The sequence below is a fragment of the Mangrovibacter phragmitis genome (assembly GCF_040429585.1).
GTDB classification, from domain to species: Bacteria; Pseudomonadota; Gammaproteobacteria; order Enterobacterales; family Enterobacteriaceae; genus Mangrovibacter; species Mangrovibacter phragmitis.
Window position 1 is genome coordinate 5,063,655 of sequence record NZ_CP134782.1, and the last position, 461,373, is coordinate 5,525,027.

Consider the following 461,373-nt stretch of genomic DNA (forward strand, 5'->3'; position numbering starts at 1 on the left):
CCTGCTGCCCGGGTTCGCAGATTTTGCCACCGCTTTCCATGAAGTGATAGACTTCGTTCCTTACGAAGAATCCCAGAAACAACTGGCGCGTGAACGCTACAAAGCGTATCGCACGGCTGGTTTCCACTTGACCACGGCCACCCCCACGGTGCCCGGAACGATATAGCAGAAATGGAAAAGACATATAACCCACAAGATATCGAACAGCCGCTTTACGAGCACTGGGAACAGCAGGGCTACTTTAAACCCAATGGCGATAACAGCCAGGAAAGCTTCTGCATCATGATCCCACCGCCGAATGTCACCGGCAGTTTGCATATGGGTCACGCCTTCCAGCAGACCATCATGGACACCATGATCCGCTACCAGCGCATGCAGGGTAAAAATACGCTGTGGCAGGTGGGGACCGACCACGCCGGTATCGCCACGCAAATGGTGGTCGAGCGCAAAATTGCTGCCGAAGAAGGGAAAACCCGCCACGATTATGGCCGCGATGCCTTTATCGATAAAATTTGGCAGTGGAAAGCAGAATCCGGCGGCACCATTACCCGCCAGATGCGCCGCCTGGGCAACTCTGTAGACTGGGAGCGCGAGCGCTTCACCATGGACGACGGCCTGTCCAACGCGGTGAAAGAAGTGTTTGTCCGCCTGTATAAAGAAGATTTGATTTATCGTGGTAAGCGCCTGGTCAACTGGGATCCAAAACTGCGTACCGCGATTTCCGATCTGGAAGTGGAAAACCGCGAATCTAAAGGCTCTATGTGGCATATCCGCTACCCGCTGGCCGACGGCGCGAAAACCGCAGACGGCAAAGATTACCTGGTTGTCGCCACCACCCGTCCGGAAACCCTGCTGGGTGATACCGGTGTTGCGGTAAACCCGGAAGACCCGCGCTATAAAGACCTGATCGGCAAATATGTTGTGCTGCCGCTGGTTAACCGCCGTATTCCGGTGGTGGGCGATGAACACGCCGATATGGAAAAAGGCACCGGTTGCGTGAAAATCACCCCGGCGCACGATTTCAATGACTACGAAGTCGGTAAACGCCACCAGTTGCCGATGATCAACATTCTGACCTTTGACGGCGATATCCGTGAAAGCGCTCAGGTGTTCGATACCAATGGTGTTGAATCCACCGTTTACAGCAGTGATATTCCGGCGGAATTCCAGAAGCTGGAGCGTTTCGCTGCGCGTAAAGCCATTGTGGCCGCGATTGATGCCGCTGGCCTGCTGGTTGAAATCAAGCCGCACGACCTGACTGTGCCTTACGGCGACCGTGGCGGCGTGGTGATTGAACCAATGCTGACTGACCAGTGGTATGTGCGTGTTGCCCCGCTGGCGAAACCGGCGATTGAAGCCGTAGAAAACGGCGATATCCAGTTCGTTCCGAAACAATACGAAAACATGTATTTCTCCTGGATGCGCGATATTCAGGACTGGTGTATTTCCCGCCAGTTGTGGTGGGGCCACCGTATCCCGGCATGGTACGACGCACAGGGTAATGTGTATGTTGGCCGTACCGAAGACGAAGTGCGCCAGGAAAATAACATTCCGGCAGACATCGCCCTGAACCAGGACGAAGACGTGCTGGATACCTGGTTCTCCTCTGCGCTGTGGACATTCTCCACCCTGGGCTGGCCGGAAAATACCGAAGCACTGAAAGCATTCCACCCATCCACCGTGATGGTGAGCGGCTTCGACATCATCTTCTTCTGGATTGCGCGCATGATCATGATGACCATGCACTTTATTAAAGATGAAGACGGTAAACCACAGGTGCCGTTCCACACGGTGTACATGACCGGGCTTATCCGTGATGACGAAGGGCAGAAAATGTCCAAGTCCAAAGGTAACGTGATTGACCCGCTGGATATGGTGGACGGTATTTCGCTGGAAGCCTTGCTGGAAAAACGTACCGGCAACATGATGCAGCCGCAACTGGCCGAGAAAATCCGCAAGCGCACCGAGAAACAATTCCCGAACGGTATTGAACCGCACGGCACCGATGCGCTGCGTTTCACACTGGCGGCCCTGGCGTCTACCGGTCGTGATATCAACTGGGATATGAAGCGCCTGGAAGGTTACCGTAACTTCTGTAACAAGCTGTGGAACGCCAGCCGTTTTGTGCTGATGAACACTGAAGAGCAGGATTGCGGCTTTAACGGTGGCGAGAAAGTGCTGTCACTGGCAGACCGCTGGATCCTCGCGGAATTCAACCAAACGGTAAAAGCCTACCGTGAAGCGTTGGATAACTACCGCTTCGATATCGCCGCCAACATTCTGTATGAGTTCACCTGGAACCAGTTCTGTGACTGGTACCTGGAGCTGACCAAGCCGGTAATGAACGGTGGCAGCGAAGCCGAATTGCGCGGTACCCGTAATACTCTGGTTACCGTACTGGAAGCGCTGCTGCGCCTGGCGCACCCGATAATTCCGTTTATTACGGAAACTATCTGGCAGCGTGTGAAAGTGCTGAAAGGCATCACTGCCGATACCATTATGTTGCAACCGATCCCGGCGTTTGACAGCGCACTGGTTGATGAAGCCGCACTGGCCGATACCGAGTGGTTGAAACAGGCAATCACCGCTGTGCGTAATATCCGTGCAGAAATGAACATTGCACCGGGTAAACCACTGGAAGTGTTGCTGCGTAACGCCAGCGAAGCGGTGGTTGCCCGTGTAAATGCCAACCGTAACTTCCTGCAAACGCTGGCGCGCCTGGAAAGCATTACTGTGCTGCCAGCCGATGATAAAGGCCCGGTTTCCGTGACCAAAATTATCGACGGCGCAGAGTTGCTGATCCCAATGGCAGGCCTTATCGATAAAGCCGCTGAGCTGGATCGCCTGGCAAAAGAAGTGGCGAAAATCGACGGCGAAATTGCCCGTATTGAGAGCAAGCTCTCTAACGAAGGCTTTGTTGCCCGCGCGCCTGAAGCTGTAGTTGCTAAAGAGCGTGAGAAACTGACCGGTTACGCTGAATCTAAAGCGAAACTAATTGAACAGCAGGCTGTTATCGCCGCGCTGTAAGTTTCTATGCCGCAAGACACCAACCGGGGCCCTGCCCCGGTTTTTTTATGCCTGTGGTTTTTGTTTTAAGCCAGAGGAAAAAAGATGTAGAACGCAGGCCCCACAGCCGCACCGGGCAACACAAAAACAATTACTTGCAGCGGGGACAGTTCGCGTAAGACCGGTGAACCGCAGAAAGGAAGACAAGGTTATTCCGCCCGGATGGCGGAATAAGGCGAACCGAGGCATGGATGCCGAGTCGAGCCGGCCGCAGGCTGACTGCCCGGAGGTGAACACAGTGCGCAGCACCGGTTGCCCGCGAAAACGGGGATTGCAAAGGGGGCGAGCCCCCTTTAGCCCGTTCACAGGCTGTGAAGCCACATTAGCCACCTCACTTCAGGTGAACGGAAACAACCACACTGCAAGTGAACGGAACAGTCACCGCAGTAACAGTCATCTGCCAGCACAGAGCCAGTTGCGCGCCGTGGTAACCACACTGCTTCCTCTCACCCGCCGCGCCCGGCGCCCGCAGGGGGCACTGGCCCCCTGCACCCCTTTTCGTGGCCGGCAAAATCGCCGCTTCGCGGACATTCGGCTTACCCCGGCGGCCTGTTCGGGTACCGCTCCGGGTCGGCTTCCTGCCTCCCGTCGCTCTGCCTGCGTCCTGCAGGCAGCCCCGCCCCGCCAGGCACGCCTCAACGATTTAGAGGCCACCCAAACCTACCCGTTTGTAAGCCAGAAGCAGCAGCAAAAACACACAAAGACATATCAGGCACAAATCCCCCAGCCACACCAGACAACACAAAAAGCCCCGCTACTTGCAGCGGGGACAGTTCGCGTAAGACCGGTGAACCGCAGAAAGGAAGACAAGGTTATTCCGCCCGGATGGCGGAATAAGGCGAACCGAGGCATGGATGCCGAGTCGAGCCGGCCGCAGGCTGACTGCCCGGAGGTGAACGCAGTGCGCAGCACCGGTTGCCCGCGAAAAACCGGATTGTTAAGGGGCGGGCCCCTTAACACGTTCACAGGCTGTGAAGTCACATTAACCACATCACTGGAAGTGAACGGAACCTTCACATCAGTCCAGGTGAACGGAACTTTCACATCAGCCCAGGTGAACGGAAACAACTCTACACATGACACTATGCAAAGTGAACACAACATTCACCGCAGTAACTGTAATCTGCCTAACCGGGATCAAAAAAGGGGGCAAAGCCCCCTTTAATCAAAATACAAACTGCATCACTGACAACCCACGCGCGAGCAAATTCGCCGGGTCAGCCGCTGGCTTATCATTATGGTCTTCCACTGGTAACTGGTCCAAATCCCCTTCTACATGGGTATTTTCCAGCAAATAACGTGTCGCACGGACTCGCGCCCATGGGTAAGCCAGAAACGCTGTAATGCTGCAAATAAACAGATTACTGACAACCAGCCACACAAACGCACCAACACGTACCGTGGAACGAAAACAAATAGCACCATTATGCAGGCTCGCCTGGCTGTAGATATAGTTACGTACTGCCACATAACCGTAGCAATAGCACACCAGAGCCCCCAGAATATAGAGGAAATAACCCAGCAATATTGAACCTGCAGACTGCATTGCTGCCATCATAATCATGTCTTCCGGATTACCGGAATACTTCATCAGATGCACTATAGGGGCAACAATAAAGTAACCTGCAGCAATCATGAAAGGAATAAATAGCACAATTGCCTTCACGATAATAATGGCACACTTTTTCGTTTCAAGACTTACTTCAAATTTCACGTTACCGTACTGCAAATTATTAATCAGCAATCTACCCCACTGTGAAATATAAAGCCCCTGAATCAGTACAATGCTAAAAAGAGTAACCAGGGCAATACATACAGAGCCGCCAATAACCATACCGGCACTCATTGCGGAACCCATGACGCTCAAAATAGAGGTGACGAGCATCGACATAGCCACCACAATCAGTAATGGCTGCCCCAGCATCACCCACCAGGCGCGTAACGGATTGGTGCGGAAGTTAAAGCGCACACCATTCAATGTGGTCATCATGGCCTGGTAACGTAAACCCTGCATGATCAACCATGGGGAAAACAGTATAAACAACAGCATCATAATCAATGATAATACGGCATTGTTATGGGCAATGTTCACCAGAAAAATGCCATACAACACGGCGATGCACAGCCAGCCAACCAGAATAGATTTACCTGTTGCGTGATAAGCAAATTTTTTCCCGGCTAATTCTGTATTTTCATAGAAATAACGGCGTGAGCGGACAAATGCCCAGGGAAGAAACAATCCAAGAGTAATGATGGTCAGAATAGTGTTGACCAACCATATAACAAAAAATTCACCACCCGTACCTTTGAAGGACATAGCTCGAACCGGGCTGTTTACCATCCCGTCATTTACGTCTGACATAACAATCCTTAGTTAAAATTCAAATAAAAACAATAAGTTAAGAAGATATATTTTCTCTGTGTGCATTCAGGACTTTTTATTGTAAAGTATATTTACAAAAAGAAATACACCTGGATTAACGGGGTTGTCATTCGCACAAACTAATGTTATTAGCAGGCTGATATTAATTAACGGCCAAAATAATTCAGACAATTCTTAAGAGAAAATAATGAGCAGTGAAGAATTTATATCACGGGAAATAACTGCAGAAGATAACCCGGCTATTGCAAATGTTATTCGTCAGGTATCTGCCGAATATGGGTTAACGGCGGATAAAGGCTACACCGTTGCAGACCCTAATTTGGATGCACTGTACCAGGTGTATAGCCAGCCTGGGCATATATACTGGGTTGTAGAGTATCAGGGGCGCGTTGTTGGTGGCGGTGGTCTGGCACCACTGGCAGGTGGTACCAGCGATACCTGTGAATTACAGAAAATGTATTTTCTGCCTGTGGCGCGTGGTAAAGGGCTGGCAAAAAAACTGGCGATCCAGGCGCTGGAATTTGCCCAACAGCAGGGTTACCACCAGTGTTATCTGGAAACTACAAGTTCACTGACACAGGCTATTGGGCTATATGAACGCCTGGGCTTTAAACATATTGACCAGGCCATGGGTTGTACAGGCCATGTGGATTGCGAAGTTCGTATGCTGAAAATACTGTAATGCTCAATTAAGCCTGGTTGACCGGTACGCCGCTATGAAAACGGAATTCGGTATCTTCCGACAGTATCAATGCGGCCTCTGCTTCGCCAATTTCCTGTACGCGAGCCTGGATATCATCTACTGATATTTGCCGGGCAAGCGCCAGGTAGTCCTGGTAATGGCGGGCTTCCGAACGCAGCAAAGAGACATAAAACTTTTGCAGGTCACCGTCCAGCCAGGGGGCCAGTGCTGCAAAACGTTCGCAGGAACGCGCTTCTATATAAGCGCCACAAATCAGTTTATCTACCAGCGTCGCTGGCTCGTGGGTGCGGATACTGCGCAACAAGCCTTTCGCATACCGGCTGGCGGTTATTTTCACATAAGGAATATTGCGCGCCGCCATCACTTCCCTTACCTGCCAGAAGTGGTGTAGCTCTTCTTTGATAAGCAACACCATGCGGTCGATAAGCGCCTGTTCCCAGGGTGAGCTGGTTTGAGGCATGGCGCTTTTACTGATTTGCTTATGCAACGCGATAAAGTCAGGCTCCGGGCCTTCGCGAAAAGTAAACGCTTCATAGGGTTGCAGCCACTCCAGCAACACTGCCGCACCCTTTTGGTCGGCCACATACTTACGAATCAGCAACATGGCAGTTTGCGCGGCTTTCAGCTCACACACCATGTGGTCGGTCAGCAACAATGGTAAATTTTTCGGTTTACGGGCTTCATGTAACCAGGCTTCGGGTGTGGTGCAGTGGAGAAACTGTAATACGGGGGCAAGAATTTCGGGGTAACTCATCTAACGGTTCCAGGCTTAATACGGCGGGTTACCCCGCCGCTTTATCATGAATCAGTGGCGGACGCCGTCGTCGTCTTCATCCACGTAATCATCATCGTCGTCATCGCCGCCGTCTTCGCCATTCGGGTCTTCGTAGTAAGTTCCCCAGCCGTCATATTCCACTTCGAATTTTTCGGCCAGATCCATTAACTGCTCAACCTGGGTGTCGATAAGCTCAGCGTTTAAAGCACATTCACTGATGGCATCGCAGCAAATAACTATTTCGCCGCCATCCAGTTCCAGTTCTTCCGGGTCGGTCACTTCATAACCCAGCTTAAAGGCTTCCACAGCCACTTTCTCCAGACTCTCAAAGTCATCTGCGGACAGGTGGTGTTCAATGGTGTACAGCGCATCCGGGTCGCTGCCGTCTTCCAGTAATTCTTCAATAACCAAACGCGTTTCTTCGCGTTGTTCGTCCAGCAGTTCAGGGTTTGCCATAAGAGAGCCTCCGTAAGTTGGCATACGGCGCTATTCTCCCACAGCCGGAGCCTTGCCTCCACTCTCATGTGCAAAGATTTCTGCCCCTGGGGTTGAAAATGAATATTCATACATATAAAGTGAATTTTAATTCAACTAGTGGTTTTGACCATGTGAGGCAAAAATGTCCTGGTTCTATAAGAAACACTTTCTGAAATTGCTCGACTTCACCCCCAGCCAATTACACGAACTACTGACCCTGGCCGCCCAACTAAAACGCGACAAGAAAAATGGCACAGAAGCACAGCACCTGTTGGGGAAAAATATCGCGCTCATCTTCGAAAAAGACTCCACGCGCACCCGGTGCTCTTTCGAAGTTGCCGCATACGACCAGGGTGCACGAGTAACCTGGATTGGCCCGAGTGGCAGCCAGATTGGCCATAAAGAATCAATTAAAGACACCGCCCGTGTTCTGGGCCGCATGTACGATGGTATTCAGTATCGTGGCCATGGCCAGGAAATTGTCGAAACACTGGCCCAGTATGCCGGGGTACCGGTGTGGAATGGCCTGACCAATGAATTCCATCCCACGCAGCTAATGGCTGATTTACTGACTATGCAGGAGCACCTGCCAGGTAAAGCATTTAACCAGATGACACTGGTGTATGCCGGAGATGCCCGCAATAACATGGGGAATTCCATGCTGGAAGCGGCGGCATTAACCGGGCTGGATCTGCGCCTGGTGGCTCCGAAAGCCTGCTGGCCAGACGAACAACTGGTAACAGAGTGCCTGGCGCTGGCAAAAACCAATGGTGGGAATATTACCCTGACAGAAGATATTGCCAGTGGTGTGAAAGGCGCAGACTTCATTTATACCGATGTGTGGTTGTCGATGGGGGAAGCCAAAGATAAATGGGCTGAACGTATTGCGCTGTTAAAACCTTACCAGGTGAACGCACAGATGCTGGCGTTGAGCGGCAACCCGGATGTGAAATTCCTGCACTGCCTGCCTGCTTTCCATGATGACCAGACGACCACAGGTAAGCAGATGGCTGAGGAATACGGTCTGGTGGGTGGCATGGAAGTGACGGATGAGGTGTTTGAGTCTGCGAATAGTATTGTGTTTGACCAGGCTGAAAACCGGATGCATACCATTAAAGCGGTGATGGTGGCGACACTGACGGATTTGTAGTTGGTGGAGGGGGCGTTCGTCTGGTGTAGGTATTTTTGTTCACTTGAAGTGTGGTTGTTTCCGTTAACCTGAAGTGATGTGAAGGTTCCGTTCACCTGGACTGATGCGAAGGTTCCGTTCATCTGGACTGATGCGAAGGTTCCGTTCACCTGGACTGATGCGAAGGTTCCGTTCATCTGGACTGATGCGAAGGTTCCGTTCATCTGGACTGATGCGAAGGTTCCGTTCATCTGGACTGATGCGAAGGTTCCGTTCATCTGGACTGATGCGAAGGTTCCGTTCATCTGGACTGATGCGAAGGTTCCGTTCACCTGGACTGATGTGAAAGTTCCGTTCACCTGAAGTGAGGTGACTAATGTGGCTTCACAGCCTGTGAACGGGCTAAAGGGGGCTCGCCCCCTTTGCAATCCCCGTTTTCGCGGGCGACCGGTGCTGCGCACTGCGTTCACCTCCGGGCAGTCAGCCCGCGGCCGGCTCGACTCGGCGTCCTGCCTCGTTTCGCCTTATTCCGCCATCCGGGCGGAATAACCTTGTCTTCCTTTCTCCGGTTCACCGGTCTTACGCGAACTGTCCCTCGCTGTGAATAGCGGGGGTTTTGTATGGTTTGGTGTGGCTGGGGAATTTGTGTACTGTCTGTTTTCCTTGTTGATAGCTTCAGGTTTACAAACGAGTGGGTTTGAATTGCACAATAGAATTTATAATTCCAAATGAATCAGATTGTTTCATATTATTTATTTTGTTAATAATTAGCACATTAATTCATAATTAAGATTATTCTTAGTTTATATCAACAAATTAGCATTACTATTTTATCGAAATTTCCTCTAAGAGTCTGGTATGAAAAAAACAATAGCATTTCTTTCTGCAGTCATGTTTTGCAGTGTCAGTCATGCAGAAGATTTTATTTGCCACTTAAAAAACAACAAAACACTTACAATAAGTGTAAACGACACTGGAACGCCGGTTTATCAATATGGCACAATTGATCATACAGATCTCCGTCTGCCTGTGGAGCATAAGGACATTGATTCAATCCGCAATGCGTATCTTTTGGCTCCCGGGGGGGGTGAGGTATCTTACTTACGATTTATAAACGGCACATATTCATATGTTGTTTTTACCAGTAAAAATGCGGCACAGAAAGTACAAAGCGGTGTAGCCATCTGGAAAGCAAGCAATCTTGTCAGCATATTAAAATGTACAAATGAAACAAAGCCAATTGAAAGCTATCTGGGTAATGCGCAGGTGTTGACATCGGATGATGACGATACGCTTTACGGATATAAATATATAAAAAAATATCTCCCTGAATAAGAAATAAAAAATGGAACACATACAAATAGGATTTCCAGTCGGTCCTGGACAGTTGAATCAAAAACAGGATGTCAGAACCATCCAGGCACTACTGAACAGTGCTACGCAAAATCAGTCTGATAAATTATCTGTTGATGGTATAGTGGGTCCAAAGACCATCGCAAGAATAAGACAATATCAGGCCAATATTGTCAAATTAGACCCTCCAGATGGAATTATCTCACCACATGGAGTAACTCTGAGGTCATTACATTTTAAGAAAAAAGAAAAACATATTGTCCCTCAATTTCACTCATCAGGCAATGTTATTACAGAAGATTACTTTATTGAAGCAGCTCATACTTTAAAATGTGAAGTCGCTGCAGTTAAAGCAATTGCCATGACAGAAACCAAAGGCAGTCCTTTTTTATCACCGGGAAAACCATATATTCTTTATGAGAGACACATCTTCTCCTCCTTAACAAATAATCGTTTCGATACCTCACATCCGGATATATCAGCTAAAGAACCGTATCCTCATTATGGTACTTACAATCAACAATATATTCGTTTAGATGAAGCCAGAAAATTAGATGAGAATGCAGCTCTTGAATCTGCATCGTGGGGAGCATTTCAAATATTAGGCCGCTATTACAAAAGATGTGGGTTTAATTCCATACAGCAATTTGTTTCAGGAATGAAAACAATTGATGGGCAATTTTATTCTTTTATCAACTTCATTAACAGTGACAACTCATTACTGAATGCATTACAGCAGAAATCATGGAGAAGAGTTGCATATATTTATAATGGAAGAGCATATTATAAAAAACATTATGATATTAGGTTGGCAAACAATTATCAGCTAGCTTTGTCTGCCTGAAAATTTTTATCTGCGGGGACAGAATTAACCAGGTTGAATGAATATTCCGTTCACTTGAAGTGTGGTTGTTTCCGTTCACCTGGACTGATGTGAAGGTTCCGTTCACTTCCAGTGATGTGGTTAATGTGGCTTCACAGCCTGTGAACGTGTTAAGGGGCCCGCCCCTTAACAATCCGGTTTTTCGCGGGCGACCGGTGCAGTGTAGTGCGCTCACCGGGGGTGGTTATTTCCGTTCACTTGCAGTGTGGCTGTTTCCGTTCACTTCCAGTGATGTGGTTAATGTGGCTTCACAGCCTGTGAACGGGCTAAAGGGGGCTCGCCCCCTTTGCAATCCCCGTTTTCGCGGGCGACCGGTGCTGCGCACTGCGTTCACCTCCGGGCAGTCAGCCTGCGGCCGGCTCGACTCGGCGTCCTGCCTCGTTTCGCCTTATTCCGCCATCCGGGCGGAATAACCTTGTCTTCCTTTCTCCGGTTCACCGGTCTTACGCGAACTGTCCCCGCTGCAAGTGACGGATTGTTTGTGTTGTGATGAGTGGCTGTATGTTCTGTGCATGGTATGTCTTTGTGTGTTTTTGCTGCGGCTTCTGGCTTACAAACGGGTGGGTTTGGGTGGCCTCTAAATCGTTGAGGCGTGCCTGGCGGGCCGGGGCTGCCTGCAGGACGCAGGCAGAGCGACGGGAGGCAGGATGCCGACTCGGAGCGGTACCCGAACAGGCCGCCGGGGTAAGCCGAATGTCCGCGAAGCGGCGATTTTGCCGGCCACAAAAGGGGGTGCAGGGGGCCAGTGCCCCCAGCGGGCGCCGGGCGCAGCGGGTGAGAGGAAGCCGTGTGGCTGACACGGCGCGCAATTTGCTCAGTACTGGCAGATTTACTGTTACAGTGGTGACTGTTCCGTTCACTTGCAGTGTGGTTGTTTCCGTTCACCTAGACTGATGTGAAGGTTCCGTTCACTTCCAGTGATGTGGTTAATGTGACTTCACAGCCTGTGAACGTGTTAAGGGGCCCGCCCCTTAACAATCCGGTTTTTCGCGGGCAACCGGTGCTGCGCACTGCGTTCACCTCCGGGCAGTCAGCCTGCGGCCGGCTCGACTCGGCATCCATGCCTCGGTTCGCCTTATTCCGCCATCCGGGCGGAATAACCTTGTCTTCCTTTCTCCGGTTCACCGGTCTTACGCGAACTGTCCCCGCTGCAAGTGGCTATTTTCTTGTGTTGTCTGGTGTGGCTGGGGGATTTGTGCCTGATATGTCTTTGTGTGTTTTTTGCTGAGATATGACAGGCGGGTGTGGGGTGTGGCCTCTAAATCGTTGAGGCGTGCCTGGCGAGCCGGGGCTGCCTGCAGGACGCAGGCAGAGCGACGGGAGGCAGGATGCCGACTCGGAGCGGTACCCGAACAGGCCGCCGGGGTAAGCCGAATGTCCGCGAAGCGGCGATTTTGCCGGCCACAAAAGGGGGGTGCAGGGGGCCAGTGCCCCCTGCGGGCGCCGGGCGCAGCGGGTGAGAAAAAGCAGTGCATCTGACACGGCGCGCAATTTGCTCAGTACTTACAGATTACTGTTACTGAGGTGACTGTTCCGTTCACTTCCAGTGATGTAGCTTCACAGCCGTGAACGGGCATAGGGGGCCCGGTCCCCTGTCCTGCTCAATCATTCACCCGCAACTTCACAACAACCTTACGGACTTTGCCGGGTTCACCAGCAGCACACAGCGGTTTATGCACGGTGCCCGGCCAGAATACGACAAAGTCACCTTCATTCAGTACAACTGTTTTCTCGTCCACGCCAGCGGCCAGGAACGCAATATCTTTATCTGCCAGCCAGTCAGTGTCTGGTTTACCTGCCGGATGCGTACTGAACGTCATCCCTTCCTTGCCATTCAGAACAATTTGAATGTCCAGGCAACGGGCATGATATTCCGCTTTGCGGTCGGCAAAGGGTTCTGTGACATCATTAGAAACCATATAAAATAGACGGTTGCCGTCAATTTCATATTTACCTGCGGGGGTTTCGTCAGTGACATGCGCTGTTACATACTCAATGGCCTGGCGTAACGCATCTGGCAGCCAGGGCTGCAAATTATGGATGTTACCAATGATCATGGGAGTTCCTTATTAAAACCGTGTTTCACTCTCTGATTTATACGATGAATCGCACTGCCATACCAGCGCAAATTATTGTCTTTGATAGCCACCGCATGTTTATCTCCGCTGATGTAAATCACTTGTTATTGCCCAGGCATTTTTTATGCAGCAGATGTCCCTTTTTTATGCACTACTTATGCAAATAAGTGCATAAAAAAGTCGCTATCCTGTTGATTTTTATAGCCATACTAAAAAAAAGTCTTCACACTCACAGTTTTGTTTTTCTCTATTTTATGCAGTTTTACGGTTAACTATTTCTCTCATAATGGAGCGAGTAAAATCAAAACTGTGTTTTTTTGCATACTTATGCACACCAGCAAAAATAACACATAATAATCAATATGTTAAAATATTTTCAATTCTGCATATTCTCACAAAACAATAACAACTATAAATATTAAAACTCAACTAAAGATTATTTATTCAGATTCAACTTAATGCAATCTGCATTATTTAAGAGCCATATCAAACAAACCGAACAGTTTTGTTTTTTGGATTGCAACACCACTTCAAACTGCTTTTAATAGCATCAGCAAAACAATTTAAAACCAATGCCATCAAGCCGGAAGCAAAGGCAATTATCTTCTGTTTTCTCATTAACAGGATGTGGATAACTGCTATTTAAAACAGGTTTCCGGAATAAAAGATAATGAGGATTAAATATGCAAAAACATTATGTCGGTTCCGAAATAGGGCAATTACGCAGCGTCTTACTTCACCGCCCTAACCTCAGCTTACAACGCCTGACACCATCGAACTGCCAGGACTTGTTATTTGATGATGTGCTGTCAGTGGAAAAGGCAGGTGAAGAGCATGATATCTTCGCCAACACACTGCGGGAACAGGGTGTTGAAGTGCTGCTACTCACTGATTTACTGAGTGAAACACTGGATAACACTCAGGCGCGTGACTGGTTACTCAGCACCCAAATATCTGACTACCGCCTGGGGCCGGCATTTGCCTCCGATGTACGGGCATGGCTGGCTGATTTACCGCACCGCGAGCTGGCGCGCCGCCTCACTGGCGGGGTCACTTATGGTGAAATACCCGGGCATATTAAAAATATGGTAACGGATACTCATAGCGCCATCGATTTTATTATGAAGCCATTGCCTAACCATTTATTCACCCGTGATACATCCTGCTGGATTTATAATGGTGTTTCAATTAACCCAATGGCAAAAACAGCCCGTCAGCGAGAAACAAATAATTTGCGTGCTATTTACCGCTGGCACCCATTATTTTCCGCTGGTGATTTTGTGAAATATTACGGCGATGAAAATATCAATTATGACCATGCCACGCTGGAAGGTGGAGACGTACTGGTTATTGGCCGTGGCGCGGTATTAATTGGTATGTCTGAACGCACCACACCGCAAGGGGTGGAATTTCTCGCCACTTCACTATTCCAGCATAACCAGGCTAATCAAGTGATTGCGCTGGAACTCCCCAAACACCGCTCCTGTATGCACCTGGATACCGTGATGACCCACATTGATATCGACACCTTCTCCGTCTACCCGGAAGTGGTGCGGCAGAACGCACAGTGCTGGGTACTGACGCCAGATGGCCGGGGTGGCCTGAAACGCCAGCAGGCTCCCAACCTGCTGCATGCGCTGGAACAGGCACTGCATATTGACCAGGTGAAACTGATAACCACTGGCGGCGATGCCTTTGAAGCAGAACGCGAACAATGGAATGACGCCAACAACGTACTGACACTGCGCCCGGGTGTGGTTGTCGGCTATGAACGCAACACCTGGACCAACGAAAAATATGACAAAGCCGGCATTACCGTACTGCCCATTCCCGGTAATGAACTGGGGCGCGGCCGTGGAGGCGCACGCTGCATGAGCTGCCCGCTGGAACGTGATGGCATTTGAGAACGGAGAACAACGAACATGACGGAACGTAAACCCACACTGGTCGTTGCCCTTGGCGGCAATGCACTGCTTAAACGCGGCCAGCCTCTTGAGGCGTCTGTTCAGCGCGAAAATATCGCACTGGCAGCACGGACAATAGCCCAACTCACCCACCAGTGGCAGGTGGTACTGGTGCACGGCAATGGCCCTCAGGTTGGCCTGCTGGCTTTGCAAAATAGCGCCTTTGACAAAGTCGCCCCGTATCCGCTGGATATCCTGGGTGCAGAAAGCCAGGGCATGATTGGTTATATGTTGCAGCAAACCCTGAAAAATGTTCTGCCCGACCAGGAAATCAGTGTGTTGCTCACCCAGGTAGAAGTCAGCGCCAGTGATCCGGCATTCAGCAACCCGACCAAATATATCGGGCCGGTATATGACCGTGCTCAGGCAGAAATACTGGCTGCCGAGAAAGGCTGGGTTTTCCGCCAGGACGGTGAGTGGACACGCCGGGTAGTCCCGTCACCCCAACCCCAACGCATTCTGGAAAGTGATGCCATCAGCGCCCTGATCCAGCGCGGCCACCTGGTCATTTGCAACGGCGGCGGCGGTGTTCCGGTGGTTGAAAAAGGCGATGGCTATCACGGCATTGAAGCGGTGATTGATAAAGACCTCTCCGCAGCACTGCTGGCCCGCCAGATTGAAGCGGATGCGCTGTTGATTCTGACCGACGCAGACGGGGTATATCTCAACTGGGGGCAACCAGACCAGCGCCCACTGGCCCAAGTCACCCCGGCTGAACTCAAGACGATGACCTTTGATGCGGGTTCTATGGGTCCGAAAGTGGCTGCCTGCTGCCAGTTTGTCGAGCAATGCCATGGGGTTGCTGGCATTGGCGCTCTGGAAGATGGCCTGGCAATTCTGGCGGGCGACAAAGGCACACGTATCTCAGCCCACTGATTCGCGTTTTTTACTGCCACACCTGATCCCTGCCCTCACCAGGCCGGGGTAGAAAAGTGTTATCCAAAAAAGGATATAATAATGACTATTTCACTGAAAAATAAAAGCTTTTTAAAACTCCTCGATTTTACGCCCGCTGAAATTCACTACCTGCTGGAGTTGGCGGCTTCTTTGAAGGCCGCCAAAAAAGCCGGGACAGAAAAGAAAACGCTGGCTGGCAAAAATATTGCGTTGATCTTCGAAAAAACCTCCACCCGTACCCGCTGTGCTTTTGAAGTGGGGGCATTCGACCAGGGTGCGCAGGTCACTTATCTTGGGCCGACCGGGTCACAAATTGGCCATAAAGAGTCCATGAAAGATACTGCCCGCGTGCTGGGGAGGATGTACGACGGCATTGAATACCGTGGCTACGGCCAGGCCATTGTGGAAGAACTGGGGCAATACGCAGGCGTCCCGGTATGGAACGGTCTGACCAACGAATTCCACCCCACACAAATTCTGGCTGACCTGATGACCATGCAGGAACACACACCAGGTCGTGCGCTGAAAGACATCGCATTTGCTTACCTGGGCGATGCCCGTAACAACATGGGCAACTCCCTGATGGTGGGTGCGGCGAAAATGGGCATGGATATCCGCCTGGTGGCGCCTAAAGCATTCTGGCCGGAACCTGAACTGGTTGCTCAGTGCCAGGACATCGCCAAACAAACTGGCGCACGCATCATGCTGACCGACAACGTACGGGAAGGCGTGGCGGGTGTGGATTTCCTCTATACCGATGTTTGGGTGTCGATGGGTGAAGCCAAAGAAGCCTGGGCAGAGCGTGTAGCGCTGATGAAACCTTATCAGATCAACGATGCTGTTGTGGAAGCCACTGGTAACCCCCAGGTGAAATTTATGCACTGCCTGCCCGCATTCCATAACGATGAAACCACGGTTGGCAAAGAGATTGAGAAAACCTGGGGCCTGAAAGGGCTGGAAGTAACCGAAAGCGTTTTTGAATCCCCCCGTTCTATCGTTTTCGATGAAGCAGAAAACCGCATGCACACCATTAAAGCCGTCATGGTGGCAACCCTGGGTGAATAACACAGTCATGCGGCAGCAGAGCCTGCCGCATTATCCACAGGCTGCCTTCGGGCAGCGGGAGAACGACGATGGCAGACGTTACACATAGCGACACCGATTCCCATACAGCGGAGCACGGTGAGAAAAAGTTGGGGCTGGGTGCACTGGTTGCCCTGGTTATCGGTTCAATGATTGGCGGTGGGGTGTTCAGCCTGCCGCAAAACTTTGCGGCGGTAGCGTCGCCCGGCGCACTGCTGGCTGGCTGGGTTATTACCGGCATTGGCATGCTGTGCCTGGCTTTTATCTACCAGAACCTGAGCGCGCGTTGCCCTGAGCTGGATGGCGGGATTTACAGTTACGCCCGCGCCGGTTTTGGCGATTTCATTGGTTTCCAGGCCGCCTGGGGCTACTGGTTTTCCGCATGGCTCGGCAATGTATCCTATGCCGTGTTGCTGTTCAGCGCGCTGAGCTTTTTTATTCCTGTCTTTGGGGAAGGCAACAACCTTATCTCTGTGGTTGGTGCGTCTATTGTACTGTGGCTGGTACACGCGCTGGTGTTGCGTGGTGTGCGGGAAGCCGCATGGATCAATTCACTGCTTACCATTATCAAGGTACTGGTGTTGATTGTTTTTATTATCGCCGCCTTGCTGGCATTCAGAATGGGTATTTTTACGGCTGATTTCTGGGGCCGTGTGATGCAAACCAGTAACACGCACAGCAGCCTGTTCGACCAAACCAAAAATACCATGCTGGTTACCACCTGGGTATTCATCGGTATTGAAGGCGCGACAGTGGTTTCCGCCCGCGCTGCCCGGCGTTCTGATATCGGTAAAGCGACAGTCACCGGCTTACTGGGCGCGCTGGCTATTTATGTGCTGGTCAGTGTGCTTTCGATGGGGATTCTGGACCAGGCCACACTGGCCGGGTTGAAGAACCCGTCTATGGCTGGGGTACTGGAGCATGTTGTCGGCCCGTGGGGTGCACGTTTCGTGGCTGGCGGGGTGATTTTATCGGTTGCCGGCGCACTGCTCGCCTGGACCTTGTTTGCTGCGGAACTCCCGCGCGTAGCCGCACAGGATGGTATCTTTCCCGCAATATTTGCCCGTGAGAATAGCCGCCATTCACCTTCATTCTCACTCTGGATAACCAACGGCCTGATTCAGGTGTTCCTGTTGCTGACACTGTTCTACCAGGCGGGTTACCAGGCCCTGTTCTCTATTGCCACCGCCGCGATTTTACCTCCCTATCTGTTCAGTGCGGCTTATGGATTAAAACTGGCGCTGACAGGTGAGCGTTACCAGGAAAATGAACGCCGTGGCGGAGCGATTGCCCTGGGTATCGTCGCTACGGTGTATGGCTTCTGGCTGTGTTATGCCGCAGGTGACTCTATGCTGTTGAGCGCCCTGCTTTTTGCTCCAGGTATACTGGTGTATATCTGGCAACGCCGCATCCAGAAGCGCCTTATGTTCAACAATGCCGAGTGGTGGCTGGTGATTGCCATTGTACTGGCTGCCGCCTGGACACTACTGCTTATTTTGCAGGGCTCACTGAGCATAGCCTGATTTTTTTCGGCCAGTTGACCTGAAGTTGTCAAAGGAAGACTGGCCCGGCGGTTTAAATAATCCAGTTATGTTAAACAGTTAGCTCGATATTTAGTTTTTTTGAATAACAGGATGCAGTATGAAAACCCCGATTACATCGTCTGAAAAGGAGATGCAACAGTTGGCGTTATGCCAGCGGTTAATCATCAACCACAGCTACGGGTGCCAGGATGCGTTACGGCGTGACATGCAACGCCACGGTTTTCAGGCCATCAGCCAGTCCACGATTTCACGTTTATTGCGTATTCTTGGGGTCATCAAAATTCGTAATGCCCGGGGGGAGAAAATCTACAGCCTCAACCCGCAGGAACAGCCTGAACCCAGTGCCGGGCGGGCCATTGGTGAAATGGTTATCAGCGTAGAGCACAACGCCGAGTTTGTTATCCTCCATACTGTGGCAGGCTATGGGCGTGCGGTCGGGAAAATACTTGATTACCGCGCGCTCCCCGATGTTTTAGGCGTAGTGGCAGGCAGCAGTGTTGTCTGGGTAGCGCCCCGGGATGTCACTAAAACGCCCCATTTGCACCATAAAATTGTACAAACTTTTGGTCTGACCGCCGTTTTATCGCAACCGGTTGCGGTACGATAAAAAAATGTGCATTTACGCCTTGATGAGGGACTCAGGATGCGTATAATGCCGCACAATTTGCCGGGAGGATGCATGGTTACGCCAATTCCACAAGACGTTTTGCGTACTCACCTGAATACAGGTGCTGTCTTCCCGTTGCACCGATCCAGAGCCCCTCGTTGAGGGGCTTTTTTTTGCCCGCGTTTCGTTAACAGGAGAGAAACATGGCCAATCCGCTTTATAAAAAACACATCATTTCGATTAATGATCTTAACCGGGAGGAGCTTGAGCTGGTGCTGGCGACAGCCGCACAGTTAAAAGCGCACCCACAACCGGAGTTGTTAAAGCACAAGGTTATCGCCAGTTGTTTCTTCGAGGCCTCAACCCGTACCCGCCTCTCCTTTGAAACATCTATGCACCGGTTGGGCGCGGCGGTGGTTGGCTTCTCTGACAGCAGCAATACCTCGCTTGGTAAAAAAGGCGAAACGCTGGCAGATACCATTTCGGTAATCAGTACCTATGTGGACGCTATTGTGATGCGCCACCCGCAGGAAGGAGCATCACGCCTGGCAACTGAATTCTCCGGCCATGTTCCGGTACTGAATGCCGGTGATGGCTCCAACCAGCATCCCACTCAAACCTTACTGGATCTGTTCACCATTCAGGAAACACAAGGTCGGCTGGAAAATCTGAATATCGCCATGGTAGGCGACCTGAAATATGGCCGTACTGTTCACTCGCTGACTCAGGCGCTGGCGAAATTCAGCGGTAACCGGTTTTACTTTATCGCCCCGTCTGCACTGGCAATGCCGCAATATATTCTCGATATGCTGGAAGAAAAAGGCATTCCGTGGAGCCTGCATAGCAGCATTGACGCCGTTATGGCAGAAGTGGACATTCTGTATATGACGCGCGTGCAGAAAGAGCGCCTCGACCCTTCTGAATACGCTAATGTGAAAGCCCAGTTTGTGCTGCGCGCCAGTGACCTGGAAGGTGCCCGTAGCAATATGAAAGTGCTGCATCCACTGCCGCGTGTTGACGAAATCGCGACCGATGTTGATAAAACCCCTCATGCCTGGTATTTCCAGCAGGCGGGAAATGGCATTTTTGCCCGCCAGGCATTGCTGGCACTGGTTCTGAATGAAGATTTGGCACTGTAAGGGAGACAAGATAATGACTGACGATAAAAAACTGCAGGTTGAAGCTATTAAATGCGGCACTGTTATCGACCATATTCCGGCTCAGGTCGGGTTTAAACTGCTCTCTTTGTTCCAGTTGACCAAAACCGACCAGCGCATCACTATCGGCCTGAATTTACCTTCCGGTGAAATGGGCCGCAAAGACCTTATCAAAATCGAAAATACGTTTTTAACTGAAGAGCAGGTAAACCAACTGGCACTGTATGCGCCCCACGCCACCGTCAACCGGATTGACGATTACAGCGTGGTGGGTAAGAGCCGTCCCAGCCTGCCAGAGCGTGTGGATAACGTGCTGGTGTGCCCCAACTCGAACTGTATCAGCCACAATGAACCTGTCGCTTCCAGTTTTAGCGTGAAAGTGCGTGATGACGCCGTCACCCTGAAGTGTAAGTACTGCGAGAAAGAGTTTGCCCGCCACGTTGTCCTGAATGACTGAACGTTGAATGACTGAGCTTTGGATGATTCAGATCTGAATAACTGAGTGCAGGCGGACAATGCTGGAATTGACCCGGATGCTCCCTATAATGGTGGGCATCTTTTCTACGGCTGGTTAATTAACAGGAGTAAATATGTCACGCGAAATCAGTACCGATAAAGCCCCTGCCGCTATTGGCCCTTATGTTCAGGGTGTGAACTTGGGCAACATGATTATGACGTCTGGCCAGATTCCGGTAGACCCGCAAACCGGTACCGTTCCGGAAGATATCACCGCCCAGGCTCGCCAGTCTCTGAATAATGTGAAAGCCATTGTGGAAGCGGCCGGGCTGGCAGTTGGCGATATTGTTAAAACAACTGTGTTTGTCAAAGACCTCAACGATTTCGCCACTGTGAACGCGGAATACGAAGCGTTTTTTACTGAACACCATGCGGCTTTCCCTGCGCGCTCTTGTGTTGAAGTGGCTCGCCTGCCGAAAGACGTTAAAATTGAAATTGAAGCAATTGCCATTCCGCGTACTCACCTTTCCCAGTCATAACGGGTTACGAAACAGCGGAACCGCAACAATAAACGGCCTGCTCTGCGAGCAGGCCGTTTGTTTATCTGGCAAAACCGCGTTATTACTGCCAGCCATAACGGCGGGTGAAAACCCCTTTCACCAGTTGTGTCAGCGCCATATATCCGGCGAGGATCCCCACCAACCACGGGAAGTAGCTGAGCGGCAACGCCTGCAATTGCAGGTATGAAGCCAGCGGAGAGAATGGCAGCCACAACCCGATACACATTACCACCAACGTCATCGCCATCAGTGGCCACGCTGCTCGGCTTTGCAAGAAAGGCACCCGGCGAGTACGAATCATATGCACAATCAGCGTTTGTGACAGTAGCCCCTCCACGAACCAACCCGACTGGAACAGAGTTTGTGCTTCCGGCACACTGGCGTGGAACACAAACCACATCAGGCAGAAGGTCAAAATATCAAATATGGAGCTGATTGGGCCAAAAAATACCATAAACCGCCCCAAATCTGCCGGGTTCCAGCGCTGAGGTTTCTGAATTTGCTCGTCATCCACGTTATCGAACGGAATCGCAACCTGAGATACATCGTACAGCAGGTTCTGAATCAGTAAGTGCAGCGGCAACATCGGTAAAAAAGGCAGGAAAGCACTGGCAACCAGTACGCTGAACACATTACCGAAGTTAGAGCTGGCCGTCATTTTGATGTATTTGAGCATGTTGGCAAACGTGCGCCGCCCTTCAATGACACCAGCTTCCAGCACCATCAGGCTTTTTTCCAGCAGAATAATATCCGCGGCTTCACGGGCAATATCCACGGCACCATCCACAGAAATACCGATATCTGCCGCACGTAAAGCTGGAGCGTCATTAATACCGTCGCCCATAAAGCCCACTACATGGCCGCCATGGCGCAGCAGGCGCACAATACGTTCTTTGTGCAGTGGCGTCAGGCGGGCAAAGACTACAGTATGGCGCGCCAGTTCTGCCAGTGCCATATCATCCAGGTTTTCAATACGGCTCCCCGTGATGACAGAGCCCGCATCCAGCCCCACTTCGCGACACACTTTCGCTGCCACCAGTTCGCTGTCGCCAGTCAGAATTTTGACCGTGATACCGCTGGCATGCAGGGCTTTCAGTGCCGGTGCGGTGCTCTCTTTCGGCGGGTCCAAAAATGCGATATAGCCATCCAGGATCAAGTCAGATTCATCAGCCCGGCTGTAATCACCTTCCCGGGCTACCAGAAACTTACTGGCAACAGCCACCACCCGTAACCCCTGGCGGTTAAGATCATCCGTCACCTGGCGAATTCTCACCAACAGAGCCTCGCTGAGCGGCACAATCTCTTCACCCTGGCGCACATGGGTACACACATCCAGCATTTCCTGTAGTGCCCCTTTGCAAATGAGCAAATGCGCATCCGGCGCTTCACTCACCACTACCGACATGCGGCGGCGTTCGAAATCAAACGGGATCTCATCCACTTTATGCCAGTGTTCAACATTCGCCCGGGCCTGGAACTCGTCCACCCGTTCCAGCACTGCGGTATCCAGCAGGTTTTTCAGGCCAGTCTGGTAATGGCTGTTCAGCCAGGCAAGGTGCAGAACCCGGTTACTGACTTCCCCGGCGGTATCAGTGTGAGTTTCCAGAATAATGCGGTCCTGCGTCAGAGTACCGGTTTTATCCGTGCACAGAATATCCATGGCACCGAAGTTCTGAATGGCATCAAGGTGCTTCACAATCACTTTCTGGCGTGACAGTTTTACTGCGCCACGCGCCAGTGTGGAGGTGACAATCATGGGCAACATTTCCGGTGTCAGCCCAACAGCCACAGACAACGCAAACAGTGCCGCTTCCCACCAGTCGCCTTTGGTGTAGCCGTTAATCAGCAGCACCACCGGTGCCATCACCAGCATAAAACGAATCAACAACATACTGACGCGGCTGATACCTTTCTGGAACGCGTTAGGTTCATTCTCCTGCTGTGTAACCCGGCCTGCCAGTTGCCCAAACCAGGTATTCCCCCCGGTGGCAATGACCATTGCCTGCGCGGTGCCACTCACCACAGTGGTGCCCATAAAACACAGCGTGTCGCTTTCCAACGGGTTGCGTTGTTCGGCCTGGCGGCTGTGGGCCGCTTTTTCTACCGGCAAGGATTCCCCGGTCAGTGAAGCCTGGGCGATAAACAGATCCCGTGCCTGCACTACCCGCAGGTCTGCGGGGATCATGTCACCAGCAGATAACTTGACGATATCGCCAGGAACCAGTTGATCACAGGGGATCTCGCACCAGCGAGTGGTACCCAGTTCATCCACCGTGCGCAATACCGTTGCTTTGTTGCTGACCATGGCTTTCAGTGCATCAGCGGCTTTGGTGGATCGCGCCTCCTGCACAAAGTTCAGCAAGGTAGAAATCGCCACCATCAACAGAATAACGCCCGTGGCAAACAGGTCTTCGGTTGAATACGAGATAATTGCCAGCACGGTCAGGAGCAGGTTAAAAGGGTTGCGATAACACAGCCACAAATGGCCCCACCATGGCGTGGGAGCCTCTTCCGGGATACGGTTGAAGCCATACTGCGCCCGAGCCTGGGTCACCGCCTCGGCATTCAGCCCTTCCGGGTGACTGTTAAATGCCTGCCAGAGTTCGCTTTCTGGCATTTGCGCCACTTTCAGGCACTGTTCGGCAAGGCCGGGTGGCATGGTGCCAGCCTGGTGTGCTGAACGGGTGTCCAGTAACGGGTCGCGTGCCACCAGGCGGTGGGGTAAACGGCGAATCAATTGAGAAAAGAGACGACGAGTCATTTTTTTTACATGCATAACTATCCCTCCGTGCGCCTTCACAGCCAGTGGCAGGCACACAGAACAGCACCACGCAGATACCCACCGGGTTGCGTGGCGAAAACAAAAACAACAGGGACGTCATACGAAGACGCCGCTGCATTACATGTTCCAGTAAGGCAACGGCGGAAAAAGGCGTGCCTTACCGGGTGAGGTAGTTCTCGGTTAAATGAGGTGCTGGATCTGGGTCCATGAGTCCTCCGGTAAGGTGAAAAAAAACAGGTCTGGCGTATATCTGGTGGAAACACCACGCCACCTGGCTCAGGTTTAGCGCGCACAGAATACTCCCTGTTGTGTAAACGGTAGCTCAACCAGGGGTTGGTTAATCTTTTCTTGCTGGCAAACAAGGGAAATCTGACGCGTCAGGGGTTATGATAGCGGCAACGCCACTACCAACCTGAAGGATTACCCTGATATGCCAGAACGCCTGACAATCAAAGATATCGCCCGGCTCAGTGGCGTTGGCAAATCTACAGTTTCCCGGGTGTTGAATAATGAAAGCGGCGTCAGTGAGAAAACCCGCGAGCGGGTGGAGGCCGTAATGCACCAGCAAGGGTTCAGCCCTTCACGCTCCGCCAGGGCCATGCGTGGGCAAAGCGACAAAGTGGTGGCGATTATTGTTACCCGCCTGGATTCTCTGTCAGAAAACCTGGCCGTTCAAACCATGCTGCCATTGTTTTATGAACAAGGCTACGACCCCATTATGCTGGAAAGCCAGTTTTCACCAGAGCGTGTGGAAGAGCATCTGCGCGTGATGCGGTTGCGCCATATCGATGGCATTGTGTTGTTTGGCTTTACCGGAATTAATGAAAGCGTGCTGGCAGGCTGGCGTGATTCACTGGTTCTGTTGGCGCGTGATGCCCCAGGCCTTGCTTCAGTGTGTTATGACGATAACGGCGCTATCGCACTTTTGATGCAGCAGCTTTACCAACAAGGCCACCGCCATATCAGTTTTCTTGGCGCACCCCACAGTGATACCACCACGGGTCTGCGCCGCCATCAGGCTTATCTGGACAGTTGTGAGCACTACCAAATCCCTCCCTGCGCTGCCCTGCCCGGGCTTGGCATGCAACAGGGCTATGACTATATCGCTGGTGTGTTAACCCCAGCCACTACCGCACTGGTCTGCGCGACCGATATGCTGGCAATTGGCGCCAGTAAATATCTGCAGGAGCAGCATATTACTCATCTGCAATTAGCCAGCGTGGGCAACACGCCGTTAGTTCGTTTTCTGCACCCGGAAATTATCACCGTGGATCCGGGTTACAACGAAGCGGGCCGGCAGGCTGCCAGGCAATTAATTGATCAGATCAACCACCAGCAGTCGCCCCGCCAGATAGTGATCACCGCGCGGCTGGCTCCACCAATAACGACAGGCTGATCCCCCGCTGCTCGTCAGGTAAAAGGCGATTTATTGTGATCATTGCCCTGGTTCGGGAACGTTCCCATTTTAACCCAACACGAAAATAGCTACCCTGCGGGCAGGCAGAACATGCTGATGCCTTTACCTACCTCCACAGGGATTTACCATGAAAAAAATTAACCCGCAGGATATTGATACGCTGATTGCACTGGTGGGTGGCAAGGAAAATATCGCCACCGTAACCCACTGCATTACCCGACTGCGTTTTGTGCTGAATGATCCGGCGCTGGCCCAGCCAAAAACCATTGAAACCTTGCCCATGGTGAAAGGCTGTTTTACCAATGCCGGGCAGTTCCAGGTGGTGATTGGCACTAACGTCGGTGACTGGTACCAGGCGCTGCTGACACGGACCGGGCAACGCTCCGCCAATAAAGACCAGGTGAAACAGGCCGCACGCCAGAATATGAAATGGCATGAACGCGGGATCTCCCATTTTGCCGAGATCTTCTTCCCGCTCCTGCCAGCACTTATCAGCGGCGGGTTGATCCTCGGTTTTCGTAATGTCATTGGCGATGTGCCCTTTCGCAACGGCGAAACCCTGGCGCAGATGTACCCGGCATTAAAAACCCTGTACGACTTCTTATGGCTGATTGGTGAAGCCATTTTCTTCTATTTGCCTGTGGGGATTTGCTGGTCGGCGGTGAAGAAAATGGGTGGGACGCCCATTCTGGGGATTGTGCTGGGCATCACCCTGGTGTCACCCCAACTGATGAACGCTTACCTGCTGGGTAGCCAGACCCCGGAAGTATGGAACTTCGGCTGGTTTACCATTCAAAAAGTGGGTTATCAGGCGCAGGTTATTCCGGCGCTGCTCGCCGGGCTGGCGCTGGGCATGATTGAAACCCGCCTCAAACGCCTGGTTCCTGATTACCTCTATCTGGTGGTAGTACCGGTCTGTTCGCTGTTACTGGCTGTTTTCCTGGCCCACGCGCTGATTGGCCCCGCAGGCCGGATGATTGGCGACGGTGTTGCCTTTGCGGTGCGCCACCTGATGACCGGTAGTTTTGCCCCAATTGGCGCCGCTCTGTTCGGTTTTCTCTACGCACCACTGGTGATTACCGGTGTTCACCAGACCACGCTGGCCATCGACATGCAGATGATTCAAAGCATGGGCGGTACGCCTGTCTGGCCTCTGATTGCGTTGTCCAATATTGCTCAGGGTGCTGCCGTTGTGGGCGTTATCCTGGTCAGCCGTAAACAAAATGAGCGTGAAATCTCTGTCCCTGCCGCCATTTCCGCTTTTTTGGGCGTCACTGAACCTGCTATGTACGGCATTAACATGAAGTACCGTTTCCCCATGCTGTGCGCCATGACCGGCTCAGGGCTGGCCGCATTGCTGTGCGGGTTAAGCGGTGTACTGGCAAACGGCATTGGTGTGGGGGGGATCCCGGGCATTCTCTCCATTCAGCCACGCTTCTGGGGCACCTTTTCACTTGCCATGGCGGTCGCGATTGTTGTGCCCATTATTCTGACCACGGTGTTGTACAAACGTAAAACTCATCAGGGCACATTGCAGGTGGTTTAAACCTTAACTTCACGGGCGGCTTACCCGCCCGTCAGATTGATGAAAAAGAAGGGAAAAGCGTGGTTTCCCCTTCTTTTTAGTTAGCAGCCGAAAATCAATGAATTGATTTTCCTGGTTTTTTATTGGGTGACATCCTCTATTTCTGTGCGGACATGAGGTTTGTCATCAGGCTCACGGGCAGCTTACCCGTCCGTTCCTTTTTTATAATGCAGGAAAGCATGATGACAGCAACACTGCCCTGGTGGCAAAACGGAGTGATTTACCAGATTTACCCGAAAAGTTTTCAGGATACTACCGGCAGTGGCACGGGAGACCTGGCGGGGGTTATCCAGCGGCTGGACTACCTGCAAACGTTGGGTGTGGACGCCATCTGGCTGACGCCATTTTATGTTTCCCCTCAGGTTGACAATGGCTACGACGTTGCCGATTACCTGGCTATTGACCCGGTTTACGGCACCATGAGCGATTTTGATAACCTGGTTGCAGCAGCCCACCAGCGCGGTATTCGCATCATTCTGGACATGGTGTTTAACCACACCTCCACTGAACATGCGTGGTTCCGTGCAGCGGAAAACCCGCAAGACTCGCACCGCGATTTCTATATCTGGCGTGATGGTACGCCCGATACACCGCCTAACGGCTGGCAGGCGAAATTCGGTGGCAGTGCCTGGCAGTGGCATGCCGAAAGCAGGCAGCATTACCTCCATTTGTTCGCGCCTGAGCAGGCAGACTTAAACTGGGAAAACCCGGCAGTGCGCCAGGCACTCCAGCAGATATGCCATTTTTGGGCAGACCGTGGCGTGGATGGCCTGCGGCTGGATGTGGTTAACCTGGTGTCCAAACACCCCGGCTGGCCGGAAGATATCCCTGGTGGTGATGGCCGCCGTTTTTATACCGATGGCCCGCGCATTCATGATTTTTTGCAGGAATTCAGCCGTGAAGTGTTTGTTCCTCGCCAGTTAATGACAGTCGGTGAAATGTCTTCGACATCGCTGGAGCACTGCCGCCAGTATGCCGCGCTCGATGGCCGCGAATTATCCATGACGTTCAACTTCCACCACCTGAAAGTGGATTACCCGAACGGTCAAAAATGGGCCCTGGCCGAACCGGACTTTATCGAACTGAAAAAGATTTTCACCTGGTGGCAGCAGGGCATGCACAACCAGGCGTGGAATGCGTTGTTTTGGTGTAACCACGACCAGCCGCGTATTGTCTCCCGTTTTGGGAGTGAAGGTCCGCTGCGGGAGGTCTCGGCAAAAGCCCTGGCGCTGGCGCTACATGGCTTGCAGGGCACGCCGTATATCTATCAGGGTGAAGAGCTGGGCATGACCAACCCCCATTTCAGTACCATTGAAGAGTACCGTGATGTGGAAAGCCTGAACATGTTTGCCTCAGGGCGGCAACGTGGTGAAAGCGAGGCAACACTGCTGGCGGTGCTGGCCAGTAAATCCCGCGATAACAGCCGCACACCAATGCAGTGGAACAGCAGCCCACAAGCCGGTTTTACCAGAGGTACGCCCTGGATAGGTGTGTGTGATAACTACCCGGAAATTAATGCCCGTGCCGCACTGGATAACCCGGACTCAGTGTTTTACACCTATCAGCACCTGATTCGCCTGCGTAAAACGCACCCGGTGATAACCTGGGGCGACTATGAAGACCTGCTGCCCAATACCCCGGTATTGTGGTGTTACCGCCGCACCTGGCAGGGTCAGCAACTGGTGGTCGCCATCAACCTCAGCCCACAACCACAAACCTGGGCCGGTTGTACTTTGCCGGGCGCATCTGAAGTGCTGGCTGCTAACTACCCTCACCCACCATTACAACCAGAAGGCATCACATTGCGCCCCTTTGAAGCTGTCTGGTGGCTGGCGGTATCTGATTGACTCGGCAAATTTGAACCTTATTCAGGCCAGCCAGGGAAAGCTGGTCTGAAGTGTTTGCATAAGCCCCCTCTTCCGGTTGTTTTTTAAGCGTGTTTCAGGAAAAAATCTGAATGCTTAATTCCCGTTCACCCAGCAAGCCGCATCATAGCTTCTCCGCCAGATTTACTTTGTCCTGCATCAAAAAAAACGCAAACATGTTTGATGCAAATCACTATATATAGACACTAAAATGCGTTCCTCAACTACATATTGTAGAAATCATCTGTTATACCTTACTAAGACCACATTTCCGCAAGGGAAGTATTTGTGGATAAATCGGGGCAAAGACAGGGGCTTTTTGGCGTATTCCAGATACATAGCGCCTTATTTCTGAACCCTTGCCTCTGTGGAAAACCTGTTTTTAAAAATGGAGAGATCATGACACCGCATGTGTTGAAAAGAGATGGGTGCAAAGTACCTTTCAATTCAGAGCGCATTAAAGAAGCCATTCTTCGTGCCGCTAAAGCTGCTGGTGTCGATGACGCAGACTATTGCGCCACCGTCGCAGAAGTCGTTCGTGCACAAATGGAAGGCCGTAGCCAGGTCGATATTCATGAAATTCAGACCGCTGTTGAAAACCAGTTAATGGCCGGAAGCCATAAACAACTGGCTCGCGCTTACATTGAATATCGCCATGACCGTGATGTCGCCCGTGAAAAACGCGGCAAACTCAACCAGGAAATACGTGGTCTGGTAGAGCAAACCAACACGGCTATCCTCAATGAAAATGCCAATAAAGACAGCAAAGTCATCCCCACTCAGCGTGATTTGCTGGCCGGGATTGTGGCTAAACATTACGCCAAACAGTATCTGCTGCCCCGTGATGTTGTACTGGCTCATGAACGGGGTGAAATCCACTACCACGATCTGGATTACTCCCCTTTCTTCCCCATGTTTAACTGCATGCTGATAGATTTAAAAGGCATGCTGACTCAGGGCTTTAAAATGGGTAACGCGGAAATTGAACCGCCGAAATCCATTTCTACTGCCACAGCGGTTACCGCACAAATTATCGCGCAGGTCGCCAGCCATATTTACGGTGGCACCACCATTAACCGTATTGATGAAATCCTGGCGCCCTTCGTTACCGCCAGTTTCCAAAAACACCGTAAAACCGCAGATGAATGGCAGATCCCTGATGCTGAAGGTTATGCCCGCTCACGCACAGAAAAAGAGTGTTACGACGCTTTCCAGTCTCTGGAATATGAAGTTAACACGCTGCACACCGCGAATGGCCAGACACCTTTCGTCACCTTCGGTTTTGGGCTGGGTACTGGCTGGGAATCCCGCCTGATTCAGACATCTATTCTGCGCAACCGCATTGCCGGGCTGGGCAAAAACCGCAAAACTGCGGTGTTTCCCAAACTGGTCTTCGCGATCCGCGATGGCCTGAACCACCGTGACGGTGACCCGAACTACGATATTAAGCAACTGGCTCTGGAATGTGCCAGTAAGCGTATGTACCCGGATATCCTGAACTACGATCAGGTGGTGAAAGTGACCGGATCCTTTAAAACCCCAATGGGCTGCCGCAGCTTCCTGGGTGTTTACGAAGAAAACGGCGAACAGATTCACGATGGTCGTAATAACCTTGGAGTTATCAGCCTGAACCTGCCGCGTATTGCGCTGGAAGCCAAAGGCGATGAAACCGCGTTCTGGAAACTGCTGGACAGCCGCCTTGAGTTGTCGAAGAAAGCGCTGATGACACGTATCGCACGCCTCGAAGGTGTGAAAGCCCGTGTTGCGCCGATTCTGTATATGGAAGGGGCATGTGGTGTGCGCCTGAAAGCCGATGACGATGTCGCGCAAATCTTTAAAAACGGTCGTGCCTCCATTTCGCTTGGGTATATTGGTATTCATGAAACCATTAATGCGTTGTCCGGCAACCGCCATATTTATGACGATGAAAAACTGCGCTCGATTGGCGTTGCGATCGTCGCCCGCCTGCGTAAAGCGGTAGATGAATGGAAAGAAGAAACCGGCTATGGTTTCAGCCTGTACAGCACCCCCAGTGAAAACCTGTGCGACCGTTTCTGCCGCCTGGATACCGCCGAGTTTGGCGTAGTGCCTGGCGTAACGGACAAAGGCTATTACACCAACAGCTTCCACCTCGATGTGGAGAAAAAAGTTAACCCTTACGACAAAATCGACTTTGAAGCACCCTACCCGCCACTGAGTAATGGGGGCTTTATTTGCTACGGCGAGTACCCAAATCTGCAACACAACCTGCGCGCGCTGGAAGATGTGTGGGATTACAGCTACCAGCATGTGCCCTATTACGGTACTAACACGCCGATTGATGAATGCTATGAGTGCGGTTTCACTGGTGAGTTTGAGTGCACCAGCAAAGGCTTCACCTGCCCGAAATGCGGCAACCATGATTCTTCACGAGTGTCTGTTATTCGCCGCGTTTGTGGTTACCTGGGCAGCCCGGATGCACGCCCGTTCAATGCCGGTAAACAGGAAGAAGTGAAGCGCCGGGTGAAACACCTCAATAACGGCCAGTTGGGTTAATTATGAATTACCACCAGTATTACCCGGTGGATGTAGTGAATGGCCCCGGCACCCGGTGTACTTTATTTGTCGCCGGTTGCGTACACGAATGCCCCGGTTGCTATAACAAAAGCACCTGGCGGGTGAATTCCGGGGTGCCGTTCACCCAGGAAATGGAAGACAGGATAATCGCCGACCTGCAGGATAACCGGGTAAAACGCCAGGGTCTTTCGCTTTCCGGTGGCGACCCACTTCACCCGGCCAATGTGCCTGCGGTGTTGCAACTGGTGCAGCGCGTATGCCGCGAGTGCCCGGGCAAAGACATCTGGGTCTGGACGGGTTACCTGCTGAGCGAGCTGAACGATGCGCAGCGGCAAGTTGTCGCGCTGATTAATGTGCTGGTTGATGGCAAGTACATGCAGGATTTACGCGACCCGGCGTTGATCTGGCGTGGCAGCAGCAACCAGGTTATCCACCACCTGCGTTAAACGCTTAAAGCGGGTTGCCGCCAGAAGCAATAAGATATACAGCACCCCGATATATGTGTGGTGCTGTTTTTTTTTGTGCTGAACAAGCTAGCTCTGTTCAGTACTCAGGCAGGATACAGCCACCGCTTTAAATTCATCGAAATTCTGGCAATCTTTGAGTAATGGCATGCGCTGTTCGCGCAAAAATGTCACAAACAGGTCGTAAATCGCCATCGCTTCTTCATATTCTTCTTTACTGATAGCCAGCAGGAAAATCACTTTTGCTGTTTCATCTCCCCAGGCAATACCCTGGGGGGCCAGTACGGTGTACACCACGGTTTTGTGGGCCAGCAAGCCCAGTGAATGCGGTAACGCAATGCCGTCGCCCAGCATAGTGCTGACAATCGCTTCACGCTCTGCCACTGAAGGCAGAAAATCTGGCCCGACAATGCCTTCCCTTTCCAGTTGCTGGCACAGGCTGGTGAACAGGGCCTGCTGGCTGACGGGTTTATCAATGATGCGAAAATAGCGCGCATCAAAAAACCGTTCCAGCATCCAGGGACGGGTGCGATCCACCAGTACCAGCTTGCCTATCTGCTCTACCTGGTAATCGGAAGGAAACGGCGACATGGTGGCAACTGGTTTGTCTTTTTCCACCAACCGCGCAGTGCTGATAACAAAGTCTTCGGCAATGGTGTCCAGTTGTTCGTAATCCCGCAGGGAGATAATGCGTGTGACTTCAATTTGCGGGTATTTGCGCACCAGTTGGGCCTGAATCATGCGCACAGTAGAATTGCCGGTATCGCACACCAGCAGTACCTGTGGGTTACGTTGCCAGCCAATGTTGTAGTGGCGCTCCAGCCCGACACCAATATGCAACACCAGAAAACCCACTTCATTTTCGCTAATGGTGTATGGCGTATGTTTTCCCCAACTGGCAACCGCTGCAAGTGTCATATCCCACGCCAGCGGGTAATGCTGTTTGATATTTTGCAGCAATGGGTTGGGGATATGGATTTGGTAGCGAACCCGCGTAATCATGGTCTTAATGTGGGTCAGCAAATCGGCGTGCAGTTGCTGGTCGCGGGTCAGGTCGTAATTATAGTGACTGTTGATATAACGCAGAATGTAGCTAACCAGCGCTTCGTCGTCATCGGCACTAATAGCACAAGGGTCGGCATCCTGAATACGCCGTGCGGCAAAATGTACCTGTAACCAGTTTTCTTCTGCGTCTGACAGTGCTTTACCACTCAGTTGCCCGAGCAGGTGGCTCATGGTACTGGCGGCCTGGCGCACAGGTTCATCTACGTTGTCGGCGTGAAAACTGGCAATAGGGTAACCTTCACTAATACGCCGCACCGCCACTGCGCAATAAAACCTGAGAAAATCAACGCTCTCGTCTGTCATGCGGATGGCAAACTGTTCCAGGCAGTTTTGCAGTGTGGGTTCCAGTGCCGCCAGCACACCAGAATTCAGCGCTTCTTCTTGTATTAGTGGGCTGCTACTGTCCTGCTGGCTGATTTGCCACAGTAAGTCAGTCAGGCACGCCCGCACAGCGGTTTCATCGCCAAACAGTTTCATGCCATGCCGGGGCCTTGCTTCAATCGACAAATTATAACGAGCCAGCACATCGCGCACTTCCACCATATCGCCCTGCAATGTGGCACGGCTGATAAACCATTCATCGGCCAGGTCTTCAAGCTTGAGGGAAAACGCCGAAGTTAAAAACCGCACCAGTAAGTAGTTAACCCGATCTGCACTGGTGCGGGGAATACGCAAAGGTGCCTGGTGTTGGCTTTGCAATTCACCAAAACGGCCCGGGTCGGTAACCCGCAACTGGTAGCCGGTTCCCCGGCTCAAAATAAACTGCGCGCCATGGCAGGCCAGCAATGTATTCAGTGCCGTAATATCCGCCCTGACTGTGCGGGTGGAGACAGCCAGGCGGCGAGCCAGTTCATCCTGAGGCAGTGTTTCGTTTTCCAGTAAACAAAACAACTGCGCCAGCCGTTGGTTGGGAAATCGCACGTCTGTGTCCTCTGGTGACACGGGCGCCCCAGTGCGCCCGTGAGTCTGAATAAGGGTTACCCCAGATATTTTTTAACACTGTTGAGCAGGGTACGCACATCCCCCGGTCGTGTTTGCCCGGTGTTTTTATCAATAATGGAACTGTATATGTGTGGAATAATACGTTTAACACCTGCTTGCAGGGCAATGTCGAGGATGGCCTCAAAATTGTCCAGGTCTATTCCCCCGGTAGGCTCCAGCCAGAAATCCTGGCGTGCACATGCCTTTGCAACCGCGCTATATTCATCACGGCAGGCTAATCCGCCCATAGGGAAATATTTCACTGAACTGCCACCCATATCTTTCAACAACGCAATGGCAGTATCAATGGGCACAATGCCATCCGGAGCCTGACTGCTGAGCGGCCCGGTTGAGATTTTTACCAACCCGGGTGTGCCAGTGGGTGAGATCAGGCCATTTACCACTGTGTCGTTTTGCCCTAACAAAGCCCTGCTGACGGCAACCCCGGTGAACACCTGGTTAACGTGCTGTGGCTGTATCTGGCGGGAGATCTCGCTCACCATGGCCGACTGCCCTGGCGAACCGGCCCCCAGCCCCACCGAAATCGCGTTATTGATAAGTGAGGCATATTCACGCATGTCTGCCACTGCGTGTTCTGTATCCGGGTAATTTTTGGATAACACACCAACCAGCACATAACCTTCGGCGGCTTCATAGATATCCACCGCATTCTGGTGAGAACCCGCCAGAACATTCAGGCACACGCGGTCCTGGTAAAAACGTGGGCTCAGGCTCATGCTGTTGTCTCCTTGTTCAGTACAGCGCGAATACTGTGGAAAATTGTCATTAATTGTTGGGCATCAACACTGCGGACGTCGGCTTCTACAATGCCGCTGTTCGCTTTATAACCCCGGAAGTAAATGGCGTGCTCGCCTTGTTTGAGTTGCTCCAGCAACTGGCCTGTCGGCAGGCCAGTTATCGCTTCATTGAAGGTTATTTCCGCCCGGGCGATATCCCGGCCAGCCGCATCCCACACCACGCGGGCCTGCACACCATCAAGTTGGTTAAGTGCTTCAATAAAGGGGGCCATCTTCGCCACCATTTGCTGCCCGGTTTCGTGCTGCGCATGCAGATACTGTTCAATAGCGCAGGCAAGCCCCAGAATACCTTCTTTGCCCACTTTCATGGCCCGGCCAATACCCCCAGACTGGCGTTGTACCCAGCCCACCCAAGGTTGCCGGCCAATTACCAGTCCACTGGTCGGCCCTTCCAGGGCTTTAGCGCCACTGTAAATCACCAGGTCTGCTCCGGCCTGGTAGTAACAGCGCAGATCTTCTTCTGCTGCAGCGTCCACTATCAGTGGCAACTGATGCTCCCGGGCAACCTGCGCGGCTTCGCTAACCGTCAGCATACTTTTCTGCACACAGTGGTGAGATTTGATGTACAGCACCGCGGCGGTGTGCGGTGTAATGGCGGCAGCAAGTTGGCGGGCGCTGCATTCGTTGGCGTAACCCGCTTCCACCAGCCTGCCGCCCCCCAGAGCAACCATCGCGCCAACAGGTGCGCCAAAGTTTACGTTGTGGCCTTTTGGCAACACGATTTCGTTATCGGTCAGTGGTGTTTCATGCAGGTGAGTTAACAGCCAGTCGTCATCTTTGACCAGCACTGCAGCCACACTTTGTGCAATCCCTGCCGATGCACAGGACACAATGGTTGCCGCTTCGGTTTCAAGCAAACGGGCAATGTACTGACCGGTTTTTTCAACCAGGTCATGCATTTCAAAGTAGTGCTGCATCCCCTGAGTGACCGCATCCACAACTGCGTCCGATGGTGTGGACACGCCCAAAATAGTCATGCGGCCAGATGCATTAATGACCGGTTTAACCTGATATTTCTCATACACTGAAGACATGTTCGGCCTTCCCTTGTTCTGTCAAAAACCATGTTCCTGCCCGCATTGCAGCCAGCGGGACGATGCATTCTGATGCCGCCAGCACACTTTGCTCACTGTCGGTAAGCCCCCCCTGGTATGGGCGCACATCGAACAGAGTGAAATCGGCATCCAGCCCTGGTGCTATGCGGCCTTTACGCACCAGGCGCAGCCCCTCGGCTGCGTGTTGCGTGACGCAGGCCACCACTTGTTCCAACGTCATGCCGAGTGCAAGGAACTTCGCCATCACCAGCGCCAGGCTTTTGACTGGCCCGTCGATACGGTTACGGCAATAGATGTCGGAACTGATGGTGTGCGGCAACAACCCCATGCCGATGGCTTTTTCAGCTACAGAAAAACTGAAGCTCGCTGTGCCATGCCCGACATCAAAGCGGACACCCCGTTTTAACGCCTGCTGTACTGCGTCGCGCAGTTCACCGGAAGGGGAAAAAATGCGGTTTGGCTTGCCGTTAAAGCAGTGGGTCAGGATATCGCCCGCAGACAGCAGCGCGGCTATCTCATCCAGGTCTGGCGGCGTATTCCCTATATGCACCATCAGAGGCAGATTACCGTTTTCCTGCTGAATCACTTTTGCCCGTTGTAAGGGAGCAATGCCATTTTCCCCCACCACGCTACTACTCATGCGGGCTTTCAGCCCCACGATAAAATCCGGGTGACGGGCGACGGCCTGGCGTACCGCACGGGCATCAATTTTCGCCATATCCGCCAGTTCATTTTGGGTAACCAGCCCCTGACGCGCGATATTGAGCAGAGCGTAAACCTCGGTGACTGCCTCACGGGTCAGTTGCCAAAAGTCATCGATGTCATCGGCTCCTGTACTACCGGCATCCACCACGGTTGTAACGCCCGTGGCAATCCCCACACTGTCGGGTTCATCGTGGTAAATGGGCGATTTGGGGTAACAGTGCACATGGCTGTCTATCCACCCGGCACTGAGGAAGAAACGCCCGCCCAGGGTTATCTCTTGCCGTGCCGGAGTATTGATATTACCGACTTGTGCAATCACCCCCTGGTGAATGGCGATGTCGGTAATGCTACCGTCGACCAGGTGAGCCCTGCGCAGGATCATATCGAACATAACGGCTCCTTACGCCAGCAGGCGATGTACCCACTGGCGTGGTATTTAGCTGATTGCGATAGGGAAAATGGCGCCAAGCACCATGGCACCCAAAATAGCGCCACCGGTAATCGGCTTCTGCCACAGGTAGAACACCAGCGCACCCGCCAGAGCGCCCAGGCCAATAGGAATGGAGGCACTAATGGCACTCAGAATGATAAGCGGGCCAAGAAAACGGCCAGAGGCGTTCCCGGCTCCCATCATGACATCGGCCCCGTAGGTTGAATCGCTCTGGTTAATGGTGAACTTACGCGCCAGGATGATGATGTAGCCAATCGCCAGGCCGAGTACTAACCCTGTAGCCAGTGATGCAGCAAAGTTTGCGACCGGGAATACAATGCCTGCACCAAGCAATAAAGCCGGAACACCTAAACCAACACCGGTTTGAATTGCCCCGCCGATATCCAGAATCCCAACCAGCGAGCCTTCAATAATACGGGCAAACAGAAAACTGGCGCCAAATGCGGCTACCGCACCATAGACGCCGGTATCCATGCCTGAGCGCAACATCGACACAAACGCCACTTCATTAAATGCGCCAATGCCATACAGGTAATACATGTGCGTACCGGCAAAGACTCCTGCAGATAACAGGCCAACAAAAATAGGGAATGACCAGTCTGCGTACCAAAAACCTTTGTTCTCTTCCATTTGTTTTCCCCTTATTTACCGCTCAGCGCGTTATGCAGCAGTTCAAGCCAGTTCGGCGCACCAAGGCGGAACGACTCAAGGAATTTCAAATCAAATCCGCGGAAGAAGGCACTTAATACAAACAGTGTGATAATCGCCGTCATCATGATTTTGGTGACTTTGTTCCACCCACTTTCTTCCACACCTTTCCCCACGAGGATGCCCAGCACCAGGCCTGGAACCGCATTCCCCATAATCATTTGAGCCAGGCCGCCAAAAATGGTGGCCCATAAACCAGAGCGTTTTCCGGCATCAATCGCAGCCAGCCAGAAAATAACGGGCATCACGATATTGACCAGCAGATTAGCGGCGGGCACCAGCACTTTGACTGCCGTTACCTGCAAAGCCGCGGGTACGGCGGATGCAGTAGAGTTCAGAAAAGCAACGACCACCATGCCAACCAGGCCGCAGGCAATCGCCATTTTTTTCGGGTTATGCAGTGTCTGGGTGACATCGCGGTTTTTTATCATGAGCGCGGCGACACCCCAGTTTGGGATAATGCGGTGGTCAACATCCTGGGTGAATGACCCGGCGGCAACCGATGAAGCCCACGCGTTAAAGAAAAACCCCAGGCCAAAGGAGAAGTGTGATGCCGGGTCACCTTCGCAGGCATTGAGTTCACCCAGCGTACGGAATGCGCCCATACCTTGTGTTACCGGTGCATGGAACATACGTGCGGCGCCAGCCCCAACTCCCACACCAACCAGCCCGCCAATAATGAGCGATTTTATTAATATGATGAAAAACATACGTCCTGCCCTTTTTGTTTTTATACACAAGACCTTTCAGGATGCGTAACGGCACGGAGATGCCGGTGCGCAGATGCAGCCAACAAGAAAAACACCTGAAGGATGCCGTGCATAGATACCGTTTGAGCTTCAGACTGCAGGTGAGCTGGCAACCCGCACTCTCCTGAGTACTGGCAACAATCTGCGCGGGTACTGCGTAACCCCGGCCTGCACCCCGAATACCTTCGGGTATCACGTTATTTACTGAGCGATAAAATCCACCTGTTCTGGATCTATCGCCGTCACATTGACGGTGACTTCCAGCTCAACGCTGAAGGTTCGTCTTTCACGGCGCAGAAAGAAAAACAGAAACGCCTCTTTCCGCACAATCTGGCGGGCGGCAATGACTTTCACATCCTGTGGTTCAATGCGCAGTAATACCTGTGAAGAGCCTTTCAACACCTCACGCTGGATATGGGAAAACGCGTCGGAAAAAGCAGCCGCTTTCGAGGTGCCTTTTCCCTGTACGCTAACGGTGGTTGTTGATAATTGTTTCATCAGCCATTGCCATATTTTTTCTGCCAGGCTTCAACCAGGCGAATACCCAGTTCTTCAATATCCATAAAACCAAACCCGAGGACATTGCAGCCTTCTTTAATCGCCGTGACGCCCTCATCCACTGAGCGCATGCCATATTTGGCTTTGTAACCATGTTTATTCTGGGCCGTAATTGCCCCGGCACCGCCACTACCGCAAAACGAGATGCCAAACGTTGCCTGCTCGGCTTTCATGACATCACCCAGTTTCATATCCGCCGCAACACCGGGTATCACAACCGCACGCCCACCCGCTTTTTCCACACCTGCTGCAACCTTCTGCCCTTTTCCCAGGCGGTCGCCAATAACCACTGTAATTTGTTCCACTTTGCGCTCCTTAACTGACACCGTTTTCTTTTGCTACTGCGAAATGGACAGATAGCAACCAGACCTCTTCCCTGGGTAAGTTGCCGAAGATATCGACCACCGTTTTAGCCAGTTGCATTGCCGGTTGCGGGATCTCATTAAACAAACTGGCGTCAACTTCGGGCAATGGTTCGCCACTCACCGAGCGCCACGCCATGGCCCGAAGATGCGACGCCAGCATTTGTTGCTGCACTGGCGTTGGAAAAATTCCTTTTTCTGCCAGCAACTGCTCTACCTGGCGTAATACCTGCCCGGCCAGCGCCGCAGCATGTTCTTCCTGACAAGCCCCGGTATTCAGGGCTATTTTGTTGTCCACGCGACTTACCTTGATTCGTTGAGATGCTACTAAGCTAGCGCGAGCGCGCGCGGGTTTGTAGCAAGTTGTTTTCCACTTCAAAGTGGAAAAACGACGGAAGGGAGTGATCTGTTTCGCATTACGGCATGGTGCTGAACAAAAACGCTGGTAAGCCAGCTTCTTGCGGGTATTAACCACGGAGAAAGGAAGGAAAAACAGAGAGTAAGCAAACAAAACGCCCCGGAAAACCGGGGCAATATCATAAGACAGTCTTATGTTTCAGCTAAGTTTAAACAACCTGGCTGACGCAGAATTAGCGGTATTTCTGATGGTAAGTATTGCGGGTTTGTTTGAAGTGCTCCGCCGCAGCCTGTGCCTCTTTTACTTTGCCTTCATCCGCAAGTTTCAGCGCACCATCTATCTGGCCCACCAGAATATCCAAACCATGACGATAATCTTTCATTTGCGGGCTGTCGCTCGCCTGGCCGTCCAGTTTTGGTGGCGTGGACTTTTTCGCGTCTTCTGCTGCCTGACGCATGTTAGTCAGTGCCATTTTTAGCTTACCGGCATCTTTGGTACTCATCACGGTTTGATAGTTCTGGGCCAGCGTGTCCATATCCACGCCAAGGTTCTCCGCCAGTACCGAAGTACTCGCCATAGAGAATGAACAGACCGCTAACAGGGCTATCAGTGTTTTACGCATTGGCTCACCTTTTTTATAAAGAGTGCGGCAGGTCGCACCCGAAAACATTACTGCCCGGCGATTTTCATTTCCGGCAGTAATACCGAACCGCATTGAATATTACTTCGGGTCTCAATATCGTCACCAATGGTGACCATATTGCGCCACATATCTTTTAAATTACCGGCAATAGTAATTTCACTCACCGGGTACTGAATTTCACCATTTTCAACCCAGAAACCGGAAGCGCCACGGGAATAATCACCCGTAATACCACTGACGCCCTGCCCCATCAGTTCCGTTACTACCAGGCCCGTTCCCATCTCTTTGAGTAACTGCTCAAAGCTCAGGCCACGGCCCGCAATACGCCAGTTATGAATTCCACCAGCATGACCTGTGCTGTGCAGGCCCAGTTTGCGGGCAGCGTAGCTGGTCAGCAGCCACTGTTGCAACACGCCATTTTTTACAATATCTCGCCGGGTGGTACGCACCCCTTCACCATCATAAGGGGAAGACGCCAGCCCTTTTAACAGGTGCGGATGTTCTTCAATAGTTAACCATTCCGGCAGGATTTGCTGGCCCAGTGAATCCAGTAAGAAGGTGGATTTCCGGTACACCGCACCACCACTGATAGCCCCCACCAGATGGCCAAACAGGCCGGTTGCCGCTTCTGCTGCAAAAATAACAGGCGCTTTCATGGTAGATAATTTTCGTGGAGATAAGCGTGATAAAGTGCGTTTTGCACACTCTTCACCCACCCACTCAGGGGATTGCAGGTCGCTCATTTCGCGGCCAATAGAATAGGCATAATCCCGCTCCATACTGCCGTTGGCCTCGCCAATCACACAGCTGGATAAAGAGTGGCGGCTGGAACAGTAGCTCTGCAGCATGCCGTGGCTGTTACCAAACACTTTAATGCCGTAATGGCTGTTAAAGCTGCCGCCTTCGGTGTTGGTTATACGTTTGTCAGCCTGCAGCGCAGACTGTTCTGCGCGAGCTGCCAGGCTGATGGCTTGCTCAGGAGAAATTTCTGCCGGGTGAAATAAATCCAGATCCGGAGCTTCAAATGCCAGCAACTCTTTTTCCGCCACGCCAGCGCACGGGTCTGGTGAAGTATACCGGGCGATATCCACCGCCGCCTGCACTGTACGGGCAATTGCGTCTTTGCTCAAATCTGTAGAGGAAGCGCTACCTTTACGGTTTTGCGAATACACCGTGATTCCCAGTGCGCCATCGCTGTTAAACTCTACATTTTCGACTTCGCCATAACGGGTGCTCACGCTGATACCCGTGGTTTTACTGACTGCGACTTCTGCGCCATCCGCCTTACCGGAGGCCAGTTCCAGCGCATGGGCTACCGCTTCTTCCAGTGCTTTACGTTGTTGTGCAACTTGAGTGATTACTTTCATCGCCAATGCCATAATGTAAGGTAAGTTAATTGACAGTCTAAGGAAGGTGCGAATAAGCGGGGAAATTCTTCTCGGCTGACTCAGTCATTTCATTTCTTCATGTTTGAGCCGTTTTTTCTCCCGTAAATGCCTTGAATCAGCCTATTTAGACCGTTTCTTCGCCATTTAAGGCGTTATTCCCAGTTTTTAGTGAGATCTCTCCCACTGACGTATCATTTGGTCCGCCCGAAACAGGTTGGCCAGCGTGAATAACATCGCCAGTTGGTTATCGTTTTTCAGCAACCCCTTGTATCTGGCTTTCACGAAGCCGAACTGTCGCTTGATGATGCGAAATGGGTGCTCCACCTTGGCCCGGATGCTGGCTTTCATGTATTCGATGTTGATGGCCGTTTTGTTCTTGCGTGGATGCTGTTTCAAGGTTCTTACCTTGCCGGGGCGCTCGGCGATCAGCCAGTCCACATCCACCTCGGCCAGCTCCTCGCGCTGTGGCGCCCCTTGGTAGCCGGCATCGGCTGAGACAAATTGCTCCTCTCCATGCAGCAGATTACCCAGCTGATTGAGGTCATGCTCGTTGGCCGCGGTGGTGACTAGGCTGTGGGTCAGGCCACTCTTGGCATCGACACCAATGTGGGCCTTCATGCCAAAGTGCCACTGATTGCCTTTCTTGGTCTGATGCATCTGCGGATCGCGTTGCTGCTCTTTGTTCTTGGTCGAGCTGGGTGCCTCAATGATGGTAGCATCGACCAAGGTGCCTTGAGTCATCATGACGCCTGCTTCGGCCAGCCAGCGATTGATGGTCTTGAACAATTGGCGGGCCAGTTGATGCTGCTCCAGCAGGTGGCGGAAATTCATGATGGTGGTGCGGTCCGGCAAGGCGCTATCCAGGGATAACCGGGCAAACAGACGCATGGAGGCGATTTCGTACAGAGCATCTTCCATCGCGCCATCGCTCAGGTTGTACCAATGCTGCATGCAGTGAATGCGTAGCATGGTTTCCAGCGGATAAGGTCGCCGGCCATTACCAGCCTTGGGATAAAACGGCTCGATGACTTCCACCATGTTTTGCCATGGCAGAATCTGCTCCATGCGGGACAAGAAAATCTCTTTTCTGGTCTGACGGCGCTTACTGCTGAATTCACTGTCGGCGAAGGTGAGCTGATGACTCATGATGAACCCTTTTTCATGGCTCCAGATGACAAACATGATCTCATATCAGGGACTTGTTCGCACCTTCCCTAACAGAGAACCATTTCGCAGTGCGCACCTTAACTGGTAGTATTAGCCTCTTTTTAAGGAGCCTGATATGACAAAACAGCCTGAAGACTGGCTCGATGACGTCCCCGATAGCCAAAACGAAGAGGACGAAGATGATGAAATTATCTGGGTCAGCAAGAGTGAAATTAAGCGCGACGCAGAAGAGCTGAAACGTCTCGGCGTTGAGTTGACTGAACTTGGCAAAAACGCGCTGGATAAAATACCGCTGGATCAGGACCTGCGTGCAGCAGTGGAACTGGCGCAACGGATTAAGAAAGAAGGCCGTCGCCGCCAAATACAGTTGATTGGGAAAATGCTGCGTCAGCGTGATGTGGACCCCATTCGCCAGGCGCTTGATAAGCTGAAAAATCGCCACAACCAGCAGGTTGTTGTGTTTCACAAGCTGGAAAGCCTGCGCGACCAGTTGATTACTGGTGGTGATGAGGCCATTGAAGAAGTACTGCGCCTGTATCCGGATGCTGACCGTCAGCAATTACGTTCCCTGGCGCGTAATGCGAAGAAAGAAGTTGCTGGTAATAAACCACCCAAATCCAGCCGCCTGATCTTTCAATACTTGCGCGATCTGGCTGAAAACCAGGATTAATCATCCGGCTGCCTTTCCAATGGCAGCCGTTTTTTTCGTCACCCGTGTGGCGAACTGCTCTTTGTCGCTTTCTGTTGTACCTGGTGCCCGTATTTCACCTGTGCTCTGCCCGCAGACCTGTCACAGATTCACCCGGAAAGTAGTTTCCTGTATCAGTATGCTTGCCAGGCCTGTCTTCAGGCGCTGCATTTTACGCCTGCCACAAAAAGCTGAATCGTTACAACAAAACACCTCATGAAGCACAAGATTAGACAAACAACTTATTTGTTACATTGTAAATCATGATCTGAATCTCATTTATTTACAAAAATTAACACTTAATACAGTGAATTGAAGGGGATCACATTTTCTTGTTACCTGAAAAACTAGTCTTTGCTGAAACAAACATAATCGATTCAGCAAAAGGACGTTCCGATGAAAAAAGCTCTGATCCTCTCAACACTCGCGTTACTCATCTCTGGACAAGTGGCAGCCAAAACCTGGGTGCTGACGGACACTGAAAGCAATACAGAACAAGGAAACTGGCACATCTCCAGCCATCAGCTGAACATAAAATCTTCCCCGTTCAGCATTGAGCAAACTGTGTTGCATGGTGGCAAACAAGAAGGCAGTAAACTGCTGGTTATTAAAAGCCAAAACGGCCTGACTATTACCCTGATTCCCACCCGCGGCATGGATATCCTGCGTGTAGAAGGTTTTGGCGTGCGTATGGGTTGGGATTCACCGGTTAAAGAGGTCGTCAACCCTGCTTACATGAACCTGGAAAGCCGTAACGGACTGGGCTGGCTGGAAGGTTTTAATGAAATGATGGTGCGCTGTGGTTATGAATGGACCGGGCACCCGGGTATGGCAGATGGCCAGCTGTACACCCTGCATGGTAAAGCGGGGAATACACCGGCATCTAAAGTGGAAGTGAGCGTGAGTGACAGCGCACCTTATACCATTACTGTGCGCGGCTTACTGAAAGAGAGCACCTTTAAAAAAGCCGATTTGCAGACCCAAACAGAATTGCAATATGTTCCGGGCAGCAGCCAGTTCAGCATTCATGACGTGCTGACCAATAAAGGTGATTACGACCATGATTACCAGATAATCTATCACAGTAACTTTGGTCAGCCGATTCTGGAAGAAGGTGCGCAGTTCCTCGCGCCAATCGCGCAAATCAGCCCGTTTAATGACTATGCGAAGAAAGGCCTGAGCACCTGGCAGACCTATGCCGGCCCCACCAAAGGCTTTGACGAAATGGTGTTTAATATTGCACCACTGTCCGGAGCCAACCACCAGACACTGGCAGCTGTGGTGAACAAAGCGGGCAACAAAGGCGCAGCTATTCACTTTAACACCACGCAACTTCCGGTTCTGACACTGTGGAAAAATACCGATACGCTGAAACAAGGCTATGTGACCGGCATTGAGCCCGGCACCAGCTATGCCTACCCGGTATCCATTGAACGTGAACAGAAACGTGTGAAACAACTGGCACCAGGCCAGAGCGCACACTTTGATTTAACCTACCAACTGCTGCACTCCGCAAGCGATGTAAACCAGATTAAACAGGATATCGCCACGATTCAGGGTGACAAGAAAGTAGAGGAAATCAGCACACCGATGGCTAAGGAGTAAGACAGCCTTGCCCGCAGGGACGCGGGCTCTCCCACGGTTTCTGGTTATTCAGTCTTATCCGCAGCAGGGCGTTACCGGTCAGCAACAACGGGTAATGATCCGCCAAAATATACATATCGGCAGCAACATCGGTCATCGCCAAAATAATGCATTCAGTGCGTGTACTGCCGATGTTCATAGCCTCAAGACACCGTCTTATTAAAGTATCAGAAGCATTACAGTACATGTTCTCAGAATGAATACAGCACACCCAACGTCGTTCCCACTTCATTGCGGCGGGATACGATTTGGCTGTCCGCAGCATGGGAGCCCAGCCACTGGTAATCAACGCTGACCAGAATTCCCCACTGCTCAGTTAGCTGGTGATCCCATGTCAGGCTGGTATCCACACCGTAAAACCCGCCGGGCGCGGAATAAAATGAGTAACCAGAACGGCGACTCTGCCTGATGTTGACCCCATAGTTCGTATTCATGTAACGGCTATCGCCAAATAAGGCCGCAGAGCTTAATGCAACCGTGTCGGTGCTTGTCTGCCAGGGAACCAGCGTGACAGAAGTCTGGTAACTCACGCCCTGGCTTTCACTCAGAGGCAGAGTAGCCTTGCCTTCCAGAGTCAACCAGGAAGTGGCCGACCAGCCAACCACAATGGCCGTATTCACTGTCGGGTTGATATTCCCCATCCCTTTCAGTTTGTCACTACCATCCCGCCAGAGGGAATTACGTTCTGAACGCCCAAGGCTGTAACCCAGTGTATGCTCCAGCCAGAATCCATTGTCAGTTTGCAGGTCGTATCCCACTCCTTTCTCCGAATCCAGAAAGAATGCGCCATCACGGGCCTGCACAACAGGAACCACCTGCCAGTTATGTTTGTCTGAGCCACTGTAACGGGGGATATTTTGCCCGGCGATGCCAATTGAAATGCTGCGCTGTGCCGGGCTGGTGTCGTCGGCACGTACTGCCGTTGCTGTGCCAGTGAGTGCGAAACAGGCCATATACAACATCAGTTTTCTGGCTATCATTGTGGCTTCTCCGTACCTGTATTGTCAGCGGGCCCTTGTCAGGGGGGCCGGGTGTGCCAGTGAATATACGGAGGCAGTGTCAGTAAACTGTCAGGGGTTTATTAAGAAACGGTCAAGGCGGTCTGAATGTCCGGAAAACGAATACTGATTATTGAAGATGATACAGATGCGGCAGATGTGTTAAGTGCATATTTACGGCGAGAAAACTATGAAGTGAGTGTTGCGGGTGATGGGTTGTCTGGCCTGGACATGAGCCAACAGTTGCGCCCCGACCTTATATTGCTTGATGTGATGCTGCCTGGCCTGAATGGCACAGAAGTGCTGGCAGCAATACGGCGCAAAAGTACCACGCCCGTCATTATGGTGACCGCCATGGGCGACGCGCCAGATAAAATTGGCGCATTGCGATACGGAGCAGATGACTACGTGGTCAAGCCTTATAACCCGGGCGAAGTGGTTGCACGCGTGCAGGCAGTTTTGCGGCGGGTATTCCAGGAGCCGGAAATACAGCTATTGCGCTGGCAGACACTGGAGGTTGATACCTTGATGATGACAGCAGGAGTGCGCGGCAGCGATGGAAAGCTGGGGCTGATTGATTTGACACCAACAGAATTCAGCATGCTCACGGTATTGATGGGGGCACCCGTTCGCCCTTTTTCACGCCAGGATTTGCTGGAGCGTTGCCTGCCAGAGAGCGATGCTCTGGAACGGGCGGTGGACACGCACATTTATAACCTGCGTAAAAAACTGGAAGCGGCCGGCATTTCTGACGTACTGGTCAATGTACGTGGTACTGGTTACCGGTTCCGTCAGCCATGAAGACTTTACAGCAACAGACATTATGGCGCTGGATCTGCGTGCGGGTACTGGCACTGGCTGTGGGTTCCGTTGTGGTTATTGCCTTATGCATGTGGTTGCGCTTCGCCATTGAAAATATTTGGATACTGCACCATATGCCTGCGGATTTGCGTAATGAGTTTGTGCAGTTACGCTCGCATCCGGAAGCCAACCCTGCCCGTTTCCATGAGATTATTGATGCATGGTGGGGGATAAGCTATTCCGACCCGTCGATAGCCTCAGCCGACTGGCTGACTGTCGGGCTTCTGGTCGTGGTCATCATTCCTTTCATTGTGTTTTTTGGGTTACGTTCCGCCCGGCCACTCTCCGTTCAGTTCAGCCATCTGGCGGCGGCGGCGGGTTCAGTCTCCGCAGGTAATTTCAGCACACGGGCAGCACAGGTTGACGGCGCTCCGTTAGAAATGTCCCGATTTACCCAAAACTTCAACGCGATGATGCAGCAACTGGCACGCTATGAACGTGAACTGAAGGCTTCACATGTTGCAATGGCGCATGAACTGCGTTCACCGCTTACTGCCGCTATTGGGCGATTGCAGGGAATGATCGACGGCATATTTACTCCTGAGCCCAGACAACTGGAAATGGTGATGAAGCAACTCCAGTTGCTTAGCCGCCTGACTGATGAATTGCACTTGTTATCACTGGCGGATGCAGGCCAGCTTAGTCTGCATAAATCGGTAACAGACCTCGCCGGGTTACTGCATGAAAAAGCGGCATGGCTGGCGCCACAGGCGCAGGATGCAGGTATGGCGCTGCATGTTATCGCTGATACTCCCTGCCCTTGTGAAGTTGACGCCGTCCGCCTCGGCCAGGTTGTGACTATCGTGATGGAAAACGCGCTGCGATACGCATCTGAAGGTGGTTCACTGACTGCATCAGTGCGGAAAACACCAGGCGGGTATGCAATGGCGTTTAGTGATCAGGGCCCGGGTGTGGCAGCCGAATTTCTGCCAGTGATGTTTGATCGTTTTACACGCGGCGAGTCATCACGGGCGCGGCATTCCGGCGGTAGTGGCCTTGGTCTGTCGATTGCACGAGCTATCTGTTTGGCTCATGGGGGCGCTATCCATGCTGCGCAAGGTGTCGATAAAGGGCTGGTTATCACCATCACGCTTCCTGCCAATAATTCAGTTATCTTGACACGTTCCTGACAGATTGTGGGGGTAAATCCTGACAGTGTTCCGGTGTAATGGCCGGAATACCATTCAGGAGCCTCGCCATGACGGATAATATTCCTGACCTGCCCGGCTATGTTCGGCAGGCTTTTTACCATCTGTTTGCAGCAAACCGGTTGTCCCTGTTGGGATACAGTCTTCTTGTATTGCTCCCGCTTGTGTTACTGCTCACAGCCTGTGGCGAAAAAACCGAGAAGCAGGTGCTGGTACCGCGTCCGGTACGTACCATCACTGCTCCTGCGGCATCCTGGCACGGCGAATTTATGCAGACCGGGGAAATCCACCCTCATGATGAACTGCCACTCGGGTTTCGCCAGGATGGCCGCCTTCTGGCTCGTTTGGTGGATGTGGGCGACCGGGTGAAGGCCGGACAATTGCTGGCAACACAGGAAAGCTCCGTGCAACAAAACCAACTCAACAGCGCGCGTTCCAGCCTGGAGAGTTCGCTTGCTGCGGAGCACCTGGCGGCACTGAATTTACAACGCATGAAACAACTCATGCCCTCTGGCGCCATTGCGCGTGTTCAGTTTGATACAGCACAGTCAGAGTGGTTATCTGCCGTTTCACGCCGCAAAAGCAGTGAGGCGGAGCTGAAAACAGCGCAGGAATACCTTGACTGGGCGCAACTCAAAGCGCCTGCAGCCGGTATTATCACTCAGATTAATGCACAACCAGGGCAAGTGCTTAGTGCCGGGCAAACCGTGCTGACACTCACTGCAGGAGACACCCTTGATGCCATTATCAATGTGGCCAGTCCACAACTGTTTGAACAACACCATGGTGATTTTAATGTCTCACTGGTGAGTGATCCGTCAGTTCACGCCCACGGTATTTTGCGAGATATCAGCCCACAAGCAGATCCACAAACCCGGACCTGGCGAGTTCGCATTCAACTGATAAACCCACCGCAGGGAATGGCACTGGGGGCCAGTGTACAGATCCGCCTGCCTGACTCCGGGCCCGCACTGATTTCACTCCCGGCATCTTCGCTGGCCAGAATTAACGGTGAACCGGCTGTATTCGTCGTGGATCAGGCAACCCACCAGTTGGTGCTCAGGCCAATTAAACTGGGCGGATATACCGCGAACACAATTTTGGTATCCGGCGGTATTACCCCAGGAGATGCTGTTGTCACTGCGGGTGTCAGTAAACTACGGCAAGGAGAAAAGGTTGCTCCTGGGGAGGGAATTCAATGAGCAGGCCCCCCGAAAAATTAACCTTTAATTTGTCTGCATGGGCACTGAATAACCAGCAACTCGTGGTATTTTTCATGCTGCTGGTCATGGTGTGCGGCATCCTGAGCTATGAGCATTTACCTCGCAATGAAGACCCGGCGTTCACCATTAAAACAGCGGTCGTCTCGGCAACATGGCCGGGAGCAAATGTCGAGGACACAGTGAATCTGGTGACGAATACGCTGGAGGAAAAGTTACAGGAGATCCCACATCTGGATTACGTTGAAAGCGACACTCATGCCGGAAAATCAGTAATATTTGTCAACCTGCGTGATGATACGCCTCCGGGTCAGGTAGCCGGAATATGGTACCAGGTACGTAAAAAAATGCAGGATATTGCGTCTTCTTTGCCTGAAGGCGTTCAGGGCCCAGTGGTGGATGATGAATTTGACGATACCTGGGGCACCATTTATGGCTTTACTGCTGAGGGGTTTACCCCCCGTGAACTGCGTGACCGGGTGGAGGCAATTCGCCGCCGGCTAATCTCCGTGCCGGATATCGGTAAAATTCACCTTATTGGCGAACAGGACGAACAGTGGGTTATTGCCTTTTCCCCCAAAAAACTGGCGGGAATGGGAATTGGCCTGCAGCAAGTCAGTGATGCCCTGCGTGCACAGAATGCCGTCCAGCCTGCGGGTGTTTTGCGCACAGAGCACGAAAACATCGCCCTGCACGTCAGTGGGGCGCTCACTACAGCAGATAGCCTGCGGGCCATCACGCTACACATAAATGATCGTTATATTCCACTGACCGACATTGCCACTATTCACCTGGAAAATACCGAACCACCTGAACCCACCTTCCGGGTCAATGGTAAGCCCGCTATTGGGCTGGCAATTTCTATGGTTTCGGGCGGCAATCTCCTGGCATTCGGCAATGCGCTGAATACACGCATGACCCGGCTCAGCGAGCAATTGCCCCGGGGCATTGAAATGGTCAAAGTTGCCGACCAGTCAGCAGTGGTTACCCAGGCTATTCATGGATTTGTCAGAGTGCTTGTTGAAGCGATTATTATCGTACTTGCAGTTTCATTTGTATCACTTGGACTGCGCGCCGGGCTGGTTGTTGCCACCGCAATACCACTGGTACTGGCACTGACATTTACCGGGATGATGCTGGCGGGTATTGGTTTACAGCGCATCTCACTTGGTGCGCTCATCATTGCTCTTGGGCTACTGGTTGATGACGCCATGATAACCGTTGAAACAATGGTCACTCGCCTGGAGATGGGAGACACCCGCAAGGAAGCCGCTTCCTGTGCGTTTAAAACCACCGCATTCCCGATGCTGACAGGAACACTGGTGATGATAGCCGGGTTTATTCCTGTCGGTTTTGCTGCATCGAGTGCAGGGGAGTACTGCTTTACGCTGTTCGCGGTGATGCTAATCGCTTTGTTGTGCTCCTGGGTTGTCGCCATTGTGTTCTCACCGCTGATTGGCGTGAGGATCTTACCGGCAAAAATCAGTTCGCAGCATTCATCCCATTCTGGTGGAAGGCTCCGGCGTGGCTACCACCAACTATTATGTTGTGTATTGCGACACCGGGTAATCACTATCGGCACAGCCCTTATGCTGCTGGGTCTGGCTGCTTATGGCGCCAGTTTTATGCAGGGTGAATTCTTTCCAGCTTCCGACCGGCCAGAGTTACTGGTCAGCCTGACGTTACCGGCAAATGCATCACAAACGGAAACTGCCCGGCAGACTGAACGGCTGGAAAAGGTGTTAATAGATAATCCGGATGTGGATCATTTCTCCAGTTATGTCGGTTCTGGTGCTGTACGGTTTTATCTGCCAATGGATGTTTTGTTGGATAACGAAAATACCGCTCAGTTGGTTATTGTGGCGAAAGATCTCAAGGCCCGGGACCGGTTACGAAAATCCCTGCAAACGCTGCTATCCCAGTCGTTCAGCGATATCACCACCCGTGTTTCCCCACTGGAATTAGGCCCTCCGGTTGGCTGGCCGGTGAAATACCGAATAACCGGCCCGGAATACGCCAAAGTTCAGGTGATTGCCCATCAACTGGCTTCTGTTCTGGGCAACAGCCCTTACACTCGTGAAGTTAACCTTACTGCGGGTGAACCGGAACGGGTCATTACCGTACAAATTAATCAAACTGCCGCCCGGGCCGCAGGTGTTTCCTCACAGAGTATTGCCCAAACACTGCAGACCATTTGGTCTGGTAGTGAAGTGACAACCTTACGTTCCCGCAACAGGTTGCAAGGCGTAGTGCTAAGAGCCAGTGATGCTGAACGCCAGGATATTGCGACATTGTCTGGCCTGTTGCTGACAAATGAGCAAGGGGAGAAGATTCCGCTCAGCCAGGTTGCGACACTGGCATGGGGAGTGGAAGACCCGGTTATCTGGCGACGCCAGCAACTGCCCTTTATCACCGTTCAGACTGACCTGGCCCCGGGCATGCGTGCAGAAGCGGTGTCACAACGACTGAAGCCACAGGTTGACCATTTGCGAGCCACATTGCCAGATGGCTACCAGATTGAAGAAGGCGGAGTGGTGGCCGAATCGGATAAAGGCAATCGTTCCGTTTATGCCGTGTTGCCAGTGACCTTAGTTGTGATGCTGATTTTGCTGATGATACAGCTCCAGCGTTTTTCCCGGATGCTTCTGGCGCTGTTAATGGCACCTTTCGGCCTTATTGGTATTGTTCTGGCAATGCTGCCAGCCGGTATACCAATGGGGTTTGTTGCACTACTGGGCGTTATCGCTTTGGCAGGTATGATAATCCGCAATGCGGTTATTCTGATCAGTGAGGCAGACGGTAACCTGCAAAAAGGCATGGGGTCTGATACTGCGATTATTGCGGCAGCAGAACACCGGGCACGGCCAATACTGCTAACTGCCTGCGCTGCAATCCTGGGTATGTTGCCAATTTCTGAACAGGTATTCTGGGGGCCTATGGCCTATGCCATCATCGGCGGCTTGCTGGTCGCGACCCTGGTCACTCTGACAGTATTACCTGCCGCACTAAGTATGGTCATGCAAAGAGAACACCCACTCACAGCACAATGATCTGCCAGCACAGAGCCAGTTGCGCGCCGTGTCAGCCACACAGCTTCCTCTCACCCGCTGCGCCCGGCGCCCGCAGGGGGCAGTGGCCCGCCAGGCACGCCTCAACGATTTAGAGGCCACACCCCACACCCGTCTGTAATATCTCAGCAAAAATCAAAGAAAACAGACAACGCACAAATCCAACAGCCACACCAGACAACACAAAAAGCCCCGCTACTTGCAGCGGGGACAGTTCGCGTAAGACCGGTGAACCGCAGAAAGGAAGACAAGGTTATTCCGCCCGGATGGCGGAATAAGGCGAACCGAGGCAGGATGCCGAGTCGAGCCGGCCGCAGGCTGACTGCCCGGAGGTGAACGCAGTGCGCAGCACCGGTCGCCCGCGAAAACGGGGATTGCAAAGGGGGCGAGCCCCCTTTAGCCCGTTCACTGGCTGTGTAGCCACATTAGTCACCTCACTTCAGGTGAACGGAACTTTCACATCAGTCCAGGTGAACGCAAACAACCACACTGCAAGTGAACGGAACTGTCACCACTGTAACAGTAAATCTGCCAGTACTGAGCAAATTGCGCGCCGTGTCAGCCACACTGCTTCCTCTCACCCACTGCGCCCGGCGCCCGCAGGGGGCACTGGCCCCCTGCACCCCCTTTTGTGGCCGGCAAAATCGCCGCTACGCGGACATTCGGCTTACCCCGGCGGCCTGTTCGGGTACCGCTCCGAGTCGGCTTCCTGCCTCCCGTCGCTCTGCCTGCGTCCTGCAGGCAGCCCCGGCCCGCCAGGCACGCCTCAACGATTTAGAGGCCACCCAAACCCACCCGTTTGTAAGCCAGCAGCAAAAAATAAAGAAAACAAATAACACACAAATCCTCCAGCCACACCAGACAACACAAGAAAATAGCCACTTGCAGCGGGGACAGTTCGCGTAAGACCGGTGAACCGGAGAAAGGAAGACAAGGTTATTCCGCCCGGACGGCGGAATAAGGCGAAACGAGGCAGGACGCCGAGTCGAGCCGGCCGCAGGCTGACTGCCCGGAGGTGAACGCAGTGCGCAGCACCGGTCGCCCGCGAAAACGGGGATTGCAAAGGGGGCGAGCCCCCTTAGCCCGTTCACAGGCTGTGAAGCCACATTAACCACATCACTGGAAGTGAACGGAACCTTCACATCACTAGAAGTGAACGGAACCTTCACATCAGTCCAGGTGAACGGAACAGCCACCGCAGTAACAGTAATCTGCCAGTACTGAGCAAATTGCGCCCCTCTCCTACTCCACTGAACGCTGCGCCTTCACCTCCAGCGCATCCAGCAACTTCTGATGAATCCCACCAAAACCACCATTACTCATCACCAGAATCACATCACCTGGTTGCGCCGATTTACTTATCATATCCACCAGCGTATCAAGGTCTGCACTCCAGTGTGCTGGCTGAACACAGGCTTCAGCGACTTCGGCAACCTGCCAGGGAATATGCTGTGGCTGGAACAAAAAGACTTCGTCGGCCCGGCCCAAAGATGGCGCGAGGTCATCTTTGCTGATCCCCATTTTCATGGTGTTGGAACGTGGTTCCAGCACCGCGAGGATGCGTTTGGTGCCACCGACTTTACCGCGTAAGGCCGCAAGCGTTGCCAGAATGGCTGTTGGGTGATGCGCAAAATCATCATATACCGTGACCCCATTCGCTTCACCACGCAATTCCAGACGGCGACGGGCATTGATAAAGGAACCCAACGCTTTCGCGGCATCTGCGGGGGCCACACCAACATGACGCGCAGCTGCAATTGCCATCAGGCCATTGTGCATATTGTGCTCGCCAACCAGCGCCCAGTCTACTGCCGCAACCTGTTCACCATCCAGCCACACTTCCCACTGTGAAGCATCCTGGTTTGCTTTTTTCGCCAGCCAGTGCCCTTGTTCACCAACCAGTTCTTGTTCACTCCAGCAGCCCATTGCCATAACCTGTTTCAGGTTAGTATCGTGCTCCGGCAGAATAATACGCCCCTGTCCTGGCACAATACGCACCAGGTGGTGGAACTGTTTCTGAATGGCTTTCAGGTCGTCAAAAATATCGGCGTGATCAAACTCAAGGTTATTGAGAATCAATGTCCGTGGGCAGTAATGTACAAACTTGGATCGTTTATCAAAGAAGGCGCAATCATATTCATCGGCTTCAATAACAAAGAACGGGCTTTCACCCAGCCGGGCAGAAACATCAAAATTACCTGGCACGCCACCAATCACAAAACCGGGCTGGTAGCCACACTCTTCCAGGATCCAGTTAACCATCCCAGCTGTTGTCGTCTTGCCATGCGTACCCGCAACAGCAATCACCCAACGGTCGCGCAGAACGAAATCATGTAACCATTGTGGCCCGGACATGTACGGGATACTTTTTTCCAGCACCGCCTCAACGCAAGGATTACCACGCGTCATCGCGTTACCGATGATAACCAAATCGGGTTGCGGTTCCAGTTGGCTGGCATCATAGCCCTGAATCAGGTCTATACCCTGTTTTTCCAACAATGTGCTCATTGGCGGGTACACATTGTCATCGGACCCGGTTACTTCATGCCCTAAAGCCCGTGCCAGCATGGCAAGGCCGCCCATAAACGTGCCACAAATTCCCAGAATATGAATACGCATAGCTCTGTCCTTTTCCTTTCTGGCGCACATTCTACCCGTATGTTCTATGATGAATAAATGACTTTTCAGCGAAATCCCATCCTTGCTGGCGCGATTCATCTGTGCGCGTTTATTTTAAACTTTGTTAGTATTGTTTTATTCGCTTTACTCAACCGCTTTACTCCACTGAATGCAGGGAAAGTGTTATGAAAACGTTAGGTGAATTTATTGTCGAAAAGCAGCACGAGTTTTCTCACGCCACCGGGGAACTCACTGCATTGTTATCGGCGATAAAACTGGGTGCCAAAATCATCCACCGCGATATCAACAAAGCAGGTCTGGTTGATATTCTGGGTGCCAGTGGTGCCGAGAATGTTCAGGGTGAACAACAGCAAAAGCTGGATTTGTTTGCCAATGAGAAACTGAAAGCTGCACTGAAAGCCCGCGATATCGTTGCCGGCATCGCTTCTGAAGAAGAAGACGAAATTGTTGTTTTCGAAGGGTGTGAGCATGCAAAATATGTTGTGCTGATGGACCCACTGGATGGCTCTACTAATATCGACGTTAACGTCTCTGTTGGTACTATCTTCTCTATTTACCGCCGCGTTACACCAGTCGGCACGCCTGTTACTCTGGAAGATTTTCTGCAACCCGGCAACCAGCAAGTGGCTGCAGGCTACGTAGTCTATGGCTCATCCACCATGCTGGTTTACACAACCGGTTGCGGTGTTCATGCCTTTACCTACGATCCATCACTGGGGGTTTTCTGCCTGTCTCAGGAGCGCATGAATTTCCCACCGAAAGGCAACACCTACTCCATTAATGAAGGGAACTACATTAAATTCCCACAAGGTGTGAAAAAGTACATTAAGTACTGCCAGGAAGAAGACAAGGCCACCAACCGTCCATACACTTCCCGCTATATCGGTTCCCTGGTTGCTGACTTCCACCGTAACCTGCTGAAAGGCGGTCTGTACCTGTATCCCAGCACAGCAAGCTACCCGGAAGGCAAACTGCGCCTGTTATACGAATGCAACCCTATGGCGTTCCTGGCCGAGCAGGCTGGCGGCAAAGCAAGTGATGGTAAACAGCGTATTCTGGATATTCAGCCAGACAGCCTGCACCAGCGCCGCCCGTTCTTTGTGGGTACAGAACAAATGGTTAATGACCTGGAGCGCTTTATGCGCGAATACCCGGATTCATTGTAAGCCTGGTAATCAGGTCAAACAGGGCGTATAAGCGCCCTGAGTCTGATGACAAACCTCATGTCCGCACAGAAAGAGAGGATGTCACCCAATAAAAAACAAGGAAAATCAATTTATTGATTTTCGGCTGCTAACTAAAAAGAAGGAAAAACCACGCTTTTTCCTTCTTTTTCATCAATCTGACAGGGCGTATCAGCGCCCTGTTTGTATTGCGTATCAGGCAGGGAGTGCCAGCGGCTGTTCAGCTTTTTGCTTATCACTTTCAACCACAGAGGCATCCTCAGCCAGTTTAAACTCCCGAACCACAGCCATTAGTTGCCGTGACTGATTCTCCATCGCCTGCATAGATGAAGCAGAAGCCTGTACCAGGCCGGCATTTTGTTGTGCCGCATCGTCCATCTGATTCACCGCGATATTAATTTGCTCAATTCCATGGCGTTGTTCTTCAGAAGCGGTGGCTATTTCACGCACCAGTTTGGTCATGCGCAAGACTTCCGTGGCTATCTCATCAATCGTTTCCCCGGCTTCCAGGGCCAGTTGCTGGCCTTCATCAACGTGTTCACGGGAGGCCAGGATTAAAGAGCGAATTTCTTTTGCAGCATCGGCGCTGCGCTGAGCCAGATTACGTACCTCACTGGCAACCACGGCAAACCCGCGCCCTTGCTCACCAGCACGCGCCGCTTCCACAGAGGCGTTAAGCGCCAGGATATTGGTTTGAAAGGCAATACCATCGATAACACCAAGAATGTCGCCGATTTTTCGGGAGCTGGTCGCGATATCCTGCATTTTTTCGATGACATAACAGACTTTCTCACTCCCCTGATCTGCCGTGTCGGACACATGCAGCGTCATATCATGGGCCTGATGAGCGTTATCAGCATTCTGTTTCGCTGTCGCGGTAATCTGCTCCATACTGGCTGCTGTTTGCTCTAATGAACTGGCGGTACTTTCGGTACGCTGAGCCAGTTCTGTATTGCCGTTAAGCAATATCTGGCTTCCCTGGTCAATACCCTGTGCCGCGCTTTTCACCTGGCTCATTGAATTCACCAAAGCCGTTCGCATGGCATCAATGGCCTGGCTCAGGCGCCCCAGTTCATTGCGGTTATGGTAACTGGCCGTCCGGGTCAGGTCGCCCTGAGCGACCTGCTCAAGCAGCGCTATGACATTATCAAGTGGGTGCAAAAAGCGGTGGCGCAGCATCAGCCAGGCAATAACCATCACTCCTACAGTTGCCAGTAGCGCAACAACCATCAGGTACAATACCCTGTTCTTTCTGGTCTGTACGCTCTGAACCTGCTGGTTACTGTATTCAGTTGACCAGGACTGGAATGCCTTCATCCGGCCATCAAACTGGTTTGCCAGGGGCACCAGCTGGTTTTCCAGCAAGTTATAATAGTCATCTGCACTTTGCTTGTTCAGTGCAGCCTGCATGGGAACAATGCCTTGTGCATCGTAATCGGAGAAACTTTTGCCTACTGCCTGCAGTAATTCCTCCCCTTTGGTGTCGTTAATCCCACCGGCAACTTGTGTCGTGATGTTTTTACGTGCACGGGCGATATTACTATTAACCTTTTTAACCAACGTAGCGGCATCATCCAGCATGCCAATTTCCATTAAACGAACGGCCTGCCCGGAATCATTGCGCGCACGTAGTAAGGCGATATAGCTCTGGTTTATAACCGCCAGTTGCTGGCTGTGTAACTTGTTAATTTGCTGTAGTGAAGAGGCGCTGTTCTGGAGCGCATAAATACCGATTGCGCTTACCATCAGTATCAGAAATGTCATTATGGCTAACAGGGAGAGCAATGCGGTACGTAGAGAAAGATGTCGTAACATAAAAGAGCCCCGATAGTGGCAAGAACGATTAAAAATATAACAGTACGGTTATCGTCCACTACCGGGGGAAGTTTAATTATTTTTCATGAAGTTACGTCTTTGTTGGCTCTATGTTAACCCTGTTAACAGGAACACTTTGCCGCCCTTCCCAGAACGCCATCAGGCCGCGCTGCATTGCAATAAAAATAAATAACAGAATGCCGATAGCGATTTTGGTCCACCACGAACTCAGCGTGCCATCGAAGTTAATATAAGTCTGAATTAGCCCTTGAATAGACACACCAAACAGAGTACCCAGCACCGTTCCCACACCACCACTAAGTAACGTGCCGCCAATGACTACAGACGCGATGGCATCCAACTCCACTCCAACACCGGCCAGAGCATAACCCGCTGAGGTATAAATAGAAAAAATAATCCCCGCCAGCGTTGCCAGCCCAGTGGAAAGCATATAAATGCCAATGGTGGTGCTGCGGGTTGAAATCCCCATCAGGTTCGCAGATGTGGCACTGCCACCAATGGCATAGACCCGGTTACCAAACTGAGTGCGGCTTGCCACCAGAATGCCAAACACTACCACCACTAACATCACCACACCCAGAAAACTCAGGCGACCACCGCCAGGTATACGCCAGGCCAGAGTGGATAAGGTTTCATAGACAGGGTTATTGATAGGAATTGACTCTTCAGACAACAGATAACTGGCACCCCGTAAGAAGAACATCCCGGCAAGGGTGATGATAAAAGCGGGGATCTTCAGGCTGTCTATCAGTAACCCCATGAAAGCACCGAACCCACATCCCATCAGCAGGATCAATGGAAATGCCACTACCGGAGACATCCCCCAGTCACCCAGCGCTTTTGCCAGAAACACCCCGGTAAAAGCAATAACCGACCCAACTGAAAGATCGATCCCACCGGAGATAATCACAAAGGTCATGCCAACAGCGATAATCCCCAGAAAGGCATTATCGGTCAGGATATTACAAATGACCCGGGTTGAGGCGAAGCCCGGAAACTTAGCCAGGCAGAACAGGTAGCCGAGAATAAACACCAACAGGGTGATCACCAGCGGCAAATTACGCTTCATCATGGCGGCGCCACCTTTTAATCAATGAGATAAAACGCTGTGACTGAACAACCAGCACGCACAGTACGACGATGGCTTTCACCACCTGGTTCATTTCCGGCGGAAAACCGGACAGCAGAATCCCGGTGTTCATACCCTGAATAATCAGCGCCCCCACCACCGACAACACCATATTGAAACGCCCACCCATCAGCGAACCGCCACCGATAACCACGGCAAGAATCGCGTCCAGTTCGAGCCACAACCCGGCATTATTGGCATCGGCACCACGAATATCCGCCGCAACAATGACCCCGGCAATTGCCGCACATAAACCGCTCAACACATAGGTAAGCATCACGACAATACGGGTATTCACCCCGGCGTTTTTTGCCGCACGAATGTTGATCCCTGCCGCTTCAATAAACAGCCCCAGTGCGGTTTTGCGCACCAGAACCCAGAACGCGACCAACGTAACCAGAGTAATTACCACGGGTGTAGGGAAGAACAACAGCGAACCACTACCCAGCCAGGCAAGATGGGGCGAGTTAAAGGTAACAATTTGCCCGGAGGTGATAAGCTGCGCCACGCCGCGCCCGGCGACCATCAGAATCAGGGTGGCAACAAATGGCTGAATTTTGAGTATGGCGACCAGAATACCATTCCATAACCCGGCCAGCATGCCGACGCCCAGTGAAGCCAGAATCACCACCGCCAGAGAATGCCCCTGCACTGTCAGTGCGGCGGCTGTGGCCCCGGCAATTGCCATGGTTGCCCCAACAGACAAATCAATACCGCCGGTGGCAATTACCAGCGTCATACCAATCGCCAGTAATGCCACCGGTGCGGCACGGTTAAGGATATCAATGGGGCTGCCAAACAGGCGGCCATTCTGCAAAATAACCTGAAAAAAGTGGGGAGCGACCAGGCTGTCTACCACTAACACCAACAGTAACGCAATCAATTGCGGGGTGCCCTGCGGCCAGCGGAAACTGCGGCGCTGCTGCCCGGGACCTGATAACGAATGCGGCATCACAATCTCCTCCTTATGCCGCAATGGCATTCATAATGGCGGCGACAGAGAGATCTTTAAGGGGGATCTCGGCAATTTGCTGGCGATCTCGCATGATCACCACCCGGTCGGCATAGCCCACTAACTCTTCAAGTTCCGACGAGATAACCAACAACGCCAGACCATCCGCACAGAGTGTTTCTATCAGGCGGATAATTTCAGCGTGTGCGCCCACATCAATACCGCGGGTCGGTTCATCGAGGATCAGAAATTGGGGTTTGGTGAGCAGCCAGCGGGATAACAAGACTTTTTGTTGATTCCCACCAGATAAAAATTCGATGGGTTGTTCCATGCCTGGCGTACGAATACCCAACTGGCGTATAAACCGCTCGGCTATCTGCTGCTGTTCTTTACGCGGAATGGGGCGTAACCAGCCACGCTGCGCCTGTAGCGCCAGAATGATATTTTCCCGAACAGAAGCTGCAGCAATGATCCCGTCAGTTTTTCGGTCTTCGGGGCAGAAGCCAATTCCAGCGCAGGAAGCCTGATGCGGAGTACGCAGCGACATCGTTTTGCCTTTAATTGCCACACGACCACTGTCGGAAGGCCGAATGCCAAAAATCACCTCTGCGGTTTCGGTCCGCCCGGAACCCAGCAGGCCTGCCAGGCCGACAATTTCGCCCGGGCGCACCGTCAGGTCGAATGGTTTGATTACGCCTTTCTTGCCGTAGCCGGTAAGTTCCACCACCGGTTTGTCGCTCAGTAGTGTTCGCCCGGCTCGCTGCAGCGCGTTTTGTTCAAGCTCACGGCCCAGCATCATCTTAACCAGTTCAATTTGTGGCAAATCTGCGGTGTTCTCCGTGCCAACAAACGCACCGTTACGCAATACGGTAATTCTGTCAGTCACTTCATAAACTTGATCGAGAAAGTGGGTGACAAAGATAAGGCTGGTGCCCTGATCACGCAGTTGGCGCATCAGGGTGAACAACATTTCAACTTCTTTGGTATCAAGGCTTGCGGTGGGTTCATCCAGAATCAGAACTTTGGCTGACAGGTCCACAGCCCGGCAGATAGCAACAATTTGCTGCATGGCAACCGAATAACGATTCAGGGGTTCACGCACATCCAGTTCAAAACCGTAAGAAGCCATTAACTTGCTGGCCCGTCGGAAAATTTCTTTGCGTTGCAGTAAACCAAACCGGCGGGGTTCGCGACCAATAAACAGGTTGTCGGCCACAGACATATTCGGAAGCAGGTTAACTTCCTGATACACCGTACCGATGCCCATGCGCTGTGCGTCTGCTGTGTTTTTCGGCGAGACAGACTGACCTTCCAGGTAAATAGCCCCGGTATCACGCTGATAAACGCCAGTGAGGCATTTGATCAATGTTGATTTACCGGCACCATTTTCACCCAACAGGGCCATTATCTCGCCCCGGCGTAGTTGAAAATCGACATGGTCCAGCGCTTTCACGCCGGGGAAAAATTTACTCAGGCCTTCCGTGCGCAAAATTTCCTGATTATCACGGGTGTTCATCGCGGAGTCTCCGGTCAGGGAAACGGCTCAGGCCATGAAAATAGCCTGAGCCTGGTTGGTTAATAACCCATATGGAGTTTGCGCTCGTATTGCTGTTTTGCTGTGTCTGGCAGATAGAGCGTTGATTTAGTGATAATCGTTTTCGGCGGAATCGTACCGTCTTTCTTGTATTTTTCCAGCGCATCAAAGGCCGGGCCAGCCATATCCGGCGTCAACTCGACACTGGCATTCGCATCGCCCGCCATCATGGCTTTATAGATATCCGGTACACCATCAATAGAGCCGGTGAGAATGTCTTTACCCGGTTTTAACCCGGCTTCTTTAATGGCCTGGATTGCCCCAATGACCATATCGTCATTATGGGAGTAAACCATGCAAATATTTTTGCCGTTGTTCTCCGCTTTAATGAAGCTTTCCATCACTTCTTTACCTTTACTACGGGTAAAGTCGCCAGACTGGGAACGAATGATTTTGATGTTTGGCGCTTTGGCGATAGCTTCAGCAAACCCTTTTTTACGGTCAATCGCTACGCTGGCACCCACAGTACCTTGCAGCTCAACCACATTACACGGCTTACCTGCGACAGTTTTCACCAGCCAGTCGCCAATTAACTGGCCTTCCAGCACGTTGTTGGCTGTTACCGTGGTCATGTACAGAGATTTGTCTTTTACATCAATAGAACGGTCAAGCAGGAATACCGGGATCTTCGCATCTTTGGCTTCTTCCAGCACAGGCTCCCAGCCGGTCGCCACCACAGGTGCAATGAAGATTGCATCCACGCCCTGAGCAATAAAAGAGCGTACCGCTTTAATCTGGTTCTCTTGTTTTTGCTGTGCATCGGCAATTTTCAGGGTAATTCCGCGTTCTTTCGCTTCCGTTTTGGCAACATTGGTTTCTGCTGCACGCCAGCCAGATTCCGAACCAACCTGAGAAAATCCAACCACCAGGGGGGCTGCCATTACTGCTGATGACATAGCCGCTGAAACTGCAGAGACTAAAAGTAACCGCTTCCACATAAGCGTGTCCTCTCGTAGGGTTATTATTGGTAAGAAGTACATCTGCAGGAGAAACTATAGACAATACGGGATGTAACAGAATGCGTTACATCACAATTCAAAAAAGTAGCATAATTGTTAACACCCAGTTTTGGTCAAGGATCGGGCTGGATGAGGCTCCTCACCATACTGGCGTATGCCGTTTTTTTTACCAATGAATTCGCTGGTATTTCTCTTTTGTAACCGGTTACAAGAATTTATAAATAATGCGGCTGGGTTTATGGATTTTTGTGCTAAAAAATACGCTACCTTTTACTTCGAACTTTTCCGGATTAAGAAAAACAGGCGAAGACATTCGGGCGCAGTTGGCTATAATACCCGGCACTTGTTTGCCACACATTAAAGGAAACAGACATGAGCTTACTGAACGTACCAGCAGGCAAAGATCTGCCGGAAGACATCTACGTTGTTATCGAAATCCCGGCTAACGCTGACCCTATCAAATATGAAGTCGACAAAGAAAGCGGCGCACTGTTTGTAGACCGTTTCATGTCTACTGCTATGTTCTACCCGTGCAACTACGGCTACATCAACCATACCCTCTCTCTGGACGGTGACCCGGTTGACGTACTGGTGCCGACTCCGTACCCGCTGCAGCCGGGTTCTGTTATTCGTTGCCGTCCGGTTGGCGTACTGAAAATGACCGACGAGTCTGGCGAAGATGCCAAACTGGTTGCGGTACCGCACACCAAACTGAGCAAAGAATACGACCACATTAAAGATGTGAACGACCTGCCAGAACTGCTGAAAGCACAGATCACCCATTTCTTTGAACACTACAAAGATCTGGAAGCTGGCAAATGGGTGAAAGTTGACGGTTGGGACAACGCTGAAGCCGCTAAAGCTGAAATTGTTGCTTCTTTCGAACGCGCTGCCAAAAAATAATGCCTGATACCGCCGTGCGGCGCGATGCCGGTGGTGAGGTGCTCACAACACCAGTCAGCGCATGAATCATTAAGCACTGCCCTGCGGCAGTGCTTAATTTTTAAGTTTTATAATGCCTTTCCCACACACTCCCTGTTTTCACTCTACTGATTAAGCACATGTAAATCAGGCAGGCCGGTCACAAGCAAGAAGCTGCTGCGCACATTATGCATGTATCACTCACCACCGAAGTGCTATCCGGCAATACAACCAGGTTATTCAGGTTGGCGTTGTGAACGGGAGAAACAAGCATGACCGGGGAAAGTGCATCAGGGCATCAAGAAAAAAACACCGCCAGGCTTCTGGCGGTGTTTTTGTGGTGAACTTACTAACAGTACCGGCGGGTTACTTGAATTTATCTCTGTCCAGCCAGTTACCTGTATCAATGTAAGTGAGCCCTTCAACAGAGCGCTGGTAGACATACATCCAGGCGGAACCAAACGGCGTTTGAATTAACTGCCGGCTGTATTCCCCCGCTTTGGTACGCAACGCATCCAGTTCAGCCAGAGTGGAAGCATCAATACGGTATACTTCACCAAAAACGGTTCCTTCTCCCGGCACAGCGCCAGGATAATGCCCCACACTGTATAACTGATAATGTTCTACTGTATGATCGCCTAACCACTGCGCGTTGGTCATCCAGTGACTGTTACCTTGTTTGCGTCGTAAACTGCCGTAAACAAATATTCGCATTGCTAAAACTCAAACTGATAGAGCAAATCGAGCGCCTGATCAACCCCAGACACCGCTTCCAGATACAGCTTAGGCATCAGCCGATAACGCAAGGTGAGCGTTGCCAGTGAGTCAAAGATACCTACCCCGTATTTCACTTGCAGACCCGGCAGTACATAACCGCTGACCACCACCTGAGAAGAGTCCCCCGCACCTGTGGTATCCAGCGACAAGTTTTTGACGCCAAATGTCTCTCCGATTTTACCCACAACCTGCCCACTTTGTGCAACCCCCATTCCAATTAACATGGAAGTCATGGCTGCACCATCACCCTGTTCGCTACTCAGACCCTGTCCACGCAGTAAATACGACAGCGCTTCCTGTTGCGACATAGCAGGGTCAGAGAAGATTTCTGCTTTCGGCTCATCCGCCATCCCCGTGACACGCACCCCAGCCACCACATTGTCTTGTGTGGCATCAGGGTTACGAATTGCTTCAATATTGAGAGAAGGCTGATCCGGCGGGCCGGAGAACAGCAGAATCCCTTTGCGTACGATCAGATCCTGACCGTAGGCATGGAAGCGTCCTTCAGGAATATTAATCTGCCCGTTAAGGCCCAGGCCTTGTTTGTCCTGAACCACTTTCAGGTCACCATCCAGCCGGGCTTTCAGGCCAAAGGCATTCAGACGCACATTGTTGCCAATATGAATCTTCAGGTTACTGTTAATTGGAATCGATGCAGTTTTGGGCTGAACAGGCTGCAGGTTGTCATTCAGCATCACTTCATCATCTGATACACCCACTGCACTTTCGGGTAAATCATGCACCACAATACGCGCCCAGGGAACGTCCACGCTGCCGTTCAGCATAAACACCGAAGGTGTGGCATCAAACACGATATCCGGCGAGACATCCATACGCACCATTGGTGGTACAGTAATACGCACCCGGCTGCCTTTGGCGGCGATTTGCGCTTTCCAGTTATCCAGTTGCGCCCAGTCGGCAAAACCGCTCAGGCTGATTTGCCCTTTTGATGTCCGTACTGTCCCTTGCAGGGTGGAACGCTGACCGGTGAAGGCCATAGTGACATCACTCGGTTGCATATCGAAAGGCATAAAGTTGGCCTGCAACCCCAGGTCACTCATCCGCACCTGGCCGAATAACTGTGGTTTTTGGGCATCACCGCCCAATGTCAGGCGGGCATTAACTTTACCATTCGCTTTTTTACCTGCGGTAAAGACAGGGTTCAGGAAATCCAGTGAAAAGTTGGTCAGATTGACATTGCCAGACAGTTGCCGCCGCCCTTGCGGGTCTTTGACCTGGAGTTTGCCATCCAGTTGACCATTGTTGACCAGGCGCACCAGCCAGTCGGCCTGTGCCAGGTCATTATGTATAGCCGCGTTTACTGTCAGTGCGTCAAATTCCACTGGCAGGTGCCCGTTGCTCATTGCCTGGTTAACCTTCACCCCTTTACCGGCCAAATGAATGGTCGCCTCTGGTAAACCGGGCTTAGTGCTGTCCCAGGATACATCCGCGTTACCACTGAATACACCTGAGGCTTTAGTGCCTTCCGGCAGTAAGTCTTTCAGCATCGCCAGGTCGAAGCGATTAAGGTTGATACGCGCCCGGCCACTGTGCCCGGCTTCTATCGGTTGTGGAACACAAAGTTCCGCATTGGGGTTGCGCCAGCAATGAACGCCTATCGCAATGCGTTGCTCCTGGTTGCGGTAATCCAGCGATACGGGCTGGGTTAATAACCAGGGGCCGACCGGCGTGTCAAAGCGGGTATTGCTCAGTGTGCCCTGCCAGCGTTCCTGCTGCCGGTCAAAGTGCCCGCTCAAGCTTAAATGGCCGGATACAGGCTCCCCGGAAACCTCCAGTTTCATCTGGTGCTGGTTCTCATTACCTTCTGCATTTAGCGCGACACGCGTTATTGCGAGACCTGGCTGGGTGATATTCCCCACCAGCACTTTCAGGTGCCCGCCAATTTGCTCACCCGAGCTGATATCGCCATCGACATTCACTGAGCTGACAGAAAGCGCCTGCCAGCGCAGGCGATGGGCCTGAATCGAAGCAAATAGTTGCGGCGCAGCCATATCGCCCCGCACTTTTACGAGCCCTTTTGCGGTACCACCTAAACCAGGCAGTGCATTATCCAGCGCTGGCGCATCAATGCTGGCATCAAGCTTCAGTGTTTTTTCACCCACTTCACCCTGTACTGCAACGGTATTACGGCCTAACGCAATGTTCAGTTTTGGGATAAGCCACTGCATGTAGCTGTTACCACGCAGATTCCCTTCGATATTGAGCGGGTTCTGCTTCACATTTCCTTTCAGGGCTATTTCCGGTACGGAAACTTGCCATGTGCCGCCATACAGGCTGCCACGGGTTTTTACCACACCGTCCACCCGGGAAGGCCAGTCCGGGTATTGTTTCGCGGTGTTAATGCCCGCAAGTGTCAGTTCACTGTGCCAGCTTATCGCTTTGCTCCAGTCAACCACCGCAGTTAAATCGGTATTCCCCTCCAGCGCCGCGATGCGCAATTTATCCAGTACAAACTGCTGTGTAGTGCCTTTGCCATTTAACGTAATTGCTGCCGGGGGAACCTGGTCGCCTTTCACATGGGAAGCGAAACTCACCTGGTAATCGCGCATGCTTCCGGTAACAGACAGCTTAAGGTCGTGTACCTGATATTGCGCCGCGCCTTCCAGCGGCCAGGCGAGCTGTGGCGATGACACTTGCAGGTTAACCGGCAACCCGGCTTGCGCCAGTTGTGTTTCACCACTGACATCCAGGTTTACCGGACCAGAAAGGTTCAGACCCAGCCCCAGTTTGCTGCGCAGGCCGCCGTTAAGGTTGAGTTTAATTTTCTCGCCTTTCAGCGGCGCTGTATTCAACGAAGCGTTCAGGGTGAGAGCAACCGGCCAGTCTGCGCTGAGGGTAGCCTTCCCACTGGCGTTCACCAGCCCTTCACTGGAATCGACATCCAGAGTATCGAGTTTCAGGTGCCCGTCGGTTCCCGTCACTTTGAGCAGGAGTTTATTGACCGTGATATCGCTGTCACCTGTCAGGCGTAGTTGCTTACCCGTAAATTGCGCAATGGTGAGATTAACAGGCAGAGTGACATGGTCCATTTCTGGCAGCAGCGGTTTGGCAAACAGTTTTTCCAGCGTCTCGCCCAGTGGTGGTTCCTGTACTTGCTGTGTTGTGCCTGTGCGCTGTTTGTCGCCCGCTGTAACCGCCTGTTTTGCTTCAACCACCGCTTTCGCTGCGCCTTGCGGCGTTTTCGGCAGGGCTATTAACAGGCCTTCAAGGGTGGTGGGAGTAATGGTCAGATTACGACCTTCCCAGTTGACGCCACTGTGGAATGCCATCAGCGAGACCGTTGTGTCATCAATACTGACATTGACGTTTTCAACCGCAATTCGCGATAACGTGATGGCATAAGGTGTACTTAAATTAAGCGGCCCGCTCTCTTCTTCCTGAGCCGGTACTGACGGCGGCATTTTGCTGGAGTCGATGGCCACATTGATGTCTTTCAGCGCTAAATCATTTATGCAAAATTTGCTGTGCCACAAGCAGCGCAGGCTGACAGACAAATGTACCCGCCCGGCGTTTACCGCAACGCCTGGCTGTTCGTAGCGAATCTGGCTGAGCGTGAGATTACGCCAGCCCCCTTCTACATTGCCAATATGCAACCCTGGCACCCAGCGGTTCGCTGCACTGAACAACACATGCAACCCCGGAGTGGTTCCCACCAGGAAGCCCACAACACCAAAAATAAATACCACCACCAGAATGACGGCGAGGCTGATTTTTTTCCAACGACTCATAATTCAGGCCCCAGACCGATGTAAAACTGCACGCCATGTTCCTTTTTATTCCCCACCGGCATGGCAAGGTCTAACTTAATGGGCCCAACCGGCGACTGCCAGCGCACCCCAAAACCTGCACCGGTTTTGAAATCATTCGCGTCAATCGCACTTACTGCTTCCCCTGAATCAACAAACACCGCGCCCCACCATTTGCCAGTTACGTTGTACTGGTATTCCAGCGAGCCGGTAACCATTTTTGATGCCCCGATCAGTTTACCGTCGCTGTCTTTCGGTGAAATGGATTTATATGAGTAACCACGGATACTGCGATCGCCTCCGGCAAAGAAACGCAAATCAGGAGGGACTTTGTCGAAATCCCCGGTTTCAATCCAGCCAACAGTGCCGCGCATTACAAAACGGTGGCGCTCTGCCAGGGTGCGAATCCAGGTGTTTTGGGCCTGCATCACCAGGAAATCGACATCTGAGCCCCATGACGTGTTGGAGATATCGACTGAATAGCGTTGAGAATCTCCCCAGACTGGCATTAGCCCGCCACGCGAGCGGGTACGGCTGAAACTCACACCAGGGTAAATCAACATCGTGGTATTGGTGACACTGGCCTGGGTAAAGTGGTCAAGGCTCCAGCGCAAGTTCAGTGCCCGTTGCCAGCCGGTATCCAGTTCCCAATAGCGAGACACCGCAAGCGTTGTGGAGTCGGCCTGGGTATCGTTCAGATCGGTGCGCTTAAACCCTCCCTGCAACAGGTAGTACTGTTCAAGCGGGCTTTTCAGCAAGGGGACTTTGTAACTGAAATCCAGCGTTTGCTCCGGCGCAGACAGGCTGGTGCTGGTGGTCAGGCTGTGACCATAGCTGTTAACCCAGGGTTTTTTCCACGACGCTTTGATACGTGGGCCTACATCAGTGGAGTAACCAACCCCGGTTTCAACTGTATTTTCTGTACGCGGTGTGACCACGCCCTCAAGTGGCAATATTTTAGTTTTGCGAGATTTATCAAACTCTGGCGCCACAACCACAGAATTAAACCAGCCTGTGGCGGAGAGCCGGCGGTTCAGTTCGGCAAGGTCACTACTGGTGTAGTAATCACCTTCTTTGAAGGGCACCAGGTTTTGCAGGTATTCATCGCGAATTTGTGAACCTTTGAAGGTCACTGTGCCGAAACGGTAACGCTGACCACTGTCATAGTCGATATCCCAAAAAGCTTCATGCCTGCCCAGCGACACACCCAACTGGCTCTTTTTAAAATCGCTGTCGAAATAGCCTTTACGTAAGGCTTCGGTTGTCAGTGATTTTTTAAAGTTTTCGTAGGTTCCATGGTTCAGGATAGTGCCCTTTGCCGGGCGTTTTTTCAGTAGTGCGAGGTAATCCGGGTCTTTGCTCGCCCCACCGCGCAAAATCACCTCAGTGCCACCAATTCTGACCGGCTCACCCGGCGTGACTTTAGCAATCAGCACCTGGCGGCCAACTTTCGGTGGGGGCTGTAAATCAAAATCAATCACAGGTTCATAATAACCGAGTGCCCGCAACCCTTTGCGAATGGCATCATCCACGCGTGCCTCAAAACGGCGGTCTGGCGTGACTTCATCACTTTCAATGGTTGAAAGCTGCGCGCGCACGTTTTTTTGCAATTCTCCCGACAGTCCTTCAACTTGCAAACGCACGCTGGCCGCACTGGCCAGGCTGCTGGTAAGTAACAAACTTACGCAACAAATGATTCGGATATGAGGCACTTTTTCTCCTGATCTTCCCTTGTTCCCACCCCTGGGATACAACATGAACCGCTCCGCGGCATAACAAAACCTCAACACTTGAGGTTGAAAAACAGATACCGGCCCTGATATTTCTACTAGTTAGCGTAGCCGTATTTGCTGCAATCCGCCTGATGGCCGTCTTACTACGAGGGCCGGTAACTGGCGGGCAAACAGCCAGTCTGAAAAACAGGCACCCGATAATTTTTGCTATGACAGTAGGTTATGTTGACGCACTGTAACAAAAATGAACGCGCTGGATTACAGAGCGTATATTGTGTGCAAATATAGTGCCTGTGACAACCGCCCAAGGGCAGTCCAGTTTCTGAAAAGTGGAGAGAAAACCATGGTAAATTTGTTTACCAAGTCGACGCCTGTGGCACAGTCGCAAGCATTACCCGGGCGTAAAACTCCGATGCCTGTCGCCCGGTTACACGCCGTTAATGAACACTCAATGACCCACGTTCCGGATGGTATGGAAGTGGCATTATTTGCGATGGGATGCTTCTGGGGTGTGGAGCGCCTGTTCTGGCAACAACCTGGGGTATACAGTACCGCGGCAGGTTACACCGGTGGTTTTACCCCCAATCCAACTTACCGCGAAGTGTGTACCGGGCAAACCGGCCACGCAGAAGCAGTGCGTGTTGTTTATGACCCGGCCGTGATCAGTTATGAGCAGTTATTGCAGCTATTCTGGGAAAATCACGATCCGGCTCAGGGAATGCGCCAGGGTAACGATATTGGTACCCAGTATCGCTCTGCCATTTACCCGCTAACCGAACAACAGTCGGCTGCGGCGAAAGCCAGCCTGGTTCGCTTCCAGTCAGCCATGAAGGCGCAAAATGACAATCGGGCGGTAACAACAGAAATTGCCACGGCGCTACCGTTTTACTATGCGGAAGACGAACATCAGCAATATTTATACAAAAATCCGGAAGGCTACTGCGCGCTCGGAGGAATTGGCGTTTGCCTGCCGCCTCAGTCGTAATTTCACATGAAAACTGGTTAAATCATCGCCTGCTGGCAGGCCATGCTGCCCTTAGGTTATACTGAATACGAAATTGCCGGCCCAGCGCTTACGGGCCGGTTTTTAGTGTCTGTCACATGGATAATCAACTTTCCCTTCCGAGGATCTGGCGTTACGCCGGATAAGATATGTTAAACAGTATATTAGTCATACTCTGTCTAATCGCCGTCAGTTCGTTTTTCTCGTTGTCTGAGATTTCACTGGCGGCCTCCCGTAAAATCAAACTCAAGTTGCTGGCGGATGAAGGCAACATAAACGCGCAACGCGTTTTGAAAATGCAGGAAAACCCCGGCATGTTCTTTACCGTGGTGCAAATTGGCCTGAACGCTGTGGCTATTTTGGGTGGTATTGTTGGCGACGCGGCATTCTCACCTGCCTTCAAGAGCCTGCTCATCCGTTTTATGGCACCGGAGTGGTCAGAGCAACTGAGCTTTATTCTCTCTTTTTCACTGGTTACTGGCATGTTTATTCTGCTGGCGGACCTGACACCGAAACGCATAGGTATGATAGCGCCGGAAGCGGTCGCCTTACGGATAATCAACCCCATGCGCTTCTGCCTGCTGGTTTTCCGTCCACTGGTGTGGTTCTTCAACGGTATGGCTAACGTGATTTTCCGCCTGTTCAAGCTGCCAATGGTGCGCAAAGACGATATCACGCCTGACGATATTTACGCCGTAGTCGAAGCTGGCGCTCTGGCCGGGGTGCTGCGTAAACAGGAACATGAGTTAATTGAAAACGTGTTCGAACTGGAATCCCGCACAGTGCCTTCTTCCATGACATCACGCGAGAACATTATCTGGTTCGATTTACATGAAGATGAGCACAGCCTCAAAACCAAAGTGGCAGAACACCCACACTCCAAGTTTTTGGTGTGTAACGAAGATATCGACCACATTATTGGCTATGTCGATTCTAAAGAGTTACTGAACCGTGTACTGGTCAACCAAAGTCTGGTGCTGACCAGCGGTGTGCATATCCGCAATGTGTTAATTGTACCGGATACGCTGACGTTATCTGAAGCGCTGGAAAGCTTCAAAAGTGCCGGTGAAGACTTCGCGGTGATTATGAATGAGTACGCACTGGTTGTTGGGATCATCACGCTGAACGATGTGATGACTACGCTGATGGGTGATCTGGTAGGCCAGGGCATGGAAGAGCAAATTGTTGCCCGTGATGAAAACTCCTGGCTGGTTGAAGGTGGAACACCTATTGATGACGTAATGCGCGTACTGGATATCGATGAATTTCCCCAATCAGATAATTATGAAACCATTGGTGGTTTCATGATGTTTATGCTGCGCAAGATCCCCAAACGAACCGATGCGGTGAAATATTCCGGCTACAAGTTTGAAGTGGTGGATATTGATAACTTCCGCATTGATCAGTTACTGGTTACCCGGCTGGACAGCAAGCCCGTTACCCTGGTACCCAAACTTCCTGACTCTTCAGACAAGAGCGTTGCCTGATAACGCCCTGCATTTTTGCCCGGCCAGGCAGAGGAACGTGCCAGGCCAGTGAGGTACAAAAACAGAAACGGCCCTCAAGGGCCGTTTTTTTGTCTGCGCTACCGGAACCTAAGCCATTTCTGCCTGCAAACGTGTTACCTGGCGGTTGACCTCAGACATGATAGCTAAATGTTGCTTATCTTTTACCCTGGGTAGAAGAATGCGACCTTTATCAAATTCAAATGCACCTATGTCCTTGATGTACAACCGTCCACGAAACAGGATTTTTACGTACTTAGCCACTTGAAGTGGATTGTAACGCTGAAAGATTTTCATTTTTTACTTTCTCCTGCAATACCGCCGCCTCCGACAGTCAAATCTGACTCAGTCGTATTAAGGAGCGGAATAAACAACGTTATTAAATATAGCCTAAGGGTCAGAAAAGCCCTAGTGCCTATAATTATTTTTACCTTTCTATGACAGTATTTCAGAGGATTCTTTGCAAACCTCTACACTGCCCAGTATAAGTATTCAAAATCATGTCAAATTGTGCGCGCGCCCACAAACTGGCACCGTCTTTGCCAATATGGATCACAAAAAACCGATATGCTTAAAGCTCAGGGCCATCTGGTCCGATCACCTGCAATAAAACAAAAGGATATCGATGATGAGACTGAGCAACCTGCTGGCATTCGCCCTGCTGCTGCTTCCCCTGGTAACATCGGCTCATAACCTGACGTTAAATCAGCGCGTACCGCCAACGGGGGTAAACGATAAAGGAGAATTGTTACTGAAAAATGATCAGTTCAGCTATCAGCCCTGGAATAGTGCGCAACTGGTTGGCAAAGTACGCGTTGTCCAGCATCTTGCCGGGCGGACGTCGGCAAAAGAGATGAATGACCCGCTTATTGAAGCTATCAAGCACGCAGGCCTGCCGAAAGACCGCTACCAGACCACCAGCATCGTGAATACTGACGATGCAATTATAGGAACCAGTCTGTTTGTACGTAACAGCATTGAAGACAGTAAAAAACAGTACCCCTGGTCGCAGTTTATTGTCGACAGCGATGGCGTGGTTCGCAAAGCCTGGGGCTTAAAACCGAAAAGCTCTGCCATTATTGTGCTGGATAAAACCGGGAATGTGGCGTGGGTAAAAGATGGTGCGCTGACACCTCAGGAAGTGCAGCAAGTGATTAGCCTGCTGCACCAGTTAGTTAATAAATAGAGACTCTGAAGCCGGGGTTCAGGAATGACTCTCGTGGTGTGTAATCAAGGGTTTTACCCTGCCAGTCATGCACTTGCGCCCCGGCAGCAACAGCCACTGCGTGGCCCGCCCCTGTATCCCAAACGTTGGTTGGCCCGAAGCGCGGATACAGTTGTGCAACCCCTTCCGCCACCAGGCAAAACTTAAGCGAAGAACCAATAGACGTTGTCTGGTGTTCGCCGAGTTGTTCCAGATATTCTGTTAATTCTGCATCGGCGTGGGAACGGCTGATGACCACTAATGGCGGGTGTGCTTCGCGTACCTGAATTTGTTTGCGCACACCACACTCTTCTTTCCATGCTTTCCCATTCGCTGCGCTGTACATAACCTTAAGTACCGGCGCATACACCACACCCAAAACCGGTTTCCCTTGCTCAATCAGTGCAATGTTCACCGTAAATTCCCCATTGCGTTTGAGAAACTCTTTGGTGCCATCCAGCGGATCCACCAGCCAGTAGCGTTGCCAGTGCTGGCGCTCATCCCACGCGGCAGGCGCTTCTTCGGATAACACGGGGATATCGGGGGTCAGTGACTGGAGACCAGCCAGAATAACTTTGTGTGCGGCAATATCGGCCGCTGTCACCGGGGAATTGTCAGCTTTATGGGTTTCCTCTACAGGTTTTTCACCCTGGTAAACCGCCATAATGGCAACACCGGCATCGCGCGCCAACTGGCATATCTGTTCTAACATTATCCACCTCTTACGCTAAGCGCTAAACGGTTCTGGCGCTGTAATACCTTGTTTTTACATGATGTTGTTTATACCGCATTATGCGTCCACAGACTACGGCCGCATTGGTGGCAATCCGTAAACAACAGCCATATAAAGCATAAGCCTGGCACAGCCCGCAATGAGATGCCTGTGCAGTTCATGGCACTGAGGCGCTACTGGCGCGCCTGCCGGGAAGATAATACATCAGGCAGGTTTTGTTCTATCCAGTCGGCCAGCGCAGACACTTTGTCGCTCACTTCCTCGCCCATCGGAGTCAGACTGTATTCAACATGCGGAGGAATAACCGGCAATACACGGCGATGGATAAAGCCATCGCCCTCCAGCCATTGCAGTGTTTGTGCCAGCATTTTTTCACTCACCCCGCCAATCCTGCGCCGTAAGTCGCTGAAACGGTGCGTACCATCCCGCAAGGCAACCAGAATTAACACGCCCCAACGGCTGGTGACATGCTTAAGCACTTCCCGCGAAGGGCATTTTTCCGCAAATAAATTACCTTCGCGTAACTGTTCACTGAGCGAGCCTGTTTTAAGTTTCACATCTGCCATTTCACACTTACCTTTTTGTATGTACTTACTAAAAGTTAGCACAGTTGCTATGCTTCAGCAACAGACACAAACTCAGTATGAAAAACCAGGAGACTTATCATGATTGCAATTACCGGTGCGACAGGGCAGTTAGGCCACGAAGTGATAACCGCGTTGCTGAAAAAACATCCCCCCGAATCACTGGTTGCTATTGTGCGTAACCAGAGCAAGGCACAAAGCCTGGCGGAAAAAGGGATTCATGTGCGGGTTGCCGATTACAGTGACAAAGACGCACTGCGCACTGCGTTAGTGGGTGTCGAAAAATTACTGCTGATTTCCTCCAGCGAAGTGGGACAGCGTGCCGCACAACACCGCAATGTGATTGAAGCGGCTGTGCAAACCGGAGTAGGGTTGCTGGCGTACACCAGCCTGTTGCATGCCGACACCTCGCCACTACAACTGGCGCAAGAACACCGGGAGACGGAGCAAATGCTGGCCGATTCTGGCCTGCCTCATGTTCTGTTGCGCAATGGCTGGTATACCGAAAACTATATGGCGAGTGTCCCTGCGGCACTGGCTCACGGGGTAATTCCGGGTTGCGCCGGAGAAGGCAAAATTGCCTCTGCCAGCCGTAAAGATTACGCCGAAGCGGCAGCCCAGGTTCTGAGCCTGGAAAACCAGGCCGGAAAAATATACGAACTGGCTGGCGATGAAGCCTGGACGCTGTCTGAACTGGCGCAACTTCTCAGCGATACCAGTGGCAAACAGGTGGCTTACCAGAACATGAGCGAAGCAGACTATGCGGCATTACTGGAAGGTGCTGGCCTGCCAGGACCTTTTGCAGCAATTCTGGCAGATTCCGATACTGGTGCGTCAAAAGGTGGGCTGTTTGATGATACCCACCAAATCAGCACATTAACCGGTCACCCAACAACATCCTTACTGACCAGCTTAAAAAACGCGCTGTAAATGTTAAATTACGGTTATATACTGTGAGAATAACTGCTGCCGCAGGTATCCCCTGCGGCGCAAGTGGATTGTTCACTGGTCATTGTTTTTCAGCGATATATAACGAGGTTAACTGTGCAGGGCGTACCAGACCATTTTACGGATGAGCGGGACTCCGCCCGTTTCCGCCAGTTTTCTGCCCTTCCCGGTGTCGAGTTATATCACGCACATATCTCCCGTTACGCCTTCGAACCCCATACTCATGAAGCCTTTGGTATTGGCACCATTGAAGCCGGAGCTGAACGCTTTCGTTACCGGGGAACACATTATGTTGCCGCCGTAAACTCACTGGTCACTATGAATCCGGACGAGCTGCATACCGGCGAGTCCGAAACTCCCGATGGCTGGCGTTACCGTATGATCTACCTTGAACCCGCGCAGTTGGCGGAAATCACAGGTATTGATCAATGGTGGTTTAACGATGTAGAGCGTTGTGATGCCTTGCGCGCGGCACAAACTGGCAGGCTGATAGGCGCATTGTGGTCGGCCGAAACCCCACTCGCACAACAAAGCCTGTTGCTTGACCTGATTGACACTATCCGGCCTTATGCCAGTCATGGTCGTTTACCGGGTTTGATGAACGCCCCGCGCTTCGACCAGGTACGCCACTACCTGCATGATAACTATATGCACCCCGTCACGCTGGGAGAACTTGCCCAGGTAGCGGCACTCAGCCCTTACCACTTTCTGCGCCAGTTCAAAGCGCAATATCATGTCACACCACACCAGATGCTGATGGCGATTCGCCTGTGGCGCGCCAAACTGTTTCTGGCACAAGGCATGCCTGCAGCAGAAGTCGCCAGTGCGACAGGCCTTACTGACCAGTCCCACCTTACCCGGACGTTTAGCCAGCGCTATGGTCTGACCCCTGTGCGTTATCAACGCCAGGTGTTGGCCCGCTAAAAGCGCAATCTGATACAATATTTCATTGAATGCTGTCAGGCAGAGTAACCGCAGACTGAACAAAGGAGAGTGCATGTTTGCGGGCGTACTTTACGCATTAGTTGCCGGGCTGATGTGGGGGCTGATTTTTGTTGGCCCATTAATTGTGCCGGAATACCCGGCTGCATTGCAGTCGATGGGGCGTTATCTGGCGTTGGGGATTATTGCTCTCCCTCTCGCCTGGGCCGGGCGTAAGCAGTTGCGTAAGCTCACATCACGCGACTGGTGGGCAGCTTTGCAGCTGACTATGATGGGGAACCTGATCTATTACGTCTGCCTTGCCAGCGCCATTCAGCGTACCAGCGCGCCCATAACGACCATGATTATCGGTACACTACCGGTGGTTATCCCTGTTTTTGCCAACCTGCTTTACAGTAAACGCGATGGTAAATTGCCCTGGCGGCGGATGGCGCCGGCACTGGCCTGCACACTAGCCGGGTTAATCTGTGTAAATATTGCCGAGATTTCCCAGGGGTTACCTCACTTTACGCTATGGCGTTATCTGAGCGGTATTCTGCTGGCACTGGTGTCGGTAGGTTGCTGGACCTGGTACGCACTGCACAATGCGCGCTGGCTGAAAGAGAACCCAGCGCACCACCCGCTTATGTGGGCAACAGCGCAGGCTCTGGTGACACTGCCTGTATCTCTGGCTGGTTATGCGGCTGTTTGCCTGTGGGTATCAGCCGTGACTCCTCTGTTCCCGCTCCCTTTTGGCCCGCGTCCGGATGTATTTATTGTGCTGATGGTGACAATTGCGGTGCTGTGTTCCTGGGTTGGTGCCCTGTGCTGGAATCAGGCAAGCCAGCGGTTACCCACCGTGGTGCTCGGGCCATTGATTGTGTTTGAAACACTTTCTGGCCTGCTGTATACATTTTTAATGCGCCACAGCATTCCGCCCCTGGTCACTCTGAGTGGCATTGCATTTCTGGTGCTGGGCGTGGTGATGGCGGTACGCAGCAAACCGGTGCCACCGGTACCAGAAAATATCGCAACACCAGTCACGCTGGAGAAATAACCTGATGCCACGGTCTGCGGCATCAGGATAATCACCGTTTAAAAGGCTTCCCAATTATTTTCTGCGGCCGGAGACGGTTGCACGCTCAGCTTCGGTGCCGCCACGGCGGCAATCTGAGGTTTTGTCGCTACAGTCACCGGCTGGCTGTTGTGCAGTTTGAATACAGCAACCACCTGGTTGAGTTGGGCTGCCTGCTGTTCAAGGGCACTGACTGCTGCTGCAGACTCTTCTACCAGCGAAGCGTTTTGCTGGGTGACGTTATCCATTTCAGAAACCGCCAGACTGACCTGGTCAATACCGTGGCTTTGTTCGTCAGAGGCAGAAGAGATTTCGCCCATAATATCTGTGACCCGAGTTACGGCACCCACGATTTCACGCATGGTGTCCCCAGCTTCACGCACCAGATCACTGCCGGTCTGCACCCGCTCACCAGAGTTTTCAATTAAGGTTTTTATTTCTTTTGCCGCCTGTGCACTGCGTTGGGCCAGGGTGCGTACTTCGCCGGCCACCACAGCAAACCCCCGCCCCTGCTCACCAGCACGGGCAGCTTCGACAGCGGCATTCAGCGCCAGAATATTAGTCTGGAACGCAATACCATCAATCACATTGGTTATCTGCGCAATCTGGCTGGAACTGCTGGCGATTTCATCCATGGTTTTCACGACATTGTTCACCACATCCCCGCCTTTACGTGCGGTATCAGAAGCATTACGCGCCAACTGTGTTGCCTGGCGGGCATTGTCAGCATTCTGTTTTACTGTTGCGGTAAGCTGTTCCATGCTTGATGCGGTTTCTTCCAGCGAGGCTGCCTGTTGTTCTGTCCGGGCTGACAGATCATTACTGCCGGCTGCGATTTCGCTGACACCAATAAAAATCGTATCGGTACTACTGCGCACGGAACTGACAGTTTGAATCAACGCCTGCTGCATTTGGTGCAAACTGCCAGCAAGACGGCTCATCTCACTACGCCCTTCGCTCAGGATACGCCGGGTCAGATCTCCACTGGCAATAGCCATAATGTGTTCCATGACTTCATGCAGTGGCTGAAGTAATACACGTTTGAGAAAGAACCAACTGGCAATAATAACAGCAATGACAATCACCATGACGCTCCCCAGAATCCACATCATCCGTGCATAATCTGAATTGTTTTCGTTTGCCCCTTCACTGCTGAGTTTAGCCTGCTCCTGGCGCCAGGCTTTGTAGACTTTCTGCATGGCCACTTGTTTTTGCTCAACTTTTTGCGCATACATGCCTTCCAGGTCACCTTTTCCCAGCATCGTGGTCATGGTGCTCAGTGTCGTGGAGTAATGAGCGTATTCCGCTTCCAGTGAAGCCGTCAGTTGTTCATCAAGGCCAGGGGTATTAGGCAATTTTTTGTAATTCTGGAAATGGGCATCGGCCTCTTTCAGCAGACTGTTGCTTTTATTTATCAGACTGTTGAGGTCTGTGGCGTTGATAGTGTTTGCCATACTGCTCTGCAACCGTAACATACCGCGGTTCAGCGTAACCCGGGCCTGGTTCAGGCTAATCCAGGCATCGGTCATTTCATAAACATTCTGGTTAGAGATTTGCGCAAGCGAGAAATTCTGTTTGTCGTTGTTTAATGCCTTCATAAAAAAAGCTGCAGAAACTAATTGCATCGCGCCCAGTACAGCAAGCACGGCAATAAGCAATGTTACTACCTTGATTCTTTTAAACATTATTAACCTTCACTTCTTCATAAATGAGTAGCCTGCAAACAATATCGGCAACATGGCTCACAAATTTAATGCTTTATTTCCCACGAAAAATTGCGTTATGCGATAGTTAAAGGTTTTCCATTTCCCCATAACCAAATCTCACACTGGACACAGCCTATAAGATGCATTTAAAATACATCTTATAGGCTAACTGAGTGAGGTGATGTTATGGCTTTTCGGGAACAGGCATTAGGTGAACTGGCATTAACCATTCCACGCGCTTGCGCGTTATTCCGCCGCTATGATCTTGATTTTTGTTGTGGTGGCAGGCAAACCCTGCAGCGGGCAGCAGAGCGTAAGGGGCTGGATTTACAGGCAATAGAGGCTGAGTTGACTGTGCTGTCTACGCAGCCGCATATACAGTCATGGGCAGGTGAACCACTTAGCGACATCATCGACCACATTCTGGTGCGTTACCATGACAGGCACCGGGAACAGTTACCTGAACTGATTGCGCAGGCTGAAAAAGTCGAGCGGGTACATGCCAGCAAGCCATCGGTTCCAGCGGGTCTTGCAAAGTATCTGACAATGCTCAATGACGAACTCAGCCAGCATATGCTCAAAGAAGAACGCGTGTTGTTTCCATTAATCAAACAAGGCCGCGGGGCAGAATGTGCAGGGCCAATTAACGTGATGGAGCATGAGCATAGCGAAGCGGGTGAACTGCTGGAAGTTATCAAACATGTCACAAACAATGTGGTGCCCCCTCTGGAGGCCTGTACTACCTGGAAGGCACTGTATAACGGAGTTAATGAGCTGATTGATGACCTGATGAGCCACATTAGCCTGGAAAATAACAATTTGTTCCCGCGCGCACTTGCGGGCGAGTAATACTCAATGTAGAAAAAGGCACCCGCGGGTGCCTTAATTTACTGTGGTGAAATGCCCAACCCTGTTAAACCCGGGCCAGGCGTTTCTTCCCGGTAACCTGCCAGCCAATCGCCAGTACCACAAACCATAGAGGTGTCACCATGAGTGCCTGGCGCGTATCCGCCTGTAGTGTCAAAAGCCCCAACACAAACACAAAAAACGCCAGGCAGACCCAACACATGACAATGCCCAGTGGCATCTTATACTGCGATTTCGCATGCAGTTCCGGTCGCTGTCTGCGGTACACCAGGTAAGAACACAAAATGATGCTCCAGACAAACATAAACAGAATGGCAGAAACCGTCGTGACCATAGTGAATACCGTCATCACATCCGGGATCAGGTAAATCAGTACCACACCGCCCAATAGACACAGGCAGGAAAACAATAGCCCTGAAGCCGGAACCGCGCGACGTGACAGGCGGGCGAAACGGGCAGGCGCGACGCCATCCTGTGCCAGGCCATATAGCATGCGGCTGGTCGAGAATACCCCACTGTTGGCGGAAGATGCCGCCGATGTCAGCACTACAAAGTTGATAAGGCTGGCCGCTGCGGGCAACCCAACCAGCATAAACAGCTCAACAAACGGGCTTTTTGACGGCACAACCGAGCGCCAGGGTGTAACAGACATAATCATGATCAGGGCAAAAACATAAAACATGATTATCCGCACAGGAATAGAGTTGATTGCTCTGGGTAATGATTTTTCCGGGTTATGCGTTTCCGCAGCAGTTGTTCCCACCAGTTCAATCCCCACAAAGGCGAACACAGCTATCTGGAAACCGGCAAAGAAACCACTTATCCCTTTAGGAAACCAGCCACCATCAGCCCACAGGTGGCTGAACGATGCGGTCACGCCCGAAGGTGAAGTAAATCCGGTAAACACCATTACTGCACCAACCACAATCAGGGCAATAATCGCAACGATTTTTATCATGGCGAACCAGAACTCCATTTCACCAAACATTTTTACCGTTGCCAGGTTCAGGGACAGCAGTACAATCACCACTGCCAGCGATGCCACCCATTCCGATAACCCGGGGAACCAGAATTGCGCATACGCAGAAATGGCAACCACATCGGCAATACCGGTTACCACCCAGCAAAACCAGTAGGTCCAGCCGGTAAAATACCCCGCCCAGGGGCCCAATAAGTCTGCGGCAAAATCACTGAATGACTTGTACTCGAGATTCGACAATAGCAATTCGCCCATTGCCCGCATCACGAAGAACAACATAAAGCCGATAACCATGTACACAAATATAATGGATGGCCCTGCGAGGCTTATCGTTTTGCCCGACCCCATAAATAAGCCAGTGCCAATGGCACCACCAATGGCAATTAACTGAATATGTCGGTTTGAGAGATGTCGCTGAAGGGTTTGTTCCTGCGGTGTTTCCACCGCTTCGGCCACCTTGACCTGGTCTACCATAGTATTTTCCTGTCTGTCATTTCAGGCTCTGCGGCCTGTCAGTAATTACTTAATCAATAACAACGCGTGTACCCCGGTTGACTCACTGCCGGGGATAACCTGAGAAGTTAGCGGATAGGTTAAATATTTGTTATTAGAGTGTGGTTTATATTTATTAATACGCGGAGCGCCTCACAAAAATACGCGCAATAGCGTTTTTTGCAAGATAAAATCGTGGGGAATAAAAGGAAGCTGAAACAACCCCGCCGTAGCGGGGCCGGAAGGCGGATTACAGGATTTCCAGCAATTCGACTTCAAAAACAAGAGTGCTGAACGGAGGGATAGATGCACCAGCACCACGCTCACCATATGCCAGGTTATGTGGAATGCTCAGTTCCCATTTAGAACCGACAGGCATCAGCGTTAGCGCTTCAATCCAGCCTGCAATCACGCCGCTAACCGGAAACTCAGCGGGTTCACCGCGCGCCACTGAGCTGTCGAACACGGTACCGTCAATCAGTTTACCGGTATAATGAACACGCACCTGGTCTTTACGGGAAGGAATCGGGCCTTCACCCTGGGTCAGTACACGGAACTGTAAACCTGATTCAGTGATGTTGACACCTTCGCGGTGGCGGTTTTCTTCCAGGTATTTTTGCCCTTCCGCCGCCATTTCCTGCTGGCGTTCGCGGCGTACGGCTTCGGCACGCTCGTGAACTTCACGCAACGCGCGGTGTACGACATCAACCGGTACAGAAGGTGGGTTGCCTTCCAGCGCATCACGCAGGCCAGCAAGTAACGCTTCAGGCAGTAAACCTTCCAGCCCGGAGTCACGCAGTTGTTGACCAACCTGCAGACCAATACCGTAACTTGCCTGCGCTTCAACACTGTCAAAAGAAGGGGTCGTCATGAATTTTCCTTTACTGAGGGTTTGTTCATCTTCATAGATGTCTGGCGAACCCGCCAGACGCCCCGGCAGCATAACAGCCAGAGCCCATGAGGTAAAAGGGAACAGGGTAAATGTCTGCCTTGAACCTCAATAATTGGCTGATGCGATAATTATCATGATTGCGTACTATTCCACTCGCATCAAACAGTTAGCAAACTATACTCTCAGGAAGCATTCAGCGATTGTCTGAAAGGAATTTCGGCGGATAATATCAGGCTGACAGTGGGTGGATACTTTCATTCGTAATACAGGATAATGGATATTCAGGCCACCACACCGTATCCATTAACGATGGACCAGGAGGCGACATGCCGGGCCAGTTTGCATTAAAAGCCATGATTCACCGGGTCTGGCATGCACCAGATGATTTCCGGTTAATGGATCCGTTACCCACCCTGCACCGCCGGGGCATCATTATCGGTATTGTGCTGGTTATTATTGGGGTATTGTTGCCCACTGACAATACGCCTGTAACCCCGGTCTCCAGGGAAACACCACTGAACCTCCCCGTCAATACGCCTGTCACATCAGGGGGGCAAAGCACTGTTCCTTCTACCAGCCAGCCAGTTGTAACCACGCCACCGCGTTACAACGAGCCACAACCGGTGCAAACTTCACCGGCATTGCGCTCACCAGAAGAGAGTATTCAGCCAGATAACGAATCTGAGGCAGCCGGGCGGGCACCTCAGGAAAGGCGCACTACAACAACCAGTAACACCGCCAATACAACCAACAGTGCCACAGGCCAGGCACAATGGCATACCTGGCGAGTAGAGCCGGGGAAAACACTGGCACAACTGTTCCGCGATCATAACCTGCCCCCCACTGATGTGTATGCGATGGCGAACGTCGAAGGCCCGGATAAACCGCTGAGTTCACTGCAAAGCGGCCAGGAAGTAAAGGTCAGAGTAAATGGTAACGGGGTTGTCACGGGGTTGATTGTCAATGACAGTGAAAACCGTCAGGTACTTTTTACGCGCGAGAGTAACGGGAGTTTTATTCGGGCGCGCTAAACTAACGGGTAAACCCTACTGGCAGGTGCGCAATAACAGCGTGGTTAATAATGGCAGTAAACAGGCAATAATCACAAAGCAAAACGCCGGCATAAGCCGGCGTTTTAGCGTACATCAGCGTAAATTACGCTTCAGCAACGATGTTTACATTCAGTTGTGCAAACACTTCGCTGTGTACCTGGAAGTGAACTTCATGGTCACCAGTGGTACGCAGAACGCCGTTCGGCAGGCGAACTTCGCTTTTCGCAACTTCAACGCCAGCTGCAGTTACAGCGTCAGCGATGTCACGAGTACCGATGGAACCAAACAGTTTACCTTCGTCACCCGCTTTAGAAGCGATGGTAACTACGCCCAGTGCATTGATTTTCTCTGCACGGGCTTCAGCGGCAGCCAGCGTTTCAGCCAGTTTAGCTTCCAGTTCAGCACGACGAGCTTCGAAAAACTCAATGTTTTTCTTGGTTGCCGGAACAGCTTTACCAGCCGGTACCAGGAAGTTACGTGCGTAACCAGATTTAACATTAACCTGATCACCCAGGCTACCCAGGTTTGCTACTTTATCAAGCAGAATAACTTGCATTACCTTATCCTCTCAAAGTCGTATTGGTTGACCGTGGCCGATTACTGATGACGATCAGTGTACGGCAGCAGAGACAGGTAGCGCGCGCGCTTGATAGCACGGGCCAGCTGACGCTGGTATTTTGCACGAGTACCGGTGATACGGCTCGGGACAATTTTACCGCTTTCGGTGATGTAGTTTTTCAGCGTAGCGATATCTTTATAGTCGATCTCTTGAACGCCTTCCGCGGTGAAACGGCAGAACTTGCGACGACGGAAATAACGTGCCATTTGGCTAGTCTCCAGAATCTATCAATTCAATCTGCTCGGCATGCAGAACCACTTTACTCAGACCATTTCGCGCCTGATGGCAGCTAATAAAGCCCTGAACGGTGAGTTGCGTGCCGACCGTTATACTGTGAGTAATGGCCTGATGAGCCTGCCCGCTAATAATCACTGGCATTCTGCACCATGCCTGCCGGTTAAACCCGGCTTCCTCCTGCACTGAACGGTGCTCAAGCACGAACTGGCAGTGAGGAATTCCTGACGGGCTGACCTTTCTGAGAGGTGCCCTGCACACAGTGCCGGACAACAACAGACGGTTAGCCATCAGCGATTACTCTTCAGAATCCCCAGCAGCATTCTCTGTGGCTTCGTTAGCGAAATCATCGCGACGTTCACGACGTTCGTCTTTCGCTTTAACCATCGGAGAAGCTTCAGTTACAGCGTGTTTGGTACGCATAACCATGCTACGGATAACGGCATCGTTGAAGCGGAAGTTTGTTTCCAGCTCATCGATAACTTCCTGCGGGGCTTCAACATTCATCAGAACGTAGTGTGCTTTGTGCAGTTTGTTGATCGGGTAAGCCAGCTGACGGCGGCCCCAGTCTTCCAGACGGTGGATCGTGCCTTCTGCACCAGTGATAGCACCAGTGTAACGCTCGATCATGCCCGGAACCTGTTCGCTCTGGTCAGGATGGACCATAAAAACGATTTCGTAATGACGCATCGAATTGCTCCTTACGGATTATTCAGCCTCCTGTCAGGGTCAGCCGTAGCCCATGGAAGCAAGGAACGTGTGTTAAGACGGCTGAAAAATGACGCGTCATTCTATGGAAGTTGAGCGCTAATAACAAGCGGAATACAGAAATAAATCGCTGAGGAAACGCACACAGCGCCAAAACAGTGTTGCCGCGCGAACTACAGTTACAAACAGAGGATGACTGAATTTTTTTGAATACGTTTATCAGAAATGTTCGCTTTCTGCACAGAGTGCAGGCAGTACAATACGTTACATAGACCCCTTAGAAGAAAGGAGAGCCACCCTGCAATAAAAAGACCGTTGAGGAGACCACGATGAGAACCAAAATGATAGCCCTGATAACGGGCATGTTGTTATCGCTCCCTGCTGTTGCAGCCATCAACACGCAGCCTGACCCCAGCCATAATATGGATGACGTGATGAGTACGGGTGTCATTTATATTAACCACCGAGGCGAAACGATGCCCCAGTTTGCGCCAGGGCTGCAAAGACAGCCTCAGCTATCGAGCCAGGCCGTACCCATCAACGGCGTTAATCCACATTAAAGTGACTGGCTGAAAAAGGCGCAGGTTGAATCCAGCGCATAAGGCGTAATCCGGTGTTTTACTCCTGATTCCCAGTAGCAAACCACATTACTACCCAGATGCTGTTGTTGCAGTAACTGCCACAAACGCTTTGATTCTGCGACAGGAACCAGGTCATCATCTTCACCATGCCAGAGCATTAATGGCCGGCGGGCAAGCAACTCCAGGCATTGTGTTACTTCATAGTCGGCCAACGGAGCCAGCACTGCATCCCGATGTGCCGGTGGCGGGAACAACGATTGAGAAAGCGCATGATAAAACCCTGAGCCCATCAGGCTCGCAGTGCAGCGCACTTCAGGATAATGCCCGGCCACCGCTAATGCCGTCATAGCCCCCATTGATGCCCCCGCGATCCCCAACCGCCCTTCGGCCAACCACTTTTTATCATTAATGGCATCACGCAACAGCGGGTATTCCTGAATGTTCCCATAAAGGATTTGCCAGAAATGCTGCAACCGCCTTGCTTCGTCACCATGAAAACGCGCGCCGTGTTCCGGTGCATCTGGCATAATCACCCGAAAACCCGCCTGTGCCAGCGCAACAGCAAAGTAGCTGTACACCAGCTTCGAGGAAGTATAACCATGCCAGAAAATAATTGTCGGTAAAGGCTGGTGGCTCTTGCCAGCAGGGGTAGCATGCAAGACCTCAAAACCGGCCAGATTCGTGGTTTCTATTTCTGTCATTTAACGTTCGCATTTTGTGTTGATGTCGCTCTATTCTATACCCTTATATATACAGGCAGGCCAGCGCGGCGCCCTGGTTACCCAAAAATCCCAAATGTCAGTGTGAGACACGGATTACGCTTTTTAGTGATATATCCTGCGAATTCACGTTTCAGGTAACAGAAAATGAATTTTTGGCTTACCAGATTTATCTCAAACACTAAAATCAACTTGTCAGGAAAATAAAATGTCTATACGCCGTTTTCTTCCGCTTTGCTTATGCCTGGTACTGGCGGGTTGCAGTACCAACTGGACAACTCCCCGCCCGGCTCCTGCTGTAGCAGCCTGGCCCCAGGAAATCCAGCGTAACCAGACAGAAGGGCTGGTGAGAATGGGGATGATCAGTGTCACCACTCGCGGTGGCCCGGTAGATGCGGAAGAAGCAATCAAACAGCGCGCGACCAGGGAAAAGGCTGATTATTATATGATCTTGTTTATTAACGATTATATGGTTCCTGGTGTACGCCGGGCTAGCGCAATTCTTTACCGTAAACCCTGATGCTTAAACAGGTTTTAACGACTTTACACTGAATTGCACGACTTTATTTTCCGCCTGACACAATACAGCTTGTCGCAAGGGACGCTGCATGCTGAATAACAAGGAAATGACCTGTAAATTTTTTTCAGATCATCTGATATGGAGCGGGCAATTATGAAGCGATCACTGGCATTAACCTCTCTACTTTTGTCCGCAGGGCTGGTCAGTACCAGTGCAAGGTCGGCTGAGGATGTACATGCTGATCGGGTGACGGCATTTAATGAAATGGGCATTCTGTCGTTTAAAGACGTCACTGGCAGCCCTCAGGAGATCGAACGGCTGGTTGCATTAAGCGCGGATGAAAAGGGTGCTTCCGTCTACCGTATTGTGAATATGGAAGAAACGCCTCGTAAAGATACCTGGCATGTGGAAGCCATTATTTACTCGTAACGCTATCTACCTGTGTCGCCTTTTTTACCGTTAAGCCACCTGCGGGTGGCTTATTTTGCTTATTCCCCACGAAAAGCGCAGAGCGTTCATTTACCCTCTGCCACCCGTTATCAATAAATATTCTTATTTACCTAAATTAACCAATAATTCGTAATCCAATTTATGGCAGCACCATGAAATTATTAAGTGGCTGGCAAGAAATTAATTACCCTAAATTTCAACAGTCAATGATCCATATCAAGTTTGATTGAAACATATATTTACATATTGTGTATAAATATTATTCAAACCACTGCCGTTAATGATGGCAAAACACAAAATACGGCAGCGATATGATGACTTCATTTTAATACTGGGGATTAGGTGCTCGCTTGTCAGTAATGACAGCCGTTAGCGTCGCAGTACTGTTTTTTATTTTTACGATGTTTCTTGGGCGCCTGGCCAGCCAACAACTGGAACAACAAGCATTACAAGACATGAAAGCGCAGGTCACAGGGATTCATGACACCGCGCAGATGTTTAATAGTAGCCTCAACAGTGAAGTAGCCAGCTTCACACAATTATTTTCCAGTTTCTTACCACAGCCTCTCACTGTTGACCCTCAGCAAATGGTAGAGATAAGTGGGCACAAAGTGCCGCTACTTAAAGGTGGTGATATCCCCCTGCATGAGAATAACCAGTTCTCAGATGACTTCCTGACCCGCAGCGGCGCTATTTCCACGTTATTTGTCCGCTCGGGCGACGACTTTGTACGGGTCGCGACATCTTTGCGTAAAGAAGATGGCTCCCGGGCAATGGGTACTCTGCTTGACCGCACCAGCCCGTCCTGGGCCAAAGTCAGCAAAGGTGAAGTCTATCGTGGCCTCGCGCTGCTGTTTGGTAAACGTTACATCACCCAGTATCAGCCAGTTAAAGATGCCAGTGGGCAGACAATTGCCGTGCTGTTTGTCGGTGTCGATATCAGTAATGCCTGGCAACTGATGCGCGAAAAAGTTATTTCCCGTCACCTGGGGAAAAGCGGCCGGTTCTATGTTCTGAGCAACGCACCCGGGAAGAGCTGGGGGAAATATTTATTTGATACCAACCGGGAAGGCAAAGCACCCGGCTGGCCGGCAGACATCAATAACGCCGTGTTAAACCAGCCTTCAGGGTCAACCACCTGGCATTCGCCAGGCGGAGAGGATACCGCACTGGTCTGGACTACATTGCCAGACTGGAAATGGGTGATTGTGTCTGAGGTCAATAAAGGCCAGCTACTGAGTAATATTACCCGGATGCGTGATAGCTTTCTGGTGGCCGGTGCAATACTGGTTGTACTCTTTGCATTGTGCTTTACGTGGCTGATACGCCGCTGGGTCAGCCAGCCGCTACAACAGGTTATTGGTCTGGCACAGTTATATGCCAGTGGCGATTTGCGTCAGGCTATCCATACACAACGCCATGATGAAATCGGTCAGTTAATACAAGGAATCAATGGTATTGGCGATGGGCTGAATACCATAGTTCAGCAGGTACGCCAGACAGCTGAAGAAATCAGCCACAGCACTGATACTCTGGCGACCGACAGCGATGAAATTGGCGAACAGATTAGCAAACAGGCCAGTAGTGTTGAGGAAACCTCGGCCAGTATGGGGCAACTTGCCTCCACCGTGGCGCAGAACGCCGACAATATGGGAACAGCAAAAGGGTTAGTCGAAGAGACAACCCTGGCTGTTCACAGTGGTGGGGTGACGGTGAAACACGCAGTCTCCACCATGGATGCAATACGTGAAGCGTCGCAGCGGATTGCGGATATCACCCATGTTATTGAGTCAATTGCTTTTCAAACCAATATTCTGGCGCTGAATGCGGCGGTAGAAGCAGCTCGCGCTGGCGAACACGGCAAAGGGTTTGCCGTCGTAGCCCAGGAAGTCCGGGCACTGGCAGCACGCAGTGCCAACGCCGTGAAAGAGATTGACCAGTTAATTGCAGATACACTGGAAAAAGTGAGCGAAGGCCATGTGTTATCGCAAAAAACCAGCCAGTCGATGCAGGATATTACCGGGCATATTGAGCACATCAACCAACTGATTGCCACCATCAGTACTGCCTCACAGGAGCAGTCTGCCGGTATCAGCCAGGTCAATATTGCGATGACACAAATTGGCGAGTCCACACACATTAATGCCCGGCACATTGCCCGCACGGAAAAAGTGGCCCACAGCCTGAGAAGCCAGGGCCACCACCTGGCCGAATTAGTGAAACTTTTTCACGTTAAAGACAGCCATCACCCTGCGCCACCAGTCGCCCTGAGCAGAATATCAGAGAGTACCGGTTCATCAATTAAGTGATCGCCTCGGGAGTCCAGCGCCATCTGACACCATGTTTCCGCAATACGTGGGGGCAGGTGGCGCAACATTTCAGCGCCAGTGGCAAGGTGTACCAACTGGCTGGTAATTTGGCGGCTGAATGCTTCGTCAGGTTTACGTAAGTGTGCCTGTAATTGCCGCCAGGTGCGGTCAAAGTGACGGCTCTGCCCTTTCACCTCAGCAAAATTCGCCTGCAGTAAACCCACCACTCCCGGCTGTTTTTGTAATACACGCAGCACATCCAGACACATAATATTCCCGGAGCCTTCCCAGATACTGTTCACCGGCATTTCCCGGTACAAACGGGGTAATTCATTTTCTTCACAATAACCAATACCCCCCAGCACCTCCATGGCTTCTGCCACAAAAGGTATGCCTGACTTGCAGATATGGAACTTTGCTGCCGGGGTGAACAAACGTGCCCATAATTGCTGATTGACATCATCCCGTTGCCCCAGCGCGCCCGCCAGGCGGAATAAAAAGGCTGTCTGCCCTTCGAGCTGTAATGCCATACGCCCCAGAACCTGGCGCATTAACGGCTGATCCACCAGATGTTTACCAAACGCCTGGCGTTGATGCGCATGGTATAACGCAACGGCAAATGCCCTGCGCATCAGGCCATGACTACCCAGTGCACAGTCAAAACGCGTCATCGCCCCCATGCGTAAAATATGGCGAACGCCCTCGCCTTCTTCACCAATCAGCCAGCCATGGGCATCGAACAGTTCAGCTTCACTGCTGGCGTTAGAACGGTTGCCAAGTTTATCTTTAAGGCGTGCCAGGCTTAAGGCATTACGCTCGCCATCAGGCAGCAGGCGGGGAACAAAGAAGCAGGACAGCCCACCCCGCGCCTGAGCCAGTACCAGGTGAGCATCACTCTGCGGAACAGAGAAAAACCATTTATGCCCCACCAGGCGGTAAGGCATGCCACAACCAGGTACTGTCTGTGGGTCTGCCCGGGTGGTGTTGCTCATCACATCAGAACCACCCTGTTTTTCCGTCATCCCCATACCAATCAACAGGCCTTTTTTCTGTGTCGCAGGTAACTGATGGGCATCATAACGATCAGTGAGCAATGACGGCAGCCAGTTGCGAAATTCTGCAGGCAACGCCTGTTGCAATAATGGTGTTGCGGCAAAGGTCATAGTTACCGGGCATAACGTCCCTGCCTCAACCTGTGCATGAAGAATGAAACGGGCGGCACGCGCAACAAAAGCACCTGGCTGAGGGTCTTTCAACCAGGGAAGGTTATGTACCCGGTTAGCAAACAGGCCCTGCATCAATAAATGCCAGGAAGGATGAAAACGCACTTCATCAATACGTTCTCCGCGCGGGTCATAACGAAGCAGTTCTGGTGGGTTGGCATTTGCCAGCCGCCCCAGTTCCAGTGACTCCGCCGAGCCAAGCTGCTGTCCGATACTGGCGAGTAATTCGCCATCCCAGCCAGCACCCTCGCGAATAACGGCATCGCGCAATGCACTATCAGAGAGGAATAAATTACTGTTAATCAGTGGAGCAGGTTGATTAAAAACGGTATGAGTTTGCCAGCGCATGGTTAGTCTCCCTTTATGCCATTACATAAAGTATGGACTGCGCTGGCGGTTTATCATCGAACAACGTCACAAAGCGTGCACCCTGTCCGGATTACTTTATTTACTCCGCTGGCGCACCGCTTCAAACAGGCAAACACCTGTAGCTACAGACACATTCAGGGAAGAAACCGTACCCGCCATAGGAATGCTGATAAGCTCATCACAATGTTCGCGGGTGAGACGGCGCATGCCTTCGCCTTCCGCCCCCATAACCAGCGCCATCGGGCCGGTCATTTTGCTTTGATACAGCGTATGGTCCGCCTCACCTGCCGTACCCACAATCCAGACGTTTTCGTCTTTCAGTAAACGCAGAGTGCGGGCGAGGTTAGTGACCCGAATCATCGGCACACTTTCTGCTGCGCCACAAGCCACTTTTTTGGCTGTCGCGTTAAGTTGCGCAGAACGGTCTTTCGGCACAATAACCGCATGAACCCCGGCGGCATCGGCACTACGCAGGCAGGCACCCAGGTTATGGGGATCAGTTACCCCATCCAGCACCAGTAAGAACGGTTGTTCATACTGAGCGATAAGGTCAGGCAGATCATTTTCCTGGTACTGCCTGCCAGGCTTAACACGCGCAATGATCCCCTGATGGACAGCGCCTTCGGACTTATCATCCAGCCACTGGCGGTTCGCCATTTGGATAACTATCCCCAATGATTCAAGGGAATGAATCAGAGGTAACAGACGCTTGTCTTCGCGGCCTTTCAGGATAAACACTTCCTGAAAGCGCTCCGGTGCTCTGTCCAGTAAGGCCTGCACGGCATGAATGCCGTAAATCATTTCACTCATGTATGGTACTCACTCTGGGCACTGCGCCCGGGTTACAGTCAAAAAACAAAGCTCCGCCCGGTTGGACGGAGCCTGCTGTTAGTTTATCAGCCGTAGGCTGCGCTATTGCGCTTTTTTCTTCGCCGCACGCTTCGCTTTAGTTGCTTCTGCAATTTTACGTGTTTTTTCCGAAGGTTTTTTCGCTTTTTTGTTCTTTTGTGCGCGTGACTTTTTCGGCTTTTCACTGCGGAACTCGCTATCTGGCTCGAAATTCACACGTTTATCGCCCTGGCGCCGCCTTGGAGGCCGGGTGCTGGCAGCATCTTTTTTACTTTTCTCCCGTGCGGTTTTTCCGGCACCGCGCACTTTGCGCTCACTGGAAATCAACGCAAAATCGATTTTGCGTTCATCCATGTTGACCCCTTCAACCCGTACCTGCACACGGTCACCCAGGCGATAAGTCTGACCACCTGACTCACCAATCAGCCGCTGGCCTATCTGGTCGAAACGATAGTAGTCATTATCCAGTGACGAGACATGCACCAGGCCGTCAATAAATAAGTCATCAAGGCGCACAAAGAAACCGAAGCCGGTCACACTGGAAATCACGCCGCCAAAGGTTTGACCGACCTGGTCTTGCATGAAGTCACATTTCAGCCAGTCTGCCACATCGCGGGTTGCTTCGTCGGCACGGCGCTCGGTCATGGAGCAGTGCAGACCAAGCTGAATCATCTCCTCCGTGCCATAGTGCCAGCCGCCACCTGGAGTGCTGGTACCGGTCTCCCCGTTCTGACGGGCGAGCAAATATTTGATTGCCCGGTGTAAAGATAAGTCCGGGTAACGGCGAATCGGCGATGTGAAGTGCGCATAAGATTGCAGCGCCAGGCCAAAGTGCCCACGGTTTTCCGGGTCGTACACTGCTTGTTTCATGGAGCGCAGCAGCATAGTTTGCAGCATTTCATGATCAGGCCTGTCTGCAATAGATGCCAACAATGCGGAGTAATCTGCCGGTTCAGGCTTATCCCCTCCCGGCAGGCTTAACCCCAGTTCTGACAGCACTGAACGGAAAGAGGTAATCGCCTCTGTGCTGGGGCGATCATGAATACGGAACAGTGCCGGCTCTTTGCTTTTCTCCACAAAACGGGCTGCGGAGATATTCGCCAGAATCATGCACTCTTCAATCAGCTTGTGGGCATCGTTACGCTGAGTTTGCTCGATACGTTCAATGCGGCGTTCCGCATTAAAGATAAATTTAGCTTCTTCACTTTCAAACGAGATCCCGCCACGCTCTGCTCGTGCGCTGTCCAGTACTTTGTACAGGTTATGCAATTCTTCCAGGTGTTTCACTAGCGGGCGGTAGTGCTCACGCAGTTCTTCATCACCTTGCAGAATATGCCACACCTTGGTGTAAGTCAGGCGCGCATGGGAGCTCATTACCGCTTCGTAGAACTGGAACCCGCTCAGCTTCCCTTTCGAAGATATGGTCATCTCACAAACCATACACAGGCGGTCTACTTGTGGGTTCAGTGAGCACAACCCATTTGAGAGCACTTCCGGCAGCATTGGCACTACCTGGGAAGGGAAGTAAACCGATGTACCACGGTTATGGGCTTCTTTATCCAGCGCGGTATAAGGACGAACATAGTAACTGACATCCGCAATCGCTACCCACAAACGCCAGCCACCACCGCGTTTTTTCTCACAGTATACAGCATCATCAAAGTCGCGGGCATCTTCACCATCAATGGTGACCAGGGGTAAGTCACGTAAATCGACACGCCCGGCTTTGGCAGATTCGGGCACCTCTTCTTTCAGCCCGGCAATCTGCTCTTCAACCGCCTGGGGCCATACATAAGGAATTTCATGAGTACGCAGCGCGATATCCACTGCCATGCCAGTCCCCATATTTTCACCGAGTACTTCAACAATTTTCCCTATTGCTTTAGTACGCCGGGTGGGGCGTTGGGTCAGTTCCACCACCACCATAAAACCCATCCGGGCACCCATGATCTCTTCCGGTGGAATAAGAATGTCAAAGCTCAGGCGACTGTCATCCGGAACAACAAACCCAACCCCTGCATCAATAAAATAACGACCAACAATTTGACTGGTTTTTGGTACCAGAACCCGCACGATACGGGCTTCCCTACGGCCACGGCGGTCTGCGCCGAGTGGCTGTGCGAGCACTACATCACCGTGGATGCAGGCTTTCATTTGTTCAGAGGACAGGTAAAGGTCATCTGCCCGGCCTTCAACCCGCAAAAAACCGTAACCATCGCGGTGACCCATAACGGTGCCTTTCACCAGGTCCAGGCGTTCCGGTAAGGCATAGCACTGCCGGCGGGTGAAGACCAGTTGGCCGTCACGCTCCATAGCACGCAGGCGGCGGCGCAATGCTTCAGTTTGCTCTTCGCCTTCAATCCCTAATGCTTTTGCCAGTTCTTCACGGTTAGCAGGTTTTTCCTGCTTTGACAGATGATCAAGAATAAACTCCCTGCTGGGAATAGGATTGGCATATTTCTCTGCTTCGCGTTCCTGGAAAGGATCTTGTGACATATCGGTTCCTCCGTTGTCATCCTCGGGCAGTTCAGGCATTTATTCCACCTGTAGTAATTGATAAAGCGGTGGGTTTGCATCCACCATTTCTGCCAGGGTGTGGTTATCAAGCTCCTGAAGAAAATGCTGCACACCTTGTGCCAGCACTTGCCTGAGCCGGCAAGCCGGAGTGATATGGCAAAACTCACCGCTACAGTTAACCAGTTGCAACGGTTCAAGCGCCCGAACGACATCGCCAATACGAATGCTTTCAGCCGGTTTACCCAGGCGAATACCGCCATTTTTACCCCGAACAGCATCGACATAACCGGCCCGGCTAAGCTGGTTAATAATTTTGACCATATGATTACGCGACACACCATAAATCTGTGTCACTTCGGAGATACTGGTCATCCTGTCTTTAGGCAATGCCGCCAGATAAATCAGCGCGCGTAAACCATAGTCAGTAAAACTTGTTAACTGCACATCAACCTCAGATAGCTGCACAAAGGGCTTACTCCCCTGGCAGGGGATTTGTATTGATGATAAACCAGCCACCAGCCAGGCCGCTAATTTATTTAGGAAAAGGTGCAAAAAAGGCAGGGTTTATCCTGTTTTTGATGTGTTTTTTGGCGTTTTGAACCCAACAGAAAATGAACAGGGCAGAAAGGAGCCTTTCTGCCCGGGGACGATTAGGCGTCGTAAGGGTCGCGCAGGATCATGGTTTCAGTACGATCCGGCCCGGTAGAGATGATATCTACCGGTACACCCGTCAGTTCTTCAATGCGCTGAATGTAGTTCAGTGCTGCTTGCGGCAACAGGCTGCGGTCCTTCACACCAAAGGTGCTTTGAGACCAGCCAGGCATAGATTCGTAAACAGGTTCAATACCTGCCCAGTCATCGGCGGCCATTGGCGTTACCGTTACTTCACGGCCATCTGGCATACGGTAAGCAACACACAGTTTCACTTCATCCAGACCATCCAGCACATCCAGTTTGGTCAGGCAGAAACCAGACAGGGAGTTGATCTGTACAGCACGGCGAACCGCTACGGTGTCCAGCCAGCCAGTACGACGGCGACGGCCAGTGGTTGCACCATATTCATTACCTTGTTTGCACAGGTATTCGCCTACATCATCGAACAGCTCTGTCGGGAACGGACCTGCGCCCACACGGGTAGAATAAGCTTTGATAATACCCAGTACGTAATCAACGTAACGCGGGCCAAGGCCTGAACCCGTTGCCACGCCGCCAGCAGTGGTATTGGAAGAGGTGACATACGGATAAGTACCGTGGTCGATATCCAGTAACGTACCCTGAGCACCTTCAAACATGATGTGCTCGCCACGCAGACGGGCTTTATCCAGCAAGTCAGAAACGTCAACCACCATGGCAGTCAGGATGTCGGCGATAGCCATGACGTCATCCAGAACTTTCTGGTAATCAACCGCTTCAACTTTGTAGTAGTTCACTAACTGGAAGTTGTGATATTCCATCACTTCTTTCAGTTTTTCAGCAAAGACCGCTTTATCGAACAAGTCGCCAACACGCAAACCACGGCGAGCAACTTTATCTTCATAGGCAGGGCCGATACCACGCCCGGTGGTACCAATTGCTTTTGTACCACGCGCTTTTTCACGCGCGTTGTCCAGAGCCACATGATAATCCAGGATAAGCGGACAAGCTTCAGACAACAACAGACGTTCACGTACCGGAACACCACGGTCTTCCAGCTCTTTCATCTCTTTCATCAACGCGGAAGGAGACAGCACTACGCCGTTGCCGATAATGCTAACGACATTTTCGCGAAGAATACCTGAAGGAATAAGATGAAGAACGGTTTTTTCACCGTTGATTACGAGAGTATGACCTGCGTTGTGACCGCCCTGATAGCGTACAACATATTTAGCTCGTTCGGTCAGAAGATCGACGATCTTCCCTTTACCTTCGTCACCCCATTGGGTGCCCAGTACGACGACGTTGTTACCCATTTTTCAAAATCACCGTTTGCTTAAAAATGGATTCTACCACCGGATCTCCCGATGTTCAGCACTTTTTGTATACAGATTTTGAGTTTTTTGCCGAATTTTTGCTCAGTTAATCGTTTTCGTCAACATGTAGTAGACAACGATACCTGCAACCACAAGACCGCCACCAAAACGGCGTAACAAATGGTCAGGTAATTGCGACAAACTCTGTACCATTTTGCGCCAGGCTCCGGGATATATCATTGGACCAATCCCTTCCAGTACCAATACCAGTGCGACTGCCATCCAAATTGTTGTGTTCATTTTTCATTTTCCACGGACAAAAAAAGAGCCGGATTAAACCGGCTCTTTAACAAAACATGTGCGCTATCTTAGCGTGAATTACCTGTTGGTGTCTTCATGTAGCGGAAGAAGTCACTGTCCGGGCTCATTACCATTACATCGTTACCGCCAAAGCTGCTTTGATATGCCTTGAGGCTACGAATAAAGGCGAAGAAATCCGGGTCCTTACCGAATGCATCAGCAAACAGTTTCGCTGCCTGAGCATCCCCTTCCCCACGTTCAATCAGTGCCTGACGTTGCGCCTCAGCCAGAGTACGCGTCACTTCATAGTCGGCAGCAGCACGCAATTTCTCTGCTTCTTCCTGGCCCTGAGAACGGTGACGACGGGCGACAGCTTCACGCTCAGCACGCATACGGTTGTAAATCGCTTCAGAGACTTCTGCTGGCAGGTTGATTTGTTTGATGCGGACATCAACCACTTCAATCCCCAGCGCCGCCATACTGTTCGGGTTCACCGCCGCAACTTTGCCATTCGTTTCCTGCTCCACACGGGCTGCCGCCGTTGCAATGGCATCGTCAGCAGCTGGCGTGGCCACTTCGTCGTCTGAGCCGGCAGAACCGGAGTTCAGCGCGTCACGCACTTCCAGCGTTAAACGCCCACGGGAATCCGTTACGATGTCTTTTACATCCAAACGGCCAATTTCAGAACGCAGACGGTCACTGAACTTACGTTTTAACAACACTTCTGCCTGAGAAACATCCCCACCACCTGTTGCCAGATAGTAGCGGCTGAAATCGCTGATCCGCCATTTGATATAGGAATCAACAATCAGGTCTTTTTTCTCTTTGGTAACGAAGCGGTCTGCCTGGTTATCCATCGTCTGGATACGTGCATCCAGCGTTTTTACGGTAGTGATAAACGGCAGTTTAAAATGCAGCCCCGGTTCGAAAACCTCAGGCTTGTTGTCGTTATCACGCAACACTTTCCCGAAGCGCAGGACAATGCCACGTTCGCCTTCTTTCACCGTAAACAACGAGGTGTACATGACAACCAGAACAACAATAATAATTCCAATCAACGATTTACGCATTGTTACTCCCCTCCACGGCGCTGGTAGTCGTTACGCTGCGCATCCGCACGGCGCTGGTCCATGATATCGCCCTGGCTGGATGACGATTTGCTGGCAGCACTGCCACCGGAGCCAGAGACAGGCGGAAGATGTAACAATTGACCGGTGCTACTACTGCTTTCCGGCTTTGCATCAGAGGAGGATGCCCCCTTCATCAATTGGTCAAGCGGCAACACCATCAATTTATTGCCATTATCGTTTACCAGTACTTTGCGCGTGTGGCTCAGTACTTTTTCCATGGTCTCGATATACAGACGCTCACGGGTAATTTCCGGGGCCGCTTTGTATTGCGGCAGCAACTCAGCAAAGCGAGCCACTTCACCTTGCGCTTCCAGAACAGTCTGGGCTTTATAAGCACGAGCTTCTTCCAGAATACGCTGTGCCTGACCATTCGCACGCGGCTGAACTTCATTCGCATAAGCTTCTGCTTCACGGATGTACTGCTGTTCGTTTTCACGCGCGGCAATCGCATCGTCAAACGCGGCTTTTACTTCTTCTGGTGGACGCGCGGTCTGGAAGTTCACATCCAGCAGCGTAATCCCCATGTTGTAAGGCTTGATGGTTTCTTCCAGTTCGCGTTGGGTATCGGCACGAATCAGCGTACGGCCTTCTGTCAGAATTTTATCCATCGTATATTTGCCGATAACACCGCGCAGCGCGCTATCTGTCGCCTGGCGCAGACTGTCGTCCGGGCTGGTCACACTGAACAAATATTTTTCAGGGTCGGTTACCCGGTACTGCACGTTCATTTCTACACGCACAACGTTTTCATCGGCTGTCAGCATGATGCCGGACGCCGCCAGTTCACGTACTGATTCAACGTTAACTGGCCTGACCTCATCAATGAAAGTCGGTTTCCAGTTCAGACCCGGCTCCACCAGGTGACTGAATTTTCCGAAGCGGGTAACAACCCCACGTTCCGCTTCTTTGATAGTATAGAAACCGCTGGCAGCCCAAATTATCACGGCAGCGACAACAACAATACCAATGACGCGCCCGCCCACAGGACTACGCGAACCTTGCGGTGTATTGCCTGAGCCACTACCGCCGCCAAACCCACCGAGCTTTTTACTCAGTTTACGGAAGATATCATCCAGATCAGGTGGCCCCTGATCCCGCCCTCCTTTGCTTCCCCCAGAGTTGCCGCCTTGATTATTGCTGCTGCCCCACGGGTCGCGGTCCTGTCCGTTATTACCGGGCTGATTCCACGCCATGTTTATGCTCCATACTTGTTATGCGGTGATATCCCCCGCAGGGGAAATGTCTTCAGGGCATACCTGCATCAGGTGATGTAATCCACCAACGCAGGCTCTTGTTTACAAAGGCGACGCCAGTCAACCACAGGCAAACGCACCTGCAGGCCCATGCTGCCATCGTCCTCCATCCACTCTTTTTCTATCGCCTGAAGCTGATAAAACCGGCTTCTCAAACGCCCGGCCTGAGGAGGTAAACGTAACGTATGCAACGCAATCTCCCCCGACAAACGTTCCGTTAAAGCCTGGAAAAGCAGTGGTATACCTTCTCCTGTCTGCGCAGAAAGCCAGACACGAACAGGTACATCATTTTCATCCCTGTCGATACGTGGCGCAAAACCGTCCAGGCAATCGATTTTGTTCATCACCAGCAGCGTAGGGATTTCCAGTGCATCAATTTCATCAAGTACCGCATTTACGGCTTCGATGTTCTCCTGCACTCTGACATCTGATGCATCAATAACATGCAGTAACAGTGTTGCCTGGCGCGTTTCCTGCAACGTGGCTTTAAACGCCGCCACCAGGTCATGCGGTAAATGGCGAATAAACCCAACGGTATCCGCCAGCACAGTTTCACCCACATCCGCCACATCAATACGGCGCAAGGTAGGATCGAGTGTCGCGAAGAGCTGATCGGCTGCATAAACTTCCGCAGTCGTCAGGCTGTTGAATAGTGTGGATTTCCCGGCGTTGGTATAGCCCACCAGCGAAACGGTGGGAACATCCGCGCGGGTTCGCGCCCGCCGGCCTTGCTCACGTTGTTTCTCAACACGTTCAAGGCGCGATAAAATTTGGGATATACGGTTACGCAACAAACGTCTGTCCGTTTCCAACTGCGTTTCACCCGGGCCGCGCAGGCCTATCCCCCCTTTTTGGCGTTCAAGGTGGGTCCAGCCACGTACCAGACGGGTAGCAAGGTGACGCAACTGCGCCAGTTCCACCTGCAATTTCCCTTCATGTGTACGCGCACGCTGGGCAAATATATCCAGAATGAGTCCGGTCCTGTCGATAACCCGACATTCGCATAAACGCTCAAGATTGCGTTCCTGAGCAGGGCTTAATGCATGGTCGAAAAGAACAACTGATGCCCCAGTGGCTTTCACTGCATCAGCAATCTCTTCAGCCTTACCTTCACCAACAAAATACTTCGGGTGCGGCGCCTTACGGGTACCAGTAATCACCTGCAAAGCGTCGACACCTGCTGAAGAAACCAGAGATTCAAACTCCTGGAGATCTTCCATGTCTTTGTCTTGCGAAAAATAGATGTGTACCAGCACCGCCTGCTCACCGGCGTCATAACGGTCAAACAAGCGTTAAACCTCTCAAAATACCAGCGGGGAACACAGTTAACCTGGTTCCCCGGCGTGGATTAACAGCCAGCAACTTATTCAGCGCTGTCACTGTCCTGCTGTGATCCTGCGCCTTGCGCATTACCACCGTGATGGAAATTACTGTTGGTACCCGTAGTGCCCGGATTGTTGTGATGAGAAACAGGGCGTGACGGAACAACAGTAGAAATCGCGTGCTTATAAACCATTTGGCTAACTGTGTTTTTCAACAGAATCACAAACTGGTCAAAAGACTCAATTTGACCTTGCAGCTTAATACCATTCACCAAATAAATAGAAACTGGAACACGTTCCCGACGCAATGCGTTCAGAAACGGATCTTGCAAAGATTGCCCCTTAGCCATTCTATCTTTTCCTTATATGCTTGTTGTTTGTACTAAAGAACCCTCAGGCTCATAAAAAGACGTAAAATCTCGCGCACGATGCGGTTCAATTGTACACATTCAGTCAGCCTTCGCACCAACTACCTGTAATACTTCATTGCAGGCTTGTTCAGGGTTATCACTGTCAAGCCAGTGAATACCTTCCCAGCCCCGCAACCAGGTCATTTGCCGCTTGGCTAACTGCCTCGTGGCGCAAATACCGCGATAAACCATTTCGTCCCAGGTGCACTCCCCCGCCAGATAAGACCACATCTGGCGATACCCCACACAACGAATGGAAGGCATATCCGTATGCAAATCGCCGCGGGCAAAAAGCGCCCGCACTTCTGCTTCAAATCCCGAAGCCAACATCTGATGAAACCGCTGCTCAATACGTTGATGGAGCAGTTCACGGCTCGCCGGGGCGATGGCGAACTGATGCACCTGATAAGGCAGAGCTTCCCCTGACGTTTGCGTCAACTCAGTTAAAGTTTTACCCGAAATAAAAAAAACTTCCAGTGCCCGGGAAAGTCTTTGGGGATCATTCGGATGAATACGCCCGGCAGAAACGGGATCTATTGCCTGCAATTGCCTGTGTAAAGCATCCCATCCTTGTGCCTGTGCCTGCTGCTCAATCTGTGCTCTTATTACTGGATCCGCGGAGGGCAAAGGAGACAACCCTTCCAGTAATGCTTTGAAATAAAGCATTGTTCCACCAACCAACAACGGAATTTTTCCGGCTGCTGTGACAGATGCCATCTCCGCCAAAGCATCGCGGCGAAAATCTGCTGCGGAATACGCCTGCGCAGGATCCAGAATATTCAATAACCGGTGAGGTGCCTGTGCCAGTTCTTGTGCATCCGGTTTTGCCGTACCGACATCCATTCCCTTATATATCAGGGCAGAGTCAACACTAATCAACTCTACGGGTAAAAAACGCCGTAATGTGATTGCCAGTGCTGTTTTACCGGAGGCGGTTGGCCCCATCAAAAAAATTGCCGTTGGCAGGTTTTGCTTACTCACTTCAGTCATGTTTCAGAGCGCTTATCGCCGGTTTCAAATCAATAGGTTGTAACAGACCACCTGGCGGGGACATCACCAACTGTGGGCAAAGGCGCTCCAGTTCTGTCAGGAGTGTAATCGCCTGAGAAAGGGACCACTCATGAGGTTCACTTTCCAGCTTTCCTGCCAGCCAGTGCGCAATTTGCGCTGCATCACATTCTTTTTGTCCGGCCAGGTAGCCTATCAGGTCAGGAATCAAGTTTTGTAAATTTTGTTGCCTCAAGGGTAAAGGCACTGCGCGCGCAGTCACAAATTGCGCGTCAATATCTAAGATTATCCCTAAATTTTGCAGTTTTTCTTGCTGCTGTTTCAGGGTTGCCCGTTCCCCGGCATCCAGTTTCAGCCGTACTGGTATCAACAACGGTTGCGCACAGGCTTTTTCCTGCCCCGGCATAAGTTGCGCACGCCGTAACCAGCGCTGTGCAACAGGCAATGCCATCAGGCAGATACCTGAGCGCCGCTCAAGCAACACCATATCCGGTGCGACCACAGTCAGCGCACGCCCCAGGCTTTGTTCACGAGCAGACAATGTGTGGTTATCAGCCGGTGCCTCAGCGGGTTGTCCGGTTGCACAAGGCACCTGCGGTGTCTCCAGCAGTTTTTGATATAACGCGCCTTGTTTCTTCTGATAGCCCGGCACAGCATTAGGCCAACTATTATTGTGCGGTATCTGCCCACCTGAGCCGGAATGGCCGGTGTCTGAAGCACGCCCACTTCCAGAAGACACACTTCCACCAGTGTCGTTTTCCGCACCAGATAACCGCCCGGAAGAGACACCTCCAGTGAAACGTTCATTGTATTGGTGCGCGGCATAATTCCCGCCAGAGGTTTCATGTACGGCCCCTCCCCGGCTTTCCGGCACTGAACTGGCGCGGGCGAACTGGTTTTCCCCAGAGGCGGTACGGTTTTCCGGCTGCCATGCACTGGATGCGGAGGCATCAGCAAGTGTGCTATTCAGCCCTAATGGGTTTTCCTGATATTGCTGGAAGACACTCAATACACCCTGATAAATAAAATCGTGCACCAGGCGCGACTGGTGAAAACGCACTTCGTGTTTCGCCGGGTGAACATTCACATCCACCTGATGCGGGTCAACGGTAAGATACAGGACATACGCCGGCAACTGATCCTGCCCCAGTCGGTCCTCGCAGGCCTGGCGAATGGCATGATTAATTAATTTATCACGCATCATGCGGCCATTAACGTAGCTGTACTGGATATCAGAATTTGCCAGGTTGTGGCTGTCTGGTGCCACCACCCAGCCTTTAAGCCCTAACTCACCGTGCTGCCATTCAATCGCCAGCGCGTGCTCCATAAAGGCAGTGCCACAAATGGCGCCCAGCCGCCGCTCTTCTTGTGCCCCCGCTTTCACTGCCCGGTACTGGCGCACCATTTTGCCGTTATGGGACAAATTAATTGTGACATCAAAGCGGGCAAGCGCGATACGACGGATGATTTCATCAATATGCGCGAATTCGGTTTTTTCCGTGCGCATAAACTTACGCCTTGCTGGGGTGTTATAAAACAAATCAAGCACTTCCAGCGTAGTTCCCTGAGGGTGAGCGGCGGGTTTAACTGTAACTGCCATTTCGCGACCTTCCGCATAAGCCTGCCAGGCTTCCTGCTGGTCTGCAGTACGGGAAGTCAGAGTTAACCGCGAAACTGAGCTGATACTGGCAAGCGCCTCTCCACGAAAACCAAGGCTCATAATGGCTTCCAGGTCGTCCAGTGAGGCAATTTTACTGGTTGCATGGCGCGATAAAGCCAGTGCCAGTTCATCTTTGCTAATGCCGCTACCGTTATCACGTATGCGAATCAACTTTGCGCCACCGCGTTCAATATCAATATCAATACGTGTTGCACCCGCATCCAGGCTATTTTCAACCAGCTCTTTCACGACCGATGCCGGGCGTTCAACCACCTCGCCAGCGGCTATCTGGTTTGCCAGTTGTGGTGGTAGTACCTGAATCGGCATAGCCTCTCCTTACTGTGAATTGCGGCTAATCATACCGCTTGTTTTACCACCGGGTGATGCCTGCAACGGATTAGCAATGAAATAGTTTCTCAGCCCCTGGTAAATTGCATTGGCAATTTTTTGCTGGTAGTCATCACTCGCCAGTAACTGCTCTTCGCGGCTATTACTGATAAACCCGGTTTCCACCAGCAATGAAGGGATATCCGGAGAACGCAGCACACCAAGGCTGGCATGCTCTGGATGGCGCTTGTGTAAATCACCAATGTTATTCAACTGGCGAATCACATAAGTAGCAACATCATAACCAACTCGCTGCGAGTGACCAAACTGTAAATCCAGTACCGCCTGGCTCAGGTAAGGATCAACCTGGTTTGCCAGCACATCTCCCGCGCCCCCCAGCAACTCAGACTGCTTTTCATGTTGCTCCAGCCAGCCAGCCATTTCGCTGTCTGCACGACGGTTGGACAGCACCCAAACGGAAGCACCAGTGGCTTCACGGTTTGGTGCGGCGTCGGCATGAATGGAAACCAGCAAGTTAGCATTCTGCTTACGGGCCACTTCTGAACGCCCCATCACCGAAATGAAATAATCCCCATCGCGGGTCAACACACCTTTAAACATCGGGTCATTATTCAGTAAGGTACGCAGTTTTCGGGCAACAGATAACGTGACGTTTTTCTCGCGAGTGCCACCTGCGCCAATCGCCCCCGGGTCCTGCCCTCCATGGCCTGCGTCAATCGCCACAACCACCTGGCTGCCACCAGCTGGCGGGCGGCTTTTCACTGGTTGAGGCGGTGTGCGGGTGCTCACCACCCCGGTGACATTCGGTTCATCACTGTGAAAAGGATTGCGACCACTCTGTGACGCGCTGGCAGTAATCGGAGGGCGGGTTGAAAGCGTTGGTTTAACAACTGGCGTTACAGCTACAGGTGGTGCTGGCGGTGGTTTCACGGCATCAATGGTAAAGACCACAGCAACCTGAGCACCCCGGGGCTGTTTGCTGGCACGAACCGTCCCTTTTTCGGTTAAATCCACCGCCAGGCGCAGTGTTTGCGGATCACCAGACGAAGTGGAGCGAATTTGATGTACCAGGTTGTTGCCACTGAATACCAGTGGCAGGCCCTGAATCACACCACTTTGTTGAATATCAAGTAACACCGTTCGGGGAGAGGACTGGGAGAACCGGTACTGCGGGTCACCCATAAACAAAAATGTAATTCTGGCCTGTTCAGCGCCATTCGATACCTGAATATCCGCAACGGTCGCCGCGCGGACAGGCAAACATAACATCAACACAGTGGTGGCTAACAGCCACATGATTCCCCGAACAGACATGCAATCTTCCTTGTTAATGAGCCAGACGGGCCACCAAAGCCGTTCCTGTGTCAGAGACAGGGGTGACAACCGCTTCACGACCTTCTCCTTGCCAGGATAAATGAACTTCTACATCAGGCTCGGGTAGCACACCAGTACCCTGCTGCGGCCATTCAACCAGGCAAATCGCATCACGGGTAAAGTAATCACGAATGCCCATAAATTCGAGTTCTTCCGGGTCTGCAAGACGGTATAAATCAAAGTGATACACCATCAAATCGCCCAGTTCATAAGGTTCGACCAGGGTGTAAGTTGGGCTTTTCACATTGCCTTTATGCCCCAGGGCCTGCAAGAAGCCCCGGCTGAACGTTGTTTTACCGGCCCCCAAATCACCATATAAATAAATTACCGTCGCCCCCTGGCAGGCTTTTGCCAGACATTCGCCAAGGTGAATCGTTGCCTGTTCATCGGCCAGTGGGATAACACAATTTGTCATGATTTCATCAATTCAATTTCAGGGTTAACAAATGAATACAGCGCAGACAATAGATCCATTGCCAGCATACCGCGTGTGCCATAACGTGCCGCCAAACTATCGGCAGCAGCACCGTGCGCCACACAACCCGCGCAGGCAGCATCAAATAGCGGAAGGTGCTGGGCTAACAACGCCCCTATAATACCAGACAACACATCCCCCATTCCGCCACTTGCCATGCCTGGATTGCCCACGTCAATAATAGCCTGGTGGGTTGCAGTGGCGATAACAGTGCCCGCACCTTTCAGCACCACGCACCCACCATATTGCTCAACCAAACGTCGCGCGGAAAGTAAGCGATCACTTTCAATTTCAGCAACAGAACATCCCAGCAAACGCGCGGCTTCACCAGGATGCGGCGTCATCACGCGATTGTCACCTGTTATGGGATTTATTGCCAGAAGGTTCAGTGCATCCGCATCCCATAACATCGGTTTAGCCGAATGCTTTACGCGTTCAAGAGCATCCCGCCCCCAGGCCTGCTGGCCCAGCCCCGGACCAATCACCACCACATCTGCCCAGCGCAGGCTCTCATCGAGCGATTCAGGCGTCAGAGCCTGAACCATCAGTTCCGGGCGGGCAGTCAATAGCGCAGGGGCATTTTCCGGGCGTGTCAGCACCCTGACCAAACCAGCTCCGGCACGTAGCGCCGCTTCACCAGCCATACGAATCGCCCCGGCAGTACCGGTATCGCCGCCAATCACCACCAGGCGGCCATGGTTCCCTTTATGGGATGTCGCTTTACGCGGATGCAACCAGCGCTTCAGGTCATCCTGATCAAAACGTTTCACTGGCGCATCCTGTTCCGCCAGCCAGCCCTCCAGCCCCAGAGCATGGTAATGCAGTTGCCCCACCACATCGCGGGCTTTCCCGGTCAGCAGACCGGTTTTCAGGGCGATAAACGTTACTGTATGGTTGGCTGAGACTACCGCCCCCGGCGTTGTGCCAGTATTGGCATTCAGGCCCGATGGCACATCCAGAGCCAATACCGGAGCCGGATGCTGGTTTATCTGATCGATGACTACGGCAAGGTTTTCCCTGGGAGCCTGGCGAATACCCGTTCCCAGCAACCCATCGACAATCAGGTCAACCTTCTGCGGCCAGGCAGAGGTAAGCGGGGAAATATGCCCACCCGCCGCCAGCCATGCGCTACGTGCGGCCTGCGCTTCATCCGGCAAGGGTTTAGCGCTCTCAACTGCCAGTACAGTAACCTGAATACCAGCGGCCTGCGCACAATGGGCAACCACATAGCCGTCGCCACCGTTGTTACCGTGGCCGCATAACACCAGCCAGTGGTGGCTTGCGGGAAAAGCGCTGCGGGCGACAGCAAATGCAGCCTCCCCCGCCCGTTGCATCAGTTCATACAATGTAACACCCGATGCTGCCGCAGCCCGGGCTTCAGCCTTACGCAACCAGTCTGCGGACCAGACTGACTGTGGTATACTTGCAGAGTTTCTGTTCAGGTAATGGTCCGTCATGTCTCAGCCCTTCGTTCTTGATGAATTAGTGCAAAAAATTAAACAGTGGGGCAAGGAACTGGGGTTCCAGCAGGTCGGTATTTGCGATACAGACCTGAGCGCCAGTGAACCCGCGCTCCAGGAATGGCTCGACAAACAGTATCACGGAGAAATGGAGTGGATGGCACGCCATGGAATGATGCGCGCACGCCCCCATGAATTATTGCCCGGAACATTGCGGGTTATTAGTGTACGCATGAATTATCTCCCCACGGGTGCCGCTTTTGCCAGTACGCTGAAAAACCCACAGCTTGGTTATGTCAGCCGTTATGCACTGGGGCGCGATTATCACAAGTTGCTGCGCCAGCGCCTGAAGCAACTCGGTGAGCGCATTCGTGAACACTGTACTGAACTGAATTTTAGACCGTTCGTGGATTCAGCGCCTCTTCTTGAACGTCCTCTGGCTGAAAAAGCCGGGTTAGGCTGGACAGGTAAGCACTCACTTATCCTCAACAAAGAAGCCGGCTCATTCTTCTTTCTCGGTGAGTTACTGGTGGATATCCCACTGCCCGTTGATAAGCCTGTTGAAGAAGGCTGTGGGCGCTGTGTTGCCTGTATGACCATTTGCCCAACCCAGGCGATTGTCGCGCCTTATACCGTGGATGCACGGCGCTGTATCTCCTACCTCACCATTGAGCTTGAAGGCGCCATTCCTGAGGAATTGCGCCCCCTGATGGGTAACCGCATTTACGGTTGTGATGATTGCCAGTTAATTTGTCCGTGGAACCGTTTTTCACAACTGACTGACGAAGCCGATTTTTCTCCCCGCAAAGCATTACATACGCCGGAACTCCTGGCGTTATTTGCCTGGGATGAAACGCACTTCCTTAAAGTGACCGAAGGGTCGGCAATTCGGCGCATAGGGCATCTGCGCTGGCTGAGAAATATAGCAGTGGCACTGGGGAATGCGCCCTGGGAAAGCAGCGTGCTTGATGCACTGGAGCAACGCAAAGGTGAGCACCCACTTCTGGATGAACACATTGAATGGGCGATTGCGCAACAATTGGCGAAGCGGGAAGCGTTGAGTGTGACCGTTTCTTCAGCACAACAACAACGCCTGGTCAGGGCAATTGAAAAAGGATTGTCACGGGATGCGTAAGTATCCACAGCCTGTTCATAAGAAAAAAAACAGGTTGTCATTCAACAGTAAAAAAATCGTCAAGTGATCCAGATAACATTTATCAATATATTTAAATTATTTTATAATCAATACGTTACATGGTTTCACATCATAAAAAACCGAAATAAACCGGGGCAGTGATTTTTTTATCAACCTGTGGATAAGTTTGTTCACAACTTTTCTGAAGGCAATAAAAAAGCACCATGCAGCACTTTAATGCTGTGGAGAGTATTAGTGAGAAAATTTGGAGCGGGAAACGAGACTCGAACTCGCGACCCCGACCTTGGCAAGGTCGTGCTCTACCAACTGAGCTATTCCCGCTTGGGTGGTGCTGGCCTGATGGCCTGTCAAATTTTGGAGCGGGAAACGAGACTCGAACTCGCGACCCCGACCTTGGCAAGGTCGTGCTCTACCAACTGAGCTATTCCCGCTTGGGTGGTGCTGGCCTGACGGCCTGTCAAATTTTTGGAGCGGGAAACGAGACTCGAACTCGCGACCCCGACCTTGGCAAGGTCGTGCTCTACCAACTGAGCTATTCCCGCCCTGTGCAACTCTGCAAAACAGCATCGTCACGGGAGGCGCATTATACGAGAATTCGCATTTACCGCAAGCCCTGAATGAGAAAATTTCGTGCTTTTTGTTTGAATGATGATTTATTCAACAAAATGGTGATTTTCCCGGCGGATGAGGGGCTTGCCCTCATCCGGCTTGTTACAACTTGATAAAATTCTCACGGTACCAGGCCAGTTCCGCCACGGATTCACGAATATCATCCAGCGCCTGGTGTGACCCTTTCTTCTTAAATCCACTGAGAATTTCTGGTTTCCAGCGGCGCGCCAGCTCTTTCAGCGTGCTGACATCCAGATAGCGGTAGTGAAAATAGGCTTCAAGCTCCGGCATGTATTTGAATAAAAAACGGCGATCCTGGCCGATACTGTTACCGCAAATAGGCGAAGTATTGGCAGGCACCCATTCACGCAAAAATTCCAGTGTCGCCTGCTGGGCGGCGTTGTCATCCATCTGGCTGGCTTTGACACGCTCAACCAGGCCACTGGCCGTGTGGGTACGCACATTCCAGTCATCCATCAGGGCCAGTTGTTCATCAGACTGGTGAACAGCAATCACCGGGCCCTCAGCCAGAATATTCAAATCAGCATCGGTCACCAGCGTGGCAATCTCAATAATGCGGTCACGTTCCGGGTCCAGACCTGTCATTTCCAGATCAATCCAAATCAGGTTATTTTCTTTTGCACTCATGCTTTTTCTGTCCTTTTCGCCTGTTGGCGCACTGACAATCGGTTATTTCGTATAAAATAGCGTGTATCATAGAGGTTTTGCCCATTGTGGGCGACCAGGAGCCACCACGATTGAGTAAAAATAAACTCTCCAAAGGCCAACAACGCCGCGTCAAAGCGAACCACCAGCGCAGGCTGAAGACACCTACGGAGAAAACTGATTACGACGATACGCTGTTTGGCGAGCCACAAGAAGGTGTCGTTATCAGCCGTTTCGGTATGCACGCTGACGTTGAATCCTTCGACAGCGAAGTTCACCGCTGCAACATTCGCCGTACCATCAAATCTCTGGTGACTGGCGACCGTGTTGTCTGGCGTCCGGGCAAACCAGCGGCTGAAGGCGTGATGGTCAACGGCATTGTCGAGGCAGTGCACGAACGCACATCGGTACTCACCCGGCCTGATTATTATGACGGGATAAAACCCATCGCCGCCAATATTGACCAAATTGTGATTGTCTCCGCAATTTTGCCGGAGCTCTCTCTGAATATTATTGACCGCTATCTGGTTGCCTGCGAAATCCTGGACGTTGAACCACTGCTGGTGCTTAATAAAACCGATTTGCTGGATGAAGACGCACTGGCTTTCGTAAACGAGCAAATGGATATTTACCGCAATATTGGTTACCGCGTGCTGATGGTGTCCAGCCATGCTCACCAGGGTCTGGAAGAGCTGGAAACGCTGCTGACTGGCCGTATCAGTATCTTTGCCGGCCAGTCTGGTGTGGGGAAATCCAGCCTGCTGAATGCGCTGTTAGGGCTGGATGAAGAAAAAATTCTGACCAACAACGTTTCCGATGTTTCCGGCCTTGGGCAGCACACCACCACCGCCGCACGCCTTTATCACTTCCCCCATGGTGGTGATGTCATTGACTCCCCAGGCGTCCGTGAATTTGGTCTGTGGCACCTGGAAGCGGAACAAATCACTCAGGGTTTTGTCGAATTCCGTGATTATCTGGGCACCTGTAAATACCGTGACTGCAGCCATAACAATGATCCCGGTTGTGCGCTGCGCGCTGCCGTTGAACGCGGTGAAATAGCTGAAACTCGTTTTGAAAACTATCACCGTATTCTGGAAAGCATGGCGCAAGTCAAAACCCGTAAGAATTTTTCAGAAACCGATAACTGACAACCAGGCAGGCTGCCGTTAAAATTCGTCGCCCTGTATACAGGCCCGGGTAACACGAGATACCGGGCAAGGAAAAGCAATACAACGGCCTGGAGGCTAACTTGCTAAATAACATTAAACTTTCACTTCAATACATTCTGCCCAAATTGTGGCTGACCCGGCTGGCGGGCTGGGGAGCAAACAAACGTGCAGGCTGGCTGACCAAACTGGTGATTGATGCGTTCGTTAAATGCTACAAAGTTGACATGAAAGAAGCGCAAAAGCCGGATACCGCCAGTTACCCTACCTTCAACGAATTCTTCGTGCGCCCTTTACGGGAAGATGCGCGTCGCCTTAACACCGACCCAAATGCGCTGGTGATGCCAGCTGATGGCGCGGTCAGCCAGTGCGGAGCTATCGAAGATGATAAACTGCTGCAGGCCAAAGGCCATGATTACACCCTTGAAGCGTTGCTGGCAGGTAACTACAACATGGCGGCGCTGTTTCGTAACGGCAGTTTCGTCACCACGTACCTCTCCCCGCGCGATTACCACCGGGTGCATATGCCCTGTAACGGTATACTGCGGGAAATGATTTACGTGCCGGGCGACCTGTTCTCCGTTAATCCGTTAACCGCGCAAAATGTACCTAACCTGTTTGCCCGTAACGAACGGGTTATTTGCCTGTTTGATACAGAATTTGGCCCGATGGCACAGATTATGGTGGGCGCAACTATTGTTGGCAGTATTGAAACTGTATGGGCTGGTACCGTCACTCCGCCACGGGAAGGGATCATCAAGCGCTGGACCTGGCCTGATGGCAGCCATGAAGACGCTATTGCACTACTTAAAGGCCAGGAAATGGGCCGTTTTAAACTGGGGTCAACCGTGATTAATCTGTTTGCTCCGGGTAAAGTCACACTGGATGAACAGCTCAAGCCATTGCTGACCACCCGCCTTGGCAATACGCTGGCCTGGGGGAATATCCCTCATGCTGAACAGGGCGACAACCTGGCAACCGAACAGGTTCAACCCGCAGCTGAAGACAGTTAACTAACTGACGAGTACGCAACGTGCGCCTGCTAATCCTGTTTTTGGTGACCCTGAGTCTCAGCCTGGGGGCGCACGCCGCCCCTTCTTCTACAGATAATGACGCGATTGCTCAGGCTCTGGAGCAAGCGAAAACCAACAAGAACCAGCCAGGACAGGCTGAACTGATTGAAACCCTTCAGGCTGCATTGAGCTCTCTTGAGGAGCGTGAGCACGCCCGGCAACAGGCTGATGAATACCAGCAGGTTATCGATAACTTTCCCAAACTCTCTCAGGCGTTACGCCAGCAACTGGCTAGCCAGCCCTCATCAGAGGCGGAAAAAATACCGGCGGGGTTATCAGCAGACGTGCTTAACCAGGAGATTCTCCAGGTCAGCAGTAAATTGCTGGATAAAACCCGCGAAGCTCAGCAGGAGCAGGAAAAAAGCCGCGAGATTACCGACTCACTGAACCAACTGCCGCAGCAACAAACCGATATCCGCCGCCAGCTTGGCGAGCTGGAGCGCCGTTCAGGTGTCAATGTTTCCAATACACCTCTGGCACAGGCACAGCAATGGGCACTCCAGGCGGATATTGCCCGCCTGCGCGCCAGGCTTACCGAGCTGGAAATGGCGCAGCTTTCTGCAAATAATCGTCAGGAACTGGCCCGCCTGCGAGCAAGCCTTGCAGAGAAACAGAGCGAGCAACTGGACAGGCGGTTACAGGCATTACGCAATCAATTAAATAGCCAACGCCAGCGCGAGGCAGAAAAAGCGCTGGAAAGCACTGAACTGTTAGCGGAAAACAGTGAAAACCTGCCCCCAGAAATCGAAGCGCAATTTACCGTTAACCGCGAGCTTTCTCAGGCTCTGAATCTTCAGGCGCAACGTATGGATCTGGTAGCTTCTCAGCAGCGCCAGGCGGCGAACCAGATTCTGCAAGTGCGCCAGGCACTCAATACCCTGCGTGAGCAGTCACAGTGGTTAGGGGTATCTAACGTGCTGGGCGAAACACTGCGCGCTCAGGTGGCGCGTCTGCCCGAAATGCCCAAACCACAGCAAGTAGATACCGAAATGGCGCAAATCCGTGTTCAGCGGTTGCGCTATGAAGACCAGTTGAGCAAACAACCACAATTGCGCCAGCTGCGCCAGGCCAGTGGTCAGCCACTTACTCAGGAACAAAGCCGCATTCTTGATGCCCAGTTACGCACCCAGCGTGAATTGCTGAGTTCGCTATTGCAGGGTGGCGATGCGCTTATCCTTGAACTGACGAAATTGCGCGTCGCCAACAGCCAGTTAGAAGACGCGCTGAAAGAGGTGAATGAAGCCACTCACCGTTACCTGTTCTGGACGGCAGACGTCAGTGCCATCTCCCTGAGCTGGCCACTGGATATTATGCAGGATCTGCGCCGCCTGCTTTCGCTCGATACCCTGGGTCAATTAGGGAAAGCCGCCGGTATGATGCTGACCAGCCGGGAAACCCTGATCCCTTTATTTGCCGCGCTGGTTCTGGTGGGTTTCAGCATCAGTTCTCGCCGCCACTTTTCAGCTTTTCTTGAACGTTCCAGCAGTAGAGTTGGCAAAGTCACCCAGGATCATTTTTATCTCACCATTCGCACTGTGTTCTGGTCGATTCTGGTTGCTTCTCCGTTACCCGTCCTGTGGGGCATTCTGGGCCATGGTTTACAACAGGCCTGGCCGTGGCCAATTGCAGTCGCCGTTGGCGACGGTGTAACTGCCACTGTTCCCTTGCTGTGGGTGGTGATGATTTGTGCCACCTTTGCACGCAGCAATGGTCTGTTTGTGGCTCACTTCGGCTGGCCACGCCACAGGGTAGCCCGGGCCATGCGTTATTACCTGATGAGCATTGGTTTAATTGTGCCGCTGATTATGGCGCTTATCATGTTCGATAACCTCAATGACCGGGAATTTTCCGCTTCACTGGGCCGCCTGTGTTTTGTCTTTATTTGTGGTGCACTGGCTATTGTCACTCTCAGTTTAAAACGCGCCGGTATCCCGCTGTGGCTGGATAAACAAGGCAACGGTGACAATGTCCTCAACCGCTTGTTCTGGAACTTGCTGATCTGTGCGCCTGTGTTGTCCGCACTGGCGTCTCTGGTGGGTTACCTCGCAACAGCGCAAGCGTTGCTGGCGCGCCTGGAAACCTCTGTCGCCATCTGGTTTTTGCTGCTGGTCATCTACCATATTGTGCGCCGCTGGATGTTTATTCAGCGCCGCAGGCTGGCGTTTGACCGGGCCAAACACCGCCGGGCGGAGATCCTTGCTCAACGAGCAAAAGGCGAAGAAGAACCAGTGCAAGGGCACAGTGCGGAAGGCAACCCGGAGCTTCCCGAAGACACAGAAATCGATCTGGATACGATCAGCGCGCAATCGCTGCGTCTGGTGCGATCACTGCTGACACTGGTCGCATTGATCTCTGTGATCGCGTTATGGTCGGAGATCCATTCGGCATTCAGTTTCCTGGAAAATATCTCATTGTGGGATGTCACCACCACTGTACAGGGTGTGGAAAGTATCGAACCCATTACCGTTGGGGCAGTGCTTATCGCCATTCTGGTGTTCATCATTACGATGCAACTGGTGCGCAATCTGCCTGCCTTGTTGGAGCTGGCTATACTGCAGCATTTGGATCTGACACCGGGCACCGGCTATGCCATTACCACTGTCACCAAATATTTGCTGATGCTGCTGGGTGGTCTGGTCGGTTTCTCCATGATTGGCATTGAATGGGCCAAATTACAGTGGCTGGTTGCCGCATTAGGTGTGGGGTTGGGCTTTGGTTTACAGGAGATTTTCGCCAACTTTATTTCCGGGCTGATTATCTTATTTGAAAAACCCATTCGTATTGGCGATACCGTGACGATTCGTGACCTGACAGGCAGTATCACCAAAATCAATACCCGGGCAACCACTATCAGCGACTGGGATCGTAAAGAGATAATTGTCCCCAACAAGGCGTTTATTACTGAACAATTTATTAACTGGTCGCTGTCTGATTCTGTTACTCGTGTTGTGCTCAGTGTCCCTGCCCCGGTGGAAGCCGAAACCGAAACCGTCACGGGTATTTTGCTGGCTGCCGCCCATCGATGCTCACTGGTCATTGATAACCCTCCGCCAGAGGCTTACCTGGTAGATATACAGCAAGGTATACAGCTCTTTGAACTACGTATTTATGCTGCTGAAATGGGGCACCGGATGCCATTACGCCATGAACTCCACCAGTTAATCCTGCTGGGCTTCCGGGAACACAATATTGACCTGCCGTTCCCACCGTTCCAGATGCGGCTGGAGTCCCTGGATGGTAAACGCAGCGCAACCACCCTGACCTCTGCAGGCAAAAGCGTACGCTCACCAGGTAGTCTGTAAAAAAAACACCCCCACCATACTCTGGCAGGGGTGTTTTATTCGGTTTTTTTACCCGCGAGTGTATCAGGCGCGATCGACAGTAAAAGCCATCACCTCAGATAAACTTTCGGCCTTAAGCGCCAGCATCACCAGGCGGTCAACCCCCAGTGCGACACCGGAACAATCCGGCATTCCTGCTTTCAGTGCTTCCAGCAGGTTAACGTCCACAGGCTGTTGAGGAAGCCCTTTCGCGGCACGTTTACGGTTATCCTGCTCAAAGCGCTGCTGCTGTTCACCTGCGTCAGTCAGTTCGTGGAAACCATTCGCCAGTTCCACACCCCGGAAATAGACTTCAAAACGCTCAGCCACACGGTGATCTTCGGTACTGATTTGCGCCAGTGCGGCCTGGCTTGCCGGGAAGTGGTACACAAAGGTTGGTTTATCTTTTCCAATATGTGGTTCCACACCCATAGCAAACAACAGTTGCAACAAGGTATCGCGGTCTTCTTCGGTATCGGCGATATTGCTTAAATCAAGGCGCGCGGCTACTTCACGTAACTGCTGTTTATCTGCAGACAGCGGGTCGATTTCCAGATGGCGCTGAAACGCCTGCTGATAAGAAAGGGATTCTGCCGGGCTGCACTCCAGCACTTGCTGCAATAAGTCGTCCACCTCGTTCATCAGGCGATACATGTCATAGCATGGACGGTACCATTCCAGCATAGTGAATTCAGGGTTATGGTAGCGCCCCATCTCTTCATTACGGAAACTACGGCATAACTGATAAACCGGACCACAGCCTGCAGCAAGCAAGCGTTTCATGTGGTATTCCGGGCTGGTCATTAAATACAGGTTCATCCCTTGTGAATGACCCGGCCCCACAAAACGTGTTTCGAAAGGCACCAAATGGACGTCAGTAACCGTTGCCTGGCTCATACAGGGGGTTTCGACTTCAAGGACGCCCCGGTCTGAAAAAAAACGCCGTATTCCGGCCATAATCTCAGCACGTTTTAATAAATTGGGGACTGATGCGCCCGGCTGCCAGGTTGCCGTATCGCTCATGTTACTTTCTCCGGTTTGACACAAGGGCACGCAGTCTACTCGCATCTCCATAAAGAGACAAATTTTGCACAGCAAAATTTGCCGAATAAGCCCGTCGTGCCTGGCGTGGCCCATTTTTTTGTAAATCAGTCAATGACATTAGTTGATTGTTGCGGATATCAACAAAAAAATCGAACACGTCAATTTTCCCTCTTTTTAGCAAGGTTATACTGAGCTCCCCACCAAGGAGCAGGGGAAAACGTTCGCTTTCGCTATCGGCCACTGTGTGAGCTACCTTTGGAACAGATGCGTTGCGAAATAACCATAATCTGGAGGAATGTCGTGCAAACCATTCAAGCTGATATCGCTATAATTGGTGCCGGCGGTGCAGGCCTTCGCACCGCAATTGCGGCAGCGCAGGCGAATCCACAAGCCACCATCGCGCTGATATCCAAAGTCTACCCTATGCGCAGCCACACTGTTGCTGCTGAAGGTGGATCTGCCGCGGTCGCACAAGATCATGATAGTTTCGAGTATCATTTTCATGATACCGTCGCAGGCGGTGACTGGCTCTGTGAACAGGACGTTGTTGATTATTTCGTTCATCACTGCCCAACAGAAATGACGCAACTGGAACAGTGGGGATGCCCCTGGAGTCGTCGCCCGGACGGATCAGTTAACGTTCGTCGTTTTGGGGGGATGAAAATAGAAAGAACCTGGTTTGCCGCAGATAAAACCGGCTTTCACATGCTTCATACCCTGTTCCAAACTTCTCTGCAATTTCCGCAAATCCACCGCTTTGATGAACACTTTGTCCTCGACATTCTGGTCGATGAAGGCCATGTGCGTGGTCTGGTCGCCATGAATATGATGGAAGGGACTCTGGTGCAAATCCGTGCCAATGCCGTGGTTATGGCAACGGGCGGTGCTGGCCGCGTTTACCGCTATAACACTAACGGTGGGATTGTCACTGGCGATGGTATGGGCATGGCACTGGCTCATGGCGTACCACTGAGGGATATGGAATTTGTTCAGTATCACCCCACCGGGCTCCCTGGCTCCGGTATTTTGATGACAGAAGGCTGCCGTGGCGAAGGTGGTATTCTGGTCAACAAAGATGGCTACCGTTACCTGCAGGATTACGGTATGGGGCCAGAAACCCCACTGGGCGAGCCGAAAAACAAGTATATGGAACTGGGCCCACGCGACAAAGTCTCGCAGGCTTTCTGGCATGAATGGCGTGCTGGCCGCACCATTGAAACGCCAAGAGGCGATGTGGTGTATCTGGACTTGCGCCACCTGGGTGAGAAAAAACTGCTTGAGCGCCTGCCATTTATCTGTGAACTGGCGAAAGCCTATGTCGGTGTGGATCCCATCAAAGAACCGATTCCCGTACGACCAACCGCGCACTACACCATGGGCGGCATTGAAACCAACACAGAATGTGAAACCCGTATTAGTGGTTTGTTTGCAGTGGGTGAATGCTCTTCTGTGGGGCTGCACGGTGCTAACCGCCTGGGGTCTAACTCACTGGCGGAACTGGTGGTATTTGGCCGTCTGGCTGGTGAAAAAGCAATGGCTCACGCTGCGCAGGCAAGTACCGGTAATGATAATGCGCTGAATGCTCAGGCAGCCGATATTGAACGCCGCCTGACAAGCCTTGTTAATCAGGAAGGGAACGAGAACTGGGCGAAAATCCGTGACGAAATGGGTCTGTCGATGGAAGAAGGCTGTGGGATTTACCGCACGCCAGAACTGATGCAAAAAACTATCGATAAACTGGCTGAACTCCAGGAACGCTTCAAGCGTGTACGCATTACCGACACTTCAAGTGTGTTCAACACCGATTTGCTTTACACCATAGAGCTGGGGCACGGCCTGAATGTTGCTGAATGTATGGCGCACTCAGCGATGGCACGTAAAGAATCCCGTGGGGCGCATCAACGCCTTGATGAAGGTTGCACAGCGCGTGACGATGTGAACTTCCTCAAACATACCCTCGCGTTCAGGGATGCAGAAGGCCACACGCATCTGGAATACAGCGATGTGAAAATCACCACTCTGCCACCAGCAAAACGCGTTTATGGCGCCGAAGCGGAAGCAGCCGACAAAAAGGAGACGGCGAATGGCTGAGATGAAAACCATGAAACTGGAAGTGGTGCGGTATAACCCGGAAACGGACAACGAGCCACACAGTGTGTTTTACGATGTGCCCTGGGATGAGCAAACCTCATTACTGGATGCGCTGGGTTATATCAAAGATAACCTGGCACCCGACCTGAGCTACCGCTGGTCCTGCCGTATGGCTATTTGCGGTTCATGCGGCATGATGGTTAACCAGATCCCCAAACTGGCCTGTAAAACCTTCCTGCGTGATTACACTCAGGGCATCAAAATCGAGGCTCTGGCAAACTTCCCCATTGAGCGCGATCTTGTCGTGGACATGACCCACTTCATTGAAAGCCTCGAGGCGATTAAGCCCTACATCATCGGCAATAATCGCTCACCGGAACAAGGGCCAAATACCCAAACACCTGCGCAAATGGCGCGTTATCACCAATTTTCCGGGTGTATTAACTGTGGGTTGTGTTATGCCGCCTGCCCGCAATTTGGCCTTAATCCGGAGTTTATCGGCCCGGCAGCCCTGACGCTGGCCCATCGCTATAATCTGGACAGCCGTGATCATGGTAAGAAAATGCGTATGCCAGTGATTAACGGTGAAAACGGTGTGTGGCCCTGCACATTTGTCGGCTTTTGTTCTGAAGTCTGCCCGAAGCATGTCGACCCGGCAGCCGCGATTCAGCAAACAAAAGTGGAAAGTGCGAAGGACTTTTTAATCGCCACCCTGAAACCACGCTAAGGAGTGCAGCATGACCACAAAACGTAAACCTTATGTGCGGGCGGTTGCCCCGGACTGGTGGCAAAAACTGCCGTTTTACCGTTTCTATATGCTTCGTGAAGGTACCTCTGTGCCAACCGTCTGGTTCAGCATCATCCTGATTTATGGGTTGTATGCACTGAAAGGCGGGGCAGGCTCCTGGGCAGGTTTTGTTGGCTTTCTGCAAAACCCGGTGGTAATCATCCTGAATCTGATTACCCTGGCAGCAGCCCTTCTGCATACCAAAACCTGGTTCGAACTGGCGCCGAAAGCTGCCATTCTGATCGTTAAAGGTGAGAAATTACCCCCACAACCCCTGATTCGTGCACTGTGGGCCGTCACTGCCATTGTCACTGTCGTGATTCTTGGCGTGGCGTTGTTCTGGTAAGGAGGTATTATGACAAATCAACAATTGAAGCGTTCCGACGAACCGGTATTTTGGGGGCTGTTTGGTGGTGGCGGTATGTGGGGAGCGATTATCGCCCCGGTTATCGTCCTGCTGGTTGGGGTTCTGCTGCCACTGGGCTTTTATCCTGGCGAAGCACTGGGATATGAACGTGTACTGGCCTTTGCGCAAAGTTTTATTGGCCGGGCGTTTATTTTCCTGATGATAGTTCTCCCCTTGTGGTGTGGCCTGCACCGTATCCATCATGGCATGCATGACATGAAGATCCATGTTCCTGCCGGCAAATGGGTATTTTACGGGCTGGCCACAATCCTGACCGTTGTTACACTGATTGGTGTGGTCTTCATTTAATACCAGCCCAAACCTGGCGGCAGAGGCTGCCGCCAGGTCATAAAATAATTCTGTACTTTCCTCAACATTTTCCCCGTGACTTCCTACACTTAAAAGAAAAAAGGAAGCACACCATGCGTAAAAGTTTATATCTCGCCATCCTGCTTGGCGTTGCCACGTTAACAGGCTGCAGCAACCCCGTACCCCCACCCGGCGTAACCGTTGTCGAGAATTTCAATATCAATCGTTATCTTGGTACATGGTATGAAATAGCCCGCCTTGATCACCCCTTTGAGAGTGGGCTGGAACAGGTCACAGCCACTTATGGTTTACAGGTTAATGGCGGTGTCAGTGTGATTAACCGCGGCTATAACCCGGCTCGTGGCATATGGCAGTCAGCACAGGGAGAAGCCTGGTTCACTGGCGCCCCCACGAAAGGCGCACTGAAAGTCTCGTTCTTTGGTCCCTTCTACGGCGGCTATAATGTGATGGCGGTTGATAAATATTACCAGCATGCCTTGCTGTGCGGGCCGGACAGAAGCTATTTGTGGATATTGTCCCGTACCCCCACACTCAGTACGGAAGTAAAAAACCAGTATATCCACCTGGCCCAACAGCAAGGCTTTGATACCAGCAAGCTGATTTGGGTAAAACAAACGCCGTTAGTGGCTAAATAATTTTACCCCGAGAATACCTGCAACAATCATCGTCAGGCTGAAAAGCCTGGCCGGTGTGGCGGGTTCACCTTCCCAGACAATACCAATAATCACCACCCCCACCGCACCAATACCACTCCACACCGCATACGCAGTTCCGGCTGGCAGGCTTCTGATAACATACGAGAGCAGTAGCAGGCTGAGCGCCATCGCGCTAAGAACAATAACGGAAGGGTAAAAACGACTGAAACCGTAGGTGTGTTTTAATCCGGCAGCCCAAACCACTTCCAGCAAACCGGCAAGAATAAGTAATAACCATGACACAGGAGCTCCTGAGGGGCCGTCCCCAATGTGCAATGATAACCCGGTACAGGCCGTCCTGAACGGGAATAATAGAGTCCTTAACCCAAACTGCTCACCATAAAATAAGGTAGCCAATGGATAAAGGTTATACAAAATACGGGTGATTTATTGTCGCAAACCCGATATGTCCATGCAACCAGCGCTTTCTTACTTGACTAACGTGAGAAATAGCACTGCTTCTGCTGTCAGTTCCATAATTCAGTTAGCAGCTTTTCTTTCTATCATGTCACCTTACCCTGGAAAGTGGCTCAGGCTATTTTTGTTACTGGATGCAAAATATGTATGTTTAGCGTATTACTTGTGGATCGTTGTTACTTTAGCCGCTTCGGGTTGAAATCTCTGGTTATGTCATCAGGAGATTTATCGGTTAATTTTAATATTGTTGACACAGATAACTTATTATATGCCCGAGAGTATATATTACGGCACCAGCCAAATATCGTGATAGCTGATTTTCATGGTTTTCTTAAAGAAATACATCACGTACAACAATTGGCTTCGATTTCTCTTGCCTGCGGCACATCAACCAGATTAATTATTCAGCAAAGTAACCACACACCACCAGAATTGAAGGCATTACATGAAGTGATGGGGGCGTGGAAAATACTCGATAAAAATAATTCTCTGAATGATATTAAGGAAATATTACAGTCATCACTTTTCTCTCGCCCCCCTTTTGGCCTGCAGCGGGACCTTACGCCATTACTGACGCTCAGAGAGGAAAAAATTCTGGCTTTGTGGGAGCAGGAGACCAGTAATGAAAATATTGCCAGTAAAATGGGGATATCGGTAAAGACCGTTTACACCTACAAACGCAACATCCGCATGAAGCTTGGGGTAAATAACCGTCTGGCATTATTTTTAACCTGATAAAGCGAAATGATGGTACCCGCAGACACCATCACTTCACCAAAGCATAAATTCTTACTGTGATTATTTCTGGGCATTTGTTGCCGCGTCAGAAATAGCGCTACCACCTTCCTGAATATCTTGTCCCATACCACGAGTGGTATTACAGGCAGTCAGTACAGAGGTGCAAATCAACGCTGCAATAAGCGCAGCAATCGTTTTCTTGATCATAATCGCATCCTTATCTGTCATCATTTATTGGTCAGAGACAACAATAAGGATAGTGCACCAGAAAATGTGCAGAGAAAAATTAAGACCAGGCTGAAAAGATTAGTCGGATGCGCGCTGAATCGCCCCGCCGAGGTGCTGGATATCTTCACCGAAGCCCCGGGCCGTATTACAACCAGACAATAACGCAACAACCAGAATGATAACCAGTGATTGAACCGCTCTTACCATCGCATAACCCCGGAAGCAAATGCACAGACACTTTACAAGCGCAGGTATCAGCACCTGCGCCGTAAAACAGAATTCAGCTTATTTCACGCGAGATACGTATTCGCCAGAACGGGTATCAACACGGATAACTTCACCAATCTGAACAAACAGCGGCACTTTTACCACTGCGCCAGTAGACAGCGTGGCTGGTTTACCGCCAGTACCAGCAGTATCACCTTTCAGGCCTGGGTCGGTCTCAACTACTTCCAGTTCCACGAAGTTTGGTGGAGTGACAGAAATAGGCTGACCATTCCACAGCGTCACGATGCACTCAGCCTGATCCAGCAACCATTTTTCGTTATCACCAATGGCTTTCGCATCAGCAGACAGCTGTTCGAAGGTTTCATTGTTCATGAAGTGCCAGAACTCACCGTCGTTGTACAGGTAAGTCAGGTTCATATCGACAACATCAGCACCTTCAGCGGAATCAGTAGATTTGAAAGTTTTTTCTACACGGGTACCGGTCAACAGACGACGCAGCTTAACACGCGCAAAAGCCTGACCTTTCCCTGGTTTAACGAATTCGCTGGCTTCAACTGCGTAAGGTTCGCCATCTAACATGATTTTAAGACCAGAACGAAAATCGTTGCTATAGTAAGTTGCCATAAGGCCCTCTGAAATTATTAACTGGTAGCTTAGCCAAAAAAATGGCACACATTGTAACCCTAAAACCCCCCTCCAGAGAAGATTGGTTATCGCAACTTGCCGATGTTATAACCGATCCCGATGAACTTCTGAATATTTTAAATGTAGACGCTAATGAAACATTGTTAGCCGGGCGCGATGCCAGGCGGCTGTTTGCTCTGCGTGTTCCCCGCGCATTTGCGGCGCGAATGGAGCCAGGAAACCCAAATGATCCTTTACTGATTCAGGTACTTACCAGTCAACAGGAATTTACCAACGTAGCCGGATTTAGTGAAGATCCTCTGGATGAACAACACAGTGTGGTTCCAGGTTTACTGCACAAATACCGTAACCGTGCGTTGTTGCTGGTAAAAGGCGGTTGTGCAGTCAATTGCCGTTATTGTTTCCGTCGCCACTTCCCGTATGCCGAAAACCAGGGCAACAAACGCAACTGGCAAAGTGCGCTGGACTACATTGAGGCTCACCCGGAACTGGATGAAATTATTTTCTCTGGTGGTGATCCGCTCATGGCGAAAGACCATGAACTGAACTGGCTAATAACCGCCCTGGAAGCAATCCCACATATTAAGCGATTACGTATCCACAGCCGCCTGCCCGTGGTCATCCCGGCTCGGGTAACGCCTGCATTATGCGAATGTATCATGGCATCAAGGCTGCAAGTTCTGCTGGTAAATCATATCAACCATGCCCAGGAAATCGATGATACCGTGCGTGCAGCCATGGCCCGGTTACGTGCAGCAGGCGTAACATTGCTCAACCAGAGTGTGTTACTCAAAAATGTGAACGATAACGCGCAAACTCTTGCACAGCTCAGTAATGCGTTGTTTGATGCCGGGATCCTGCCCTATTACCTGCATATTCTGGATAAAGTTCAGGGTGCCGCTCATTTTCTGGTTTCTGATGATGAAGCACGGGCCATTATGCGCGAGTTACTCACCATGGTATCCGGTTACCTAGTGCCTAAACTGGCCCGTGAAATTGGTGGAGAACCCAGTAAAACGCCACTGGATCTACAGTTACGTCAGCACTAGTTCCTGCCTGTACTCACGCCACTTTCAGGGAAAAGTCCCAAAAAAACACTGCCGGGCTCCTGCCTCGGCAGTGAAAGGTGCCTGTCAGCCTACCGGGAAAGAGGGCGTGACAGGCTTTCGGGCTTGTTATGCGTTAAAACGTTTCCCAGCCAGTATCGCTCCCACCAGCACCGGCTGGCGCAGCCAGTTGTGGCGCCCGAGGGCGGGATGGCGCGGCGGGTTCATGATTGGCGCCGGGCAAACGGAATACATTGACCATTTGCTGCAACTTATCTGCCTGGTCTTCAAGGCTATTTGCCGCCGCAGACGATTCCTGTACCAGCGCGGCGTTTTGCTGGGTCGTGGTATCCATTTCCGTCATAGCCTGAGCAATCTGGCCAATCCCACGGTTTTGCTCATCGGACGCGGCTGCAATTTCCTGCATCAGGTCTTTTACCTGGGTTACTGAGTTCACAATACCACTCATACTTTCACCAGCCAGGTCCACCTGGCGTGCGCCTTCATCCACATGTTTAACTGATTCCTGAATCAGGGCCTCAATCTCTTTGGCCGCCTGAGCACTGCGTTGCGCCAGTGAGCGAACTTCGCCGGCCACTACGGCAAACCCGCGGCCCTGATCACCTGCGCGGGCTGCTTCCACCGCAGCATTCAGTGCCAGAATATTGGTCTGGAAAGCAATCCCATTGATGACAGAGGTAATTTCAGCAATACGGCGAGAACTGTCGCTAATGTCCTTCATGCGGGCTACCGCAGAGCTGACTACCTGCCCGCCATGGGTTGCAGTATCTGATGCAGCAATGGCTAACTGGCTTGCCTGATGGGCATTCTGGGCATTCTGTTTAACGGTAGAGCTGAGTTCTTCCATACTTGCCGCTGTTTCTACCACCGCAGCAGACTGCTGTTCAGTGCGGGCAGACAGTTCGTTATTGCCCAGTGAAATTTCATTGGCGGCTGAACTGACTGATCGGGAAGCACTGCGTACCTGCCCCATCGCCTCTGCAACCCGGGTAACCAGGTTATTAAATGCGGTGATAGCCATACCTATTTCATCCTGGCGGCCTGCAGACATACGATGGCTTAAGTCCAGGTTTTCACTGATGGTTACCATACCGCTTTTCATTTCATTCAAACGGCGACGAATACCGAGCACGGTTACCAACCCAAACACGCCAAGAACAATAGTCGCCAGTAACGTGGCAGAAACAGACAGCATCATTGAACGGTGGATCAGACTACTGCTTTGCTGGTTGGCCTCATTCACCAGTTGGTTGTTATAGTCTATCTGCGCTTTAAAATCCTGGGCCAGCAGGCTGACCTGGTTTGCTACCAATCCGCCGGTACGCATCGCTTTCGTGACCGCTACGCGGTCATTGGATTCGGAAATCTTAAAGAACTGATCCATCACTCCGCGGAAATGCTCCAAATCTGCCATGGTTTTTTTCGACAACGCTTCATCATGGGAATCCGAGATCAAATCATTCAGATAATGCTGGTGCGCTTTATACACTTGATCATAAAGCGCGACCGCGCTGGCTTTTATTGCATTCATTCCGGGCAGGTCTTCGGTTAATCCATGCTGGTATAACTGAGAACGGATATCAGTAATCTTCATCATTTCATTATTGATTACCGTTATACTGGGCAACGTATTCACCTGAAAATAGGTGGCATCATCACTTATCTTAGATAATGAAATCATTGAGATAACATTGGTAACAATCAAACTTAATATCAGCAGAGAAAAAGCAAGCAACAAGCGCTTGGTGATGTTCATACATCCTCCCGGTAACGATGAATTTATTTTTGGTGTAAAACTGGTTTTAAATATCAATAATAAAAACGCAAAAATACAGGCACTCACCTTTATCTATTTTCTGTTATCGGCAGGGGTACAAAGTACCTTGAGCCTTATTTATTATTAAGTGTAGAAAGTATTGAATGCTGTGAAAAATATCACAATAAATAAAGCTTAAGGAATCTTAATATATTGATAAATAAAGCCAAATTTAAATATAGCAAGCTAAATATAACCTGCGTTTACATTTTTATATATTTAATTAATGCTTAATTATAGCAATAACTAATTTGCGTTTGATACAAACAAAAACAGCACGATGAGAAGAATAAAAATGTAAAAGTAACCGGGAATAAAAAAGAGAATTAACCAGTGGTAAAATGTTAATGTTGATGACGAAAACAATAGAGCCAACGCAGGTATTTGTTGTCAGCACAAAAAAGACAGGCTCAAAAAAAGAACAGCACACGGGCAGCGTGAGCTTATGCACTTACCGCCCGGTGCCAAAAAGCAGTTACTGCGCGCATTTATAAACCTGACCAGTCATTTCGCTGGCCGTAGGTACAAAACTGGAAATCAGGCCCTGAGTTGGGCTGCTGACACCGTAAAGCACATTACCGCCCATCGCAGCCGCTTTGTTACGCAGGTCATTCGCTGCACCACGCAATGAACCACCTTCATTACCAGCCTGGCCAGACAGCCAGTTACTTTGCTCCCCTGTTGCTGTCCCCAGATACTGGCACTCACTGGAAGGCTTATCTTCAACAAAACGAACAGACTGCCCGGCAGAACTCAGTTGATTACTGGCGCTACACCCTGCCAATAACGCAGCCATGGCAATTAACCCGGCCGATAGTTTCATCTGCATATGATTCCCCATTAGTAAAAAAAATCGCGCCAATTTAACCAGATAAACCTTATACCATACCCAGAAAAAGAAAACCCCCGGTGAAATTCACCAGGGGCTTTTTCTGCTAACCTGAGGTGCAGGGCAATTACATCATACCGCCCATGCCACCCATGCCGCCCATACCACCAGCAGCACCTAAATCAGCTTTATCTTCTTTCGGCAGGTCAGTCACCATGCATTCAGTGGTGATCATCAGGCCAGCAACAGAAGAAGCGTACTGCAACGCAGAGCGGGTTACTTTGGTTGGATCCAGAATACCCATATCGATCATGTTGCCGTATTCTTCAGTTGCCGCATTGTAACCGTAGTTACCTTCACCTGCTTTCACATTGTTGGCAACCACTGACGGTTCTTCACCGGCGTTAGATACAATCTGACGCAGCGGAGATTCCATAGCGCGCAGCGCAACTTTGATACCCACGTTCTGGTCTTCGTTTGCAGCAGTCAGGCCAGCGATTTTCGCAGCAACGCGCACCAGCGCCACACCGCCACCAGCAACCACGCCTTCTTCCACAGCAGCACGGGTTGCGTGCAGTGCGTCTTCTACGCGTGCTTTCTTCTCTTTCATTTCAACTTCAGTAGCGGCGCCAACTTTGATAACGGCTACGCCGCCTGCCAGTTTGGCAACACGTTCCTGCAGTTTTTCACGATCGTAGTCAGAAGTTGCTTCTTCAATCTGCTGACGGATCTGACCAACACGCCCCTGGATTGCAGCTTCATCGCCCACACCATCAATAATGGTGGTGGTATCTTTATTGATAACCACGCGTTTAGCCTGGCCCATATCTTCCAGAGTGGCTTTTTCCAGTTCCATGCCGATTTCTTCAGAAATCACCGCACCACCAGTCAGCACAGCGATATCCTGCAGCATTGCTTTACGGCGGTCACCGAAGCCCGGAGCTTTAACCGCAGCCACTTTCACGATACCGCGCATGGTGTTAACAACCAGAGTAGCCAGTGCTTCACCTTCAACATCTTCAGCAATAATCAGCAGTGGTTTGCCTGCTTTTGCTACGGCTTCCAGAACTGGCAGCAGTTCACGGATGTTGGAGATTTTTTTGTCAGCCAGCAGGATGAACGGGTTTTCCAGTTCAACAGCACCAGTTTCTGGTTTGTTGATGAAGTAAGGAGACAGGTAGCCACGGTCGAACTGCATACCTTCTACAACGTCCAGTTCGTCTTGCAGGCCGGTGCCTTCTTCAACGGTGATAACGCCTTCTTTACCCACTTTTTCCATTGCTTCTGCAATCAGTTTACCCACGGTTTCGTCGGAGTTTGCAGAGATGGTACCTACCTGAGCGATAGCTTTGGAATCAGAGCAAGGCACAGACAGGGCTTTCAGTTCTTCAACAGCAGCAGCAACTGCTTTGTCGATACCGCGTTTCAGGTCCATCGGGTTCATGCCAGCAGCAACCGCTTTCAGGCCTTCGTTAACAATAGACTGTGCCAGAACGGTTGCAGTGGTGGTACCGTCGCCTGCAGCGTCATTCGCTTTAGAGGCAACTTCTTTCACCATTTGCGCGCCCATGTTTTCGAACTTGTCTTCCAGTTCGATTTCACGCGCTACAGATACACCGTCTTTAGTAATGGTCGGTGCACCAAAAGATTTGTCCAGAACTACGTTACGGCCTTTCGGACCCAGGGTAACTTTTACTGCGTCTGCCAGGACATTCACGCCACGCAACATTTTTACACGGGCGTCATTACCGAATTTTACGTCTTTAGCTGCCATTTCTATTTTCCCTTAAATTCGTTCGTTCAGTGTTATCGCGCGTGGTAATTACGCTTCAACAATTGCCAGGATGTCGGATTCAGACATGATCAACACTTCTTCATTGTCGATCTTCTCAGCTTTAACGCCGTAACCATCGTTGAAAATTACGATGTCACCCACTTTCACATCCAGAGGTTTCATTTCACCATTTTCCAGGATGCGGCCATTGCCCACAGCCAAAACTTCACCACGAGTTGATTTACCCGCGGCAGAGCCAGTCAGAACGATGCCGCCAGCTGATTTAGATTCAACTTCTTTGCGCTTGACGATCACACGATCATGCAATGGACGAATTTTCATTGATAGCTCTCCTTTGAGAAAGTCCGTATCAGTTTTAGGGGTTATGCCGGTTCACCTTCTCCGGCTGGTGACCAGAGAGATGGGGATGTTCTTTCTCCCCTTCAAGGGGAGAAAGAAAAAATTTTCAGATTTTTTTATCGCTCATCACGATCGTGGTCTGAAAGGCGGTCTGACGAATTATCTTTACGCTGGAACTCGCCATCAAATGTCTGCCCGCCCTGGCCTGGGCCATTAAAATTGCCGCCCATCCAGCTAAACCGTAAATGGGGCATTAATTTCATTGTCAGATGTTTCTGAACGGGAGGAAGCAGGAGTAACAACCCGAGGAAATCGGTGAAAAACCCGGGCAGTATCAACAGCAGGCCAGAAATAATCAGTGAAACACTTTTGATCATTTCAGCCGCAGGGCTTTCACCTGCTGACATACGTTGCTGCATCAGCATCAGGTTTTTAAAGCCCTGGTTACGCACCAAAGACATGCCAACCACTGAAGTGAAAATCACCAGAATCAGCGTCAGCAGAACTCCCAGCACATGGGCAACCTGAATAAAGATAGAGATCTCTACATACACATAGAGAAAGAAGGCAAGAAACGGTATCCAGCGCACAATGGCTCCTGTAAGAGGTCAGGCAGTTACACTACCTGCATAGAATGAAGTGGGACACATTAACCCTGTAATCAAAAGTGGGGGCCTGAGCGCAAAAATCAATCGTCAGTGTGTTTTTTTTATGAAAAGTTTAGGAGCGGTGAGCTATTTCACATATTAGTAACTGTAATGGAAATTCACAGATAATAAGTGATCGAGATTACGGCAATCGGCTATGATCAGCATATCATGTTAACCACGTAGCCAAAATGGACATAATCGTCGGTTACGCGATGGAATAACCACATATCGTTTGTGTGTATTTTTTATCCATGTTCGCCTGAACACGAAAAAAAGGTTGATTCAACATGCTAAACAACATTCGTATTGAAGAAGATTTGTTAGGTACCAGGGAAGTGCCGGCAGAGGCCTACTACGGTATACACACGCTCAGAGCGATTGAGAACTTCTACATCAGCAACAATAAAATCAGCGACATCCCCGAGTTTGTTCGCGGTATGGTCATGGTGAAAAAAGCGGCGGCACTGGCAAACAAAGAGCTGAAAACCATTCCGCGCAGCATTGCTAACACCATTATAGCGGCCTGCGATGAAGTGCTGAACAACGGTAAATGCATGGATCAGTTCCCTGTCGATGTGTTTCAGGGCGGCGCAGGCACATCCGTTAACATGAATACCAATGAAGTAATCGCCAATATTGGGCTTGAACTGATGGGTCACCAAAAAGGGGAATATCAGTACCTGAACCCTAACGACCATATCAATAAATGCCAGTCCACCAATGATGCCTACCCCACTGGTTTCCGAATTGCCGTTTATGCGTCACTTATCAAATTAGTCGATGCCATTCACCAGCTGGGAGAAGGCTTCCAGAACAAAGCAGTTGAGTTCGAAACCATCCTGAAAATGGGCCGCACCCAGTTGCAGGATGCAGTGCCTATGACTCTGGGCCAGGAATTCCACGCGTTCAATGTATTGCTCAACGAAGAAACCAAAAACCTGCTGCGTACCGGTGAGTTACTGCTGGAGGTCAACCTCGGAGCCACAGCTATCGGTACACGCCTGAACACACCTGATGGCTACCAGCAACTGGCTGTACAAAAGCTGGCGGAAGTGAGCAATCTGCCTTGTGTTCCGGCGGAAGACCTGATTGAGGCCACGTCAGACTGTGGGGCTTACGTTATGGTGCACAGCTCACTGAAACGCCTGGCTGTAAAACTATCCAAAATCTGTAATGACCTGCGTCTGCTCTCTTCAGGCCCACGCGCCGGGCTGAACGAGATAAACCTGCCAGAACTCCAGGCGGGTTCATCAATCATGCCTGCCAAGGTCAACCCCGTGGTGCCAGAAGTGGTCAACCAGGTGTGCTTCAAAGTTATTGGCAACGACACCTGCGTCACCATGGCATCAGAAGCCGGGCAATTACAGCTTAACGTTATGGAACCGGTAATAGGTCAGGCAATGTTTGAATCCATTCATATTCTGACCAACGCCTGCTACAACCTGCTGGAAAAATGCGTCAATGGCATCACCGCCAACAAAGCGGTGTGTGAAAGCTACGTTTATAACTCTATCGGGATTGTCACCTACCTCAATCCGTTCATCGGCCACCACAACGGCGATATCGTCGGTAAAATCTGTGCTGAAACTGGCAAAAGTGTCCGTGAAGTAGTACTGGAACGTGGCTTGCTGACAGAAGCGGAACTGGATGACATCTTCTCCGTCAACAATCTGATGCATCCGGCGTATAAAGCCAAAAGGTACACCGATGAAAGCGAACAATAAGTACCGGCTATAACCCAACAAAAAGGCACGTCTCTGGCGTGCCTTTTTATTTTGGAGTGAACAATGTCATAACATTTTCTTATCTTAAACCTAACTAACCAAGGAAGACCCTATGTTTGGAGCACAACTTGTTATTGTCCTGGCGGCGATTTATCTGGGTGCCCGGCTCGGAGGTATCGGCATCGGTTTTGCCGGTGGGCTGGGTGTACTGGTTCTGACCCTGTTTTTCCAAGTCCCTCCGGGTGCTATTCCCTTTGATGTGATTGAAATCATTATGGCGGTCATTGCAGCTATCGCCGCTATGCAGGTCGCCGGAGGTATGGATTACCTCGTCAGTCTGGCGGAGAAGTTACTGCGCCGTCATCCCAAATACATTACCTTCATTGCCCCCATGGTGACCTGGCTGATGACCATTCTGGCCGGTACCGGGCATACTGCGTTCTCAACCATGCCAGTGATTACTGAAGTGGCGAAAGAACAAGGTATTCGCCCTTCCCGCCCTCTTTCTATTGCCGTTGTCGCATCACAAATCGCCATTACTGCGTCACCCATTTCCGCAGCAGTGGTGTTCTTCGCAGGGATACTGGAACCACTGGGTATCAGTTACCTGCAACTGTTGGCCGTGTGTATCCCCGTCACTTTTGTCGCCGTTATGCTGACGGCGGTATTGTGTAACTTCCTGGGGGGAGAACTGAAAGATGACCCGGTATACCAGGAGAAACTCGCAAGAGGGGAAATCGTCCTGCGTGGTGCCAGTAAGATTGTCCTGAAGCCCCATGCAAAACGTGCCGTAATGCTGTTTCTTATCGGGATCGTTGCGGTGGTTCTGTATGCCACCGCCATCAGTCCAACCGTTGGGTTAATTGACAACCCGGTGTTGCCACGTAATGAAGCCATTGTGGTGTTTATGCTAACTGTCGCCACCTTGATTTGCCTGACGTGTAAAGCCAATACAAGCGAGATCCTCAATGCCAGTACATTTAAATCTGGTATGAGCGCCTGTATTTGTGTGCTGGGTGTTGCCTGGCTGGGCGATACCTTTGTCAAAGGCCACATTGAGGATATCCAGCATCTGGCTGGTGGTTTGCTGCAGAACTACCCATGGTTACTGGCTGTGGTGTTGTTTTTTGCCGCAACCCTGCTTTACTCACAAGCCGCAACCACTAAAGCATTGATGCCCGCCGCCTTAATGCTTGGCGTCAGCCCACTGGCGGCGGTGGCCTCTTTTGCCGCGGTTTCTGCGTTGTTTGTGTTGCCCACTTACCCAACGTTACTGGCTGCTGTGGAAATGGACGACACGGGTTCCACACGTATCGGGAAATATGTGTTTAACCACCCCTTCCTGGTGCCTGGTGTGGTAGCCATTATCCTGTGTGTCATTCTCGGTTTTATTTTTGGCGGGCTTATTCTGTAAAACAACTCAAATTCCGGGCCTCTGGCAGGCCCGGTCACTCGCTTATCTCAGCATCGTGTTATAGTCATGGTTTTGGTTAACCAGAGGTTCATCCATGGCAACAACAGACGCTGTAGTCGTACTGTGTACCGCACCCGATGAAGCCACAGCCCAGGAACTGGCTGCTCAAGTTTTAGCTGAAAAGCTGGCAGCCTGTGTCACCATTCTGCCTGGCGCATCGTCCATGTATTACTGGGAAGGTAAACTGGAGCAAGAATATGAAGTGCAGTTGATTCTGAAAACCAATTCACAACACCAGCCAGCTTTACTGGCTTGTTTAAAAAACCACCACCCATACCAAACCCCAGAGTTACTTGTTTTGCCGGTAACCGATGGCGATAAAGAATACCTTTCATGGCTCAACGCATCTTTGTCCTGATCCTCTGTCTGTTCAGCAGCCCGGTGTTCGCCGGGTTGTTTGATAACCAGAGCACCAATAATTTTGTCCCTGCCAGCAAGGCATTTCAGTTCGATTTTCAGCAACAGCAACAGCATTTGATGTTGCACTGGCAGATAAAACCAGGATTTTATCTGTATAAGAAACAGATAAAACTGACGCCGACAGAGGCCACTCTCGGCGAAGTGACTTTCCCTCAGGGTGAATCCCATCACGATGAATTTTTTGGCGACAGCGAAGTCTACCGCCAGCAACTCACGCTGCCTGTGACATTACAGCAAGCCAGCCATACGGCGCATATTACCGTTACCTGGCAAGGGTGTTCTGACCGTGGTGTTTGCTACCCACCCGAAAGCCAGGATATTCCACTCAGTGCCGTGGCACCGTCATCAACGCCACCTGCCGTTCAGGGCAATAACCCCGGCCAGCAAACAAACGCGGCCGCACAGTTTACCGGGGAAAGTTCGCCACCTTCACCACATGCAGGCAGCCCGTTCTCTCCACTCTGGGCATTGTTGATTGGCGTGGGAATTGCTTTCACTCCCTGCGTGTTACCCATGTATCCCCTGGTTTCCGGCATTATTGTGGGTAACGGGCAATTATCACAGCGCCGTACACTGTGGCTGGCATTGTTGTATGTACAGGGCATGGCCCTCACCTACACGCTGCTGGGACTGGGTGTGGCGGCTGCAGGTTTGCCTTTCCAGGCCGCGCTGCAAAGCCCCTGGGTATTAAGCATTATTTCCGCGGTGTTTATCCTGCTTGCATTATCCATGTTTGGGGTATTCAGCCTGCAACTACCCGGCTCATTGCAAACCCGCCTGGCACTGTTAAGTAACCGCCAGCAAGGTGGGTCAGCCCCTGGTGTACTGGCTATGGGAGCCATTGCCGGGCTGATTTGCTCCCCCTGCACTACCGCACCACTTAGTGCCATTCTGCTGTACATCGCCCAAAGCGGGAACCTGCCCCTTGGCGGGCTAACCTTGTGGTGCTATGCCACAGGTATGGGGCTACCTCTGGTGGCGGTCGCGCTCTTTGGGCGGCGACTGTTACCCAAAAGTGGCCCCTGGATGGAACAGGTTAAGGTGGCATTCGGCTTTGTTATCCTGGCGCTACCGGTCTTTTTGGTATCCCGCATTTTGCCCGGTGTGTGGGAGCCCCGCCTGTGGGGGTTATTGGGTGTGGCATTTTTCTCCTGGGGCTTTATTACTCTGCTGGCAGTTAAGCACCCGGCGATACGGGCAGTGCAAATCCTGTTATTAGGTGCCGCTTTAGTGTGTGCCCGGCCGTTACAGGACTGGGTATTTGGTGCGCCTCAGTCCACATCCGCAAATCACCTGGTCTTTCAGCCAGTAAAAGATAATAGCGAGCTGCAGTATTACCTTGCGCAGCACCCGGGGCAACCTGTCATGGTCGATCTTTACGCCGACTGGTGCGTTGCCTGTAAAGAGTTTGATAAATACACCTTCAGTGATCCTGGCGTACAGCGGGCACTGAAACAGGTACATTTGCTTAAGGTGGATGTCACAGACAATTCACCACAAAACCAGGCATTGCTGGCCGCACACCAGGTACTGGGGCTACCAACCATCCTGTTTTTTGACGGACAAGGCCAGCCCCTCGATAACCTGCGAGTCACCGGATTTATGGAGCCACCGGAGTTTATTCGCCATTTGCAGAAACTGCCCGGGTCAACAACAATTGACAATAATGAACAGTGATGGAGGGTTATTGCGTGCAACGTGAAGCTGTACTGGAAACGGCGCTATTGGTGATGGAGCGTGAAGGGCTGGCAACTATCACACTGGATCATGTAGCCGGTGAAACAGGTAAAACCGTTGAGTCACTGCAACTTTTTTGGCCCAACAGAGAAGCCCTTATCTACGATGCGCTGCGTTACCACAGCCAGCAAATTGAAACGCACCGCCGCCAGCTGCTGCTGGATGACACGCTGTCTGATGAGCAAAAACTGCTGGCACGCTATAAAACACTGACTGAGTGTGTGGCACAACAACGTTACCCAGGCTGCCTGTTTATTGCTGCCTGCAGTTTCTGGCCGGATGCAGAGGACCCTATCCACCAACTGGCAACGGAACAAAAACGAGCCGCCTGGGAATATACTCATACGCTGCTCAACCGGCTGGATGTGGACGACCCGGCAATGGTGGCAGACCAAATGGAACTGGTTCTGGAGGGCTGCCTGAGCAAACTGTTAGTTAAACGCCACCAGGAAGATGTGGATACCGCAGCCAGACTGGCGCAGGATATTTTGCGCTTTGCACAGTGCCGCCAGGCTGGTGCCCTCACCTGACCGGACACTTTTTGTCTCGCCATGCACAAAAAGCAGGCAATCAGATAATATTTGCCGCGTTTTTGTGATAAAGGCGTTGACGCCCTGCGGCCTTTACGGTTTAATGCGCCCCGTTGCCCGGATAGCTCAGTCGGTAGAGCAGGGGATTGAAAATCCCCGTGTCCTTGGTTCGATTCCGAGTCCGGGCACCACTTATTCAGAGAACCCAGCCTGTGGCTGGGTTTTTGCTTTTCTGAAGCCGGACTCTTCATCGAACTCCGTTCGATTATTCGCCGTAAACGGCTCACCCCTTCGGGGCCAGCGCGGCAGGCGCGCTGTTCAACGCCTGAAGGCGTTAGTCCGAGTCCGGGCACCACTTATTCAGAGCCTGTTCGTTAAGAAATGAGATCCTTAACGGGCAAGACAAAGTCCCGGACTAATCATCGTGCAGGGTGAAATGAAGTTGTTCTGCATCTGAGGGTTTAGGGATTAAGAATCCGGATGATGTTCCCGCATCATTCGGATTTCTCACATCCCAACATTTCCAGTTACAGGTATTAAACTTCTCATCGCTACTCTGTCAACGATTTGTAAAGGAAAAAGTCGCCATTTCTTCCCGTTTAGATATCAATCCCTTATAAATTTGTCCTGGGATTACTTCTAAGCGGCATACGCAGCTTCAAGGTTACGTCTCTGGTTTCCATGTTGGCCTCCACATATTCCAGAGTCACTGCAAAGCTGGAATGACCGAGTAGCATCTGCACATCATTCAGACTTCTGTCAGGCCTTTTCATCAGGGCTACCGTTCTTTCTGACCCCTTCGCGCAATTCCTTCCAATACCGATTACAGATGCAATGGTTAAGTAAACCTCTCGCTACTGATAATGGAAGGGAATTTCATGTTTACGACACCGTTCTGGCCCGCTGCTGACTCATACCATATCCACATGATGGATATCCCTCCTCCTGACTCACTTTCGCCCGCTGCGCTGGACCTTATCCACCAGGCTACGCGTCTTGCAGAGGCGGCCAGTCATATTCACCCGGTTTCCACACGGACCGGGAGTACGCTGCTTCAGTCTGTTGAAGAAAAGCTCAGTATTATTTGTTTCAAGCTTGCTCAGGAATTTGACGACCCGGATACCTGCAAAGCGTTGCAGTTACGTGCAGTAATCCTCTCTGACGCCAGCACAGCAAAAGAACTTCTCCCGCAAATAGCAGGGCTGGATGAACAGGAGTTGGTGCAGGGAATAGGTTACATGTCGACATGGGTTGGTAAGTCTCGCGCGCAGCATTATTCCGCCTGGTTTGGGTTAACAGCAATGACACGCTCTGTATTGCAGGGTGATACAGAGGCAGCCCTTGCATTCCTGCAATGCTATTCACCTCATCATCAGCGTGAAGAGGCGGATCTACTGCTGAACCGGCTGGGTAAAACTGTTGACATGATCGAGTACGACCAGAAGATTAAAGGCTTTACGTTATGATCGAATTTTCAAATGGTTTCTTACTGAGCCTTTCGCTTTGTCTTGACATCGGAATTGCCAATATCGCCATGATTACCCTTGCCATGCAACGCGGATATTTTCATGGTTTCTGGCTGGGAATGGGGACTTGTGTGGGTGACCTGGCATATGCATTACTGGCGCTGGCGGGAATGGCCGTACTGCTTCAGTATGAAGCCGTACGCTGGATACTATGGATTGGCGGTGGCGCGATGCTTCTGTGGTTCGCCGGCAAAATGCTGATTGCCGCTTTCAGGAAGGCTTCGGAGCTTAACGTGAGCGAAACCCATCAGTATCGCCCGCTGCTGCGTGAATTTGGCCGGGGCGTGGTGCTTGCCATGTCCTCCCCCACGGCCATTCTGTGGTTTGCGACAGTAGGTGGTGCGCTGATATCCCGGATGGGCCAGCACAGTGTTACGGCAACGTCCTGGTTTCTAAGTGGCTTTTTCATCGCAGGAATGTTCTGGACCTGTGTCTTGTGCCTGGTTGGAAGTTTTGGAGGCAGACTGCTTGGTCAACGCCTGCTTAAATATTCCTACATAGCGTCAGCGCTCATATTCAGCTATTTTGCGCTTTACGTGATTGTGTCAGGGTACAGGGAGTTTATGGTTACCTGATCTGACCTGCGAAGCATAGTGATGGGGGGTTGTTCCCATCACTTTGCGAAATGCATTAATGAAATGACTCTGATCGTAAAATCCCAGCATTATCGCCGCATCAAGAGGATGCACGTTTCTGCGAAGCAAGTCGCGGGCATGGTGCAGACGAAGCTGCATATGATACTGCAGAGGCGGCATACCTGTATGCCGGGTGAAGAAGCGAACAAGATGATATTTGCTCATCCCCGCCAGCTGCGCGAGCATCTCCAGCTGCGGTTTTACGCTGAGGTGCTCCCGCAAATACTCGATAACAAGATAGATTTTCTGTTCGTCAGATCTCTGAAGTAGAGCTGGCGTCTCAAGCAGCTCACCACAAAGTAAAATCAGTTCCTGCTCCTCATTCATGCCCCACTCCAGTCGGGCTGATGTTGCAAAACGGTACAGCGCGTCAAACAGGCGACTGTTATTGATTATGCCTTCTCGCAGAACAGGTGCTTCATGAGGGCTATTGAGATTGTCCACATCTGCAAGCATTTTTATCACTGCCTGGGGTATGTGCACACTGATGAATTCCACGGCTTGAGTCTCAAAACGCGAAGCCTGAATGGTTCCCGGATTATATAAGGTAACCTGACCACTTTTAACATAGGCGGTTTTCCCTGCCAGCCAGATTTCCTCTACCCCCGTCAGGTTTGCACTGATGACATATTCATCGTGAAGATGTTTCGGAAAGCCCGAATTACAGGCTCTGACCCGCGAACACTCTATGCCATTTCGGCTAAACCATTCTGCAGACTCTAGTGACAACGTATCTGGCCTTATGCAGCAATAGTGAATAATTATTAATAAAACCATTTGCTGAACGCTTTTTCAACTGGTGGCCTTAGGGCTCCAGCGAATAAATTACCCACAGGGGTGCAAGTTATTCCATATATAGGCTGTATTCGCAGTGATTTGTCTGTAGAGGCAAAACGAGGCTTTGTGGCTTGATATGGCGTGCTACCGTATATTTCTTGGTGTACCACGATCCGAGGGAAGAAATTGGACATATATACAGGTGGTAACCGATTTTCGGGCTATTTCCTGACAATGGCTTCACCAGAAGTGAATCAGTTGATGAATACAGCACTTGCTGTATCGGGGTTTCATATTAAAGATGCCCTGACGCGCGTTCGTTTTCTGGACAATGTGCACCTTTGCAGTAAACCAACTTGCCCGTGGCCTGGACATCTATTCCCTTTCCAAATTGCCTGGTCACAGCGAACTTAGAACAACAGAAATCTACGCAGATATTCTGGAAACCCGCTGCACAGAGGACATGCAGACTTTTCCGGATATCTTCGATGAGTCATCAGACTAAGATCTTTTTCACAGCTAAAAGAATAGATGTTGAAGAATAATTATAAAGATAGATACAAAGTGACTACTGTAACGATATCAATTCATATTCTAGTAATTGGATCAGTTCTCTTAGAAGTCAGGAGTGCTATCTTTGCACGATACTTGTGAATTGCTTATTTCGTCCTGAGCTGCTTTCCTGTATTGGGCAGGGGCAACAGACATCACGCGTTTGAATGCATTGCTGAATGCACTGTCAGAAGTATAACCAACCGAGGCTGCGGCCTCGGAAATTGAGGCTCCCGCCCGAAGCTCACGTCTTGCAAGGTACATTCTCCATTGTGTCAGATAAGTAAGCGGAGGCACGCCAATCATCTTGCGGAATCGAACTGCGAGAGATGTTCTCGACATCCCAGCCTTTTTCGCCAGTTCTTCAAGCCCCCAATTCCTTGACGGTTCACTATGAATGCTACTAAGCACAATGACTAACCGTGGATCACCGAAGCCTTTAAGCCAGCCTTCATCACTATCCGGTGCGTGTGCCAAATAGGCCCGAATGGTTTGAGTAAATAACAGCTGAGCTAATCCTGATATAGCTGTCAATCGACCTGGTCGTGCACTCTTCATTTCAATCACAAGTTGCCCAAGCAACCATGCAATAGGTTTGGCTTCATCGCTTACGCCCCGTACATGTATAAGCGGCGGCAGACCATTGAGGAGCAGTGTCTGTCGTTCAGCATCAATCTGGATCATACCGCCAAGCATGGTAAAGTCGCTGCCCTCACCGAGCCGATATTGGTCATTGCCGTCCTGGACAACAGATGTACTGGTTGCCTCAGGAACAAGTTCTGCGGTACTGGCCAGTGTCAATGTCCGTGTCCCATTCGTGATCAATACATCACCTTCATCTAGTCGGGCTGGCTCGGACATCCCATCAATGGAATACCAGCAACTCCCGTCAGTTACAGCGCAAAACTTAATTGCATCCAGATTCGTGAAACGACGCGCCCATGCGCCGCCCGCTATTAACTGCCCAGAAAGTTGGCAGTGAGCCTGAAGAAAATCCAGGAGATCTGAAAGAGGGTCGGATTGAAAGTTTGAACTATCGCGCATAAAAAATGAACTTATGGATATTCTTAGTACATATTCATGAGTCTATCATGCAATAACTCACTCGTCTCGGAGATTTAGCATGCCTCTTAATCATTTCGTAACACTCGGTCGTTCTGGTTTACGCGTCAGCTCGTATTGCTTGGGCACTATGACTTTTGGTGAAGATTTCAGCTGGGGCGCAAGCCCAGAAGAATCGTTTGCCATGCTTGATGAAGTTACTTCGACACTTATTGGTGCAAGGCGACTTGATCAGCTCAAAGCTAATCTTGATTCTCTTGATGTAACGCTATCCTCCGGGCAGATCAGCAGGTTAACTGGAGTTTCTAAACCGCGACTGAATTTCCCTGCTGAAAATAATAAAACTCTGGCACCAATGCTTGCTTTTCCTGGTACGACAGTTGATGGACGAACTGTACTTACGCCAGACCGACTCTCTGAATGATGGGGGACATATGAGAGAGCATCATATTGCCGTAAATGGTGTATCGCTGCACGTTGTTGAATGTGGTGAGGGATCCGCGGTGCTGTTCTGTCATGGATTTCCTGACACATGGCGTAGCTGGCGTCAGCAAATGAACGCTGTCGCCCATGCAGGCTATCGGGCAATCGCATTAGACATGCGAGGATATGGGGAGAGTAGTGGCCCAGACGAAGCATCAGCATATACAGCATTGAATATCGTAGGTGATCTTGTCGCCATTCTTAATCACATGAATTGCGAGACAGCGACATTGGTTGGCCATGATTTTGGGGCTGTGGCTGCCTGGACAGCCGCACTCATCCGGCCTGATCGATTCCGGGCAGTTTTTGGCTTGAGTGTGCCGCCCTTTGATTTTGACGGTGGGAATTTTCTGTCTGAATTACGGGAAAAAGGACAGCATGATTTCTACATGTTTCGACAAATGAGCCCTGCCGCAGACAATGAATGGGCTGATGCCAAAAATACGATCCCGGCGGCTTTCTATTGGACGTCAGCAGAGGCTCCAAAAGGAGAGCGCTGGCATCCTATGGATATCAACCGAGGACTACTTAGACCTACTCCGGTAAAGCGACCAAGATTTGTTGAACCTACCGATTTCGCCTTGATGATCGACCAATTTAAAAAGAATGGATTTCATCGTCCACTGAATTACTACCGTGCATTGGAATCCTATATCGACATGATGCCGGCCTTTGCTGGATGCAGAATTCAGGTCCCATCTTTTTTTATCATTGGCGCAGCAGATGGACTGAATGAGCTGCACCCTGTAACGACAGAAATACTACAGCACGTCCTTACTGATTTACGCGAATTTATTGTGTTGCCAGACGTAGGGCACTGGCCTCAGCTTGAGGCACCAGAACAAACAAACAGCGCATTAATCGGCTTTTTGGATGCCATTTACTGATGAACCCATTTTCAAATCAGCTTTTATGAGGAATAGGAGGGATAACAATGAATACACCTCAGGAATCCATCGGTTCAGGCTTTAGTCGGGCTTCCACAACTGTTGACATTATCAAGGGTGTTAACTTGGTTGGAAAGGTCGCTATTGTCACCGGAGGCTACTCAGGCCTCGGGCTTGAAACAGCCCGTACACTAGCCTCCGCAGGTGCCAGAGTTATCGTGCCTGCGCGCAATGTCGAACGTGCGCGTAAAGCCATCAACAATGTTGGTGGCGGCATGGAAGTCCAGCCAATGGATCTTACTCATCCTGACTCTATCGATAATTTTGCACGAGACTTTGTAGAGACAGGTCTGCCGCTCCATCTGCTCATAAACAATGCAGGGATAATGGCACTGCCTGAACTGACGCGGGACACACAAGGTAATGAGCTTCAATTTTCTACTAACCATCTCGGCCATTTCCGGTTAACCATTCGACTCTGGCCAGCATTAAAGCGAGCAGGTGGTGCCCGAGTAGTATCAGTTTCATCTGCTGGACACCGATTCTCACCTGTCGTTTTTGAAGACATTAATTTTGTTCACCGTGACTACGATGCTTTCAAAGCCTATGGTCAGTCGAAAACGGCCAACATACTCTTTGCTGTAGGCCTTGACCGACGAGGTAAGGATTATGGCATCCGTGCCTTTGCACTTCATCCGGGGGGAATTGCGGGAACAAATCTAGGTACTCATGCTGGGGTTGAAATGCTGAAAAAGACCGGGTTTATCGATTCGAACGGCAGACCAGTTGTTGACCTGGCCCGTGATCTCAAGTCTATATCGCAGGGAGCCGCGACCCATGTCTGGTGTGCAGTCAGTCCACAACTCAAAAGTAAGGGAGGGGTATTTTGTGCTGACGCTGATATCACATCTGTATTGCCTGACAGCGACTTCCCCAATCTGGCTACTGAAGATCGAACCAATCGGGGTACGGGTGTCCAAGCCTATGCAATTGATCCAAATGCGGCTGATGAGCTTTGGCATAAAAGCGAAGAGCTCACAGGTGTATCTATTCCGTGCTAACCAAGTTGTGATGGCGTAGTGCTTGTCGCTTGCCATCATCATTTATCAAAGAAAATCGTCATATGAAAACCCGTCGCCTTGAACGTACAGCTCAGGCTACATGATGAGGGCTGTGTGTTATATCTCCCTTGCCAGCAAGTAATCCATCAATGGAAATATCCTCATCAAGAGAATCCCAGTGTATGCCACGCTTACTGAACTCATATTCACAACGATCCTGCTCAGAGGCGTTTAACAGTTTGGGAAACCACACCAGAGGGATCCCCATAACCCGGCCATCACTTAACTCAACCCACATCGTGGTTTCGTCAAATTTCACATTCTTAGCTGAAATAGTCATTCCAGGCCTCCACAAACAATGTCTGATTGTGCTCTATCATTTTTGTTAATGCCCGGATTGTACGGGTATCAAAACCATCATTCCGGCTTACTTTAACCGCCCCATCAGTCCAAAATTTTGCTTCGCCTGCTGCATTACGGATATGAATATGGGCAGGCTCACGCGGATTACCGTAGTTCGAGTAAAAGAAAAATTTTAATCCGTTTAGCCTGAGTATAACCGGCATAAATAATTTACCTCACTTAACGCACGATTATCCTGAATAAAAAATCGCCAGTCAAACTGGTGCCAAGAATAGATAACTCATTGATTATGTTATGAAATAGCGTGAATGGCTTTTCGACAACTGCCATAACCATGCCCAAGGAACGGTATGTCATCGTCAAAAGCCATCGGTGGTTCATTCTGCGGATTTCGTGGCGCTGACTGAGCCTGCTGCGGTTGCTGATTGACAAAAGCGCACTAAGACCGCTCAGCGCCTGCTTAATGCCGGTATAAATCCCTGTTCCTTGCCGCTGCTGATTCCCCATCATGTACGTATCTCCCTCACCGGACAGGTGCATGTTTTGCGGACTCACCAGCCAGCGCAGCAGACTTTCCTCCCAGTTCCAGGTGGATCTTGCGGATCTTGCCTTCATCATATTGACCGTCCGAGTGTCAAAACTTTCCAGTAGGCAGTTTCAGCCCCTTACTCGATGCGCTCCACCAGTCTTTACGGTTGGATATACGTCATATCTTTGAACTTGATCGAGTCTTTAATCTCCACACATCCTTCACGATCTTGAACATCTACAGTCCCTTTGATATCTGCACCGCCGTCATCTTTGAGCCAAATATACGGAAGGATTGGAATATTATTTCGCCCTTATTTTATTGATCAGCTTCATTACTATAATGTATATCCCTGTAGTAATAATTAATACAGAGAAAACATCAATATAGAAATAAGCATCATAGTTCGATTCTGCATTTACATCGCCACTAATAAGCAGGGCGAATTTACTTGCAAGGGTGTGGTTAATATAGATTTCAGGATTAGCAAGAATCCGAGCTACGGCAAAAATAATAATTAAGAAAAATATTTTTTTGCGACCCTACGGGCAAGCGTTTGAGCCATTGGCTACTACCTCAACCCAACCCCGAGCCATAAGGGAACGCATACAAGGCACCTGCATCAGAATCCAGTAATTACCCAGTGGCAATGGGCCATCACCCTTAATGGCACCGCAAGCCCCCTTGTTCCGGTAAATACCATTACCAGAATATTATGCTGTGATGACTTCCACGATGGTGTGTATAAAAGCCCAAAATAAAAGGCATATGCCCTCAGAATGTCAGGATAGCAGCCCTCCCGTGAGATATTCAGAAAACGCTAATCAGGCATATCTCAGATAACGAAGCGTAGACAGTTGTTACTACGTTCCTCTGCACAAAAATCAAATATTACTCAGGGCAGCTATTCCTTTCCATGACGAATACTGGACGTAAATAACTTACATCCAGCCACAGTACTTAAATTTAGCCAGGCAAATGAGCGAATGGATTCAGCGCCAACAGGTTTATCTGTAACTGGCTGTGTAGCAGCATGATAAGAAGGATCAACGAAGTACATACCATTTGAATAATCACCGCCTTATGTAAAAGAGCAGTGTTTTCGTCCCAACCGAGCTCACCGGGCTGGAGTGTTGTCAACGCCTTGTTAGCTGGATCGCGTAAACGTTTTTCCGCAACTGAATCAATGATAAATACCAATACACTGAGGATGAACCATAGTTGAAACACTCGATACCAGTCTTGTAACCAAAACATGGCTACGCCACTCAGTATAAGTACCCAGCCTGCGATATTGTAATAGGTATCAGCCACACTCAAGCCTTTTAGCAGCAGGTTTTTGTTGTCCCCCTGACAACGTTTTAAACGTGCAGAAAGCCAGGGGGAAAACAGCAATGGACCAGTCGCAGAGACAGCTGCCAGTGCATGCAGTACTTTAGTAATATCGTAACTTAACATCATTTTCTCCACTTATATGAGCATTGCGCCATACAGTACGTGAGAAACGAAATGACAGGAATGTTCAAAAAAAACAACTTATAGAATGAAACGGTCAATTTGCCTTGTTCTGATTAATCAACCTTAAGCAAGGGGGAGTCCTGCAAACATTTCCGAACCCTCCCAGGGCAATTATCGGCTACCCGCCGGAACCAGTGACCAAAAGAGTCGCCGGAAGAGAAGCCTAACATTGCAGAGATCTGGCCGTTAGAAAGCCCATTAGCCAACCCTTGCCAGGCCACTGTAAGGAGTAGACGATTATGCCATTCGGTATAACGCATCCCGGTTTCTTTGCGGAATAAACGAGCCAGCGTACGCTCTGTTGCCCCAACCAGACTCCCCCACTCACTCAGACTACGCCGCTGGGCCGGGTTATCTATTAGACTACAGGTGACCTTTTTAAGGCGACTATCTTTCGGTAGCGGCAAAGACAGATTGCTTTCAGGCTGTTCTTCTATCTCTTCAAACAGCATTTGTAGCATACTGTTGCGACGTGCCGGTGTAAGAGGCTGCTTAACATTCGCCAGCCTCTCGCATAACGCTACGATAAGTAATGAAGAATCCAGCGGCTTTATTTGGGAAGCAGGCAAACAACACAGCTCCGGGGTAATGTAGAAAACGGTCAGATCAACACGGTTATAGGCCCTTCCCCAATGTATCTTATCAGGCGGTATCCACACTGCCATGCCTTGCTTAAGCAACCACTGTTGATCTGGCGTATGCCCGTAAAGTACCCCATGATTGACCAAAACGAATTGCCCCAGCGGATGGCTGTGGGGCAAATTTTCTTCTTCCGCCACCCGGTCCAGAACTCGTTCAATGACCAATGCATCGTAATTTGTTGTTTGATCCACTAATTTCACCAAATACTTATTTTTTCGGGTATGTGCGGGGTAGCAACAGCGTAAAACATAAACCTGTCAACATACTCACCCCTAAAATACCAAAGCACACCTGAAAAGCATGAATACCAGACAAATGGAGCTGTATTGCCGCCAGGGCATTTACACCTAATGCAGCCCCCAAATTACGCAGAAACTGCACCGTTGCCGTCCATGCTCCCAGGCGGTCGGCAGGTGCTGTATTTTGTGTAAAAACCAGCGTAGTAGTGGCCGTAAAACCCATCCCCAGCCCGATCAACAGAAGTGCAACAGCCACCAGCGCGATCATATGATGCCCCAGGGCAGGAATGACCAGAAATGCGCCTGCCGCCAGCAAAAACATACCGAAAAGTGCCATATATAAATAGCCTGTTCGGGACAATTTACTGCCACAGAATGCAGCGCCAATCACCCATCCCATCGCAGCCAGCATAATCAGGAGACCCGTTGTTGCTGCTGAACCAGATTGTTGGCTCAAAGCCAAAGGCATCAGCGTGACCGAGGCATACAACCCCGCACTGGAAAGTAGCACTAAAATAATAACGGCAACCAACTCTCTACGCTGAAGAAATTGTAACGGAACCGGGCTGCTTTCTGGGCGCGCACGAACCCGCAACCCTAACAGCAACAGCGATATCAACATTGCGGCCCACAATACAGGTATCATCCCGTTCAGACCTTTCGGCTGGCTCATTAACAATAACAGGCTGCTTGCCAGAATAACCAGGAGCAATTGCGCCAATATATCAACGCGTACTCTGCCTCCCCCTTTCCCTACCACTGGGGTCAGCCATAACAACAGCAATGCCAGCAGACCTACTGGAAGGTTGAACCAAAAAATCATGCGCCAGCCAAGCGTGCTTGCAAGAACACTGCCTAATAAAGGCCCAACAATCGCGGAAAGCCCCCATACACTACTCAGCATTCCCTGCATTTTCCCTCGTTTATCAATGTCAAACAGGGCTGCCAACATTGAATAAGACAGTACAATAATGCCACCGGCTCCTCCCCCCTGTAACGCCCGCGCCAGAATCAATACAGGCATACTCGGGCTCAATGCGGCAAGGACCGAAGCAGCTAAAAATAACATCAGGAAAAGTTTGAGCGTAACAGAAACGCCGAGTCTGTCACCGCATGCCCCCGCTAACGGAGCCACTAATGCTACTGGTAACAGAAAAGCTGACATAACCCACGGATAGAGGGCCGGGTGACCCAGTTGTTGACCGATTGTAGGCAACACAGTAGCAACAATAGTGCTATCCACGGCAGCCAGAAATAACGCCGCAATCACTGCTAATACACCCAGGCGCTGATTATTTTGTGGTATTTCTGCCGTTGTTAATGTTTGCTTTTTCATAACTGACTCAACCCTGTATGAACCCGTGACGCCAGAGAGAACTGACGAACAACTGCCGCCGTCTCTTCATCCATATAGTCATCCACTTTGCGGATCAGGTCGCCAGACTGAACTTGCTCACGAAAGCGCATGGTCATATCCAACTGCGTTTTCGCAGCGTGATTACCCTCTGTGTAATCCAAATCAAACGCCGCTTTGACAGTTTCAGCACTTGCCTTTGCCAACTGGGTATTCAGCGCCTCCGTCTCCTGGATCAGGTGATGCATGCGCTTACGCTCTGCTGCCGTAAAGGTAGGGATTACTTCATCAAAAATAGCGTGATCGCACCGAATATGGCGGGCTTCGTCGAGCCCATGGAAATGCAGCAGTTTCGTCAGGAAGCTATGTTGCATAGGATCCAACACTTTAAGCCGTCGCTCGAAGACGGTAATAACCGACTCCCCCACATACGCCGTGGAGCACAGTGCCGCCAGCTTAATCAGAGGTGCATCATTTTCATTACAGTAAAGTTCGATACGCTGCCTGAACAGGTTGTTCTGAAGCTTAATATCGCGCCCCGACAGATGACGAACATACTGATAGAAACTGTTGGCGTGATTAATTTCTTCAGCTGCGAAACACGAAAGCGCGTGGTAAAGACCATCCCCGGCAATAAACGGCGTGTTACAGGCCTGCAATTCACACAACGTACGGCTCATAACGGTGGCCACATGCATTTCAATTTCGGCCAGTTGCGCCAGTTCTTTGTACAAATAGGCCACGGCCTTGTCTTCCTGACCCATTTCGCCCACCAGCGCACGCGAGAGAAAATCCAGTTCGTCACCCACTGCGGCCTGCTCCCACGGCATTCGATTAGGATGCAGATAATTGAGATGGGCATATTCATTGATTTGTTTAAAAAAATTCATAAGGAATGATCCGTCAGGCAATATAAGAAAGTGCGTTGAAAATAGTACGGGATTTATCTTCGATCTGGCGGCGGCCATGCATCACACGGGTGTTATCGATCAACACGATGTCGCCGTGCTGCCAGCCAATGTCATAAGTGAAGCGATCGCACACAGCCTCGGTCTCTGCGAGTAGATCAGCAGGGATCTCCTTGCCATCAGCGAAAGTGATCAACGGTTTCTCATAGTTATTGGAAGGCCCAAAGATACTGTTAGCAAAGTTGAGCATTTCCCGTGGGTTAACGCGGCTGGCCCGGATAGCCGGCGTTTGGAATTGATAGCGAATAGAGTTGTCATCGTTAAGCGTAATACTCGCCCCTGGCGTTCCCATGCTCAGTGATGACAAGTGCGCCAGTGTGGTCTCTTCTACACTGGCGGGAGCATTTGGCTGGCCTGCAAGTGCATGGAAAGCATACGTTTTCCATTTTTTTTCTTCCACACGGCGGGAATACATGATATCTCGCGCACTAAACGCGGCGCGAGCGTGTGAGCTGAGGTGCTGGTAGACCTGTTTGCCATCGCAGACTGTGGTTTGTGAACCATACTCAGGTGCCTTTTGGCAATAAAACCAGCAGAGATCGGGCCAAAACGGGCTGTTGCCATTCTCGCAGTGCAACCCCACTTTATCGTAACCGGCATCCACCTTTTGCGCTGTATCACCATTAAAGCTACGAGCAGGATCAAGACTAATACGCCCACTAGTTTGACGAACCAGACGAGAGAAGCGTTCAATGCTGTGTTTAAAACCGCGCAATACAACATAACCGTGCCCGGTAAGTTGTGAGAGCAGGTAATCTGGCAACAGACTGGTGACCTCACCTCCGTTCAGAGAAGTAACAATCAGCCCGGTATCACTGATGTGTGTAGTTTCACGAATGTTCATGCTTTAGCTGTCTCTTGTTGGGCTAAAAAGTCAAAGATGGCGTTACGGCGCGGACGACCTGTAACAGTAAACAGGTGTTCCATAATTTCGGGGGTGTGGGGGAGTAAAACCGGTTCAGCAATATGCTCGATCTCATTGAGATTTTCTCGGGCAAACGTAGCAATGGCCTGACGTATGGTTTGGGCTTTTGCAATATCCTCCACCACAAAGATGCCATTGAGGAACTGCTGCCTGTCACCATAGACGATGACTTGCAAAACTCCGGGTACAGCGCGGTAGGCGGACTCCAGCCATTCAGGCGAGATATTGCGGCCATTCGCAGTAATGATCATGGTTTTCTTGCGACCAATGATGGAGATAAAACCATCGTCATCCTGGGTCGCCAGATCCCCCGTATGCAGCCACCCTTCCTTATCGACTGAACAACTACTGGGATCTTCATTCGAATAACCCGCAAACAGCGAAGTGCTACGCAAGCAAAGCTCTCTCTCTTCACTGATTCTAATTTCGACATGTGCCAGCGGCTTACCCACAGTGCCAATACGGTTGGCACCACGCGAGTTCCAGGTGGCGACAGAACTGTTCTCGCTTAAACCATACCCTTGATAAACCGGGATACCGAGTCTATCCAACTCGAACAAGATCTCTGCGTTAACTGGCGCACCACCAGCTGCCAGCAATGGCACTGTTTCTCGCCCGAACAGTGCAGTCAGCAGGCCAGGTTTTTCGCCATGTGCCTGAGCTTTTTCTGCTAACGCCTCGACCAACGCAGGAGTTAACGTCAATGATGAAGGTTTCGCCTGGCGGATAATAGCCAGCCGCTCCGACGCCGTGACGCCAGGGCTGCCCAACGGGGGCATATCACGCGGCGGCATTACCACCGCTCCGCCGGAGGTCAATGGCATATACAAAGCTGTCACCTGTTCAATCAACAGGCTCAGTGGAACCAGATTCAAATAACGTTGGTAATCCCCTTTTTCAGCGCGCAGCCAAAGCGCGTCAACTAACGCATCTAAGCCGTGGCGACGAATCTGCACGCCTTTAGGTTGCGAAGTGGTACCGGATGTGTGGATCACTTTGATAACGGTATCTTCAACCATTCGTGCGGCAGTATGTTTTAATGGCGCTACCCCAGCCAGCGTTTCACCAGAGATTATCGCCATCACCTCCCCGGCGAGTTGCAACCCGCCCTGCTGCCACTGCGTTAAACGTTCGGCCCCTGTCTCATCGGTCAGAATGACTTTGCAGTGTTGTAATAACCAGGCTGCCTGCTCACCTGAGAATGCCAACGGAACCGGGACTTCAGTCAGGTTGGCCAGCAACAGTGCCACATCCGCCAGCACCCACTCAGGTGTGTTTCCCATCACAACCCCCACAAGCGCACCTTCCGGCATCAGTGCCAACAACTTGGTTGCCAGGTGGTGCGCTTCATGAATAAGCACGCCATAGGTGTAGTGAATTGTTTCCCGATAGTGACTATCCTGATCTTTATGAAGTTGGATCACCGCAGCCGCCTGCGGGTTTTCTTCAGCCTGGGCCAAAATTGCATTCAGGATATTCATGCCGCTACCTGCGATAACCCCAGAGGTGAACGCGCCAGGTGTTCAAATTCGGAGAAAACCAAACGCCCGCAAAAGTGATTAAACAAATGCCCACACTGTTCCAGTAAAATCACACCGGTTTGTGGTGCCTGATCGTAATAACTGCCCCAGGCCGCCTTCTCTTCAGGTGAGAGGCGGGTGGAAGAGGCTTCTGCCAGCATGGTGAAAGGAATTTGATGGAAGGCCAGTAATTTACGTAAACGTCGGGTAGAGGTACAAAGAATCGCTTTGCTGCCCATTAACCACGCAATAATAGGAACAATACGGATAAGATCTGCGGCAACGTTGGGATTATCAGAAGCCAGCGAACCAATTTCTACTACCTGGTGGCGAGATAACGATTGCCCGGTTTGCTGCAAGATTAATGTATCTAACGGCGTATCCAGATAACGTTCAGAAAATAAGTGCTGACCTGGCGCAGCAAAAGAAATCCCCGTACAAGCAACTAACTCCCCAGAACTTTTATTCTGGCAGGAAATAATAATATCCGGATCGGGGTTAATCTTAGCCTTGTAATTATCAGAATAAATTTTCTCGATATACTTTCGTGATTTCTCAGCTTGTTCGTCATGCCGATAAATAATTTCAATCCGTGTTGAAGATGCATCATCACACTGTTTTTTATGCAGAAAGGCACTCACTTTAACATTCCCTTAGGTTAAGCGTTAACATAAATAATGTTAAAACTTTGTTTTTCGCTTTGAAATGTTCTATTAAGACAAAAAACCGTACAGAACAGACAAAGAGTCAGTTCTCTTGAAGTGAATCGATAAAAATCAATTAGTTATTATACAAAAATCAACTTAAAAGTATTTCAAAAAGCTACAAAATGTTAAAATAAATAAAGAAAATAACTATTAAAGCCTGAATGGGATGTGACTACCTGGTTAAATCCCGGCAGTAAAAAATGCATAACTATGCATGAGCATTAACAATAATATAGTCTCATGATAAGTCAGCTTACTATTGTTACTTGTAATCACTCATCAATATCCGTCTGCCAGGACTCGTACCCCCGAAAACTATTGCGACTCGCAAAATGTCAGAATATGGGGGCTAAACAAACCAACTATTCGGTATCTGTATCCTGGAGGAAATATCAGAGAACAACTGATGAATTGGTTTCAGTATCAGGTATTGCTCAGTGGGGGAATGGTGCCACGCACCGCATAACTCAGCGAGGTTGATAATTTAGGATATTTGGCGATTCATCATATAGCACAATTCAGGATGAGTTCCATCAAAGTTACACTCTATTCGGAACCGTTATTGAGAGGATAATACTTATATAGCGATTTATTGCGCGGCCTCTATGCACGTTACGCTATTGGCATACCAAGCCACCTTAATGGAGCAGCCTGACCAGGAGGATAGCGCAGACTATCCAAATGGCGATGAACACGCCCGCCGCCATGCGGCTTACCGGTTGTCCGGTAGCTTTAGCCGCGGTTTCTCGGTGCTCGTTCATTACCTCTGGTGGGATAAGCCTCACAACCAGCATGATTCCGAGTGGAACAATAATGATGTCATCCACATAACCCAGTACGGGAATGAAGTCGGGGATTAAGTCGACAGGCGAGACAGCATAGGCCGCGACAACCAATGCAAGCACCTTTACGAACCACGGGGTACGTGGATCACGAGCGGCAAGCCATACCGCATGCACGTCCCGCTTGATGCTTTTTGCCCATTGTCTGGCTTTTGAGATTCGTCCTTTTGTCATCGTGGTCATTTCCTCTCGTTACTCATTCCCGCGCGGGGCAAGGCCAGTTCTCACACCAGACTAAGAAGTTACATGTTAAGCAGAGACACCTTATTATGATAAAACAGAACAATATCAAACAGCATAAAAACAAACTCCCTTTGATATATAGCGTTTTATCTAACCTTTCATCACTGCTTATCCTGTGTCTTTAGCTTATCTATAGAAGAAACGCGACTTTTACATTGGTTTATTTTGCGTAGAAATCACCCTGCCCCGGTTGTAATAAAAATCGTTTCCGGTAACCGGAAACCACGCAGTTTCAGCAGGGCCAGCGGGCCTTCTCCGGCTTCGGTACGCAGGGTGTAGTTCAGCGCCCGCCCGTCCTGAGCCTGCCAGCTCAGGCTGTAGCTGCTGCCAACACCCGGATATGCACTCACCGTTGCCTGCTCCAGCAGGCGTATCCAGCCCCAGGCTCCCGGTATATCCGCATACAACCGGGTTCCGGCTGGGGTGCTCATCCAGCTTAAACGGGCACCGGCGGCTTCTGTATCCGCAGGCCAGGCGAAACGTTGCCAGACCGGCATCTGGTTCATATACACCAGCGACTGATTGTCAATCACCATGTCGGTCTGCATCACGCCCCCGGCCGTACCCGGACGCAGCTCAAAATGCATACCGGCCTCCCCTTCAGTAAAGGCCACATCAGCGATATGGCTCAGGGTATTGATGGCCCGGAGGAACGCCGGGTTGAACACCAGCCCCTGTGAACCGGCGCTGTCCGGCACCCACTGGCTTCCTTCGCGGTTCAGCACCCCCTGCAGGCGGGTTTGCAGAAACTGCGTGATGCGCCCGGAATCCGTATTCAGGTATTTTGCCAGCAACGGCAGTGACACATCGCTGCCGGTGTTGTTGAACGGATAGCGGCCGCCAAAGGCGCGGTACCACTCACTGACCACCGCCTGCTGCCACTGTGCATTGAGGCTGTCTGCCGCCGGGGCCAGCACCTGCTGCCAGGCCTGCTCCAGCGGGCTGACAAACAGGGTTTCCCCCAACCCCCGCCACTCCTGCCCCAGGCCTGCGGCGAGCAGGCTGCCGTAGTCGCGGGTTTGGGTGAGGTCCACGGTTTTGCCCTGAAAAACGGCCTGCGCAAGGCCCTGCGCCATTGCCTGCGGGTCGGCCGCGTGGGTCACCTGCTGAAGGCGCAGCCGCACCCGGGTGACCCGGGTCAGATACGCCTGCAGGCTGTGTTCCTGCTGCCCGGTGCGGGAGCTGTCCGTCAGCGCCAGTAACGGGCCGAAGGTGTTGTCCAGTGGACCCTGCATACCCGTACGCTGGTCAGTAACCCCCTGGCTGCCACTGTTCAGCAGGTTTCGGGCCGATTTCACCAGCGAATCAGAGATGGCTTCCCGGGCCTGCCCGGTACGCCCCTGCACGTTCAGGGTGTTCATCAGGGCAACCAGGGGCGACTGGCGTATATCCGCCATCAGCGTTAACTGGTCAGTGGCATCCGACAGTGTGGCCGGGCGTTGCCAGCGCAGGCTGTTAAGAAACGCCAGCCAGGCACCACTGAAATCCGCAAAGTAGCGGTCCGTCAGTTGTTGTTTCAGTACTTCAGGCGCCATGGCCTCCTGCAACGACACGGACTGCTGGCTGTCTGCCAGTACCCAGTCATGCTCATCACGTCGTGCCGCCACCACGCTGTCAATGGCTGGCTGCACCGCCTGCTCCCAGGCCTGGCGGGTGAACACGCCCGGTACGGTTTCGCCGGTAGTGAACAGCCGTGACACCTCCGTATCGCCGGTCATGTCTTCCAGGCGCATGTCGGCGTACAGGTGCGCCACCTGCGCCAGCATACTCTGGTACAGGGAGGTTTCGCTGTTACGCTGCCCTGTCAGGCGAATAAGCAGGGTGCGCACCTGGCTGACCAGTTGTTTATCCTCTGGTAACGCCCCCTCCGGGTGGGCGGCAAGTTGTGCGCCATAAAACGCCAGCAGTGACGGTGCCATCCCCTGCCAGACCGGGTCTTTAACTCCCTCACGCCCCGGCCAGCGCTGCAACAGGGTGTGCGCGAACCAGTCCGCATCCATATGTTGCGGGCGGGTCAGCATCAGGTAGAGCTTCAGCTGGTCACGGGCGGCTCCGGCCTGCCGCTCACGCTGCGGGCTGCCGGGCGGCAGCGCGGTAAACGCCTGAAGCTGCAAGTGCAGATGTTCCGCCGCGGCATCCCGCAACAGGGTGTGTGCACTGGCCTGGTAATGGGGCAACAGCGCAGCCAGCAGGGCATCATTCTGGCTGAGGCCGGCGCGTGTATACCAGGGCGCGCCCTGTGCAGCCCGGTACTGTAAACGGTCCAGTGTTTTCTGCAATTCAGCAAGCGCCTGCAGGCGGGCCGCCAGCGGCAGGGTTTGTTGTGCGCTCACCACCACCCGGGCATGGGCATCCGTGATATGGCTGCGGTTACTGACATACGCCAGGCCGGACCACGCTCCCCACGCCAGCAGCAGTCCGCATGCCGCGGGGAATAACACCTTCTGCCGGGGTGTCCCTGTTTTGTGGGGGCGCAGCGGTGGCGGTAATGCCCGGACACCGGCCGGTAACACGTCCCAGCTGTTGTCCATAACCCAGCGGGACGGCGCAGACGGCTGCGGCGGGGAACAGGGCTGGCTGAAGACCACTCCGGCCAGGGGAAACGGACGGTAAGGGCCTGTCATTGCCGACAGCGGCCCGGTGATACTGGCAGGCTGGCGTGTCAGCTGGTCGGCCAGCGCCAGCAGAAAGGGGTGCGGCACCCGGCAGCACACCTGCTGTACGCCCCGGGAAACCAGCTCCGGTACCATGGACGCCAGTGTCTGTGCCAGTGTGTCCAAATCACACCCGGCAGGCAACAGGCAGCCGGTGGCCTGCACGGTGCGGCCTGCCGGCTTCCCGGCCCGCGGGTGCAGCGACCAGACATACACCGGCAGTTGCCAGCCCGCCACCGCCAGGCGTTCACGCAGGGCATGCACCAGCGCGTTCATCTCACTGCCTGAAGGTAGCGGGCGCGGGGGTTCCGGGTTGGTCGTGGCAAGCTGGTCGAAAGCGGAAGTCACCCACACCAGGCCATCTGCCGGGCGGTAACGCAGCTTACCCAGCGCCGCCAGCCAGGCGTTGTCGGCAGGCTCAGACGGGTCTCCGCCCCACAACAGCAGGGTACCGCCGTCTTCCAGCCAGCGCTCACGGGTGAGGCCCGGCGCCAGTTGCTCCACATCAGAAACCGTCCCGGTTACCAGCAGCATGCGGATTTTGTGCCGCCAGAAACGGCCGTGGAGGTGGCTCATTGCAGCGCGAATAGCAGCAACGAAAGCATCAGGAGGTGTGCCGCAAGTAATCCTCAGTTCGTCACCAGGCAAGGCATTATTCTTCTGCTCACTCCAGCGATGAAATTGCTCCCGCATAAACCGGAAGATAAATGGCATGTAGAAAATACTTAGCAACATCAACCATGTGGCTGAAAATACTGCCCCCAGTTTCAGTCGGGTATCAAGGCCATACTGAGGCCCAAAATGAAAGAGAAGGCCCCCAATAAATAATGAGATGAAGACAACAAGACCAACAAGCCCTCCTCTGCCCCATGCACTACTCAACGTCATTACTTTCACTCCCTGAGGTAACGGTACTGATAAAATGCTCTGAATCTGAAGTAAACAGCCCTAAAACCGATGTTTTTCTGACAGCAACAATATCGGAAAGCAGGGCTGCCAGCAGCCAGGCGCTTCCGGTGCCAGGAATTCCACTGTATTTTTCCATCACGTCTGTTTCCTGTGGCTCCCATGAGGCCTGGTAAGTGAACCCTGCGGTCATCACATCAGCAAGCCGCTCATGCCATTGACTGGTGTCGCAAAATAGATTGTGTGCCTGGCAGGCGGCTGTTTGTGTTTCCAGAAACAACCCCATATCCGCTTTGAAATTAGCCATATCCAGCGGCATTGGCCGCAAAATGCGGGCAGCGTGAGGGAGTTGAAATTTTTCGGCGACATCGTCACTGGCCAGGAGCACACTCGCCAGTGCATCGGAATATTGTTCAGTACCGCTATTTTGTAATAGCAGGACCAAATCAATATCCAGAACGGGTTGTTTGAGGCGCTCTGCAACCCAGGCAAAAGAAAAAGAGTCACAAAATGAAACTGAAGCTGGCTGCGCTCGTTCAGGGAATACGCTGCCCCATGCCTCACGGAACAGAGCTTCTGCCCCCCCGGCAATGCAGTCAGCCACAACGGTGACATTAAGCGGTACCGAATCAGGCAGCATGGAGATGGCACGCTGCACACCGGCAACCCCTTGCTTTAACAGATAAGCGACAGTGACCGGCGGCTCTGCGCCAAAATGACAAGTTCGGGAAAGAAATGGCTCCGCTTCTGCGGCACTGGCTTTAGCAATAGATTTTGCAGTGACGCCTGAAGGAAGCAGGATACAGCTACCCAGCACAGCCACATAGCGCTCTGCCCAACGCTCCCATTGTTGCTGCCCATACCTGGCTTCCTTATGTAAAAACTGATGCTCATTCACAGCCCTGCCCCAGAGCCAGCCACGGAGGCAAAACAGAAAAAACCAACCCAGCACAGGGCTCAACGACAGCCACCAAATATTGAAAACTGTTAACACATTGACCCTGCCCAGGGCATGTAAGATAAACAGCATCATCCCCACAACAGCCGTAATAACGCCAACCAGGAGCCACCGCCCCAGCGCTGGCTCCGCTGGCAACACCGCCGTTGCCGCTTTAGACCGTTTCCACCCCATTGGTTACCCTACCGTGCTGTTTATTGCACTGGAAATGACAGTACACCCGCACTGGCATTTGCAACCATCGGCTACAACCGCACGGCCATTAAATGTGCGGTGTGGCAACCCTTCAATAATTGGGTTTGTACCATGGCCGGGAACAGGGCAACTCACCAAATCGCCAATTAAAGCAACTGTTTTCCCATTGACAATAATATTTGAAGAAGCGGAAATAACTTTACCGCCATGTGAAGTTCTATCGCCCAGTAAAACTAATCCTTTTGTCATACTCAACTCCTGTTAGCTAATATTTAAAGGCTGATTAATTTTATTCCATAAAACCCATTTAAATAAGCCATTATATTTTTACACCAGGGTATATATATGCGAATCTTTAACTTTATAGGGAGATATTACCCCACTCCATATACCTTCACTCTGTTGCATCTGCACAGATATCAGTGTAATTGTTATTTTCTGCATGCGCTATTCTCCCATTTTTCTGATATCCGGGTGAATAGAACCATCCGAAACGACCGTGCCATCCGGGTAAATTATTTTAATAAACTCTCCCAGCTTATGTTTTTCAGGAGCCACCATTCTTACGATTTTCGATTCATCCAAGACAGGAGAAAATTCAATCATTACTGATTTATTTAATTCCAATACTCTTTTTTTCATGAAATCCTCCTCACCAAACAGATGTAACGAATCATTTTCTCGAATCATTTTATTGGTTTTAATTACTGGGTAGTATTTTTGTAAAATAGTCACCTCATTAGTATATAGGTAATCAAATTGCCCATTGCGCGCCGCATCATTATCAAAAGCGATTATTGCACCAACGCCGAAACCAGGCACAAGATCTTTACCCATATGCGTGGCATCAATATATTCAATACCCAGAGTGATGGCGCTTAATGTCCACTTGCATATTCCACCACCGGTTATGGCAACTTTTCCGCTCCAGATATCGCCATTCTGCTGCATCGGCACACGCATCGCGTTATAGCTGGGTTCCGTTATCACTGAACCGTCAAACCCGCTTATACGTTTTTTCTTGCACTTGTGTGAAATATACCGAACCCTGAGTGGAAAAGGTTGTGTGTAAGGAGACGGGTTGGTAATTTCAATATTTACCCATTGGGTATTTTCCGGTGGTGAAAAGGTTCGGTTAACCGGGCGGCTGACAGTGCAGCCGGTAACAAACAGTATCCCCAGCACGAATATCAGTGAAATTGTTATTTTCTGCATGCGCTATTCCCCCATTCTTCTGATATCCGGGTGAATAGAACCATCCGAGACAACGGCACCATCTGGGTAAATTATTTTATAAAACTCGCCAACTTTATATTTTTCAGGTGCAACAAGCCTTACCTGTTTGGATTCATCCAATTTAGGTAAAAAAGAAATAAAAACATCATCACCGACATCATAAATCAGTCTCTTTTTAAGAAAATCTTCTTCCCCAAAAATTTCCAAAATATCATTTCCATGAATTCTTTTATTTGAATGAACTAAAGGATAATAGTCAGATTCAATTTTTATATCATTCCCTTTTTCTATATAAAACCTCTCGTTACGTAGAGCATCGCCGTCAAAGGCGAATGTCGCACCAACACCCGTTCCAGGCACAAGATCTTTCCCCATATGCGTGGCATCAATATATTCAATCCCAAAGGTAATGGTGCTTAATGTCCACTTGCATATTCCACCACCGGTTATGGCAACTTTCCCGCGCCAGATATTGCCATTCTGTTGCATCGGCACACGCACAGAACCATAACTGGGTTCAGAAATAACCGAACCGTCAAACCCGCTTATGCGTTTTTTCTGGCATTTGTAGGAAATATATCTGACTTCCAGTGGAAAAGGTTGTGTGTAAGGAGACGGGTTGGCAATTTCAATATTTACCCACTGGGTATTTTCCGGTGGTGAAAGGGTTCGGTTAACCGGGCGGCTGACAGTGCAGCCGCTAACAAACAGTATCCCCAGCACGGATATCAGTGTAATTGCTATTTTCTGCATGCGCTATTCCCCCATTTTTCTGATATCCGGGTGAATAGAACCATCCGAAACGACCGTGCCATCCGGGTAAATTATTTTATAAAACTCGCCAACTATATGCTTTTCAGGAGCCACCATTCTTACAATTTTTGATTCATCCAAAACAGGATTGAACTTGATATTCACCGTCTGGCTTAAATTCAACATTCTTTTTTTTATGAAATCGTCCTTACCAAACAGATGTAACGAGTCATTCTGGCGGATCAGTTTATTGGTTTTAATTACAGGATAATATATTGGCGAAAGGGTAACATCACTATTCGATAAATGCTCGAATACCCCGTTACGTACAGCACTATGCTCAAACGCAAACGTCGCACCAACCGCAGTACCCAGTACAAGATCTTTCCCCATATGCGCGGCATCAATATATTCAATCCCAAAGGTGATGGCGCTTAATGCCCACTTGCATATTCCACCACCGGTTATGGCGACTTTCCCGCGCCAGATATTGCCATTCTGTTGCATCGGCACACGCACAGAACCATAACTGGGTTCAGAAATAACCGAACCGTCAAACCCACTTATGCGTTTTTTCTGGCATTTGTAGGAAATATATCTGACTTCCAGTGGAAAAGGTTGTGTGTAAGGAGACGGGTTGGTAATTTCAATATTTACCCACTGGGTATTTTCCGGTGGTGATAATTTTCTGTTTATAACAGGGGTGCAGGCACTTAATAGCAATACCGCCAACGGCAGTATTACCCATTTAATAGCATTATGCATTTTCCATTCTCTCCTCTCCGTAAAGTGCAAAGCGCACCAGTGCTTCCCTTCCGCCAGGTTCTGCAAGCGTGGGAGCAAGGGACACACGCAATAACCCTTCTATATTTAAAAATATTTCATTCCTTTTATATTCTTTCTGCGGTATATCTTCTTTATTCTCCAGCATTTGTTCTTTGAAAAGATCAATATGATAGCAGTGTTCAGTAAAACTGCGTTTTTCAACCAGCCCTTCTTTATCAATTAACTCCAGTAATTTATTGTTTATATAGGGCATATAGGCAGTCATAAAATGGTCACCAAAAGTGATATCAATACCCCGTGTATGATTACTCCCTTCCGGAAAAAGAGTATTCAAATTATGTGGCGCCAGTGAGGCCAGGAATTCCCTTTGCAAACTGCCAGCTTCCTGTATTTCCTGGTTTGCCAGAACAGGCACCAGGTAAAGTTTTGCTTTTATTGGCAGGCGCTGCCTCAGGGTAATGCAACCTGCCGCAACCGGGAGGCTTACCTTACACTCTTTCCATTCGCGGGATTGGGTTGCGCCAAGAAACACAACCGGGTTGCCATGGTGCCAAAAGCAATCCCCCCAGGACACAGCCTGAGCGACAACAGCCTGGCCCACTGACCACACCATGCCCAGTGTTTTACCCAGTGGCCCCCACAGTTTATATAACGCATTATCCAGGTTGGCTTCCGGTGGCACTGCCGGTACCGGGTCGTTGTCGTTTACATGGCGAAAATGCGTAATACCTGAAAGATGGTTGATGGCATCGCGAGTAAAGGTGCGTGGCATACCATAGGTGTACAGTAGCGGGTTATAGCCTTTCAGGCTTGCTGCATGAATTAATGCCAGTGCACCGCCTAAACTATGTCCGCATATAAAAAGTCTTCTACTTTCAAGATTTCTTAATAATTTCAGTATTTCATTTTTAAACTTCCTGTCCACCCGACTATACCCACTCCAGAACCCGTCATGCACCTTTCCTTCCGGTAGCAGAGTATTACACTGCGTTTTCTTGACCACACAGGTTTGCGGGTGAACCGGGCTAAAGGCAAGATCTGTTCCGACATCATATAAACTTTCGGTTCCACGCCAGGCCACAATAATCTTATCGGTGTTATAAACATAATACAGCTGTGTATCACCATCCGCTTTTATCACCCCGTTATCACTCCCTTCTGAATCTGGAGTATCTTGTGAGGTATCCATAAAAACCGGTGGAAAATAGCGGTCGCTGAATGGCACATCGCGAACCAACGTATTGTAGATAAGGCCGCTTTTATGCAACTGAGGGAGCCGGGACAGGTCCTGGCACTGGTTTAGATAAAAACGTGTAATTGAAATAATATCGAGCGCATTGCCATCGGCATAAGCCAGCGTGGCGCTTGCTCCAAGGTTAATGGCATTGGCAATTGAATAGGTATTCTGGTGATGTAAAACCAGCTCCCAGGCTCTGAAGGGGCAAATTTCAATAATATGCCGCCGCTTGAGTTCATTGGTGCGAATAAGCAGGCCCTTAAACGCTTTCCCAACAGGGAAATGAAACGGTGGCAATGTTTCGCCATAGCGTAATTCGATATCCGGGTAACTGGCACACAGCTCACCAGATACCCTATAGTGCCAAATATACCCTTCGGCTAACGCCTGCGGCCGGACTAAAGAATCACTCTCGGCATCCCTCCCGGGGCGCAGTGTGCGTTTCTGCATCTCTTGCAGAAGAGGCGCAGGCGCTAATTTCAGGGTCAACTCCAGGCCGTGTGGCATATCAATCCGAATCAGCCCGTTGGCATCACTCTGGCCTGAATAGGTAAACGCCGCAACCGGGCCAGAAACGGGGTGAGAACTGTCTGCCGTCCATGGCATGTTCGCCACCGGTTCACCCTGTTCATCAACCAACTGGCATTCAACCCAGTACGGTTTCTGCTTCCCAGACACCGCGACAGCGCTACTATGAGTAATAGAGGTGATCAAAGTATTATTCGACATGATCCCTCCCTTTATTTTTTATGTTCTTGGTTAAAATAAAAGATAAAAATTTAGTGAATTCAGAGAATATAAGAAAAATAATAATAAAAACCATGCTATTCACATGTAATCCTTTCAATAGCCAAGGAATAACGGAAATAGATGGGACAATCAACAACAATCTAAATGGTATTTGCAAAAACACAAAAAAACGTACTTTCCCCCATTTTAATACAAGAAGAATAGCAGACACCACTATAGATATATTTAACATCATTGATAAAACAAATATTAATAAAATCCAACCCCCACCGCCATACTCTGAGTAAAGCTGGTTGAAATTTATAATATCATCAGCAAAAGGAATACGTCCCTGTTCTATGTTTAACCAAATAAAACGGATGACATAAAAAGCATCCATTCCTCCCCAGAATAAACAGACTTTACTGAAGCTTAGTTTCATTTGCTATCCCTGGTCTCATAGAGTTCATCTGCAACAACTGGCATCCAGCGCCATGATGTTCCACTAACTTGCCATGCATCATCCCCCTCAAGAAATGTTTGCGTTATCCGTCTCTGCTCTCCATAACGATGAACCGCCGAATTATTTATCGTATTTTCATCAGCATCAGAAGGCAAAGGACTCCATTCTTGAATTTTATCCCGTTTTGTATGCATAAAATCTTTACCTTCAGAAAAAAATGCTCTTCCAGAATCCCCCATTGATGTAAGTCGATTGACAGACATGATGGCAGCATTTTTCAATCCATGATAATCATGATCTACGGTAACCCACTGCCCCGGACCTTCCTCTTTTTGTTCATCTGGAAATTCAATTTTCATTTGACCTGGCGTTGACGAATAAAGTGTGGCTGTTTTTCCAGATGCGTCAGATATCCCCTCCAGAATTTCACCTTCAGCAGTGGTAACTTTATATTTAGTGAAAGGCTTAATTATCCCTGACTCTGGGTCCTCAATCGTAAAAGAACCTGAATAGCCTTTTGGGAAAGTAACAGGGGGCGCATCCAAAGTCGCGGGCCCAGTCTGATTCACATTGGTTGCTTTCAATAAAATGTTCCCCGGGCAACCCAGCTCAATATTCCCGCCACTGAGTTTGATGTAAGCCCCGCCACAATTCAGTACCAGTGACTGGCTGGCATTGATATTCACACAACCCTGAGAACTGCTAATGGTGACATCCTGTCGTGCGGACACACCCACAGCACCTGACTGCGCCTGGATATCAAGCGGGCCTGCCCCCGCATAGAGCTTCATTCCGGCAGACTGGGAAAACAGGCTGACGGTTTCACCAGCGGCTACGGTAAAGGATTGCCCGGCGCTGATATCGGTATTTTTACCTGACATCAGCGCAATACTTTCACCTCCTGAAGCCAGCCTTACTGCCTGTGGGCTGAGGATGCCGATGCCAGCGGGAGCATGCGCCAACAACCCCGGCAACCGCAGATATCGCAACGCGCTGTTAAGTGACATCTGGCTGTCTGCTTCTGACGGCTGAGCTTTTGCACCTTTGGCGGCAACCTGCATACTACGGGCAAGGGTCAGAGCCTGCTCCAGTTGACTGATTGCCGCATCCATTTCCAGCATTTTGATGCCCACATCCGGCTGAGCATCCGCAGTAAGGAAAATACCTTTACCGCCGCGAATACTTACCCAGTCATTGGTACGCAACTCCGCCCCTTCGCCACGCAGTTTTCTTTCAGCATTCACATTGTGGCTCAGGTTCAGCTGGGTCTTGCCGCCGTATTCAGTGCTGAGTTTGACGTGCTCTGCCCCGCGCTTGTCTTCCATGCGCAGCTTATTCCGCCCTGCAGTTCTCACCACATTGCGGGTGCTGTTCAGTTCCGTAACCGGGTCAATATGCCGGGAATCATGCAGGGCGTGGGCGATATACGGCCGGTCCGGGTCGCCTTCGTGAAAGGCTATCGCCACTTCGGTGCCCTGAACCAGCGGGAAGTGGAAACCATATTTGTGCCCGCCATAAGGTTTCGCCAGACGCACCGGCATACTTTCCATGCCTTTGCGTTTGTCGTCGCGGTCGGCATCAAACTTTACCCGGTACAGGCCCGAGGCATCCTGCCAGGCGTAGATGTCGTCGGGTTTGGCGCTGGTCACCCGCGCCATCAGGGTGCCACTGACCACCGGGCGAGGCCTCGCCGCCGGGCGCCAGCAGCGGTTCTCAAAGAACGGCATGGCCGACCACGCCACCTGCAGGGCGTTCTGGCGGCTGGCGGTGTAAACCGTGCTGATAATCACCACGCCGTTTTCTGTTTCCCGGGGCAGTGTGGGTGGCATGGCCGCCTCAGTGATAACAAGAACCTGCGCCGGGCTGAGTGTATGGTCGGTACTGCGGCCCGTTACCCGGGTCTGGTCTGATAAAAAGCGTTCATGCTCCAGGCGCGCCCAGAAGTGGCCGGTTTCAGGCGCCGGGTTAATGTTATCTCCGCGCGCCTGGTGCCGTGGCCGGTGGTGGTAGACATCCCCCCAGGTGACACCCTCGCCGTCGCCCCGGGTCATGTCGGCGGGCTCCGAGAGCAACACCCGTTGTGCTTCACGGTGGTTGTAGTCACCGGCGGTAACCGAGCGCACCGCCACATTCTGCGTAACATGAACATCCCATACCGAGTCTGCGCCATTATCGTTAGCGCCGGACGGGCTGTTTAACGGCAGTTTTTTCCCGAAGAACCAGGCGCCCGGCCTGTCGGCAAAGTTCACCACTTCAGTCTGTGTTTCCGGGTGCAGGGTGAAGAAATAAAAAATCCCCAGTTCAGCCAGCAGGCGTTCAATAAACGCCAGGTCGTTTTCCTGGTACTGGTTAATCTGTTCACGTTTCGGGTAGTCGTGGCTGAGGATAAACTCATACTCCCAGCCATTCAGGCGGTGCTCCCGCAGGACCTCTTCCACCACTTCCGGCACCGATTTGTTGACGAAAAAGCGGTGAGTACGAAACTGGTTAGCCAGCAGTGCAATAAAAGGTTCCAGTACAATGCTGTACTTCGCTTCATCTGCAGATCCGCCGGTGCGGGTGAAATGCGTGATAACCCCGTGCACCACTTTGCGGTCTGCCAGGGAAAGCAGGTTGCCTGCGCCCATCGTCAGTGTTGCGGGTTTGGCCAGGAGCTGGCGGGCATCAATGTTTTTATCGGTACTGGTAAACCTGATGGTGTAGCGGTAAAGCGCGCTCATCGCCTCTTCGCCACGGAAATCTTCCACATCGGTGTCAGCGCTGCAGGAAGGTATGGTGAGGCGGTAGCGGTTCAGGGTGTTGCGGGTGAGCGTGTTGCGCATCCCTGTCAGATTCATGGTGTTAACTCCCTTTATATCGGTAAGGCTGCTCTTGATACAGACCGCCCCACCACCGGGCATGCCTTGCTCCGGGCGTTTCGTTCTGGAAACTATCAGCCATCTCATCTCTCTGTCTGTCACTGTCTGCGTGTCGCACACTACAGTTCTTTACGGATGATAATGGCATAACGATCTATAAATGATGTATTTTACAGATCTTTAATCCATAACTAGAAAATTCTTAAGTTTATTTAACTGTAAAAGGAGGTGAGCAGATGATGCGCAGATATAGCAGAACAGCGAAAAACACCAGCCCCTTACTCTGAATACCCCTTGCCCCGTATTAAAAACCGCCCTGATGAACAGCCCGTTACTCAGTGGGTACCCAACTTTTGGGGTGCCGTTCACCGAAGGCGGTTTGTTGTTTTCGCTGTTACGGCAACACACAACCCTGCCAGGAAACAGCCGTTTCAATATTTACCACACCCTGTTCAGTACGCAGCCAGCGTGGCGCTTTCATTTCTGCGGCAAAGTAATTAATTAACTCCGACAGCAACCCCGTCAGTTGTTGCTCCGTTTCCGGGGGAAGCCCTTGCTGCATCAGAGTTTGTACCAGCGCCATGGCATAGCGGCAGAGCGCAGTACAGTCTGGTGCTAACTGTGGGGAAGTCACCGGGAGAGTGTCCACTGTCAGGCTTTCTACAAGATGTTCCGGCACCGGATCCAACAGCGTGGGCTGTAGCACCGTAAGGCAAGTATTAAGACGCCCAAACAGTGCCATTTTTAACGTGGTGTCGTGGGTTTCTGGCAGCGCGTCTGCAATATTTTCACAGTAGCTCGCCAGCCCGGTAAAATCTGTTATGGCACTCAGGGGAAAGGTAAATAACGGGTGAGTCTGGGTAGTGGTCGTAGCCATAAAGGCATCCTCGATGAGTTGTATTGATACCGCTGCCACTGGAAAGGTCAATTTCACTGGTGGCAGAACCGGGCGGAGTTGACCTTACCGGCCTCATCGACACCGGCGCATCTTACGATGCCCCCGCCCGGCCCGCCATTGAGGTGTAGCCGTGCGCACGACACACAAGAGACGCAACGCGCGCCGTGTGTCGCCGATGAGGAATATCAGGAGGTCAATCCCGGCACCTGATTTTGCAGGTGCCGGGCAAAGATACCGTTGGGCACATGGCATCGCAAGGGGTTTTACCAGATAAGTTAACACACTGGTTTTATTTGGAACCCAGTACGCAAAACTGTCACCAAACCGTCCAATGAACGAACAACCCTCTCATCAGCAATACAAACTACTCAGGCGTTTTCTCTTCATTTTATTGAGCCCGCTACATTATGATGGCAGCAACATTCATCGCACTCGTGGCTTGCCTGCAAGTTTCGGTACTGGTCACATTAACTTGCGATTACCTGGTTGTGCTTATCGCGATTTTCATGCTGATACGGCTCATCAAACCGGGCGGTAAAAGCCTGCACCGCAAGAACTCTTACGGCTGTTTCAGAAAACCGAATAAGCACACCAGTATAACTCGCGTTAATGTGAAGCCGGGCGCAGGACACCAACCAGCCACATCCCTGCCAGCATCGCCACGGCAAACAATACCCCTTTGATATAACCGGCTCCAACCAGAACCAGTGCCGGCCCCGGGCAAATCCCGGCAATCCCCCAGCCCAGGCCAAAAATGGCCGCGCCCAGAAACAGGTCTTTATCCAGTGTGCGGCGGGTAGGTAACGAAATCGGCCCACCGCAAATCGCGGTTTTGCGCCGTTTTGCCAGGCTAAAGCCCACAACCCCAACCGCGATGGCGCCGGCCATTACCAGCGCCAGCGAAGGGTCCCATGGGTGAGCCAGGTCGAGAAACCCCTGCACTTTCGCCGGGTTTGCCATGCCACTAACCAGCAGCCCCAGGCCAAATACCAGGCCTGCAATAAACGAAACGATAATCCGCATCACCCTTTACCCCCGTAGCCAGCCCAGTAATGTTGCCGTTGCAAACCCTACCACCATAAATGTGAGCGTGGCGGCCAGCGAACGCGGCGAAAACCGTGATAACCCACAAACCCCATGGCCGCTGGTGCAACCAGAACCTAACCGTGTTCCCACGCCCACCAGTAACCCTGCGATGAGAATAAGCGGAGTGGAGGCTGACAGGCTGATATCCGGCCGGGGGAAAAAACTCAGGTACAGCACCGGTGCGCCAATCAACCCCAGCAGGAATGCAATTCGCCAACCTTCAGCACGCGTTTCTCGCTGCAACATGCCGCCGAGAATGCCACTGATGCCAGCAATACGCCCGCAAAACAGAATCAACACAATTGCCGCCAGGCCAATCAGCAACCCACCACTGAAACTGGCTAACGGCGTAAACTGCGCAAAATTAATCGTCATCTCATGCTCCTCATTCCCCATCCTGCTGGACGGGGCAGTACAGGTCATACAACGTAGTGAGTAGTAATAAAATACGTTTATCTTCAATACGATAAAAAATTTGTTTCCCTTCTCTGCGGGTTTCCACCAGCTTCAGGCGGCGCATAACCCCCAATTGCTGAGAGAGCGTAGGCTGGTGAATTCCCACGGCGGCTTCCAGTTGCGCCACACTGGCTTCCCCCTGACTTAACTGGCACATCAACAACAGCCGGTCACTGTTTGATAAACCACGCAGCACATCTGCCGCGCCCTGAGCGGCAAGTTTCATTGCGTCATAAAAATCTTGCTGATCATGTTCTGGCATCATTGACATCCAACAATATATGATTTTATATAATATTATTAAGTATAGTGTAGTCTTTCAGGCGCTGTCACGCTTTTTTCTGGTTATACACACCAGACTTAACTTCACCGATGATTCAGATATCGACTGAAGGACAGGCGCACTGCCCACCCAGTAACGGGCAAAAATCAGCTTGCCAGGCAGGCTTAAAGAGAGGATGTGATGAAAATTGTAATCGTTGGTGGTGTTGCCGGTGGCGCTTCTGCTGCAGCCAGAGCAAGACGCCTGAATGAAGAAGCTGAAATTATTGTGCTGGAGCGCGGCGAGTATGTTTCGTTCGCTAACTGCGGCCTGCCTTACCATATTGGTGGGGTCATTCCTGAGCGCCAGTCGCTTATCCTGAAAACACCACAAGATTTCAAAACCAGGTTCAATATTGATGTTCGCGTACGTCATGAAGTGCTCGCCATTGATCCGGAACAGAAATCTGTCACCGTGAAAAACCTCACCACAGGTGAACATTACACCGAAACCTGGGATCGTTTATTGCTGAGTACGGGTGCCGCTCCTGTTGTGCCGCCACTACCAGGGCTGAACGAACCCGGTGTTTTTTCCTTGCGCAGTATCAATGATATGGACGCCATTATCGCCTGGATAAAACAACACGATGTTTCACATGCCACACTGGTGGGCGGTGGTTTTATTGGGCTCGAAGTGATGGAAGCACTGACAGAGCGTGGCATAAGCGTAACGCTACTGGAAATGGGCGACCAGGTAATGGCTCCGGTAGACCCGGAAATGGCCTCGGCCCTTCACCAGGAAATACGTCGCCACGGCGTTGACCTGCGCCTGAAAACCGCACTGAAGCAGGTTACGCGGGATATCGCCGGGTTAAGCGTTGAGCTTTCCTCCGGGGAAAAATTACGCACTGGTATGGTGTTACTGGCAATTGGTGTGAAGCCGGAAAGCCGCCTGGCGGCAGACGCGGGGATTGCCACAGGCGAGCGTGGTGGTATCCGGGTTAATGCGCAAATGCAAACCTCAGTGCCAGGTATCTATGCCGTGGGCGATGCCGTCGAAACCCAGGATCTGGTGTTCCAGTCTCCCACATTAATTCCGCTGGCTGGCCCGGCAAACCGCCAGGGGCGCATCGCTGCAGACAACATGCTGATGAACCGGGGAAGCACTTATCGCGGCAGCCAGGGAACTGCAATCTGCAAAGTCTTCTCGCTGAGTATTGGCAGTTGTGGCGCGAATGAGAAACAACTGGCAGCACGCGGCCGCCGTTATGAAAAGGTGTATGTCCACAGTGCAGATCACGCCAGTTACTACCCAGGAGCGGCAATGATCAGCCTTAAACTGCTGTTTGATCCGCAAGATGGAACGATCCTTGGCGCACAGGCCAGTGGGCAAAACGGCGTCGATAAACGTATTGATGTGCTGGCGGTCGCTCAGCGGGCTGGTATGAAAGTAGCCGACCTTGAACACCTGGAACTGACCTATGCCCCACCCTTTAACAGTGCGCGCGACGTGGTAAACCAGGCCGGTATGGTGGCAACCAACGTGCTGTCTGGTGACACAGCGATTTGCCATGCCCGTGATATTCAACAGCTTGACCCGGCAACCCAGTGCCTGCTGGATATCCGTAACCCCGGCGAACTGACGCAGTTTGGTGAATACCCCAATGCACTATCAATTCCGCTGGATACATTGCGGGAAAATCTGGGCAGGCTGCCGAAAGACAAAGAGATCCTGATTGGCTGCCAAAGCGGGCTGCGCGGTCATGTTGCGTATCGTATTCTCACCGCACAGGGCTTTCGCGCCCGTAACCTGAGCGGTGGTTTTAAAACCTGGCAGGCCTCGATGCAGGCAACCCCTGTTAACCCTGCATAAATGGCGAAATGGGCAGCCTGTATCTTTCTGGCTGCCCATTTGATCAGTAACCGGCCAGAAAACACTGCCTGCCCGTTCGTTATTACGCCATACTCTCTGCACTAACCGGAGAACAGTTATGGTGACACATTCACTTTCCCGTACCACCCGCTATGCCGCACTGCCTTTACTGGTACTGGCAGTGCTCACTGTAGCGATATTCCTGCATGCTCACTGGGGCGCATTTTTGCAATGGTGCCTGGCTGTGCAAATCTCACTACACCGCTACCTGGTGATGTATTTGCTGCAACTGAATAACCACCAGTATTCAGGCGGGATGTGGCTCTTAGTGGGTTCATTTATGTACGGTGTGTTGCACGCTATTGGTCCGGGGCATGGCAAATTTATTGTCACCACCTGGATTACCACCCACCAGGAAAACACAGCAGTTACGCGCATCATCCCGTTTGTTGGCAGTCTGTTACAGGGTGTCAGCGCGATTCTGTTCGTGTTTATTCTGGCAGTAGGGTTTAACCTGGCCTCAGGTTCACTGAGCCAGAGTCGCTGGTATATTGAGAAAATCAGTGCGGTGTTCATTGGCCTGTTTGGCCTGTGGGTGATTTTCCAGGCACTGAAAAGCCTGCAACCCCGCAAACTAACCATCCGGCGAGTTCAGCCGGTTCCCGGTGAGCCATATAACCATGCGCACCATGAAAACTGTGGCTGTGCACATCACCATATTTCTGCCATGCCACTGGCTCAGGCAAGCTGGAAAACCCGGCTGGGTGTGATGTTTACTGTCGGTGCCCGCCCTTGCAGTGGTGCCATTATGATCCTGATGTTCGCCAACGCACTGGGGATTGTGACCTGGGGGATTGCCGCAGTCATGACCATGGCGCTGGGGACCGGTTTATCCATTATGGGGCTCTCTCTGGCAGTGCGCTACGCACGGGAGAAAACACTGGCGATGTTTGGCGGCCATACCGCCAACTACCAGTGGCTGTTGCCCTGTATTCGGGTGCTGGGTGGGATCTTACTGGTGTTGTTCGCCACAGTACTGTTTTTAACGGTTATTCCCGTCAGTGCCAATGGCGATTATATTGCTGCCGGATGCTAATGTTGTGGCGGGCCTGAACTGCCCGCCGCATGTTACTTTTGCTTTTGTGACACATTCATCCCGGCATCTGGTGCCAGTCGGCTTCTTTTAACGCTGATTAGGCTCCGAGAACCCGACGCACGCAGGCTTTGAATACATCCACGCCAATATCCAGCGCACTGCGGTCAAAGTGCATATCCGGGTGATGCAAACCGGGCTTCAGGTTGGCACCCAGCCCCCAGAACCCGCCTTTAATGGCCGGGCGTTGTACCAGATAATGGAAGAAATCTTCACTGCCTGGAGTGGTTTTCGGCTCAGTCAGGCCTTCATCGCCCAGCACTTCACGGATGGCCTCACTCACCAGTGCTGTGGCGTCATCGTCGATAACCGCAGCAGGCATCTCTTTGAGGATAGTGGTTGCCACGGTTGCGCCAAAGGCCTGCGCACTGTGAGCAATAGCCCGCTCCACCTGTGCTTTCAGCTCGGCCATGCCTTCATTATCTGCCGAACGCAGATCCCAACAGACCCTGGCCTCAGCAGGAATCGAGTTGGTCACCCCCGCATCACTGAGAAAACGTGTGGCTTTCACGCTGAAAGTCAGTGAAGGTGATAAATGAATACCATTCACTGCCTGCACGGCATGAGCAGCAGCATCCAGCGCGTTAACCCCTAAGTGTGGGCGCGCAGCATGGGCTGCCTTACCGGTAAATACGGCTTCGATAGTGGAAGACGCAGAGTAGTACATAGCCGGAACCGCCTTGCCCATCGGGCACTCTTCAACCGGCCGTAAATGGAAGCCCAGCAACATATCCACGTCATCCAGCACACCCGCATCAACCAGCGCCAGCGCCCCGGTACCCAGCTCTTCGGCTGGCTGAAACAAAAATTTTAACCGGCCTTTTTTTACCAGCCCTTGCTGAATCACTTCCTGTGCGGTAGTCAGTACCACAGATGAGTGACCATCATGCCCACAGGTGTGGCGGGCAACATGCTGGCCATCAATAATATGGCCCAGTGCGTCCATATCTGCACGCAATGCCAGAACCGGGCCTGGCTCACCGCTGTCCAGTTCGGCGACAATCCCCGTGGTGCCATTCACATGGCGTGTAACCTGGTAGCCAGCAGCTTCCAGTTTTTCCGCAATGTATGCGGAAGTTTGGTGCTCTTCAAAACCCAGTTCAGGAATTTCATGCAATACCCTGAAGTGTTCAATTGTACGGGACACGTCTTACTCCTTTTCATTATTGCAGGTGCGGGCTGCGATTTTTCCTGGCAGCCCTGAACAACACAGACTCAGGAAAATACACGCATAAACAGCATGGCTATCAATGCATTGGCAATACTGACCACCATTAGCAACGGCCAGTATTTTTTTGGCACGTCAGCCACGCCCAGCAGGCGCCCCATATACTGAAGTTGCGAACCCATCAGGAAGATAGCCGGTGCCAGAATGGTGATTTGCCCGGCATCCAGCGTGCCTTTACTTAACAGGCTGACCGCCACACCTGTCCCTGCCGAAGATGACAACCAGGCCGTTAACAGGACAGTGATCGCCTCGCCTGGCAGCCCAAACAACCCCATCAGTGGCGCGCACACATGGCCTATCATCTGCATTACACCCAGTAAGTTGAGCATTTCGGCAATCACATAGGCCATCAGCACATTTGGCATCAGGTTATTAATAGCAATATTGAAACCTTTGCGCGCGCCAACAACGAAAATATCAAACGGGTTATTGGATACTTTTACTGAGTTACTCATTGGCGAAGTCCTTCTTATAAACGGTATTCAAAGCCAGACGCACTACCGCCGCGCCAACGAATTTCATCACAAACATTAATATCAGCGGAATAATAATGGGTGTGGTTAATGAGGCAAACATGGCTGAGCCAATAGAAAAGTAGTTATTAATCAAACCAGCACCGGAATATTGCCATGCCCCCATAATCACCACATCTTTACGGGTAATTCTTTCGCTGTCATAAAGTTCTTTACTTAATGCCGCACCCGCATCGGTACTTTGTAAATCCGTGATTAATGCCAGCCCCGTATAACCGGGTAACCCCAACAAAGGTTTCAGTAAAGGGGTAAGTAGTTTATGTGCCGCGCGAATGGCGCCATAGTGAGTGAAAATCTCCAGCAAACCGAGCGCCAGCATAACTGTCGGCACCAGTGACAGCGCAAACAGGAAGCCTGCTTTGGCACTTATGCCACCACTACCAAGAAAGGTATTCGCTTCCGACTTCATGGTGCCGAACTTACCGCCCAGCGTGGTAAAATCAAATGCGCCCAACCAGTTCATCCCGTCCACTTTATAAAAAAAGCCGGAGAAAACCAGCAATACAATAATCAGCGACAGCCAGGCACCAGGGCCAACTTTCCATTCGCTGTGTGTTTCTCCAGATGGATTTTCCAGGGTTTTATTTTCGCTCATATTAATTTCTCTTCTCAAAGCTCCGGAACGTATTGGATGTTGTGTAAGTTGTGTTTGCAGGCTTTTTATTTAACTCTATCCTGATATAAGCAGGATGTGTGCCTGTTTGGTGTTTTTTAACTATTATTTTTATTTTTTATACGGAAACCTCATGCCAAAGTGTTTATTTTGCATGCAAGATCTCCACTCTTTATTTTATAAAGAGTTCCCTGGTGTTGTAGCAGGTAAAACTTATTATTTTCCGGCAAGTGCCGCTGAACAGAATAACCGAATCCGGATAAACGCCCTGGTTTGGTGCAATTCTGTTTTACTGTTTCATGGCAGCCACCGTTGAACAAAAAAACATCACAAGACCATAAATTCGATTATTACGAAGCCAGACAGGAATATGAATGCCAGTTAATGGATGATATTGTTGCCCTGAAAGCAACAGTCAATCATGAAAGGCCGATATATGTTCCACGAAAAACAGGTGAGTTATCTGTATGAAGTTGGTATTCAGGGTGGAATCCGCCGCGCGGCAGATATTCTTGGCGTGAATCCTTCTGTTATCAGTCGGCAAATTAGTCAGCTCGAACGCCGACTGCAACTCCCGCTTCTGGAACGTCGCGGCCGTACAGTTATTCTCACTGAAGCCGGGAAATTGCTTGCGGAAGATTATTTTGAAAGCCGCCAGCGCCGGGAAAAGCTGGAAAACCACTTGCGGGATTTGCGCCATATGCGCGGTGGCTCGGTTTCCGTGCGAATTGGTGGCGGGCTGATTAATGTGTTTATTCATGAGGTGATGACCCAGTTTGCCGAGTCCTGGCCGCAGGTGTTTGTTGAAATCAGTGTCGCCAGTATGCAGGAAATGCTGAACGATATTGTTCAGGGTGAAGCAGATATGGCGGTTGCCTTCGGGCCCATTGGCAGCCCGGAGCTGAAGCGCCACAGTTTTCGTTGGGGGCCAATCTGCGCAGTAATGGCACCAGACCATGAGCTGGCCTGCCTTGAGCGGGTTACCATTGAACAACTGGCAGAGCAGCGGTTAATTGCGCTGACTGAAAGCTTTGGCCTGCAGCGCCATATGAATGCCATGTTCCAGAGCAAAGGGCTGACCTTTTCCCCTGCATACCGGTGTAACCTGTTCTCTACCGCCAAAGGAATGAGCCAGGCGGGTTTGGGAATTTCCTTTATGAGCCGCTTTGCCGCCAGTTCACTGATTGAACAAGGCAAACTGGTTGCCATCCCGGTGGATCACCCCATCGCCAGTAGCGCTCAGTGCCATTTGCTGCGCAACTCAGACCGCCGCTTTACCCCGGCCGCCCACCATATGTGGCGTTTATTACTCAATGCTTTTAACGATGCGGAAAGTGCGCTTCCGGCCTGAGACATGGCAATTGTTATTTTTTTGCACCATAACAAAGCATAACGAGATATACCTGTCTTAACAAAAATCAATCCCAGGTGGGGAGTACTGCGAACAAAAGAATAATAATCAACAAGATAACCACTATGGCACGGTTTGTGCGTAGTCACTTTCAGTTATTCCTGATTACGTAATAACTGGAGCGTGTAATGATAAAAATAACCGTACCGGATGGCGTGTATTACGATGAAATGTTGACGGCAGAGGGAAAGCAACGCCAACACTATGATGGCTGGTGGCAGTGGTTTCAGAATACGGACCAGAATGCCATACGGCAGAAAAAAGAGCAGGCAGAACTGCTGTTCCACCGCATAGGCATTACCTTTAATGTCTACGGTGAAGATGAAGGAACGGAACGGTTAATCCCTTTTGACAGTGTCCCACGCATTATTCCCGCCGATGAATGGAAAAAACTCGACCAGGGCATTCGCCAGCGCGTCAAAGCGCTCAATGCTTTTCTCCATGATATCTACCACGACCAAACCATTCTTAAAGCCGGGTTAATCCCCGCCGAACAAGTGCTGGCCAATGAACAGTTCCAGCCCTGCATGATGGGTATTGACCTGCATAACCATATTTACGCCCACATCACGGGCGTGGACATGGTACGCAACAGCGACGGTAATTATTACGTACTGGAAGACAACCTGCGCACGCCTTCTGGCGTGTCTTACATGCTGGAAAACCGCAAAATGATGATGCGGTTATACCCGGAAATGTTCGCCCGCCAGCATATTGCCCCGGTGGAGCGTTACCCCGGCTACCTGTTACAAACGCTGCGTGAAAGCTCCCCGGTGGATGACCCTTGTGTGGTGGTTATGACACCAGGGCGGTTTAACAGCGCCTACTTTGAACACAGTTTTCTGGCTCAGCAAATGGGGGTGGAACTGGTTGAAAGCGCCGACCTGTTTATTAAAGCTGGCGCGGTGTATATGCGCACCACGGAAGGGCCGCGCCGGGTGGATGTAATTTACCGCCGTATTGACGATGCCTGGCTTGACCCACTCGCCTTCCGTACCGATTCCATGCTCGGTGTGCCTGGCCTGCTTTCTGTTTACCGGGCAGGCGGCGTGGTGCTGGCCAATGCCATTGGTACCGGTGTGGCAGATGATAAATCTATCTACCCTTATGTGCCGGAGATGATCCGCTTTTACCTCGGTGAACAACCGATTCTCAACAACATTCCCACCTGGCAATGCCGCAAACCCGAAGACCTGAAATTCGTGCTCAATAACCTCGACCAGATGGTGGTCAAAGAAGTCCACGGTGCTGGCGGCTACGGTATGTTAGTGGGCCCCAGGGCAACACGCAGTGAAGTGGAAGCTTTCCGCGAGCGCCTGCTGGCAAACCCGGCGAATTATATCGGCCAGGAAACTCTTGCGCTGTCCACCTGCCCTACCTTTGTGGACGATGGCCTGGCACCACGCCATATCGACTTACGCCCCTTTGTGCTGTCCGGGCAGGAAACCCGCCTGGTGCCTGGTGGATTAACCCGCGTAGCGCTAACGGAAGGATCACTGGTGGTGAACTCGTCTCAGGGCGGGGGAACCAAAGACACCTGGGTAATGGAGGACGATGAATCATGCTAAGCCGCACAGCCAGTGAACTGTTCTGGATGGCCCGTTACCTGGAGCGGGCAGAAAGTTTCGCCCGGGTACTGGACGTTACTTACAAACTCTCCATGATGCCGCGTCACAGCCAGCAACAGCGGGATTTGGCGTTACCCCTGAACCTGTCGTGGACCCACGACCTGTTTCAGGCACGTTACGCCCGTTTTTCTATGGATAACCTGTTGAATTTCTTTGCGATGGACAGCAACAACCCCAGCAGTATTTGCAGTTGTGTCGAACTGGCATGGAACAATGCGCACGCGGTAAGAGGCAGCCTGTCGGCAGAAGTGTGGGAATGTATTAACACCACTCGTATCCAGTTGAAAAAACTGCGTAAGCAGGGTGTGGAAAGCATTGGCGCCGATGCCTTTTTTGACTGGGTAAAAGACCGCGCTCACCTGTTTCGTGGCGCGATCTTTGGTACGTTGCTGCGTAACGATGCCTTGTGTTTTATTCGCATTGGCACCCTTATCGAACGCGCCCAGGCGACCACACAGTTACTGTTAGTGAAAGACCAGCAAATCAGTAACGACCCGGATTCCGTGCGCGAATATTACCGGCTCGATACCCTGTTACGCGCGGTCAGTGCCCGGGAAGCCTATAACAGTTTATATCGCCAGCCAGTCACTCGCGAAACCGTGGCGGAATTACTGATTTTGCGCAACGACGTGCCGCGTTCACTGCGGGCATGTATTGAAGATATTGTCGGCCAGCTTGAACTGGTGGCGAACCAGCATTCGCAACAACCCCTGCGCATAGCACACCAGTTAAATGTCGATTTGCGGTTCAGCACGCTGGAGGATTTAGTCAAAGCAGATATGCAAAGTTACCTGACAGGCCTGTTAACCCGGATCAACGCCCTTGCAGACAGTATTCACCACACTTATCTGGAGACGGTATGAAGCTCACCATTAATCACCTGACCCGCTATAGCTACGATGAAGAAGTGAAATTCAGTACCCAGTATTTGCGCCTGACACCGCAAGACTCCGGCCACCAGCATATTCGCGACTGGACGCTCACCTTTCCGGACTGTGCCAGTGTGACCACCACAGATACCTGGGGCAATGTGCTGCATGTCCTCACTTTGGATAATCCCCACAAAGAGATAGTGATTCATGCTCAGGGGATAGTCGATATTGCCGATAACGAAGAGAGCAATGAAACCGATGAAGAACCCACGCTGGTTTCTCCACTGGTATTCCTGCGCAGTACGCCACTGACTCAGGCGAATGATGCTATTCGCGCCTTTGCCAGCCACTATTTTCAGCCCGAAGCGCCAGTGGGGAGTTTGACTACACTAATGGCGGCACTACGGGAGAGAATGCCCTATTCACCGGGGGCAACCCAGGTGCAGGACAGTGCGGCAGAAGCCTTCGACAGAGGGATGGGCGTGTGCCAGGATCACAGCCATGTGTTTCTTGCCTGTTGCCGTAGCCTGCAAATCCCGGCACGCTATGTCAGCGGTTATGTGTACAGTAAAGACACCCACCATGTGGCGATGCATGCCTGGGCGGAAGTGTGGCTGGATAACCGATGGTTGGCCTTTGATATCACCAATAATACCCGCAGCCTGGCGCAACATCTGAAGCTGGCTGTCGGTCTGGACTACCTGGATGCCTGCCCGGTGCGCGGCAGCCGTCTGGGCGGTGGCGCAGAGGTTATGTTTTCTGAGGCTGAAGTACGCCAGTTTTCCCAGCAGGCGCAACAACAGCAATAAATAGTACGAGAGTATTCCATGACCTACTGTGTGGCCATGTGCCTGTCTGACGGGCTGGTATTCGCTTCTGACTCCCGCACCAATGCGGGAGTAGACCATATTGCAACGTTTAAAAAATTACATGTGTTCAGCCGGCATGCTGACCGGGTGCTGGTGTTGCAGTCTGCCGGTAATCTGGCAACCACACAGAGCGTTATCAGCCTGTTGTCTGCGCGGATTCAGGCAGAGCAGGAGCCCAACCTGATGCAGGCGCATTCCATGTATGATGCCGCCACATTGGTTGGGCAAACATTGCAGGAAGTGGTCCAGCGCGACAGCCGTGCACAGCAAAACGGCAGCACAGTTAATTTTGGCTGTAACTTGTTGTTAGGCGGGCAGATCCACGGCGAACCCCATCGCCTGTTTCATATCTACCCGGAAGGTAATTTTATTGAAGCGACCCAGGACACACCTTATTTCCAGATTGGCGAAAGCAAGTACGGCAAACCGATTATTGACCGGGTGCTGCGCCAGGATACACCACTGGAACAGGCAATGTGCTGTGCGCTGGTGTCGATAGATTCTACGCTGCGCAGTAACCTTTCGGTGGGCATGCCGCTGGATGTCATGCTTTACCGTGCCAATAGTTTTGATGCCAGTGGGCAACGGCGTATCACCGAGGATGATCCCTGGTTTTCCACTATACGCAAAGCCTGGTCGGAAGGGTTGCAAAACACCTTCCGCCAGTTACCGCCATTTGCACTTTAAGTAAGGCGCGCGAGGCTGATGACAAACCTCATGCCAGCACAGTGCCAGCGGATGTGACCCAATAAAAAACCAGGAAAATCAATTCATTGATTTTCGCCCGCTAACTAAAAAGAAGGAAAAATCATGCTTTTCCTTCTTTTTCATCAATCTGCCGCGCCTTCCCTGGCGCGCTGAAACCTCAACCTTTACGGTGCGAGAGCAAATACACCGCCGGGATCACCAGCATCGACAATAACGGTGCGGTGATCATACCGCCAATCATAGGCGCGGCAATGCGCTGCATCACTTCAGAGCCCGTACCGCCACCCCACATGATGGGCAGCAAACCTGCCATTATCGTGGCGACGGTCATCACTTTGGGGCGGACACGTAATACCGCGCCTTCATGGATCCCCGCCAGTAACTGGTGGCGTGTCAGCGGCCCTGCTTTACGCTGGTGCTGTATGGCATGGTTCAGGTAGAGCACCATAATCACCCCGAACTCTGCCGCCACCCCGGCCAGCGCAATAAAGCCCACCGCCGTAGCCACCGACAGGTTGTATCCCAGTAAATACAGCAGCCATACCCCGCCAATCAGGGAAAATGGCAGTGTTCCCATAATTAACAGTGCATCTTTAACTTGCTGGAATGTCAGGTACAGCAGAACAAAAATAATCACCAGCGTCACCGGCAATACCACTTTCAGTTTCGCCGCCGCACGGGACATATACTCAAACTGCCCGGACCAGGTTAACGACACACCTTGCGGCAACTGAACTTGCTGGTTAACCGCCTGCTGCATCGCCAGTACAGCTGAGCGCAAATCCCGGCCGCGAATATCCACATACACCCAGTCAGATAAACGGGCATTTTCACTTTTCAGCATGGCCGGGCCTTCACTCACTGAAACTGAAGCCAGTTGCGACAGCGCAACCTGTGCGCCTGATGCGGTGACAACCGGCAACTCACGGATTTTCTGCACTGAATCACGCATCTCCCGCGGGTAGCGAATGCTGATGGGGTAACGTTCACGCCCTTCCAGGGTTTCACCAATATTTTCCCCACCCACCAGGCTCGATACCACCGACTGCAACTCCCGCACTGAAACACCATAGCGGGCAGCGGCGGCACGGTCGATATCAATATTGATATAACGCCCGCCATCCAGGCGTTCTGCCAGTGCCGATGTCACGCCGGGTACTGTTTTCACCACACGTTCAATCTGTTCAGCGACCTGCTCCAGTTGCGCCAGGTTATCGCCATTCACCTTGATGCCGACCGGGCTCTTGATCCCGGTAGAGAGCATATCCAGCCGGTTGCGAATCGGCGGAACCCAAACATTCGCGATACCCGGTACCTGCACCGTTTTATCCAGCTCATTAATCAGCTTTTTCATGGTCATGCCCGGCCGCCACTGATCTTTGGGCTTAAAGTGAATGGTGGTCTCCAGCATGGTTAACGGTGCCGGGTCAGTTGCGGTATCCGCCCGCCCCACTTTGCCGAACACCGTCTCCACTTCAGGTACGGTTTTAATCATCCGGTCCGTCAGTTGCAGCAGACGCCCGGCCTCCTGAGCCGAAATCCCCGGCAGTGTCGAAGGCATATACAGCAAGTCGCCTTCGTCCAGCGCGGGCATAAATTCACTGCCCAGGCGAGATAACGGCCACAGTGTCGCCACTAACAATACCCCCGCCAGTGCCAGTGTGGTTTTTGGCCGCGCCAGCACCCAGGCCAGCAGTGGCTCATAACCCCGAATCAGCATACGGTTAATCGGGTTGGCCTGCTCATCGGGAATTTTCCCGCGAATAAAATAGCCCATCAGCACCGGAACCAGGGTTATCCCCAACCCGGCGGCCACCGCCATAGACCAGGTTTTGGTGAAGGCCAGCGGGGAAAACATTTTCCCTTCCTGGGCTTCCAGCGTGAACACCGGAATAAAAGACAACGTAATAATCAGCAGGCTGCAAAACAGTGCCGGGCCCACTTCCGCCGCGCTCTGCCCGGCAACATGCCAGTAATCATTACCTTGTGGCGTTTGCCCGGGGTGCTCATGGCGCCATCGTTCCAGCCCTTTGTGCATGTTTTCTATCATGACGATGGCCGCATCCACCATGGCACCAATGGCAATAGCTATCCCACCCAGCGACATAATATTGGCGCTGACACCCTGGTAATGCATGACGATAAACGCCCCCAGGATACCCAGTGGCAAACTAATCATCGCCACCAGCGCCGAACGGAAGTGAAACAGGAACAGCGCGCAGACCAGCGCCACCACAATAAACTCTTCAATCAGTTTGTGAGTCAGGGTTTCAACGGAGTGCTTAATCAGTAACGAGCGGTCATAAACCGGGATGATTTCAACACCTGCTGGCAAACTGCGTTTGACTTCGGCAAGCCGGGTTTTCACGGCATCAATGGTGGCAAGGGCGTTTTTACCCGAGCGCATAATGATAATGCCGCCGGTTACCTCGCCTTCGCCATTAAGCTCTGCCACACTGCGCCGCAATTCCGGGCCGCGCCGAATTGTTGCCACATCAGACAGCATGACCGGCACGCCGTTACGGCTGGTAATCACCACATGCGCAAAGTCTTGCAGGTTTTTCAGGTAGCCGGAGGTGCGCACCATATATTCGGCCTCGCCCATTTCGACCACTGCGCCACTCCCTTCCTGGTTGGCACTTTTCACCGCGTCCGCTACTTGCTGATGGGTAACATTCAGTGCCCGCATGCGGTCCGGGTTCAGCACAATCTGGTACTGCTTGACCATCCCGCCCACGCTGGCAACTTCCGAAACATTGGGGACTGTTTTCAGTTCATATTTCAGGATCCAGTCCTGAATGGCGCGTAAATCCCCCAGGCTGTGTTTACCGGTTTTGTCGGCCAGTACATATTCATATACCCAACCCACACCAGTGGCATCCGGCCCAAGCGAGGCACGGGCTTCCGGCGGCAGGCTCGACTGCACCTGGCTTAAATACTCCAGCACACGGGAGCGCGCCCAGTATGGGTCTGTGCCGTCATCAAACAGGATATACACGTAGGCATCGCCAAACATGGAATACCCACGCACGGTTTTGGCCCCGGGCACCGATAGCATGGTGGTGGTCAGTGGGTAAGTCACCTGGTCTTCAACAATTTGTGGCGCTTTGCCAGGGTAACTGACCCGCACAATGACCTGGGTGTCTGACAAATCTGGCAGCGCATCGAGCGGCGCATTTTTTACCGCCCACACGCCCCACGCCGCCACCATTACCGCCGCCAGCAAAACCAACAGGCGGTTACGTAAAGACCAGCGAATTATTGCGGCAATCATCGTTGTGCCTTATGCCCGTCGGCGGGCATGTTCATGATAGATTCAAGGCGTGCGCCATCTTCGGTCATGGTGAATGAGAACATCACATGGTCGCCAATTTTCAGCCTTTGCTGTTGTTGGGGAGTTGCCGAAAAATCCATAGTCATGGGTGGCCATTTCAGGGCAGGAATCGCTGCGTGAGAAATCGTGACTGCACCATCGGCCAGCGCCACCACCTCGCCATTCGCGGAAATCGCGGCTGGCGCACTGGCTTTATCCGTTGCTGCTGTTTGTGTGGCTGCATGGCCAGGTTTATTGTTGTCTGCCATTTCTGGTAACGCGCTACGCAGGCTGGCTTCTGAATCAATCAGGAATTGCCCGGAAACCACAATGCGCTGGCCCTCTTTAAGCCCCGATTTCACTTCGACAAAGCCCTGAGCATGCTCACCCAGCGTGACTGCCTGCGGTGAGAAATAGCCGTCTTTTTCAGCCAGCAAGACCCGGTTTTGGCTGCCAGTGGTGATCAACGCTTCTTCCGGAATCGCCAGTACAGGAGCCTGTTGAGTCGCCGGGGTTAACGCCATGTGCAGGTACATGCCGGGGCGCAGTTGCTGGTCGGGGTTATCAAGTGTGACGCGCGCTTTCAGGGTGCGGGTATCGGCATCCAGGTTGGGTAATACCTCGGTGACCTTGCCCTGGAATACTTTGCCCGGCCAGGCCTGAGTGGTGGCGGTTACTTCGCTACCGGTATGAACTTGTGCAGCCTGGTTTTGCGGGTAATCCAGCACAGCCCAGACGGTGTTCAGCGCCGCGACATCAAACAATGCCTGAGTGGCCGAGACTTGCGCGCCTTCACGCACTTCTAACTGGTTAATATAACCCGCCTGAGAAGCACGCACCGTTACCCGGGTTTGTGGCTTACCGGTACGTTCCACCTGGCGGATTATCTCTTCTGGCATAAATAGCAGAGCAAGGCGTTCACGCGCCGCATGGTTTAATGCTGCGTCGCCCAGCGCTCTGACAGCCAGGTACTCCTGCTGCGCCGCTGCCCATTGCGGGATCCACAACTGTGCCAGGGCTTCACCTTTACGCACAAATTGCTGCGGCGCATTCACATACAGTTTTTCCACCAGGCCGCTGGCGAGGGCGGGCACCGTTACCCGGGTGCGCTCGTTCACGGCCACAGTGCCATACCCGTCGAGGCGGGCTTCCATAACCCGTTTTGTGACGTCGGCAGTACGTACACCGAGGTTCTGTTGTTGCCGGGCACTGACCCGCACGCCGTCCGGTTGCCCTTCTTCATCGGCGTAGCGTGGTACCAGGTCCATATCCATAAACGGCGATTTACCGGGTTTATCAAACCGGGTGCCAGGCGTCATTGGGTCATACCAGTACAATACTTTGCGCTCAGCACTGGCGGTGGCGGGCTGGCGGGTTGTTTTAGTCGTTTCCCCGCTACTGTGTTTACCGGCAAACCAGCCGGCTGTGGCAAAAATAACGGCACAAAGCGCCATCAGGCTAATACGACGTAATTGCGGTTTCATTGTGGTGAGTCCTGCACGGTGAGGTAGCGGATGGCAGCCCAGGCTGTTGCCATGGCTTGCTGGTTATTACTGAGGGTGATGTTGCCGTTAAGTTGTGCGCGCCTTGCCGCTAACAATGCAGCCAGCGTGCTGTTTCCGGCACGATACTGCGCTTCTGTCAGCCGGTATTTGGCCTGCAATAATGGCAATACCGTGTCGCGCTGGCGCTGGTAAATTGCCTGTGCAGACTGGTACTGCGCAATCAACGCATTCAGTTGCGCCTTGTGTTCACGCACCAGTAACGTCAACTGGTCTTTTGCCTCCATGGCACGGGAGAGATCCGCTGAATAGTCTTTATCCTGCCGTTTGCCCTGAAACAGCGGCAAATCCACCGACAGTTGTATCCCCGCCAGGTCATCCATGCCGTCACCACGATGCCCGTAATAGACTTGCACACCGACATCCGGTTGCCCGGCGACTGCGGATTGCTGTGAACGCGCTTTTGCGACATCAGCAGCGCGTGCCGCCTGGATGATTTCCGGGTGCTGTTGCACACCTTCCAGCAATACTGCGGCTGTGGCAGGCAAACGCTCAATGCGCGGGAAAGGACCACTGGTTTGCGTTATCTCTTCACCAGTCAGTTGCATCAGGCGCGCCCGGGCAACCTCAACATCCCGGCGGGCATTGTCCTGCAAATTCAGCATCTCATTCACCGCCAGGCTGATATCCACGGTACTGTCTGGTTGTGCGCTGCCACTGGCAACGGAGGCTTTTTGTACGGCCACCTGGCGTTGGGTTTCCGCCAGTTGTTCATCAATGGCCGCCAGGGTTTTCCTGGCAATCGCCAGTGTGAGCCAGGCCTGGGCGGTATCGCGTTGTAACTGTGCGAGTATCACTCCTTTGCCTGCTTCCACTTCACGCGCCTGCGCCAGCAGGGTGTCCACTTTACGCTGGCGTTTAGTACCGCTTACCCAGGTCTGGCTGATGCCTATTTTCTCCATCGTCATGCCTTCGCGGGTAAGGCGGCGGCTGTTATTGCCCTGCACCGGGACGTTATCAATCCCTACCAGTAGTTTTGGATCTGGTAACTGGCCCGCTGAAACAGCCATATTTTCCAGCGCATTTACCTGATGAGCATTGGCCGACAGCCCTGCTGACCAGGATTGTGCCGCCTGCAGCGATGCTTCCAGAGTGGTTGCCTGCGCGGCAGACAGCCACAGCAGGGCAGGCAGCCCGCAGGCCGCCATTTTCCATGGTTTTTTCATTGTGACTCCGGTGTTAGTTCGTGCTGGCGGAAACCAGTTGATAACCCGTTGTCACCTGTTTAAACGCAAAGGTGATGCGCTGGCCGGGGGCAAAAGCCTGCCCCTGGTAACCCTGCAAGGAAAACTGCATGGTCATAGGAGGCCAGTTAAGTTGTGGAATAGCCTGGTGAGCAATCGAGACTTTTTCTGCTCCCCAGTTTTTCACGACACCGGTGGCGGTAATAACCTCTGCAGGTTGTGTAGCAGGCGTGTTCATACCTGGCATATCCTGCATGCCTTGCCTGTCGTGCGTGGATTCTGCCAAAGCGGCAGTGGGGGCGGTAAGCAACAGTGTTGCGGTGGATAAAGCGGTAACTAACAAGGTGCCGCGCAGCGCAGCAGAACGGACAGATAACAGTTTCATTAGAGAAATCTCCCAAATTTTCACAAACGGCCAAAAGGCCACCAGACTGGTGAAAAACGGGTAGATCTATTCTCTGAAACGGCAAAAACGGATTTCGGCGGGTGGGCCGGTGCTGGGCGGGACATGCCAGGCCATTGGTTGCACGCAGTCACGCTCCCAGCGTTCTACCAGCAACAGCCCGGATTCCATGGCAACAGGTTCAGGTTGCAGTTTGTGGTGCTGCAACTTGCCATAATCCGGGTGGCAATCTTTCTCACACAGAATATGGTCTACCGCAGTACGCATCGCCATAGTGTGCAGCATGACCATATTGTGGCTGTCATGGCTGTAATGCGTGGTAACGGGTGCAGAGAGAGGTGTGCCAGAGGTGGATTCGCTCGCCTGAGCTAACGTTGGGTTGCTCACCAGCCAGCAGGCAGCCAGAAACAGCACTGGGGTGATAAACCCGTGTTTCAGGTAACGCGCCAGAGAGAGGAACAAACGTTGGGGCATGAGCAATTCCTTTAGTGAGTAGGTTATTCTACACACACTTTTTTCATGGCTCAAAGCGCAATATGCACACAACCTGTTGATTTAACGTAAAGTAAACAAAAGTAACACAGTACCAACAACCGGGCGCCGTTCTGGTGCCTGCGCCGGGACAGCGGCACAGGCACTGAATAACGATGTTTAAAAAATTGCCGGGCTTTAAAAATTTGCTGGGATTTAAACTAATTAACGGGCTTCAAACAGGGGTACCGTTTTACCGGTGATATAACGCTGGCGTAACCAGGTTGATGCCACATCCATCGCCATGACCACCGCAACCAGAATCAGGGTGATAAACATCACCACATCCCAGTTCCACAGGCGCATGTTTTCGGCATACACCAGCCCCACCCCACCGGCACCCACAAAACCCAGAACCGCCGCTGAACGCGTATTGGACTCTATCTGGTACAGGCTCAGCGCCAGGAACGCAGGGAAAGACTGCGTGAAAATACCGAAGCGGTGCTTCTGCACACTCCCGGCACCGACAGCACTCAGCCCACGCCCGGGCGAACGCTCTACCGCCTCATGACCTTCTGCGTATAAACGCCCTAACAGCCCCGTGTCCTGCATCACGATTGCCAGTACACCGGCCAGCGGCCCAAGCCCTACGGCACGCACGAAAATCAGCCCCCAAATCGCCATGTCCACGCCACGCAGCACATCAAACAGGCGGCGCATCAACAGGGCAACTACGCCATTAACCCGGCCCTGCATCACGTTACGGGCAGCGAAGAAAGACAAAGGCAACGCAATGAATGTTGCCGTCAGAGTACCGGCAAACACAATCGCCAGCGTGATGCCAATTTGCCCCAGATAATACCCAAAAGGCCAGGAAGCAAAATCATGCCAGACAAACATGCGGGCAAAGTAACGCCCCAACTGACCAATACCCCGTGTGAACTGTTCGGCAGTAATGCCAAACTGCAGGAAAAACCAGACGTAATAGGCCACTACCGCCAGCACCAGAATAGCGACACCACGCAAATAGCGCCGTTGTGCCCGAAATAATTCAGGGTGAGAATCGCGGTACTGGGCGATATCCGGTTCCGTTTGCCACACACTCATACCTTCCCCTCCAGCACCCAGCGGCGCAACCTGCCCGAGCACAAATCCAGTAATGACACCACCAGGATAATCAGCAGCAACGTGATGCTCACCTGGTCATAACGGTCGAGTTTGATGTTAGTCATCAGCTCCTGACCGATACCGCCCGCGCCAACCAGCCCCAGAATAGTGGAAGATCGGAAGTTAATTTCCATGCGCATAAAGCTGTAAGATAAAAACAGCGGCTTCACCTGCGGCCACAGCGCGAAACGCATGCGTTGCAGGCGGCTGGCACCGCAGGCAGCCAGCCCGCGCACCGGGCGCGAAGAGCTGTTTTCAATGGCTTCATAGAACAGTTTGGTCAGACTGCCCACGGTATGCAGTGCCAGCGCCAGAAAGCCGGGTATCGCCCCAATACCGAATGCCATCACAAACATCACCGCCCAGGCCAGTTCTGGCATGGTGCGCAAAAATGCCACCAGCGAGCGCACGCCATAGCGTAATGCCGGGTGTGTCCAGGTATTGCCTGCCGCCATAAAGGCCAGCACCACCGCCAGCGCAACGGCCACCAGGGTAGACGCCAGTGCCAGTTGCAGGGTTTCCCAAATCAGCGGTAACTGAATATGCAAGCGGTAGCCCCAGTACAATAACGAGCCCCTGGTATGCCCGTCGGCAAACAACTGGTTCCAGTGCAGTATTGGCAGGGTTTCAAACAGGTAATCAAAGAAGTGTGGCAGTGCCTGCCAGAGCGTAGTGAGGCTGAATTCCGCTGCATTGCCCGCAGCCAGGTAAAGCCCCAATAAAACCAGCGACCAAAGCAAGGTATCGCGCTTTTGCTGGCGTTTAACTTGCTGGTAATACTGTTCAAACTCGGTGTTCGACGTCATGTGCGCTACCTGAGATAAAACAACGCCCGGTGATATTACCGGGCGCCAGTACCAAATAACTTAACGGGCTGTGACCAGCTCACGTTTCATATCAATGATTTGCTGGTAATCGGCAACAGTTGCCGGGCCAATATGCTGTTCACCACCCACGGCTTTAGCGAAGCAGGCATGGTCTTCTTTATCCAGTTTCTTAATAGTTGCAACCACTTTGGCTTTGAAATCGGCCGGCAGGCTGTTGCTCACCAGGATCGGGCCATTGGGGATCAACGGCGATTTCCAGATGATGCGGATCTGTTTCATCAGATCCGGGTGATCCATACGAATCAGGCGGCCAAAGGCGCCAGCGGTATAACCGGTGTTGTAGTCGCCCACCAGTGAAGTCCAGGTGACGGCACCGGCAAACTGGCCGTTCAGCACGCCCAGAATGTCCTGTTCATGGCCACCAGAGAAGGTCACACTGGAGAAGAAGTTGTTATATTTGTTGTCGGTGTTGCCACCGAACTCTTTTTTGAACGCATGGTTCGGGATCAGGTAGCCCGAGGTGGAATCCGGATCGGCAAAACCGAACGCCTGCCCTTTCAGATCTTCCAGTTTTTTATACGGGCTGTTGGCTTTGACGATGACCACGGAGTGGTAACCCCGGGATTGATCTTTGTCATCCACCAGAATACCCACAATATCCACCGCTTTCGGGTTGTTGATATAGACCGATGCGTAAGACGACGGTGACATACTCAGGACCATATCCACTTTGCCGCCCAGTAAGCCCTGAATAACACCAGAGTAGTCAGACGAATTACGCAGTTTGGTGTCTACATGCAGTTCTTTATCAAAGAACGTTTTTACGCACTGGTTATCGCCAATTTGTTGTGTGGCATTTTGCCCACCCAAAATTCCCAGATTCAATTCTTTTGGCGCATCCGACGCCATCGCGTTACCGGCCATGAATACGCCTGCCATCAGTGCCAGTGAACGAAAGGAGTGTTTCATAAGGTTTTTCTGCCTTTTCATTATCATTTGCCTGTGAGTCTTGTTGGTAAGGGTGCGTTAGTGAAGTTGGCTGATTTCATCGCCATAGAGTTGTTGCAGGGTGTCTTCTGTTAAACTTGCCGGGTGCCCGTCATACACCACGCGCCCACTGGCAATGCCAATCACGCGCGAGCAATAGCTTTGCACCAGTTCCACTGAGTGCAGGTTGACCATGACACTGATTCCACGCTGGCTGACCTGCTTCAGGGCATCCATAATGCGCTGGGTATTTTTCGGGTCGAGGGAGGCAACAGGTTCATCCGCCAGCAAAATACGCGGGTTCTGCATTAAGGCGCGGCAAATTGCCACGCGCTGCATCTGGCCGCCGGACAGGTTTTCCGCGCGCTGCAAAGCATGGGGCAGTAAGCCCATCCATTCCAGTAACTCAATGGCCCGAGCGCGGTCGCTGTCCGGGAAAATTTTAAACAGGGATTTCAGTGTGCTGGTCTGGCTGAGGCGCCCCAACAGCACGTTGGTTAATACATCCAGGCGCGGTACCAGGCAAAAGTCCTGGAAGATCATGCCGCATTCACTGCGCCACTGGCGTAACGCCCGGCCATGCAGTTCAGTGATATCCCGCTCATCATCGTCGTCTTCCAGACTCAGGATATGCCCGGATGTGGCGGTGTGAGTGCCATTGAGCACATGTAACAGTGTGGATTTCCCTGCCCCCGAGCGGCCAATCACGCCCACCAGCTCACCGGCATGGAGATCAAAACTGATACCATCCAGAACATTGTGCTGACCATTCCAGGATTTACACAGATCCTGCACACTCAGCACTGTCTGTTGTGCAACCGGCTGAAGTTGCGGTTCCGGGGCTGCTAAAGTGGATTTTAAAAGTGCCTGCGCCATGTTCATTGTCATTGCCATCTGTTGGTTAAGATGCCCCTATTAAGGCGAGCACAGATGAACGTTTAATGACAATAAAGTGATTAAACGGTGAACAACCCTGAGTGAGTGGTTATAAGGCCAGGGTTATGCCATCCCTGGCGGGGGAAACCGATTCTGGCAGGCGGTTTTCCTGCAACCAGTTATCCAGCGTGTGGCTGATATGAGTAAGCCAGGTGTGCTGCGGTTGCAGCACATGGTGGATAGCCAGTGCCTGATTGATGTCGTTATGGTTGCGCGGTGGTGTATCACCTGGTGGGTGGCTGCAATCCAGCACCAGGTGTTCCAGCGGTGTGTTTTGCAAAAATGCCAGGGTCTGGGGAGGTAGCCCACAAGTGTCGCACAGCCAGGCCAGCGTATTACCGGAGGCACCGTTTTTCCTGAAAACATAGCCAAAGGTGATTTTTGAATGCTGCAAAGGTACTGGCGTGACGGTCATACCCGACCACTGAACGGGTTCAAAAGGCGTGAAAGGGGCCTGAAAATCCAGGATTCCGGGGTGTTTGAATAAATCATCGCAACCTTGTGAATCCGGCGGGCCAAACACCGGGATCAGTTCCCCCATCCCCCAGCGCAGCGGGAATAACCCCTGGACATGGTCCATGTGATAATGGGTGAGCATAATCCGGCTCAGCTCCCCTGGCGCAAAGCGCTGTTCAAGGTGGCACTGCCCGGCATCAATCAGTATTGTTTCATCACCGGACTGGAGCAGCGCGCTGCAAGGGCCACGGGCATAGCGGTTATCCTGCCGGGCACGCTGGCATGCAAGGCAGCTACAACCAAAGACCGGCACTTGTTGCGCGCCACCGGTGCCTAAAAAGGTGAGTTGCATAATGCATGGTTCTCCAGCAACTGGTTAAACGCCGCCAGGGTGTCTGCCAGCGCGCCATCGTTTTTCAGGCAAACAGCATTGGGTTCAGGAGCGCTAACGCTGCGTTGCAGACGAAGGGCGATAGCCGCTTCGTCTTCACGCCCGCGCTGACGCAGGCGCTGTGCCAGCACATCGGAAGAGACCTGGAGCACGACAGGAAACAGCTGGTCGCCATAGCGCTCCCGGGCGGTAGCGCAATGCTGGCGGGAGCCGTTTACCAGCACATTAAGCCCCCGTTGCAACCACAAATCCATTTCTATGCCCAGCCCATACTCACAGCCATGGGCCTGCCAGTGCAGTGCAAACAACCCTGCCTGTAAGCGGCGACGGAATTCGGTGGTGGTCAGCGCCACATGGTTTTCCCCGCCTGCAGAAGCCGGGCGAGTAATGTAGCGGTGGGCAATCACCAGCCCGGCAGGCGGCTGTGCGCGCAAGGCATCCAGCAGGCTGTCTTTCCCTGAACCAGAAGGCCCTGTCAGCCAGATTAACCGTGCCATCAGTAAACCTGTCGCCCTTGCGACCAGACATGGCGCACCTGTGCATGCCCGTGGTGGGTATGCGCCAGCACCAGGTCTGCCCGCAGCCCTTCAGCAATACGCCCACGGTCAGCCAGGCCAATCGCCCGCGCCGGGTTTGCCGTCACCATTGCGATGGTTGCCGGGAGCTTCAGTGAATTACGCTCGTCTTTCGCCAGGCGAAACGCGGCATCCAGCAGGCTTGCCGGGTAGTAATCTGATGACAGAATATCCAGTAAACCACTGGTTGCCAGGCAGTGTGCCGCCACATTCCCTGAATGCGAACCACCGCGCACAATGTTCGGTGCGCCCATCAAGATACGCAGGCCTTTGTCCCGGGAATGCTGCGCGGCCTCATACGTGGTGGGAAACTCCGCTATTACGCTGCCCATCTCACAGGATTCATCCACATGCGACGCCGTGGCGTCATCGTGGCTGGCCAGTGCCAGGCCGCGCTCACGGCATAATGCGGCAATCGCTTCACGGTTGGGGCGCGACCAGCGTGCCGCCAGAGCAACCTGTTCGCTTTCATACACTGCCATTTCGCTGTCTGTCAGTTGGTATTTGCCCTGGTAATATTCACGAAATTTCTCCAGCGAAGCATACTGGCGCTGACCGGGAGAATGGTCCATCAGTGACACCACACGCAAAATATCAGTGTTCATCAGTTGTTCAAACAGCGGCAGCGTGGCGTGGTAAGGCAGCTCGCAGCGTAAATGCAGCAGGTGATCGGCCCGGTTGGCATTCTGTCTGCGGCTTTCCTGAATGGCGCCAATCATTTTTTCCAGGTTATCCAGGCGGTGGCCGCCATCGCGTACATCACCCACACCAATGGCATCCAGCACGGTGGTAATGCCGCTGGCAACCATCAACGCATCGTGGCTGCTCATGGCGGAATGGGCCGGCCAGTCCACACCTGGGCGCGGGGTGAAAAATTTATCCAGGTTGTCGGTATGCAGTTCAACCAGCCCCGGCAGTAACCAGTCCTGTTCACCATCCAGCGCCTGTGGCAACTGGCTGGGTGTTTCACTGTAACTGCTAATCACCCCGTCACGCACTTCCAGTGAACCGGAAACCACTTCCTGCTCCAGTACCATACGCACATTGTTGATAATCATGCTTCTGTCTCCGCCACCAGGGGGTTCATAATATGCAGGCGGTTTGCCACCCGTTCTCTGACTTCGCGGTCATGGAAAATGCCGACAATCGCCGCACCACGGCTGCGGGCTTCTTCAATCAATGCCACAACCGCCGCACAGTTTTTGTTATCCAGCGATGCGGTGGGTTCATCCAGCAGTAATACTGGCGACCGGGCAATAAACCCACGGGCGATATTCACACGTTGCTGCTCGCCGCCGGAAAACGTGGCAGGCGCCAGTGACCATAAACGTTGTGGTACGTTGAGGCGGGCGAGTAATTCACGGGCTTTGTCTTCGCACACATCACGCGCTTCGCCCCGTTCCAGCAAAGGCTGCATCACCACTTCCAATGCACTGATGCGCGGGATCACACGCAGAAACTGGCTCACCCAGCCCAGCGTATCGCGCCGCAATGCCAAAATTTGCCGGGCGCTGGCAGTCACCAAATCAATCTGTTCACCATGGTGATTTACGTTGATACTGCCCGAATCGGGTAAATAGTTGCCATAAAGCGTGCGCAGTAGTGTGGATTTACCGCTGCCTGAGTGGCCGTGTAATACCACACACTCCCCGGCGTTCACCTGCAGTGAAACCTGGTTAAGAACTGGCAACCGTGCCCCTTGCTGGTTGTGCAGCACAAAGGTTTTGCACAGCCTTTCTACATTTAGCATTGTCATGTTGAGTTACCCGAGAATGGAGGAGACCAGCAGTTGGGTATACGGGTGATGGGGGTCGTCCAGTACCCGGTCAGTCAGGCCGCTTTCCACCACCTGGCCTTGTTTCATCACTAACAAGCGGTGGGCCAGCAAACGCGCCACGCCCAAATCATGGGTGACAATCACCACCGCCAGGTTGAGATCCCGCACGAGGTTACGTAACAAATCCAGCAACCGGGCCTGTACCGAAACATCCAGACCTCCCGTTGGCTCATCCATAAACACCAGGGCCGGGCGAGTGACCAGGTTGCAGGCAATTTGCAGGCGTTGTTGCATGCCGCCGGAGAACGTTACGGGCAGGTCATCGAGCCGGGACGGGTCAATTTCCACATCCTGCAACCAGTGGCTGGCTTCTGCACGAATATCACCATAATGGCGTGCACCTGCGGCCATCAGGCGTTCGCCGATGTTGCCGCCTGCGGAAATGCGTGGGCGCAGCCCGTCGAGCGGGTGCTGGTGCACAACGCCCCACTCGGTGCGTAATAAGCGCCGGCGCGCGGCTTCGCTGAGTTGATACAGATTCTGCTCGCGGTAATGAATTGCGCCCTGTTGCGGCACCAGGCGGGCCGAGAGCGATTTCAGTAAGGTGGTTTTTCCGGAACCGGATTCCCCAACAATCCCCAGAACTTCCCCTGGGAAGAGATCAAACGAGACATTTTCAAACCCTTTTCCGGGGGCATACAGGTGGGTCAGATTGCTGACACTAAGCAGTGGCTGTTCTTCAGGCATCATGTTGTTTTTCCTGCTGCTGGCGGCAATAGTCGGTATCGGAGCAAACAAATAAACGGGTGCCGCTGTCGTCCATCACCACTTCATCAAGGTAACTGTCACGCGAACCACACAGAGCACAGGGTTGGTCCCAGTGCTGGATATCAAAGGGGTGGTCGTCAAAATCGAGGCTTTCCACCTGGCAATAAGGCGGCAGCGCGTAAATACGCTTTTCCCGGCCTGCGCCAAACAGTTGCAATGCGGGCATCATGTGCATTTTGGGGTTATCGAATTTGGGAATGGGCGACGGGTCCATCAGGTAGCGCTGATTAACCTTTACCGGGTAGGCATAGGCGGTAGCGATATGGCCATAACGGGCAATATCTTCGTACAGTTTTACCTGCATCACACCGTATTCTTCCAGCGCATGCATCTGCCGGGTTTCCGTTTCCCTGGGCTCAATAAAACGTAGCGGTTCCGGTACTGGCACCTGGTAGACCAGGATCTGGTCTTCGCGCAGTGGGGTTTCCGGAATGCGGTGGCGTGTCTGAATCAGGCTGGCGTCAGCAGTTCGTTCGGTAGCCGCCGCGCCACTTACCTTCTGGAAAAAGTGCCGGATGGACACCGCATTGGTGGTGTCATCGGCCCCCTGGTCAATCACCTTCAGGGTATCGTCATCACCAATAATACTGGCAGTTATCTGGATACCGCCGGTTCCCCAGCCATAGGGCATCGGCATTTCCCGCCCGGCAAAAGGCACCTGGTAGCCAGGGATAGCAACCGCTTTGAGGATGGCGCGGCGGATGGTGCGCTTGGTTTGTTCGTCCAGGTAGCCAGGGTTATAGCCGGTTAAATCATGCATTTTTCTTTGCCTCCCGGGTGGCGCGAACCTGGTGTAACAAGGCCAGTTCTGCCTGGAAATCAACGTAATGGGGTAATTTCAGGTGCGAGACAAAACCGGCGGCTTCCACATTATCTGCATGAGCCAGCACAAACTCTTCGTCCTGTGCCGGGCCATCAATGGTTTCCTGCCATTCGGGAGCCTGTAGCGCACGGTCCATCAGCGCCATCGCCATGGCTTTGCGTTCACCCCGGCCGAAAACCAGGCCAAATCCCCGGGTAAACGCAGGGGGATCCACCTGGTCGGTAAAGCCATTCACCATTTCGCAGGCTGTCAGCACCATTTCACCAATACTGACAGCGAACCCCAGTTCTTCCGGCACAATTTCCACATCCACATAACCACTGCGGATCTCGCCAACAAACGGGTGGTTACGCCCGTAACCGCGCTGAGTGGAATAACCGAGCGCCAGTAAGAAACCTTCATCGCCACGCACCAGCTGTTGTAACCGCGCACTGCGGGAGGCCGGGTATTCCGGTGGTTCACGGGTAATATCCTGCGCAGGTGTCTCGTTTTCCGGTTCTGGTACTGCGAGCTGCTCCTGCTCAAGCAGGCTGAACACCGTGGGGACAGCTTCCGGTAAGGGCTGGTCTCCGGGAGGCACATCTGGGACTTCTCCATCGGCCAGTAACATAAAATCAAGCAGACGGTGGGTGTAGTCATAGGTTGGCCCGAGCACCTGGCCCCCCGGAATGTCTTTATAAATAGCTGAAATACGCCGTTCACAGCGCATAGACTGCAAGCTGAGCGGCTGGCTGTCGGCAAGGCGAGGCAACGTGGTGCGGTAAGCACGCAGCAGGAAAATGGCTTCGACCAGGTCGCCACTGGCCTGTTTGATTGCCAGTGCCGCCAGTTCCGGGTCATACAACCCGCCTTCCGTCATGACCCGGTCTACCGCCAGGCCAAGTTGTTGGTTGATTTGCTCACAGTGCAGTTCTGCCACTTCCTGCTTGCCACGCCGTAAAGCCGCCTGCAGGCGGTGTGCGTGCTCAATGGCCTTTTCGCCACCTTTCACGGCCACATACATCAGCACACCTCCACATGGGTGGTGCGCGGCAGAGCCAGTAGTTGGTTGCCGCAGGTGAGGATCAGGTCACAACCTTCCGGGAAGGTATCAGCATGGTGGCGCAGGAAATCTGTTGCCGCCTGGGGAAGTTGCGGTGCAATGGCGCGCATTTCACTGATGCCCGGCCCCCACAGGCGCATATTCAGGCCGCCATTTAAGCCCGGCACTTCCAGAATCACCGTAGTGCTGGTTTCAGGGGCGTCTGCCTGGCCGGGTGAAAAGCGGTGCAGAGCCGGGTCCTGCCGGGCGTCAACCAGGGCAAATAAGGCACTGACAGGGTCTGCTGTTTGTGGTGCTCCGGTATGAAAGCGCAGGTTTTCTGCCACGGTGTCGTTGTGTAAGGCCGGGTCAATCCAGACCGGCGTATCACCATCAGCCAGTGTTAACAACACGGCTGTTGCAGCTGGGGAAAGACCACTCCAGCCCTGTTCCAGCGGCAGGGTGACAATCACACCCGGCTCACTCATTGCTTTCAGTAAACGGCGAAATGCATATTGCGCATCGGCCACAGGCCGGTTAAAACTTGCCAGTAATGTCATGGGTTCTCTCCGCGAACCAGGGTGAAAAAGTCAACTTTGCTGCCTGCGATTTCCCGGGCGCGCTGTTGCTGGCGCTCTGCCCGGTTCGCGGCCAGCGGGGTGATGACCTGTTCCAGAATCAGTTTGTAAAATGCCGGGTGCTGCAGTAAGGCATCCAGTACTGCACAGCGTTCCGCATGGGCTTTACGGCGGCCCATGACATAGCTGAACCCGCACAGGCCTTCGGCAAGGCGTATGGCGGCGCGAGTGATGGTGACATCGCCCACCACAAAACGCTGCCCGGTATCACCCGCACGAGCCTGGACACGAGCCATGCCACACTCAGGTTCCCGCAGCGCAGTCCATTCAGGGGATAAATTCAGGGGTTTCCAGTAGCGCGCCAGTTCATCGTCCTGGCAGTGCGCCAGCACCGACATCCAGTGCTGGCGTTCGGTTTGCTTCTCCATTCAGTGCTCCAGAGTCAGTTCAATCATGTCGCCACGGGTCAGGCTGATGGAGTACTCCACGTTGTCGCCCGCCGTGTTTTTGTTCAGGGTGCGTACATAAAGCAGCGGTGCCTGTAGCGGGAGTTGCAGGAGTTTGCACTCTTTGGCCTGAGCGCGACGGGTGCCGATACGGGTTTGGTGGCGCACCAGTGACTGCCCCAGGCGCTCATGCAAAAAGCGGTGTAAAGAGCCCTGAGTAAATTGCTGCAGTACCGGCCACCAGCTCAGGTCGCGCAGGTAATGGTTAATCACGCATAACGGGACATCGTTCACACGCCGCAAGGTGCGCAGGTGCACCACCTGAACGCCTTCTTCAATACCCAGTGCAGCCGCCACATCAAGGCTTGCCGGGCGCAACACAGCCAGTAAGCGCTCACTGGTGGGGTCACTCCCCTGTTCAAGTAAGTTCTGGGTAAAACGGGACTGTGCATGAAGGGGATAATCGTAGGGGCGTTTCAGTACCAGAATGCCCACGCCCTGGCGGCGCTGAACCAGCCCTTTATTGACCAGTTCATCCACAGCCCGTCGCAGGGTATGGCGGTGTACCGAAAAACGTGCCGCCAGTTGCTGCTCAGAAGGCAGGTAATCACCAGTACGGTACTGGTGGTTAAGTTCCTGTTCCAGTTGTGCCGCTATGGCCTGGTAGACCGTGGTCGGATGTCTGGATAACTCCAGCATAAGCAACACCTCATTAGGTATGAGTGATTCCACACAGGTGAAACATCTGCCCACCTGGTTCTGACGACAGGAATACCCTGAAGCCTGAAGATGACAGCGGTGTGAACAATTCGTGGCGGGCGGGTGAATTTGGAACAGCCGGGGGATGGGTTACGCCAGGAGATGTAGCTTGTTACTGCGGTTCTGTATCGCAAATATATAGTTCATATTTTTTGAAAGAGATCCGCAAATTGTTTTGATTTTAATCACTAAATGGCAGGCCTATCATTGTTCACATCAGGGCAATACAGCCCATACGAACAAAACCATTTAAGGAAAACGACCATGAAATCTATCAAAAATTTCGTTGCAGTTGCTGCTCTTTCTGTTATGTCTTTCGGTGCTTTCGCTCAGAGCGTTACTGCTACAGCCTCTACTCTGGATGGCGCTGAAGCACAAATCGCGGCTCAGGCAAAACAGGCTGGTGCGTCTTACCACATCACAGAAGCCAATGTGCATAACGGCGTGCATATGACCGCTGAACTGACCAAATAAGTGGATTGCACGAGGTTGCTGCTTAAGCAGTCGCCCACAGATCGAACCACCCAATAAAAATTGGGTGGTTTTTTATTTTTAGCGAGCCCAAACAGTAAACGGGATACCCTCTGCACTATTTCCCAGGCACGAGAGCAACCCTATCTCATACTGACTTGATTGCCATGAACTCCCTACATTCCCTCTTCTGCATGCGGCTATTTTCTCCGGCATTATCACATTTTTAATTTTTTCAGAATATTCAATAAATCAGTCAGTTATTCTGCATTCCTTGCGTTGAGCCGTCTGGCGCAGACACAGGGAAATAATACCAGGCTATGGCGATATAAATACCGGTTGCGCACAACATAGCCTTAATAGGTAGCAAGATACCCGTATCAGTCCTGTCACTACAGAAACGCATAAAAGCTGTTCGTTCACTCTTTAAAAATGGAATGATTAAAAATGAGCGTAAAACAAGGATGTCACTTTTGTATTCGCTACGGCCTGCCCATTTTGCCGGTACGTCCGGCACTGATGGAACAGAGCGATATATTGCCGCCGTTATCACCAGAGATAACAGTGTCTGTACCGGCAAAGGGGGAAACCACTTATACCGCACGGTTGCTGCGGGAAGGCTTTCTTAATATTTGGTCTGAACTCAGGTCTTGCTGGATAAATTACTATGTCACCAGCGATGGTTACTATTACCCATTACGAGACACCAACTTTCCCCCTCTGGATATTGTGGACGGGCGAAGAAAGCCCTGTATTACCGAACCTGGAGAGCTTGCCACGGCTTCACTGGTTACATTACCCGTTCGGCCTCTTGGTATGAAAAATGGGGTCTTCTGGTTTGGCTGGTCTGAAGTGGAGTGGACGGATACGATACGTAAGCAACATGAAGACCCTGAATACCGCAGCCGGTCTATGCAACGTTTTGATATGGATGCATGGATAAACAGCGGCACAGAAAAACAGGCGCTTCCCATCACTCAACTTACCTCAACTGTGGCGGAATACAGTGCGAGAGCGCGTGGGTGTACCCATAAGTCCTGGTCCCCGGCCCCTTTTGTAAAATTTCATGCCCTGCACGGCGAGCACCTGCTACAGGCCGCCAACAGGCTTTACGAAGGCAAAGGGGCGATAGTTGTCCTTTCAGACCCTATTGCAACAACCCGCGAACTCAGCCATCTACTGACCTGGCGCCTGAAGACACGCTTTGCCGAAGACCCACACTACGCTCGTGGAATTGCCCTCTCTTCAGCACTGGCTGGGCTGGAACAGTCCATGACAGCGCAGTTCCGGCGTGAACTGCTGTCTGAAGACCAAACTCAGGAACAAATGGCACAGGCTGTGGGTACCCGGGTTATTGCTGGTGTACCTTTACCACCTGATAACCCAGAACAGGCAGCAGAAGTAGCTAAGCGCAATAACGCAGCAACCTTCGAGCGCCGCTTAGACCAGCGGGTAAAGCTACGCTGGGCCGACTATGAAAAGTATATCGACCGGGATAAAGAAAAAGCCTTTTTAGATGAGCTTGGTATCGCCGTGGCCGCTTATAACGAAAATGTTGTCGCGCCGATGCCCGGCAATGCGGGCGTCTTGAGTGGAGTGTACTGGACTGGAACCAGCCTGCTATCGATTTCTACCTGAGTATTGGCGCACAGCCACAAGATGAGTGGGTTCGCTACCGCCTGTCAGGTGACGCGCTCACCAGGTTTGCCGAATAACTCTCATTAAGCCCCCTTTAACAGTGCCTGAACAGGTTAACGCCAGTGCCTGTTAAAGGGTTACCACCCCGGCAGTTAAGTTCACCGCTTCTTAGCCAGCCACACGGTGGTTACCCGGAAGCCGTTTCCGCACTCACCAGCGTATTACGCCCGGCGCGTTTTGCCTGGTAGAGTGCATCGTCTGCGCATTTTAATGCCTGTGAAACCGGGGTTCCTGGTAACACCTGGCACAGGCCGATACTGGTTGTGACTGCCACACTGCCGCGCGGTGTTTCAACGGCCAGGTCGCTCACTTTTTGGCGAATGTGCTCAAGAAAATGGCGCGCCAGAGGTTCATCGCTTTCAGGCAGGAAGCAGACAAACTCTTCCCCGCCATAACGAGCCACCAGAGCACCTGGCGGCAGAGATTCCTGAATTTCCCGGGCCACACGTTGCACAGCCAAATCTCCGGCATCATGCCCGAATGTATCATTCACTTTTTTGAAGTGGTCAATATCAAACAGTGCCAGACAACCTTTGCCGCTTCCCCGCACCAGCAGTCTGTCCAGTTGCTCATTGAAATAACGGCGGTTGTATAATCCGGTTAACTCATCACGGACAGAACGCCGGTAGTGCCAGTCAATCTGGTCAAATAAAAACAGTGACAACAACGCGCCCAGCACAAAATAGCAGCCCAAATTTTGAGTGATAGTCATGGATACCTGAAATAAGGCAGGCTCAGGACGTACAGACATCAGCAAGGATGGAATTAAGGATGCCAGCACGCAAACCAGCGCCCCAGCGCCAGCCAGCTTCTCCCCTTTGCCACATTGTGCCCGATGGTGCCAGCACACCACAAAGCACAGGAAAAACAAGGTGGCATTGTTTATTCCACCTATATAAACACGCGTAATGAAAGAGCGATAATGCAGATAGAAAAACAACATTGCAGTGATTATGACGGTTATATTAATTACCATAATCAGAATATGTATTCCCCTTACAGGAATACGAAACCAACTTAAAAAACCGAACAACATCATATAGGCAGTAGTAACATAGAGCCCATTGGCGGTGAAAATAGAAAAACTCACTGGTAGCCATACACGAATCATCATCAGGGTAAATGCGACCCCAAGAAAAAAGAAGCACAGGAAAAAGTACGTTGCGGCCTTTCTTTTATGGCCAGCCTGGTTTCGGCTTACCTGGAAAAGAAAGAAACAGCCAATCAGGCTGCAAATAATATTGTTAAAAATACTGGCTAAAGTTACCGCATCAAAAGCAGTCACATGAAGATCCTGGTGTTAAACATTCAGATTCAGGGGCCGGCCTGGCAGGCATAAAGGTTAAGTCTGTTTCAAACATGTAATCTGCAAAACAGGTATATATCTGGAAATACGTGACAAACTTTACCCTGAGCCAGAAAACAATTTAAAGAACGCAGTGAAGCGGTTTGTATGCTGCTTGTTTGGCATAAGATTAGCACTGCCGTTCAAGAGACGCTACCGCTGAACAGCGTTAAAGACTGGCCTCGACTTTTATTGATTATTGGGCGAATTCACTTCTCTGTGTAACATCCTTCAGTCTCTCTCAACCTTTTGTGTGATCATACTAATTATAGTGGTTGACAAGTGATGCTTTTTACGACTCATGAGAATTCTCTTAAAAAAACCTTAACCATATGAAAAACTTTAATTTATTTTCAATGAGATAAAGCTCTTTTACCCGTAACAAAAAGTGTTTTCCGTAAGAAGACAAGCTTCAGAACTAACTAATTTATATACATTTTTTCATATGGTTACCTTGATGAGCAATTGATTTTAGCGATCGTTACAAAAACTACAATAGTTGTTATCTATCAAATAATAATGAATGATCGGTTTAAACGATTTTAAAATAAGATTATGACATTTATAATCCCTTAACAATCCGTTAAGTCTTACTAATGGAAAATAGAGACATAAGCAGGTGACTATTCTGTCCTGAATGGTATCTGTACGTTGGCGTTATGACATGAGATTTTTTGCATTTCAATGTCTGTGGTTACCCAGCCAGCTCCGCTATAAAGTGTCAGCAATATCATACTTTCCCGACCTACGGGATAGCCCTGGCAGAGGGCTGAAGACAAAATGTGCAGGTGTATGTTCAACCGGAAACCAAAGCTCGTGCATTTGGATGGCTTGCATTTGCTTTTTTTTGCCAGGTTCACGGGTATACATTCTGCGAATCATGGGGCACTGAATGCTGCACTGATAACAATGGGAAGGTATGGACATATCGAACGAGTTAACAATTGCGTTGGCAAAACCGGAGCATTTATCCGTACATTACCAACCGATTTACTGTGTGAAAAACAGTGAGATTCATTCGTTTGAATCACTGGTACGCTGGAATCACCAGACACATGGTTATATCTCGCCAGATTTGTTTATTCCTCAGTCAGAAAAGGATGGTTCTATTTATGCGCTTTCGCTTTTCGTGCTGCACGAAACCTGTGAGATGCTTAAACACCACTCCGATATAAAAGCATCTATCAATATTTCGCCATCATTATTCAAGACCGATGGTTTTTTTAGTGACTTTATTAATACGTTAAAATCTTATGCTATTCCAACGTCCAGAATTGAAGTAGAAATCACCGAAAACCTGACCATTGAGCATTTAAAATATGGTAAGCATCATCTCGACCATTTTAAAAATATCGGTATAACAGTCAGTATGGACGATTTTGGTGATGGACTTGCCAACTTCGTACAGTTGCTAAACTACCCCTTCGATAAAATCAAAGTGGACAAACAGTTAGTACAGGATGTTTCCCGTAATAGTTGCAAATACAGCATTTTGAAACACCTGATAAAATTAAGCCACGATATGGGCATGCAGGTTACTGCAGAAGGTGTTGAAACTATTGAAGATTTTAAAACATTAGCCGGTTTTAAGTGCGATTATATTCAGGGTTTTCTTATTTCAAAGGCTTTGCCAAAAAAACAGTTTTTTGATTTTTTGACTCACTTCAGCACCAGGGAAAATTTTTTTTATAATTAGTTAATTATGTTATTCAGCTTGTTTTACCTGAAACAGGAACGCAGGCATCGTTAGTATGTAATTTTCACGGATTACGTGGGCAACGGCCAGCCAGGTCCGCCAGCCACAACAACGAAGTGGAGACGACATTCACCCCAGGATAATCCTTGTTATCCTTCTGTTTTATCCCGTTACCTGTTGATCAGGTAACGGGATTTCTTTTCTCTGACTCACTTCGCAAAGTAAATGCTTTCACGCCTGATAGTGTTAAACCGAAAAAAACAGACCTGCTACACTCCCTGTAGATTTTCATTCAACAATGGGATATCACCTTATGACAGCGAATACATGGCAACCGCCAAAAGTCTGGACCCCACCGGCTAAAGACAGCAGCACATGGTCAGCCATTAACCGGCCGGTATCTGGTGCCACCCACGAAGCAACGCTACCTTGTGGGAAGCACCCCATTCAGCTTTATTCTCTGGGTACGCCGAATGGGCAGAAAGTGACCATCATGCTGGAAGAGTTGTTGGCTGCTGGTGTAACTGATGCAGAATATGATGCCCATTTAATTCGCATTGGCGAAGGAGACCAGTTTTCCAGTGGTTTTGTCGATCTGAACCCCAATTCTAAAATTCCGGCGTTGCTGGATCGCAGCGAAGACCCTTCGGTGCGCGTGTTCGAATCCGGCGCAATTTTGCTCTACCTTGCGGAGAAATTTGGCCACTTCCTGGCAAAAGACCTGGCAACCCGCACGGAAACATTGAACTGGTTATTCTGGCTACAAGGATCTGCGCCCTTTGCCGGAGGCGGGTTTGGCCATTTCTACGCGTATGCACCTGTCAAACTCGAGTATGCGGTGAACCGCTATGCCATGGAAACCAAGCGGCAACTGGATGTGTTGGATAAATTGCTGGCGACACGCGAATTTATTGCGGGAGCGGATTACTCTATTGCCGATATGGCTATTTGGCCCTGGTACGGTGGTCTGGTATTAGGGCGCCTGTATGACGCAGCGACATTCCTGGATGTAACCAGTTATACGCATGTGGTGCGCTGGGCAAAAGCCATTGATGCCCGTCCTGCGGTAAAACGCGGCCGTATTGTGAATAAACCCAATGGCGAGCCGGGCACGTTTCTGCCTGAACGCCATAGCGCAGCCGATTTTGATGGGCTGACGTTGTAACACGCTGCGCCCGGCCTTGAGTTCAACCAGGCCGGGTGCCTTATACCTCCGGTAAATCTGCCAGTACCATTGCCACAGAAAGCAAATCGGCGCTGCCTCCCGGGCTCAGGTGGCGGGCAATTAACGCCTGATCCATTTGGTGTAACTGCTCGTGGGTCCACTGTGTGCTCAGAACCTGCCGGGCAGAACGCTGAACATAACGTAGCCCTGAAAGCCCCCCACGGGAGACTAAATTGGTATCCGGGTTGACCGCCATCAGGCGTAACAGCGCCAGGTGAAGACGGCGTTCTTCACAGGCTTCGTCCTGCCAGCCCGGCAAAATATAGCGAGTGACAGTTTGAAAACCTGACTCTGCTTCTCCCCGCGCCCCCGCCAGACCAAACTGTTGAAACAACCGCTCACCCGTGGATGCCTGGCGATTGCGTTGAACCAGCTCACGCGCCACCAGACCGTGGCAAAACTGGCTGACTTGTTGGCACACCGCCTGGCGCGAAAGCCTGCAGCCCTGTGCTTCCAGTCGCCCGGCGGCACTGCACAATAACCCCAGCGAAAAAATACCGCCTTTATGGGTATTCACCCCACCTGTTGCCTGAAACATGGCCTGTTCACAGGCAATACCTGCCGGGCGCAATAAGCGCAGTTGCATCATTTCCGGCTGGTCTGCATGTGCTTTTCCCAGTTCATGGAAGACCACAAACCAGGGGGCAATCGCTTCAATACTGCAGATAAACAGTTCATGGTCCATGTCGTGATGAGCGCCGCTGTTTGCCCGGTCAACCAGGCCAGGCTTCGGTGTCAGATGAATTTCATCGTACAGCGCGCGAACCACACGTTGCGGCATAGTGGTTGATGAAACGCGTATGGGTGCAGCATTAATCACGGGTAAACCAGCCATCGATGCGTTTCTCCACTTCAGCAACCACTAACTCAACCGGGTGGCGACGTGAGCGCGCACAGGCATGAGCCGGTTCGCCGCATATCAGGCAACGCCGGCCTGCACGGTCCAGGGAATGGCGGCCAATTTGCCCGGCTTCCGGGTCGAACACATCAAAATCCCACAGCCTGCCTAATGGGTGCTCCTGTTCCAGCGCCACACAACTGGCTTTCAATTCTGCTGCATTGTGGTCCACACTCCACAAGGCTTCTGCACCAGTATCCAGCCAGTTAACTTCCCGCGCTAATACCGGCCAACGGTGTTGCCAGAGCAACTGGTCGCACGCAACCAGCGCAACCCCCATCAGGTTACGGTACTGAATACTGTCTTTAACACTGCCCGGGGTGACCAGTGTCAGTGAAATCAGAGGAGTATGATAACGAGCCAGCCATGACTGCTGGCGGTGAGCACGTTGCTCTTTTGCCGCCAGCAGTGCTGAAAGACTGACCCCTGGTTGTTGAGGGGCCAGCATTCTCATTCCTGTTCCTCCTGCACCTGGCGTACGACATCAATGACGGAGCCATCGCGGTAACGAATAATACCCACAATGCGGTCAGTAAACGCAACCGGCCTGGGTTCACCGGTTAATGCCACCGCACGCTGGTAGAGCGTTTCTATATCAACAACTTTCAACCCGGCAGCCAGCAGGCGTTCACGTACTTCCGGGCGAGCCGGATTTACCGCAATGCCATGATCGGTAACCAGGACGTCAATGCTTTCACCAGGAGTGACACAGGTGGTGACACGCTTAACCACTGTAGGAATACGGGTACGTAACAGCGGAGCGACAACAATCGTCAGGTTGGCAGCGCTCGCCACATCACAGTGTCCACCTGACGCTCCGCGCATAACGCCGTCAGAACCCGTTATCACATTAACGTTAAAATCGAGATCTATCTCCAGTGCGCTGAGGATAACCACATCCAGTTGATCACAACTGGCGGCCCGGCTGTCCGGGCTGGCATACACTTCGGTAGAGATTTCAATATGACCAGGATTACGGGCCAGAGATGCCGCGGCCTGGCTGTCAAAGCATTGCGTATCCAGCAGCTTTTCGATTAAGCCTTTTTCATGCAAATCCACCAGGCTACCGGTTATTCCTCCTAAAGCAAAGCGTGCCACCACACCATGGCGCGTCATTTTTTCTTCCATAAAGCGGGTACAGGCGGTTGCTGCAGCACCGGAGCCGGTTTGCATGGAGAAACCATTCTTGAAATAACCCGAGTGCTCAATAACCTGCGCGGCACTGCGGGCAATCATTAATTCACGCGGGTTACTGGTTACGCGTGCGGCCCCAACGCTTATCTTGCCAGGATCGCCCACTCGCTCTACCGGCACAACAAGATCAACCTGATCCTGGCGCAGACTGGCTGGCATATTCGGAAATGGCACCAGCTTTTCAGCCAGCAAGACCACTTTATCGGCGTAATGCGCATCCACCATGGCATAGCCCAGTGAACCACATGCTGACTGCCCTTGTGTGCCATTGGCATTCCCAAACGTATCGCTGCAGGGAACCCCCAGAAAAGCCACATCAATATGCAGCTCACCCGTTTCGAGCAAATGCACCCGCCCACCATGGGAGTGAATCTGCACCGGCTCTGCCATCAATCCATGTGATATTGCATCTGCCAGTTTGCCGCGCATCCCCGAGGTGTAAATACGGGTAATCACCCCCTGGCGAATAAAGTCCACCAGCACGTCATTACAGGTCATCAGGGAACTGGATGCCAGCGTCAGGTTTTTGAACCCCATGCGCGCCAGTGTCGCTACCACGGTGTTAATCACCTGGTCGCCTTCACGAAAAGCATGATGGAAAGAAATCGTCATGCCATCCTGCAGGCCGGCTCGCTGCACAGCGTCTTCCAGTGTCTGGCACAGCTTGCGGTTTATTTTTGCTTCGGCATCGTCAAGCCACGGCGTAGCGGCATGTTCCCCATCAAAACTGGTCAGGTGGCGCAGATGAGGAAACGCGCCATGTAGTGCTTCTGTCTGGTTATTCATTATGTTGTCCTGATTGGGGAAATTTACTGGCGTACACCGGAAGCGGCAGCACGTTCCAGTACACGTTGCGCATGGTCGATAATGGGGGCATCTACCATCTTGCCATTGAGGGAAACCACGCCCAGGCCATTGCGTTCACCTTCCTCAGCGGCTTCGATCACCCGTTTAGCGTGTAAAACTTCCTGCTGAGTGGGGGCGTAAGCGTTGTGCAACAGGTCTATCTGGCGCGGGTTGATCAGTGATTTGCCGTTAAAGCCCATTTTGCGGATCAGGTCGACCTCGCGCAGGAAACCGGCTTCGTCGTTTACGTCTGACCACACCACATCGAATGCGTCTATCCCTGCAGCACGGGCAGCATGAAGTACGGCGCAGCGGGCATAGAACAGTTCAGTACCATCGCCACGCTCAGTTTGCATGTCCATCACATAATCGAATGCCGCCAAAGCAATACCAATCAGCCGTGGGGAGCTGCGGGCAATGGCCACCGCATTGATGACGCCAATGGCAGATTCAATCGCCGCCATAATGCGGGTTGACCCAGGCTCCCGCCCACAGGCTCTTTCAATGCGTTCCAGGTGCATTTCCAGCTCGGCTATATCTTCCGGCGAGTCTGTTTTTGGCAGGCGGATAACATCCACTCCCGCACGGACAACCGCTTCCAGGTCTGGCAGGCCAAACGGCGTGTTCAGCGGGTTAATGCGCACCACTTTCTCAATGTCCCGGTACATCGGGTGCTGCAAGGCATGAAAAACCAGCAGGCGGGCGCTGTCTTTTTCGCGCAGAGATACTGCGTCTTCAAGGTCGAACATAATGGAGTCAGGTTTATAGATAAACGCAGTGGACAACATGGCCGCACTGGCTCCCGGGAGGAACAACATGCTCCGGCGAAGTGTTTTCATACCAGCGCCTCCCAGTTAATATGCTGCGCATCGGCCGCACGTAACAACGCACTCTGTACCCGGGCGCGAATCACGCAGTCCAGCGCGCCTTTATCTTCAATAATGACAATGCCTTCATGAACAGCCATCTGTTCGAGGGTTTGCGCCACAACAGAACGGATTTGTTCGCCAAATTGTTTGTACACTTCACTATGAATCACGATTTCCAGTTCGCCGCTTGCGGGCGCGATTTTCACCATCAGGTCGCTGGATTCGACCGTACCGGCGATGGCTTCTTTGATTATCTGCATGACAGTTTTCCTGGTCAGTCCTGAATTAAGCTACTGCTGCACGGTATTGCTGCAACAGCAGTGAATAAGTGGTATGCGGCACGATGTCGCGAATACGGGCAAAGTGTTGGGTTTTCAGTAAGCGCCGCACTTCGGAAGCAGAAATAGCTTCCCCGCTTGCTTTGCGGCACATGCGCGGGATCTCCACCACAGTGATATTGGGTGTCTGGTCGGTATCAGTGGCTTCCAGCCAGCTGTGCATCGACTGGTTGTATTGCCTGGTGACCGGGCAGAAAGGTTCTGATCCCACAAAGCGGTGGGTGATCCCCAGTGCCGGGGCGATATAGTGGCGAAAAATAAGCAGATCCATGCCCCCCCAGGCTTGCTCAATTGCGCCTTTGTCTTTCAGAAAGTAGCCGGGAAAGGTCGCACGGGAGATAAGGTAGTGAGAGCCTTCGTGTACCGTCAGGTTGGGGATATCGGCCACACCAGAACGCACCATGGCTAAGCGTTCGTTGAACGGGAAAAACGAAGCGTCTTCACGTACTACAAACAGATGCAGCCAGTCACATGCCCGGGCGGCCTGCTCTGCCAAATAACGGTGCCCCAGGGTGAATGGGTTGGCATTCATCACAATGGAACCAATGCGTGCGCCGCTTTTCCGTAAGGTGCGTAATTGTTTGCAATAACGCTGAATGCCGATGGGGGTATTTTCCATCAATACCGCGCTGTCATCGCACTGAACAATGGGCCAAAAACCGCTTTGTGCAAATTTGTCGATGTTATACGGGCGTGTATAGAGAAACAGGTGGAAATACCCCTGAGCCAGGGCGTAACGCTCTACTTCCTGTAATAATCTGGCGCTGAGGTTTTGGCCGCGCCACTCCGGCGCGACCGCAACACATTTGATGATATTTTTCGCAAGGCCGGCGCACCCCACCAGCCGCTGGTTATCCAAAGCCAGCATGAAATAGCGTACATCGCTATCCATCCCGAGGCGGTTGGCCGCTAACAGCGCGCGAACGGCTTCGGCGCGCTGAGCATTGCGGCTGATATCGATAACATGAAAATCGACAGGGGCGTCGTCCATTTTTATCACCGGCCAGTTCAGTGAGACACTGCGGCCAGAGGCCGCTCCGAAAGCACTGCGGGAGCAGGGGCTTCAACAATGACATTGCTCAGATGACCGATGCCTTCGATTTCCACTTCAATGTGATCGCCTTCATGCATAAACAGTGGCGGATTACGTTTTTTGCCTACCCCCCCAGGTGACCCGGTAATAATGACATCTCCCGGATTCAGGCGGGTGAATGTACTGATGTATTCAATTAATTCCGCCACGCTGTGGATCATGCTGGCTGTATTGTCTTCCTGCACCATACGACCATTCAGCCAGGTGCGAATAGCCAGTTGGTGGGGGTCGGGAATCGCATCTGCCGTGGTCATCCAGGGGCCAAATGCACCGGTCTGCGGCCAGTTTTTACCCGCAGTAAACCAGGTGTGCTGCCAGTCCCTGGCGGAACCATCCATATAACAGCTATACCCGGCGACATGTTTCAGCGCCTGGTCACGCGTGATTTGCTCACCGCCCTGACCAATGATCACCGCCAGTTCCCCTTCGTAATCAAACTCGCTGGAGTAGTGCGGTTTCATCACCGGCTGGTTATGCCCGGTTTGTGAATCCGGGAAGCGGACAAACAAGGTTGGCGCAGGATCATGTTGATCAAACTCCCGGCGTTTTTCGGCATAATTCATGCCGACGCACAGGATCTTTTCCGGCTGGCTGATTACGGGCAGAAACACGACATCATCAAAACTCACGTCGGCGCTTAGCTGCGCCAGTGCCTGAGCATGAGGCAGAGCATTCCCTGCCAACAGTGCTTTGAGGCTCGGCCAACGGTCACCAAGGCGCATGCCCAGGTCAATAAAACCATCTGGTGTGACAATGCCATAACTATGGCGCCCAAGATGTTGGTAACTTGCAATTTTCATAGCGGTAAAACCTGTCAGTCAGACTAAAAAGTTGCCGAGGAACAGCAGAGCCAGGGAGACATTTATTGCTCCACCAATACGTGTGGCTATCTGTGCAAAAGGCATTAAGGACATCCGGTTACCCGCAGTAAGAATCGCGACATCGCCGGTACCACCCTGGCCACTCTGGCAACAGGAAACAATAGCCACATCAATGGGATGCATACCTATCTTTTTGCCAACAAAGAACCCGGTGGTAACCAGTGCGCTGACTGTGCTGACAATCACTAACAGGTTGGTGAACGTGAAAGCGTGAACCAGTTCTTCCCAGGGAGTAATGGCAACACCGACAGCAAAAAGAATTGGGTAAGTCACGGAAGTCTGGAAGAATTTATAAACCACCTGTGAGCCTTCCAGCAGGCGTGGGGAAACACCATGAACCAGTTTGATAAATACGGCGATAAACAACATACCGACGGGAGCTGGCAGGCCAATCAATTTATGACCAAGCATGCCCAGCATGTATAACAATACCGCCAGCAACGCACCGGAAGCGATAGTGGTGACATCGGTTTTACCACTAAACGCTGCGGTCAGAGGGCCTGCTGCCTGAGTATTTTTCCCCGGCATCAGTTCACCTTCCCCGGTTAAATGCGGGTAACGTTTACCCAACTGGTTCAGGCTGCCGGCAATAATAATGGCAGTCAGGCTGCCGAGCATCACAATCGGCAAAATACGCCCCAGCGCCACACCCTGGTCCATATGCAACAATGTGGCGTAGCCAATGGAAAGCGGTATCGCCCCTTCCCCCACACCACCCGCCATAATGGGCAGAATAAGAAAGAAGAAGATCTGGAACGGTTCCATGCCCAGCGCCAGGCCAACGCCCATCCCCACCACCATTCCCACCACTTCACCACACAGCATCGGGAAGAAAATACGCAGGAATCCCTGAATCAGCGTGGTACGGTTCATGCTCATAATGCTGCCCACGATAATGCAGCAAATATAGAGATAGAGGATGTTGGTGGATTTGTAGAATTTGGTGGTGGATTCCACAACGACATCCGGCAACAATCCGTAGTGCACCAGTGCAGAAGGAATGAATGTGGCACAAATCGCCGCCGCACCCATTTTGCCAATGACAGGCAGGCGTTTACCAAATTCGCCACACGCGAAGCCAAAAAAGGCCAGTGTCGCCACCATAACGACGATATCACTGGGTAATTTTCCCCCCAGGCAATCCACTGCAATCAGCAATCCGGCCAGCACAAACAGCGGCAGCGGGATAATGCCGATTTTCCAGGTATCGAGGATATGCCACCATTTTTCTTTCAACGAGACCTGGGTCAGATTATCCGGGTTCTGGGGTACAGAGTAAGAATCATCAGTCGTGCTCATTATTAAGCCCCTTAGTTATTGTTCCAGATCAGATTAAAAGAGCAAGAACCTATATAATGTGAGGGAATACATATTAAGCAGGAAGTTTTAATGGATTGTATGGTGTTAATGGTGTTTATTATAATATGTGACGTACTGCATATTTAATTGCGTGGTGTTTATGGAGTTTATTATTTTCAGTAACAAAATATCAAATTTCATTTATTAAATTAATTTTCTGTCAATTCAGGCTGTGTAGAGGATCACAAGTTTTTTATAGCAACAACGACGGGCACATAAAAAATGGTAAAATTATTCTTTTAATAAGCGCGTTATAGCAAATAATGAAACTCTCATTCCAGGTAAAACTGTTCGTCTCCCTTGTGGTGTTTTTCATGGGGTTATTTGTGCTGCTTGGCGTCTATTACTATGTTGATATGAGCCGCCAGTTGTACCAGGAAATGAGTGTACGCGCCCGCATTCAGGCTCAGGAGATAGCGCTTATCCCTTCACTGAAAACGGCTGTCGCACACCATGATATAGCGCAAATTCACCAGTTCATGACGCTGGTAGCTAAACGCAGTGATGCCAGTTTTATTGTTATTGGTGATGAACATGCCAGGCATCTTTTTCACTCAGTATTTAACGACCGGGTTGGCACAAAACTAGTGGGTGGTGACAATCAGTCTGTTCTGAAAGGAAAAACAATTACTACTATTCGCAAAGGTGGTTTGGGTATTTCATTGCGCAGTAAATCGCCTATTTTTGATAATCAGGGTAAGGTTATTGGTATTGTTTCTGTTGGTTATTTAAAAAGTTACCTCGACAACATTACTGCACGAAAAGTGGTTAATATCGCGTTATCTGCTGCCTTTATCCTGATGTCGTTATTTGTTTTTTCGTGGTTTTTTACTCGTAGTATCAAAAAACAAATTTTCTCACTGGAACCACGGGAGATCGGTTTATTAGTTCGCCAACAAAAAGCGCTGATGGAATCTATCTATGAAGGGGTGATTGCCATTGATGCTCAATCCCGTATTGCGGTGATCAACCAGGCCGCCAAACATTTACTCGGACTGACTCAATCCTCGCGCGAAGTTCGCGGCAAACCTTTATCAGAATTGATTGACCCGGTGCACTTTTTTCACCCTGACACCATGTTGCAGCAGGATACCCATGATGAGATTTGCTGTTTTAACCACCTGACGGTTATCGCCAGCCGGGTACGGATTATGCTGGAAGGAAAGTTACAGGGTTGGGTAATTACTTTCCGGGATCGTAACGATATTGATGCCATGGCAGCACAACTCAGCCAGGTTAAGCGGTATCTGGATAACCTGCGTATCATGCGGCACGAACAGCTAAACCATATGGCGACACTGGCGGGTTTACTGCATATGGGGCGCTATCAGGAAGCAACTGCGTATATTCAAAGCCAGTCAGAACATGACCAGGAGTGCCTGGACTTTATTTCTGACCGCTTTCAGTCGCCCACGCTGTGCGGGTTGCTATTAGGCAAAACAGCGCGAGCACGCGAGAAAGGTGTCACATTACGTTTTGATCCGGCGTGTGAAATGCGTGAACCTTTCCACGGGCTTACTGAATCCGGGCTTTTGTCCGTGATTGGCAACCTGCTGGATAACGCTATTGAGGCCACCCAACGTGCCAGCGGTGCACATCTTCCTGTTGAAGTGCTGATTCGCTTATCCAGCCGGGAGCTGATTATTGAAGTCGCAGACCACGGTGTTGGTTTGGATCCGGCAATCCGTGAGCATATTTTTGAACGCGGTGTCACCACCAAACAACATGGCGACCACGGTCTGGGGCTTTATCTTATCGCCAGCTATGTCAACCAGGCTGGCGGCAGCATTGAAGTGGCTGATAATATTCCTTCTGGCACGGTTTTTTCACTGTTTATACCCTGTGTGCCAGCCCTTGCTCCATCAGAAGAGGAAACTGTGTATGCAACTGGAACCCATTGATGTGTTGATTGTGGAAGATGAAGCACCACTGGCGGAGCTTCATGCTGAATTACTCCGTAACCACCCACAACTACGCTATGCAGGTACAGCCACCTCTCTTGCTGATGCCCGTCAGTTGCTACAGCATCTGCGTCCTGGTCTGGTCTTGCTGGACAATTACCTGCCAGATGGTAAAGGGATAAGTTTGATGAACAGCCCGTGGATTGCGGAACACAAATGCTCAGTGATTTTTATTACTGCCGCCAGTGATATGGACACCTGTAGCCAGGCGATTCGCAATGGAGCCTTCGACTACATTCTTAAACCTGTATCATGGAAAAGGCTGGATCAGTCTCTGGCGCGCTTTGTGCAATTTAATGAGCAGCAACGCACCTGGAAAATTGTCGATCAGCGTAATGTGGATTCGCTCTACCAGTTACAAGGCAAAAATTACCGCACAGAAAACGGTAATAAAGGGATTGAGGAACAAACCTTAAGCCGGGTGCAAAGCTTATTTGCCAGCCCTCATGACACGGTGTTATCCGTTGATGATGTGGTAAATCAGACCGGGCTCAGTAAAACGACCACCCGGCGTTACCTGGAGCACTGTGTGGACAACGGCTTTCTGGATGTTGAAATGCGTTATGGCAAACCAGGCCATCCACGGCGCATGTATCACCGCAAACAAGAGTTGGGTAACTAATCACCGCGCCATCCCTGGTGCGGTGGTGACGACACTGGCGTGTCACGCCCTGTGTTTTTCTGTATTAGTTCAGTTTCGCTTTCGAGAAATCACTTCCCATCAGGCTGACACTGTACCCGGTCACATTGCTGCGGGTAGCATAGAAAGTTTTCCCATTGGCTAACGTCAGCCAGGGCGCCTGCTGGTAAAAAATGGTTTGTGCCTGCTGGTATAGTTTTGCTCGTGCTGCCGGGTCACTGGTTTCTTTCGCTTTGGTGACCAGAGCATCGTAGTCTTTATTACACCAGTGGGCCGCGTTGGAACCACTTTTAATGCTGTCGCAACTGAGCAGTGTGTCGGCAAAATTATCCGGATCCCCGTTATCTGACATCCACCCGTACAGCGCGGTTGCATGCTCCCCCTTACGCAGGCCTGACAGATATTCGCCCCACTCCCAGGTAACGATTTTGGCCTTCACGCCCACTTTCGCCCAGTCGCTCTGGATCATTTCCGCAATACGCCGCGAGTTAGGGTTATACGGGCGCTGAACCGGCATAGACCATAAATTGGTTTCAAAGCCATTCGCATATCCCGCCTGTTTCAACAGAGCTTTGGCTTTTTCCGGGTTGTAATCGTAATCCGGCAAATCTTTTTTGTAGCCCATCATCGTTGGGGGAATGGGTGATTTCGCCACCGTTCCTGACCCCATAAATACGGCGTCCACAATCGCTTTTTTATCCACGGCATAATTCAGCGCCTGGCGCACCAGCACATTGTCGAAAGGCTTTTTCTCGGTATTAAATGCCAGGTAGCCAACGCTCAGCCCGTCAATCGAATGCAAGGTAAGATCCTTGTCTTTTTTGATAGCGCCAAACTGTACCGGGCTGGGTGCAGGAATAATCTGGCACTCGTTTTTCTCCAGTTTTGCCAGGCGGGTTTGTACGTCAGGGGTAATGGAGAAAATCAGGTGTTTGGTCGGCACTTCGCCATCCCAGTAATTCGGATTCGCAATGTAACGAATCAGGGAATCCACTTTATATTGCTGCAACGCATAAGGCCCGGTACCAATTGGCCAGGTATCCACATACTCTGGTGTGCCTTTTTTCAGCATAGCATTAGCGTATTCCGCAGATAAAATCGACGCGAAATCCATGCCCCAGTCAGCCAGAAATGCGGCGTCAGGCTTCGTCAGCACAAACTGAACATGGTAGTCATCCAGCTTTTTGACGTCTTTAATAAGGGATGACAGCCCCAGGTCATTAAAGTACTCATAGCTACCGTGTGACACATTATGGTAAGGGTTATTTGGGTCTTTCTGACGCATTACCGAGAAAATGACATCATCGGCGTTAAAATCCCGCGTGGGAGTAAAATATTTATTGCTGTTGAATTTAACGCCTTTGCGCAGAGTGAAGGTATAGGTTTTGCCATCGGGGCTGATGGTCCAGGAGGTTGCCAGAGAAGGAACTGGCGAGTTGTCTTTCGGGTCGAATGTCACCAGGCGGTTATACAGTGTTTGTGAACTGGCAACAAAAGTTGGGCCTGAGCTGGCTAATTGCGGGTTAAAAGACTCAGGGGATGCCACAGAACAATAAACCAGCGTACTTTCCGCTGCCAGTGCCGCACTGGCGGGAAAAAGAGCGGTAAGTAACAACCCGGTGAGAAATTTCCTTGTCAACATATCGTATAACCTGCCATTTTTTTAAAACATAATGACAGCACAGACCAACTGATTTCGCAAATAACGAAAAGTACTCAGGTTATGACTTTTTCAGATTTTATGCGTAAATTATCTCCATTTTCCCGCTACCGGCATGCGAAAATTCACACTTATTTTATTTCAGGAAACAAATTCAATTTGATTACGCCCCTGTAACCCAAGGAATACGGACTCAGCCAGAAAGACATTTCCTGGGTTTACTTTATCTATACCCAACTGTTTCAGTATGGTTTTTTTCATATAAAAAATATGCTTATAGGTGATTTCATTTTTTTCCGCCAAATAATTATAGTTATCCCCCTCCATAATAGACTGATAAATATCAAAATAAGACGCCTTAAGTGCCACCTTTCCCGCACCCTGCCTGCATAAGGGTTCACACATCAATAACCCACGCAATTCAGCTGGTGTTATCTTTAATGGTGTAAATAACCGGCGAAAATTACGAGCAAGGCGATGCCAGTGAGGTAACAATATTACCTTCTCTGTTCTGCAACGCATTAATCTTAAGCTCACTTTCCTGTATAGCATACGATTGTGAATATTCAGAACAATATAAAAGTATTGCTCAAGCTCACTGACTGGCAGTGTTAATGCTTTTGCAGGGCAATAATGCTGTACCATGCAAAATTTATCCATAGTTGCAGCAACACCTACAGAAAAATAACTGTCATCGGAAATAACGCAAATTTTCATACTGGTGAAATCCTTTAGGTCACCGGCAGGCTGGGAACTGCGGGTACTACTGTTATAATGCCTGTAAGAGTATTAATGGCTGGTGACTGATGCGTTTTATTCTTCTGATTTAATAGCCACTTCTGCACTCTGTTTCAGGTGTTCATTTACCAGACGCAAATGTGCAGATTCCTGTTCCGCCAGCCCCGAATCCACTAACAACTTTTCCATATTGACAAATTTCACGGGTTCAACTCCTGTTGTTTTCTCGTTACAGCCTGCGACAACCCCCACCAGCACTACAGAGGTAATCGTTTTATTCACCTGAAAAAGCGCACTTTATTCATTACATGCCTCTTTATGTTGAATTTATCAGGTAAGCGACACAACTCAGCCGCTGACATGAACCATAAGAGCCAGGCAGTTCACTACGCGTACCCGGATACTGAGTAAAACGACCGGCCCCGCCGGATTCTGAAACGAATGAGTGAAATTTTTCGTAGCGGCATGCTACATGAGCACAACGAAGGCAGGAATTTTATATCAGTAAAAAATGCATTTATAAGAAATAAAGGCGGTAATTAATAATTATAAGGAATATTATTCTGATTAATATTAAATTTCATTCGATAAATGAAGATAAAGGCAGTCATGCCTGCAGTTTTGACGACCGTACAGACAGCGCATGGCATAACACTGGCTGCACGAAGACAAGGACCGGGGGGGGGTTATTCCGTCACATCCCAGCCCCGGGCCTGCCACAATGCGGGCAATTGCGCTAAATCATAAAAAACAGTGACGCGTGGATGGTGTATCGGTTGGTTATGTTTGTCAGCGCAAAGATAAAATACATGCATTCCCGCAGCCACTCCCGCCTGAGCACCGGCCATCGAGTCATCAACTAAAATGCAATGTTCCGGGTTCACTTGCATGGCTGTTGCAGCGTGAAACATCAATGCCGGGTCTGGTTTCCAACAGTGAATATCGTAGCCACTGAACAGGCGCCCGGGGAAAAAGTGCAACATCCCCGTTTTACCCAGTGACTGTTGCATTTTAGACACGGGACCATTGGAGACAATGCATACAGGAACCGTCACAGATTCAACCAGCGCACGCGCCCCCGGGATCTCTACCAGTTCGCTCTCAAACAAACGTGCCACTTCAGCACGATATACAGGTTCCAGTTCAGCTTTGTCCAGTTGAACACCGTGCTCATCATTGATTGTATCGATGATTTCGTAAAGCTTGATGCCTTTAAAGCGCTGATACATGGTTTCCAGGCTCAGGGTAATACCAAACTCATGGAACATATGCACATACGCTTTGGAACAAATCACCTCGCTATCGACCAGCGTCCCGTCGCAGTCGAAAAAGATAGCTTCAATGGCTGACATGGGTTTTCCTGAATGTATAAGTTGAGCAGTTACTTTACGTGGTTTGTGCAATGCAATCGATCCCGTATGCGCTAATCAGTGAAAAAAATCCGGCGATTGCCACTCCCTTTATGCATTTTGGTATAGGATAGCGACGTTTTTTTCTTCCTTTACCGGAAATTGATAATGAATCAACTACACACCTCCCCGGCAGAGCGCCAGGGATTGCTGGAGCGCATCTTCAAATTACGCGCTCACGGGACAAGCGTACGCACGGAAGTAATTGCCGGTTTCACCACCTTCCTGACCATGGTGTATATCGTTTTTGTTAACCCACAAATTCTCGGCGTTGCGGGAATGGATACCAGTGCGGTATTTGTCACTACCTGCCTGATTGCAGCATTTGGCAGCATCCTGATGGGGATTTTTGCTAATTTGCCCGTTGCGCTGGCTCCGGCGATGGGGCTGAACGCCTTTTTTGCCTTTGTGGTGGTGGGCGCAATGGGCCTGCCGTGGCAGGTTGGGATGGGAGCCATTTTCTGGGGCGCCATTGGCCTGTTATTACTGACTATTTTCCAAATTCGCTACTGGATGATATCCAATATTCCCGTGAGTCTGCGCGTCGGGATCACCAGTGGTATTGGCCTGTTCATTGCGATGATGGGGCTGAAAAACGCAGGTGTCATCGTCGCAAATAAAGATACGCTGGTTTCTATTGGTAACCTGACCTCGCACTCGGTGTTGTTTGGTATTATTGGGTTCTTTATTATCGCCATTCTCGCGTCGCGTAATATTCACGCCGCAGTACTGATTTCCATTGTTATCACATCTCTGTTGGGCTGGATGATGGGTGATGTCCACTACACCGGTATCGTCTCTGCTCCACCAGATGTGCATACTGTTTTCGGCCATGTTGACCTGGCGGGTTCATTCAATATTGGTCTGGCCGGGGTTATTTTTTCTTTCATGTTGGTGAACCTGTTTGACTCCTCCGGCACGCTGATTGGTGTTACCGATAAAGCAGGCCTGGCCGACAAGAAAGGCAAGTTTCCGCGTATGAAACAGGCACTGTTTGTTGACAGTATTTCCTCTGTAACAGGCGCATTTATTGGCACCTCTTCAGTGACTGCTTATATTGAGTCTTCTTCCGGGGTATCTGTCGGTGGGCGTACCGGGTTAACAGCGGTAGTGGTAGGCTTGCTGTTCCTGCTGGTTATTTTTCTGTCACCACTGGCCGGAATGGTACCTGACTATGCCGCCGCAGGTGCGCTGATTTATGTGGGCGTGCTGATGACAGCCAGCCTGACTCGTGTTGACTGGAAAGACCTGACGGAAGCCGTCCCCGCGTTTATTACTGCAGTCATGATGCCGTTCAGCTTCTCAATTACAGAAGGTATCGCACTGGGCTTTATTTCATATTGTGTGATGAAAATCGGCACTGGCCGCCTGCGTGACCTGAGCCCATGTGTGGTGGTTGTCGCACTGTTGTTTGTGCTGAAAATTGTGTTTATTGACGCACACTGATACCCGCTTTTCATGTTAAAAAAATGGCTGCCAGAGGGAGTTAATCCAGGCAGCCATTTATTATTTATGCCGGGTATGCTTGATCTACCCGTCAGTTAACCCGTTGATGCACACCAGCATACTTGCAACTGATATATTACTTAATAATTAATGCCTTATCTGCCGGCATACTGGTAAAGCGCATTAACCGGGTATCCGGGTCATGTGCCCTTTCCTGCAAATCTCTTAACACTCGCCAGCCAGAAGCTGTATTAAACTCCCACAACTTCAGGCGTTCTGCTGCCGGAGCACCTGCCACAGACCACACCAGCAGATCTTCTGCATCACAAATCGTTTCAACCAGTGCCATAGGCGCAAAACGCAACCGTCCAACCCCCGGCAATAATTGCAGTTCATGGGTAATATTATTGGGTTGACCAATCAGTTTTCCCAGACTTTGCCGCACCGCCAGAATCTGGACCCAGGCTTCTTTCGGATCGGTTTGGTTATTAATCCAGATGACTTCATTACTGCTCAGGCCCTCACGCTCCGCAGGCGCGTTAATAATGGTGCGCTGAAGCTCCATATCCAGACCACATTTACCTTCAGTTGCCACCACCACACCAGCCCAGTTTCCCGCATAAGCCACCGAGAAATCGGGTAATTCCTCACTAATAAAACGTGGGCGCCCCTGCTCAAAAGTAATTTCTGGCAACACAGCAATGCCATACAACATAAACATCAGTTCAGCCAGCAAACTACGTGAAGCAAGAAAGCGGTTACGTTTATGGGGAGGAAGTTGCTGCGAATATTTCAGCGCCTGGGCTGAAAGGCGTGGCGACAAATTATGTGGGTAAGAGAGTATCCCCCGTGCAAAGTGCGTAGCCATCGTTCACTCCTTGATTAATGGGCAATTAACGGGCGTATACACGACCAGCCACCAAAATAAGAAACAGGTGTTGCCATGCAATACATTGAAAATCGAATTTTACGCATTTAAGAAGAAAAAAGCTCAATACAACACAACAATCACTGAACTTTACAATGTACAGATAAATCCGCCAGAAAACGCTTAAACACCGCCAGATTAAGAAAGCGGTGTGCAAGGCAAATCACCATGACCTGGGCTGCGTCCCGGCAAGCAAAGAACCCTGACCCGCTGCTTGATAATAGGTGCATCCGGAAATCCACCGTCACGCTTTCGTTCATAAATAACACGCTCATTCACCTGAATAATCAACTTTCTACCCGTTGCTGGCTTACGAGCCACACTCGCCAAATCATCTCTATGCGCTGAACGAACACGCCAAACATAGAACAATTCTCATTATCAGAGAATGAATTGCTTACACTGCGTGTTTATATTAGCTTTATTCCATATTGCTAACACTATTGTAACCTTAACACAGTGTCTGGACTCCTGTGCTGTCCCCCTGCCCGTTGTCTTCTCTGGTTCTGCTTCGGGGTTATTTAGGAGAATGGATTTATGAATGGTCGTTATCAACATTACCTGTCACTCAAAACCACACACCCACAAAAACATACCAGTGAACTCGCAGCGCAAATGGCTATTAGTGAAGCAGAGTTGTTCTTTTGCCGACTGGGACAGGATGTAGTCCAGCTACGCCCTGATTTCACAGCCTTGCTGCACGGGCTTTCCCTGGTGGGTGAGATAAAAAATATTACCCGAAATCCTTACGCTATTCATAAGCTAGTTGGCCGTTATGACAACCTGCGGCTGGGGCAACATGGTATTGTCCTGAACCCACGCGCTCTGGATCTCCGCCTGTTTCCTGCTCAGTGGCATTGTGCCTTTGCCGTAGATGAACAAACCACACAGGGGCTACGCAGAAGTATTCAGATTTTTGATAACCAGGGCAGCGCCGTACTCAGCGTCTTCACAACTGAGCACACAGACCTTAACGCCTGGAGTGAACTGATTAGCGAATGCAGTTTACGCAAACACCGGGAACTGGATCTGCGCCCTTACCCGGTGCCATTACACTCCGGCGCTGTTAATGCACAGGCGCTTGAGCATGAATGGCGCGCAATGACCGATGTTCATCAATTCTTTAGTCTGCTGAAAAATCATGAAGTTTCACGCCAACAGGCATTCCGTGCGGTAGGAGCTGACCTTGCCTGCCTGGTTGATAATGATGCCGTACAACAAATCCTGGTCCAGGCTGAAAAAGCGCAAAATGAGATAATGATTTTTGTCGCCAGCCGGGGTTGCGTGCAAATTTTCACAGGGCCAGTTGACAAGGTGACAGCAGCAAACAAACAACTGCATGTGGCAAATCCGGCATTTTCGTTGCAATTAAATATGCATAACATTGCCGAAACCTGGGTCACACGTAAACCCACCCGGGAAGGATTTGTTACCAGCCTGGAACTGTTTGCTGCTGATGGTACTCAGATAGCACAGCTCTATGGTCAGCGTAGTGAAGGTATGCCAGAACAACTTATCTGGCGGGAACAAATCGATGCTGTGATGAACACGGGCGTTGCAGCGTAAGCAGGAAGAGGCCTGGCCGGATGGTATCCGGCACTCAGGGAAGCAGTGCACCTCACCCGTCAGGCATAAAACAATACACTACGTAGCTCAACCAACACTGCCAGCATCGATTGTCAGTGATAATAAACTGAGCGACGAGTACAGTATGGCTGTAGCTATAATGCCTGCCATTGCTTGCTCAATGCCTGGACATGCATTTGCTCTTCATATTCCAGAGCACCTTTGCCATGTATAGCCGCAGAGAAAGTGCTAAACCAGTCGTCGCTGTTCGTTGTATCACGAGTTAGTTCAAGAAATGCAGTGCGTAACTGTTGATGATGGCTGTTACCTGCCTGTAAGACCGCCAGGTCTGATTCTGCCTGGGCCTGGCTGGCATCATCCCCGCGGGAAGCGGCCAGAGCAATGTCTTGTTTAGCCACAGACTGCCACTCATTGTCCTGGATTGTTACCTTTGCCTGGATAAACTGCTGTACAGTCTGCCGTGCAAGCGGTTGCCAGTCTGCGGCAATATTCTCATCCACCAGCTTATTCAGTTTGGCCTGTGTCATCGCAAGATCCATTGAATCGGTTAACTGGGTCCCGCTACCCGGTACGCTACTCAGTGCAGTGTGCAGTTTTTCAGCCAGTTGATCCGCTGTTATGCCGTCTGCCGCTGCGTAATAAAACCCGGTGAAGCTCACCGCATCAGTTGCCGTAGCCTTATCGGTAAAGAGTGGGTTAGACGAGCTGGGGCTTTTTGCCAGGCGTTGAGATAAAGAAGCCAGGCCATCCAGTTGTTCTGGCGCAATGGCTTCCGCCGATTCAACAGAATAATTCAGCGAAACAGTCACGCCGCTATCCTGCTGCAGAGCTATATCAGCACTGCTACTTACATCTTGTGCACGTTCAGCATCTTTTGTTTTTGTTGAATATCCGGAAGTGGCGCGGCTGGAATTGTCAGACAACGACGACGTCACCGTTATTACGCTCCCGGCGAGTGACTTTGTGAAAAGAGTATTCATCCTTTTTCCCTGAGAATAGACATATACTCGTCTGTTATCGGCACAAAAGCGCAGATGTTTACACGATATTCAAGTAATACTAAAAAAACTGTTTAGCTGGGCATGAGATTTATTCGATTCAGCACGGTACTGAAGAAAAAAATGGTTTACCCTGGAAAACACTTTAGTATCAGAATGATGAATATAGAAACACATATTCCCCAGCCAGTTTTATTTATATTCAAGACCAGGGAAAACATAACAGCCGGGGATCGTGGTAAAAATACTCTGGCTGAAACTACCAAATATAGTAGGCATGAATGGCTGATGTGGAAGCAATAGCAGAAAATCAGGATTAATAATAATAGTTATTATTTACAATGAATGTCAATTTTACAGCACCTGAGATAGCCAGAGTCATATACATGATTTATGTTTCTCTTTAATAAAAACACTGCAGGTACTCTTATTAAAATAACATTATCTATACAGACCCCAAATGCAGATTTATTACCTGTTTTTTTAACAGAGGATAAATAAACCGGCTACATATTTAGGTAGCCGGAGGGATTAAATAAGGCACAGTTAACGTTAGAAATCGTAGGTCATCGATACTTTCAGGGTTCGTGGGTCGCCCTGGAAGATGTAATAACCGTAGCTTTCTACAGAAGACCAGTATTTCTCATTGGTGACGTTTTCAACACCAACACGCCATACCATTTCATTTTTGTCTTCGTTAATACGCATCCGGTAGCGCACACCTAAATCCAGTGTGGTGTAGCTGTCCAGTTTTTTGGTGTTCGCGGCATCGGCATACTGTGAGCCAGTATGGTTGACACGCGCGGTTGCTGTCAGCCCTTCCACATGGGGGATGTCATATTCTGCGCCCAGCACCCCCACAAAACGCGGCACACCAATGGCATCGTTTCCATCGTTGGTGCCACTTTCTGTCTTAGACAGTTCCGGGTCTATCCAGGTGGTGCTGGCATTCAAACGCAGGCCAAGTACTGGCTCACCAAACACATTCAGTTCAATACCACGGTTACGCTGCTCACCATCCAGGCGGGTGTAGTAACCTGAGCCGACATAGTCGTTAATCACTGAAGGTTTTTTGATTTCAAATAATGCGAGGGAACCTCCCACGCGGCCAAAATCCATTTTTACACCCACTTCGTTTTGTTTGGAGTGAATGATGCCCAGGCTTTGGCCGTAATTCAGTGCGCCCACACCAATGGAATCACCTGGTTGTAAAGCTTCGGTATGGTTGGCATACAAAGAAACCGGCTTCCATGGTTTATAAACAACACCATAAGTCGGCATCCAGCGGTTGTCTTCGAAATGCGAGGTTTCCGCTCCGGAGTTATAGTCATAGTTGACCAGAACCACTTTTTGATAGCGAGCACCCAGGGTAAACAGTAATTTATCGTCCAGCACACCCAGCGTATCGCTTAACAGCCAGCCCTGAGTACGGCTACGAATGGTTGGAGCCGGGTCGGAATATTTGCCACCAGAATAGTCTGTGCCTGGCATAGAGACAGACTGCGGGTCGTAGATATTCGTTGTGGCGGTGGGTGACAGCGCCATTTTGTAAGCGGCACGCGTCTGGCTGGTAGATGCCGCATAACCCACGTTAACATTGTGTGACACAAAACCAGTATCGAACTTACTTCGCAGACCTGCCATACCACTGAAAGTATTGATAATGGTATTGGTGTCCATGCGTGAAACTGTGGCATCACCCAGGGTATCCGTCAACGCTGGTGTGGTATATGTCCCGGTTTCATGAGCATGTTGCCCCCCCAATGCTGCATACGCTGTCAGGTGGCCTTCATCGAGCAAATCATACTCTGATTTCACCATACCGAATTCGTTTTCGATATCGCTGTAGCCCCATTTTTGACTGTAATTCGTGGTATGCCCGGGTACTGCCGGAATAAAATCGACACCACTGATATTCACACCATTACGGCTGCCATGGAAGGTTTTCTTCTGGTAACCAAAATCCAGCGAAGAACGCAGGCGGTCACCTTTATAATCCAGCCCAAGCGAAGCCAGAGTGGTACGGCGTTTATCGTTATCTACCGCACCTTCACCTTCACGGTGAACCAGGTTCACACGCGCACCGAACTGGTTGTTATCACCAAACCGGCGGCCCACATCCAGTGTTCCCCCTAATTGGGAATCCGAGGTGTAATCCACGCCAACGCGGGTAACTGGCGTATCTTCTGCACGTTTAGGTTCCAGGTTGATCATGCCGCCGACACCAGAACCGGCCGCACCATTTAATAGTGCGTTCGCGCCTTTGAAAATTTCAACGCGCTCCAGCATTTGGGTATCAACTACCTGGCGAGGAACCACACCAGGCAGGCCTCCCATTGTCATGTCATCGCCATCGAGCGTAAAACCACGAATACGATATGTTTCAGCGAAGTTGCCGTAACCCTGGCTGGACTGCACGCCAGCGTCATTTGCCACGACATCGGCAATGGTATGTGCCTGCTGGTCCTGGACTAATTTAGAGGTATACCCCACTACATTAAAAGGGACATCCATGGCACTTTGCTCACCTAACATTCCCAGACGGCCGCCATTTGCGACTTGCCCGTCCAGATAAGCGGGAACCAGTTCATCGCCACCTGGCTGGAAGGAAGTGTCGGGTGAAGCGGTCACCGTAATGGTGTCTACTTTCTGGGAGTGAGTAGCCCTGGGCTTTGAGGTATTTGTTGACTGGCTGTCCGTTGCTGTGCCCGCAGCAAGTGACGGGAAAATAGCGCTACTGATGAGCAACGCCAATATACAAGGCCCTTTGCCCACACAAGTTGACTGGCGGTTTGACACGGCTTTTCTCTCTTTTTATAAATGATAAGATTTATAATTTTGAGACCGATTATCATTTTTAGTTTGCTAAAATCAAGTCATTCTTTCCTTGCTAAGGATTGAGTATTTTACATAAATGAGAAGAATCAGTGCGTTAGAGGCAGCAAAAAAAAGAAATCTGTTTTCCCGGAAAAAAACACCCGGACAGATATTATATATCCGTAGCTTTAGATTACTGTTGTCGGTTGGTCGTAATGAAAAACGTGAAGAGCCACAATCTAGTGTTCAAAGCCGGGCAACACCGTTAATGCCACCAGATGCCATGGGTTGGGGAAATAAAAACCAGGGTTGTATTTGCCCATACAACAAGGGGCAAACCTGTTTTCCCCTTGTTGCCCACCAAAACTGTTAGTCGACATCTGCCAGGTCAAAGATTTCATCTACCATGCTACCTGCCAGACGGGAAGCAGAGCAAATACGTGGCATACCCAGCGCAATGTTTTGCCAACTTTGCGTCACTGACCATGTAACAGGTTGATACTCTCCATGGCTCCAGTCTCCCAACCAGCTCAGTAGTGCTTTCAGGTCCATCATGCCAGTGGCGGGAGGAAATGTAAGCCACTGATGATAGAAGTGCCGGGTTCGTGCTGATGCACCAATATCATAAGCCAGCTGCGCAACAGCCTGCTCCCGAACCGATTCCAACAGGGAGCGAGAATCTATGGCCTCATGCGCACGGCACACATCGCCAAACAATCCCCAACGCAATTCCTCCAGCGCAATATAACAGCGCGAAGCCGGAGAAAAGCGCTGATAATGCCCGGTACGCCAACGGGCAAACACTTGCTCACAATGAACCTGGGCCTGGTTAAGGCTGTCTGGCTTTTTCAGTTGAGCGTCCAGCCGCTGCTGACGCTGGCTTATCAGAGATTGCAGTTGCAGCAGATGATTTTCTCGCTCATGACCGGGAGGGCAACTGGCACGCAACACCTGGACCCGTGCAGCCAGCGAAGTCAGAGCAAACTGACTCAGTGCCATTTGACTGATAAACCACTGAAGCCAGGCCAGGTTAACATCGCCATGATCCATCGCCATTTCACTGGCATGCAAAACTTGACCGGCAGGGAGTTTCTGGCGAAATACCGCCTGCAGATGCATCCAAAACTGGTTGCTCTGTGGGTGGCGGTAGCGCTCCCGTCGCAGGTCAATATCGCTGGCAAGGTCGACAACAAACTTACCATTAATACACTCCAGCGTTTCTTCTGGTATTTCAATTAATGATGAATACGTCATTATTATTGTTCCGCTTTAAGCAGCGTCTGAATATCTTCCTGCAATAAACGTGTATCTTCCCGAATAAATGTGACTGTTGTGAGGCAGTGCTGTACGCGTTTACGTAACCCTTGTTGTTGTTCATGGCTTTGTTGGCGGGCCAGCATGCAGTGATTCAGGTTGCGCTGAATGGCCTCCAGCGCACCAGTCACCTCGGCAAAAAATGTTGCGAGACACTGGGTAACAGATACATCCAGTTGAGCGTATACCGCCCCCCGCATTTGTTCACAGGCCTGAGTAATATGCTGGATAAGTTTTGTCTGTAGTTCATTAAGGTTAATCACAAACTGGCGAGAATAATCCGTATTCCCCTCCAGTTGATCCGTTGCACCATTAAACCAACGTTGCATTGCGGAACGAATCCCGGTTTGCATTTGTGTATTGACGGTGCGCTGTTCTGTCAACGCATCGGCAAAACAGGAGGCGACACTGGCATCCAGCAACATATTTTGAATATCCGGCAAAGAGAGAGGCTCCTTGACACAAGTGTCAAGCCCGGCACTCAGGCGTTGTTCAATAGGCTCAAGTGTTTGCCGAAAAATCACTGTTAACGTTTGTTTCAGTGTTTCTGCTATTGCAGACAGCGTCGATGCCATATGGCCCTGAGCCCATGTCATGATCGCTTCACAGGAATGGCTTATCTTAAACAGACTGAGTCTTGCCAGATTTTCGGTACCAGAAACCAGCAGCCTTTCTCCCGGGGTAAAATCCGGTTCATGATACAGCAATGAGGGCACTTTTTTCGTTATCATTGCTGGCACAACACCGCGTTCAAAGTAGCTTTTCAGGGCTTCATGAACCCGCTGCTTGCACAGGTCAAGATGATTGCTTATCTGCCCAATCGCCTCTTCCATTTCCATTTGAATGCGTTGGGCAACCTGAGCCTGACACGAATATAAGGTGGAAATATCCAGCTCAAGGCTCTGAATATGCGCCTGCAGGCTGTCATTATCCATATTTAACCCTTGTGCACGCAGAAACAGAAACTCACTGGCAAGACGGGAATAACTATTTAATTTTTGTACTGCCGAGTGCAAGGCAAAAAGTGAGGCCTTCCCATGCGCCGCATCCAGGATGGTGCTAATGGGGCGTTCCAGTAAAGAATCCTCCCAGAGTAGCTGCGCCGCCTGCTCTACATGGGGAATGTTTGCGAGATCAGCCAGTTGCCAGCGACGCCCTAATGCCGCATCGGCAAAATCCTGCACCCAACGATGTTGGTCTGGATTAGGCAGGCAACCATGCTGTTCAATTTCATGTTTTGCCCGGTAAGCGAGGTAACCCCACATTGAAGACACCGGGAAAATATGCTCGGGCGAGATAACCCCACGCATCAAAGAACCCGCTATCAGAGCGCGAATTTGCTTTTCGTCATCGCTATTACGATCTTTTTGATCAAATTTGTTGACCAGCGCATATACAGGCACTTTATCCCCAACCTGTGCCACCACCCGACGCATTTCATCATCGGATATGGACTTAAGTTGAGTGTAATCCAGTACCACCATAACCGCCGAGGCGCGGCTTAATTGTTCTTTTAACATTTGCTGCAAATAAGGCTGGCCAGCTTCGTTAGGCCCCGGTGTATCCAGCAATGTCAACTGACCATAGGGCGTTTCCTGCTCAGACAGGTGAACAAACTCCACCTCAATCACAGGAATATGTTCAATCGCAGTATACGCAGCAAAAGGAAAATCAATATTGAGTACCTGAGACAACCGTACCAGGTCATTCAGGCTTTTCAGGCAGTAAAAGATAGGCTGGGCACCCAGATAGTGCCGTTCAAATCCCTGCTTATCAATAATGCGCTGAATCAGGGTTTCCATATCGTGGTCTATTTCCAGACGCTCTTCCAGCGCTTGCCGGTCTGAGTGTACCAGGCAGGTGTGTAAATTCTCCATCAATGCTTCAATGGGCAAAACATGCGGGAAATAGAGACGGGGTTCCCGTTGGCCCGGAGTGTGGCGAATCAGTGTTGGCAATGCCGTCATAGGCCGGTTACGGTTGGGCAGTACTTCTGTACCAATAATGGCGTTAATCGTCGTAGACTTGCCTGCTTTCATGGTGCCGACAATTGCCAGTACCATTTCTTGATGTGTGAGCTTACGCAACTCACTTTGCAAGATTTCATGCTGCCTTTGTATGCCATTAAGACTGAAATGGTTTGCGTTTGCAGCAACAGTGCTGTCTGTCGCTGCAACAGGTGGACTTGAAGCAGGGAACTGTTGAATCGAGTCAAGCTGCGAAATAGCCAGTTGCAATAGCCGCTCCGCCTCCTGGCTTAATTCAAATACTGTCTGTGTGTGCATAGAACCTTTCCTTAATGCAAATCATCAGGCGTGATAATCACGTCCCTTATTTTTTAGTTATGAAATAGCCTGGAACTATTTATTTTTAATATAAAGAAAAACCATTACCCGCAGGTAAGGAAGCAAAAAGATTTCTTTTCTATTCAATCAGTCAGCATGACACAACACTGGCAACAACCCTCCCCAGGTAAATAAACCCAGGGTATCAATCAGCAAAAAGAGTGTTCCCACACCAGTGAGTGTTGCATTGCGGTGGCAGCCAATAAGAGAGTGAGCTACCTAAAACCGCCAATGAAGAATAACACTATCTTATTAGCTTTCACGATATGTTGTTCGCATATTTAAAGCAACTTATTGATTGTGACAATGAAAAATCAGGCTTTCTCCCTCCCTGTTCACAGCATTAATTTGTGTTAAGTTAAGTTAATATTGAGAATCACTCTCATTAAAATAAGCACCAGGTGTCACGGGGATTCCGCTGTACCAGCAGAATTACGTCATCAAAAGCAACTGATACTTCTCAAGCATAAAAATGGCAAATTACTTACTCATCTTGTTGTTAATTAACATTTTTATAATTAACTAATTCATATCAATCTCAAAAAAACCACACAATAACCATAAGAAATAAGTTATAATCTCCCTGTTTTTACCATTTAATGATACTTATCTGCGGATTACCGGCTTTATCTCTGAAGAATTCGTCCGAAATGGCTTGCCACTACCATAGTTGGCTGATTTTTCGTTCCATATCTGGCAGAGAGTGCCTGTACCAGTAACACAAAAAAGGATACGCCATGCAATTGCCTCAATGCCCCAAATGCCAGTCTGAATATACATACCAGGATAATCTGATGTATGTCTGCCCGGAGTGTGCTCACGAATGGCGTGACGATGAACCCACACACCAGGATGATACTCTGGTGGTGAGGGATGCCAACGGGAATACCCTCATTGATGGCGACACTGTCACCGTGATTAAGGATCTGAAAGTAAAAGGAAGCTCTTCCACGCTGAAAATTGGCACTCGGGTGAAGAATATTCGTCTGGTTGAAGGTGACCATAATATCGATTGCAAAATCGATGGTTTCGGGCCGATGAAACTTAAATCTGAGTTTGTTAAGAAGAACTGATTCGTTTCACCTCCCGCTAGTGGGAGGTTTTTATTATTACTTTCAAAAATAAATAATAGTTTTTCAGTACCCTTTATCATCTACGGCACATTAGACAAAAGCCACGTTCTTTTTTTACATCGGGTAATATCCTGGTAAAACACTAAACTATTAGTTTAGTAGTACAATTCCCACATAAAGCAAATATTTAAAATCATATAAAATCAACATATTAAGTAAAACAAAAATAAATTTAATTGTTAGCCATAATTAAATCATTCCCGCTTATTATCTGGTGAAAATTTTTTAGATGCCCATCACTTTTTAATACTAAAGATATATTAAGAAATGCCGAAATCATCTGTTAATCCCACAATGACACCAGGTATAAACAAATGCGCCAACAGCCTTTTGTGACAGACACTGAATATGAGTTGACGGACAACACGACACTGATGTCTACCACTGATCTTCAGAGTTATATCACTTATGCGAATGACAGCTTTATTGAAGTCAGTGGCTTCTCAAGTGATGAGCTTATTGGTCAGCCACATAATCTGGTACGTCATCCGGATATGCCCCGCCAGGCATTTGCCGATATGTGGGCAACATTAAAACGCGGAGAACCCTGGACCGGGCTGGTAAAAAACCGCCGGAAGAATGGAGATTATTATTGGGTACGGGCGAATGCCGTACCTATTGTACGTAATGGGCAGCCAACAGGATATATGTCTATTCGCACCAAACCCTCACGCGAGGAAATTCGCGAAGCCGAAATACTCTACCGGGCCATGAATGAAGGGCGCGCAACCAGGCTGACATTACGTAATGGTCTGGTCGTCAAAAAAGGGTTCTCTTCACTATTCTCATTAACCAAAACACTCTCGCTGCGCTGGCGTATTCGCCTGCCATTACTGGTGGCACTGCTATTATCCTCAGCAGTAATGCATTTTGTAAGTATCTCACTGCATGAGTACCTGATTATGTTGGGGCTGAATACGGTTTTGTTTGTTTTGACAGGCCTGTTTCAGGAGCGCCAGATAGCTACGCCTGCAGAAAAATTGCATAAACAGGCGCTGATGGTAGCAACAGGTAATAACCATAATGTCGACCATATGCAACGCTCGGATGAAGTTGGTATTACTTTGCGCTCAATCAGCCAGTTGGGCCTGATGTTTCGCTGGTTAATTAATGATGTCAGTGGCCAGGTATGTAGTGTGCGCACAGGCAGTGATGCTCTGGCACAGGGAAATGAAGACCTTAATGAGCGCACCCGGCAAACAGCAGTGAACGTGCAGCAAACCCTGGCAACCATGACACAGTTATCCGATACCGTACGTGAAAATACCAATACCGCCGCCCAGGCGAATAAACTTTCCGGGCAGGCAAGCAATGCAGCCACCCATGGCGGGCAAGTGATGGAAACAGTCATTGCCACGATGAACCAAATAGCTGAAAGTACTAAACAAATTGACAGTATTACGTCTCTGATTGACAGCATTGCGTTTCAAACCAATATCCTGGCCCTGAACGCTGCAGTTGAAGCAGCCCGGGCCGGTGAGCAGGGTAAAGGCTTTGCTGTCGTGGCCGGTGAAGTTCGCAGCCTGGCTCAACGCAGTGCCAAAGCGGCCAGTGATATTCGTCAATTAATTGAGTCCAGCTCTTCGCGGGTAGAATCCGGAGCAGAAGAAGTGCAGAAAGCCGGAGAAACAATGCACGATATTGTTGAGCAGGTGAAAAATGTGACTCAGCTTATCGCTCAAATCAGCGATGCGACGGCAGACCAGGCGCACAGTCTTTCTGAGATAACCAAAGCCGTTGATCAACTTGATCATATTACTCACCAGAATGCCACGCTGGTTGACCAGGGTGCCCAGGCCTCAGCGTCTGTGCGACACCAGGCTTCCCGCCTGGAAGATGCCGTCAATGTGTTTCGTTAACAGATTGCCAGCAAACACTGGCAAATCTGCTGATTCAGCATTTCGGTGTACTTGAGGGATAGTAAAAATCACACTATGTTGATTAGCATATCCCTTACTCAACAGCTGTTCCAGGAGACGTCATGCCGATCGAACTCCGCCCTGCCCGGCTTAACGATGCCGACACGTTATACCAGCTCATTTGCGAACTGAAACAAACCACATTTGACCGGGACGCCTTTCTCAGTGGGCTGGCTCGTAACCTGGATGATCCGCAGCGTTTTTACCAGCTTGCACTCCAGGATAACCACCCGGTGGGTATGATTAGCCTGCAAATGCAATTTCACCTGCACCATGTACGTTGGATTGGTGAAGTCCAGGAACTGGTTGTAATGCCTGAATCGCGCGGGTACAACACAGGCCAACGCCTGCTGGCCTGGGCCGAAAGTAAAGCCCGTGAGTGGGATGCCGAGCTGCTTGAGTTATCCTGTGGTGCTCTGCGCAAAGACGCACACCGTTTTTATTTACGCGAAGGCTACGAACCTACACATATGCGCTTCACCAAACGCCTGTAACTTCCGCCATTCATCTCTACTTTCGACACGTCATATCTGACGAAGGCCTGTCTTTCGTCAGAGCTTTGTCAAAAAAAACACCGTAATATCCTGATTAGTTCCGGGCTTATTTAGCTGGCACAGAAAATGCATTGATGGGCGCGCGTGATGGCATGCCACACGCTTACTCTTATCACTGGAGCCAATCGGATGAAAAAAGTTGTCACGGTTTGCCCTTATTGCGCATCAGGTTGCAAAATCAACCTGGTGGTTAATAACGGCAAAATCGTCAAGGCCGAAGGCGCAAACGGGAAAACCAATGAAGGCGATTTGTGCCTGAAAGGGTATTACGGCTGGGATTTTATCAATGATACCCAGATCCTCACTCCCCGCCTGAAGTCCCCCATGATTCGTCGCCAACGCGGCGGCAAACTGGAAGCCGTTTCTTGGGATGTTGCGCTGGATTATGTCAGCGAACGCCTGAGTGCGATTAAACAGAAATATGGCCCGAATGCCATTATGACCACCGGGTCTTCCCGTGGTACGGGCAACGAAACCAATTACGTGATGCAAAAATTTGCGCGCGCCGTTATTGGCACCAATAACGTCGATTGCTGCGCACGCGTCTGACACGGCCCTTCGGTTGCAGGTCTGCACCAGTCGGTCGGTAATGGCGCAATGAGTAATGCCATCAACGAAATTGACGACACAGATTTACTGTTTATTTTCGGCTATAACCCTGCGGATTCGCATCCTATTGTTGCGAAGCATGTTCTGCGCGCAAAACAAAATGGCGCAAAAATCATTGTGTGTGACCCGCGCAAAATTGAAACCGTACGTATTGCCGACCAACACCTTGCTTTGCGTAATGGTTCTAATATTGCCCTGCTCAATGCTCTGGGCCATGTGATCATCGAAGAAAACCTGTACGACAAAGACTTCGTTGCCACACGCACAGAAGAATTCGGGGAATACCAGAAAATTGTTGCGGGCTATACCCCGGAATCCGTCGAAGACATTACAGGGCTGAGTGCACAACAAATCCGCCTAGCGGCCCGGACCTATGCTGGCGCTAAAACTGCGATGATCTTGTGGGGCATGGGCGTCACGCAATTCTACCAGGGCGTGGAAACTGTTCGTTCCCTGACAAGCCTTGCATTGCTGACCGGGAACCTGGGCAAACCCCATACTGGCGTTAACCCGGTACGTGGCCAGAACAATGTTCAGGGTGCCTGCGATATGGGCGCACTGCCGGATACTTTCCCAGGCTACCAGTACGTGAACAACCCTGAGCACCGCGCAAAATTTGCCAGTGCATGGGGCGTGGATTCACTGCCAGCAGAAACGGGATACCGCATCAGCGAGCTACCGCACCGCGTTGCCCACGGGGAAGTAAGAGCCGCTTACATTATGGGTGAAGACCCGTTGCAAACAGATGCTGAACTCTCTGCGGTACGCCAGGCGTTTAATGACCTGGAACTGGTTATTGTTCAGGACATCTTCATGACCAAAACCGCATCTGCAGCGGATGTCATCCTGCCATCCACTTCGTGGGGTGAGCATGAAGGGGTATACACAGCGGCAGATCGTGGCTTCCAGCGCTTCTTTAAAGCGGTGGAACCCCAGTGGGACCTGAAGACAGACTGGCAAATTATCAGTGAAATCGCCACGCGCATGGGTTACCCGATGCATTACAACAACACCCAGGAAATTTGGGATGAGTTGCGGCATCTGTGCCCGGATTTTTATGGGGCAACCTATGAAAAAATGGGCGAGCTGGGCTTTATTCAGTGGCCGTGCCGCGATACCGGGCCAGAAGACCAGGGCACTTCTTACCTGTATGCGAAACAGTTCGACCGCGCTAATGGTCTGGGGCAGTTCTACACCTGTGACTGGGTGGCTCCGCAGGACAGGCTTACAGAGGAATACCCCATGGTGTTGTCTACCGTGCGTGAAGTGGGCCACTACTCTTGTCGTTCCATGACCGGCAACTGTGCGGCACTGGCAGCACTGGCAGATGAACCCGGCTATGCGCAAATCAATACTCAGGATGCGATACAACTGGGTATTGAAGATGAAACGCTGGTATGGGTGCATTCCCGTAAAGGTAAAATTATCACCCGAGCCCAGGTCAGTGACCGGCCCAACAAAGGCGCTATCTACATGACATATCAATGGTGGATAGGTGCCTGTAATGAGCTGGTAACTGAAAACCTGAGCCCGATAACCAAAACGCCGGAGTATAAATACTGTGCTGTCCGGGTTGAGCCCATTGCGGACCAGAGTGCAGCGGAACAGTACGTTATAGAGAGTTATAACGCACTGAAAAACCGCCTGCGGGAAAGTGCGCAAGGGTAACAACATCAGTGTGCTATCTCACCAGCCGTACACCAACAGGTGTGCGGCTTTTTTATTCGAACCGGTATTGTCCTGCTATTGTACAACCAGGATGAAACTCATATGACATCCTTCCGGTAGCAGACAAAATACTCAGTCAGAAACGCTATTCACCTGTTCTCTCTTCATTTTTCGGTAATGTTCGTTAATACATTTCGCACTATTTTCCGCTCTGCTTCAAAGAATGTTTGGTGTTTTATTAAACCACTTTAAACAATGCGTGATCTCTCGCCCAAAAAGTAAACAAAGCCATAAGGCCCACTTCAATTAACCTTTTCGCGACATATTATTAACATCAGGAAAGGAGAAAAAACTATGAGCCAAATTCACAAGCACCCAATTCCCGCAACTATTGCGGAACGCTGCCTGATAAATCCGGAACAATATGCGGCAATGTACCAACAATCATGCCAGGATCCTGACACATTCTGGGGTGAACAGGGCAAGATCCTTGACTGGATCAAGCCATATACCAAAGTAAAGAACACCTCGTTTGCACCGGGAAATGTGTCGATTAAGTGGTATGAGGATGGCACCCTTAACCTGGCGGCTAACTGTCTGGACCGCCATCTCGCGACCCGCGGCGACCAGGTGGCTATCATCTGGGAAGGCGATGATGCCAGCCAAAGTAGTACACTGACTTATCGTGAACTGCACCGTGACGTCTGCCGCTTTGCCAATGTGTTAACTCAGCAAGGTATTCGTAAAGGCGATGTGGTGGCGATTTATATGCCAATGGTACCGGAAGCCGCCGTTGCCATGCTGGCCTGCGCCCGTGTGGGTGCCGTTCACTCCGTTATTTTTGGTGGATTTTCCCCGGAGGCTGTTGCCGGGCGTATTGTGGATTCCAGCGCAAAAATGGTGATTACCGCCGATGAAGGCGTTCGCGCCGGGCGGGGAATTCCACTGAAAAAGAACGTCGATGAAGCCCTTGAGCATCCGGAAGTCACCACAATTGAGCATGTGATAACGCTTAAACGTACCGGCGGCGCTGTTCAATGGCATGAAGGCCGCGACCTGTGGTGGCACGATTGTATGGCTGGCGCCAGCGATGAACACCAGGCCGTTGAAATGAGTGCGGAAGACCCACTGTTCATCCTCTATACCTCCGGTTCAACCGGCAAGCCAAAAGGTGTGTTGCATACTACAGGTGGCTACCTGGTTTATGCCGCTACCACATTTAAATATGTTTTTGACTACCACGATGGTGACATTTACTGGTGCACTGCCGATGTGGGCTGGGTGACCGGGCACAGCTACCTGCTTTATGGGCCACTGGCCTGCGGCGCCACCACGCTGGTATTTGAAGGCGTGCCTAACTGGCCGAAGCCGAACCGTATGGCACAAGTGGTCGATAAGCATAAAGTTAATATTCTGTACACCGCACCGACCGCAATCCGGGCGCTTATGGCAGAAGGTGACAGTGCTATAGAGGGCACAGACCGCTCATCATTACGTATTCTGGGCTCAGTGGGCGAACCGATTAATCCGGAAGCCTGGGAGTGGTACTGGAAAAAAATCGGCAACGAGAAATGCCCGGTTATGGATACCTGGTGGCAAACCGAAACCGGTGGTTTCATGATAACCCCGTTACCCGGCGCAACTGAACTGAAAGCAGGTTCGGCCACCAGGCCTTTCTTCGGTGTACAACCGGCACTGGTTGATAACGAAGGTAATCTGCTGGAAGGCGCGACAGAAGGTAACCTGGTTATCACTGATTCCTGGCCCGGCCAGGCCCGCACCCTGTTTGGCGATCATGCTCGTTTTGAACAGACCTACTTTTCGACCTTTAAAAACCGCTATTTCAGTGGAGATGGTGCGCGCCGCGATGAAGATGGTTATTACTGGATAACCGGGCGCGTAGACGATGTGCTGAATGTATCCGGCCACCGCCTGGGTACTGCCGAAATTGAATCGGCACTGGTCTCCCACCCACTGATTGCTGAAGCTGCCGTGGTCGGGATCCCCCATAACATTAAAGGCCAGGCTATTTATGCTTACGTCACCCTGATTCATGGCGAAGAACCCACACCGGCACTGTATACCGAAGTACGTAACTGGGTACGCAAAGAGATTGGGCCACTGGCAACACCTGATGTGTTGCACTGGACTGATGCCTTGCCGAAGACCCGTTCAGGGAAAATCATGCGCCGTATTCTGCGCAAAATCGCCGCCGGTGATACCAGCAACTTTGGCGATACTTCGACCCTGGCAGATCCCGGTGTTGTAGAAAAATTACTGGAGGAAAAACAGTCAATTAAAATGCCATCGTAATTCGGCACGATACACCGCCCTGCATACTGCGTGCAGGGCGCAATCTGTGATGCATACAGCTCGATACGCTAAATATTCTAACTATAACCCCCAACAACAACAAAACTGACCTTACCTCTGGAGATGCTGCGATGAATGATACCGTTTATCAGCAGGTACAAAACACCCCATATTTCAAGGAACTGGTACATAAAAGGCAACGGTTTGCCGCCTTCCTGACCACTATTATGTTGGTGGTTTATTTTGGTTTTATCATGCTTATCGCTTTTGCCCCCGAATGGTTGGGGACCCCGCTGGGGCCAGACACTAATGTCACCCGCGGCATACCCGTAGGTATTGGCATTATCGTACTGTCGTTTGTGCTGACAGGCGTGTATGTCTGGCGAGCAAATGGCGAATTTGACCGACTCACGAAGGCCATTATCAGCGAGGTAAAACCATCATGATGCGTTTGTTGACCACATTACTTATGATGGGATTGCCACTGGCCGGACAGTGTGCGGATGCCATCACCGGGGAAGTTAAACGCCAGCCAACTAACTGGCAGGCAATTATTATGTTTGTCATTTTTGTCGTGCTGACACTCGGGATAACCTGGTGGGCTTCCCGCCGGACCCGCTCCAGAAGCGACTACTACACCGCTGGCGGGAATATCACCGGCTTCCAGAACGGCCTGGCGATTGCCGGTGACTTTATGTCTGCGGCATCCTTTCTGGGGATTTCCGCGCTGGTATATACCTCTGGCTACGATGGCCTTATCTATTCCTTAGGCTTCCTGGTCGGCTGGCCGATTATTCTGTTTCTGATAGCCGAACGCCTGCGTAATCTCGGCCGCTATACCTTTGCAGACGTGGCATCTTATCGCCTGCAACAACGCCCGATTCGTACCTTGTCTGCCTGCGGTTCACTGGTGGTGGTAGCGTTGTACCTGATTGCACAGATGGTCGGCGCAGGTAAACTTATCCAGTTGTTATTTGGCCTGAACTACCATGTTGCGGTGGTGATGGTGGGTGTGTTGATGGTGATGTATGTGCTGTTTGGCGGCATGCTGGCCACCACCTGGGTGCAAATCATCAAGGCTGTACTGCTATTGTTTGGTGCCAGTTTTATGGCGATTATGGTCATGAAACATGCCGGATTCAGTTTTAATAACCTGTTTACCGAAGCGATGTCGGTGCACCCTAAAGGTGGCGCGATTATGCGGCCTGGCGGGTTAGTGAGTGACCCGATATCCGCCCTGTCTCTGGGGCTTGGGCTGATGTTTGGTACTGCCGGGTTACCACATATTCTGATGCGTTTCTTCACCGTCAACGACGCCCGTGAAGCACGCAAAAGTGTGTTCTATGCTACTGGGTTTATGGGGTATTTCTACTTCCTGACCTTCATTATCGGCTTTGGTGCCATTATGTTAGTGGGTGCAAACCCGACGTTTAAAGACGCTGCTGGAGCACTGATTGGCGGCAACAATATGGCGGCGGTTCACCTGGCGGATGCTGTAGGTGGCAATCTGTTCCTGGGCTTTATCTCTGCCGTGGCGTTCGCCACTATTCTGGCCGTTGTCGCCGGTCTGACGCTGGCCGGTGCGTCTGCGGTGTCCCACGATTTGTATGCCAACGTTATTCGCAAAGGCGCAACGGAACGCCAGGAGTTAAAAGTTTCCAAAATTACTGTCCTGGTGCTGGGTGTGGTGGCAATTCTGCTGGGGATTTTGTTCGAGAAACAGAATATTGCGTTTATGGTGGGCCTAGCCTTCTCCATTGCCGCCAGTTGTAACTTCCCGATTATTCTGCTGTCGATGTACTGGTCCAAACTGACCACACGCGGCGCAATGACTGGCGGCTGGTTAGGTTTGCTCACCGCAGTCGTGCTGATGGTGCTTGGCCCAACCATTTGGGTGAAAATCCTTGGCCACGCCACTGCAATATTCCCTTACGAATACCCGGCGCTGTTCTCCATGCTTGCGGCCTTTATTGGTGTCTGGTTCTTCTCCGCTACCGATACCAGCGAAGCAGGTAAACATGAACGTTCGCTGTTCCAGGCGCAGTTTATCCGTTCGCAAACCGGCATCGGTATTGAGCAGGGGAAATCGCACTAACATTGTTTTCTCCCCCGGTTCGCCGGGGGATTATCAAAACATCTCCCAGCCCCCCTGAGGCGGCCAGTACCATAATTATCCCCGACAACATCATCGCCAGGCGCAAAAACACAGCAACATCCCCGCCAGATTGGCAGGCAGCGGCAAACGCCACCCTGCACCAGGTATTCCGGTAGTACAAATAAATCCGTATACAGCACAACCTGAACCGGAGCCTGCAGGCGTTATAGCATGCCCTGTACCAGTATTCGTAATGCAATGATCATAGCCAGAATATCCTGAAATTATCGGCAAAGAAGGCGCAGTATAAGAAAGCGATAAAATTCCAGAAATGAATTAACATTATCGAAATCATAGTTAAATGGCATAGTTTGGGAGGACAGGTATGGATATACGCATGTTGCGTTATTTTGTTGAGGTGGTGCGCCAGCAAAGCTTTACCCGTGCTGCCGAAAGCTTATTTGTTACTCAGCCCACTATCAGTAAGATGCTGCGCAATCTCGAAGATGAATTAGGCACCACGCTACTGATTCGCCAGGGGCGTAAATTGTCGCTCACTGATACCGGGCAAGCCGTGTATGACAAAGGCCGGGTGATTCTGGATAACGTTCAGCAACTCCAGTCAGAACTGAGCGATATTCGCCAGTTGAACCACGGTACTTTGCGCCTTGGGATCCCGCCAATGGTAGGGATGATTATGGCCTCCCCGATTGCCCACTTTCGCCAAAAATACCCGGGAGTAGAGTTAAAAATTTCCGAATTTGGTGGGCTGAAAGTGCAACAGGCAGTACAAAATGGCGAACTGGATGTCGCTGTAACGGCACTACCTGTTGAAGACGAACAACATTTCACTACGCTGCATGTGGCACAACACCCTTTGTGCGTAGTGGTTCCCAAAGGTTCTAAATGGGCGGCTATGGTCACCATTTCCCCCACGCAACTGGCCGATGTACCGTTACTGATTTATAACGAGGATTTTTCCCTCAGTCACCAGTTGATGCAGATGTTCACCGGGTCAGGGATTACCCCAAGAATTGCGGTGCGTAGTGGGCAGTGGGATTTTCTGGCTGCCATGGTGCAGGCCCAGGTAGGTCTGGCTATTTTGCCCGAACCCATTTGCCAAAAACTGGATTCAGGCTTGTTAAGCTGGCGGCCTCTGGACAGCGAACTGCACTGGGCCCTGGCGATGATTTGGCGTAACGAGGGCTATCTTTCCCACAGTGCCCAAGCCTGGATAACGTGTTGCAAGAACCACTGGCCGCCATCAGGCAGCCTGTAACATTAACTACGTTCAATAAGCAATGTTTCCAGCAGGTCCAGGTCATGGACCATTTTTAGCAGGGTTTCATTACTGATCTGCTTAGTCGCCCGCAGGTGGTAAAGTTCCGCCCGCTCAGAACGCAATGCTGTCAGTCGCAGGCGCCGCTCAAGGTTTTCTTCTTGCGCTGTGCTTGTGTCATCACTGCGTCCCCCTGCTCTGCGCCGCAGGTTGCCGATAATCCTGGAGCTCACTTCCCGGATAACTTCGTCATCAATATTCTCTTTACTGTCTGCCGCCAACCTTTCCGCCATTTTCTGCACAGTCACAATAGCCACTTCAGCCGTTGCCGACCGGGCAACACGCTCTTCCCGGGAAATCAGCGTGTGGTCAGTCACCGTGATATGGCGCAGTAATAATGGCAGCATCACCACGCCAACAACCAGTGAGAAAAGAATCACACCCGCGGAAATAAACACCATTTCATAGCGGGCAGGGAACAGTGAACCGTCTTTCAGAAACAAGGGGATAGCGAGCACACCAGCCAGTGTCAGCGCCCCACGAACTCCCGCAAAAGCAGCGATAGATAACTCACGAGTGCTCCAGTCAGAAAAAGACATAGGGTTGTTTTGCAAAAAACGCAAACTGAACCGTTTCATCACCCATAGCCAGGTAAAACGCACAGCTATCAGGGCGATATAAATCACCACAATATCAGCAAACAGCATCCACACTTCAACGTTCGGATCGGCACTGGCGGTTGCCAGTGAAGTTTCCATAATGCCCGGTAGCTGTAGCCCCAACAGCAAAAAAACCATGCCGTTAAACACAAACTCCAGCATAGCCCAGACACTGTTCGCCCGTAATCGCATAGCCAGTGGCGCAGTACGCATTACCCCTGAACGGGTTATTGTCATCCCGGCAGCTACCGCAGCGAGAATGCCAGAAACACCAAAATGCTCGGCAATGAGATACGAAGCAAACGGTAGCAGGAACAGCAGTAAGATTTGCGTGGCAGGTTCATCGCCACTCCAGCGGCTCATCAGGCGCAATGAACGGCCATACACCAGGCTGACAATAATACCGGCAACCAGCCCGCCAATAGCCACTTTGAGGAATTCAACAGTCGCACCGCCCACGGTGAATACCATGGTGCCCATGACAACCGCGACCGCGAATTTCAGTGATACCAGGCCGGACGCGTCGTTCATCAGCGCTTCACCCTGCAGGATCCCCATAATTTTTTTCGGTATGCGCCCTTCACCAACAATTCCGGACAGCGCCACAGCGTCGGTAGGCGAAAGCACGGCAGCCAGAGCAAAAGCGGGCACTAATGGAATACCGGGCACCAGCCAGTAAATCAGGAAACCGATTCCCGCCACGGTGATGAGTACCAGCACCAGCGCAAGGCCAATAATCTCGCGACCATGTTGTAAGAACTCCGAGGTTGGCGTTTTCCAGCCATCGGCAAACAGCAATGGCGGGATAAACAGCACCAGGAACAGCTCCGGGTTGAAGTCCACATGCAGGCCAAACTGCGGCCAGGCGAACAATGCACCCAGCGCGATTTGCATTAAAGGTAATGGAACCCGAAATGGCAACATGCGTGTCACCATCCCGGAAAGGGAGACCAGTAAGGTCATAATCAGAATCGTGAAGAAAATTTCCATGTTTTCCTGCGATGTATAATTGCGGGTGATTGTTATGTCTGAAGAGTGGTACAACCTGATAGTAAAGTAATTTTTACCGAGTTGAAAATCAAAGCGCAGTCTTGCTTCTGAACAGAACGCAAAACTGCAGGTACAGTAAAATGACCTGCCAGCACAGAGCCAGTTGCGCGCCGTGTCCATCACACTGCCTTTTCTCACTACCAGAGCCCGGCGCCCGCCTGTAATATCTCAGCAAAAATCAAAGAAAACAGACAACGCACAAATCCCACAGCCACACCAGACAACACAAAAAGCCCCGCCACTTGCAGCGAGGCCGGTTCGCGTAAGACCGGTGAACCGCAGAAAGGAAGACAAGGTTATTCCGCCCGGATAGCGGAATAAGGCGAAACGAGGCATGGATGCCGAGTCGAGCCGGCCGCAGGCTGACTGCCCGGAGGTGAACGCAGTGCGCAGCACCGGTCGCCCGCGAAAACGGGGATTGCAAAGGGGGCGAGCCCCCTTAGCCCGTTCACAGGCTGTGAAGTCACATTAACCACCCGACTTCAAGTGAACGGAACTTTCACATCAGTCCAGGTGAACGGAAACAGCCACACTGACACAGTGAACACAGCAGTCACCACTGTAACAATAATCTGCCAGCACAGAGCCAGTTGCGCGCCGTGTCAGCCATACTGCTTTCTCTCACCACCGGCGCCCGCAGGGGGCACTGGCCCCCTGCACCCCCTTTTGTGGCCGGCAAAATCGCCGCTGCGCGGACATTCGGCTTACCCCGGCGCCCTGTTCGGGTACCGCTCCGAGTCGGCTTCCTGCCTCCCGTCGCTCTGCCTGCGTCCTGCAGGCAGCCCCGGCCCGCCAGGCACGCCTCAACGATTTAGAGGCCACCCAAACCCACCCGTTTGTAAGCCAGCAGCAAAAAATAAATAAAGACATACCGGGTACAAATCCTCCAGCCACACCAGACAACACAAAAAGCCCCGCCACTTGCAGCGAGGCCGGTTCGCGTAAGACCGGTGAACCGGAGAAAGGAAGACAAGGTTATTCCGCCCGGATGGCGGAATAAGGCGAACCGAGGCATGGATGCCGAGTCGAGCCGGCCGCAGGCTGACTGCCCGGAGGTGAACGCAGTGCGCAGCACCGGTCGCCCGCGAAAACGGGGATTGCAAAGGGGGCGAGCCCCCTTAGCCCGTTCACTGGCTGTGAAGCCACATTAACCACCCGACTTCAAGTGAACGGAACTTTCACATCAGTCCAGGTGAACGGAAACAGCCACACTGACACAGTGAACACAACAGTCACCACTGTAACAATAATCTGCCAGCACAGAGCCAGTTGCGCGCCGTGTCAGCCATACTGCTTCCTCTCCCCCCCTGCGCCCGGCGCCCGCAGGGGGCACTGGCCCCCTGCACCCCCTTTTGTGGCCGGCAAAATCGCCGCTGCGCGGACATTCGGCTTACCCCGGCGGCCTGTTCGGGTACCGCTCCGAGTCGGCTTCCTGCCTCCCGTCGCTCTGCCTGCGTCCTGCAGGCAGCCCCGGCCCGCCAGGCACGCCTCAACGATTTAGAGGCCACACCCCACACCCGCCTGTCATATCTCAGCAAAAATCAAAGAAAACAGACAACGCATAAATCCAACAACCACACCTGACAACACAAAAAACCCCGCTACTTGCAGCGAGGGTTGTGTCGCGTAAGACCGGTGAACCGGAGAAAGGAAGACAAGGTTATTCCGCCCGGATGGCGGAATAAGGCGAAACGAGGCAGGACGCCGAGTCGAGCCGGCCGCAGGCTGACTGCCCGGAGGTGAACGCAGTGCGCAGCACCGGTCGCCCGCGAAAACGGGGATTGCAAAGGGGGCGAGCCCCCTTAGCCCGTTCACTGGCTGTGAAGCCACATTAGCCCCATCACTTCAGGTGAACGGAACTTTCACCACACTGGAAGTGAATGGAAACAGCGACACATTACACTAAGCAAAGTGAACCGCCCCCCACCACACTTATTCTCAGCGCTTACGCATATCCGGAATAATCAGATCGCCACGGAGTACACACCCACCAAGCATCTGCGTTTTTTCATCCAGCCAGGCCACAATTCTTGCTGCCATCGCATCCAACGAATATTCAATTGCCGGTATCGTCGGTATGCCCGGTAAATGCAGTGAACCTGCCAGGCTAAACACCATGACATCCTCAGGTACTGATTTATTAAACGCCTGTAATTGCGGAATCACTCGCTGGGCTTCCAGCTCATTAGCAACCAGCAACGCATTGAAATTGAACGTACTGGCATTGTTAAGCAGTTCCTGCAATGCCACAGAAGACGAGGAAGAGCCCATAAACACCAGGTTGCGATTAAACGGCAGGAAGTTTTTCTCCAGTGCCTGTTTATAACCGAACAACACCTGATCGGCAAACCCACTACTGAGCGGGTGAATCAATGCTATCTGGTGACGCCCCTGACTTGCCAGGTAGTTGCAGGCAGTTTCCGCTGCAAAGGCATGATCAAACTGAATATTATTGGAATTCTCTTGCTCTATACAATCGACCAGAATGACGTTTTCTTGTTCAATATTGAGCACAAAACGCGCACCGATGATGAGTATGTCATCACACAGACCACTAGAAAGCTCATGTAGAGCACGTAACACTTCCGCTTTAGTATTCGCAAATCGCAACAGCAAATGTTTTTGGTGTTCGCTAAGCTGCTTTTCCAGTGCGTAGAGATAATCGGTTGTCTGATGAATATTATCCTGTGCACAAATCACACCGATACAGCCAGTGGACTGACTGAGCAACGACTGTGCAATCACGTTGGGTCGGTAGTTCAGTTCATCAACCGCTTTTAGTACCGCCTGACGACTCTCTTCCTTTACACCGCGCGAACCACTCAACACCCGTGACACAGTGGCTTTGGACACCCCGGCCAGACGTGATACATCGTTGATTGTAGACATCGTTCTCCCCTGACAAGTCTCACATAATCCTTGTAATTGTGAATACGGCATAGCTCATCGTGCCGATTTTTCCAGTATATCTGTTTCCGTTTTTCATGGAAACCGATTTTCCACACCAGTACTAAGCGCTGTAAAAATAAGCAATTCCGTGAGGTAAATCTGATTATTTACCCTATTAATTAGTAGAAATTGATAAGCATCACACTTCTTAATCTCAAAAATGGAAACCGGTTTCCACATGATATCCAATCATGAGCGCAACAACTTTTTATCTTTCGAGGATGGTCGTCAATGTTCAAGATTATGCTGTGCTGCTCTGCCGGGATGTCCACCAGCCTTCTGGTGCGGAAAATGGTTGAAGTAGCCGAAGAAAGAAATCTGCAAGTCAAGATTGATGCATATGGTGTTTCCGAATTTGACACTCAGTTTCCACAATATCAGGTAGTGCTTCTCGGGCCACAAGTTAAATATATGTTAAAAACACTCTCTGATAAGGCCGCCACTCAAGGCATTCCTGTACAAGCCATCGATATGATGGATTACGGCATGCAGCGTGGCGATAAGGTACTCGATTTTGCTCTGTCGCTCATCGACGCGACGCACTAAGTAAGGTGAATTCATGAGTTCGTTATATCAGTCTATGATTGCTTTTATTGAGCAATCCCTCACTCCTCTGGCGGGGAAACTCGGGCAGCAAAAATACGTTATCGCGATTCGTGATGGTTTTACTGCCGCGTTACCCTTTATGATAATCGGCTCGTTTATGCTGGTATTTATCTTTCCACCCTTTTCTGCTGATACCACTAATTCATTTGCCCGTGGCTGGTTGGATTTTTCCCAAACATATCGTGCACAACTGATGTTACCGTTTAACCTCAGTATGGGCGTGATGACATTCTTTATTTCGGTTGGCATTGGTGCCAGCCTTGGACGTCAGTTCAACCTTGACCCGGTGATGTCTGGTCTGCTGGCATTCATGGCATTCTTGCTGGTCGCTGCACCGTATGCAGATGGTAAAATTTCCACTCAGTACTTGTCTGGCCAGGGCATTTTCACCGCCCTGGTCACCTCCATCTACTCAACGCGAGTCTATGCATGGTTAAAACAGAATAATGTGACTATTCGCCTGCCAAAAGAAGTACCAACCGGCGTGGCACGCTCATTTGAAATACTGATTCCGGTACTGGTAGTCATTGCCACATTGCACCCATTAAACTTGTTTATTGAAGCGCAAACCGGAATGATCATTCCGCAGGCGATTATGCACTTACTGGAACCACTGGTTTCCGCATCAGACTCCTTGCCTGCAATCCTGCTTTCCGTTTTACTCTGTCAAATCTTCTGGTTCGCGGGTATCCACGGCTCACTGATTGTTACAGGCATTATGAACCCGTTCTGGATGGCTAACCTGTCTGCAAACCAGGCCGCACTGGCCGCAGGCGTGGCACTACCGCACGTCTACCTGCAGGGTTTCTGGGATCATTATCTGTTAATTGGCGGCGTGGGCTCCACCTTACCACTGGCTTTCCTGTTACTGCGCAGCCGTACCACACACCTGCGTACCATCGGCAAGATGGGTATCGTCCCCAGTTTCTTTAACATCAACGAACCTATCTTGTTCGGTGCCCCTATCATCATGAATCCGATGCTGTTTATCCCTTTTGTCTGCGTGCCGTTGGTTAACGCCGTGCTGGCGTATACAGCAACCCGACTGGGCTGGCTGGAACAGGTAGTTTCACTCACACCCTGGACCACGCCCGCACCAATCGGCGCGTCGTGGGCAGCTAACTGGGCATTAAGCCCGGTGATTATGTGCCTTATCTGTATGGTGGTTTCTGCTCTGATTTACCTTCCATTTTTGCGCGCGTATGAGCGTTCTTTAATGAAAACAGAAGAACAGAAAACGCAAGCGAGAGTAGGTGCTGCAGAAACTATCAGTAACTGAGACGCAGAGGTAAGAATAATGAAATATGTATTCCCCGAAAATTTCTGGTGGGGCAGCGCCAGCTCCGCACTACAAAGTGAAGGCGAAGGTTATTACACCAGCAGAGGGGAGACCACATGGGATCACTGGTTTGCCCGCCAACCCCACCGGTTCCATCAGGAAATTGGCCCTCAGGATACATCCCAGTTTTACCGTTACTGGCAAGAGGATATTCAGTTACTGAAACAGCTTAATCACAACAGTTTTCGTACATCTTTAAGCTGGGCACGTCTTATCCCGGACGGCATTGGTGAGGTTAACCCTGAGGCAGTTACCTTCTATAACCAGGTTATTAACGAGTTAATTGAACAGGGCATTACACCTTTTATTACTCTGTTCCACTTCGATATGCCGATGGCAATGCAGGAAATAGGCGGATGGGAAAACCGCGAAGTTGTCGATGCCTATGCCCGCTACGCCAAAATCTGCTTTGAGCTGTTCGGAGACCGGGTTCTGCACTGGTTTACCTTCAACGAGCCCATTGTGCCAGTGGAAGGGGGATATCTGTATGATTTCCATTATCCGAATGTCGTTGATTTTCGCCGTGCTGCAACAGTGGCATATCACACTGTACTGGCACATGCTAAAGCTGTTCAGGCATTCCGGGCAGGGCATTATGCGGGAGAAATCGGTATCGTTCTGAATCTCACGCCATCTTATCCACGCTCACAAAATCCGGAGGACCAAAAAGCAGCACATCATGCGGATTTACTGTTTAACCGCAGTTTTCTCGACCCGGTACTGCGAGGCAAATACCCTGCTGACCTGGTGGAGTTACTCAAAGACTACGACCAGTTACCAAAATGCCAGGAGGAAGACAGCGGCACTATTGCTGAAGGAAAAATCGACCTGCTGGGTATTAACTACTATCAGCCACGCCGTGTGAAATACCGTGATAGCATCGTGAACCCCTTAATGCCATTTATGCCGGAATGGCTATTTGATAATTACGAAATGCCGGGAAGGAAAATGAATCCGTATCGTGGATGGGAAATCTATGAACCCGGCATTTACGATATCTTAGTTAATTTGCGCGATAATTATGGTAACCCGCGATGTTTTATTTCAGAAAATGGAATGGGTGTTGAAAACGAACAGCGTTTTATTGAAAACGGGCAAATTAACGACCAATACCGTATCGACTTTATTTCCGGCCATCTTAAATGGTTACACAAAGGAATTAGCGAAGGTTGTAATTGTCTTGGTTACCATATGTGGACATTCATTGATAACTGGTCGTGGTGTAATGCATATAAAAACCGCTACGGTTTTGTACAACTGGATTTAGCTACACAAAAACGCACTATCAAGAAAAGTGGAGAGTGGTTTGCCATTACCGCTTTTAATAATGGTTTCAATGAGGAGTAACTAATAATGGTTGAATTGGAAGATGCAGTAATGGAAATAATCACCAACGCAGGTCAGTCCAGAAGCTTATGTTTTGAAGCCCTGCATGCTGCGCGTACTGGTGATTTTGACGGGGCAAAAAAACTGTTACATGAGGCCGATGGTTATGCTCGCCGGGCGCATCATATGCAAACTAAATTGATAGAACAGGATGCAGGAGAAGCTCGCCAGCCGATGACATTAATTATGGTACATGCACAGGATCATTTAATGAATTCGCTACTGGCCCGTGAATTATGCGAAGAGATTATTCACCTTTACCAGCGTTAACAGCCACAATATTTATCATGGAGAAATTATTCCGGTAATTTTTTAATACTCTGTACCTCTGAATCTATTCCTGAATACTGATGACAGATGAAAATTCTGTCATACCAGTACAGGATGATTATTGCCAAAAAAATAACTTAATATAATGAGATAGACAAAATGAAAATGAAAAAACTCCCATTAATAATGGCAGTTGCGGCTGCATTTTGCCCAATATCCGTACTCGCACAAGAATTTACTCAGGAGCAAATTGACGCCATAGTAGCAAAGGCCGTTGATAAAGCACTGGCAGAGCGGCAGGCAAAAATAGATGCAGCAACCGACAAAAAAGCCGATGTCATCACTGAGCCACAAAGTGCGGCCCAGTCGCCGGATATGGCGATTCCATTTGGCGTGAAATTTACTGGTTATGCCCGCTATGGTGCGCATTTTCAGTCTGGCGATCAGAAATACGTTGGTGTGGATGGCTCCTATAATGGTGCGTCGGCAATTGGGCGGCTTGGCAACGAAGGTAATGGCGGTGAATTCCAGCTTTCTAAAGCGTTTAAAGGCGATAACGGCGCAATCTGGGACGTTAACGTCATGTTTGACCATTGGGGTGACGAAGTTAACCTGAAAAAGGCTTATGCTGGGGTAACAAACCTGCTGGACTCTAACCCGAACGCCTACTTCTGGGCTGGTCGGGATTTCCACCAGCGCCCTCAACAAGGTATCAATGACTATTTCTGGATGAACCACGACGGCCAGGGTGCCGGGGTGAAAAACTTTGATATTGGTGGTGTTCAGTTTGATGTCGCGGCCGTGGCGGCGGTGGAATCCTGTAGCCCGGAAGTGATGCAGGATGAGACTAACCCGTCTCGTATCACCTGCACCGGTGGCTCAGGTACTGGCGATAAAGGCAACTACGCCCTGACATCCAAAATCCACGGTATGAAAGTCGGCCCGCTTGATTTGGAACTGTATGCTAACTATGGGTTTGATTCCAAAGCAATTGATAGCAGTGAGCGAATGAAAGCCTGGCAAGGAGGTGTGGTGTTGAGCCATACCAATGACAGTGGAGTGAACAAAATTATCGCCCGTTACTCTGATCATTCAGATAACAGTGTATTCAACAAAACCAAAGATCTCACAACTGTCTATGCCAGCTTTGAGGGTCTGCATAAATTCTCGCAACGTGCGCAAGTTGAATACCTGCTGGCGTTCCACGATTACGATAACAAAGCAGACAATACTGACAACCGTAAGAACTATGGTGCAATTATTCGTCCAATGTACTGGTGGAACGATGTTCATTCTACCTGGCTGGAAGCGGGTTATCAGCTTGTCAGGTATGATCAGGGCGGAGAGAATAAAGGCTGGAAGTTGACACTCTCACAAAATATTTCGATCGCGATGGGGCCGGAGTTCCGCCCGATGTTGCGCTTCTACGTGACAGGGGGCCAGGTGGATAACCAACGTACTGCGCATGTTAGCGGTACAGATGACCAGACTCTCGATGATTTCAACGTTGGCGCAATGTGGGAAGCCTGGTTCTGATGCTTTGCACTGTCTCCCGCAGTTCACTGGCTGCGGGAGTACCAGTCGTGGTGAACGAAACAGTCACCACACTGGTAACAGGTTCAGTAATCAGTACTCCGCCACAGTAAAATGCTCTGCCAGCACGGAGCAAATTGCGCGCCGAATCTATTACACTGCTTCCTCTCGCCAACTGCGCCCGGCGCCCGCAGGGGGCACTGGCCCCCTGCACCCCCTTTTGTGGCCGGCAAAATCGCCGCTACGCGGACATTCGGCTTACCCCGGCGGCCTGTTCAGGTACCGCTCCGAGTCGGCATCCTGCCTCCCGTCGCTCTGCCTGCGTCCTGCAGGCAGCCCCGGCCCGCCAGGCACGCCTCAACGATTTAGAGGCCACACCCCACACCCACCTGCATGCTCACAGCAAAAAACACACAAAGACATACCAGGCACAAATCCCCCAGCCACACCAGACAACACAAAAAGCCCCGCTACTTGCAGCGGGGACAGTTCGCGTAAGACCGGTGAACCGCAGAAAGGAATACAAGGTTATTCCGCCCGGACGGCGGAATAAGGCGAAACGAGGCAGGACGCCGAGTCGAGCCGGCCGCAGGCTGACTGCCCGGAGGTGAACGCAGTTCGCAGCACCGGTCGCCCGCGAATAACCGGATTGTTAAGGGGCGGGCCCCTTAACACGTTCACTGGCTGTACAGCCACATTGAGCGCATCACTTCAGGTGAACGGAACCTTCACATCAGTCCAGGTGAACGGAAACAGCCACACTGCAAGTGAACGAAAATAACAACCCCCGGTGAGCATACTATACTGCACCGGTTGCCCGCGAAAACGGGGATTGCAAAGGGGGCGAGCCCCTTAAATCGCCCATCCCCCGGCATAAAACACCACCAAAGCAACGGCAATCACCAGCGTACCCACATTCAGCTTACGCCACTCACCAGACACAATACGGCCAATGACCAGCGCAGCAAAACCCAGCATAATTCCGGTCACAATGTTACAAGTCAGGACAATAAACACCGCTGTGATAAGTCCTGCCATTGCATCTACAAAATCATCAAAATCAAGGCGAGACACATTACTCAGCATCAGCAGCCCCACATACATCAGTGCCGGTGCAGTAGCATAAGCAGGCACCAGGTAAGACAGTGGAGACAGGAACATAATCAACAGGAATAACAACCCAATCACCACAGCTGTCAGGCCGGTTTTCCCGCCAGCCGCTGTACCCGCAGCAGACTCAATATAGACAGCCGCAGGCGCGGCCCCCACCAGCCCGGAGAACACACTACTCACAGAATCACTGGTCAGTGCTTTACCGCCATCAATAATCTGCCCGTCTTTGTCCAGCAGATTTGCCTGCCCTGCCACAGCGCGAATAGTACCGGTGGCGTCGAATACAGCGGTCATAACCAAAGCCAGCACACTGGGTAAGACAACCGGGTTCAGCGCCCCCATGATATCCAGACTGCCAATCAGTGAATGCCCATGCTCATCCTTCAGAGAAGGCATTTGGAAGAAACCGTGAAAATGAACTGAAGGGTCGAAAATCAGCCCAACAACAGAAACCCCAATGATAGTTATCAGAATCCCGCCCGGCACTTTCAGTTTTTCCAGGCCAATTATCACTGCCAGACCAATCAGTGACATAATCACAGGGAAACTGGCAAAATCCCCCAGAGCAACCGGCAGACCATCCAGTGGGTTTTTAATCACCAGCCCCACCCCATTGGCGGCAATCAATAACAGGAACAGACCAATCCCAATTCCGGTGCCTTGCGCAACGCCCGCTGGCAGGTTACGCAGGATCCAGCTACGAATGCCCGTAGCGGAAATAACGCTGAACAAAACCCCCATCAGAAATACCGCTCCCAATGCAACCGGGATACTGATGTGTTGACCCAGCACCAGACTGAATGCCGTAAAAGCAGTTAATGAGATAGCGCAACCAATAGCCAGTGGCAGGTTGGCCCACAGCCCCATAAGCAGGGAACCAAAACCCGCGACCAGGCATGTTGCCACAAATACGGCTGTGGGTGGAAAACCTGCTTTACCGAGCATGCCTGGTACGACAATAACGGAGTAAACCATGGCGAGGAAGGTTGTCAGGCCAGCGATGACCTCCTGGCGCACGGTGCTGCCACGAGCTGAAATTTTGAACCAGGCGTCGAGAGAGCCCCCGGCACGCGGAGAAGGTGTAGACATACTGAAAATCCTCTGAGATTTCTTGGCTGGTTTTACTGCGAAGAGGCAACCCGGTAAACATAAACTTCCCGCAACTGACGTGAGGTAAAGCGAGGCACCACAAATGCAAACGTTTAACTTCGCAAGCGAAAACACTGACTGTTTTTTAAGGCCTGCGATTATCAAGCCTTCTCACAGCCCTTTTCAACTTTACTGTGCAGCTTTTAGCGAAAAAAAACGTTCTGTTGACCAGAGATTAACCAGCTCATGCGCAATCGTTATCGTATATGCGCAATGCTGCAACAATATTGCAGCATTCAACCTGCCAGAGTGGTAAAAGGCACCACACTTGTCATCAGGTGCTTAGGGCCAGAGGCCCGCCAACCTCGATAGCTTTCTGCCAGGCTACGCGTGATTCCACCGCGGTAAGCCAACGGCGAGTGTGAGGCAACTCTTCGGGAAGGCTCCGGGCAAGCATGGCAATCACCGGGAAGCTCATTTGAAAGTCCGCACAACTGATAGCGTCGCCAGCAAACCATTCATGAAGCCCCAGGTGTTTTTCAATGAAATTAACATGAATATCAATTCGACGATTAAGCCAGGTTTTTTGTACTGCCTCACCGAACATCGCGCCAATCGTGCGGAAGGTTTCTGGTACCGGGGGCTTATCCAGGTTACCAAATACCGTTTTCATTACCATCAGTGGCATCAGCGAGCTTTCAGCATAATGCAACCAAAATCGGTAATCGGCACGAGACTGGGTTGAGGCTGGTTTAAATCGACTTTCAATGTCATAGGTCTCCTGGAGATATTCCAGAATGGCCCCCGACTCTGCGAGCACAAGGCCATTATCTTCCAGGACAGGTGAGCTTCCCAGAGGATGGACCCGTTTCAGTGCATCCGGCGCTAACAATGTACTTTCCCGTTTATAACGCACCAACTCATAGGGTAAGCCTAACTCCTCCAGCATCCAGAGGACCCGGTGAGAACGTGAGTTAGTGAGATGATGCAGTTTCATACTTGTCCCCTAAAAAGAACACACTGCTTTAACTATATTCAAAATAAGCAAATTTGCCGGGAGGCAATGCGCAAAACAAACCATACACTGACAATATCAAACTGAAAACTATAAAGAAGTGTCGGCAAACTTATGAAAATATTTAGAGAATAAATACACAACAAAAAATTGTGTGTTTTTCATACAATGAACTATAATTACTGATGTCGGGGTATACCGGTACCTGAAAGCACAGGCTGTAAGGGGCTCCGATGTCGGGGGAAACCCTCCTGCCCAATGCGGGATAGAGCGAAAGACAACCGGCAAAACGAAAGCGCCAGTAATGGCGCTTTCGTCGTTATTGCCGCTTACTTATCTTCCAGCAGACGAGCACCGCTACCTTGCTCGCCCAGTTTATCGCCCGGGTTGCGCAATGGACAGTCACTGCGCGACAAGCAGCCACAGCCAATACAACCATCCAGTTCATCCCTCAGTGCTTCCAGCGTTTTGATACGATGATCCAGTTCTTCCCGCCAGCCCGAGGAAAGCTGTTTCCACTCCGCGGGAGTCAGGCGGTGCCCTTCCGGTAAGACACTAAAAGCATCACCAATGGTTGCCAGGGGAATACCTATACGTTGCGCAATCTTGATAATTGCCACATAACGCAGCACATCACGCGTATAACGCCGCTGATTACCACTATTTCGCGTACTTTTGATTAGGCCTTTAGTTTCATAAAAATGCAGCGCAGAAACCGCCACGCCACTACGTCGGGCAACCTCACCAGGCGTGAGGAGCGCTTTTATACGGGGAGATTTATTTTGCATAATTCGCTTTACCTCAAGTTAACTTGAGGAATTATACTCGCCCCAGATGAAACTTTCTAATTGAGAGCAACGCGAGGGAGTCTTATGTCACATCAGGATATTATCCAGACGCTGGTTGAGTGGATTGATGAACATATTGATCAGCCTTTAAACATTGATGTTGTGGCGCAGAAATCAGGCTATTCGAAATGGTACTTACAGCGGATGTTTCGGGGAGTAATGCACCAAACGCTGGGCGATTATATCCGCCAACGCAGGCTGGCAATGGCAGCGGAGGCGTTACGAACAACCGAACGCCCTATTTTCGACATCGCCATGGACTATGGCTATGTGTCGCAACAAACCTTCTCACGCATTTTTCGTCGCCAGTTTGACCGGACACCAACCGACTACCGGTTACAGGCCTGACTGGAAAAATTAAAAGACCCAGTGTGGCTTGCCGGGAAAAACAGCTTTTCGGGCAAGCCAGGCTTCAAACTCATCAGAAGGCATTGCCCGGGCGAAATACCAGCCCTGGCAATACTGAACCCCGCGCTTAAGCAACCAGGCTACCTGCTCCATATTCTCAACACCTTCCGCTATCGTTTTGAGTTGCAGGCTGTGCGCCATTTCAATGATATGTTCCGCAATCAGGTGGCTGGTATTCGGCCCAATCAACGTATCAATGAAGGATTTATCGATTTTAAGAATATCTACGTTCAGGGAATAGAGATTTTGCAGGTTAGAGTACCCGGTACCAAAATCATCAATCGCCACTTCAAATCCCGCAGCACGAAAGGCCTGAATAACCGGCGTTGTTTTCGCTACATCAATAAAACCGCGCTCAGTCACTTCAATCTTGATTTGACCTGTTTTCACGCCAAACTGATGTGCTTTATCAGAAATCCAGTCAATCAAATACGGGGAGTGAAAATCCGTGGCAGACAGGTTGATGGAGATGTAAATATCCGGCGTTTTTGCCAGGTAATCACCCAAATCGTCAAAAACGTAATCTATGACATATTCAGTCAGGTGAGACATCAACCCTTCCCGCTCAGCGACAGGAATAAACACCGCAGGGCTCACCAGAGGACCAGAATAACCATGCCAACGCAGTAACGCCTCCGCCCCAACACAACGCCCAAGCTTTATATCGACAATTGGTTGATAATGCAGGTGAAATTGTTTTTTCTTCATGGCATTCATCAACAGACGACGGGGTGAATTCAGTTCCCGCTGCGCCCACGACCAGCCCATAAAGATCAGTAAACTTAAAATAACCCCCAGAGGTACAGTCACTGTCATTTGATGGGACCAGAAACCGTAAAACAGGGCATTTGAGGTGGAAACAATGACAGCAACTGGCCGTTTGGCATGACTTATGCTGTAAAAACGCTGGTTGGCACGAAACATCTTGCTGTCATGCCGGATTAGACCAGACAAGGCCTGTGCATCGACACCGGGGCTCAAAGAGAAAAAACGCATCGTTCGGGTATCGAAAATCCCCCACTGCATTGATTTGTCGTTGGTCATGACATTACCAAACGCCAGCGGGTTCACCACCGCAACATAATTCCCCTTCCGCATATAAACCATTTTGTGACCGGAAAAAAACGGCGTATCGCGGAAATAATAAATAGCGACATCTCCTTCACGAGAATAGTCCGGAGAGCCAAGGTAATAAGGGTGCGACGGGTGTAAAAAAGTAGAACACAGCAGATCATCGTTGTGCGCGTAAATCAGCTCCTCCACATCCATGGAGGTCCGCAGACTACTCAGCATACTTACCTGATGAGCAGGAGAACAAGGGATCCCACGGAAACGGCTGGCATCTTCACGAACATCGTTCACATGGCTAATCACACTTTCACTTTTTTCGAGAACCATCGAGGCAAATGCCTGCAAGTGCTGTTGCGTATCATTTTCAGCACGGATTCTCGCGAACCAGATTGCAAAGACAATTGGTAGCATGACTATCAGCAAAACGCCGATTATTCGCAACGTTTTCTTCCACGGCTGGAGAGTCATAGATGCCTCATAAGCGCGGTTATAGCACCTGGTAATGAGAATCAGTAAAAATAGACGTTTACGTTGCATGAATCGTTAAAAATTAGCAATAGGGAATACCTTTAATTTTCTTAAATTTCAGAGAAAAAGCCGTCACTCGTCATAAATTAACGTTATAAATAAAATGATCTGGCGTTTTGATAATCAATTGCAGGTATTGACTGAGAAATACGCTAACGAAGAGGAAACCATGATAATGGAATGGTAGACATGATAAAAACGAACCCTAAGGGAAATAATAGTCAGAACACCACCAGAAACAGATAAAAACAGCATTTTCATATCATACAATTAAGATAATTCTTAATTGTATGATGCCTTAGCTACCCATTGCGGGAGTATCTCCGGCGATAACAGACATACCGCGGCCATTGCGTTTCGCACCATACAGCGCTTCATCCACTTGCTTTAATACTTCACTGACAGGCATGACCTCTCCAGAACGCAAAGAAATAATACCAGCACTGAAAGAAATACGCAGATCATAGTAGCCTGGCATTACCTGGCTGTTGGTGAGACGCTGGCGAAACTGCTCAATAAACCGCCAGGCTAACTGGCTATCAGCAGCGGGTAAAATAGCCAAAAATTCTTCTCCACCAAGGCGACCGGCAACCATGCCAGGGAGAGGGTGTGCCTGTAATTCCCGACCAAAACAAGATAAAGCAATATCACCAACCGAGTGCCCCCAGCGGTCATTAATGCTTTTAAAATAATCCAAATCAAACATAACAACCGACATACCATTTTGAATCGCATGATGCCTGTTACGCAGCAGAATCTCATTAAGTTGCGCAAGAATACCAGCCCGGTTGAGGCACTGAGTGAGGTCATCGGTAATAGCTTTACGCGCCAGTCGCTGCTCTTCACGTTTACGAGCCGTAATATCAACACCAATATTTAAAATAGAATGATCCGGCAATAAAATATTTGACCATAAGGTGGTTAATACGCGCCCATTTTTATCAATCGGGTACCATTCCTGCATTTTTTCCCCAGGCACCGTTGTTACCGAAGCCCGTACCCGCTCACGAACTGCCAGGTCAGGATAAAAAAGAGCCAGTGGGTCCGGAAAATGATTTAATTCATCTTTGCTCCAGCCAAACAATCTTTGGCATTCTCCGTTCCATAATATACAACGATTTTCTGCACTAAATGAATTTATTAATATTGGCGCATTAAAAAAAAGAGTTGTGTATTGCGCAACTATCTCTTGTTTATCGTTTGAAAAAAATGAGTTTACAGAATGCTTAATTAAGTATTCCTTTATTGCACTGGAGATAATCGCAGAAATATTTCGGAGTAATTTTTGTGAATAAAATCGATGGGAAAATGCGAGAAAAAAATAACCAGCAACATCACCTTTTTGATAACGAAGCTTACCTAAAACAGCAGACTCAAGGGCATACAAGTTACCCTCAGACTGGGAAAAGAAATGCTTACCCACACCATGTTCCCAGACCACAGTATTCCACTTGTATGCCTGCAGGCGTCGGTCCGCAAGCATTTGGTAAACATCTTGCTCCCGGCAAGGACAGTAACCACTCACCCTGACACTAAGAGTTTGTGGCTGCTCAATAAGCGCCACCCAACCCAGGCGCGCATCAAGTGCACGGGTAAAGGCCCCAATCACTTGTTCAAGAGATGTACTTTCAAAAATAGCCGGAAGCACCCCGGCCAGAGCATTCAATACTGCATCAGGCATCTGTATATAGTGCTCAGTATTATCATTTTTCATTTAAAATTCTTCACATAACCATATGAATTCGAATATAATTTACTGAACAACGCTATCGCATTACACTATAAATACAGACTTAAAACAGCTTTGGATACAGTGTGATGCGCCCAAAAAATATAACGATATTAACCAATATTTAGAAAGGTTCCGCAGGGTCTGAAAAAACCCACCATGATATAACACAGTGTAATAAGTCATAAAAAAGTATTAGTAATCAGTATACTGGCATACAAGCGCAGTTAATAATCACTCCGGTCATAATAAGTCAGCCTGATACTGCTGTAAATAACACAGCACAGAGCTGGCAGCATAATGCTATTCTTAATTATCTGATTTTACTTATATAATTAGCGCCAGCCAGGATTATTCCCAGCAGCTTTTCCATCCGCAACAAATCGGGCCAGTATTTTCCCTTTATAAAATAATCACATAAAACATCGGTGTGTTTTGTAAAAAAATTATCACCGTCAACTGGTGAATAAAACAACAAATGTGATATAGTTCACAAAAATAAGTTAAACAACGCTTCATCACCTGCAATGTTACAGTGCTTTCTCAAGGCTGACGTCAGAGACCTGCCTCAGAAAGCCACCGAATTACTGAGGATTGTTTTCATGGCTACTCTAACAACGAGCGTAATGCTGATGCGCTGGCCACTGTTCAGCGCGGTACTGATGTTTATGGCCAGTACTCTTAATATTCGTTTTCGCCGTAATGAACGTTACGCACTGGCGTTTGTCAGCACCAGTTGTGGCCTGGCAGCATCTTGCTGGTTTGCAACGACCTTACTGGGGCTGTCATTGGTTGATTTGAGTATCTTCTGGGCGCATTTCAAAGATGTGATGGTTGATATTATGAGCCATACTCCCCCGGAATGGCCGGTCATGGTTAGCTAGGTTCAGCGGTAATCTTCCCTCATCTTCTGCAATAGCGGATCAAAGCGAATAAACAAAGCGTTATCGAAAAACGTGATAATTTTTATCGATCTGGCAGAATAATACTGCCAGAGAGTGAACATCCTTGTTCTTATACTCAGGATGATACTTTTTATTTCACTTTCTGGTGAGTTAATACTCGCTGACAAACGCGTAATTGCTTTCCAGTACCCCGGCTATATATGCTTCAAAGCTCTCTGCCAGCACGATATAACTGTCAGGGTCATGCAGAAAACGCACCACCTGCCCACAAGTACCACCTGGGGCCGGGTGGAAATCAATATACAGGCGGGAAGTACCACCATTATTCAGGCAATGAGCAAAGCACAGCCGTTCACTCATCGCGACAGAGGTATCAATCCGGTTGTCTACATAAATGGCATCCGTTTGCCCAAGCCACTCACCATAAATGTCGCTAATTGAATCCCCAAAATGTTGCTCTTCCTGAATTTGCTCACAGGAAAGCAGGTAGTAGCCAAAATCCTCACCGGCATCGGATGCCAGTAATAGCAAATTAACCATCTTCCCGTCATACTTTTTCCAGTATGTACCATCAACCTTACTTAACAGTTGCTGTAATTCAGGCGGACACAGTGGATAAAGCTTTACCAGTTGCGCAAGTGCCTGTTCTGTTGCACCACACAACACAGCCCACTGTTTCTGGTTTTCCTCACTCAGATGTAACCTGACTTTTTCGAGGTGGCGTTCAACCAACGTCATACCCTCTCCCTGATGCATAATTAACCAAGGCGCTATCTTGTGTTTTCCAGGTGAAGGCGTCAATCAGCCTGAAGCTATTTCTTCCAGATGCTCTTATTGTATTGTTTTATAGCCTACGCCGATTCGCGAATGATAAGTTTTGGCGGCAGGATCAGGCTGTATGTTTCACTGTTACGCCGCCCAAACTGGCTGATTAACCGTCTGGCAGCCTGTCGCCCCATTTCACGCGCATTGAAATTGACAAAAGTAAGAGAAGGTTCAGTTAATTCCGCTTCTTCAACATCGTCAAAACCAATCACGGAAACTTGCTGACCAATAAACTGATCTTTGCCAATTGACCGCCCCGCCCGGTGTACACCATAAACCGCACCCAGCGCAGTTGAAGAATGGTGACACAGCATCGCGGTCACTTGTGGCTGCGCTGACAGTAATTGCTCTACCGCCTGAGCGGCAGACGACTGGCTTTTCCCGCATTCCACCACCCACTCAGGCCTGAATGGTAAACCAAACTGCAAGAGTGTTGAGCAGTACCCACCAATACGTTCAGCCCGGCACAAAGAGTGGCTTGCCCCGCCAATGTAAGCAATTCTGCGGTGCCCCTGGCGGATAAGATGTTCAGTCGCGAGTTTCGCCGCAGACATATTATCCGGCCCGACATAATCAACCTGCTTATACACTGGCGCACGGGCAATACAGACCAGAGGTAAATCATACTGTTGCAGATTCTCAAGATTGAATGGCTGGCTTTCGTCAACAGGGCAAAACGCAATACCGCCAACGCCTTGCCGCGCCATGGTTAACAGACACTTCTCGAATTTTTCCTGGCTGTCACCACTCTGAGCCAGAAACAGCATAAAACCCTGCCGCTCTATCTCCTCACTGATACCAGAGGCCACTTCTGCGTAGTAAGGGTCACTGATATCTTTCAGTATTAATCCAATGATTTCGCCCACCCCGGAACGCAGGTTAGCTGCGGCCCGGTTACGTATGTAACCCAGTTCTTCAACTGCACCATTCACTTTTTCTATCGTGTCAGTAGAAATCCGCCCTTTGTTGCCCAACACCATCGACACAGTAGAAACCGATACACCGGCATGTTTAGCCACTTCTGTGATGGTCACCTTTTTTGCAGACATAGATTCACTTTCGGGATGAGAAAACGTTTTATCAGAAAACTTTAACCCTGGAAGCCAGATTTTAAAAGCTCACCTTTTCAGTAAAACAAACTTGTTTAACACGATCACAGATATTTTGATAAAACGTTTTATCAAAATTTTACCTCTGTATATTGTGCGGATAAAGACAAAAACCCCCTGCACATAACCAGTTGATGGCTTGTGCGCTAAAAGTTCTCAAACTCTGGAGACGTGATATGTCGAATGCTAATAAATCGACCATTTGGGAGTTCCTGCAAAGCCTGGGCAAGACCTTCATGTTACCCGTGGCACTGCTGGCATTTTCCGGCATCTTACTCGGGGTCGGTAGTTCATTTTCAAGCTCGGCGGTGAAGACAGCAATTCCTTTGCTGGATAATAACGGGTTGCAATACTTGTTCATGTGGATGACCAAAATTGGTCTGGTCGCCTTTATCTTTTTGCCGGTGATGTTTGCCGTTGCCATTCCACTGGGTTTAGCCCGCGAAGAGAAAGGCGTCGCAGGGTTTGCGGGGTTTGTTGGCTATGCAGCATTCAATCTCGCCATCAATTTTTTCTTAACTGTCGCGGGCGTGCTGGATAACCCAACCGCGCGCGCAGCTTATAGCGTAAAGAATATTATCGGTATTGAGTCTATTGATACCGGTATTCTTGGCGCAGTTATTGTGGGTGTCATTGTTGCCAGGCTCCACCAGCGTTATTACACGTTCAAAATGCCGGATGCGCTGGCTTTCTTCGGCGGTGCGCGCTTTGTGCCAATCATTTCAGCCATTGTTCTGGGTGTGGTGGGCGTATTTATTCCCTATATCTGGCCTTACTTCGCTGCGGGGATTAACAGCATAGGACATATCATTGAAAAGGCCGGGGTCTTTGGCCCAATGCTGTTTGGCACTGGCGAGCGCTTGCTGCTTCCTGTTGGGCTTCATCATATTTTGGTGGCACTTATTCGTTTCACTGAAGCGGGCGGCACAATGGATGTCTGCGGGCAAACCGTCTCTGGTGCACTCAATATCTTCTATTCTGAACTTTCCTGCCCCACTACCACGGCTTTCACGCCAGAAGTTACTGCGTTTCTGTCTCAAGGGAAAATGCCTGCTTTCCTGGGCGGCTTACCTGGCGCAGCCCTGGCAATGTACCATTGCGCACGCCCGGAAAACCGGTCAAAAATCAAAGCGCTGCTTATTTCTGGGGTTGTAGCCTGTGTTATTGGTGGCATTACCGAACCACTGGAATTCCTGTTCCTGTTTGTTGCGCCGGTTCTGTACTTGATTCACGCCATCCTGACGGGCATTGGTTTTATGCTGATGGGGATGCTGAATGTCACTATCGGCAATACCGATGGCAATCTGATCGACTTCCTGGTATTTGGCGTGCTGCAGGGCACGGCAACCAAATGGTATTTAGTGCCTTTGGTGGCAGGTATTTGGTTCGCGGTTTACTACGGCGTGTTTAAGTTCGCTATTACCCGGTTCAACCTGAAAACGCCTGGCCGGGAAGTGGATAACACAGCGGTTGATGAAGAGCTGCAGGCAGTATTTGTCAATGAATCAGGTAAAGGGGCAGCAGTCCTCGCCGCTCTGGGCGGGAAAGAAAACATCACTTCTCTGGACAACTGCATAACGCGCCTGCGCCTGTCCGTTAACGATATGAACTTAGTGGACGACGCCAAACTGAAGGCGCTGGGTGCCTTGGGCGTGGTGAAATTAGACAAACACAGTTTACAGGTGGTAATTGGCACACAAGTTCACCTGGTGAAAAACGAAATGCAGGCCATTATTTCCGCAAGCTAAGAAAGGTTTGCATTAATGCCCACCTTCGGCACGTTTCTTTCCTGTGCCGAAGGTACGTAACCCGGGGTGAAACGCATGACGCAGAACACTGACTTTGATACACCGATTGACCGCACTGGCACTTACTGCACACAGTGGGATTATGTCCAGGACAGATTTGGCCTGCCCGGCCTGCTGCCCTTTACCATTTCAGATATGGACTTTGCCGTACCAGAGCCCGTGCTGGCCGCGCTTAAGCAGCGGCTCGCACACCCGGTTTTTGGCTACAGCCGCTGGAACCATGATGATTTTAAGTCGGCCATCAGCCACTGGTGCCAGTCCCGTTTTGGCTGTGCCATCGATAAGCAACATGTGGTTTACGGGCCATCCGTTATCTACATGGTTTCTAAACTGATTGAGCAGTGGACTGAACCTGGGCAGGGTGTTGTTTTTCATACACCCGCTTACGATGCGTTCGACAAAATGATTACCGGCCAGGGAAGAGCGTGTATTCACAGCCCGCTGGTTAACAGGCAGGGCCGGTTTGAAATCGACTGGGGCGATTTAGAGCGCAAGCTGGCTGATGCCAGGAACACACTATTTTTATTATGCAGCCCGCACAACCCAACCGGGCGGGTGTGGAGCCGCGACGAACTACAAACACTCGCAGACCTTTGCGAACGGCACCATGTCAGGGCTATCTCTGATGAGATCCATATGGATCTCTGTTTTAAACCTCATACGCCGTATGTCGGTTTTGGGCCATCTAACCACTGGGCACTGGTAACTTCCGCATCCAAGTCGTTCAATATCCCGGCACTGAACGGTGCCTGGGCGTTGATTCCCTGCCCACAGGCCAGAGAGCAGTACCTGCATAAACTCAAAGACGTGGATGGCCTTTCATCACCCGCTATTTTAGCTGTGCTGGCAACCATAGCAGCTTACCACGAAGGCGCTACATGGCTTGATGCACTGAATAGCTATATTCGGGCGAATCATGTGTATTTACAGGAAACACTGCACAAGGCATTCCCTGAAATAAGCTACCAGCTACCCGATGCAACTTATCTGGCGTGGCTGAACCTGAGGCCGTTGAAGCTCAATATGGCAGAGCTTAACCAGGCATTAATCGAACAGTTTCACGTAGCCATTATGTCGGGTGAGGTGTACGGGGAAGCAGGCCGGGGTTACTTGCGGCTCAACCTTGGGTGCCCACGCGCCAAAGTAGAGCAAGGTGTGGCGGCATTAATCCAGGCGATTAAACTGCAACGGTAAGCATGTATTTTGCCGGGAAAAAGCCTGGAACTATGACCGTTTTGTGGCCTTCACACGAGGAGAAAAACAAAAGCCCCAGTTTGGGGCTTTTGCGCAATACCGGGAAATCAGAACGGAATATCGTCGTCGAAATCCATTGGTGGTTCGTTAGATGGTGCTGGCGCGCTCGGAGCCTGTTGTGGACGAGACTGCGCGCCACCACTGAATGCAGCGTTATTGCCTTGCGGCTGCTGCGGCTGACCCCAGCCACTTTGCCCGCCCTGGTTACCCTGGTTGCCACCCATTGGCGCGCCACCCTGGCCACCCTGACGACCACCCAGCATTTGCATGGTGCCGCCAACGTTAACCACGATTTCAGTAGTGTAACGTTCCTGGCCACTCTGATCCTGCCATTTACGGGTACGCAACTGGCCTTCAATATAAACCTGTGAACCTTTACGCAGATATTCACCTGCGACCTCAGCCAGCTTGCCGAACAACACAACGCGGTGCCATTCAGTCTGCTCTTTCATTTCACCGGTCTGCTTGTCACGCCAGGATTCGGAAGTAGCCAGCGTAATGTTGGCTACTGCGCCACCATTTGGCATATAGCGTACTTCCGGGTCCTGGCCCAGGTTACCGACGAGAATCACCTTGTTTACGCCTCTGCTGGCCATGATAGTCTCTCCTGAAAAACGGTTAGCGATAGTTTAAACGCGGCATTCTAACACGCCAGTTAAGCAGATTATAGTTGCGATAATGCTTCCAGGATATCGTTGTACGTTACATGCTTTACATAGAAACACTGGATATTCATTCAGGTTTTATTGTGTCATAATTAGCCGTTTCGGATCGCCGGCTTTTCGTCTTGCTGGTTTTTAGTTGTAAAAACAAGGGCGAGAACCGGGATGACTGCATTTACTCCGGGGAAGGTGAATGGACAAGATAGAAATTCGGGGCGCCCGCACCCACAATCTGAAAAACATCAATCTGGTTATTCCGCGTGACAAACTGATTGTTGTGACGGGGCTGTCTGGGTCGGGTAAATCATCACTGGCATTTGATACACTGTATGCAGAAGGGCAGCGCCGCTACGTTGAGTCGCTTTCAGCCTATGCGCGCCAGTTTCTCTCACTGATGGAAAAACCGGATGTTGACCATATTGAAGGACTCTCCCCGGCGATTTCTATTGAACAGAAATCCACATCGCATAACCCGCGTTCCACTGTTGGTACTATCACTGAAATTCACGATTACCTGCGTTTATTGTTTGCCCGTGTAGGTGAGCCACGCTGCCCGGATCATGATGTCCCGCTGGCGGCACAAACAGTGAGCCAGATGGTTGATAATGTGCTGGCGCAACCTGAAGGCAAACGCCTGATGCTGCTGGCGCCCATCATTAAAGAACGTAAGGGTGAGCACAGCAAAACGCTGGAAAACCTGGCAAGCCAGGGCTATATCCGTGCACGTATTGATGGCGAAGTTTGCGATCTGTCCGATCCGCCCAAACTGGAATTGCAGAAAAAACACACCATCGAAGTGGTCGTGGACCGGTTTAAAGTACGCGAAGATCTGGCACAACGCCTTGCGGAATCATTTGAAACCGCACTGGAATTATCCGGTGGTACGGCTGTTGTTGCCGACATGGACGACACCAAAGCAGAAGAGCTTCTGTTTTCTGCGAACTTCGCCTGCCCGATTTGCGGGTACAGCATGAGCGAACTGGAACCTCGCCTGTTTTCCTTCAACAACCCGGCAGGTGCCTGCCCCACCTGCGACGGGCTGGGTGTACAACAATTTTTCGACCCCGAGCGGGTTATCCAGAATGGTGAGCTGTCACTGGCTGGCGGCGCGATCCGTGGCTGGGATCGCCGTAATTTTTACTATTTCCAGATGCTGCGCTCGTTAGCAGACCACTACGAGTTTGATATCGAAGCGCCCTGGGACAGTCTGGGTGCCAATGTTCAGAAAGTGGTGCTGTATGGTTCCGGTAAAGAAACCATTGAATTCAAATATATTAACGATCGGGGCGATACCTCAATACGCCGGCACCCGTTTGAAGGGGTGCTGCACAACATGGAACGCCGCTACAAAGAAACGGAATCCAATGCGGTGCGTGAGGAACTGGCGAAATTTATCAGTAACCGCCCCTGCACCAGTTGTGGAGGCACCCGGCTGCGCCGCGAAGCCCGCCATGTATTTGTGGAAAACACACCACTGCCGACGATTTCTGATATGAGCATCGGCCACGCTATGGATTTTTTCAGCAACCTGAAATTGTCCGGGCAACGGGCCAAAATAGCTGAAAAAGTATTGAAAGAAATTGGCGACCGCCTGCAATTTTTGGTGAATGTCGGGCTGAATTACTTAACGCTGTCCCGCTCTGCGGAGACGCTTTCCGGTGGGGAAGCACAACGTATTCGTCTGGCAAGCCAGATTGGTGCTGGTCTGGTTGGGGTGATGTACGTGCTGGATGAACCCTCTATTGGGTTACACCAGCGTGATAACGAACGCCTGCTGAAAACCCTGATTCACCTGCGTGACCTGGGTAATACAGTGATTGTGGTGGAGCACGATGAAGACGCCATTCGTGCGGCCGACCACATTATTGATATTGGACCCGGAGCCGGAGTTCACGGTGGGAATGTGGTTGCCGAAGGCCCGCTGGCAGATATCCTGGCGGTGCCTGAATCACTGACCGGACAGTACCTGAGTGGTGTGCGCGAAATTAGCGTGCCGAAAAAACGCGTCCCGGCAGACCCGAATAAAGTGTTAAAACTGAGTGGCGCCCGGGGCAATAACCTGAAAGATGTCACTCTGACTCTGCCCGTCGGGTTATTTACCTGCATTACCGGCGTATCAGGTTCAGGTAAATCGACACTGATTAACGACACCCTGTTCCCGATTGCCCAGAAGTTACTGAATGGTGGCTCCAGCATAGAGCCTGCGCCTTATCGGGAGGTTCAGGGTATTGAGCATTTCGATAAAGTCATTGATATTGACCAGAGCCCCATTGGCCGTACCCCACGTTCTAACCCGGCAACCTATACCGGCATTTTCACCCCGGTGCGTGAGCTGTTTGCCGGTGTGCCGGAATCCCGCTCCCGTGGTTACAACCCCGGCCGTTTTAGTTTCAACGTGCGTGGTGGCCGCTGTGAAGCCTGCCAGGGTGATGGCGTGCTGAAAGTGGAAATGCACTTTTTGCCGGATATCTATGTGCCCTGCGATCAATGCAAAGGGAAGCGCTATAACCGCGAAACTCTGGAAATTAAATACAAGGGTAAAAATATTCACGAAGTGCTGGATATGACCATTGAAGAAGCCCGCGAATTTTTTGATGCCGTTCCGGCGCTGGCCCGCAAACTCCAGACATTAATGGATGTGGGGTTGTCCTATATTCGCCTTGGTCAATCAGCAACAACGCTTTCTGGTGGCGAAGCACAACGTGTGAAACTGGCCCGGGAGTTGTCCAAACGCGGTACAGGCCAGACACTGTACATTCTTGATGAACCCACAACCGGCCTGCATTTTGCCGATATTCAGCAGTTGCTTGAGGTATTGCACCAGTTACGTGACCAGGGCAACACCATCGTGGTGATTGAGCATAATCTGGACGTGATTAAAACAGCCGACTGGATTGTTGACCTTGGGCCGGAAGGCGGCAGTGGCGGCGGGGAAATCCTGATTTCCGGCACACCAGAAACCGTTGCCGAATGTGAGGCTTCCCATACTGCGCGCTTCCTGAAACCCATGCTCAAATAAGCCGGGTTTAAAGGGAATATTGCTGCCGCAGGGATGCTGGCAGCAATTCCAGCGCCTGTTGCCAGGCATCATCTACCAGGTAATAAATTTGTGAGTCTGGCAGGCTGCCATCCAGCCACAGTGTGCTCCAGTGCGCTTTGTTCAGCAGCTCGCTGGGGAAAACATCTTCATGAGACTGGCGTAACAGCTCGGCCAGCGCCGGACTGGTTTTTAACGAAATTGCCGGGCGGCCATCCACGTCGTGCAACATAGCGAACATCACATCCGCCAGTTTAATTTGTGTGGCAGCCCACTCACGGTGTGCCGACTGCGTTACACCCGGTTTATTCATGCAAAACATCAATAACTGTGACTGATTCATGGTCTTTACTCTCCTTGCAGCGTCACGACAATTCGCCGCGCGCCACCGTGGATTCGGTGTTCCCCTAACCAAATCCCTTGCCATGTCCCCAGCAACACACGCCCGCGCTGTACGGGCAAAGCTAACGATACGCCAAGCAAAGAAGATTTGATGTGCGAGGGCATATCATCTGCCCCCTCGTAGTCGTGCTCATAATCACCCTGGTCCGGAACTGCACGTAAAAAATGCCGTTCCATATCGCCCCGCACCGTGGGATCACAATTTTCATTCAGCGTAAGTGAAGCAGAAGTATGCTGCAGCAATAAGTGCAACAGACCCGTATTCACCTGGCTGATGGCAGGAATATTGCCGAGAATTTCCTCCGTGACCAGGTGAAAGCCACGAGGTTTAGCGCTGAGTGTCAGAATCTGTTGATGCCACATAGTGTTGGTTCCTGGTTAACAAAAAGCACACGCAGGAAATTATGCCTGCGTGTTTAAGTGTGCAGCATTTTGCTAAAAGGTAAACCCTGTGGCATCACAAGCGGCACAACCGGGTCGCGCCGCCGCTCTGGCTCTCAGTATTCGGAATTAACAATCACTTCTTCGCCAAATTTTCCGGCAGAAGGTAATGGGCGATAGGTGGAGTTGGAGGCACGCAACACGCGAATACCACGGATACCGGCATCTCGCGCCGCAGTGATATCGCCATCAGAATCGCCGTAGAAAATGCGGATCTTTTTATCCACCAGCCAGTTTGTTTTCGTGTTCTGGCCTGGGTTATCACCTGCAAAAATCACCGGGTTCATGTTACTGGCGGGAATATGGAAATCGTCCTGCAAGGTTTTAGAGACCGTTTCTGTTTTTGTCTGGCTGCGCCCGGTAATAAACCAGATGCTGTCACCCCGCCGGACGTGCATATCAATCAAGGCGCGGGCCACTTCTTTAGGGATACTGAATTCATCCCAGCCATTATTCATTTTTTCCCAGAATGCCGGGTTTTTCAGGTAGGCATTGCTGTCCGGGGAGAACATTTTTTTGCCGCGGTAAAAGCCCGGGCTTGAGAACAGCACAGTGTCATCAATGTCAAACCCGACAGCTATTGGCGGGCGGCCAAGCAGGCTATTTTCAATTTGCGCCACAGATACCCAGTGAACCGGTGCCTGTGCGGCCAGTTGTGCAACGTTAATACCACTGTAAAGGGGTGGTGTGGATTCTTTGGCAACTGCGGTATGAGACAGGGCCAGGCCCAGGAAGAGTGCGCCTAATGCGCGGGTCAGTTTATGCATGTTATCCCTGTGTATCACGGTGTTAGTTAATCTCGTTTTGCTCATCGCGTGAATCGAGGAAAACCTTAACGTTAAGCCGGCCATGAGGGAAGGTTTTTTTAGGCAGAAATAAGCAGAAAGTGTGATACCTGCCGGAATATTGCCACCCCGACAGGTAAGTAAGCACTCACATTACAGCAGCAAAGGCTTCGGCAACGCGGTTAACGTTACGGGAGTTAAGCCCGGCCACACACATACGCCCGCTGGCTATCAGGTAAACCCCAAATTCATCACGCAGGCGGTCAACCTGAGCGGCACTCAGCCCGGTATATGTAAACATACCCCGCTGTTTCAGGAAGTAGCTGAAATCGTGGTTTGGCAGCGCCTGTTTCAGTGTTGCTACCAGTGCCTCACGCATGCTCAGAATGCGAACCCGCATTTCTTCCACCTGGGCCAGCCAGTCGGCTTTCAGCGCCGGATCATTCAGTACCAGCGATACCACTTGCGCGCCGAAATTCGGCGGACTGGAGTAGTTACGGCGCACCGTAGCTTTCAGTTGCCCTAACACCCGGCTGGCGGTATCGGCGTCTTCGCATACCACTGACAGACCACCAACACGCTCGCCATACAGCGAGAAAATCTTGGAGAACGAGTTACTGACCAGTGCCGGAATGCCTGCGTTAGCAATGGCGCGGATAGCATAAGCGTCGTCATCCATACCCGCACCAAACCCCTGATAGGCGATATCCAGGAACGGAATGAGCTGGCGAGCTTTGAGTACTTTCACCACGGCATCCCATTCATCCGGCACTAAATCAGAGCCAGTCGGGTTATGGCAGCAAGGGTGTAACAACACGATGCTTTTTTCAGGCAACCCGGCGAGGGTGTCCAGCAGAGCCTGTGTGCGAACCCCTTTGGTTTCGTCATCAAACCAGGGGTAAGTACTCACTTCGAAACCTGCACCCGCGAAAATGGCAACGTGGTTTTCCCATGTTGGGTCGCTCACCCATACGCCTGATTCAGGGAAATAGCGTTTCAGGAAATCGGCCCCAACTTTCAGTGCCCCTGAGCCGCCTAATGTCTGAATAGTTGCAATTCGCCCGTCGCGCAGCGCCGGGTGGTCTGCACCAAAGAGTAAAGGGGCAATGGCATTGCGATAGCCACCCAAACCTTCCATAGGCAGGTAAACAGATGCGCCATGAGGCGCGGCATTCAGACGAGCTTCGGCTTGCGCCACTGCGCGCAGTTGCGGAATAGTACCGTCTTCATCGTAATAGAGACCGATACTCAGGTTCACTTTATCCTGGCGGGGATCGTCTTTGAAACGTTCCATCAGCGACAGAATTGGATCGCCTGCGTAGGCGTCAACGTTCTGAAACACGCGGGGGTTCTCCTGATATCCATTAAGTAGGGATGCCGCAAACTAAAACTGTGTTATCCCAGGCTTATTACAGGTAACAACACAGTGTTTAACGGAAATAACACAATAAACCGGAAGTAGTGGGAAAGCGAGAGTAAAGCGGCGTGGATTAACGGTGGAACAACGATTTCAGGCGGTGTAACAATTTCAGGTTATATAACACCGGGCGGTAACCGCCCGGGCAATTGATCAGTCAAGGTAGTGCATGGAGACACGAGATGTCAGGCGGGTAATAAGTTCGTAAGCACTCACTTTTGTCACTTCCGCGATGCGCTCGACGGGCAACCCTTCGCCCCACATTACCACGCTGTCGCCGGGGTGTTCCTGGGCATCTGGCCCCAGATCAACACAAATCATATCCATGGCGACCCGGCCAACCAGTGGCACTTCACGGCCATTCACCAGCACAGGTGTGCCTGATGGCGCACTGCGTGGATAACCGTCTCCATACCCCATCGCCACCACGCCCAGGCGCGTATCGCGCTGGCTCACCCAGGTGCCGCCATAGCCAACCGGTTCACCGGCTTTGTGGTCACGTACCGCAATCAGGCTGGATGTCAGGCTCATCGCTGGCTGGAAGCCAAAATCTGCCCCCCAGGGTTTGTGGTCCAGCGGCGAAACACCATAGAGAATAATCCCCGGGCGTACCCAGTCAAAATGTGACTGAGGCCAGAGCAAAATACCACCTGAAGCTGCAATTGATTTCAGGCCTGCTTTCCCTTCGACAAAATGGTTAAAAATGGCCAGTTGCTGTTCGGTTGCCCCTACTTCCGGTTCATCAGCACGGGCAAAATGGCTGACGATGTTCACTGGCTGGCGCACATTTTTGCACTGGCTCAGGCGGGCATAAAACGCTTCTGCTTTTTCCGGGCGAACCCCCAGGCGGTGCATGCCGGTATCAAGCTTCATCCACACTGTAACTGGCTGGCTCAGTTGTGCCTGCTCGAGGGCTTCAAGTTGTTCTTCGCTGTGCACCGCAGTATGAAACTGCTGGCTGGCGATAACCGGCAGGTCACTGGCGTTAAAAAAACCTTCCAGCAGTAAAACAGGTTGAGTGATGCCCCCTTCGCGCAGGCGGATGGCCTCTTCCAGGCGGGCAACGCCGAACGCATCGGCATCTGGCAGGGTACGGGCAGTTTCTAACAAACCATGCCCATAAGCGTTTGCTTTCACAACTGCCACCAGGCGGCTGGACGGAGCCAGTTCACGCAGGCGTTGCAGGTTATGTCGCAGAGCGCGGCGGTTAATCACAACAGTTGCCGCTTGCATGTTTATTCCTTCAATTATTCTTCGTCGTATTGCGGGCCTGCATAGTTATCGAAGCGCGACCATTGCCCGTTAAAGGTCAGACGCACAGTCCCGATAGGGCCGTTACGTTGCTTACCGATAATAATTTCCGCGATGCCTTTTAGATCACTGTTTTCGTGATACACCTCATCGCGGTAGATAAACATAATTAAGTCGGCATCCTGTTCAATGGAGCCGGATTCACGCAAGTCTGAGTTTACCGGGCGTTTATCTGCACGCTGTTCCAGTGAACGGTTAAGCTGTGACAGCGCCACCACTGGCACCTGCAGCTCTTTTGCCAGCGCTTTCAAAGAACGGGAGATTTCAGCGATTTCCAGGGTACGGTTGTCTGACAAAGACGGCACGCGCATGAGCTGGAGGTAGTCGATCATAATCAGGCTTAAGCCATCGTGTTCACGGAAAATTCGCCGGGCACGAGAGCGAACCTCTGTCGGTGTCAGGCCGGAAGAGTCATCAATGTACATATTGCGCTTCTCCAGCAAAATCCCCATGGTACCGGAGATACGCGCCCAGTCTTCATCATCCAACTGGCCGGTACGGATACGTGTCTGGTCGACGCGAGACAAAGACGCCAGCATACGCATCATTATCTGTTCCGCGGGCATTTCCAGGCTGAAAATCAGCACCGGTTTATCCTGCAACATGGCGGCGTTTTCACACAGGTTCATGGCGAATGTGGTTTTCCCCATGGAGGGACGTGCCGCGACAATAATCAAGTCTGACCGTTGCAGGCCCGCGGTTTTCTTGTTGAGGTCCTGATAACCGGTATCAACCCCGGTCACACCATCGTGCGGTTGCTGGTAAAGCGTTTCAATACGCGCAACTGTCGCTTCCAGGATCTGGTCAACAGATTTGGGGCCTTCATCTTTGTTGGCGCGGTTTTCTGCTATCTGGAAAACCCGTGACTCCGCCAGGTCGAGCAAATCTTCACTGGTGCGCCCTTGTGGGTCAAACCCGGCATCGGCTATTTCGTTGGCAACGGCTATCATTTCACGCACAACAGCACGTTCACGGACGATATCTGCATAAGCGCTGATATTCGCTGCACTTGGCGTGTTTTTGGATAACTCGGCCAGGTATGCAAAACCGCCAACACTTTCCAGTTGCCCCTGGCGCTCCAGCGATTCCGACAGCGTTATCAGGTCAATGGGGTTGCCTGTTTCCTGCAGACGGTGCATTTCAGTAAAAATAAGCCGGTGCTGCCGGGTATAAAAATCGTCCGAGACTACGCGCTCGGCAACATCGTCCCAGCGTTCATTATCCAGCATTAACCCGCCCAACACTGACTGCTCCGCTTCAAGAGAGTGCGGAGGAACTTTCAGCCCGGCTACTTGTGGATCGCGCTGTTCACGCGGTTCAGCGGGTTTGTTGAAGGGTTTATTTCCTGCCATAGTGAAAGGGTTTACCAAAAATTGAACGGGGAAACGTGGCATTATACCTGAAAACCGTCAGTTTGCAGGCAGTGGAATGCACTTACCTGTATCAGTAAACCACTGATACCCACACAGGAGGCAGCGAAACAGTTATGGCAACGCGTATTGAATTTACCAAACATGGTGGCCCCGACGTGTTACACGCCGTGGACTGGACACCCCCTGAACCCGGTGACAACGAAGTTCAGGTTGAAAATAAAGCCATAGGTATCAATTACATTGATACTTATATTCGTAGTGGGTTATATCCCCCGCCATCGTTACCCTGTGGGTTGGGAACGGAAGCAGCAGGCATCGTCACCAAAACGGGTAAAAATGTCACCCATTTTCGCCCTGGTGACCGGGTGGTTTACGCCCAGAGTGCGTTAGGTGCTTACAGCAGCGTACACAATGTACCTGAACATAACCTGGCACAGCTTCCCCCGGCGATTTCCTTTGAGCAGGCAGCCGCTTCTTTTCTCAAAGGGCTGACAGTGTTCTACCTGTTGCGTAAAACCTATGAAATCAAACCTGGTGAAATGTTCTTGTTTCACGCAGCAGCCGGTGGTGTTGGGCTGATTGCCTGCCAGTGGGCTAAAGCGCTGGGGGCAAAACTGATTGGTACTGTTGGTTCAGCACAGAAAGCTGAGCGGGCTATGCAGGCCGGAGCCTGGGCCACCATCAACTACCGTGAAGAGGATATTGCCGGGAGAGTTCGGGCTCTCACCGGCGGGAAAAAATTGCCGGTTGTGTATGACTCGGTTGGCAAAGACACCTGGGAATCTTCGCTTGATTGCCTGCAACGCCGTGGGTTGATGGTCAGTTTCGGTAATGCTTCCGGCCCGGTAACGGGCGTGAACATTGGGATCCTCAACCAGAAGGGCTCACTGTATGTAACCCGCCCATCACTCACCGGCTATATCACGAACCGAGCAGAATTGCAGGAAGCGAGCAGCGAACTGTTTTCCCTGATTGCCAGCGGTGTGATTAAAGTCCAGGTGGAGGAAGCGCAGAAATTTGCTCTGGCAGATGCTGCCCATGCGCATAAGGTTTTGGAAAGCCGCCAGACTCAGGGCTCAAGCCTGTTAATTCCCTGACAGAGAAAATGGAATAATACAAATGATTAGGGCTTCCCGCAGGAAGCCCTTCATTTTTATAGTTCGCGCTGAATTTGTAGGGTACAGCTGCGATGAATTTGGTAGATAGCGAAAACATAGTGACAGATTTAATAAGCAAATCATATGTTGTTAACAGGAAAGTTGTAAAAAAGTTCCAGGGTTGTGATCAGCCGCTCAAACAACCTGTCATATCAACGCATATCACGGCGATAATGTGAGCGTGATTGGGTATTGTTGCCATTATTTATAGCCCGGATAACCCACACAGCGACAATAGCCAGTAGTAACCAGGGCAACATTTTGAGCATTAACACCAGCAGCCCGCCAAAAAACATCACGCCCACAGCCACCAGCAGCGCAACAAAAACCCCCACCAGCGACACACCAGTCACCAGCAGCATAATAAAAAATCCCAGCACAAATAATAGTTCCAGCATCGTCAGTACCTCCAGGTAATAATCAGAGGTATTACAAGAACCATGCCAGAATATAATTACATGATTTTGAAACAAAAAACCCCAGCACACAGGCCGGGGCATAGCGAATTTAACGATTATTGCGTCAATTTAATCAACACGAGCCACTTTGCTCAGCGCGGTTTCCAGAACCTGAATATCTGCGCCAGGTTTATGGGCATTTTCACTTAGATAACGCCGCCACTGGCGGGCGCCGGGCACGCTCTGGAATAAACCCAGCATATGGCGGGTAATATGGCCCAGGTAAGCACCCTGGCTCAGTTCCCGTTCAATATACGGGTACATGGCTCGCACAACATCAGCCGGGGACGGGCTGCCTGCGGTGTCGCCAAAAATTTCGCGGTCAACAGACGCCAGTAAACCCGGATTTTGGTAGGCTTCACGCCCCACCATAACACCATCCATATGTTCCAGATGCTGTTTCGCCTCTGCCAGCGTTTTCACGCCACCATTAATCGACATTGTCAGGTGTGGGAAATCACGCTTCAGTTGCCATACTCGTGGGTAATCAAGGGGCGGAATTTCGCGGTTCTCTTTCGGGCTCAAACCAGACAACCAGGCTTTACGGGCATGGATAATAAACATGTCACACCCGCCCTGTTGGGAAACAGTTTGCACAAAGTCACACAGGAATTCATAGCTGTCCTGGTCATCAATGCCAATACGGGTTTTCACTGTAACCGGAATCGACACTACATCGCGCATTGCTTTAACGCAATCCGCCACCAGTTGCGCTTCCCCCATCAGGCACGCACCAAAGCGCCCGTTTTGCACCCGGTCAGACGGGCAGCCAACATTAAGGTTTACTTCATCATAACCACGTTGCTCAGCCAGTTTCGCACACTGCGCCAGGGCCGCCGGGTCGCTCCCTCCGAGTTGTAACGCAACCGGGTGTTCTTCTTCGTTGTAAGCCAGGTAGTCGCCTTTGCCGTGAATAATCGCCCCGGTTGTCACCATTTCGGTGTACAGCAGCGTATGGCGTGACAGCTGGCGCAAGAAATAGCGGCAATGGCGGTCAGTCCAGTCCAGCATGGGGGCAATGGAGAAACGCGACGCTGAATACGCTGAGCACATAGAAACAACCTTTATGAAAAGTAGCGGTAAATAACAGTAACCCCACCAACCTGCACACCGGAGCAGGCTGGCGTAAAAATGGGCTACGGATTATACAGTCCAGGCCACAGCGGGGCAACGTGGAGGGAGCAGGCGATGCCGGCACCGCCGGTAGCACCCCGGCCAGGTGCCGCATTTTGCCGCGATACTCACCCACCCGGTTTATACTTTGGCTATGCACAACCACAGCTGTGTGCACAGATATGCGCTAACAAGGAGAATTTTTATGCGTCACCGTCATACACTCTGGATAAACGCACTACTCGCCATTAGCCTGGCGTCACTTCCTGCTGCAGTTCTCGCCAATAATGGCAACGGGCATAAACCAGACAAAGCCAAACACAGCCAGGGAAATAACCACGGCAGCAATAAACAGGATAAAGATATCGACTGGAGTGATTTCCGCCTGAAAGCAAAGCATATGGGATACACCGGGTATAAACCTCTGCCACCGGGGATCGCCAAAAAACTGGTACGTGGGCAGCCATTACCACCGGGGATTGCCAAAAAAACGGTTCCCGGAAATTTAGAGCGTTTGTTGCCCTATTACCCTGGCCGGGAATGGCGCATTGTAGGAAATGATTTAGTGTCTGTTGTGATAAGCACAGCCATTGTTGCAGAAATTATTCATGATGCGTTTGATTAACCAGGTAACGGTGAGCAGGCCTCATTTCACCATGCCATGCAGTACACCATAACGCTTTTTATACTCACGCGGCGCCACGCCATTGTGGCGCCTGAAAATACGCGAAAAATACATTGCATCACTGTACCCTACCGCCTCGGCAATATTGCTTACCGATAGCTCCGTGCTTTGCATTAAAGCTCTGGCACGGTTAACACGCTGTTTCTCACGCCATGAAAAGATGGTCTCTCCCATTTCACTGCGGAACAGATGCGCCAGACGGGAAGGAGACAGAAATACCATCTTCGCTAAGGAAGGTGCGAATAAGTGGGGAAATTCTTCTCGGCTGACTCAGTCATTTCATTTCTTCATGTTTGAGCCGATTTTTTCTCCCGTAAATGCCTTGAATCAGCCTATTTAGACCGTTTCTTCGCCATTTAAGGCGTTATCCCCAGTTTTTAGTGAGATCTCTCCCACTGACGTATCATTTGGTCCGCCCGAAACAGGTTGGCCAGCGTGAATAACATCGCCAGTTGGTTATCGTTTTTCAGCAACCCCTTGTATCTGGCTTTCACGAAGCCGAACTGTCGCTTGATGATGCGAAATGGGTGCTCCACCTTGGCCCGGATGCTGGCTTTCATGTATTCGATGTTGATGGCCGTTTTGTTCTTGCGTGGATGCTGTTTCAAGGTTCTTACCTTGCCGGGGCGCTCGGCGATCAGCCAGTCCACATCCACCTCGGCCAGCTCCTCGCGCTGTGGCGCCCCTTGGTAGCCGGCATCGGCTGAGACAAATTGCTCCTCTCCATGCAGCAGATTACCCAGCTGATTGAGGTCATGCTCGTTGGCCGCGGTGGTGACCAGGCTGTGGGTCAGGCCACTCTTGGCATCGACACCAATGTGGGCCTTCATGCCAAAGTGCCACTGATTGCCTTTCTTGGTCTGATGCATCTCCGGATCGCGTTGCTGCTCTTTGTTCTTGGTCGAGCTGGGTGCCTCAATGATGGTGGCATCGACCAAGGTGCCTTGAGTCATCATGACGCCTGCTTCGGCCAGCCAGCGATTGATGGTCTTGAACAATTGGCGGGCCAGTTGATGCTGCTCCAGCAGGTGGCGGAAATTCATGATGGTGGTGCGGTCCGGCAGGGCGCTATCCAGGGATAACCGGGCAAACAGACGCATGGAGGCGATTTCGTACAGAGCATCTTCCATCGCGCCATCGCTCAGGTTGTACCAATGCTGCATGCAGTGAATGCGTAGCATGGTTTCCAGCGGATAAGGTCGCCGGCCATTACCAGCCTTGGGGTAAAACGGCTCGATGACTTCCACCATGTTTTGCCATGGCAGAATCTGCTCCATGCGGGACAAGAAAATCTCTTTTCTGGTCTGACGGCGCTTACTGCTGAATTCACTGTCGGCGAAGGTAAGTTGATGACTCATGATGAACCCTGTTCCATGGCTCCAGATGACAAACATGATCTCATATCAGGGACTTGTTCGCACCTTCCCTAACGCATCTACGGTCATTTCATCAGCAATATTGTTATTCAGATAGTCGCACAGTGCATTAATACGTGGGTCGACATTATGGCGGTTACTTTGCGGCTGCATCTGGAAGCAACGCAGAATCAGGCGTTCAAGGGCATTCATTGCCAGCGCTTCAGACAACGGGGCATCATCGCTGTTATGGTGAATAACCTCGGAAAACAGTGCCTTTAACCCTTCCTGTATTTCTGGTGTCTCACACTGTGTCCGGCCAATATTCTGATGGGTGTTATCCCAACGCAGCCAGTCCAGCCAGTAAGGGCGGGGCATAAAATAGATCCATAAGTGGTCCCAAAAATCATGGGATTCAGCACGCCCGTAGTGGTGTGGTACTCCGGGGGGAAACAGCACCAGTTCGCCTTCCTGGCAGGTAATATACCCCTCACCTGCTTTAACCCGCCCGGCACCACGTAACGTAAGGTTGATGATGTAACCTTTCATGCCTTGTGGGCGGTTGATGTAATAGTCAAGCCGCCCGCCACGGGATATGGGGGTATACCCCGACACCAGATACGCATTAAACGTAAAACTCTTCATCAGGGGCGAAAAGTTTACCAGGTCGTTCATATCCAGTGGCATATCCATCTCCTTTATGCCTCCTCCTGTTCCAGGTCAGAAGCTATAATTACTGTATCCCAGGGAGCCAGTACAAGAGGCTTGCCCCGGCTAACCCGGCCTTGCTGGAGTACCTGAACACCATTCACGGGTGCAGGCAGGTTTTGCGGTGTTGGGGAATAATTAAAGATAAACACCCTTTCCTGCCCGTCGGCCTGGTAAAGCCGCCGCACAATGACAGGGAAACTCGCATCTGCAGCCTGCGACGATAACCGGAGATCGGCGGTAAATTGCGAAAAAATACCAAATAACCACGTTTTTTCCGGCAAGAAACCAACATACATAGCCTGCCCTTTACCATAACGAGCCCGTGTGACAGCCGCATATTGCCCCCAGGCCGGGTGACGGTAGCGTGCCATAACTTCTGTTTCCGGGTCTGGCGTCAGTAATTCTACCCACAGTTCTGCCTCGGTGTCCGGTAACCCAATGGCACTGGCATTTACTTGCAGGGAATCCGGGCGCGTGAACTGGTTATAGGTTACGCCGCACACATCACGCAGGCCACCGGGTTGTGGCGTGCTACGAACTTTCACATGCTCGTCACTGAAACCTGATTTAAAACTAATAACCGCACGACCGCCACGTTCAACCCAGGCGTGAATCCGGGACAACAGGCCGCCCGGCGCACTGTAAAGTGCCGGAATAATCATTACTTTGTATTTATCACACTGTGCGTCCACATCATTAATAATGTCCACACCCACGTTGTTGTCGTACAGAGCATCATGGAAACGGCGGAAAATATCATTCCAGACATTGGTTTTGCCGTCTGCCGGAGGGAAGTGATTCAGCGCATCCATCGCCTCATTGCTAATCAAAATAGCCACATCATGGCGGGCTGACAGGCCAGATAATTGTTCACCATACTGCACGAAGTCTTTACCAATGGTACAGGCTTCACGCCAGGTGGGGTTGGGAGCAAAATCGTGGCTCAATAACCCTTTCCAGTATGTTTCAAAGGAATTGTGGATAGAGTGCCAGTGCCAGTAAGAAACCATTCGCGCCCCCTGGGCAATATGGCTGAATGCCTGCAGCCGCAATTGCCCAGGGTATGGAGTCCATTCAGGGAAGCCCTGTGCCTGGGTTTCCAGCACGAAATAATTGGCACCCTGTTTAATTCCGCGAGTTATTGCGCCGCCAAAGGCGATTTCGCGCCCTGTCAGGTGGTCCTGGGTGGGATGGTAAATATCCACCCCGGCAACCGTCAGCGCCCGGGCCGCAGCAAAATGATCCACCCGTGGCTGAACCCCATATGAATAGCCGCGCCATTCAAAATCAAAGTTATGAGTAATAAACTGGCCGGGCTTGCAGTACTCACGCACCAGCTCCCCCTGCCAGGCCAGATAAGCCGTCACTTGCTCGCGTTGATACTGAGAGAAGGCACAAGCCAGGCTGGCATTAATGGTGCTTTCCACCGGAGGGAAGTCAGCCCAGTCATCAATGCGATTGCTCCAGTAATCCAGGCCAAAGTCATGGTTAAACTGGCTGATATCCGGGTAGCGCACCTTGAGCGACTCAATAAACCCGGACTGCATCCAGTGGCCGGTGTTGTCATAGTGCTTAGTTTCATTATCCAGTTGATACCCAATAACTGCCGGATGATGACAAACATGCGCCATCAAAACCCGGATGATATTTTCCGCATAACGGCGAAACACCGGGTTGACGATGTCCATGATTTGGCGCGGGCCATACTTCTGGGTACCCTGAACCGTCGTCACCATCACTTCAGGGTGTTTTTTGGCAAGCCAGGCTGGAATGGCATACGTCGGCGTCCCGATAATCACCGCAATCCCTGCGGCATGCATGGCATCCAGAACACGGTCAATATGGTAGAAGTTGTAGGTACCCTCGGCCGGTTCCAGTGTACTCCAGGTGGATTCAGCAATACGGACGACGTTAATTCCGGCCGCCAGCATCATTTCAATATCTTTTTCAAGGCGGTCTTGCGGCATATATTCATCGTAATATGCAACGCCATAATATAATTCAGCCATACTGCTTCCTCCTGGGGTTATTTAGCTAAAACAGGCTCAGAAATAAACGCTCGTGCTTTGTCCAAAGTCACGACGGACATCAGCGTAAAGAACAGCGCGATACCTCCCAGTAAGATATAACTATCCTGGAACCCGTAGCGTTGGTACATATGACCAATACCCGTTGAAAGAAAAATTGAACTAAAGCTTTTCGAAAACTGGAAACCTATTAAATAAACTGTTGCAGATAACAGCGGGTTAAAATTAGCCGTAATATATTTAAGCGCGGCCACCAGCAATACTGAACTTTCAAAACCGTGCAACAATTTGATAAGGCTGATAGAAACTGGCCCAATTGCCCATGCCGAACCAATAATACGGAAACTCATAATCATGCCACAGTATATCAACGCATTTTTTGGGCCTATTTTGTTAACAAACCATGGGGCAAAAAACATCACCAATGCATCCAGAAAAATTTGCCCGGTAGTCAGATAACCGAAGACTTCCGCACCACGAGCTTTGGTTTCGAAGAAATGGCTGTAATAAATAGCGAATTGCTGGTCATAGGTTTCATAAATAGCGCCAACACCAATCATATATGTACCAAAGAACCAGAATTTCCTCATCTTTAACAGCGTGATGGCATCATTCAGGTTGACAGGTGAATGCGCTGGCTGCACTACCTGCCCTTGTTCATTCTGATCCGGCCGAGTGTTCCACACTATAAATAACAAAAATACCCCGGCAACACTTGCCATCCAGAAAATATAGTTGGCATCGAAACCAAACAGTTTTCCGGCGATAAAGGTGCCAATGGCCGCACCAAAACCACCGAACATACGTGCCCGACCAAATTCAAAACCAGTGGCGCGACTGACTTTATCTATATAAGCTTCACATACACCACAGCCAGCACCATACGCCAGGCCGATATAAATACCTCCGGCAAGGGCACCGAGTATGACATTTACTTTTAATAATGGTGCGAAAACATAAATCCAGTAAGGCGCAAATAACGTAATAATAATCGCCAGCATCCACATTAAATTTTTGCGGTAAACCAGCTTATCTGAAATAAAGCCGAAGAAAGGTTGAACAACAACAGACACAATAGCGGTAAAAGAGTAAACCAGACCAACGTCGGTATAATCAACACCAATTTTCTCTGTTAACCACAACGACAGATAAGGATAACAACACCCCCATCCAATGAAGAAAAACAGAAAGAACAGGCAGCTCATGACATAGTTTTTATTTAATGAAACCATGATACACCCCAGTACAGTAATCGATAAAATGCACTGCAAAAATTACTACGAGGCGAGAGTATTAAGGTGGAAAGTTTCGCTGGCAACCTGTAAAAATCTGCTGTCTGATTATGAGTTGTGAAACAGCTCACAGCCTCCCCATAACCACGGGGGAATTTCTGCTGTCATCCAGCATTGATACTTTCCCGACCAGCACCGTTAAGAGTTACCTGAAATACCCGGACACAATTTCTCAGCAAAAATGCTTCACATTTTTCATTTCGCCATTTATGTTATGTTATAACATTATTTACGGGCGTTTTTACGATGTACTCTTCTGCAAACCACCACTCCTTGTTAACGCTGTCCTCACTACTGCGTATTGTGTGCGCACTGGTGCTGCTGGCCGGATTGTGGTGCGCCATTGACTGGGCTAACGCACTAGCATGATACACCTTGAGAATTTAGCCACAGGCTACCGCCGCCAGCGTATTAGCCCTCCTTTTAATGGCACCTTCCATACCGGTAGCCTGACCGCCATTGTAGGCGCAAACGGCACCGGGAAATCCACTTTACTAAAGACACTGGCTGGTATTTTGCCACCGGTTTCCGGCCAGGTGAGCTTCCCGGAAGGCCGGCCACGGATTGCCTGGTTACCTCAACAAGCTGAACTGGACCATCAATTTCCAATGACCGTGTTTGATGTAGTGTCTATGGGCTGCTGGCCTGCATTGCGCTTCTGGCAACGTTTCTCTCGCCAGCATATGGCACAGGTCTGGCAGGCTATTGAGCAGGTTGGCCTGGTCGATATGGCGAAAAACACCATCAACACACTTTCTGGCGGGCAGTTCCAGCGCATGCTGTTTGCCCGGTTACTGCTACAACAGGCACCACTGGTTTTACTGGATGAGCCATTTACGGGTATCGACCAGAAAACTGCGGAGTTACTGGTCAGCGTAATGCAACAGATGCATCACAACGGGCAGACACTGATTGTTGTTCTCCATGACAGCAGCCTGGTAAGGCGCTGTTTTCCGGACACACTGCGCCTTGAAAACCAGCATTACCAATGGGGGAACACCCTGGAAGTGATGGCGTAAATGCTGTCCGGGGTTAACTGACATGTTTTATCACACCGTTATCGATCCTTTTATTCAGTTCGGTTTTATGCGCCGGGCGCTGGTCGCCTGCCTGGCGCTGTCACTGAGCATTACTGTACCAGGCGTATTTTTACTGCTGCGCCGTATGAGCCTCGCGGGAGATGCGCTTTCCCATGCCATTTTACCTGGGGTTTCAATTGGTTATTTGATGTACGGCATGTCACTGGTAGCCATGGGGTTTGGTGGGTTTATCGCCGGGCTGTTAGTTGCACTGGCTTCCGGCTGGGTGAGCAACCTGACACCGTTACGGGAAGATGCCAGTTTTGCCGGGTTTTACCTGGGTTCACTGGCGCTTGGTGTAACCCTGGTGTCATTACATGGCTCCAGCGTCGATTTGCTGCATATGCTGTTTGGCTCCATTCTCGCGGTAGACAGACAAGCGCTATTTTTCGTGGGCTATATCGCGACGTTTACCTTGCTGTGTATTGCCTTGCTCTACCGTTTACTGGTGATGGAAGCATTTGATAAAGCATTCCTGACAGTGAATGCCCGCCGGGCTCCGGGCATCATCAATGCGCTGTTTATGACACTGGTGGTGCTGAACCTGGTCGCGGGGTTTCAAATCCTCGGAACGCTGATGACTGTCGGCCTGATGATGTTGCCTGCCATTTCAGCCCGCTGTTGGGTGAACCGACTTCCGGCTTTACTCACTGTCTCGGCAATATTAACCACGCTGTCTGCTTTCACTGGGCTGGTGCTCTCGTTCAATGCAGGGATACCCGCAGGCCCGGCTATTGTGCTCACTGCCGCACTTTTCTTTATGGTCTCAATTCTCTTTGGGGCTCACAACGGGCTAATTCCCGTCTTTGGCAAGCGAACCACTCAGAAGGAAACGTCATGAAATACATTAAGCCTTTATCTCTGGCTGTGCTGTTGTGCAGCCCGGCCGCCGTTTTTGCCGCCACGCTGAACACTGTCGCCAGTTTCTCTGTGCTGGGTGATATTGTGAAAGAAGTCGGTGGCGCACATGTGCATGTCACTTCACTGGTGGGCCCGAATGGTGACCCACACACCTTTGAGCCAAAACCGGCAGACAGCCAGACCCTGCACAATGCTGATGTCGTTTTTGTCAGTGGTCTGGGCATGGAGGGCTGGATGAACCGCCTGATAGACGCATCAGGTTATAAAGGCGAAGTGGTCACGGCTTCACAAGGTGTGAACTCACGCCAGATGCAGGAAGATGGCAAAACTGTGACAGACCCTCATGCCTGGAACAGTGCGGCCAATGGCGCAATTTACGCACGTAACGTAATGAATGCGTTAATTAAAGCAGACCCGCAAGACGCCGACTATTTCCGCCAGCACGGCACTGCCTATATTGAGCAACTGAACAAACTGGATGCCTGGGCGAAAAAAACCTTTACCGCTATTCCACAAAGTCGCCGCCATGTCATCACCAGCCATGATGCTTTTGGGTATTTTGGTGCAGAATATGGCGTGAAGTTTCTCGCACCAGTAGGCTTTTCCACTGAAGCCGAAGCCAGCGCCAGCGATGTTGCCGGGCTGATTAACCAAATCAAGCAGGAGCATATCCACACCTACTTTATCGAAAACCAGACAGACCCGCGCCTGGTCAAACAAATTGCCGCAGCCAGTGGGGCCAAACCAGGCGGTGAATTGTACCCGGAGGCGTTAACCACCAAAGACGGTGTTGCCCCGACTTATGTCGCGGCGTTTAAACACAATGTGGAAACTATCGCCGCCAGCATGAAATAACGGGCAAAGTAACCCCCGGCGAGCGACTGCCGCCGGGGGGTTTATCAGAAGGTGAAAGTCAGTTGCGCACCCGCGCCCCAGGTTTCTTTTTCTCCCACCAGGCCATTAAGATCCAGGTGAACCCGGTTAAAGGGCGCAAAACCCAGGCCTGCTGTCACCGCATTGTTATCATTGCCTTTGATATCTGCCTGATAACCAGCACGCACCGCCAGCCAGCTGAGTGGGCGAACTTCTGCCCCGGTCCTCAGGTATTGCGAGTTTTTTTCACTTTTAAAACCTTTGGTTTCAGTCAGGTCACCATCGGCAGTCAGTGTCAGTAACTCGTTGCTCCACGCAACCCCCGCCGTTACCAGTGGTGAAATTTGGAAGGTATCTTTGTAGCCGTTGATTTCTTTGGTATCGATATTGCGTGGAACCAGGTTTTGCCCACTCAGGCCAACTGTCCAGTGTTCACCAAAATCTGCTGCGACCCCCGCATCCACGTTAAACCCGGTGTCGGTATTGCGGTATTTACTGTCACGCAGGTCGTCACTTTTATAGTTGTAGATAGAAACGGAGTAGTTATACAGCCAGGTTTTTTGCAGCTTTGGTGTCACGCCAACGGATACCGGAACACCGCCAATATCAAACTGTTTTGCCAACGCAATCCCGTAATCAGAGACAATCGCGGCCCGGCCAAATCCGGTTGATTTCAGGTTGTCCTGAACCGCACTGGGATCCAGCGCAGCAGCGGCTGCGGCAGCAGTACTGTTCTCAATTGTTTGTAAGAAAGTGACATCGTTGGGGTCAATATAGGAACTCACCCGCGCACGCGCCCAGGCTTTCGTCACAAACGCCATCGAGATAGTGCTGCCAGGAATACTGACCGCCAGGCCTGCCGCTGCTTTGGCACTGGCTGTTTTACCATCCAGATAATTCAGTTCATCAGCGAGGTCACCTGCAGCAGCCTGGATGCGGGGTAACTGTTGAAGATAATTGGAAAAATTGATGTTACCCAACTCATCTTTCCAGGTATTCACCGTATCACTGATATGATCAATTTCATTGCGCAAATTGTCTTTATCAGAGACTTCCACTCCCACTGATGGCAACACCACCGAGACATTGTCATCCTCATGGGCTTTCGCCAGCAACGCTGGGTTAATCAGCACGCCACTACCATAACTGGCAGAGGCAACCCCTGTTCCCCCCATCCCATCACTCCGCGATTCGGCCCAGGTATTTGCCGCCAGCGCCGGGTGAGCAATCAAAAATGTGGCAGCCATGGTCGCCACTGAAACTTTGCTTATTCTGTTCACAGGCATTCCGTCCAGGTATTGTGAATAATTTTCGACCACCCCCTTTATCACCCAGGTAGCCGCAAGCTATTGCTGTGAATAACGACGAAAAAAGCAGTTTATTGCAGTGTTTAAACAAACGTATCCATCCTGGATAAATTGTTATTTTGTGACCCATCTATATGTATAGTTCAGTGTTTTGATTTCTGTGAAGGTTTTCCATCGTGAGAACCAAACACCTGCTCAGGTGGATTGAGCCAGCGATCTGTGCGGGTCGCTGCGTAATCGGGGTTAAGAGGGTAATAAATTCGGTTTTCTGCTTTGTTAGCTTCCCCCACAACCAGTAAACACACGAGTGCCTGAGTGTTATTAATAAAGGTATGGCAGATACCCGTTCCGGCAGGGAAGCCAACCGCATCGCCTGGTTGAAGTCGGTATAACTGACCATTAATCCAGGCATCTGGTGTACCTTCAATCACGTAGATAAATTCCTCTTCCGCACTTTCAGCGTGGGGGTAAGAGGTTCGCCTTCCCGGCAGTAAACGTTCATGGTGGATCCCCAAACGGGTTAACCCCAGCATTCTCCCTAACGGTACTCCCAATGAAAACTGCTCCGGGCTGTCCGGGTAACCCGGAGAATCAGAGGATTCAACTGACTCCCAGTGGCAAATCATAGCTGGACGCTCCATTTTTTTACTCCTGAATAGTGATGTAATGGTTGCCATGCGGCACAGATATCGGCGTTTTTAACGGTTCATGGTACAGTAGCTTATTTACGACCATGTTGAGGGCCGGGATGGATAAGTCTGGGACACAAAACCTGTTAGCTCGGGCAGAAAAGCTTTGCCAGCAGCGCAATGTACGCCTGACACCACAGCGCCTTGAAGTGCTGCGCCTGATGAGTGAGCAGGACGGGTCGATAAGCGCATATGACTTGCTGGACTTATTGCGTATCGCAGAGCCTCAGGCCAAGCCTCCCACAGTTTACCGTGCTCTGGATTTTTTGCTGGAGCAGGGGTTTGTGCATAAAGTTGAATCCACCAACAGCTATGTGCTGTGCCACTTGTTTGACCAGCCTACTCATACTTCCGCCATGTTTATTTGTGACCGTTGCGGTTCAGTGAAAGAAGAGTGTGCAGAAGGGGTGGAAGATATCATGCACGGTCTGGCGGCCAGTATGGGGTTTGCATTGCGCCACAATGTTATTGAAGCCCATGGCTTATGCTCACAATGTGTAGAAGTGGAAAGTTGCCGCCATCCGGAAAGTTGTGGTCATGATCACTCTGAAACTGGCAAGAAAAAACGCTAACTACTGTGTGGTTACAGAGGGCCGGGTAGCCCTCTGTAACTATGAATCAAAGAGGGATTACCACCGGTAGTCGTCACGTTTTTCCCAGGCGGCCACTTCTTCTTCGGCCCGTTCTTTCGCGTAACCATAACGTTCCTGAATCCGGCCTACCAGTTGGTCACGTTTTCCTTCAATAACGTCTAAATCGTCATCGGTCAGCTTGCCCCACTCTTCTTTCACCTTACCTTTGATGATTTTCCAGTCTCCACTGATTTCCGTCATATTCATCGCAGCGTCCTCACGGTTGGTTAATTGAAACAGTGCCGTTTACTGACAGCTTGTTTGGCTTACTTCATGATAAATTGTAGTTCATCAAATTAAGTTTCATTCTTTTTTAAGAATGTTTAACTAACAAACTCGAGAATGCCACCTGCAAATTCCGCTCACCTTCACACTACTGTTGATAACGTGTAAAACCCACCAGGGAAAATGATTTTCCCCCTAAAATAAGTTGCGGTAACATTGCCGTTATCCTCCGTAAAGGCCTCCGCTTATGCCACCAGAAAATTTGCTCCTCGATAACCAACTGTGTTTTTCCCTCTACTCGGCAAACCTGGCACTGAATAAAATTTACCGTAATGTGCTTAAGCCTCTGGAGATAACCTATCCACAATATCTGGTGTTATTGATCCTCTGGGAAGCAGACCAACAAACGGTTTCTGCCATTGGTGAGCGTCTTTATCTGGATTCGGCAACACTTACTCCGTTACTGAAACGGATGGAAGCGGCAGGCCTGGTTACCCGCCAACGCTCCACACAAGATGAACGCCAGGTGATTGTCAGCCTGTCAGATAAAGGCCGGGGCCTGCAGCAACAGGCCGAAGCCATTCCCCAACATATTCTGTGCGCCTCGGCCTGCGACCAGGCTGAACTCATCACGCTGAAACAACAGCTCGATACCTTACGCAACCAGTTGATCAAAAACGCCTGACGGTGTTAAAGGCAAGAAACACGAAAAACATGTCCCGGCGCTCTGCCATGATAAGGGTTATCTTTTAGTTACCCTGTTCAATTCCGGAGAAAAATGATGAGTGCTTATGTAATTTTCGTGCGCAAAACCACACATGATGAACAAGAAATGCAAACCTACGCAAAACTGGCCGGTGAAGCACGCGGCGATCATCCCATTACTCCGCTGGCTTTTTACGGTGATATCACCACCCTGGAAGGCGATGATGCAGAAGGTGCGGTTATCCTGTCATTCCCGGATATTGAAGCCGCAAAAGCCTGGTACTACAGCGATGCATACCAGGAAGCCAAAAAACACCGCAATTTGGGTGCCGACTACCAGGTGTTATTGATTCAGGGGGTTTGATTAGCAGGTTGTTCCGCTCAGGGAACAGCACATGTACCATCCCGAGGTAACCTTTTGTAGTAGAGCCAGCCATACCTGGTAGGTTACATATTCTGCCACTGTAAAATGCTCTGCCAGCACAGAGCAAATTGCGCGCCGTGTCAGCCACACTGCTTTCTCTCACTACCAGCGCCCGGCGCCCGCAGGGGGCACTGGCCCCCTGCCCCCCCCTTTTGTGGCCGGCAAAATCGCCGCTACGCGGACATTCGGCTTACCCCGGCGGCCTGTTCGGGTACCGCTCCGAGTCGGCTTCCTGCCTCAACGATTTAGAGGCCACACCCACACCCGCCTGTAATATCTCAGCAAAAATCAAAAAAAACAGACAGCGCACAAATCCCCCAGCCACACCATACAGCACAAAAAAACCCGCCACTTGCAGCGAGGGTTGTGTCGCGTAAGACCGGTGAACCGCAGAAAGGATGACAAGGTTATTCCGCCCGGATGGCGGAATAAGGCGAACCGAGGCATGGATGCCGAGTCGAGCCGGCCGCAGGCTGACTGCCCGGAGGTGAACGCAGTGCGCAGCACCGGTCGCCAGCGAAAACGGGGATTGCAAAGGGGGCAAGCCCCCTTAGCCCGTTCACCGGCTGTGAAGCCACATTAACCACCTCACTTCAGGTGAACGGAAACAACTACACCACTGAAAATGAACGAAAACAGCCAGCTACACTGCAAGTGCTCCCCTTCACTTCACCTCAAACCACGTTCCATCCCGCCAGTGCCGCCGCCAGCACCACCCCAGGGTCACCCCGCGCAGCACCAAAAACACCACCAAAGAAAACCACAACCCATGATTCCCAAACCCAGGCAGTGTCAGCAGACACACACCAAAACCGGCCGCTGAAAGCGCCATACTGTTACGCATTTCAGCTCCCCGGGTTGCGCCAACAAACATTCCGTCCAGCAAATAGCACCACACCCCTGCAACCGGCAACAGTACCTGCCAGAACAAGTACTTATCTGCCAGCTGGTGTAATTCCGGCAACGAAGTGAGCAGACCAATAATTTGTGGCCCGGCAAGGGCATAAACCAGAGAAAATCCCAGGGCTACCACACCAGCCTGGCGGCAGGCTGCTCCCCATACAGCCAACAATTGCCCTTTGCTGTGGGCACCAAAAGCCTGGCCGGAATGCGCTTCTACCGCATAAGCAAAACCATCCAGTGCATAAGCGGTAAAAGCCAGCAACGTCATCAACAATGCATTTACAGCCACAATGTCACCGCCCAGCCTGGCGCCCAGCACAGTGATGGAAGCAAAGCAGCCCTGAACCAGTAAAGAACGCAACATGATGTCACGGTTTAACGCCATTAAACGCCGAATATTGCCGAACCATGCCGTTTTCAGGCCCACCAGGGGAATACCCCGCATCACCAGAACCCGCCAGACCATCACCAGCCCCAGCAATAGCGTGACATACTCAGATACAGTGGTTGCCAGCGCGGCCCCTTGCACATTCATACCCAGCCCCATCACCAGCCAGATATCCAGCGCGATGTTCAGCACATTGCCCACCACCAGCAAAATAACCGGAGCTCGGGCATATTGCACCCCCAGTAACCAGCCCAATAAAACCAGGTTAGCCAGTGAAGCGGGAGCACCAAGCAAGCGAACCGCTAAAAACACCTGTGCCTGGAACAATACAGCCTCACTGCCGCCTGTCACGGTAAGCGCAAGGTGAATTAATGGCGCACGAAACACCACAATGGCAACACCGGCCACCAGCGCCAGCAACAAAGGCTGCATCAGTGCCCGCAGCAACCCCTGGTCATCTCTTGCGCCATAAGCCTGAGCTGTTAACCCGGTAGTACTCATCCGCAAAAACAACAGCAACATAAACAGGAAACTGGTTACCGTTGCACCAATTGCCACACCACCGAGGTAATCCGGGCTGTCCAGGTGCCCAATCACCGCTGTATCAACCAGGCCCAATAACGGTACGGTGATATTGGACACAATCATGGGGATTGCCAGGCGCCACAACGCCCGGTCAGTTCGGGAAAAGAATTGCATCACTTACCCCAGATAACATTTGGGAAAGAAACCCACAAAAAAGCCGTGGCACAGGCTGGCTGTGACACGGCTGTAAAAGCATAGCAGATTAAGGATTCGTTCAGAGCCATTCGCCGTTGCGAATAACGCCCACTGCCAGGCCCTCGATAGTAAAGTTTTGCTCACGTAAATCGACAACAATCGGGGTGAACTCGTTGTTTTCCGGGAGCAGCTGCACAGTATTGCCCTGCTGTTTCAGCCTCTTAACCGTTACTTCGTCGTCGATACGGGCCACCACTACCTGGCCGTTGCGCACATCCTGCGTTTTATGTACCGCAAGTAAATCGCCATCCATAATACCGATGTCTTTCATTGACATACCGCTAACGCGCAGTAAGAAATCCGCATGCGGTTTAAACAGGGAAGGATCGACCTGATAGTGACCTTCAATGTGCTGCTGAGCCAGTAAAGGCTCACCGGCGGCAACCCGGCCAACCAGTGGCAGACCGTCGTCATTAGTTTCTTCCAGAAGCAAGCGAATACCACGGGAAGCGCCAGAAACAATTTCGATAACCCCTTTGCGGGCAAGCGCTTTCAGGTGTTCTTCTGCCGCATTGGGTGAACGAAAGCCAAGGCGTTGTGCAATTTCCGCACGGGTTGGAGGCATCCCCGTCTGATTAATGTGATCCCGGATGAGATCATAGACCTCCTGCTGTCTGGTAGTAAGTGCTTTCATTCCTTCTGCCCCCTGGGTGTATATACAGTTATGCTGTGAGTATATACAGTTAATGGTGATTTTGAAACCACAATTGAGCAAAAAACCAGGGACTTATCCCACAAAATAGCCATAGGTAACCAGACGAAGCCTTAAATACCCGTTTTGGAGCATTTTTTCCGGAAAAACTCAGAAAAAATGAGACCAGAGCACGCTTCCCCAGGTAAACAGGGCGAGTATAATTGCGAACAACACTGCAGCGGACCCCATGTCTTTAGCCCTGCCAGAGAGTTCGTGAAAATCTGTTCCCACCCGGTCAACTATTGCCTCAATAGCACTGTTGAGGATTTCGATTATCATAACCAGAGTGACGGAACCGATGAGTAACACGCGGGCAATGGCACCGACATCAAGCCAACAGGCAATAAAGATAGCCAGCACAGTAGTGACCCCTTCCTGGCGAAAAGCGGCTTCATTGTTCCATGCAGCACGAATACCTTTCCAGGAATAGCCAGCTGCTTTAATGATTCGGGTGAGTCCAGTGGTGTTACTTGCCATGAAGGAACCTTTTTAGCTTAGTGGCGTCAATGCCTGTAGCGTCGCGCAGGCAACTTCCTCAGAAATCCACGCGGGTTTCTGTTATTCTTGCGACGCATTGCGTTTTTAACCAGAGGCTTTACAACGTTTATGTCCGGTTGGCCACGAATTTACTACAAATTGCTGAATTTACCACTAAGTATGCTGGTAAAAAGCAAATCTATTCCGGCGGATCCTTGCGCCGAATTGGGTTTAGATACCTCTCGCCCTATTATGTACGTGCTGCCTTATAATTCAAAGGCAGACCTGTTGACATTACGGGCGCAATGTCTGGCACATGATTTGCCCGACCCGCTGACCCCCCTTGAAGTAGACGGAGCTTGTTTGCCACGCTATGTCTTTATTCATGGCGGGCCGCGTGTATTTACCTATTACGCGCCGAAAGAAGAATCCATCAAGCTGTTTCATGATTACCTGGACTTGCACCGCAGCAATCCGAATCTGGATGTCCAGATGGTGCCGGTTTCAGTGATGTTTGGCCGCTCACCTGGCCGTGAAAAAGGCGAAGAAAACCCGCCACTGCGCTTGCTTAACGGCATCCAGAAGTTCTTTGCCGTATTATGGCTGGGCCGCGACAGCTTCGTACGCTTTTCTCCGCCAGTTTCTCTGCGCTGGATGGCGACAGAGCATGGCACAGACAAAACTATCGCTCAGAAGCTGGCGCGGGTTGCACGTATGCACTTTGCCCGCCTGCGCCTGGCCGCAGTAGGCCCACGCTTACCCGCGCGCCAGGATCTGTTCAATAAATTATTGTCTTCAAAAGCCATTGCCAAAGCGGTAGAAGATGAAGCGCGCAGCAAGAAAATCTCTCACGAAAGAGCGCAGCAAAATGCTGTTGCCCTGATGGAAGAAGTTGCCGCTAACTTCTCCTATGAAGCCATCCGCATGACTGACCGTGTGCTGGGCTTTACCTGGAACCGCTTATATCAGGGTATTAACGTTCATAATGCTGAGCGAGTACGCCAGTTAGCCCATGAAGGCCATGAACTGGTGTATGTTCCCTGCCACCGCAGCCATATGGATTATCTGTTGCTGTCTTACGTGCTTTATCACCAGGGGCTGGTGCCACCGCACATTGCAGCAGGTATTAACCTGAACTTCTGGCCTGCCGGGCCGATTTTCCGCCGTCTGGGTGCATTCTTTATTCGCCGTACGTTTAAAGGCAATAAACTCTACTCAACCGTGTTCCGTGAATACCTGGGTGAATTGTTCAGCCGTGGGTATTCGGTGGAGTATTTTGTTGAAGGGGGGCGTTCGCGCACCGGTCGCCTGCTTGATCCGAAAACTGGCACACTGTCTATGACGATTCAGGCCATGCTGCGTGGCGGTACCCGCCCGATTACGCTGGTGCCGATTTACATTGGTTATGAGCATGTCATGGAAGTGGGCACCTACGCGAAAGAGTTGCGTGGTGCAACTAAGGAAAAAGAGAGTCTTATCCAGATGATGCGTGGCCTGAGCAAGCTGCGTAATCTGGGGCAGGGGTATGTTAATTTTGGCGAGCCTATTCCTCTGACCAACTGGCTGAACCAGCATGTTCCGGAATGGCGTGATGCGATAGACCCTATCGAAGCGATACGCCCGCCGTGGTTAACTCCCAGCGTCAATGAAATTGCTCATACGCTGATGGTGCGCATTAACAATGCTGGTGCGGCTAACGCCATGAACCTGTGTTGTACGGCTTTGCTTGCTTCTCGCCAGCGTTCACTTACCCGTGAGCAATTGACTGAGCAGTTAGAGTGTTACATGAGTCTGCTGCGCAACGTACCTTATTCACCGGATGCTACCGTTCCTGCGTCATCTGCCAGCGAGCTTATCGATCACGCCTTGCAGATGAATAAGTTCGAAGTAGAAAAAGACACGATTGGCGATATTATCGTTCTGCCCCGTGAGCAGGCCGTGTTAATGACCTACTATCGCAATAACATTGTGCATATGCTGGTAATGCCATCTTTACTGGCGTCTATTATCTCACAACACCGTAATATTACGCGTGATGAACTGCAACGCCGGGTTGAAGTCCTGTTCCCGATGCTTAAAGCAGAGTTGTTCCTGCACTGGGATAAAGAAGCGTTAAGTTCTGTAGTGGATGCGCTGCTCAATGAGCTGGTGCAGCAGAACCTGATTCTGGAAGACAGCGGCCGTTTCCGCCTGAACCCGGCACGCTCCCGGACTCTGCAACTGCTGGCAGCAGGGGTGCGCGAAACGATTCAACGTTATGCAATCACCTTCTGGCTGCTGAGCGCCAACCCAACGATTAACCGCGGGACGCTGGAGAAAGAGAGCCGGACTGTGGCACAGCGTTTGTCTGTACTGCACGGTATCAACGCCCCTGAGTTCTTCGACAAAGCGGTGTTCTCTTCTCTGGTGCTGACACTGCGCGATGAAGGCTATATCAGCGATACCGGTGATGCGGAGCCAACAGAAACCATGAAGGTTTACCAGTTGCTGGCCGAGCTAATCACCTCGGATATCCGCCTGACGATTGAAAGTGCTGCATCACAAGGCGAAGACGCACCCGCTCAATAACCGTTGAATGAGTGCGAAGCAAGGTGAAAAAATGGCGGGAATAAAAATCCCCGCCATTTTTTATGCCCGGTAAACAGTGCCATTACTCAGGGCCGTTGAGCAGGGGCCTGATCAGGATAAAGGCGGCAGATAATGGACAAACAGCCCTAAAAATAACACCAGCCCCACATAGTTATTATTCATAAAGGCTTTAAAACAGGCATCCCGGTCACGCCCGGCAATGAGTTTTTGCTGGTATGAAAACAGCCCCGCCGCAAGCAACAGCGACCAGTAAAACGCCCCGCTCAGGTGATTAAGCCAGCCTACCAGCACCAACAGCGCCAGAACCGCCACCTGTAAGATGCCAATAATCAGTTTGTCGTAGCGCCCAAACAGAATCGCGGTGGATTTCACGCCTATCTTCAGGTCGTCATCCCGGTCTACCATGGCATATTGCGTGTCATAAGCGACAGCCCAGAGGATATTGGCTAAAAAAAGTAACCAGCAACTGAGCGGCAACTGCTCACTAACAGCCGAGAACGCCATGGGAATTGACCAGCCAAACGCGGCCCCTAACACCACCTGGGGTAAATGAGTGTAGCGTTTCATAAACGGGTATATCCAGGCCAGCGCCAGCCCGGCGACTGACAGCAGAATCGTCATGGTATTCAGGGTGAGAACCAGCAAGAAAGACAGCAATACCAGTACACCAAACAGCGTGATAGCTTCGCGCTCTGTGACATCGCCACTGGGTAATGGGCGGCGTGCCGTGCGCTTGACATGGCCGTCAAATTTGCGGTCGGCAAAATCATTCACCACACAACCTGCGGCACGCATTAACCAGACACCGGCAATGAACACCAGAAGAATAGTTACCGGCGGAATGCCCGGTGTTGCGAGCCACAGCGCCCATAAAGTAGGCCAGAGTAACAGTAACGCGCCAATCGGTTTGTCAGTACGCATGAGCCGGTGAAATGCCAGCAGCTTATTCTTCTGCGTCAGACTCCACTCCATTTTTCATCCTCTTGATACAACGGTGATGCAGGTAAAAACAGTTCGGTAAGCAGTAATGGTTTGCCCGACAAACGGAGGCGGGAACGGCGCCCCCATAAGGTTTCACTGCGCCCCGTGTGAATAAAATCGCGTGTCAGGGCCGATGCGGTAAACAAGTACCGGCCAAGCGGGGTGGTGCCCAGGCGCTGTAGCGCCAGTTCAGGGCCATTCAGGGTGGACAGTGGCACCACTGTGCGCCCCACCAGCCAGGGCGTATCATCGCCCAGCAAAATAATTTCCCGTAACCAGTATTGTGATTCACGGGGTAACCAGCTAACGTCTTCGCCCACCTGTTCCGCCGTCACAAAGCCTTCGGATAGCAGCGTCACACTAACCTTACTGCAACAGCGTTCAAAACGCTTTGTCATTGAGTCTTCCAACAATAGCCAGTCACGCAGCCAGGCTGACAGGTTATCCGGCAGGGTGTCGGAGAAAGACAGCGCCCGTAATTGCGCCAACGCAGGGTGCATCATGCCCAACAGTCTCCAGAACAGAACAGTGGACATTGTAACGCAGAACACGAAAAGGGTGTGGCAGGAAAATAGCAGAAACCAACAGCCATGTAACAAAAAGCCAACGGCCGCAGGCACGTCTGCCGGTGGAAAAAAGGTGCGCAGACGCGCACCAAGGCTTACAAGATCAGCAATGTGGGGTGATTACCCCTTGCCTTTTACACTACTGATAAAGGTTTTACGTGCGCTGGTAGATCCAAGACGCTCAGCCTCATCAAGTAATTTCAATGCCTTATCTACATCACCTTTGGCCACTGCCTGCTTAATGGCATGGTTAAAATAGGCCTCAGTGTCATTCAGCATAGGTTCCGCTTTTGGTGCCGGTGCGGATGCAGCAACAGGCGCAGCAGCTGTGGCTGTATTTCCGACGGTGACCGTTGGGGTACTGGCTGAAGAGCCAAAAATAGGCCCAACCAGGATACTGGCACCAGACGTCGTTTTCACTTTCAGTTTGAGCGTACCTTCTGCAGCGTGCTGCGCTACCGGGTCTGGAATATCCGGAACGGCGTTACCCGTGCCTTTTGCATAGGCCTTGGCAGGAGCAATCAATGTGGTTGTACGTTGTAAATCCTGCGGAGTGGTGAAGATCAGTAAGTAAATCTTCTGCTGCCCCAGAGCGGGAGTCAGTTTCAGGGTACCTTCCAGCCGGTCAGCGGCCATTACCCCTGGTTGTTGGTAAGTGAAGAAATTCGCCGGGAACCAGGCTGAAGGGTTCATGTTCTGGTCCAGCACCAGCACATTCGGGGCATAGACCCGGTTCTGTGCCACTTCGCTGGTGAGCGTAATCGAGAGTTCACCAATATTAGCAGGAACACTGTAAGCCGCTACCGGCCCGGTAATTCCTGGGTTACTAAGCCTCTGGCCCTGGGTTGCCAGATTAGCCTGCACACTTTGCCCGGCATTTAACGGCTGCCAGGTAAGCTGTTGGAGAGACTGAGCACTGAAAGTGGGTGCCCCGGCGAGGTTTTGCGGCACCAGGTCCACTTCAGCGAAGGAGGTTGCGGGTACAGCGGCGAGCAGCCCTGCACTCAGGCAAAGAGCAACGAGACGTTTTTTCATTGTTATGACCTCGGTAGCAACGGGATACGGTGGCCAGGCAATAGCGCGTATCCGTATTCAGAATATATTTGGACTAGTGAAAGAGGGGGTTGCCCCCCTCTGCTTTAACACGTTACTGACTTCAGGCTTACCACCAGATTTCCATCTGGGCACCGAAGGTCCATTCATTGCTGTCACCACGGCTGTAAGTGGTGGTGCTGGTATCGGCAACTGCATAACCGTTGTCGTTATAGCCCCATTTTTCATTCCACTTAGCGTAGGTGGCGAACAGACGCAGAGCCGGGCGAGACCAGATGCTGTCACCAGCCTGCCATTGCTGTGCCAGGGTCACTTTGTACTGGTCGTTGTGCTTGCCAGCGCTCTGTGATTTGACATTGTCGTAGCCCACTTCCAGCAAGGTGCTCATGATTGGCGTCCATTTGTACATTGGGCGCACGCCCACGGTGTACCAGGTGCTGCCGTTCTTGCTGTCCATGTCGATATCCTGATACATACCGACATACATCAGTGCCCATTTGTCGTTGAAATCGATGGCACCATGGTTCAGCACACGAATCATGTGGCCGTCGTTGTTCAGAGTGCCCTGCGCATGGCCGCTGTTCCAGGTGGTCATCGCATCGGTAGCATACTGAACCACAAACTTGTTGTAGCCGCCGCTAATAGACTGGGTATGTTCAGCGGTGAACATATAACCGTCTTTGGTTGCGCCATCTTCGAGGCGGTAGTTGTCACGCGGGTTGGCACGGCCATAATCCACACCCAGTTCCAGCACACCACCTGGGTTCACTTCCAGGCCCGCTAAACGCACGTCGAATACATCATTGGCGGTTTTGGATGCATAATCGCGTTCACGATCGCTGGTGAAGGTGTAAGAACCACCTGTTTCAGAGTTACGGGTAGCAGCGACAGACAACTTACCAAAGCCAAGATCTACGTTTTCCAGACCGGCACCAGGACCTGAAATATCCCAGTAGTAGAAGTCGATCATGTGAACGTCATGACGTTGGTAGAAGCGTTTACCGGCCCAGAGAGTGGAACCTGGCAGTGCATCAATCAGGTTTTTACCCTGAACGTTGGCTTCACGAAATGCCGGACTGGTAGATTCCCAGTCATCCATCTGAGAAACCGAGTAAGCGACGTTAGTATCGAAATAGAAGCTTTTATCGCCTTCTTTCCACACTTCCTGTCCCAGTTTTAATTCCGCGTAGGTTTCACATTCGTTACCCAGACGGTATTTGCTTTGTGCGCCGGTGGCTTTAAAGCACTGCTGTTCACCGCCACTCCCCGTCCAGCCAATACCGGAACGGGCATAACCGTGGAAGTCAACGGCCAGCGCCTGAGCAGACATAACACCCGCAGCCACTGCGATAGCCAGGGGAAGTTTGCGCAGAGTAATCATCATTCTATCTCCTGAGGTCATTGCTTTTATTGTGAGGGTCACTTAAACACCTGGCTCCTGATGCAACCGACGGCAGGCTGTGCCATCTTCCTTGAATAAGTGGCAGCGCTCTGGCGGCAAGCCAATGGCGAATGTCGCGCCCTCTTGCACCAGCACCACGTCGTTCTGGCGGTAAACCAGGTTTTGACGCAGCGCCGGAATCTGAATATGGATTTGTGTTTCATGCCCCAGTTGTTCCACCACCTGCACTTCCCCTTCGAGAGTGACATCGGCGATTTCACTGGGCAGTAAATGTTCAGGCCGGATCCCCAACGACATGTTGGCTCCCACCTGAACGCCCGTGCTTTCCACCGGCAGCCATACTTGCTGGCGGTTAGGCAGCTCAACCTGCACTTGTTCCAGTGCGGTTGCGGTGACTTTAACGGGCAGGAAGTTCATTTTGGGGGAGCCAATAAAACCGGCTACAAAGCGGTCTGCCGGGTAGTGATACAGTTCAAGAGGCTTACCGACCTGCGCGATACGGCCAGCATCCAGCACCACGATTTTATCGGCGAGGGTCATTGCCTCTACCTGGTCGTGGGTGACGTAAATCATGGTGCGCTTCAGGCGCTTGTGCAGGCGGGAGATCTCAATACGCATTTGCACACGCAATGCCGCATCAAGGTTAGAAAGGGGTTCATCCAGCAGGAATACCCGAGGCTCTGCAACCAGTGTACGGCCAATCGCCACACGCTGACGCTGCCCACCGGAGAGCGCTTTCGGGCGGCGGTCCAGTAAATGCGCCAGTTGCAGCACTTCTGCAACCTGGTTAACACGCTGGTTAATCAGATCTTTTTTGGCACCAGCCAGTTTCAGGCCGAAAGACATGTTTTCCGCCACCGACAAGTGCGGATAAAGCGCATAAGACTGAAATACCATGCCCACACCACGTTCAGCGGGAGGGACATCATTCATACGTTTTTCGCCAATGAACAAATCACCGCTGGTGATGGTTTCCAGACCCGCAATCATGCGTAATAACGTTGACTTACCACAGCCAGACGGGCCAACAAATACGACAAATTCGCCGTCGTTGACTGTTAAGTTGATGTCTTTCGACACCACCACGTCTCCCCAGGCTTTGGTTACGTTCTGTAACTGCACGTTTGCCATCGAACTTCTCCCTTCATCCATCACTCAACCCGCCAGAGGCAGGTAATACAAGATGTGTCCGACTATGAGGGAGTTTGTCGTCAGGAAAATCCTCCACCCATGGCTTTTTTATGGGGGAGGAGACGGGAGGATGAGAAACGCTTGCAGGCAGGGAAAATCATGGGCTGACAGGGATTTTCGTGATCCTGATTTCAAAAACCAGTACTGTTTTGTGTGCTGTGGGCCACATAACCAGGATTTATGAGAAGTAGATCACATAAACCTCCCTTACGGCGTAGTGCCAGGGAGGATGAGATTTTTCTGTTCTAATCCGACACTGGCGCAGGTAAAGCCACACAGTGTCTCCACGTGCATATCACCTAAAGGAAGGAACATATGAAAATCAAAACCGGCGCACGTATCCTCGCGTTGTCTGCGCTGACGACAATGATGTTTTCTGCCTCTGCTCTGGCCAAAATCGAAGAAGGCAAACTGGTTATCTGGATTAATGGCGATAAAGGCTATAACGGTCTTGCCGAAGTGGGTAAAAAGTTTGAACAGGACACCGGGATTAAAGTCAGTGTTGAACATCCGGACAAACTGGAAGAGAAATTCCCGCAAGTTGCTGCAACAGGTGATGGCCCGGATATTATCTTCTGGGCACATGACCGTTTTGGTGGTTATGCACAATCTGGCCTGTTGGCAGAAATCCACCCTGATAAAGCATTCCAGGACAAACTGTATCCGTTCACCTGGGACGCCGTCCGTTATAACGGCAAACTGATAGCCTACCCAATAGCTGTTGAAGCATTATCACTGATTTACAATAAAGACTTGCTGCCAAACCCGCCCAAAACCTGGGAAGAAATTCCGGCACTGGATAAAAAACTGCGTGCCAAAGGTAAGAGCGCGCTGATGTTTAACCTGCAAGAACCGTACTTCACCTGGCCGTTAATCGCCGCTGATGGTGGTTATGCCTTTAAATATGAAAACGGCAAGTACGATGTCAAAAATGTTGGTGTGGATAACGCAGGGGCGAAAGCTGGCCTGAGCTTCCTGGTTGATTTAATTAAAAATAAACACATGAACGGTGACACCGACTATTCTATTGCTGAGGCGGCATTCAACAAAGGCGAAACCGCCATGACCATTAATGGTCCGTGGGCCTGGGCAAATATTGATAAGAGCAAAATCAACTACGGTGTAACGTTGCTGCCAACCTTTAAAGGTAAAGCGTCCAAACCCTTTGTCGGAGTACTGAGTGCCGGGATTAACGCCGCCAGCCCGAACAAAGAACTGGCAAAAGAGTTCCTGGAAAACTACCTGATAACTGATCAGGGCCTGGCAATGGTTAATAAAGATAAACCATTGGGAGCTGTTGCACTGAAATCTTACCAGGAAATTTTGGAAAAAGACCCGCGCATTGCCGCCACTATGGCTAACGCCAAAAATGGCGAAATCATGCCGAACATCCCCCAGATGTCTGCATTCTGGTATTCCGTTCGAACTGCTGTAATTAACGCTATTACAGGCCGCCAGTCTGTTGATGCAGCGCTGAAAGACGCAGAAACACGTATTACAAAATAAACCATCAGTCACCACCTTCTCCCCTACGGGAGAAGGTGCCTGATACCCCGCAGTTCCCGTAGTAGAGGAAGACCCCATGGATGTGATGAAAAAGAGCCACTGGTGGCAAAGCGACAGTCTGAAATGGTCTGTTATCGCCTTGCTTGGGTTACTGGTCGGTTATCTTGTGGTAGTGATGTACGCCCAGGGGGAGTACCTGTTTGCCATAATGACCCTGATTATCAGTAGCCTGGGTTTATATATTTTCGCTAACCGCCGTACCTATGCCTGGCGCTATGTGTATCCGGGGCTGGCCGGGATGGGGTTATTTGTACTTTTCCCACTGGTTTGCACCATTGCCATTGCGTTCACCAACTACAGCAGCACCAACCAGTTAACTTTTGAACGGGCGCAACAAGTGTTGATGGACCGCCAGTACCAGGCGGGCAAGAGTGTCCGGTTTGCGCTCTACCCTGCAGGCAACAAATGGCAGCTGGCCCTGACCGATACTGCGGAAGGGAAAAACTACCTCTCTGAACCCATTACGCTAAGCGGTAAGCAACATATAACGCTGTCCCCGGTTGATGCCCTGCCGGCAACAAACCGCGCCAACCTGCGTGTGATTACCCAGAACCGCCAGGCACTTGGCGAAATCACCGCCGATATTCCCGGCAACCCGGGGCTGGTGATGAGCTCCTTACATGAATTTTCTGGTACGCGCCCGTTATATACACTGGGCAAAGATAACAGCCTGACCAACAACCAAACCGGTGTGATGTATCGTCCGAATGATAAAAGCGGTTTTTACCAGGCGGTGGACGCCAAAGGCAACTGGGCCAGTGAACAACTCAGCCCGGGCTATACCGTAACCATTGGCTGGCATAACTTCACGCGTGTATTTACCGATGAAGGCATTAAAAAACCCTTCTTCGCCATTTTTATCTGGACCATTGTTTTCTCTGCCCTCACCGTTTTTCTGACGGTTGCAGTTGGTATGGTGCTGGCCTGCCTGGTGCAGTGGGAATCGCTGAAAGGGAAGGCGATTTACCGGGTACTGCTCATTTTGCCTTATGCGGTCCCGTCATTTATTTCAATTTTGATTTTCAAGGGGTTGTTCAACCAAAGCTTCGGTGAAATCAACATAATGCTGAGCGCGCTGTTTGGCATCAAGCCAGCCTGGTTCACCGACCCGACCACCGCCCGCAGCATGATTATTATCGTTAACACCTGGCTGGGTTACCCGTACATGATGATCCTGTGCATGGGGCTGCTGAAAGCTATCCCGGAAGATTTATATGAAGCGTCAGCCATGGATGGAGCGGGTCCGTTCCAGAACTTCTTCCGCATAACTCTGCCTTTGCTGATTAAGCCACTGACGCCACTGATGATTGCCAGTTTTGCATTTAACTTTAACAACTTTGTTCTGATTCAGTTGTTAACCAACGGCGGCCCGGACCGGATCGGCACGACCACACCGGCAGGTTATACCGACTTACTGGTGAGCTACACCTACCGTATCGCCTTTGAAGGTGGCGGCGGACAGGACTTCGGCCTGGCGGCAGCTATCGCCACGATTATATTCCTGCTGGTTGGCGCACTGGCTGTGGTGAATCTGAAAGCCACCCGCATGAAATTTGATTAAGGAGGAATCATCATGGCTATGGTGCAACCCAAATCGCAAAAATTACGCTTGCTGACCACTCACTTACTGTTGCTGCTGTTTATTGCGGCCATTATGTTCCCGTTATTAATGGTGGTGGCGATATCACTACGCCCCGGTAACTTTGCAACTGGCAGCCTGATTCCTGACCAAATTTCATGGGAGCACTGGAAACTGGCGCTGGGATTCAGTGTGGAGCATGCCGACGGGCGCGTCACCCCGCCCCCGTTCCCGGTGCTGTTGTGGCTGTGGAACTCAGTCAAAATCGCCGGTATTACCGCGATGGGTATTGTGGCGCTCTCCACCACCTGCGCTTACGCCTTTGCGCGGATGCGTTTTCCTGGAAAAGCTACACTGCTGAAAGGGATGCTGATATTCCAGATGTTCCCGGCGGTACTGTCACTGGTCGCGTTATATGCGTTGTTTGACCGTCTGGGTCAGTACATTCCGTTTATTGGCCTGAATACCCATGGCGGGGTGATTTTTGCCTACCTCGGCGGTATTGCACTGCACGTCTGGACGATTAAAGGCTATTTCGAAACGATCGATAGCTCGCTGGAAGAAGCGGCAGCGCTGGATGGCGCCAGCCCGTGGCAGGCATTCCGCCTGGTGTTGCTACCGCTATCGGTACCCATTCTGGCGGTGGTATTTATTCTGTCGTTCATTGCCGCAATTACAGAAGTGCCCGTCGCTTCACTGCTGTTACGCGATGTGAACAGCTACACCCTGGCCGTCGGTATGCAGCAATACCTGAACCCGCAGAACTACTTGTGGGGCGACTTTGCCGCGGCCGCAGTGTTGTCCGCCATACCGATTACTGTTGTGTTCCTGCTGGCTCAGCGCTGGCTGGTTAATGGCCTCACCGCTGGCGGTGTTAAAGGCTAACCTTGTTCCACCCCCGCGCGAACCTGCCTGTACGCGCGGGATGTAATGCCACTGTAAACCCTCATTATTAAGCCTACTTGTCTCTGTCTTTGGCGGCCTGAAGAGCCGCCACTTTTTTTGTGCGTCACGCACATTTATTCACGGCGCAGCCTGCTACTGTTGCATAACCACAGCGTGATAACCAACAGCAGGATAGCGGCAGAGTAGATAAGGACATCTATTGGTGATTTATGGTCGATGATTATCAGGCGCACAATCGCCGTAATACCGATATAGACAAAGTAGCGTAACGGGAAGTGAAAACCAGACTGAAAATACTTAACAATCAGAGCGATAAATTCGAAGTAAAGAAAGTAAACCACCAGGCCTTCAATCAGCAGATACTTACTGGCCTGCTCATTAGGGGTGAACAGCACATCAGCAAGATGCAGAGTTTCTTTACCGAGAAAAATGACCAGTATTAACCCAAGGCAGGTCAGCCCCAGGTTGAGAATGGTTTGCAAAATTGTCGAAATTAATTCGACACGGGCACGCGCTAATGACGTCATAACAGACTCCACTTTATTGCGGTCTCTTGCCTGTTATACGGCAAAAATGTGATCCAGATCCATATTTTTTTCTTTAGCATAGTGTGCTATCCATGCGTGAATCTGTTCATGCGGAGTGATACCGATACAAGCGGAGGTCCTTATGATTCGCATTGCCTGTTTACATACGGCACCCGGTAATGAAACGTTATTTGAACAGGCCGCTCAGGATACAGGCCTGCCCGCTGGGTGTTTAAAACACACTGTGATGCCGCAACTGTTGCGCACGGCGGAAGCCAGTGGCGGGCTAACCTCAGCGCTGGAAGATGATGTAATACGGGTGCTTCTGGCGCTCAGCCATCACGCCGATGCTGTATTGCTGACCTGCTCAACGCTTGGCCCGGCGGTGGACAAACTTAACCAGCGTTCACCTGTCAGCATTCCGGTGCTGCGCGTTGACCGGGCACTGGCACAGGCGGCAATGGCACAAGGTAAACGCACAGTGGTCCTGTGTGCTACTCAAACAACGGTTGAACCCACCCGGGTGCTATTTGAACTGTCACGCCAGCAACCTGAACAGGAGCTGGAGACCCGGCTGATTCCCGGGGCATGGGATGCTTTTTTGCAGGGTGACCAAATCCTGTACCACGAGCGGATTATTGCAGCCGTACAACGGGCACTGACAGAGGGTGCTGAATGTGTTGCCCTGGCGCAGGCCTCCATGAGCAGTGTCAGTAAATATTTGCCAGCCTGCTCCCCGGTACTGACCAGCCCACACCTGGCGTTGGAGCAGTTAAAAACACTGCTCCTGGCGTAGCACAGCTTTGCCCCTTTGCCAGTCTGTATTACCTTATGGTAACTATGAAAACATTCACATTTCGCATAGCGCAGGAAGACGATGTCTTCCTGCTTCATCAGCTTGGCACCGAGAGTTATCAGCACCACTTTGCTCACTTGTGGAATAACCCACATGAGATGCAGGACTTCATGCGCAAATCGTTTGATCCTGCCGCAATTCGTGAGCGGATGAGCACACCCGGTAACCAGTGGCTGGTTGCCGAAGCAGGCAAACCTGTTGGTTTTGCAGAACTGACCTGGCATGAACAATTAGCGCACCCTTCGCCTCAGGGTGCATTTCTGAACAAAATCTATTTGCTGCCGGGGCTTACCGGGCAAGGACTGGGGCAGGCTTTTTTTGACGAGATAATCACCCGGGCAATGGCGCATGGGGAAACATCACTGTGGCTGGAGGTGCTGGCAGAAAACCATGGAGCCCGGCGCTTTTACATGCGCCAGGGGATGCATGTTATGAAGAAACTGGTGTTTCAAAGTGCAACGCAAACCAGTGATATTTTACTGATGGCAATGTCACTTCCCCGGCCCGGCACTACACCGGGGAAGACTCAGGTTAACGGAAGTTAACGCTGCGGTCACTGGTCATGCTGTAGAGGTCAAATTTACGGCCCAGCATCTGCCCGCCATCACGCGTGAGCGGCGACCAACTGACTTGTGCACGGCTGCGTGTCGGATAGGCGCTGAACAGATCCATCGGGACTGAGATATACACCCCTTTGGTGAAATCGCCTTCACCGTATTCTTGTGGCGACACATTAGTGATAGTGGCGTAAGTTCCCACCACAATCCCGCTGTCGAAGTGTTTTGCCACTTCGAATGTAGCCCCTTTGTCACCGGCCAGATACTGCCCTACACTCAGTTTCATCAACACATCCGGCGCAAATGATGGATTCCAGTATGCAGTCAGATGGCCGGTTTTCACGCTGTAATTAGTAAATTTCATCATGTCTGTCGGGCTGGTCCAGTCACGCTGTTTTACATAGTTAGCATTCACCCCTATCGCCCAGTCGCTGTCCAGTGGGCGCCACAGTACTTCTGTCCCGACACCGCCAAACATGGTTTCCAGGTAGCCACCGTACACCTGGCCATAAAAACCATTACCCAGATACTGGAAATAGTTGGCCTGCAGGTTATTGATGTAGTAATTATTTTCCACATATTCACGTACACGGGTACGTACACGCGGCAACACAGAGTCACTACTGGTGTAATTAAATTTGCTGTAGTTGTTGGCCAGGTTCACAAACAGGCTACCAGTGGTTAATAAATGGTCGGTCAGCCAGTAATCCGCTGTTCCCATTACCCCTAACTGGTACATGTAGAAGTTTTCCGGGCCACCGACAGACTGGTTCAGCACCGGGTCGAGCGAGTAATTAAAGCGGCTTTTCTCAATATACCAGCCTTGCTCAGTATTCTCTGGAATATCCGGATTTTCCCGTTTTTGCAGTAACGGCGTTTCCTGCCCCAGAGGTTCGCCTTCCAGGTGGCGCTTAAGGCTGGCGACATCAGTTTCGGTGGTGACCTGCGGTAAATTCACGCTATTTTCCGTAACCTTAATAGTACGAATATCCGCCGGAAGATCATTCATGATGATGCGATTCGCACGCACCACACCTTCGTCTCCGTCGCGGTATTTCTCCTGGTCACCCGAGACATACAGGGTATCACCTTTGATTTGGATTTTCGGGTCGATATACCCGGCATTGTATTTCAGTTGGGTTAACTGGTTAGCCACTACGGTATGTTGCAGCACGGCATCCTGCGGTTGCGGTTCATATGCCGGGCGACGGCTGTCTGTCCAGTAATGGCGCAAATCATTAAAGTTGGTATGCAGTGTAAAACCGAACATGAACGTGTTGCCGCGCTCATAACTCAGACTGGCATCAGCCCAGTTCGATAAACGGTAAACAGCACCGACGTTAAATTTACTTTTTTGCTCGATTACCCCGGCGTATTCATCACTGTAGTTGTTGCCTTCATATTCCAGTTTCAGGCGCAGTGGCTGCCACGGGGTTTGGTATTCAACACCACCAAATAACGCGCTTGGGCCATGGAACATATTCCCCGCACTGAGCGAGCCTGCTGAGTGGTAGCTGGTGTCACGGTAGCAATAACTGCCACTGACACTACAGAACGGATTTTTAATATTGCCGCTGGTGCCCAGGTAGCCCCAGCCAATGCCGAGCGAGAAATCGAACGGCCCCCAGGCTTTACTGGCAACCAGATATTCACTGTCAAACAACCCGGTACCGCCAATATCTCGCAGGCCAATAGCTACTTGCGGCAACCAATAGCCTTCTTCCCACAAACGCAATTTCATATCGAAGGATTTATCTTTGTAGGTTTGGTTGCCCGAAAACGCCTCTACGTTACTGTATTTACGGGTACGCACGTCGGTATAACGTAGCGTGGTTTCCAGCCAGGGGAATAACTGTATGGAGCCAGAATAAAAGCGGTACTGGTCGTTATCATGGTAATTAAAGCTGAAGGCGCCTTCGCGGGCCATCCGGGCAGTGGGGGTTTGCAGTAAGCCCACACCACCAAAGTCTGATTGTGTTGTGTTGTCTGGTGGGACATAAGTTTCAGCATGACAGGCCGCTGCTACGGCCATCGCCATCAGACTGTATAAATATTTTTTTTTCATCAATCTGGTATCCGATGGGTCAGGGAGGTCAGGATGCGTTTATTCAACTCGTCCCACGACGATGAGAACAAATGCGAACCAAAGCCGACAAAAATCAGGCTGCCCGGAGAGGGTTCAATATGGCGCTTATTCCAGTACGCCACCGGCACTTTCTCAGTGCTGCCATCCGGGTAAATCACCCAGGCATAGCTCCGTTCTGCGCCACTGAGCAGGCTTTGATCATCCAGGTAATCCGCTACAGATTTTCCTGGTGTAAACGCTACCGTTTCGGGTTTGCTGACCAGGCCCAGTATGGTTACGGTATTGGGTTGTGCGGGTAGCCAGAGCTGGTACTGCCCTTCGAGTGGTACATTCTGCTGGCTGTGTAACCGTAACCAGTCCGGGTCGAGACGTACCAGTTGGCGCCCTGTTACTTTCACCAGAGCCAGCTGTGCCCGCAAAGCCTGAATAGCTGCCCCACTGTCACCACCTTCATCCCGGGCAAGTGCATCCAGGTCTGCCAGTAGTTGCTGGTGTTCTTGTTGCATTTTGATGCTGGCACCCTGATAGCTGATCACTGCCCCCCGCCACCAGTCACTGTGCACTTCTGGTGCCGTGACGGCATCGACCAGACGGGCGACATTATTCAGTTGTACTGGTGTGCTGTTGCCGGGCATATTCACAGTGACTGTGCCTGCAGCCCAGCTGGAAGCCGGGCCAGCGGCAAACCCCATCATGATGGAACAGAGAATCAGTGCGGTTTTTGTCAAATTCATTATTGTGCCGCCTTTAACAAGATCTGGGTGACCGGGTAATAATCGCCACCTAAATACTGACGGGACTGGATAATTAATCCTGAGGAAGAGACCCAGTAGCGGTTCTGCCAATGTGTATCATCTGTGGTGACATCTTCATCAAGTACGCGTAATGTCAGAGTTTGACCGGCAATTTTCAGGGTATCGGTGCCATCCCAGTGGAATGTTGAACGGGCGATGGCATAGCGTACCTGCTGGTGTTCAGTCCAACCCATGCGCCGTGTCCACTGTGCACCATCCTGCAGTGTTGCCACATTCGCCAGTGGGTCTACGCTCAGGTTATCCACTTCAAGGAGGTTATCCGTCAGGCCCAGTGTTTTCACCAGACGCCCGTGTTGTTCCACCATCACAGCGCCATCCTGAGTCGCCCATTTTTGCTGGCCTTGTTCATCCCAGGCCAGAACGACAAAGATACGAGGCCCGCCATTTAAAGAAACGTACTGGCTGGCATAAGGCATGTTTTGAATTTCATCGTCAGTGAGTTTGACGCCGTTATCGCCCCACAGACTGTCCCACAGCGATACCCCAAGCCCTTTTGTGGTTGCTGAACACGCCTGAAGAAGCAGGCAAATCATAATTATTAGCAGTCGTTTCACCACAGATCCCCGGGGTCAAAATAACCACACCGGAGTGTGGTTATGATTAAAACACTCGCTAATTAACGAGTGGCCGTACTGGTCGTCGTTGTTGTAGTGGTCCCGGTATTTGCACCGTTACCACCACCGGTTGCGGCTAATGCCATACCCATTGCGGAACCCATTGTGCTGGCACCGGTTGCTGCTGAACTACCAACAGAAACTGAACTGGCGGCAGCGCCAGCAGCATGACCGAAACCAACCTGGCTCAAACCGACTGCCGGGCCAGAAGCCTGGCCAAAACTAACCGGAGTCGCACTGGTTGCTGCACCGCCCTGGCTAAAACCAGGTGCTGCACTGGCAGAGCCAGCCGCAGCAAGGGCAAATATGGCAAATGCGCCATAGACGAGTTTCTTCATAACAATTTCCCTTCACTAAATGAATGGAGATTTACCTGAAAACTTTTCAGGCGCGATCGAGTATACACAACAACCCGGTGTGATTTGGCTCACAGCGAATATCCCAATGGGTTTTCAGAAAAGATGAAGATATAAAGAATTCCAGTGCAAGGATTAATTATTAGATGATTTAAAATCAAATAGTTACATTTACATAATCAAATTAAATAATCCGTTTTGTCTGAAAAGAAAGGCTGAGGGTAATAATAACTCAAACGATTTTCAGAATAACCTTACTCACAGTTATTGGTTGAGTGTATTTTTTCACAGATTTATCTTATAAAAAATGCCGGTATAAAACCGGCATTTTTAAATATATAGCGAAACTTAATAAATTAAGCGCGCCAGGATTTATAACGGTTAATTAGGCCATTAGTGGAACTGTCGTGGCTTTCCACCGTACTCTGGTCACCCAGTTCCGGCAAAATGCGGTTAGCCAACTGTTTACCCAGTTCAACACCCCACTGGTCAAACGTGAAGATGTTGAGAATAGCGCCCTGAGTGAAGATTTTGTGTTCATACAGCGCAATCAAAGCGCCAAGGCTGAACGGAGTAATCTCACGCAACAGGATAGAGTTGGTTGGGCGGTTGCCCTGGAAGACTTTAAACGGTACCACATGTTGCAGTGTGGCCGGGTCTTTACCCTGGTCACGGAACTCTTGTTCCACTACATCACGAGATTTACCGAACGCCAGCGCTTCTGTTTGGGCAAAGAAGTTGGACAACAGTTTCTGGTGATGGTCGCTCAGCGGGTTGTGAGTGATTGCCGGTGCAATAAAGTCACACGGGACCAGTTTAGTGCCCTGGTGAATCAGTTGGTAGAACGCATGCTGGCCGTTGGTGCCCGGCTCACCCCAGATAATTGGCCCGGTCTGGTAATCCACTGCGTTGCCGTTACGGTCAACATATTTGCCGTTGGATTCCATATTACCTTGCTGGAAATAGGCCGCGAAACGGTGCATATACTGGTCATATGGCAGAATAGCTTCGGTTTCAGCGCCGAAGAAATTGTTATACCAGATGCCAATCAGTGCGAGGATAACCGGCAGGTTCTGCTCAAGCGGGGTGCTGGCGAAATGTTTGTCCATTTCGTGTGCACCACTTTGTAACTGAATAAAGTTATCGAAGCCCACAGACAGAATAATGGACAGGCCAATCGCAGACCACAAAGAGTAACGGCCGCCGACCCAGTCCCAGAATTCGAACATATTGGCAGTATCAATACCAAATTCGCTTACCGCTTTGCCATTAGTCGACAGCGCAGCAAAGTGTTTGGCAACGTGTTTTTCATCACCAGCTGTTTTCAGGAACCAGTCACGGGCACTGTGCGCGTTAGTCATGGTTTCCTGAGTGGTGAAGGTTTTAGACGCCACCAGGAACAGGGTGGTTTCCGGGCTAACGTTTTTCAGCACTTCCGCAATATGGGTGCCATCTACGTTAGACACAAAATGCATATTCAGGTGGTTTTTGTACGGGCGCAGAGCTTCTGTCACCATGAATGGGCCAAGGTCAGAACCGCCGATACCAATGTTAACTACATCAGTAATCGGTTTACCGGTGTAACCTTTCCATTCGCCGCTAATGATGGCTTCAGAGAAGTGTTTCATTTTCTCAAGCACAGCATTCACTTCCGGCATCACATCTTTGCCATCCACCAGGATTGGCGTGTTGCTACGATTGCGCAACGCAACATGCAGAACAGCACGGTCTTCAGTACGGTTAATTTTCTCGCCGGAGAACATAGACTTAATAGCAGAAGCCAGGTCGGTTTCTTTTGCGAGATCCAATAGTTTATCAAGCGTTTCCTGCGTGATGCGGTTTTTGGAATAATCCACCAGCATCAAATCGTTAAAGGTAGCGGAAAAACGAGAAAAACGGTCGCTTTCTTTGGCAAAGAGTTCACTGATAGTGACTTCTTTCATGTCGGCGAAGTGTTTCTCAAGCGCCTGCCAGGCTGCGGTTTGCGTTGGATTGATATTTTTCATAGCAACACTCTTTTGATTTGAGAATTGTGACTGAACACGATTGTAGCGCTTGTATGCCGCATTTGTGATGATTTTCTGTGTCATGGCGCGATGTTACCCATAACATTTGATGTATTTCAGTTTCCTGGCGGTTTCAGTCAAGCGTTTTAGCCCCGTATTGCACATTCTGGAGCTAAAAAGTGGGGAGAAAGAATCAGAGAAACGCCAGCCTGCAAGGAAAAAAACAAAAAGCTGGCTCAAAAATGTTACCTGTATCTGACTGTCAGGTGCTGCTTTCACTTCTGTCACAACGTGAAATGATGTGCTGACTGAGCTGGCTGGCGACCACCAACAATGCCTGCCGGGTGTGTTCAATATCTTCTACCGGGTGGTGCACCGTGCGGGTATTCAGTGTCATATAGGGCACGGTTATCACAGCCAGCAAATCCCCCCGGGCACCAAATATCGGCGCACTAATGTTCGTAACCCCGGAAATTTGCGGGCTTTCCCCCTGGTAATAGCCTTGTTCGAGGGTGGTCGCTATCTGGCTGCGGGCATAGGCCACCTGTTCATCTGTGGCGTCGTCCAGCGCAATCATACGCTGGCGCTCCCTCTCTTCACTGTAACTCAACAGCACAATCCCTGAACCAGAAGCGCAGATATCCAGATGGGCACCGGTCCGCAGGCTGAAACCCATTTTATACGGGCTTTCCTGGCGCGCGATAACCACCAGTTGACCATTACTGTACTGGCTAAGGTGGCAAGACTGGTTTACCTGCAGGCACAGTTGCTCCATCAGGCTGCCAGCCCGTTTGAGCAGAATGGCAACCGGTGGGTGCTGGTTAGACAGGGTAAACATTTTGAGTGTCAGAACGTAACCTGACACATCTTCTTTATAATCAATGTAATGCTGTTCCTGCAGCACTGAGAGCATGCGGAAAATTTCATTGATGCTGCGGTTCAGCCGTTCTGCAATTTGCTTTTTGGTTAATGGCTCATCTTGCGCAGCCAGCAACTCAAGGATAGCCAGCCCTTTTTCAAGGGCGGGAGCACGGTACTCAGTCGTCATAATCGTGGGGCCACAGGCGAAAAATCGTTAACAGGAACAGACTTTAACCTGGTGGCACACAAGAACAAAGTGCCACCAGGCGCGCTTATTTAATCAACCCCATCAGTTGGGGCACTGTCATGGAAATGGCCGGGATGTAAGTCACCAGCATCAAGGTGCCGACTATCACCACGAAGAAGGGCAGCAGGGTTTTCACCACCGCATCAATGGAAATTCCACTCACTTTGCACCCGGTAAACAGAATTGGCCCGACAGGTGGCGTAATAGTCCCGAGAGACAGGTTAAACACCAGCAGGATGCCAAATTGTACCGGATCCATCCCCAGGCTCGTGCAGATGGGCAGAAAGATAGGTGTAAAGATCAGTACCGCTGGGGTGGGATCCATAAAAGTGCCCACGAACAACAATACGACGTTAATGATCAACAAGATAATGACAGGGTTACTGGTCAGTGAGAGGAGCGAGTCAGCAATCATGCCGGGGATCTGGGTAAATGCCATCACCCAGGACATAATCGACGATGTTGCCAGCATAAAGATAACAATTGCCGACATTTTTGCTGTGCTCAGAAAAATAGCCGGTAACGTTCTGACATCCAGAGAGCGGTAGCACAGGCTCAAGAACAGTGAATACACAACGGCAATTGCCGAGGCTTCTGTTGCCGTAAATACGCCACCCAGAATTCCGCCAATCACGACCACAATCATGGATAAACTGGGAATAGCGTCCACCGCCACTTTCAGGCATTCCCGCAATGACATGGTGTGGCGCAGTACGTAACCCCGGCGTTTTGCCATAAAGCCCGCCACCAGCATCACACCAAGCCCCCACAAAATACCGGGAACATAGCCGCCCATAAACAGCGCGGAAATCGACACGCTCCCGGCCACTGTTGCGTAGACAATCAGCGTGTTACTGGGTGGGATCAACATGCCCGTTGGTGCAGATGCAATATTCACCGCGGTACTGAACGCCGGGTCATAGCCTTCTTTGCGCTGAATCGGCGACATAATGCCACCAACCGCCGCGGCCGATGCCACACCTGAGCCGCTAATCGAGCCGAACAACATATTGGAGACAATATTGGTTTGCGCCAGTGAACCGGGCAAAAAGCCGCTGAAAATTTTGGAGAAATTAATCAGCCGAATAGCTATCCCGCCGTTATTCATAATGTTGCCTGCCAGAATAAAGAAGGGAATAGCCAGCAGTGCAAACGAATCAAGGCCAACAAAAATACGCTGGGCAGAGGTAATCATCGCGCCTTTCATGGGCAAAATGACCAGCATTGCCCCAAACGAAGAGATCCCCACACTAATACTGATGGGCGCGCCAATAACCAAGAAAAACACCGTGCCACAAAACATGATTAATGCTGCAATCAGGGCTATATCCATTGTTTATTCCTCCCCGCCTGGTACGCTGTTCAGCGTGTTCAGGCGCCGGAACAGGTAAATTTCGTTGTACAGGAAATAGAAAACAATCAGCCCGCCACTCAATGGAATGGCGCTGTAAATGTACCCCATGGGAATTTGCAGGGCGGAATCCAGTTGCCACATTTGCCGCAACACGGTGTACCAGCCGCCAATTATCATGACGGTGAAAGTAAAAACAGCGATAGCCAGTTCGGTAAACATGTCAGTAATAATTTTCACCCGTGGGGAAAACTTTTCTTTAATAAAGCTGATAGCCATATGTTCACGCAGCCCAAACACATAAGCGCTGCCAAACAAAATGAGCCAGATAAACAGGTAGCGCGATAATATTTCGCTGACAGCGCTGGGGCTGTTAAATAAATAGCGGGTAATTACCTGCCAGGTGATCAGCACTGTCATCATGCCGACAATGCCGATACAAACCCAGGCGACGAAGGTATCAAGGTATTTTTTGAACGTCTCGAGCACCGCCATGGCTTATGTTCCTTTGTCGATAACGGCAACCCGGCAAGCGCTGGCTTACCGGGCGAGGGAGTTTACTGAAGTGCGACAACTTTTTCGTAGAGCGCTTTTTGTTCCGGTGTTTTCACCAGTTCAGTTTGCAGGCCTTTGCAATTTTCCTGGAACGGCTGGATATTCACTTCATTGAATTTCGCGCCTTTTTCTTCCGCTACTTTTTTGGCCTGCTCAATCTGCTCAGCCCACAGGCGGAATTCTGTCAGCGTGCTTTCTTTTGCCAGCTTGCGTAACGTTTCCTGATCCTGTTTTGACATGCTTTCCAGGAAATCGGTGCTGACAACAACAAGGTCCGGCACCATCAGGTGGCGTGTGGCAGAGAAATAAGGCGCAACTTCATACTGCTTAAGGTCGGCATAGGTGATTTCATTGTTTTCTGCACCATCCAGCACGCCCTGTTGAATAGCGGTGTAGACTTCGCTCTGACTCATAGGCACACCAGTGCCGCCCATGCAGGTCAGCATTTTCAGCATGGTGTCAGACTGCATGACACGAATTTTCTTCCCTTTCATATCGGCCGGGGTATTCACCGGGCCAGCTTTGGTGTACATGCTGCGCGCCCCGGCGGTATAAGCGGTTAACACCGTAAAACCGAAACGGGAGGTGGAAGCAAATAACGGGTCCAGCACACCGGAGGTAAAGACTTTTTCCTGGTGAGCCGGGCCGCTGTAGATATACGGCAGGCCAATCACGGTAAAGGTTTTATCGTAATTCTCCGCCAGCGGGTTTGCGACCACCGCCATTTGCACTGCGCCGTTTTGCACTAATTCCAGCGCGGCACGCTGATCACCCAATAATTCGTTAGGGAAGATATTCAGCTTGTAACGCCCCTCGGTTTGCTGCGCCAGCTTATCGCCCAGCTCTTTCAGTGCCAGGTACTGAGGGTGCTTATCCGACTGGTTAAAGGCGGCTTTAATCTCTTTTGCGGCATGCGCCAGAGAAGAGACGCTCAACAGGCCACTTAATACCGAACACAGCGCCAGGCGTTTAAAGGTCGTTTTCGTCAACATAATCGGGTCTCCATCAGAGGTTTTAATCAGTCATTCACTGTCATTTTGTTATCTGCGTTCTCAGCGCAGGTCAGTCATGGCAACAAAATCCATGTCATCGAAGGTTTGGTTTTCACCCGCCATTCCCCACACAAAGCTGTACTGACGAGTGCCGCAACCAGAATGAATCGACCAACTGGGTGACAGCACCAGTTGTTTGTTACGCACCACCAGGTGGCGGGTTTCCCGGGGGTCGCCCATAAAGTGGAACACCACCTGGTCGGGTGCCATGTTGAAATAGAGGTAAGCTTCCATACGGCGGGCGTGGGTATGGGCGGGCATGGTGTTCCACACATTGCCCGGGCGCAGATGAGTAATGCCCATGCAGAGCTGGCAGGTGGTGAGCACGTCCGGGTGCAGGTATTGGGTCAACAGGCGCAGGTTAGCATTTTGCTGGCTGCCCAGTTCCACCTGGCGCGCCTCTTCACGTTTGATAATGCGGGAAGGCCAGCTGTGGTGAGCGGGGGCACTCAGGCAGTAAACCGCGGTTTCTGTTGGTGGGTCTTCGCTGAGTGAACGAAAGCTCACTGCCTGTGTGCCCATCCCCAGATAGAGCCCGTCAAGGTAATCCAGTTGGTAGCTGTCACCTTCGTTGCATGTTACCTCAACCGGCCCCCCCAGATTCACCAGGCCCATTTCCCGGCGGGCAAGAAAAAAAGGCGTACCAAACGCTTTGGTATCAATCACTTCATCCAGTACCAGTGGTGTTGCTTGTGGGCAAACACCAAGTGCCACCACCCGGTCTATATGGCTGTACACCACATTAATATCACCGGGGGTGAACAGGGATTCAGTAAGAAACGTGTCACGCAACCGCTCGCTGTCATATGCGCGAACATCATCAGGATGGGTATTCCAGGCTGTTTTCATCGGGGTCTCCTTGGTTGGATTTCAGTGTAAAAACTATTCATAGGTGATCAATAAAATTCATATATGAATAATCAAACCTGTGAATCCCGGCCCTCTTTTTAATAGCCAGAAAAAACACACAGAGCTGTTGATAAAACAAACAGGAATAACGACCGGTCTGGAGAGCAAAACAACCCGGTTAAAAATACGGAGGGAGCACTTCTGAACGGCGGGTTACTTGGCGGAATGAAAAATCCACAATCAAAGAGCGTTGACAATGTTCGCTGAACGAATTATTTCTATTAGCGCTACTTATGCGAAGTGATTCGTGTAAGCCAGAAGAGGCGCGCCGCCCAGGTATTATGTCTGAGTAACCAGTACGAAGACGGCATAAGAGGGGGAGCGGCGCCGAGGTAACACGTATCTGGTTGTATGTGTTATCGGCTGCAGGGGCTGAATCCCCTGGGTTGTCACCAGAAACGTCCGGCAGTCGTTCGTTTCGCAAGGTGGGGCGCTTCTGGGTGTATCGTAGTGCTTGTTTTAACCTGTCTACGTCTCCCGTTTATCGCTCTTCCCTTGTGCCAAGGCTGATGAAATACCCGCGGCTTCCTGTTTAGTCCACATGGAATGCCGGGTATAAAGATATTGCCACCTCAAGTGGCCCTGACACGAGGTTATAATGACTCACGCACTTTCCCAGACAGTGGTTGCCAAATTCGGTGGTACCAGTGTCGCTGATTTCGATGCCATGAATCACAGCGCTGATGTCGTGCTGGCAAATAAACAGGTACGCCTGGTTGTTTTGTCTGCATCTGCTGGCGTCACCAACTTACTGGTTGCCCTGTCTGAAGGACTGGAAGCAACAGAACGTTTTGTTAAGCTGGATGCCATTCGTAAGATTCAATACGATATTCTTGAGCGCCTCGCCAACCCGCTGGTCATTCGCGAAGAGATAGATCGCCTGCTTGAAAATATTACCACGCTTGCCGAAGCCGCCTCACTGGCGACATCCAACGCACTCACTGATGAACTGGTCAGCCATGGTGAGTTGATGTCCACGCTGTTATTTGTGGAAGTATTGCGTGAGCGTGGTGAAGAAGTGCAATGGTTTGATGTGCGTAAAGTCATGCGTACCAGTGACCGGTTTGGTAAAGCCGAGCCCGATATTGCGGTACTGGCGGAACTGGCGCAAACCCACTTGCAGCCTCGTCTGGTTGAATCGCTGGTCATCACTCAAGGGTTTATTGGCAGCGAACCCAAAGGCCGCACTACGACGCTTGGCCGTGGCGGCAGTGACTACACAGCCGCACTGCTTGGTGAAGCGCTGCATTTAAGCCAGGTGGATATCTGGACTGATGTTCCCGGTATTTATACTACCGACCCGCGTGTCGTACCTGCGGCGAAACGCATAGATAAAATTGCGTTTGAAGAAGCCGCTGAAATGGCAACTTTTGGTGCCAAAGTACTGCACCCGGCCACCTTACTGCCTGCGGTACGCAGCGAAATCCCGGTGTTTGTTGGTTGCAGTAAAGACCCGGCGGCTGGCGGAACCATGGTCTGCGGCACCACCGAAAACCCGCCATTATTCCGGGCGCTGGCGCTGCGCCGCCGCCAGACATTACTCACCTTACACAGCCTGAGCATGTTGCATTCCCGTGGTTTTCTGGCTGAGGTATTTACCATTCTGGCGCGCCATAATATTTCAGTTGATTTAATCACTACCTCTGAAGTCAGTGTGGCTATCACGCTGGATACCACCGGCTCAACCTCAACGGGGGATTCTCTGTTAACCACCGGGCTGCTGACCGAGTTGTCGTCATTATGCCGGGTCGAAGTTGAAGAGAACCTGGCATTGGTGGCATTGATTGGCAATGAGTTGTCTAAAGCCTGCGGTGTTGGCAAAGAGGTATTTGGTGTCCTGGAACCTTTCAACATTCGCATGATTTGCTATGGTGCATCCAGCCACAACTTGTGCTTTTTGGTGCCTGGCGGTGAAGCCGAAGATGTGGTGCGCAAGCTGCACCGTAATCTTTTCGAATAAACATCAGGCTCAACCCGCTATTTTTCCCAGGGCGCATCAGCGCCCTGTTTGTTAGTGAATAGCGGCAAAAAATATAAGAAACACCCAATAAAAACACTATAAACACCACAACCTGCAAGGAAAAACCATGTTAACTGTTCTCACGCGGCTGTTCCCACTTTGGGCCGTACTGCTTTCTGTTATGGCGTATTACACGCCTGCCACGTTCACACCCATTGGCCCCTGGATTACCACGTTGTTGATGCTGATTATGCTTGGCATGGGCGTGCACCTGAAGATGGATGATTTCAAGCGTGTGCTGTCACGCCCGGCACCAGTTGCTGCCGGGATTTTCCTGCATTACCTGGTTATGCCGTTAGCCGCCTGGGCACTGGCCAAACTGTTCCAGATGCCACCCGACCTGGCTGCCGGGATGATTCTGGTTGGCAGTGTTGCCAGTGGCACGGCTTCGAATGTGATGATCTTTCTGGCAAAAGGCGATGTGGCGTTGTCTGTCACTATTTCGTCTGTTTCCACTCTGGTGGGCGTATTTGCCACACCGCTGCTGACCCGGCTGTATGTTGCTGCCGATATTCAGGTGGATATCGCAGGCATGCTGCTGAGTATCCTGAAAATCGTCATCATCCCAATTGCGCTGGGACTGGTCATTCACCATACTCTGCCACGGCTGGTCAAAGCCATTGAGCCCTGGCTACCCGCGTTCTCGATGGTGTGTATTCTCGCCATTATTACTGCGGTGGTGGCAGGTAGCGCGGCAAACATTGCCTCGGTTGGCCTGGTGGTGATTGTGGCCGTTATTCTGCATAACGCGATTGGGTTGCTGGGTGGTTACTGGGGCGGGCGGCTGTTTGGTTTCGATGAATCCACCTGCCGTACTCTGGCGCTGGAAGTCGGTATGCAGAACTCTGGCCTGGCTGCGGCTCTGGGGAAAATTTACTTTACGCCGCTGGCCGCATTGCCTGGCGCTCTGTTTTCCGTGTGGCATAACCTGTCCGGGTCGTTGCTGGCGGGTTACTGGTCCGGGAAGCCGGTAAAACAGAAAACAGAAGCCCAAAAATAACCCCGATTTCCGGGGCTGTTGTTGGGTTACTCGCCAGGCACAATATGTGCCTGGCGGGCAATTAACTCTCTTCGCGTTCGTCGTCGTCAGGTTGTTCCAGCACAGTGTAAGCCACTGCGCAGAACAAGGAATTCAAACGCCGCATATCCCCCAGCAAACCAAGGTGCAGTGAACTGGTTTCAATGCTTTGCACGTTTTGCTCATGCAGGCGGTTAACATGGGCGTGAGAATAACGGCGAATCATGATCCGCAGGCGGTGCTTGTGCCTGCGCAAGCGTCGGGCGCTGGATACGTCCCCTGAGTAAAACACCGACACGCCAAGCTTGAGGTTCTCTTCCAGTTGGTTTATCAAATTATCCAGTTCTTCCATACCTTGTGGTGAGAACGCCCGCCGGGCAGACAACGACTTATCCGCCACCTCAATCCCCATCCGTTCAATAATTTCAGCAGACTGCTGCAGGTTCATGGATGTTTCAATGATATGCGCCCAACGCCGGGATTCCTCCTCAGCCAGTTCATCTCGTGGAATACGAGCCAGATACAGCTTAATAGCGTTATGCAGTACATCAACTTCTTCCGCCAGATTACGCAATATCTTTTCCAGCCGCGGCTCGCCTTTCAGTTCTCTTTGCCACAATGAGAGCATTTGCTCCACACGGTCACCCATGCGCAGGGTCTCCCGCGACGCATTCGCCAGCGCCAGCGCAGGGGTGCTCAGGGCGGAGCTGTCCAGGTGCTTCGGCCGCACACTGTTATCCAGCTCCGGTGGTGATTTAACCAGCGTACTGCACAACCGCGCCATCCGGTCCACAAAAGGCAGCATGGCCAGGCAACGAATCAGGTTGTAAAACACATGGAAATAAATGATAAGTTCTGAGTCAGACACTGGCAGGTGCTGCATTCCCCGGGCAAGGACATGCACAAAGGGCAGTACCAGCAGGCTGCCAATCAGTTTGAATAACAGGCTCCCCAGCGCAACCCGCCGTGCAGCGGGTGTGGCGGCACTGTTGTTAATCACCGCCAGAATGCCGGAACCCAGATTTGAACCAATCACCAGACACAGCCCAACCGGGAAAGCGATAACGCCGGTTGCGGTTAATGTGGCAGTCAGCAATACTGCCGCCAGGCTGGAATAACTGATAATCGCAAACACCGCGCCAATTAACGCATCCAGCAAGATATCGCCGGTCAGCGAAGCGAAAATCACTTTAACGCCATAAGCCTGAGTGATGGGTGTGGCCGCCTGCACAATCAACTCCAGTGCCAACAGAATCAGCCCGAGGCCAATCCCTACCCGCCCCAGTTGCCCGGCCCGTGTTTGTTTGCGACCAAGGAAAAAGATTACGCCAATAAATATCAGCAGCGGCGACAGCCAGGAAAGGTCAAATGTCAGAATTCGCGCCATCAGCGCAGTCCCGACATCGGCTCCCAGCACAATCACCAGGGCAGGTGCCAGAGCCACCAGGTTCTGTGAAACGAACGATGTCACCAGTAACGTAGTCGCGTTGCTACTTTGCACCAGGGCTGTAACACCAATACCCGCGCAAAACGCCATGGGTTTACGTGAAATACTGCCACTGAGCACACTGCGTAAACGCGCGCCAAACACGCGCATCACGCCGGTGCGTACAATATGTGTTCCCCATACCAGCATGGCAATCGCCGAAAGCAAATGAAGTAATGTCAGCAAAGGCACTCCTTTTTTATTGTCAGCCGGGGTTTATACCCACCGGTCTTGTACCATTTCATAGCAACCTGATTAATCAGTATATGTGCTGGCTTGTAAAGAAAAGACAAGGGGCAAAAGCATGGGCAGATGTGCCTGGCTTTGCCCTCCCCCGCAGGCCTGCTAACCAGGCCTGGTGACTCGTGCGCTCTGTGCCGCGAGTTTACTGGTAATGCATTCGCGCACCGTAGCGCGCAGCCAGCGGCTGGCCGGGTCTTCGTGGCGGGCGTTATGCCACAGCAACGACAACGTATAATCCGGCATGTTTACTGGTACCGGAGCCGCCTGCAGGCCATATAACTCACACCATGAATGAACCAGCCCTTGTGGTACTGTGGCGAACAGCGGCAAACGGCGCAGCAACAACGGTAGTGCAGAAAAATTCGGCGTGACATAACGTACACGGCGCGCCCGGCCCCGTTGTTGTAGCTCGTTATCCAGCGCACTTTCACTGGCTCCACGGTACGACACCAGCACATGTTCATAACGCAAAAAGGTATCCAGCGTTAACGGCCGATTGCAGGGAATTTGCCGGTAATCCCACAGGGAAGAAAAACCAGCGCAGGCGATGTTTTCACGGGTGAGATCCCTGCTGGTCTCATTACCCACCGTTACCGCAAGATCTGCCTGTTGCTGCTCCATTAATGGCACCGCCTGCCAGGGATCAGTTACCACTACTTTAATAGTAATGTGGGGGGCGCAGGCCGATAACTCCGCCACAAGCTCTGGCATTAACCAGTGTTCTACCCAGTCGCTCATGCCAATGGTAAAGCTGCGCGAGTCACTCGCCGGGTCAAAATGTTCTGGTGTGAAAATAGCGCGGTGCAAACCCTGCATCAGCGGGGCAAATTGTTGTACCAGTTTTTCAGCTCTGGGTGTAGGTGCCATTCCTTGTGAGGTGCGCACAAATAGCGGGTCATTAAACATCTCTCGCAGCCTTTTTAGTGCCGCACTCACCGCAGGCTGGCCTAAATACAGCCGGTTTGCGGCCTGAGTAACGCTACGCACCTGGTACATCACTAACAAAACAACCAATAAATTCAGATCAATACGCGAAAAATCACTCTCATTGATGCTTTCCATAAATTTAATCAATTTAATTAATTACATTCAAAAAAGTATAGTCAGCTGCTCTGGTTTTCACCATAAAGTAAGGAGTCTGTAATGACTATCCAAATTGGTAACTGTCTGATTCAAAAAGTCACAGAGCAAACGGCAGCGTTTCCTTTCGCTACGTTGTTTGCGGCACACAGTGGCGAGATGGGCAACCAGTTAGCACAACAGCCTGCGGATATTTCCATTCACAGCTGGCTGGTGCGTAGCGGTAGCCATACCGTGGTTATTGATACTGCCACGGGGAACGGGCGCGACCGGAATAACCACCCACTGTTTCACCAGTTGCAAACACCTTACCAGGACAATCTGGCCCAAACCGGCATAAAACCGGAAGAAGTAACGCTGGTAATGATGACCCATATTCATACCGACCATGTTGGCTGGAATACCTGCCTGCAAGACGGGAAATGGCAGCCTGGGTTCCCCAATGCACGTTATGTTTGCTCTGCCACGGAACTGGCACATGTGCAGAACAACCCGGCAACTCAGGCGTTGTACCACGACAGCATTCTGCCCCTGCTCAAGAACGGCCTGCTGGACGCCGTGGATGTACGCGAAGATACGCTGTTTGCCGGGGTGCTGCGTTATACCTCAACACCAGGCCACAGTGTGGATCATGCATCCATTGTGCTGGAAAGTGCCGGTGAACACGCGATATTTGCCGGTGATGTCATGCACCACCCCATTCAGTTTCAGCACCCCCACTGGAACTCCCGGTTTTGTGAAGATCTCCCGCAAGCCATTGCCTCACGCCAGCGCGTTATAGACTGGTGTGCAAAACATCAGGCAATCTGGTTCAGTTCACACTTTGCCGGCAGCTCGTGTGGGCGCGTAACACCTGACCGGCAATGGCTACCTTTGGAGGTGTAATTCATGCAGTACACTGACTACCTGGCTGCCTCACTCAGCGAGTTACAACAAGCTCTGGCAGAAAAAACAGTGACGGCTGTTGAGCTGGCAAAATTTGCTCTCAGACGTATCACTGAAGTGGACGCATCACGTTATAACGCTATCACCTGGCTATTCGCTGATGAAGCCCTCGCAGCAGCGCAGGAAAGCGATATACGACGACAGCACGGTGACGACACAGGCCGACTGGCCGGTATTCCGGTGCTCATTAAAGATAATATTGAAGTAAAAGGCTGGCCCACCAGCGCAGGCTCCGTTGTACTGCGTGAGGTCATCGCTACACAGGACGCGCCACTGGTACAAACATTGCGTAATGAAGGCGCGATTTTAATAGGTAAAACCGCCATGCATGAATTGGCCGCCGGAATAACGGGTGCCTCTTCACTGAGTGGGTTCACCCATAACGCCTGGGTTGAGGGATTATCGCCTGGTGGCTCCAGTAGCGGTTCTGCCGTTGCCGTTGCCGCAGGTTATGTCCCGCTGGCAATAGGTACGGACACTGCGGGTTCGGTGCGTATTCCTGCGGCATTTAATGGCCTGCCGGGGCTGCGTATGACGCGCGGTGCCCTGAACACACAGGGTATCGTGCCCCTGTCGCCGACTCAGGATATCCCTGGCCCGCTGGCCCGTTCAGTGCATGATTTACGCCTGGCCGCCGAGATCCTGAGTGGTAAGGTGTTTGCACAACCCCATGAATCGTTGCGGATTGGCTTCTGGCAGGAAGGTTTTGCGCCACAGGAAACAGAAATAAACCAGTGCGTGCGTGAATCTCTGGCCCCGTTTATGCCGCAGGATGTGAGCTGGCCACAGCTGGCAAGCCTGGCCGCAGAGGCAAATATTATTGCCTGGGAATTTGCCGACGCACTGGCAGTCTGGCTGGCAGATAAACCCCAGGTGAAGTACCACACGCTCCCTGAAATAGCGGCCTCTGGCCTGTATCACCCACAACTGGAAACGGTACTGAAAACCCGTGCACAGCACCCAGGCACAGACAGCGATTCTTACCCGCAAGTGCAACAGCGCCAGGAAGCGCTTTACCAACAACTGGAGCAGTTTTTTATCCACCAACAGATTAACTTGCTGGCGTTTCCTGTAGTGCGGCACCCGCCTGTCAGACTGGGTGAACTCCAGGAAGGCAGCAACGCGCTGATCTCTGCTGTGACCGGTGCACCAGCAATCAGTCTTCCGGCTGGCCTGAGCGCGAATGGCTACCCAATAGGTGTAGAGCTGCTGGCGCTAAAAGGGCGTGAAGATTTGTTGTTACAGGCAGCAGAAGAGATTGAGGGAGCCAGAGGCCGCATCTGAAAAACTGCCGAAGCGTTGGTGTAATGGTTCATTAATATTGAGCATCGGGGAAGGATGCAAAAAATAAAGCGGGCAGTATGCTACATACCACTCGCTTTAATTCGAAATAGCCGGTTACCTGGCAATACTAATCTGCATCGTAACCTAAGTTAGGAGCCAGCCAGCGCTCAACGTCTTCAACAGACATCTTTTTACGCCGGGCATAATCTTCCACCTGGTCACGCTGAATTTGGGCAACTGCAAAATACTTGCTGTCCGGATGGCTGAAATACCAGCCGGAGACCGAGGCTCCCGGCCACATAGCGTAAGACTCAGTGAGTTTCATGCCAGTGTGGGTTTCGACATCCAGCAATTCCCAGATGGCAGCTTTTTCAGTATGTTCCGGGCAGGCAGGGTAACCGGGTGCCGGGCGAATACCGCGGTAGTTTTCCCGAATTAACTCTTCGTTACTCAGGTTCTCTTCCGGCGCATAACCCCAGTACACTTTGCGCACGCGTTCATGGAGATATTCAGCAAAGGCTTCCGCCAGGCGGTCAGATACGGCTTTCACCATGATTTTGTTGTAGTCATCATGCTGTGCGTCAAAGGCTGCAGCCAGTGCATCTTCTTCCAGCCCGCCGGTTACGGCAAAAGCGCCCAGGTAATCCGCTTTACCACTGGATTTCGGTGCAACAAAGTCTGCCAGACAATAGTTGGCAAAACCGGTTTTTTCTGTTTGCTGGCGCAAATGGTGGCTGACTACTTTTATGGCTGAACGGCTTTCATCGGTATAGATTTCGATGTCGTCACCAACCCGGTTAGCCGGGAACAGGCCCACCACACCACGCGGTGTCAGGGATTTATCTGCCACCAGCTTGTCCAGCATGTCATTTGCATCTTTAAACAGGCGTTGCGCTTCCTCGCCCACCACTTCATCTTCCAGAATTCGGGGGTATTTACCAGCCAGTGACCAGGTCATGAAGAAAGGCGTCCAGTCGATATAGTTACGCAGCGTATCGATACCTACGCTGACAGGCTGAACCCCCAAACGGTGAGCAACAGGCGGCGTATACAATTCCCAGTCAAAAGCGAGGTCGTTTTCACGGGCAGCAGCCAGGGTAACTGGCGGTGTGCGGGGCTTTTTACGGCCATGCTGGATACGCACGGTCTCGTACTCTTTACGCACCCGGGCCACAAAATCGCCATACTGAGTCGCGGAGAGCAGCGATGAGACCACCCCAACAGTGCGGGACGCGTTCTGTACATAGACCGTTGGCCCACTGTAGTTTTGCTCAATTTTAACCGCCGTGTGCGCTTTGGACGTTGTCGCGCCGCCAATGAGCAGCGGAATGGTGAACCCCTGGCGCTCCATCTCTTTCGCCACATTCACCATTTCATCCAGCGACGGGGTTATCAGCCCGGATAAACCAACAATATCGGCATTCTGTTCGCGCGCTGTTTTCAGAATTTTTTCTGTCGGCACCATTACGCCTAAATCGATGATTTCGTAGTTATTACACTGCAACACCACACCAACGATATTTTTACCGATATCGTGCACATCACCTTTAACCGTTGCGAGAACGATTTTCCCGTTACTGGTACCGGCCTGTTTGCTGGCCTGAATGAAGGGTTCAAGATAGGCAACTGCCTGTTTCATTACCCGGGCAGATTTCACCACCTGCGGCAGGAACATTTTGCCTTCACCAAATAAATCACCCACCACATTCATGCCAGACATTAACGGGCCTTCAATAACTTCAATAGGCCGGTCGGCGTTCTGGCGTGCTTCTTCGGTATCCTGCTCAATAAACTCGGTGATACCTTTGACCAGGGCATATTCCAGGCGTTTCACCACTTCCCAACTGCGCCACTCAGCTTGTTGGGCATTGGCGCTGTCATCGGTTTTACTGCCACGGTATTTTTCGGCTAACTCCAGTAAACGCTCGGTGCTATCGTCACGCCGGTTCAGCACCACGTCTTCCACGGCGTCACGCAGTTCAGCCGGGAGATCGTCGTAAATGGCCAGTTGCCCGGCATTCACAATCCCCATGTCCATGCCGTTACGAATGGCGTAATAGAGGAACACGGCGTGAATGGCTTCACGCACCGGGTCGTTGCCACGGAAAGAGAACGAAACGTTAGAAACACCGCCCGAGATCAGGGCGTGAGGCAATTCGCGTTTAATGTCTTCACAGGCACCAATAAAATCCAGTGCATAATTGTTGTGTTCTTCAATCCCGGTGGCAACGGCAAAAATATTCGGGTCGAAAATAATATCTTCCGGCGGGAACCCCACTTGCTCAGTGAGGATTTGGTAAGCCCGGCGGCAAATTTCAATTTTCCGTTCGCGGGTATCAGCCTGGCCGGTTTCATCAAAGGCCATCACTACCACAGCCGCGCCATAACGCCGTACCTGGCGGGCGTGTTCAATAAAGATGTCCACGCCTTCTTTCATGGAGATAGAGTTGACAATGCCTTTGCCCTGAATGCATTGCAGCCCTTTTTCAATGACTGACCATTTGGATGAGTCAATCATGATTGGTACCCGGGCAATATCAGGCTCACCGGCAATCAGATTCAGGAAGCGCACCATAGCCGCTTCGGCATCCAGCATGCCTTCGTCCATGTTGATGTCGATGATTTGCGCGCCGTTTTCTACTTGCTGGCGCGCGACATCCAGTGCTTCACCGTATTTCTCTTCTTTGATAAGCCGTTTGAACTTAGCTGACCCGGTGACGTTGGTACGCTCCCCCACGTTTACAAACAAGGTTTCCGGGCCAATATTCAGTGGCTCAAGGCCGGATAACCGGCAGTTCACCGGCAGTGACGGGCGTTTACGCGGTGCAACACCTGAAACGGCCTCATGTATGGCCGCAATATGTTCAGGTGTGGTGCCGCAACAACCCCCTACGATATTCAGGAAACCAGCCTGCGCCCACTCTTTTATCTGGCGCGCCATTTCAGCGGCGCCTAAATCGTATTCACCAAAGGCATTGGGCAACCCGGCATTGGGGTGTGCGGTAACATAACATTCCGCAATACGGGATAACTCAGCAACATACTGGCGAAGTTCATCCGGCCCCAGGGCACAGTTCAGGCCAAAAGAGAGCGGTGAGGCATGGCGTAAGGCATTGTAAAACGCTTCAGTCGTCTGGCCTGATAAGGTGCGGCCTGAGGCATCGGTAATAGTTCCGGAAATCATGATGGGCAATTCAACGCCCAGTGCCTCAAACTCGGTTTCTACGGCATAAATCGCCGCTTTCGCATTCAGCGTATCAAAGATGGTTTCAACCAGAATCAGATCTGCACCGCCGTTAACCAGCGCCCGGGTAGATTCCCGGTAAGCATCCACCAGTTGATTAAAGGTGATATTACGAAAAGCCGGGTCGTTAACATCAGGCGAGATAGACGCGGTACGGTTTGTCGGGCCAAGTACCCCGGCGACATAGCGTGGTTTTTCTGGTGTGCGCGCAGTCCACTCATCGGCACACTGGCGAGCCAGGCGAGCTGCCTCATAGTTGATTTCTGCCGAGAGGGACTCCATCTGGTAATCGGCCATCGCAATGGTCGTGGCGTTGAAAGTATTGGTTTCAACAATATCTGCGCCCGCAGCAAAATACGCGTTATGAATATCAGCAATCAGCGCCGGGCGGCTCAATACCAGCAGGTCGTTGTTACCTTTGACATCGCAAGGCCAGTCGGCAAAGCGCTCACCCCGGTAATCCTGTTCGCCCAGACGGTGGCTCTGGATCATGGTACCCATACCACCATCGAGGATAAGAATGCGTTTTTCTAACGCCTGATGAAGTGTTTCGACCTGCTTGCTCACTCTGACTCCCAACTTCTGATTAACGCGGTGCTGCTGGCGAAAAGACCAGCAGACCATACTGGCACAAGTTACGTCAGGGGAAAAGTAGCCAGACATGAGACATGTTCAGGTTGGTAATATCTGGCAGTTTTTTTTCAGTTGCATTATCGTTAGATAAAACGAAAACAATTTCCACGATACAGAAAGAGGAGCCCATCATGGCAACAGCGATTCCGGCAAAACGCGGGAAAAAACCCCGTTCTGCGGCGGCAGCGCCCGCTCCAGCAACCGGCCAGGTGCAATCCCTTACGCGCGGGTTAAAACTGCTGGAGTGGATAGCAGAATCAGGAAGCAATGTAGCACTGACTGAGCTGGCTCAGCAGGCTGGTTTGCCAAATTCCACCACACACCGCCTGCTAACTACATTACAACAACAGGGTTTTGTTCGCCAGGTTGGTGAATTAGGACACTGGGCGATTGGCGCACATGCGTTTATTGTTGGCAGCAGTTTTTTACAGAGCCGTAACTTGCTGGCCATCGTTCACCCGGAACTGCGCAAGCTGATGGAAGCATCTGGAGAAACCGTTAACCTGGCCGTGCTGGATATGAGCGACCACCAGGCAATTATTATTGACCAGGTACAATGCACGCAACTGATGCGGATGTCAGCCCCCATTGGTGGAAAACTGCCTATGCATGCTTCCGGTGCAGGTAAGGCATTTCTGGCAAATTTAAACGAAGACCAGGTTTCCGGGTTACTGCACCGCCAGGGCCTGCATGCTTATACCCCCGCGACACTGACATCCCCGTTATTGCTGAAAGAAGACCTGCTGCAAATCCGCAAACGTGGCTATTCATTTGATGACGAAGAGCATGCGCTGGGCCTGCGTTGCATTGCCTCCTGCCTGTATGATGAACACAAAGAGCCATTTGCCGCAATTTCGATTTCTGGCCCGATATCCCGGATTACCGACGACCGTGTCACTGAGTTAGGCGCAATGGTGATTAAAGCCACGCGTGAGCTGACACTGGCGTGGGGTGGGCAGCGCCAGTAAGTAAATATACATTTACCCATGGAAGGAAAGTTAACAATGTTAACCACCACATTTTCGACACAACTCACCGCCTTGTATGAGCAACGCGCACGTTTCACGCCCATACCGAGGAAGAACAGTGCATTCCAGCAAATGGCAACACCTGCGCAGAAATTTGTGCTCATGCGCCATAATGCTGAACACTACTTTTTGCGCCCTTCTCCGGGGTGCAGTGAAATGCCTGCGCTGCAGGGCAATTTCATTTTCGTCGTTCTGGTTTCAGAGCCGGGTACAGTCTATTGCGGTAAGATCCTTGATATGCTCACACATACTGTGGACATGGAGCCGTTTTATATCGATGGACATACGTCACTGAGCAACAACCAGGCTGTTCTGTTTGCCGGAGAAATGCATTTTGTTAACGCAGCACTGACTTCGTGGTCGAACCGCAGTGGGCATTATCTCCCACCCTCGCACTTGCGTACCAACCTGTTGCCACATATCCGGCTCTTGCTTCCCGAGTATCTGTACAACAGAATCGACTTCTCTTCACAGGGCTCTTTGTCGAGTGGCGGAGCCTTGAGTTCGGTGTCCTCCTGGCAAAGCAGAGGCAGTAGCTACAGTAGTTTCAGCAGCTTTGAGGAACCGGGTATCTGAAGACCCTGGCGTGTTGTGACCAGCCGTAGCCGTAGCTGATTCACAATCCAGAATTTCATAGCGCTGATTAAAGCGTTGTTTACGCCGGTAAGCATAGACATCCTCCACATGGCCTGAGCGGATTCGGGCCTGTAAGGTACGCCAGTATTCGGCTCTGAATAAATCCCCGTGCATTTCGTCAAACAATGGTCCAATGCGCGGGTCAACACACAACCAGTGGCGGAATTCCTCGGGGAAAACATCCCCCGGAGAGACGCTATACCATGGCTCACCTGACAGTTCATCTTCCGGATAACGGGCTGGGGGAATATCACGGAAATTCACTTCGGTCATGTAACAAATTTCATCGTAGTCATAAAAGACGACGCGCCCGTGGCGAGTGACGCCAAAGTTTTTAAATAGCATATCGCCGGGGAAAATATTCGCGGCAGCCAGTTGGCGAATCGCGTTTCCGTATTCTTCTATTGCATCCCGCAGGGCCTGGCCTTCCACTTGTTCCAGCCAGATATTCAGCGGCACCATACGGCGTTCAATATACAGATGTTCAAGGATGATGTTGTTCCCCTCTTCGGTGATTTTCTTGGGGGCTTCTTCACGCAGTAATTGCAGTAAGGCAGGGCTTATCTGGCGTTTATCGATAACGAAATTTTCAAAAGCCTGGGTGTCGGCCATGCGCCCGACTCTGTCATGCTCTTTTACCAGTTGGTAGCAGGCGCGTACTCGTTCTTCATTCACCTCTTTCTGAGGAGCAAACTGGTCTTTAATCACTTTAAACACCCGGTCAAACCCCGGTAAGGTGAACACCAGCATCACCATGCCACGCACCCCAGGTGCCTCAATAAACTGCTCGCTGGTGTGGTTCACATACTCCAGATATTCGCGGTAGCTTTCTGTTTTACCGTGCTTCTGGCAGCCTATCGCCATATAAAGCTCAGCGGTGGTTTTGCCCGGCAGGATGCCGCGCAGCCACTCCACTAATGCCGCAGGCAGTGGGGCATAAACCATGAAATAGGAGCGTGCGAAACCAAAGACAATACTGGCATCGCCGGGGTTGGTCAGGCAGGTATCAATGACCAGTTGCCCGTCTGATGTGCGGTGTATGGGTAACAAAAATGGCAAAATATCACCACCGGGTTGTACCAGCTTTGCTACCAGCCACGCGGCTTTATTGCGGTAAAATAATTCAGTTGCGACATCCAGCGAACACTCCGCCAGTACTTCTTCCCCTAATGTTTCCCGCAAATGACGCAGGATGTAGCTCACATCCCTTGGCAAATTTTGCCAGGGCAGGCGTAAAGGTAAATCAGTTAACAAGGTAGTCAACAGTGCCTGCCAGCCATGATGGGGAATGCACTGTTTTGCCAGTGGGCGTGGATTTGGACGGAAACGTTGTGGCGGCTGGGAGCTGAAAATAAACAGGCGCTCAGGCGTGAGAGAGCGATGTTCGAACAGGCGGCAATAAACGGAATTAAAGAAGCTTTCGGCTATTTCAAACCGTGGGTAGTCTGGCAACAGTGCGGTGTACTCTTTTTTTACCCGCAGCAGAAATGCGCTGTCCGTGGCTTTGCCTTCAGTAATACAGCGTAACTGCTCAACCACCAGTCCGACATGATGGTCGTATAAGTTAATTCGCTGTTTCATTGCCTGCTGAACCGCATGCCAGTCTGCCTGCTCGAAACGTTGTTGTGCCCCTGAGGTCACTTCAAGAAAACGGCCATATTGAGCGTCAAAACCTTGCAAAATGGTTTGTGCAATCAACAATTCCAGCCCACGAGACATAGGTATCCCCTGATAAAAAGCGCACACAAAGAGAAATGCGGGTGAGCATCCTGCCCACCCGCACAGATTCCCGGAGGAAGTGACGGGAAATCAGAACTGTGCTTCTTCCGTTGAGCCAGTCAGCGCGGTTACAGACGATGTTCCACCCTGAATTATATTGGTCACTTTATCGAAATAGCCGGTGCCCACTTCCTGCTGGTGAGACACAAAGGTGTAACCATCTTTACCCGCAGCAAACTCAGGCTGTTGTACTTTTTCCACATAATGCTTCATGCCTTCTCCCTGAGCATAGGCATGGGCAAGGTCAAACATGTTGAACCACATGCTGTGGATCCCCGCCAGTGTAATGAACTGGAATTTGTAACCCATGGCGCTCAATTCTTCCTGGAAGCGGGCAATCGTGTTGTCGTCCAGATTCTTTTTCCAGTTGAAGGAAGGCGAACAGTTGTAAGCGAGTAATTTGCCTGGGAACTGCGCGTGAATGGCATCGGCAAAACGGCGTGCCTGCTCCAGGTCTGGCGTAGAGGTTTCGCACCACACCAGGTCGGCATACGGCGCATAGGCCAGGCCACGGCTGATAGCCTGTTCCACTCCGGCCTGGGTGCGATAGAACCCTTCGCTGGTGCGTTCACCAGTAATAAACGCCTGGTCGTATGGGTCACAATCTGAGGTGAGCAAATCGGCAGCATCGGCGTCTGTACGTGCAACCAGCAAAGTGGGAACGCCCATTACATCCGCTGCCAGGCGAGCGGCGACCAGTTTCTGAACCGCTTCCTGAGTTGGCACCAGTACCTTTCCGCCCATGTGGCCGCATTTTTTCACTGAGGCCAGTTGGTCCTCAAAGTGAACGGCCCCTGCACCTGCGGTGATCATGGATTTCATCAGTTCAAAGGCGTTAAGTACGCCACCAAATCCTGCTTCTGCATCCGCAACGATCGGCAGGAAGTAGTCGATATAACGCGAGTCTTCCGGATCAATACCCGCAGACCACTGAATTTGATCGGCACGACGAAAGGTGTTGTTAATACGTTCAACAACCGATGGTACCGAGTTCGCCGGATAGAGCGACTGGTCCGGATACATGCTGGAAGCCAGGTTGGCATCGGCGGCTACCTGCCAGCCGGAAAGATAAATCGCTTCAATGCCAGCTTTGGCCTGTTGTAATGCCTGGCCACCCGTCAGTGCGCCAAGACTGTTTACATACCCTTTTTTGGATTCGCCATTAAGCAGACGCCACAGCTTCGCCGCCCCCAGCTGTGCCAGCGTACATTCCGGATTCACTGAGCCACGCAGTTTTACTACGTCTTCAGCGCTATAAGGGCGGCGGATGCCTTCCCAGCGGGGTTGTTGCCATTCTTGTTCTAATTGTTTGATTTGTTGGGTACGGGTAAGGGTCATTTGCAGTGCTCCATGTGTTTTGTTTACCTGGCAGACCAGGTGCAATTTGTTACAGCGATTTCGCCTCGTGAGGTTTGTTCGCCGCCAGCAATTCAGGGACTGTCAGGCCAGTAAGCGGTAGCCAGCCAGCGTCAGGAAGTCGATCAGTTCATCCGATGTGGTGATTTGTTCCATCAACCGGGCGGCTTCATCGAAACGCCCTTGTGAGAAACGCTGTTCACCCAGTTCTTCCTGAATCACTAACATCTCTTCGGCGAGCATCTGGCGGAACAGGTCTTTAGTGACGGGCTGACCAGTGCTCAGGGTTTTCTCATGATGAATCCACTGCCAGATTGAAGTACGGGAAATTTCCGCGGTTGCAGCATCTTCCATCAGGCCATAAATCGGAACGCAGCCATTGCCGGAGATCCAGGCTTCGATGTACTGCACCGCCACACGAATATTGGCACGCATGCCTTCTTCAGTACGTGCTCCCGGGCAGGGCTCAAGTAGTTGTTCTGCAGTGACAGGTGCATCCTGCTGCCTGGTAATAGCGAGCTGGTTCTGGTTGCCACCCAGCGCTTTGTCAAAGACCTCCATAACGGTGTCTGCAAGACCTGGGTGAGCAATCCAGGTGCCATCATGCCCGTTGGTGGCTTCCATCTCTTTGTCCGCTTTGACTTTGTTCAGCACCCATTCATTCCGTTCGCTGTCTTTGCTGGGAATAAACGCCGCCATGCCGCCCATCGCAAAAGCGCCACGCCGATGACAAGTTTTAATGAGCAGGCGGGAATAGGCACTCAGGAATGGTTTATCCATCGTGACACTCTGGCGGTCTGGCAACACGCGGTCCGGATGGTTTTTCAGCGTTTTGATATAGCTGAAAATGTAGTCCCAGCGGCCACAGTTCAGGCCAACAATATGGTCACGCATCGCATGGAGAATTTCATCCATCTGGAAAACAGCCGGAAGCGTTTCAATCAGCAATGTGGCTTTAATGGTGCCGCGCGGCAGTGAGAAGCGGTCTTCCGTATAACTGAATACTTCGCTCCACCAGGCCGCCTCTTGCCAGCTTTGAGTTTTTGGCAGGTAGAAATAGGGCCCACTACCTTTCGCAAGCAGTGTTTGGGCATTGTGGAAAAAATAGAGGGCAAAATCGAACAGGCTCCCCGGAATTGCTTCACCGCGCCAGGTGGCATGTTTTTCAGGCAAGTGCAGGCCTCTTACACGGCAAATCAGTACCGCCGGGTTGGGCTTAAGTTGGTAGATTTTGCCGTTCTCATTGGTCCAGGTTATCGTGCCATTGATAGCATCACGCAGGTTGATTTGGCCTTCGATAACTTTATCCCAGGAGGGTGCCAGTGAGTCTTCGAAGTCTGCCATAAAGACTTTGACGTTGGCATTGAGTGCGTTGATCACCATTTTGCGCTCAACGGGGCCAGTAATTTCTACACGGCGATCCTGCAAATCCGCCGGAATACCACGAATTTTCCAGTCACTATTTCTTATGGAAGCAGTTTCCGAAATGAAATCTGGCAAATTTCCGTTGTCAATATCCTGCTGAACTTTCACTCGCTCAGCCAGTAAATCATTACGTTGATCCGTGAATGTGCTCACCAGATCATTGAGAAATGCCACGGCATCTGGCGTTAATATCTGTTTTTCATTTTCAGTAAATTGCTGATTAAAAATAATTTCTTCTGTTATCGTTGGTTGTGTCATGTCACTGTCCTCCGGATTTTGCCTTGCCAACGCGCTCCCATGAAGGATGAGAAGCACTGTTGTGTACTTTTCACCCAGCAAGAATAAGCCTAATCCAGTTTTATATAAAATCAAAAACAATTTCCATTTTTTGATTTATTTTGTTTTAACTCATTGTTTAATAATGAATTAAATTTATTTTTTTGAAGGAAGTAAATTTCACAAATAAAAAAGGCACCCGAAGGTGCCTGATAACTTGCTGAAACGCTTTAGTTAATCGAGCGTAGGATTCATATGGCTCAGATCGTATGGTGTGATCTGGTAAACGAAGTAGTTCAGCCAGTTGGTGATCAACAGATTACCGTGGCTACGCCAGGTGGCACGAGGTTTATTTTGTGGATCGTTATTGGGAAAATAATTGTGCGGTATGACCGGCGCGATCCCGGCCTCTATGTCACGAAAATACTCGTTGGCCAGCGTTGTTGCATCGTACTCAGGGTGGCCGGTGACGAATGCCAGGCGTTTGTCACGGCTGGCAAACAGGTAAGCATCACCATCCTCAGATTCGGCAAAAACTTCAAGGTCGGTATAGTCACGAATCATTGATGCCGGGAAGTCGGCATAGCGTGAGTGCGGTGCCAGAAATGAATCATCAAACCCTCGCGTCAGCAGTGCGTGGGGTTGCAGAATATGGTGTTCATACACTCCTGACAGCTTTTCCTCGCGTGTCTGCTTCGGGATATTGTAGAGAATGTTAAGCGCCGCCTGTACCGCCCAACAGACAAACAGGGTGGACGTAACATGCTCTCTTGCCCATTCCAGAACCTGTTTGATTTGCGGCCAGTATGCCACATCATTGAACTCTACCAGGCCAAGAGGTGCACCGGTGACAATCAGACCATCGTAGTTGTCGTGGCGTATATCCTCAAAATCACAATAGAAGTTATTGAGGTGTTCTTCCGGTGTATTACGGGATTCCCGGTGGTCAATACGTAATAACTGGATATCCAGCTGCAGCGGTGAGTTGGAGAGTAAACGCAAAAACTGGTTTTCCGTTTCGATCTTCTTCGGCATCAGGTTGAGAATCAACACCTTAAGTGGCCTGATTTCTTGTACTCGTGCGCGTGATGATGTCATCACAAATACATTTTCATTCCGCAAGAAGTTGACTGCTGGTAACTCATCAGGTACCCGAATTGGCATAACCTTATATCCTCACTGCATACGTTTAAACGTTTAGACATCCAGACAGCCAACAATAACCAGGATTGAGGAAAATGTCGAGTCTGCATCCAGAAGGTGAAAATGTTTCACGACTGTGCACGGGGAGCACGTCTTCTGTGTTCAAAATATATACTGATGCATTTATCAGAAAAGTAAAATACCAACCAGGGATGTGGTGTGTAGTGGGCTGGGTGAAAATAACGGGCTGGGTGAAAATAGTGAGGGATATCGTGTAACAGCAGAATGGCGGCTGAAGCGTGTTTGTATTTTCAGACCGGAAGGTATATAGCCGCAGATTAACAGGCAGGATGAGGATTTATAAAGCAAAAAACCCCCAGCTTTCGCTGAGGGTTCTTCTTAATTGAAGCCTGGCAGTTCCCTACTCTCGCATGGGGAGACCCCACACTACCATCGGCGCTACGGCGTTTCACTTCTGAGTTCGGCATGGGGTCAGGTGGGACCACCGCGCTGTTGCCGCCAGGCAAATTCTTTCTTTGCCGAACTCTACCGAATAACTGGTGCTGATACCCAGAGTCGAACTGGGGACCTCACCCTTACCAAGGGTGCGCTCTACCAACTGAGCCATATCAGCACAACAAAACCTGCTTTAGCAGGTTTTTAAATTGAAGCCTGGCAGTTCCCTACTCTCGCATGGGGAGACCCCACACTACCATCGGCGCTACGGCGTTTCACTTCTGAGTTCGGCATGGGGTCAGGTGGGACCACCGCGCTCTTGCCGCCAGGCAGATTCTGTTTCATTCACCGCCTCACGGCCATGAATCTTAATCCGTCAACAGGCTGAAAATTTCGTCTCTCTCACACCAAAACATCTTTGGCGTTGTAAGGTTAAGCCTCACGGTTCATTAGTACCGGTTAGCTCAACGCATCGCTGCGCTTACACACCCGGCCTATCAACGTCGTCGTCTTCAACGTTCCTTCAGGACTCTTAAAGAGTCAGGGAGAACTCATCTCGGGGCAAGTTTCGTGCTTAGATGCTTTCAGCACTTATCTCTTCCGCATGTAGCTACCGGGCAGTGCCATTGGCATGACAACCCGAACACCAGTGATGCGTCCACTCCGGTCCTCTCGTACTAGGAGCAGCCCCCCTCAATTCTCCAGCGCCCACGGCAGATAGGGACCGAACTGTCTCACGACGTTCTAAACCCAGCTCGCGTACCACTTTAAATGGCGAACAGCCATACCCTTGGGACCTACTTCAGCCCCAGGATGTGATGAGCCGACATCGAGGTGCCAAACACCGCCGTCGATATGAACTCTTGGGCGGTATCAGCCTGTTATCCCCGGAGTACCTTTTATCCGTTGAGCGATGGCCCTTCCATTCAGAACCACCGGATCACTATGACCTGCTTTCGCACCTGCTCGCGCCGTCACGCTCGCAGTCAAGCTGGCTTATGCCATTGCACTAACCTCCTGATGTCCGACCAGGATTAGCCAACCTTCGTGCTCCTCCGTTACACTTTAGGAGGAGACCGCCCCAGTCAAACTACCCACCAGACACTGTCCCCACGCCAGATTATGGCGCCAGGTTAGAACATCAAACATTAAAGGGTGGTATTTCAAGGTTGGCTCCATGCAGACTGGCGTCCACACTTCAAAGCCTCCCACCTATCCTACACATCAAGGCTCAATGTTCAGTGTCAAGCTATAGTAAAGGTTCACGGGGTCTTTCCGTCTTGCCGCGGGTACACCGCATCTTCACGGCGAGTTCAATTTCACTGAGTCCCGGGTGGAGACAGCCTGGCCATCATTACGCCATTCGTGCAGGTCGGAACTTACCCGACAAGGAATTTCGCTACCTTAGGACCGTTATAGTTACGGCCGCCGTTTACCGGGGCTTCGATCAGGAGCTTCGCTTGCGCTGACCCCATCAATTAACCTTCCGGCACCGGGCAGGCGTCACACCGTATACGTCCACTTTCGTGTTTGCACAGTGCTGTGTTTTTAATAAACAGTTGCAGCCAGCTGGTATCTTCGACTGACTTCAGCTCCATCCGCGGGGGACTTCACCTACATGTCAGCGTGCCTTCTCCCGAAGTTACGGCACCATTTTGCCTAGTTCCTTCACCCGAGTTCTCTCAAGCGCCTTGGTATTCTCTACCTGACCACCTGTGTCGGTTTGGGGTACGATTTCGTGTTACCTGGAGCTTAGAGGCTTTTCCTGGAAGCAGGGCATCTGTCACTTCAGCACCGTAGTGCCTCGTCATCACGCCTCAGTGTTAATGAGTAACCGGATTTGCCTGGTCACTCCACCTTCACGCTTAAACCGGGACAACCGTCGCCCGGATGACACAGCCTTCTCCGTCCCCCCTTCGCAGTAACACCAAGTACAGGAATATTAACCTGTTTCCCATCGACTACGCCTTTCGGCCTCGCCTTAGGGGTCGACTCACCCTGCCCCGATTAACGTTGGACAGGAACCCTTGGTCTTCCGGCGTGCGGGTTTTTCACCCGCATTATCGTTACTTATGTCAGCATTCGCACTTCTGATACCTCCAGCATGCCTCACAGCACACCTTCACCGGCTTACAGAACGCTCCCCTACCCAACAACACTTAGTGTCGCTGCCGCAGCTTCGGTGCATGGTTTAGCCCCGTTACATCTTCCGCGCAGGCCGACTCGACCAGTGAGCTATTACGCTTTCTTTAAATGATGGCTGCTTCTAAGCCAACATCCTGGCTGTCTGGGCCTTCCCACATCGTTTCCCACTTAACCATGACTTTGGGACCTTAGCTGGCGGTCTGGGTTGTTTCCCTCTTCACGACGGACGTTAGCACCCGCCGTGTGTCTCCCGTGATAACATTCTCCGGTATTCGTAGTTTGCATCGGGTTGGTAAGCCGGGATGGCCCCCTAGCCGAAACAGTGCTCTACCCCCGGAGATGAATTCACGAGGCGCTACCTAAATAGCTTTCGGGGAGAACCAGCTATCTCCCGGTTTGATTGGCCTTTCACCCCCAGCCACAGGTCATCCGCTAATTTTTCAACATTAGTCGGTTCGGTCCTCCAGTTAGTGTTACCCAACCTTCAACCTGCCCATGGCTAGATCACCGGGTTTCGGGTCTATACCCTGCAACTGGACGCCCGGTTAAGACTCGGTTTCCCTGCGGCTCCCCTATACGGTTAACCTTGCTACAGAATATAAGTCGCTGACCCATTATACAAAAGGTACGCAGTCACCCCATTAAGGGGCTCCCACTGCTTGTACGTACACGGTTTCAGGTTCTTTTTCACTCCCCTCGCCGGGGTTCTTTTCGCCTTTCCCTCACGGTACTGGTTCACTATCGGTCAGTCAGGAGTATTTAGCCTTGGAGGATGGTCCCCCCATATTCAGACAGGATACCACGTGTCCCGCCCTACTCATCGAGCTCACAACGGGTGCGCTTTCGTGTACGGGGCTTTCACCCTGTATCGCCGGCCATTCCGGACCGTTCCACTAACACACCTGCTGATTCAGACTCTGGGCTCTTCCCCGTTCGCTCGCCGCTACTTGGGGAATCTCGGTTGATTTCTTTTCCTCGGGGTACTTAGATGTTTCAGTTCTCCCGGTTCGCCTCATTAACCTATGGATTCAGTTAATGATAGTGTGACGAGTCACACTGGGTTTCCCCATTCGGACATCGCCGGTTATAACGGTTCATATCACCTCACCGGCGCTTTTCGCAGATTAGCACGTCCTTCATCGCCTCTGACTGCCAGGGCATCCACCGTGTACGCTTAGTCGCTTAACCTCACAACCCGAAGATGTCTTCGTGCTGTAAGTTTTGAGAGACTCACGAACAACTTGCGTTGTTCAGTGTTTCAATTTTCAGCTTGTTCCGGATTTTTAAAGAGCATAATACTTCACAGCATACTGATTCAGTACACTCTGAACTATTTTAACGGACAGGGATGGTGGAGCTATGCGGGATCGAACCGCAGACCTCCTGCGTGCAAAGCAGGCGCTCTCCCAGCTGAGCTATAGCCCCATCGAGTCATACAACGTTCTGTTACCCGTAATTTTCACTGAGACAAGGCGCAGAATGACGAAGCATACTTTTCAGTATGTGAGTCATTTTGCAACACCGTATCAGGGAAAATTTGGTAGGCCTGAGTGGACTTGAACCACCGACCTCACCCTTATCAGGGGTGCGCTCTAACCACCTGAGCTACAAGCCTGCAGAAGTTTTACTGCCCGTTTTTCTTTTCATCAGACAATCTGTGTGAGCACTGCAAAAGACCGTATCTTTAAGGTAAGGAGGTGATCCAACCGCAGGTTCCCCTACGGTTACCTTGTTACGACTTCACCCCAGTCATGAATCACAAAGTGGTAAGCGCCCTCCCGAAGGTTAAGCTACCTACTTCTTTTGCAACCCACTCCCATGGTGTGACGGGCGGTGTGTACAAGGCCCGGGAACGTATTCACCGCGGCATTCTGATCCGCGATTACTAGCGATTCCGACTTCATGGAGTCGAGTTGCAGACTCCAATCCGGACTACGACGCACTTTATGAGGTCCGCTTACTCTCGCAAGTTCGCTTCTCTTTGTATGCGCCATTGTAGCACGTGTGTAGCCCTGGTCGTAAGGGCCATGATGACTTGACGTCATCCCCACCTTCCTCCAGTTTATCACTGGCAGTCTCCTTTGAGTTCCCGGCCTAACCGCTGGCAACAAAGGATAAGGGTTGCGCTCGTTGCGGGACTTAACCCAACATTTCACAACACGAGCTGACGACAGCCATGCAGCACCTGTCTCAGAGCTCCCGAAGGCACTCCCGCATCTCTGCAGGATTCTCTGGATGTCAAGACCAGGTAAGGTTCTTCGCGTTGCATCGAATTAAACCACATGCTCCACCGCTTGTGCGGGCCCCCGTCAATTCATTTGAGTTTTAACCTTGCGGCCGTACTCCCCAGGCGGTCGACTTAACGCGTTAGCTCCGGAAGCCACGCCTCAAGGGCACAGCCTCCAAGTCGACATCGTTTACGGCGTGGACTACCAGGGTATCTAATCCTGTTTGCTCCCCACGCTTTCGCACCTGAGCGTCAGTCTTCGTCCAGGAGGCCGCCTTCGCCACCGGTATTCCTCCAGATCTCTACGCATTTCACCGCTACACCTGGAATTCTACCTCCCTCTACGAGACTCCAGCCTGCCAGTTTCGAATGCAGTTCCCAGGTTGAGCCCGGGGATTTCACATCCGACTTGACAGACCGCCTGCGTGCGCTTTACGCCCAGTAATTCCGATTAACGCTTGCACCCTCCGTATTACCGCGGCTGCTGGCACGGAGTTAGCCGGTGCTTCTTCTGTCAGTAACGTCAATTGATGAGCGTATTAAGCTCACCACCTTCCTCCTGACTGAAAGTACTTTACAACCCGAAGGCCTTCTTCATACACGCGGCATGGCTGCATCAGGCTTGCGCCCATTGTGCAATATTCCCCACTGCTGCCTCCCGTAGGAGTCTGGACCGTGTCTCAGTTCCAGTGTGGCTGGTCATCCTCTCAGACCAGCTAGGGATCGTCGCCTTGGTGAGCCGTTACCTCACCAACAAGCTAATCCCATCTGGGCACATCTGATGGCAAGAGGCCCGAAGGTCCCCCTCTTTGGTCTTGCGACGTTATGCGGTATTAGCCACCGTTTCCAGTAGTTATCCCCCTCCATCAGGCAGTTTCCCAGACATTACTCACCCGTCCGCCGCTCGCCGGCAAAGAAGCAAGCTTCTTCCCGCTGCCGCTCGACTTGCATGTGTTAGGCCTGCCGCCAGCGTTCAATCTGAGCCATGATCAAACTCTTCAATTTAAAGTTTGATGCTCAAAGAATTAAACTGTTTATTCGTAATGAATTAACTGTTAGTCACTCTTTAAGACTTGATAATTTTTAGCGTCTTTCGACGTTAAGATATCAGTGCTTATGAGTGCCCACACAGATTGTCTGATAAATTGTTAAAGAGCAGTGCGACCCGGCATTCTGCCTGCTGTCGCGAGGTGGCGTATATTACGCTTTCCTCTTTCAGAGTCAACCCAATTTTTCAGGATTTTTTCTCTTTATCTCCCCGGCTTACTGCACTCAGTGAAGCGTGCCGCCGTGTCGATGGAGGCGCATTATAGGGAGTTCAGATTTTGCTGCAATAGAAAATTTGCATAAAAAAGACTGAGTGCTGCATTCCCCAGCAAAACCCGGATTTATACCTGCTTATCAACAGAGTTATCCACAATCATTGTTGATGAGGAAATTTTGCGAGCGTCACGCAAACGTTTTCGCTACAATGCACCCGCGTTTTCGCAGACCCACTTTATGAAGGGTGTCAGTCCTGCTTTTCTTTATTAGATGTATTAATCGCAGTACATATAGATAGAACAAAGCAGCACTCACACTCTTCTGCAATTGCAATAAACTGAAATCCAGGGGATTGATCACCATGCAACAACCTCGTCCTGTACGCCGTGCTCTTCTCAGCGTGTCTGATAAAGCCGGGATCGTCGAATTTGCCCAGGCCCTTTCTCAACGTGGCGTTGAACTGCTCTCCACAGGTGGCACTGCCCGCTTGCTGGCTGATGCAGGCCTGCCGGTAACCGAAGTTTCTGATTACACCGGTTTCCCGGAAATGATGGATGGACGAGTGAAAACGCTGCACCCGAAAGTGCATGGGGGCATTCTTGGCCGTCGTGGGCAGGATGACGCTATTATGGCAGAGCATGCTATTTCTCCTATTGATATGGTCGTCGTGAACCTTTACCCGTTTGCCCAGACCGTTGCCCGTGAAGGCTGCTCACTGGAAGACGCTGTTGAAAATATCGATATTGGTGGCCCTACCATGGTTCGCTCCGCCGCCAAGAACCATAAAGATGTCGCGATTGTGGTTAACAGCAATGACTACACCACTATTGTTACTGAAATGGATGCCAACAACGGTTCACTGACTTTTGAAACCCGCTTCGACCTGGCAATTAAAGCATTCGAGCATACCGCTGCCTATGACAGCATGATTGCCAACTACTTCGGCACCATGGTGGCGCCATACCACGGTGAAACAGACAAACCTTCTGGCCGCTTCCCCCGCACTCTGAATCTGAACTTTGTGAAAAAACAGGATATGCGTTATGGGGAAAACAGCCATCAGCAGGCTGCTTTCTATATAGAGAGCCAGGTAACAGAAGCTTCCGTGGCAACTGCTGAGCAGGTTCAGGGCAAGGCTCTGTCTTATAATAACATTGCCGATACTGACGCTGCCCTTGAGTGTGTGAAAGAGTTCAACGAGCCCGCATGTGTGATTGTTAAACACGCCAACCCCTGTGGCGTAGCAATCGGTGACGATATTCTTGCTGCTTACGAGCGCGCCTGGAAAACCGACCCGACCTCCGCTTTTGGCGGCATTATTGCGTTCAACCGCGAGCTGGACGAGAAGACAGCTCAGGCCATCATATCCCGCCAGTTTGTTGAGGTCATTATTGCCCCTTCAGCAACCGCTGAAGCACTGAGAGTCACTGCTGCCAAACAAAACGTGCGCGTACTGGTCTGCGGCCAGTGGCAGGCTCGGGTGCCAGGCCTTGATTTTAAACGCGTCAACGGTGGCTTACTAGTGCAGGACCGCGACCTGGGTATGGTAGGTGAAAGCGAGTTACGTGTTGTCACGAAACGCCAGCCTTCTGCCGAAGAGCTGCGTGATGCCCTGTTCTGCTGGAAAGTAGCCAAATTTGTGAAATCCAACGCCATTGTGTATGCCAAAGAAAATATGACTATTGGTATTGGCGCCGGGCAAATGAGCCGTGTTTACTCTGCCAAAATTGCTGGTATCAAAGCCGAAGACGAAGGACTGGAAGTAAAAGGTTCGGCCATGGCATCTGATGCGTTTTTCCCGTTCCGCGATGGCATTGATGCGGCGGCAGCAGTAGGCGTTACCTGTGTTATCCAACCAGGAGGTTCCATTCGCGACGAAGAAGTTATTGCCGCCGCCGATGAACACGGTATTGCTATGATCTTCACTGGTATGCGTCACTTCCGCCATTAATTCAGGAGCACCGCATGAAAGTATTAATTATTGGTAATGGTGGGCGCGAGCATGCGCTGGCATGGAAAGCAGCACAGTCCCCCCAGGTAGACACCGTATTTGTCGCACCGGGTAATGCAGGAACCGCACTCGAACCGGCTTTACAGAATGTGGATATCAATGTAACGGATATCCCGGCACTGCTGAGCTTTGCGCAAAACGAAAAAATTGACCTGACAATTGTCGGCCCGGAAGCACCGCTGGTGATTGGTGTGGTTGATGCCTTCCAGGCTGCTGGCCTGACGATTTTTGGCCCCACCAAAGGTGCCGCGCAACTGGAAGGCTCCAAAGCGTTCACTAAAGATTTTCTGGCACGGCACCATATTCCAACCGCCGAATACCAGAATTTCACTGAGGTGGAGCCTGCGCTGGCTTATGTCCGTGAAAAAGGCGCCCCTATTGTTATCAAGGCCGATGGTCTGGCTGCCGGTAAAGGCGTGATTGTGGCGATGACGCTGGAAGAAGCGGAAGCGGCCATTCAGGATATGCTGGCAGGCAATGCTTTTGGTGATGCCGGCCACCGGGTGGTGGTTGAAGAGTTTTTGGATGGTGAAGAAGCCAGCTTTATTGTGATGGTGGATGGCGAGCACGTATTGCCGATGGCCACCAGCCAGGATCACAAACGTGTTGGTGATGGTGATTCCGGCCCGAATACCGGTGGTATGGGTGCTTATTCCCCGGCTCCGGTAGTTACAGATGAAGTGTTCAACCGCACCATGGAACGCATCATTTGGCCAACCGTGAAAGGCATGGCGGCAGAAGGCAACACCTATGTAGGCTTTTTATATGCCGGGCTGATGATTGATAAGCAGGGTAACCCGAAAGTTATCGAGTTCAACTGCCGTTTCGGCGACCCGGAAACACAGCCGATTATGTTACGCATGAAATCCGATTTGGTTGCATTGTGCCAGGCTGCCTGCGAAGGCGTGCTGGATAAGCAAACTTCTGAGTGGGATGAACGAGCCGCTCTCGGTGTGGTGATTGCTGCAGGCGGTTACCCGGGCAGCTACAACACTGGAGATGTTATCCACGGCCTGCCACTGGAATCTGCTACAGATGCGAAAGTGTTCCACGCCGGGACTCGCCTGGATGCCCAGGAAAACGTCGTTACTAACGGCGGGCGTGTATTATGCGCGACTGCACTGGGCGACACGGTGGCTCAGGCGCAGGTAAATGCCTATGCGTTGATGAAACCCATTCACTGGGAAGGCAGCTTTAGCCGCTCAGACATAGGTTACCGCGCCATTGAGCGTGAACAAAACTAAGCACTGCAAAACGTACAGGCCACCTTCGGGTGGCTTTTTTTTTGCCAGACGGGCTGGAAGGTTGAATCACTACAACCAGTGCTAGAATGTATCGGCTTTGGGTTGCCAGCTACAGAAGTCACTATTGGCGACAAGCAGTAGTTGGGTGCCTTCTGGCGCAGAGAGCCAGGCAACACTCACCGGCTTCGCAGAACGCCGCTGACGGTCCTGAATATAGGACAGGAAAAAAGAATCAAACTCAGGACGTGAAACGTGGCCTTCACAAGTTGTGATGCTTTCATTCTGGTTCCAATGCCCCTGATGCAATACGACTTTACCGGTACGTAATGCATCACTGGTTTTGCGGATACGGGTAGCATTGTACTGCTCAAGCGCTATTTGTTCGTTAGAGAGCTGCTGCTTCATGCCATTTACTTCACGTTGCATGAAACTAAGCGCACCATTGGCGTCAAAGCGCACGGTGATCGTTTGTGGTGCATCGCCTTCAGTTTTCAGTACCATGGAGACCAGTTTATCTCCCTGCCAGCGATAGTCATTTACTGCTGTATTGCCATTGTGCCATGGACTAAAAACACTCAACAGATGAACAGAGCCATTCTCACTATCTTTACGCCAGATACGCACGGCACCGCCTTCATCGATATAACCACTGGCGGTAAACGGCGGTAAAGCATGTCTATGGGAACTGCATCCCACCAGCACACCTCCCGCTAACAATAAGCAGGACAGCCGCCAGAATGACAAAAGGGGCGTTACCGCCCCTCTGATAAAACTGTTCACTGGAGGAGTACGATTATTTAACCGCGTCTTTCAGTGCTTTGCCGGATACAAACGCAGGAACGTTTGCAGCTGCGATTTTGATTTCTTTACCCGTTTGCGGGTTGCGGCCAGTGCGCTCAGCACGGTGGTTCACTTTGAAGGTACCGAAACCAACCAGTTGTACAGTATCGCCTTCTTTCAGAGACTCAGTAATCGCAGCCAGAGTGGATTCCAGAGCAGCTTTCGCTTGTACTTTTGACAGTTCAGCCTTGTCCGCAATTACATCAATCAGTTGAGTCTTGTTCATAAGTTATCCTTACAATGTGTTTATCGCTTGCTAAGCATCGAGTGCGATGGAAATGCCTGTTAAGCACTCTCCTGCATACACGCACCGATAGCCACTTTTTTTCGCCCCACAAATGTAGACCAGACAAGGGGCTGATGGGAAGCCTCCAGGTGCGACAAATCAGACACTGGGAGGGGTTTTCTTGTCTTATTGCTGAAAATTTATACCGATATTGCTAATACCCGCTTCCCGGAGGTCTGTACGCAACCCTTTGATCAGATCAACATCGCGTTCTTCGCAATCTGCCAACAGGCGAAAAATCTCCCATTGGATGTCCCATTCTTGTTCAACTGCAGGGTTATCTTTTAACTCTTCATCGGTCATTTCCCGACCAGACTGAGTCATTTCTAACATGCACACTGATGTGATAGAGGTTTTGCTTACCTCGATAGCTTTCTCGAGGGTTTCGCCTCCCAGCAGAGCATGTAACAAATCACTTAACGCCACACAGGCATCTATTGCCGGATAAACGCCGTAGATGTCAAAATCATCCGCAGATGGAATCGCGTCTTCAAACTTCTCCAGTTGAGAGTCGAAGTTAACCTTCGCGTCTTTTACCGTCAATGTCTCCCAGACCAAATCCAGAATCCGCCGATACAGTTGCCCGTTACCAAACTCAGTTTGCTGGCAAAACATGGCATAATTGGGGTACATCCGCTCACACAGGCAGGCCATAAAAGTAACATGCTGCCAGCTCTGGAGTTTTTCCAGACGCAGGTGAATTGGGTTTTGTAACATAGTGAAGTCTCAACAGTCGATATTGGGCGCAGTTTACTCTACCTGGCGCATTTTTTCTTGCCAGCGTATAAATGCCGGGCGACGGGATGCGACAGCATCAGCCCAGCGTGTCGGTTCAGGCAGGCGGTAACCTCGTGTACAGCGTTGTACCCACGCAAGCGCGGTGTCCGGGTGAACCCTGTGCCCAGGAGAAATAAACAAAGGCAGGCAGCGCAGCTTACTGCGCCACACCCAGCCCAAAGAGCGCTCTGAGGACAGCAACGGTGCAACTCCGTCATGCACCAGCCGCTCGCTGTCTGATGTGCCATACAGGCGCTTTTTCGCCACGCCAATTGTTGGGGTATCGACCAGTAAACCAAAATGGCTGGCGACACCGAACTGGCGTGGATGAGCAATCCCCTGCCCATCGACAAAAAGTAAATCAGGTTGCCGGGATAACTTCTCCCACGCAGCCAGTAGCGCCGGGCATTCGCGAAAAGAGAGGTAACCAGGGATATACGGGAATTCCGTTGGAATACGGGCAACCTGGTATTCTACCAGCGTTAAACCGGGCCAGGAGAGCAGAACCAGTGCGGCACGGGTCACAGTACCCTGTTGTTCAAACCCAACATCAGCACCACCAATGAGCTGCGGTTCAGCAGGCACGCCGCAGTCTTCGGTTATCACCTGAGAGGCCAGCTGCTGTTGTTGCGCCCTGAGCGCCGCCAGGTCCATTACTTATGCCACTGAACAGAAAGCCGGTGTACAGCGTCAACAAACGCGCCTGCATGCTCTGGCGGGACATCCTGGTGAATACCGTGCCCAAGATTGAACACATGGCCTTCTCCATGACCAAACCCGGCCAGGATAGAGGCTACTTCCTCTTCGATACGAGCCGGGGGCGCATACAGCATCGATGGGTCCATATTACCTTGTAATGCTACTTTATGCCCCACCCGGCGCCGGGCATCCGCAATATCCGTTGTCCAGTCTATGCCCAGGGCATCGCACCCAGTTTCGGCCATCGCTTCCAGCCACTGCCCACCGCCTTTGGTAAACAATGTCACAGGCACACGGCGCCCTTCGTGTTCACGAATCAGTCCGGCAACAATTTGCTGCATATAATTCAGGGAAAACGCCTGATAATCTCGCCCACTCAGTACACCACCCCAGGTATCAAAAATCATCACAGATTGCGCACCGGCCCGAATTTGAGCATTGAGGTAGAGCGTCACGCTTTCTGCCAGTTTGCCCAGCAGCGTATGTAAGGTCTGAGGCTCGGCAAACAGCATTTTTTTGATAACCGTAAAAGCTTTGCTGCTGCCACCTTCAACCATGTAAGTCGCCAGCGTCCACGGGCTACCAGAGAACCCGATCAGCGGTACCTGCCCGGCCAGTTCACGGCGGATAGTGCGCACTGCATTCATGACATAGCCCAGTTCCATTTCCGGATCAGGAACCGGTAATTTTTCCACGTCGGCCTTGCTGCGCACGGGTAACGTGAAGCGTGGTCCTTCCCCTGCTTCAAAATAGAGCCCCAGCCCCATCGCATCCGGAATGGTCAAAATATCGGAGAACAGAATTGCGGCATCCAGAGCGTAACGGCGCAGGGGTTGCAATGTTACCTCACAGGCAAGTTCAGCATTCCTGCACAGCGCCATAAAATCCCCTGCTGGTGCGCGAGTCGCTTTATATTCCGGTAAATACCGGCCCGCCTGGCGCATCATCCAGACAGGGGTAACATCAACCGGCTGGCGTAACAGGGCTCGCAAATAACGATCATTTTTCAGGTCAGTCATGGGGTTCCTTCTGTGCGCTGATTCACCCGCAGTCAGGGTAGAGAAAACAATAGAAATAGGGTGCTGAGTGTACCATGTTATTCATACTCAGCCCGACATAAGGCAACAGTATCTTCTATTAACCGCCGTGCGATAGTCCCCGGAGGTGGGAGCAGAGGAAGCTGGTCATAGCGATACCAGTTAGCATCAAGTAGCTCTGACGGGTCGATTTTGATATCACCACTGTGGTAATCCGCCATGTATGCCATCATCAACGATTGTGGGAAAGGCCAGGGCTGAGAACTGATATAACGCAAATTTTTCACGCGAATGCTGCTTTCTTCCATAACTTCACGGGCTACAGCCTGCTCGAGCGTTTCTCCTACCTCCACGAAACCCGCCAGTACGGTGTAGACTCCGTTTTTGTGCCGGTTATGGCGTGCCAGCAAAATATGGTCATCGCGGCGAATCGCCACGATAATGCAGGGCGCAATTTGCGGGTAATAACGCTCGTGGCAGTGGCTGCACAACATCGCCCATTCAGTTTTGCTGGGGTACATTTCTGCGCCACAATAGCCACAATACTTGTGAGAACGGTAAAACTCAGCCAGTTGGACACCCCGGCCGGCTAACTGAAACAGCCCACTTTCTTTGTCGAGAAGTTGCCTGACAGAAGCCATTCCTGTAGGGAAGTTATGTTGAACCAGCCAGACTGGAAGGGAATCCCATAAACCAATTTGCATTGCCGGTAAACCATCCAACTGGTACTGCTCCGCACGCCCGCAGGGTAACTCCCCTTGCGGCAGCCATAATTTTTGCTCATGGCTGACAACCCACCAGCCTTCATCGGTTTTTTCTACAATGTATTTCATATTTTCTTGCACAACCTCTGTGTCACTGGCATGTTGGTTTACATAATAGCTACATTCAGATGGTTCAGAGTTTTATCTGATACTCAAAATAATTCGAGTTGCAGGCAAGCACTGCTTAGGTACCTGCAAATTGAAGCATGACGAGTATATAACTCATGGAGATGCTCAAACATGCTAAACCAACTGGAAGATCTGACAGCCCGTGTTGGTGGTAGTAATACATTAGTTGACAGTTGGCTGAATACCCGCAGGCAACTGCTGATTGCTTATTACCGGTTAGTCGGGCTCAAGCCTAAAAAAAGCGCCCATTCCGCCATTGATGAAAAAGCGCTGGACGATTTTTGCCAGGGTCTGGTGGACTACCTCTCAGCATGCCACTTTAGTCTTTATGAGCGCATCATTCGAGAGGTGGAAGGGACCAGTACCGCAAAATCTGTCGCACAGCTCTATCCCCGGTTAGAAGCCAATACGCAGTCTATTATGCATTTTTACGATACCAGTCTGGAAACCGCCATTGATCACGATAACTGGCAGGAGTTTCAGCAGGCTTTATCCGGGATAGGTGAAGCACTTGAAGCGCGTTTTACCCTTGAAGACAAGCTGCTTATCCAGCTGTGTAAAAACGATTTACAGAATACCGAACCGGACAACGCCACATCCCGCCCTGCTTGAGTTTTATTCTGTGAACGAGTAAGTTAGTCCTAATACATTATCGCGAAAGCGATGTTTTTCTTGTCGGAGTGCCCAGTGTGAAAACACGGGCTGAGACCGTTAATTCGGGATCCGCGGAACCTGATCAGGTTAAGACCTGCGAAGGGAACAAGAGTACTCTCCCTGCATTACGCTTATTTTCTGGCGTTATTGCGTCTTTGCTACTCCTGTCCGTCGTTCTGACAAGCCACTTCCTGACCAACAAACTGGAATGCGCTATGTCCGTACAAAAAACACCAACCCGCCGTGAGCAACGCGATGCTGCTCAGCAATTTATCAATACTCTGGAAGGCTCTGCTTTCCCTGCATCAAAACGGGTATATCTGGCTGGCAGCCGCCCGGATATTCAGGTGCCCATGCGTGAAATACAAATGAGCCCAACCGTGACTGGCGGTACACGGGAAAACCCTGAACTAACGCCAAATGACCCAATACCGGTTTATGACACTTCCGGTCCTTATGGCGACCCGGACAAGTCAATTGATGTACTTCAGGGACTGCCCAAATGCCGCCAGCCCTGGATTGATGCCCGCGAAGATACCCAGCAACTGCGCAACAGTTCATCGTCCTGGACGCTGGCACGCCAGGAAGACGAAGGGCTGGAAGAATTACGTTTCAAGGGCGTTCAGCCGCCACGCAGGGCCATAAAAGGGCATTGCGTTACACAATTACACTACGCCCGTAAAGGAATTATCACCCCGGAGATGGAGTTTATTGCACTGCGGGAAAATATGGGCCGCGAACGGATTCGCGATAGCGTGTTACGCCACCAGCACCCGGGGCACAGCTTTGGCGCCCATCTCCCTGAAAATATCACCCCCGAGTTTGTTCGTGATGAAGTCGCTGCCGGACGTGCAATTATTCCGGCAAACATTAACCACCCCGAATCTGAACCGATGATTATTGGTCGTAACTTTCTGGTTAAAGTAAATGCCAATATCGGTAACTCGGCGGTCAGTTCTTCCATTGAAGAAGAAGTGGAAAAACTGGTGTGGTCAACACGCTGGGGTGCCGACACAGTAATGGACTTATCAACGGGCCGCTATATTCATGAAACCCGTGAGTGGATCCTGCGCAACAGCCCGGTTCCCATTGGTACTGTTCCAATTTATCAGGCGCTGGAAAAGGTCAATGGTATTGCGGAAGACCTGACCTGGCCGCTATTCCGTGACACATTACTTGAACAGGCTGAGCAAGGCGTGGACTACTTCACTATCCATGCCGGAGTACTGTTACGTTATGTGCCAATGACCGCAGACCGCCTCACCGGGATTGTTTCTCGTGGTGGTTCGATTATGGCTAAATGGTGCCTCTCCCATCATCAGGAAAACTTCCTGTATCAGCATTTCCGTGAGATTTGTGAAATCTGTGCAGCCTATGACGTTGCTCTTTCTTTGGGTGATGGCCTGCGTCCCGGCTCCATTCAGGATGCGAACGATGAGGCACAATTCTCAGAATTACATACGCTTGGCGAACTGACCAAAATCGCCTGGGAATATGACGTGCAGGTGATGATTGAAGGTCCCGGGCATGTGCCGATGCAGATGATTCAGCGCAATATGACAGAAGAGCTGGAGCACTGCCATGAAGCACCGTTTTATACCCTTGGTCCACTGACCACGGATATCGCACCGGGTTATGATCACTTCACATCAGGGATTGGCGCAGCCATGATTGGCTGGTTCGGCTGTGCCATGCTGTGTTATGTCACACCAAAAGAGCACCTTGGGCTTCCCAATAAAGAAGACGTAAAACAAGGGCTTATTACCTATAAAATTGCCGCTCATGCTGCCGACCTTGCCAAAGGTCATCCTGGTGCGCAGATTCGTGATAACGCTATGTCCAAAGCCCGTTTTGAGTTCCGTTGGGAAGACCAGTTCAACCTGGCCCTCGACCCGTTCACCGCACGAGCTTACCACGATGAAACCCTGCCTCAGGAATCTGGCAAAGTGGCGCACTTCTGTTCTATGTGCGGGCCAAAATTTTGTTCCATGAAAATCACCCAGGATGTGCGTGATTACGCGGCAAAACAACGCGCGGAAGGCATGGAAAACATGGCGCAGGATTTCCGCGCACGCGGCGGAGAGATTTATCTTCGCAAGGAGCAGGCATGATTTACCAACCTGATTTCCCACCTGTACCGGTCAGGTTGGGGTTATACCCCGTTGTTGACAGCATTACCTGGCTGGAACGCCTGCTGGCTCTGGGGGTGAAAACGCTCCAGATTCGTATCAAAGATAAGCCTGAGAATGAAGTTGAGCAGGATATTATCCAGGCTATTCATCTTGGACAGCGCTATGAAGCCCGGCTGTTTATCAACGATTACTGGCGGCTGGCCATTAAGCACCGGGCCTGGGGAGTACATCTGGGCCAGGAAGACCTGGATACCGCAAACCTGGGCGCAATTTGTGATGCACGGTTACGCCTGGGCGTTTCCACTCATGATGACGCTGAAATCGACCGGGCACTGTCTGTGCGCCCCTCTTACATTGCTCTGGGGCATATTTTCCCCACACAAACCAAGCAAATGCCTTCCGAGCCACAAGGCCTGCAACAACTGGCTTCTCACGTTCACCGCCTACAAGGTTACCCAACAGTAGCAATAGGTGGAATAAGCCTGGCGCGGGCACCTGAGGTACTGGCTACCGGGGTGGGCAGCATTGCCGTGGTAAGCGCCATTACACAGGCGCAAGACTGGCAGGCTGCAACCAGAGCATTACTTAATTTAGCGGGGAATGGCGATGAATGATCAGGATTTCATGCGTTACAGCCGCCATTTACTGCTGGATGAAGTGGGCCTCGACGGTCAGCAGGCTCTGAGCAAGTCTTGTGTCGCAATTGTTGGATTAGGCGGACTGGGCTCACCAGCCGCTCATTACCTGGCAGGAGCCGGGGTAGGCCAGTTAATTCTTGCTGACGGCGATGTCGTTCATATCAGTAACCTGCATCGCCAGACACTGTACACACAGCAGGATCTTGGCCGCATTAAGGCACATGTGGCCGTTGAAAAACTGGCTCAGGTCAACCCGTCTGTCACGCTAACCTCCATCGACCAGTACCTTACACCGGAGATGCTAACCAGTGTGCTGGCTGATGCCGACCTGGTGCTTGATTGCAGTGACAATATGCCAACCCGCCAGGCAATCAATGCAGCCTGTGTGGCACTGAACAAGCCATTTATCACCGCCAGTGCCGTTGGGTTTGGCGGGCAAATGATGGTGCTGTCTCCACCATGGCAACAGGGTTGTTACCGTTGTTTATGGCCTGACGAGCTCGAGCCAGAGCGAAACTGCCGTACTGCTGGTGTACTGGGACCTGTTGTTGGGTTACTGGGTGTCAGCCAGGCGCTGGAAGCACTGAAGTGGCTGGCAGGAGTCACCAACCAGGCCGGGACTCTGTCACTGTTTGATGCCAAAACCAATCTTTGGCGTACCATCCGGCTTCAGCCATCGCCTCACTGCCCGGTGTGTGGAGGGCAACATGCAAATTCAGTTTAATGACCATCCAGTAAATTGCGCTGAAAACACCACGGTTGTGCAGTTATTGTCCATTTTCAACCAGTTAAAGCCAGGCACTGCACTGGCGCTTAACCAGACAATCCTGCCACGCGAAAACTGGGATACCCACATTCTACAGCCAGGCGATGACCTGTTGCTGTTTGAAGTCATTGCCGGAGGCTGACATGTTACGTATTGCTGATAAAACGTTTGATTCTCACCTGCTTACGGGTACTGGGAAATTTGCTTCACCAATGTTAATGCAACAGGCCATTATCGCCAGTGGTACCCAACTGGTCACACTGGCGCTAAAGCGGGTTGATTTCCGCCAGCACCGGGACGATTTACTGCAACCGCTCCAGGCTGCTGGCGTGCAACTATTACCCAACACATCGGGAGCCAAAACGGCAGATGAAGCGGTCTTTGCCGCACAGCTTGCGCGTGAAGCACTAGGTACCAACTGGGTGAAACTGGAAATTCACCCGGACAGCCGTTACCTGATGCCAGACCCCATCGCCACACTCCAGGCCGCCCGCTTACTGGTTAAAGATGGCTTTATCGTGCTGCCTTACTGTGGCGCAGACCCGGTCTTATGCCGCCATCTGGAAGAGGCTGGTTGTGCTGCCGTTATGCCTTTGGGCGCGCCGATTGGTTCTAATCGCGGGTTACAAACCCAGGCGATGCTGGAAATCATTATTGAGCAGGCTGGCGTTCCGGTGATTGTTGATGCCGGGATCGGTACGCCCGGGCATGCCACTGCCGCGCTTGAGTTGGGGGCCGATGGCGTATTAGTTAACACCGCTATCGCTACAGCAGGCGACCCGGTCAGAATGGCACAGGCTTTCCGGCTGGCCGTCGAGGCCGGAGTACTGGCAGCCAGTGCCGGGTATGGGGAACAACGGATGACCGCCAGCGCTTCCAGCCCACTGACGGCATTTCTGAATGCCAGTGCGGAGGTGAACGGATGAGCCATTTTAGTGATTACTGGCGCACTCTGGACTGGGATGACATTGCACTTAGCATCAACAGTAAGACCAAAGATGATGTGCAGAGAGCATTATGCCGGGAAAAACGCGGGCCGGAAGATATGATGGCACTGCTGTCTCCTGCCGCCGCAGAATACCTGGAGCCAATGGCCGGAATGGCTCAACGTTTAACCCGCCAGCGCTTTGGTAATACGGTTAACTTTTATGTTCCGTTATACCTGTCAAATTTATGTGCAAACGATTGTACTTATTGTGGTTTCTCAATGAGTAATCACATTAAGCGTAAGACGCTCGATGGCGAGGAAATCGAACGTGAATGTGAAGCCATACGCCAGCTTGGGTTTGAAAATCTGTTACTGGTGACTGGCGAGCATCAGAGAAAAGTGGGTATGGACTACTTTCGTCAATACCTGCCTGCTATTCGTGCCCACTTTAGTTCTGTGCAAATGGAAGTGCAGCCAATGAGTGAAGACGAGTATGCGGAGCTCAAGCAGTTGGGGCTGGATGGCGTTATGGTTTACCAGGAAACCTACCATGAAGCAATGTATGCTCAGCACCATTTGCGCGGTAAAAAGCAGGATTTCTTCTGGCGGCTCGATACCCCGGACCGGCTTGGCAAAGCGGGTATTGACCGAATTGGCCTGGGAGCGTTGATTGGGTTGTCGGATAACTGGCGGGTGGATTGCTTTATGGTGGCAGAACACCTGCTCTGGTTACAACAGCATTACTGGCAGAGCCGGTTTTCTGTATCTTTTCCCCGCTTACGCCCATGTGCGGGAGGAATAGCTCCAGCATCAATCATGGATGAAAAGCAGCTACTTCAGGTTATTTGTGCTTTCCGCTTATTCTCCCCTGAACTGGAGTTATCACTGTCAACCCGGGAATCCCCGTGGTTTCGTGACCATGTTGTCCCACTGGCAATTACCCATGTCAGCGCATTTTCCAGCACACAACCGGGAGGCTATGCAGACCACCAGCCCGAGCTGGAGCAATTTTCGCCTCATGACAACCGTACACCGGATATGGTTGCCAAAGCACTGACTGAGGCAGGGTTACAGCCAGTATGGAAAGACTGGGACAGTTTTTTGGGAAGAGGACCGCAAACGAGCCCGGCATTTTCAACAAATCAGTAAATCACTGGAACCCTGCTTCCGGCCCTGAAAAACGGGCATTGAGCAAACTCAGGGAATAACGATATGGTCACTCCGGCAGCGAACATACGTTGCCCGGGGTGGCCACTTCCCCTCTCCATCGGTCACCCCGCCTTCCTGCTTTACCATCAATTTGTTGCCTGGCACAAACAATACACAAATACCCGCAATTACCAGGGGCATCGGGAGGAAAGCACTTTTGGTGGGATGCCCTAATAGCAAAAAAAACCGCGCCCGAAGACGCGGTTTTATCAGCGAGAGATAACGATTAATCGTTATCGTTGTTTCCGCCCAGGCCAGCATTCAGCAGCTCTGCCAGGTTGGCAGAAGCTTCTTCAGCACTGATCTGCGGCGCAGCAGCAGGTGTTTCGCCCGCAGCACGGCGGCGGATACGATCCTGGTGGTAAGCATAACCAGTACCAGCCGGAATCAAACGACCTACGATGACGTTCTCTTTCAGACCACGCAGTTCATCACGTTTACCCGCAACAGCGGCTTCGGTAAGAACACGCGTCGTTTCCTGGAACGATGCAGCAGAGATGAAGGACTCAGTTGCCAGAGACGCTTTGGTAATACCCAGCAGGTCGCGCATGAACGTTGCGCTAACTTTGCCTTCGTCTTCCAACTGGCGGTTCGCGATTTTCACGCGAGAGTACTCTACCTGCTCGCCTTCCAGGAAGTCAGAGCTGCCTGCATTCATGATGGTTGCTTTACGCAGCATCTGACGAACGATAACTTCGATGTGTTTATCGTTGATCTTAACGCCTTGCAGACGGTATACGTCCTGCACTTCGTTAACGATGTAACGCGTTACAGCCTGAACACCACGCAGACGCAGAATGTCATGTGCAGATTCCGGACCATCGGAAATCACGTCACCACGTTCAACACGTTCACCTTCAAACACGTTGAGCTGACGCCATTTAGGAATCATCTCTTCGTAGGCGTTTTCACCATCCAGTGGGGTGATAACCAGGCGACGTTTGCCTTTGGTTTCTTTACCGAAGGAAACCACACCGCTGATTTCAGCAAGGATCGCAGGCTCTTTCGGACGACGTGCTTCGAACAAGTCAGCAACGCGCGGCAGACCACCGGTAATATCTTTCGTACCGCCAGATTCCTGCGGCAGACGCGCCAGTGTGTCACCAGAGCTAATCTGAACGCCGTCATCCAACTGAACGATAGCTTTACCCGGCAGGAAGTACTGCGCAGGCATATCAGTACCAGGGATCAGGACATCATCACCGTTGGCATCAACGATCTTCAGCGCCGGACGCAAATCTTTACCACCCGCAGTACGCTCTGCAGAGTCCAGAACCACGATAGAGGACAACCCAGTCAGTTCATCAGTTTGACGAGTAATGGTTTGGCCATCGATCATGTCGGTAAAGCGAATAAAGCCCGGAACTTCGGTAATAACCGGCATGGTGTGCGGATCCCAGTTAGCAACAGTTTCGCCCGCTGCTACCGGTTCGCCATCATTTTTGGTCAGCACAGAACCGTAAGGCACTTTATAGCTTTCTTTAGTACGACCGAATTCGTCGATCAACTTCAGCTCGGTATTACGAGAAGTAATAACCAGTTTACCGCTGGAGTTCACAACGGACTTCGCGTTGCTCAGCTTGATGCTACCTTTGTTTTTCACCTGGATGCTGGATTCAGCAGCCGCACGAGATGCAGCACCACCGATGTGGAAGGTACGCATGGTCAGCTGAGTACCAGGTTCACCGATAGACTGTGCTGCGATAACCCCAATGGCTTCACCTTTGTTGATGATATGACCACGCGCCAGGTCACGACCATAGCAGTGAGCACACACACCAAAATCGGTGTCACAGGTTACAACAGAACGTACTTTCAGGCTGTCTACCGAATTCACTTCCAGCAGGTCACACCACTGTTCATTGAGCAGCGTGTTACGCGGAACCAGAATATCTGCGGTACCCGGTTTCAGAACGTCTTCAGCCGTTACACGACCCAGTACGCGGTCACGCAGTGGTTCTTTAACATCACCACCTTCGATAACCGGCGTCATCATGATGCCGTCTAAGGTACCACAGTCATCTTCAGTCACAACCAGGTCCTGTGCGACGTCAACCAGACGACGAGTCAGGTAACCGGAGTTTGCTGTTTTCAGTGCAGTATCCGCCAGACCTTTACGAGCACCGTGGGTTGAAATGAAGTACTGGAGTACGTTCAGACCTTCACGGAAGTTCGCGGTAATTGGCGTTTCGATGATGGAGCCATCTGGCTTCGCCATCAGACCACGCATACCAGCCAGCTGACGAATCTGAGCCGCAGAACCACGCGCCCCTGAGTCGGCCATCATATAGATGCTGTTAAAGGAAACCTGCTGCTCTTCTTCACCTTTACGGTTAATAACGGTTTCAGTTTGCAGGTTATCCATCATCGCTTTGGAAACGCGGTCATTCGCCGCAGCCCAAATATCGATGACTTTGTTGTAACGTTCGCCCGCCGTTACCAGACCAGACTGGAACTGTTCCTGGATTTCTGCCACTTCTGCTTCGGCTTCGGTGATGATTTCGGCTTTTTTCGCCGGAATAACCATATCGTCGATACCAACAGATGCACCAGAACGTGCTGCATACGCAAAACCGGTATACATGATCTGGTCAGCAAAAATAACCGTCGGTTTCAGGCCCAGAATGCGGTAACAGGTGTTCAGCATTTTGGAGATCGCTTTTTTACCCAGCGGTTGGTTCACGATAGTGAACGGAAGACCCTGAGGTACGATCATCCACAGAATTGCACGACCAACAGTGGTATCTTTCAATGCGGTTTTCGCCACATATTCACCCTGCTCGTCTTTTTCATATTCTGTGATACGTACTTTTACGCGCGCATGCAGCTCAGCCTGGCCTGAACGGTATAAGCGTTCAGCTTCTTTCGGCCCGGTAAGAACCATGCCTTCGCCCATAGCGTTGATTTTGTCACGGGTCATGTAGTAGAGACCCAGTACAACGTCCTGAGACGGAACGATGATTGGTTCACCGTTTGCCGGAGACAGAATGTTGTTGGTGGACATCATCAGCGCACGAGCTTCCAACTGGGCTTCCAGCGTCAGCGGTACGTGAACAGCCATCTGGTCACCATCGAAGTCGGCGTTATACGCCGCACACACCAGCGGGTGCAGCTGAATAGCTTTACCTTCGATCAGCACAGGTTCAAATGCCTGAATACCCAAACGGTGCAGCGTTGGTGCACGGTTCAGCATGACCGGGTGTTCGCGAATGACTTCGTCCAGGATATCCCAAACAACGGCTTCTTCACGTTCAACCATTTTCTTGGCTGCTTTGATGGTGGTCGCTAAACCACGCAGTTCCAGCTTGCCGTAGATGAACGGTTTGAACAGCTCCAGTGCCATTTTCTTCGGCAGACCGCACTGGTGCAGACGCAGGTAAGGACCTACGGTGATAACCGAACGGCCGGAGTAGTCAACACGTTTACCCAGCAGGTTCTGACGGAAACGACCCTGTTTACCTTTGATCATATCGGCCAAAGATTTCAGAGGACGTTTGTTAGAACCCGTAATGGCACGACCGCGACGACCGTTATCCAGCAGGGCATCAACCGCTTCCTGCAGCATACGTTTTTCGTTACGTACGATGATATCTGGCGCAGCCAGATCCAGCAGACGTTTCAGACGGTTGTTACGGTTGATAACGCGACGATACAGATCGTTCAGATCTGATGTGGCGAAACGACCACCATCCAGCGGTACCAGCGGGCGCAGATCTGGCGGCAGAACCGGCAGAACGGTCAGGATCATCCATTCTGGTTTGTTACCAGACTGAACGAATGCTTCCAGCAGCTTGATACGCTTGGTCAGCTTTTTACGTTTGGTTTCAGAGTTGGTTTCATTCAACTCTTCGCGCAGTTGTTCACATTCCTGCTCCAGATCCATGCCTTTCAGCAGGGCCTGAATAGCTTCTGCGCCCATTTTCGCGTCGAATTCATCACCAAACTCTTCCAACGCGTCCAGATACTGTTCTTCAGTCAGGATCTGACGGCGTTCCAGGTTGGTCATACCGCCTTCGATAACGACATAAGATTCGAAGTACAGTACACGTTCGATATCACGCAAAGGCATATCGAGCAGCAAACCGATACGGGATGGCAGTGATTTCAGGAACCAAATGTGGGCAGTCGGAGAAGCCAGCTCAATGTGACCCATACGTTCACGACGTACTTTGGTCTGAGTAACTTCAACACCACATTTTTCACAGATAACACCGCGGTGTTTCAAGCGCTTGTACTTACCGCACAGGCACTCGTAATCTTTTACCGGCCCGAAAATGCGAGCACAGAACAGACCGTCACGCTCCGGTTTGAAGGTACGGTAGTTAATGGTTTCCGGCTTTTTAACTTCACCAAAAGACCAGGAACGGATCATGTCTGGCGATGCCAGAGCAATTTTGATCGCATCAAACTCTTCGGTTTTAGTTTGCGCTTTCAGAAACTTTAATAAGTCTTTCACGGATTGGCTCCCGTCGGAGTTAGCACTCTCTGATGCCCGGTATTACCCGGGCACCATGGACCTGTTTGCGCGAGAATTACTCGTCTTCCAGTTCGATGTTGATACCCAGCGAACGGATTTCTTTCAACAGTACGTTGAAGGATTCCGGCATGCCCGGTTCCATCTGATGGCTGCCATCCACGATGTTTTTATACATCTTGGTACGGCCATTCACGTCATCAGACTTAACAGTGAGCATTTCCTGCAGGGTATAAGCGGCACCATATGCTTCCAGTGCCCACACTTCCATCTCCCCGAAGCGCTGACCACCGAACTGCGCCTTACCACCCAGCGGCTGCTGAGTAACCAGGCTGTAAGAACCGGTGGAACGAGCGTGCATTTTGTCGTCGACCAGGTGGTTCAGTTTGAGCATGTACATGTAACCAACAGTTACCTGGCGCTCGAACTTCTCACCCGTACGGCCGTCAAACAGCGTAATCTGACCAGAGGTCGGCAGATCACCCAGTTTCAGCAGCTCTTTAATTTCAGCTTCTTTCGCACCATCAAACACTGGGGTGGCAATCGGCATACCTTTGCGCAGGTTTTCAGCCAGACGCAGAACTTCTTCATCGCTGAAGGTGTTCAGGTCAACTTTCTGGCGAACGTCTGCACCCAGGTCATAAGCACGCTGGATGAACTCACGCAGTTTGGCCACTTCCTGCTGCTGTTTCAGCATGGCGTTAATCTTGTCGCCAATACCTTTAGCAGCCATACCCAGGTGGGTTTCCAGGATCTGACCAATGTTCATACGAGACGGTACGCCCAGAGGGTTCAGTACGATATCAACCGGCGTGCCGTTTTCATCGTATGGCATATCTTCGATCGGGTTGATCTTAGAAATAACCCCTTTGTTACCGTGGCGGCCTGCCATTTTATCCCCAGGCTGAATCTGACGTTTAACAGCCAGATACACTTTAACGATTTTCAGCACGCCAGGTGCCAGGTCATCGCCCTGAGTGATTTTACGGCGTTTCGCTTCGAGTTTTTTCTCGAACTCGTGCTTCAGTTCATCGTACTGCTCTGCCAGTTGTTCCAGCTGATTCTGTTTCTCTTCATCAGCAAGGCCCAGTTCCAGCCAACGATCGCGTGGCAGTTTGTCGAGCTTCTCAGCTTCGATGCCACCAGAGATCAGCACGGCACGGATACGGCCGAACAAGCCAGCTTCGAGGATTTGCAGTTCTTCAGACAGGTCTTTCTTAGCCTGTTTGAGCTGCATTTCTTCGATTTCCAGCGCACGTTTATCTTTTTCTACGCCATCGCGAGTAAAGACCTGAACGTCAATAACGGTACCAGATACACCGTTCGGTACGCGCAGAGAAGAGTCTTTAACATCAGAGGCTTTTTCACCAAAGATGGCACGCAGCAGTTTCTCTTCCGGAGTCAGCTGAGTTTCGCCTTTCGGCGTTACTTTGCCCACCAGGATGTCGCCACCGGTAACTTCTGCACCGATGTAAACAATACCGGATTCATCCAGTTTGGAGAGCGCAGCTTCACCCACGTTCGGGATATCTGCTGTAATTTCTTCAGGCCCCAGTTTGGTGTCACGAGACACACAAGCTTGTTCCTGGATATGGATAGTGGTGAAACGGTCTTCCTGGACAACACGCTCAGATACAAGGATGGAGTCTTCGAAGTTGTAACCGTTCCATGGCATGAACGCCACGCGCATATTCTGACCCAGTGCCAGTTCACCCAAATCGGTGGACGGGCCATCAGCCAGAACATCACCACGTTCCACCGGCTCACCCAGAGACACACATGGCATCTGGTTGATGCAGGTGTTCTGGTTAGAACGGGTGTACTTGGTCAGGTTATAAATATCGATACCTGCTTCGCCCGGATACATCTCATCTTCGTTAACTTTGATAACGATACGGGAAGCATCAACGTACTGGATTGTCCCGCCACGTTTGGCAACAGCAGTAACACCGGAGTCAACGGCAACAGCACGTTCCATACCAGTACCAACCAGCGGCTTATCAGAGCGCAGGGTAGGCACTGCCTGACGTTGCATGTTCGCACCCATCAATGCACGGTTGGCGTCATCGTGTTCCAGGAAGGGAATCAGGGACGCACCAACAGAAACAACCTGTTGTGTGGAAACGTCCATATAGTCAACCTGATCACGGCTGAACAAACTTGATTCGCCTTTGCTACGACAGGTTACCAGGTCTTCTACGAAGTGGCCATCGTCATCCAGGTTGGAGTTCGCCTGAGCGATAACGAAGTTGCCTTCTTCAATAGCAGACAGGTAATGAATTTCGTCGGTCACCACACCGTCAGTCACTTTACGATACGGTGTTTCAAGGAAACCATACTCGTTAGTCTGTGCATAAACAGACAAGGAGTTGATAAGACCGATGTTCGGACCTTCAGGGGTTTCGATTGGGCACACACGACCGTAGTGAGTCGGGTGAACGTCTCGAACTTCAAAGCCCGCACGCTCACGAGTCAGACCACCTGGGCCCAACGCGGAAATACGGCGTTTATGGGTAATCTCTGACAGCGGGTTGTTCTGGTCCATAAACTGAGACAGCTGGCTGGAACCAAAGAACTCTTTAACTGCGGCAGAGATAGGTTTCGCGTTAATCATGTCCTGCGGCATCAGAGTGTCGAGATCGCCCAAAGACAGACGTTCTTTAACCGCACGCTCTACACGCACCAGGCCAACACGGAACTGGTTCTCAGCCATTTCACCCACAGAGCGAATACGACGGTTGCCGAGGTGGTCAATATCATCCACTTCGCCTTTACCGTTACGAATATCGATGAGTTTTTTCATTACATCGATAATGTCTTCTTTACTCAGGATGCCAGAACCTTCAATCTCGCCACGCAGCAGCGAGCGGTTGAATTTCATACGACCTACAGCAGACAGGTCATAGCGGTCTTCAGAGAAGAACAGGTTCTCGAACAGGCTTTCAGCAGCTTCACGAGTCGGCGGCTCACCAGGACGCATCATGCGATAGATTTCAACCAGCGCGCTCAGGCGGTCATTGGTTGGGTCAATACGCAAGGTCTCAGACATGTACGGACCATGGTCCAGATCGTTGGTGAACAGAGTCTCGATGCTCTTATGGCCTGCCTGGCTCAGTTTAGCCAGCAAGTCCAGAGACAACTCCATGTTCGCCGGGCAGATCAGCTCACCAGTTGCTTCGTCGATATAATCTTTCGCAACCACTTTCCCGGCGATATATTCGACAGGAACTTCAATGTGCTGAACTTCGTCTTTTTCCAACTGACGGATATGACGAGCAGTGATACGACGACCTTTCTCAACGTAAACTTTACCGTCTGATTCGATATCGAAAGAAGCGGTTTCACCACGCAGACGTTCCGGCACCAACTGCATTTGCAGTTTGTTATCACGGATTTCAAACACAACTTTTTTGAAGAACAAATCTAAGATCTGTTCAGTTGTGTAGTTCAGTGCACGCAGGATAATCGTTGCCGGCAATTTACGACGGCGGTCAATACGTACGAACAGGTTGTCTTTCGGATCGAATTCGAAGTCCAGCCATGAACCGCGGTAAGGGATAATACGCGCGTTGTACAGAACCTTACCCGAAGAGTGGGTTTTCCCTTTGTCACTGTCAAAGAAGACACCCGGGCTGCGGTGTAACTGGGAAACGATAACACGCTCAGTACCATTAATAACGAAAGTGCCGTTATCGGTCATGAGCGGGATTTCACCCATATAAACTTCTTGTTCTTTGATGTCTTTTACAGTGCCTTCTGGCGCTTCGCGCTCATAGATAACCAGGCGCAGTTTAACACGCAGCGGTGCAGAATACGTCACACCACGGATCTGGCATTCCTGAACATCAAAAACAGGTTCGCCAAGACGGTAGCTGACATATTGCAGTTCCGAATTGCCGCTGTAGCTCTGAATCGGGAATACGGAGCGGAAAGCCGCTTCAAGACCGTACTGCCCTTCAGGATCTTGCTCGATAAACTTCTGGAACGAGTCAAGCTGGATAGAAAGGAGATATGGGACATCCAGAACTTGTGGACGTTTACCAAAATCCTTACGAATACGTTTTTTCTCGGTATAGGAGTAAACCATAGGGTTCCTCAGCTCGCTGACAAGTCGACCCACTCTGCCCACTGGACGGACAGTTTTTTATGCAACACTATTTTTTGACCGGAAAGTGGAACACTATCCGCAATGCCTGTTTCTATCACTCTTAAACCATTTCATTGCGATTTACCCAGCAACACCGCGCTGTCGCAGTATATTAAGTCGTCGATAGAAACAAGCATTGACATGAAAACCAGTAGTCAAACAGTGTGAAACGCTACTGGCTCCCTTGAGCGCAAAAAGGCTGGTGACCATAAAATCACCAGCCAGCAGCCTGATTTATCAGGCTGTTACCAGAAAAAGTGGCTTATTTAACTTCAACTTCAGCGCCAGCTTCTTCCAGAGCTTTTTTCAGAGCTTCTGCGTCGTCTTTGCTCACGCCTTCTTTCAGGGCAGCCGGAGCAGATTCAACCAGGTCTTTGGCTTCTTTCAGGCCCAGACCGGTAGCACCACGCACTGCTTTGATAACAGCAACTTTGTTACCGCCAGCAGCTTTCAGAATTACGTCGAATTCAGTTTTTTCTTCAGCAGCGTCAGCAGCCGGGCCAGCAGCAACAGCTACAGCAGCAGCAGCAGAAACACCGAATTTTTCTTCCATTGCAGAAATCAGTTCTACAACGTCCATTACGGACATAGCGGATACTGCTTCAATGATTTGATCTTTAGTGATAGACATTTAAATTGTTCCTGAATATCAGAATAAGTTTATACGTAAGCAAGCGAATGACAAAAAAAAGTGCAATTAAGCAGCTTCTTTCGCATCGCGTACAGCCGCCAGAGTGCGAACCAGTTTGCCAGCAGAGGCTTCTTTCATGGTTGCCATCAGGCGTGCAATTGCTTCTTCGTAGGTTGGCAGAGTTGCCAGGCGATCAATCTGAGCCGCCGGGATGAACTCACCTTCAAAGGCTGCCGCTTTGACCTCAAATTTTGCATTCGCTTTAGCGAAATCTTTGAACAGACGAGCAGCTGCGCCCGGGTGTTCCATAGAGTATGCAATCAGGGTCGGACCAACAAACGCGTCTTTCAGGCATTCGAACTGAGTGCCTTCAACAACACGACGCAACAGGGTGTTACGAACAACACGCATGTAAACGCCGGCTTCGCGACCTGCTTTACGCAGTTCGGTCATTTTGTCTACGGTTACGCCACGGGAATCCGCAACTACCGCAGACAGCGCGCCTTTGGCTACTTCGCTGACTTCAGCAACAATCGCTTGTTTGTCTTGAAGATTTAAAGCCATTAGCTTTGCTCCTGGATGTTTGCCGGGACACTAAGCCCCGGAACTCACTTCACTCTTATCAACGATAAGAACGTCTTAATACGGTGAGCAGAAACAAGCCAAAGAGAACTTAATAAAAAGATTCTTCAGGTTCTGTCACCGTCTACGCAGGAAATTAAGCTTCAATGAAGAAACACCTGCGGTCTTGGACGGAGGCCTGGATAAGGCCAGGCTCCAACCGAAATTCTTGTTCAGTACAACTTGTGCATTGCACGTTCTGCACTGAACGTCTGCCTGAGCAGAAACGTGGGGGGAAGATTGTAGACAAATCCACCGCCCACGTAAAGCGAATGATTAGTTCGCAGAAGCTGCCAGACCAGCCTGGTCAACAGCAACGCCAGCACCCATGGTGGTAGACAGGCTAACTTTCTTGATGTAAACACCTTTAGCAGTAGCAGGTTTTGCTTTTTTCAGCGCAACCAGCAGAGCTTCCAGGTTTTCTTTCAGTTTGTCAGCGTCAAAATCTACTTTACCAATAGTGGTGTGGATGATGCCGTTTTTGTCGTTACGGTAACGAACCTGACCAGCTTTAGCATTTTTAACTGCTTCAGCAACGTTAGGAGTTACGGTACCAACTTTCGGGTTTGGCATCAGGCCGCGCGGCCCCAGGATCTGGCCGAGTTGACCAACAACGCGCATTGCATCCGGAGAAGCAATAACAACGTCGAAGTTCATTTCGCCTTTCTTGATCTGGTCAGCCAGATCTTCCATACCTACCAGCTCAGCGCCAGCAGCTTTAGCCGCTTCAGCGTTAGGGCCCTGGGTAAATACAGCAACACGAACAGTACGACCAGTACCATTCGGCAGCACAGTTGCGCCACGAACGTTCTGATCAGATTTACGTGCATCGATACCGAGGTTAACGGCAACGTCTACGCTTTCTACGAATTTTGCAGTGGCCAGCTCTTTCAGCAGAGCAATGGCTTCGCTGATGTCATACTGTTTAGTTGCATCAACTTTGTCACGGATCACGCGCATGCGCTTGGTCAGTTTAGCCATTTCTTAGTCCTCCACTACCAGGCCCATGGAACGAGCGGTACCAGCGATAGAACGAGCCATCGCTTCAACATCGGCACCAGTCATGTCCGCTGCTTTGGTCTGAGCAATCTCAAGAACCTGAGCGTGAGTTACTTTACCCACTTTGTCTTTGTTCGGTTTACCGGAACCAGACTTGATACCAGCCGCTTTTTTCAGCAGAACGGCTGCTGGCGGAGTTTTGGTAACGAAGGTGAAAGAACGGTCAGCGTAAACGGTAATAACAACCGGAATTGGCAGACCTTTCTCGATGGATTCAGTTTTGGCGTTGAACGCTTTACAGAATTCCATGATGTTAACACCCTGCTGACCCAGAGCCGGACCAACTGGCGGGCTCGGGTTAGCCATACCAGCTGCAACCTGCAGCTTGACATAGGCTTGGACTTTCTTGGCCATTGATATTTCCTCTAATGGGTTGTAACGCCTCTTTGGAGGCTCCCCGTAGTTAAATTCTGTTTACACGCTTTACAGCGCATAAAAACAAAAGGCGCGAAATTATATGTCAATTTCGCGCCTCACGCAACAGTAATTGTTGCTTTTACATTCGATTTGATAACCGGCACAACCTGTGGGTTAGTAGCACCACATCAGTTGTACTGTCTGGCTAATCAGGCTTTTTCTACCTGGCTGAAATCCAGCTCAACAGGTGTCGCGCGGCCAAAGATAGACACAGACACTTTCAGGCGGCTTTTCTCGTAATCAACTTCTTCGACAACGCCGTTAAAGTCAGCAAACGGACCATCGTTAACACGAACCATTTCACCCGGTTCAAACAGCGTTTTCGGACGCGGTTTATCCCCCACCTGCTGCAGGCGGTTCATGATAGCGTCAACTTCTTTGTCGCTGATGGGAGCGGGACGGTCAGATGTACCGCCAATGAAGCCCATAACACGCGGTACACTGCGTACCAGGTGCCAACTGGCGTCATTCATCACCATCTGGACAAGAACATAGCCCGGAAAAAATTTACGCTCGCTTTTACGGCGTTGACCGCCACGAATTTCAACCACTTCTTCTGTTGGCACCATAACTTCACCAAACAGTTCTTCCATATTATGCAATTTAATATGTTCACGCAGAGAAGTAGCTACGCGACCTTCAAAGCCGGAAAACGCCTGAACGACGTACCAACGTTTTTTAGGAGCTTCAGACATTTCAGAACCTCAGTCCAGTGATAAAAGAGACCACACGGACCAGAATACCATCCAGCCCCCACAGGATCAGTGACATGACTGCTGTCACTGCTGCAACGATTAATGTGGTGTGCAATGTTTCCTGGCGAGTCGGCCAAATCACTTTACGAACTTCAGTTCTCGCTTCACGGGCAAAAGCAACCGTGGCTTTACCTTTTGTGGTCAACAGAGCGACACCACCTGCTGCAGCAATCAAAACGACTACCGCGACAGCCCGACCCAGCAGGTTCACATCACGATAAAGGTAGTTGCCGATGATGGCCACACAGAGCAGAGCAATGACAACCAGCCACTTTAATACTTCCAGGCCGCGCCCGCTTCCCTGAGCTTCGGTATTCGCACTCATAGTTCAACCTGTAACAATGAATCAGACAAACATTTTTGCCCCGCAAACGCGAGGCAACCAAACCGAATTTCGCTTAGGCAACATTTCGGTACTTTACGCCATCTTCAGAGCCTGTCTCAGCAATGATTATGGAAAAGAAATCACTGATGAGCCAGGTTCTGGTTCGAGAGCGTACAAAAAGGGCATCAAATGATGCCCTTTTATTGCGCATTACGTCAAATGTTATCAGCAATTAGCCGAGAACTTTAGCAACAACGCCTGCACCAACGGTACGGCCGCCTTCACGGATTGCGAAGCGCAGACCTTCGTCCATTGCGATCGGGTGAATCAGGGTAACAACCATCTGAATGTTGTCGCCCGGCATTACCATTTCTACGCCTTCCGGCAGTTCGATGGAACCCGTTACGTCAGTAGTACGGAAGTAGAACTGAGGACGGTAGCCTTTGAAGAACGGAGTATGACGGCCGCCTTCATCTTTGCTCAGAACGTATACTTCAGATTCGAATTTGGTGTGCGGGTTGATTGAACCCGGTTTAGCCAGAACCTGACCACGTTCAACGTCATCACGTTTGGTACCACGCAGCAGAACCCCAACGTTTTCACCAGCACGGCCTTCGTCCAGCAGTTTGCGGAACATTTCAACGCCAGTACAGGTGGTTTTGGTGGTTTCTTTGATACCAACGATTTCTACTTCATCGCCAACTTTGATGATGCCGCGTTCTACACGACCGGTAACTACAGTACCACGACCGGAGATGGAGAATACGTCTTCGATTGGCAGCAGGAACGGTTTGTCGATAGCGCGCTCCGGTTCCGGAATGTAGCTGTCCAGTGCTTCTGCCAGTTCAATGATTTTCGCTTCCCACTCTGCTTCGCCTTCCAGCGCTTTCAGAGCAGAACCACGGATGATCGGGCAGTCGTCGCCCGGGAAGTCATACTGAGACAGCAGCTCACGAACTTCCATTTCAACCAGTTCCAGCAGCTCTTCGTCATCAACCATGTCACATTTGTTCAGGAACACGATGATGTAAGGAACGCCAACCTGACGACCCAGCAGGATGTGCTCACGAGTCTGCGGCATCGGGCCGTCAGTCGCAGCAACAACCAGGATAGCGCCGTCCATCTGAGCAGCACCGGTGATCATGTTTTTAACATAGTCAGCGTGGCCCGGGCAGTCTACGTGCGCGTAGTGACGGGTCGGGGTATCGTATTCAACGTGAGAAGTGTTGATGGTGATACCACGAGCTTTTTCTTCCGGCGCGTTATCGATCTGGTCGAATGCGCGAGCAGAACCACCGTAGGTTTTTGCCAGAACGGTAGTGATTGCAGCAGTCAGGGTTGTTTTACCATGGTCAACGTGACCGATAGTACCGACGTTGACGTGCGGTTTTGTACGTTCAAACTTTTCTTTAGACATCGATTGTCCCTCTAAGACACGGATAAATCGGTGATATCACCACATCAACCAGGCATTAAGCCTGAATTAACAGAACTTTAAACAGAAGAAAACAGGGAGGGAGAATAAGAAGTGGTGCTGATAGGCAGATTCGAACTGCCGACCTCACCCTTACCAAGGGTGCGCTCTACCAACTGAGCTATATCAGCACATCTTGGAGCGGGCAGCGGGAATCGAACCCGCATCATCAGCTTGGAAGGCTGAGGTAATAGCCATTATACGATGCCCGCACACTGGAACTCGGCTACCTGATTTTTCTGTCGGAATTATGAGAGGATTTCTCTCAGCATTCGGGTCGCTTAATTTTTTAGGCGCCCCGGGCAATACTCATGCATTGCCGAAATTGGTGGTGGGGGAAGGATTCGAACCTTCGAAGTCGATGACGGCAGATTTACAGTCTGCTCCCTTTGGCCGCTCGGGAACCCCACCCGAACTTGATGGTGCCGACTACCGGAATCGAACTGGTGACCTACTGATTACAAGTCAGTTGCTCTACCTACTGAGCTAAGTCGGCATCAAGTAGCGCGCATTCTAGGAACACATGCCCCGTGATGCAACAAAAAAATCGCATAAAATGTTCTATCGCTCACATTTTGCACTACACATCGCAATTATGACTACTTTTCAGCCAAAGGAGAACAAATATCCTTCAGTCTGTTGGTCATAATAATGCTCCAGGGGTGACCAACTCTCTTTTTCCCCGTATCATGTCAGTGCTTTTTTTATACAACTAACAGAGAGTGGTGCAGAGCCACTCGTCACTCCCGGCAGAGAATTTCTTCTGCCAAACATAATGAATGTGACATATATCACATTTTGCATTTCTCAGGCTGGTTATCTGTGTGGAGGTCAATGCCATGAAGATTATTCCGCTGAGTCCTACCATGTTATCCATCTACAGCCAGCAGTTATCCGAAACGCTTCCAGATGCGTTGCAGACAACACAACCTGTGCCACGTCCCGATAAATTATCGGAAATAAAAGCTGCAACTACTCATGTGGATTGCCAGAGATGAGGAGGGCATCACAGGAGCCATTCAATTAAGGCTGGCACAAACTGATGATGCGATTAACCGAGCAGAGGTTATGCACTAGTTGTTCATCAACGTTGCCGTCGTAGAGGTGTTGGCCGTAATCTGCTTGAAACACTGGAAAGTCCAGCACGAGCCCATAAGCGGGGGCTGATTTGCCCTGGTGCCAGGTCAGGGTCTGGTGCAGAACTGTTTTATCAGGCTCAGGGTTACCGTTGTCCTGGAGAACGACCAGACTATACGTTTTCTCCGCACAACGGGTTCTCATCTTCTATGATTTATTACAAACGATGGTTTACTGCCGCACTATTCTGACAACTCATCCGAAATAAAAAATTGGTCTCAGGTGATGCTTTCCTCCTAAAGCATCACCTAAACTTATTTTTTCTTATTATTCGACGCCATCTGGTGATACCCTCCAGACCATTATCAAAATAACTTTTTCTCGGTGTGTCTTGTATCAGTCGCAGACTGGTTAGCCTTTTAAGTGCTGGAATTCGTTGCAATGATCAGGTACATCAGCGAAACAAGAGTATATGTGAATGACTCCTTATCTACAGTTTAACCGGAGCCAGTGGGCTGCACTTCGTGATTCAGTTCCTATGACACTGACCGAAGGTGAGATTGCGCGGTTGAAAGGTATCAATGAAGACCTTTCAATGGAGGAAGTTGCTGAGATTTATTTACCACTTTCTCGTTTGCTTAACTTTTATATCAGTTCAAACCTGCGCCGCCAGGCTGTGCTTGAGCAATTTCTGGGAACTAATGGCCAGAGGATCCCTTATATCATCAGTATTGCCGGAAGTGTTGCGGTAGGGAAAAGTACGACAGCCCGTGTCTTGCAGGCCTTGCTCAGCCGCTGGCCAGAACACCGTCGTGTTGAGCTCATTACCACTGATGGTTTTTTACACCCGAATGAGGTGCTTAAAGAACGTGGCCTGATGAAAAAGAAAGGGTTCCCAGAATCCTATGATATGTACCGGCTGGTTAAATTTGTCTCTGAGCTGAAATCTGGTGCACCGTCAGTCAGTGCTCCCGTTTATTCTCATCTCATTTATGATGTTATTCCTGATGGGGATAAGACCGTCTCACAGCCAGATATATTGATTCTCGAAGGGCTGAATGTATTGCAAAGTGGAATGGATTATCCCCATGCTCCACACCATGTATTTGTTTCAGACTTCGTAGATTTTTCTATTTATGTTGATGCGCCGGAAGAGCTACTGCAAACCTGGTATATCAATCGTTTTCTGAAGTTCCGTAAAGGCGCGTTCACCGACCCAGATTCCTACTTTCATAATTACGCTCAATTGACAGAACAGCAGGCCATCGATGTTGCCACACAATTATGGCAGGAAATCAACTGGTTAAACCTGAAAGAAAATATTCTGCCAACCAGGGAAAGAGCTAGTCTGATTCTGAGCAAAAGCAGCAATCATGCAGTTGAGCATGTAAGATTGAGAAAATAACATACACCAAACAGGGGGGAGCCCCCTGTTTACATCACTCCGCGCAATGAAATCTCGCCACCCATCCACGGCGTGATCATACCATTTTGTTCCAGCATTAACGCTCCCTGTTCATTAATGCCCCGAGAGATACCGGTAATTTCCCGCTCACCAATAATAAGTCTCACAGGACGGTTTATAAAGTTGTCCAGTTTTTCCCAACGAGGCAAAAATGGTGTCAAGCCATGGGCCTCAAAAATCAAAAGTGCGTCCCGCAAGGCATTGATAAGATAAATTGCCAGCTGGTTACGGTCAATTGACACTCCCGCCTCTTGCAGGCTGATCCACCCCTGGTTAACAATGGTTGATTCAACATTACGCATTGTCAGGTTGATCCCTGCCCCACTGACGATATGTGCAGCATCACCTGTTTTACCTGTTAATTCAGTTAAAATACCCGCAAGTTTTCGGTCGTGAAGATAGAGATCATTAGGCCATTTTACACGGACCTGGTCTGCGCCCAGTGCATGGAGTACTTCTGCCATAATGATGCCAATCACCAGGCTCAGGCCTACAGCTGCCGCCGGCCCTTGTTCAAGTTTCCAGTACATGGAAAGATAAAGGTTGGCTCCAAATGGTGAAAACCACTGGCGTCCCCTACGCCCTCTCCCTGCTTGTTGGTATTCAGCAATACAGACATCACCCGAATTAAGTTCATCAATACGTTCAATAAGGTACTGGTTAGTTGAATCAATAACGGGGAGAACTGTCACGTTTCCTGCTGTGACACCCGCCTGAACAACATCAGCGCTAAGTAACTGGATGGGTTCTGGAAGGCTGTAACCTTTGCCTGGCACTGTGAAAACGTCAATACCCCAATCACGCAGTGTTTGAATATGCTTATTAATTGCCGCCCGGCTCATACCCAGGTGTTCACCCAGTTGTTCGCCCGAGTGAAATTCACCATCCGACAAAATAGAAATAAGCGTTAATGGTACTTTATTATCCTTCATGCAATCGCCTCCACAGCACTGACTTCACCCTGACGACCAATGAAGCGCACTTCAGGTTCCAGCCACACATTGAATTTCTCACCGACCTTCTGCCGCACGTTTCTGGCAAGGTTTACAACATCTTCGCTGGTTGCATTATTGACATTAACCAGTACTAATGCCTGATTCTGATGCACTGCCGCCCCCCCTGTCCGGTAGCCTTTTAGCCCACACTGGTCGATAAGCCACCCAGCTGCCAGTTTAACAGTGCCGTCAGGTTGGGGATAATGAGGTATTTTGGGGTAGTGTTGCATCAGGACATTTGCAGTCATTTCATCTACTACGGGGTTTTTAAAGAAACTGCCAGCATTACCCTGTACAGCCGGGTCTGGTAATTTTGTTCGACGCATATGGCACACTGCATCAAATATTTGCTGCGGAGTAACACTGTCTATTGTCAGTTGCGCTAAATCACCATACGTAATTAAAGGTACCCACTGCTTCGGCAGGCGAAAACCTACGGCCACAATGGCCATTCGGTCTTTATACTCGTGTTTAAAAATGCTGTCCCGGTAAGCAAACTGGCATTCTTCAGCGTTCAGGCGCAGCCCCTCGCTGGTTTCCAGATTGATACAGTCAACGTAGGCGCATACATCTTTTATTTCACGTCCATATGCCCCAATATTCTGGATAGGTGATGACCCAACACAGCCGGGTATTAGAGCAAGATTTTCCAGACCAGCAATCCCCTTCTCCAGGGATAATTCAACCAAATGATGCCAGTTTTCGCCAGCACCGACATGTAGTAGCCAGTTATTGCTGTCTTCTTCAATTTGGATTCCGGCAATACGGTTAAGAATAATCGTGCCAGAAAAATCATCAAGGAACAGGAGATTGCTTCCTTCCCCTACGATGAGAGCAGGTTGCTGAGCGCTCTGCGCACTTTGCCAGGCCGAAACAATATCTGCCGCGGAATTTGCAATGACGATATGCTGCGCGCAGACATCTATGCCAAAGGTATGAAATGGTTTTAACGTATTGCTCATGAACGCTCTTCCTGCTGACCAACAGCAATTAGTGTAACCGATTCATGGTGTAATGGCTTGTCACAAGAAGGATTTTGATACCCGCCAGATGGATAACAGAAAATACGGCCCAGACGCTTATCACACAGAGTATTGCTGCCTGAATGTATCTCTGATGAATGGTGCAGATTTGGGTATATTACAAAGCAAAAAACCCCCAGCTTTCGCTGAGGGTTCTTCTTAATTAAAGCCTGGCAGTTCCCTACTCTCGCATGGGGAGACCCCACACTACCATCGGCGCTACGGCGTTTCACTTCTGAGTTCGGCATGGGGTCAGGTGGGACCACCGCGCTCTTGCCGCCAGGCAGATTCTGTTTTATTCACCGCCTCACGGCCATGAATCTTATCCGTTAACAGGCTGAAAATTTCGTCTCTCTCACACCAAAACATCTTTGGCGTTGTAAGGTTAAGCCTCACGGTTCATTAGTACCGGTTAGCTCAACGCATCGCTGCGCTTACACACCCGGCCTATCAACGTCGTCGTCTTCAACGTTCCTTCAGGACTCTTAAAGAGTCAGGGAGAACTCATCTCGGGGCAAGTTTCGTGCTTAGATGCTTTCAGCACTTATCTCTTCCGCATGTAGCTACCGGGCAGTGCCATTGGCATGACAACCCGAACACCAGTGATGCGTCCACTCCGGTCCTCTCGTACTAGGAGCAGCCCCCCTCAATTCTCCAGCGCCCACGGCAGATAGGGACCGAACTGTCTCACGACGTTCTAAACCCAGCTCGCGTACCACTTTAAATGGCGAACAGCCATACCCTTGGGACCTACTTCAGCCCCAGGATGTGATGAGCCGACATCGAGGTGCCAAACACCGCCGTCGATATGAACTCTTGGGCGGTATCAGCCTGTTATCCCCGGAGTACCTTTTATCCGTTGAGCGATGGCCCTTCCATTCAGAACCACCGGATCACTATGACCTGCTTTCGCACCTGCTCGCGCCGTCACGCTCGCAGTCAAGCTGGCTTATGCCATTGCACTAACCTCCTGATGTCCGACCAGGATTAGCCAACCTTCGTGCTCCTCCGTTACACTTTAGGAGGAGACCGCCCCAGTCAAACTACCCACCAGACACTGTCCCCACGCCAGATTATGGCGCCAGGTTAGAACATCAAACATTAAAGGGTGGTATTTCAAGGTTGGCTCCATGCAGACTGGCGTCCACACTTCAAAGCCTCCCACCTATCCTACACATCAAGGCTCAATGTTCAGTGTCAAGCTATAGTAAAGGTTCACGGGGTCTTTCCGTCTTGCCGCGGGTACACCGCATCTTCACGGCGAGTTCAATTTCACTGAGTCCCGGGTGGAGACAGCCTGGCCATCATTACGCCATTCGTGCAGGTCGGAACTTACCCGACAAGGAATTTCGCTACCTTAGGACCGTTATAGTTACGGCCGCCGTTTACCGGGGCTTCGATCAGGAGCTTCGCTTGCGCTGACCCCATCAATTAACCTTCCGGCACCGGGCAGGCGTCACACCGTATACGTCCACTTTCGTGTTTGCACAGTGCTGTGTTTTTAATAAACAGTTGCAGCCAGCTGGTATCTTCGACTGACTTCAGCTCCATCCGCGGGGGACTTCACCTACATGTCAGCGTGCCTTCTCCCGAAGTTACGGCACCATTTTGCCTAGTTCCTTCACCCGAGTTCTCTCAAGCGCCTTGGTATTCTCTACCTGACCACCTGTGTCGGTTTGGGGTACGATTTCGTGTTACCTGGAGCTTAGAGGCTTTTCCTGGAAGCAGGGCATCTGTCACTTCAGCACCGTAGTGCCTCGTCATCACGCCTCAGTGTTAATGAGCAACCGGATTTGCCTGGTCACTCCACCTTCACGCTTAAACCGGGACAACCGTCGCCCGGATGACACAGCCTTCTCCGTCCCCCCTTCGCAGTAACACCAAGTACAGGAATATTAACCTGTTTCCCATCGACTACGCCTTTCGGCCTCGCCTTAGGGGTCGACTCACCCTGCCCCGATTAACGTTGGACAGGAACCCTTGGTCTTCCGGCGTGCGGGTTTTTCACCCGCATTATCGTTACTTATGTCAGCATTCGCACTTCTGATACCTCCAGCATGCCTCACAGCACACCTTCACCGGCTTACAGAACGCTCCCCTACCCAACAACACTCAGTGTCGCTGCCGCAGCTTCGGTGCATGGTTTAGCCCCGTTACATCTTCCGCGCAGGCCGACTCGACCAGTGAGCTATTACGCTTTCTTTAAATGATGGCTGCTTCTAAGCCAACATCCTGGCTGTCTGGGCCTTCCCACATCGTTTCCCACTTAACCATGACTTTGGGACCTTAGCTGGCGGTCTGGGTTGTTTCCCTCTTCACGACGGACGTTAGCACCCGCCGTGTGTCTCCCGTGATAACATTCTCCGGTATTCGTAGTTTGCATCGGGTTGGTAAGCCGGGATGGCCCCCTAGCCGAAACAGTGCTCTACCCCCGGAGATGAATTCACGAGGCGCTACCTAAATAGCTTTCGGGGAGAACCAGCTATCTCCCGGTTTGATTGGCCTTTCACCCCCAGCCACAGGTCATCCGCTAATTTTTCAACATTAGTCGGTTCGGTCCTCCAGTTAGTGTTACCCAACCTTCAACCTGCCCATGGCTAGATCACCGGGTTTCGGGTCTATACCCTGCAACTGGACGCCCGGTTAAGACTCGGTTTCCCTGCGGCTCCCCTATACGGTTAACCTTGCTACAGAATATAAGTCGCTGACCCATTATACAAAAGGTACGCAGTCACCCCATTAAGAGGCTCCCACTGCTTGTACGTACACGGTTTCAGGTTCTTTTTCACTCCCCTCGCCGGGGTTCTTTTCGCCTTTCCCTCACGGTACTGGTTCACTATCGGTCAGTCAGGAGTATTTAGCCTTGGAGGATGGTCCCCCCATATTCAGACAGGATACCACGTGTCCCGCCCTACTCATCGAGCTCACAACGGGTGCGCTTTCGTGTACGGGGCTTTCACCCTGTATCGCCGGCCATTCCGGACCGTTCCACTAACACACCTGCTGATTCAGACTCTGGGCTCTTCCCCGTTCGCTCGCCGCTACTTGGGGAATCTCGGTTGATTTCTTTTCCTCGGGGTACTTAGATGTTTCAGTTCTCCCGGTTCGCCTCATTAACCTATGGATTCAGTTAATGATAGTGTGACGAGTCACACTGGGTTTCCCCATTCGGACATCGCCGGTTATAACGGTTCATATCACCTCACCGGCGCTTTTCGCAGATTAGCACGTCCTTCATCGCCTCTGACTGCCAGGGCATCCACCGTGTACGCTTAGTCGCTTAACCTCACAACCCGAAGATGTCTTCGTGCTGTAAGTTTTGAGAGACTCACGAACAACTTGCGTTGTTCTGTGTTTCAATTTTCAGCTTGTTCCGGATTTTTAAAGAGCAAATATCTCAAACGTGATTCACTGCTGAATCAGTTTTGAGATACTGAGGTCGGCGACTTTCACTCACAAACCAGCAAGTGGCATCCCCTGGGAGGTCTGACCTCATCAGTTAACGCCTGGCGTCCCCTAGGGGATTCGAACCCCTGTTACCGCCGTGAAAGGGCGGTGTCCTGGGCCTCTAGACGAAGGGGACACTGAAGTCTGCTTCGCAAGACGCCTTGCTTCTTTACTTTCATCAGACAATCTGTGTGAGCACTGCAAAAGACCGTATCTCTAAGGTAAGGAGGTGATCCAACCGCAGGTTCCCCTACGGTTACCTTGTTACGACTTCACCCCAGTCATGAATCACAAAGTGGTAAGCGCCCTCCCTAAGGTTAAGCTACCTACTTCTTTTGCAACCCACTCCCATGGTGTGACGGGCGGTGTGTACAAGGCCCGGGAACGTATTCACCGCGGCATTCTGATCCGCGATTACTAGCGATTCCGACTTCATGGAGTCGAGTTGCAGACTCCAATCCGGACTACGACGCACTTTATGAGGTCCGCTTACTCTCGCAAGTTCGCTTCTCTTTGTATGCGCCATTGTAGCACGTGTGTAGCCCTGGTCGTAAGGGCCATGATGACTTGACGTCATCCCCACCTTCCTCCAGTTTATCACTGGCAGTCTCCTTTGAGTTCCCGGCCTAACCGCTGGCAACAAAGGATAAGGGTTGCGCTCGTTGCGGGACTTAACCCAACATTTCACAACACGAGCTGACGACAGCCATGCAGCACCTGTCTCAGAGCTCCCGAAGGCACTCCCGCATCTCTGCAGGATTCTCTGGATGTCAAGACCAGGTAAGGTTCTTCGCGTTGCATCGAATTAAACCACATGCTCCACCGCTTGTGCGGGCCCCCGTCAATTCATTTGAGTTTTAACCTTGCGGCCGTACTCCCCAGGCGGTCGACTTAACGCGTTAGCTCCGGAAGCCACGCCTCAAGGGCACAGCCTCCAAGTCGACATCGTTTACGGCGTGGACTACCAGGGTATCTAATCCTGTTTGCTCCCCACGCTTTCGCACCTGAGCGTCAGTCTTCGTCCAGGAGGCCGCCTTCGCCACCGGTATTCCTCCAGATCTCTACGCATTTCACCGCTACACCTGGAATTCTACCTCCCTCTACGAGACTCCAGCCTGCCAGTTTCGAATGCAGTTCCCAGGTTGAGCCCGGGGATTTCACATCCGACTTGACAGACCGCCTGCGTGCGCTTTACGCCCAGTAATTCCGATTAACGCTTGCACCCTCCGTATTACCGCGGCTGCTGGCACGGAGTTAGCCGGTGCTTCTTCTGTCAGTAACGTCAATTGATGAGCGTATTAAGCTCACCACCTTCCTCCTGACTGAAAGTACTTTACAACCCGAAGGCCTTCTTCATACACGCGGCATGGCTGCATCAGGCTTGCGCCCATTGTGCAATATTCCCCACTGCTGCCTCCCGTAGGAGTCTGGACCGTGTCTCAGTTCCAGTGTGGCTGGTCATCCTCTCAGACCAGCTAGGGATCGTCGCCTTGGTGAGCCGTTACCTCACCAACAAGCTAATCCCATCTGGGCACATCTGATGGCAAGAGGCCCGAAGGTCCCCCTCTTTGGTCTTGCGACGTTATGCGGTATTAGCCACCGTTTCCAGTAGTTATCCCCCTCCATCAGGCAGTTTCCCAGACATTACTCACCCGTCCGCCGCTCGCCGGCAAAGAAGCAAGCTTCTTCCCGCTGCCGCTCGACTTGCATGTGTTAGGCCTGCCGCCAGCGTTCAATCTGAGCCATGATCAAACTCTTCAATTTAAAGTTTGATGCTCAAAGAATTAAACTGTTTATTCGTAATGAATTAACTGTTAGCCACTCTTTAAGACTTGATAATTTTTAGCGTCTTGCGACGTTAAGATATCAGTGCTTATGAGTGCCCACACAGATTGTCTGATAAATTGTTAAAGAGCAGTGCCCCCCTATTTCCGGGTGGCGCGGGCTGCGTATATTACGCTTTCCCGCTGCAGAGTCAAGCATTTATTTTTACTTAACTTTGCCTGACAGGCCGGTTTGTTTGCCGTTGTGCCGTGTCAGTGGTGGCGCATTATAGGGACTAATCTCTCGCTGGCAAGTGTTTAATACAAAAAAATTATCGTTCGCCTGGTTTTCGAACAAAGCGCTCGTTTTTACAACTTTTTGCCCGGTAAATTAGCAACTTCACGAGTAAAAGCATCAACCTGAGCCCAGTCTGTATAGACCACTTCTTTATGTGTATCTGTCTCTCCCCCTGTCATTTTCATGATCAGTAAAATCATTAACCGGTCATACCAACGATATTTGGGGTAACGCAACGCACCTGCAAAAACGGCACTGAGCGAAGGTGCCCATGGCGAATCAGACAAAAACTTGCGTGTATAACTGTTAGTCTGTGGCGTTCTTTTCTCTGGCTTTCTGGCTACCAGGTTAACCGCGAAGAAAGCACTGGAGAGTTGGTTTAGCACCGAAGCATGGCGTTTCACAAAATTGCCTAGTGAGGAATGAAAGTGCCCATAACGAATAGATGCTCCAATAATAACCTTGTCAAAGCGCTCCCATTCAATATCAGGGGTACGGTGCAGGTTCATTACATCGCACTCCTCTCCTTCAGCGCGTAACTGAGTTGCAACATAATGTGCAATTTCCCGTGTATGCCCATCCCGGCTGGAAAATAAAATCAGCGTTCTCATAGTGTCCTTCTTATTCTTTCCAGAAAGTAGGGGTAAACAAAACTAATAGTGTGAAGACTTCAAGTCGTCCGAATAGCATATCCACAATAAGAATCCATTTAGCAACTGGATTCATACTGGCAAAGTTATCAGCCACAACACCCAGCCCCGGCCCCAGGTTATTTAGCGTGGCCACTACCGACGCGAACGCAGAGAAATCATCAACACCTGTCGCGATAATAGCCAGCATACTGAGGATGAATACCAATGCATAAGCAGAGAAAAAGCCCCACACTGACTCCAGGATGCGCTCCGGCAATGCACGGTTCCCTAACTTAATGCTGTAAACCGCATTAGGGTGTACCAGGCGTTTAAGCTCACGATTTCCTTGTTTAAATAACAGCAGGATACGGATAACTTTCAGGCCACCACCGGTCGAACCGGCACAACCACCAATAAATGCCGAGCATAATAGTAATACCGGCAGGAAAAGGGGCCAGCGCGCAATACTGTCTGTAGTAAACCCTGCCGTTGTTGCCATGGAGACAACCTGGAAAAAAGATTGATTCAGAGTTTGCCAGAATGAGCCGTAGGTGTGATGCAGAATTAACACCAGCGTACAAATCAATACCAGCGAGAATTGCACCCCAATAAACATACGAAATTCGGGGTCACGCCAGTACACTTTCAAACTTCTCCCGCTCAGCAACGAAAAGTGCAGGCTGTAGTTACACCCTGAAATCAATAAAAACAGCGCGATGATTGAGTTAATTGCCGGGCTGTCAAAGTAACCAATGCTGGCATCATGAGTGGAGAAACCACCAATGGCGATAGTGGAGAAACTGTGGCTGATAGCATCAAACATGGGCATGCCGGCAAACCACAAAGCGGCAGCACAGGCAATGGTCAGTAATACATAAATAAGCCAGAGTGTTTTGGCTGTTTCAGCAATACGTGGGCGCATTTTGTTATCTTTTAGTGGCCCTGGCATTTCCGCGCGATAAAGCTGCAATCCCCCAACGCCCAAAATTGGCAAGATAGCCACAGCCAGCACAATGATTCCCATACCACCGAACCATTGCAGCATCTGGCGATAAAATAAAATGGCATGTGGCAGTGTATCCAGACCAACCAGTGTTGTTGCACCTGTGGTTGTTAACCCGGAGAAAGATTCAAAAAATGCATCGGTGATAGTGAGATTGGGGCGCTCAGCGAAAATAAAGGGCAGTGCCCCGACACTCCCCAGAACAGTCCAGAACAACACGACTATCAAAAAACCTTCCCGTGGTTTTAACTCGCGCTTTTGGTGGCGGTTGGGCCACCACAGCAACGCGCCGATAGCCAACGCAACGAAAAAGGTTTGTGTAAAGGCTCTCCCCGCGCCATCTCGATAGATCAGGGCCACCAGCCCGGGAATAAACATCGTTCCCGAAAATAAAATAACCAGTAAGCCAACAATTCTGACTATAGGGCGAAAATGCATCACGCGTGGATCCTTCGAAAATAAGAGAGACTATCCAAAAGGGAATAATTGTATCGAACCCCGGCTCATGTCTGCCAGGCGCGAACGAAACACGTCAATATGACTCGGGGGCAATGCGATAGTTAACAGCACCACATCCTGATAGTCACTGGAAACAATGAGCCCTTGTGTTTGAGCAACAAGTCCCTCAACAGAAGCCAGCAACCCATATTCACAACGCAAAGTATAGGACCTCAGTGCCATCTTCCGCTGCGTAGTTAACTGAGCTAACGCATCGCTAACACCACCACCATAGGCTTTGACTAACCCACCGGTACCCAGCAATACACCACCATAATAACGCACCACGACAGCGGTAATTTCACCCACTCCGCTTCCCTGTAACTGCGCAAGAATCGGTTTACCTGCGGTTCCGGCAGGTTCACCGTCATCGGAGAAACCGAGTTGCTGTGAGTCGTCAGGCGCACCGGCTACCCAGGCCCAGCAATGATGCCGTGCACTGGGGTGCGTAGAGCGTATTTGCTCAACAAATGCTTTTGCTGCAGCCACGCCATCGGTATGTGCCAGAAAAGTAATAAACCGACTTTTTTTAATCTCAGCACTCACTTCTACGGGCGCAACAGGAATGAGCCAACTCTCCATTAACTGAGTTTCAGATCCCGTGTCATGTTCTCAATGCTCTTCTCATGAATCACCACGTTATCTTCGATACGAATACCGCCATAGGGTTTCAGCGATTCAATTTTCTGCCAGTTGAAATGTTTGCTATACGCCCCTTCTCGCCAGGCTGACAGCAAAGACTCAATAAAATAGATGCCAGGCTCGATAGTCAGCACCATACCGGGTTCAAGCACCCGGGTACAACGCAGATACGGGTACTTCTCTGGTGCTGGTAAGTTTGTGCCGGAGTCATCCTGCATAAATCCGGCTACATCATGCACCTGCAGCCCCAGCGAATGTCCAATGCCATGAGGCATGAAAGGTCCGGTAATATCCGCATCTACCATTGCCTCTTCACTGATGCCAGTAATTATCTGGTGTTTACGCAGTATCTGCGCAATACGCTGATGGAACTGTAAATGATATTCGGTATAGCGTGTGCCTGCCTGCATAGTGGCAATCAGTGCCTGCTGATGTTCATTCACGTCTTTAATCAGTGCGGCAAAATCATTGTCATTTTGAGCCGACCATGTGCGCGTCAGATCTGCGGCATAACCGTTATATTCAGCCCCAGCGTCCAGCAAGAAACTGAGGTTTTTAGCCGGAACCTGGTGATCCAGTTTTGTGTAATGCAATACCGCAGCATGCTCATTCAGCGCCACAATATTGCCGTAAGGAACATCAGTGTCCCGGTGACCCGTCGCGGTTAAATAGGCCTGGTTGATATCAAACTCACTCATCCCGGACAGAAAGGCATCATGAGCTGCATGATGACCCACCACCGCCATTTTTTGCGCCTCACGCATGCAAGCCAGTTCATACTCGGTTTTATAGGCCCGGTAGAAGTGCAGGTAATCAATCACTCCCTGAGGGTTAATATTGCTGGCTTCAATGTTGAGTTGCAGAGCGCGTTCCGGAACAGGGCCAATATAAGCAATATTTTTGCGTTGAGCGGGCAGCATACTGCCAATCTCTTTGGCATTAGCCAGAGCACTCAGTTCAATCTCATCAGTCCAAAAAGATTGCGGTAACGGTTCAACGTTGTGCCAGTAATCAACAGGCAACCAGAACCACAATTTTGGCTTACTGACGCCATCCACCAACAGCCAACAATTAGGTACCTGTGTAACAGGTACCCAGGCTTTAAACTGCGGGTTAACTTTAAATGGATAAGGGTGATCATCGAGAAAAACATTAAATAATTCACCGGAATGAATCAGTAGTGCATCCAGATTGAAACGTGCCAGCACATTGCGAGTACGTTCCTGCAATGCCTCAATATGTTCTTTATACAGTGCGACTAACGAGTCCATAACTTACCCTTTGTACGTTAACCCTGAAGTGGGCATTTTAACACACCCGCTTATTCAGAGCGTGTTTTCGCGTATCCGTGATCTTTCCAGCAAAAAATTAAAGATTAATTTGCAATTTTTTAACATAAATTCCACACTCCGCTCATCTGGTACGACCAGATCCCTTTGCTGGATTCAGGAGACTGACATGCTCTACCAAGGTGAAACCCTTTATCTCGACTGGCTGGAAAATGGCATTGCCGAACTGGTATTTAGCGCGCCCGGTTCAGTCAATAAGCTGGACACCGCGACGGTTGCCAGCCTCGGAAATGCACTGGATATACTTGAAAAACAAAAAGATCTAAAAGGTCTGTTACTGCGTTCTGATAAAAATGCTTTTATTGTCGGCGCAGATATCATGGAGTTTCTTTCTCTGTTTTTGGTCCCGGCCGAGCAGCTCAGCCAATGGTTGCACTTCGCCAATAGCGTATTTAACCGCCTTGAAGATCTGCCTGTACCAACAATATCCGCGGTTAATGGCTATGCGCTGGGTGGTGGTTGCGAATGTGTGCTGGCAACTGATTTCCGCCTTACCACACCGGAAGCACGTATTGGTTTACCGGAAACAAAACTGGGGATTATGCCTGGGTTTGGCGGTTCTGTTCGCTTGCCTCGATTGCTCGGTGCGGACAGCGCGCTGGAAATTATTGCCGCAGGCAAAGATGTGGATGCACAGCAGGCACTGAAAATAGGTCTGGTTGATGGTGTGGTAAGCCAGGAGAACCTGAAAACCGCAGCAGTGCAGGTCTTACAACAGGCCATAACCGGAAACCAGGACTGGCGCAGCAAACGTGCTGTAAAACTGGCGCCGTTGAAACTCAGTAAAATTGAAGCCACCATGAGTTTTACGATTGCCAAAGGCATGGTTGCTCAAACTGCCGGGAAACATTACCCGGCACCAATGACAGCAGTAAAAACAATAGAAGCTGCCGCCACATTAGGCAGAGATGATGCTCTGAAGCTGGAGAATCAAAGTTTTGTTCCCCTGGCTCATTCCCCTCAGGCCCGGGCTCTGGTTGGCATTTTCCTTAACGATCAGCACGTAAAAAGCCTGGCGAAAAAATACAGCCACGATGTTGCATTACCACAGCAGGCTGCTGTTCTGGGTGCGGGAATTATGGGTGGCGGTATCGCCTGGCAGTCCGCCTGGAAAGGCGTACCGGTACTCATGAAAGATATCAATGAGAAGGCGCTGGCGCTGGGCATCAGTGAAGCCAGTAAGTTACTGAACAAACAACTTGAGCGTGGGAAAATTGATGGTATCAGGCTCGCCAGTGTGATGGCGGCTATTCAGCCAACACTGCATTATGCAGGTTTTGAGAAAGCTGATGTGGTGGTTGAAGCAGTTGTTGAGAACCCGAAAGTTAAAAAAACCGTGCTGGCCGAAACCGAAAATCACATTCGCCCGGACTGCGTACTGGCTTCGAATACATCGACCATTCCGATCAGTGAACTGGCCAGCGTATTACAACGCCCGGAAAATTTCTGTGGTATGCACTTTTTTAACCCGGTGCACCGTATGCCGCTGGTCGAAGTGATTCGCGGTAAGCAAACCAGTGAAACCACACTTGCCAAAGTGGTTGCCTGGGCCAGCAAAATGGGGAAAACACCAATAGTGGTGAATGATTGCCCAGGGTTCTTCGTAAACCGGGTTCTGTTCCCGTATTTTGCTGGTTTCAGCCAACTACTCAAAGATGGTGCCGATTTCCGCCAGATTGACCGGGTGATGGAAAAACAGTTTGGCTGGCCGATGGGCCCGGCTTACCTGCTTGATGTAGTCGGAATCGATACCGCTCACCATGCCCAGGCGGTAATGGCCGCTGGCTACCCGCAGCGCATGCAGAAAGCCTATCGCGATGCCATTGATGTGCTGTTTGACGCCGGACGTTATGGGCAAAAAAGTGGCCAGGGTTTCTGGCGCTATGAAACCGACAGCAAAGGCAAGCCGCGTAAAATCGCTGATGAGAGTGTTGCTGGCCTGCTCTGTGAGGTTTGCCAGCCCGCGGCTGAGTTCAGTGATGAAGCCATTATTGCACGCATGATGATCCCCATGGTTAACGAAGTCATTCGCTGCCTGGAAGAAAACATTATCGCTTCGCCTGGAGAAGCTGATATTGCTTTGGTGTATGGCCTTGGCTTCCCTCCGTTTCATGGTGGAGCGCTGCGCTGGCTGGATTCTCTGGGAAGTGCCAAATATCTCGATATGGCAAATCACTACCAGGAACTTGGGCCACTGTATACCGTCACCGATGGCTTACGCGAAAAAGCCCGCACCAACGCAAGCTATTATCCATCTGTGGAGCCTGCCCGCCCATCCAGTAACCTGCAATGTGCCTGAGGAGTGAGTTATGGAAAAAGTTGTCATCGTTGATGCCATCAGAACCCCAATGGGCCGTTCAAAAGGCGGGGCATTTCGCTTTACCCGTGCAGAGGATTTATCCGCTCACTTGATGCGCAGCCTGCTGGCACGCAACCCGGCACTGGATGCCGCGGAAATTGACGATATTTATTGGGGCTGTGTTCAGCAAACACTGGAGCAGGGTTTCAACGTTGCCCGAAACGCTGCACTGCTTGCCGAGATCCCACACAGTGTGCCAGCTGTAACGGTTAACAGGCTATGTGGCTCATCTATGCAGGCACTGCATGATGCAGCCCGCATGATAATGACAGGTGACGCACATGTTTGTCTGGTCGGTGGCGTGGAACATATGGGTCATGTCCCCATGAGCCACGGGGTGGATTTTCACCCGGGCCTGAGCCGGAATGTTGCTAAAGCGGCCGGGATGATGGGTCTTACGGCTGAGATGCTGGCCCGAATGCACGGCATTTCCCGTGAAATGCAGGATGCGTTTGCAGAACGGTCACACAAGCGTGCTTTTGCCGCAACACAGTCTGGCGCGTTCAAAAGTGAAATTGTGCCAACAGGTGGCCATGATGCACAAGGCGTTCCGCTTATGCTGGGCACAGATGAAGTTATTCGTCCTGAGACTAACCGGGAAAGTCTCGCGGCACTGAAACCGGCCTTTGATCCCGTCACGGGTACCGTTACCGCAGGCAGTTCATCCGCACTGTCCGATGGGGCTGCAGCCCTGCTGGTCATGAGTGAGAGCCGGGCGAAGGCACTTGGGTTACCCATTCGGGCCCGCATTCGTTCTATGTCCGTAGTAGGTTGTGATCCTTCGATTATGGGGTATGGCCCGGTACCCGCATCAAAACTGGCGCTCAAAAAGGCCGGGCTTACCCCAGCAGACATAGATGTATTTGAAATGAATGAAGCATTCGCCGCTCAGGTATTGCCTTGTATTAAAGATCTGGGGCTTATGGATATGCTGGATGAGAAAATAAATCTTAACGGCGGTGCCATCGCGTTAGGCCACCCACTGGGGTGTTCCGGTGCGCGTATCAGCACAACCTTGTTGAATATTATGGCGGGGAAAGATGCGCAGTTTGGCCTGGCGACAATGTGTATTGGGCTGGGACAGGGTATTGCGACCGTTTTTGAACGAACTGAGTAACCGATTAGTTGCCGTTTTCCCGCCTGTCAGGGGCGGGTTTTTTCATGTTTTGGCGGAAAAACACCTTTAGTTACGTGGTGTTCTCCCGCTTCTAACGTTTCTGTCAGATGAAAGAAAAAGCGTCACCAAACATGCGGTCTTCACGCGCGCTGCGCTCATTACAGAACAGCTCGCGGGCAATTTTCGCCATTTCAAAACGGCCGGCGATGTAAATATCATGCCCGGCAAGCGTACCATAATCCTGCATAACAGCAGCCAGTACCGTCCCGGTGCGTCCCTGCCAACCTCCCTCAGGCTGCTCGACCACAGCTTCAACCCGCAAATTGCGGTGCTGAAGAGTCAGTGCTTCGAGTTCATTGAGATCGTACAAGTGTTTTTCTTCACGCCCGCCCCAGTAAATTGCGATATCCCGCAGTGGGTTACGTTCCAGCGCAGTAAGCAGAATTGAGCGAACATAAGAGAAACCCGTACCACCGGCAATCAGAACCAGTGGGCGATCATCCTCTTCACGCAACCAGGCTTCACCGTGGGGCAAATCGACGACAATTTCACGGTCTTTCAGGATCCTGTCCATCACAGCCATTGCGTACAGATTCAGTTCAGACGCACCAATATGCAATTCGATATAGTCATGTTCAGACGGCGTGGAAGCCAGAGAAAACGGGCGTTTATCCCGCTCATCCATTACTACCATCAAATACTGCCCGGCACGAAAAGAAAAATCAGCTTCCGGTAGTAAACGTACACGATACACCGTATCCGTAATGGCTTCTACCGAGGTCACTTTACAGCTTAAAATTGTCATGCGTTCCCTCTTCGGGTCATTAAAGCGATGTTGCAACGGCTGCGGCTCAGGCAGTTTTACCGTCATCCACTATACCAAGCTGCGACCAGATAGCATCAACACGAGCGACCACATCAGGATCTTTGGTTATGGGATGCCCCCACTCACGTTGTGTCTCACCTGGCCATTTATTTGTGGCATCCAGCCCCATTTTCGAACCCAGCCCGGAAACAGGCGAAGCGAAATCCAGATAATCAATCGGTGTGTTTTCAATCATCACAGTATCCCGGGCAGGATCCATACGCGTAGTAATCGCCCAGATAACATCGTTCCAGTCACGCGCGTTGATATCGTCATCACATACAATAACAAACTTTGTATACATAAACTGACGCAAGAATGACCATACGCCCATCATTACGCGTTTGGCATGCCCCGGATACTGTTTTTTCATCGTGACTACTGCCATACGGTAAGAACACCCCTCTGGCGGCAAATAAAAATCGACAATTTCCGGGAATTGTTTTTGCAAAATAGGCACAAAAACTTCGTTCAGCGCCACCCCCATCACCGCCGGTTCATCAGGCGGGCGGCCGGTATATGTTGAGTGGTAAATGGCATCTTCGCGGCGCGTAATATGTGTGACTGTCATCACCGGGAAGCTATCCACTTCATTGTAGTACCCAGTATGGTCACCATAAGGCCCTTCTACTGCCACTTCGCCTGGTTCAATGTAACCTTCCAGTACAATCTCTGCACTGGCAGGCACTTCGAGGTCGTTGGACAGGCACCTGACCACTTCCGTTTTATTGCCACGCAGCAACCCGGCGAAAGCATACTCTGACAGTGTGTCCGGCACAGGCGTTACTGCACCCAGTAAAGTGGCCGGGTCTGCCCCCAGCGCCACAGAAACGGGGAAGCGCTCGCCCGGATTGTTTTGACAAAATTCCTGAAAATCCAGTGCGCCGCCACGGTGAGATAGCCAACGCATAATAATTTTGTTTTTACCCAACACCTGTTGACGATAAATCCCGAGGTTTTGACGTTCCTTATGTGGGCCACGCGTCACAGTCAGCCCCCAGGTAATCAACGGTGCGGCATCTTCGGGCCAGCAATGCATGACTGGGATCTGCCCCAGGTCTACATCGTTACCCTGCTGGACAATTTCCTGGCAAGGTGCTGAGCGAACCCGCTTTGCGGGCATATTGAGAACTTGTTTAAAATGCGGAATTTTATCGAATAAATCACGAAAGCCTTTAGGAACCTCAGGCTCCTTGAGGAACGCCAGTAACGTCCCCACTTCACGTAACGCGGAAACATCGTCACGCCCCATGCCCATTGCCACCCGTTTTGCCGTACCGAATAAATTACATAGCACGGGCATCTTGTAACCTTTTGGATTTTCGAACAATAGTGCAGGGCCGCCTGCACGCAGAGTGCGGTCAGCTATTTCTGTTATTTCCAAATGGGGATCAACAGGGAGTGTAATACGTTTTAGTTCACCCTGCGCTTCGAGCAGGGTAAGAAATTCGCGTAGATCGTGATATTTCATGCTGTTCTTTTTCGCACCAAATTTAGCACATCATTATACGGACTTAAGCCCGTTGATGCTGTAATTTTGTTAAATTAGCGTGAATTCACCGCACAACCTGCGTACAACTTTACCTGTAATACCCCAGGCCGCTGGAGAAAATACACTGGTAAATAGCCACGTTACTTGAGCGGCTATCCCTCTTCTGCACTATTTGCTATGCTTGCCAGTCGGGCGACAATATTAGAGACATTATGGAATCCTGGTATCTGCTTTATTGTAAACGTGGGCAAGTACAACGGGCGCAAGAGCATCTGGAGCGCCAGTTTGTTAATTGTGTCACGCCAATGATCACCCTTGAAAAAATTGTGCGTGGTAAGCGGACTGCGGTACAGGAACCCTTATTTCCAAACTATTTATTTGTCGAATTCGACCCGGAAAGAATTCACACCACAACGGTTAATTCTACCCGGGGAGTCAGCCATTTTGTGCGTTTTGGTACGCAGCCTGCCATTGTACCCACCGATGTTATCAACCAGTTACTGAGTTATCAGCCAGGTTCCGATATTACCGACCCGGAGACACCATATCCAGGCGACCAGGTTGTAATTACGGATGGAACATTCGAAGGGCTGGATGCCATTTTTACCGAACCCGATGGCGAAACCCGCTCCATTCTTCTGCTTAACCTGCTAAACAAACAGGTGTTGAGAAGCGTTAAAAATACCGAGTTTCGCAAAATTTAACGCCCCGGGATCAGGGGATATCAGAAACTAAGGTTAAAAACCCGTCGTACATTATTGTCTGTAGTGGCCTCAAGTTCATTCAGGTCCTCATTACGCCACCGGGCAACCTGTTGAAGAATATGTGGTAACAAACAAGGCTCATTGCGGCGAGAACGCGGTTTGGGTAACAGATCTCTGGGCAACAAATAAGGCGCATCGGTTTCCAAAAATAGCTGGCTTGCCGGAATTACCGGTAATAACTCCCGCAGTGCTAACCCCCTGCGCTCATCACATACCCACCCGGTTATTCCCAGATACATACCGTGCTTCAGGCACACATCGGCCTCTTGCCGGGTTCCTGTGAAACAATGCAATACTACCGCAGGCAGCTTATTCAGCCAGGGTGTTAGCAACACCATAAAGCGGTCATGCGCTTCACGGCAGTGAAGGAAAACAGGCAACTCACATTCAGCCGCGATAGCCAGTTGCGCAGAAAAAGCCCGTTCCTGATCAGGGGGAGAAGAAAAATTACGGTTAAAATCCAGCCCACATTCGCCAACAGCCACCACTTTATCTTGCCCGGCAAGGCAATAAATGCTCTCAGCCACCGCCTCATTCCAGGTACTGGCATCATGGGGATGTACACCGGCTGTTGCCCAACAATTCTTAAACTCAGTAGCACAGGTCAGCGCCTGTTCACTTTCCCGCACACTGGTTCCGGTCACTAACAAACCATGGACACCCGCACTTTGCGCACGAGAAACAACGTCAGCACGGTCTTTATCAAACTGTGGGCTGGTTAAATTAACACCGATATCGAACATAGGAGTAACCTGAAAAAACCGCCCGTTAAGGGCGGTGAGTCTGATGACAAACCTCATGTACGCACAGGCGAGAGGATGTCACCCAACAAAAAACCAGGAAAATCAATTCATTGGTTTTCGGCTGCTAACTAAAAAGAAGGAAAAACCACGCTTTTTCCTTCTTTTTCATCAATCTGACCGCCCGTTAAGGGCGGTGGCTTACATGAAATTAACTGGCGTTGTCCGCGTTGTCCGGGTCTTCGCCATCGGACATATCTTGTGGGCGTCGTTTCCCTACATAGAACCGGGAACAGAAAACGCCTATTTCAAACAACAAATACATAGGCACAGCCAGCAAGGTCTGTGAAAAGATATCAGGTGGCGTGAGCAGCATTCCCACCACAAACGCCCCAACCAGTATGTAAGGACGCTTTTTCTTCAAGTCCGCCGGGGTTGTCACACCCATCCAGCACAACAGGACAATCGCAACAGGGACTTCAAATGCCACACCAAACGCCATGAAGAGTGACATGACAAAATCAAGATAATTCGTGATATCCGTTGATATCACGACCCCTGCGGGTGCGGTTCGTGTCAGAAAGCCAAATGCGAGGGGAAAGACCACAAAATAGGCAAAGGCCATGCCAATATAGAACAAAAAAGTGCTGGAAATAAGCAATGGCACCACAAGACGACGCTCATGCCGGTACAGCGCTGGCGCAATAAATGCCCACACCTGGTAGAGGATAACGGGTGCTGACAAAATCACCGACACCATAATTGTCAGCTTGATGGGGGTGAAAAAAGGTGATGCGACATCTGTTGCAATCATGCTCGCACCATGCGGCATCTGCTTAATTAATGGCGCAGAAATCAGTTGATAGATGTCATTAGAAAAATAGACCAGCGCGAGAAAGATGACCAGCACAGCAATCATACAATTCAGCAGGCGCTTGCGAAGCTCTATCAGATGACTAATCAGCGGTTGGGTATCATCGACTGCCATAGTTACCCTTTCTTGTTCGATACGGAAGACACTGAAGCTTCATCGCTGGTTTTACCGGCCACCGCTTCAGCCTCACGCCCATCAGAAGAGTGTGCAGGCACTGCAGAAAGCTGCGATGTCGCCGTTTCCTGGAGCGAGCCTTGCTCAGTTGATGAAGATGCTGTTTCATCCTGCACTGCCTGTTGCTTCGCAGGGTTACCGATGGTGTTTTCTTCATCACTGCGTTTTTCAGGATCAGGATGGCTGTAGGAGCGTTTCATTGATTCAGCCGCTGCACGCAGCTCATCCATAGAAGATTTCAGTTCAGGCGTCAGGTTGTCCATGCTCGCCTTTTCAACTTTTTTCAGGCTGTCCTGAAACTCCTGAAGTTTTAACTCCTGCGCCAACTCGTTTTGCACAGTTGAGGCGAGCGAACGCAACGCCCGAACCCAACCCGCAACTGTTTTCACAGCAACAGGCAGGCGTTCAGGCCCAAGCACAACCAGACCAATTATAAAAATCAGTAATAACTCGCCAAAACCAATATCGAACACTGTTTACACCTGCTCTTTATCGCTCTTTTTCTGTTCGTCTTTCATTTTCTCGTCAGTTTTTTCTGACAAGTTCCTGGTGGTGAAATCGGCATCAGGTGCGGATTTCGTTTTGTCGCCTTTGTCATCATCGTCATCATTCATTGCTTTTTTAAAGCCTTTGATGGATGCGCCAAGATCAGAACCCAAAGAGCTGAGTTTCCTGGTGCCAAACAGCAACACAACAATGACAACGATTATCAATAATTGCCAGATACTAATACCACCCATAATGTTCCTCAGAGACGAAAAATGAAGTCCGGCCTCGCACACGCGGAGCCTACGCTTTCATAATGAAAAAATCAGGTAGTACGCCACCAGCCCACAAGCCATGTAGCGATGCCACCTACCATTAGCCATGCGGGCATCATACCCCAGTCAGGCCGATTAATTAGCAACAGCGTACCACTGACAATCAGTGTTGCACCAATGCCAAACAAATATCGCGACTGCCCCTGACGTACCCGATTATCGTGCAATTCACGGGAAATCTTATCCATGCTGTGCTGTAAATGCCGCCCCTGGCGCAAACTTTCATAAAAAAGCTCCGGGAGTTCAGGCATTTTTTCTACCCAAAACGGCGCTTTCTCTTTGAATGCCCTGACCAGTGCGGGAATACCCACCTGGTCTTTTATCCAGGATTCAAGGAACGGCTTTGCCGTTTTCCACAAGTCGAGTTGTGGGTATAGTTGCCGCCCGACACCTTCTACATATAACAGGGTTTTCTGTAACAGCACCAATTGCGGCTGTACTTCCATATTGAACCGCCGGGCTGTATTAAACAGATTGAGTAATACATGGCCGAAGGAAATTTCCGCCAGCGGCTTTTCAAAAATAGGCTCACAAACGGTACGGATGGCAAACTCAAACTCTTCCACGTTGGTATCTGGCGGAACCCATCCTGAATCCACATGCAATTCAGCTACCTTGCGGTAATCACGGTTAAAAAATGCGATAAAGTTTTCAGCCAGATAGCGTTTGTCATCTTTATTCAGCGACCCCACAATTCCACAATCAATACCTATGTACTGCGGGTTTTCCGGATGCTCGTAACTTACAAAAATATTGCCCGGATGCATATCTGCATGAAAGAAACTGTCGCGAAAAACCTGAGTAAAAAAGACCTGAACCCCACGTTCAGCCAGCAGCTTCATGTTGGTGCCATTTTTTTCCAGGGCCGCAACATCTGAGACCGGTATCCCATAAATACGTTCCATAACCAGCATATTCTCGCTGCAGTAGTCTGAATAAACCTCAGGAACGTACAGCATCGGGCTGTTTTCAAAATTACGTCGTAACTGAATACCATTGGCGGCTTCCCGCAATAAATTCAGTTCATCCATTAACGTTTTTTCGTATTCGCGTACGACTTCGGTGGGGCGCAACCTGCGCCCGTCCGGCATCAGGCGCGGTACCCAACGCGCCAGGCGGTAGATAAGCCGGATATCGGCTTTAATAACAGGCAGGATATCCGGACGGATAACCTTAATCACCACTTCTTTGCCGTTGTCTTTCAGGCGTGCGGTATGCACCTGCGCAATGGACGCAGACGCAAGAGGTTCAACAGCAAAATCATCAAACCAGGTTTCCACCGGAATATCGCCCATCGCCTTTTCGATTTGCTGCTGCGCAAGGTGACCATCAAAGGGAGCGACACGGTCTTGCAACAGGGCCAGTTGATCGGCAATCGCGGGGGGAAACAGATCCCTGCGAGTGGATAGCATCTGACCAAACTTTATCCAGACAGGGCCAAGCTCCTGTAACGCCAGGCGCAGGCGCTCACCAAGCGACAAATCTTTATGCCGGTTTGGCAACCAGAACAATAAACGCCGCCATAAACGCAGAGGCAACGTAATGCGCATTTTGGGGATAAGTTCATCAAGACCGTAAGTCAGAAAAGTACGAATGATGAAGTACAGGCGGCGAATCTCACCGGGCGTCATTTGGCCTCCAGTTTCTCAAGCCGCTGACTCAGGTTTTCAACAGCAGTATTCAGTGCTTGTGCTTCTTCAGTAAACCACGCAACTTCAAGAGAGCCAGGCGCCAGACGCCATTCCTCAGTGATAGCCTGAGATACATTCTGGTGCTGGCGAACCAGTTGTTGCTTCAAAAATTGACCGCCATTACGTACAACCCTGCTCAGGCCTTCTGCGACGACATCTCCCGTCCAGGGAGCCAGCATTTCTGCCGGGTCAATTTCAGCCAGGTCAAGTAACGCCACCATACTCTGTACCACCTGGATATCTCCCTGAACCTCAAGATCCCCCTGGCGAATCAGCCGGGTTAGTTGGCTACGATCTTGCAGTGAGGGTAAAACCGATAACCGTGTTACCACCGTGCAATCGACTTCACCATCCCACTGCGCCACGACATCCAGTTGTTGCTCACTGAAAACCATAACAAGAGGGGCATTCAGTTCCTGAAGGATAATACGCAATACTTTCCCGTATAAACGCTGGCGGGCCGCCCTGAGCGCTTTATCCTGCCAGAGCAGCTTATTCAGTGCAGTTTCAATCCCTGCTGTCATCAATGGCATAAATGGCATCCTGCGCCTCCTGTCAGGCCTTTCTTCAGAATTTATAGCCGCGATGCAGTGCGACAATTCCGCCAGTCATATTGAAATAAGTGACGTTTTCAAACCCTGCCTCTTCCATCATGCCCTTCAGTGTTTCCTGATCAGGATGCATGCGAATAGACTCAGCCAGATAGCGGTAACTTTCCGAATCATGAGCAACTAATTCTCCAATCCGCGGCAGGACGTGGAAAGAATACGCGTCATAAGCCTTACTGAGCGGTTTGAGAATGGGTTTAGAAAACTCCAGCACCAGCAACCGCCCGCCGGGTTTCAGAACCCGAAACATCGAGCGTAACGCTTTGTCTTTATCTGTCACATTACGCAACCCAAAAGAGATGGTGATGCAGTCAAAGGTGTTGTCCGGGAATGGCAGCGCTTCAGCGTTGGCCTGAACATACTCAACATTACCGACAATGCCGAGGTTACGCAGCTTCTCACGCCCCATTTTCAACATGGAGTCATTAATATCTGCCAGCACTACTTTGCCGCTTTCGCCAACCAGTCGCGAGAATTTGGCAGCGAGGTCGCCGGTACCACCCGCTAAATCGAGCACACACTGCCCGCGCCTTACACCACTGCAATCAATCGTGAAGCGCTTCCATATGCGATGAATACCAAAGGACATCAGATCGTTCATCAGGTCATATTTTGACGCTACCGAATGAAAAACCTGCGCGACCATATCCGCCTTTTGTTCTGTCGCTACGGTACGATAACCGAAATGCGTAGTATCTTTTGAATCAGATTCATCAGCCATCTTAGTGCCTGCCCATCCTAAAAAAGAGTGTGAAGTGTAACAGATTGCGCAATATTGCTCTAAACCTCAAACCTGGTAGCGAAATGCCACCAGGCGATTGTTATTGCGCCTGTCAGGGCGGTAGTGGCGTATCCTGCCGTGATGCCACACTGGCATCAGTATCTTCCTGGCGTGCCTGTTCAGTTAGTTCAGGATTTATCTCACGCTTGATTTCTACCCCTAACTCACGGAATGAATCTGCCTGAACCAGCAAATTCCCGCGCCCATGAGCTAATTTTTTCATTGCCTGGTGATAATTGTCCTGGGCTTTGTTAAGGCTTTGCCCTATCGCCATCATATCATCAACAAAGAGGCGCATTTTGTCATACAACCGGCTTGCACGCTCAGCGATTTGTTGGGCATTGCGGCTTTGATGCTCATAGCGCCAAAGATTCGCTATCGTGCGCAATGCCACCAACAGCGTTGTCGGACTGACCAGCATAATATTATTGCGCAAAGCTTCACTAATCAGCTCTGGCTGACGGTCTATTGCCAACAAAAAAGCGGGCTCCACCGGAATAAACATCAGCACATAATCCAGCGAGCGTAAACCAGGAAGTTGTTGGTAATCTTTTCGGCCCAGCAGACGAATATGGTTACGTATTGCCGCAATATGTTCATTAAGCGCCGCTTCCCGGGCAACATCGTCATCGGCATTAAAATAGCGCTCATAGGCCACCAGCGTCATTTTGGCGTCTATCACCACATCTTTATTTTGCGGCAGGCGCACAATTACATCAGGCTGCATACGGCTGTGGTTATCTAATGTGACACTGACCTGGGTTTCATATTCAGCCCCTTCCCGCAAGCCGGATGCTTCCAGAACACGGGCCAGCACAACTTCGCCCCAGTTCCCCTGGGTTTTATTATCGCCTTTCAGTGCCCGGGTAAGGTTGACGGCTTCTTGCGTCATCTTCTCATTGAGTTGCTGTAGCTGCCGAATTTCATGGGTCAGAGTGTGCCGCTCGCGGGCTTCAGCGCCAAAATTTTCCTGGACCTGCCGGCGAAAGCCATCCAGTTGTTCCCGCAATGGTGCCAGCAGGCCCGATAAACTCTGGCGGTTCTGCTCATCCATACGTTGGTGGCTTTGAGAAAAAATACGGTTAGCCAGGTTTTCAAATTGTTCACTCAGGCGTTGTTCACTGTTGATCATCTGCCGGTGTTTATCTTCCGTATGTAAACGGTTTTCTTCCAGCCTGGTTGCCATTTCACGCAGGTCTGCCTCCTGAATACGGTTAATATCCAGTTGATTGCGTAACTCCTGATTCAGTTGTTCGTATTCTTCTTGCCAGTGCTGGCTTTGCACCAGTTGTTGGCGGGTTGCCATGAGTTCACCGTAAACATCACGATGCGCAGCCTGTTCTTCTGCCATATGCCGTGCTGCACGCAAACTGGCAAGCAACCACCCCGTTAAGCCACCAACAGCTAATCCGCCCGCAAGGAAAAACCAGGTAAATGCCACACTCCCTCCCACCTGAAAATCTGAGCCCACTAAAATTCTGCTGTATAAATGTCCAGATTAAAAGGTTTTATGGTGCCTGATAGCAATCCAGAGGTGATTTGGCTGTTTTTTGGCCGTTCAGGAGAGAGGATGACAATAAACAAGGGAGCATGAGATAAACCAGCGGAGGGTTCCCCGCTGGCGTATTGGCAATAATCAGAGCAGGCGACGCGCAGCCTCTACCACGATTTTCACCGCATGGCTTTCCGTTTGTTTCATGGTTTCCGCATTGGGGATTTCTTGCTGAGTGCGGTTAACAATGACACCAGCAACCATCCCGGCGCGTAAACCCTGGCTGGCACACATGGTCAGCAGCGTCGCGGATTCCATTTCGTAGTTCATGACACCCATTTGTTGCCACTCTTCCATAGAGCCTTTAAATCGGCTGACAACACGCCCGGAAAACGTGTCATAGCGTTCCTGGCCTGGGTAAAAAGTATCAGACGATGCAGTCACGCCGATATGCGTAGTCGCGCCAACAGCTTTGGCTGCTTCAACTAATGCAGTGGTGCAGGCAAAATCCGCCACTGCCGGATACTCCATCGGTGCGAAATGCAGGCTTGCACCATCAAGGCGAACAGATGCCGTTGTGACTAAAACATCGCCCACATTGATATGTGGCTGAATAGCACCTGTGGTCCCTACACGCAGGAAGGTGCGAATACCCAGTTGAGCCAGTTCTTCAACAGCAATAGAGGTAGACGGACCACCGATGCCAGTGGAGCAAACAATGACCGATTTCCCCGCTAACTCCGCTCGCCATGACGTAAATTCACGGTGTGCAGCCAGTTTTACCGGGTTATCCATTAATGCGGCTATTTTTTCCACCCGCTCAGGGTCGCCCGGAACAATCGCCAGTGTTGCGCCCTGTAAATCCGCTTTGGTAAGCCCAAGATGAAACACGTCAGACCTGGACATAAATCACTCCTCTTTGAGTCAATGTTCGGGTGAAGTAAAGCTGTACTCTACTGAAGTCTCTGGTTTTAAAAAGTGATAATAGTCACTATAAAAAGTGATTATTGCATCATGTTGCTTTTAACTTGAGACATTAATCACAAGTTAAAATTGAAGCAGTCAGAAAATTTGTTTTAATTACACTTTTTGCACACTGCCAGCACACCCTTGTACAGCTATAGTTAAGTTTATGCGCTATTCACACGGAGATTGCGATGACAGAAAAAAAGACAACCCCGCCGGCCAATAACCAATTCGCACCTGCGGTATCCCCGGTCACATCCACCGTTATTCATACCAGCGATGAAGGCCTGCATACGGGCGAAACGACTATAGCAACCCAGGGTGAAAACATGCCTGCCTGGTATGCGCGGCCACAGAACATTGCGGCACCTTTGCCTGTTGTCATTGTGGTACAAGAGATCTTCGGCGTGCATGAACATATTAAAGATGTCTGCAGACGTCTGGCGCACCTCGGGTATCTGGCTGTTGCCCCAGAACTCTATTTCCGCCAGGGCTGTCCGAATGAGTACACTGAGATCAGTGCATTGCTTCGCGATTTGGTGAGTAAAGTACCGGATGCGCAGGTGCTGGCAGATTTGGATCATGTAGCCAGTTGGGCAGGCAAGAATCATGGCGATCTGCACCGTTTGTTTATTACAGGATTTTGCTGGGGTGGCCGTATTTGCTGGCTGTACGCTGCACATAATCCCCAACTTAAAGCTGCTGTGGCCTGGTATGGTCGTCTGGTTGGCGCACACACACTGACATCACCTCAACACCCGGTTGATGTTACTGCACACCTTAGCGCTCCTGTTTTGGGCTTGTATGGCGGCAAAGATGACGGCATCCCGCTCGATAGCGTAGAAACCATGCGCCAGGCATTGCGTGCGGCAAATGCGAAAGCAGAAATCGTGGTTTACCCGGAAGCGGGGCACGCATTTAACGCCGACTACCGTCCCAGCTACCACCAGGCGTCAGCACAGGATGGCTGGGAAAGAATGCTTGCCTGGTTCACGGCGTATGATAAAAGCAAAATAGGCGGCTAACGTGATAAAAAGACGAGGAAAGGCCAGAAGCCTTTCCTTTTTCATTGCTGGTCACTAATTGCAGGCCACACTTAAATGGATTGATTAACCGGACTGGCGCAGGTTACGGGCAGCCTCTACCATATTTGCCAGTGCTGCGCGGGTTTCTTGCCAGCCCCGCGTTTTCAGCCCGCAATCCGGGTTTACCCACAACCGTTCAGCCGGAATATAACGGGCGGCTTTCTTCAGCAAATTTTCTATCCAGGCAACATCAGGTACATTAGGTGAATGAATATCATACACACCAGGCCCAATTTCGTTCGGGTATTCAAACTCTTCAAAGGATTCAAGCAGTTCCATATCAGAACGTGATGTCTCGATAGTAATGACATCCGCATCCAGTGCCGCAATGGAATCCATGATGTCATTAAATTCGCAGTAACACATGTGGGTATGAATCTGTGTTTCGTCTTTAGCAACCGCGGCGTTCAGGCGAAATGCTTCCACGGCCCATGTCAAATAAGCCTGCCAGTCACTCTGGCGCAGCGGCAAACCTTCCCGCAATGCAGGCTCATCTATCTGAATAATGCCAATACCTGCCGCTTCCAGGTCTGCCACTTCATCACGCAGAGCCAGGGCAATTTGTTTAGCAATCGTTTCGCGGCTGACATCTTCGCGAGGGAATGACCAACATAAGATTGTGACCGGACCGGTCAGCATGCCTTTCATTGGTTTATCTGTTAATGACTGAGCATATTTGGCCCACTCAACCGTGATGGGGGACGGGCGGCTGACATCGCCAGTCACGACAGGCGGTTTTACACAGCGCGAACCATAACTTTGTACCCACCCGTTTTGGGTGAAGGCAAAGCCATCAAGATGCTCGCCAAAATACTCAACCATATCATTACGTTCTGCCTCACCGTGCACCAGCACGTCCAACCCCAAACGTTCCTGCTCCTGCACCGCCTGGCGGATATGCTCCGCAATACTGGTACGGTAGTTGCCCGCATCCAAACGTCCCTGTTTGAAATCCAGACGCAGACCACGAATCTCTTTTGTCTGCGGAAATGACCCAATTGTGGTGGTCGGCCAGGCAGGCAAATTGAAATGTGCACGCTGCAGCTGAGCACGTTTTGCGTACGCGCTGGCTCGCTGGCTATCCTGTTCACCAATAGTGGCAAGGCGTTCAGCAACAGCCTGGTTATGCACACGGCGAGAATCAGATCGGGCCTGAATCGGGGTACTCCATTCAACCAGATTACGGGTATCACCACTGTTTAGCGCATGGGCAAGTAACGCCAGCTCTTCACATTTTTGTACCGCGAAGGCAAACCAACTTTTCACTTCAGCGTCAAGACGGGTTTCAACACGCAGGTCAATGGGGCTGTGCAGTAAAGAACAAGAAGAGGCAACCCATAGAGGGCGCTGGCCAGCAATACCTTTAAGTTGCTGGTATTTTTGTGTTAAGTCAGCGCGCCAGACATTACGCCCGTTAATAACACCGGCAGACAATAACCAGTCTGATGGCAGTTTGCGGTGTAATTCTGTCACATCATCATGGCCGTGAACCAAATCGACATGCACCCCTTGTACAGGTAATGCCGTGATAGTATCGAGGTTAGGAGTGATACCTTCAAAATAGGTAGTCAGCAGTAATTTGACCCGGCCACTCAGCGCCTGATAAGCCGGTTTAAATGCCTCCAGCCATGCCTTTGGCAATTCCAGAACCAGAGCGGGCTCATCAATTTGTACCCACTCAATACCACGTTTCGCGAGTTCATCGAGTACTTGTTGATAGACAGGCAGGATATCCTTTAACAACGATAAACGATCGAAAGCTTCACCCTTCACTTTACCCAACCACAGATAAGTCACAGGCCCCAGCAATACGGGTTTTACCTTGTGGTTGAGTGCCAGCGCTTCATCAACCTCATCCAACAGTTGTGTCCAGCCCAGGTGAAATGACTGCCCCAGGGTAAATTCCGGCACCATATAGTGGTAGTTGGTATTAAACCACTTGGTCATTTCTGCGGCGGCGGCAGGTTCCCCCGTTGGCGCCCGTCCACGGCCAATACGGAATAAGGTGTCGATATCAATACTACCATCGGCGTTTTGGTGGCGTGCAGGGACATTACCCAGCAACAGGCTGGTACCCAGGACATGGTCGTACCAGGCGAAATCGCCAACAGGAAGTATGTTGATACCGGCATCACTTTGTTGTTGCCAGTGACGAGCACGTAATTCACGCCCGGCTTCGAACAATGCTTCACGGCTCAGGGCGCCAGCCCAATAACTTTCCTGTGCTTTTTTTAGTTCGCGTCGCAGGCCAATACGCGGAAAACCGAGGGTATGGTTGAGGACAGTCATTTTTTCTTTCTCCATTTAGCCATCCAGATGTTTACACATCTATATTCCGCAGGTACTGTATATTCCTCAAGCGCAAAATCCTCAAGGCGAAGTGAAGGACTTTCATGATCGAGATAAAACACCTGAGAACCCTGCAGGCACTCCGCAGTAGTGGGTCACTGGCCGCTGCTGCTGCCGTCCTGCACCAGACGCAATCGGCCCTTTCTCACCAGTTCAGCGATCTGGAGCAACGGCTCGGGTTTCGGCTGTTTATCCGTAAAAGCCAGCCTCTGCGTTTCACTCCCCAGGGTGAAATTCTGTTACAACTTGCCGCACAGGTGTTGCCACAAATTCAGCAGGCGCTGCAGGATTGCCATGAGCCGCAACAGAGCACATTGCGCATTGCGATTGAATGCCATAGCTGCATACAGTGGTTGACCCCCGCTCTGGAACATTTCCACAAACTGTGGCCACAGGTAGAGATGGATTTTAAATCCGGCGTGACTTTCGACCCGCAACCCGCCTTGCAGCAAAGTGAGCTGGATATCGTGCTGACCTCCGATATTCTGCCACGTAGCGATCTGCATTATTCGCCGATGTTTGATTATGAAGTGCGCCTGGTTCTGGCTGCAGATCACCCACTGGCGGGGAAAGCCCGAATCAGCCCGGAAGACCTGGCGCGTGAAACACTGTTAATTTACCCGGTACAGCGCCAGCGCCTTGATGTCTGGCGTCATTTTCTGCAGCCAGCAGGCATCAGCCCCTCTCTGAAGAGTGTGGATAATACTTTGCTGCTTATTCAGATGGTGGCAGCCCGCATGGGGATTGCAGCCTTGCCACACTGGGTAGTGGAAAGTTTTGAACGCCAGAACCTGGTCGTAACCCGAACTCTGGGCGAAGGTTTATGGAGCCGGTTGTACGCTGCCGTGCGGGACGGAGAACAGCGCCAACCGGTTATCGAAGCGTTTATTCGATCGGCGCGCCAGCACGCCTGCGACCACCTGCCGTTTGTGAGGAATGCGGAACGACCCAGCGCCGATGCACCCACAGGGAAGCCAGAATCACTGCTGCGCCAGTAAGAAAACTGCTCCAGCGGGGCTGCTGTTGCCAGATAGCCAGGTTAACCAGCAGCCCGGCCGGGATATGCACATTGTTCATAATGCCAAGCGTTCCCGCATCCACCTGCGTTGCGCCATAATTCCACATAAAATATCCCAGCCCGGATGCAGCCACACCCAGCCAGACCAGTATGCCCCACTGTAGAGAGGTCTCTGGTAATTTATTTGGGTTACCCAATGTAAACCAGGCGATAACCGCCACAATCAGTGCCCCCAAATAAAACCAGGAAATGGCACTGTGCTGCGGCATTGGGTGTACTTCCATCAGGCGTTTGTAACCCACCATGCCAATGGCAAAACTGATATTGGCAAGTTGCACCAGTAACAGGCCGAGCCAGAAGTGATCACTCAGTTTGCCGTAACGAATAATCGCAGCACCGGCCACTGCCAGCAACGCGCTCAGCGCATAGCCCCAGCGCAACTTGCGGTGGCTCAGCACATCGTATATCAGCGTGACATACAGTGGAGTGAAGATGGTAAATAGCAGGAATTCTGACACTGTAAGGTAGAGATAAGCCCGGAAGCTGAACAGATACATCACGCCCAGTTGCATGGCGCCAACCAGCATATAGGACAATAACGTGCGCCATTTTTGCCCGCAGGTTCGCAGAAAAGGCAAAAAAACCAGTGCAGCCAGGCCAATACGCATCAGAACAGAAAAATAGCTGTCAACATGACCGGCGAGGTACTCGCCTATCAGGCTGAAGGAAAAAGCCCACAAAATAGTGGTGATTATCAGTAAGATCACGGCATATTGGCTCATAATGAAACGAACCAATATTTTAGCGAGACAGGCAGTTGCGCGCCCAACTATTTAGTTTACGAGTGGTTAAAATAAAACCACTCGTTAGTTAACTGCCGTTCTCAGGAGAGAAATAATTTCCGCAGATAATGCGGTACAGCATCAGTTACGTTGGTTCCAATCACTTCCAGTTCGGGCAACAAGTCTTTCAGGCGCTGATGAGCATTTCCCATGATGCAGCCTTTCCCGGCCATAGAGAGCATCTCTTTGTCATTCATGCCGTCGCCAAACGCGATACAGTCTTTTAACTGGTAGCCCATCGCCTTCGCAACCGCTTCCAGCGCATGGCCTTTTGAGACACCACCTGCCATCACTTCAAGGCAAGTAACGGTTGAGAAACTGACATTTACCCGGTCGCCCCAGCGGGCATTAATGGCCTGCTCCAGTGGCAGTAACTTCTCGTGGGAATCACAAGTAAAGAACACTTTGCTGACGCCATCGGTTTCCAGCATTCCTGGCTGGAATAGCTGGTAGTTAAATACGGCCTCACGAAAATACACCATATCTTCTGGCCGTGGCTGGCTGATAAACCATTCATCACCACGATAAACATTGGTGGTAATGTCTTTATTCCCTGCAACTATTCCGTACAAATCGCCAGCAATGTCCCGGTCTAAATCATGGGCGAATACCTGATTACCCTGGCTATCGTGCACCCGGGCACCATTGGACGTAATCATATACGACTGAATACCCAGGTTATCCCTAATCTGGCTGACATCAATATGGTGCCGCCCGGTAGCGAAAATAAAGTGGATATCCTGGTTTACCAGTAGCTTTAATGTCTCTTTGGCAAATGCCGTGAGCCTGTGCTCAGGCGATAACAATGTGCCGTCTAAATCCGACGCGACAACATGGTACATAGGCGATTCTACCTCTGGTGAAAATAACGTTAAGGCCTCATGCCTTTAATCTGCATACCGTGTAAAAAAATCCACAATGGCATGCAATGCAACAGCGCGCATATCGTCCTTTTCAAACAGGATCTCATGATACGCACCTTCTATGACGTAAGGTTTTCCCCCCTCACATGGGTGGCCCGCCGCGGCTCTAATTTCACAGAACTTATCGTGCATCCGGTTATCCACAACACGATCCTGTTCTGCCTGCAGGAGCAATACCGGCGTGGTCATAGCAGTGGCCTCTGCCAAAACCTGTTCACCTGCAAGGATACCTTCCCGCACCCAATGGTAAGTTGGGCCACCCACACGTAACCGCGGATCATCGGCATATAAACGCAGATTACGGCGGTAACGCTCAGGACTGTGGGTTAATGTATTCATTACAAAGGGCAGCGGTTGCCAGCGCCCGGTTCCCATCGCGTAACCTTCACTGATTTTTGGGTAACCTTCCGCCCAGTCAAGGATATGCCTCACCATCCAGTCTGGCAGGCGAATAACAATGCCAAACATTGGAGCGCATAACGCTACGGCATCACAAGCCTGTGGATTTTGGCTTAAGAACAGCGCCGTAATCGCGCCTCCCATCGAGTGCGCCAGAATAAAACGTTTTTTCCACGGACCCGGAGCGACTTCCTGCTGCCAGAATGACGTTAAATCATCGACATAATCACTAAAATTCACCACATGACCACGATGAGGATCGTCCAGCATCCGCCCGGATCTGCCCTGCCCACGATGATCAATGATTAATACGTCAAAGCCACAATGAAACAGATCCCAGGCAACTTCAGCGTATTTCACATAGCTTTCAATTCGCCCGGGACAGATAACCACCACCTGATGATGTTTTTTACTGCGGAAGCGGACATAGCGAATGGGAACACCTTCAACCCCTGCGAGCTCGCATTCTTCACGCTGCTGCCAGAAATCATTTAGTGGACCCACAGCAAAAGCAGCAAAGGCTTTTTCCCTTTCGGTCCACTCATTTTTGTGCTTTTTCATAGCAAGCATCAGCACCTTTCAATAGTGGAATAGCACTTTTTTTGTGAGCCGTAGCGCAACACCTGACAATGGCGTATTGTGACATAAAAGTGTGCTGATCAGGAATGCAGGATGAATCTCGAGTGGTGGTTTACCTATTTTATTACAACGATAATTTTAAGTTTATCGCCAGGGTCTGGCGCAATTAATACCATGAGTACCGCCATGAGTCACGGTTACCGGGGGGCTGCCGCATCGATTGCCGGCCTGCAAACCGGGCTGGCGATTCATATTGTTCTGGTCGGCGTGGGTTTAGGGACGCTGTTCTCTCACTCTCTACTGGCGTTCGAAATTCTCAAATGGGCTGGTGCCGCTTACCTGGTGTGGCTGGGTATTCAGCAATGGCGCGCTGCAGGTGCGCTTGATCTGAAAGCCCTGGCGCAACAACAACCCCGGCGCAAATTGTTCCAGCGTGCGACGTTTGTCAATCTGACCAACCCCAAAAGCATTGTCTTCCTGGCTGCTCTGTTTCCACAATTTATTGTGCCGCACCAGCCGCAGGTCATGCAGTATGTGGTGTTGGGCGTAACTACCGTTGCAGTGGATATTGTGGTGATGATTGGTTATGCCACACTGGCACAACGTATTGCGGGCTGGATTAAAGGGCCACACCAGATGAAGGCGCTGAACAGAGTGTTTGGTTCACTCTTTATGCTGGTGGGCGCACTGCTTGCCAGTGCGCGCCAGGCATAATTGCATGTTAAAAAGCAGGTGCTGATTAACGGGAAATAATCAGATGGATACCGAACCCGGTAAACAAGGCACCTGCCATCCCGTCAATCCATTTAGCCAGCCGCTGGTAGCCTTGCCGCATTTTAGGTAACGCAAACAGGCTGGCGACCACAGCAAACCAGGCAAAGGTTTCTAACGCAATCAGGCAAAACAGCCCAACGCGTTCTGGTGCGCCAACACTGTCACCAAGAAACAGTGAGAAAACACTCCCGAAATAGATAATGGCTTTGGGGTTAGCCAGGTTGGTTAGCAGCCCTTTCAGGAAGCTACGACCCGCCTGAGCCAGCTCAACTTGCTGTGTTGGCTCATGCGCCACTGGTTTTTTAAGTACACCCCGCAGCATCTGGAAACCCATCCAGCATAAATACAAACCACCACCCACCATAATAATGGTGTGCAGCCAGGCCATTTTTTCCAGAATAAGATGCAGGCCAAGCAGCGCCACACCTGACCAGACCATTACGCCACAGGTGATGCCCAGTACGCCCATAATGGCTTCACGGCGAGAGCGGCTGATAGCCGTTTGAGATACAAAAAAGAAATCCGGGCCAGGGCTTATCAGCGCTAAGAAATGCACCAGTGCCACGGACAGAAAAAGCATTAACATAATTTGCTCGCAGGAGAATAATCGCAGGAGGTATTATCCTGGCACGTTTCTCTGCTGCCCGCTACCAGGTTTCCCGTTCGTCCAGATGTTCACGAATCAGGGTCATAAAGGGTTGCCCAAACCGCTCGAGTTTACGCATTCCCACGCCATTTACGCTCAACATTTCCCCTGGTGAAACGGGTAACTGCTCCGCCATTTCTATCAACGTTGCATCGTTAAAGACGACATACGGTGGAATGTTTTCTTCATCGGCAATGGCTTTACGCAGCTTGCGTAATTTGGCAAACAACTTGCGGTCATAATTACCGCCAAAGGTTTTTTGGTGAGCACGCGGTTTCAGAACAGTAATACGAGGCACAGCCAGCATTAATGGCACCTCACCACGCAATACAGGCCGGGCCGCTTCAGTCAGTTGCAGAGCAGAATGGTTGGCAATGTTTTGGGTAATAAACCCCATATGGATGAGCTGGCGAATTACGCTTACCCAGTGTTCGTGGCTATGCTCACGCCCAATGCCATACACAGGCAGTTTATCGTGTTGCATATCACGAATACGCTGATTGTTGGCGCCTCGCAATACCTCCACCACATAACCCATCCCAAAACGCTGATTAACACGATAAATACAGGATAACGCTTTTTGCGCATCCACCAGGCCATCATAACGGCGTGGAGGATCCAGGCAAATATCACAGTTGCCGCATGCTTCCTGGCGACCTTCACCAAAATAATTCAACAGAACCAGGCGGCGGCAGGTTTGTGCCTCGGCAAAGGCCCCCATAGCGTTCAGTTTATGGCGTTCAATATCCTGCAACTGCCCTGCTGGTTTCTCATCCAGACAACGGCGTAGCCAGGCCATATCTGCAGGGTCGTAAAACAGCATCGCTTCCGCAGGCAGCCCATCCCGCCCGGCGCGCCCGGTTTCCTGGTAATACGACTCGATATTGCGTGGAATGTCGAAATGGACAACAAAGCGCACATTGGGTTTATTAATCCCCATACCGAAGGCTACGGTAGCCACCACAATTTGCACATCATCGCGCTGGAACTTCTCCTGTACCTCTGCACGCACACTATTTTCCAGCCCGGCATGGTAGGCACGCGCGCTTATTCCACGGCTTTGCAGGCGGGCTGCTGTGTCTTCCACTTTTGCCCGGCTGTTGCAGTAAATAATGCCGGATTTTCCCCGTTGCTCCTGAACATACCGCAGCAGTTGGTCAAGCGGCTTGAACTTCTCCATTAACATGTAGCGAATATTCGGCCGGTCAAAACTGCTCACCTGGATAAGCGGGTCATCCAGCCCCAATAAACGCGCAATATCAAGCCGGGTGGTATCGTCTGCCGTGGCCGTCAACGCCATAAACGGCACACCAGGAAGACGCTGGCGCAGTTGCCCAAGGGCTGCATATTCCGGGCGGAAATCGTGCCCCCATTGGGAAATACAGTGGGCTTCATCAACTGCCAGCATGACTGGGTTCCAGCGAGCCAGGTGGTCGAGGAAGTTATCCATCATCAGGCGTTCTGGGGCGATATACAGCAGGCGTATTTGCCCGTTTCTGCACCCATCGATAACCTGTTGTTGGTCTTCACGGCTTAATGAGGAATTCAGGCAGGCAGCGGCAACCCCGTTGGCGCACAGTTGATCCACCTGATCTTTCATCAAAGAGATAAGCGGAGAGACAACCAGCGTCAACCCGCCAAGCACCAGCGCAGGAATTTGGTAACAGAGGGATTTTCCCCCGCCGGTCGGCATAACGACCAGACAGTCACGGCCCTGAAGTGCCGTATTAATAATGGTTTGCTGGCCCGGACGAAACTGTTGGTAGCCAAAGGTCTCCTGTAACACTTGTTGTGCCAGTGACTCCCGATTCATCATTTCCGCCTGCGCCACACTCACTCCATCCGCTTAAAATAAAACAGGCGCTATTTTCAGCGCCTGAGTGAGAAACTGCAATGCTTTAAAACAGATCATTGAGCATAACGCCCAAACCAACGCGTGTCTGGTTGAAGTTGTAGTCTATCAGGGATTCACCGTAACCACTCCACACCTGAGCATAAGCCCGGACATGGCGGGTAATTGGGTAACTCACGCCGAATTCAGCGCCGCCGTAACCGGTATTCCAGTTATATTGCCCTTTCACACTCAGGACGGCATCACCCCAGCTATACGCCACACGCGCCTGGTAGTAACCCATATATTTGGCAATATCCGGATTATCATCAAGATTCCCCACCACATACCAGGGTTTCACTTCAACCATCCAGTCACCATTCTGCGCCATCAGGCGAGAATAAACGCGGTTCCAACTACGGGATGTGGGGTCTGAGCGGCCGTTAGAGTCATGGTTAAAACCCATCTCAACATCACGCAATGTCCAGCCAGCAAATTGATAGTCCGTGGCAAAACCCAGGAACAGTTGCGGTTCATAATTCGTTTCACGGAACGGTGAAGATTGGGACTTATTGGAAAGCTGCCACCAGGATTTCTGCGTATACGATGCACCCAGCACAGAGTTATCACCCAAAATCCCACGCCACAAAGGGAACGCGAGGCTCAACTGAAATTTCACTTCATCTTTGCGGGCGTGGTCAGCCCAGTCGTAGCTTTTTATCGCTTCTTTATTAATATCGCTACTTTCTGTGTAGAGCACATAGTTGGTATCGTAAGGATACAGAGTAAATGGGTTATCATGTTCCTGCAGCAGATTAGCAATAATACTACCGCGAACAGCCGGTGCATCATGCACCTCTTTCACCGTTGCTTCCTGTGCCCAGGCCGTGACCGGGAGCACGCACATCATTATCAAAGCAGAAAAATTCTTGCGCATCAGCCTCATTCTCCTGAAGCAATTATTATTGGTGTGACCCATTCTACATATTTCATTGTCCGATACGCACTCTTCTGCTCTTAAACTGGTTTAAAACATAAACGATACATAAAATAAACACCTCATTAACTAATGGTGAGTATCACTATGTCTGGCGTTATTCTTACCGCTGAAGAAGCATTGAAGTTGGTGGGTGATATTTTTGTATACCATATGCCATTTAACCGGGCTCTGGGGCTGGAACTGGTCAAGTACGTTCCTGATTATGCTGAACTTAGCTTTCAACACCAGCCTATGATGGTGGGGAACTGGGCACAAAATATTTTACATGGTGGCGTGATTGCCTCTGCGCTGGACGTTGCCGCCGGGCTGGTGTGTGTCGGCAGCACGCTCACGCGCCATGAAACCATCAGCGAGGAAGAGCTACGCCAGCGACTGGGAAAAATGGGCACCATTGACTTACGTGTGGACTATCTGCGCCCGGGGCGTGGCACTCATTTTACCGCCAGCAGCTCACTACTGCGTGCAGGTAATAAAGTGGCTGTTGCCAGGGTTGAATTACATAACGAACAAAAAACCTATATTGCCAGTGCAACAGCGACTTACATGGTCGGGTAGCCGCTTTTTCTGGTAAACTGCCTGTACACTTTTCCAACGCACACACACACTCAAATGGACAGCAGGCAAGTACGCTTAGGGGTTATCCTCGCCCTGATCGCCTATTTTATTTGGGGGATAGCCCCCGCTTATTTCAAACTTATTCAGTTTGTCCCCGCCAATGAAATACTGACCCACCGTATCATCTGGTCTTTTTTCTTCATGGTAGCGTTGATTTCGCTGAGCCGTCAGTGGCGCCAGGTGCGAAAAATTATCGCCACGCCAAAGAAGATTTTTGGCCTTGCCGTCTCAGCTGTATTAGTGGGTGGCAACTGGCTGCTCTTTATTTGGGCGGTCAATAATAACCATATGCTGGAAGCCAGCCTGGGCTATTTTATTAATCCGCTGGTGAATATTTTGCTGGGAATGATCTTTCTCGGTGAACGTTTTCGTCTGATGCAGTGGGTGGCCGTGTTACTGGCAGCCTGCGGTGTACTGGTTCAACTCTGGACTTTCGGGTCGTTGCCCATCATTGCGCTGGCACTGGCGTTCAGTTTTGCGCTGTATGGCCTGGTGCGTAAGAAAATTGCCGTTGATGCACAGACTGGCATGCTGATAGAAACATTATGGCTGTTACCTGCTGCTGCTATCTGGTTGTTTGGCATTACAGACACACCCACCAGCCATCTTGCCAACAACCCCTGGTCACTGAATTTGTTGCTGATGGCCGCCGGTATTGTCACCACGGTGCCGTTATTATGCTTCACCGGGGCGGCCACCCGCCTGAGATTATCCACCCTCGGCTTTTTTCAATATATTGGCCCAACACTCATGTTTTTATTAGCCGTAACGTTCTATGGCGAAGTGCCCGGGAAAGATAAAATGGTCACTTTCGGATTTATCTGGATAGCCCTGTTTGTCTTTGTTCTGGATGCATTATATACCCAGAGAAAAGTCAGATAATCCTTATAAAACAGAATACTGGCGTAGTATTCTTATTTATGTATTACGCCAGCTATACACCAGCAATCCAATTCCCTCACCTACCTTTTTTAGTACAACCACCACCTTACTATCAGGCAATACTGTTTCTATAATCTCCATGAACTGAACTCACATGCGCTGTGCGGGGTTAGGGTTAGCTTTCCCGGTAAGAAAACAACTATGTCTTTCATTATTAATTTATTCAAACCGTCACATAACGCAACTATTCGGCGCATACCCTTTTTAATCATCAGTGTTTTGTATTTCGTTCTTCAGGGCGCCCCGCTGATGTTTAATATGGGGAAATTCACCCTTATTTTTACGGTGATATTACTGCTATGGATTTATTGTAATGCGGGTGCTATGCGCTGCCGGGATATTGGTATAAAAGGCCGCTACTTCGTGATTCTCTGGATGAGCATAGTAGTGATCGGGCAAATTATGATTCGTATTTGGGGAGCAGATTGTGACTCTCCGGGTACCCGTTTTACTGCGACTATGAATATTTTGACTGCATTCTTTCTGGCTCTTACCCCAGGCAAGATAACGAAATAATTAACCAGACAATTAACCGCCATTTGGCAAGGGATAAAAGGTAACACGATGACTAACACAACATTGCCTGAAGAAAATTACGACTACCAGCAGGATCCTAAAGTAAAAGATAAATGGAAATTTCGCTTTGCTTTCATTGAAAAAATGGGTGGCTACAGCAACCCATTTTTTATACCAAAAGAAAATCGCGAAGCATTACGTAAGTTATCCTTTTGGGACCGCCAAAAAGTTCAGATAAGCTATCTGGCATTCTTTTTTGGCCCCCTTTACCTGCTAATTTTAGGACTGTGGAAAAAAGCCATAGTCTGCATTCTTGTGAGCCTGGTTGTTGCCATTATTGGTACTCTGATTCACTTCAGGTTTTTATCTTTCTGTTTCAATATTTATGTGGCATGCCAGACTATTGGTTGGTATTACGATTACAAAGTAAAAAACAAACAAACCTGGGGTATATAACCATAAAAAAAGCGCTGTTTTCACAGCGCTTTTTCTTGCCTCAAAGCATTAAGCGCTACAACCAGTTTTTCCGCTTAAAGTACAGGTAAGGTGCCAGGCCCGCGAGCATCATAAAGACGATGGCACCTGGGTAACCAAAGCTCCAGTGTAATTCCGGCATGAACTCAAAGTTCATCCCATAACTGGAAGCAACCAGCGTGGGCGGCAGGAATACAACAGATACCACGGAGAAGATTTTAATTATCCGGTTCTGTTCGATATTGATAAACCCCATCGCCGCCTGCATCAGGAAGTTAACTTTCTGGAACAAGGATTCGTTGTGTGGCAGCAGGGATTCAATATCGCGTAATACTTCGCGCGCCTGTTCAAGCTGCTCACCCGGTAAGCGAGCTTTACGTACCAGGAAATTCAGTGCCCGCTGGGTATCCATCAAACACAGGCGAACTTTCCAGCCGGTATCTTCCAGCTCTGCCAGAGTGGAGAGCGCTTCGTCGTACTCATCACCCTGTTGCCCTTCCATAATCACCCGGCTGAGCTTTTCCAGGTCGCTGTAAATGTTTTCGATTTCATCAGCCAGCTGTTCAATTTTGGTTTCAAACAAATCGAGTAACAATTCAAACGCATTACCGTCAACCATCAACTGTGTACGGGCGCGCATGCGGTAGAGACGAAATGCCGGTAACTCACGTTCACGCAAGGTAAACAGGCGACCATTACGAATGGTAAAAGCCACGGTTGAGTTGCCCGCGTGATCGTCCGCATCTTCGTAGAAGAAAAATGAGTGGATATGTAAGCCATCTTCGTCTTCAAAAAAACGGGCAGATGCCTCAATGTCTTCAAGCTCTGGCCGGGTCGCCAGGCTCTGGTCAAGTTCCGTTTGTACGCGTTGTCGCTCGTCTTCGTCTGGCTCAACCAGGTCAACCCATATCGCGTTGCTCAGGTTTTCAGCCTCTTCCACTTCGAGACGGGACAACCGATTATTTTCCAGTTGAAATGCGCTCAACATGACCGGGACTCCCAATGCAAAAATATCGGACAGTTCAGTGGGCACACAGAAACGGGGGTTTCAAACCAAGAAACAGACTGGCTCAACGCGACGGGAAAAGATGTCGCTGACAACCGCTAAGGCTATCAGCAATGAGGATAGCCTTAGGAGTTGCACCCCGAAAACAGGTGAAAGAGCCAGTATCTACTGGGTGTGTCCAAGGCGAATGTCCTCTTAGCGTAATCGTGCGCGCATGTTACGCCAGCGAAAAAGCAGCGTCAACAAACAACAGAACACTCGCAATTAATTAATATCTGTTATTTGTTAAGGTTAGCAGACAGCGCAGAAAATTTATTTTCCCACACAGAGTTACACCGTTTCGAGCCTGGCGTAAGCGGCAACCAGCCACTTAATGCCCTGGCCCTGGAATGCCACCTGCAAGCGGCTGTGCTCACCACTACCTTCCAGGTTCACAATAGTTCCCTCACCAAATTTAGGATGGCGTACCCGCTGGCCCAGCTTATAGCCACTATCGTTTTGCTCAATGGGCGTACCCAGCCGTTGGTGATTAACCGGGCGGGAAACCGTCGCACGTAAACGCACTTCCTCCACACAGTTTTCCGGTAGTTCGCCAATGAACCGGGAAGGGCGGTGATACACCTCTTTCCCGTACAGTCGGCGCGATTCTGCATAAGTCAGCGTAAGCTTTTGCATGGCCCGCGTGACACCAACATAAGCCAGGCGGCGTTCTTCTTCCAGGCGACCGCCTTCATCCAGCGACATCTGGCTGGGGAACATCCCTTCTTCCATCCCGACAATAAACACTTGCGGGAACTCCAGACCTTTCGCTGAATGCAGTGTCATCAGTTGTACTGCGTCCTGCCAGGTATCTGCCTGCCCTTCTCCTGCCTCCAGTGCAGCATGAGACAAGAAGGCCTGTAACGGCATTAAATCTTCGTCTTCGTCCTGGTAGCTGAACTGGCGTGTGGCTGTCACCAGTTCCTCAAGGTTTTCAATACGCGTCTGCCCTTTTTCGCCTTTTTCCTGCTCATACATCATCCACAAACCAGAATCTTTAATCACCCGGTCAGTCTGGACATGCAGGGGCATTTCTGCGGTATCGTGAGCCAGTGCATCAATTAGTTCCATAAAACGCTGCAGGGCAGACGCAGCGCGCCCGGCCAGGGCTTTATCCTGTAAGAGCTGGCGTGAAGCCTGCCATAGCGTGAGCTGGTTTTCTCTGGATGTCTGGCGCACAACATCCAGAGTGCGGTCGCCTATTCCCCGGGTGGGTGTATTAACCACACGCTCAAATGCCGCGTCATCATTACGGTTACTCATCAGGCGCAAGTACGCCAGCGCATCTTTAATTTCCTGGCGTTCAAAGAAGCGCATACCGCCATAAATCCGGTACGGCATGCTGCCCTGCAATAAAGCCTCTTCGAGCACGCGCGACTGGGCGTTGCTGCGATATAAGATGGCACACTGTTCCAGTGCACCGCCATTGTCCTGCCAGGTTTTGATACGGTTGACAACAAACCGGGCTTCATCCAGTTCATTGAAGGCGCAGTACAGCGAAATGGGCTCACCTTCGCTGCCGTCAGTCCACAAGTTTTTCCCAAGGCGCCCTGTGTTGTTATCAATCAGGGCGTTAGCCGCGTTCAGAATATTGCTGGTTGAACGGTAGTTTTGCTCAAGGCGAATGGTTTGCGCCCCCGGGAAATCCCGCAGAAAGCGCTGAATATTTTCCACCTGAGCACCACGCCAGCCATAAATTGACTGGTCATCATCCCCAACGATCATTACATGGCTGGTATCACCCGCCAGCAGGCGAATCCAGGCATACTGAATGTTGTTGGTATCCTGAAATTCGTCCACCAAAATGTGTGTGAAGCGATCACGATAGTGTTGGAGAATATGGGGCTTATTAAGCCAAAGCTCATGGGCGCGCAGCAGTAATTCAGCAAAATCCACCAGCCCGGCTCTGTCGCAGGCTTCCTGATAAGCCTGGTAAACCTTCAACCAGGTTTGCTCAACCGGGTTGCCATAGCTTTCTACATGTTGTGGGCGCAGGCCTTCGTCTTTTTTGCCGTTGATGTACCACATGGCCTGGCGGGCAGGCCACTGCTTTTCATCAAGGTTCATGGCTTTGATCAGGCGTTTGAGCAGGCGTAGCTGGTCTTCGCTATCCAGAATTTGAAAATCCTGTGGCAAGCCAGCATCAAGGTGATGCGCGCGCAACAGGCGGTGTGCCAGGCCGTGGAAAGTGCCAACCCACATGCCATTTTGCACGCTTCCCATCAATTGACCAATACGCTGGCGCATTTCTGCGGCCGCTTTATTGGTAAAGGTGACAGCCATAATGGAGTAAGGCGAGCTATTCTCAACCGACATCAGCCAGGCGATACGATGCACCAACACTCGTGTTTTCCCGCTTCCCGCACCTGCCAGAACCAGCAAATTACTGCGTGGTGCCGCAACGGCTTCACGCTGTTTATCATTAAGACTGTCGAGCAGGTAAGAAACGTCCATCAGCACCGCCAAATTGGGGAAAGGGGGGATCGTACCCCTGGAAATTTTTACAGCATTATATCAGCGCAGTGAGTGATGCCAACCGCGAAATTTCTACATGAGGTAGCAACCGGCTGTCTTTGGCCGTCATCAGGCTGGCCTGTTTCAGGTTAATCCAGCATGCCTGAACGCCACTTTGTACCGCGCCTGACACATCAGTGGTGAGGTCATCACCTACATGGAGCAACTCACCGGGCTGAAGACCCAGTTTTCGTGCCGCGAGCCAGTACATATCGCCAAACGGTTTTGAGCGGCCATCCGGTCCGGCACGCAACACAAACTGAAAATACGACTCAAGCCCGAAACGAGAGGGATCCGCATTACCATTAGTAATAGCGGCTAATGGCCATTTTCCCGCCAGTTTTGCCAGTATGGCATGAGTTTCCTGTGGTACTTCTATACGGTTACGCCAGTGAGCAAACTCGGCCATCACCGCATCCGCGCCTTCACGCGCCTGGCTATCTGGTATCCCGGCAAGTTGCATCGTGCGTTCTATCGCCCGCCAGCGCCACTGGGACACATCATGGTAAATCTCCGGTTCTTCTGCCCTTAATGCGTCACGCACACCAATAAAATCACTGGCTGTCAGTTGAGCCAGTGACGGGTGGTATTGTTGAAGAAACTGAAGCGATGCCTGAGTAGTTTTTTGAATTACTGGATAGTTGTCATACAGCGTATCGTCCAGATCAAATGTCAGAGCGGCAATCCGGCTCAGTGGACGGTAAAAATGCATTACGATTTCCCCCGCCTGGCGCGAGGATGCGCTGCATCATACACCGAGGCTAAATGTTGAAAGTCGAGGTGGGTATAGATTTGGGTAGTCGATAAATTGGCGTGCCCCAGCAATTCCTGTACCGCTCGCAAATCACCACTGGATTCCAGCATATGTGTGGCAAATGAGTGGCGTAATTTATGAGGATGGACATGGCTGTTAAGCCCCTGGCGCACTCCCCATTCAGCAAAGCGTTTTTGCACGTTACGCGCTGAAATACGTTTACCCTGGCGGGATAAAAAAAGTGCGTCATCATCGGGTCCAAACAGCAAACGCAGTTCCAGCCAGTGCTCAACCCATTGCACCGCACTACGGCCAACAGGCAACCTGCGCTCTTTACTCCCTTTCCCCATCACCCATACCTCACCACTGGCGAGGTCCAGATGGCGGCAATCAATATTGACCAGTTCCGATAAACGCAACCCGGCACCATACATGATTTCCAGCATCGCCCGGTCACGCACAGCGAGTGGGTCATTAATATCGATATCCAGTAACCGGTTGATGTCATCCACATCAATATTCTTGGGCAAATGGCGTGGCGCTTTGGGGCTGGCGACACCTTTTGCCGGGTTTGCATCCAACTCACCCTGAGCAACCAGCCAATCGAAAAAACTGCGCAGGGCAGAAAGGCGTAATGCCATGCTGGCAGGTTGCAGACCATGCTTGCGGCTTAATACTGCAAAGCGTTTCACTTTGTTGCTGTCGCACTGAGCCCAGTGTTGTATCCCAATATCCGCCGCCATACTGATAATAACCTGCAACTGGCGGCCATAGTTGAGCAAAGTCAGTGGGCTTAGCTGCCGTTCCACTTTCAGGTAACGCAAATATTGGTCAACACTCACCTGCAAACCGCTCATAACCGCTCCACCCAACGTTCCAGTAACCCCGGTAATAATGTACTCAGTTCCTGCAAGAACTGAGTTCCCTGGCCTGCACAATAGTGCTGAGGGTCACGGCTGGAGAATACCAGTACACCTAAATCACCTTGTTCCCCCAGTAATGACATTGCTACTGAGCCTACTGCTTTTTCCTGCGGCAACATCACCAGCAATTCATTACCATTGAGGCCGCCAAGATAATGCGACTGGTCGCCAAAACGTTGTACGCGCAATGGCTCAAACAGTTGCCGGCTCAACGCCAGGTGAGTAAAACAGGAAGGTGCGCCAATACGCCATTTATCCGGAAAGAGCCGTAACGTAGCACTGGATAGTTTCATCTCCTTTGCCCAACGAGCCAGGCGTTCAAGAAAAGACTGAAAATCCGGGGCTGACGCCAGCCGACTTTGTAGTTTCAGTAGTCGGTAAAACAGCCCTTCATTTGCCATTGCCTGTTCAACCAGCAAACCCATATTGGTTTCCAGGTTATCAATCCGGTTCCGCGACCTGGCCATATGCCATTCAACCAGTGACACCGCTCCCCGTACCGGGTGCGGTACACAGAGTTGCTCAACCAGTTGTGCGTTACGAATAAAAAAATCAGGGTGACGACGCAGATAGTCTCCGACCATCTCGTCTGTCAGCTCAGGCAAAATATCTTGCTGTTCTCCGACGTTCTTCATAGATGTATAAACCCATCATAGACATGAGTGGCAGGCCCGGTCATATACAAAGGATGCCCAGGACCTTTCCAGGCAATATCTAACCGGCCACCAGGCAGGTCAACCCGCACTTGTTCAGCCAGTAAACCTTGTTGTATACCGACAGCCACTGCACCACAGGCCCCACTTCCACAGGCCTGGGTTTCACCTGCGCCGCGTTCATAAACCCGCAGACGGATATGCTCAGGGTTAACCACTTCCATAAAACCAACATTCACCCGTTCAGGAAAGCGGTCATGGCTTTCTACCAACGGCCCCAGCAATGCCACTTCAGCTGTCGCAACACTTTCAACCTGAATCACACAATGGGGATTACCCATTGATACTGCGCCACAAAGAACCGTTTGTTCTGCGACGCGCATAATATAGGTTTTTTCCATTTTATTAGCGCGGAAAGGAATACGGCCAGGTTCGAAGTCCGGTTCGCCCATATTCACCCGTACTAAATCATCGTCCGTCACTGTCAGAACCATACGCCCATTGGCAGTACTGACAAAAATATCTTTCTTGTTGGTCAGGCCCTTCAGACGCACAAAGCGGGCAAAACAACGCGCGCCATTGCCACACTGTGCAACTTCACTACCATCCGCATTAAAAATACGGTAGTGAAAATCCAGCTCAGGATCATAAGGTGGTTCCACAATCAGTAACTGATCAAACCCCACTCCCAAATGCCTGTCAGCCAGGCGGCGGATCATATCCGGAGAGAAGAAGACGTTTTGTGTTACCGCGTCAACCACCATGAAATCATTGCCAAGCCCATGCATTTTGGAAAACTGCATTTAGAACTCCCTTCCCCAGGTCATGCACTGGGGTGCTACTGGGTGACAACCTGCGTCGGGTCGTCGCCATACCCACGATCGTTTTGATCAGGTGCGGCTGATTGCGTCGACGATGCTGGTTTTTCAACATGTTCGGGTGTTTTGTTGTCTGCCGGAGGGAAATAGAGTGGGCCTTTTAAACCACATCCACTGAGGCTAAACATTGCCAGCGCCATGGCCAGCGGATAAACGAGTTTCTTCATTCTGCAGTGCCTGTATATCGTTATTGTTATCTATCATCGCAGGTGAACCCTGAAAAGCAATAGCCAGAGTCTGAGGAACAGATAATTCCCGCCAAAAACACTTGCTTACTCACGAGTCTGTGAGCGGTATTTTAATTTCCCACGCTGTGCTTTTATACTGCCTGCACAGCCTTATAACGGGAAGCGAAACATGAACGATTCTGAATTCCACAGACTGGCCGACGAACTGTGGATGGCCATTGAAGAATATTTTGATAACTGGGATGGCAACAGCGATATCGACTGCGAGATCAATGGTGGTGTACTGACACTGAGTTTTGAAAATGGCAGCAAAATCATTATTAACCGCCAGGAGCCACTGCACCAGGTCTGGCTGGCAACCAAAAGTGGTGGCTACCACTTCAACCTGAAAGAAGATACCTGGGTATGCGACCGTAGCGGAAAAACTTTCTGGGCCTTACTGGAAGAAGCCTGCTCTCAGCAAGCTGGTGAACCAGTCAGCTTCCAGTAATTACTGCTGATATTGTTGCAGTAGTGTCGCAGCGTTGCCATCTGATGCCAGCGCTGCGGCTGCGGTAACAGACTGAGCACGGTACGGAATGACCTGGGCGCGCCCTTCCCCACTCACAATCTGGTAGAACTGTGGCAGGTTGAAGTTCACAAAGCTGGAACCATAAGTGAAGCGATCATGGGATGAGGAGTAGAACCGGCTGACATCCCGAACCAGCTCTTCAATACTCCCTTCACAGTGATGGTAAACTTCAGCGCGGTTACCTTCATCCAGAATATAGATGTTGAACCCTTTGTCACTGTTGGTTTCTTCAAAGAAAAACTGAATAATCCCTTCACTGGCAAACCCGTCAACAACCGAAGGGAGCTGGACATGGTTGGTTTCAACCTGAACCGACAACCCATGCAGTTTGTTATGAGAAATCGCCCCATAAAACTCAATGGCGTTTTCCAGTTTCTGCACAGACACATTCAACCGTTCAAAGAACAGCCCCCAGGTTTGCCCGGCAACACGCAACGCTTTAAAACGCCCGGGTTCAAGACGTGTGCTCGACAAGCGTAACTCAATACATTCAGAAACCAGTTGCAGAACACGGGTACGAATTAACCCACGCAAATGCTGGCTGTAGCAAAATACCTCAACGTTGTCTGGTGGCGCTGCATCCTGGTGCATTTTACCCAAAATCGTTTTTAACGCTTCAATCATGGCCTGCTCGCCATTGAAATGCAGAGTACGCACTTCATTCCATGAGTTGCGATACAGCAAATCAATACTGCCAATCAGGCATTTTTGTTCTTCACCGAAACTAAAGACATCCAGCTTACGGAAATCAAAATGCACCACCTGGTTACGAAACGCCGTCGTCGGGTCATATTCCAGGTTGACAATAATCGCGAGATGGCGAATTTCGCATGGGCTGTACAATGCCTTAGGTGTTGGCGCTGGCAGCCTGATAGGGAAATGATGGGATACATCCGACACCATTTCCTGCAATTTTGCCAGGTCACAGATACCATTGCCTTTAATGAACAGGCGGGTACGCGGTGTTAATAAACCATTGAAGTAGGCCCAGGCCACCAGTTTGTTCAGATAACGGTTATATTCCAGTGGCTGATGGCTGATAATCGTGTCCATATGCGGCGCACGGTTATACAGATACCACCCCGAACGATTTGCCCGGCCTGGCGGTACATGAATAAAGGTCAGATTCGGTTCAGACAGGTCTGGCGATATTTGTGGGTTAACCAGGGTGACTTTCCCCGGCAGAGCTTCAAAGGCGGCATAGAGCTTACGCGTCAGAACCCCGATATCTTGTGGGCTGGCACTGACACTCAGATTGTTGCGACGGGCAAAACGAATCAGGTTGCGATAGCTTTGCATCATCGCATCCAGCAATTCATTATGAGCATTGCGGACTTCGTCAATTTTCCAGTTAGCCCGGTTATCCAGCATAGCCAGGCGCTGTTCATCCCAGCCCCAGCTTTTCACTAACTGCCCGATAACCTCACGCCGCCAACCAACACAGGCACGCTCCCGGCTGAGTTTTTCGCATACTTTCAGATAAAAACAGCGGCGAACCAGGTCAAGGCGAGTGGTATCTTCTATTGCAGTTAAATACTGGGTAACCCGTTCCAGCATCATGCAGTACGCATCGAGCCCGAACGAGACAATTTCACCGTTATGCAGGTGTTGTTTGATGTCTTTGGCTAACAGACTGGTATTGGGATATTCCCAGGAATACGCTTCCAGCAACAGCGTTTTCAGCACGGCTTTATACGGGGAATCAATACTTTTATACAACTGCCATAAACTGGCGCCGAAGTATTCTTCCGCAGACAATGAGCTCAGCCCACCCAGATCCAACCATTCGTTAGGGGTCAGCACGCCTTGCGCATAGAGTTTCATAACATAGTCGTCATAGCTCTCTTCCTGGTCACAGGGCACCATATTCCACAGAATACGTTTCCCGGCCAGGCGCACTGCGGTGCGGTAAAATTCGTCCAGCAGTAAAATATGCTGTGTAGAACCGCAATCTTCGCCACCCAGACTCCCGCTCTCGTTATGACGAAAACGGTTTTCATCGATCAGGAAGAAACTGACTTCCACGCCTAACGACGCAGCCCAGCCCTCCAGTAACGCACACTTGCGCTGGAGCAAACGGCGTTCTTCATTGTCCAGCCACGCCTGATGACACACCCAAATATCCAAATCAGACGAACAACTTTGCCCAACCGATGAAGTGCTCCCCATGGAGTACACACCAGTAATGGGTAATTCACTGGTGTTTTCTTCTTGCGGGAAAGCGCCATATTTCAGCTCAAGGCTGTCCAGATAATGGCGTTGTGTATCATCAGGCGTGTACAGACAAATTCCATGGGGAACGTTGCCATCAAGGTACCCCGGCATTTGCGGATGATGGCAATGCAATAATGTAGGCAGCAGACTGTAAACCTGCTGAAAAGCGGGTCCCATTGCAGCCAGGGCGCGATCCACGCGCAGTTGGTTTATGGCATCCAGTCTCTGTTTAAGAGTCTCAATATAGAGGTACAAGACGTATCGCCTGATTGGTTACAGTATTTCAAAAACGTAATCCGCATGCTGCCTTTAATGATTATAGAATGAACAGGCTGGCAATTGGTGAAAACGTGATCAATTTAACACCACGAGCATTGACCGTAAAGAAAGATGCGCTAAGTAAGTCTAGCATTCGGGCGCATCTTAATACACTTAAACTGACACTTTCAGGATAAACCCCGTTGAAACTGACACGCTTCCTCTAACAATGGTAGGATGATATTCAAGCGTTTTTTACGGTAACTAGCATGGTAGACAAAGTATTACGAATTGCCACCCGGCAAAGCCCGCTTGCGCTGTGGCAAGCACAATATGTCAAACAACGTTTGCAGGCATACCACCCGGGTTTGCAGGTTGAACTGGTTCCGATGGTCACTCGTGGTGATGTCTTGCTTGACACTCCCCTCGCAAAAGTGGGTGGTAAGGGCTTGTTTGTCAAAGAACTCGAACTGGCGATGCTGGAGAATCGGGCTGATATCGCCGTTCACTCAATGAAAGATGTACCAGTTGCCTTTCCCGAAGGCCTGGGGCTGGTCACCATTTGCCAGCGGGAAGATCCACGCGATGCGTTTGTATCCAACCACTACACCAGCCTTGACTCACTTCCACAAGGTGCAGTAGTAGGAACATCCAGCCTGCGTCGCCAGTGCCAAATTGCGGCACGCCGCCCTGACCTGCAAATTCGCTCATTACGCGGCAATGTCGGTACCCGGCTGGGTAAACTGGATAGCGGTGAATATGATGCCATTATTCTGGCTGTGGCTGGCTTAAAACGCCTTGGACTGGAAGAACGGGTTCGTGAAGCGCTGGCACCAGAGGTAAGCCTGCCAGCCGTTGGGCAAGGTGCGGTGGGTGTTGAATGCCGCCTCACTGATACATGGACTCGTGAATTACTCGCGCCACTGCATGATACCGATACGGCTATTCGGGTAATTGCCGAGCGGGCAATGAATACACGTCTGGAAGGTGGTTGCCAGGTACCAATTGGTAGTTTTGCAGTGTTGGAAAATGGCCAGTTATGGTTACGGGCACTGGTTGGCGCACCGGATGGTTCACAAATCATCGCAGGTGAGCGCCGTGGTGAACCGGACCAGGCTGAAACAATGGGTATTAGTCTCGCTGAAGAACTATTGGCACGCGGTGCGAGCCAAATTCTTCACGACGTTTATCAAGGTGAAAAACCGCAATGAGTATTTTGGTCACTCGCCCATCGCCTGATGGGGAAGCGCTGGTTAGCCGTCTCAGGGCTCTCGGGCGAGAGGCCTGGCACTTTCCTTTGATTGAATTCGCCCGGGGGAATGCATTAAGCCAACTCCCGGCGTTACTGGGCGAGCTTGTGCAGGGCGACTTACTGTTTGCTGTTTCCCGGAACGCGGTGCAATTTGCCCAGAGCGAGCTTACAGCAACCCGGTCAACCTGGCCAGGTCATATCCGGGCATTTGCCGTTGGGCGCACTACTGCTCTGGCACTGCATACCGTGAGCGGGCTGCCAATTAGCTACCCACGGGATCGGGAAACCAGCGAAACCTTGCTACAATTACCTGAATTACAGAATGTTGCCGGGAAACGTGCGCTTATTTTGCGTGGCAATGGTGGGCGGGAATTGCTCTCTGACACGCTGAGTGAACGAGGTGCGGCTGTGACAATCTGCGAATGTTACCAACGCCAACCCTGCCAGTATGATGGCCTTGAAGAGGCCTGGCGCTGGCAAAATCGTGGGATCCGCATACTGGTGGTGACAAGTGGCGAGATGCTCACGCAACTGACGAACACGATTCCCGAATTATATCGAACTAACTGGTTATTCCGCTGCCGGCTTGTAGTCGTCAGCGAACGGCTGGCACAGGTTGCCCGGGAATTGGGCTGGGAAGAAATCACTGTCGCCGAACATGCTGATAACGATGCGCTTTTGCGCACCCTGCAATCACTTTATTAATGGGATGCCATAATGACGGAACAACATAGCGACTCCGCCGCAACTGACGAAACTCGGGTGGAAGAAACTCCAGTATCACAAAACACCGGCACAATACGTCATGCGGAAGACAAGAAAAAGCATAGTGGAAAGGCAGGAATCGCGTTAGGCGTGGTTGCAATCGCCATTGCGCTGGCTTGTGGTGCCGGGATGTGGACCTGGACTAAACATCAACTGGCAACACAAACATCGACCAGCGATACCATAATTGATCAGTTAACCGCTTTGCAGCATCAGCAAACGCAGCAGAATGCCGCGTTGCAAAAAACCGTTGAAGCACAGGCCAGTGCGCTCGCGCAGGCACATAAACAGCAACTGGCCCAGGCAACGCAACTCTCTGAGCTGGAACAAAAAGTGGCGACCATTTCTGGTTCAGATGCAAAAACATGGATGCTGTCACAGGCGGACTTTCTGGTAAAACTGGCCGCCAGGAAGTTATGGAGCGACCAGGATGTCACTACGGCAGCGGCGTTACTGAAAAGTGCCGATGCCAGTCTGGCTGACATGAATGACCCCAGTTTGCTCCCTGCCCGCCGAGCAATCACGCAAGATTTATCCACATTGTCTTCCCTGACACAAGTTGATTATGACGGTATTATTCTGCAGCTTAATCAGCTTACCAACCAGATTGATAACCTTCGTCTTGCAGATAACACCACTGATGACACGCCAATGGATGATGACAGCAGTGAGCTGTCTGGTTCCTTTAGCCAGTGGCGTGAAAACCTGACGAAGAGCTGGCACAACTTTATGGACAGTTTTATCACCATACGCCGCAGGGATGAGACGGCAGTCCCGTTACTGGCACCAAACCAGGATGTTTACCTGCGCGAAAACCTGCGCTCACGCTTATTAGTGGCCGCCCAGGCGGTTCCGCGCCATCAAAACGAAGTATATAAACAGGCGCTGGAAAATGTCTCGACCTGGGTACGCGCTTATTACGATACCAACGACGCAGCGACTAAAGCCTTTCTGCAAAGCCTGGATTCGCTGAGTCAGCAAGATATCAGCATGGATGTCCCGGATTCGCTGCAAAGCCAGCCAATTCTGGAAAAATTAATGCAAACACGCGTGCGTAACTTATTGTCCCAACCAGGCGTTAGCGCAGGCTCCGGCAACATAACTGCACAGCCGGCACAGGGAGAGTAATCATGCTGAAAGTCTTGTTGCTGTTTTTATTATTGATTGCAGGCATCGTGCTTGGCCCAATGCTGGCAGGGCATCAAGGGTACGTACTGATTCAGACAGATAATTACAACATTGAAACCAGTGTAACCGGGTTGGTTATCATGCTGGTCCTGCTGATGCTGGTGCTGTTCGCGGTTGAATTGCTGCTGCGTAAAGTATTCAGAACCGGTGCACGTACCCATGGCTGGTTTGTGGGCCGCAAACGCACACGCGCACGTAAGCAAACCCGGCAGGCCTTGCTAAAACTGGCCGAAGGGGATTACCAGCAAGTCGAGAAACTGATGGCTAAAAATGCCGATCATGCAGAGCAACCTCTGGTGAACTACTTACTGGCAGCTGAAGCAGCTCAGCAGCGAGGCGATGAAACGCGCGCTAATCAGCATCTGGAACGAGCCGCTGAGCTGGCCGACAATGATCAGATCCCGGTAGATATTACCCGGGTACGTTTGCAACTGGCCCGTAATGAAGATCACGCGGCACGACATGGTGTGGACAAGCTTCTGGATATTGCGCCACGTCACCCGGAAGTATTGCGTCTTGCTGAACAGGCTTACATTCGTACGGGAGCATGGAATGCCTTGCTTGATATTCTCCCTTCTATGGCAAAAGCCGGAGTTGCAGATGATGCGCATCGCGAAGCGCTGCAAGAACAGGCATGGCTGGGATTGATTAACCAGGCTATGGCCGAGCAAGGTAGCGAAGGGTTGAATAACTGGTGGAAGAATCAGCCACGCAAAACCCGCCAGCAAACCATATTGCAAGTAGCGATGGCAAAACGTCTGATTGAGTGTAACGATCACACCAGTGCAGAGAAAATTATTCTGGCCGGTTTAAAACGCCAGTACGATGACCGGCTGGTGACACTGATGCCACAGCTCAAGTCAGGCGATCCGTCTGTGCTGGAAAAAGCATTGCGTCAGCAAATCAAACTACAGGGTGACCGTCCGTTATTATGGCGCACGTTAGGGCAGTTACTGATGCAACACGCAGAATGGCAGGAAGCCAGTCTGGCGTTTCGTGCCGCACTGAAACAGCGCCCGGACGCCGAAGATTATGCCTTACTGGCAGATACTCTCGACCGTCTGAAAGAGCCCGCTGAAGCAGCAACCATGCGCCGGGAAGGCCTGTTGTTGAGTGTTACCCCCAGTGATAAGCCAAAAAGCTAACAGCCCCTTCTTCCCATAAAAAAACACCTGCCCACTGGGCAGGTGTTAAATCAGGTCATATAACAACAAGCTTGGTGCTTCACTCAACGTTATGTCCATGGTGTTTGATGAGGGTGAAACCGACATCTGTCTTTGGACGATAAGCACCGCAAAGGGCTCTGCATCATTCCTGGCATTATGAGGCATAAAGCGAACATAACAGGTGGAATGAGCATCTACCCGTCTATTCTTGCACAAATGATGCCAAAGTTACAGTCAGATTATTCAGGCCTCAGGCCACGGATGGCGGGCTTTCTCACCACATCTGAACATGCCATATTCCTCTGGTAAACACTGAATGTCGGGCATTAACGACAGGCAAAAACAAATCGAACAACAAGCCTTTAAAATCATAATGTTAAATGTTACTGACTGGAGACAATTTCTGAGGAGCGGGTTGCTAAATCGCAACAAAGGGAGGTAAGTAACGATTTATTCTGAATAACCATTATTTCAGATACAAAAAAACCCCGCCGAAGCGGGGTTCTAAAATGGTCGGCGAGAGAGGATTCGAACCTCCGACCCACTGGTCCCAAACCAGTTGCGCTACCAGGCTGCGCTACTCGCCGAAATACTGCTATTTTACTTTTTTAAAACCTAAGTTGTGGTGCGAGGGGAGGGACTTGAACCCTCACGTCCGTAAGGACACTAACACCTGAAGCTAGCGCGTCTACCAATTCCGCCACCTTCGCATTCCACTAAATAATGGGGTGGCTAATGGGACTCGAACCCACGACAACTGGAATCACAATCCAGGGCTCTACCAACTGAGCTATAGCCACCACTGTAAATCTTTCGCGGTCATTCTACCACCGCAGCTCAAAGCGCCTCACTAAATGGCGCGCCCGACAGGATTCGAACCTGAGACCTCTGCCTCCGGAGGGCAGCGCTCTATCCAGCTGAGCTACGGGCGCGTAGCGCCGTTGCGGAGGCGGATATTACGGACTTAGTGCCCACCTGTCTAGTGCTTTTTTTAAATAAAAAGCGCGTTTGGTTATGTTCTGTGCAACCTGTCGCTTATTTAGCTGGTTCCTGCACATTTTTAACCCGCTTATTTCGTAATACACACCAAATCAGTGAAATCCCCCCGAGGAAAGCGACGCCCACAATCAGTGAGACACGCGTTTCTGGGTTTAACCCCATACCTACCAGTACACAAGCCAGGAAAGCCAGCGTCAGGTAGTTTGCCCACGGGAACAGCATTGACCGGAACGGATGCGATGCCATTGCGTGCTGGTGAACCGCCCTGAAACGCAACTGGCTCACCAGGATAACAAACCAGGGCAACATACCCGGTAACACACTGGCACTGTATACATAAACAAAGACACGCTGTGGCGATGGAATAACGTAATTCAAACCGGACCCAAGCAGCAGGATGACCACCGAAACTGCAACAGCGACAACAGGCACGCCATGGCGTGATACATGGGCCAGCTTAGCGGGTAGCTGGCCATTTTTAGCCAGGGCATACAACATGCGTCCGCAGCTATACATACCACTATTACAGCCTGAGAGCGCGGCCGTCAGCACCACGACATTAATAATCGCAGCGGCGGAAGTAATGCCAATACGCGCAAAGGTCAGCACAAAGGGGCTGCCACTACCACCTACATCCTGCCAGGAAAACAGCGAGACAATAATGAAAATAGCGCCAACATAAAAAATCAGGATACGCCAAAAGATTTTACTGATAGCCCGGCGCAAGGTCACCTGCGGGTTTTGTGCTTCTCCAGCTGTAATCCCCACCAGCTCCACACCCTGGTAAGACGCCACTACAATACACAGCGCGGTTAAAAAGCCTTTCCAGCCCCCGGCAAAGAACCCGCCATGAGCGGTGAGATTATGCAGCCCGACCGGTTGCCCATGGTGCCCAAAACCAAAGAAAATCACCGCCAGACCAACCACTATCATCACAATAATGGTGGTTACCTTAATCATCGCAAACCAGAATTCGATTTCGCCATACAAACGTACAGCAGCCAGATTAGCCACAGCCACCAGAGCAACGGCAGTCAGCGCCGGGATCCATTGTGGCAACTCAGGGAACCAGAACTGGGTATAAACCCCTACCGCAGTGACTTCCGATATACCTACAGCCATCCACATGAACCAGTATGACCAGGCAGTTAAATACCCCCAGTACGGGCCGAGATAACGGTGAGCATATACCGCAAATGAGCCTGCTACAGGTTCAAGGAAGAGCATCTCCCCCATTGAGCGCATAATGAGAAAGACAAATACCCCAGCCAGCAGGTATGCAAGCATAACAGAAGGCCCTGCCCATTTAAGGGTGCTGGATGCCCCCATAAACAGCCCAACCCCGATTGTGCCCCCTAATGCAATAAGTTCGATGTGCCGCGCCTGTAAGCCACGCTGCAGAGTGTTTGGTTGTGTTGCCATAGAAACGTTCCTGTACTTCGAAAGCTGCCCGGTTATGCCGGTTCTTGTGTTTCCCGCTACACTTGCGTGCCGGGAAGTTTAAAAGTGGGCAATACTTGATGAATTTTGCGGAAATAGCAAATTGAATAACGGGACAACCGCAGTGTCAGATGTAACTAACAAAGCCACAGGAAGGAAAAAGCGACGGGATAAGTCATTGGCAGCAGACAGGCTGCCAGCGACACAGAACAAGAATTAAAGTTGCCCTGAATAATACCAGCGTAAAAAACGCACTAAACGCAACTGACGGCCAAGGCGGCTGGGCTGTGACAGCAAGCGATAGAGCCACTCAAGCCCCAGGTTCTGCCAAAATCGAGGTGCGCGCTTAACATGGCCGGTAAAAACATCATAGGTGCCACCGACCCCCATATATAACGCATCAGGGTGAACCCTTTGACAGTCTCGCATGACCTTTTCCTGCCTGGGCGACCCCATAGCAACCGTAACAAATTCTGCACCACTGTGTTTGATTCGCTCAAACACTGCTTGTTGCATCTCTGGCTTAAAATAGCCATCCTGCATACCGACAATATTCACATTCCAGCAGGCCTTTAATTTATTAGCCGTTTCCTGCAATACATCAGGCTTTCCTCCTAATAAGAACACCGCTGCTCCGGTACTTCCGGCCTTTTCCATCATGGCTTCCCACAGATCTGCGCCCGCGACACGAGATACCTGAGCCTGTGGGTATTTTTTACGAATAGCCTTTACAACGCTGATGCCGTCAGCATATTTATACTCCGCCCGGTCAACCAGTTCACGAATCGCCGTATCATCTTCGGTGACCAACACTTTCTCTGCGTTGATAGCAATTAATGTGCCCTTACATAACACACCGTCAGGCCATAAAGCTTCCAAAGCGTGAGCCATATTACGCCAGCCGAGAATATTCAGATGCCGGATACGGTATTCAGGCACCATTAATGTTGTTTTCATGATGTATTTGTCAGGAGTTTGAAGTGGTGGAAACCTGAGCCTCAGGACGGAGTGGTGTTTTCACCAACCCACTCACGTCAAATAGCCAATAAAGCAGCTTAGCGGCTACCAGGCAGGCACCAAAGATAACCATAAAGAACACCACTCGTGAGCCAAAGGCATCCAGCCCTTCGCGTGCGAGCACAATCATGTTAAAAATAGCGCCAAAGCAAAAGCTGTGCAGTATCGCAGTAACATAGCGGTTTTCGCTGTTTTGCCCCAACGCGTACAGCCAGTCAAACCATTTAATTATCCCCCCTACAGCAACTGCCCCAAGGGGAATAAAACCCACGCCGCCCATCACCAATAACGAACCAATCAGGGTCGGTGATATTGCCAGCCCGGAATGGTTATTCAACACATCCCAGGTGAAATAATTTGCGGTATTCAGCACCAGATGTGGGCGCTCCGGCCACAACCATGAAGGGATAAAAACATAAAAATCACGCCATAACGGCGCCACTCCCTGGAAATGAATCTCACCATAGTGCTGTATCAACAACGCCAGATTCTCCCAGGGAGAGAAGGTATCTCGTGTTAAATACAGGAAGGTATAGAATGCCTCAGCGCCGCGGACATCCAGCCCATAACGCTTCAGAGCCAGCCAGAACATACCAACGATACCCAGAACTCCTGCGCATGCCAGCATCCACAGCGTTATCCAGCCACGAATCAGCCCAATAAACAGGAAAATAGCAAACGCGATAATAATATTTGCCCGGGTCCCACCTACAATCACATACGTCAGCAAGCCAAAACCAACCGTACTGACCAGAAAAAACAGCCAGGCACGTTTGGTTTGGTAAAGGGAATAAACTACAAGCATGGCCGGAATAAAGAAATAAAAGAAACGCTTAAGCGCCACACCCGACACTTCGCTTGAGAAGATTTGGCTGTATGAGTGCAAACGAAACAACAGGAATCCATTGTGGGCAAAGAAAATACCCAACGTCACCAGAGAAATCACCATCAGCAGCCCACAAGTAAGCTGGGTTTCTACGCGGTTCATGCGGAAAAAAAGCTGAACAGGAGCAGACGTTTTCCTCAGCCGGGTTTTATAAACCACATAATAAATGGCATAAAAACTGGTGGCGGACAGTAACGCCTGCAACAGAATACCCGGCGGCGCGACATCGGTATTAAAGCGAAAATAGAGCGTACAGGTAAGTGGGAAGCCGAAATAAAACGTCAGCAAAAACAACAACGAAAAAAAGACATTAAAACTGAAGCGCACCCGACGAAACTCCTGTAACGTCAGCGTGCCAATAAACAGGATGGATAGCAGCCAGACAATAAACAGGCCACCAAACTCAACCAGACTCATGCCAAATCTCCCGAGGCAAGGTGAATAACGTGTTTCCAGCCCGCAATATAGGCAGGATTAAAAAATGCGATAGTGTTCTTATCTACCAACGAGAGCTCGCGCTGCGCTTCATGAATCAGTGCCTCAGTCAGCGTATCATCACTGAACAAAACGGGCACATGTTGTTCTGCCATGTCCCGCCAGAAAGGATTCTTGCGGCTTAGCACGCAGGGTATGCCCGCCTGAATTAACAAGCATAGTGTACCAATCCCTTGCTGACGTTCAAAAATGAAATAACCGAGGTCGCACTGGCGTAACAGCGTGAGATAGTCATCAAACGCCAGCTTATCTCGCAAAATAGTAATATTTCCGGCAGAAAACATCGACTGCCCCACCTGAGTGACGGTATCAATATAAGCCTGATTATTGGGTGGATAACCCATCGGCACCACCACCTGAACAGTATCACCAAATTGCTTATGCACCGCCTTTAGCGCAGCAACGTGGGCATTGGTCGGGTCGCCAGAGTTACCCACCAGCACAGTCAGTGGCCCGGTTTTCTTCACTGCCTCAAGCGAATTCAAAGCCGGGTCCATACGCGTTGGGAAATAGAGCAACTCGCCAGGTACCCGTGGCGCACGAGTCCGGAAATAATCCAGATCACCTCGTGTTGCAAATACCCGACCTACCCGGCGTTGTGCCAGACGGCGTAACAGGTAAAACAGCCGGTAACGAAGGCTGTGTGATGTTTCATACAGGTCAGCCCCCCAAATATGCCACCAGGCCTGATGTCGCTTAATAGCACCGGAAAGCAATGCCAGCCAGATTCCCGGATTAAATTGCCCGTGGAAAAAGAAACGCAGCTCACGCCGCTGCTTTGCCTGTTGTTTGACTGCTTCACACAAGGTTTTTTTTGAGGGAAAGCAGGTGATATCCAGCGCTGGGTACTGCGCTACAATGCCAGAATCAGATGAGACGACGAAAAAAGTGCGGCTCGCGGACGTTTCTGTAGCAAGGTGTTCGCTGAAAAAAGTGAGAACAGTTTGGTTATGGTGCGGGATATCCGAACCTAACACATGAATCAGAGTAGTCATTGTCTGCGCCAGATAAAAAATACGCTACAACAAAGCGCAAAATAAACAAGATAAGTCGCCATATAGGCCTGCGCGGCACCCAGTGCACCATGTGCCGGAATAAGCCAGTGAGAAAAGCCTGTCAGCAAGACAAACTGGCTGACTTCTGTCAGCAAATAACAACGCAGTGAGGCTTTTGCAATCACCAGGTAACCAAAGACATAAGCACTGACTTTGAATACGTCCCCGGTCAGTTGCCAGGCAAACAAGTCACGCATTGCAGCAAACTGGTGGGAAAACAGTAACCAGATAGCAAAATCCCGCAGCAACCAGACCATAAAACTGGCGGCCATCACCGCCGGGATCACAAACCGGAAAGCTTTGCCTAATTCACGGGAAATATCTTTTTTTTCCGTCAGACGCGACAAGGTCGGAAGTAAATAGACACTAAATGACGCGGTAATAAACTGCAGGTAGGCGTCTGAAATACTGGTTACCCCTTGCCAGATACCCACGGCTTCCCAGGAGTAATGCGCTGCCAGCAAGTTACGCATCATTACCCAGGCGACAGGCAACGTGACAGTCGTCATCAGAGCCATGATGGTAAAACGTACATACAGGCGGCTCTGCGCATTATCCCAACGGGGGCGGAACCAGGTCAGCGGGATTCTCCCCCTGCGCCATAGCACCCAGGACGCAGGCAAAGCAATCAGCGCCGGCACTAAGGCAATCCCCAATAACGCACCATGGTAACCGCCCAGCCGGTAGCAAATATAGTAAGCTACAACACCAACAACACTCCCGGTCATCAATGCCAGTGCATTCCCGGCGGCATCCCGAAAACCTTTGAGTACAGCCAGGACCAGGTTTGCCCAGGCTATGCCCATTTGTACCAGAGCCACCAGGCAAATCAGCCCCTGATAATCACTGGAACCAAACAAAGCAATACTGACGGGCCGGGCTGCCAGCACAAAGAAAACCGCGAGCAAAGCCGAAAAACCCAGGACAATAGCCGATGCACTACCTACCACTCGTTGTAATGCCGAGTTGTCGTGATGATGCTGCGCAATACTTCGTGTCACGCCATTAAAAATCCCTGCCCCCGCCATGACACCTAATACAGTAACCAACTGGCGGAAGTTTCCAGCCAGACCAACACCGGAAGGACCGAATGAAACCGCCAGTAATTTAACGACTAATAAACCTGCAGCTATCTTGACCAGTGTGGACGCGGCGGTCCACACACTTGCTCTGGCTAATGACATCAGGAGAAGTAACTCAATAGCGTAGTGATAACCGTGCGCTGATTAACTGGTGCCAGATTATAGAATAAAGGCAACCGCAGCAGGCGTTCACTTTCTGCCGTAGTGAAGTGGTCTTCTCCATGAAATTCGCCAAAACTCAGACCTGCCGGGCTGGAATGCAACGGAATATAATGGAAAACAGCCAGGATCTCCGCTTCTTTCAAAAACGCAATCAGCGCATTGCGATCATCCATATCACGCAATTTGATATAGAACATATGCGCATTGTGGCGGCAGTTTGCCGGGATGGTGGGTAACTCAATGCGCCCTGCCCGCGCCAGAGGTTCCAGAGCACGGAAATAGTTGTTCCACAGAGCAACACGCTGCTCATTTACCCGATCAGCCACTTCCAGTTGTGCCCACAGGTAAGCCGCCTGTAAGTCTGCCATCAGGTAGCTTGAGCCAAGATCACGCCAGGTGTATTTATCCACTTGCCCACGAAAGAACTGGCTGCGGTTAGTGCCTTTTTCACGAATGATTTCAGCCCGTTCGATCAGCGATGCCTCGTTAATCAGCGTTGCACCACCTTCTCCACCGGCTGTGTAGTTTTTGGTTTCATGAAAACTAAAGCAGCCAATATGGCCAATAGTCCCCAGTGCCCGACCTTGCCAGGTCGACATCACCCCTTGAGCCGCATCTTCAATCACATAGAGATTATACTGTTCTGCAAGACGCATGATGGTACCCATCTCACAGGCAACACCGGCGTAATGAACCGGCACAATCGCACGGGTTTTTTCGGTAATGGCAGCTTCAATTTTCGTTTCATCAATGTTCATCGTATCCGGGCGAATATCAACAAACACGATTTTTGCCCCGCGCAGCACAAAGGCATTCGCTGTAGAGACGAAAGTAAATGAAGGCATTATCACTTCATCGCCCGGCTGAATATCAATCAGCATGGCGGCCATTTCCAGAGAAGCGGTGCAGGATGGCGTTAACAGGACTTTCTTACAGGAAAAGCGATGCTCCATCCATTGCTGGCAGCGGCGAGTAAACCCGCCATCACCACATAACTTCCCGCTTTCCATCGCAGATTGCATATATTCAAGTTCAGTTCCCACTATGGGTGGGGCATTAAAAGGAATCATCTTTTCTCACCTGTAGAGCCAGTACGCTGTGCCAACTGGCTGTGCACCACTTAAAACATAGCGGCGCAACGCTGGCAAATTGCCAAACTGCGTTGCGACATGTAAGCCCGCTATTTTTTGCTGCCGGCACCAGCCTTGTGCCAGTGCCATTAATACTGCCCCAGCACCCTTACCGCCCAACAGCCCGACTCTTGCCTGGTTGCCGGGTAACCGCCGTAGGGTAACAAACCCTGAGATCAGACCTGTGGCATCATAAGCCAGCAGGCAAACATCATCAAAAGTCCCCCGTACTGCATTTTCCACCCACTGACCATAAAAACGCCCGCTTTCGCCAGGCGCATACCATGGCGTACCAAAACGGCTGTGAGTGAACAATGTTTCAGCTAAGGTACGCAACGCAGGAATATCATGTTCCCTGGCAATGGGAAGTGGTTCAGACTGCCCGCCAGGAGGGAGATCTACACTCAACACAAAATCCATTTCTGCTTCCACCACCTGAAACCCCAGTGTCTGCAAAGCCGACAGCCGGGCGGTATCGGCGGCGTCAATTTTTGCCTGTACCCGTGACCAACAAGTCAATTGCGCCACAGTGAGTGGCGCAGCAGAATCGGAAAAATGGATAATTCCCGAATGAATGTTGAAAAAGGTGCTTTCCCATTCAAGGGGTTCAACGCTTGCGTGAATAACCACGTAACAACTCCTGCAGGTACTGGCCGTACCCAGTCTTCGCCAGAGCCTGTGCTGCACGGCGGACATCGTCGTCATCCAGCCAACCGTTACGCCAGGCTATCTCTTCAAGGCAGGCAATTTTGAAGCCCTGGCGCTTTTCTACTGTTTGCACAAAAGAGCTGGCTTCCAGCAGGCTATCGTGAGTACCAGTATCCAGCCAGGCAAAACCACGGCCCAGTTTTTCTACCGACAACTCACCTTGCTCCAGATATATTTGGTTAATTGAAGTGATTTCCAGTTCGCCGCGCGGTGACGGCTTCACCTGGCGAGCATAGTCCACTACCTTGTTGTCATAAAAATACAACCCGGTTACTGCCCAGTTGGATTTTGGTTTTTGCGGTTTTTCTTCAATAGACAGCGCCCGGAAATTATCATCAAAATCCACGACGCCAAAACGCTCAGGGTCCATCACCTGGTAGCCAAAGACTGTAGCGCCTTGCTTACGTGAGGCTGCATGATGCAGTTTAGGGCTGAACCCCTGACCAAAAAAGATATTGTCGCCAAGAACCAGGCAGGAGGCATCACCATCAAGAAAGGTTTCACCAATCAGAAAAGCCTGTGCCAGCCCATCGGGGCTTGGCTGTTCAGCGTAACTCAGGTGTACGCCAAACTCGTCACCGGAGCCAAGCAAACGTTGAAAATAAGGTTTATCTTCCGGCGTCGTAATGATGAGAATATCGCGAATTTTCGCCAACATCAGCACAGACAGCGGGTAGTAAATCATGGGTTTGTCGTACACAGGTAATAACTGCTTGGAGACACCACGCGTAATGGGGTGAAGACGTGTCCCCGTTCCCCCTGCAAGAATAATTCCCTTCATGCGTTACTCCTTCTCTTTACCTGGCAGCCCCAAACGTTGGCCCTGATAAGAACCATCCAGCACCTGCTGCCACCACGTTTTATGCGACAAATACCAGATAACCGTTTTGCGCATCCCACTTTCAAATGATTCCTGCGGAAGCCAACCCAGTTCCCGGGCAATTTTGGCTGCATCAATGGCATAACGCACATCGTGCCCTGGTCTGTCAGCAACAAATGTGATTAAGTCACGATAATGGCTGACACCAGTTGGTTTCTCTGGCACCAACTCTTCCAGAAGAGCACAAACCGTTTCGACCACTTCCAGATTCGTGCGCTCATTATGACCACCAATATTCCAGGTTTCACCGGTTTTACCCGTGGTTGCCACCAGGTAAAGTGCCCTGGCATGGTCATCAACATACAACCAGTCGCGAATCTGTTGCCCATCGCCATACACTGGCAGCGGTTTTCCAGCCAGGCCATTAAGAATGGTCAGCGGTATGAGTTTTTCCGGGAAATGATATGGGCCGTAGTTGTTAGAACAGTTAGTCACTATGACAGGCAGGCCATAAGTACGGGACCATGCACGCACCAGATGATCGCTGGCGGCTTTGGACGCACTGTAGGGGCTGCTGGGTGCATAAGGTGTTTGTTCGGTGAAGAAGCCGTTGCCGCCGTGCAGATCACCATAGACTTCATCGGTAGAAATATGGTGGAAACGGAATGCCTGCTTTTTAACCGGCTCCAGAGTTTGCCAGTAATGGCGTGCCGCTTCCAGCAAGGTATAAGTGCCAACAATATTGGTATCGATAAACGCAGCAGGACCATCAATAGAACGATCCACATGGCTTTCTGCAGCAAGGTGCATCACGACATCTGGCTGGTACGAATCCAGAATACGCGCCATCTCAGGTCCGTCGCCAATATCAGCCTGTTCAAATGCAAACCCCGGTAATGATGCAACCGGCGCCAGGGATGACAGGTTACCCGCATAAGTCAGTTTATCCACCACCACCACGGAATCACGGGTTTGTTCAAGAATATAACGCACCACGGCAGAGCCAATAAAACCTGCCCCTCCTGTCACCAACACTTTTTTCATCGCCAGACTCCTTTTGTATCCACCACCCAACGCTGTTTAATTGCCTCCGGAGCAATCGCGCAGAATGGGGCGTGATCCACTAACATAACCAGAATATCGGCATGTTTTAGTGCATCCTGAGTCTCTGTCAGTTGGCAATGAGCCAAACTGGCCGGTAACTGGTGAATGTTAGGCTCTACCACCAGGGTTGTTCCACTGTGCCACTCAGCAATTAACCGGGTGATTTCCATGGCCGGGCTTTCCCGCAAATCGTCGATATTAGGTTTAAATGCCAGGCCAAAACAGGCAATGGTGAGTTCACTGGCTTTGCGGCCACTCTCTACCAGGCAATCGGCCAGCGTCGCTTTCACCCGTTCAATGACCCAGTGCGGTTTGTAGTCGTTCACTTCGCGTGCTGTGCGAATCAGGCGTGCCTGCTGGGGATTTTGTGAAACAATAAACCAGGGATCCACCGCAATGCAGTGCCCACCGACACCAGGGCCGGGCTGCAAGATGTTCACGCGTGGGTGACGGTTAGCCAGGCGAATCAGTTCCCATACATTGATGTCCTGTTCGGCACAAATCAGTGACAGTTCGTTCGCAAACGCGATATTAACATCACGGAAACTGTTCTCAGTCAGTTTGCACATCTCGGCAGTGCGAGCATTCGTTACCACACACTCCCCTTCCAGGAAAATGTTATACAGTGCGCTGGCGCGGGTGGAGCATGTTGGTGTCATCCCACCAATTACGCGGTCATTTTTTATCAGTTCCACCATGACCTGGCCGGGTAACACGCGTTCCGGGCAATAGGCGATATTCACATCCGCCTTATCACCTGCCTGTTGTGGGAAAGTGAGATCAGGGCGCAGTGCTGCCAGCCATTGTGCCATTTGCTCGGTACTGCCTACCGGGGAGGTCGATTCCAGAATAACCAGCGCGCCTTTTTTCAATACCGGCGCAATGGATTCAGTTGCCGCTCTGACAAAGCGCATATCCGGTGCATGAGCATCCTGAAATGGTGTGGGAACCGCAATCAGGTAAGCATCCGCTTCAACCGGTACCTCTGATGCCCGTAAATAACCCTCCTGAACGGCCTGTTTTACTACGAGATCCAGTTCGGGTTCGACAATATGAATTTCCCCACGATTGATGGTGTCAACAGCATGCGCATTGATATCCACGCCAATAACCTGTTTCTGCCGTGAGGCAAATGCCGCCGCCGTGGGTAACCCAATATAGCCAAGACCAATCACGGATATGGTAGAAAAATTCATAATGTTACCTGGTTGTTTTTTAACGCGGTTAAAATACGCTGGCATGCCATGCCATCCCCATAAGGGTTATGCGCTTTGCTCATTTGCTGGTAAATAGCATCCTGTGTCAGCAACTGTGTAACAGCAGCAACGATATTGCTTTTATTCGTTCCCACTAACCTCACTGTTCCGGCATCAATCGCTTCAGGGCGCTCAGTGGTATCGCGCATCACTAAGACCGGTTTACCCAGTGAAGGTGCCTCCTCCTGAATCCCCCCTGAATCAGTCAGGATGAGCCAGGCGTGGTTCATCAGCCATACGAAAGGCAAATAATCCTGAGGTTCAATCAGCGCCACGTTTTCAACATGCCCCAGAATTCGGGTAACGGGTTCACTGACGTTAGGGTTCAAATGCACAGGATAGACAATTTGCACATCAGGCCAGTTGGCAGCAATTTCCGCCAGTGCATGGCAAATCTGCTCAAACCCACGGCCAAAGCTTTCCCGACGATGCCCGGTTACCAGGATGGTTTTCTTGTCGTTATTGAGGAAGGGGTAGTGCTTTTCCATTCGTTGGCGCAAAGCGCTGTCCTGCAAAGCGCGATCACTGACTGACAGCAACGCGTCTATCACAGTATTCCCCGTTACAAAGATATGCCTGTCTGCCACATTTTCATGCAGCAGGTTTTGGCGGGCGTTATCTGTGGGGGCAAAGTGATAATGTGCCAGCCGGCCAGTTAATGTCCGGTTTGCTTCTTCCGGCCAGGGTGAGTAGAGATCCCCGGTACGTAACCCGGCCTCAACATGCCCTACGGGGATTCGCTGGTAAAATGCCGCCAGGCTGGTAGCCATGGTAGTGGTGGTGTCACCATGAACCAGAACCACATCAGGCTGATACGATATCAGGATGGGCTTTAACCCTTCCAGGATTCGACAAGTGATTTCAGTTAACCCCTGACCCGGTTGCATGATATTTAAATCATAATCCGGAGTGATTGAGAAAAGATGCAGCACCTGATCCAGCATCTCCCGATGCTGGGCGGTGACACAAACTTTTGACTCAAAAAAAGGGTCATTTCCCAGAGCATGGACCAAAGGAGCCATTTTGATAGCTTCAGGTCTTGTGCCAAAAACGGTTAAAACTTTCACGTTTATTCTCTTTCTTTGGGAGACTTTATAATGGTAGTTCGCTATGCCTTGCGGCGTGCCAGAGCCACTCCGGCCCCAACCAACGCACCAATAAAGCCCCACATTACTAATAAGAAAACACGCCGCGGACTGTCCCGTTTAACCGGTTCTTCCGGTGTTCTCAGATAGCGGTATGTTTGAAAGTTATTATCAAGTACTGGCCCCACCGCCAGCGTAGCCAGCATGGCGCGATTTTGCTCGTAATCCATATTGTAATCAGGCCCGGTTGCTTCCAGGTTTTCCAGTTGCGCTTTCAACAGGGGGCGCCCCAACATAAACAATTCAGAAGGCGGCAGTTCCTCAGCCGGTGAGGTAAGCTGGTTATGAGTAATATTTTGCTGCTCCGCTATCGCCAGCGCAGCCTGAATGTTATGCAGCTTGCGCTGATACACCGCTTTCGCCACTGCATCCTGGCGTTTAATTTGTGCCTGCATCTGTACGGTACGCGCCGCCCATGCACCTCTCAGCTCACCATTAAGATGATGAGCAGCACGCTGGCTGGCGAAAGCGATGTACTGCCGTAACAGGTTATTCGCTGATGGCGCATTTTCTGCCTCGAGGCGGGTACTGTCGTTAGTGTTATGTGCCGGGTCTGCAGGGATAAACTGGATATTATTAATCAGCTCATCCAGCAATACCGCATTATTATGACTGTTACTGGTCTGGCGCTGTTTGTAATAATCTGTCTGCAACCAAAATGCCCGCCGGGTATCCCAGGAAGACAACTGCATCACGAATTCTTTATAGGCCTCAGCCATTGGCGAAGGCTGGTCGGGCGAAATCAGTGATGATTTGATATCCAGGTTTTGCAAAAACTGCTGCTGAGAGTAGAAGCTGTTCAGCATATTGACTGTTGGCTGGTCCGTAATTGCGGTAGCACTCCACTCTTGTTTGGCAAGAAAGCTATAGACAAGCGCCAGCAACCCAAACAGCACGGCAACACCGGCAATCCATGCTTTTCCTGCCCACAGTGTGCGAAACAGTTCACGGATATCCAGCTGGTTATCCACCCCATATTGCTCATCAGTTGACTCTTGTCTCATTGTTTTCCCGAAAATTATTTGGTTAACGTTGGATTACGGTGAGAGCTACGACGAATACGCCGTTTGACACGTTTGATGAAACGCACAACTTTCCATGCTCGTTTTATACAGTAGCCGTACAGCAGAAAGGCAGGCAAAAAGCACATCAACATGCCCCATTCTGGCATCAGTTGGAAATACTCGCACAGCACGCCAAAAGTGGCTAACAAGGCTGCCGCCAGGGTAATCAGGACAAATGCCTGACGGGATGAAAAACCGGCCCGCATTATCAGGTGATGAATATGCTGCCGATCAGGTGAAAAGGGGCTCATGCCTTTCCGGAGCCGACGGTACATAATGGCAACCATATCCATCAGCGGAATGGCAATTACCCACAACGCGGTGACCGGATTAATCGGTGGGTTCTCCCCCTGTGTGGTTTCCAGTAATATCCAGATAATGGTAAAACCAATCAGGGTACTGCCCGCATCGCCCATGAAAACTTTATAGCGACGCCCCAGTACACCCAGGTTGAGCAGAATGTAAGGCATAATGGCGGCAATCATGGCAAAGCACCACATTGCCAGGCTCACCTGGCCGTTAAACCACAGGATGATACCCAATGCGGCAAAAGAAACACTGGAAAGCCCGCCCAGCAGGCCATCAATACCATCAACCATGTTAAAGGCGTTGATAGCAGCCCACACTGCGAACAAAGTCAGAAAATAACCGAAGGGGCCAAGCTCCATTTCCCATGCGCCAAACACATGACCCAGGCTGCTCAGATACAAATTGCCCATAACCATTATGACAATGGCAATAGCGGCCTGAACAAAAGCGCGGAATTTCACGCTGATATCAAACCTGTCATCAAGTGCGCCGACCAGAACCAGAACACCCGAGCAGGTCAGATACAACTTTGCATGGGGGACGTAGTAAAGTGAATTAATGCTGGCGACAAGAAACGCCGCACAAATACCGACATAGACAGAGATACCACCGACTAAAGGGACGAGCCCCTGGTGCCGTTTTCGGTAGTTAGGACGGTCTACAAGACCAATCCGTTTTGCCATTTTTCTGGCAAAAAAGAGGAAAGCGAAAGTGAAGAAAAAGACACACAGGATGTCCGTACTCATACCGAGTAGATTCACGTTAAATAACTCTCTGCGCTACATGCACAAGCAAAGGGCACTATTGTAATACGCAAAAAATGTCGAAGGTATCCGAAATCCTCTTACTTCTTTTTGCTTCCACTGCCCGGATGTTACCAGCCTCAATGCTGGCGATGGAATTATAGCAGATAAAGAAAAACGCCACGTCAGTGCGTGGCGTTCCCCGAGTTAACCTGAAATTATGAGCGCTTCATCATGTCGAAGAACTCGTCATTGGTCTTCGTCATCGCCAGCTTGTTAATCAGGAACTCCATTGCGTCAATTTCACCCATCGGGTGGATAATTTTACGCAGGATCCACATTTTCTGCAGTTCTTCAGAAGTGGTCAACAGCTCTTCTTTACGGGTACCGGAACGGTTGTAGTCGATTGCCGGGAAGACGCGTTTTTCCGCAATCTTACGGGACAAGTGCAGTTCCATGTTACCGGTGCCTTTAAATTCTTCGTAGATAACCTCGTCCATTTTGGACCCGGTATCAATCAGCGCAGTTGCGATAATTGTCAGGCTGCCGCCTTCTTCAACGTTACGCGCAGCACCGAAGAAACGTTTCGGGCGATGCAATGCATTCGCATCCACACCACCAGTCAGGACTTTACCTGAAGCCGGTACCACGGTGTTATAAGCACGCGCCAGACGGGTAATGGAATCGAGAAGAATGATAACGTCTTTTTTATGTTCAACCAGGCGTTTTGCTTTCTCAATCACCATTTCAGCAACCTGAACGTGGCGGGAGGCTGGTTCGTCAAACGTAGACGCGACCACTTCGCCTTTTACCAGACGCTGCATTTCGGTTACTTCTTCCGGACGTTCGTCAATCAGCAGAACCATCAGCACGCAATCAGGGTGGTTATAAGCAATGCTCTGAGCAATATTCTGCAGCAGCATTGTTTTCCCTGCTTTTGGCGGAGCCACAATCAAACCACGCTGGCCACGGCCAATCGGGGAAGCCAGATCCAGCACACGAGCGGTGAGGTCTTCTGTTGAACCGTTACCGCGCTCCATACGCAAACGTGAGTTGGCGTGCAGTGGAGTAAGGTTTTCAAACAGAATTTTGCTACGTGCGTTTTCTGGCTTGTCGTAGTTAACTTCGTTAACTTTCAGCAGCGCGAAATAGCGTTCACCTTCTTTCGGCGGACGAATCTTACCTGAGATAGTGTCCCCGGTACGGAGGTTGAAACGGCGGATTTGGCTGGGAGAAACGTAGATGTCATCAGGACCGGCGAGGTAGGAGCTGTCTGCAGAACGGAGGAAACCGAAACCATCCTGCAATATCTCCAGTACACCGTCACCAAAGATATCTTCCCCACTTTTCGCATGTTGCTTGAGAATAGCGAAGATGATGTCCTGTTTGCGCATACGGGCAAGGTTTTCCAGCCCCATATTTTCGCCGAGAGTAATCAGCTCAGAAACCGGCGTATTCTTTAATTCGGTAAGATTCATAGTGGTGGGTTCTTAAACTCGGGGTAAATCTCGAACTTAGTATCATGAAATGGTATGGAAGGGTTCATCCATGCCTGTTAACAGTTGCCGCTTATGTCTGACCGCTGCCTGGTTGAGGAAAAACACAGAACTGATTCGATAAGACGGAATAAGGGGACAACCCTGAATAAATTACTTAGCTTACAAAAAACGCTTAATACAGAATTTGCAAGGCTTTAGGGATAATACAAGATTCAAACGAAAGACATGTTCAAAAGAAGTTAGCCATAACTTAGCACGACAAATGCCGGGCGTCCAGCAGTCCACAACATTTATGGAAAACTGGATGCGCCGGCAAGGCAAAATTATGCCAGGTTTGCGTCCAGAAATTCTTTCAGCTGACCTTTAGACAATGCGCCAACTTTCGTCGCAGCGACTTCACCGTTTTTGAACAACAGCAGGGTCGGAATACCACGGATACCGTATTTCGGAGCCGTGCCTGGGTTCTGATCGATGTTCAGTTTGGCAACAGTCAGCTTGCCCTGATACTCATCTGCAACTTCATCCAGAATTGGGGCGATCATTTTACAAGGACCACACCATTCTGCCCAAAAGTCAACCAGAACTAACCCATCAGCTTTTAGCACATCCGTGTCGAAACTGTCGTCGGTCAGGTGAATAATTTTATCGCTCATGTTTTACTCCACAAGATTATGCCTGGGTGGTTGGTGTAGCATTAACCAACACAAAGGTTGACTTTATTTCACCGGATACGCTTTCGTAAAGCAATAGTTAGCTGATATTCTATCACCCTTATGAGCAAAACACATTTAACCGAACAGAAGTTTTCCGACTTCGCCCTGCACCCTCAGGTGGTAGAAGCCCTTGAAAAAAAAGGGTTCTATAACTGCACGCCTATTCAGGCACTGGCACTTCCGCTGACTTTAGCCGGGCGGGATGTTGCGGGGCAGGCGCAAACCGGTACAGGCAAAACGATGGCGTTTTTAACGTCAACGTTTCATTTTTTACTCTCTCATCCTGCACCAGAAGGTCGCCAGACTAACCAGCCGCGCGCATTAATTATGGCGCCAACGCGTGAACTGGCGGTGCAGATTCACTCTGATGCGGAACCACTCGCTGCGGCAACTGGCCTCAAAATGGGCCTGGCTTATGGTGGTGATGGTTATGATAAACAGCTCAAAGTGCTGGAACAGGGTGTTGATATTCTGATTGGCACAACCGGTCGTCTTATCGACTACGCCAAACAGAATCACATCAATCTGGGTGCGATTCAGGTGGTGGTGCTGGATGAAGCGGATCGTATGTACGATCTTGGCTTTATCAAAGATATACGCTGGTTGTTCCGCCGTATGCCGGCTGCCACGGAACGTCTCAATATGTTGTTCTCAGCAACCTTATCTTACCGGGTGCGTGAACTGGCATTTGAGCAAATGAACAATGCTGAATATGTCGAAGTGGAACCGGAACAGAAAACCGGCCACCGCATTAAAGAAGAACTGTTCTACCCGTCCAATGAAGAAAAAATGCGTCTGCTCCAGACACTGATTGAAGAAGAGTGGCCGGAACGCGCAATTATTTTCGCTAACACCAAACACCGTTGCGAAGAAATCTGGGGGCATCTTGCCGCCGATGGTCACCGTGTCGGTTTACTGACTGGCGACGTCGCACAGAAAAAACGCCTGCGCATTCTGGACGAGTTCACGCGTGGTGATCTGGACATCCTGGTTGCCACCGATGTCGCCGCTCGCGGTTTGCACATCCCGGCGGTTACTCATGTGTTCAATTATGACTTACCGGACGATTGCGAAGACTATGTGCATCGCATTGGCCGTACCGGGCGTGCTGGCGCCAGTGGGCACTCCATCAGTCTTGCCTGTGAAGAGTACGCGCTGAACCTGCCAGCAATTGAAACGTACATTGGTCACTCAATTCCGGTGAGCAAATACAACCCGGATGCACTGTTATCTGAATTGCCGCCACCAAAACGTTTAACCCGCCCGCGTCCAAACGGCCAACGCCGTGGTGGTGCGCCGCGTAACCGCCGTCGTCAGGGTTAAACTATGCGCAGCCCAACCTCACTCTATGCCGCTATTGATCTGGGTTCTAACAGTTTCCATATGCTGGTCATACGCGAGGTGGCTGGCAGCATTCAAACGCTATCCCGCATCAAACGTAAAGTCCGTCTTGCTGCTGGCCTGAACAGCAATAATGCGCTTTCTCAGGAAGCGATGGAACGGGGATGGCAGTGCCTGAAATTGTTCGCTGAACGTCTGCAGGATATTCCAGGTACGCAAATCAGGGCTGTAGCCACCGCAACCTTGCGGCTGGCAACCAATGCCGGTGAATTTATTCATCAGGCGGAACAGATCCTGGGTTGCCCGGTTCAGGTTATCAGTGGTGAAGAAGAAGCCCGGCTGATTTACCAGGGTGTGGCACATACTACAGGCGGCGCAGATCAACGCCTGGTTGTAGATATTGGTGGAGCCAGTACTGAACTGGTTACTGGCAGCGGTGCACAGGCCACATCATTATTCAGCTTGTCGATGGGCTGTGTCACCTGGCTGGAACGGTATTTCACCGACAGAGTTCTTGCCAGGGAAAACTTTGATGCTGCAGAGCAGGCAGCCAGCGAAGTCCTCCAGCCCGTTATTGGTGAATTGCGGCGTCATGGGTGGAAAGCCTGTGTCGGGGCTTCAGGCACGGTTCAGGCTCTTCAGGAAATCATGATGGCGCAGGGCATGGATGAGCGTATTACGCTAAACAAACTCCAGCAGCTAAAGCAACGCGCCATTTTGTGTGGCCGCCTTGAAGAACTGGAGATTGAAGGGCTGACGCTGGAACGCGCACTGGTTTTCCCCAGTGGCCTTGCCATCCTGATTGCCATATTTAAAGCCCTGGACGTAGACTGTATGACGCTTGCTGGCGGCGCACTACGTGAAGGCCTGGTATACGGTATGTTGCACCTTACCGTTGATCAGGATATCCGCCAGCGTACACTGCGCAACATTCAACGCCGCTTTATGATTGATTCAGAGCAGGCGGATCGTGTCGCGGCACTCTCTGGGCAGTTTTTCGACCAGGTCGCAGCGCACTGGGCATTAACCCCTTTAGATCGCGATTTATTGCACAGCGCCTGCCTGTTGCATGAAATTGGCTTAAGCGTGGATTTCAAACGTGCACCACAGCATGGCGCATATCTGGTTCGCAACCTTGATTTGCCTGGCTTTACGCCAGCACAGAAAACGTTGCTGGCAACACTACTGCTCAACCAGACAAACCCAGTTGACCTTTCAACACTGAGCCAACAAAACGCCATCGCCCCGCGTGATGCAGAACGGCTATGCCGCCTGCTACGTCTGGCCATTATTTTCGCAGGGCGGCGGCAGGATGGATCCCTTTCAGGCATTCAGCTTGCCGTAAACCAGGATGCGCTGGCAATCCACCTGCCAGGCGGGTGGCTGGCAGCACACCCACTGTGCGCTGAATTACTCGAGCAAGAAGAACACTGGCAAAGCTATGTTCACTGGCAACTAACGCTTAATTAATTGCCTTTTTCGCGCGCTTTTGCCAGTTGTGCTTTCAGGTGGGCCAGGTGACCCTGGCCTTTTTGCATACGCTCCTGAGCACTGACAACCTTACGCTCCGTTTCCCATTGCAAATCATCCTGCGGCAGTTCGAGTAAAAAACGGCTCGGCTCAGGACGAATCAATTCCCCAAATTGCCTGCGCTCCCGGCACAACGTAAAAAACAGCTCTTTCTGTGCACGGGTAATCCCGACATAGGCCAGACGGCGTTCTTCATCGATATTATCTTCATCAATACTGCTCTGGTGAGGTAATAATCCTTCTTCCATGCCAACAAGAAAAACATAAGGAAATTCAAGACCTTTTGACGCATGTAGTGTCATAAGCTGAACCTGATCCTGCTCATCTTCACTTTCGCCACGCTCCATCATGTCACGCAGGGTGAAGCGTGTAACCACCTGGGTCAATGTCATTGGCTCTTCGATATCAGAGCCTTCGAGCATTTCCGTCATCCAGGTAAATAACTGGTTCACGTTTTTCATGCGCATTTCTGCAGCTTTTGGGCTGGGCGAGGTTTCATATAACCAGCTTTCGTAATCCATACCATGGATCAGGTCACGTACCGCCACGACCGGTTCGCGCTCCACCTTACGCATCACATCATCCAGCCAGTGGGTAAAACGCCCCAGTGCTTCACGACCACGCCCTGACAGGGTTTGCTCCAGGCCGAGATCGAAACTGGCCGCAAAAAGACTCTTGTTACGAACTGTTGCCCACTCACCCAGCTTTTGTAATGTAGCCGGCCCAATTTCACGCCGTGGCGTATTCACAATGCGCAAAAAAGCGCTGTCATCATCCGGGTTGGTTAGTACGCGCAAGTATGCCAGCAAGTCTTTAATTTCCGGGCGTGAGAAAAACGATGTGCCACCGGAAATTTTGTAAGGAATACGGTTTTGCATCAGTAGCTTTTCAAATACCCGCGACTGATGGTTCCCACGGTATAAAATTGAGTAGTCTTTATACCCGGTCTTATTAATAAAATGGTGAGCGATAAGCTCGCCCACTACTCGTTCTGCCTCATGGTCTTCGTTATTAGCGGTAATAACCTTCAGCTCCGGGCCGTAACCCAGCTCTGAAAACAGACGTTTTTCAAAAACATGTGGATTATTGGCAATGAGAATATTCGCTGCCTTCAGAATTCGCCCGGAAGAGCGGTAATTTTGCTCCAGCTTAATAACCTGAAGTGCCGGAAAGTCTTTGCTGAGCAGAACCAGATTTTGTGGGCGGGCACCACGCCAGGAGTAAATCGACTGGTCATCATCGCCCACAACAGTAAAACGGGCACGGTTACCCACCAGTAATTTGACCAGTTCATACTGGCTGGTGTTGGTATCCTGATATTCATCCACCAGCAAATAACGAATACGGTTTTGCCAGCGTTCCCGCACTTGTTCATTGCGTTTAAGTAACAGTGTTGGCAGTAAAATCAGGTCATCAAAATCAAGTACATTACAGGCTTTCAAATGGGTATCGTACAGGCTGTAACAGTGCGCGAAAATGCGGTCACGCTCTCCCCGGGCCTGGGCCTGTGCATCTGCCGGGCTCATCAGGTCATTTTTCCAGTTGGAGATAGTGGCAATCAGTTGCTGCAGAACCGTTTTATCTTCTTCAATCAGGCCCTGGGTGAGCTCTTTTAACAGCCCGGTCTGGTCAGTATCGTCAAACAACGAAAAGTTCGCTTTCATGCCCAACGCAGCATACTCACGCTTAATAATTTCAAGGCCAAGCGTATGGAACGTTGAAATCATTAAACCCCGTGCTTCTTTACGCCCCAATGTTTGTGCCACACGTTCTTTCATTTCACGGGCAGCTTTATTAGTAAAGGTGACAGCCGCAATATGCCGGGCCTGGTAACCACAGCCACGGATCAGATGAGCAATTTTATTCGTGATAACACGAGTCTTACCAGAACCAGCACCGGCCAACACCAGGCAGGGGCCTGTAACAAATTCGACGGCTTGTTGTTGGCTGGAATTTAAACGCATGTCTGAAGCTCACCTGGCTAATGGGGAAAAGGATTGTAGCAGAAAGCAGCGGCAGGATTTACCGCGAACTGGAAGGATAATGGTAAAGTAGCCCTAAGTATCTTACTCACCGGGGAAATAAATATGGCCCGCACGGCGGCAGCACTACACATTCTGGTCAGGACTGAGGCAAAAGCCCGGGAGATCATGGAAAAACTGGAGAAAGGGGCAAAATTCGACCAACTGGCTAAACGTTTTTCAACCTGCCCTTCTGGCCGCAACGGCGGGAATCTGGGCGAATTTGCCAAAGGAGCCATGGTTGGGCCGTTTGATAAAGCAGTCTTCAGTTGCCCACTGCTCAAGCCTTATGGCCCGGTAAAAACCCGCTTTGGTTACCATATTATTAAGGTGTTATACCGCCGGTAATATAACAACGCCCCGGCGGGTGCCGGGGCGTGACAGGCGACTCAGGCACAACTGAATTAGCCAGCAACAGCGATACGTTTCATATCCGTCATGTAGCTACGCAGTTTCTTACCAACCACTTCGATTGGGTGGTTGCGGACTGCTTCGTTAACATCACGCAGTTGCGCGTTGTCAACGCTACCAGCCGCAATCGCTTTACCCAGGTCACCCGGTTGCAGAGTAGTCATAAACTCTTTCAGCAACGGAACCGCAGCATTGGCAAACAGGTAGTTACCGTACTCAGCAGTATCGGAAATTACTACGTTCATTTCATACAGGCGTTTACGTGCAATGGTGTTGGCAATCAGCGGCAGTTCATGCAGTGATTCATAGTAAGCAGACTCTTCGATAATGCCTGAAGACACCATGGTTTCAAATGCCAGTTCAACCCCGGCTTTCACCATGGCAATCATCAGCACGCCATTGTCGAAGTACTCTTGTTCAGCGATTTTGCCTTCAAACTGCGGTGCAGTTTCAAATGCAGTTTGGCCGGTTTCTTCACGCCAGGTCAGCAGATTTTTATCGTCGTTAGCCCAGTCAGCCATCATCACACGAGAGAACTCGCCAGAAATGATGTCATCCATGTGTTTCTGGAACAGCGGAGCCATGATGGTTTTCATTTGCTCAGACAGTGCGAACGCACGCAGTTTCGCAGGGTTAGACAAACGGTCCATCATCAGAGTGATGCCACCCTGCTTCAGCGCTTCTGTCACTGTTTCCCAACCGAACTGAATCAGTTTTTCTGCGTACGCCGGGTCGGTGCCTTCGGCAACCAGTTTGTCAAAGCACAGCAATGAACCCGCCTGCAGCATACCGCACAGAATAGTCTGCTCACCCATCAGGTCAGATTTCACTTCAGCCACAAAAGAAGACTCCAGAACACCAGCGCGATGGCCGCCAGTACCTGCAGCCCAGGCTTTCGCGATTGCCATACCTTCACCTTTCGGGTCGTTTTCCGGGTGAACGGCTATCAGGGTCGGAACACCAAAACCACGTTTGTATTCTTCACGCACTTCAGTACCCGGGCATTTCGGCGCAACCATCACTACGGTGATGTCCTGGCGAATTTTCTCACCCACTTCCACCACGTTGAAGCCATGAGAATAGCCGAGCGCAGCACCTTGTTTCATCAACGGCTGCACAGCCTGAACAACTGAAGAGTGCTGTTTGTCCGGAGTCAGGTTAATCACCAGATCAGCCTGCGGGATCAAATCTTCGTAGGTCCCAACTTTAAAACCGTTTTCAGTCGCTTTACGCCATGAAGCACGTTTTTCAGCAATGGCTGCTGCACGCAGTGCATAAGACACATCCAGACCGGAGTCACGCATGTTCAGGCCCTGGTTCAGACCCTGAGCGCCACAGCCGATGATCACAATTTTTTTGCCTTTCAGGAAGCTGGCTTCATCAGCAAATTCATCGCGGCCCATAAAGCGGCATTTACCCAGTTGTGCCAGTTGCTGGCGCAGGTTCAGTGTATTGAAATAATTAGCCATCGTGTTGCTCCATCGGTGTGGTGTTGTGCGTTTTATTCTGCTCGCGTGTGCTATAAGCATGGCGAATGATGCACTCACTATATGTCAGGAAATGCGTTGCTTAAATTGATATATTAACAACGTCACGTTGCATTATCTGCAATATCAACTTTCCGGGAGATAAGCGTATGGATTTACGCGATCTGAAAACGTTTTTACACCTGGCAGAAAGCCGCCATTTTGGCCGTAGCGCCCGGGCGATGCATGTCAGCCCCTCGACATTGTCACGCCAGATCCAACGCCTGGAAGAAGATTTAGCCCAGCCGCTGTTTATCCGTGACAATCGCACAGTACAATTAACCGAAGCGGGTGAAGAGCTGCGTCAGTTTGCTCAGCAAACATTGTTGCAATACCAGCAGTTGCGCCATGCCATTGACCAGAAAGGGCCATCGTTATCGGGTGAGTTGCATTTATTCTGCTCTGTCACTGCCGCATACAGCCATTTACCGCCCATACTTGACCGCTTTCGGGCTGAGCACCCTTCCGTTGAAATTAAACTCACGACCGGCGACGCCGCAGATGCAGTAGAAAAAGTGGTATCTGGCGAGGCAGACCTTGCTATTGCTGGCAAGCCGGAGCATCTCCCGGCGGCGGTAGCATTTTCGATTCTGGAACATCTTCCTGTCGCGCTGATAGCACCCGCTTTGCCTTGTCCGGTACGTAATCAGGTGAGTGCCGAAGAACCTGACTGGAGCACAATACCGTTCATTCTGCCCGACCAGGGACCGGTACGTCGCCGTATTGAATTATGGTTTCGCCGCCAGAAAGTGAGTAACCCGGCTATTTATGCCACGGTTGGCGGGCATGAAGCGATGGTCTCCATGGTTGCTCTGGGTTGTGGTGTTGCTCTTATCCCGGAAGTGGTACTGGATAACAGCCCGGAACCGGTTCGCAACCGGGTGATGATTCTGGACCGGAGTGATGAAAAAACCCCGTTTGAACTGGGTGTGTGCGTACAAAAAAAGCGGCTGCATGAGCCGCTTGTTGAAGCATTCTGGAAAATACTGCCGGGCAACTAACCTGCCAGGAAAAACCGAAAAGCCGGGTTATTGGTTTCGTTATGGCAATCATAGCCCAGTTCATGTAACCGGCTTTCAAAATCCGGTTCATGGCTGCCCAGTTCAAACGCCGCCAGCACACGCCCAAAATCCGTGCCGTGGCTGCGGTAGTGGAACAGGGAAATATTCCAGTGCGTGCCTAATGTATGCAGGAATTTCAGCAATGCACCAGGTGATTCCGGAAATTCAAAACTGTACAGGCGCTCCTGTAAAGGCTGAGATGGGCGGCCACCAACCATATAACGAACATGGAGTTTCGCCATTTCGTCATCTGACAAATCCACTACGCCATAACCGCCCTGTGTCAGAAGGTTAATTATCTCCTGGCGTTCTTCCAGCCCCCGGCTGAGCCTGACACCAACAAAAATACAGGCTTCTTTGGCATCCGCGTAACGGTAATTAAATTCAGTTACCGCACGCCCTCCCAGTAACTGGCAAAATTTAAGGAAACTGCCTTTCTCTTCCGGAATAGTGACAGCAAGCAATGCTTCACGCTGTTCACCCAGTTCACAACGTTCAGACACATAACGCAGCCCATGGAAGTTGACGTTAGCCCCCGAAAGGATATGTGCCAGGCGCTCCCCCCGGATACCATGCTGTTGCACGTACTTCTTCATCCCTGCCAGCGCCAGTGCACCAGAGGGTTCTGCCACAGCACGCACGTCTTCAAACAAATCTTTCATTGCGGCGCAAATGGCATCGCTGTCGACAGTGACAATATCGTCAAGATAAGTCTGGCACAGGCGGAAGGTTTCATCGCCAATGCGCTTAACTGCCACACCTTCAGCAAACAAGCCTACCCGGGGTAAATCCACCGGGTGCCCCGCATCCAGCGCCGCTTTCAGGCAGGCTGAATCTTCGGACTCAACGGCAATCACTTTAATTTGCGGCATCAGTTGTTTAATCAACACGGCAACACCAGCAGCCAGACCGCCCCCGCCAACCGGAACAAATATCCGGTCGATATGGGCATCCTGCTGCAGCAGTTCCATTGCCAGAGTACCTTGCCCGGCAATTACAGCCGGGTGATCAAACGGAGGCACATAGGTGAAGCCTTGCTGTTCAGAAAGCGCAATGGCCTTTGCTTTCGCTTCATCAAAGTTAGCACCAAACAACAGCACCTCGCCGCCAAAACTGCGCACTGCATCCACTTTGATGTCAGCCGTCGTCACTGGCATCACAATCAATGATTTGATCCCAAGACGCGTGGAGGACAACGCAACCCCTTGCGCATGATTACCCGCAGAGGCGGTAATCACACCATGGGACTTCTGCTCTTCCGTCAGGCTGGCGATCATGGCGTAAGCGCCACGCAGCTTAAAGCTGTGCACGGGTTGCCGGTCTTCACGCTTAACCAGAACCACGTTATCCAGCCGGGCGGAGATTTTATCCATTTTCTGTAATGGAGTGACCTGAGCCACTTCATACACAGGTGCGCGCAGTACCGCGCGCAGATATTCTGCTCCCCCAGGATTTGCTGACAGGGGCTGCGATTCAGACATGATCAGCCCCCCAGTTTGCTTTTATCACGAACAGCGCCTTTGTCGGCACTGGTGGCCAGGCTGGCATATGCTCGTAACGCGAAGGACACCTGGCGGTCACGGGATCGCGGTGTCCACGCCTGTGAGCCACGCGCTTCCTGTGCTTCACGGCGGGTAGCCAGCACCTGGTCAGTGACATCCAGTTGGATACTACGCTGGGGGATATCGATAGCAATCATATCGCCATCTTCAATCAACCCAATGTTCCCGCCATTCGCAGCTTCCGGAGAAACGTGCCCAATTGACAGACCAGAAGTGCCGCCAGAAAAACGCCCATCAGTGATCAGCGCACAGGCTTTACCCAGCCCCATCGATTTCAGGAAACTGGTGGGATACAACATTTCCTGCATCCCCGGGCCACCTTTAGGCCCTTCATAACGGATAACCACAACGTCACCCGCCACAACTTTACCGCCAAGAATCGCTTCTACGGCATCGTCCTGGCTTTCGTACACTTTAGCCGGGCCACGGAATACCAGACTTCCTTCATCCACACCCGCCGTTTTCACAATGCAGCCATTTTCAGCGAAATTGCCATACAGCACGGCTAACCCGCCATCCTGGCTATAGGCATGTTCGCGGGAGCGAATGCAGCCATTTTCACGGTCGGTATCCAGGCTGTCCCAGCGGCAGGACTGTGAAAATGCCTGCGTGGTACGAATACCTGCAGGGCCTGCGGTATACATTGATTTTACAGCATCATCTTGTGTCGCCATCACATCATAAGCAGCCAGCGCGTCGCTCAGTGTGCCACCAAGAATGTTATTCACACCAGTGTGCAGCAGGCCAGCTCTGTCCAGCTCACCCAAAATACCCATTACACCACCTGCGCGGTGTACATCTTCCATATGATATTTCTGCGTACTGGGTGCCACTTTGCACAGTTGAGGTACTTTGCGGGATAACCGGTCGATATCTTCCATGGTGAAATCAACTTCCGCTTCCTGCGCCGCCGCCAATAAGTGCAATACGGTGTTAGTAGAACCCCCCATCGCAATATCCAGCGTCATTGCGTTCTCAAAAGCCGCTTTGCTGGCAATGTTACGCGGCAGCGCGCTTTCGTCGTCCTGTTCGTAGTAACGCTTCGTCAGCGCAACAATACGTTTACCGGCATTAACAAACAGCTCTTTACGATCAGAGTGGGTAGCCAGCAATGAGCCATTACCTGGCTGAGATAACCCCAGCGCTTCGGTCAGGCAGTTCATTGAGTTGGCAGTAAACATGCCAGAACAGGAGCCACAGGTCGGGCAGGCAGAGCGTTCAACCTGCTCGCTTTGTTCATCGCTCACATTCGGGTTACCGCCCTGGATCATGGCATCAATCAAGTCCAGCTTGATGATTTGATCAGACAGTTTGGTTTTCCCGGCTTCCATGGGGCCACCAGAAACGAAAATAACAGGAATATTCAGGCGCAAGGATGCCATTAACATCCCCGGGGTGATTTTATCGCAGTTAGAGATACACACCATGGCATCGGCACAGTGTGCATTCACCATGTATTCGACAGAATCCGCGATAAGTTCGCGCGATGGCAGAGAATAAAGCATGCCCCCGTGCCCCATGGCGATACCGTCATCCACGGCAATGGTGTTGAATTCTTTTGCCACACCACCAGCCGCTTCGATTTGCTCAGCAACCAGTTTACCCAGGTCGCGCAAATGAACGTGGCCAGGCACAAATTGAGTAAAAGAGTTCACCACCGCAATAATCGGTTTGCCGAAATCTGAGTCGGTCATTCCGGTTGCGCGCCACAGTGCGCGGGCTCCAGCCATATTACGGCCATGAGTTGTGGTGGCAGAACGATACTTAGGCATGCTTTATTCACTCCAGTCTGTATATTTTCCCGGCCGGGGAACGGCTGGCCGGGACATCTTTTGTTGTGTTGTGCAATTACGGGTTAACGGGATCCAACCAGCCCCATTTATCTTCGGTTTCACCCGTAAACAGGCCAAAAAATGCCTGCTGAATACGTTTGGTGACCGGGCCGCAACGGCCTGCACCAACCTGGATACCATCAACACTACGCACAGGGGTAATTTCAGCAGCGGTACCCGACATAAAGACTTCGTCAGCAAGGTACAGGGATTCGCGGGAAAGTACCTGCTCACGGACTTCAATACCCAGCTCTTTCGCCAGTTTAATAATGGCATCACGCGTAATGCCTGGCAGTGCAGACGAAGTGAATGGCGGAGTGAACAGAATGCCCTCTTTGACTTCAAACAAGTTTTCACCCGCACCTTCTGACAGGTAACCATTTACATCCAGTGCAATCCCTTCCTGGTAACCGTGACGGCGTGCTTCGCTGCCAACCAACAGAGAAGAAAGGTAGTTACCACCAGCTTTAGCCGCTGTAGGGATGGTATTTGCAGCAGCACGGTTCCATGAGGAAACCATCGCATCAATACCCTGATCAAGCGCTTCCGCACCCAGGTAAGCCCCCCATGGAAACGCTGCAATGATGACGTCGGTAGAATAGCCATCTGGCGGATTCACGCCCATACCAACATCACCGACAAAAATCAGCGGACGAATATAGGCGCTGGTCAGGTTGTTTTTACGCAGCACCTGGCGGCAGGCTTCCATCAGTTCATCAATACTCTGGGAAACCGGGAAACGATAGATTTTTGCTGAATCATGCAAACGTTGCATGTGTTCACGATGACGGAACACTACCGGCCCTTTGTGAGAATCGTAGCAACGGATACCTTCAAATACAGAAGTACCGTAGTGGAGTGCGTGAGACATCACATGCACTTTCGCTTCACCCCAGGGAACCATCTCGCCATTGAACCAAATGTAGTCAGCTTTTTTCGTCGTCATTGTTCTTCCTTTTACGCTCATGCGCGTATTTGTTGTGATGTTGGCTGCTGGTAAGCGACATAAGCGACATCAACCAGCTTGCTTAATTGACTAAACAGTAATTCGACTGGCCGTGGGCTGGCAACGGTCAATTCGATATTAATTTCATCCGGGTTGGCAGATGATGCCATATTCATCGCACACACCTGAAAACCACGGTGACGGACAACGCGTAAGACACGCTCCAGCGTTTCCGGACGAAAACGGGCCTGTACAGCTAACTGATGTTGCATCATGACAATTTCTCCAGCATTTGTGAGTTGCTGGCACCAGGTGGTACCAGAGGCCAGACGTTTTCGTATTCATCGATGGAAACGTGAAGCAGGTAAGGCCCGTCACTGTTCAGTAGCGCGTCTAAGGCTGCTTCGACCTGGTCTTTACGGGTAATTTTCTGGCCTGGAATGCCAAAGGCGCTGGCCAGCGTGAGGAAATCGGGGTTATCGGTGAGAGTGGTTTCGCTATAACGTTCAGAGAAGAATAATTGCTGCCATTGCCGAACCATACCTAATCGCTGGTTATCCAGCAAAACGATTTTCAAAGGTAACTGTTTTCGTTTTACTGTACCCAGTTCCTGAACATTCATCATGAAAGACCCATCACCTGAAATACAGATAACGGTATCATCGGGGCGGGCGACCTGCGCGCCCACCGCCGCCGGTAAACCAAACCCCATGGTACCCAGCCCACTTGATGTGATGAAGTTTTCAGGCCGGGTGAATCCCATGTGTTGCGCCGCCCACATCTGGTGCTGACCTACATCAGTTGTCACCACGCTGTTAGTCGGTTTGCGTTCAGATAATTGTTTGAGCAACAACGGGGCATAAATAGCCTCGCCTGGATGGTCATATCGCCATGGATGAGTATCACGCAATACACGCACCTGGTGCTGCCAGTCATGGATTTCGAGAGCTTGCTGTAAAGCAGGTAAAACCTGGTTCAGGTCGCCACACAAAGAAACATGCGCCTGGCGCAATTTGTTCATCTCTGCCGGATCGATATCTAAATGAATCACACTGGCATGGGGAGCAAAAGTGTTTAATTTCCCTGTGACACGATCATCAAAACGGGCGCCAACCGCAATCAACAAATCACACTCCTGCACAGCAAGATTTGCTGCTTTGGTTCCGTGCATGCCCAGCATACCGAGATAAAGTGGATCTGCCGGGTCCACTGCGCCCAAACCTTTTAACGTGACGACAGCAGGAATCCCGGTGCTTGCCATAAACTCCCGTAAAGTTGGCACTGCCTGCGCCATGCCAACGCCGCCACCGACATACAACATTGGTTTGTGAGAAGACAGCATCATATCACGCGCCTGGGCGATATCCGCCTCACTGTAGTCGGCCACAGGTTCTTCAACACTTGCCAGCCAGGGCTCTGGTTCCCCTACCGCTAACTGAATATCTTTGGGGATATCCACAAGCACAGGGCCCGGCCGGCCGCTATTGGCCACCTCAAATGCTTCAGCAATTACACGAGTTAACTCTTCCAGGGATTCAACAAGGAAGCTGTGTTTGGTGCAGGCCAGAGATAAACCCAGGACATCCACTTCCTGAAAGGCATCGGTACCAATTAACGGCGCTGCCACCTGGCCAGTGATTGCTACGACTGGAACGGAGTCCAGTAACGCATCAGCCAGGCCAGTTATCAGATTAGTGGCACCGGGCCCGGAAGTGGCAATACAGACTCCGGTTTTCCCCGTTGCACGGGCATATCCAATCGCAGCCATCGCAGCACCTTGCTCATGCCGGCACAAGAGGTGTTCCACGCCGCCGTCATACAATGCATCGTATACCGGCATGATTGCCCCGCCAGGGTAACCGAAAACGGTGTTAACCCCCTGTGTCCGCAAAGCATGTACTACCCAATGTGCGCCATTCATAGTTAGTTCCCCGTCTCACTATTACAGAAACAGGATTTTATGCTGCTACGCATTTTCTGTTCCTTTTTGTCATTGCATCAGTTAATAAAAAACCCCCGGACCTTTCGGTGCGGGGGTTTTCGAGATTCAGGCTTGATTTTTAAGCCATTCTTCGCCGATGTGCAGCCCCGCACGGTGGAATAATAATCACCACCACGCTAATCACGACAAGGCTAATCACTCGTAGAAGGGCTGTCATTTTATGTTCGATCTTGTATCTCGCTCGAAGTAATACCTAAAGAGTTACCATAGATAGCTTATCTGTGACAAGATTTTTTTATATTTAATTTTTGAAGCAGATGGCAAATTCTTAACAAACATCTTGTTTTCAATGAAAAAAATAATCACTGAAATTATTTCACTAAAAATGACTGAGACAGCACATGGTAATAAAAAATGATTCCTGCGTACCACGCTGAAAATTTTTGCAACGATAGCATCCTCCCCTGAATAGTTTTCAGAGTCTGTCGCAGTAATGGTTAATTGCTATCGTGTGCCCACCAGTAGGCAGGCACAATACCCGGCAAGGAGAAAATCATGTCACTATCCATTGTCTTCACTCGTGCAGCTCTGGGTATCACCGCGCCGTTGATAACAGTGGAAGTACATATCAGCGCCGGGTTACCAGGATTAACTATCGTCGGGCTACCAGAAACAACGGTTAAAGAAGCCCGCGACCGGGTTCGTTCAGCATTAATCAATAGCGGATATACGTTTCCTGCCCGCAAGGTGACAATTAATTTAGCTCCAGCGGATTTACCCAAAGAAGGTGGGCGATATGACCTGCCTATTGCTGTTGCTTTGCTGGCCGCATCAGGCCAACTTTCAGCCAGTCGTCTGCCAGAATTCGAATTTGTTGGTGAACTGGCTCTTACCGGGAACCTGAGAGGTGTACCTGGTGCAATTTCCTGCGCACGAGAAGCACAGCAGTGTGGCAGGCAACTCATTGTGGCCCGAGATAATGCAGAAGAAGTCGGATTGATTGATCCTGAAAGTAGCCTGATCGCCGATCATTTGCAGCAGGTTTGCGCATTTCTGGAAAAACAACAAACGCTGGACTCACCCCCCATTCTCACCGAAATCCCTCCTGAGATTACATGCGATTTGGCCGATATTATTGGTCAGCAGCAAGGCAAAAGAGCACTTGAGATAACGGCTGCTGGCGGACACAATTTATTATTACTTGGCCCTCCCGGCACCGGAAAAACTATGCTGGCATCACGGCTTAATGGCCTGTTACCGCCATTAAGCGATTCAGAGGCACTTGAAAGTGCTGCAATTACCAGCCTGGTTTCTCCTCTCATGCTACAAAGGAAATGGCGTCAAAGGCCATTCAGGGCGCCTCATCACAGCGCATCTCTCACATCAATGGTGGGAGGAGGCAGTATTCCCCTGCCCGGAGAGGTCTCCCTTGCGCACAATGGTGTCTTGTTTCTGGATGAATTGCCCGAGTTTGAAAGGCGGGTACTGGATGCGCTACGGGAACCTATTGAATCAGGGGAAATTC

The 461,373-nt window shown here is 50.9% G+C and carries 399 protein-coding genes, 16 tRNA genes, 7 rRNA genes, 7 pseudogenes and 2 riboswitches (2 of these 431 running past the window's edge); of the genes and pseudogenes, 150 read left to right on the top strand and 279 right to left on the bottom strand.

The features are described from left to right. Positions 1 to 166: the final stretch of a DNA polymerase III subunit chi gene (locus tag MPHASIOC01_RS24345; protein WP_064598398.1), read on the top strand. It extends 293 nt beyond the left edge of the window; only the last 166 of its 459 coding nucleotides appear in the window; the start codon falls outside the window, past its left edge; it ends in the stop codon at positions 164 to 166. A 5-nt stretch (positions 167 to 171) separates the two neighbouring features. Beyond that, the gene (locus tag MPHASIOC01_RS24350; RefSeq protein ID WP_064598396.1) at positions 172 to 3,027 is read left to right on the top strand and encodes a valine--tRNA ligase; all 2,856 of its coding nucleotides are present in this window, start codon (positions 172 to 174) and stop codon (positions 3,025 to 3,027) included. A gap of 1,204 nt (positions 3,028 to 4,231) precedes the next feature. Here MPHASIOC01_RS24350 and MPHASIOC01_RS24355 read toward each other — a convergent pair. Further along, the gene (locus tag MPHASIOC01_RS24355) at positions 4,232 to 5,428 is read right to left on the bottom strand and encodes a YjgN family protein (protein WP_064598393.1); all 1,197 of its coding nucleotides are present in this window, start codon (positions 5,426 to 5,428) and stop codon (positions 4,232 to 4,234) included. A gap of 208 nt (positions 5,429 to 5,636) precedes the next feature. Here MPHASIOC01_RS24355 and MPHASIOC01_RS24360 point away from each other — a divergent pair, with 208 nt between their 5' ends. Then, positions 5,637 to 6,131, top strand: a complete 495-nt coding sequence (locus MPHASIOC01_RS24360; RefSeq protein ID WP_064598392.1) for a GNAT family N-acetyltransferase — start codon at positions 5,637 to 5,639, stop codon at positions 6,129 to 6,131. Between the two features lie 7 nt (positions 6,132 to 6,138). Here MPHASIOC01_RS24360 and miaE read toward each other — a convergent pair whose 3' ends face one another. Together miaE and rraB are read right to left on the bottom strand one after the other, a co-directional pair. After that, positions 6,139 to 6,906: a tRNA isopentenyl-2-thiomethyl-A-37 hydroxylase MiaE gene (gene miaE / locus MPHASIOC01_RS24365; RefSeq protein ID WP_353613480.1), complete on the bottom strand. Its 768-nt coding sequence runs from the start codon at positions 6,904 to 6,906 to the stop codon at positions 6,139 to 6,141. 51 nt (positions 6,907 to 6,957) lie between these two features. Further along, entirely contained in the window at positions 6,958 to 7,383 is a 426-nt protein-coding gene (gene rraB / locus MPHASIOC01_RS24370) for a ribonuclease E inhibitor RraB (protein ID WP_064598390.1), read from the bottom strand. A gap of 98 nt (positions 7,384 to 7,481) precedes the next feature. On the opposite strand from rraB, the gene argL reads away from it, so the two are divergent. The 5 genes from argL to MPHASIOC01_RS24390 all read left to right on the top strand — a co-directional run bounded on the left by argL (position 7,482) and on the right by MPHASIOC01_RS24390 (position 10,730). Further along, on the top strand, positions 7,482 to 7,577 hold the full coding sequence (gene argL, locus MPHASIOC01_RS27720) for a putative translational regulatory protein ArgL (RefSeq protein WP_231889194.1): 96 nt from the start codon (positions 7,482 to 7,484) through the stop codon (positions 7,575 to 7,577). Further along, positions 7,547 to 8,554 carry an ornithine carbamoyltransferase gene (gene argF, locus MPHASIOC01_RS24375; RefSeq protein ID WP_064598388.1) on the top strand — a complete coding sequence of 336 codons (1,008 nt, stop codon included), beginning with the start codon at positions 7,547 to 7,549 and terminating at the stop codon, positions 8,552 to 8,554. Before argL ends, argF (MPHASIOC01_RS24375) begins: the two co-directional genes overlap by 31 nt. Positions 8,555 to 8,632: 78 nt before the next feature. Further along, complete coding sequence (locus tag MPHASIOC01_RS24380) at positions 8,633 to 8,896, top strand: hypothetical protein (protein WP_353613481.1); 264 nt, start codon at positions 8,633 to 8,635, stop codon at positions 8,894 to 8,896. A 495-nt stretch (positions 8,897 to 9,391) separates the two neighbouring features. Further along, positions 9,392 to 9,868: a hypothetical protein gene (locus tag MPHASIOC01_RS24385; RefSeq protein WP_353613482.1), complete on the top strand. Its 477-nt coding sequence runs from the start codon at positions 9,392 to 9,394 to the stop codon at positions 9,866 to 9,868. A 10-nt stretch (positions 9,869 to 9,878) separates the two neighbouring features. After that, a complete protein-coding gene (locus MPHASIOC01_RS24390; RefSeq protein ID WP_064598381.1) occupies positions 9,879 to 10,730 on the top strand; it encodes an N-acetylmuramidase domain-containing protein in 852 nt (283 codons plus the stop codon). A gap of 1,640 nt (positions 10,731 to 12,370) precedes the next feature. Here MPHASIOC01_RS24390 and MPHASIOC01_RS24395 read toward each other — a convergent pair. Then, entirely contained in the window at positions 12,371 to 12,826 is a 456-nt protein-coding gene (locus MPHASIOC01_RS24395; RefSeq protein ID WP_064598373.1) for a YhcH/YjgK/YiaL family protein, read from the bottom strand. A gap of 704 nt (positions 12,827 to 13,530) precedes the next feature. Between MPHASIOC01_RS24395 and arcA the strand changes: the two genes are divergently transcribed. The 8 genes from arcA to ridA all read left to right on the top strand — a co-directional run bounded on the left by arcA (position 13,531) and on the right by ridA (position 21,094). Beyond that, positions 13,531 to 14,751 carry an arginine deiminase gene (arcA, locus tag MPHASIOC01_RS24400; protein ID WP_353613483.1) on the top strand — a complete coding sequence of 407 codons (1,221 nt, stop codon included), beginning with the start codon at positions 13,531 to 13,533 and terminating at the stop codon, positions 14,749 to 14,751. 18 nt (positions 14,752 to 14,769) lie between these two features. Continuing rightward, a complete protein-coding gene (arcC, locus tag MPHASIOC01_RS24405; RefSeq protein WP_064598369.1) occupies positions 14,770 to 15,687 on the top strand; it encodes a carbamate kinase in 918 nt (305 codons plus the stop codon). A gap of 81 nt (positions 15,688 to 15,768) precedes the next feature. Beyond that, positions 15,769 to 16,773 carry an ornithine carbamoyltransferase gene (gene argF / locus MPHASIOC01_RS24410; protein WP_353613484.1) on the top strand — a complete coding sequence of 335 codons (1,005 nt, stop codon included), beginning with the start codon at positions 15,769 to 15,771 and terminating at the stop codon, positions 16,771 to 16,773. Between the two features lie 68 nt (positions 16,774 to 16,841). After that, positions 16,842 to 18,314 carry an arginine-ornithine antiporter gene (gene arcD / locus MPHASIOC01_RS24415; RefSeq protein ID WP_353613485.1) on the top strand — a complete coding sequence of 491 codons (1,473 nt, stop codon included), beginning with the start codon at positions 16,842 to 16,844 and terminating at the stop codon, positions 18,312 to 18,314. Positions 18,315 to 18,432: 118 nt separating this feature from the next. Continuing rightward, entirely contained in the window at positions 18,433 to 18,942 is a 510-nt protein-coding gene (locus tag MPHASIOC01_RS24420) for an arginine repressor (RefSeq protein WP_064598361.1), read from the top strand. Between the two features lie 203 nt (positions 18,943 to 19,145). Beyond that, positions 19,146 to 20,081: an aspartate carbamoyltransferase gene (gene pyrB / locus MPHASIOC01_RS24425; RefSeq protein ID WP_064598359.1), complete on the top strand. Its 936-nt coding sequence runs from the start codon at positions 19,146 to 19,148 to the stop codon at positions 20,079 to 20,081. A gap of 13 nt (positions 20,082 to 20,094) precedes the next feature. Then, positions 20,095 to 20,556 carry an aspartate carbamoyltransferase regulatory subunit gene (gene pyrI, locus MPHASIOC01_RS24430; protein WP_064598357.1) on the top strand — a complete coding sequence of 154 codons (462 nt, stop codon included), beginning with the start codon at positions 20,095 to 20,097 and terminating at the stop codon, positions 20,554 to 20,556. A gap of 133 nt (positions 20,557 to 20,689) precedes the next feature. Next, positions 20,690 to 21,094, top strand: a complete 405-nt coding sequence (gene ridA, locus MPHASIOC01_RS24435) for a 2-iminobutanoate/2-iminopropanoate deaminase (protein WP_064598356.1) — start codon at positions 20,690 to 20,692, stop codon at positions 21,092 to 21,094. 82 nt (positions 21,095 to 21,176) lie between these two features. Here the strand turns inward: ridA and mgtA are convergent, their stop codons facing one another. Continuing rightward, positions 21,177 to 23,891 carry a magnesium-translocating P-type ATPase gene (gene mgtA / locus MPHASIOC01_RS24440; RefSeq protein WP_405027744.1) on the bottom strand — a complete coding sequence of 905 codons (2,715 nt, stop codon included), beginning with the start codon at positions 23,889 to 23,891 and terminating at the stop codon, positions 21,177 to 21,179. Positions 23,892 to 24,327: 436 nt separating this feature from the next. Between mgtA and treR the strand changes: the two genes are divergently transcribed. From treR to nrdG, 5 genes are all read left to right on the top strand, one after another. Next, the gene (gene treR / locus MPHASIOC01_RS24445; protein ID WP_064598355.1) at positions 24,328 to 25,293 is read left to right on the top strand and encodes a trehalose operon repressor TreR; all 966 of its coding nucleotides are present in this window, start codon (positions 24,328 to 24,330) and stop codon (positions 25,291 to 25,293) included. Positions 25,294 to 25,441: 148 nt separating this feature from the next. Next, positions 25,442 to 26,860, top strand: a complete 1,419-nt coding sequence (gene treB / locus MPHASIOC01_RS24450) for a PTS trehalose transporter subunit IIBC (protein WP_353613486.1) — start codon at positions 25,442 to 25,444, stop codon at positions 26,858 to 26,860. Positions 26,861 to 27,081: 221 nt separating this feature from the next. Further along, complete coding sequence (gene treC / locus MPHASIOC01_RS24455; protein WP_064598352.1) at positions 27,082 to 28,746, top strand: alpha,alpha-phosphotrehalase; 1,665 nt, start codon at positions 27,082 to 27,084, stop codon at positions 28,744 to 28,746. 417 nt (positions 28,747 to 29,163) lie between these two features. Continuing rightward, positions 29,164 to 31,299 (top strand): anaerobic ribonucleoside-triphosphate reductase, encoded by a 2,136-nt coding sequence (nrdD, locus tag MPHASIOC01_RS24460; RefSeq protein WP_064598350.1) that lies wholly within the window; start codon positions 29,164 to 29,166, stop codon positions 31,297 to 31,299. A gap of 2 nt (positions 31,300 to 31,301) precedes the next feature. Continuing rightward, positions 31,302 to 31,766 (top strand): anaerobic ribonucleoside-triphosphate reductase-activating protein, encoded by a 465-nt coding sequence (gene nrdG / locus MPHASIOC01_RS24465; protein WP_064598349.1) that lies wholly within the window; start codon positions 31,302 to 31,304, stop codon positions 31,764 to 31,766. 87 nt (positions 31,767 to 31,853) lie between these two features. On the opposite strand, the gene MPHASIOC01_RS24470 is transcribed toward nrdG, so the two are convergent. The 12 genes from MPHASIOC01_RS24470 to MPHASIOC01_RS24525 all read right to left on the bottom strand — a co-directional run bounded on the left by MPHASIOC01_RS24470 (position 31,854) and on the right by MPHASIOC01_RS24525 (position 42,771). Beyond that, entirely contained in the window at positions 31,854 to 33,770 is a 1,917-nt protein-coding gene (locus MPHASIOC01_RS24470; RefSeq protein WP_064598348.1) for a transcription antiterminator, read from the bottom strand. A gap of 56 nt (positions 33,771 to 33,826) precedes the next feature. Then, positions 33,827 to 34,567, bottom strand: a complete 741-nt coding sequence (locus MPHASIOC01_RS24475; protein WP_064598347.1) for a 2-dehydro-3-deoxy-phosphogluconate aldolase — start codon at positions 34,565 to 34,567, stop codon at positions 33,827 to 33,829. Next, positions 34,564 to 35,682: a DgaE family pyridoxal phosphate-dependent ammonia lyase gene (locus tag MPHASIOC01_RS24480; RefSeq protein ID WP_353613487.1), complete on the bottom strand. Its 1,119-nt coding sequence runs from the start codon at positions 35,680 to 35,682 to the stop codon at positions 34,564 to 34,566. The genes MPHASIOC01_RS24475 and MPHASIOC01_RS24480 overlap by 4 nt, the downstream gene beginning before the upstream one ends. After that, complete coding sequence (locus MPHASIOC01_RS24485; protein WP_353613488.1) at positions 35,666 to 36,799, bottom strand: amidohydrolase/deacetylase family metallohydrolase; 1,134 nt, start codon at positions 36,797 to 36,799, stop codon at positions 35,666 to 35,668. The genes MPHASIOC01_RS24480 and MPHASIOC01_RS24485 overlap by 17 nt, the downstream gene beginning before the upstream one ends. 45 nt (positions 36,800 to 36,844) lie before the next feature. Next, a complete protein-coding gene (locus MPHASIOC01_RS24490) occupies positions 36,845 to 37,489 on the bottom strand; it encodes a DUF4310 family protein (RefSeq protein WP_064598342.1) in 645 nt (214 codons plus the stop codon). 11 nt (positions 37,490 to 37,500) lie between these two features. Further along, a complete protein-coding gene (locus tag MPHASIOC01_RS24495) occupies positions 37,501 to 38,277 on the bottom strand; it encodes a DUF4311 domain-containing protein (RefSeq protein ID WP_064598340.1) in 777 nt (258 codons plus the stop codon). A gap of 240 nt (positions 38,278 to 38,517) precedes the next feature. Next, complete coding sequence (locus tag MPHASIOC01_RS24500) at positions 38,518 to 38,814, bottom strand: DUF4312 family protein (RefSeq protein ID WP_064598339.1); 297 nt, start codon at positions 38,812 to 38,814, stop codon at positions 38,518 to 38,520. Beyond that, on the bottom strand, positions 38,814 to 39,179 hold the full coding sequence (locus tag MPHASIOC01_RS24505; protein ID WP_064598338.1) for an SFCGS family glycine-rich protein: 366 nt from the start codon (positions 39,177 to 39,179) through the stop codon (positions 38,814 to 38,816). Before MPHASIOC01_RS24505 ends, MPHASIOC01_RS24500 begins: the two co-directional genes overlap by 1 nt. A gap of 10 nt (positions 39,180 to 39,189) precedes the next feature. Beyond that, positions 39,190 to 39,534 (bottom strand): glycine dehydrogenase, encoded by a 345-nt coding sequence (locus MPHASIOC01_RS24510; protein WP_064598336.1) that lies wholly within the window; start codon positions 39,532 to 39,534, stop codon positions 39,190 to 39,192. A gap of 292 nt (positions 39,535 to 39,826) precedes the next feature. Further along, positions 39,827 to 40,216, bottom strand: a complete 390-nt coding sequence (cybC, locus tag MPHASIOC01_RS24515; RefSeq protein ID WP_064598984.1) for a cytochrome b562 — start codon at positions 40,214 to 40,216, stop codon at positions 39,827 to 39,829. Positions 40,217 to 40,263: 47 nt separating this feature from the next. After that, positions 40,264 to 41,616, bottom strand: coding sequence for a metalloprotease PmbA (pmbA, locus tag MPHASIOC01_RS24520; protein ID WP_064598334.1), 1,353 nt, complete (start codon positions 41,614 to 41,616; stop codon positions 40,264 to 40,266). A gap of 174 nt (positions 41,617 to 41,790) precedes the next feature. After that, positions 41,791 to 42,771: an IS5-like element IS5 family transposase gene (locus tag MPHASIOC01_RS24525; RefSeq protein ID WP_026141915.1), complete on the bottom strand. Its 981-nt coding sequence runs from the start codon at positions 42,769 to 42,771 to the stop codon at positions 41,791 to 41,793. A 136-nt stretch (positions 42,772 to 42,907) separates the two neighbouring features. Here MPHASIOC01_RS24525 and yjgA point away from each other — a divergent pair, with 136 nt between their 5' ends. Both yjgA and MPHASIOC01_RS24535 read left to right on the top strand, forming a co-directional pair. Further along, on the top strand, positions 42,908 to 43,462 hold the full coding sequence (gene yjgA, locus MPHASIOC01_RS24530) for a ribosome biogenesis factor YjgA (RefSeq protein WP_036114137.1): 555 nt from the start codon (positions 42,908 to 42,910) through the stop codon (positions 43,460 to 43,462). A 414-nt stretch (positions 43,463 to 43,876) separates the two neighbouring features. Continuing rightward, positions 43,877 to 45,085, top strand: coding sequence for an aldose 1-epimerase family protein (locus tag MPHASIOC01_RS24535; RefSeq protein ID WP_064598328.1), 1,209 nt, complete (start codon positions 43,877 to 43,879; stop codon positions 45,083 to 45,085). Between the two features lie 230 nt (positions 45,086 to 45,315). Here MPHASIOC01_RS24535 and MPHASIOC01_RS24540 read toward each other — a convergent pair whose 3' ends face one another. After that, entirely contained in the window at positions 45,316 to 46,104 is a 789-nt protein-coding gene (locus tag MPHASIOC01_RS24540) for a MipA/OmpV family protein (protein WP_064598325.1), read from the bottom strand. Between the two features lie 126 nt (positions 46,105 to 46,230). On the opposite strand from MPHASIOC01_RS24540, the gene MPHASIOC01_RS24545 reads away from it, so the two are divergent. The 4 genes from MPHASIOC01_RS24545 (at position 46,231) to MPHASIOC01_RS24560 (ending at position 52,401) form a co-directional block, all read left to right on the top strand. Beyond that, complete coding sequence (locus tag MPHASIOC01_RS24545) at positions 46,231 to 46,923, top strand: response regulator (RefSeq protein WP_064598324.1); 693 nt, start codon at positions 46,231 to 46,233, stop codon at positions 46,921 to 46,923. Then, positions 46,920 to 48,113, top strand: coding sequence for a cell wall metabolism sensor histidine kinase WalK (locus tag MPHASIOC01_RS24550; RefSeq protein WP_064598322.1), 1,194 nt, complete (start codon positions 46,920 to 46,922; stop codon positions 48,111 to 48,113). The genes MPHASIOC01_RS24545 and MPHASIOC01_RS24550 overlap by 4 nt, the downstream gene beginning before the upstream one ends. 68 nt (positions 48,114 to 48,181) lie before the next feature. Continuing rightward, positions 48,182 to 49,333: an efflux RND transporter periplasmic adaptor subunit gene (locus tag MPHASIOC01_RS24555; RefSeq protein WP_353613489.1), complete on the top strand. Its 1,152-nt coding sequence runs from the start codon at positions 48,182 to 48,184 to the stop codon at positions 49,331 to 49,333. Then, complete coding sequence (locus tag MPHASIOC01_RS24560; RefSeq protein WP_353613490.1) at positions 49,330 to 52,401, top strand: efflux RND transporter permease subunit; 3,072 nt, start codon at positions 49,330 to 49,332, stop codon at positions 52,399 to 52,401. The genes MPHASIOC01_RS24555 and MPHASIOC01_RS24560 overlap by 4 nt, the downstream gene beginning before the upstream one ends. 1,260 nt (positions 52,402 to 53,661) lie before the next feature. Here the strand turns inward: MPHASIOC01_RS24560 and mpl are convergent. Then, positions 53,662 to 55,038, bottom strand: coding sequence for a UDP-N-acetylmuramate:L-alanyl-gamma-D-glutamyl-meso-diaminopimelate ligase (gene mpl / locus MPHASIOC01_RS24565; protein WP_353613491.1), 1,377 nt, complete (start codon positions 55,036 to 55,038; stop codon positions 53,662 to 53,664). A gap of 185 nt (positions 55,039 to 55,223) precedes the next feature. Between mpl and fbp the strand changes: the two genes are divergently transcribed. Continuing rightward, a complete protein-coding gene (gene fbp / locus MPHASIOC01_RS24570) occupies positions 55,224 to 56,225 on the top strand; it encodes a class 1 fructose-bisphosphatase (RefSeq protein ID WP_064598315.1) in 1,002 nt (333 codons plus the stop codon). Positions 56,226 to 56,438: 213 nt separating this feature from the next. On the opposite strand, the gene MPHASIOC01_RS24575 is transcribed toward fbp, so the two are convergent. From MPHASIOC01_RS24575 to ytfQ, 5 genes are all read right to left on the bottom strand, one after another. Continuing rightward, positions 56,439 to 58,058: a methyl-accepting chemotaxis protein gene (locus MPHASIOC01_RS24575; protein WP_353613492.1), complete on the bottom strand. Its 1,620-nt coding sequence runs from the start codon at positions 58,056 to 58,058 to the stop codon at positions 56,439 to 56,441. A 91-nt stretch (positions 58,059 to 58,149) separates the two neighbouring features. Beyond that, positions 58,150 to 59,151 carry a galactofuranose ABC transporter, permease protein YjfF gene (gene yjfF / locus MPHASIOC01_RS24580; protein WP_064598311.1) on the bottom strand — a complete coding sequence of 334 codons (1,002 nt, stop codon included), beginning with the start codon at positions 59,149 to 59,151 and terminating at the stop codon, positions 58,150 to 58,152. Then, a complete protein-coding gene (gene ytfT, locus MPHASIOC01_RS24585; protein ID WP_064598309.1) occupies positions 59,138 to 60,160 on the bottom strand; it encodes a galactofuranose ABC transporter, ATP-binding protein YtfT in 1,023 nt (340 codons plus the stop codon). The genes yjfF and ytfT overlap by 14 nt, the downstream gene beginning before the upstream one ends. A 13-nt stretch (positions 60,161 to 60,173) precedes the next feature. Continuing rightward, complete coding sequence (gene ytfR / locus MPHASIOC01_RS24590; protein WP_064598307.1) at positions 60,174 to 61,676, bottom strand: galactofuranose ABC transporter, ATP-binding protein YtfR; 1,503 nt, start codon at positions 61,674 to 61,676, stop codon at positions 60,174 to 60,176. 59 nt (positions 61,677 to 61,735) lie between these two features. Then, entirely contained in the window at positions 61,736 to 62,692 is a 957-nt protein-coding gene (gene ytfQ, locus MPHASIOC01_RS24595) for a galactofuranose ABC transporter, galactofuranose-binding protein YtfQ (RefSeq protein ID WP_064598305.1), read from the bottom strand. A gap of 393 nt (positions 62,693 to 63,085) precedes the next feature. Between ytfQ and ppa the strand changes: the two genes are divergently transcribed. Next, entirely contained in the window at positions 63,086 to 63,616 is a 531-nt protein-coding gene (ppa, locus tag MPHASIOC01_RS24600; RefSeq protein WP_064598304.1) for an inorganic diphosphatase, read from the top strand. A gap of 384 nt (positions 63,617 to 64,000) precedes the next feature. On the opposite strand, the gene MPHASIOC01_RS24605 is transcribed toward ppa, so the two are convergent. The 3 genes from MPHASIOC01_RS24605 to tamA are packed head-to-tail and all read right to left on the bottom strand — an operon-like array spanning position 64,001 to position 69,890. Next, a complete protein-coding gene (locus tag MPHASIOC01_RS24605) occupies positions 64,001 to 64,348 on the bottom strand; it encodes a gamma-glutamylcyclotransferase (RefSeq protein ID WP_064598302.1) in 348 nt (115 codons plus the stop codon). Positions 64,349 to 64,350: 2 nt separating this feature from the next. Then, positions 64,351 to 68,160: a translocation/assembly module TamB domain-containing protein gene (locus tag MPHASIOC01_RS24610; protein WP_353613493.1), complete on the bottom strand. Its 3,810-nt coding sequence runs from the start codon at positions 68,158 to 68,160 to the stop codon at positions 64,351 to 64,353. Continuing rightward, a complete protein-coding gene (tamA, locus tag MPHASIOC01_RS24615) occupies positions 68,157 to 69,890 on the bottom strand; it encodes an autotransporter assembly complex protein TamA (protein WP_353613494.1) in 1,734 nt (577 codons plus the stop codon). The genes MPHASIOC01_RS24610 and tamA overlap by 4 nt, the downstream gene beginning before the upstream one ends. A gap of 364 nt (positions 69,891 to 70,254) precedes the next feature. On the opposite strand from tamA, the gene msrA reads away from it, so the two are divergent. Continuing rightward, positions 70,255 to 70,896, top strand: a complete 642-nt coding sequence (gene msrA, locus MPHASIOC01_RS24620) for a peptide-methionine (S)-S-oxide reductase MsrA (RefSeq protein ID WP_064598297.1) — start codon at positions 70,255 to 70,257, stop codon at positions 70,894 to 70,896. 167 nt (positions 70,897 to 71,063) lie between these two features. After that, positions 71,064 to 72,401, top strand: a complete 1,338-nt coding sequence (locus MPHASIOC01_RS24625) for a hemolysin family protein (RefSeq protein WP_064598295.1) — start codon at positions 71,064 to 71,066, stop codon at positions 72,399 to 72,401. Positions 72,402 to 72,509: 108 nt separating this feature from the next. Here MPHASIOC01_RS24625 and MPHASIOC01_RS24630 read toward each other — a convergent pair whose 3' ends face one another. Further along, entirely contained in the window at positions 72,510 to 72,716 is a 207-nt protein-coding gene (locus MPHASIOC01_RS24630; RefSeq protein WP_036103080.1) for a DUF1107 domain-containing protein, read from the bottom strand. Positions 72,717 to 73,047: 331 nt separating this feature from the next. Between MPHASIOC01_RS24630 and MPHASIOC01_RS24635 the strand changes: the two genes are divergently transcribed. Then, positions 73,048 to 73,605, top strand: a complete 558-nt coding sequence (locus MPHASIOC01_RS24635) for a YtfJ family protein (RefSeq protein WP_064598293.1) — start codon at positions 73,048 to 73,050, stop codon at positions 73,603 to 73,605. Here MPHASIOC01_RS24635 and cysQ read toward each other — a convergent pair. Both cysQ and MPHASIOC01_RS24645 read right to left on the bottom strand, forming a co-directional pair. Next, entirely contained in the window at positions 73,595 to 74,335 is a 741-nt protein-coding gene (gene cysQ / locus MPHASIOC01_RS24640) for a 3'(2'),5'-bisphosphate nucleotidase CysQ (RefSeq protein ID WP_064598291.1), read from the bottom strand. The genes MPHASIOC01_RS24635 and cysQ overlap by 11 nt on opposite strands. Before the next feature lie 194 nt (positions 74,336 to 74,529). Next, positions 74,530 to 74,922 carry a helix-turn-helix domain-containing protein gene (locus MPHASIOC01_RS24645; RefSeq protein WP_353613495.1) on the bottom strand — a complete coding sequence of 131 codons (393 nt, stop codon included), beginning with the start codon at positions 74,920 to 74,922 and terminating at the stop codon, positions 74,530 to 74,532. Positions 74,923 to 75,021: 99 nt separating this feature from the next. On the opposite strand from MPHASIOC01_RS24645, the gene MPHASIOC01_RS24650 reads away from it, so the two are divergent. The 3 genes from MPHASIOC01_RS24650 (at position 75,022) to MPHASIOC01_RS24660 (ending at position 77,866) form a co-directional block, all read left to right on the top strand. Then, complete coding sequence (locus tag MPHASIOC01_RS24650) at positions 75,022 to 75,870, top strand: SDR family oxidoreductase (protein WP_353613496.1); 849 nt, start codon at positions 75,022 to 75,024, stop codon at positions 75,868 to 75,870. Between the two features lie 114 nt (positions 75,871 to 75,984). Next, positions 75,985 to 76,812 carry an AraC family transcriptional regulator gene (locus MPHASIOC01_RS24655; protein ID WP_353613497.1) on the top strand — a complete coding sequence of 276 codons (828 nt, stop codon included), beginning with the start codon at positions 75,985 to 75,987 and terminating at the stop codon, positions 76,810 to 76,812. Between the two features lie 73 nt (positions 76,813 to 76,885). Next, a complete protein-coding gene (locus MPHASIOC01_RS24660) occupies positions 76,886 to 77,866 on the top strand; it encodes a DMT family transporter (RefSeq protein WP_353613498.1) in 981 nt (326 codons plus the stop codon). A gap of 38 nt (positions 77,867 to 77,904) precedes the next feature. On the opposite strand, the gene MPHASIOC01_RS24665 is transcribed toward MPHASIOC01_RS24660, so the two are convergent. Then, positions 77,905 to 79,569 carry a methyl-accepting chemotaxis protein gene (locus MPHASIOC01_RS24665; RefSeq protein WP_353613499.1) on the bottom strand — a complete coding sequence of 555 codons (1,665 nt, stop codon included), beginning with the start codon at positions 79,567 to 79,569 and terminating at the stop codon, positions 77,905 to 77,907. 207 nt (positions 79,570 to 79,776) lie between these two features. Between MPHASIOC01_RS24665 and ytfE the strand changes: the two genes are divergently transcribed. Further along, positions 79,777 to 80,439, top strand: coding sequence for an iron-sulfur cluster repair protein YtfE (ytfE, locus tag MPHASIOC01_RS24670; RefSeq protein ID WP_353613500.1), 663 nt, complete (start codon positions 79,777 to 79,779; stop codon positions 80,437 to 80,439). Between the two features lie 64 nt (positions 80,440 to 80,503). Here the strand turns inward: ytfE and cycA are convergent, their stop codons facing one another. Together cycA and fklB are read right to left on the bottom strand one after the other, a co-directional pair. Beyond that, positions 80,504 to 81,910 carry a D-serine/D-alanine/glycine transporter gene (gene cycA, locus MPHASIOC01_RS24675; RefSeq protein WP_353613501.1) on the bottom strand — a complete coding sequence of 469 codons (1,407 nt, stop codon included), beginning with the start codon at positions 81,908 to 81,910 and terminating at the stop codon, positions 80,504 to 80,506. 268 nt (positions 81,911 to 82,178) lie between these two features. Next, the gene (fklB, locus tag MPHASIOC01_RS24680) at positions 82,179 to 82,799 is read right to left on the bottom strand and encodes an FKBP-type peptidyl-prolyl cis-trans isomerase (RefSeq protein ID WP_353613502.1); all 621 of its coding nucleotides are present in this window, start codon (positions 82,797 to 82,799) and stop codon (positions 82,179 to 82,181) included. Between the two features lie 347 nt (positions 82,800 to 83,146). On the opposite strand from fklB, the gene MPHASIOC01_RS24685 reads away from it, so the two are divergent. After that, on the top strand, positions 83,147 to 83,851 hold the full coding sequence (locus MPHASIOC01_RS24685) for a LysM-like peptidoglycan-binding domain-containing protein (RefSeq protein ID WP_353613503.1): 705 nt from the start codon (positions 83,147 to 83,149) through the stop codon (positions 83,849 to 83,851). Between the two features lie 124 nt (positions 83,852 to 83,975). Here MPHASIOC01_RS24685 and rplI read toward each other — a convergent pair whose 3' ends face one another. Genes rplI through rpsF form a run of 4 tightly spaced genes read right to left on the bottom strand, consistent with a single transcriptional unit; the run spans position 83,976 to position 85,415 of the window. After that, positions 83,976 to 84,428, bottom strand: a complete 453-nt coding sequence (rplI, locus tag MPHASIOC01_RS24690; RefSeq protein WP_064598274.1) for a 50S ribosomal protein L9 — start codon at positions 84,426 to 84,428, stop codon at positions 83,976 to 83,978. A 41-nt stretch (positions 84,429 to 84,469) separates the two neighbouring features. Beyond that, entirely contained in the window at positions 84,470 to 84,697 is a 228-nt protein-coding gene (gene rpsR, locus MPHASIOC01_RS24695) for a 30S ribosomal protein S18 (protein ID WP_000135199.1), read from the bottom strand. 4 nt (positions 84,698 to 84,701) lie between these two features. After that, positions 84,702 to 85,016, bottom strand: a complete 315-nt coding sequence (gene priB, locus MPHASIOC01_RS24700; RefSeq protein ID WP_074388814.1) for a primosomal replication protein N — start codon at positions 85,014 to 85,016, stop codon at positions 84,702 to 84,704. A 6-nt stretch (positions 85,017 to 85,022) separates the two neighbouring features. Continuing rightward, positions 85,023 to 85,415, bottom strand: a complete 393-nt coding sequence (rpsF, locus tag MPHASIOC01_RS24705) for a 30S ribosomal protein S6 (RefSeq protein ID WP_036103112.1) — start codon at positions 85,413 to 85,415, stop codon at positions 85,023 to 85,025. Between the two features lie 347 nt (positions 85,416 to 85,762). Between rpsF and MPHASIOC01_RS24710 the strand changes: the two genes are divergently transcribed. Then, on the top strand, positions 85,763 to 85,993 hold the full coding sequence (locus tag MPHASIOC01_RS24710) for a hypothetical protein (protein ID WP_064598272.1): 231 nt from the start codon (positions 85,763 to 85,765) through the stop codon (positions 85,991 to 85,993). Here the strand turns inward: MPHASIOC01_RS24710 and yjfP are convergent. Continuing rightward, complete coding sequence (gene yjfP / locus MPHASIOC01_RS24715; RefSeq protein ID WP_353613504.1) at positions 85,990 to 86,715, bottom strand: esterase; 726 nt, start codon at positions 86,713 to 86,715, stop codon at positions 85,990 to 85,992. The two genes, MPHASIOC01_RS24710 and yjfP, sit on opposite strands and share 4 nt — an antisense overlap. Before the next feature lie 226 nt (positions 86,716 to 86,941). Between yjfP and bsmA the strand changes: the two genes are divergently transcribed. The 3 genes from bsmA to MPHASIOC01_RS24730 all read left to right on the top strand — a co-directional run bounded on the left by bsmA (position 86,942) and on the right by MPHASIOC01_RS24730 (position 90,012). After that, a complete protein-coding gene (bsmA, locus tag MPHASIOC01_RS24720; protein WP_064598269.1) occupies positions 86,942 to 87,253 on the top strand; it encodes a biofilm peroxide resistance protein BsmA in 312 nt (103 codons plus the stop codon). A gap of 153 nt (positions 87,254 to 87,406) precedes the next feature. Then, positions 87,407 to 87,682 (top strand): DUF1471 domain-containing protein, encoded by a 276-nt coding sequence (locus MPHASIOC01_RS24725; RefSeq protein ID WP_082917885.1) that lies wholly within the window; start codon positions 87,407 to 87,409, stop codon positions 87,680 to 87,682. A gap of 380 nt (positions 87,683 to 88,062) precedes the next feature. Continuing rightward, positions 88,063 to 90,012, top strand: coding sequence for a methyl-accepting chemotaxis protein (locus tag MPHASIOC01_RS24730; protein WP_405027783.1), 1,950 nt, complete (start codon positions 88,063 to 88,065; stop codon positions 90,010 to 90,012). Here MPHASIOC01_RS24730 and MPHASIOC01_RS24735 read toward each other — a convergent pair. The 15 genes from MPHASIOC01_RS24735 to nnr form a co-directional block, all read right to left on the bottom strand. Continuing rightward, complete coding sequence (locus MPHASIOC01_RS24735; RefSeq protein WP_064598263.1) at positions 89,949 to 91,583, bottom strand: isovaleryl-CoA dehydrogenase; 1,635 nt, start codon at positions 91,581 to 91,583, stop codon at positions 89,949 to 89,951. The two genes, MPHASIOC01_RS24730 and MPHASIOC01_RS24735, sit on opposite strands and share 64 nt — an antisense overlap. A gap of 96 nt (positions 91,584 to 91,679) precedes the next feature. Further along, positions 91,680 to 92,414: a 23S rRNA (guanosine(2251)-2'-O)-methyltransferase RlmB gene (gene rlmB / locus MPHASIOC01_RS24740; RefSeq protein ID WP_064598261.1), complete on the bottom strand. Its 735-nt coding sequence runs from the start codon at positions 92,412 to 92,414 to the stop codon at positions 91,680 to 91,682. A gap of 102 nt (positions 92,415 to 92,516) precedes the next feature. After that, positions 92,517 to 94,949 carry a ribonuclease R gene (gene rnr / locus MPHASIOC01_RS24745; RefSeq protein WP_064598979.1) on the bottom strand — a complete coding sequence of 811 codons (2,433 nt, stop codon included), beginning with the start codon at positions 94,947 to 94,949 and terminating at the stop codon, positions 92,517 to 92,519. A gap of 39 nt (positions 94,950 to 94,988) precedes the next feature. Further along, complete coding sequence (nsrR, locus tag MPHASIOC01_RS24750; RefSeq protein ID WP_064598977.1) at positions 94,989 to 95,414, bottom strand: nitric oxide-sensing transcriptional repressor NsrR; 426 nt, start codon at positions 95,412 to 95,414, stop codon at positions 94,989 to 94,991. 206 nt (positions 95,415 to 95,620) lie between these two features. After that, entirely contained in the window at positions 95,621 to 96,919 is a 1,299-nt protein-coding gene (locus tag MPHASIOC01_RS24755) for an adenylosuccinate synthase (protein ID WP_353613505.1), read from the bottom strand. Positions 96,920 to 97,021: 102 nt separating this feature from the next. After that, entirely contained in the window at positions 97,022 to 97,219 is a 198-nt protein-coding gene (locus tag MPHASIOC01_RS24760; protein WP_064598257.1) for a DUF2065 domain-containing protein, read from the bottom strand. A 68-nt stretch (positions 97,220 to 97,287) separates the two neighbouring features. Then, complete coding sequence (hflC, locus tag MPHASIOC01_RS24765; protein ID WP_064598255.1) at positions 97,288 to 98,289, bottom strand: protease modulator HflC; 1,002 nt, start codon at positions 98,287 to 98,289, stop codon at positions 97,288 to 97,290. Between the two features lie 2 nt (positions 98,290 to 98,291). Beyond that, positions 98,292 to 99,542 carry an FtsH protease activity modulator HflK gene (gene hflK / locus MPHASIOC01_RS24770; protein WP_064598254.1) on the bottom strand — a complete coding sequence of 417 codons (1,251 nt, stop codon included), beginning with the start codon at positions 99,540 to 99,542 and terminating at the stop codon, positions 98,292 to 98,294. A gap of 68 nt (positions 99,543 to 99,610) precedes the next feature. Beyond that, positions 99,611 to 100,891, bottom strand: coding sequence for a ribosome rescue GTPase HflX (hflX, locus tag MPHASIOC01_RS24775; RefSeq protein WP_064598252.1), 1,281 nt, complete (start codon positions 100,889 to 100,891; stop codon positions 99,611 to 99,613). A 74-nt stretch (positions 100,892 to 100,965) separates the two neighbouring features. Continuing rightward, a complete protein-coding gene (gene hfq / locus MPHASIOC01_RS24780) occupies positions 100,966 to 101,274 on the bottom strand; it encodes an RNA chaperone Hfq (RefSeq protein ID WP_064598250.1) in 309 nt (102 codons plus the stop codon). Between the two features lie 99 nt (positions 101,275 to 101,373). Then, positions 101,374 to 102,324 (bottom strand): tRNA (adenosine(37)-N6)-dimethylallyltransferase MiaA, encoded by a 951-nt coding sequence (gene miaA / locus MPHASIOC01_RS24785; protein WP_064598248.1) that lies wholly within the window; start codon positions 102,322 to 102,324, stop codon positions 101,374 to 101,376. Further along, positions 102,317 to 104,329 (bottom strand): DNA mismatch repair endonuclease MutL, encoded by a 2,013-nt coding sequence (gene mutL / locus MPHASIOC01_RS24790; protein ID WP_353613506.1) that lies wholly within the window; start codon positions 104,327 to 104,329, stop codon positions 102,317 to 102,319. Before mutL ends, miaA begins: the two co-directional genes overlap by 8 nt. Before the next feature lie 9 nt (positions 104,330 to 104,338). Further along, positions 104,339 to 105,664, bottom strand: a complete 1,326-nt coding sequence (gene amiB, locus MPHASIOC01_RS24795) for an N-acetylmuramoyl-L-alanine amidase AmiB (protein WP_353613507.1) — start codon at positions 105,662 to 105,664, stop codon at positions 104,339 to 104,341. A 13-nt stretch (positions 105,665 to 105,677) separates the two neighbouring features. Further along, the gene (gene tsaE, locus MPHASIOC01_RS24800) at positions 105,678 to 106,139 is read right to left on the bottom strand and encodes a tRNA (adenosine(37)-N6)-threonylcarbamoyltransferase complex ATPase subunit type 1 TsaE (protein ID WP_353613508.1); all 462 of its coding nucleotides are present in this window, start codon (positions 106,137 to 106,139) and stop codon (positions 105,678 to 105,680) included. Further along, positions 106,136 to 107,656, bottom strand: coding sequence for a bifunctional ADP-dependent NAD(P)H-hydrate dehydratase/NAD(P)H-hydrate epimerase (gene nnr, locus MPHASIOC01_RS24805; protein ID WP_353613509.1), 1,521 nt, complete (start codon positions 107,654 to 107,656; stop codon positions 106,136 to 106,138). Before nnr ends, tsaE begins: the two co-directional genes overlap by 4 nt. On the opposite strand from nnr, the gene queG reads away from it, so the two are divergent. Then, a complete protein-coding gene (queG, locus tag MPHASIOC01_RS24810) occupies positions 107,655 to 108,794 on the top strand; it encodes a tRNA epoxyqueuosine(34) reductase QueG (protein WP_064598237.1) in 1,140 nt (379 codons plus the stop codon). The genes nnr and queG overlap by 2 nt on opposite strands. Before the next feature lie 266 nt (positions 108,795 to 109,060). Here queG and MPHASIOC01_RS24815 read toward each other — a convergent pair. The 4 genes from MPHASIOC01_RS24815 to orn form a co-directional block, all read right to left on the bottom strand. Beyond that, a tRNA-Gly gene (locus MPHASIOC01_RS24815) sits at positions 109,061 to 109,136 on the bottom strand. A gap of 34 nt (positions 109,137 to 109,170) precedes the next feature. After that, a tRNA-Gly gene (locus MPHASIOC01_RS24820) sits at positions 109,171 to 109,246 on the bottom strand. Positions 109,247 to 109,281: 35 nt separating this feature from the next. Continuing rightward, positions 109,282 to 109,357, bottom strand: a tRNA-Gly gene (locus tag MPHASIOC01_RS24825). A 169-nt stretch (positions 109,358 to 109,526) separates the two neighbouring features. Then, positions 109,527 to 110,072: an oligoribonuclease gene (orn, locus tag MPHASIOC01_RS24830; protein ID WP_064598236.1), complete on the bottom strand. Its 546-nt coding sequence runs from the start codon at positions 110,070 to 110,072 to the stop codon at positions 109,527 to 109,529. A gap of 110 nt (positions 110,073 to 110,182) precedes the next feature. Here orn and rsgA point away from each other — a divergent pair, with 110 nt between their 5' ends. From rsgA to mscM, 3 genes are all read left to right on the top strand, one after another. Next, positions 110,183 to 111,238 (top strand): small ribosomal subunit biogenesis GTPase RsgA, encoded by a 1,056-nt coding sequence (rsgA, locus tag MPHASIOC01_RS24835; protein WP_353613510.1) that lies wholly within the window; start codon positions 110,183 to 110,185, stop codon positions 111,236 to 111,238. 101 nt (positions 111,239 to 111,339) lie between these two features. Next, positions 111,340 to 112,269: an archaetidylserine decarboxylase gene (gene asd / locus MPHASIOC01_RS24840; RefSeq protein ID WP_064598232.1), complete on the top strand. Its 930-nt coding sequence runs from the start codon at positions 111,340 to 111,342 to the stop codon at positions 112,267 to 112,269. Positions 112,270 to 112,289: 20 nt separating this feature from the next. After that, positions 112,290 to 115,631 carry a miniconductance mechanosensitive channel MscM gene (gene mscM, locus MPHASIOC01_RS24845; protein WP_064598230.1) on the top strand — a complete coding sequence of 1,114 codons (3,342 nt, stop codon included), beginning with the start codon at positions 112,290 to 112,292 and terminating at the stop codon, positions 115,629 to 115,631. Positions 115,632 to 115,694: 63 nt separating this feature from the next. Here mscM and epmA read toward each other — a convergent pair whose 3' ends face one another. Next, complete coding sequence (gene epmA / locus MPHASIOC01_RS24850; RefSeq protein ID WP_064598228.1) at positions 115,695 to 116,672, bottom strand: elongation factor P--(R)-beta-lysine ligase; 978 nt, start codon at positions 116,670 to 116,672, stop codon at positions 115,695 to 115,697. A 1-nt stretch (position 116,673) separates the two neighbouring features. Next, on the bottom strand, positions 116,674 to 116,934 hold the full coding sequence (locus MPHASIOC01_RS24855; RefSeq protein WP_064598225.1) for a hypothetical protein: 261 nt from the start codon (positions 116,932 to 116,934) through the stop codon (positions 116,674 to 116,676). Between the two features lie 59 nt (positions 116,935 to 116,993). Here MPHASIOC01_RS24855 and frdA point away from each other — a divergent pair, with 59 nt between their 5' ends. The 5 genes from frdA to blc all read left to right on the top strand — a co-directional run bounded on the left by frdA (position 116,994) and on the right by blc (position 120,942). After that, positions 116,994 to 118,784 carry a fumarate reductase (quinol) flavoprotein subunit gene (frdA, locus tag MPHASIOC01_RS24860; RefSeq protein ID WP_353613511.1) on the top strand — a complete coding sequence of 597 codons (1,791 nt, stop codon included), beginning with the start codon at positions 116,994 to 116,996 and terminating at the stop codon, positions 118,782 to 118,784. Further along, a complete protein-coding gene (locus MPHASIOC01_RS24865) occupies positions 118,777 to 119,511 on the top strand; it encodes a succinate dehydrogenase/fumarate reductase iron-sulfur subunit (RefSeq protein ID WP_064598221.1) in 735 nt (244 codons plus the stop codon). Before frdA ends, MPHASIOC01_RS24865 begins: the two co-directional genes overlap by 8 nt. A 10-nt stretch (positions 119,512 to 119,521) precedes the next feature. Then, positions 119,522 to 119,917: a fumarate reductase subunit FrdC gene (gene frdC / locus MPHASIOC01_RS24870; protein ID WP_064598219.1), complete on the top strand. Its 396-nt coding sequence runs from the start codon at positions 119,522 to 119,524 to the stop codon at positions 119,915 to 119,917. Between the two features lie 9 nt (positions 119,918 to 119,926). Continuing rightward, complete coding sequence (frdD, locus tag MPHASIOC01_RS24875; protein ID WP_064598216.1) at positions 119,927 to 120,286, top strand: fumarate reductase subunit FrdD; 360 nt, start codon at positions 119,927 to 119,929, stop codon at positions 120,284 to 120,286. A 113-nt stretch (positions 120,287 to 120,399) separates the two neighbouring features. Further along, positions 120,400 to 120,942 carry an outer membrane lipoprotein Blc gene (gene blc / locus MPHASIOC01_RS24880; protein WP_064598214.1) on the top strand — a complete coding sequence of 181 codons (543 nt, stop codon included), beginning with the start codon at positions 120,400 to 120,402 and terminating at the stop codon, positions 120,940 to 120,942. Here the strand turns inward: blc and sugE are convergent. Continuing rightward, positions 120,928 to 121,245 carry a quaternary ammonium compound efflux SMR transporter SugE gene (gene sugE / locus MPHASIOC01_RS24885; protein ID WP_353613512.1) on the bottom strand — a complete coding sequence of 106 codons (318 nt, stop codon included), beginning with the start codon at positions 121,243 to 121,245 and terminating at the stop codon, positions 120,928 to 120,930. The genes blc and sugE overlap by 15 nt on opposite strands. Positions 121,246 to 121,566: 321 nt before the next feature. On the opposite strand from sugE, the gene MPHASIOC01_RS24890 reads away from it, so the two are divergent. Next, the gene (locus tag MPHASIOC01_RS24890; RefSeq protein WP_064598210.1) at positions 121,567 to 122,154 is read left to right on the top strand and encodes a LuxR C-terminal-related transcriptional regulator; all 588 of its coding nucleotides are present in this window, start codon (positions 121,567 to 121,569) and stop codon (positions 122,152 to 122,154) included. Between the two features lie 63 nt (positions 122,155 to 122,217). Here MPHASIOC01_RS24890 and MPHASIOC01_RS24895 read toward each other — a convergent pair whose 3' ends face one another. From MPHASIOC01_RS24895 to efp, 3 genes are all read right to left on the bottom strand, one after another. Then, the gene (locus tag MPHASIOC01_RS24895) at positions 122,218 to 122,364 is read right to left on the bottom strand and encodes an entericidin A/B family lipoprotein (RefSeq protein ID WP_064598208.1); all 147 of its coding nucleotides are present in this window, start codon (positions 122,362 to 122,364) and stop codon (positions 122,218 to 122,220) included. A gap of 99 nt (positions 122,365 to 122,463) precedes the next feature. Further along, complete coding sequence (locus MPHASIOC01_RS24900) at positions 122,464 to 122,592, bottom strand: entericidin A/B family lipoprotein (RefSeq protein WP_072006892.1); 129 nt, start codon at positions 122,590 to 122,592, stop codon at positions 122,464 to 122,466. Between the two features lie 78 nt (positions 122,593 to 122,670). Beyond that, a complete protein-coding gene (efp, locus tag MPHASIOC01_RS24905) occupies positions 122,671 to 123,237 on the bottom strand; it encodes an elongation factor P (protein ID WP_064598206.1) in 567 nt (188 codons plus the stop codon). A gap of 41 nt (positions 123,238 to 123,278) precedes the next feature. Between efp and epmB the strand changes: the two genes are divergently transcribed. Beyond that, positions 123,279 to 124,307, top strand: coding sequence for an EF-P beta-lysylation protein EpmB (epmB, locus tag MPHASIOC01_RS24910; protein WP_353613513.1), 1,029 nt, complete (start codon positions 123,279 to 123,281; stop codon positions 124,305 to 124,307). A gap of 133 nt (positions 124,308 to 124,440) precedes the next feature. On the opposite strand, the gene MPHASIOC01_RS24915 is transcribed toward epmB, so the two are convergent. From MPHASIOC01_RS24915 to MPHASIOC01_RS24935, 5 genes are all read right to left on the bottom strand, one after another. Next, on the bottom strand, positions 124,441 to 126,081 hold the full coding sequence (locus MPHASIOC01_RS24915) for a methyl-accepting chemotaxis protein (protein ID WP_064598202.1): 1,641 nt from the start codon (positions 126,079 to 126,081) through the stop codon (positions 124,441 to 124,443). A gap of 535 nt (positions 126,082 to 126,616) precedes the next feature. After that, entirely contained in the window at positions 126,617 to 126,970 is a 354-nt protein-coding gene (locus tag MPHASIOC01_RS24920; RefSeq protein ID WP_064598200.1) for a DUF4156 domain-containing protein, read from the bottom strand. 127 nt (positions 126,971 to 127,097) lie between these two features. Beyond that, complete coding sequence (groL, locus tag MPHASIOC01_RS24925) at positions 127,098 to 128,744, bottom strand: chaperonin GroEL (protein WP_064598198.1); 1,647 nt, start codon at positions 128,742 to 128,744, stop codon at positions 127,098 to 127,100. A gap of 48 nt (positions 128,745 to 128,792) precedes the next feature. Then, positions 128,793 to 129,086 (bottom strand): co-chaperone GroES, encoded by a 294-nt coding sequence (locus tag MPHASIOC01_RS24930; protein WP_036103188.1) that lies wholly within the window; start codon positions 129,084 to 129,086, stop codon positions 128,793 to 128,795. Between the two features lie 134 nt (positions 129,087 to 129,220). Beyond that, positions 129,221 to 129,694 (bottom strand): FxsA family protein, encoded by a 474-nt coding sequence (locus tag MPHASIOC01_RS24935; RefSeq protein WP_064598196.1) that lies wholly within the window; start codon positions 129,692 to 129,694, stop codon positions 129,221 to 129,223. Between the two features lie 347 nt (positions 129,695 to 130,041). Here MPHASIOC01_RS24935 and aspA point away from each other — a divergent pair, with 347 nt between their 5' ends. The 8 genes from aspA (at position 130,042) to MPHASIOC01_RS24975 (ending at position 137,740) form a co-directional block, all read left to right on the top strand. Beyond that, positions 130,042 to 131,478 carry an aspartate ammonia-lyase gene (gene aspA / locus MPHASIOC01_RS24940; RefSeq protein WP_064598194.1) on the top strand — a complete coding sequence of 479 codons (1,437 nt, stop codon included), beginning with the start codon at positions 130,042 to 130,044 and terminating at the stop codon, positions 131,476 to 131,478. Positions 131,479 to 131,590: 112 nt separating this feature from the next. After that, entirely contained in the window at positions 131,591 to 132,892 is a 1,302-nt protein-coding gene (locus MPHASIOC01_RS24945) for an anaerobic C4-dicarboxylate transporter (RefSeq protein WP_353613514.1), read from the top strand. Positions 132,893 to 132,986: 94 nt separating this feature from the next. Beyond that, positions 132,987 to 133,310 (top strand): divalent cation tolerance protein CutA, encoded by a 324-nt coding sequence (gene cutA / locus MPHASIOC01_RS24950; protein ID WP_036103201.1) that lies wholly within the window; start codon positions 132,987 to 132,989, stop codon positions 133,308 to 133,310. Continuing rightward, entirely contained in the window at positions 133,286 to 135,049 is a 1,764-nt protein-coding gene (locus tag MPHASIOC01_RS24955) for a protein-disulfide reductase DsbD (protein ID WP_064598190.1), read from the top strand. The genes cutA and MPHASIOC01_RS24955 overlap by 25 nt, the downstream gene beginning before the upstream one ends. 14 nt (positions 135,050 to 135,063) lie before the next feature. Further along, positions 135,064 to 135,639: a transcriptional regulator gene (locus tag MPHASIOC01_RS24960; RefSeq protein ID WP_064598188.1), complete on the top strand. Its 576-nt coding sequence runs from the start codon at positions 135,064 to 135,066 to the stop codon at positions 135,637 to 135,639. 115 nt (positions 135,640 to 135,754) lie between these two features. Further along, positions 135,755 to 135,830: transfer RNA gene (locus MPHASIOC01_RS24965), tRNA-Phe, on the top strand. Between the two features lie 687 nt (positions 135,831 to 136,517). Then, positions 136,518 to 137,105 (top strand): hypothetical protein, encoded by a 588-nt coding sequence (locus MPHASIOC01_RS24970; protein WP_064598186.1) that lies wholly within the window; start codon positions 136,518 to 136,520, stop codon positions 137,103 to 137,105. After that, complete coding sequence (locus MPHASIOC01_RS24975) at positions 137,102 to 137,740, top strand: LysE family transporter (RefSeq protein WP_353613515.1); 639 nt, start codon at positions 137,102 to 137,104, stop codon at positions 137,738 to 137,740. Before MPHASIOC01_RS24970 ends, MPHASIOC01_RS24975 begins: the two co-directional genes overlap by 4 nt. Here MPHASIOC01_RS24975 and MPHASIOC01_RS24980 read toward each other — a convergent pair. Continuing rightward, complete coding sequence (locus tag MPHASIOC01_RS24980) at positions 137,711 to 138,529, bottom strand: AraC family transcriptional regulator (protein ID WP_353614979.1); 819 nt, start codon at positions 138,527 to 138,529, stop codon at positions 137,711 to 137,713. The two genes, MPHASIOC01_RS24975 and MPHASIOC01_RS24980, sit on opposite strands and share 30 nt — an antisense overlap. A gap of 385 nt (positions 138,530 to 138,914) precedes the next feature. On the opposite strand from MPHASIOC01_RS24980, the pseudogene MPHASIOC01_RS24985 reads away from it, so the two are divergent. Further along, positions 138,915 to 139,082, top strand: a pseudogene (locus tag MPHASIOC01_RS24985) (site-specific integrase); the annotation flags it as partial. Positions 139,083 to 139,192: 110 nt separating this feature from the next. Here MPHASIOC01_RS24985 and MPHASIOC01_RS24990 read toward each other — a convergent pair. Then, a complete protein-coding gene (locus MPHASIOC01_RS24990) occupies positions 139,193 to 140,173 on the bottom strand; it encodes an AraC family transcriptional regulator (RefSeq protein WP_064598182.1) in 981 nt (326 codons plus the stop codon). 79 nt (positions 140,174 to 140,252) lie between these two features. Here MPHASIOC01_RS24990 and MPHASIOC01_RS24995 point away from each other — a divergent pair, with 79 nt between their 5' ends. The 3 genes from MPHASIOC01_RS24995 to MPHASIOC01_RS25005 are packed head-to-tail and all read left to right on the top strand — an operon-like array spanning position 140,253 to position 142,622. Beyond that, on the top strand, positions 140,253 to 140,615 hold the full coding sequence (locus MPHASIOC01_RS24995) for a hypothetical protein (RefSeq protein ID WP_353613516.1): 363 nt from the start codon (positions 140,253 to 140,255) through the stop codon (positions 140,613 to 140,615). Then, a complete protein-coding gene (locus tag MPHASIOC01_RS25000; protein WP_353613517.1) occupies positions 140,575 to 141,561 on the top strand; it encodes an alpha/beta hydrolase in 987 nt (328 codons plus the stop codon). Before MPHASIOC01_RS24995 ends, MPHASIOC01_RS25000 begins: the two co-directional genes overlap by 41 nt. Before the next feature lie 47 nt (positions 141,562 to 141,608). After that, positions 141,609 to 142,622 carry an SDR family NAD(P)-dependent oxidoreductase gene (locus MPHASIOC01_RS25005; protein WP_353613518.1) on the top strand — a complete coding sequence of 338 codons (1,014 nt, stop codon included), beginning with the start codon at positions 141,609 to 141,611 and terminating at the stop codon, positions 142,620 to 142,622. Positions 142,623 to 142,713: 91 nt separating this feature from the next. Here the strand turns inward: MPHASIOC01_RS25005 and MPHASIOC01_RS25010 are convergent, their stop codons facing one another. From MPHASIOC01_RS25010 to MPHASIOC01_RS25130, 26 genes and pseudogenes are all read right to left on the bottom strand, one after another. Continuing rightward, a complete protein-coding gene (locus tag MPHASIOC01_RS25010) occupies positions 142,714 to 142,962 on the bottom strand; it encodes a DUF2442 domain-containing protein (protein WP_064598178.1) in 249 nt (82 codons plus the stop codon). Next, the gene (locus MPHASIOC01_RS25015; RefSeq protein WP_353613519.1) at positions 142,946 to 143,188 is read right to left on the bottom strand and encodes a DUF4160 domain-containing protein; all 243 of its coding nucleotides are present in this window, start codon (positions 143,186 to 143,188) and stop codon (positions 142,946 to 142,948) included. Before MPHASIOC01_RS25015 ends, MPHASIOC01_RS25010 begins: the two co-directional genes overlap by 17 nt. 89 nt (positions 143,189 to 143,277) lie before the next feature. Continuing rightward, positions 143,278 to 143,409 (bottom strand): annotated as a pseudogene (locus MPHASIOC01_RS25020) (single-stranded DNA-binding protein); the annotation flags it as partial. A gap of 310 nt (positions 143,410 to 143,719) precedes the next feature. Continuing rightward, positions 143,720 to 143,815 (bottom strand): annotated as a pseudogene (locus tag MPHASIOC01_RS25025) (type VI secretion system tube protein Hcp); the annotation flags it as partial. Positions 143,816 to 144,056: 241 nt separating this feature from the next. Further along, positions 144,057 to 144,212, bottom strand: a complete 156-nt coding sequence (locus MPHASIOC01_RS27725) for a hypothetical protein (protein WP_074388810.1) — start codon at positions 144,210 to 144,212, stop codon at positions 144,057 to 144,059. Between the two features lie 268 nt (positions 144,213 to 144,480). Continuing rightward, on the bottom strand, positions 144,481 to 144,975 hold the full coding sequence (locus tag MPHASIOC01_RS25030; RefSeq protein ID WP_353613520.1) for a hypothetical protein: 495 nt from the start codon (positions 144,973 to 144,975) through the stop codon (positions 144,481 to 144,483). 110 nt (positions 144,976 to 145,085) lie between these two features. After that, positions 145,086 to 145,865, bottom strand: coding sequence for a helix-turn-helix transcriptional regulator (locus MPHASIOC01_RS25035; RefSeq protein ID WP_064598971.1), 780 nt, complete (start codon positions 145,863 to 145,865; stop codon positions 145,086 to 145,088). A 16-nt stretch (positions 145,866 to 145,881) separates the two neighbouring features. Further along, positions 145,882 to 147,249, bottom strand: a complete 1,368-nt coding sequence (locus MPHASIOC01_RS25040) for an MFS transporter (RefSeq protein WP_353613521.1) — start codon at positions 147,247 to 147,249, stop codon at positions 145,882 to 145,884. Continuing rightward, positions 147,246 to 148,157, bottom strand: coding sequence for a hypothetical protein (locus MPHASIOC01_RS25045; protein ID WP_353613522.1), 912 nt, complete (start codon positions 148,155 to 148,157; stop codon positions 147,246 to 147,248). The genes MPHASIOC01_RS25040 and MPHASIOC01_RS25045 overlap by 4 nt, the downstream gene beginning before the upstream one ends. Before the next feature lie 13 nt (positions 148,158 to 148,170). Further along, a complete protein-coding gene (locus MPHASIOC01_RS25050; RefSeq protein WP_353613523.1) occupies positions 148,171 to 149,079 on the bottom strand; it encodes a TauD/TfdA family dioxygenase in 909 nt (302 codons plus the stop codon). Then, positions 149,076 to 150,641 (bottom strand): AMP-binding protein, encoded by a 1,566-nt coding sequence (locus MPHASIOC01_RS25055; protein WP_353613524.1) that lies wholly within the window; start codon positions 150,639 to 150,641, stop codon positions 149,076 to 149,078. The genes MPHASIOC01_RS25050 and MPHASIOC01_RS25055 overlap by 4 nt, the downstream gene beginning before the upstream one ends. Continuing rightward, complete coding sequence (locus tag MPHASIOC01_RS25060) at positions 150,638 to 151,321, bottom strand: thermostable hemolysin (protein ID WP_064598163.1); 684 nt, start codon at positions 151,319 to 151,321, stop codon at positions 150,638 to 150,640. The genes MPHASIOC01_RS25055 and MPHASIOC01_RS25060 overlap by 4 nt, the downstream gene beginning before the upstream one ends. A 704-nt stretch (positions 151,322 to 152,025) precedes the next feature. After that, a complete protein-coding gene (locus MPHASIOC01_RS25065) occupies positions 152,026 to 152,403 on the bottom strand; it encodes a YkvA family protein (RefSeq protein ID WP_156519059.1) in 378 nt (125 codons plus the stop codon). Positions 152,404 to 152,648: 245 nt separating this feature from the next. Further along, positions 152,649 to 156,014, bottom strand: coding sequence for an ImcF-related family protein (locus tag MPHASIOC01_RS25070; protein ID WP_353613525.1), 3,366 nt, complete (start codon positions 156,012 to 156,014; stop codon positions 152,649 to 152,651). Continuing rightward, positions 156,001 to 157,164 (bottom strand): hypothetical protein, encoded by a 1,164-nt coding sequence (locus MPHASIOC01_RS25075; protein ID WP_353613526.1) that lies wholly within the window; start codon positions 157,162 to 157,164, stop codon positions 156,001 to 156,003. Before MPHASIOC01_RS25075 ends, MPHASIOC01_RS25070 begins: the two co-directional genes overlap by 14 nt. A 3-nt stretch (positions 157,165 to 157,167) precedes the next feature. Continuing rightward, positions 157,168 to 157,434 carry a PAAR domain-containing protein gene (locus MPHASIOC01_RS25080; protein WP_064598105.1) on the bottom strand — a complete coding sequence of 89 codons (267 nt, stop codon included), beginning with the start codon at positions 157,432 to 157,434 and terminating at the stop codon, positions 157,168 to 157,170. Between the two features lie 198 nt (positions 157,435 to 157,632). Next, positions 157,633 to 158,400, bottom strand: a complete 768-nt coding sequence (locus MPHASIOC01_RS25085; RefSeq protein WP_353613527.1) for a hypothetical protein — start codon at positions 158,398 to 158,400, stop codon at positions 157,633 to 157,635. A 3-nt stretch (positions 158,401 to 158,403) separates the two neighbouring features. Further along, positions 158,404 to 159,174: a hypothetical protein gene (locus tag MPHASIOC01_RS25090; protein ID WP_353613528.1), complete on the bottom strand. Its 771-nt coding sequence runs from the start codon at positions 159,172 to 159,174 to the stop codon at positions 158,404 to 158,406. Positions 159,175 to 159,177: 3 nt separating this feature from the next. Then, positions 159,178 to 159,939: a hypothetical protein gene (locus tag MPHASIOC01_RS25095; protein ID WP_353613529.1), complete on the bottom strand. Its 762-nt coding sequence runs from the start codon at positions 159,937 to 159,939 to the stop codon at positions 159,178 to 159,180. Continuing rightward, positions 159,932 to 161,926, bottom strand: a complete 1,995-nt coding sequence (locus MPHASIOC01_RS25100; protein ID WP_353613530.1) for a lipase family protein — start codon at positions 161,924 to 161,926, stop codon at positions 159,932 to 159,934. Before MPHASIOC01_RS25100 ends, MPHASIOC01_RS25095 begins: the two co-directional genes overlap by 8 nt. Beyond that, complete coding sequence (locus tag MPHASIOC01_RS25105; RefSeq protein WP_353613531.1) at positions 161,916 to 162,368, bottom strand: hypothetical protein; 453 nt, start codon at positions 162,366 to 162,368, stop codon at positions 161,916 to 161,918. The genes MPHASIOC01_RS25100 and MPHASIOC01_RS25105 overlap by 11 nt, the downstream gene beginning before the upstream one ends. After that, positions 162,365 to 165,226, bottom strand: coding sequence for a type VI secretion system tip protein VgrG (locus tag MPHASIOC01_RS25110; protein WP_353613532.1), 2,862 nt, complete (start codon positions 165,224 to 165,226; stop codon positions 162,365 to 162,367). The genes MPHASIOC01_RS25105 and MPHASIOC01_RS25110 overlap by 4 nt, the downstream gene beginning before the upstream one ends. 415 nt (positions 165,227 to 165,641) lie before the next feature. Then, complete coding sequence (locus MPHASIOC01_RS25115) at positions 165,642 to 166,124, bottom strand: hypothetical protein (RefSeq protein ID WP_064596684.1); 483 nt, start codon at positions 166,122 to 166,124, stop codon at positions 165,642 to 165,644. 627 nt (positions 166,125 to 166,751) lie between these two features. Then, positions 166,752 to 167,168 carry a DUF6691 family protein gene (locus tag MPHASIOC01_RS25120; protein WP_064596682.1) on the bottom strand — a complete coding sequence of 139 codons (417 nt, stop codon included), beginning with the start codon at positions 167,166 to 167,168 and terminating at the stop codon, positions 166,752 to 166,754. 6 nt (positions 167,169 to 167,174) lie between these two features. Continuing rightward, positions 167,175 to 167,606, bottom strand: coding sequence for a YeeE/YedE family protein (locus MPHASIOC01_RS25125; protein ID WP_064596679.1), 432 nt, complete (start codon positions 167,604 to 167,606; stop codon positions 167,175 to 167,177). A 10-nt stretch (positions 167,607 to 167,616) separates the two neighbouring features. Then, the gene (locus MPHASIOC01_RS25130) at positions 167,617 to 167,949 is read right to left on the bottom strand and encodes a metalloregulator ArsR/SmtB family transcription factor (RefSeq protein ID WP_064596677.1); all 333 of its coding nucleotides are present in this window, start codon (positions 167,947 to 167,949) and stop codon (positions 167,617 to 167,619) included. Positions 167,950 to 168,150: 201 nt separating this feature from the next. Here MPHASIOC01_RS25130 and MPHASIOC01_RS25135 point away from each other — a divergent pair, with 201 nt between their 5' ends. Both MPHASIOC01_RS25135 and MPHASIOC01_RS25140 read left to right on the top strand, forming a co-directional pair. Next, positions 168,151 to 169,821 carry an FAD-dependent oxidoreductase gene (locus tag MPHASIOC01_RS25135; RefSeq protein WP_353613533.1) on the top strand — a complete coding sequence of 557 codons (1,671 nt, stop codon included), beginning with the start codon at positions 168,151 to 168,153 and terminating at the stop codon, positions 169,819 to 169,821. Between the two features lie 118 nt (positions 169,822 to 169,939). Then, positions 169,940 to 170,917: a nickel/cobalt transporter gene (locus MPHASIOC01_RS25140; RefSeq protein ID WP_353613534.1), complete on the top strand. Its 978-nt coding sequence runs from the start codon at positions 169,940 to 169,942 to the stop codon at positions 170,915 to 170,917. Between the two features lie 97 nt (positions 170,918 to 171,014). On the opposite strand, the gene MPHASIOC01_RS25145 is transcribed toward MPHASIOC01_RS25140, so the two are convergent. The 3 genes from MPHASIOC01_RS25145 to MPHASIOC01_RS25155 all read right to left on the bottom strand — a co-directional run bounded on the left by MPHASIOC01_RS25145 (position 171,015) and on the right by MPHASIOC01_RS25155 (position 173,330). Beyond that, positions 171,015 to 172,121 carry a M20 peptidase aminoacylase family protein gene (locus MPHASIOC01_RS25145; RefSeq protein WP_064596671.1) on the bottom strand — a complete coding sequence of 369 codons (1,107 nt, stop codon included), beginning with the start codon at positions 172,119 to 172,121 and terminating at the stop codon, positions 171,015 to 171,017. Between the two features lie 68 nt (positions 172,122 to 172,189). Beyond that, positions 172,190 to 172,657, bottom strand: a complete 468-nt coding sequence (locus MPHASIOC01_RS25150) for a YjiG family protein (RefSeq protein WP_064596669.1) — start codon at positions 172,655 to 172,657, stop codon at positions 172,190 to 172,192. After that, entirely contained in the window at positions 172,650 to 173,330 is a 681-nt protein-coding gene (locus tag MPHASIOC01_RS25155; protein WP_353613535.1) for a nucleoside recognition domain-containing protein, read from the bottom strand. Before MPHASIOC01_RS25155 ends, MPHASIOC01_RS25150 begins: the two co-directional genes overlap by 8 nt. 454 nt (positions 173,331 to 173,784) lie before the next feature. Between MPHASIOC01_RS25155 and MPHASIOC01_RS25160 the strand changes: the two genes are divergently transcribed. From MPHASIOC01_RS25160 to MPHASIOC01_RS25180, 5 genes are all read left to right on the top strand, one after another. Continuing rightward, a complete protein-coding gene (locus MPHASIOC01_RS25160) occupies positions 173,785 to 174,699 on the top strand; it encodes a LysR family transcriptional regulator (protein WP_064596662.1) in 915 nt (304 codons plus the stop codon). A 188-nt stretch (positions 174,700 to 174,887) separates the two neighbouring features. After that, positions 174,888 to 176,327, top strand: a complete 1,440-nt coding sequence (locus MPHASIOC01_RS25165) for a circularly permuted type 2 ATP-grasp protein (protein WP_064596661.1) — start codon at positions 174,888 to 174,890, stop codon at positions 176,325 to 176,327. Next, positions 176,321 to 177,250 (top strand): alpha-E domain-containing protein, encoded by a 930-nt coding sequence (locus tag MPHASIOC01_RS25170; protein ID WP_064596659.1) that lies wholly within the window; start codon positions 176,321 to 176,323, stop codon positions 177,248 to 177,250. The genes MPHASIOC01_RS25165 and MPHASIOC01_RS25170 overlap by 7 nt, the downstream gene beginning before the upstream one ends. Next, positions 177,247 to 178,068 (top strand): transglutaminase family protein, encoded by an 822-nt coding sequence (locus MPHASIOC01_RS25175; RefSeq protein WP_064596657.1) that lies wholly within the window; start codon positions 177,247 to 177,249, stop codon positions 178,066 to 178,068. Before MPHASIOC01_RS25170 ends, MPHASIOC01_RS25175 begins: the two co-directional genes overlap by 4 nt. 18 nt (positions 178,069 to 178,086) lie before the next feature. Further along, complete coding sequence (locus MPHASIOC01_RS25180; protein WP_064596655.1) at positions 178,087 to 178,815, top strand: proteasome-type protease; 729 nt, start codon at positions 178,087 to 178,089, stop codon at positions 178,813 to 178,815. Positions 178,816 to 178,993: 178 nt separating this feature from the next. Here MPHASIOC01_RS25180 and MPHASIOC01_RS25185 read toward each other — a convergent pair whose 3' ends face one another. From MPHASIOC01_RS25185 to phnF, 19 genes are all read right to left on the bottom strand, one after another. Beyond that, positions 178,994 to 182,110, bottom strand: a complete 3,117-nt coding sequence (locus MPHASIOC01_RS25185; RefSeq protein ID WP_353613536.1) for an efflux RND transporter permease subunit — start codon at positions 182,108 to 182,110, stop codon at positions 178,994 to 178,996. Further along, positions 182,107 to 183,633, bottom strand: coding sequence for an efflux RND transporter periplasmic adaptor subunit (locus MPHASIOC01_RS25190; protein ID WP_064596652.1), 1,527 nt, complete (start codon positions 183,631 to 183,633; stop codon positions 182,107 to 182,109). Before MPHASIOC01_RS25190 ends, MPHASIOC01_RS25185 begins: the two co-directional genes overlap by 4 nt. Then, positions 183,630 to 184,877: a TolC family protein gene (locus tag MPHASIOC01_RS25195; RefSeq protein ID WP_064596650.1), complete on the bottom strand. Its 1,248-nt coding sequence runs from the start codon at positions 184,875 to 184,877 to the stop codon at positions 183,630 to 183,632. The genes MPHASIOC01_RS25190 and MPHASIOC01_RS25195 overlap by 4 nt, the downstream gene beginning before the upstream one ends. A gap of 13 nt (positions 184,878 to 184,890) precedes the next feature. Then, the gene (locus tag MPHASIOC01_RS25200; RefSeq protein ID WP_082917848.1) at positions 184,891 to 185,280 is read right to left on the bottom strand and encodes a copper-binding protein; all 390 of its coding nucleotides are present in this window, start codon (positions 185,278 to 185,280) and stop codon (positions 184,891 to 184,893) included. A gap of 66 nt (positions 185,281 to 185,346) precedes the next feature. Beyond that, a complete protein-coding gene (locus tag MPHASIOC01_RS25205; RefSeq protein ID WP_064596648.1) occupies positions 185,347 to 185,772 on the bottom strand; it encodes a hypothetical protein in 426 nt (141 codons plus the stop codon). A 222-nt stretch (positions 185,773 to 185,994) separates the two neighbouring features. Continuing rightward, positions 185,995 to 186,876 (bottom strand): phosphonate ABC transporter, permease protein PhnE, encoded by an 882-nt coding sequence (gene phnE, locus MPHASIOC01_RS25210; protein ID WP_064596646.1) that lies wholly within the window; start codon positions 186,874 to 186,876, stop codon positions 185,995 to 185,997. Beyond that, on the bottom strand, positions 186,873 to 187,742 hold the full coding sequence (phnE, locus tag MPHASIOC01_RS25215) for a phosphonate ABC transporter, permease protein PhnE (protein WP_353613537.1): 870 nt from the start codon (positions 187,740 to 187,742) through the stop codon (positions 186,873 to 186,875). The genes phnE (MPHASIOC01_RS25210) and phnE (MPHASIOC01_RS25215) overlap by 4 nt, the downstream gene beginning before the upstream one ends. Positions 187,743 to 187,802: 60 nt before the next feature. Next, the gene (gene phnD, locus MPHASIOC01_RS25220) at positions 187,803 to 188,732 is read right to left on the bottom strand and encodes a phosphonate ABC transporter substrate-binding protein (protein ID WP_074388783.1); all 930 of its coding nucleotides are present in this window, start codon (positions 188,730 to 188,732) and stop codon (positions 187,803 to 187,805) included. Positions 188,733 to 188,789: 57 nt separating this feature from the next. After that, positions 188,790 to 189,626: a phosphonate ABC transporter ATP-binding protein gene (gene phnC / locus MPHASIOC01_RS25225; protein ID WP_156519023.1), complete on the bottom strand. Its 837-nt coding sequence runs from the start codon at positions 189,624 to 189,626 to the stop codon at positions 188,790 to 188,792. Between the two features lie 109 nt (positions 189,627 to 189,735). Next, a complete protein-coding gene (gene phnP, locus MPHASIOC01_RS25230) occupies positions 189,736 to 190,494 on the bottom strand; it encodes a phosphonate metabolism protein PhnP (RefSeq protein ID WP_353613538.1) in 759 nt (252 codons plus the stop codon). Next, a complete protein-coding gene (phnN, locus tag MPHASIOC01_RS25235) occupies positions 190,476 to 191,030 on the bottom strand; it encodes a ribose 1,5-bisphosphokinase (RefSeq protein ID WP_064596638.1) in 555 nt (184 codons plus the stop codon). Before phnN ends, phnP begins: the two co-directional genes overlap by 19 nt. Further along, positions 191,030 to 192,166, bottom strand: a complete 1,137-nt coding sequence (gene phnM, locus MPHASIOC01_RS25240) for an alpha-D-ribose 1-methylphosphonate 5-triphosphate diphosphatase (RefSeq protein WP_353613539.1) — start codon at positions 192,164 to 192,166, stop codon at positions 191,030 to 191,032. The genes phnN and phnM overlap by 1 nt, the downstream gene beginning before the upstream one ends. Next, on the bottom strand, positions 192,163 to 192,864 hold the full coding sequence (gene phnL / locus MPHASIOC01_RS25245) for a phosphonate C-P lyase system protein PhnL (RefSeq protein WP_353613540.1): 702 nt from the start codon (positions 192,862 to 192,864) through the stop codon (positions 192,163 to 192,165). The genes phnM and phnL overlap by 4 nt, the downstream gene beginning before the upstream one ends. Before the next feature lie 6 nt (positions 192,865 to 192,870). After that, positions 192,871 to 193,632 carry a phosphonate C-P lyase system protein PhnK gene (gene phnK / locus MPHASIOC01_RS25250; RefSeq protein ID WP_036103559.1) on the bottom strand — a complete coding sequence of 254 codons (762 nt, stop codon included), beginning with the start codon at positions 193,630 to 193,632 and terminating at the stop codon, positions 192,871 to 192,873. Continuing rightward, the gene (locus tag MPHASIOC01_RS25255) at positions 193,625 to 194,473 is read right to left on the bottom strand and encodes an alpha-D-ribose 1-methylphosphonate 5-phosphate C-P-lyase PhnJ (protein WP_353613541.1); all 849 of its coding nucleotides are present in this window, start codon (positions 194,471 to 194,473) and stop codon (positions 193,625 to 193,627) included. The genes phnK and MPHASIOC01_RS25255 overlap by 8 nt, the downstream gene beginning before the upstream one ends. Further along, complete coding sequence (locus MPHASIOC01_RS25260) at positions 194,466 to 195,539, bottom strand: carbon-phosphorus lyase complex subunit PhnI (protein ID WP_353613542.1); 1,074 nt, start codon at positions 195,537 to 195,539, stop codon at positions 194,466 to 194,468. The genes MPHASIOC01_RS25255 and MPHASIOC01_RS25260 overlap by 8 nt, the downstream gene beginning before the upstream one ends. Next, a complete protein-coding gene (phnH, locus tag MPHASIOC01_RS25265; protein WP_064596628.1) occupies positions 195,539 to 196,117 on the bottom strand; it encodes a phosphonate C-P lyase system protein PhnH in 579 nt (192 codons plus the stop codon). Before phnH ends, MPHASIOC01_RS25260 begins: the two co-directional genes overlap by 1 nt. Then, positions 196,114 to 196,563 carry a phosphonate C-P lyase system protein PhnG gene (phnG, locus tag MPHASIOC01_RS25270; RefSeq protein WP_353613543.1) on the bottom strand — a complete coding sequence of 150 codons (450 nt, stop codon included), beginning with the start codon at positions 196,561 to 196,563 and terminating at the stop codon, positions 196,114 to 196,116. Before phnG ends, phnH begins: the two co-directional genes overlap by 4 nt. Next, entirely contained in the window at positions 196,564 to 197,280 is a 717-nt protein-coding gene (gene phnF / locus MPHASIOC01_RS25275) for a phosphonate metabolism transcriptional regulator PhnF (protein ID WP_353613544.1), read from the bottom strand. It lies immediately after the preceding gene. Between the two features lie 324 nt (positions 197,281 to 197,604). Between phnF and MPHASIOC01_RS25280 the strand changes: the two genes are divergently transcribed. The 3 genes and pseudogenes from MPHASIOC01_RS25280 to MPHASIOC01_RS25290 form a co-directional block, all read left to right on the top strand. After that, positions 197,605 to 197,814: a YdgH/BhsA/McbA-like domain containing protein gene (locus tag MPHASIOC01_RS25280; protein WP_353613545.1), complete on the top strand. Its 210-nt coding sequence runs from the start codon at positions 197,605 to 197,607 to the stop codon at positions 197,812 to 197,814. A gap of 516 nt (positions 197,815 to 198,330) precedes the next feature. Then, complete coding sequence (locus tag MPHASIOC01_RS25285) at positions 198,331 to 199,449, top strand: T6SS effector BTH_I2691 family protein (RefSeq protein WP_353614980.1); 1,119 nt, start codon at positions 198,331 to 198,333, stop codon at positions 199,447 to 199,449. Beyond that, positions 199,383 to 199,526: pseudogene (locus tag MPHASIOC01_RS25290) on the top strand (GNAT family N-acetyltransferase); the annotation flags it as partial. The gene MPHASIOC01_RS25285 and the pseudogene MPHASIOC01_RS25290, both read left to right, overlap by 67 nt. Before the next feature lie 110 nt (positions 199,527 to 199,636). Here the strand turns inward: MPHASIOC01_RS25290 and MPHASIOC01_RS25295 are convergent. After that, positions 199,637 to 200,794, bottom strand: a complete 1,158-nt coding sequence (locus tag MPHASIOC01_RS25295; protein ID WP_064596612.1) for a GGDEF domain-containing protein — start codon at positions 200,792 to 200,794, stop codon at positions 199,637 to 199,639. Between the two features lie 979 nt (positions 200,795 to 201,773). Here MPHASIOC01_RS25295 and MPHASIOC01_RS25300 point away from each other — a divergent pair. Together MPHASIOC01_RS25300 and yghU are read left to right on the top strand one after the other, a co-directional pair. Further along, the gene (locus tag MPHASIOC01_RS25300) at positions 201,774 to 202,550 is read left to right on the top strand and encodes an EAL domain-containing protein (RefSeq protein ID WP_353613546.1); all 777 of its coding nucleotides are present in this window, start codon (positions 201,774 to 201,776) and stop codon (positions 202,548 to 202,550) included. Positions 202,551 to 202,863: 313 nt separating this feature from the next. Beyond that, the gene (gene yghU, locus MPHASIOC01_RS25305; protein ID WP_064596609.1) at positions 202,864 to 203,715 is read left to right on the top strand and encodes a glutathione-dependent disulfide-bond oxidoreductase; all 852 of its coding nucleotides are present in this window, start codon (positions 202,864 to 202,866) and stop codon (positions 203,713 to 203,715) included. 40 nt (positions 203,716 to 203,755) lie between these two features. Here yghU and citG read toward each other — a convergent pair whose 3' ends face one another. The 8 genes from citG to MPHASIOC01_RS25345 are packed head-to-tail and all read right to left on the bottom strand — an operon-like array spanning position 203,756 to position 211,193. Beyond that, entirely contained in the window at positions 203,756 to 204,610 is an 855-nt protein-coding gene (citG, locus tag MPHASIOC01_RS25310) for a triphosphoribosyl-dephospho-CoA synthase CitG (protein WP_064596604.1), read from the bottom strand. After that, positions 204,588 to 205,121 (bottom strand): citrate lyase holo-[acyl-carrier protein] synthase, encoded by a 534-nt coding sequence (gene citX, locus MPHASIOC01_RS25315; protein WP_369938095.1) that lies wholly within the window; start codon positions 205,119 to 205,121, stop codon positions 204,588 to 204,590. Before citX ends, citG begins: the two co-directional genes overlap by 23 nt. Before the next feature lie 2 nt (positions 205,122 to 205,123). After that, complete coding sequence (citF, locus tag MPHASIOC01_RS25320) at positions 205,124 to 206,653, bottom strand: citrate lyase subunit alpha (RefSeq protein ID WP_353613547.1); 1,530 nt, start codon at positions 206,651 to 206,653, stop codon at positions 205,124 to 205,126. Positions 206,654 to 206,676: 23 nt separating this feature from the next. Then, positions 206,677 to 207,552, bottom strand: a complete 876-nt coding sequence (gene citE / locus MPHASIOC01_RS25325) for a citrate (pro-3S)-lyase subunit beta (protein WP_353613548.1) — start codon at positions 207,550 to 207,552, stop codon at positions 206,677 to 206,679. Continuing rightward, on the bottom strand, positions 207,549 to 207,842 hold the full coding sequence (citD, locus tag MPHASIOC01_RS25330; protein ID WP_064596595.1) for a citrate lyase acyl carrier protein: 294 nt from the start codon (positions 207,840 to 207,842) through the stop codon (positions 207,549 to 207,551). The genes citE and citD overlap by 4 nt, the downstream gene beginning before the upstream one ends. Before the next feature lie 25 nt (positions 207,843 to 207,867). Beyond that, positions 207,868 to 208,911 carry a [citrate (pro-3S)-lyase] ligase gene (gene citC / locus MPHASIOC01_RS25335; protein ID WP_353613549.1) on the bottom strand — a complete coding sequence of 348 codons (1,044 nt, stop codon included), beginning with the start codon at positions 208,909 to 208,911 and terminating at the stop codon, positions 207,868 to 207,870. Positions 208,912 to 208,928: 17 nt separating this feature from the next. Then, positions 208,929 to 209,813, bottom strand: a complete 885-nt coding sequence (locus tag MPHASIOC01_RS25340; RefSeq protein ID WP_064596591.1) for a fumarylacetoacetate hydrolase family protein — start codon at positions 209,811 to 209,813, stop codon at positions 208,929 to 208,931. 18 nt (positions 209,814 to 209,831) lie between these two features. Further along, on the bottom strand, positions 209,832 to 211,193 hold the full coding sequence (locus tag MPHASIOC01_RS25345) for a 2-hydroxycarboxylate transporter family protein (RefSeq protein WP_064596589.1): 1,362 nt from the start codon (positions 211,191 to 211,193) through the stop codon (positions 209,832 to 209,834). A 323-nt stretch (positions 211,194 to 211,516) separates the two neighbouring features. Between MPHASIOC01_RS25345 and MPHASIOC01_RS25350 the strand changes: the two genes are divergently transcribed. Together MPHASIOC01_RS25350 and MPHASIOC01_RS25355 are read left to right on the top strand one after the other, a co-directional pair. Continuing rightward, entirely contained in the window at positions 211,517 to 213,154 is a 1,638-nt protein-coding gene (locus tag MPHASIOC01_RS25350; RefSeq protein ID WP_064596587.1) for a sensor histidine kinase, read from the top strand. After that, positions 213,135 to 213,836, top strand: coding sequence for a response regulator (locus MPHASIOC01_RS25355; RefSeq protein ID WP_064596582.1), 702 nt, complete (start codon positions 213,135 to 213,137; stop codon positions 213,834 to 213,836). The genes MPHASIOC01_RS25350 and MPHASIOC01_RS25355 overlap by 20 nt, the downstream gene beginning before the upstream one ends. 64 nt (positions 213,837 to 213,900) lie before the next feature. On the opposite strand, the gene MPHASIOC01_RS25360 is transcribed toward MPHASIOC01_RS25355, so the two are convergent. The 4 genes from MPHASIOC01_RS25360 to yieH all read right to left on the bottom strand — a co-directional run bounded on the left by MPHASIOC01_RS25360 (position 213,901) and on the right by yieH (position 217,604). Further along, positions 213,901 to 215,496, bottom strand: a complete 1,596-nt coding sequence (locus MPHASIOC01_RS25360; protein ID WP_353613550.1) for an ABC transporter substrate-binding protein — start codon at positions 215,494 to 215,496, stop codon at positions 213,901 to 213,903. A 159-nt stretch (positions 215,497 to 215,655) separates the two neighbouring features. After that, the gene (locus MPHASIOC01_RS25365; RefSeq protein ID WP_353613551.1) at positions 215,656 to 216,231 is read right to left on the bottom strand and encodes a hypothetical protein; all 576 of its coding nucleotides are present in this window, start codon (positions 216,229 to 216,231) and stop codon (positions 215,656 to 215,658) included. A gap of 96 nt (positions 216,232 to 216,327) precedes the next feature. Further along, positions 216,328 to 216,456, bottom strand: a complete 129-nt coding sequence (locus MPHASIOC01_RS25370; RefSeq protein WP_269448062.1) for a hypothetical protein — start codon at positions 216,454 to 216,456, stop codon at positions 216,328 to 216,330. 482 nt (positions 216,457 to 216,938) lie between these two features. After that, a complete protein-coding gene (gene yieH / locus MPHASIOC01_RS25375) occupies positions 216,939 to 217,604 on the bottom strand; it encodes a 6-phosphogluconate phosphatase (RefSeq protein WP_064596577.1) in 666 nt (221 codons plus the stop codon). A 165-nt stretch (positions 217,605 to 217,769) separates the two neighbouring features. Here yieH and MPHASIOC01_RS25380 point away from each other — a divergent pair, with 165 nt between their 5' ends. After that, the gene (locus MPHASIOC01_RS25380) at positions 217,770 to 219,107 is read left to right on the top strand and encodes an NCS2 family permease (RefSeq protein ID WP_064596575.1); all 1,338 of its coding nucleotides are present in this window, start codon (positions 217,770 to 217,772) and stop codon (positions 219,105 to 219,107) included. A 136-nt stretch (positions 219,108 to 219,243) separates the two neighbouring features. Here the strand turns inward: MPHASIOC01_RS25380 and MPHASIOC01_RS25385 are convergent, their stop codons facing one another. Next, entirely contained in the window at positions 219,244 to 219,975 is a 732-nt protein-coding gene (locus MPHASIOC01_RS25385; protein ID WP_064596573.1) for a 4'-phosphopantetheinyl transferase superfamily protein, read from the bottom strand. A 198-nt stretch (positions 219,976 to 220,173) separates the two neighbouring features. Further along, a complete protein-coding gene (locus MPHASIOC01_RS25390; protein ID WP_353613552.1) occupies positions 220,174 to 220,356 on the bottom strand; it encodes an Rdx family protein in 183 nt (60 codons plus the stop codon). A 216-nt stretch (positions 220,357 to 220,572) separates the two neighbouring features. Between MPHASIOC01_RS25390 and MPHASIOC01_RS25395 the strand changes: the two genes are divergently transcribed. Continuing rightward, positions 220,573 to 221,601: a hemin-degrading factor gene (locus tag MPHASIOC01_RS25395; protein ID WP_064596569.1), complete on the top strand. Its 1,029-nt coding sequence runs from the start codon at positions 220,573 to 220,575 to the stop codon at positions 221,599 to 221,601. Positions 221,602 to 221,756: 155 nt separating this feature from the next. On the opposite strand, the gene MPHASIOC01_RS25400 is transcribed toward MPHASIOC01_RS25395, so the two are convergent. From MPHASIOC01_RS25400 to MPHASIOC01_RS25420, 5 genes are all read right to left on the bottom strand, one after another. Beyond that, a complete protein-coding gene (locus tag MPHASIOC01_RS25400; protein ID WP_353613553.1) occupies positions 221,757 to 222,602 on the bottom strand; it encodes a hypothetical protein in 846 nt (281 codons plus the stop codon). Positions 222,603 to 223,172: 570 nt separating this feature from the next. After that, entirely contained in the window at positions 223,173 to 225,257 is a 2,085-nt protein-coding gene (locus MPHASIOC01_RS25405) for a TonB-dependent siderophore receptor (protein ID WP_353614981.1), read from the bottom strand. A 419-nt stretch (positions 225,258 to 225,676) separates the two neighbouring features. Beyond that, positions 225,677 to 225,838: a hypothetical protein gene (locus tag MPHASIOC01_RS25410; protein WP_353613554.1), complete on the bottom strand. Its 162-nt coding sequence runs from the start codon at positions 225,836 to 225,838 to the stop codon at positions 225,677 to 225,679. Next, the gene (locus MPHASIOC01_RS25415; RefSeq protein WP_064596563.1) at positions 225,807 to 226,691 is read right to left on the bottom strand and encodes a diguanylate cyclase regulator RdcB family protein; all 885 of its coding nucleotides are present in this window, start codon (positions 226,689 to 226,691) and stop codon (positions 225,807 to 225,809) included. Before MPHASIOC01_RS25415 ends, MPHASIOC01_RS25410 begins: the two co-directional genes overlap by 32 nt. A 2-nt stretch (positions 226,692 to 226,693) precedes the next feature. Further along, the gene (locus tag MPHASIOC01_RS25420) at positions 226,694 to 229,036 is read right to left on the bottom strand and encodes a dynamin family protein (protein WP_064596561.1); all 2,343 of its coding nucleotides are present in this window, start codon (positions 229,034 to 229,036) and stop codon (positions 226,694 to 226,696) included. A gap of 797 nt (positions 229,037 to 229,833) precedes the next feature. On the opposite strand from MPHASIOC01_RS25420, the gene MPHASIOC01_RS25425 reads away from it, so the two are divergent. The 8 genes from MPHASIOC01_RS25425 to MPHASIOC01_RS25460 all read left to right on the top strand — a co-directional run bounded on the left by MPHASIOC01_RS25425 (position 229,834) and on the right by MPHASIOC01_RS25460 (position 240,666). After that, positions 229,834 to 230,169, top strand: coding sequence for a zinc ribbon domain-containing protein YjdM (locus MPHASIOC01_RS25425; protein ID WP_353613555.1), 336 nt, complete (start codon positions 229,834 to 229,836; stop codon positions 230,167 to 230,169). 374 nt (positions 230,170 to 230,543) lie between these two features. Beyond that, on the top strand, positions 230,544 to 232,088 hold the full coding sequence (locus MPHASIOC01_RS25430) for a methyl-accepting chemotaxis protein (protein WP_353613556.1): 1,545 nt from the start codon (positions 230,544 to 230,546) through the stop codon (positions 232,086 to 232,088). Between the two features lie 122 nt (positions 232,089 to 232,210). Next, complete coding sequence (phnO, locus tag MPHASIOC01_RS25435; RefSeq protein WP_064596555.1) at positions 232,211 to 232,642, top strand: aminoalkylphosphonate N-acetyltransferase; 432 nt, start codon at positions 232,211 to 232,213, stop codon at positions 232,640 to 232,642. 189 nt (positions 232,643 to 232,831) lie between these two features. Next, entirely contained in the window at positions 232,832 to 234,979 is a 2,148-nt protein-coding gene (gene fdhF, locus MPHASIOC01_RS25440; RefSeq protein ID WP_353613557.1) for a formate dehydrogenase subunit alpha, read from the top strand. Between the two features lie 354 nt (positions 234,980 to 235,333). Next, positions 235,334 to 237,292, top strand: a complete 1,959-nt coding sequence (acs, locus tag MPHASIOC01_RS25445) for an acetate--CoA ligase (protein WP_353613558.1) — start codon at positions 235,334 to 235,336, stop codon at positions 237,290 to 237,292. A gap of 131 nt (positions 237,293 to 237,423) precedes the next feature. After that, positions 237,424 to 237,738: a DUF485 domain-containing protein gene (locus MPHASIOC01_RS25450; RefSeq protein ID WP_064596536.1), complete on the top strand. Its 315-nt coding sequence runs from the start codon at positions 237,424 to 237,426 to the stop codon at positions 237,736 to 237,738. Further along, entirely contained in the window at positions 237,732 to 239,387 is a 1,656-nt protein-coding gene (actP, locus tag MPHASIOC01_RS25455) for a cation/acetate symporter ActP (protein WP_197499266.1), read from the top strand. The genes MPHASIOC01_RS25450 and actP overlap by 7 nt, the downstream gene beginning before the upstream one ends. A 385-nt stretch (positions 239,388 to 239,772) precedes the next feature. Beyond that, the gene (locus MPHASIOC01_RS25460; protein WP_353613559.1) at positions 239,773 to 240,666 is read left to right on the top strand and encodes a LysR substrate-binding domain-containing protein; all 894 of its coding nucleotides are present in this window, start codon (positions 239,773 to 239,775) and stop codon (positions 240,664 to 240,666) included. A gap of 2 nt (positions 240,667 to 240,668) precedes the next feature. Here the strand turns inward: MPHASIOC01_RS25460 and MPHASIOC01_RS25465 are convergent, their stop codons facing one another. Both MPHASIOC01_RS25465 and MPHASIOC01_RS25470 read right to left on the bottom strand, forming a co-directional pair. Next, positions 240,669 to 242,315, bottom strand: coding sequence for a Na+/H+ antiporter (locus MPHASIOC01_RS25465; protein WP_064596532.1), 1,647 nt, complete (start codon positions 242,313 to 242,315; stop codon positions 240,669 to 240,671). 1,998 nt (positions 242,316 to 244,313) lie between these two features. Further along, the gene (locus MPHASIOC01_RS25470; RefSeq protein WP_064596694.1) at positions 244,314 to 245,264 is read right to left on the bottom strand and encodes a LacI family DNA-binding transcriptional regulator; all 951 of its coding nucleotides are present in this window, start codon (positions 245,262 to 245,264) and stop codon (positions 244,314 to 244,316) included. Positions 245,265 to 245,555: 291 nt separating this feature from the next. Between MPHASIOC01_RS25470 and MPHASIOC01_RS25475 the strand changes: the two genes are divergently transcribed. The 5 genes from MPHASIOC01_RS25475 (at position 245,556) to MPHASIOC01_RS25495 (ending at position 250,461) form a co-directional block, all read left to right on the top strand. Continuing rightward, complete coding sequence (locus MPHASIOC01_RS25475) at positions 245,556 to 245,870, top strand: PTS sugar transporter subunit IIB (protein ID WP_064596696.1); 315 nt, start codon at positions 245,556 to 245,558, stop codon at positions 245,868 to 245,870. A gap of 13 nt (positions 245,871 to 245,883) precedes the next feature. Further along, a complete protein-coding gene (locus MPHASIOC01_RS25480; RefSeq protein WP_064596697.1) occupies positions 245,884 to 247,209 on the top strand; it encodes a PTS sugar transporter subunit IIC in 1,326 nt (441 codons plus the stop codon). A gap of 18 nt (positions 247,210 to 247,227) precedes the next feature. Further along, entirely contained in the window at positions 247,228 to 248,616 is a 1,389-nt protein-coding gene (locus tag MPHASIOC01_RS25485; protein WP_064596699.1) for a glycoside hydrolase family 1 protein, read from the top strand. Between the two features lie 6 nt (positions 248,617 to 248,622). Next, positions 248,623 to 248,925 (top strand): PTS lactose/cellobiose transporter subunit IIA, encoded by a 303-nt coding sequence (locus MPHASIOC01_RS25490; protein ID WP_064596701.1) that lies wholly within the window; start codon positions 248,623 to 248,625, stop codon positions 248,923 to 248,925. A gap of 159 nt (positions 248,926 to 249,084) precedes the next feature. Continuing rightward, positions 249,085 to 250,461: a carbohydrate porin gene (locus tag MPHASIOC01_RS25495; RefSeq protein WP_353613560.1), complete on the top strand. Its 1,377-nt coding sequence runs from the start codon at positions 249,085 to 249,087 to the stop codon at positions 250,459 to 250,461. 849 nt (positions 250,462 to 251,310) lie between these two features. Here MPHASIOC01_RS25495 and MPHASIOC01_RS25500 read toward each other — a convergent pair. From MPHASIOC01_RS25500 to soxR, 3 genes are all read right to left on the bottom strand, one after another. Further along, a complete protein-coding gene (locus MPHASIOC01_RS25500; protein WP_064596705.1) occupies positions 251,311 to 252,660 on the bottom strand; it encodes an NCS2 family permease in 1,350 nt (449 codons plus the stop codon). Between the two features lie 334 nt (positions 252,661 to 252,994). Beyond that, positions 252,995 to 253,657, bottom strand: a complete 663-nt coding sequence (locus MPHASIOC01_RS25505; RefSeq protein ID WP_064596707.1) for a glutathione S-transferase family protein — start codon at positions 253,655 to 253,657, stop codon at positions 252,995 to 252,997. Between the two features lie 347 nt (positions 253,658 to 254,004). Further along, positions 254,005 to 254,463, bottom strand: a complete 459-nt coding sequence (gene soxR / locus MPHASIOC01_RS25510; protein ID WP_064596709.1) for a redox-sensitive transcriptional activator SoxR — start codon at positions 254,461 to 254,463, stop codon at positions 254,005 to 254,007. Between the two features lie 84 nt (positions 254,464 to 254,547). Between soxR and soxS the strand changes: the two genes are divergently transcribed. Then, positions 254,548 to 254,871, top strand: coding sequence for a superoxide response transcriptional regulator SoxS (gene soxS / locus MPHASIOC01_RS25515; protein WP_064596710.1), 324 nt, complete (start codon positions 254,548 to 254,550; stop codon positions 254,869 to 254,871). 9 nt (positions 254,872 to 254,880) lie between these two features. On the opposite strand, the gene MPHASIOC01_RS25520 is transcribed toward soxS, so the two are convergent. Further along, positions 254,881 to 256,470 carry an EAL domain-containing protein gene (locus MPHASIOC01_RS25520; protein ID WP_064596816.1) on the bottom strand — a complete coding sequence of 530 codons (1,590 nt, stop codon included), beginning with the start codon at positions 256,468 to 256,470 and terminating at the stop codon, positions 254,881 to 254,883. Positions 256,471 to 256,828: 358 nt separating this feature from the next. Further along, a complete protein-coding gene (locus tag MPHASIOC01_RS25525) occupies positions 256,829 to 257,971 on the bottom strand; it encodes a sensor domain-containing diguanylate cyclase (RefSeq protein ID WP_353613561.1) in 1,143 nt (380 codons plus the stop codon). 890 nt (positions 257,972 to 258,861) lie between these two features. On the opposite strand from MPHASIOC01_RS25525, the gene MPHASIOC01_RS25530 reads away from it, so the two are divergent. Next, the gene (locus tag MPHASIOC01_RS25530; RefSeq protein WP_064596714.1) at positions 258,862 to 259,143 is read left to right on the top strand and encodes a YjcB family protein; all 282 of its coding nucleotides are present in this window, start codon (positions 258,862 to 258,864) and stop codon (positions 259,141 to 259,143) included. 171 nt (positions 259,144 to 259,314) lie between these two features. On the opposite strand, the gene MPHASIOC01_RS25535 is transcribed toward MPHASIOC01_RS25530, so the two are convergent. After that, positions 259,315 to 259,902: an SMI1/KNR4 family protein gene (locus tag MPHASIOC01_RS25535; protein ID WP_064596716.1), complete on the bottom strand. Its 588-nt coding sequence runs from the start codon at positions 259,900 to 259,902 to the stop codon at positions 259,315 to 259,317. 113 nt (positions 259,903 to 260,015) lie between these two features. After that, the gene (gene malI, locus MPHASIOC01_RS25540; protein ID WP_064596718.1) at positions 260,016 to 261,038 is read right to left on the bottom strand and encodes a Mal regulon transcriptional regulator MalI; all 1,023 of its coding nucleotides are present in this window, start codon (positions 261,036 to 261,038) and stop codon (positions 260,016 to 260,018) included. 236 nt (positions 261,039 to 261,274) lie between these two features. On the opposite strand from malI, the gene malX reads away from it, so the two are divergent. Together malX and MPHASIOC01_RS25550 are read left to right on the top strand one after the other, a co-directional pair. Continuing rightward, the gene (gene malX, locus MPHASIOC01_RS25545) at positions 261,275 to 262,846 is read left to right on the top strand and encodes a maltose/glucose-specific PTS transporter subunit IIBC (RefSeq protein ID WP_353613562.1); all 1,572 of its coding nucleotides are present in this window, start codon (positions 261,275 to 261,277) and stop codon (positions 262,844 to 262,846) included. 75 nt (positions 262,847 to 262,921) lie between these two features. Further along, positions 262,922 to 264,100, top strand: coding sequence for a MalY/PatB family protein (locus tag MPHASIOC01_RS25550; protein ID WP_353613563.1), 1,179 nt, complete (start codon positions 262,922 to 262,924; stop codon positions 264,098 to 264,100). A 107-nt stretch (positions 264,101 to 264,207) separates the two neighbouring features. Here the strand turns inward: MPHASIOC01_RS25550 and ssb1 are convergent, their stop codons facing one another. Beyond that, positions 264,208 to 264,756: a single-stranded DNA-binding protein SSB1 gene (gene ssb1 / locus MPHASIOC01_RS25555; RefSeq protein ID WP_064596724.1), complete on the bottom strand. Its 549-nt coding sequence runs from the start codon at positions 264,754 to 264,756 to the stop codon at positions 264,208 to 264,210. A gap of 259 nt (positions 264,757 to 265,015) precedes the next feature. On the opposite strand from ssb1, the gene uvrA reads away from it, so the two are divergent. After that, on the top strand, positions 265,016 to 267,841 hold the full coding sequence (gene uvrA, locus MPHASIOC01_RS25560) for an excinuclease ABC subunit UvrA (RefSeq protein ID WP_064596726.1): 2,826 nt from the start codon (positions 265,016 to 265,018) through the stop codon (positions 267,839 to 267,841). Between the two features lie 7 nt (positions 267,842 to 267,848). Here uvrA and MPHASIOC01_RS25565 read toward each other — a convergent pair whose 3' ends face one another. The 6 genes from MPHASIOC01_RS25565 to dnaB all read right to left on the bottom strand — a co-directional run bounded on the left by MPHASIOC01_RS25565 (position 267,849) and on the right by dnaB (position 273,567). Next, positions 267,849 to 268,202, bottom strand: a complete 354-nt coding sequence (locus MPHASIOC01_RS25565) for an MmcQ/YjbR family DNA-binding protein (RefSeq protein ID WP_353613564.1) — start codon at positions 268,200 to 268,202, stop codon at positions 267,849 to 267,851. Positions 268,203 to 268,207: 5 nt separating this feature from the next. Continuing rightward, positions 268,208 to 268,624: a secondary thiamine-phosphate synthase enzyme YjbQ gene (locus MPHASIOC01_RS25570; RefSeq protein WP_064596730.1), complete on the bottom strand. Its 417-nt coding sequence runs from the start codon at positions 268,622 to 268,624 to the stop codon at positions 268,208 to 268,210. Between the two features lie 134 nt (positions 268,625 to 268,758). After that, complete coding sequence (gene aphA / locus MPHASIOC01_RS25575) at positions 268,759 to 269,469, bottom strand: acid phosphatase AphA (RefSeq protein ID WP_064596732.1); 711 nt, start codon at positions 269,467 to 269,469, stop codon at positions 268,759 to 268,761. Positions 269,470 to 269,635: 166 nt separating this feature from the next. Beyond that, positions 269,636 to 270,829: an amino acid aminotransferase gene (locus tag MPHASIOC01_RS25580; RefSeq protein ID WP_064596734.1), complete on the bottom strand. Its 1,194-nt coding sequence runs from the start codon at positions 270,827 to 270,829 to the stop codon at positions 269,636 to 269,638. A gap of 228 nt (positions 270,830 to 271,057) precedes the next feature. After that, positions 271,058 to 272,137 (bottom strand): alanine racemase, encoded by a 1,080-nt coding sequence (alr, locus tag MPHASIOC01_RS25585; RefSeq protein WP_353613565.1) that lies wholly within the window; start codon positions 272,135 to 272,137, stop codon positions 271,058 to 271,060. Between the two features lie 14 nt (positions 272,138 to 272,151). Beyond that, entirely contained in the window at positions 272,152 to 273,567 is a 1,416-nt protein-coding gene (dnaB, locus tag MPHASIOC01_RS25590; protein WP_064596818.1) for a replicative DNA helicase, read from the bottom strand. Between the two features lie 134 nt (positions 273,568 to 273,701). Between dnaB and MPHASIOC01_RS25595 the strand changes: the two genes are divergently transcribed. Further along, positions 273,702 to 274,685 carry a quinone oxidoreductase gene (locus MPHASIOC01_RS25595; protein ID WP_353613566.1) on the top strand — a complete coding sequence of 328 codons (984 nt, stop codon included), beginning with the start codon at positions 273,702 to 273,704 and terminating at the stop codon, positions 274,683 to 274,685. Between the two features lie 212 nt (positions 274,686 to 274,897). Here the strand turns inward: MPHASIOC01_RS25595 and pspG are convergent, their stop codons facing one another. Continuing rightward, positions 274,898 to 275,143, bottom strand: coding sequence for an envelope stress response protein PspG (gene pspG / locus MPHASIOC01_RS25600; protein WP_036116536.1), 246 nt, complete (start codon positions 275,141 to 275,143; stop codon positions 274,898 to 274,900). 129 nt (positions 275,144 to 275,272) lie between these two features. Continuing rightward, on the bottom strand, positions 275,273 to 276,256 hold the full coding sequence (gene dusA, locus MPHASIOC01_RS25605) for a tRNA dihydrouridine(20/20a) synthase DusA (RefSeq protein WP_064596740.1): 984 nt from the start codon (positions 276,254 to 276,256) through the stop codon (positions 275,273 to 275,275). Between the two features lie 265 nt (positions 276,257 to 276,521). On the opposite strand from dusA, the gene MPHASIOC01_RS25610 reads away from it, so the two are divergent. After that, entirely contained in the window at positions 276,522 to 276,941 is a 420-nt protein-coding gene (locus tag MPHASIOC01_RS25610) for an anti-virulence regulator CigR family protein (RefSeq protein WP_353613567.1), read from the top strand. Positions 276,942 to 276,962: 21 nt separating this feature from the next. Here MPHASIOC01_RS25610 and MPHASIOC01_RS25615 read toward each other — a convergent pair. The 5 genes and pseudogenes from MPHASIOC01_RS25615 to MPHASIOC01_RS25635 form a co-directional block, all read right to left on the bottom strand. Next, positions 276,963 to 277,235: pseudogene (locus MPHASIOC01_RS25615) on the bottom strand (helix-turn-helix domain-containing protein); the annotation flags it as partial. 143 nt (positions 277,236 to 277,378) lie between these two features. Continuing rightward, a complete protein-coding gene (locus tag MPHASIOC01_RS25620) occupies positions 277,379 to 278,359 on the bottom strand; it encodes an IS5-like element IS5 family transposase (protein WP_000019402.1) in 981 nt (326 codons plus the stop codon). Positions 278,360 to 278,428: 69 nt separating this feature from the next. Further along, positions 278,429 to 279,043, bottom strand: a pseudogene (gene araC, locus MPHASIOC01_RS25625) (arabinose operon transcriptional regulator AraC); the annotation flags it as partial. 11 nt (positions 279,044 to 279,054) lie between these two features. Further along, positions 279,055 to 281,076, bottom strand: coding sequence for a beta-galactosidase (locus MPHASIOC01_RS25630; RefSeq protein WP_353613568.1), 2,022 nt, complete (start codon positions 281,074 to 281,076; stop codon positions 279,055 to 279,057). A 17-nt stretch (positions 281,077 to 281,093) separates the two neighbouring features. Beyond that, positions 281,094 to 282,326: an oligosaccharide MFS transporter gene (locus MPHASIOC01_RS25635; protein ID WP_353613569.1), complete on the bottom strand. Its 1,233-nt coding sequence runs from the start codon at positions 282,324 to 282,326 to the stop codon at positions 281,094 to 281,096. Positions 282,327 to 282,632: 306 nt separating this feature from the next. On the opposite strand from MPHASIOC01_RS25635, the gene MPHASIOC01_RS25640 reads away from it, so the two are divergent. The 4 genes from MPHASIOC01_RS25640 to MPHASIOC01_RS25655 are packed head-to-tail and all read left to right on the top strand — an operon-like array spanning position 282,633 to position 285,181. Beyond that, positions 282,633 to 282,755, top strand: coding sequence for a hypothetical protein (locus MPHASIOC01_RS25640; protein WP_269448063.1), 123 nt, complete (start codon positions 282,633 to 282,635; stop codon positions 282,753 to 282,755). Next, positions 282,752 to 283,405 (top strand): metal ABC transporter ATP-binding protein, encoded by a 654-nt coding sequence (locus MPHASIOC01_RS25645; protein ID WP_064596744.1) that lies wholly within the window; start codon positions 282,752 to 282,754, stop codon positions 283,403 to 283,405. Before MPHASIOC01_RS25640 ends, MPHASIOC01_RS25645 begins: the two co-directional genes overlap by 4 nt. 22 nt (positions 283,406 to 283,427) lie before the next feature. After that, complete coding sequence (locus tag MPHASIOC01_RS25650; protein ID WP_353613570.1) at positions 283,428 to 284,306, top strand: metal ABC transporter permease; 879 nt, start codon at positions 283,428 to 283,430, stop codon at positions 284,304 to 284,306. Further along, on the top strand, positions 284,303 to 285,181 hold the full coding sequence (locus MPHASIOC01_RS25655) for a metal ABC transporter substrate-binding protein (protein WP_353613571.1): 879 nt from the start codon (positions 284,303 to 284,305) through the stop codon (positions 285,179 to 285,181). Before MPHASIOC01_RS25650 ends, MPHASIOC01_RS25655 begins: the two co-directional genes overlap by 4 nt. A gap of 44 nt (positions 285,182 to 285,225) precedes the next feature. On the opposite strand, the gene MPHASIOC01_RS25660 is transcribed toward MPHASIOC01_RS25655, so the two are convergent. Next, positions 285,226 to 286,479 carry a conjugal transfer protein TraF gene (locus MPHASIOC01_RS25660; protein WP_353613572.1) on the bottom strand — a complete coding sequence of 418 codons (1,254 nt, stop codon included), beginning with the start codon at positions 286,477 to 286,479 and terminating at the stop codon, positions 285,226 to 285,228. 170 nt (positions 286,480 to 286,649) lie between these two features. Then, positions 286,650 to 287,147: a cupin domain-containing protein gene (locus MPHASIOC01_RS25665; RefSeq protein WP_353613573.1), complete on the bottom strand. Its 498-nt coding sequence runs from the start codon at positions 287,145 to 287,147 to the stop codon at positions 286,650 to 286,652. Between the two features lie 107 nt (positions 287,148 to 287,254). On the opposite strand from MPHASIOC01_RS25665, the gene zur reads away from it, so the two are divergent. Then, the gene (gene zur, locus MPHASIOC01_RS25670) at positions 287,255 to 287,767 is read left to right on the top strand and encodes a zinc uptake transcriptional repressor Zur (protein WP_064596751.1); all 513 of its coding nucleotides are present in this window, start codon (positions 287,255 to 287,257) and stop codon (positions 287,765 to 287,767) included. Between the two features lie 57 nt (positions 287,768 to 287,824). On the opposite strand, the gene MPHASIOC01_RS25675 is transcribed toward zur, so the two are convergent. Continuing rightward, on the bottom strand, positions 287,825 to 288,034 hold the full coding sequence (locus MPHASIOC01_RS25675; RefSeq protein ID WP_064596753.1) for a CsbD family protein: 210 nt from the start codon (positions 288,032 to 288,034) through the stop codon (positions 287,825 to 287,827). 265 nt (positions 288,035 to 288,299) lie between these two features. On the opposite strand from MPHASIOC01_RS25675, the gene MPHASIOC01_RS25680 reads away from it, so the two are divergent. Then, a complete protein-coding gene (locus MPHASIOC01_RS25680; protein ID WP_064596754.1) occupies positions 288,300 to 288,737 on the top strand; it encodes a MarR family winged helix-turn-helix transcriptional regulator in 438 nt (145 codons plus the stop codon). A 96-nt stretch (positions 288,738 to 288,833) separates the two neighbouring features. Continuing rightward, the gene (locus tag MPHASIOC01_RS25685; RefSeq protein ID WP_064596756.1) at positions 288,834 to 289,121 is read left to right on the top strand and encodes a DUF1330 domain-containing protein; all 288 of its coding nucleotides are present in this window, start codon (positions 288,834 to 288,836) and stop codon (positions 289,119 to 289,121) included. Between the two features lie 724 nt (positions 289,122 to 289,845). On the opposite strand, the gene dinF is transcribed toward MPHASIOC01_RS25685, so the two are convergent. The 3 genes from dinF to MPHASIOC01_RS25700 form a co-directional block, all read right to left on the bottom strand. Beyond that, the gene (dinF, locus tag MPHASIOC01_RS25690; protein ID WP_064596758.1) at positions 289,846 to 291,171 is read right to left on the bottom strand and encodes an MATE family efflux transporter DinF; all 1,326 of its coding nucleotides are present in this window, start codon (positions 291,169 to 291,171) and stop codon (positions 289,846 to 289,848) included. A gap of 100 nt (positions 291,172 to 291,271) precedes the next feature. Beyond that, positions 291,272 to 291,886 (bottom strand): transcriptional repressor LexA, encoded by a 615-nt coding sequence (gene lexA, locus MPHASIOC01_RS25695; RefSeq protein WP_064596760.1) that lies wholly within the window; start codon positions 291,884 to 291,886, stop codon positions 291,272 to 291,274. A gap of 168 nt (positions 291,887 to 292,054) precedes the next feature. Then, positions 292,055 to 292,423, bottom strand: a complete 369-nt coding sequence (locus MPHASIOC01_RS25700; protein ID WP_064596762.1) for a diacylglycerol kinase — start codon at positions 292,421 to 292,423, stop codon at positions 292,055 to 292,057. A 129-nt stretch (positions 292,424 to 292,552) separates the two neighbouring features. On the opposite strand from MPHASIOC01_RS25700, the gene plsB reads away from it, so the two are divergent. Beyond that, positions 292,553 to 294,991 carry a glycerol-3-phosphate 1-O-acyltransferase PlsB gene (gene plsB / locus MPHASIOC01_RS25705; protein ID WP_353613574.1) on the top strand — a complete coding sequence of 813 codons (2,439 nt, stop codon included), beginning with the start codon at positions 292,553 to 292,555 and terminating at the stop codon, positions 294,989 to 294,991. 111 nt (positions 294,992 to 295,102) lie between these two features. Here the strand turns inward: plsB and ubiA are convergent, their stop codons facing one another. The 5 genes from ubiA to malK form a co-directional block, all read right to left on the bottom strand. Continuing rightward, on the bottom strand, positions 295,103 to 295,984 hold the full coding sequence (gene ubiA, locus MPHASIOC01_RS25710) for a 4-hydroxybenzoate octaprenyltransferase (protein WP_064596766.1): 882 nt from the start codon (positions 295,982 to 295,984) through the stop codon (positions 295,103 to 295,105). Beyond that, positions 295,969 to 296,496, bottom strand: coding sequence for a chorismate lyase (gene ubiC / locus MPHASIOC01_RS25715; protein WP_353613575.1), 528 nt, complete (start codon positions 296,494 to 296,496; stop codon positions 295,969 to 295,971). The genes ubiA and ubiC overlap by 16 nt, the downstream gene beginning before the upstream one ends. 183 nt (positions 296,497 to 296,679) lie before the next feature. Then, on the bottom strand, positions 296,680 to 297,600 hold the full coding sequence (gene malM, locus MPHASIOC01_RS25720; RefSeq protein WP_353614982.1) for a maltose operon protein MalM: 921 nt from the start codon (positions 297,598 to 297,600) through the stop codon (positions 296,680 to 296,682). A 121-nt stretch (positions 297,601 to 297,721) separates the two neighbouring features. Continuing rightward, positions 297,722 to 298,996, bottom strand: a complete 1,275-nt coding sequence (locus MPHASIOC01_RS25725; protein WP_064596771.1) for a maltoporin — start codon at positions 298,994 to 298,996, stop codon at positions 297,722 to 297,724. A gap of 39 nt (positions 298,997 to 299,035) precedes the next feature. Continuing rightward, positions 299,036 to 300,145: a maltose/maltodextrin ABC transporter ATP-binding protein MalK gene (gene malK / locus MPHASIOC01_RS25730; protein ID WP_064596774.1), complete on the bottom strand. Its 1,110-nt coding sequence runs from the start codon at positions 300,143 to 300,145 to the stop codon at positions 299,036 to 299,038. A gap of 375 nt (positions 300,146 to 300,520) precedes the next feature. Here malK and malE point away from each other — a divergent pair, with 375 nt between their 5' ends. The 3 genes from malE (at position 300,521) to malG (ending at position 304,235) form a co-directional block, all read left to right on the top strand. Beyond that, a complete protein-coding gene (gene malE, locus MPHASIOC01_RS25735; protein ID WP_064596776.1) occupies positions 300,521 to 301,711 on the top strand; it encodes a maltose/maltodextrin ABC transporter substrate-binding protein MalE in 1,191 nt (396 codons plus the stop codon). A 76-nt stretch (positions 301,712 to 301,787) separates the two neighbouring features. Further along, on the top strand, positions 301,788 to 303,332 hold the full coding sequence (gene malF, locus MPHASIOC01_RS25740) for a maltose ABC transporter permease MalF (protein ID WP_064596778.1): 1,545 nt from the start codon (positions 301,788 to 301,790) through the stop codon (positions 303,330 to 303,332). Positions 303,333 to 303,344: 12 nt separating this feature from the next. Beyond that, positions 303,345 to 304,235: a maltose ABC transporter permease MalG gene (gene malG, locus MPHASIOC01_RS25745; protein ID WP_064596780.1), complete on the top strand. Its 891-nt coding sequence runs from the start codon at positions 303,345 to 303,347 to the stop codon at positions 304,233 to 304,235. Positions 304,236 to 304,369: 134 nt separating this feature from the next. Here the strand turns inward: malG and psiE are convergent, their stop codons facing one another. Then, positions 304,370 to 304,783, bottom strand: coding sequence for a phosphate-starvation-inducible protein PsiE (psiE, locus tag MPHASIOC01_RS25750; RefSeq protein ID WP_036102976.1), 414 nt, complete (start codon positions 304,781 to 304,783; stop codon positions 304,370 to 304,372). A gap of 142 nt (positions 304,784 to 304,925) precedes the next feature. Here psiE and MPHASIOC01_RS25755 point away from each other — a divergent pair, with 142 nt between their 5' ends. Beyond that, positions 304,926 to 305,579, top strand: a complete 654-nt coding sequence (locus tag MPHASIOC01_RS25755; protein ID WP_082917849.1) for an aspartate/glutamate racemase family protein — start codon at positions 304,926 to 304,928, stop codon at positions 305,577 to 305,579. 44 nt (positions 305,580 to 305,623) lie between these two features. Continuing rightward, entirely contained in the window at positions 305,624 to 306,184 is a 561-nt protein-coding gene (locus tag MPHASIOC01_RS25760; protein ID WP_353613576.1) for a GNAT family N-acetyltransferase, read from the top strand. On the opposite strand, the gene MPHASIOC01_RS25765 is transcribed toward MPHASIOC01_RS25760, so the two are convergent. The 10 genes from MPHASIOC01_RS25765 to kduI all read right to left on the bottom strand — a co-directional run bounded on the left by MPHASIOC01_RS25765 (position 306,171) and on the right by kduI (position 316,988). After that, the gene (locus tag MPHASIOC01_RS25765) at positions 306,171 to 308,261 is read right to left on the bottom strand and encodes a YjbH domain-containing protein (RefSeq protein WP_353613577.1); all 2,091 of its coding nucleotides are present in this window, start codon (positions 308,259 to 308,261) and stop codon (positions 306,171 to 306,173) included. The genes MPHASIOC01_RS25760 and MPHASIOC01_RS25765 overlap by 14 nt on opposite strands. Then, a complete protein-coding gene (locus tag MPHASIOC01_RS25770; RefSeq protein ID WP_369938302.1) occupies positions 308,261 to 309,016 on the bottom strand; it encodes a capsule biosynthesis GfcC family protein in 756 nt (251 codons plus the stop codon). Before MPHASIOC01_RS25770 ends, MPHASIOC01_RS25765 begins: the two co-directional genes overlap by 1 nt. After that, positions 309,016 to 309,651, bottom strand: coding sequence for a YjbF family lipoprotein (locus MPHASIOC01_RS25775; RefSeq protein WP_064596786.1), 636 nt, complete (start codon positions 309,649 to 309,651; stop codon positions 309,016 to 309,018). The genes MPHASIOC01_RS25770 and MPHASIOC01_RS25775 overlap by 1 nt, the downstream gene beginning before the upstream one ends. A 62-nt stretch (positions 309,652 to 309,713) precedes the next feature. Next, a complete protein-coding gene (yjbE, locus tag MPHASIOC01_RS27730; RefSeq protein ID WP_405027745.1) occupies positions 309,714 to 310,049 on the bottom strand; it encodes an exopolysaccharide production protein YjbE in 336 nt (111 codons plus the stop codon). A 374-nt stretch (positions 310,050 to 310,423) separates the two neighbouring features. Further along, complete coding sequence (pgi, locus tag MPHASIOC01_RS25785; protein WP_064596828.1) at positions 310,424 to 312,073, bottom strand: glucose-6-phosphate isomerase; 1,650 nt, start codon at positions 312,071 to 312,073, stop codon at positions 310,424 to 310,426. 262 nt (positions 312,074 to 312,335) lie between these two features. Then, complete coding sequence (locus MPHASIOC01_RS25790) at positions 312,336 to 313,121, bottom strand: IclR family transcriptional regulator (protein ID WP_064596787.1); 786 nt, start codon at positions 313,119 to 313,121, stop codon at positions 312,336 to 312,338. Positions 313,122 to 313,206: 85 nt separating this feature from the next. Continuing rightward, the gene (locus MPHASIOC01_RS25795) at positions 313,207 to 314,514 is read right to left on the bottom strand and encodes a TRAP transporter large permease (protein WP_353613578.1); all 1,308 of its coding nucleotides are present in this window, start codon (positions 314,512 to 314,514) and stop codon (positions 313,207 to 313,209) included. Positions 314,515 to 314,517: 3 nt separating this feature from the next. Further along, positions 314,518 to 315,027 carry a TRAP transporter small permease gene (locus MPHASIOC01_RS25800; protein WP_353613579.1) on the bottom strand — a complete coding sequence of 170 codons (510 nt, stop codon included), beginning with the start codon at positions 315,025 to 315,027 and terminating at the stop codon, positions 314,518 to 314,520. Positions 315,028 to 315,089: 62 nt separating this feature from the next. Then, positions 315,090 to 316,079: a TRAP transporter substrate-binding protein gene (locus MPHASIOC01_RS25805; protein WP_110026566.1), complete on the bottom strand. Its 990-nt coding sequence runs from the start codon at positions 316,077 to 316,079 to the stop codon at positions 315,090 to 315,092. A gap of 60 nt (positions 316,080 to 316,139) precedes the next feature. Then, the gene (gene kduI / locus MPHASIOC01_RS25810) at positions 316,140 to 316,988 is read right to left on the bottom strand and encodes a 5-dehydro-4-deoxy-D-glucuronate isomerase (protein ID WP_353613580.1); all 849 of its coding nucleotides are present in this window, start codon (positions 316,986 to 316,988) and stop codon (positions 316,140 to 316,142) included. A 310-nt stretch (positions 316,989 to 317,298) separates the two neighbouring features. Further along, a riboswitch (Lysine riboswitch) is annotated at positions 317,299 to 317,492 on the top strand. 154 nt (positions 317,493 to 317,646) lie between these two features. Here kduI and lysC point away from each other — a divergent pair. Beyond that, the gene (gene lysC, locus MPHASIOC01_RS25815) at positions 317,647 to 319,008 is read left to right on the top strand and encodes a lysine-sensitive aspartokinase 3 (RefSeq protein WP_064596797.1); all 1,362 of its coding nucleotides are present in this window, start codon (positions 317,647 to 317,649) and stop codon (positions 319,006 to 319,008) included. Between the two features lie 127 nt (positions 319,009 to 319,135). Further along, the gene (gene panS / locus MPHASIOC01_RS25820) at positions 319,136 to 320,068 is read left to right on the top strand and encodes a ketopantoate/pantoate/pantothenate transporter PanS (RefSeq protein WP_064596799.1); all 933 of its coding nucleotides are present in this window, start codon (positions 319,136 to 319,138) and stop codon (positions 320,066 to 320,068) included. 61 nt (positions 320,069 to 320,129) lie between these two features. Here panS and MPHASIOC01_RS25825 read toward each other — a convergent pair whose 3' ends face one another. Both MPHASIOC01_RS25825 and MPHASIOC01_RS25830 read right to left on the bottom strand, forming a co-directional pair. Continuing rightward, positions 320,130 to 321,758 (bottom strand): Na/Pi cotransporter family protein, encoded by a 1,629-nt coding sequence (locus MPHASIOC01_RS25825; RefSeq protein WP_064596802.1) that lies wholly within the window; start codon positions 321,756 to 321,758, stop codon positions 320,130 to 320,132. A 159-nt stretch (positions 321,759 to 321,917) separates the two neighbouring features. Then, positions 321,918 to 322,877 carry a LysR family transcriptional regulator gene (locus MPHASIOC01_RS25830; protein WP_353613581.1) on the bottom strand — a complete coding sequence of 320 codons (960 nt, stop codon included), beginning with the start codon at positions 322,875 to 322,877 and terminating at the stop codon, positions 321,918 to 321,920. An 81-nt stretch (positions 322,878 to 322,958) separates the two neighbouring features. Between MPHASIOC01_RS25830 and MPHASIOC01_RS25835 the strand changes: the two genes are divergently transcribed. Together MPHASIOC01_RS25835 and MPHASIOC01_RS25840 are read left to right on the top strand one after the other, a co-directional pair. Next, positions 322,959 to 323,780, top strand: a complete 822-nt coding sequence (locus MPHASIOC01_RS25835; RefSeq protein WP_064596805.1) for an MBL fold metallo-hydrolase — start codon at positions 322,959 to 322,961, stop codon at positions 323,778 to 323,780. A 3-nt stretch (positions 323,781 to 323,783) separates the two neighbouring features. Continuing rightward, complete coding sequence (locus MPHASIOC01_RS25840; protein WP_353613582.1) at positions 323,784 to 325,124, top strand: amidase; 1,341 nt, start codon at positions 323,784 to 323,786, stop codon at positions 325,122 to 325,124. 127 nt (positions 325,125 to 325,251) lie between these two features. Here MPHASIOC01_RS25840 and metH read toward each other — a convergent pair whose 3' ends face one another. After that, on the bottom strand, positions 325,252 to 328,935 hold the full coding sequence (gene metH, locus MPHASIOC01_RS25845) for a methionine synthase (protein WP_353613583.1): 3,684 nt from the start codon (positions 328,933 to 328,935) through the stop codon (positions 325,252 to 325,254). Positions 328,936 to 329,132: 197 nt separating this feature from the next. Here metH and iclR point away from each other — a divergent pair, with 197 nt between their 5' ends. Together iclR and MPHASIOC01_RS25855 are read left to right on the top strand one after the other, a co-directional pair. After that, positions 329,133 to 329,969, top strand: coding sequence for a glyoxylate bypass operon transcriptional repressor IclR (gene iclR / locus MPHASIOC01_RS25850; RefSeq protein ID WP_064596809.1), 837 nt, complete (start codon positions 329,133 to 329,135; stop codon positions 329,967 to 329,969). Between the two features lie 36 nt (positions 329,970 to 330,005). Further along, on the top strand, positions 330,006 to 330,605 hold the full coding sequence (locus tag MPHASIOC01_RS25855) for a hypothetical protein (RefSeq protein ID WP_156519027.1): 600 nt from the start codon (positions 330,006 to 330,008) through the stop codon (positions 330,603 to 330,605). A 57-nt stretch (positions 330,606 to 330,662) separates the two neighbouring features. On the opposite strand, the pseudogene aceK reads toward MPHASIOC01_RS25855, so the two are convergent. The 11 genes and pseudogenes from aceK to MPHASIOC01_RS25910 all read right to left on the bottom strand — a co-directional run. Continuing rightward, positions 330,663 to 332,384 (bottom strand): annotated as a pseudogene (aceK, locus tag MPHASIOC01_RS25860) (bifunctional isocitrate dehydrogenase kinase/phosphatase); the annotation flags it as partial. Between the two features lie 90 nt (positions 332,385 to 332,474). Continuing rightward, positions 332,475 to 333,782 carry an isocitrate lyase gene (gene aceA / locus MPHASIOC01_RS25865; protein ID WP_353613584.1) on the bottom strand — a complete coding sequence of 436 codons (1,308 nt, stop codon included), beginning with the start codon at positions 333,780 to 333,782 and terminating at the stop codon, positions 332,475 to 332,477. 102 nt (positions 333,783 to 333,884) lie between these two features. Beyond that, positions 333,885 to 335,483, bottom strand: a complete 1,599-nt coding sequence (gene aceB / locus MPHASIOC01_RS25870) for a malate synthase A (protein WP_353613585.1) — start codon at positions 335,481 to 335,483, stop codon at positions 333,885 to 333,887. A gap of 252 nt (positions 335,484 to 335,735) precedes the next feature. Beyond that, positions 335,736 to 336,665, bottom strand: a complete 930-nt coding sequence (gene metA / locus MPHASIOC01_RS25875; RefSeq protein WP_353613586.1) for a homoserine O-succinyltransferase — start codon at positions 336,663 to 336,665, stop codon at positions 335,736 to 335,738. Between the two features lie 387 nt (positions 336,666 to 337,052). Next, positions 337,053 to 337,168: ribosomal RNA gene (rrf, locus tag MPHASIOC01_RS25880) — 5S ribosomal RNA — on the bottom strand. 34 nt (positions 337,169 to 337,202) lie between these two features. Then, positions 337,203 to 337,278, bottom strand: a tRNA-Thr gene (locus tag MPHASIOC01_RS25885). A gap of 36 nt (positions 337,279 to 337,314) precedes the next feature. After that, positions 337,315 to 337,430, bottom strand: a 5S ribosomal RNA gene (gene rrf / locus MPHASIOC01_RS25890). Positions 337,431 to 337,528: 98 nt separating this feature from the next. After that, positions 337,529 to 340,433, bottom strand: a 23S ribosomal RNA gene (locus tag MPHASIOC01_RS25895). A 161-nt stretch (positions 340,434 to 340,594) separates the two neighbouring features. Then, positions 340,595 to 340,670, bottom strand: a tRNA-Ala gene (locus MPHASIOC01_RS25900). Between the two features lie 113 nt (positions 340,671 to 340,783). Beyond that, positions 340,784 to 340,860 (bottom strand) — tRNA-Ile (locus MPHASIOC01_RS25905). A gap of 75 nt (positions 340,861 to 340,935) precedes the next feature. Beyond that, a 16S ribosomal RNA gene (locus MPHASIOC01_RS25910) occupies positions 340,936 to 342,477 on the bottom strand. The 16S, 23S and 5S rRNA genes sit together here with 3 tRNA genes alongside, the layout of an rRNA operon. Before the next feature lie 619 nt (positions 342,478 to 343,096). Here MPHASIOC01_RS25910 and purH point away from each other — a divergent pair. Together purH and purD are read left to right on the top strand one after the other, a co-directional pair. After that, positions 343,097 to 344,686 carry a bifunctional phosphoribosylaminoimidazolecarboxamide formyltransferase/IMP cyclohydrolase gene (gene purH, locus MPHASIOC01_RS25915; RefSeq protein ID WP_064597100.1) on the top strand — a complete coding sequence of 530 codons (1,590 nt, stop codon included), beginning with the start codon at positions 343,097 to 343,099 and terminating at the stop codon, positions 344,684 to 344,686. A gap of 14 nt (positions 344,687 to 344,700) precedes the next feature. After that, entirely contained in the window at positions 344,701 to 345,990 is a 1,290-nt protein-coding gene (gene purD, locus MPHASIOC01_RS25920) for a phosphoribosylamine--glycine ligase (RefSeq protein WP_353613587.1), read from the top strand. Between the two features lie 81 nt (positions 345,991 to 346,071). On the opposite strand, the gene MPHASIOC01_RS25925 is transcribed toward purD, so the two are convergent. From MPHASIOC01_RS25925 to nudC, 6 genes are all read right to left on the bottom strand, one after another. Continuing rightward, positions 346,072 to 346,770, bottom strand: a complete 699-nt coding sequence (locus MPHASIOC01_RS25925; RefSeq protein WP_064597106.1) for a DUF1481 domain-containing protein — start codon at positions 346,768 to 346,770, stop codon at positions 346,072 to 346,074. 13 nt (positions 346,771 to 346,783) lie between these two features. Then, a complete protein-coding gene (gene hupA / locus MPHASIOC01_RS25930) occupies positions 346,784 to 347,056 on the bottom strand; it encodes a nucleoid-associated protein HU-alpha (protein WP_064597109.1) in 273 nt (90 codons plus the stop codon). A gap of 186 nt (positions 347,057 to 347,242) precedes the next feature. After that, the gene (locus MPHASIOC01_RS25935) at positions 347,243 to 347,833 is read right to left on the bottom strand and encodes a YjaG family protein (RefSeq protein WP_064597115.1); all 591 of its coding nucleotides are present in this window, start codon (positions 347,831 to 347,833) and stop codon (positions 347,243 to 347,245) included. A 33-nt stretch (positions 347,834 to 347,866) separates the two neighbouring features. Next, positions 347,867 to 348,547, bottom strand: coding sequence for a deoxyribonuclease V (nfi, locus tag MPHASIOC01_RS25940; RefSeq protein ID WP_353613588.1), 681 nt, complete (start codon positions 348,545 to 348,547; stop codon positions 347,867 to 347,869). Beyond that, the gene (hemE, locus tag MPHASIOC01_RS25945) at positions 348,547 to 349,611 is read right to left on the bottom strand and encodes a uroporphyrinogen decarboxylase (protein ID WP_353613589.1); all 1,065 of its coding nucleotides are present in this window, start codon (positions 349,609 to 349,611) and stop codon (positions 348,547 to 348,549) included. Before hemE ends, nfi begins: the two co-directional genes overlap by 1 nt. A 77-nt stretch (positions 349,612 to 349,688) precedes the next feature. After that, positions 349,689 to 350,462: an NAD(+) diphosphatase gene (gene nudC, locus MPHASIOC01_RS25950; RefSeq protein WP_353613590.1), complete on the bottom strand. Its 774-nt coding sequence runs from the start codon at positions 350,460 to 350,462 to the stop codon at positions 349,689 to 349,691. A 171-nt stretch (positions 350,463 to 350,633) separates the two neighbouring features. On the opposite strand from nudC, the gene MPHASIOC01_RS25955 reads away from it, so the two are divergent. The 7 genes from MPHASIOC01_RS25955 (at position 350,634) to thiH (ending at position 356,789) form a co-directional block, all read left to right on the top strand. Next, positions 350,634 to 351,134 carry an Rsd/AlgQ family anti-sigma factor gene (locus MPHASIOC01_RS25955; RefSeq protein WP_064597127.1) on the top strand — a complete coding sequence of 167 codons (501 nt, stop codon included), beginning with the start codon at positions 350,634 to 350,636 and terminating at the stop codon, positions 351,132 to 351,134. 54 nt (positions 351,135 to 351,188) lie between these two features. Then, positions 351,189 to 351,298: riboswitch (TPP riboswitch) on the top strand. Positions 351,299 to 351,391: 93 nt separating this feature from the next. Next, complete coding sequence (thiC, locus tag MPHASIOC01_RS25960; protein WP_064597130.1) at positions 351,392 to 353,287, top strand: phosphomethylpyrimidine synthase ThiC; 1,896 nt, start codon at positions 351,392 to 351,394, stop codon at positions 353,285 to 353,287. Beyond that, a complete protein-coding gene (gene thiE, locus MPHASIOC01_RS25965; protein WP_353614984.1) occupies positions 353,287 to 353,922 on the top strand; it encodes a thiamine phosphate synthase in 636 nt (211 codons plus the stop codon). Before thiC ends, thiE begins: the two co-directional genes overlap by 1 nt. Then, positions 353,915 to 354,670, top strand: coding sequence for a HesA/MoeB/ThiF family protein (locus MPHASIOC01_RS25970; RefSeq protein WP_353613591.1), 756 nt, complete (start codon positions 353,915 to 353,917; stop codon positions 354,668 to 354,670). The genes thiE and MPHASIOC01_RS25970 overlap by 8 nt, the downstream gene beginning before the upstream one ends. Further along, a complete protein-coding gene (gene thiS, locus MPHASIOC01_RS25975; RefSeq protein WP_353613592.1) occupies positions 354,654 to 354,854 on the top strand; it encodes a sulfur carrier protein ThiS in 201 nt (66 codons plus the stop codon). The genes MPHASIOC01_RS25970 and thiS overlap by 17 nt, the downstream gene beginning before the upstream one ends. A 1-nt stretch (position 354,855) precedes the next feature. Then, entirely contained in the window at positions 354,856 to 355,638 is a 783-nt protein-coding gene (locus MPHASIOC01_RS25980; RefSeq protein WP_353613593.1) for a thiazole synthase, read from the top strand. Continuing rightward, positions 355,635 to 356,789 carry a 2-iminoacetate synthase ThiH gene (thiH, locus tag MPHASIOC01_RS25985; RefSeq protein ID WP_353613594.1) on the top strand — a complete coding sequence of 385 codons (1,155 nt, stop codon included), beginning with the start codon at positions 355,635 to 355,637 and terminating at the stop codon, positions 356,787 to 356,789. The genes MPHASIOC01_RS25980 and thiH overlap by 4 nt, the downstream gene beginning before the upstream one ends. 286 nt (positions 356,790 to 357,075) lie before the next feature. On the opposite strand, the gene rpoC is transcribed toward thiH, so the two are convergent. The 13 genes from rpoC to MPHASIOC01_RS26050 all read right to left on the bottom strand — a co-directional run bounded on the left by rpoC (position 357,076) and on the right by MPHASIOC01_RS26050 (position 371,248). Next, positions 357,076 to 361,305, bottom strand: a complete 4,230-nt coding sequence (gene rpoC, locus MPHASIOC01_RS25990) for a DNA-directed RNA polymerase subunit beta' (RefSeq protein WP_064597146.1) — start codon at positions 361,303 to 361,305, stop codon at positions 357,076 to 357,078. Between the two features lie 76 nt (positions 361,306 to 361,381). Then, a complete protein-coding gene (gene rpoB / locus MPHASIOC01_RS25995) occupies positions 361,382 to 365,410 on the bottom strand; it encodes a DNA-directed RNA polymerase subunit beta (RefSeq protein ID WP_064597150.1) in 4,029 nt (1,342 codons plus the stop codon). 322 nt (positions 365,411 to 365,732) lie between these two features. Continuing rightward, positions 365,733 to 366,101, bottom strand: coding sequence for a 50S ribosomal protein L7/L12 (rplL, locus tag MPHASIOC01_RS26000; RefSeq protein ID WP_036103048.1), 369 nt, complete (start codon positions 366,099 to 366,101; stop codon positions 365,733 to 365,735). A 66-nt stretch (positions 366,102 to 366,167) separates the two neighbouring features. Next, positions 366,168 to 366,665, bottom strand: coding sequence for a 50S ribosomal protein L10 (gene rplJ / locus MPHASIOC01_RS26005; protein WP_036103050.1), 498 nt, complete (start codon positions 366,663 to 366,665; stop codon positions 366,168 to 366,170). 333 nt (positions 366,666 to 366,998) lie between these two features. Then, complete coding sequence (gene rplA, locus MPHASIOC01_RS26010; protein ID WP_064597153.1) at positions 366,999 to 367,703, bottom strand: 50S ribosomal protein L1; 705 nt, start codon at positions 367,701 to 367,703, stop codon at positions 366,999 to 367,001. Between the two features lie 3 nt (positions 367,704 to 367,706). Continuing rightward, positions 367,707 to 368,135 (bottom strand): 50S ribosomal protein L11, encoded by a 429-nt coding sequence (rplK, locus tag MPHASIOC01_RS26015; protein WP_064597156.1) that lies wholly within the window; start codon positions 368,133 to 368,135, stop codon positions 367,707 to 367,709. A 212-nt stretch (positions 368,136 to 368,347) separates the two neighbouring features. Next, entirely contained in the window at positions 368,348 to 368,893 is a 546-nt protein-coding gene (gene nusG / locus MPHASIOC01_RS26020; protein ID WP_001287521.1) for a transcription termination/antitermination protein NusG, read from the bottom strand. 1 nt (position 368,894) lies between these two features. After that, a complete protein-coding gene (gene secE, locus MPHASIOC01_RS26025) occupies positions 368,895 to 369,278 on the bottom strand; it encodes a preprotein translocase subunit SecE (RefSeq protein WP_064597158.1) in 384 nt (127 codons plus the stop codon). A 232-nt stretch (positions 369,279 to 369,510) separates the two neighbouring features. Further along, the gene (gene tuf, locus MPHASIOC01_RS26030; protein ID WP_353613075.1) at positions 369,511 to 370,695 is read right to left on the bottom strand and encodes an elongation factor Tu; all 1,185 of its coding nucleotides are present in this window, start codon (positions 370,693 to 370,695) and stop codon (positions 369,511 to 369,513) included. Positions 370,696 to 370,807: 112 nt separating this feature from the next. Beyond that, a tRNA-Thr gene (locus tag MPHASIOC01_RS26035) sits at positions 370,808 to 370,883 on the bottom strand. Between the two features lie 6 nt (positions 370,884 to 370,889). Continuing rightward, positions 370,890 to 370,964: transfer RNA gene (locus MPHASIOC01_RS26040), tRNA-Gly, on the bottom strand. A gap of 114 nt (positions 370,965 to 371,078) precedes the next feature. Further along, positions 371,079 to 371,163: transfer RNA gene (locus MPHASIOC01_RS26045), tRNA-Tyr, on the bottom strand. A 9-nt stretch (positions 371,164 to 371,172) separates the two neighbouring features. Then, positions 371,173 to 371,248: transfer RNA gene (locus MPHASIOC01_RS26050), tRNA-Thr, on the bottom strand. Positions 371,249 to 371,882: 634 nt separating this feature from the next. On the opposite strand from MPHASIOC01_RS26050, the gene MPHASIOC01_RS26055 reads away from it, so the two are divergent. Beyond that, positions 371,883 to 372,080: a hypothetical protein gene (locus MPHASIOC01_RS26055; RefSeq protein WP_353614985.1), complete on the top strand. Its 198-nt coding sequence runs from the start codon at positions 371,883 to 371,885 to the stop codon at positions 372,078 to 372,080. Between the two features lie 227 nt (positions 372,081 to 372,307). Beyond that, positions 372,308 to 373,234 (top strand): type I pantothenate kinase, encoded by a 927-nt coding sequence (coaA, locus tag MPHASIOC01_RS26060; RefSeq protein ID WP_064598136.1) that lies wholly within the window; start codon positions 372,308 to 372,310, stop codon positions 373,232 to 373,234. Positions 373,235 to 373,263: 29 nt separating this feature from the next. Here coaA and birA read toward each other — a convergent pair whose 3' ends face one another. The 10 genes from birA to pepQ form a co-directional block, all read right to left on the bottom strand. Then, the gene (birA, locus tag MPHASIOC01_RS26065; protein WP_064598134.1) at positions 373,264 to 374,226 is read right to left on the bottom strand and encodes a bifunctional biotin--[acetyl-CoA-carboxylase] ligase/biotin operon repressor BirA; all 963 of its coding nucleotides are present in this window, start codon (positions 374,224 to 374,226) and stop codon (positions 373,264 to 373,266) included. Next, positions 374,223 to 375,251 carry a UDP-N-acetylmuramate dehydrogenase gene (murB, locus tag MPHASIOC01_RS26070; protein ID WP_353613595.1) on the bottom strand — a complete coding sequence of 343 codons (1,029 nt, stop codon included), beginning with the start codon at positions 375,249 to 375,251 and terminating at the stop codon, positions 374,223 to 374,225. Before murB ends, birA begins: the two co-directional genes overlap by 4 nt. A 228-nt stretch (positions 375,252 to 375,479) precedes the next feature. After that, positions 375,480 to 375,595: ribosomal RNA gene (gene rrf / locus MPHASIOC01_RS26075) — 5S ribosomal RNA — on the bottom strand. 97 nt (positions 375,596 to 375,692) lie between these two features. Next, positions 375,693 to 378,597, bottom strand: a 23S ribosomal RNA gene (locus tag MPHASIOC01_RS26080). Between the two features lie 221 nt (positions 378,598 to 378,818). Next, positions 378,819 to 378,894 (bottom strand) — tRNA-Glu (locus tag MPHASIOC01_RS26085). Positions 378,895 to 378,980: 86 nt separating this feature from the next. After that, positions 378,981 to 380,522: ribosomal RNA gene (locus MPHASIOC01_RS26090) — 16S ribosomal RNA — on the bottom strand. A gap of 368 nt (positions 380,523 to 380,890) precedes the next feature. After that, positions 380,891 to 381,430: a menaquinone-dependent protoporphyrinogen IX dehydrogenase gene (gene hemG / locus MPHASIOC01_RS26095; protein ID WP_353613596.1), complete on the bottom strand. Its 540-nt coding sequence runs from the start codon at positions 381,428 to 381,430 to the stop codon at positions 380,891 to 380,893. A gap of 10 nt (positions 381,431 to 381,440) precedes the next feature. After that, complete coding sequence (gene trkH / locus MPHASIOC01_RS26100; protein ID WP_064596954.1) at positions 381,441 to 382,892, bottom strand: Trk system potassium transporter TrkH; 1,452 nt, start codon at positions 382,890 to 382,892, stop codon at positions 381,441 to 381,443. Positions 382,893 to 382,922: 30 nt separating this feature from the next. Next, positions 382,923 to 383,534: an IMPACT family protein gene (locus MPHASIOC01_RS26105; RefSeq protein WP_064596952.1), complete on the bottom strand. Its 612-nt coding sequence runs from the start codon at positions 383,532 to 383,534 to the stop codon at positions 382,923 to 382,925. Beyond that, positions 383,534 to 384,865: a Xaa-Pro dipeptidase gene (gene pepQ, locus MPHASIOC01_RS26110; RefSeq protein WP_064596950.1), complete on the bottom strand. Its 1,332-nt coding sequence runs from the start codon at positions 384,863 to 384,865 to the stop codon at positions 383,534 to 383,536. The genes MPHASIOC01_RS26105 and pepQ overlap by 1 nt, the downstream gene beginning before the upstream one ends. Positions 384,866 to 385,052: 187 nt before the next feature. Between pepQ and fadB the strand changes: the two genes are divergently transcribed. After that, entirely contained in the window at positions 385,053 to 387,242 is a 2,190-nt protein-coding gene (fadB, locus tag MPHASIOC01_RS26115; RefSeq protein ID WP_353613597.1) for a fatty acid oxidation complex subunit alpha FadB, read from the top strand. Between the two features lie 10 nt (positions 387,243 to 387,252). Beyond that, the gene (fadA, locus tag MPHASIOC01_RS26120; protein WP_064596946.1) at positions 387,253 to 388,419 is read left to right on the top strand and encodes an acetyl-CoA C-acyltransferase FadA; all 1,167 of its coding nucleotides are present in this window, start codon (positions 387,253 to 387,255) and stop codon (positions 388,417 to 388,419) included. 103 nt (positions 388,420 to 388,522) lie between these two features. Here the strand turns inward: fadA and fre are convergent, their stop codons facing one another. After that, complete coding sequence (fre, locus tag MPHASIOC01_RS26125; RefSeq protein ID WP_353613598.1) at positions 388,523 to 389,224, bottom strand: NAD(P)H-flavin reductase; 702 nt, start codon at positions 389,222 to 389,224, stop codon at positions 388,523 to 388,525. A 46-nt stretch (positions 389,225 to 389,270) separates the two neighbouring features. Beyond that, complete coding sequence (ubiD, locus tag MPHASIOC01_RS26130; protein ID WP_064596942.1) at positions 389,271 to 390,755, bottom strand: 4-hydroxy-3-polyprenylbenzoate decarboxylase; 1,485 nt, start codon at positions 390,753 to 390,755, stop codon at positions 389,271 to 389,273. A 233-nt stretch (positions 390,756 to 390,988) separates the two neighbouring features. Here ubiD and rfaH point away from each other — a divergent pair, with 233 nt between their 5' ends. Then, entirely contained in the window at positions 390,989 to 391,480 is a 492-nt protein-coding gene (gene rfaH, locus MPHASIOC01_RS26135) for a transcription/translation regulatory transformer protein RfaH (RefSeq protein WP_353613599.1), read from the top strand. A 20-nt stretch (positions 391,481 to 391,500) separates the two neighbouring features. Here rfaH and tatD read toward each other — a convergent pair whose 3' ends face one another. The 9 genes from tatD to udp all read right to left on the bottom strand — a co-directional run bounded on the left by tatD (position 391,501) and on the right by udp (position 399,627). After that, on the bottom strand, positions 391,501 to 392,283 hold the full coding sequence (gene tatD, locus MPHASIOC01_RS26140; RefSeq protein ID WP_064596938.1) for a 3'-5' ssDNA/RNA exonuclease TatD: 783 nt from the start codon (positions 392,281 to 392,283) through the stop codon (positions 391,501 to 391,503). Between the two features lie 208 nt (positions 392,284 to 392,491). Beyond that, positions 392,492 to 393,268, bottom strand: a complete 777-nt coding sequence (gene tatC / locus MPHASIOC01_RS26145; RefSeq protein ID WP_064596936.1) for a Sec-independent protein translocase subunit TatC — start codon at positions 393,266 to 393,268, stop codon at positions 392,492 to 392,494. 2 nt (positions 393,269 to 393,270) lie between these two features. Further along, the gene (gene tatB, locus MPHASIOC01_RS26150; protein WP_064596935.1) at positions 393,271 to 393,801 is read right to left on the bottom strand and encodes a Sec-independent protein translocase protein TatB; all 531 of its coding nucleotides are present in this window, start codon (positions 393,799 to 393,801) and stop codon (positions 393,271 to 393,273) included. A gap of 3 nt (positions 393,802 to 393,804) precedes the next feature. Then, positions 393,805 to 394,068: a twin-arginine translocase TatA/TatE family subunit gene (gene tatA, locus MPHASIOC01_RS26155; RefSeq protein ID WP_064596933.1), complete on the bottom strand. Its 264-nt coding sequence runs from the start codon at positions 394,066 to 394,068 to the stop codon at positions 393,805 to 393,807. Positions 394,069 to 394,139: 71 nt separating this feature from the next. Continuing rightward, positions 394,140 to 395,780 (bottom strand): ubiquinone biosynthesis regulatory protein kinase UbiB, encoded by a 1,641-nt coding sequence (gene ubiB, locus MPHASIOC01_RS26160; protein ID WP_353613600.1) that lies wholly within the window; start codon positions 395,778 to 395,780, stop codon positions 394,140 to 394,142. Then, on the bottom strand, positions 395,777 to 396,382 hold the full coding sequence (locus MPHASIOC01_RS26165) for an SCP2 domain-containing protein (protein WP_353613601.1): 606 nt from the start codon (positions 396,380 to 396,382) through the stop codon (positions 395,777 to 395,779). Before MPHASIOC01_RS26165 ends, ubiB begins: the two co-directional genes overlap by 4 nt. A gap of 25 nt (positions 396,383 to 396,407) precedes the next feature. Continuing rightward, entirely contained in the window at positions 396,408 to 397,169 is a 762-nt protein-coding gene (ubiE, locus tag MPHASIOC01_RS26170; protein ID WP_064596926.1) for a bifunctional demethylmenaquinone methyltransferase/2-methoxy-6-polyprenyl-1,4-benzoquinol methylase UbiE, read from the bottom strand. 112 nt (positions 397,170 to 397,281) lie between these two features. Then, positions 397,282 to 398,670, bottom strand: coding sequence for a DNA recombination protein RmuC (rmuC, locus tag MPHASIOC01_RS26175; RefSeq protein ID WP_064596966.1), 1,389 nt, complete (start codon positions 398,668 to 398,670; stop codon positions 397,282 to 397,284). Between the two features lie 195 nt (positions 398,671 to 398,865). Then, complete coding sequence (gene udp / locus MPHASIOC01_RS26180) at positions 398,866 to 399,627, bottom strand: uridine phosphorylase (RefSeq protein WP_036115512.1); 762 nt, start codon at positions 399,625 to 399,627, stop codon at positions 398,866 to 398,868. A 251-nt stretch (positions 399,628 to 399,878) separates the two neighbouring features. Between udp and MPHASIOC01_RS26185 the strand changes: the two genes are divergently transcribed. After that, on the top strand, positions 399,879 to 400,712 hold the full coding sequence (locus MPHASIOC01_RS26185; RefSeq protein ID WP_353613602.1) for a dienelactone hydrolase family protein: 834 nt from the start codon (positions 399,879 to 399,881) through the stop codon (positions 400,710 to 400,712). An 84-nt stretch (positions 400,713 to 400,796) separates the two neighbouring features. Here the strand turns inward: MPHASIOC01_RS26185 and metE are convergent, their stop codons facing one another. Further along, on the bottom strand, positions 400,797 to 403,061 hold the full coding sequence (metE, locus tag MPHASIOC01_RS26190) for a 5-methyltetrahydropteroyltriglutamate--homocysteine S-methyltransferase (protein ID WP_064596964.1): 2,265 nt from the start codon (positions 403,059 to 403,061) through the stop codon (positions 400,797 to 400,799). Positions 403,062 to 403,165: 104 nt separating this feature from the next. Here metE and metR point away from each other — a divergent pair, with 104 nt between their 5' ends. Then, complete coding sequence (gene metR, locus MPHASIOC01_RS26195) at positions 403,166 to 404,119, top strand: HTH-type transcriptional regulator MetR (RefSeq protein ID WP_064596922.1); 954 nt, start codon at positions 403,166 to 403,168, stop codon at positions 404,117 to 404,119. Here metR and MPHASIOC01_RS26200 read toward each other — a convergent pair. The 3 genes from MPHASIOC01_RS26200 to pldB form a co-directional block, all read right to left on the bottom strand. After that, positions 404,007 to 404,906: a carboxylate/amino acid/amine transporter gene (locus MPHASIOC01_RS26200; RefSeq protein WP_064596962.1), complete on the bottom strand. Its 900-nt coding sequence runs from the start codon at positions 404,904 to 404,906 to the stop codon at positions 404,007 to 404,009. The genes metR and MPHASIOC01_RS26200 overlap by 113 nt on opposite strands. Before the next feature lie 116 nt (positions 404,907 to 405,022). Continuing rightward, a complete protein-coding gene (gene yigL, locus MPHASIOC01_RS26205; RefSeq protein ID WP_064596920.1) occupies positions 405,023 to 405,823 on the bottom strand; it encodes a sugar/pyridoxal phosphate phosphatase YigL in 801 nt (266 codons plus the stop codon). A 45-nt stretch (positions 405,824 to 405,868) separates the two neighbouring features. Further along, positions 405,869 to 406,864, bottom strand: coding sequence for a lysophospholipase L2 (pldB, locus tag MPHASIOC01_RS26210; RefSeq protein WP_353613603.1), 996 nt, complete (start codon positions 406,862 to 406,864; stop codon positions 405,869 to 405,871). Positions 406,865 to 406,975: 111 nt separating this feature from the next. Between pldB and rhtB the strand changes: the two genes are divergently transcribed. Then, positions 406,976 to 407,596: a homoserine/homoserine lactone efflux protein gene (gene rhtB, locus MPHASIOC01_RS26215; protein ID WP_064596918.1), complete on the top strand. Its 621-nt coding sequence runs from the start codon at positions 406,976 to 406,978 to the stop codon at positions 407,594 to 407,596. 25 nt (positions 407,597 to 407,621) lie between these two features. Here rhtB and rhtC read toward each other — a convergent pair whose 3' ends face one another. The 3 genes from rhtC to pldA all read right to left on the bottom strand — a co-directional run bounded on the left by rhtC (position 407,622) and on the right by pldA (position 411,070). Continuing rightward, the gene (gene rhtC, locus MPHASIOC01_RS26220) at positions 407,622 to 408,242 is read right to left on the bottom strand and encodes a threonine export protein RhtC (RefSeq protein ID WP_064596916.1); all 621 of its coding nucleotides are present in this window, start codon (positions 408,240 to 408,242) and stop codon (positions 407,622 to 407,624) included. Between the two features lie 61 nt (positions 408,243 to 408,303). Next, positions 408,304 to 410,133 carry an ATP-dependent DNA helicase RecQ gene (gene recQ, locus MPHASIOC01_RS26225; RefSeq protein ID WP_064596914.1) on the bottom strand — a complete coding sequence of 610 codons (1,830 nt, stop codon included), beginning with the start codon at positions 410,131 to 410,133 and terminating at the stop codon, positions 408,304 to 408,306. 67 nt (positions 410,134 to 410,200) lie between these two features. Beyond that, complete coding sequence (pldA, locus tag MPHASIOC01_RS26230) at positions 410,201 to 411,070, bottom strand: phospholipase A (RefSeq protein WP_064596912.1); 870 nt, start codon at positions 411,068 to 411,070, stop codon at positions 410,201 to 410,203. 147 nt (positions 411,071 to 411,217) lie between these two features. On the opposite strand from pldA, the gene MPHASIOC01_RS26235 reads away from it, so the two are divergent. The 4 genes from MPHASIOC01_RS26235 to MPHASIOC01_RS26250 all read left to right on the top strand — a co-directional run bounded on the left by MPHASIOC01_RS26235 (position 411,218) and on the right by MPHASIOC01_RS26250 (position 413,662). Further along, on the top strand, positions 411,218 to 411,688 hold the full coding sequence (locus MPHASIOC01_RS26235; RefSeq protein ID WP_064596910.1) for a thioesterase family protein: 471 nt from the start codon (positions 411,218 to 411,220) through the stop codon (positions 411,686 to 411,688). 54 nt (positions 411,689 to 411,742) lie between these two features. Next, positions 411,743 to 412,630 carry an EamA family transporter RarD gene (gene rarD / locus MPHASIOC01_RS26240; protein ID WP_064596908.1) on the top strand — a complete coding sequence of 296 codons (888 nt, stop codon included), beginning with the start codon at positions 411,743 to 411,745 and terminating at the stop codon, positions 412,628 to 412,630. 201 nt (positions 412,631 to 412,831) lie between these two features. Continuing rightward, positions 412,832 to 413,206, top strand: a complete 375-nt coding sequence (locus MPHASIOC01_RS26245) for a hypothetical protein (RefSeq protein ID WP_353613604.1) — start codon at positions 412,832 to 412,834, stop codon at positions 413,204 to 413,206. A 48-nt stretch (positions 413,207 to 413,254) separates the two neighbouring features. Then, the gene (locus tag MPHASIOC01_RS26250; protein ID WP_064596904.1) at positions 413,255 to 413,662 is read left to right on the top strand and encodes a DUF2628 domain-containing protein; all 408 of its coding nucleotides are present in this window, start codon (positions 413,255 to 413,257) and stop codon (positions 413,660 to 413,662) included. Between the two features lie 55 nt (positions 413,663 to 413,717). Here MPHASIOC01_RS26250 and corA read toward each other — a convergent pair whose 3' ends face one another. The 7 genes from corA to MPHASIOC01_RS26285 all read right to left on the bottom strand — a co-directional run bounded on the left by corA (position 413,718) and on the right by MPHASIOC01_RS26285 (position 420,614). Beyond that, positions 413,718 to 414,668, bottom strand: coding sequence for a magnesium/cobalt transporter CorA (gene corA / locus MPHASIOC01_RS26255; RefSeq protein ID WP_064596958.1), 951 nt, complete (start codon positions 414,666 to 414,668; stop codon positions 413,718 to 413,720). Positions 414,669 to 415,016: 348 nt separating this feature from the next. Next, positions 415,017 to 417,179: a DNA helicase II gene (uvrD, locus tag MPHASIOC01_RS26260; RefSeq protein WP_036115471.1), complete on the bottom strand. Its 2,163-nt coding sequence runs from the start codon at positions 417,177 to 417,179 to the stop codon at positions 415,017 to 415,019. Positions 417,180 to 417,234: 55 nt separating this feature from the next. Next, entirely contained in the window at positions 417,235 to 417,951 is a 717-nt protein-coding gene (gene yigB / locus MPHASIOC01_RS26265; RefSeq protein WP_064596902.1) for a 5-amino-6-(5-phospho-D-ribitylamino)uracil phosphatase YigB, read from the bottom strand. After that, positions 417,951 to 418,850 carry a tyrosine recombinase XerC gene (gene xerC, locus MPHASIOC01_RS26270; RefSeq protein WP_353613605.1) on the bottom strand — a complete coding sequence of 300 codons (900 nt, stop codon included), beginning with the start codon at positions 418,848 to 418,850 and terminating at the stop codon, positions 417,951 to 417,953. The genes yigB and xerC overlap by 1 nt, the downstream gene beginning before the upstream one ends. Then, positions 418,847 to 419,551, bottom strand: a complete 705-nt coding sequence (locus tag MPHASIOC01_RS26275; RefSeq protein ID WP_064596898.1) for a DUF484 domain-containing protein — start codon at positions 419,549 to 419,551, stop codon at positions 418,847 to 418,849. The genes xerC and MPHASIOC01_RS26275 overlap by 4 nt, the downstream gene beginning before the upstream one ends. Continuing rightward, complete coding sequence (gene dapF, locus MPHASIOC01_RS26280) at positions 419,548 to 420,372, bottom strand: diaminopimelate epimerase (protein ID WP_064596895.1); 825 nt, start codon at positions 420,370 to 420,372, stop codon at positions 419,548 to 419,550. Before dapF ends, MPHASIOC01_RS26275 begins: the two co-directional genes overlap by 4 nt. A gap of 35 nt (positions 420,373 to 420,407) precedes the next feature. After that, on the bottom strand, positions 420,408 to 420,614 hold the full coding sequence (locus MPHASIOC01_RS26285) for an LPS translocon maturation chaperone LptM (RefSeq protein WP_064596893.1): 207 nt from the start codon (positions 420,612 to 420,614) through the stop codon (positions 420,408 to 420,410). A 190-nt stretch (positions 420,615 to 420,804) separates the two neighbouring features. Between MPHASIOC01_RS26285 and cyaY the strand changes: the two genes are divergently transcribed. Next, positions 420,805 to 421,125, top strand: a complete 321-nt coding sequence (gene cyaY / locus MPHASIOC01_RS26290) for an iron donor protein CyaY (RefSeq protein ID WP_353613606.1) — start codon at positions 420,805 to 420,807, stop codon at positions 421,123 to 421,125. Here cyaY and cyaA read toward each other — a convergent pair whose 3' ends face one another. Beyond that, a complete protein-coding gene (gene cyaA / locus MPHASIOC01_RS26295; protein WP_353613607.1) occupies positions 421,126 to 423,675 on the bottom strand; it encodes a class I adenylate cyclase in 2,550 nt (849 codons plus the stop codon). A 272-nt stretch (positions 423,676 to 423,947) separates the two neighbouring features. On the opposite strand from cyaA, the gene hemC reads away from it, so the two are divergent. The 4 genes from hemC to hemY are packed head-to-tail and all read left to right on the top strand — an operon-like array spanning position 423,948 to position 428,028. Further along, complete coding sequence (gene hemC / locus MPHASIOC01_RS26300) at positions 423,948 to 424,889, top strand: hydroxymethylbilane synthase (protein ID WP_064596888.1); 942 nt, start codon at positions 423,948 to 423,950, stop codon at positions 424,887 to 424,889. Continuing rightward, complete coding sequence (hemD, locus tag MPHASIOC01_RS26305; RefSeq protein ID WP_064596886.1) at positions 424,886 to 425,635, top strand: uroporphyrinogen-III synthase; 750 nt, start codon at positions 424,886 to 424,888, stop codon at positions 425,633 to 425,635. Before hemC ends, hemD begins: the two co-directional genes overlap by 4 nt. A gap of 12 nt (positions 425,636 to 425,647) precedes the next feature. Further along, positions 425,648 to 426,823, top strand: a complete 1,176-nt coding sequence (gene hemX / locus MPHASIOC01_RS26310) for a uroporphyrinogen-III C-methyltransferase (protein ID WP_064596884.1) — start codon at positions 425,648 to 425,650, stop codon at positions 426,821 to 426,823. 2 nt (positions 426,824 to 426,825) lie between these two features. Beyond that, positions 426,826 to 428,028 carry a protoheme IX biogenesis protein HemY gene (gene hemY, locus MPHASIOC01_RS26315; RefSeq protein ID WP_064596882.1) on the top strand — a complete coding sequence of 401 codons (1,203 nt, stop codon included), beginning with the start codon at positions 426,826 to 426,828 and terminating at the stop codon, positions 428,026 to 428,028. 531 nt (positions 428,029 to 428,559) lie between these two features. Here the strand turns inward: hemY and MPHASIOC01_RS26320 are convergent. From MPHASIOC01_RS26320 to trxA, 19 genes are all read right to left on the bottom strand, one after another. Beyond that, positions 428,560 to 428,636 (bottom strand) — tRNA-Pro (locus MPHASIOC01_RS26320). A gap of 36 nt (positions 428,637 to 428,672) precedes the next feature. Further along, positions 428,673 to 428,759 (bottom strand) — tRNA-Leu (locus MPHASIOC01_RS26325). A gap of 14 nt (positions 428,760 to 428,773) precedes the next feature. Continuing rightward, positions 428,774 to 428,849, bottom strand: a tRNA-His gene (locus MPHASIOC01_RS26330). 55 nt (positions 428,850 to 428,904) lie between these two features. Next, a tRNA-Arg gene (locus MPHASIOC01_RS26335) sits at positions 428,905 to 428,981 on the bottom strand. Positions 428,982 to 429,084: 103 nt separating this feature from the next. Continuing rightward, positions 429,085 to 430,470: an amino acid permease gene (locus MPHASIOC01_RS26340; protein WP_064596880.1), complete on the bottom strand. Its 1,386-nt coding sequence runs from the start codon at positions 430,468 to 430,470 to the stop codon at positions 429,085 to 429,087. Positions 430,471 to 430,704: 234 nt separating this feature from the next. Further along, entirely contained in the window at positions 430,705 to 431,445 is a 741-nt protein-coding gene (gene wecG, locus MPHASIOC01_RS26345; protein WP_353613608.1) for a lipopolysaccharide N-acetylmannosaminouronosyltransferase, read from the bottom strand. 10 nt (positions 431,446 to 431,455) lie between these two features. After that, positions 431,456 to 432,808, bottom strand: coding sequence for an ECA oligosaccharide polymerase (gene wzyE, locus MPHASIOC01_RS26350; protein WP_064596876.1), 1,353 nt, complete (start codon positions 432,806 to 432,808; stop codon positions 431,456 to 431,458). Then, the gene (locus MPHASIOC01_RS26355) at positions 432,805 to 433,881 is read right to left on the bottom strand and encodes a TDP-N-acetylfucosamine:lipid II N-acetylfucosaminyltransferase (RefSeq protein ID WP_353613609.1); all 1,077 of its coding nucleotides are present in this window, start codon (positions 433,879 to 433,881) and stop codon (positions 432,805 to 432,807) included. Before MPHASIOC01_RS26355 ends, wzyE begins: the two co-directional genes overlap by 4 nt. Continuing rightward, a complete protein-coding gene (wzxE, locus tag MPHASIOC01_RS26360; RefSeq protein WP_353613610.1) occupies positions 433,878 to 435,125 on the bottom strand; it encodes a lipid III flippase WzxE in 1,248 nt (415 codons plus the stop codon). The genes MPHASIOC01_RS26355 and wzxE overlap by 4 nt, the downstream gene beginning before the upstream one ends. Then, a complete protein-coding gene (gene rffA / locus MPHASIOC01_RS26365) occupies positions 435,125 to 436,255 on the bottom strand; it encodes a dTDP-4-amino-4,6-dideoxygalactose transaminase (RefSeq protein ID WP_064596870.1) in 1,131 nt (376 codons plus the stop codon). Before rffA ends, wzxE begins: the two co-directional genes overlap by 1 nt. Positions 436,256 to 436,261: 6 nt before the next feature. After that, complete coding sequence (gene rffC / locus MPHASIOC01_RS26370; RefSeq protein WP_064596868.1) at positions 436,262 to 436,945, bottom strand: dTDP-4-amino-4,6-dideoxy-D-galactose acyltransferase; 684 nt, start codon at positions 436,943 to 436,945, stop codon at positions 436,262 to 436,264. Further along, positions 436,923 to 437,804: a glucose-1-phosphate thymidylyltransferase RfbA gene (gene rfbA / locus MPHASIOC01_RS26375; RefSeq protein ID WP_064596866.1), complete on the bottom strand. Its 882-nt coding sequence runs from the start codon at positions 437,802 to 437,804 to the stop codon at positions 436,923 to 436,925. The genes rffC and rfbA overlap by 23 nt, the downstream gene beginning before the upstream one ends. Positions 437,805 to 437,807: 3 nt before the next feature. Continuing rightward, positions 437,808 to 438,887, bottom strand: coding sequence for a dTDP-glucose 4,6-dehydratase (rffG, locus tag MPHASIOC01_RS26380; RefSeq protein WP_353613611.1), 1,080 nt, complete (start codon positions 438,885 to 438,887; stop codon positions 437,808 to 437,810). After that, positions 438,884 to 440,143: a UDP-N-acetyl-D-mannosamine dehydrogenase gene (gene wecC, locus MPHASIOC01_RS26385; RefSeq protein ID WP_064596863.1), complete on the bottom strand. Its 1,260-nt coding sequence runs from the start codon at positions 440,141 to 440,143 to the stop codon at positions 438,884 to 438,886. Before wecC ends, rffG begins: the two co-directional genes overlap by 4 nt. Continuing rightward, positions 440,140 to 441,270, bottom strand: coding sequence for a non-hydrolyzing UDP-N-acetylglucosamine 2-epimerase (gene wecB / locus MPHASIOC01_RS26390; protein WP_074388786.1), 1,131 nt, complete (start codon positions 441,268 to 441,270; stop codon positions 440,140 to 440,142). The genes wecC and wecB overlap by 4 nt, the downstream gene beginning before the upstream one ends. 41 nt (positions 441,271 to 441,311) lie before the next feature. Continuing rightward, positions 441,312 to 442,352 (bottom strand): ECA polysaccharide chain length modulation protein, encoded by a 1,041-nt coding sequence (wzzE, locus tag MPHASIOC01_RS26395; protein WP_064596859.1) that lies wholly within the window; start codon positions 442,350 to 442,352, stop codon positions 441,312 to 441,314. 14 nt (positions 442,353 to 442,366) lie between these two features. Next, complete coding sequence (wecA, locus tag MPHASIOC01_RS26400; RefSeq protein WP_064596858.1) at positions 442,367 to 443,482, bottom strand: UDP-N-acetylglucosamine--undecaprenyl-phosphate N-acetylglucosaminephosphotransferase; 1,116 nt, start codon at positions 443,480 to 443,482, stop codon at positions 442,367 to 442,369. Positions 443,483 to 443,682: 200 nt separating this feature from the next. Next, a complete protein-coding gene (gene rho / locus MPHASIOC01_RS26405; RefSeq protein ID WP_012886501.1) occupies positions 443,683 to 444,942 on the bottom strand; it encodes a transcription termination factor Rho in 1,260 nt (419 codons plus the stop codon). 344 nt (positions 444,943 to 445,286) lie between these two features. Beyond that, a complete protein-coding gene (gene trxA / locus MPHASIOC01_RS26410) occupies positions 445,287 to 445,616 on the bottom strand; it encodes a thioredoxin TrxA (protein ID WP_036115406.1) in 330 nt (109 codons plus the stop codon). 120 nt (positions 445,617 to 445,736) lie between these two features. On the opposite strand from trxA, the gene rhlB reads away from it, so the two are divergent. Then, entirely contained in the window at positions 445,737 to 446,999 is a 1,263-nt protein-coding gene (gene rhlB / locus MPHASIOC01_RS26415; protein WP_064596856.1) for an ATP-dependent RNA helicase RhlB, read from the top strand. 3 nt (positions 447,000 to 447,002) lie between these two features. After that, positions 447,003 to 448,487 (top strand): guanosine-5'-triphosphate,3'-diphosphate diphosphatase, encoded by a 1,485-nt coding sequence (gppA, locus tag MPHASIOC01_RS26420; protein ID WP_353613612.1) that lies wholly within the window; start codon positions 447,003 to 447,005, stop codon positions 448,485 to 448,487. On the opposite strand, the gene rep is transcribed toward gppA, so the two are convergent. Beyond that, the gene (rep, locus tag MPHASIOC01_RS26425; RefSeq protein WP_064596851.1) at positions 448,484 to 450,511 is read right to left on the bottom strand and encodes a DNA helicase Rep; all 2,028 of its coding nucleotides are present in this window, start codon (positions 450,509 to 450,511) and stop codon (positions 448,484 to 448,486) included. The two genes, gppA and rep, sit on opposite strands and share 4 nt — an antisense overlap. 123 nt (positions 450,512 to 450,634) lie before the next feature. Here rep and ppiC point away from each other — a divergent pair, with 123 nt between their 5' ends. Beyond that, positions 450,635 to 450,916 carry a peptidylprolyl isomerase PpiC gene (gene ppiC / locus MPHASIOC01_RS26430; RefSeq protein ID WP_064596849.1) on the top strand — a complete coding sequence of 94 codons (282 nt, stop codon included), beginning with the start codon at positions 450,635 to 450,637 and terminating at the stop codon, positions 450,914 to 450,916. Between the two features lie 56 nt (positions 450,917 to 450,972). Here ppiC and ilvC read toward each other — a convergent pair whose 3' ends face one another. Further along, positions 450,973 to 452,448 carry a ketol-acid reductoisomerase gene (gene ilvC / locus MPHASIOC01_RS26435; RefSeq protein WP_064596847.1) on the bottom strand — a complete coding sequence of 492 codons (1,476 nt, stop codon included), beginning with the start codon at positions 452,446 to 452,448 and terminating at the stop codon, positions 450,973 to 450,975. Positions 452,449 to 452,615: 167 nt separating this feature from the next. Here ilvC and ilvY point away from each other — a divergent pair, with 167 nt between their 5' ends. Beyond that, complete coding sequence (ilvY, locus tag MPHASIOC01_RS26440; protein ID WP_353613613.1) at positions 452,616 to 453,506, top strand: HTH-type transcriptional activator IlvY; 891 nt, start codon at positions 452,616 to 452,618, stop codon at positions 453,504 to 453,506. Here the strand turns inward: ilvY and ilvA are convergent. The 6 genes from ilvA to ilvL all read right to left on the bottom strand — a co-directional run bounded on the left by ilvA (position 453,503) and on the right by ilvL (position 460,065). After that, positions 453,503 to 455,047 carry a threonine ammonia-lyase, biosynthetic gene (ilvA, locus tag MPHASIOC01_RS26445; RefSeq protein ID WP_353613614.1) on the bottom strand — a complete coding sequence of 515 codons (1,545 nt, stop codon included), beginning with the start codon at positions 455,045 to 455,047 and terminating at the stop codon, positions 453,503 to 453,505. The two genes, ilvY and ilvA, sit on opposite strands and share 4 nt — an antisense overlap. 2 nt (positions 455,048 to 455,049) lie before the next feature. Further along, entirely contained in the window at positions 455,050 to 456,900 is a 1,851-nt protein-coding gene (gene ilvD / locus MPHASIOC01_RS26450; RefSeq protein WP_064596843.1) for a dihydroxy-acid dehydratase, read from the bottom strand. Positions 456,901 to 456,976: 76 nt separating this feature from the next. Continuing rightward, positions 456,977 to 457,906: a branched-chain-amino-acid transaminase gene (ilvE, locus tag MPHASIOC01_RS26455; RefSeq protein WP_064596841.1), complete on the bottom strand. Its 930-nt coding sequence runs from the start codon at positions 457,904 to 457,906 to the stop codon at positions 456,977 to 456,979. 17 nt (positions 457,907 to 457,923) lie between these two features. Further along, the gene (gene ilvM, locus MPHASIOC01_RS26460) at positions 457,924 to 458,181 is read right to left on the bottom strand and encodes an acetolactate synthase 2 small subunit (RefSeq protein WP_064596839.1); all 258 of its coding nucleotides are present in this window, start codon (positions 458,179 to 458,181) and stop codon (positions 457,924 to 457,926) included. Next, positions 458,178 to 459,827: an acetolactate synthase 2 catalytic subunit gene (gene ilvG, locus MPHASIOC01_RS26465; RefSeq protein WP_353613615.1), complete on the bottom strand. Its 1,650-nt coding sequence runs from the start codon at positions 459,825 to 459,827 to the stop codon at positions 458,178 to 458,180. Before ilvG ends, ilvM begins: the two co-directional genes overlap by 4 nt. Positions 459,828 to 459,966: 139 nt before the next feature. Continuing rightward, positions 459,967 to 460,065: an ilv operon leader peptide gene (gene ilvL, locus MPHASIOC01_RS26470; RefSeq protein WP_074388785.1), complete on the bottom strand. Its 99-nt coding sequence runs from the start codon at positions 460,063 to 460,065 to the stop codon at positions 459,967 to 459,969. A 338-nt stretch (positions 460,066 to 460,403) separates the two neighbouring features. Between ilvL and MPHASIOC01_RS26475 the strand changes: the two genes are divergently transcribed. Further along, positions 460,404 to 461,373, top strand: the 5' portion of a protein-coding gene (locus MPHASIOC01_RS26475; protein WP_064596835.1) for a YifB family Mg chelatase-like AAA ATPase. 551 nt of this gene lie beyond the right edge of the window; 970 of the gene's 1,521 nt are visible here — the first part of the coding sequence; its start codon is at positions 460,404 to 460,406; the stop codon falls past the right edge of the window.

What these genes read in the sequence shown, in the direction of transcription:
- MPHASIOC01_RS24350 (WP_064598396.1), top strand. Translation starts at nt 172, where the DNA reads ATGGAAAAGACATATAACCCACAAGATATCGAACAGCCGCTTTACGAG.
- MPHASIOC01_RS24355 (WP_064598393.1), bottom strand. Translation starts at nt 5,428, where the DNA reads ATGTCAGACGTAAATGACGGGATGGTAAACAGCCCGGTTCGAGCTATG.
- MPHASIOC01_RS24360 (WP_064598392.1), top strand. Translation starts at nt 5,637, where the DNA reads ATGAGCAGTGAAGAATTTATATCACGGGAAATAACTGCAGAAGATAAC.
- miaE (WP_353613480.1), bottom strand. Translation starts at nt 6,906, where the DNA reads ATGAGTTACCCCGAAATTCTTGCCCCCGTATTACAGTTTCTCCACTGC.
- rraB (WP_064598390.1), bottom strand. Translation starts at nt 7,383, where the DNA reads ATGGCAAACCCTGAACTGCTGGACGAACAACGCGAAGAAACGCGTTTG.
- argL (WP_231889194.1), top strand. Translation starts at nt 7,482, where the DNA reads ATGAATATTCATACATATAAAGTGAATTTTAATTCAACTAGTGGTTTT.
- argF (WP_064598388.1), top strand. Translation starts at nt 7,547, where the DNA reads ATGTCCTGGTTCTATAAGAAACACTTTCTGAAATTGCTCGACTTCACC.
- MPHASIOC01_RS24385 (WP_353613482.1), top strand. Translation starts at nt 9,392, where the DNA reads ATGAAAAAAACAATAGCATTTCTTTCTGCAGTCATGTTTTGCAGTGTC.
- MPHASIOC01_RS24390 (WP_064598381.1), top strand. Translation starts at nt 9,879, where the DNA reads ATGGAACACATACAAATAGGATTTCCAGTCGGTCCTGGACAGTTGAAT.
- MPHASIOC01_RS24395 (WP_064598373.1), bottom strand. Translation starts at nt 12,826, where the DNA reads ATGATCATTGGTAACATCCATAATTTGCAGCCCTGGCTGCCAGATGCG.
- arcA (WP_353613483.1), top strand. Translation starts at nt 13,531, where the DNA reads ATGCAAAAACATTATGTCGGTTCCGAAATAGGGCAATTACGCAGCGTC.
- arcC (WP_064598369.1), top strand. Translation starts at nt 14,770, where the DNA reads ATGACGGAACGTAAACCCACACTGGTCGTTGCCCTTGGCGGCAATGCA.
- argF (WP_353613484.1), top strand. Translation starts at nt 15,769, where the DNA reads ATGACTATTTCACTGAAAAATAAAAGCTTTTTAAAACTCCTCGATTTT.
- arcD (WP_353613485.1), top strand. Translation starts at nt 16,842, where the DNA reads ATGGCAGACGTTACACATAGCGACACCGATTCCCATACAGCGGAGCAC.
- MPHASIOC01_RS24420 (WP_064598361.1), top strand. Translation starts at nt 18,433, where the DNA reads ATGAAAACCCCGATTACATCGTCTGAAAAGGAGATGCAACAGTTGGCG.
- pyrB (WP_064598359.1), top strand. Translation starts at nt 19,146, where the DNA reads ATGGCCAATCCGCTTTATAAAAAACACATCATTTCGATTAATGATCTT.
- pyrI (WP_064598357.1), top strand. Translation starts at nt 20,095, where the DNA reads ATGACTGACGATAAAAAACTGCAGGTTGAAGCTATTAAATGCGGCACT.
- ridA (WP_064598356.1), top strand. Translation starts at nt 20,690, where the DNA reads ATGTCACGCGAAATCAGTACCGATAAAGCCCCTGCCGCTATTGGCCCT.
- mgtA (WP_405027744.1), bottom strand. Translation starts at nt 23,891, where the DNA reads ATGCATGTAAAAAAAATGACTCGTCGTCTCTTTTCTCAATTGATTCGC.
- treR (WP_064598355.1), top strand. Translation starts at nt 24,328, where the DNA reads ATGCCAGAACGCCTGACAATCAAAGATATCGCCCGGCTCAGTGGCGTT.
- treB (WP_353613486.1), top strand. Translation starts at nt 25,442, where the DNA reads ATGAAAAAAATTAACCCGCAGGATATTGATACGCTGATTGCACTGGTG.
- treC (WP_064598352.1), top strand. Translation starts at nt 27,082, where the DNA reads ATGACAGCAACACTGCCCTGGTGGCAAAACGGAGTGATTTACCAGATT.
- nrdD (WP_064598350.1), top strand. Translation starts at nt 29,164, where the DNA reads ATGACACCGCATGTGTTGAAAAGAGATGGGTGCAAAGTACCTTTCAAT.
- nrdG (WP_064598349.1), top strand. Translation starts at nt 31,302, where the DNA reads ATGAATTACCACCAGTATTACCCGGTGGATGTAGTGAATGGCCCCGGC.
- MPHASIOC01_RS24475 (WP_064598347.1), bottom strand. Translation starts at nt 34,567, where the DNA reads ATGAGCCTGAGCCCACGTTTTTACCAGGACCGCGTGTGCCTGAATGTT.
- MPHASIOC01_RS24480 (WP_353613487.1), bottom strand. Translation starts at nt 35,682, where the DNA reads ATGTCTTCAGTGTATGAGAAATATCAGGTTAAACCGGTCATTAATGCA.
- MPHASIOC01_RS24485 (WP_353613488.1), bottom strand. Translation starts at nt 36,799, where the DNA reads ATGTTCGATATGATCCTGCGCAGGGCTCACCTGGTCGACGGTAGCATT.
- MPHASIOC01_RS24490 (WP_064598342.1), bottom strand. Translation starts at nt 37,489, where the DNA reads ATGGAAGAGAACAAAGGTTTTTGGTACGCAGACTGGTCATTCCCTATT.
- MPHASIOC01_RS24495 (WP_064598340.1), bottom strand. Translation starts at nt 38,277, where the DNA reads ATGTTTTTCATCATATTAATAAAATCGCTCATTATTGGCGGGCTGGTT.
- MPHASIOC01_RS24500 (WP_064598339.1), bottom strand. Translation starts at nt 38,814, where the DNA reads ATGAAACAATTATCAACAACCACCGTTAGCGTACAGGGAAAAGGCACC.
- cybC (WP_064598984.1), bottom strand. Translation starts at nt 40,216, where the DNA reads ATGCGTAAAACACTGATAGCCCTGTTAGCGGTCTGTTCATTCTCTATG.
- pmbA (WP_064598334.1), bottom strand. Translation starts at nt 41,616, where the DNA reads ATGGCATTGGCGATGAAAGTAATCACTCAAGTTGCACAACAACGTAAA.
- MPHASIOC01_RS24525 (WP_026141915.1), bottom strand. Translation starts at nt 42,771, where the DNA reads ATGAGTCATCAGCTCACCTTCGCCGACAGTGAATTCAGCAGTAAGCGC.
- yjgA (WP_036114137.1), top strand. Translation starts at nt 42,908, where the DNA reads ATGACAAAACAGCCTGAAGACTGGCTCGATGACGTCCCCGATAGCCAA.
- MPHASIOC01_RS24535 (WP_064598328.1), top strand. Translation starts at nt 43,877, where the DNA reads ATGAAAAAAGCTCTGATCCTCTCAACACTCGCGTTACTCATCTCTGGA.
- MPHASIOC01_RS24540 (WP_064598325.1), bottom strand. Translation starts at nt 46,104, where the DNA reads ATGATAGCCAGAAAACTGATGTTGTATATGGCCTGTTTCGCACTCACT.
- MPHASIOC01_RS24545 (WP_064598324.1), top strand. Translation starts at nt 46,231, where the DNA reads ATGTCCGGAAAACGAATACTGATTATTGAAGATGATACAGATGCGGCA.
- MPHASIOC01_RS24550 (WP_064598322.1), top strand. Translation starts at nt 46,920, where the DNA reads ATGAAGACTTTACAGCAACAGACATTATGGCGCTGGATCTGCGTGCGG.
- MPHASIOC01_RS24555 (WP_353613489.1), top strand. Translation starts at nt 48,182, where the DNA reads ATGACGGATAATATTCCTGACCTGCCCGGCTATGTTCGGCAGGCTTTT.
- MPHASIOC01_RS24560 (WP_353613490.1), top strand. Translation starts at nt 49,330, where the DNA reads ATGAGCAGGCCCCCCGAAAAATTAACCTTTAATTTGTCTGCATGGGCA.
- mpl (WP_353613491.1), bottom strand. Translation starts at nt 55,038, where the DNA reads ATGCGTATTCATATTCTGGGAATTTGTGGCACGTTTATGGGCGGCCTT.
- fbp (WP_064598315.1), top strand. Translation starts at nt 55,224, where the DNA reads ATGAAAACGTTAGGTGAATTTATTGTCGAAAAGCAGCACGAGTTTTCT.
- MPHASIOC01_RS24575 (WP_353613492.1), bottom strand. Translation starts at nt 58,058, where the DNA reads ATGTTACGACATCTTTCTCTACGTACCGCATTGCTCTCCCTGTTAGCC.
- yjfF (WP_064598311.1), bottom strand. Translation starts at nt 59,151, where the DNA reads ATGATGAAGCGTAATTTGCCGCTGGTGATCACCCTGTTGGTGTTTATT.
- ytfT (WP_064598309.1), bottom strand. Translation starts at nt 60,160, where the DNA reads ATGCCGCATTCGTTATCAGGTCCCGGGCAGCAGCGCCGCAGTTTCCGC.
- ytfR (WP_064598307.1), bottom strand. Translation starts at nt 61,676, where the DNA reads ATGAACACCCGTGATAATCAGGAAATTTTGCGCACGGAAGGCCTGAGT.
- ytfQ (WP_064598305.1), bottom strand. Translation starts at nt 62,692, where the DNA reads ATGTGGAAGCGGTTACTTTTAGTCTCTGCAGTTTCAGCGGCTATGTCA.
- ppa (WP_064598304.1), top strand. Translation starts at nt 63,086, where the DNA reads ATGAGCTTACTGAACGTACCAGCAGGCAAAGATCTGCCGGAAGACATC.
- MPHASIOC01_RS24605 (WP_064598302.1), bottom strand. Translation starts at nt 64,348, where the DNA reads ATGCGAATATTTGTTTACGGCAGTTTACGACGCAAACAAGGTAACAGT.
- MPHASIOC01_RS24610 (WP_353613493.1), bottom strand. Translation starts at nt 68,160, where the DNA reads ATGAGTCGTTGGAAAAAAATCAGCCTCGCCGTCATTCTGGTGGTGGTA.
- msrA (WP_064598297.1), top strand. Translation starts at nt 70,255, where the DNA reads ATGGTAAATTTGTTTACCAAGTCGACGCCTGTGGCACAGTCGCAAGCA.
- MPHASIOC01_RS24625 (WP_064598295.1), top strand. Translation starts at nt 71,064, where the DNA reads ATGTTAAACAGTATATTAGTCATACTCTGTCTAATCGCCGTCAGTTCG.
- MPHASIOC01_RS24630 (WP_036103080.1), bottom strand. Translation starts at nt 72,716, where the DNA reads ATGAAAATCTTTCAGCGTTACAATCCACTTCAAGTGGCTAAGTACGTA.
- MPHASIOC01_RS24635 (WP_064598293.1), top strand. Translation starts at nt 73,048, where the DNA reads ATGAGACTGAGCAACCTGCTGGCATTCGCCCTGCTGCTGCTTCCCCTG.
- cysQ (WP_064598291.1), bottom strand. Translation starts at nt 74,335, where the DNA reads ATGTTAGAACAGATATGCCAGTTGGCGCGCGATGCCGGTGTTGCCATT.
- MPHASIOC01_RS24645 (WP_353613495.1), bottom strand. Translation starts at nt 74,922, where the DNA reads ATGGCAGATGTGAAACTTAAAACAGGCTCGCTCAGTGAACAGTTACGC.
- MPHASIOC01_RS24650 (WP_353613496.1), top strand. Translation starts at nt 75,022, where the DNA reads ATGATTGCAATTACCGGTGCGACAGGGCAGTTAGGCCACGAAGTGATA.
- MPHASIOC01_RS24660 (WP_353613498.1), top strand. Translation starts at nt 76,886, where the DNA reads ATGTTTGCGGGCGTACTTTACGCATTAGTTGCCGGGCTGATGTGGGGG.
- MPHASIOC01_RS24665 (WP_353613499.1), bottom strand. Translation starts at nt 79,569, where the DNA reads ATGTTTAAAAGAATCAAGGTAGTAACATTGCTTATTGCCGTGCTTGCT.
- ytfE (WP_353613500.1), top strand. Translation starts at nt 79,777, where the DNA reads ATGGCTTTTCGGGAACAGGCATTAGGTGAACTGGCATTAACCATTCCA.
- cycA (WP_353613501.1), bottom strand. Translation starts at nt 81,910, where the DNA reads ATGGTAGACCAGGTCAAGGTGGCCGAAGCGGTGGAAACACCGCAGGAA.
- fklB (WP_353613502.1), bottom strand. Translation starts at nt 82,799, where the DNA reads ATGACGACCCCTTCTTTTGACAGTGTTGAAGCGCAGGCAAGTTACGGT.
- MPHASIOC01_RS24685 (WP_353613503.1), top strand. Translation starts at nt 83,147, where the DNA reads ATGCCGGGCCAGTTTGCATTAAAAGCCATGATTCACCGGGTCTGGCAT.
- rplI (WP_064598274.1), bottom strand. Translation starts at nt 84,428, where the DNA reads ATGCAAGTTATTCTGCTTGATAAAGTAGCAAACCTGGGTAGCCTGGGT.
- rpsR (WP_000135199.1), bottom strand. Translation starts at nt 84,697, where the DNA reads ATGGCACGTTATTTCCGTCGTCGCAAGTTCTGCCGTTTCACCGCGGAA.
- priB (WP_074388814.1), bottom strand. Translation starts at nt 85,016, where the DNA reads ATGGCTAACCGTCTGTTGTTGTCCGGCACTGTGTGCAGGGCACCTCTC.
- rpsF (WP_036103112.1), bottom strand. Translation starts at nt 85,415, where the DNA reads ATGCGTCATTACGAAATCGTTTTTATGGTCCATCCTGACCAGAGCGAA.
- MPHASIOC01_RS24710 (WP_064598272.1), top strand. Translation starts at nt 85,763, where the DNA reads ATGAGAACCAAAATGATAGCCCTGATAACGGGCATGTTGTTATCGCTC.
- yjfP (WP_353613504.1), bottom strand. Translation starts at nt 86,715, where the DNA reads ATGACAGAAATAGAAACCACGAATCTGGCCGGTTTTGAGGTCTTGCAT.
- bsmA (WP_064598269.1), top strand. Translation starts at nt 86,942, where the DNA reads ATGTCTATACGCCGTTTTCTTCCGCTTTGCTTATGCCTGGTACTGGCG.
- MPHASIOC01_RS24725 (WP_082917885.1), top strand. Translation starts at nt 87,407, where the DNA reads ATGAAGCGATCACTGGCATTAACCTCTCTACTTTTGTCCGCAGGGCTG.
- MPHASIOC01_RS24730 (WP_405027783.1), top strand. Translation starts at nt 88,063, where the DNA reads ATGACAGCCGTTAGCGTCGCAGTACTGTTTTTTATTTTTACGATGTTT.
- MPHASIOC01_RS24735 (WP_064598263.1), bottom strand. Translation starts at nt 91,583, where the DNA reads ATGCGCTGGCAAACTCATACCGTTTTTAATCAACCTGCTCCACTGATT.
- rlmB (WP_064598261.1), bottom strand. Translation starts at nt 92,414, where the DNA reads ATGAGTGAAATGATTTACGGCATTCATGCCGTGCAGGCCTTACTGGAC.
- rnr (WP_064598979.1), bottom strand. Translation starts at nt 94,949, where the DNA reads ATGTCACAAGATCCTTTCCAGGAACGCGAAGCAGAGAAATATGCCAAT.
- MPHASIOC01_RS24755 (WP_353613505.1), bottom strand. Translation starts at nt 96,919, where the DNA reads ATGGGTAACAACGTCGTCGTACTGGGCACCCAATGGGGTGACGAAGGT.
- MPHASIOC01_RS24760 (WP_064598257.1), bottom strand. Translation starts at nt 97,219, where the DNA reads ATGAACACAACAATTTGGATGGCAGTCGCACTGGTATTGGTACTGGAA.
- hflC (WP_064598255.1), bottom strand. Translation starts at nt 98,289, where the DNA reads ATGCGTAAATCGTTGATTGGAATTATTATTGTTGTTCTGGTTGTCATG.
- hflK (WP_064598254.1), bottom strand. Translation starts at nt 99,542, where the DNA reads ATGGCGTGGAATCAGCCCGGTAATAACGGACAGGACCGCGACCCGTGG.
- hfq (WP_064598250.1), bottom strand. Translation starts at nt 101,274, where the DNA reads ATGGCTAAGGGGCAATCTTTGCAAGATCCGTTTCTGAACGCATTGCGT.
- miaA (WP_064598248.1), bottom strand. Translation starts at nt 102,324, where the DNA reads ATGACTGAAGTGAGTAAGCAAAACCTGCCAACGGCAATTTTTTTGATG.
- mutL (WP_353613506.1), bottom strand. Translation starts at nt 104,329, where the DNA reads ATGCCGATTCAGGTACTACCACCACAACTGGCAAACCAGATAGCCGCT.
- amiB (WP_353613507.1), bottom strand. Translation starts at nt 105,664, where the DNA reads ATGTCTGTTCGGGGAATCATGTGGCTGTTAGCCACCACTGTGTTGATG.
- tsaE (WP_353613508.1), bottom strand. Translation starts at nt 106,139, where the DNA reads ATGACAAATTGTGTTATCCCACTGGCCGATGAACAGGCAACGATTCAC.
- queG (WP_064598237.1), top strand. Translation starts at nt 107,655, where the DNA reads ATGTCTCAGCCCTTCGTTCTTGATGAATTAGTGCAAAAAATTAAACAG.
- nnr (WP_353613509.1), bottom strand. Translation starts at nt 107,656, where the DNA reads ATGACGGACCATTACCTGAACAGAAACTCTGCAAGTATACCACAGTCA.
- orn (WP_064598236.1), bottom strand. Translation starts at nt 110,072, where the DNA reads ATGAGTGCAAAAGAAAATAACCTGATTTGGATTGATCTGGAAATGACA.
- epmA (WP_064598228.1), bottom strand. Translation starts at nt 116,672, where the DNA reads ATGAGCGATACGGCAACCTGGCAGCCGGGCGCATCAGTCCCCAATTTA.
- MPHASIOC01_RS24865 (WP_064598221.1), top strand. Translation starts at nt 118,777, where the DNA reads ATGGCTGAGATGAAAACCATGAAACTGGAAGTGGTGCGGTATAACCCG.
- frdC (WP_064598219.1), top strand. Translation starts at nt 119,522, where the DNA reads ATGACCACAAAACGTAAACCTTATGTGCGGGCGGTTGCCCCGGACTGG.
- frdD (WP_064598216.1), top strand. Translation starts at nt 119,927, where the DNA reads ATGACAAATCAACAATTGAAGCGTTCCGACGAACCGGTATTTTGGGGG.
- blc (WP_064598214.1), top strand. Translation starts at nt 120,400, where the DNA reads ATGCGTAAAAGTTTATATCTCGCCATCCTGCTTGGCGTTGCCACGTTA.
- MPHASIOC01_RS24890 (WP_064598210.1), top strand. Translation starts at nt 121,567, where the DNA reads ATGTTTAGCGTATTACTTGTGGATCGTTGTTACTTTAGCCGCTTCGGG.
- MPHASIOC01_RS24895 (WP_064598208.1), bottom strand. Translation starts at nt 122,364, where the DNA reads ATGATCAAGAAAACGATTGCTGCGCTTATTGCAGCGTTGATTTGCACC.
- MPHASIOC01_RS24900 (WP_072006892.1), bottom strand. Translation starts at nt 122,592, where the DNA reads ATGGTAAGAGCGGTTCAATCACTGGTTATCATTCTGGTTGTTGCGTTA.
- efp (WP_064598206.1), bottom strand. Translation starts at nt 123,237, where the DNA reads ATGGCAACTTACTATAGCAACGATTTTCGTTCTGGTCTTAAAATCATG.
- epmB (WP_353613513.1), top strand. Translation starts at nt 123,279, where the DNA reads ATGGCACACATTGTAACCCTAAAACCCCCCTCCAGAGAAGATTGGTTA.
- MPHASIOC01_RS24915 (WP_064598202.1), bottom strand. Translation starts at nt 126,081, where the DNA reads ATGAACATCACCAAGCGCTTGTTGCTTGCTTTTTCTCTGCTGATATTA.
- MPHASIOC01_RS24920 (WP_064598200.1), bottom strand. Translation starts at nt 126,970, where the DNA reads ATGCAGATGAAACTATCGGCCGGGTTAATTGCCATGGCTGCGTTATTG.
- groL (WP_064598198.1), bottom strand. Translation starts at nt 128,744, where the DNA reads ATGGCAGCTAAAGACGTAAAATTCGGTAATGACGCCCGTGTAAAAATG.
- MPHASIOC01_RS24930 (WP_036103188.1), bottom strand. Translation starts at nt 129,086, where the DNA reads ATGAAAATTCGTCCATTGCATGATCGTGTGATCGTCAAGCGCAAAGAA.
- aspA (WP_064598194.1), top strand. Translation starts at nt 130,042, where the DNA reads ATGCTAAACAACATTCGTATTGAAGAAGATTTGTTAGGTACCAGGGAA.
- MPHASIOC01_RS24945 (WP_353613514.1), top strand. Translation starts at nt 131,591, where the DNA reads ATGTTTGGAGCACAACTTGTTATTGTCCTGGCGGCGATTTATCTGGGT.
- cutA (WP_036103201.1), top strand. Translation starts at nt 132,987, where the DNA reads ATGGCAACAACAGACGCTGTAGTCGTACTGTGTACCGCACCCGATGAA.
- MPHASIOC01_RS24955 (WP_064598190.1), top strand. Translation starts at nt 133,286, where the DNA reads ATGGCTCAACGCATCTTTGTCCTGATCCTCTGTCTGTTCAGCAGCCCG.
- MPHASIOC01_RS24970 (WP_064598186.1), top strand. Translation starts at nt 136,518, where the DNA reads ATGTTTACGACACCGTTCTGGCCCGCTGCTGACTCATACCATATCCAC.
- MPHASIOC01_RS24975 (WP_353613515.1), top strand. Translation starts at nt 137,102, where the DNA reads ATGATCGAATTTTCAAATGGTTTCTTACTGAGCCTTTCGCTTTGTCTT.
- MPHASIOC01_RS24990 (WP_064598182.1), bottom strand. Translation starts at nt 140,173, where the DNA reads ATGCGCGATAGTTCAAACTTTCAATCCGACCCTCTTTCAGATCTCCTG.
- MPHASIOC01_RS24995 (WP_353613516.1), top strand. Translation starts at nt 140,253, where the DNA reads ATGCCTCTTAATCATTTCGTAACACTCGGTCGTTCTGGTTTACGCGTC.
- MPHASIOC01_RS25000 (WP_353613517.1), top strand. Translation starts at nt 140,575, where the DNA reads ATGGACGAACTGTACTTACGCCAGACCGACTCTCTGAATGATGGGGGA.
- MPHASIOC01_RS25005 (WP_353613518.1), top strand. Translation starts at nt 141,609, where the DNA reads ATGAATACACCTCAGGAATCCATCGGTTCAGGCTTTAGTCGGGCTTCC.
- MPHASIOC01_RS25010 (WP_064598178.1), bottom strand. Translation starts at nt 142,962, where the DNA reads ATGACTATTTCAGCTAAGAATGTGAAATTTGACGAAACCACGATGTGG.
- MPHASIOC01_RS25015 (WP_353613519.1), bottom strand. Translation starts at nt 143,188, where the DNA reads ATGCCGGTTATACTCAGGCTAAACGGATTAAAATTTTTCTTTTACTCG.
- MPHASIOC01_RS25030 (WP_353613520.1), bottom strand. Translation starts at nt 144,975, where the DNA reads ATGATGTTAAGTTACGATATTACTAAAGTACTGCATGCACTGGCAGCT.
- MPHASIOC01_RS25040 (WP_353613521.1), bottom strand. Translation starts at nt 147,249, where the DNA reads ATGAAAAAGCAAACATTAACAACGGCAGAAATACCACAAAATAATCAG.
- MPHASIOC01_RS25045 (WP_353613522.1), bottom strand. Translation starts at nt 148,157, where the DNA reads ATGAATTTTTTTAAACAAATCAATGAATATGCCCATCTCAATTATCTG.
- MPHASIOC01_RS25050 (WP_353613523.1), bottom strand. Translation starts at nt 149,079, where the DNA reads ATGAACATTCGTGAAACTACACACATCAGTGATACCGGGCTGATTGTT.
- MPHASIOC01_RS25055 (WP_353613524.1), bottom strand. Translation starts at nt 150,641, where the DNA reads ATGAATATCCTGAATGCAATTTTGGCCCAGGCTGAAGAAAACCCGCAG.
- MPHASIOC01_RS25065 (WP_156519059.1), bottom strand. Translation starts at nt 152,403, where the DNA reads ATGACAAAAGGACGAATCTCAAAAGCCAGACAATGGGCAAAAAGCATC.
- MPHASIOC01_RS25070 (WP_353613525.1), bottom strand. Translation starts at nt 156,014, where the DNA reads ATGACGTTGAGTAGTGCATGGGGCAGAGGAGGGCTTGTTGGTCTTGTT.
- MPHASIOC01_RS25075 (WP_353613526.1), bottom strand. Translation starts at nt 157,164, where the DNA reads ATGGGGTGGAAACGGTCTAAAGCGGCAACGGCGGTGTTGCCAGCGGAG.
- MPHASIOC01_RS25080 (WP_064598105.1), bottom strand. Translation starts at nt 157,434, where the DNA reads ATGACAAAAGGATTAGTTTTACTGGGCGATAGAACTTCACATGGCGGT.
- MPHASIOC01_RS25085 (WP_353613527.1), bottom strand. Translation starts at nt 158,400, where the DNA reads ATGCAGAAAATAACAATTTCACTGATATTCGTGCTGGGGATACTGTTT.
- MPHASIOC01_RS25090 (WP_353613528.1), bottom strand. Translation starts at nt 159,174, where the DNA reads ATGCAGAAAATAGCAATTACACTGATATCCGTGCTGGGGATACTGTTT.
- MPHASIOC01_RS25095 (WP_353613529.1), bottom strand. Translation starts at nt 159,939, where the DNA reads ATGCATAATGCTATTAAATGGGTAATACTGCCGTTGGCGGTATTGCTA.
- MPHASIOC01_RS25100 (WP_353613530.1), bottom strand. Translation starts at nt 161,926, where the DNA reads ATGTCGAATAATACTTTGATCACCTCTATTACTCATAGTAGCGCTGTC.
- MPHASIOC01_RS25105 (WP_353613531.1), bottom strand. Translation starts at nt 162,368, where the DNA reads ATGAAACTAAGCTTCAGTAAAGTCTGTTTATTCTGGGGAGGAATGGAT.
- MPHASIOC01_RS25110 (WP_353613532.1), bottom strand. Translation starts at nt 165,226, where the DNA reads ATGAATCTGACAGGGATGCGCAACACGCTCACCCGCAACACCCTGAAC.
- MPHASIOC01_RS25115 (WP_064596684.1), bottom strand. Translation starts at nt 166,124, where the DNA reads ATGGCTACGACCACTACCCAGACTCACCCGTTATTTACCTTTCCCCTG.
- MPHASIOC01_RS25120 (WP_064596682.1), bottom strand. Translation starts at nt 167,168, where the DNA reads ATGCGGATTATCGTTTCGTTTATTGCAGGCCTGGTATTTGGCCTGGGG.
- MPHASIOC01_RS25125 (WP_064596679.1), bottom strand. Translation starts at nt 167,606, where the DNA reads ATGACGATTAATTTTGCGCAGTTTACGCCGTTAGCCAGTTTCAGTGGT.
- MPHASIOC01_RS25130 (WP_064596677.1), bottom strand. Translation starts at nt 167,949, where the DNA reads ATGCCAGAACATGATCAGCAAGATTTTTATGACGCAATGAAACTTGCC.
- MPHASIOC01_RS25135 (WP_353613533.1), top strand. Translation starts at nt 168,151, where the DNA reads ATGAAAATTGTAATCGTTGGTGGTGTTGCCGGTGGCGCTTCTGCTGCA.
- MPHASIOC01_RS25140 (WP_353613534.1), top strand. Translation starts at nt 169,940, where the DNA reads ATGGTGACACATTCACTTTCCCGTACCACCCGCTATGCCGCACTGCCT.
- MPHASIOC01_RS25150 (WP_064596669.1), bottom strand. Translation starts at nt 172,657, where the DNA reads ATGAGTAACTCAGTAAAAGTATCCAATAACCCGTTTGATATTTTCGTT.
- MPHASIOC01_RS25155 (WP_353613535.1), bottom strand. Translation starts at nt 173,330, where the DNA reads ATGAGCGAAAATAAAACCCTGGAAAATCCATCTGGAGAAACACACAGC.
- MPHASIOC01_RS25160 (WP_064596662.1), top strand. Translation starts at nt 173,785, where the DNA reads ATGTTCCACGAAAAACAGGTGAGTTATCTGTATGAAGTTGGTATTCAG.
- MPHASIOC01_RS25165 (WP_064596661.1), top strand. Translation starts at nt 174,888, where the DNA reads ATGATAAAAATAACCGTACCGGATGGCGTGTATTACGATGAAATGTTG.
- MPHASIOC01_RS25170 (WP_064596659.1), top strand. Translation starts at nt 176,321, where the DNA reads ATGCTAAGCCGCACAGCCAGTGAACTGTTCTGGATGGCCCGTTACCTG.
- MPHASIOC01_RS25175 (WP_064596657.1), top strand. Translation starts at nt 177,247, where the DNA reads ATGAAGCTCACCATTAATCACCTGACCCGCTATAGCTACGATGAAGAA.
- MPHASIOC01_RS25180 (WP_064596655.1), top strand. Translation starts at nt 178,087, where the DNA reads ATGACCTACTGTGTGGCCATGTGCCTGTCTGACGGGCTGGTATTCGCT.
- MPHASIOC01_RS25185 (WP_353613536.1), bottom strand. Translation starts at nt 182,110, where the DNA reads ATGATTGCCGCAATAATTCGCTGGTCTTTACGTAACCGCCTGTTGGTT.
- MPHASIOC01_RS25190 (WP_064596652.1), bottom strand. Translation starts at nt 183,633, where the DNA reads ATGAAACCGCAATTACGTCGTATTAGCCTGATGGCGCTTTGTGCCGTT.
- MPHASIOC01_RS25195 (WP_064596650.1), bottom strand. Translation starts at nt 184,877, where the DNA reads ATGAAAAAACCATGGAAAATGGCGGCCTGCGGGCTGCCTGCCCTGCTG.
- MPHASIOC01_RS25200 (WP_082917848.1), bottom strand. Translation starts at nt 185,280, where the DNA reads ATGAAACTGTTATCTGTCCGTTCTGCTGCGCTGCGCGGCACCTTGTTA.
- MPHASIOC01_RS25205 (WP_064596648.1), bottom strand. Translation starts at nt 185,772, where the DNA reads ATGCCCCAACGTTTGTTCCTCTCTCTGGCGCGTTACCTGAAACACGGG.
- phnE (WP_064596646.1), bottom strand. Translation starts at nt 186,876, where the DNA reads ATGAGTGTGTGGCAAACGGAACCGGATATCGCCCAGTACCGCGATTCT.
- phnE (WP_353613537.1), bottom strand. Translation starts at nt 187,742, where the DNA reads ATGACGTCGAACACCGAGTTTGAACAGTATTACCAGCAAGTTAAACGC.
- phnD (WP_074388783.1), bottom strand. Translation starts at nt 188,732, where the DNA reads ATGAAACACTCCTTTCGTTCACTGGCACTGATGGCAGGCGTATTCATG.
- phnC (WP_156519023.1), bottom strand. Translation starts at nt 189,626, where the DNA reads ATGGCGCAGGCACTTTTAAAATCCACTTTAGCAGCCCCGGAACCGCAA.
- phnP (WP_353613538.1), bottom strand. Translation starts at nt 190,494, where the DNA reads ATGCAACTCACCTTTTTAGGCACCGGTGGCGCGCAACAAGTGCCGGTC.
- phnN (WP_064596638.1), bottom strand. Translation starts at nt 191,030, where the DNA reads ATGGCACGGTTAATCTGGCTGACAGGGCCTTCTGGTTCAGGGAAAGAC.
- phnM (WP_353613539.1), bottom strand. Translation starts at nt 192,166, where the DNA reads ATGATTATCAACAATGTGCGTATGGTACTGGAGCAGGAAGTGGTTTCC.
- phnL (WP_353613540.1), bottom strand. Translation starts at nt 192,864, where the DNA reads ATGACAATGCTAAATGTAGAAAGGCTGTGCAAAACCTTTGTGCTGCAC.
- phnK (WP_036103559.1), bottom strand. Translation starts at nt 193,632, where the DNA reads ATGCCTGAAGAACAGCCACTGCTTAGTGTCAGCAATCTGACCCACCTG.
- MPHASIOC01_RS25255 (WP_353613541.1), bottom strand. Translation starts at nt 194,473, where the DNA reads ATGCATGATTTAACCGGCTATAACCCTGGCTACCTGGACGAACAAACC.
- MPHASIOC01_RS25260 (WP_353613542.1), bottom strand. Translation starts at nt 195,539, where the DNA reads ATGTATGTGGCCGTGAAAGGTGGCGAAAAGGCCATTGAGCACGCACAC.
- phnH (WP_064596628.1), bottom strand. Translation starts at nt 196,117, where the DNA reads ATGACATTACTGGCAAGTTTTAACCGGCCTGTGGCCGATGCGCAATAT.
- phnG (WP_353613543.1), bottom strand. Translation starts at nt 196,563, where the DNA reads ATGGAGAAGCAAACCGAACGCCAGCACTGGATGTCGGTGCTGGCGCAC.
- phnF (WP_353613544.1), bottom strand. Translation starts at nt 197,280, where the DNA reads ATGCTGGAGTTATCCAGACATCCGACCACGGTCTACCAGGCCATAGCG.
- MPHASIOC01_RS25280 (WP_353613545.1), top strand. Translation starts at nt 197,605, where the DNA reads ATGAAATCTATCAAAAATTTCGTTGCAGTTGCTGCTCTTTCTGTTATG.
- MPHASIOC01_RS25285 (WP_353614980.1), top strand. Translation starts at nt 198,331, where the DNA reads ATGGAACAGAGCGATATATTGCCGCCGTTATCACCAGAGATAACAGTG.
- MPHASIOC01_RS25300 (WP_353613546.1), top strand. Translation starts at nt 201,774, where the DNA reads ATGGACATATCGAACGAGTTAACAATTGCGTTGGCAAAACCGGAGCAT.
- yghU (WP_064596609.1), top strand. Translation starts at nt 202,864, where the DNA reads ATGACAGCGAATACATGGCAACCGCCAAAAGTCTGGACCCCACCGGCT.
- citG (WP_064596604.1), bottom strand. Translation starts at nt 204,610, where the DNA reads ATGGCTGGTTTACCCGTGATTAATGCTGCACCCATACGCGTTTCATCA.
- citX (WP_369938095.1), bottom strand. Translation starts at nt 205,121, where the DNA reads ATGCTGGCCCCTCAACAACCAGGGGTCAGTCTTTCAGCACTGCTGGCG.
- citF (WP_353613547.1), bottom strand. Translation starts at nt 206,653, where the DNA reads ATGAATAACCAGACAGAAGCACTACATGGCGCGTTTCCTCATCTGCGC.
- citE (WP_353613548.1), bottom strand. Translation starts at nt 207,552, where the DNA reads ATGAAAACACTTCGCCGGAGCATGTTGTTCCTCCCGGGAGCCAGTGCG.
- citD (WP_064596595.1), bottom strand. Translation starts at nt 207,842, where the DNA reads ATGCAGATAATCAAAGAAGCCATCGCCGGTACGGTCGAATCCAGCGAC.
- citC (WP_353613549.1), bottom strand. Translation starts at nt 208,911, where the DNA reads ATGGACGACGCCCCTGTCGATTTTCATGTTATCGATATCAGCCGCAAT.
- MPHASIOC01_RS25340 (WP_064596591.1), bottom strand. Translation starts at nt 209,813, where the DNA reads ATGAAAATTGCAAGTTACCAACATCTTGGGCGCCATAGTTATGGCATT.
- MPHASIOC01_RS25345 (WP_064596589.1), bottom strand. Translation starts at nt 211,193, where the DNA reads ATGAGCACGACTGATGATTCTTACTCTGTACCCCAGAACCCGGATAAT.
- MPHASIOC01_RS25350 (WP_064596587.1), top strand. Translation starts at nt 211,517, where the DNA reads ATGAAACTCTCATTCCAGGTAAAACTGTTCGTCTCCCTTGTGGTGTTT.
- MPHASIOC01_RS25355 (WP_064596582.1), top strand. Translation starts at nt 213,135, where the DNA reads ATGCAACTGGAACCCATTGATGTGTTGATTGTGGAAGATGAAGCACCA.
- MPHASIOC01_RS25360 (WP_353613550.1), bottom strand. Translation starts at nt 215,496, where the DNA reads ATGTTGACAAGGAAATTTCTCACCGGGTTGTTACTTACCGCTCTTTTT.
- MPHASIOC01_RS25365 (WP_353613551.1), bottom strand. Translation starts at nt 216,231, where the DNA reads ATGAAAATTTGCGTTATTTCCGATGACAGTTATTTTTCTGTAGGTGTT.
- yieH (WP_064596577.1), bottom strand. Translation starts at nt 217,604, where the DNA reads ATGTCAGCCATTGAAGCTATCTTTTTCGACTGCGACGGGACGCTGGTC.
- MPHASIOC01_RS25380 (WP_064596575.1), top strand. Translation starts at nt 217,770, where the DNA reads ATGAATCAACTACACACCTCCCCGGCAGAGCGCCAGGGATTGCTGGAG.
- MPHASIOC01_RS25385 (WP_064596573.1), bottom strand. Translation starts at nt 219,975, where the DNA reads ATGGCTACGCACTTTGCACGGGGGATACTCTCTTACCCACATAATTTG.
- MPHASIOC01_RS25395 (WP_064596569.1), top strand. Translation starts at nt 220,573, where the DNA reads ATGAATGGTCGTTATCAACATTACCTGTCACTCAAAACCACACACCCA.
- MPHASIOC01_RS25400 (WP_353613553.1), bottom strand. Translation starts at nt 222,602, where the DNA reads ATGAATACTCTTTTCACAAAGTCACTCGCCGGGAGCGTAATAACGGTG.
- MPHASIOC01_RS25410 (WP_353613554.1), bottom strand. Translation starts at nt 225,838, where the DNA reads ATGAAATCTTTGACCTGGCAGATGTCGACTAACAGTTTTGGTGGGCAA.
- MPHASIOC01_RS25415 (WP_064596563.1), bottom strand. Translation starts at nt 226,691, where the DNA reads ATGACGTATTCATCATTAATTGAAATACCAGAAGAAACGCTGGAGTGT.
- MPHASIOC01_RS25420 (WP_064596561.1), bottom strand. Translation starts at nt 229,036, where the DNA reads ATGCACACACAGACAGTATTTGAATTAAGCCAGGAGGCGGAGCGGCTA.
- MPHASIOC01_RS25425 (WP_353613555.1), top strand. Translation starts at nt 229,834, where the DNA reads ATGCAATTGCCTCAATGCCCCAAATGCCAGTCTGAATATACATACCAG.
- MPHASIOC01_RS25430 (WP_353613556.1), top strand. Translation starts at nt 230,544, where the DNA reads ATGCGCCAACAGCCTTTTGTGACAGACACTGAATATGAGTTGACGGAC.
- phnO (WP_064596555.1), top strand. Translation starts at nt 232,211, where the DNA reads ATGCCGATCGAACTCCGCCCTGCCCGGCTTAACGATGCCGACACGTTA.
- acs (WP_353613558.1), top strand. Translation starts at nt 235,334, where the DNA reads ATGAGCCAAATTCACAAGCACCCAATTCCCGCAACTATTGCGGAACGC.
- MPHASIOC01_RS25450 (WP_064596536.1), top strand. Translation starts at nt 237,424, where the DNA reads ATGAATGATACCGTTTATCAGCAGGTACAAAACACCCCATATTTCAAG.
- MPHASIOC01_RS25460 (WP_353613559.1), top strand. Translation starts at nt 239,773, where the DNA reads ATGGATATACGCATGTTGCGTTATTTTGTTGAGGTGGTGCGCCAGCAA.
- MPHASIOC01_RS25465 (WP_064596532.1), bottom strand. Translation starts at nt 242,315, where the DNA reads ATGGAAATTTTCTTCACGATTCTGATTATGACCTTACTGGTCTCCCTT.
- MPHASIOC01_RS25470 (WP_064596694.1), bottom strand. Translation starts at nt 245,264, where the DNA reads ATGTCTACAATCAACGATGTATCACGTCTGGCCGGGGTGTCCAAAGCC.
- MPHASIOC01_RS25475 (WP_064596696.1), top strand. Translation starts at nt 245,556, where the DNA reads ATGTTCAAGATTATGCTGTGCTGCTCTGCCGGGATGTCCACCAGCCTT.
- MPHASIOC01_RS25480 (WP_064596697.1), top strand. Translation starts at nt 245,884, where the DNA reads ATGAGTTCGTTATATCAGTCTATGATTGCTTTTATTGAGCAATCCCTC.
- MPHASIOC01_RS25485 (WP_064596699.1), top strand. Translation starts at nt 247,228, where the DNA reads ATGAAATATGTATTCCCCGAAAATTTCTGGTGGGGCAGCGCCAGCTCC.
- MPHASIOC01_RS25490 (WP_064596701.1), top strand. Translation starts at nt 248,623, where the DNA reads ATGGTTGAATTGGAAGATGCAGTAATGGAAATAATCACCAACGCAGGT.
- MPHASIOC01_RS25495 (WP_353613560.1), top strand. Translation starts at nt 249,085, where the DNA reads ATGAAAATGAAAAAACTCCCATTAATAATGGCAGTTGCGGCTGCATTT.
- MPHASIOC01_RS25500 (WP_064596705.1), bottom strand. Translation starts at nt 252,660, where the DNA reads ATGTCTACACCTTCTCCGCGTGCCGGGGGCTCTCTCGACGCCTGGTTC.
- MPHASIOC01_RS25505 (WP_064596707.1), bottom strand. Translation starts at nt 253,657, where the DNA reads ATGAAACTGCATCATCTCACTAACTCACGTTCTCACCGGGTCCTCTGG.
- soxR (WP_064596709.1), bottom strand. Translation starts at nt 254,463, where the DNA reads ATGCAAAATAAATCTCCCCGTATAAAAGCGCTCCTCACGCCTGGTGAG.
- soxS (WP_064596710.1), top strand. Translation starts at nt 254,548, where the DNA reads ATGTCACATCAGGATATTATCCAGACGCTGGTTGAGTGGATTGATGAA.
- MPHASIOC01_RS25520 (WP_064596816.1), bottom strand. Translation starts at nt 256,470, where the DNA reads ATGACTCTCCAGCCGTGGAAGAAAACGTTGCGAATAATCGGCGTTTTG.
- MPHASIOC01_RS25530 (WP_064596714.1), top strand. Translation starts at nt 258,862, where the DNA reads ATGGCTACTCTAACAACGAGCGTAATGCTGATGCGCTGGCCACTGTTC.
- MPHASIOC01_RS25535 (WP_064596716.1), bottom strand. Translation starts at nt 259,902, where the DNA reads ATGACGTTGGTTGAACGCCACCTCGAAAAAGTCAGGTTACATCTGAGT.
- malI (WP_064596718.1), bottom strand. Translation starts at nt 261,038, where the DNA reads ATGTCTGCAAAAAAGGTGACCATCACAGAAGTGGCTAAACATGCCGGT.
- malX (WP_353613562.1), top strand. Translation starts at nt 261,275, where the DNA reads ATGTCGAATGCTAATAAATCGACCATTTGGGAGTTCCTGCAAAGCCTG.
- MPHASIOC01_RS25550 (WP_353613563.1), top strand. Translation starts at nt 262,922, where the DNA reads ATGACGCAGAACACTGACTTTGATACACCGATTGACCGCACTGGCACT.
- ssb1 (WP_064596724.1), bottom strand. Translation starts at nt 264,756, where the DNA reads ATGGCCAGCAGAGGCGTAAACAAGGTGATTCTCGTCGGTAACCTGGGC.
- uvrA (WP_064596726.1), top strand. Translation starts at nt 265,016, where the DNA reads ATGGACAAGATAGAAATTCGGGGCGCCCGCACCCACAATCTGAAAAAC.
- MPHASIOC01_RS25565 (WP_353613564.1), bottom strand. Translation starts at nt 268,202, where the DNA reads ATGAATCAGTCACAGTTATTGATGTTTTGCATGAATAAACCGGGTGTA.
- MPHASIOC01_RS25570 (WP_064596730.1), bottom strand. Translation starts at nt 268,624, where the DNA reads ATGTGGCATCAACAGATTCTGACACTCAGCGCTAAACCTCGTGGCTTT.
- aphA (WP_064596732.1), bottom strand. Translation starts at nt 269,469, where the DNA reads ATGCATAAACTGACCCGCGCATTAGGCGCACTCTTCCTGGGCCTGGCC.
- alr (WP_353613565.1), bottom strand. Translation starts at nt 272,137, where the DNA reads ATGCAAGCGGCAACTGTTGTGATTAACCGCCGCGCTCTGCGACATAAC.
- dnaB (WP_064596818.1), bottom strand. Translation starts at nt 273,567, where the DNA reads ATGGCAGGAAATAAACCCTTCAACAAACCCGCTGAACCGCGTGAACAG.
- MPHASIOC01_RS25595 (WP_353613566.1), top strand. Translation starts at nt 273,702, where the DNA reads ATGGCAACGCGTATTGAATTTACCAAACATGGTGGCCCCGACGTGTTA.
- pspG (WP_036116536.1), bottom strand. Translation starts at nt 275,143, where the DNA reads ATGCTGGAACTATTATTTGTGCTGGGATTTTTTATTATGCTGCTGGTG.
- dusA (WP_064596740.1), bottom strand. Translation starts at nt 276,256, where the DNA reads ATGTGCTCAGCGTATTCAGCGTCGCGTTTCTCCATTGCCCCCATGCTG.
- MPHASIOC01_RS25610 (WP_353613567.1), top strand. Translation starts at nt 276,522, where the DNA reads ATGCGTCACCGTCATACACTCTGGATAAACGCACTACTCGCCATTAGC.
- MPHASIOC01_RS25620 (WP_000019402.1), bottom strand. Translation starts at nt 278,359, where the DNA reads ATGAGTCATCAACTTACCTTCGCCGACAGTGAATTCAGCAGTAAGCGC.
- MPHASIOC01_RS25630 (WP_353613568.1), bottom strand. Translation starts at nt 281,076, where the DNA reads ATGGCTGAATTATATTATGGCGTTGCATATTACGATGAATATATGCCG.
- MPHASIOC01_RS25635 (WP_353613569.1), bottom strand. Translation starts at nt 282,326, where the DNA reads ATGGTTTCATTAAATAAAAACTATGTCATGAGCTGCCTGTTCTTTCTG.
- MPHASIOC01_RS25640 (WP_269448063.1), top strand. Translation starts at nt 282,633, where the DNA reads ATGTACTCTTCTGCAAACCACCACTCCTTGTTAACGCTGTCCTCACTA.
- MPHASIOC01_RS25645 (WP_064596744.1), top strand. Translation starts at nt 282,752, where the DNA reads ATGATACACCTTGAGAATTTAGCCACAGGCTACCGCCGCCAGCGTATT.
- MPHASIOC01_RS25650 (WP_353613570.1), top strand. Translation starts at nt 283,428, where the DNA reads ATGTTTTATCACACCGTTATCGATCCTTTTATTCAGTTCGGTTTTATG.
- MPHASIOC01_RS25655 (WP_353613571.1), top strand. Translation starts at nt 284,303, where the DNA reads ATGAAATACATTAAGCCTTTATCTCTGGCTGTGCTGTTGTGCAGCCCG.
- MPHASIOC01_RS25665 (WP_353613573.1), bottom strand. Translation starts at nt 287,147, where the DNA reads ATGGAGCGTCCAGCTATGATTTGCCACTGGGAGTCAGTTGAATCCTCT.
- zur (WP_064596751.1), top strand. Translation starts at nt 287,255, where the DNA reads ATGGATAAGTCTGGGACACAAAACCTGTTAGCTCGGGCAGAAAAGCTT.
- MPHASIOC01_RS25675 (WP_064596753.1), bottom strand. Translation starts at nt 288,034, where the DNA reads ATGAATATGACGGAAATCAGTGGAGACTGGAAAATCATCAAAGGTAAG.
- MPHASIOC01_RS25680 (WP_064596754.1), top strand. Translation starts at nt 288,300, where the DNA reads ATGCCACCAGAAAATTTGCTCCTCGATAACCAACTGTGTTTTTCCCTC.
- MPHASIOC01_RS25685 (WP_064596756.1), top strand. Translation starts at nt 288,834, where the DNA reads ATGAGTGCTTATGTAATTTTCGTGCGCAAAACCACACATGATGAACAA.
- dinF (WP_064596758.1), bottom strand. Translation starts at nt 291,171, where the DNA reads ATGCAATTCTTTTCCCGAACTGACCGGGCGTTGTGGCGCCTGGCAATC.
- lexA (WP_064596760.1), bottom strand. Translation starts at nt 291,886, where the DNA reads ATGAAAGCACTTACTACCAGACAGCAGGAGGTCTATGATCTCATCCGG.
- MPHASIOC01_RS25700 (WP_064596762.1), bottom strand. Translation starts at nt 292,423, where the DNA reads ATGGCAAGTAACACCACTGGACTCACCCGAATCATTAAAGCAGCTGGC.
- plsB (WP_353613574.1), top strand. Translation starts at nt 292,553, where the DNA reads ATGTCCGGTTGGCCACGAATTTACTACAAATTGCTGAATTTACCACTA.
- ubiA (WP_064596766.1), bottom strand. Translation starts at nt 295,984, where the DNA reads ATGGAGTGGAGTCTGACGCAGAAGAATAAGCTGCTGGCATTTCACCGG.
- ubiC (WP_353613575.1), bottom strand. Translation starts at nt 296,496, where the DNA reads ATGATGCACCCTGCGTTGGCGCAATTACGGGCGCTGTCTTTCTCCGAC.
- MPHASIOC01_RS25725 (WP_064596771.1), bottom strand. Translation starts at nt 298,996, where the DNA reads ATGATGATTACTCTGCGCAAACTTCCCCTGGCTATCGCAGTGGCTGCG.
- malK (WP_064596774.1), bottom strand. Translation starts at nt 300,145, where the DNA reads ATGGCAAACGTGCAGTTACAGAACGTAACCAAAGCCTGGGGAGACGTG.
- malE (WP_064596776.1), top strand. Translation starts at nt 300,521, where the DNA reads ATGAAAATCAAAACCGGCGCACGTATCCTCGCGTTGTCTGCGCTGACG.
- malF (WP_064596778.1), top strand. Translation starts at nt 301,788, where the DNA reads ATGGATGTGATGAAAAAGAGCCACTGGTGGCAAAGCGACAGTCTGAAA.
- malG (WP_064596780.1), top strand. Translation starts at nt 303,345, where the DNA reads ATGGCTATGGTGCAACCCAAATCGCAAAAATTACGCTTGCTGACCACT.
- psiE (WP_036102976.1), bottom strand. Translation starts at nt 304,783, where the DNA reads ATGACGTCATTAGCGCGTGCCCGTGTCGAATTAATTTCGACAATTTTG.
- MPHASIOC01_RS25755 (WP_082917849.1), top strand. Translation starts at nt 304,926, where the DNA reads ATGATTCGCATTGCCTGTTTACATACGGCACCCGGTAATGAAACGTTA.
- MPHASIOC01_RS25760 (WP_353613576.1), top strand. Translation starts at nt 305,624, where the DNA reads ATGAAAACATTCACATTTCGCATAGCGCAGGAAGACGATGTCTTCCTG.
- MPHASIOC01_RS25765 (WP_353613577.1), bottom strand. Translation starts at nt 308,261, where the DNA reads ATGAAAAAAAAATATTTATACAGTCTGATGGCGATGGCCGTAGCAGCG.
- MPHASIOC01_RS25770 (WP_369938302.1), bottom strand. Translation starts at nt 309,016, where the DNA reads ATGAATTTGACAAAAACCGCACTGATTCTCTGTTCCATCATGATGGGG.
- yjbE (WP_405027745.1), bottom strand. Translation starts at nt 310,049, where the DNA reads ATGAAGAAACTCGTCTATGGCGCATTTGCCATATTTGCCCTTGCTGCG.
- pgi (WP_064596828.1), bottom strand. Translation starts at nt 312,073, where the DNA reads ATGAAAAATATCAATCCAACGCAAACCGCAGCCTGGCAGGCGCTTGAG.
- MPHASIOC01_RS25790 (WP_064596787.1), bottom strand. Translation starts at nt 313,121, where the DNA reads ATGACGACTGAGTACCGTGCTCCCGCCCTTGAAAAAGGGCTGGCTATC.
- MPHASIOC01_RS25795 (WP_353613578.1), bottom strand. Translation starts at nt 314,514, where the DNA reads ATGGATATAGCCCTGATTGCAGCATTAATCATGTTTTGTGGCACGGTG.
- MPHASIOC01_RS25800 (WP_353613579.1), bottom strand. Translation starts at nt 315,027, where the DNA reads ATGGCGGTGCTCGAGACGTTCAAAAAATACCTTGATACCTTCGTCGCC.
- MPHASIOC01_RS25805 (WP_110026566.1), bottom strand. Translation starts at nt 316,079, where the DNA reads ATGTTGACGAAAACGACCTTTAAACGCCTGGCGCTGTGTTCGGTATTA.
- kduI (WP_353613580.1), bottom strand. Translation starts at nt 316,988, where the DNA reads ATGAAAACAGCCTGGAATACCCATCCTGATGATGTTCGCGCATATGAC.
- lysC (WP_064596797.1), top strand. Translation starts at nt 317,647, where the DNA reads ATGACTCACGCACTTTCCCAGACAGTGGTTGCCAAATTCGGTGGTACC.
- panS (WP_064596799.1), top strand. Translation starts at nt 319,136, where the DNA reads ATGTTAACTGTTCTCACGCGGCTGTTCCCACTTTGGGCCGTACTGCTT.
- MPHASIOC01_RS25830 (WP_353613581.1), bottom strand. Translation starts at nt 322,877, where the DNA reads ATGGAAAGCATCAATGAGAGTGATTTTTCGCGTATTGATCTGAATTTA.
- MPHASIOC01_RS25835 (WP_064596805.1), top strand. Translation starts at nt 322,959, where the DNA reads ATGACTATCCAAATTGGTAACTGTCTGATTCAAAAAGTCACAGAGCAA.
- MPHASIOC01_RS25840 (WP_353613582.1), top strand. Translation starts at nt 323,784, where the DNA reads ATGCAGTACACTGACTACCTGGCTGCCTCACTCAGCGAGTTACAACAA.
- iclR (WP_064596809.1), top strand. Translation starts at nt 329,133, where the DNA reads ATGGCAACAGCGATTCCGGCAAAACGCGGGAAAAAACCCCGTTCTGCG.
- MPHASIOC01_RS25855 (WP_156519027.1), top strand. Translation starts at nt 330,006, where the DNA reads ATGTTAACCACCACATTTTCGACACAACTCACCGCCTTGTATGAGCAA.
- aceA (WP_353613584.1), bottom strand. Translation starts at nt 333,782, where the DNA reads ATGACCCTTACCCGTACCCAACAAATCAAACAATTAGAACAAGAATGG.
- aceB (WP_353613585.1), bottom strand. Translation starts at nt 335,483, where the DNA reads ATGACACAACCAACGATAACAGAAGAAATTATTTTTAATCAGCAATTT.
- metA (WP_353613586.1), bottom strand. Translation starts at nt 336,665, where the DNA reads ATGCCAATTCGGGTACCTGATGAGTTACCAGCAGTCAACTTCTTGCGG.
- purH (WP_064597100.1), top strand. Translation starts at nt 343,097, where the DNA reads ATGCAACAACCTCGTCCTGTACGCCGTGCTCTTCTCAGCGTGTCTGAT.
- purD (WP_353613587.1), top strand. Translation starts at nt 344,701, where the DNA reads ATGAAAGTATTAATTATTGGTAATGGTGGGCGCGAGCATGCGCTGGCA.
- hupA (WP_064597109.1), bottom strand. Translation starts at nt 347,056, where the DNA reads ATGAACAAGACTCAACTGATTGATGTAATTGCGGACAAGGCTGAACTG.
- MPHASIOC01_RS25935 (WP_064597115.1), bottom strand. Translation starts at nt 347,833, where the DNA reads ATGTTACAAAACCCAATTCACCTGCGTCTGGAAAAACTCCAGAGCTGG.
- nfi (WP_353613588.1), bottom strand. Translation starts at nt 348,547, where the DNA reads ATGGACCTGGCGGCGCTCAGGGCGCAACAACAGCAGCTGGCCTCTCAG.
- hemE (WP_353613589.1), bottom strand. Translation starts at nt 349,611, where the DNA reads ATGACTGACCTGAAAAATGATCGTTATTTGCGAGCCCTGTTACGCCAG.
- nudC (WP_353613590.1), bottom strand. Translation starts at nt 350,462, where the DNA reads ATGAAATACATTGTAGAAAAAACCGATGAAGGCTGGTGGGTTGTCAGC.
- MPHASIOC01_RS25955 (WP_064597127.1), top strand. Translation starts at nt 350,634, where the DNA reads ATGCTAAACCAACTGGAAGATCTGACAGCCCGTGTTGGTGGTAGTAAT.
- thiC (WP_064597130.1), top strand. Translation starts at nt 351,392, where the DNA reads ATGTCCGTACAAAAAACACCAACCCGCCGTGAGCAACGCGATGCTGCT.
- MPHASIOC01_RS25970 (WP_353613591.1), top strand. Translation starts at nt 353,915, where the DNA reads ATGAATGATCAGGATTTCATGCGTTACAGCCGCCATTTACTGCTGGAT.
- thiS (WP_353613592.1), top strand. Translation starts at nt 354,654, where the DNA reads ATGCAAATTCAGTTTAATGACCATCCAGTAAATTGCGCTGAAAACACC.
- MPHASIOC01_RS25980 (WP_353613593.1), top strand. Translation starts at nt 354,856, where the DNA reads ATGTTACGTATTGCTGATAAAACGTTTGATTCTCACCTGCTTACGGGT.
- thiH (WP_353613594.1), top strand. Translation starts at nt 355,635, where the DNA reads ATGAGCCATTTTAGTGATTACTGGCGCACTCTGGACTGGGATGACATT.
- rpoB (WP_064597150.1), bottom strand. Translation starts at nt 365,410, where the DNA reads ATGGTTTACTCCTATACCGAGAAAAAACGTATTCGTAAGGATTTTGGT.
- rplL (WP_036103048.1), bottom strand. Translation starts at nt 366,101, where the DNA reads ATGTCTATCACTAAAGATCAAATCATTGAAGCAGTATCCGCTATGTCC.
- rplJ (WP_036103050.1), bottom strand. Translation starts at nt 366,665, where the DNA reads ATGGCTTTAAATCTTCAAGACAAACAAGCGATTGTTGCTGAAGTCAGC.
- rplA (WP_064597153.1), bottom strand. Translation starts at nt 367,703, where the DNA reads ATGGCTAAACTGACCAAGCGCATGCGCGTGATCCGTGACAAAGTTGAT.
- rplK (WP_064597156.1), bottom strand. Translation starts at nt 368,135, where the DNA reads ATGGCCAAGAAAGTCCAAGCCTATGTCAAGCTGCAGGTTGCAGCTGGT.
- nusG (WP_001287521.1), bottom strand. Translation starts at nt 368,893, where the DNA reads ATGTCTGAAGCTCCTAAAAAACGTTGGTACGTCGTTCAGGCGTTTTCC.
- secE (WP_064597158.1), bottom strand. Translation starts at nt 369,278, where the DNA reads ATGAGTGCGAATACCGAAGCTCAGGGAAGCGGGCGCGGCCTGGAAGTA.
- tuf (WP_353613075.1), bottom strand. Translation starts at nt 370,695, where the DNA reads ATGTCTAAAGAAAAGTTTGAACGTACAAAACCGCACGTCAACGTCGGT.
- coaA (WP_064598136.1), top strand. Translation starts at nt 372,308, where the DNA reads ATGACTCCTTATCTACAGTTTAACCGGAGCCAGTGGGCTGCACTTCGT.
- birA (WP_064598134.1), bottom strand. Translation starts at nt 374,226, where the DNA reads ATGAAGGATAATAAAGTACCATTAACGCTTATTTCTATTTTGTCGGAT.
- murB (WP_353613595.1), bottom strand. Translation starts at nt 375,251, where the DNA reads ATGAGCAATACGTTAAAACCATTTCATACCTTTGGCATAGATGTCTGC.
- hemG (WP_353613596.1), bottom strand. Translation starts at nt 381,430, where the DNA reads ATGAGAACGCTGATTTTATTTTCCAGCCGGGATGGGCATACACGGGAA.
- trkH (WP_064596954.1), bottom strand. Translation starts at nt 382,892, where the DNA reads ATGCATTTTCGCCCTATAGTCAGAATTGTTGGCTTACTGGTTATTTTA.
- MPHASIOC01_RS26105 (WP_064596952.1), bottom strand. Translation starts at nt 383,534, where the DNA reads ATGGAGAGTTGGCTCATTCCTGTTGCGCCCGTAGAAGTGAGTGCTGAG.
- pepQ (WP_064596950.1), bottom strand. Translation starts at nt 384,865, where the DNA reads ATGGACTCGTTAGTCGCACTGTATAAAGAACATATTGAGGCATTGCAG.
- fadB (WP_353613597.1), top strand. Translation starts at nt 385,053, where the DNA reads ATGCTCTACCAAGGTGAAACCCTTTATCTCGACTGGCTGGAAAATGGC.
- fadA (WP_064596946.1), top strand. Translation starts at nt 387,253, where the DNA reads ATGGAAAAAGTTGTCATCGTTGATGCCATCAGAACCCCAATGGGCCGT.
- fre (WP_353613598.1), bottom strand. Translation starts at nt 389,224, where the DNA reads ATGACAATTTTAAGCTGTAAAGTGACCTCGGTAGAAGCCATTACGGAT.
- ubiD (WP_064596942.1), bottom strand. Translation starts at nt 390,755, where the DNA reads ATGAAATATCACGATCTACGCGAATTTCTTACCCTGCTCGAAGCGCAG.
- rfaH (WP_353613599.1), top strand. Translation starts at nt 390,989, where the DNA reads ATGGAATCCTGGTATCTGCTTTATTGTAAACGTGGGCAAGTACAACGG.
- tatD (WP_064596938.1), bottom strand. Translation starts at nt 392,283, where the DNA reads ATGTTCGATATCGGTGTTAATTTAACCAGCCCACAGTTTGATAAAGAC.
- tatC (WP_064596936.1), bottom strand. Translation starts at nt 393,268, where the DNA reads ATGGCAGTCGATGATACCCAACCGCTGATTAGTCATCTGATAGAGCTT.
- tatA (WP_064596933.1), bottom strand. Translation starts at nt 394,068, where the DNA reads ATGGGTGGTATTAGTATCTGGCAATTATTGATAATCGTTGTCATTGTT.
- ubiB (WP_353613600.1), bottom strand. Translation starts at nt 395,780, where the DNA reads ATGACGCCCGGTGAGATTCGCCGCCTGTACTTCATCATTCGTACTTTT.
- MPHASIOC01_RS26165 (WP_353613601.1), bottom strand. Translation starts at nt 396,382, where the DNA reads ATGCCATTTATGCCATTGATGACAGCAGGGATTGAAACTGCACTGAAT.
- ubiE (WP_064596926.1), bottom strand. Translation starts at nt 397,169, where the DNA reads ATGGCTGATGAATCTGATTCAAAAGATACTACGCATTTCGGTTATCGT.
- udp (WP_036115512.1), bottom strand. Translation starts at nt 399,627, where the DNA reads ATGTCCAGGTCTGACGTGTTTCATCTTGGGCTTACCAAAGCGGATTTA.
- MPHASIOC01_RS26185 (WP_353613602.1), top strand. Translation starts at nt 399,879, where the DNA reads ATGACAGAAAAAAAGACAACCCCGCCGGCCAATAACCAATTCGCACCT.
- metE (WP_064596964.1), bottom strand. Translation starts at nt 403,061, where the DNA reads ATGACTGTCCTCAACCATACCCTCGGTTTTCCGCGTATTGGCCTGCGA.
- metR (WP_064596922.1), top strand. Translation starts at nt 403,166, where the DNA reads ATGATCGAGATAAAACACCTGAGAACCCTGCAGGCACTCCGCAGTAGT.
- yigL (WP_064596920.1), bottom strand. Translation starts at nt 405,823, where the DNA reads ATGTACCATGTTGTCGCGTCGGATTTAGACGGCACATTGTTATCGCCT.
- pldB (WP_353613603.1), bottom strand. Translation starts at nt 406,864, where the DNA reads ATGAAAAAGCACAAAAATGAGTGGACCGAAAGGGAAAAAGCCTTTGCT.
- rhtB (WP_064596918.1), top strand. Translation starts at nt 406,976, where the DNA reads ATGAATCTCGAGTGGTGGTTTACCTATTTTATTACAACGATAATTTTA.
- rhtC (WP_064596916.1), bottom strand. Translation starts at nt 408,242, where the DNA reads ATGTTAATGCTTTTTCTGTCCGTGGCACTGGTGCATTTCTTAGCGCTG.
- pldA (WP_064596912.1), bottom strand. Translation starts at nt 411,070, where the DNA reads ATGCGCAAGAATTTTTCTGCTTTGATAATGATGTGCGTGCTCCCGGTC.
- MPHASIOC01_RS26235 (WP_064596910.1), top strand. Translation starts at nt 411,218, where the DNA reads ATGTCTGGCGTTATTCTTACCGCTGAAGAAGCATTGAAGTTGGTGGGT.
- rarD (WP_064596908.1), top strand. Translation starts at nt 411,743, where the DNA reads ATGGACAGCAGGCAAGTACGCTTAGGGGTTATCCTCGCCCTGATCGCC.
- MPHASIOC01_RS26245 (WP_353613604.1), top strand. Translation starts at nt 412,832, where the DNA reads ATGTCTTTCATTATTAATTTATTCAAACCGTCACATAACGCAACTATT.
- MPHASIOC01_RS26250 (WP_064596904.1), top strand. Translation starts at nt 413,255, where the DNA reads ATGACTAACACAACATTGCCTGAAGAAAATTACGACTACCAGCAGGAT.
- corA (WP_064596958.1), bottom strand. Translation starts at nt 414,668, where the DNA reads ATGTTGAGCGCATTTCAACTGGAAAATAATCGGTTGTCCCGTCTCGAA.
- uvrD (WP_036115471.1), bottom strand. Translation starts at nt 417,179, where the DNA reads ATGGACGTTTCTTACCTGCTCGACAGTCTTAATGATAAACAGCGTGAA.
- yigB (WP_064596902.1), bottom strand. Translation starts at nt 417,951, where the DNA reads ATGCATTTTTACCGTCCACTGAGCCGGATTGCCGCTCTGACATTTGAT.
- xerC (WP_353613605.1), bottom strand. Translation starts at nt 418,850, where the DNA reads ATGAGCGGTTTGCAGGTGAGTGTTGACCAATATTTGCGTTACCTGAAA.
- MPHASIOC01_RS26275 (WP_064596898.1), bottom strand. Translation starts at nt 419,551, where the DNA reads ATGAAGAACGTCGGAGAACAGCAAGATATTTTGCCTGAGCTGACAGAC.
- dapF (WP_064596895.1), bottom strand. Translation starts at nt 420,372, where the DNA reads ATGCAGTTTTCCAAAATGCATGGGCTTGGCAATGATTTCATGGTGGTT.
- MPHASIOC01_RS26285 (WP_064596893.1), bottom strand. Translation starts at nt 420,614, where the DNA reads ATGAAGAAACTCGTTTATCCGCTGGCCATGGCGCTGGCAATGTTTAGC.
- cyaY (WP_353613606.1), top strand. Translation starts at nt 420,805, where the DNA reads ATGAACGATTCTGAATTCCACAGACTGGCCGACGAACTGTGGATGGCC.
- hemC (WP_064596888.1), top strand. Translation starts at nt 423,948, where the DNA reads ATGGTAGACAAAGTATTACGAATTGCCACCCGGCAAAGCCCGCTTGCG.
- hemD (WP_064596886.1), top strand. Translation starts at nt 424,886, where the DNA reads ATGAGTATTTTGGTCACTCGCCCATCGCCTGATGGGGAAGCGCTGGTT.
- hemX (WP_064596884.1), top strand. Translation starts at nt 425,648, where the DNA reads ATGACGGAACAACATAGCGACTCCGCCGCAACTGACGAAACTCGGGTG.
- hemY (WP_064596882.1), top strand. Translation starts at nt 426,826, where the DNA reads ATGCTGAAAGTCTTGTTGCTGTTTTTATTATTGATTGCAGGCATCGTG.
- MPHASIOC01_RS26340 (WP_064596880.1), bottom strand. Translation starts at nt 430,470, where the DNA reads ATGGCAACACAACCAAACACTCTGCAGCGTGGCTTACAGGCGCGGCAC.
- wecG (WP_353613608.1), bottom strand. Translation starts at nt 431,445, where the DNA reads ATGAAAACAACATTAATGGTGCCTGAATACCGTATCCGGCATCTGAAT.
- wzyE (WP_064596876.1), bottom strand. Translation starts at nt 432,808, where the DNA reads ATGAGTCTGGTTGAGTTTGGTGGCCTGTTTATTGTCTGGCTGCTATCC.
- MPHASIOC01_RS26355 (WP_353613609.1), bottom strand. Translation starts at nt 433,881, where the DNA reads ATGACTACTCTGATTCATGTGTTAGGTTCGGATATCCCGCACCATAAC.
- wzxE (WP_353613610.1), bottom strand. Translation starts at nt 435,125, where the DNA reads ATGTCATTAGCCAGAGCAAGTGTGTGGACCGCCGCGTCCACACTGGTC.
- rffA (WP_064596870.1), bottom strand. Translation starts at nt 436,255, where the DNA reads ATGATTCCTTTTAATGCCCCACCCATAGTGGGAACTGAACTTGAATAT.
- rfbA (WP_064596866.1), bottom strand. Translation starts at nt 437,804, where the DNA reads ATGAAGGGAATTATTCTTGCAGGGGGAACGGGGACACGTCTTCACCCC.
- rffG (WP_353613611.1), bottom strand. Translation starts at nt 438,887, where the DNA reads ATGAAAAAAGTGTTGGTGACAGGAGGGGCAGGTTTTATTGGCTCTGCC.
- wecC (WP_064596863.1), bottom strand. Translation starts at nt 440,143, where the DNA reads ATGAATTTTTCTACCATATCCGTGATTGGTCTTGGCTATATTGGGTTA.
- wzzE (WP_064596859.1), bottom strand. Translation starts at nt 442,352, where the DNA reads ATGAGACAAGAGTCAACTGATGAGCAATATGGGGTGGATAACCAGCTG.
- rho (WP_012886501.1), bottom strand. Translation starts at nt 444,942, where the DNA reads ATGAATCTTACCGAATTAAAGAATACGCCGGTTTCTGAGCTGATTACT.
- trxA (WP_036115406.1), bottom strand. Translation starts at nt 445,616, where the DNA reads ATGAGCGATAAAATTATTCACCTGACCGACGACAGTTTCGACACGGAT.
- rhlB (WP_064596856.1), top strand. Translation starts at nt 445,737, where the DNA reads ATGAGCAAAACACATTTAACCGAACAGAAGTTTTCCGACTTCGCCCTG.
- gppA (WP_353613612.1), top strand. Translation starts at nt 447,003, where the DNA reads ATGCGCAGCCCAACCTCACTCTATGCCGCTATTGATCTGGGTTCTAAC.
- rep (WP_064596851.1), bottom strand. Translation starts at nt 450,511, where the DNA reads ATGCGTTTAAATTCCAGCCAACAACAAGCCGTCGAATTTGTTACAGGC.
- ppiC (WP_064596849.1), top strand. Translation starts at nt 450,635, where the DNA reads ATGGCCCGCACGGCGGCAGCACTACACATTCTGGTCAGGACTGAGGCA.
- ilvC (WP_064596847.1), bottom strand. Translation starts at nt 452,448, where the DNA reads ATGGCTAATTATTTCAATACACTGAACCTGCGCCAGCAACTGGCACAA.
- ilvY (WP_353613613.1), top strand. Translation starts at nt 452,616, where the DNA reads ATGGATTTACGCGATCTGAAAACGTTTTTACACCTGGCAGAAAGCCGC.
- ilvA (WP_353613614.1), bottom strand. Translation starts at nt 455,047, where the DNA reads ATGTCTGAATCGCAGCCCCTGTCAGCAAATCCTGGGGGAGCAGAATAT.
- ilvD (WP_064596843.1), bottom strand. Translation starts at nt 456,900, where the DNA reads ATGCCTAAGTATCGTTCTGCCACCACAACTCATGGCCGTAATATGGCT.
- ilvE (WP_064596841.1), bottom strand. Translation starts at nt 457,906, where the DNA reads ATGACGACGAAAAAAGCTGACTACATTTGGTTCAATGGCGAGATGGTT.
- ilvM (WP_064596839.1), bottom strand. Translation starts at nt 458,181, where the DNA reads ATGATGCAACATCAGTTAGCTGTACAGGCCCGTTTTCGTCCGGAAACG.
- ilvG (WP_353613615.1), bottom strand. Translation starts at nt 459,827, where the DNA reads ATGAATGGCGCACATTGGGTAGTACATGCTTTGCGGACACAGGGGGTT.
- ilvL (WP_074388785.1), bottom strand. Translation starts at nt 460,065, where the DNA reads ATGACAGCCCTTCTACGAGTGATTAGCCTTGTCGTGATTAGCGTGGTG.